Annotated in this window: 387 protein-coding genes, 5 tRNA genes, 8 pseudogenes and 2 riboswitches (2 of these 402 cut by a window edge); of the genes and pseudogenes, 231 read left to right on the top strand and 169 right to left on the bottom strand. The window is 65.6% G+C overall.

Annotated features, from left to right (window positions below; translation table 11 throughout):
* The 7 genes from QFZ60_RS15610 to QFZ60_RS15580 all read right to left on the bottom strand — a co-directional run.
* Positions 1 to 1,586: the 5' portion of an FAD-binding dehydrogenase gene (locus QFZ60_RS15610; protein WP_307091616.1), read on the bottom strand. 91 nt of this gene lie to the left of the window's left edge; 1,586 of the gene's 1,677 nt are visible here — the first part of the coding sequence; its start codon is at positions 1,584 to 1,586; its stop codon lies off the left edge, out of view.
* A gap of 331 nt (positions 1,587 to 1,917) precedes the next feature.
* Positions 1,918 to 2,370 carry an SRPBCC domain-containing protein gene (locus QFZ60_RS15605; RefSeq protein WP_307091615.1) on the bottom strand — a complete coding sequence of 151 codons (453 nt, stop codon included), beginning with the start codon at positions 2,368 to 2,370 and terminating at the stop codon, positions 1,918 to 1,920.
* Between the two features lie 51 nt (positions 2,371 to 2,421).
* On the bottom strand, positions 2,422 to 3,411 hold the full coding sequence (locus tag QFZ60_RS15600; protein WP_307091613.1) for a carbohydrate kinase: 990 nt from the start codon (positions 3,409 to 3,411) through the stop codon (positions 2,422 to 2,424).
* A gap of 41 nt (positions 3,412 to 3,452) precedes the next feature.
* Positions 3,453 to 4,508, bottom strand: a complete 1,056-nt coding sequence (locus QFZ60_RS15595; RefSeq protein WP_307091611.1) for an NAD(P)-dependent alcohol dehydrogenase — start codon at positions 4,506 to 4,508, stop codon at positions 3,453 to 3,455.
* Between the two features lie 31 nt (positions 4,509 to 4,539).
* Positions 4,540 to 5,454 carry a carbohydrate ABC transporter permease gene (locus tag QFZ60_RS15590; protein ID WP_307091610.1) on the bottom strand — a complete coding sequence of 305 codons (915 nt, stop codon included), beginning with the start codon at positions 5,452 to 5,454 and terminating at the stop codon, positions 4,540 to 4,542.
* Positions 5,451 to 6,419, bottom strand: a complete 969-nt coding sequence (locus QFZ60_RS15585; RefSeq protein ID WP_307091608.1) for a carbohydrate ABC transporter permease — start codon at positions 6,417 to 6,419, stop codon at positions 5,451 to 5,453. Before QFZ60_RS15585 ends, QFZ60_RS15590 begins: the two co-directional genes overlap by 4 nt.
* Positions 6,420 to 6,439: 20 nt before the next feature.
* Positions 6,440 to 7,792, bottom strand: a complete 1,353-nt coding sequence (locus QFZ60_RS15580) for a sugar ABC transporter substrate-binding protein (RefSeq protein WP_307091607.1) — start codon at positions 7,790 to 7,792, stop codon at positions 6,440 to 6,442.
* 308 nt (positions 7,793 to 8,100) lie between these two features.
* Here QFZ60_RS15580 and QFZ60_RS15575 point away from each other — a divergent pair, with 308 nt between their 5' ends.
* From QFZ60_RS15575 to QFZ60_RS15565, 3 genes are all read left to right on the top strand, one after another.
* On the top strand, positions 8,101 to 9,024 hold the full coding sequence (locus QFZ60_RS15575) for an AraC family transcriptional regulator (protein WP_307091605.1): 924 nt from the start codon (positions 8,101 to 8,103) through the stop codon (positions 9,022 to 9,024).
* 180 nt (positions 9,025 to 9,204) lie between these two features.
* Entirely contained in the window at positions 9,205 to 10,596 is a 1,392-nt protein-coding gene (locus QFZ60_RS15570; protein WP_307091604.1) for an OFA family MFS transporter, read from the top strand.
* Entirely contained in the window at positions 10,593 to 10,742 is a 150-nt protein-coding gene (locus tag QFZ60_RS15565; protein ID WP_307091602.1) for a hypothetical protein, read from the top strand. Before QFZ60_RS15570 ends, QFZ60_RS15565 begins: the two co-directional genes overlap by 4 nt.
* A gap of 162 nt (positions 10,743 to 10,904) precedes the next feature.
* Here QFZ60_RS15565 and QFZ60_RS15560 read toward each other — a convergent pair whose 3' ends face one another.
* Positions 10,905 to 11,336 (bottom strand): DUF2177 family protein, encoded by a 432-nt coding sequence (locus QFZ60_RS15560; protein ID WP_307091601.1) that lies wholly within the window; start codon positions 11,334 to 11,336, stop codon positions 10,905 to 10,907.
* A gap of 204 nt (positions 11,337 to 11,540) precedes the next feature.
* On the opposite strand from QFZ60_RS15560, the gene QFZ60_RS15555 reads away from it, so the two are divergent.
* Both QFZ60_RS15555 and QFZ60_RS15550 read left to right on the top strand, forming a co-directional pair.
* Positions 11,541 to 12,410 (top strand): DUF1295 domain-containing protein, encoded by an 870-nt coding sequence (locus tag QFZ60_RS15555; protein WP_307091599.1) that lies wholly within the window; start codon positions 11,541 to 11,543, stop codon positions 12,408 to 12,410.
* 482 nt (positions 12,411 to 12,892) lie between these two features.
* Complete coding sequence (locus tag QFZ60_RS15550; RefSeq protein ID WP_307091597.1) at positions 12,893 to 13,777, top strand: DUF1524 domain-containing protein; 885 nt, start codon at positions 12,893 to 12,895, stop codon at positions 13,775 to 13,777.
* A 52-nt stretch (positions 13,778 to 13,829) separates the two neighbouring features.
* Here QFZ60_RS15550 and QFZ60_RS15545 read toward each other — a convergent pair whose 3' ends face one another.
* Entirely contained in the window at positions 13,830 to 14,153 is a 324-nt protein-coding gene (locus tag QFZ60_RS15545; protein WP_307091595.1) for a hypothetical protein, read from the bottom strand.
* Positions 14,154 to 14,384: 231 nt separating this feature from the next.
* Between QFZ60_RS15545 and QFZ60_RS15540 the strand changes: the two genes are divergently transcribed.
* Both QFZ60_RS15540 and QFZ60_RS15535 read left to right on the top strand, forming a co-directional pair.
* Entirely contained in the window at positions 14,385 to 14,651 is a 267-nt protein-coding gene (locus tag QFZ60_RS15540) for a hypothetical protein (protein ID WP_307091593.1), read from the top strand.
* Positions 14,652 to 14,660: 9 nt separating this feature from the next.
* On the top strand, positions 14,661 to 15,557 hold the full coding sequence (locus QFZ60_RS15535; RefSeq protein WP_307091592.1) for a diacylglycerol kinase family protein: 897 nt from the start codon (positions 14,661 to 14,663) through the stop codon (positions 15,555 to 15,557).
* Between the two features lie 72 nt (positions 15,558 to 15,629).
* Here QFZ60_RS15535 and QFZ60_RS15530 read toward each other — a convergent pair whose 3' ends face one another.
* From QFZ60_RS15530 to QFZ60_RS15505, 6 genes are all read right to left on the bottom strand, one after another.
* Positions 15,630 to 15,896 (bottom strand): hypothetical protein, encoded by a 267-nt coding sequence (locus QFZ60_RS15530; protein ID WP_307091589.1) that lies wholly within the window; start codon positions 15,894 to 15,896, stop codon positions 15,630 to 15,632.
* A gap of 29 nt (positions 15,897 to 15,925) precedes the next feature.
* The gene (locus QFZ60_RS15525; protein ID WP_307091587.1) at positions 15,926 to 16,366 is read right to left on the bottom strand and encodes a hypothetical protein; all 441 of its coding nucleotides are present in this window, start codon (positions 16,364 to 16,366) and stop codon (positions 15,926 to 15,928) included.
* A gap of 373 nt (positions 16,367 to 16,739) precedes the next feature.
* Entirely contained in the window at positions 16,740 to 17,282 is a 543-nt protein-coding gene (locus QFZ60_RS15520; RefSeq protein ID WP_307091586.1) for a hypothetical protein, read from the bottom strand.
* 32 nt (positions 17,283 to 17,314) lie between these two features.
* Entirely contained in the window at positions 17,315 to 19,978 is a 2,664-nt protein-coding gene (locus QFZ60_RS15515; RefSeq protein ID WP_307091584.1) for a PEP/pyruvate-binding domain-containing protein, read from the bottom strand.
* A gap of 92 nt (positions 19,979 to 20,070) precedes the next feature.
* Positions 20,071 to 20,793, bottom strand: coding sequence for a DUF2306 domain-containing protein (locus tag QFZ60_RS15510; RefSeq protein ID WP_307091582.1), 723 nt, complete (start codon positions 20,791 to 20,793; stop codon positions 20,071 to 20,073).
* Between the two features lie 127 nt (positions 20,794 to 20,920).
* Positions 20,921 to 21,631, bottom strand: a complete 711-nt coding sequence (locus QFZ60_RS15505; protein WP_307091580.1) for a DUF998 domain-containing protein — start codon at positions 21,629 to 21,631, stop codon at positions 20,921 to 20,923.
* Positions 21,632 to 21,989: 358 nt separating this feature from the next.
* Here QFZ60_RS15505 and QFZ60_RS15500 point away from each other — a divergent pair, with 358 nt between their 5' ends.
* The gene (locus tag QFZ60_RS15500; protein WP_142030459.1) at positions 21,990 to 22,310 is read left to right on the top strand and encodes a GYD domain-containing protein; all 321 of its coding nucleotides are present in this window, start codon (positions 21,990 to 21,992) and stop codon (positions 22,308 to 22,310) included.
* Positions 22,311 to 22,425: 115 nt separating this feature from the next.
* Here the strand turns inward: QFZ60_RS15500 and QFZ60_RS15495 are convergent, their stop codons facing one another.
* Positions 22,426 to 23,640: an amidohydrolase gene (locus tag QFZ60_RS15495; protein WP_307091577.1), complete on the bottom strand. Its 1,215-nt coding sequence runs from the start codon at positions 23,638 to 23,640 to the stop codon at positions 22,426 to 22,428.
* Positions 23,641 to 23,740: 100 nt separating this feature from the next.
* Here QFZ60_RS15495 and QFZ60_RS15490 point away from each other — a divergent pair, with 100 nt between their 5' ends.
* Both QFZ60_RS15490 and QFZ60_RS15485 read left to right on the top strand, forming a co-directional pair.
* Positions 23,741 to 24,967: a hypothetical protein gene (locus QFZ60_RS15490; RefSeq protein ID WP_307091575.1), complete on the top strand. Its 1,227-nt coding sequence runs from the start codon at positions 23,741 to 23,743 to the stop codon at positions 24,965 to 24,967.
* A 214-nt stretch (positions 24,968 to 25,181) separates the two neighbouring features.
* Positions 25,182 to 26,696: an MFS transporter gene (locus QFZ60_RS15485; protein WP_307093344.1), complete on the top strand. Its 1,515-nt coding sequence runs from the start codon at positions 25,182 to 25,184 to the stop codon at positions 26,694 to 26,696.
* 74 nt (positions 26,697 to 26,770) lie between these two features.
* Here the strand turns inward: QFZ60_RS15485 and QFZ60_RS15480 are convergent, their stop codons facing one another.
* The 5 genes from QFZ60_RS15480 to QFZ60_RS15460 form a co-directional block, all read right to left on the bottom strand.
* A complete protein-coding gene (locus QFZ60_RS15480; protein ID WP_307091573.1) occupies positions 26,771 to 27,667 on the bottom strand; it encodes a ketopantoate reductase family protein in 897 nt (298 codons plus the stop codon).
* Positions 27,668 to 27,792: 125 nt separating this feature from the next.
* Entirely contained in the window at positions 27,793 to 28,350 is a 558-nt protein-coding gene (locus tag QFZ60_RS15475; protein WP_307091572.1) for a DM13 domain-containing protein, read from the bottom strand.
* Between the two features lie 56 nt (positions 28,351 to 28,406).
* The gene (locus QFZ60_RS15470) at positions 28,407 to 29,951 is read right to left on the bottom strand and encodes an HD domain-containing phosphohydrolase (protein ID WP_307091571.1); all 1,545 of its coding nucleotides are present in this window, start codon (positions 29,949 to 29,951) and stop codon (positions 28,407 to 28,409) included.
* 72 nt (positions 29,952 to 30,023) lie between these two features.
* Positions 30,024 to 30,779 (bottom strand): hypothetical protein, encoded by a 756-nt coding sequence (locus QFZ60_RS15465; protein ID WP_307091570.1) that lies wholly within the window; start codon positions 30,777 to 30,779, stop codon positions 30,024 to 30,026.
* A gap of 83 nt (positions 30,780 to 30,862) precedes the next feature.
* Entirely contained in the window at positions 30,863 to 31,612 is a 750-nt protein-coding gene (locus QFZ60_RS15460) for an SDR family oxidoreductase (RefSeq protein WP_307091569.1), read from the bottom strand.
* A gap of 225 nt (positions 31,613 to 31,837) precedes the next feature.
* Here QFZ60_RS15460 and QFZ60_RS15455 point away from each other — a divergent pair, with 225 nt between their 5' ends.
* The 3 genes from QFZ60_RS15455 to QFZ60_RS15445 all read left to right on the top strand — a co-directional run bounded on the left by QFZ60_RS15455 (position 31,838) and on the right by QFZ60_RS15445 (position 34,061).
* Positions 31,838 to 32,515, top strand: coding sequence for a DUF6308 family protein (locus tag QFZ60_RS15455; protein WP_307091568.1), 678 nt, complete (start codon positions 31,838 to 31,840; stop codon positions 32,513 to 32,515).
* A 3-nt stretch (positions 32,516 to 32,518) separates the two neighbouring features.
* Complete coding sequence (locus QFZ60_RS15450; protein WP_307091566.1) at positions 32,519 to 33,103, top strand: hypothetical protein; 585 nt, start codon at positions 32,519 to 32,521, stop codon at positions 33,101 to 33,103.
* A 352-nt stretch (positions 33,104 to 33,455) separates the two neighbouring features.
* The gene (locus QFZ60_RS15445) at positions 33,456 to 34,061 is read left to right on the top strand and encodes a hypothetical protein (protein ID WP_307091564.1); all 606 of its coding nucleotides are present in this window, start codon (positions 33,456 to 33,458) and stop codon (positions 34,059 to 34,061) included.
* A 222-nt stretch (positions 34,062 to 34,283) separates the two neighbouring features.
* On the opposite strand, the gene QFZ60_RS15440 is transcribed toward QFZ60_RS15445, so the two are convergent.
* A complete protein-coding gene (locus tag QFZ60_RS15440; RefSeq protein ID WP_307091563.1) occupies positions 34,284 to 35,948 on the bottom strand; it encodes a thiamine pyrophosphate-binding protein in 1,665 nt (554 codons plus the stop codon).
* Positions 35,949 to 36,067: 119 nt separating this feature from the next.
* Complete coding sequence (locus QFZ60_RS15435) at positions 36,068 to 36,571, bottom strand: Lrp/AsnC family transcriptional regulator (protein ID WP_307091561.1); 504 nt, start codon at positions 36,569 to 36,571, stop codon at positions 36,068 to 36,070.
* A 93-nt stretch (positions 36,572 to 36,664) separates the two neighbouring features.
* On the opposite strand from QFZ60_RS15435, the gene hisC reads away from it, so the two are divergent.
* From hisC to QFZ60_RS21715, 3 genes and pseudogenes are all read left to right on the top strand, one after another.
* Positions 36,665 to 37,762 carry a histidinol-phosphate transaminase gene (gene hisC, locus QFZ60_RS15430; RefSeq protein ID WP_307091559.1) on the top strand — a complete coding sequence of 366 codons (1,098 nt, stop codon included), beginning with the start codon at positions 36,665 to 36,667 and terminating at the stop codon, positions 37,760 to 37,762.
* 46 nt (positions 37,763 to 37,808) lie between these two features.
* Positions 37,809 to 39,221, top strand: a complete 1,413-nt coding sequence (locus QFZ60_RS15425) for an amino acid permease (protein WP_307091557.1) — start codon at positions 37,809 to 37,811, stop codon at positions 39,219 to 39,221.
* 389 nt (positions 39,222 to 39,610) lie between these two features.
* Positions 39,611 to 39,778 (top strand): annotated as a pseudogene (locus tag QFZ60_RS21715) (GIY-YIG nuclease family protein); the annotation flags it as partial.
* A 105-nt stretch (positions 39,779 to 39,883) separates the two neighbouring features.
* On the opposite strand, the gene QFZ60_RS15420 reads toward QFZ60_RS21715, so the two are convergent.
* Complete coding sequence (locus QFZ60_RS15420) at positions 39,884 to 40,288, bottom strand: HNH endonuclease (RefSeq protein WP_307091555.1); 405 nt, start codon at positions 40,286 to 40,288, stop codon at positions 39,884 to 39,886.
* 299 nt (positions 40,289 to 40,587) lie between these two features.
* Here QFZ60_RS15420 and QFZ60_RS15415 point away from each other — a divergent pair, with 299 nt between their 5' ends.
* The 4 genes from QFZ60_RS15415 to QFZ60_RS15400 all read left to right on the top strand — a co-directional run bounded on the left by QFZ60_RS15415 (position 40,588) and on the right by QFZ60_RS15400 (position 43,985).
* Positions 40,588 to 40,857, top strand: coding sequence for a hypothetical protein (locus tag QFZ60_RS15415; protein WP_307091553.1), 270 nt, complete (start codon positions 40,588 to 40,590; stop codon positions 40,855 to 40,857).
* A gap of 99 nt (positions 40,858 to 40,956) precedes the next feature.
* Positions 40,957 to 41,976: a nucleotide-binding protein gene (locus QFZ60_RS15410; protein ID WP_307091552.1), complete on the top strand. Its 1,020-nt coding sequence runs from the start codon at positions 40,957 to 40,959 to the stop codon at positions 41,974 to 41,976.
* 314 nt (positions 41,977 to 42,290) lie between these two features.
* Entirely contained in the window at positions 42,291 to 43,136 is an 846-nt protein-coding gene (locus QFZ60_RS15405; RefSeq protein WP_307091551.1) for an APC family permease, read from the top strand.
* Between the two features lie 45 nt (positions 43,137 to 43,181).
* On the top strand, positions 43,182 to 43,985 hold the full coding sequence (locus QFZ60_RS15400) for a carbon-nitrogen hydrolase family protein (protein ID WP_307091548.1): 804 nt from the start codon (positions 43,182 to 43,184) through the stop codon (positions 43,983 to 43,985).
* A gap of 316 nt (positions 43,986 to 44,301) precedes the next feature.
* Here QFZ60_RS15400 and QFZ60_RS15395 read toward each other — a convergent pair whose 3' ends face one another.
* Positions 44,302 to 45,585, bottom strand: coding sequence for an RNA-directed DNA polymerase (locus QFZ60_RS15395; RefSeq protein ID WP_373427687.1), 1,284 nt, complete (start codon positions 45,583 to 45,585; stop codon positions 44,302 to 44,304).
* A 1,016-nt stretch (positions 45,586 to 46,601) separates the two neighbouring features.
* Here QFZ60_RS15395 and QFZ60_RS15390 point away from each other — a divergent pair.
* Both QFZ60_RS15390 and QFZ60_RS15385 read left to right on the top strand, forming a co-directional pair.
* On the top strand, positions 46,602 to 47,465 hold the full coding sequence (locus QFZ60_RS15390) for a DUF6602 domain-containing protein (RefSeq protein ID WP_307091544.1): 864 nt from the start codon (positions 46,602 to 46,604) through the stop codon (positions 47,463 to 47,465).
* 548 nt (positions 47,466 to 48,013) lie between these two features.
* Entirely contained in the window at positions 48,014 to 51,133 is a 3,120-nt protein-coding gene (locus QFZ60_RS15385; protein ID WP_307093342.1) for a DUF3427 domain-containing protein, read from the top strand.
* A gap of 118 nt (positions 51,134 to 51,251) precedes the next feature.
* Here the strand turns inward: QFZ60_RS15385 and QFZ60_RS15380 are convergent, their stop codons facing one another.
* The 8 genes from QFZ60_RS15380 to QFZ60_RS15345 form a co-directional block, all read right to left on the bottom strand.
* Complete coding sequence (locus QFZ60_RS15380) at positions 51,252 to 52,877, bottom strand: hypothetical protein (RefSeq protein ID WP_307091542.1); 1,626 nt, start codon at positions 52,875 to 52,877, stop codon at positions 51,252 to 51,254.
* Complete coding sequence (locus QFZ60_RS15375; protein WP_307091541.1) at positions 52,874 to 54,979, bottom strand: DEAD/DEAH box helicase; 2,106 nt, start codon at positions 54,977 to 54,979, stop codon at positions 52,874 to 52,876. Before QFZ60_RS15375 ends, QFZ60_RS15380 begins: the two co-directional genes overlap by 4 nt.
* 2 nt (positions 54,980 to 54,981) lie before the next feature.
* Complete coding sequence (gene brxD, locus QFZ60_RS15370; protein WP_307093340.1) at positions 54,982 to 56,316, bottom strand: BREX system ATP-binding protein BrxD; 1,335 nt, start codon at positions 56,314 to 56,316, stop codon at positions 54,982 to 54,984.
* A complete protein-coding gene (pglZ, locus tag QFZ60_RS15365) occupies positions 56,316 to 59,006 on the bottom strand; it encodes a BREX-2 system phosphatase PglZ (RefSeq protein ID WP_307091539.1) in 2,691 nt (896 codons plus the stop codon). The genes brxD and pglZ overlap by 1 nt, the downstream gene beginning before the upstream one ends.
* On the bottom strand, positions 59,003 to 62,773 hold the full coding sequence (locus tag QFZ60_RS15360; protein WP_307091536.1) for a hypothetical protein: 3,771 nt from the start codon (positions 62,771 to 62,773) through the stop codon (positions 59,003 to 59,005). Before QFZ60_RS15360 ends, pglZ begins: the two co-directional genes overlap by 4 nt.
* Positions 62,770 to 66,159 carry a BREX-2 system adenine-specific DNA-methyltransferase PglX gene (gene pglX / locus QFZ60_RS15355; protein WP_307093338.1) on the bottom strand — a complete coding sequence of 1,130 codons (3,390 nt, stop codon included), beginning with the start codon at positions 66,157 to 66,159 and terminating at the stop codon, positions 62,770 to 62,772. Before pglX ends, QFZ60_RS15360 begins: the two co-directional genes overlap by 4 nt.
* Positions 66,087 to 66,560: a nuclease-related domain-containing protein gene (locus QFZ60_RS15350; RefSeq protein ID WP_307091535.1), complete on the bottom strand. Its 474-nt coding sequence runs from the start codon at positions 66,558 to 66,560 to the stop codon at positions 66,087 to 66,089. Before QFZ60_RS15350 ends, pglX begins: the two co-directional genes overlap by 73 nt.
* Positions 66,561 to 66,726: 166 nt before the next feature.
* The gene (locus QFZ60_RS15345; RefSeq protein WP_307091533.1) at positions 66,727 to 67,044 is read right to left on the bottom strand and encodes a hypothetical protein; all 318 of its coding nucleotides are present in this window, start codon (positions 67,042 to 67,044) and stop codon (positions 66,727 to 66,729) included.
* A 2,316-nt stretch (positions 67,045 to 69,360) separates the two neighbouring features.
* On the opposite strand from QFZ60_RS15345, the gene QFZ60_RS15340 reads away from it, so the two are divergent.
* Entirely contained in the window at positions 69,361 to 69,579 is a 219-nt protein-coding gene (locus tag QFZ60_RS15340) for a hypothetical protein (protein WP_307091531.1), read from the top strand.
* A 223-nt stretch (positions 69,580 to 69,802) separates the two neighbouring features.
* On the opposite strand, the gene QFZ60_RS15335 is transcribed toward QFZ60_RS15340, so the two are convergent.
* Positions 69,803 to 70,228: a hypothetical protein gene (locus QFZ60_RS15335; protein ID WP_307091529.1), complete on the bottom strand. Its 426-nt coding sequence runs from the start codon at positions 70,226 to 70,228 to the stop codon at positions 69,803 to 69,805.
* Between the two features lie 1,246 nt (positions 70,229 to 71,474).
* On the opposite strand from QFZ60_RS15335, the gene QFZ60_RS15330 reads away from it, so the two are divergent.
* The 4 genes from QFZ60_RS15330 (at position 71,475) to QFZ60_RS15315 (ending at position 83,416) form a co-directional block, all read left to right on the top strand.
* Positions 71,475 to 72,068, top strand: coding sequence for a uracil-DNA glycosylase family protein (locus QFZ60_RS15330; protein ID WP_307091528.1), 594 nt, complete (start codon positions 71,475 to 71,477; stop codon positions 72,066 to 72,068).
* 523 nt (positions 72,069 to 72,591) lie between these two features.
* Positions 72,592 to 74,997 (top strand): UvrD-helicase domain-containing protein, encoded by a 2,406-nt coding sequence (locus QFZ60_RS15325; RefSeq protein ID WP_307091526.1) that lies wholly within the window; start codon positions 72,592 to 72,594, stop codon positions 74,995 to 74,997.
* A 169-nt stretch (positions 74,998 to 75,166) separates the two neighbouring features.
* Entirely contained in the window at positions 75,167 to 80,644 is a 5,478-nt protein-coding gene (locus tag QFZ60_RS15320) for a DUF3320 domain-containing protein (RefSeq protein ID WP_307091524.1), read from the top strand.
* A gap of 189 nt (positions 80,645 to 80,833) precedes the next feature.
* Positions 80,834 to 83,416: a DUF4268 domain-containing protein gene (locus QFZ60_RS15315; RefSeq protein WP_307091522.1), complete on the top strand. Its 2,583-nt coding sequence runs from the start codon at positions 80,834 to 80,836 to the stop codon at positions 83,414 to 83,416.
* Positions 83,417 to 83,477: 61 nt separating this feature from the next.
* Here the strand turns inward: QFZ60_RS15315 and QFZ60_RS15310 are convergent, their stop codons facing one another.
* A complete protein-coding gene (locus QFZ60_RS15310; RefSeq protein WP_307091520.1) occupies positions 83,478 to 83,705 on the bottom strand; it encodes a hypothetical protein in 228 nt (75 codons plus the stop codon).
* 77 nt (positions 83,706 to 83,782) lie between these two features.
* Positions 83,783 to 85,102, bottom strand: a complete 1,320-nt coding sequence (locus QFZ60_RS15305) for a hypothetical protein (RefSeq protein WP_307091519.1) — start codon at positions 85,100 to 85,102, stop codon at positions 83,783 to 83,785.
* 144 nt (positions 85,103 to 85,246) lie between these two features.
* Here QFZ60_RS15305 and QFZ60_RS15300 point away from each other — a divergent pair, with 144 nt between their 5' ends.
* Complete coding sequence (locus QFZ60_RS15300; RefSeq protein WP_307091517.1) at positions 85,247 to 85,768, top strand: DUF4230 domain-containing protein; 522 nt, start codon at positions 85,247 to 85,249, stop codon at positions 85,766 to 85,768.
* Between the two features lie 38 nt (positions 85,769 to 85,806).
* Positions 85,807 to 85,965, top strand: a pseudogene (locus QFZ60_RS21710) (DUF4230 domain-containing protein); the annotation flags it as partial.
* A gap of 125 nt (positions 85,966 to 86,090) precedes the next feature.
* On the opposite strand, the gene QFZ60_RS15295 reads toward QFZ60_RS21710, so the two are convergent.
* The 3 genes from QFZ60_RS15295 to QFZ60_RS15285 form a co-directional block, all read right to left on the bottom strand.
* Positions 86,091 to 86,984: a hypothetical protein gene (locus QFZ60_RS15295; protein ID WP_307091516.1), complete on the bottom strand. Its 894-nt coding sequence runs from the start codon at positions 86,982 to 86,984 to the stop codon at positions 86,091 to 86,093.
* Between the two features lie 148 nt (positions 86,985 to 87,132).
* Positions 87,133 to 87,906 (bottom strand): DeoR/GlpR family DNA-binding transcription regulator, encoded by a 774-nt coding sequence (locus QFZ60_RS15290; RefSeq protein ID WP_307091515.1) that lies wholly within the window; start codon positions 87,904 to 87,906, stop codon positions 87,133 to 87,135.
* A gap of 70 nt (positions 87,907 to 87,976) precedes the next feature.
* Entirely contained in the window at positions 87,977 to 88,339 is a 363-nt protein-coding gene (locus tag QFZ60_RS15285; RefSeq protein WP_307091513.1) for a 4-hydroxythreonine-4-phosphate dehydrogenase PdxA, read from the bottom strand.
* Between the two features lie 225 nt (positions 88,340 to 88,564).
* Here QFZ60_RS15285 and QFZ60_RS15280 point away from each other — a divergent pair, with 225 nt between their 5' ends.
* Positions 88,565 to 89,647, top strand: a complete 1,083-nt coding sequence (locus tag QFZ60_RS15280) for a hypothetical protein (RefSeq protein WP_307091512.1) — start codon at positions 88,565 to 88,567, stop codon at positions 89,645 to 89,647.
* A gap of 208 nt (positions 89,648 to 89,855) precedes the next feature.
* Here QFZ60_RS15280 and QFZ60_RS15275 read toward each other — a convergent pair whose 3' ends face one another.
* Positions 89,856 to 90,431: an HNH endonuclease gene (locus QFZ60_RS15275; RefSeq protein ID WP_307091510.1), complete on the bottom strand. Its 576-nt coding sequence runs from the start codon at positions 90,429 to 90,431 to the stop codon at positions 89,856 to 89,858.
* A gap of 100 nt (positions 90,432 to 90,531) precedes the next feature.
* Between QFZ60_RS15275 and QFZ60_RS15270 the strand changes: the two genes are divergently transcribed.
* Entirely contained in the window at positions 90,532 to 90,669 is a 138-nt protein-coding gene (locus QFZ60_RS15270) for a hypothetical protein (RefSeq protein WP_307091508.1), read from the top strand.
* Between the two features lie 79 nt (positions 90,670 to 90,748).
* On the opposite strand, the gene QFZ60_RS15265 is transcribed toward QFZ60_RS15270, so the two are convergent.
* The 3 genes from QFZ60_RS15265 to QFZ60_RS15255 are packed head-to-tail and all read right to left on the bottom strand — an operon-like array spanning position 90,749 to position 92,428.
* Positions 90,749 to 91,090: a DUF6510 family protein gene (locus tag QFZ60_RS15265; RefSeq protein ID WP_307091506.1), complete on the bottom strand. Its 342-nt coding sequence runs from the start codon at positions 91,088 to 91,090 to the stop codon at positions 90,749 to 90,751.
* A complete protein-coding gene (locus tag QFZ60_RS15260; RefSeq protein WP_307091505.1) occupies positions 91,087 to 91,824 on the bottom strand; it encodes an FAD-binding oxidoreductase in 738 nt (245 codons plus the stop codon). The genes QFZ60_RS15265 and QFZ60_RS15260 overlap by 4 nt, the downstream gene beginning before the upstream one ends.
* A 10-nt stretch (positions 91,825 to 91,834) precedes the next feature.
* Positions 91,835 to 92,428: a molybdopterin-dependent oxidoreductase gene (locus tag QFZ60_RS15255; RefSeq protein WP_307093337.1), complete on the bottom strand. Its 594-nt coding sequence runs from the start codon at positions 92,426 to 92,428 to the stop codon at positions 91,835 to 91,837.
* Between the two features lie 189 nt (positions 92,429 to 92,617).
* Between QFZ60_RS15255 and QFZ60_RS15250 the strand changes: the two genes are divergently transcribed.
* The 9 genes and pseudogenes from QFZ60_RS15250 to QFZ60_RS15210 all read left to right on the top strand — a co-directional run bounded on the left by QFZ60_RS15250 (position 92,618) and on the right by QFZ60_RS15210 (position 99,749).
* Complete coding sequence (locus QFZ60_RS15250) at positions 92,618 to 93,064, top strand: SRPBCC family protein (protein WP_307091504.1); 447 nt, start codon at positions 92,618 to 92,620, stop codon at positions 93,062 to 93,064.
* Between the two features lie 63 nt (positions 93,065 to 93,127).
* Positions 93,128 to 93,868, top strand: a pseudogene (locus QFZ60_RS15245) (ABC transporter ATP-binding protein).
* Positions 93,865 to 94,647 (top strand): ABC transporter permease, encoded by a 783-nt coding sequence (locus tag QFZ60_RS15240; protein WP_307091502.1) that lies wholly within the window; start codon positions 93,865 to 93,867, stop codon positions 94,645 to 94,647. The pseudogene QFZ60_RS15245 and the gene QFZ60_RS15240 overlap by 4 nt, the downstream one beginning before the upstream one ends.
* A gap of 465 nt (positions 94,648 to 95,112) precedes the next feature.
* Positions 95,113 to 96,351: a beta-propeller fold lactonase family protein gene (locus QFZ60_RS15235; RefSeq protein WP_307091500.1), complete on the top strand. Its 1,239-nt coding sequence runs from the start codon at positions 95,113 to 95,115 to the stop codon at positions 96,349 to 96,351.
* 2 nt (positions 96,352 to 96,353) lie between these two features.
* Entirely contained in the window at positions 96,354 to 97,202 is an 849-nt protein-coding gene (locus QFZ60_RS15230; protein ID WP_307091497.1) for a class I SAM-dependent methyltransferase, read from the top strand.
* A gap of 281 nt (positions 97,203 to 97,483) precedes the next feature.
* A complete protein-coding gene (locus QFZ60_RS15225) occupies positions 97,484 to 97,834 on the top strand; it encodes a PadR family transcriptional regulator (RefSeq protein WP_307091495.1) in 351 nt (116 codons plus the stop codon).
* 2 nt (positions 97,835 to 97,836) lie between these two features.
* Positions 97,837 to 98,211, top strand: coding sequence for a DUF1048 domain-containing protein (locus QFZ60_RS15220; protein ID WP_307091492.1), 375 nt, complete (start codon positions 97,837 to 97,839; stop codon positions 98,209 to 98,211).
* A gap of 3 nt (positions 98,212 to 98,214) precedes the next feature.
* The gene (locus tag QFZ60_RS15215; RefSeq protein WP_307091490.1) at positions 98,215 to 98,988 is read left to right on the top strand and encodes an ABC transporter ATP-binding protein; all 774 of its coding nucleotides are present in this window, start codon (positions 98,215 to 98,217) and stop codon (positions 98,986 to 98,988) included.
* The gene (locus tag QFZ60_RS15210; RefSeq protein ID WP_307091488.1) at positions 98,985 to 99,749 is read left to right on the top strand and encodes an ABC transporter permease; all 765 of its coding nucleotides are present in this window, start codon (positions 98,985 to 98,987) and stop codon (positions 99,747 to 99,749) included. The genes QFZ60_RS15215 and QFZ60_RS15210 overlap by 4 nt, the downstream gene beginning before the upstream one ends.
* A gap of 12 nt (positions 99,750 to 99,761) precedes the next feature.
* On the opposite strand, the gene QFZ60_RS15205 is transcribed toward QFZ60_RS15210, so the two are convergent.
* Positions 99,762 to 100,064 carry a YciI-like protein gene (locus QFZ60_RS15205; protein WP_307093335.1) on the bottom strand — a complete coding sequence of 101 codons (303 nt, stop codon included), beginning with the start codon at positions 100,062 to 100,064 and terminating at the stop codon, positions 99,762 to 99,764.
* A 59-nt stretch (positions 100,065 to 100,123) separates the two neighbouring features.
* Positions 100,124 to 100,384, bottom strand: a complete 261-nt coding sequence (locus QFZ60_RS15200; protein ID WP_307091486.1) for a hypothetical protein — start codon at positions 100,382 to 100,384, stop codon at positions 100,124 to 100,126.
* Positions 100,385 to 100,896: 512 nt separating this feature from the next.
* Here QFZ60_RS15200 and QFZ60_RS15195 point away from each other — a divergent pair.
* Positions 100,897 to 101,817, top strand: a complete 921-nt coding sequence (locus QFZ60_RS15195; RefSeq protein WP_307091485.1) for a hypothetical protein — start codon at positions 100,897 to 100,899, stop codon at positions 101,815 to 101,817.
* Between the two features lie 5 nt (positions 101,818 to 101,822).
* Here QFZ60_RS15195 and QFZ60_RS15190 read toward each other — a convergent pair whose 3' ends face one another.
* The 4 genes from QFZ60_RS15190 to QFZ60_RS15175 all read right to left on the bottom strand — a co-directional run bounded on the left by QFZ60_RS15190 (position 101,823) and on the right by QFZ60_RS15175 (position 105,929).
* Complete coding sequence (locus QFZ60_RS15190) at positions 101,823 to 102,599, bottom strand: DeoR/GlpR family DNA-binding transcription regulator (protein ID WP_307091483.1); 777 nt, start codon at positions 102,597 to 102,599, stop codon at positions 101,823 to 101,825.
* 137 nt (positions 102,600 to 102,736) lie between these two features.
* Positions 102,737 to 103,741: a 4-hydroxythreonine-4-phosphate dehydrogenase PdxA gene (gene pdxA / locus QFZ60_RS15185; protein ID WP_307091481.1), complete on the bottom strand. Its 1,005-nt coding sequence runs from the start codon at positions 103,739 to 103,741 to the stop codon at positions 102,737 to 102,739.
* Complete coding sequence (locus tag QFZ60_RS15180; RefSeq protein ID WP_307091479.1) at positions 103,741 to 104,943, bottom strand: four-carbon acid sugar kinase family protein; 1,203 nt, start codon at positions 104,941 to 104,943, stop codon at positions 103,741 to 103,743. The genes pdxA and QFZ60_RS15180 overlap by 1 nt, the downstream gene beginning before the upstream one ends.
* Positions 104,940 to 105,929 (bottom strand): 2-keto-3-deoxygluconate permease, encoded by a 990-nt coding sequence (locus QFZ60_RS15175; RefSeq protein ID WP_307091477.1) that lies wholly within the window; start codon positions 105,927 to 105,929, stop codon positions 104,940 to 104,942. Before QFZ60_RS15175 ends, QFZ60_RS15180 begins: the two co-directional genes overlap by 4 nt.
* Positions 105,930 to 106,108: 179 nt before the next feature.
* Between QFZ60_RS15175 and QFZ60_RS15170 the strand changes: the two genes are divergently transcribed.
* The 3 genes from QFZ60_RS15170 (at position 106,109) to QFZ60_RS15160 (ending at position 107,929) form a co-directional block, all read left to right on the top strand.
* The gene (locus tag QFZ60_RS15170; RefSeq protein WP_307091476.1) at positions 106,109 to 106,309 is read left to right on the top strand and encodes an antitoxin MazE-like protein; all 201 of its coding nucleotides are present in this window, start codon (positions 106,109 to 106,111) and stop codon (positions 106,307 to 106,309) included.
* On the top strand, positions 106,306 to 106,632 hold the full coding sequence (locus QFZ60_RS15165) for a type II toxin-antitoxin system PemK/MazF family toxin (protein WP_307091475.1): 327 nt from the start codon (positions 106,306 to 106,308) through the stop codon (positions 106,630 to 106,632). The genes QFZ60_RS15170 and QFZ60_RS15165 overlap by 4 nt, the downstream gene beginning before the upstream one ends.
* Before the next feature lie 343 nt (positions 106,633 to 106,975).
* Entirely contained in the window at positions 106,976 to 107,929 is a 954-nt protein-coding gene (locus tag QFZ60_RS15160; protein ID WP_307091474.1) for a hypothetical protein, read from the top strand.
* Positions 107,930 to 108,010: 81 nt separating this feature from the next.
* Here the strand turns inward: QFZ60_RS15160 and QFZ60_RS15155 are convergent, their stop codons facing one another.
* The gene (locus QFZ60_RS15155) at positions 108,011 to 108,652 is read right to left on the bottom strand and encodes a helix-turn-helix domain-containing protein (RefSeq protein ID WP_307091473.1); all 642 of its coding nucleotides are present in this window, start codon (positions 108,650 to 108,652) and stop codon (positions 108,011 to 108,013) included.
* A 51-nt stretch (positions 108,653 to 108,703) separates the two neighbouring features.
* On the opposite strand from QFZ60_RS15155, the gene QFZ60_RS15150 reads away from it, so the two are divergent.
* The gene (locus QFZ60_RS15150; RefSeq protein ID WP_307091472.1) at positions 108,704 to 109,144 is read left to right on the top strand and encodes a nuclear transport factor 2 family protein; all 441 of its coding nucleotides are present in this window, start codon (positions 108,704 to 108,706) and stop codon (positions 109,142 to 109,144) included.
* A 56-nt stretch (positions 109,145 to 109,200) separates the two neighbouring features.
* On the opposite strand, the gene QFZ60_RS15145 is transcribed toward QFZ60_RS15150, so the two are convergent.
* Positions 109,201 to 109,695 carry a GNAT family N-acetyltransferase gene (locus QFZ60_RS15145; protein WP_307091471.1) on the bottom strand — a complete coding sequence of 165 codons (495 nt, stop codon included), beginning with the start codon at positions 109,693 to 109,695 and terminating at the stop codon, positions 109,201 to 109,203.
* Positions 109,692 to 110,558: a ribokinase gene (locus QFZ60_RS15140; RefSeq protein WP_307091469.1), complete on the bottom strand. Its 867-nt coding sequence runs from the start codon at positions 110,556 to 110,558 to the stop codon at positions 109,692 to 109,694. The genes QFZ60_RS15145 and QFZ60_RS15140 overlap by 4 nt, the downstream gene beginning before the upstream one ends.
* 160 nt (positions 110,559 to 110,718) lie before the next feature.
* Here QFZ60_RS15140 and QFZ60_RS15135 point away from each other — a divergent pair, with 160 nt between their 5' ends.
* The 3 genes from QFZ60_RS15135 to QFZ60_RS15125 all read left to right on the top strand — a co-directional run bounded on the left by QFZ60_RS15135 (position 110,719) and on the right by QFZ60_RS15125 (position 114,557).
* Entirely contained in the window at positions 110,719 to 112,161 is a 1,443-nt protein-coding gene (locus QFZ60_RS15135; protein WP_307091467.1) for an MFS transporter, read from the top strand.
* 25 nt (positions 112,162 to 112,186) lie between these two features.
* Positions 112,187 to 113,224: a nucleoside hydrolase gene (locus QFZ60_RS15130; RefSeq protein ID WP_307091466.1), complete on the top strand. Its 1,038-nt coding sequence runs from the start codon at positions 112,187 to 112,189 to the stop codon at positions 113,222 to 113,224.
* A gap of 70 nt (positions 113,225 to 113,294) precedes the next feature.
* The gene (locus QFZ60_RS15125; protein WP_307091465.1) at positions 113,295 to 114,557 is read left to right on the top strand and encodes a S8 family serine peptidase; all 1,263 of its coding nucleotides are present in this window, start codon (positions 113,295 to 113,297) and stop codon (positions 114,555 to 114,557) included.
* A gap of 25 nt (positions 114,558 to 114,582) precedes the next feature.
* On the opposite strand, the gene QFZ60_RS15120 is transcribed toward QFZ60_RS15125, so the two are convergent.
* Both QFZ60_RS15120 and QFZ60_RS15115 read right to left on the bottom strand, forming a co-directional pair.
* Complete coding sequence (locus tag QFZ60_RS15120) at positions 114,583 to 115,365, bottom strand: GntR family transcriptional regulator (RefSeq protein WP_307091463.1); 783 nt, start codon at positions 115,363 to 115,365, stop codon at positions 114,583 to 114,585.
* Between the two features lie 99 nt (positions 115,366 to 115,464).
* Positions 115,465 to 116,079, bottom strand: a complete 615-nt coding sequence (locus QFZ60_RS15115) for a TetR/AcrR family transcriptional regulator (RefSeq protein ID WP_307091461.1) — start codon at positions 116,077 to 116,079, stop codon at positions 115,465 to 115,467.
* Positions 116,080 to 116,155: 76 nt separating this feature from the next.
* On the opposite strand from QFZ60_RS15115, the gene QFZ60_RS15110 reads away from it, so the two are divergent.
* Together QFZ60_RS15110 and QFZ60_RS15105 are read left to right on the top strand one after the other, a co-directional pair.
* Positions 116,156 to 116,671: a cupin domain-containing protein gene (locus QFZ60_RS15110; RefSeq protein WP_307091460.1), complete on the top strand. Its 516-nt coding sequence runs from the start codon at positions 116,156 to 116,158 to the stop codon at positions 116,669 to 116,671.
* A gap of 11 nt (positions 116,672 to 116,682) precedes the next feature.
* Positions 116,683 to 117,624: a HoxN/HupN/NixA family nickel/cobalt transporter gene (locus QFZ60_RS15105; protein WP_307091458.1), complete on the top strand. Its 942-nt coding sequence runs from the start codon at positions 116,683 to 116,685 to the stop codon at positions 117,622 to 117,624.
* A 12-nt stretch (positions 117,625 to 117,636) separates the two neighbouring features.
* On the opposite strand, the gene QFZ60_RS15100 is transcribed toward QFZ60_RS15105, so the two are convergent.
* Positions 117,637 to 118,362 (bottom strand): hemerythrin domain-containing protein, encoded by a 726-nt coding sequence (locus tag QFZ60_RS15100; protein ID WP_307091456.1) that lies wholly within the window; start codon positions 118,360 to 118,362, stop codon positions 117,637 to 117,639.
* A gap of 130 nt (positions 118,363 to 118,492) precedes the next feature.
* A complete protein-coding gene (locus QFZ60_RS15095; protein WP_307091454.1) occupies positions 118,493 to 120,082 on the bottom strand; it encodes an alkaline phosphatase in 1,590 nt (529 codons plus the stop codon).
* Between the two features lie 191 nt (positions 120,083 to 120,273).
* Between QFZ60_RS15095 and QFZ60_RS15090 the strand changes: the two genes are divergently transcribed.
* Entirely contained in the window at positions 120,274 to 121,053 is a 780-nt protein-coding gene (locus QFZ60_RS15090) for an SDR family oxidoreductase (RefSeq protein WP_307091452.1), read from the top strand.
* A 31-nt stretch (positions 121,054 to 121,084) separates the two neighbouring features.
* On the opposite strand, the gene QFZ60_RS15085 is transcribed toward QFZ60_RS15090, so the two are convergent.
* Positions 121,085 to 122,386 (bottom strand): GAF domain-containing protein, encoded by a 1,302-nt coding sequence (locus QFZ60_RS15085; protein WP_307091451.1) that lies wholly within the window; start codon positions 122,384 to 122,386, stop codon positions 121,085 to 121,087.
* A 154-nt stretch (positions 122,387 to 122,540) separates the two neighbouring features.
* On the opposite strand from QFZ60_RS15085, the gene QFZ60_RS15080 reads away from it, so the two are divergent.
* From QFZ60_RS15080 to QFZ60_RS15040, 9 genes are all read left to right on the top strand, one after another.
* Complete coding sequence (locus tag QFZ60_RS15080) at positions 122,541 to 124,331, top strand: NAD(P)/FAD-dependent oxidoreductase (protein ID WP_307091449.1); 1,791 nt, start codon at positions 122,541 to 122,543, stop codon at positions 124,329 to 124,331.
* Between the two features lie 25 nt (positions 124,332 to 124,356).
* Positions 124,357 to 125,412, top strand: coding sequence for a 2,3-butanediol dehydrogenase (locus tag QFZ60_RS15075; protein WP_307091448.1), 1,056 nt, complete (start codon positions 124,357 to 124,359; stop codon positions 125,410 to 125,412).
* Between the two features lie 118 nt (positions 125,413 to 125,530).
* On the top strand, positions 125,531 to 126,229 hold the full coding sequence (locus QFZ60_RS15070) for a hypothetical protein (RefSeq protein ID WP_307091446.1): 699 nt from the start codon (positions 125,531 to 125,533) through the stop codon (positions 126,227 to 126,229).
* A gap of 6 nt (positions 126,230 to 126,235) precedes the next feature.
* Complete coding sequence (locus tag QFZ60_RS15065; protein WP_307091444.1) at positions 126,236 to 126,901, top strand: CPBP family intramembrane glutamic endopeptidase; 666 nt, start codon at positions 126,236 to 126,238, stop codon at positions 126,899 to 126,901.
* A gap of 49 nt (positions 126,902 to 126,950) precedes the next feature.
* Complete coding sequence (locus tag QFZ60_RS15060) at positions 126,951 to 128,222, top strand: S8 family serine peptidase (RefSeq protein WP_307091443.1); 1,272 nt, start codon at positions 126,951 to 126,953, stop codon at positions 128,220 to 128,222.
* Between the two features lie 362 nt (positions 128,223 to 128,584).
* Positions 128,585 to 129,433, top strand: coding sequence for a triacylglycerol lipase (locus QFZ60_RS15055; RefSeq protein WP_307091441.1), 849 nt, complete (start codon positions 128,585 to 128,587; stop codon positions 129,431 to 129,433).
* 85 nt (positions 129,434 to 129,518) lie between these two features.
* On the top strand, positions 129,519 to 130,214 hold the full coding sequence (locus tag QFZ60_RS15050; protein WP_307091440.1) for a class I SAM-dependent methyltransferase: 696 nt from the start codon (positions 129,519 to 129,521) through the stop codon (positions 130,212 to 130,214).
* 38 nt (positions 130,215 to 130,252) lie between these two features.
* A complete protein-coding gene (gene mgtA, locus QFZ60_RS15045) occupies positions 130,253 to 132,967 on the top strand; it encodes a magnesium-translocating P-type ATPase (protein ID WP_307091439.1) in 2,715 nt (904 codons plus the stop codon).
* A 126-nt stretch (positions 132,968 to 133,093) separates the two neighbouring features.
* Entirely contained in the window at positions 133,094 to 134,773 is a 1,680-nt protein-coding gene (locus QFZ60_RS15040; protein ID WP_307091437.1) for a GAF domain-containing sensor histidine kinase, read from the top strand.
* A gap of 25 nt (positions 134,774 to 134,798) precedes the next feature.
* On the opposite strand, the gene QFZ60_RS15035 is transcribed toward QFZ60_RS15040, so the two are convergent.
* The 3 genes from QFZ60_RS15035 to QFZ60_RS15025 all read right to left on the bottom strand — a co-directional run bounded on the left by QFZ60_RS15035 (position 134,799) and on the right by QFZ60_RS15025 (position 136,527).
* Entirely contained in the window at positions 134,799 to 135,485 is a 687-nt protein-coding gene (locus QFZ60_RS15035; RefSeq protein ID WP_307091435.1) for a response regulator transcription factor, read from the bottom strand.
* Positions 135,486 to 135,630: 145 nt separating this feature from the next.
* Positions 135,631 to 135,942, bottom strand: a complete 312-nt coding sequence (locus tag QFZ60_RS15030) for a hypothetical protein (protein ID WP_307091433.1) — start codon at positions 135,940 to 135,942, stop codon at positions 135,631 to 135,633.
* Between the two features lie 24 nt (positions 135,943 to 135,966).
* Positions 135,967 to 136,527: a hypothetical protein gene (locus QFZ60_RS15025; protein WP_307091431.1), complete on the bottom strand. Its 561-nt coding sequence runs from the start codon at positions 136,525 to 136,527 to the stop codon at positions 135,967 to 135,969.
* Positions 136,528 to 136,828: 301 nt separating this feature from the next.
* Here QFZ60_RS15025 and QFZ60_RS15020 point away from each other — a divergent pair, with 301 nt between their 5' ends.
* Positions 136,829 to 137,536, top strand: a complete 708-nt coding sequence (locus tag QFZ60_RS15020; protein ID WP_307091429.1) for a hypothetical protein — start codon at positions 136,829 to 136,831, stop codon at positions 137,534 to 137,536.
* On the opposite strand, the gene QFZ60_RS15015 is transcribed toward QFZ60_RS15020, so the two are convergent.
* From QFZ60_RS15015 to QFZ60_RS15005, 3 genes are all read right to left on the bottom strand, one after another.
* A complete protein-coding gene (locus QFZ60_RS15015; protein WP_307091427.1) occupies positions 137,457 to 138,074 on the bottom strand; it encodes a tellurite resistance/C4-dicarboxylate transporter family protein in 618 nt (205 codons plus the stop codon). The genes QFZ60_RS15020 and QFZ60_RS15015 overlap by 80 nt on opposite strands.
* A 109-nt stretch (positions 138,075 to 138,183) precedes the next feature.
* On the bottom strand, positions 138,184 to 138,957 hold the full coding sequence (locus QFZ60_RS15010; protein WP_307093333.1) for an alpha/beta fold hydrolase: 774 nt from the start codon (positions 138,955 to 138,957) through the stop codon (positions 138,184 to 138,186).
* Positions 138,958 to 138,975: 18 nt separating this feature from the next.
* Complete coding sequence (locus tag QFZ60_RS15005) at positions 138,976 to 139,380, bottom strand: TfoX/Sxy family protein (RefSeq protein ID WP_307091426.1); 405 nt, start codon at positions 139,378 to 139,380, stop codon at positions 138,976 to 138,978.
* Positions 139,381 to 139,616: 236 nt separating this feature from the next.
* Here QFZ60_RS15005 and QFZ60_RS15000 point away from each other — a divergent pair, with 236 nt between their 5' ends.
* The 6 genes and pseudogenes from QFZ60_RS15000 (at position 139,617) to QFZ60_RS14975 (ending at position 143,930) form a co-directional block, all read left to right on the top strand.
* Positions 139,617 to 140,156: a hypothetical protein gene (locus QFZ60_RS15000; RefSeq protein ID WP_307091424.1), complete on the top strand. Its 540-nt coding sequence runs from the start codon at positions 139,617 to 139,619 to the stop codon at positions 140,154 to 140,156.
* A complete protein-coding gene (locus QFZ60_RS14995; protein WP_307091423.1) occupies positions 140,153 to 141,379 on the top strand; it encodes an Nramp family divalent metal transporter in 1,227 nt (408 codons plus the stop codon). Before QFZ60_RS15000 ends, QFZ60_RS14995 begins: the two co-directional genes overlap by 4 nt.
* The gene (locus QFZ60_RS14990) at positions 141,376 to 141,786 is read left to right on the top strand and encodes a hypothetical protein (protein ID WP_307091422.1); all 411 of its coding nucleotides are present in this window, start codon (positions 141,376 to 141,378) and stop codon (positions 141,784 to 141,786) included. The genes QFZ60_RS14995 and QFZ60_RS14990 overlap by 4 nt, the downstream gene beginning before the upstream one ends.
* Positions 141,773 to 142,120, top strand: coding sequence for a PRC-barrel domain-containing protein (locus QFZ60_RS14985; protein ID WP_307091421.1), 348 nt, complete (start codon positions 141,773 to 141,775; stop codon positions 142,118 to 142,120). The genes QFZ60_RS14990 and QFZ60_RS14985 overlap by 14 nt, the downstream gene beginning before the upstream one ends.
* Before the next feature lie 201 nt (positions 142,121 to 142,321).
* Positions 142,322 to 142,526: pseudogene (locus QFZ60_RS14980) on the top strand (cold-shock protein).
* A 591-nt stretch (positions 142,527 to 143,117) separates the two neighbouring features.
* Positions 143,118 to 143,930 carry a plastocyanin/azurin family copper-binding protein gene (locus tag QFZ60_RS14975; protein WP_307091420.1) on the top strand — a complete coding sequence of 271 codons (813 nt, stop codon included), beginning with the start codon at positions 143,118 to 143,120 and terminating at the stop codon, positions 143,928 to 143,930.
* Positions 143,931 to 143,996: 66 nt separating this feature from the next.
* On the opposite strand, the gene QFZ60_RS14970 is transcribed toward QFZ60_RS14975, so the two are convergent.
* Positions 143,997 to 144,731: a FadR/GntR family transcriptional regulator gene (locus tag QFZ60_RS14970; RefSeq protein ID WP_307091419.1), complete on the bottom strand. Its 735-nt coding sequence runs from the start codon at positions 144,729 to 144,731 to the stop codon at positions 143,997 to 143,999.
* Positions 144,732 to 144,922: 191 nt separating this feature from the next.
* Between QFZ60_RS14970 and QFZ60_RS14965 the strand changes: the two genes are divergently transcribed.
* The 3 genes from QFZ60_RS14965 to QFZ60_RS14955 all read left to right on the top strand — a co-directional run bounded on the left by QFZ60_RS14965 (position 144,923) and on the right by QFZ60_RS14955 (position 147,846).
* Complete coding sequence (locus QFZ60_RS14965) at positions 144,923 to 145,468, top strand: gluconokinase (RefSeq protein ID WP_307091418.1); 546 nt, start codon at positions 144,923 to 144,925, stop codon at positions 145,466 to 145,468.
* 36 nt (positions 145,469 to 145,504) lie between these two features.
* The gene (locus QFZ60_RS14960; RefSeq protein ID WP_307091417.1) at positions 145,505 to 146,908 is read left to right on the top strand and encodes a GntP family permease; all 1,404 of its coding nucleotides are present in this window, start codon (positions 145,505 to 145,507) and stop codon (positions 146,906 to 146,908) included.
* A 113-nt stretch (positions 146,909 to 147,021) separates the two neighbouring features.
* A complete protein-coding gene (locus QFZ60_RS14955) occupies positions 147,022 to 147,846 on the top strand; it encodes an SDR family NAD(P)-dependent oxidoreductase (protein ID WP_307091416.1) in 825 nt (274 codons plus the stop codon).
* 2 nt (positions 147,847 to 147,848) lie between these two features.
* On the opposite strand, the gene QFZ60_RS14950 is transcribed toward QFZ60_RS14955, so the two are convergent.
* Both QFZ60_RS14950 and QFZ60_RS14945 read right to left on the bottom strand, forming a co-directional pair.
* Positions 147,849 to 148,664, bottom strand: coding sequence for a hypothetical protein (locus tag QFZ60_RS14950; protein WP_307091415.1), 816 nt, complete (start codon positions 148,662 to 148,664; stop codon positions 147,849 to 147,851).
* A 245-nt stretch (positions 148,665 to 148,909) separates the two neighbouring features.
* A complete protein-coding gene (locus QFZ60_RS14945) occupies positions 148,910 to 150,319 on the bottom strand; it encodes a PLP-dependent aminotransferase family protein (protein ID WP_307091414.1) in 1,410 nt (469 codons plus the stop codon).
* Here QFZ60_RS14945 and QFZ60_RS14940 point away from each other — a divergent pair.
* Both QFZ60_RS14940 and QFZ60_RS14935 read left to right on the top strand, forming a co-directional pair.
* Entirely contained in the window at positions 150,318 to 151,247 is a 930-nt protein-coding gene (locus QFZ60_RS14940; protein ID WP_307091413.1) for a DMT family transporter, read from the top strand. The two genes, QFZ60_RS14945 and QFZ60_RS14940, sit on opposite strands and share 2 nt — an antisense overlap.
* 16 nt (positions 151,248 to 151,263) lie before the next feature.
* Positions 151,264 to 151,887 (top strand): FMN-binding negative transcriptional regulator, encoded by a 624-nt coding sequence (locus QFZ60_RS14935; RefSeq protein WP_307091412.1) that lies wholly within the window; start codon positions 151,264 to 151,266, stop codon positions 151,885 to 151,887.
* 9 nt (positions 151,888 to 151,896) lie between these two features.
* Here QFZ60_RS14935 and rlmC read toward each other — a convergent pair whose 3' ends face one another.
* Positions 151,897 to 153,024, bottom strand: a complete 1,128-nt coding sequence (gene rlmC / locus QFZ60_RS14930) for a 23S rRNA (uracil(747)-C(5))-methyltransferase RlmC (RefSeq protein ID WP_307091410.1) — start codon at positions 153,022 to 153,024, stop codon at positions 151,897 to 151,899.
* 223 nt (positions 153,025 to 153,247) lie between these two features.
* Here rlmC and QFZ60_RS14925 point away from each other — a divergent pair, with 223 nt between their 5' ends.
* The gene (locus QFZ60_RS14925) at positions 153,248 to 153,709 is read left to right on the top strand and encodes an Lrp/AsnC family transcriptional regulator (RefSeq protein ID WP_142030554.1); all 462 of its coding nucleotides are present in this window, start codon (positions 153,248 to 153,250) and stop codon (positions 153,707 to 153,709) included.
* Here QFZ60_RS14925 and QFZ60_RS14920 read toward each other — a convergent pair.
* Complete coding sequence (locus QFZ60_RS14920; protein WP_307091408.1) at positions 153,706 to 155,133, bottom strand: aldehyde dehydrogenase family protein; 1,428 nt, start codon at positions 155,131 to 155,133, stop codon at positions 153,706 to 153,708. The two genes, QFZ60_RS14925 and QFZ60_RS14920, sit on opposite strands and share 4 nt — an antisense overlap.
* Positions 155,126 to 156,178: a homoserine dehydrogenase gene (locus QFZ60_RS14915; protein WP_307091406.1), complete on the bottom strand. Its 1,053-nt coding sequence runs from the start codon at positions 156,176 to 156,178 to the stop codon at positions 155,126 to 155,128. Before QFZ60_RS14915 ends, QFZ60_RS14920 begins: the two co-directional genes overlap by 8 nt.
* A gap of 285 nt (positions 156,179 to 156,463) precedes the next feature.
* Between QFZ60_RS14915 and QFZ60_RS14910 the strand changes: the two genes are divergently transcribed.
* Together QFZ60_RS14910 and QFZ60_RS14905 are read left to right on the top strand one after the other, a co-directional pair.
* Positions 156,464 to 157,903, top strand: a complete 1,440-nt coding sequence (locus QFZ60_RS14910; protein WP_307091404.1) for an amino acid permease — start codon at positions 156,464 to 156,466, stop codon at positions 157,901 to 157,903.
* A gap of 149 nt (positions 157,904 to 158,052) precedes the next feature.
* Positions 158,053 to 158,829, top strand: coding sequence for an IclR family transcriptional regulator (locus tag QFZ60_RS14905; protein ID WP_307091401.1), 777 nt, complete (start codon positions 158,053 to 158,055; stop codon positions 158,827 to 158,829).
* Positions 158,830 to 158,840: 11 nt separating this feature from the next.
* On the opposite strand, the gene QFZ60_RS14900 is transcribed toward QFZ60_RS14905, so the two are convergent.
* From QFZ60_RS14900 to QFZ60_RS14890, 3 genes are read right to left on the bottom strand one after another with little or no spacing between them, the layout of a single operon-like run.
* Positions 158,841 to 159,617 (bottom strand): IclR family transcriptional regulator, encoded by a 777-nt coding sequence (locus QFZ60_RS14900; RefSeq protein WP_307091400.1) that lies wholly within the window; start codon positions 159,615 to 159,617, stop codon positions 158,841 to 158,843.
* 30 nt (positions 159,618 to 159,647) lie between these two features.
* Complete coding sequence (locus tag QFZ60_RS14895; protein ID WP_307091399.1) at positions 159,648 to 160,397, bottom strand: cyclase family protein; 750 nt, start codon at positions 160,395 to 160,397, stop codon at positions 159,648 to 159,650.
* Positions 160,394 to 160,843: a hypothetical protein gene (locus QFZ60_RS14890; protein ID WP_307091398.1), complete on the bottom strand. Its 450-nt coding sequence runs from the start codon at positions 160,841 to 160,843 to the stop codon at positions 160,394 to 160,396. Before QFZ60_RS14890 ends, QFZ60_RS14895 begins: the two co-directional genes overlap by 4 nt.
* 122 nt (positions 160,844 to 160,965) lie before the next feature.
* Here QFZ60_RS14890 and mmuM point away from each other — a divergent pair, with 122 nt between their 5' ends.
* Together mmuM and QFZ60_RS14880 are read left to right on the top strand one after the other, a co-directional pair.
* Positions 160,966 to 161,916, top strand: a complete 951-nt coding sequence (gene mmuM / locus QFZ60_RS14885; RefSeq protein ID WP_307091397.1) for a homocysteine S-methyltransferase — start codon at positions 160,966 to 160,968, stop codon at positions 161,914 to 161,916.
* Between the two features lie 72 nt (positions 161,917 to 161,988).
* Entirely contained in the window at positions 161,989 to 162,339 is a 351-nt protein-coding gene (locus QFZ60_RS14880; RefSeq protein WP_307091396.1) for a hypothetical protein, read from the top strand.
* Between the two features lie 6 nt (positions 162,340 to 162,345).
* Here the strand turns inward: QFZ60_RS14880 and QFZ60_RS14875 are convergent, their stop codons facing one another.
* A complete protein-coding gene (locus QFZ60_RS14875; RefSeq protein ID WP_307091395.1) occupies positions 162,346 to 162,903 on the bottom strand; it encodes a dihydrofolate reductase family protein in 558 nt (185 codons plus the stop codon).
* A gap of 225 nt (positions 162,904 to 163,128) precedes the next feature.
* On the opposite strand from QFZ60_RS14875, the gene QFZ60_RS14870 reads away from it, so the two are divergent.
* Entirely contained in the window at positions 163,129 to 163,506 is a 378-nt protein-coding gene (locus tag QFZ60_RS14870; RefSeq protein ID WP_307091393.1) for a hypothetical protein, read from the top strand.
* Between the two features lie 31 nt (positions 163,507 to 163,537).
* Here the strand turns inward: QFZ60_RS14870 and QFZ60_RS14865 are convergent, their stop codons facing one another.
* On the bottom strand, positions 163,538 to 165,724 hold the full coding sequence (locus QFZ60_RS14865) for a bifunctional diguanylate cyclase/phosphodiesterase (RefSeq protein ID WP_307091391.1): 2,187 nt from the start codon (positions 165,722 to 165,724) through the stop codon (positions 163,538 to 163,540).
* A gap of 146 nt (positions 165,725 to 165,870) precedes the next feature.
* Positions 165,871 to 166,140: a GlsB/YeaQ/YmgE family stress response membrane protein gene (locus QFZ60_RS14860; RefSeq protein WP_056332502.1), complete on the bottom strand. Its 270-nt coding sequence runs from the start codon at positions 166,138 to 166,140 to the stop codon at positions 165,871 to 165,873.
* A gap of 244 nt (positions 166,141 to 166,384) precedes the next feature.
* Between QFZ60_RS14860 and QFZ60_RS14855 the strand changes: the two genes are divergently transcribed.
* Positions 166,385 to 167,248 carry an HAD hydrolase family protein gene (locus tag QFZ60_RS14855; RefSeq protein WP_307091389.1) on the top strand — a complete coding sequence of 288 codons (864 nt, stop codon included), beginning with the start codon at positions 166,385 to 166,387 and terminating at the stop codon, positions 167,246 to 167,248.
* Positions 167,249 to 167,278: 30 nt separating this feature from the next.
* On the opposite strand, the gene QFZ60_RS14850 is transcribed toward QFZ60_RS14855, so the two are convergent.
* Both QFZ60_RS14850 and QFZ60_RS14845 read right to left on the bottom strand, forming a co-directional pair.
* Positions 167,279 to 168,649 (bottom strand): UDP-glucose/GDP-mannose dehydrogenase family protein, encoded by a 1,371-nt coding sequence (locus QFZ60_RS14850; RefSeq protein WP_307091388.1) that lies wholly within the window; start codon positions 168,647 to 168,649, stop codon positions 167,279 to 167,281.
* Positions 168,646 to 169,803 (bottom strand): glycosyltransferase family 1 protein, encoded by a 1,158-nt coding sequence (locus tag QFZ60_RS14845; RefSeq protein WP_307091387.1) that lies wholly within the window; start codon positions 169,801 to 169,803, stop codon positions 168,646 to 168,648. Before QFZ60_RS14845 ends, QFZ60_RS14850 begins: the two co-directional genes overlap by 4 nt.
* A gap of 259 nt (positions 169,804 to 170,062) precedes the next feature.
* On the opposite strand from QFZ60_RS14845, the gene QFZ60_RS14840 reads away from it, so the two are divergent.
* Both QFZ60_RS14840 and QFZ60_RS14835 read left to right on the top strand, forming a co-directional pair.
* Positions 170,063 to 170,920 (top strand): PRC and DUF2382 domain-containing protein, encoded by an 858-nt coding sequence (locus QFZ60_RS14840; protein WP_307091386.1) that lies wholly within the window; start codon positions 170,063 to 170,065, stop codon positions 170,918 to 170,920.
* Between the two features lie 439 nt (positions 170,921 to 171,359).
* On the top strand, positions 171,360 to 172,676 hold the full coding sequence (locus QFZ60_RS14835) for a DUF6350 family protein (protein WP_307091385.1): 1,317 nt from the start codon (positions 171,360 to 171,362) through the stop codon (positions 172,674 to 172,676).
* Between the two features lie 14 nt (positions 172,677 to 172,690).
* On the opposite strand, the gene QFZ60_RS14830 is transcribed toward QFZ60_RS14835, so the two are convergent.
* Positions 172,691 to 173,122 carry a hypothetical protein gene (locus tag QFZ60_RS14830; protein ID WP_307091383.1) on the bottom strand — a complete coding sequence of 144 codons (432 nt, stop codon included), beginning with the start codon at positions 173,120 to 173,122 and terminating at the stop codon, positions 172,691 to 172,693.
* Between the two features lie 39 nt (positions 173,123 to 173,161).
* Between QFZ60_RS14830 and purN the strand changes: the two genes are divergently transcribed.
* Entirely contained in the window at positions 173,162 to 173,743 is a 582-nt protein-coding gene (gene purN, locus QFZ60_RS14825; protein ID WP_307091381.1) for a phosphoribosylglycinamide formyltransferase, read from the top strand.
* A 1,182-nt stretch (positions 173,744 to 174,925) separates the two neighbouring features.
* Here the strand turns inward: purN and QFZ60_RS14820 are convergent.
* Entirely contained in the window at positions 174,926 to 176,278 is a 1,353-nt protein-coding gene (locus QFZ60_RS14820; RefSeq protein ID WP_307091380.1) for an MFS transporter, read from the bottom strand.
* 144 nt (positions 176,279 to 176,422) lie between these two features.
* Between QFZ60_RS14820 and purH the strand changes: the two genes are divergently transcribed.
* The gene (gene purH, locus QFZ60_RS14815; RefSeq protein ID WP_307091378.1) at positions 176,423 to 178,108 is read left to right on the top strand and encodes a bifunctional phosphoribosylaminoimidazolecarboxamide formyltransferase/IMP cyclohydrolase; all 1,686 of its coding nucleotides are present in this window, start codon (positions 176,423 to 176,425) and stop codon (positions 178,106 to 178,108) included.
* 188 nt (positions 178,109 to 178,296) lie between these two features.
* Here the strand turns inward: purH and QFZ60_RS14810 are convergent, their stop codons facing one another.
* Complete coding sequence (locus QFZ60_RS14810; RefSeq protein ID WP_307091376.1) at positions 178,297 to 178,470, bottom strand: hypothetical protein; 174 nt, start codon at positions 178,468 to 178,470, stop codon at positions 178,297 to 178,299.
* Positions 178,454 to 179,443, bottom strand: a complete 990-nt coding sequence (locus tag QFZ60_RS14805) for a serine protease (protein ID WP_307091374.1) — start codon at positions 179,441 to 179,443, stop codon at positions 178,454 to 178,456. Before QFZ60_RS14805 ends, QFZ60_RS14810 begins: the two co-directional genes overlap by 17 nt.
* 330 nt (positions 179,444 to 179,773) lie before the next feature.
* Between QFZ60_RS14805 and QFZ60_RS14800 the strand changes: the two genes are divergently transcribed.
* The gene (locus tag QFZ60_RS14800; RefSeq protein ID WP_307091373.1) at positions 179,774 to 181,993 is read left to right on the top strand and encodes an NADP-dependent isocitrate dehydrogenase; all 2,220 of its coding nucleotides are present in this window, start codon (positions 179,774 to 179,776) and stop codon (positions 181,991 to 181,993) included.
* A 91-nt stretch (positions 181,994 to 182,084) separates the two neighbouring features.
* Here QFZ60_RS14800 and QFZ60_RS14795 read toward each other — a convergent pair whose 3' ends face one another.
* From QFZ60_RS14795 to QFZ60_RS14745, 11 genes are all read right to left on the bottom strand, one after another.
* Positions 182,085 to 182,600 (bottom strand): hypothetical protein, encoded by a 516-nt coding sequence (locus tag QFZ60_RS14795; protein WP_307091371.1) that lies wholly within the window; start codon positions 182,598 to 182,600, stop codon positions 182,085 to 182,087.
* Positions 182,597 to 183,865 (bottom strand): serine/threonine-protein kinase, encoded by a 1,269-nt coding sequence (locus QFZ60_RS14790; protein ID WP_307091369.1) that lies wholly within the window; start codon positions 183,863 to 183,865, stop codon positions 182,597 to 182,599. Before QFZ60_RS14790 ends, QFZ60_RS14795 begins: the two co-directional genes overlap by 4 nt.
* Before the next feature lie 285 nt (positions 183,866 to 184,150).
* Positions 184,151 to 185,581, bottom strand: a complete 1,431-nt coding sequence (locus tag QFZ60_RS14785) for a hypothetical protein (protein WP_307091367.1) — start codon at positions 185,579 to 185,581, stop codon at positions 184,151 to 184,153.
* 91 nt (positions 185,582 to 185,672) lie between these two features.
* Positions 185,673 to 186,632 (bottom strand): hypothetical protein, encoded by a 960-nt coding sequence (locus QFZ60_RS14780; protein WP_307091365.1) that lies wholly within the window; start codon positions 186,630 to 186,632, stop codon positions 185,673 to 185,675.
* A gap of 204 nt (positions 186,633 to 186,836) precedes the next feature.
* A complete protein-coding gene (locus QFZ60_RS14775) occupies positions 186,837 to 187,907 on the bottom strand; it encodes a Gfo/Idh/MocA family protein (protein ID WP_307091364.1) in 1,071 nt (356 codons plus the stop codon).
* Between the two features lie 121 nt (positions 187,908 to 188,028).
* Positions 188,029 to 188,733, bottom strand: coding sequence for an ABC transporter ATP-binding protein (locus QFZ60_RS14770; protein ID WP_307091363.1), 705 nt, complete (start codon positions 188,731 to 188,733; stop codon positions 188,029 to 188,031).
* 2 nt (positions 188,734 to 188,735) lie between these two features.
* Complete coding sequence (locus tag QFZ60_RS14765; RefSeq protein ID WP_307091361.1) at positions 188,736 to 190,196, bottom strand: ABC transporter permease; 1,461 nt, start codon at positions 190,194 to 190,196, stop codon at positions 188,736 to 188,738.
* A gap of 199 nt (positions 190,197 to 190,395) precedes the next feature.
* Positions 190,396 to 191,493 (bottom strand): sugar-binding protein, encoded by a 1,098-nt coding sequence (locus QFZ60_RS14760; protein WP_142120554.1) that lies wholly within the window; start codon positions 191,491 to 191,493, stop codon positions 190,396 to 190,398.
* 49 nt (positions 191,494 to 191,542) lie between these two features.
* On the bottom strand, positions 191,543 to 192,829 hold the full coding sequence (mmsB, locus tag QFZ60_RS14755; protein WP_142120556.1) for a multiple monosaccharide ABC transporter permease: 1,287 nt from the start codon (positions 192,827 to 192,829) through the stop codon (positions 191,543 to 191,545).
* Between the two features lie 45 nt (positions 192,830 to 192,874).
* A complete protein-coding gene (gene mmsA / locus QFZ60_RS14750; RefSeq protein WP_307091360.1) occupies positions 192,875 to 194,434 on the bottom strand; it encodes a multiple monosaccharide ABC transporter ATP-binding protein in 1,560 nt (519 codons plus the stop codon).
* A gap of 132 nt (positions 194,435 to 194,566) precedes the next feature.
* Entirely contained in the window at positions 194,567 to 195,757 is a 1,191-nt protein-coding gene (locus tag QFZ60_RS14745; protein ID WP_142120560.1) for an ROK family transcriptional regulator, read from the bottom strand.
* Between the two features lie 239 nt (positions 195,758 to 195,996).
* On the opposite strand from QFZ60_RS14745, the gene QFZ60_RS14740 reads away from it, so the two are divergent.
* Complete coding sequence (locus QFZ60_RS14740; RefSeq protein WP_307091358.1) at positions 195,997 to 196,893, top strand: nitrilase-related carbon-nitrogen hydrolase; 897 nt, start codon at positions 195,997 to 195,999, stop codon at positions 196,891 to 196,893.
* Here QFZ60_RS14740 and QFZ60_RS14735 read toward each other — a convergent pair.
* Positions 196,890 to 198,498 (bottom strand): annotated as a pseudogene (locus QFZ60_RS14735) (PucR family transcriptional regulator ligand-binding domain-containing protein). The gene QFZ60_RS14740 and the pseudogene QFZ60_RS14735 overlap by 4 nt on opposite strands.
* Before the next feature lie 268 nt (positions 198,499 to 198,766).
* Between QFZ60_RS14735 and QFZ60_RS14730 the strand changes: the two are divergent.
* Together QFZ60_RS14730 and QFZ60_RS14725 are read left to right on the top strand one after the other, a co-directional pair.
* Positions 198,767 to 200,197, top strand: a complete 1,431-nt coding sequence (locus QFZ60_RS14730; protein WP_307093331.1) for an amino acid permease — start codon at positions 198,767 to 198,769, stop codon at positions 200,195 to 200,197.
* A complete protein-coding gene (locus QFZ60_RS14725; protein ID WP_307091357.1) occupies positions 200,194 to 201,930 on the top strand; it encodes an NAD(P)/FAD-dependent oxidoreductase in 1,737 nt (578 codons plus the stop codon). The genes QFZ60_RS14730 and QFZ60_RS14725 overlap by 4 nt, the downstream gene beginning before the upstream one ends.
* Here QFZ60_RS14725 and QFZ60_RS14720 read toward each other — a convergent pair.
* Both QFZ60_RS14720 and purU read right to left on the bottom strand, forming a co-directional pair.
* Positions 201,927 to 202,445 carry a gamma carbonic anhydrase family protein gene (locus tag QFZ60_RS14720; protein ID WP_307091355.1) on the bottom strand — a complete coding sequence of 173 codons (519 nt, stop codon included), beginning with the start codon at positions 202,443 to 202,445 and terminating at the stop codon, positions 201,927 to 201,929. The two genes, QFZ60_RS14725 and QFZ60_RS14720, sit on opposite strands and share 4 nt — an antisense overlap.
* A gap of 82 nt (positions 202,446 to 202,527) precedes the next feature.
* Entirely contained in the window at positions 202,528 to 203,388 is an 861-nt protein-coding gene (gene purU / locus QFZ60_RS14715; RefSeq protein WP_307091353.1) for a formyltetrahydrofolate deformylase, read from the bottom strand.
* Between the two features lie 275 nt (positions 203,389 to 203,663).
* On the opposite strand from purU, the gene glyA reads away from it, so the two are divergent.
* From glyA to QFZ60_RS14665, 10 genes are all read left to right on the top strand, one after another.
* Entirely contained in the window at positions 203,664 to 204,962 is a 1,299-nt protein-coding gene (gene glyA / locus QFZ60_RS14710; RefSeq protein WP_307091352.1) for a serine hydroxymethyltransferase, read from the top strand.
* A gap of 4 nt (positions 204,963 to 204,966) precedes the next feature.
* Entirely contained in the window at positions 204,967 to 205,869 is a 903-nt protein-coding gene (locus QFZ60_RS14705; RefSeq protein ID WP_307091350.1) for a bifunctional methylenetetrahydrofolate dehydrogenase/methenyltetrahydrofolate cyclohydrolase, read from the top strand.
* A gap of 129 nt (positions 205,870 to 205,998) precedes the next feature.
* On the top strand, positions 205,999 to 206,973 hold the full coding sequence (locus QFZ60_RS14700) for an ABC transporter ATP-binding protein (RefSeq protein WP_307091349.1): 975 nt from the start codon (positions 205,999 to 206,001) through the stop codon (positions 206,971 to 206,973).
* A complete protein-coding gene (locus QFZ60_RS14695; RefSeq protein WP_307091347.1) occupies positions 206,966 to 207,811 on the top strand; it encodes an ABC transporter permease in 846 nt (281 codons plus the stop codon). The genes QFZ60_RS14700 and QFZ60_RS14695 overlap by 8 nt, the downstream gene beginning before the upstream one ends.
* Positions 207,808 to 208,623, top strand: a complete 816-nt coding sequence (locus QFZ60_RS14690; RefSeq protein ID WP_307091345.1) for an ABC transporter permease — start codon at positions 207,808 to 207,810, stop codon at positions 208,621 to 208,623. The genes QFZ60_RS14695 and QFZ60_RS14690 overlap by 4 nt, the downstream gene beginning before the upstream one ends.
* Before the next feature lie 130 nt (positions 208,624 to 208,753).
* Complete coding sequence (locus tag QFZ60_RS14685) at positions 208,754 to 209,317, top strand: hypothetical protein (RefSeq protein WP_307091344.1); 564 nt, start codon at positions 208,754 to 208,756, stop codon at positions 209,315 to 209,317.
* Positions 209,318 to 209,327: 10 nt separating this feature from the next.
* Positions 209,328 to 210,161 carry an exodeoxyribonuclease III gene (locus tag QFZ60_RS14680; RefSeq protein WP_307091343.1) on the top strand — a complete coding sequence of 278 codons (834 nt, stop codon included), beginning with the start codon at positions 209,328 to 209,330 and terminating at the stop codon, positions 210,159 to 210,161.
* 16 nt (positions 210,162 to 210,177) lie between these two features.
* Positions 210,178 to 211,221 carry a tryptophan--tRNA ligase gene (gene trpS / locus QFZ60_RS14675; protein WP_307091342.1) on the top strand — a complete coding sequence of 348 codons (1,044 nt, stop codon included), beginning with the start codon at positions 210,178 to 210,180 and terminating at the stop codon, positions 211,219 to 211,221.
* Positions 211,222 to 211,342: 121 nt separating this feature from the next.
* Positions 211,343 to 211,930 (top strand): 2'-5' RNA ligase family protein, encoded by a 588-nt coding sequence (locus QFZ60_RS14670; protein ID WP_307093330.1) that lies wholly within the window; start codon positions 211,343 to 211,345, stop codon positions 211,928 to 211,930.
* A 109-nt stretch (positions 211,931 to 212,039) separates the two neighbouring features.
* Positions 212,040 to 212,963 carry a YihY/virulence factor BrkB family protein gene (locus QFZ60_RS14665; RefSeq protein ID WP_307091340.1) on the top strand — a complete coding sequence of 308 codons (924 nt, stop codon included), beginning with the start codon at positions 212,040 to 212,042 and terminating at the stop codon, positions 212,961 to 212,963.
* Between the two features lie 38 nt (positions 212,964 to 213,001).
* On the opposite strand, the gene QFZ60_RS14660 is transcribed toward QFZ60_RS14665, so the two are convergent.
* Entirely contained in the window at positions 213,002 to 214,195 is a 1,194-nt protein-coding gene (locus QFZ60_RS14660) for a hypothetical protein (RefSeq protein ID WP_307091338.1), read from the bottom strand.
* Positions 214,196 to 214,295: 100 nt separating this feature from the next.
* Positions 214,296 to 215,240: a hypothetical protein gene (locus QFZ60_RS14655; protein ID WP_307091337.1), complete on the bottom strand. Its 945-nt coding sequence runs from the start codon at positions 215,238 to 215,240 to the stop codon at positions 214,296 to 214,298.
* Between the two features lie 350 nt (positions 215,241 to 215,590).
* On the opposite strand from QFZ60_RS14655, the pseudogene QFZ60_RS14650 reads away from it, so the two are divergent.
* Positions 215,591 to 216,839: pseudogene (locus QFZ60_RS14650) on the top strand (ABC transporter substrate-binding protein).
* Positions 216,840 to 216,878: 39 nt separating this feature from the next.
* On the opposite strand, the gene QFZ60_RS14645 reads toward QFZ60_RS14650, so the two are convergent.
* The 5 genes from QFZ60_RS14645 to sdhC form a co-directional block, all read right to left on the bottom strand.
* A complete protein-coding gene (locus QFZ60_RS14645; RefSeq protein ID WP_307091335.1) occupies positions 216,879 to 217,652 on the bottom strand; it encodes a S9 family peptidase in 774 nt (257 codons plus the stop codon).
* A gap of 91 nt (positions 217,653 to 217,743) precedes the next feature.
* Positions 217,744 to 218,526: a succinate dehydrogenase iron-sulfur subunit gene (locus QFZ60_RS14640; protein ID WP_134164564.1), complete on the bottom strand. Its 783-nt coding sequence runs from the start codon at positions 218,524 to 218,526 to the stop codon at positions 217,744 to 217,746.
* Position 218,527: 1 nt separating this feature from the next.
* Complete coding sequence (sdhA, locus tag QFZ60_RS14635) at positions 218,528 to 220,327, bottom strand: succinate dehydrogenase flavoprotein subunit (RefSeq protein ID WP_142120597.1); 1,800 nt, start codon at positions 220,325 to 220,327, stop codon at positions 218,528 to 218,530.
* Positions 220,328 to 220,435: 108 nt separating this feature from the next.
* Positions 220,436 to 220,897 carry a succinate dehydrogenase hydrophobic membrane anchor subunit gene (locus tag QFZ60_RS14630; protein ID WP_307091332.1) on the bottom strand — a complete coding sequence of 154 codons (462 nt, stop codon included), beginning with the start codon at positions 220,895 to 220,897 and terminating at the stop codon, positions 220,436 to 220,438.
* Positions 220,898 to 220,900: 3 nt separating this feature from the next.
* Positions 220,901 to 221,281 carry a succinate dehydrogenase, cytochrome b556 subunit gene (sdhC, locus tag QFZ60_RS14625; RefSeq protein ID WP_081620212.1) on the bottom strand — a complete coding sequence of 127 codons (381 nt, stop codon included), beginning with the start codon at positions 221,279 to 221,281 and terminating at the stop codon, positions 220,901 to 220,903.
* Between the two features lie 276 nt (positions 221,282 to 221,557).
* On the opposite strand from sdhC, the gene QFZ60_RS14620 reads away from it, so the two are divergent.
* From QFZ60_RS14620 to QFZ60_RS14485, 28 genes are all read left to right on the top strand, one after another.
* Positions 221,558 to 222,691 (top strand): mannose-1-phosphate guanylyltransferase, encoded by a 1,134-nt coding sequence (locus tag QFZ60_RS14620; RefSeq protein ID WP_307091331.1) that lies wholly within the window; start codon positions 221,558 to 221,560, stop codon positions 222,689 to 222,691.
* A 100-nt stretch (positions 222,692 to 222,791) separates the two neighbouring features.
* The gene (locus QFZ60_RS14615; protein WP_307091329.1) at positions 222,792 to 224,009 is read left to right on the top strand and encodes an amidohydrolase; all 1,218 of its coding nucleotides are present in this window, start codon (positions 222,792 to 222,794) and stop codon (positions 224,007 to 224,009) included.
* Between the two features lie 168 nt (positions 224,010 to 224,177).
* On the top strand, positions 224,178 to 224,612 hold the full coding sequence (locus QFZ60_RS14610) for a MarR family winged helix-turn-helix transcriptional regulator (RefSeq protein WP_307091327.1): 435 nt from the start codon (positions 224,178 to 224,180) through the stop codon (positions 224,610 to 224,612).
* 42 nt (positions 224,613 to 224,654) lie between these two features.
* The gene (locus QFZ60_RS14605) at positions 224,655 to 225,086 is read left to right on the top strand and encodes an organic hydroperoxide resistance protein (protein ID WP_307091326.1); all 432 of its coding nucleotides are present in this window, start codon (positions 224,655 to 224,657) and stop codon (positions 225,084 to 225,086) included.
* Positions 225,083 to 226,099: an NADP-dependent oxidoreductase gene (locus QFZ60_RS14600; protein ID WP_307091325.1), complete on the top strand. Its 1,017-nt coding sequence runs from the start codon at positions 225,083 to 225,085 to the stop codon at positions 226,097 to 226,099. Before QFZ60_RS14605 ends, QFZ60_RS14600 begins: the two co-directional genes overlap by 4 nt.
* Positions 226,100 to 226,393: 294 nt before the next feature.
* Positions 226,394 to 227,464 carry a BMP family protein gene (locus tag QFZ60_RS14595; RefSeq protein WP_307093328.1) on the top strand — a complete coding sequence of 357 codons (1,071 nt, stop codon included), beginning with the start codon at positions 226,394 to 226,396 and terminating at the stop codon, positions 227,462 to 227,464.
* Positions 227,465 to 227,644: 180 nt separating this feature from the next.
* Positions 227,645 to 229,216, top strand: a complete 1,572-nt coding sequence (locus QFZ60_RS14590) for an ABC transporter ATP-binding protein (protein WP_307091323.1) — start codon at positions 227,645 to 227,647, stop codon at positions 229,214 to 229,216.
* A complete protein-coding gene (locus tag QFZ60_RS14585; RefSeq protein ID WP_307091322.1) occupies positions 229,209 to 230,618 on the top strand; it encodes an ABC transporter permease in 1,410 nt (469 codons plus the stop codon). Before QFZ60_RS14590 ends, QFZ60_RS14585 begins: the two co-directional genes overlap by 8 nt.
* Positions 230,615 to 231,940: an ABC transporter permease gene (locus QFZ60_RS14580; RefSeq protein WP_307091320.1), complete on the top strand. Its 1,326-nt coding sequence runs from the start codon at positions 230,615 to 230,617 to the stop codon at positions 231,938 to 231,940. Before QFZ60_RS14585 ends, QFZ60_RS14580 begins: the two co-directional genes overlap by 4 nt.
* 5 nt (positions 231,941 to 231,945) lie before the next feature.
* Positions 231,946 to 232,353, top strand: a complete 408-nt coding sequence (locus QFZ60_RS14575; protein WP_307091319.1) for a cytidine deaminase — start codon at positions 231,946 to 231,948, stop codon at positions 232,351 to 232,353.
* Complete coding sequence (locus tag QFZ60_RS14570) at positions 232,350 to 233,666, top strand: thymidine phosphorylase (protein WP_307091318.1); 1,317 nt, start codon at positions 232,350 to 232,352, stop codon at positions 233,664 to 233,666. Before QFZ60_RS14575 ends, QFZ60_RS14570 begins: the two co-directional genes overlap by 4 nt.
* Positions 233,667 to 233,672: 6 nt before the next feature.
* Positions 233,673 to 234,302 (top strand): DedA family protein, encoded by a 630-nt coding sequence (locus tag QFZ60_RS14565; RefSeq protein ID WP_307091316.1) that lies wholly within the window; start codon positions 233,673 to 233,675, stop codon positions 234,300 to 234,302.
* A gap of 134 nt (positions 234,303 to 234,436) precedes the next feature.
* Complete coding sequence (locus tag QFZ60_RS14560) at positions 234,437 to 235,162, top strand: DedA family protein (RefSeq protein WP_307091314.1); 726 nt, start codon at positions 234,437 to 234,439, stop codon at positions 235,160 to 235,162.
* Between the two features lie 39 nt (positions 235,163 to 235,201).
* Positions 235,202 to 236,338 (top strand): adenosine deaminase, encoded by a 1,137-nt coding sequence (locus QFZ60_RS14555; protein ID WP_307091312.1) that lies wholly within the window; start codon positions 235,202 to 235,204, stop codon positions 236,336 to 236,338.
* Between the two features lie 61 nt (positions 236,339 to 236,399).
* A complete protein-coding gene (locus QFZ60_RS14550; protein WP_307093326.1) occupies positions 236,400 to 236,990 on the top strand; it encodes a MazG nucleotide pyrophosphohydrolase domain-containing protein in 591 nt (196 codons plus the stop codon).
* Positions 236,991 to 237,108: 118 nt separating this feature from the next.
* A complete protein-coding gene (gene eno, locus QFZ60_RS14545; RefSeq protein WP_056332399.1) occupies positions 237,109 to 238,389 on the top strand; it encodes a phosphopyruvate hydratase in 1,281 nt (426 codons plus the stop codon).
* Between the two features lie 122 nt (positions 238,390 to 238,511).
* Positions 238,512 to 239,195 carry a septum formation initiator family protein gene (locus tag QFZ60_RS14540; protein ID WP_307091310.1) on the top strand — a complete coding sequence of 228 codons (684 nt, stop codon included), beginning with the start codon at positions 238,512 to 238,514 and terminating at the stop codon, positions 239,193 to 239,195.
* Positions 239,196 to 239,222: 27 nt separating this feature from the next.
* Complete coding sequence (locus tag QFZ60_RS14535; protein ID WP_307091308.1) at positions 239,223 to 239,894, top strand: DUF501 domain-containing protein; 672 nt, start codon at positions 239,223 to 239,225, stop codon at positions 239,892 to 239,894.
* Complete coding sequence (locus tag QFZ60_RS14530; RefSeq protein ID WP_307091306.1) at positions 239,891 to 240,838, top strand: Ppx/GppA phosphatase family protein; 948 nt, start codon at positions 239,891 to 239,893, stop codon at positions 240,836 to 240,838. Before QFZ60_RS14535 ends, QFZ60_RS14530 begins: the two co-directional genes overlap by 4 nt.
* A 3-nt stretch (positions 240,839 to 240,841) precedes the next feature.
* Positions 240,842 to 242,251, top strand: a complete 1,410-nt coding sequence (locus QFZ60_RS14525; RefSeq protein WP_307091304.1) for a S8 family serine peptidase — start codon at positions 240,842 to 240,844, stop codon at positions 242,249 to 242,251.
* Positions 242,252 to 242,285: 34 nt separating this feature from the next.
* Positions 242,286 to 243,752, top strand: a complete 1,467-nt coding sequence (locus tag QFZ60_RS14520; protein WP_142030624.1) for an NAD(P)/FAD-dependent oxidoreductase — start codon at positions 242,286 to 242,288, stop codon at positions 243,750 to 243,752.
* A 112-nt stretch (positions 243,753 to 243,864) separates the two neighbouring features.
* A tRNA-Leu gene (locus QFZ60_RS14515) sits at positions 243,865 to 243,938 on the top strand.
* Between the two features lie 240 nt (positions 243,939 to 244,178).
* On the top strand, positions 244,179 to 245,411 hold the full coding sequence (locus QFZ60_RS14510) for a branched-chain amino acid ABC transporter substrate-binding protein (RefSeq protein ID WP_307091303.1): 1,233 nt from the start codon (positions 244,179 to 244,181) through the stop codon (positions 245,409 to 245,411).
* Positions 245,412 to 245,569: 158 nt separating this feature from the next.
* Positions 245,570 to 246,577 carry a branched-chain amino acid ABC transporter permease gene (locus QFZ60_RS14505; RefSeq protein WP_056332384.1) on the top strand — a complete coding sequence of 336 codons (1,008 nt, stop codon included), beginning with the start codon at positions 245,570 to 245,572 and terminating at the stop codon, positions 246,575 to 246,577.
* Positions 246,574 to 247,821 (top strand): branched-chain amino acid ABC transporter permease, encoded by a 1,248-nt coding sequence (locus QFZ60_RS14500; RefSeq protein WP_307091301.1) that lies wholly within the window; start codon positions 246,574 to 246,576, stop codon positions 247,819 to 247,821. Before QFZ60_RS14505 ends, QFZ60_RS14500 begins: the two co-directional genes overlap by 4 nt.
* On the top strand, positions 247,818 to 248,765 hold the full coding sequence (locus QFZ60_RS14495; protein ID WP_307091299.1) for an ABC transporter ATP-binding protein: 948 nt from the start codon (positions 247,818 to 247,820) through the stop codon (positions 248,763 to 248,765). Before QFZ60_RS14500 ends, QFZ60_RS14495 begins: the two co-directional genes overlap by 4 nt.
* Positions 248,758 to 249,465 carry an ABC transporter ATP-binding protein gene (locus QFZ60_RS14490; protein ID WP_373427723.1) on the top strand — a complete coding sequence of 236 codons (708 nt, stop codon included), beginning with the start codon at positions 248,758 to 248,760 and terminating at the stop codon, positions 249,463 to 249,465. Before QFZ60_RS14495 ends, QFZ60_RS14490 begins: the two co-directional genes overlap by 8 nt.
* Positions 249,466 to 249,615: 150 nt before the next feature.
* The gene (locus QFZ60_RS14485) at positions 249,616 to 250,536 is read left to right on the top strand and encodes a Bax inhibitor-1/YccA family protein (RefSeq protein WP_307091296.1); all 921 of its coding nucleotides are present in this window, start codon (positions 249,616 to 249,618) and stop codon (positions 250,534 to 250,536) included.
* A 107-nt stretch (positions 250,537 to 250,643) separates the two neighbouring features.
* Here QFZ60_RS14485 and galK read toward each other — a convergent pair whose 3' ends face one another.
* Both galK and galT read right to left on the bottom strand, forming a co-directional pair.
* On the bottom strand, positions 250,644 to 251,822 hold the full coding sequence (gene galK, locus QFZ60_RS14480) for a galactokinase (RefSeq protein ID WP_307091293.1): 1,179 nt from the start codon (positions 251,820 to 251,822) through the stop codon (positions 250,644 to 250,646).
* Positions 251,819 to 252,976 (bottom strand): galactose-1-phosphate uridylyltransferase, encoded by a 1,158-nt coding sequence (gene galT / locus QFZ60_RS14475; RefSeq protein ID WP_307091291.1) that lies wholly within the window; start codon positions 252,974 to 252,976, stop codon positions 251,819 to 251,821. Before galT ends, galK begins: the two co-directional genes overlap by 4 nt.
* A gap of 110 nt (positions 252,977 to 253,086) precedes the next feature.
* Here galT and QFZ60_RS14470 point away from each other — a divergent pair, with 110 nt between their 5' ends.
* Genes QFZ60_RS14470 through QFZ60_RS14455 form a run of 4 tightly spaced genes read left to right on the top strand, consistent with a single transcriptional unit; the run spans position 253,087 to position 257,279 of the window.
* On the top strand, positions 253,087 to 254,049 hold the full coding sequence (locus QFZ60_RS14470; RefSeq protein ID WP_307091289.1) for an aldose 1-epimerase family protein: 963 nt from the start codon (positions 253,087 to 253,089) through the stop codon (positions 254,047 to 254,049).
* A 36-nt stretch (positions 254,050 to 254,085) separates the two neighbouring features.
* Positions 254,086 to 255,411 (top strand): AI-2E family transporter, encoded by a 1,326-nt coding sequence (locus QFZ60_RS14465; protein WP_307091288.1) that lies wholly within the window; start codon positions 254,086 to 254,088, stop codon positions 255,409 to 255,411.
* Positions 255,412 to 255,414: 3 nt separating this feature from the next.
* Positions 255,415 to 256,653, top strand: a complete 1,239-nt coding sequence (gene ilvA / locus QFZ60_RS14460; protein ID WP_307091287.1) for a threonine ammonia-lyase — start codon at positions 255,415 to 255,417, stop codon at positions 256,651 to 256,653.
* A gap of 8 nt (positions 256,654 to 256,661) precedes the next feature.
* The gene (locus QFZ60_RS14455) at positions 256,662 to 257,279 is read left to right on the top strand and encodes a rhomboid family intramembrane serine protease (RefSeq protein WP_307091286.1); all 618 of its coding nucleotides are present in this window, start codon (positions 256,662 to 256,664) and stop codon (positions 257,277 to 257,279) included.
* Between the two features lie 113 nt (positions 257,280 to 257,392).
* Here the strand turns inward: QFZ60_RS14455 and greA are convergent, their stop codons facing one another.
* Together greA and QFZ60_RS14445 are read right to left on the bottom strand one after the other, a co-directional pair.
* Positions 257,393 to 257,887 carry a transcription elongation factor GreA gene (gene greA, locus QFZ60_RS14450; protein ID WP_142030635.1) on the bottom strand — a complete coding sequence of 165 codons (495 nt, stop codon included), beginning with the start codon at positions 257,885 to 257,887 and terminating at the stop codon, positions 257,393 to 257,395.
* 151 nt (positions 257,888 to 258,038) lie between these two features.
* The gene (locus QFZ60_RS14445) at positions 258,039 to 258,497 is read right to left on the bottom strand and encodes a DUF4307 domain-containing protein (protein ID WP_307091285.1); all 459 of its coding nucleotides are present in this window, start codon (positions 258,495 to 258,497) and stop codon (positions 258,039 to 258,041) included.
* Between the two features lie 129 nt (positions 258,498 to 258,626).
* On the opposite strand from QFZ60_RS14445, the gene mca reads away from it, so the two are divergent.
* Together mca and QFZ60_RS14435 are read left to right on the top strand one after the other, a co-directional pair.
* A complete protein-coding gene (gene mca, locus QFZ60_RS14440) occupies positions 258,627 to 259,532 on the top strand; it encodes a mycothiol conjugate amidase Mca (RefSeq protein WP_142030637.1) in 906 nt (301 codons plus the stop codon).
* A gap of 98 nt (positions 259,533 to 259,630) precedes the next feature.
* Positions 259,631 to 259,972, top strand: a complete 342-nt coding sequence (locus QFZ60_RS14435) for a hypothetical protein (RefSeq protein WP_307091284.1) — start codon at positions 259,631 to 259,633, stop codon at positions 259,970 to 259,972.
* 28 nt (positions 259,973 to 260,000) lie between these two features.
* Here QFZ60_RS14435 and QFZ60_RS14430 read toward each other — a convergent pair whose 3' ends face one another.
* Positions 260,001 to 260,744 (bottom strand): hemolysin III family protein, encoded by a 744-nt coding sequence (locus tag QFZ60_RS14430; protein WP_373427686.1) that lies wholly within the window; start codon positions 260,742 to 260,744, stop codon positions 260,001 to 260,003.
* Between the two features lie 147 nt (positions 260,745 to 260,891).
* Here QFZ60_RS14430 and QFZ60_RS14425 point away from each other — a divergent pair, with 147 nt between their 5' ends.
* Both QFZ60_RS14425 and QFZ60_RS14420 read left to right on the top strand, forming a co-directional pair.
* Positions 260,892 to 261,653 carry an isoprenyl transferase gene (locus tag QFZ60_RS14425; protein ID WP_307093322.1) on the top strand — a complete coding sequence of 254 codons (762 nt, stop codon included), beginning with the start codon at positions 260,892 to 260,894 and terminating at the stop codon, positions 261,651 to 261,653.
* Between the two features lie 239 nt (positions 261,654 to 261,892).
* Positions 261,893 to 263,311: a PhoH family protein gene (locus tag QFZ60_RS14420; RefSeq protein WP_307091283.1), complete on the top strand. Its 1,419-nt coding sequence runs from the start codon at positions 261,893 to 261,895 to the stop codon at positions 263,309 to 263,311.
* A 458-nt stretch (positions 263,312 to 263,769) separates the two neighbouring features.
* On the opposite strand, the gene QFZ60_RS14415 is transcribed toward QFZ60_RS14420, so the two are convergent.
* On the bottom strand, positions 263,770 to 264,417 hold the full coding sequence (locus tag QFZ60_RS14415; protein WP_307091282.1) for a GNAT family N-acetyltransferase: 648 nt from the start codon (positions 264,415 to 264,417) through the stop codon (positions 263,770 to 263,772).
* Positions 264,418 to 264,453: 36 nt separating this feature from the next.
* Positions 264,454 to 265,254 (bottom strand): hypothetical protein, encoded by an 801-nt coding sequence (locus tag QFZ60_RS14410; RefSeq protein ID WP_307091281.1) that lies wholly within the window; start codon positions 265,252 to 265,254, stop codon positions 264,454 to 264,456.
* 59 nt (positions 265,255 to 265,313) lie between these two features.
* Here QFZ60_RS14410 and QFZ60_RS14405 point away from each other — a divergent pair, with 59 nt between their 5' ends.
* Together QFZ60_RS14405 and QFZ60_RS14400 are read left to right on the top strand one after the other, a co-directional pair.
* Positions 265,314 to 265,859: an A24 family peptidase gene (locus QFZ60_RS14405; protein ID WP_307091279.1), complete on the top strand. Its 546-nt coding sequence runs from the start codon at positions 265,314 to 265,316 to the stop codon at positions 265,857 to 265,859.
* Between the two features lie 41 nt (positions 265,860 to 265,900).
* On the top strand, positions 265,901 to 266,371 hold the full coding sequence (locus QFZ60_RS14400) for an NUDIX domain-containing protein (RefSeq protein ID WP_307091278.1): 471 nt from the start codon (positions 265,901 to 265,903) through the stop codon (positions 266,369 to 266,371).
* Positions 266,372 to 266,393: 22 nt separating this feature from the next.
* Here QFZ60_RS14400 and QFZ60_RS14395 read toward each other — a convergent pair whose 3' ends face one another.
* The 5 genes from QFZ60_RS14395 to QFZ60_RS14375 form a co-directional block, all read right to left on the bottom strand.
* Positions 266,394 to 268,049: an MDR family MFS transporter gene (locus tag QFZ60_RS14395; RefSeq protein ID WP_307091277.1), complete on the bottom strand. Its 1,656-nt coding sequence runs from the start codon at positions 268,047 to 268,049 to the stop codon at positions 266,394 to 266,396.
* The gene (locus QFZ60_RS14390; RefSeq protein ID WP_307091275.1) at positions 268,046 to 268,717 is read right to left on the bottom strand and encodes a TetR/AcrR family transcriptional regulator; all 672 of its coding nucleotides are present in this window, start codon (positions 268,715 to 268,717) and stop codon (positions 268,046 to 268,048) included. The genes QFZ60_RS14395 and QFZ60_RS14390 overlap by 4 nt, the downstream gene beginning before the upstream one ends.
* Before the next feature lie 139 nt (positions 268,718 to 268,856).
* A complete protein-coding gene (locus tag QFZ60_RS14385) occupies positions 268,857 to 270,284 on the bottom strand; it encodes a class II fumarate hydratase (RefSeq protein WP_142120704.1) in 1,428 nt (475 codons plus the stop codon).
* 97 nt (positions 270,285 to 270,381) lie between these two features.
* Positions 270,382 to 270,996, bottom strand: a complete 615-nt coding sequence (locus QFZ60_RS14380; RefSeq protein WP_307091272.1) for a carbonic anhydrase — start codon at positions 270,994 to 270,996, stop codon at positions 270,382 to 270,384.
* Positions 270,997 to 271,005: 9 nt separating this feature from the next.
* Positions 271,006 to 271,686, bottom strand: coding sequence for a DUF4245 domain-containing protein (locus tag QFZ60_RS14375; RefSeq protein ID WP_307093320.1), 681 nt, complete (start codon positions 271,684 to 271,686; stop codon positions 271,006 to 271,008).
* Between the two features lie 225 nt (positions 271,687 to 271,911).
* Here QFZ60_RS14375 and glpX point away from each other — a divergent pair, with 225 nt between their 5' ends.
* Together glpX and QFZ60_RS14365 are read left to right on the top strand one after the other, a co-directional pair.
* Positions 271,912 to 272,934 carry a class II fructose-bisphosphatase gene (gene glpX / locus QFZ60_RS14370; protein ID WP_181422425.1) on the top strand — a complete coding sequence of 341 codons (1,023 nt, stop codon included), beginning with the start codon at positions 271,912 to 271,914 and terminating at the stop codon, positions 272,932 to 272,934.
* Between the two features lie 87 nt (positions 272,935 to 273,021).
* On the top strand, positions 273,022 to 274,077 hold the full coding sequence (locus tag QFZ60_RS14365; protein WP_307091271.1) for a peptidoglycan bridge formation glycyltransferase FemA/FemB family protein: 1,056 nt from the start codon (positions 273,022 to 273,024) through the stop codon (positions 274,075 to 274,077).
* 74 nt (positions 274,078 to 274,151) lie between these two features.
* Here QFZ60_RS14365 and manA read toward each other — a convergent pair whose 3' ends face one another.
* From manA to QFZ60_RS14345, 4 genes are all read right to left on the bottom strand, one after another.
* On the bottom strand, positions 274,152 to 275,396 hold the full coding sequence (gene manA / locus QFZ60_RS14360) for a mannose-6-phosphate isomerase, class I (protein WP_307091269.1): 1,245 nt from the start codon (positions 275,394 to 275,396) through the stop codon (positions 274,152 to 274,154).
* A gap of 99 nt (positions 275,397 to 275,495) precedes the next feature.
* Complete coding sequence (locus tag QFZ60_RS14355; protein WP_307091267.1) at positions 275,496 to 277,145, bottom strand: LCP family protein; 1,650 nt, start codon at positions 277,143 to 277,145, stop codon at positions 275,496 to 275,498.
* Between the two features lie 10 nt (positions 277,146 to 277,155).
* A complete protein-coding gene (purE, locus tag QFZ60_RS14350) occupies positions 277,156 to 277,740 on the bottom strand; it encodes a 5-(carboxyamino)imidazole ribonucleotide mutase (protein WP_142030651.1) in 585 nt (194 codons plus the stop codon).
* Positions 277,737 to 278,933 (bottom strand): 5-(carboxyamino)imidazole ribonucleotide synthase, encoded by a 1,197-nt coding sequence (locus tag QFZ60_RS14345; RefSeq protein WP_307091264.1) that lies wholly within the window; start codon positions 278,931 to 278,933, stop codon positions 277,737 to 277,739. Before QFZ60_RS14345 ends, purE begins: the two co-directional genes overlap by 4 nt.
* Positions 278,934 to 279,106: 173 nt before the next feature.
* Here QFZ60_RS14345 and QFZ60_RS14340 point away from each other — a divergent pair, with 173 nt between their 5' ends.
* Positions 279,107 to 279,667 carry a GtrA family protein gene (locus QFZ60_RS14340; RefSeq protein WP_307091263.1) on the top strand — a complete coding sequence of 187 codons (561 nt, stop codon included), beginning with the start codon at positions 279,107 to 279,109 and terminating at the stop codon, positions 279,665 to 279,667.
* A gap of 12 nt (positions 279,668 to 279,679) precedes the next feature.
* Here QFZ60_RS14340 and QFZ60_RS14335 read toward each other — a convergent pair whose 3' ends face one another.
* Positions 279,680 to 280,381 carry a TIGR03089 family protein gene (locus QFZ60_RS14335; protein ID WP_307091262.1) on the bottom strand — a complete coding sequence of 234 codons (702 nt, stop codon included), beginning with the start codon at positions 280,379 to 280,381 and terminating at the stop codon, positions 279,680 to 279,682.
* A 389-nt stretch (positions 280,382 to 280,770) separates the two neighbouring features.
* Between QFZ60_RS14335 and QFZ60_RS14330 the strand changes: the two genes are divergently transcribed.
* Genes QFZ60_RS14330 through QFZ60_RS14320 form a run of 3 tightly spaced genes read left to right on the top strand, consistent with a single transcriptional unit; the run spans position 280,771 to position 286,440 of the window.
* A complete protein-coding gene (locus QFZ60_RS14330; RefSeq protein ID WP_307091260.1) occupies positions 280,771 to 281,304 on the top strand; it encodes a WhiB family transcriptional regulator in 534 nt (177 codons plus the stop codon).
* A gap of 29 nt (positions 281,305 to 281,333) precedes the next feature.
* Positions 281,334 to 284,699: a glycosyltransferase gene (locus QFZ60_RS14325; RefSeq protein WP_373427685.1), complete on the top strand. Its 3,366-nt coding sequence runs from the start codon at positions 281,334 to 281,336 to the stop codon at positions 284,697 to 284,699.
* The gene (locus QFZ60_RS14320) at positions 284,692 to 286,440 is read left to right on the top strand and encodes a DUF5719 family protein (protein WP_307091258.1); all 1,749 of its coding nucleotides are present in this window, start codon (positions 284,692 to 284,694) and stop codon (positions 286,438 to 286,440) included. The genes QFZ60_RS14325 and QFZ60_RS14320 overlap by 8 nt, the downstream gene beginning before the upstream one ends.
* 28 nt (positions 286,441 to 286,468) lie before the next feature.
* Here QFZ60_RS14320 and QFZ60_RS14315 read toward each other — a convergent pair whose 3' ends face one another.
* Entirely contained in the window at positions 286,469 to 286,981 is a 513-nt protein-coding gene (locus QFZ60_RS14315) for a metallopeptidase family protein (protein ID WP_307091257.1), read from the bottom strand.
* 117 nt (positions 286,982 to 287,098) lie between these two features.
* On the opposite strand from QFZ60_RS14315, the gene QFZ60_RS14310 reads away from it, so the two are divergent.
* The 4 genes from QFZ60_RS14310 to QFZ60_RS14295 all read left to right on the top strand — a co-directional run bounded on the left by QFZ60_RS14310 (position 287,099) and on the right by QFZ60_RS14295 (position 290,637).
* A complete protein-coding gene (locus QFZ60_RS14310; protein ID WP_307091256.1) occupies positions 287,099 to 287,485 on the top strand; it encodes a DUF3499 domain-containing protein in 387 nt (128 codons plus the stop codon).
* Between the two features lie 79 nt (positions 287,486 to 287,564).
* Positions 287,565 to 287,792 (top strand): Trm112 family protein, encoded by a 228-nt coding sequence (locus QFZ60_RS14305; RefSeq protein WP_307091254.1) that lies wholly within the window; start codon positions 287,565 to 287,567, stop codon positions 287,790 to 287,792.
* A 75-nt stretch (positions 287,793 to 287,867) separates the two neighbouring features.
* Positions 287,868 to 289,334, top strand: coding sequence for an adenosylhomocysteinase (gene ahcY / locus QFZ60_RS14300; RefSeq protein WP_307091253.1), 1,467 nt, complete (start codon positions 287,868 to 287,870; stop codon positions 289,332 to 289,334).
* Positions 289,335 to 289,398: 64 nt separating this feature from the next.
* Entirely contained in the window at positions 289,399 to 290,637 is a 1,239-nt protein-coding gene (locus QFZ60_RS14295) for an Ig-like domain-containing protein (RefSeq protein ID WP_307091251.1), read from the top strand.
* 1 nt (position 290,638) lies between these two features.
* Here the strand turns inward: QFZ60_RS14295 and QFZ60_RS14290 are convergent, their stop codons facing one another.
* A complete protein-coding gene (locus QFZ60_RS14290) occupies positions 290,639 to 291,439 on the bottom strand; it encodes an RDD family protein (RefSeq protein ID WP_307091250.1) in 801 nt (266 codons plus the stop codon).
* 88 nt (positions 291,440 to 291,527) lie between these two features.
* On the opposite strand from QFZ60_RS14290, the gene QFZ60_RS14285 reads away from it, so the two are divergent.
* Together QFZ60_RS14285 and QFZ60_RS14280 are read left to right on the top strand one after the other, a co-directional pair.
* Positions 291,528 to 292,520, top strand: coding sequence for a stage II sporulation protein M (locus QFZ60_RS14285; protein ID WP_307091248.1), 993 nt, complete (start codon positions 291,528 to 291,530; stop codon positions 292,518 to 292,520).
* Positions 292,521 to 292,644: 124 nt separating this feature from the next.
* The gene (locus tag QFZ60_RS14280; RefSeq protein WP_307091246.1) at positions 292,645 to 293,886 is read left to right on the top strand and encodes a TIGR01906 family membrane protein; all 1,242 of its coding nucleotides are present in this window, start codon (positions 292,645 to 292,647) and stop codon (positions 293,884 to 293,886) included.
* Here QFZ60_RS14280 and QFZ60_RS14275 read toward each other — a convergent pair.
* Together QFZ60_RS14275 and QFZ60_RS14270 are read right to left on the bottom strand one after the other, a co-directional pair.
* Positions 293,877 to 295,706: a long-chain fatty acid--CoA ligase gene (locus QFZ60_RS14275; RefSeq protein ID WP_307091245.1), complete on the bottom strand. Its 1,830-nt coding sequence runs from the start codon at positions 295,704 to 295,706 to the stop codon at positions 293,877 to 293,879. The two genes, QFZ60_RS14280 and QFZ60_RS14275, sit on opposite strands and share 10 nt — an antisense overlap.
* A 67-nt stretch (positions 295,707 to 295,773) precedes the next feature.
* Positions 295,774 to 297,501, bottom strand: a complete 1,728-nt coding sequence (locus tag QFZ60_RS14270; RefSeq protein ID WP_307091244.1) for a dolichyl-phosphate-mannose--protein mannosyltransferase — start codon at positions 297,499 to 297,501, stop codon at positions 295,774 to 295,776.
* A 45-nt stretch (positions 297,502 to 297,546) separates the two neighbouring features.
* On the opposite strand from QFZ60_RS14270, the gene rsmI reads away from it, so the two are divergent.
* Together rsmI and QFZ60_RS14260 are read left to right on the top strand one after the other, a co-directional pair.
* Entirely contained in the window at positions 297,547 to 298,422 is an 876-nt protein-coding gene (gene rsmI / locus QFZ60_RS14265) for a 16S rRNA (cytidine(1402)-2'-O)-methyltransferase (RefSeq protein WP_307091243.1), read from the top strand.
* Between the two features lie 182 nt (positions 298,423 to 298,604).
* Complete coding sequence (locus tag QFZ60_RS14260; RefSeq protein ID WP_307091241.1) at positions 298,605 to 300,104, top strand: NAD-dependent succinate-semialdehyde dehydrogenase; 1,500 nt, start codon at positions 298,605 to 298,607, stop codon at positions 300,102 to 300,104.
* 60 nt (positions 300,105 to 300,164) lie between these two features.
* Here QFZ60_RS14260 and QFZ60_RS14255 read toward each other — a convergent pair whose 3' ends face one another.
* Genes QFZ60_RS14255 through QFZ60_RS14245 form a run of 3 tightly spaced genes read right to left on the bottom strand, consistent with a single transcriptional unit; the run spans position 300,165 to position 305,281 of the window.
* Positions 300,165 to 302,693 (bottom strand): DUF3488 and transglutaminase-like domain-containing protein, encoded by a 2,529-nt coding sequence (locus QFZ60_RS14255; RefSeq protein ID WP_307091238.1) that lies wholly within the window; start codon positions 302,691 to 302,693, stop codon positions 300,165 to 300,167.
* Positions 302,690 to 304,171 carry a DUF58 domain-containing protein gene (locus QFZ60_RS14250; protein ID WP_307091236.1) on the bottom strand — a complete coding sequence of 494 codons (1,482 nt, stop codon included), beginning with the start codon at positions 304,169 to 304,171 and terminating at the stop codon, positions 302,690 to 302,692. Before QFZ60_RS14250 ends, QFZ60_RS14255 begins: the two co-directional genes overlap by 4 nt.
* 9 nt (positions 304,172 to 304,180) lie before the next feature.
* The gene (locus QFZ60_RS14245) at positions 304,181 to 305,281 is read right to left on the bottom strand and encodes a MoxR family ATPase (RefSeq protein WP_307091234.1); all 1,101 of its coding nucleotides are present in this window, start codon (positions 305,279 to 305,281) and stop codon (positions 304,181 to 304,183) included.
* Between the two features lie 163 nt (positions 305,282 to 305,444).
* Here QFZ60_RS14245 and QFZ60_RS14240 point away from each other — a divergent pair, with 163 nt between their 5' ends.
* The 5 genes from QFZ60_RS14240 (at position 305,445) to QFZ60_RS14220 (ending at position 311,618) form a co-directional block, all read left to right on the top strand.
* Positions 305,445 to 306,350 (top strand): TatD family hydrolase, encoded by a 906-nt coding sequence (locus QFZ60_RS14240; protein WP_307091232.1) that lies wholly within the window; start codon positions 305,445 to 305,447, stop codon positions 306,348 to 306,350.
* Positions 306,351 to 306,607: 257 nt separating this feature from the next.
* Positions 306,608 to 307,801: a resuscitation-promoting factor gene (locus QFZ60_RS14235; RefSeq protein ID WP_307091230.1), complete on the top strand. Its 1,194-nt coding sequence runs from the start codon at positions 306,608 to 306,610 to the stop codon at positions 307,799 to 307,801.
* Positions 307,802 to 307,911: 110 nt separating this feature from the next.
* Positions 307,912 to 308,784 (top strand): 16S rRNA (adenine(1518)-N(6)/adenine(1519)-N(6))-dimethyltransferase RsmA, encoded by an 873-nt coding sequence (rsmA, locus tag QFZ60_RS14230; protein ID WP_056332293.1) that lies wholly within the window; start codon positions 307,912 to 307,914, stop codon positions 308,782 to 308,784.
* Positions 308,781 to 309,758, top strand: coding sequence for a 4-(cytidine 5'-diphospho)-2-C-methyl-D-erythritol kinase (locus QFZ60_RS14225; RefSeq protein WP_307091228.1), 978 nt, complete (start codon positions 308,781 to 308,783; stop codon positions 309,756 to 309,758). The genes rsmA and QFZ60_RS14225 overlap by 4 nt, the downstream gene beginning before the upstream one ends.
* Before the next feature lie 33 nt (positions 309,759 to 309,791).
* Positions 309,792 to 311,618 (top strand): ABC-F family ATP-binding cassette domain-containing protein, encoded by a 1,827-nt coding sequence (locus tag QFZ60_RS14220; protein WP_307091226.1) that lies wholly within the window; start codon positions 309,792 to 309,794, stop codon positions 311,616 to 311,618.
* A gap of 254 nt (positions 311,619 to 311,872) precedes the next feature.
* On the opposite strand, the gene QFZ60_RS14215 is transcribed toward QFZ60_RS14220, so the two are convergent.
* Positions 311,873 to 312,499 carry a TetR/AcrR family transcriptional regulator gene (locus QFZ60_RS14215; protein WP_307091225.1) on the bottom strand — a complete coding sequence of 209 codons (627 nt, stop codon included), beginning with the start codon at positions 312,497 to 312,499 and terminating at the stop codon, positions 311,873 to 311,875.
* 132 nt (positions 312,500 to 312,631) lie between these two features.
* On the opposite strand from QFZ60_RS14215, the gene QFZ60_RS14210 reads away from it, so the two are divergent.
* From QFZ60_RS14210 to sufU, 9 genes are all read left to right on the top strand, one after another.
* Positions 312,632 to 312,703 (top strand) — tRNA-Gln (locus QFZ60_RS14210).
* Between the two features lie 102 nt (positions 312,704 to 312,805).
* On the top strand, positions 312,806 to 314,284 hold the full coding sequence (gene glmU / locus QFZ60_RS14205) for a bifunctional UDP-N-acetylglucosamine diphosphorylase/glucosamine-1-phosphate N-acetyltransferase GlmU (protein WP_307091223.1): 1,479 nt from the start codon (positions 312,806 to 312,808) through the stop codon (positions 314,282 to 314,284).
* Positions 314,285 to 314,286: 2 nt separating this feature from the next.
* A complete protein-coding gene (locus QFZ60_RS14200) occupies positions 314,287 to 315,267 on the top strand; it encodes a ribose-phosphate diphosphokinase (RefSeq protein ID WP_307091222.1) in 981 nt (326 codons plus the stop codon).
* A 271-nt stretch (positions 315,268 to 315,538) separates the two neighbouring features.
* Positions 315,539 to 316,150: a 50S ribosomal protein L25/general stress protein Ctc gene (locus tag QFZ60_RS14195; RefSeq protein WP_142120767.1), complete on the top strand. Its 612-nt coding sequence runs from the start codon at positions 315,539 to 315,541 to the stop codon at positions 316,148 to 316,150.
* 106 nt (positions 316,151 to 316,256) lie between these two features.
* Entirely contained in the window at positions 316,257 to 316,862 is a 606-nt protein-coding gene (gene pth, locus QFZ60_RS14190; RefSeq protein ID WP_307091220.1) for an aminoacyl-tRNA hydrolase, read from the top strand.
* A 109-nt stretch (positions 316,863 to 316,971) separates the two neighbouring features.
* Entirely contained in the window at positions 316,972 to 319,707 is a 2,736-nt protein-coding gene (locus QFZ60_RS14185; protein WP_307091219.1) for a LuxR family transcriptional regulator, read from the top strand.
* A gap of 52 nt (positions 319,708 to 319,759) precedes the next feature.
* Complete coding sequence (locus QFZ60_RS14180) at positions 319,760 to 322,351, top strand: helix-turn-helix transcriptional regulator (RefSeq protein WP_307091217.1); 2,592 nt, start codon at positions 319,760 to 319,762, stop codon at positions 322,349 to 322,351.
* A gap of 598 nt (positions 322,352 to 322,949) precedes the next feature.
* Entirely contained in the window at positions 322,950 to 324,275 is a 1,326-nt protein-coding gene (locus QFZ60_RS14175) for a SufS family cysteine desulfurase (protein ID WP_307091216.1), read from the top strand.
* Positions 324,276 to 324,298: 23 nt separating this feature from the next.
* Positions 324,299 to 324,748, top strand: coding sequence for a Fe-S cluster assembly sulfur transfer protein SufU (gene sufU / locus QFZ60_RS14170; protein WP_307091215.1), 450 nt, complete (start codon positions 324,299 to 324,301; stop codon positions 324,746 to 324,748).
* A gap of 95 nt (positions 324,749 to 324,843) precedes the next feature.
* On the opposite strand, the gene QFZ60_RS14165 is transcribed toward sufU, so the two are convergent.
* The 3 genes from QFZ60_RS14165 to QFZ60_RS14155 are packed head-to-tail and all read right to left on the bottom strand — an operon-like array spanning position 324,844 to position 327,115.
* Entirely contained in the window at positions 324,844 to 325,065 is a 222-nt protein-coding gene (locus QFZ60_RS14165; RefSeq protein ID WP_142030682.1) for an SCO4848 family membrane protein, read from the bottom strand.
* A 2-nt stretch (positions 325,066 to 325,067) separates the two neighbouring features.
* Positions 325,068 to 325,565, bottom strand: a complete 498-nt coding sequence (locus QFZ60_RS14160; RefSeq protein ID WP_307091213.1) for a DUF2505 domain-containing protein — start codon at positions 325,563 to 325,565, stop codon at positions 325,068 to 325,070.
* A gap of 44 nt (positions 325,566 to 325,609) precedes the next feature.
* Positions 325,610 to 327,115 (bottom strand): SDR family oxidoreductase, encoded by a 1,506-nt coding sequence (locus tag QFZ60_RS14155; RefSeq protein ID WP_307091212.1) that lies wholly within the window; start codon positions 327,113 to 327,115, stop codon positions 325,610 to 325,612.
* A 291-nt stretch (positions 327,116 to 327,406) separates the two neighbouring features.
* Here QFZ60_RS14155 and mfd point away from each other — a divergent pair, with 291 nt between their 5' ends.
* Both mfd and QFZ60_RS14145 read left to right on the top strand, forming a co-directional pair.
* Positions 327,407 to 331,153: a transcription-repair coupling factor gene (mfd, locus tag QFZ60_RS14150; protein ID WP_307091211.1), complete on the top strand. Its 3,747-nt coding sequence runs from the start codon at positions 327,407 to 327,409 to the stop codon at positions 331,151 to 331,153.
* A gap of 6 nt (positions 331,154 to 331,159) precedes the next feature.
* Positions 331,160 to 331,972 (top strand): metal-dependent hydrolase, encoded by an 813-nt coding sequence (locus QFZ60_RS14145; RefSeq protein WP_307091210.1) that lies wholly within the window; start codon positions 331,160 to 331,162, stop codon positions 331,970 to 331,972.
* A gap of 142 nt (positions 331,973 to 332,114) precedes the next feature.
* On the opposite strand, the gene QFZ60_RS14140 is transcribed toward QFZ60_RS14145, so the two are convergent.
* From QFZ60_RS14140 to nirB, 6 genes are all read right to left on the bottom strand, one after another.
* Entirely contained in the window at positions 332,115 to 332,378 is a 264-nt protein-coding gene (locus QFZ60_RS14140; RefSeq protein ID WP_142120785.1) for a hypothetical protein, read from the bottom strand.
* Positions 332,379 to 332,428: 50 nt separating this feature from the next.
* Positions 332,429 to 333,148, bottom strand: a complete 720-nt coding sequence (gene deoC / locus QFZ60_RS14135; protein ID WP_307091208.1) for a deoxyribose-phosphate aldolase — start codon at positions 333,146 to 333,148, stop codon at positions 332,429 to 332,431.
* A gap of 89 nt (positions 333,149 to 333,237) precedes the next feature.
* Positions 333,238 to 334,107, bottom strand: coding sequence for an FAD-dependent oxidoreductase (locus QFZ60_RS14130; protein WP_307091207.1), 870 nt, complete (start codon positions 334,105 to 334,107; stop codon positions 333,238 to 333,240).
* Between the two features lie 224 nt (positions 334,108 to 334,331).
* Positions 334,332 to 335,513 (bottom strand): uroporphyrinogen-III synthase, encoded by a 1,182-nt coding sequence (locus QFZ60_RS14125; protein WP_307091206.1) that lies wholly within the window; start codon positions 335,511 to 335,513, stop codon positions 334,332 to 334,334.
* Between the two features lie 14 nt (positions 335,514 to 335,527).
* Positions 335,528 to 336,559 carry a uroporphyrinogen-III C-methyltransferase gene (cobA, locus tag QFZ60_RS14120; RefSeq protein WP_307091204.1) on the bottom strand — a complete coding sequence of 344 codons (1,032 nt, stop codon included), beginning with the start codon at positions 336,557 to 336,559 and terminating at the stop codon, positions 335,528 to 335,530.
* 2 nt (positions 336,560 to 336,561) lie between these two features.
* Positions 336,562 to 339,204: a nitrite reductase large subunit NirB gene (gene nirB, locus QFZ60_RS14115; RefSeq protein ID WP_307091203.1), complete on the bottom strand. Its 2,643-nt coding sequence runs from the start codon at positions 339,202 to 339,204 to the stop codon at positions 336,562 to 336,564.
* 258 nt (positions 339,205 to 339,462) lie between these two features.
* Here nirB and nirD point away from each other — a divergent pair, with 258 nt between their 5' ends.
* Positions 339,463 to 339,843 (top strand): nitrite reductase small subunit NirD, encoded by a 381-nt coding sequence (gene nirD / locus QFZ60_RS14110; RefSeq protein ID WP_142120796.1) that lies wholly within the window; start codon positions 339,463 to 339,465, stop codon positions 339,841 to 339,843.
* A 72-nt stretch (positions 339,844 to 339,915) separates the two neighbouring features.
* Here the strand turns inward: nirD and QFZ60_RS14105 are convergent, their stop codons facing one another.
* Both QFZ60_RS14105 and QFZ60_RS14100 read right to left on the bottom strand, forming a co-directional pair.
* Positions 339,916 to 341,664 carry a phospho-sugar mutase gene (locus QFZ60_RS14105; RefSeq protein ID WP_307091202.1) on the bottom strand — a complete coding sequence of 583 codons (1,749 nt, stop codon included), beginning with the start codon at positions 341,662 to 341,664 and terminating at the stop codon, positions 339,916 to 339,918.
* Positions 341,665 to 341,720: 56 nt separating this feature from the next.
* Positions 341,721 to 342,539 carry a purine-nucleoside phosphorylase gene (locus tag QFZ60_RS14100; protein ID WP_307091201.1) on the bottom strand — a complete coding sequence of 273 codons (819 nt, stop codon included), beginning with the start codon at positions 342,537 to 342,539 and terminating at the stop codon, positions 341,721 to 341,723.
* A 103-nt stretch (positions 342,540 to 342,642) separates the two neighbouring features.
* On the opposite strand from QFZ60_RS14100, the gene QFZ60_RS14095 reads away from it, so the two are divergent.
* The 7 genes from QFZ60_RS14095 (at position 342,643) to QFZ60_RS14065 (ending at position 347,700) form a co-directional block, all read left to right on the top strand.
* On the top strand, positions 342,643 to 344,058 hold the full coding sequence (locus tag QFZ60_RS14095) for an NAD(P)H-quinone dehydrogenase (RefSeq protein WP_307091199.1): 1,416 nt from the start codon (positions 342,643 to 342,645) through the stop codon (positions 344,056 to 344,058).
* 66 nt (positions 344,059 to 344,124) lie between these two features.
* Positions 344,125 to 344,883 (top strand): prolipoprotein diacylglyceryl transferase, encoded by a 759-nt coding sequence (locus QFZ60_RS14090; protein WP_307091198.1) that lies wholly within the window; start codon positions 344,125 to 344,127, stop codon positions 344,881 to 344,883.
* Positions 344,880 to 345,230 (top strand): hypothetical protein, encoded by a 351-nt coding sequence (locus QFZ60_RS14085; protein ID WP_307091196.1) that lies wholly within the window; start codon positions 344,880 to 344,882, stop codon positions 345,228 to 345,230. Before QFZ60_RS14090 ends, QFZ60_RS14085 begins: the two co-directional genes overlap by 4 nt.
* A gap of 1 nt (position 345,231) precedes the next feature.
* Positions 345,232 to 345,579, top strand: coding sequence for a hypothetical protein (locus QFZ60_RS14080; protein WP_142120808.1), 348 nt, complete (start codon positions 345,232 to 345,234; stop codon positions 345,577 to 345,579).
* 16 nt (positions 345,580 to 345,595) lie between these two features.
* Positions 345,596 to 347,182 (top strand): radical SAM protein, encoded by a 1,587-nt coding sequence (locus QFZ60_RS14075; RefSeq protein WP_307091195.1) that lies wholly within the window; start codon positions 345,596 to 345,598, stop codon positions 347,180 to 347,182.
* Between the two features lie 5 nt (positions 347,183 to 347,187).
* A complete protein-coding gene (locus QFZ60_RS14070; RefSeq protein WP_307091194.1) occupies positions 347,188 to 347,574 on the top strand; it encodes a hypothetical protein in 387 nt (128 codons plus the stop codon).
* Positions 347,575 to 347,577: 3 nt separating this feature from the next.
* Positions 347,578 to 347,700, top strand: coding sequence for a hypothetical protein (locus QFZ60_RS14065; protein WP_307091192.1), 123 nt, complete (start codon positions 347,578 to 347,580; stop codon positions 347,698 to 347,700).
* A gap of 40 nt (positions 347,701 to 347,740) precedes the next feature.
* Here the strand turns inward: QFZ60_RS14065 and QFZ60_RS14060 are convergent, their stop codons facing one another.
* The 3 genes from QFZ60_RS14060 to QFZ60_RS14050 are packed head-to-tail and all read right to left on the bottom strand — an operon-like array spanning position 347,741 to position 352,918.
* A complete protein-coding gene (locus QFZ60_RS14060) occupies positions 347,741 to 349,303 on the bottom strand; it encodes an FAD-dependent oxidoreductase (protein WP_307091191.1) in 1,563 nt (520 codons plus the stop codon).
* Complete coding sequence (locus QFZ60_RS14055) at positions 349,300 to 351,504, bottom strand: molybdopterin oxidoreductase family protein (protein ID WP_307091189.1); 2,205 nt, start codon at positions 351,502 to 351,504, stop codon at positions 349,300 to 349,302. The genes QFZ60_RS14060 and QFZ60_RS14055 overlap by 4 nt, the downstream gene beginning before the upstream one ends.
* Position 351,505: 1 nt before the next feature.
* A complete protein-coding gene (locus QFZ60_RS14050) occupies positions 351,506 to 352,918 on the bottom strand; it encodes an MFS transporter (protein ID WP_307091187.1) in 1,413 nt (470 codons plus the stop codon).
* Positions 352,919 to 353,196: 278 nt separating this feature from the next.
* On the opposite strand from QFZ60_RS14050, the gene QFZ60_RS14045 reads away from it, so the two are divergent.
* The gene (locus QFZ60_RS14045) at positions 353,197 to 354,609 is read left to right on the top strand and encodes an MFS transporter (protein WP_307091185.1); all 1,413 of its coding nucleotides are present in this window, start codon (positions 353,197 to 353,199) and stop codon (positions 354,607 to 354,609) included.
* 57 nt (positions 354,610 to 354,666) lie between these two features.
* On the opposite strand, the gene QFZ60_RS14040 is transcribed toward QFZ60_RS14045, so the two are convergent.
* The 6 genes from QFZ60_RS14040 to QFZ60_RS14015 form a co-directional block, all read right to left on the bottom strand.
* A complete protein-coding gene (locus QFZ60_RS14040; RefSeq protein ID WP_307091184.1) occupies positions 354,667 to 355,398 on the bottom strand; it encodes a glutamine amidotransferase in 732 nt (243 codons plus the stop codon).
* Between the two features lie 43 nt (positions 355,399 to 355,441).
* Positions 355,442 to 355,879 carry a nuclear transport factor 2 family protein gene (locus QFZ60_RS14035; RefSeq protein WP_142030707.1) on the bottom strand — a complete coding sequence of 146 codons (438 nt, stop codon included), beginning with the start codon at positions 355,877 to 355,879 and terminating at the stop codon, positions 355,442 to 355,444.
* An 18-nt stretch (positions 355,880 to 355,897) separates the two neighbouring features.
* Entirely contained in the window at positions 355,898 to 357,709 is a 1,812-nt protein-coding gene (locus tag QFZ60_RS14030; RefSeq protein WP_373427684.1) for a biotin carboxylase N-terminal domain-containing protein, read from the bottom strand.
* 129 nt (positions 357,710 to 357,838) lie between these two features.
* A complete protein-coding gene (locus QFZ60_RS14025) occupies positions 357,839 to 358,483 on the bottom strand; it encodes a nucleoside triphosphate pyrophosphatase (RefSeq protein ID WP_307091182.1) in 645 nt (214 codons plus the stop codon).
* Between the two features lie 9 nt (positions 358,484 to 358,492).
* Positions 358,493 to 361,015 carry an MMPL family transporter gene (locus tag QFZ60_RS14020; RefSeq protein WP_307091180.1) on the bottom strand — a complete coding sequence of 841 codons (2,523 nt, stop codon included), beginning with the start codon at positions 361,013 to 361,015 and terminating at the stop codon, positions 358,493 to 358,495.
* 18 nt (positions 361,016 to 361,033) lie between these two features.
* Positions 361,034 to 361,711, bottom strand: a complete 678-nt coding sequence (locus QFZ60_RS14015) for a TetR/AcrR family transcriptional regulator (protein ID WP_307091178.1) — start codon at positions 361,709 to 361,711, stop codon at positions 361,034 to 361,036.
* 166 nt (positions 361,712 to 361,877) lie between these two features.
* Between QFZ60_RS14015 and QFZ60_RS14010 the strand changes: the two genes are divergently transcribed.
* Complete coding sequence (locus QFZ60_RS14010; RefSeq protein ID WP_307091177.1) at positions 361,878 to 362,441, top strand: hypothetical protein; 564 nt, start codon at positions 361,878 to 361,880, stop codon at positions 362,439 to 362,441.
* Positions 362,442 to 362,531: 90 nt separating this feature from the next.
* On the opposite strand, the gene QFZ60_RS14005 is transcribed toward QFZ60_RS14010, so the two are convergent.
* From QFZ60_RS14005 to QFZ60_RS13990, 4 genes are all read right to left on the bottom strand, one after another.
* A complete protein-coding gene (locus tag QFZ60_RS14005) occupies positions 362,532 to 363,974 on the bottom strand; it encodes a dicarboxylate/amino acid:cation symporter (RefSeq protein WP_307091175.1) in 1,443 nt (480 codons plus the stop codon).
* 253 nt (positions 363,975 to 364,227) lie between these two features.
* Complete coding sequence (locus tag QFZ60_RS14000; RefSeq protein ID WP_307091173.1) at positions 364,228 to 365,910, bottom strand: DUF885 domain-containing protein; 1,683 nt, start codon at positions 365,908 to 365,910, stop codon at positions 364,228 to 364,230.
* Between the two features lie 40 nt (positions 365,911 to 365,950).
* Positions 365,951 to 366,202 carry an acyl-CoA carboxylase subunit epsilon gene (locus tag QFZ60_RS13995; RefSeq protein WP_307091171.1) on the bottom strand — a complete coding sequence of 84 codons (252 nt, stop codon included), beginning with the start codon at positions 366,200 to 366,202 and terminating at the stop codon, positions 365,951 to 365,953.
* Positions 366,199 to 367,782, bottom strand: coding sequence for an acyl-CoA carboxylase subunit beta (locus tag QFZ60_RS13990; protein ID WP_307091170.1), 1,584 nt, complete (start codon positions 367,780 to 367,782; stop codon positions 366,199 to 366,201). Before QFZ60_RS13990 ends, QFZ60_RS13995 begins: the two co-directional genes overlap by 4 nt.
* A gap of 215 nt (positions 367,783 to 367,997) precedes the next feature.
* Here QFZ60_RS13990 and QFZ60_RS13985 point away from each other — a divergent pair, with 215 nt between their 5' ends.
* From QFZ60_RS13985 to QFZ60_RS13890, 21 genes and pseudogenes are all read left to right on the top strand, one after another.
* Positions 367,998 to 368,885: an NAD(P)-dependent oxidoreductase gene (locus QFZ60_RS13985; RefSeq protein WP_307091168.1), complete on the top strand. Its 888-nt coding sequence runs from the start codon at positions 367,998 to 368,000 to the stop codon at positions 368,883 to 368,885.
* 98 nt (positions 368,886 to 368,983) lie between these two features.
* The gene (locus QFZ60_RS13980; RefSeq protein ID WP_307091167.1) at positions 368,984 to 369,892 is read left to right on the top strand and encodes a biotin--[acetyl-CoA-carboxylase] ligase; all 909 of its coding nucleotides are present in this window, start codon (positions 368,984 to 368,986) and stop codon (positions 369,890 to 369,892) included.
* Positions 369,885 to 370,496, top strand: coding sequence for a PH domain-containing protein (locus QFZ60_RS13975; protein WP_307091164.1), 612 nt, complete (start codon positions 369,885 to 369,887; stop codon positions 370,494 to 370,496). Before QFZ60_RS13980 ends, QFZ60_RS13975 begins: the two co-directional genes overlap by 8 nt.
* The gene (locus tag QFZ60_RS13970; RefSeq protein WP_307091163.1) at positions 370,486 to 371,697 is read left to right on the top strand and encodes an adenylate/guanylate cyclase domain-containing protein; all 1,212 of its coding nucleotides are present in this window, start codon (positions 370,486 to 370,488) and stop codon (positions 371,695 to 371,697) included. Before QFZ60_RS13975 ends, QFZ60_RS13970 begins: the two co-directional genes overlap by 11 nt.
* Before the next feature lie 143 nt (positions 371,698 to 371,840).
* Complete coding sequence (locus QFZ60_RS13965) at positions 371,841 to 378,026, top strand: Ig-like domain-containing protein (RefSeq protein WP_307091162.1); 6,186 nt, start codon at positions 371,841 to 371,843, stop codon at positions 378,024 to 378,026.
* Positions 378,027 to 378,173: 147 nt separating this feature from the next.
* Positions 378,174 to 384,290, top strand: a complete 6,117-nt coding sequence (locus QFZ60_RS13960; protein WP_307091160.1) for an Ig-like domain-containing protein — start codon at positions 378,174 to 378,176, stop codon at positions 384,288 to 384,290.
* Between the two features lie 67 nt (positions 384,291 to 384,357).
* Positions 384,358 to 385,329, top strand: coding sequence for a MoxR family ATPase (locus QFZ60_RS13955; RefSeq protein ID WP_307091159.1), 972 nt, complete (start codon positions 384,358 to 384,360; stop codon positions 385,327 to 385,329).
* Between the two features lie 73 nt (positions 385,330 to 385,402).
* Positions 385,403 to 386,746: a DUF58 domain-containing protein gene (locus tag QFZ60_RS13950; protein ID WP_307091158.1), complete on the top strand. Its 1,344-nt coding sequence runs from the start codon at positions 385,403 to 385,405 to the stop codon at positions 386,744 to 386,746.
* Positions 386,743 to 389,316, top strand: coding sequence for a transglutaminase family protein (locus tag QFZ60_RS13945; RefSeq protein ID WP_307091156.1), 2,574 nt, complete (start codon positions 386,743 to 386,745; stop codon positions 389,314 to 389,316). The genes QFZ60_RS13950 and QFZ60_RS13945 overlap by 4 nt, the downstream gene beginning before the upstream one ends.
* Positions 389,313 to 389,393 (top strand): annotated as a pseudogene (locus QFZ60_RS21705) (zinc-ribbon domain-containing protein); the annotation flags it as partial. The gene QFZ60_RS13945 and the pseudogene QFZ60_RS21705, both read left to right, overlap by 4 nt.
* Before the next feature lie 264 nt (positions 389,394 to 389,657).
* Complete coding sequence (locus QFZ60_RS13940; RefSeq protein ID WP_307091155.1) at positions 389,658 to 390,944, top strand: RDD family protein; 1,287 nt, start codon at positions 389,658 to 389,660, stop codon at positions 390,942 to 390,944.
* Positions 390,941 to 391,888, top strand: coding sequence for a PP2C family serine/threonine-protein phosphatase (locus tag QFZ60_RS13935; RefSeq protein ID WP_307091154.1), 948 nt, complete (start codon positions 390,941 to 390,943; stop codon positions 391,886 to 391,888). The genes QFZ60_RS13940 and QFZ60_RS13935 overlap by 4 nt, the downstream gene beginning before the upstream one ends.
* The gene (locus QFZ60_RS13930) at positions 391,875 to 393,989 is read left to right on the top strand and encodes an FHA domain-containing protein (protein WP_307091152.1); all 2,115 of its coding nucleotides are present in this window, start codon (positions 391,875 to 391,877) and stop codon (positions 393,987 to 393,989) included. The genes QFZ60_RS13935 and QFZ60_RS13930 overlap by 14 nt, the downstream gene beginning before the upstream one ends.
* Positions 393,986 to 395,788 carry a serine/threonine-protein kinase gene (locus QFZ60_RS13925; RefSeq protein ID WP_307091150.1) on the top strand — a complete coding sequence of 601 codons (1,803 nt, stop codon included), beginning with the start codon at positions 393,986 to 393,988 and terminating at the stop codon, positions 395,786 to 395,788. The genes QFZ60_RS13930 and QFZ60_RS13925 overlap by 4 nt, the downstream gene beginning before the upstream one ends.
* A gap of 85 nt (positions 395,789 to 395,873) precedes the next feature.
* A complete protein-coding gene (locus QFZ60_RS13920; RefSeq protein WP_142120869.1) occupies positions 395,874 to 396,578 on the top strand; it encodes a hypothetical protein in 705 nt (234 codons plus the stop codon).
* Positions 396,575 to 401,020 carry an FtsK/SpoIIIE domain-containing protein gene (locus QFZ60_RS13915; RefSeq protein ID WP_307091148.1) on the top strand — a complete coding sequence of 1,482 codons (4,446 nt, stop codon included), beginning with the start codon at positions 396,575 to 396,577 and terminating at the stop codon, positions 401,018 to 401,020. Before QFZ60_RS13920 ends, QFZ60_RS13915 begins: the two co-directional genes overlap by 4 nt.
* 121 nt (positions 401,021 to 401,141) lie before the next feature.
* Positions 401,142 to 401,759 (top strand): hypothetical protein, encoded by a 618-nt coding sequence (locus QFZ60_RS13910; RefSeq protein ID WP_307091146.1) that lies wholly within the window; start codon positions 401,142 to 401,144, stop codon positions 401,757 to 401,759.
* 54 nt (positions 401,760 to 401,813) lie between these two features.
* A complete protein-coding gene (gene ligA / locus QFZ60_RS13905; protein ID WP_307091145.1) occupies positions 401,814 to 404,156 on the top strand; it encodes an NAD-dependent DNA ligase LigA in 2,343 nt (780 codons plus the stop codon).
* Positions 404,153 to 404,962 (top strand): inositol monophosphatase family protein, encoded by an 810-nt coding sequence (locus QFZ60_RS13900; RefSeq protein ID WP_307091144.1) that lies wholly within the window; start codon positions 404,153 to 404,155, stop codon positions 404,960 to 404,962. The genes ligA and QFZ60_RS13900 overlap by 4 nt, the downstream gene beginning before the upstream one ends.
* Positions 404,963 to 405,091: 129 nt before the next feature.
* Positions 405,092 to 405,595 carry a GNAT family N-acetyltransferase gene (locus QFZ60_RS13895; protein WP_307091142.1) on the top strand — a complete coding sequence of 168 codons (504 nt, stop codon included), beginning with the start codon at positions 405,092 to 405,094 and terminating at the stop codon, positions 405,593 to 405,595.
* A gap of 46 nt (positions 405,596 to 405,641) precedes the next feature.
* The gene (locus QFZ60_RS13890; RefSeq protein ID WP_307091141.1) at positions 405,642 to 406,022 is read left to right on the top strand and encodes a RidA family protein; all 381 of its coding nucleotides are present in this window, start codon (positions 405,642 to 405,644) and stop codon (positions 406,020 to 406,022) included.
* A 144-nt stretch (positions 406,023 to 406,166) separates the two neighbouring features.
* On the opposite strand, the gene QFZ60_RS13885 is transcribed toward QFZ60_RS13890, so the two are convergent.
* The gene (locus QFZ60_RS13885) at positions 406,167 to 406,829 is read right to left on the bottom strand and encodes a response regulator (RefSeq protein ID WP_307091140.1); all 663 of its coding nucleotides are present in this window, start codon (positions 406,827 to 406,829) and stop codon (positions 406,167 to 406,169) included.
* The gene (locus QFZ60_RS13880; RefSeq protein WP_307091139.1) at positions 406,822 to 408,564 is read right to left on the bottom strand and encodes a sensor histidine kinase; all 1,743 of its coding nucleotides are present in this window, start codon (positions 408,562 to 408,564) and stop codon (positions 406,822 to 406,824) included. Before QFZ60_RS13880 ends, QFZ60_RS13885 begins: the two co-directional genes overlap by 8 nt.
* Before the next feature lie 200 nt (positions 408,565 to 408,764).
* Here QFZ60_RS13880 and QFZ60_RS13875 point away from each other — a divergent pair, with 200 nt between their 5' ends.
* From QFZ60_RS13875 to QFZ60_RS13855, 5 genes are all read left to right on the top strand, one after another.
* Positions 408,765 to 410,231 carry a CitMHS family transporter gene (locus QFZ60_RS13875; protein ID WP_307091137.1) on the top strand — a complete coding sequence of 489 codons (1,467 nt, stop codon included), beginning with the start codon at positions 408,765 to 408,767 and terminating at the stop codon, positions 410,229 to 410,231.
* Positions 410,232 to 410,378: 147 nt separating this feature from the next.
* Positions 410,379 to 410,675 carry an Asp-tRNA(Asn)/Glu-tRNA(Gln) amidotransferase subunit GatC gene (gene gatC, locus QFZ60_RS13870; RefSeq protein ID WP_043455998.1) on the top strand — a complete coding sequence of 99 codons (297 nt, stop codon included), beginning with the start codon at positions 410,379 to 410,381 and terminating at the stop codon, positions 410,673 to 410,675.
* Positions 410,676 to 410,677: 2 nt separating this feature from the next.
* A complete protein-coding gene (gene gatA / locus QFZ60_RS13865) occupies positions 410,678 to 412,252 on the top strand; it encodes an Asp-tRNA(Asn)/Glu-tRNA(Gln) amidotransferase subunit GatA (RefSeq protein WP_307091136.1) in 1,575 nt (524 codons plus the stop codon).
* Positions 412,252 to 413,760, top strand: a complete 1,509-nt coding sequence (gene gatB / locus QFZ60_RS13860; RefSeq protein WP_307091134.1) for an Asp-tRNA(Asn)/Glu-tRNA(Gln) amidotransferase subunit GatB — start codon at positions 412,252 to 412,254, stop codon at positions 413,758 to 413,760. The genes gatA and gatB overlap by 1 nt, the downstream gene beginning before the upstream one ends.
* A gap of 161 nt (positions 413,761 to 413,921) precedes the next feature.
* Positions 413,922 to 414,644: a hypothetical protein gene (locus QFZ60_RS13855; protein WP_307091132.1), complete on the top strand. Its 723-nt coding sequence runs from the start codon at positions 413,922 to 413,924 to the stop codon at positions 414,642 to 414,644.
* 71 nt (positions 414,645 to 414,715) lie between these two features.
* Here QFZ60_RS13855 and QFZ60_RS13850 read toward each other — a convergent pair whose 3' ends face one another.
* Positions 414,716 to 415,627, bottom strand: a complete 912-nt coding sequence (locus tag QFZ60_RS13850; RefSeq protein ID WP_307091131.1) for a LysR family transcriptional regulator — start codon at positions 415,625 to 415,627, stop codon at positions 414,716 to 414,718.
* Between the two features lie 129 nt (positions 415,628 to 415,756).
* On the opposite strand from QFZ60_RS13850, the gene tdh reads away from it, so the two are divergent.
* From tdh to QFZ60_RS13820, 6 genes are all read left to right on the top strand, one after another.
* On the top strand, positions 415,757 to 416,803 hold the full coding sequence (gene tdh / locus QFZ60_RS13845) for an L-threonine 3-dehydrogenase (RefSeq protein ID WP_307091130.1): 1,047 nt from the start codon (positions 415,757 to 415,759) through the stop codon (positions 416,801 to 416,803).
* Between the two features lie 8 nt (positions 416,804 to 416,811).
* Positions 416,812 to 418,008, top strand: coding sequence for a glycine C-acetyltransferase (locus tag QFZ60_RS13840; protein ID WP_307091128.1), 1,197 nt, complete (start codon positions 416,812 to 416,814; stop codon positions 418,006 to 418,008).
* A gap of 40 nt (positions 418,009 to 418,048) precedes the next feature.
* The gene (locus QFZ60_RS13835; RefSeq protein ID WP_307091127.1) at positions 418,049 to 419,194 is read left to right on the top strand and encodes an FAD-binding oxidoreductase; all 1,146 of its coding nucleotides are present in this window, start codon (positions 418,049 to 418,051) and stop codon (positions 419,192 to 419,194) included.
* A gap of 11 nt (positions 419,195 to 419,205) precedes the next feature.
* Positions 419,206 to 420,417, top strand: a complete 1,212-nt coding sequence (hutI, locus tag QFZ60_RS13830; RefSeq protein ID WP_307091126.1) for an imidazolonepropionase — start codon at positions 419,206 to 419,208, stop codon at positions 420,415 to 420,417.
* Between the two features lie 100 nt (positions 420,418 to 420,517).
* Complete coding sequence (locus QFZ60_RS13825) at positions 420,518 to 421,306, top strand: DeoR/GlpR family DNA-binding transcription regulator (RefSeq protein ID WP_307091125.1); 789 nt, start codon at positions 420,518 to 420,520, stop codon at positions 421,304 to 421,306.
* Between the two features lie 69 nt (positions 421,307 to 421,375).
* The gene (locus tag QFZ60_RS13820) at positions 421,376 to 422,155 is read left to right on the top strand and encodes a CPBP family intramembrane glutamic endopeptidase (RefSeq protein ID WP_307091124.1); all 780 of its coding nucleotides are present in this window, start codon (positions 421,376 to 421,378) and stop codon (positions 422,153 to 422,155) included.
* Between the two features lie 498 nt (positions 422,156 to 422,653).
* Here the strand turns inward: QFZ60_RS13820 and QFZ60_RS13815 are convergent, their stop codons facing one another.
* The 4 genes from QFZ60_RS13815 to QFZ60_RS13800 form a co-directional block, all read right to left on the bottom strand.
* On the bottom strand, positions 422,654 to 424,372 hold the full coding sequence (locus QFZ60_RS13815) for an HNH endonuclease signature motif containing protein (RefSeq protein WP_307091123.1): 1,719 nt from the start codon (positions 424,370 to 424,372) through the stop codon (positions 422,654 to 422,656).
* Between the two features lie 192 nt (positions 424,373 to 424,564).
* The gene (locus QFZ60_RS13810) at positions 424,565 to 425,203 is read right to left on the bottom strand and encodes a VOC family protein (protein WP_307091122.1); all 639 of its coding nucleotides are present in this window, start codon (positions 425,201 to 425,203) and stop codon (positions 424,565 to 424,567) included.
* A 100-nt stretch (positions 425,204 to 425,303) separates the two neighbouring features.
* Positions 425,304 to 427,049, bottom strand: a complete 1,746-nt coding sequence (locus tag QFZ60_RS13805) for a S8 family serine peptidase (protein WP_307091120.1) — start codon at positions 427,047 to 427,049, stop codon at positions 425,304 to 425,306.
* Positions 427,050 to 427,052: 3 nt separating this feature from the next.
* Positions 427,053 to 427,475, bottom strand: a complete 423-nt coding sequence (locus QFZ60_RS13800) for a S8 family serine peptidase (protein WP_307091119.1) — start codon at positions 427,473 to 427,475, stop codon at positions 427,053 to 427,055.
* A gap of 458 nt (positions 427,476 to 427,933) precedes the next feature.
* Positions 427,934 to 428,048: riboswitch (SAM riboswitch) on the top strand.
* Between the two features lie 43 nt (positions 428,049 to 428,091).
* Between QFZ60_RS13800 and QFZ60_RS13795 the strand changes: the two genes are divergently transcribed.
* The 4 genes from QFZ60_RS13795 to QFZ60_RS13780 all read left to right on the top strand — a co-directional run bounded on the left by QFZ60_RS13795 (position 428,092) and on the right by QFZ60_RS13780 (position 433,458).
* Positions 428,092 to 429,414 carry a bifunctional o-acetylhomoserine/o-acetylserine sulfhydrylase gene (locus QFZ60_RS13795; protein ID WP_307091118.1) on the top strand — a complete coding sequence of 441 codons (1,323 nt, stop codon included), beginning with the start codon at positions 428,092 to 428,094 and terminating at the stop codon, positions 429,412 to 429,414.
* 101 nt (positions 429,415 to 429,515) lie between these two features.
* Positions 429,516 to 429,631: riboswitch (SAM riboswitch) on the top strand.
* Between the two features lie 12 nt (positions 429,632 to 429,643).
* Positions 429,644 to 430,759 (top strand): homoserine O-acetyltransferase, encoded by a 1,116-nt coding sequence (locus tag QFZ60_RS13790; protein ID WP_307091116.1) that lies wholly within the window; start codon positions 429,644 to 429,646, stop codon positions 430,757 to 430,759.
* 164 nt (positions 430,760 to 430,923) lie between these two features.
* Positions 430,924 to 432,306 (top strand): MFS transporter, encoded by a 1,383-nt coding sequence (locus QFZ60_RS13785; RefSeq protein WP_307091115.1) that lies wholly within the window; start codon positions 430,924 to 430,926, stop codon positions 432,304 to 432,306.
* A 9-nt stretch (positions 432,307 to 432,315) separates the two neighbouring features.
* A complete protein-coding gene (locus tag QFZ60_RS13780; protein WP_307091114.1) occupies positions 432,316 to 433,458 on the top strand; it encodes a zinc-binding dehydrogenase in 1,143 nt (380 codons plus the stop codon).
* A 16-nt stretch (positions 433,459 to 433,474) separates the two neighbouring features.
* Here QFZ60_RS13780 and QFZ60_RS13775 read toward each other — a convergent pair whose 3' ends face one another.
* Positions 433,475 to 434,383, bottom strand: a complete 909-nt coding sequence (locus QFZ60_RS13775; protein ID WP_307091113.1) for a LysR family transcriptional regulator — start codon at positions 434,381 to 434,383, stop codon at positions 433,475 to 433,477.
* Positions 434,384 to 434,518: 135 nt separating this feature from the next.
* Between QFZ60_RS13775 and mmsB (QFZ60_RS13770) the strand changes: the two genes are divergently transcribed.
* Both mmsB (QFZ60_RS13770) and QFZ60_RS13765 read left to right on the top strand, forming a co-directional pair.
* Positions 434,519 to 435,439: a 3-hydroxyisobutyrate dehydrogenase gene (gene mmsB / locus QFZ60_RS13770; RefSeq protein WP_307091111.1), complete on the top strand. Its 921-nt coding sequence runs from the start codon at positions 434,519 to 434,521 to the stop codon at positions 435,437 to 435,439.
* Positions 435,440 to 435,474: 35 nt separating this feature from the next.
* Complete coding sequence (locus QFZ60_RS13765; RefSeq protein WP_307091110.1) at positions 435,475 to 436,959, top strand: CoA-acylating methylmalonate-semialdehyde dehydrogenase; 1,485 nt, start codon at positions 435,475 to 435,477, stop codon at positions 436,957 to 436,959.
* Between the two features lie 90 nt (positions 436,960 to 437,049).
* Here the strand turns inward: QFZ60_RS13765 and QFZ60_RS13760 are convergent, their stop codons facing one another.
* Both QFZ60_RS13760 and QFZ60_RS13755 read right to left on the bottom strand, forming a co-directional pair.
* Positions 437,050 to 437,625, bottom strand: coding sequence for a hypothetical protein (locus QFZ60_RS13760; protein ID WP_307091109.1), 576 nt, complete (start codon positions 437,623 to 437,625; stop codon positions 437,050 to 437,052).
* A 49-nt stretch (positions 437,626 to 437,674) separates the two neighbouring features.
* Positions 437,675 to 438,544, bottom strand: a complete 870-nt coding sequence (locus tag QFZ60_RS13755) for an SGNH/GDSL hydrolase family protein (protein WP_307091107.1) — start codon at positions 438,542 to 438,544, stop codon at positions 437,675 to 437,677.
* A 78-nt stretch (positions 438,545 to 438,622) separates the two neighbouring features.
* Here QFZ60_RS13755 and QFZ60_RS13750 point away from each other — a divergent pair, with 78 nt between their 5' ends.
* Entirely contained in the window at positions 438,623 to 439,273 is a 651-nt protein-coding gene (locus tag QFZ60_RS13750; protein WP_307091105.1) for an alpha/beta hydrolase, read from the top strand.
* Positions 439,274 to 439,353: 80 nt separating this feature from the next.
* Here the strand turns inward: QFZ60_RS13750 and QFZ60_RS13745 are convergent, their stop codons facing one another.
* Positions 439,354 to 439,584, bottom strand: a complete 231-nt coding sequence (locus QFZ60_RS13745; protein WP_142120922.1) for an RNA-binding S4 domain-containing protein — start codon at positions 439,582 to 439,584, stop codon at positions 439,354 to 439,356.
* Positions 439,585 to 439,616: 32 nt separating this feature from the next.
* Between QFZ60_RS13745 and QFZ60_RS13740 the strand changes: the two genes are divergently transcribed.
* The 3 genes and pseudogenes from QFZ60_RS13740 to QFZ60_RS13730 all read left to right on the top strand — a co-directional run bounded on the left by QFZ60_RS13740 (position 439,617) and on the right by QFZ60_RS13730 (position 443,167).
* A complete protein-coding gene (locus tag QFZ60_RS13740; protein ID WP_307091102.1) occupies positions 439,617 to 440,615 on the top strand; it encodes a DMT family transporter in 999 nt (332 codons plus the stop codon).
* Between the two features lie 131 nt (positions 440,616 to 440,746).
* Positions 440,747 to 442,132: a glycine--tRNA ligase gene (locus QFZ60_RS13735; RefSeq protein WP_056338595.1), complete on the top strand. Its 1,386-nt coding sequence runs from the start codon at positions 440,747 to 440,749 to the stop codon at positions 442,130 to 442,132.
* 2 nt (positions 442,133 to 442,134) lie between these two features.
* Positions 442,135 to 443,167: pseudogene (locus tag QFZ60_RS13730) on the top strand (GNAT family N-acetyltransferase).
* Between the two features lie 67 nt (positions 443,168 to 443,234).
* On the opposite strand, the gene QFZ60_RS13725 reads toward QFZ60_RS13730, so the two are convergent.
* Positions 443,235 to 444,056, bottom strand: coding sequence for a 1-acyl-sn-glycerol-3-phosphate acyltransferase (locus QFZ60_RS13725; RefSeq protein ID WP_307091100.1), 822 nt, complete (start codon positions 444,054 to 444,056; stop codon positions 443,235 to 443,237).
* Positions 444,057 to 444,067: 11 nt separating this feature from the next.
* On the bottom strand, positions 444,068 to 444,859 hold the full coding sequence (locus QFZ60_RS13720; RefSeq protein ID WP_307091098.1) for an alpha/beta hydrolase: 792 nt from the start codon (positions 444,857 to 444,859) through the stop codon (positions 444,068 to 444,070).
* A 141-nt stretch (positions 444,860 to 445,000) separates the two neighbouring features.
* Here QFZ60_RS13720 and QFZ60_RS13715 point away from each other — a divergent pair, with 141 nt between their 5' ends.
* The gene (locus QFZ60_RS13715) at positions 445,001 to 446,440 is read left to right on the top strand and encodes a YibE/F family protein (RefSeq protein ID WP_307091096.1); all 1,440 of its coding nucleotides are present in this window, start codon (positions 445,001 to 445,003) and stop codon (positions 446,438 to 446,440) included.
* Positions 446,441 to 446,472: 32 nt separating this feature from the next.
* Here the strand turns inward: QFZ60_RS13715 and QFZ60_RS13710 are convergent, their stop codons facing one another.
* Positions 446,473 to 447,693 carry a globin domain-containing protein gene (locus tag QFZ60_RS13710; protein WP_307091093.1) on the bottom strand — a complete coding sequence of 407 codons (1,221 nt, stop codon included), beginning with the start codon at positions 447,691 to 447,693 and terminating at the stop codon, positions 446,473 to 446,475.
* A 138-nt stretch (positions 447,694 to 447,831) separates the two neighbouring features.
* Between QFZ60_RS13710 and dusB the strand changes: the two genes are divergently transcribed.
* From dusB to QFZ60_RS13685, 5 genes are all read left to right on the top strand, one after another.
* Positions 447,832 to 449,010, top strand: a complete 1,179-nt coding sequence (gene dusB / locus QFZ60_RS13705; RefSeq protein ID WP_307091092.1) for a tRNA dihydrouridine synthase DusB — start codon at positions 447,832 to 447,834, stop codon at positions 449,008 to 449,010.
* The gene (locus QFZ60_RS13700) at positions 448,994 to 450,307 is read left to right on the top strand and encodes a deoxyguanosinetriphosphate triphosphohydrolase (RefSeq protein WP_307093316.1); all 1,314 of its coding nucleotides are present in this window, start codon (positions 448,994 to 448,996) and stop codon (positions 450,305 to 450,307) included. The genes dusB and QFZ60_RS13700 overlap by 17 nt, the downstream gene beginning before the upstream one ends.
* Positions 450,308 to 450,395: 88 nt before the next feature.
* Positions 450,396 to 452,339 carry a DNA primase gene (gene dnaG, locus QFZ60_RS13695; RefSeq protein ID WP_307091090.1) on the top strand — a complete coding sequence of 648 codons (1,944 nt, stop codon included), beginning with the start codon at positions 450,396 to 450,398 and terminating at the stop codon, positions 452,337 to 452,339.
* Between the two features lie 104 nt (positions 452,340 to 452,443).
* A tRNA-Asn gene (locus tag QFZ60_RS13690) sits at positions 452,444 to 452,516 on the top strand.
* Between the two features lie 124 nt (positions 452,517 to 452,640).
* Positions 452,641 to 452,713: transfer RNA gene (locus tag QFZ60_RS13685), tRNA-Asn, on the top strand.
* A gap of 73 nt (positions 452,714 to 452,786) precedes the next feature.
* On the opposite strand, the gene QFZ60_RS13680 is transcribed toward QFZ60_RS13685, so the two are convergent.
* From QFZ60_RS13680 to QFZ60_RS13670, 3 genes are all read right to left on the bottom strand, one after another.
* Positions 452,787 to 453,194 carry a hypothetical protein gene (locus QFZ60_RS13680; RefSeq protein ID WP_307091088.1) on the bottom strand — a complete coding sequence of 136 codons (408 nt, stop codon included), beginning with the start codon at positions 453,192 to 453,194 and terminating at the stop codon, positions 452,787 to 452,789.
* A gap of 63 nt (positions 453,195 to 453,257) precedes the next feature.
* On the bottom strand, positions 453,258 to 453,467 hold the full coding sequence (locus QFZ60_RS13675) for a hypothetical protein (protein ID WP_307091086.1): 210 nt from the start codon (positions 453,465 to 453,467) through the stop codon (positions 453,258 to 453,260).
* Between the two features lie 60 nt (positions 453,468 to 453,527).
* A complete protein-coding gene (locus QFZ60_RS13670; RefSeq protein WP_307091084.1) occupies positions 453,528 to 454,751 on the bottom strand; it encodes a multidrug effflux MFS transporter in 1,224 nt (407 codons plus the stop codon).
* Positions 454,752 to 454,931: 180 nt separating this feature from the next.
* Here QFZ60_RS13670 and QFZ60_RS13665 point away from each other — a divergent pair, with 180 nt between their 5' ends.
* The 6 genes from QFZ60_RS13665 to QFZ60_RS21700 all read left to right on the top strand — a co-directional run bounded on the left by QFZ60_RS13665 (position 454,932) and on the right by QFZ60_RS21700 (position 459,929).
* Entirely contained in the window at positions 454,932 to 455,783 is an 852-nt protein-coding gene (locus tag QFZ60_RS13665; RefSeq protein WP_307091083.1) for a phage holin family protein, read from the top strand.
* A 79-nt stretch (positions 455,784 to 455,862) separates the two neighbouring features.
* On the top strand, positions 455,863 to 456,486 hold the full coding sequence (locus QFZ60_RS13660; protein WP_307091081.1) for a CDP-alcohol phosphatidyltransferase family protein: 624 nt from the start codon (positions 455,863 to 455,865) through the stop codon (positions 456,484 to 456,486).
* Positions 456,486 to 457,394 (top strand): DMT family transporter, encoded by a 909-nt coding sequence (locus tag QFZ60_RS13655; RefSeq protein WP_307091080.1) that lies wholly within the window; start codon positions 456,486 to 456,488, stop codon positions 457,392 to 457,394. Before QFZ60_RS13660 ends, QFZ60_RS13655 begins: the two co-directional genes overlap by 1 nt.
* A 111-nt stretch (positions 457,395 to 457,505) precedes the next feature.
* On the top strand, positions 457,506 to 458,702 hold the full coding sequence (locus QFZ60_RS13650) for a glycosyltransferase (protein WP_307091078.1): 1,197 nt from the start codon (positions 457,506 to 457,508) through the stop codon (positions 458,700 to 458,702).
* A gap of 74 nt (positions 458,703 to 458,776) precedes the next feature.
* Positions 458,777 to 458,850: transfer RNA gene (locus QFZ60_RS13645), tRNA-Ile, on the top strand.
* A gap of 740 nt (positions 458,851 to 459,590) precedes the next feature.
* Positions 459,591 to 459,929, top strand: coding sequence for a DUF6221 family protein (locus QFZ60_RS21700; RefSeq protein ID WP_373427683.1), 339 nt, complete (start codon positions 459,591 to 459,593; stop codon positions 459,927 to 459,929).
* 38 nt (positions 459,930 to 459,967) lie between these two features.
* On the opposite strand, the gene QFZ60_RS13640 is transcribed toward QFZ60_RS21700, so the two are convergent.
* Positions 459,968 to 460,123, bottom strand: a complete 156-nt coding sequence (locus tag QFZ60_RS13640) for a hypothetical protein (RefSeq protein WP_307091077.1) — start codon at positions 460,121 to 460,123, stop codon at positions 459,968 to 459,970.
* A gap of 229 nt (positions 460,124 to 460,352) precedes the next feature.
* On the opposite strand from QFZ60_RS13640, the gene QFZ60_RS13635 reads away from it, so the two are divergent.
* A protein-coding gene (locus QFZ60_RS13635; protein ID WP_307091075.1) for an acyl-CoA dehydrogenase family protein crosses the window boundary here: on the top strand, positions 460,353 to 461,373 show its 5' portion. Its footprint extends 170 nt past the window's final position; the window shows 1,021 of its 1,191 coding nt (coding positions 1–1,021); it begins with the start codon at positions 460,353 to 460,355; the stop codon falls past the right edge of the window.

Raw genomic sequence — 461,373 nt, 5'->3', positions numbered from 1 at the left:
GCGCCGCCGCCGCCGAACCCGGCAGCTTCACCGGCGGCGTACAGGCCAGGAATGGGAACGCCGCCATGACCGAGGGCCTGTCCGGACAGGTTGGTCTGGATGCCGCCGAGGGTCTTACGCGTGACCACGTGCAGCCGGACGGCGATCAGCGGACCGGCTGCGGGGTCCAGGATCCGGTGCGGCTTCACTGTGCGGAAGAGCCTGTCGCCGAGGTAGCGGCGGCTGTTGCGGATACCGGCGACCTGGATGTCCTTGGAATAGGGGTTCCGGATCTCGGCGTCGCGCTCCTCGATCTGCTGCCGGATCAGTGCCTCATCCAACAGAGGCTCGTCGGTCAGCGCGTTCATCCCACGGACCAGGTCCGCCAGCTTGTCCGCCACCACGAAGTCCGCCCCGTGCTCCTTGAACGCTTCGATGGGGGCGCCGGCGCCCCGGCCCAGCCGGGTCCGGAGCAGCAGCTTGAGGTCGCGGTTGGTGATGTCCGGGTTTTGCTCCGAGCCGGAGAGGGCGAATTCCTTTTCGATGATGCGCTGGTTGAGGATGAACCAGGAATGGCTGTACTGCTGCAGCTCCGGCGTGGTCCGGAGGAGGCGGAGGGTGCCCAGGGTGTCATAGCCGGGCAGGCCGGGGGAGGGGAGCCGCCGTCCCAGTGCGTCGAACCAGAGCGATGACGGTCCCGGCAGGATCCGGATGGCATGGTCCGGCCAGATGGGGTTCCAGTTCTGCATGCCCTCGGTGTAGTGCCACATGCGGTCCCGGTTCACCAGCCGCACCCCGGACTCATCAGCGATGTCCAGCATCCGCCCGTCCACGTGCTGCGGCACCCCGGTGACCATCTTCCGTGGCGGCGTCCCCAGCCGGTCAGGCCACCAGCGCCGCACCTGCTGGTGGCTGCCGCCGATCCCGCCGGATGCCACCACCACGGCCTGCGCCCGCAGCTCGAACCCGGCCACCACGTCCCGGTTGGAGGAAACACCCCGCGGGGAATCATCAGGAGCCAGTACCGCGCCCCGCACTCCGGTGACCGTGCCGCCGTCGTACGTCAAAGCGTCTACCCGGTGCCTGAAGAAAAACCGGACGCTGCCCGCCGAAGCAGCCTCCCGGGCCTTTTCCGCGAACGGCTCCGACACGCCGGTGCCGGTGCCCCACGGGACGTGGAAACGGGGGACCGAGTTGCCGTGGCCGCCGGCCCGGCCGTCGCCCCGCTCGGCCCAGCCCACCAGCGGCGTGAAGCGGATGCCCTGTTCCCGCAGCCACGCGCGCTTCTCGCCGGCGGCGAACTCCACATAGGCGCGGCCCCACTGCTGCGCCCACTCGTCCTCGGGGTGCGGCCCGGACAGCCGGTCCCACTGCGCGGAACCCTGCCAGTCCTGCCATGCCAGCTCGAAGGAATCCTTCACGCCCAGGCGCCGCTGCATGGGAGTGTCCACCAGGAAGAGCCCGCCCAGGGACCAGAAGGCCTGCCCGCCCAGGTTCGCAGCGTTTTCCTGGTCCACGATGGCCACGCGCTTGCCGGCCCGCACCAGTTCATTGCTTGCGACCAGCCCGGCCAGCCCACCGCCGATGATGATGACGTCCGCGTCCATGCCATACCTGCCCGGGGTTCGAAGCTGCTGTGAATACTGGCCCAAGCTATCGCACGGCTGGGCGTGCCTGTAGCCGCCGGGCCGCCGCCTGTCCCTCGGACTGGGGTCGGGGCCGCGTGTCAGAGTGGCCCAGCTTTCCGGGAGTAGTGGCGGCGGGAGCGGCGGATTTTCCCGATTCCGCCGCCAAAACTGGGCCACTCTGGGCGCCCGCGTCACGCCAGGCATGCTTTCACGGCAATTGACGACGGCGGGCCCCGGAATTCCGGGGTTTCCTCCCCGCGGGCGGCTTCAAAGTCTGCTCTGCGTGACACGGGCCGGTACCTGTACTTCGTTAAGCTGCACCCCGGGCTGCGAGAACCAGCTTTTCGAACGAGTCGCTCCACCCGTCACGGTGCAGGGCCAGCCGCTCCTCCGTCAGGAACGGTCCCTGCGACAACGTCACCCGGGTGCCGGTCCCACTACTGGCCAGGGAGAGGTCCACCACGGTTTCCCGGTCGTCCGGCGCCGGTTCCTCCCAGGCAAAGGTGTAGACCAGCCGCCAGGGTGGATCGATCTCCAGGAACTCCCCGGAAAGGTGGAAAGGCTCGCCCTCCGGCGGGGCCATGCGGAACCGGTAGCGGCCGCCCACCACCAGGTTGACGTCCACCTCAGGGATGCTGAAGCCGTGCGGGCCCCACCACTCCGCCAGCTGTGCGGGATCCGTCAGCAGCCGGAACGTTGCCTGCGGCGGGGACGCCACCGTGCACTCCAGGTTCAGGACCAGGGCGGCTGGTTGCTCACTCATCGTCCCACTCTGCCACCCGCCCCGGCGGGCCGAAAGTGGGGCAACGGCCGGTCAGACGGGAAGGGGAGGTGCCAGTGCGCCCAACTCCACCATCCCGGGTGGGTTGGCGCCCGGACGGGAGCAGGTGATGGCGGCGGCCCTGTTCGCGTAGTCAGCCAGCGCGCGCAGATCCGCGGGGCCAAGCGCCGCCAAACGTGGCCTGGCGGCCGCGCCCAGGAGGTCCAGCTGTGACAGGCCGGAAAGCAGGGCGGCCATAAAGGAGTCTCCCGCCCCGACGGTATCCGCCACTGTGATGGGCTCGCCCCGCAGTTCCACGCGGCCCTGCCTGTTCAGCAGCACGGGCCCGTGCGCACCCCGGGTCAGGGCTGCCACGGACGGACCGAGGTCCAGCCAGGCCGCCAGGGATTCCTCCGGCGCCCGGCCCGGGTAGAGCCAGCTCAGGTCCTCGTCGCTGGCTTTGACGATGTCGCTCGCGGCAACGAACTCTTCCACCTGCCGACGGGCCATTTCACGGTCCGGGGTGAGCGCGGGCCTGCAGTTGGGATCGAAGCTGACGGTGGCGTGGGGGCGGGCCGACTCGATCAGGCTCCGGACCGCCGCGTCCCCTGGGGACAGGACTGCCGCGATGGAGCCGGTGTGGACGTGGCGCGAAGCCTGCACCGCTGCCAGCGCCGGGATGGCTGCTCCGTTGATGTCCCAGGTGATCTCGAAGGCGTACGTTGCGGCGCCGTCCCGGCCCAGCGTTGCCTTCGCCGTGGAGGTGGGGGCCGCGCCTCCCCTGACAGGGGCAACGCCGTTGGACTGCAGGTGCTTGTCGATCATCAGCCCGTACTTGTCGTCGTCGTAATGCGTCACCAGGCTCGTCGGAAGGCCCAGCCGTGCAATTCCCACTGCCACGTTCAGGGGGCTGCCGCCCGGATGGGCCTGCCGGCCGGCGGTTCCCCGGTGCGGGTCATCGATGACGTCCATGAGGGACTCGCCGATCACGGTGACAAGGGGACCGGCATCAGCGAAATCCGGTGCGTTGGAGGGTGTTGGCATGGCTGCTTCCTTGCAGTGTTCCTGGTGGGTGGGTGCCGCGGTCAGCGGCCCGGGTAGACCACGGCCTTGAGCTGGCCAGGCTGCTTGCCTGCTTTGAGGGCCTCTTCGGATTCGGACAGGGGGAATCTTCCGGTGACCAGGATGTCCAGGTCCACTTTGCCGTTCGCGACCAGCTGAATGGCCAGCGGCCAGGTGTTCGTGTAGCGGAAGACGCCGGAGAGCCAGATCTCCCGGTTCTGGATGTAGGAGACGGGCAGTTCGACGTCGTCGGCGCCGAGTCCCACGAGGATCACGCGCCCTGCCGGGGCCACGGCCTTGATCCCGGAACGGACGGCCTGGGGTGCGCCGGAAGCGTCAATGAACGCGTCGACGTCGAGCCCCTCCACGCTGTCCGTCCGGGCGTTCAGGGCGTGCGTGGCCCCGTGCTGGAGGGCGAACGCGAGCCGGTCCTCGGCGATGTCGCTGATGTAGATTTCCGTGGCGCCGAACGCCCGCGCCGCCTGGGCGGCGATGATGCCGATGGGGCCGGCACCGGCGATCAGCACCCTGCTGCCGGGTTTGATGTCCGCGCGCTCGCAGGCCCACAGGCCAACCGAAAGCGGCTCGATGAGGGCGGCGGCCTCGTCGCTGACGCTCTCCGGGATGTCGTAGGCGAAGTCGCTCTGGATGGTCACGTATTCGGCAAAGGCGCCGTCCACGGGCGGGGTGGCGTAGAACTCGATGTCAGGGCACAGGTTGTAGCGGCCGGCCTTGCACTGCTTGCACTTGCGGCAGGGACGCTGGGGTTCGACGGCGACGCGCCTGCCGACGCGGGTAGGGTCAACGGCGCTTCCGACGGCGGCGATCCGGCCGGAGAGTTCGTGGCCCAGGATCAGCGGGTGGTCCACCACGTAGGGGCCGATGCGGCCGTGCTCGTAGTAGTGGACATCGCTGCCGCAGACGCCGACGGCGGCCACCTGGACCAGGACCTGGTCGGCGTCGAGCTGCGGGACGGGCAGGGTCTCGAGGGCCATGGCGCCCTGGCTCTTGAGGATGGCGGCGCGCATGGTGGCCGGCAGGCCGGCGGTGGCGGCGGGGGACTGGGCGGTGGTGGTCATCGGGATGTTCCTTTGCAGAAGGTGAAGGTGGCTACTTGACGGCGCCGAGCGAGAGACCCTGGACGAGCTTGTCCTGGGCAGCGAAGCCGGCGAACAGCACCGGCAGGGAAATGACGACGGCGGCCGCGCAGACTTTGGCGAGGAAGAGGCCCTGGCCGGAGACGAAGCCGGTGAGGAACACTGGGGCAGTGCCGGCCACTACACCGGTGAGGACGCGGGCCAGGAGCAGTTCGTTCCAGCTGAAGATGAAGCAGATCAGGGCGGTGGCGGCGATGCCGGGCATGGCTACAGGGGCGATGACCTTGCGCAGGATGAGCAGGAGGTTGGCGCCGTCGATCTGGGCCGCTTCCAGCATTTCCTCGGGCACCTCGGCCAGGAAGGAGCGCATCATCCACACGGCGATGGGCAGGTTCATGGACGTGTACATCAGGATCAGGAACCAGATGTTGTCCAGGGCCCCCACGGTCCGGGCGAACAGGTAGAGCGGCAGGATCGCTGCCACCACGGGCATCATCTTGGTGGACAGGAAGAAGAACATCACATCTGTCCACTTCTTCACCGGCCGGATGGACAGCGCGTATGCCGCCGGGATGGCCAGGACCAGGACCAGCACTGTGGACAGGATGGAGGCAGTGGCGGAGTTGATCAGGGACGGCCACGGGCTGACGCCGGAGGTTTCGCCGAAGAACTCCCGGTAGGCGTCCAGGGTCAGGCTGGCGGCGACCGACGGCGGGTTGGTGGCCGCATCCGTCTCCGAGTGGAAGGAGGTCAGGATTATCCATACCACCGGGGATGCGAACAGCAGGGCCAGCAGCCACGCGGCGATACCGGCGGCGGTGTTGTTGCGGGTGGGGTCCATGCGGGTCTTGCCGCGGCGGCGTACACCGGTGTTCCCGGCAGGGGCTTGGACGGTGTTGCGCGGTGCAGCGGGGGTGAGGGTGCTCATCGTGCTGCCTCCTTCTTGAAGAGAGAAAAGACGGTGCGGAGGGCGAAGGTGGCCACGATGATGGTGCCGATGACCACCACGACGCCGGCGGCGGAGGCCAGGCCGTATTCGTTCGCGTAGTAGAACGTCTGGTAGATGGCGTAGGGCAGGTTGGCGGTGCCCAGGCCCCCCGCCGTGAGGGTGAATACGGAGTCGAAGTTCTGCACGATGTAGATCGCGCCGAGCAGGCCGCCGAGTTCCAGGTACTGGCGCAGGTGCGGGAGCGTCAGGAGCCGGAAGATGGCCCAGGGGGTGGCGCCATCCATCTGCGCCGCTTCCACCGTGTCCATGGGACGGGACTGCAGGCCTGCCAGCAGGATGAGCATCATGAACGGGGTCCACTGCCACACCAGCGAGACGGCCACTGCAGCCAGGGGTGCCTGGGAGAGCAGGTCCAGCTGCGGCGGTGTGGCGCTGCCGAAGAGGGACCAGAGCCAGGTCAGGATCCCGTTGATCAGGCCGTACGCGGGGTTGAGCAGCGCATGCTTCCAGATCAGGGCCGCGGCCACGGGCACCACCAGGAACGGTGCGATCAGGAGGGTCCGGGCCAGTCCGCGGCCGATGAACTTCTTGTCCAGCAGCAGCGCCAGGCCCAACCCGATGAGCAGGCTGGCCAGGACCACGGAGACGGTGAGGAGGATGGTGGTGAAGATCGCCTGGCGGAGGTCGGGGTCGGTGAGGACCGTGACGTAGTTTTCCAGGCCGGCGAAGGCAGTCTTGGTGGGGCTCAGGCTGTTCCAGTTCAGGAACGAGATGATCAGCGTCACCACGAACGGAAGCTGGGTGACGACGATGAGGAAGATGAGGGCCGGGAGCAGCGGGGCACGCCGGGCCCAGGCCAGGGCGCGTTCACGCGATTTGGGAGTTCGTGCGGGTTTTGCTGCGGTGTGTCCCGGCCGGGAGATGCGCGCCGTTGCGGTAGTCATGATGTTCTCCTGCGGTTCGGTTAGGGCTGCTTGTACTTGTTGCCAATTTTTTGGGCGGCCTCCTGGCCCTTGGCCAGCGCGTCGGCCACGGTGCCCTGGCCGGCGATGACGGAGCTGACGCCCTGCGAGACGTTGGTGCCCAGGGCGGCAAACTCGGGGATGCCCACGAATTGGATGCCGACGGCGGGACGCGGCTGGGTGCCGGGATTCTTGGGGTCGGCGTTTTCGATGGCGAAGCGTTCAGCCTTGAAGAACGGCGCGGCCTTCTGGAAGTCGCTGTTCTCGTATGTGGAGATGCGCTTGCCGGAGGGCACTTTGGCCCGGCCGAGCTTCGCGGCCACGAGCTGCTCGTAGTCCTTGGAGCTGGCCCAGGCGATGAACTGGGCGGCCGCGTCCTGCTTCTTCGAGGCAGCCTGGGCCGCCCAGGACCAGGTCCACAGCCAGCCGGAGGACGGGGTTTCCTTCACCGGTGCCTGGGCGTAGCCGATCTTGCCCTTGACGGGGGAGGCGTCCGCTTCCAGGGCTCCGGCGGCCGAGGTGGCGTCGTACCACATGGCCACCTTGCCCTGGCTCATGTTGTTCAGGCACTCGGTGAAGCCGGCTTGGGCAGCACCCGATTCACCGTGCTCGCGGACCAGCTTCGTGTAGAAATCGGTGGCCGCCGTGAACTCGGGGGAGTTGACCTGGGCGTTCCAGTCCTTGTCGAACCAGGTGCCGCCGAAGGTGTTCACCACTGTGGTGAGCGGAGCGAAGACCTGGCCCCAGCCTGGCTGGCCGCGCAGGCAGATGCCCTTCATGCCGGGTGCGGCGCCGTCGGCCTGCGCGGCGATTTCCGCCACTTCGTCCCAGGTGGGCTTCTCCGGCATGGTGAGCCCCTTGGCGTCCAGGATGTCCTTCCGGTACATCAGGAAGGAGGACTCGCCGTAGAAGGGCTCGCCGTAAAGCTTTCCGTCCGTGCCGGTAAGGGATGCCGTGTAGGCGGGCAGGATGTCGGCCTGGTTGAAGGCGGGATCCTTGGCCACCGCGTCCAGCGGGGCCAGCCAGCCGTTGGCGGAGTAGAACGGGATTTCGTAGTTGGACAGCGATGCGACATCGTACTGGCCGGCCTGGCTGGAGAACTCCTGGCTGATCTTGGCGCGGACATCATTCTCCGGCAGGATCGTGTAGTTGACCTTGATGCCGGTTTCCTTGGTGAAGTTGTCCGCGGTAAGCCGCTGGAGGTCCTCCATTTGGGGGTTGTTGACCATCAGGACGTTGATGCTGTTCGGGTCTCCGGCGGCGTTTCCTCCGCCGGCACCTGCACAGGCCGAGGCACTCAGCGCGACGCACAAAGCGCCGGCCGCCAGGCTCGCAGCGCGCATTTTTGGGCGCATTAAGGACTCCTTTGTTCTTCAGGGGATTGCAGATGCAGTTCACGGGGGTGAGTTATTCCCATGAACTGCACGGTCCACCGGCGGCTGCGCCGGGGAGTGGTTTGGGGCGTCCCCGGGCTGTGCGTGAAGCCGGAGGACGTTTGGTGTTCCTCAAGATTAGGTCCGGCCCATCGGCTACAACTAGCGCCCTGGTTGCCGGTTTCTGATACTTATTTTCCGGCCCGCTGTGACGCGGCAGGCGCTACTCTGGGGAAAGACGGCCGGGGAGCCGTCCAGAATTCATAACCACCGGATGCACGGAGACCACCATGGCCAGCGCGGACACCGCCCACGGAGCCACCGCCCGGCTCGCCGAGAGGCTGCTGGGGATGAGGGCCAACCGTGAAGTGATTCCGCCGGATCCCCAACACTCCGTCCGGTGGCACCAGCACAGCTACCCCAGCCCGCTGGCGCGGTGGAACTACCATCCCGAGTATGAGATCCACCTGATCCGCAAGGGCACGGGAAAGTTCATCGTGGGGGACCACATCGGCACCTTCGAGGCGGGGCATGTGTCGCTGGTGGGGTCGGGGCTGCCGCACGACTGGGTCAGTGACCTGGAGCCCGGCGAGGTGCTGGAGAACCGGGACGCGGTGATCCAGTTCGACGGCAAGTGGGTTGAGCAGGCCTCGGCCCTGGTCCCCGAACTGGCCGAGGTGAGGCCGCTGCTGGAACAGTCGGCGCGGGGGATCGAGTTCCTGGGGCAGTCTGCGCTGGCGGCCGCGGAAGCCATTGAAGCGATGGGATCCACCAGCGGCCTGGCCCGGCTCCAGCACCTGTTCGAGCTGTTTGGAATCCTGGCCGCCGCCCCGGAAGGTGAGCGGCGCTACCTTGCGGAAGAGTGGTTCCGGCCGCAGCTGGACGGCCAGGCCGCCGCCGTCGTCGATCTTGTCCTGGAGTACGTGTTCAGCAACCATGCCGGCAGCGTCCGGATGTCCGAGGCAGCGGCGCTGGTGGGGATGCCGGAGCCCACGTTCTCCAAGTACTTCAAGCGGGCCACGGGGCAGAACTTCAGCGACCTGGTCCGCAAACTCCGCCTGGCCCACGCCCGGCGCCTGCTGGAGCGCACCGATAAGCCGGTGTCCGAGATTTGCTATGAGGTGGGCTTCTCCAATCTGTCCAACTTCAACCGGCACTTCCTCAACGATGCCGGTGAGACGCCCCGCAACTACCGGCAGCGGGTGCAGGGCTAAACGGGGAGTACACCGGCCAGCCACCGCTCGCCGCGCATTTCCTGCCGCTCGGCGCGCCAACAGTACGTTTGCTGATGATTTGCATGATGATTGCCCAAGGTAATGGGCCTGGGTTCAACAGGGCCTTTCGCCTCTGGATCGATCAGACATCGACGTCATCGAGAAGTAAAGGGAATCACCATGGGCTTCCTGGACCGCGACCACTCCATCGCCCCGCCGGGCTTCAACCGCTGGCTGGTACCGCCGGCTGCGCTCGCCGTCCATCTCTGCATCGGCCAGGCCTACGCCACCAGCGTGTACAAGACCGCCCTGGTCAAGCACTTTGGTGCCAGCCTGACGGAGATCGGGGTGATCTTCTCCATCGCCATCGTGATGCTGGGTCTTTCCGCCGCGGTCATGGGAACCTGGGTGGACACCAACGGACCCCGCAAGGCGATGTTTACCTCGGCGATGTTCTGGGCGGGCGGGTTCCTGATCGGCTCGCTGGGCATCTTCTCGCACCAGTTGTGGCTCGTGTACCTCGGGTACGGAGTGGTGGGCGGCATTGGCCTGGGCATCGGCTACATTTCACCGGTGTCCACGCTGATCAAGTGGTTCCCGGACCGGCCCGGCCTGGCCACCGGCATGGCGATCATGGGCTTCGGCGGCGGCGCACTGATCGCGAGCCCGGTATCCCAGGCCCTGCTCAGGGCCTACGATCCCAACTCCGGCGGCCAGGGCTGGGTGGCCAGCGGCGACGCCGTGGGCAAGCTCTTCCTGACCCTCGCCGTCGTCTATCTCGCCTACATGCTGTTCGGCGCGTTCACCGTCCGGGTGCCCGCGGACGGCTGGCGGCCCGCCGGGTTCGACCCCGCCAAAGTCAAGGCGGCCAAGCTGGTGACCACGGAGAACGTGTCAGCGAAGAATGCCATCAAGACCAGGCAGTTCTGGTTGGTGTGGGTGGCGCTGTTCTGCAATGTCACGGCGGGCATCGGCATCCTGGAGCAGGCGGCGCCCATGATCCAGGACTTCTTCCGGCAGTCCGACGGCAAGTCCCTGGTAAGTGCCGGTGTCGCCGCCGGATTCGTGGGGCTGCTGTCCATCGGCAACATGTCGGGCCGGTTCGCCTGGTCCGCCACCTCCGACGTCACCGGGCGCAAGCGCATTTACATGATGTACCTGGGCGTGGGCGCCGTACTGTATACGGTGCTGGCGTTTGCCGGTTCCTCCGCCACGGCCCTTTACGTGGTGCTCGCCTTCATCATCATTTCGTTCTACGGAGGCGGGTTTGCCACCGTGCCGGCCTATCTGCGGGACCTCTTCGGGACGTACCAGGTGGGGGCCATCCACGGCCGGCTGCTTACCGCCTGGTCCGCGGCCGGGGTGGCCGGGCCCTTGATCGTCAACAGCATCCTGGACGCGCAGGGCAAGCCCGGCCAGCTGAATGCAGTGTCCTACCAGCCGGCGCTGCTGACCATGGTGGGACTGCTGGTGGTGGGCTTCCTGGCCAACCTGCTGGTCAAGCCCGTCGACGCACGGTTCCACGAACGCCGCGCCGAGCGGCACGAATCTTCCCACGGAGGCCTGAAATGAGCAGCACTGCACACACCCACGGCGCAAACGAGCCGGCCCACAAAAAGTCCACCGGCAGGCTGGTCCTGGCGTGGGTCCTGGTGGGGATCCCGCTGGCCTATGGGGTTTTCCAAACGCTGACCCAGGTGACGGCGCTGTTCGGCTGACTCCTGCGCCGGGCCGCGGGCCACTCTGTGCGGCGTCGCGTCACGCAGGGCACGCTTTCAGGGCAACGGACGACGCCGGCCCCCGGCTTTCCGCGGTTTCCTCCCCGCGGGCGGGTCCAAAGTCCGCCCTGCGTGACGCGGGTGCGGACGCGAAAGCGGGCTTTAGGCCGCGGCAACCCTCGCCAGCCGGCCCCGCAGCACAGTAGCCGAAACCCACGTGACCACGCTGCAGGCCGCGGCTCCCCAGAGGATGTCCGTCACGGCCACCACGGCAGTGAAATCCTTCAGCACCGCGAACCCGGTCAGCGCCCAGGTGGCGTAGGTGAAGAATCCGAACAGGGCGGCACCCGTGACCCGTTGCCGCAGTGCGAGGCCGGGGCTGTTGGGCCGGACGCCGTAGTGCACCATCCCCGCCACGAAGATGACATAGAAGAGGACCGCGCCGGGCAGGTTGGCCCTGGGTGCCAGGAGGTGCCCGATCTGGCCCTGGTACAGCGGGTTGGCCACCAGCAGGATCCACGCCACGTCCAGCACCGCGAAAATCAGGGCGCTGACAACGTAGGTGGTCAGCCAGTTTTTGGTGCGGGGGCTCATGCGTGGCTCCTTGCGTCGGTAACGGTTCCAGAAGCAGTTCGCTGCCGGCGTACCCGGCGGATTGCCTGACCCATACAAACCTGTCCCCGCTCCGAAGACTAAGTGGACCGCGCTATGCGTAGTTTGGATGCAAACGTGCCCGCAGGGGTGTGTAGGGACCGGCCGCGCAGCAGAGCGCGGCAGGCCAGGGAAAGGAACCTGTCCGTGAACGAAAAGAGCCGCAAGGCCCTCATCAGTACCGTCGTTGCCGTGGTGGTGGCGGTACTCATTGCCCTGGCCGGAAGCCAGGGCGGGTCCCGGATCGGCGGGCTCCCGGTGTTCGCGCTGGGGGTTGCCGTCGCGTTCGTGATCCAGTGGCTGGTGTTCATCCCGTCCTACAAGGCGCAGACGGAAAAGTTCTACGACCTCACCGGCGCCCTGACGTACATCTCCATCACGGTGTTCCTGGTGCTGGCCAGCCCGGGCGTGGATGCGCGCGGGATGCTGCTGGCAGCCATGGTGGTGCTGTGGGCCGCGCGGCTGGGCAGCTTCCTGTTCATCCGGATCAGTAAGCACGGCAAGGACGACCGCTTCGACGAGCTCAAGCCGGACTTTTTCCGCTTCCTGAACACGTGGACCATCCAGGGCCTGTGGGTGGTCCTCACGGCGGCGCTGGCGTGGGTGGCCATCACCTCGGACAAGAAGGTGGGCCTGGACGGATTCTTCTGGGTGGGGCTGCTGGTGTGGGCCGCGGGCATCACCATCGAGACCCTTGCGGACCTGCAGAAGAACCGCTTCAAGGACAACCCCGCCAACAAGGGCCGCTTCATCAGCACCGGGCTCTGGTCCAGGTCCCGCCACCCCAACTACTTCGGCGAAATCACCCTCTGGGTGGGCGTGGCCATCATCGCCCTGCCCGTCCTGCAGGGCTGGCAGTGGGCCGCCCTGGTTTCCCCGGTGTTCGTGGCCCTGCTGCTGATCAAGGGCAGCGGTGTGCCGCCGCTGGAGAAGAAGGCGGACAAGAAGTGGGGCGGCCAGCCGGACTACGAGGAGTACAAGCGGAACACGCCCGTGCTGGTGCCAAAGCTCAAATAAGGCTCTTCCGGCAGGACGGACGACGGCGGCACCCGGGCTTGGGTGCCGCCGTTGTCTTTGCCATTTACAACCCCATACTGCTGCCTGGGGGCAGACACGAAAAGCCCCGCAGTACTTGAAGTACGCGGGGCCTTCCTGGCAACCACTCCGCCTGATGGGGGCCAAGCGGAGAAGCTGATCCCAACCCTAATAGCAAGCATGCTTACTTTCAAGTTCGGGACTTTGACGCTGCTGACGATCCCGGTTCTTCCAGGTGTTCTACCACTTCCTGGACCTGACCGGCCCCCGGGTGTCCGGGGAGCTGGTCTACGGCCAGCCGGTGCCGCCGTCACAGGATAAGCGCAGAAGTCGGGAAGGATTCGCCCACTCCCGCCGGAACCGGCATTTTCGGCAGGTGCAGGACGCTAGGCTCGTCCGTGGCGTCAGCGGCAATGGGGGGCTGACGCCCCAAACCCTTCCTGCACACAACCTGGGGAACCTGCATGTCCGGCTACTCGTCCTTGCCCGCAACACTGCCCGCGTCCGCAATCCGCTGGACGGCCGCCGTCGTGCTTTCCGCCCTGCTGGCGCTCTTCACGCCAAGCCTGCCGGCCATCGCCACCGACGCCCTGGACGGCACCTCCACCACCGTGGCCGGGCCGGATGCTGCCATTGCGGCCGTGGACCTGCTGGCTACCCTTCCGGTGAAGGGCCGGGCGCCCAAGACGGGGTATGAGCGGTCGCTGTTCGGGGCCACGTGGGCGGACGTGGACCGGAACGGCTGCGACACCCGCAACGACATCCTCCGGCGGGACCTGACCGAGGTGACCTTCACCGGCAGCGTCCCCTGCACCGTCAAGACCGGAGTGCTCGCAGATCCCTACACCGGCACGGTCATCAAGTTCCTCCGCGGCACCACCACCAGCAACGCCGTACAGATCGACCACGTGGTGGCCCTCAGCGACGCCTGGCAAAAGGGCGCCCAGCAGCTGAGCACGGAGCAGCGGACAGCGTTCGCCAACGATCCGCTGAACCTTCAGGCCACCGATGGTCCCACCAACCAGCAAAAGGGCGACGGCGACGCCGCCACCTGGTTGCCGCCCGCCAAGGGGTTCCGGTGCGGGTACGTCGCCCGGCAGGTGTCGGTCAAGGCCCGGTACGGCTTGTGGGTGACGCAGGCGGAGCACGATGCGATTGCGGGCATCCTGGCCGGCTGCCCGGGCGAACCGGCGCCGACGTCCGTCGCGCCCGCCGCCGCAAGCACAGTGGTCTACTACGCCAGCTGCGCCGAGGTGGTGGCCGCTGGGGCAGCGCCACTGTATGCAGGTGCCGCCGGCTACCGGTCCGGGCTGGACGGCGACGGCGACGGGGTGGCCTGCGAGGGCTGAGCGCCCGCCTGCCCCCCGCGCTCCTCCTTGGGCGCGCCATGCCGGAGGGTGGTTAACGTGGCGGGTCCGGTTGCGCCTCCGGGGGGAAGTCTTTTTGCAGTGCCAAACCTGCAATAATTGCGCCGGCTAAGAAGAGTACAAACGGCGTTTGGAGAATCGGGCCCAGAAGCGCAAACCCCGAGTCGGCAATGGGTTTTGCCGCCGCGATGAGGCAGGCAATGTCCATCGCCAGGGCCACTACGTAGCCGGCGATGAAGACGACCATTACTGCGGGAGGCGTGTAGCCCTTGGTGAAGGAGCGCACCGCGGAGTCGTAAGCCAGGAACTTGAGTCCGATGAAGATCGGTGTGAAGGTCAGAAGATCCAGGACGTCCACGTCTTCCGGGAATTTCCGCAGTGGAACGTTCGCGCCGCCTTGGTAAATACCCTCGGAAAAGTACCACCGGGTGCCCAGGTGGATCCCGATCAGTAGGGCTGAGAGCAGCCCGTACCGCAGCCATGTTCCACGCCGTGTCATCCCCATGGCCCAGTATGGCACCGGCAGGTCCGGCGTCCGCCAGGATTTGAGGCAAACTTGAGACTGCTCCCACCAACGAAAGCGGATTCCATGATCACCCTCCAGCAGGACGCCGACGGCTTCATCCGGATGAACCGGCACTACCCCGCCAGCGTCCGGATCAGGATCGCCTTCACTGACGGCAGCATCGGCGAGTTCTCCGGCCGGACCCTCAACAACGCCTATGACGCGGCGCTCGCGGAATTCCGCGGCAGGAACGGGCTGGACGCGCGGGGATTCAACCGGACCCCCGCAGGCCGCACCAACTCCGGCAACAAGATCGACTTCGTTCCCGTGCACCCGGGGATGGGGGAGTAGCGGCAGGCAATGGCTGATGCCGGAGTGCCTGCGGGCCCTTTTGACCGCGCCATGGTGATCTTCAACCCGGGCCGGGCCGGGATGGGCACGCGGATCGAGGCCTTGCAGCGGGAACTGGCCACGGACCTGCCGGACCTGTCTGTTGAGCTGCTGCCCACGGAGTATGCGGGGCACGCCCGCGCACTTGCGCGGATCGAGGCGGGGCGGGGTGCTCCGCTTATTCTGTCGGTCAGCGGCGACGGCGGATACAACGAGGTAGTCAACGGTGTGATGGACGTTCCCGGCAGCAAAGCGGTGTGCACCGTGATTCCCGCAGGCAACGCCAACGACCACTTCCGAAGCCTGCCGGCCCGTACCCTCAGCGGGGCACTCACGGAGAAGACGGTGCGGCACATCGACCTGCTGCGGGTGGCGTTCCGGTCCGGAAGCCGGGAACAGGTCCAGTACGCGCACTCCTATGTGGGCTTCGGGCTGACGCCCCTGATGGCCATCGGCATCGAGAAAGGCGGCAAGGGGAAAGTCCTGGAACTGGTTTCCGTTGCCCGCACGCTTCGCCGCCTTGAGCCGTTCGAGCTGGTGCGGGACGACGGGGCCACCGCGAAGTTCGACAGCCTGATCCTGGCCAACATCTCGCGGATGGCGAAGTACGGGACGGTCAGCGAGTCACAGTACCCGGACGATGGCCGGTTCGAGGTGGTAACGCTGCCCCATGCCGGGCTCACGAAGATGGCCCTGATGACCCTCCGCGCCGTCACCCTGGGACTCGGGCATCAGCCCAGCGTCAGAAGCTATGCCTTCTCCACGCGCAACGCCGTTCCGTGCCAGATCGACGGCGAGATAGTCCATATCCAGGCAGGCACCCATGTCCGGGTGGACAGCGCCAAAGGTGCACTCGCCACTGTTTGACCCGTCGTCACAGGACTCCGAACAGCTGTTCCGGCCGGAAGTGCTACCCGGAGGTGTTCCGGCCGGGAGCGCCTACGGCTGGACGGAGTCGAAGAACGTGTAACCGGGGTCCGGCTGGCCGGGCTCCGCTTCCTGCGACTTCATCCGGATGAAATCCATGTCCTCCTGGTTAAGGGTTGTCTCGCCATGGGGATCGTCGTTCGCAGGCTGGCCGGTAGCTGCACTGATTTCCGCGGAGAGTGTCCGGGGAAGGATCATGCAGCCGGGATTTTCCATTAGCCACTGCGTCACAGGGGCGGGAAGCCGGTTCCATTGGTCGCGGATGCGCAAGTCTGTCATGGTGTGCCTTTCGTGGCAGTTGCCGGGGTTTAATCGAAGTGGATGTCGGCGGCGGCCCGGCGGAGGGACTCAAGCCGCTGTTCCTCGATCAACCCCAGGGCTTCCAGTTCGTCGCTGCGCTCGGAAAGTTCCTGTGCGGCCTGGGCAGAGATGTCGCGCAGGATTGCACCAAGGAGATGGGCCAACCCCGACTTGAGGTCCGCGAGATTGGTGTTGCTGACCAGGAGGCGGCGGTCGGAGACATGGATGTCCACGTCGCTGTACCCGGCCTCGGCGAGCCGCCGCTTGGGGCCTTCGCCGTGCAGGAGGTCGATTTCGCGGGGAAGGGGCCGGCGGGAGAAGACAGCCGGGACGATGTAGCGCGTGGGACCCTGCGCAGTGCCCAGGTCATGCGGCAGCGCGGATGCGAGGACTCCGCTGAGGGTCAGTGCCGAGTCGGCGCGGACGGCAGAGTCTTGGGTGGTGGTCATGGTGTTCTACCAGCGTTCCAGACGATGCACTGCCGGATCCCGTGAAGCGGGCCGGCGGTGAAGGGGCAGGGGACCCGGGTCCGGGTCGGCTGCGGGGAGGGATCGGCCGGGATGCCGTTCCGGCCTTTGGTGCGCTCTTGGCCGCCCTCGTCGTTCCAATTCCCTGCAGCGCCGGAGTCGAAGTCGCTCGGTACGGCGCTGGTCAGCAGCCCGGGAGGGCTGCAGGAGAATGGAACTCATTGTCGGGAAACCGGATATCCAGTCACGGTGCCCCGGGATGCTTTGAGTCTACGCTTGTTGGCGCGCCGTTGCGGCGTGCCCGACGGCGGGTGTCCGGCAACGCCGGGACCGGCGGCTTGTGGAGCCGGTGCGGTTAGCTGCCGCCGCGGGACGTGGGGGACGGGACGGCCCGGAGTTGTGGGAAATCTGCCTCGCCCTCAGCGGCACGCGCCGAAGGATCCGGACCGCCGAATGATGGCCGCCGGCCGGTCCGGTAGGCAGAGTCGATGATGGGTTCGAGCTCGTCAAGCACGGTCTGGTTCCCGGGGAGGACCACATGGGCCAGGAATTCCGATTCAAGGGTGGCAATGCCTGCCGCCGCCGCTCCGAGCTTGGCGTCTATGGCCTGGGCCAGGGCGTGCCAGGATTTGCGGTTGGCGCGTTCCAGGATTCTTGCGTTCGCTTCGTGGAGCCGGCTGTCCGCGGTGTCTCCCCGGATCGCCAGGGCGCCTTCGGATTGCAGTATGGGCATGACAATCCGGAACTGCCGCCCGTCACCCTTGAAGGCGACGGCGCTCAGGCTTCCCCGTTGAGTGAACACAACGTCGGTTGCACCGTAGTTCGCGAGCGCCTGCCTGATGTGTTTCCGGGAAGCCTCGCTGCTGAAGGAGTCGCCCCGGGTGTAAGGACTGGTCATCTCCCAACTATGCGCCTCCGGGCCCCTCTTTCCTAACGTTGTCCGCTGGTGGACGGATGCCTGATGGTGACCGTACCGGCGTCGCCATCAACCGTGACCTGCTGAACGGCGGCCAGCCGCTGCGTCGCCACCCCGGTGCCCAGGACGGCCGGGATGCCGTATTCGCGGGCCACGATGGAGCTGTGGCTGAGCGGTCCGCCCACGTCCGTCACTACCGCGGACGCCATCGCGAACAGCGGCGTCCAGGCGGGAGTGGTGATGCGGGCCACCAGCACCTCGCCGGGCTGCATCAGGCCGAAATCCCCGGGGCCCCGCAACACGCGGGCCTGCGCGGTGACCTTGCCGGAGCTCGCGCCAGCCCCCTTGATCACGTCGCCGGATTGGTGCTGGGAACCCGCGGGCATCCAGGACCCGAACGACCGCTCTACCCATTTGCTCTCGGGCAGCATCTGCGGGGCCGCGGCCTTCGCCTGGCCCCGCCACAGCATCTTTCGCTCCTCGACGGCGGCGGCCCGAACGGGCCGTGAAGCTCCGGCAATGGCCGCGCCACCACGGGACCCGGGCCCGGCGAGGCCGAAGTCGACGCCCGCCTGCAGTTCCTGGTGGCGCAGCCAGAACACGTCCTCCGGCGCGGCAAGCACGCCCGAGGACACCAGCCGCCGCCCGAGCTCCAGCAGCATGCGCCGCAGCAGCGGCCAGGCCAGTCCGACGTCGGCCAGCGCGTCTTCGCGGATCGGTGCGGCTTCCTGGGCCCACCGGAGCAGGCGGAAGAACAGGGCACGGCGGCGCGGCCCCAGCCGGGCGGCCACGTCCCGAGTCAGCGACTCCCGGCGTTCGGTCAGCAGCCGCTGCCGCTCATGCGGATCGGTGCCCTGCCCACGGAGGTAAAACCTCACCGTCTCCAGCTGGGCGGACGGATCATCGGCCGGCACGGGGGTGGCGAAGTCCAGGTTGTAGACGGCATGGCCGTAGAGGTCCAGATGCTCCTGGAAGGTGAAACGCCATTCCTGCCACAGGACCTCGTCCACCCCTTCCGGCGCGGAACCGGTCCGCTGGCACTCGGCGAGTTCCGCCGTCGGCCGTTCCAGCAGTGCCGCAACCAGCGCGGGGTCGCTGCGCGCCCACCCTGCAAGGTCGTACAGCGACTTTTCGGCCCGGATGGGTTCGCTGTCGAAGCCCAGCAGGAACTCCTGGGCCGGGGGATCGCCGCGGCGCCGGACGGCCTTGTCATAGAAGGCCTGGAAGGAGAGCTCGCTCATGGCGGCGAGCGGGATGATGGACTGCACGGCGGTGTAGTAGACGGTGCCGGCGTCCAGGAGCACCTGCACGCCGGCCAGCAGCCGATCGCCCGAGAGCTCCGGCGGCGGGGTCATGGACCAGTCCCTGACCACCCGTTCGTAGCGCGGGTGCGAATAGTCGCGCCAGCCGGTGATGCCCATGTGCGCCTTGCCGCTGAACAGCGCGCCCAGCGCCGGGACCGTGCGGCCCGTCATCCGCAGCATGGCCAGGTTGCGGTAGTAGTAATAGGCGTAGCCGTTGATGGTGGGGAACCGAACGTCGCCCTCGCGCAGGGAGTTGCGGCCCAGCGCCTGGTTCATCAGGGCCGACAGCGAGCGGGTCACCGAGCCGTCAATGAGGTCGGCGAAGAGCGGCGTGAGCGGGTCCGGCATCTGCTCCACGATGCTCGCCCGGAAGTAGAGCCCCTTGGGATAGGGCACGGGCCAGGTTTCGGGGACGTCGGCGGCAGGTTCGGGCAATGCCGTGATGGGCCGGGACTGCAGCAGGAAGAACCGGCCGCCGGCCCGTGCCCATTCGATGTCCTGCGGCGCGCCAAAGTGGCCTGCGCTCCGCTGGCCGTAGCGGGCGAGGTTGGCTGCCGCGGCATCGTCCAGGACGGGCGCACGACGGCGGGCTTCCGCCACCGGCTGCTCGGCCGTTCCGTTCTCCGCGGGCACGGTCATGACCTCCTTGTCGGCTGTTTGCCGCGAGAGCACCTTGCCCGTGGCGGACTCGACCACCAGGTCATCCGTGGTGACGGTGCCGCTGACCACGGCCTCGCCCAGGCCCCACGCGGCGCTGATCACCGTCTGGTCGCGGCGGCCGTTGGCGGGGTTGGCGGTGAACATGACCCCGGCCGCGTCTGCCTCCACCATCTGCTGGACCACGACGGCGAGCCGCACCTGGTCAGGCCGCACGCCTTCGCGGGCACGGTAGGCCATGGCGCGGGCCGTCCAAAGCGACGCCCAGCAGTTGATGACGGCCCGGGTGAGTGCCTCCGCGCCGCTCACGTTCAGGTAGGTTTCCTGCTGGCCGGCGAAACTGGCGGAGGCGAGGTCTTCGGCGGTGGCGGAGGAGCGGACCGACACTGCCGTTTCCCCGCCAAGGTGCTGGTAGGCGGCCTCGAGTTCCGCTTGGATGCCGGCCGGCATGGCGCCTTTGCTGAACAGGGTTCGGATCAGGGCGGAAGCGTGCTCATAATCTTCCGGCGCTGGGCCCGGCTGCAGTGTGGCGAGTTCCTGGATCGCCGCCTCGAACTGGTTGTGCGTGACGAAGTCCTGATAGGCGGCCGTGGTCAGGACAAACCCCGGCGGCACGGGCAGGCCGGCCTGGATGATGCCGCCCAGGCCCACCGCCTTGCCGCCGGCCAGGGCCACATCATCCCGCCCCACATCGCCCAATTCCTTGACGTACGCCATGAAGATGCGTCCTTGGTGCCCGTTCCCGGACGGATGAAGAAAGTTGGTGCGCAACATTCTGGCACCGTGCATGTCGCGGGGCTATAGGGGTTTTAGGTAATGGCGGGCTGGTCCGGGCCCGCGGCGCCGTCGCGGAGTAGCTGTCCTCCAGGAGCGGGGCCACGGGCGCGGCGGTGGATGAAGTACTCGGCCACGGCCAGGCTGAGCACCCAGGATGCGCCGATCAGCAGAGCCCGGCTGAGCTCGGTGACCGGCCCCACCAGCGCGATCCAGGGGAGGGTGACCACCACGATGGTTCCCTGGGCAATGCCGATGGCGTACGCCCGGGACATCCACTCGCTGTGCCGGACGTAGTTCCGGCGCCGCACCGCGATGAACCCCAGGACGATGAACGCCGCCATCGCGGACCCGAACACCAGCCGAAGGGCCAGCAGCAGTGGTCCGTCCAGTGGTGGCAGGTCATAGAAGACGGCCATCCACAAGCCGGACAGCGCGGCGAGCAGGCCTGTTGGGGCGAGAATGCGGCCGGCAACCTTGTGCCAGCTGGCCCTGCCGCGCTTGCCCCGGCGGAGCGGGGGAACGAACTGGAAGGCGCCCAGCACCAGATACAGAGTGACTGTGGGGATATGGATCAGCACCGGAAGAGGTGAATCAAAGAACCTGGCGTTGTCCGGTGTTATCTTGCCGCCCGCCAGCTGGGTCAGGCGTAGTGTGCCGGCCAGGATCGGTACGAGGCTCAGGAGGATCAGGCCGGCTGGAACGAACCAGCGGGCCTTGGGAGCGGGGCGGGAACGGGGAATAGCTGCAATGTTCATGGGTTGGCTTCTCTTGGTCCTGCCGGTGGCGCGTGGCCGGGCTTCGACCTTGGGCTCGATGGGTCATGCAGTGGGCTGAGAGCTGGATTCCAGCGGAGATGGCCGGAACAACAGCGCCCAGCAGCGCCTATTCATACGGTCTGCGCTCAACGTACTGCACTTGGGGGCGGTAAGCGATAGGCGGCGGGCGATTCCAGAGTGCGGCGCCAAGGACGGCAACCCAGAGCAGGAACGCCCCGATGCTGATGCGCTCGCCGATGCCCAATACAAGGTTCGGGCCCGGCGCCGCCATGAACGCGATCATGCCCATCAGCGCCGACACGGCCAACGAGACGATCGAGTAGGCTCGCATCCGGCCGCGGAATCCGGCAGCTACGAAGCACATGGCAGCCACCATGAGGGCCAGCTGGATGTTGGTGGCGACGATATGCATGGGAATGGACGTGTCATCGCCCAGCCTCAGCGGGTAGATGCCTCCCATGATGTTCCACAGCCCGTAGGCAATGAGCAGCCCGCCGCCCACCCGCAACGCCCGGTTCCCGCGGACGGAGGCCCAGACGCCTACCCCGAAAGCAACAAACAACACGGTATACACCCAGGTGAACGGGGCCAAGACGTCGCGGCCGGGGGAGCCGACGGCAAACAGTTCACTCACCATCTGTTCGGTGCGGCGGTACCCGTCCCACTGGGAGGCGGCGATGCCGTCGGTGAAAACCACGTACAGGAGTGAAGACAAGGGGCCGGCAGCGAGGAGGCTCTTTCGCACGGCATCGCGGCGCGGGCCTTCGGACGCGGAAACTCCCTGGCGTCGCTGGAGGTGTCCTTTCCCGATCGACATGTCCGAAGATTCCTCAGAGCCCGCAGTCCTGCCATTGCCCGACGCGGGGCCCGCGGGCATCCTGCCCGGCGCCTGACTGTTCCAGCGTTCGCCGCGCCGCTGCATCCTGATAGGGCCGAACGGCCTTGGGCTGCTGATTCCCGGGAGGTTGGGGGATCGGCAGTGCAGCCCCTTCTAGGTTGCTTCTTAGGTGGCCGCCATTAGGTATCCCGGCATATTGACTGGCAGCAGCGGGAGGAATAGCTTCAGCCTTAGCGGGGCCATTCACCCCGTTTCCACGGATAAGGGGCCGGATCTGGGCCGCTCCTGCACACACACCGTAGTGAAACCGCAGTGAGGATCCAGGGAAGGACGAACCATGCCGAAGTATCTGTTTGAGGCCACCTACATGGGCCAGGGCATCAAGGGGCTCATGCAGGAGGGCGGCACCAGGCGCCGCGATGCGCTGACCGAGGCCTTGAAATCCGTGGGCGGAACGCTGGACAGCTTCTACTACGCCTTTGGCTACTACGACGTCCTGGGAGTTTTCGACGTGCCGGATGACGCAAGTGCCGCGGCACTGTCGCTGCTGATCAATTCCAGCGGGAGCGTCAACGTCCGCCTGAAGCCGCTGCTGAGCGTGGAGGACCTGGACGAGGCCGCCAAGAAGACACCGTCCTACCGGGCGCCGGGACAGTAGGGGAGTTCAGCACCTTGCCAGCGGGCCGGCGTCGTGAATTACGACGGCGGCCCGCCGGCTTAGGCGGCAAGGTTGCCTTGGGCCTGTTCCGGCCACAGGCGGAATCGCACGTGAATCACACCAGCCGCAGCCCGTCGGCCACCACCTTGCCCCGGTGGATCACGGTGCGGCCGGGAAGTCTGTCCATGACGGCGGCGGTCACCGAGTCGCCCTCCAGGAGCACCAGTTCAGCGGGATCACCAACAGCGAGCCCCGGCCGGTCCGCGACGGAGCCAAGCCGCTGCGCCCTTGGGTCGATGACACTGGCGCCGCCGATGGTGGCCACGGACGCGCAGTGCTCGATCAGGTCGTCCGCCCGGAACTTGTTGGTGAAGGCCAGCTGCCAGGTCCGGTCCAGCATGTCGGCGTTCCCGTAGGGGGACCAGTAATCGCGCTGGCCGTCCTCGCCAAGGCCCACCCGGACACCGGCGGCCACCAGCTGCTGCAGCGGCAGCGGCCATCCGGCCGGGGCCACGGTGGCGACGGAAACGTCCAGGGCGCCCATCTGGTCGATGAGCTCCTGGAGCTCGCCGGCGGGAAGTTCCGCCAGGCAGAAGGCGTGCGAGATGGTCACCAGCCCCTGCATGCCCAGCGCCCTGGTGCGGTCCAGGATCAGCTGGGTGCTGAACAAGCCCAGCTGGCCGGGTTCGTGCAGGTGGATGTCCACCGGCAGGCCGTACTTTTCAGCCAGGCCGAACACGATGTCCAGGTGCCGCACGGGATCGCGGTCCAACGCGCACGGGTCGATGCCGCCCACCACATCGGCACCCAGTTTCAGCGCTTCCTCCAGCACCTCGGCGCTGCCGCGCTCCCGGAGCAGCCCGGCCTGCGGGAAAGCGATCACCGCGACGTCTGCTCGGTCCCGGTGGGTTTCCCGGGCGGCGAGGACGGCCTCGAAACGCTCCAGCCCGGCGTCGGCGTCCACCTGGGCGTAGCTGCGCACCCGCGTGGTGCCACGCTCGATCATCGCGCCGAGGGTGTGCGTGGCCCGTTCGGTGATGGAGGCTTCGGCGTCGCGCCAGTTCCGGCGGTCGTTGAGCATCATGTTCCACACGCCGGGCGAGCCGGTGTGCGGGCGGAACGGCAGGCCCAGCCGGGTGGAGTCGAGGTGGACGTGGACGTCGGAAAAGGACGGCAGCAGGATCCGGCCGCGCCCATCCACTGCGTCGGTGCCGGGTGAAGCAGCCCCGTCCAAAGCGGCGGGCCCGACGGCGGCAATCGCCCCGCCGTCGAGCGTTACGTCAGTGGCGTCTCCGCCCCAGGGACGGACGTTTCGAAGAACCAAGGTCATGCCTTGCAGTCTAGGGCTGGGCCGGCGCGGGTACCGCCGGAGCGGCAGGTAGGATCGGAGGGTTTGCCGAGGGGGTCGGCAGCCTTTCTGGGGGAACTACATGACATCCAAGCCTGCACGCCCGTTTACCATGCCGCTCCCGGCTGCCCGGAGAGCGCTGCTGGCCGGCGCCGCCCTCTTACTGGCGTCCGCCGTCGTGGCCGCTCCCGCGTATGCAGACGAATCGAAGACCCTTGGCGCCGTCGGCCAGCCGGTGGGTGTCGCCACCGGGCCGGACGGAACGCTGTACGTGAGCGACGAAACCTACCCCGGCGGCGTCAGCGTCTACAAGTCGGGGGAGACCGCGCCGTCGCGCACCATCACCACGGGTGCTGGTCCTTCGTCGCTGGCCGTGACCCCGGACGGGACGCTGTACGTGGCGCAGAGCGAGGGCGGCCAGTCTGAAATCGGTGTGGTGGCGCCCGGCGCGGACAAGGTCTCCCTGGTCATGAAGGTGTCCTTCGGCAGGCACCGGCTGGTGGTGGGGCCGGACGGATCGCTGTACGTGGTCAATCCGGAGGAGAACTCCCTGTCCGTGGTGAAGCCCGGCGATGCGTGGGTGCACCGGACCATCCAGGCCGGCCGGTATCCCGTGGAGGTGGCCCTGGCCAAGGACGGGACGGCGTATGCGGCCAACCAGCTCGCGGGCACCGTGACCGTGATTCCCGCCGGTGCGCCGTCGCCGTCGCACACCATTGACGTGGGCGTGGGGACCCACCCGCACGGGATTGCGGCGGCTCCGGACGGAACCGTCTACGTGGCCAACATCATGACCAATGAGGTGGCGGTGATCGAGCCCGGCGGCACCGAGGTGGCGCGGCGGATTCCCGTGGGCAAGGCGCCGCAGGAGGTGCTGGCTGCTGCCGACGGGACGGTGTACGTGACCAACAGCCTGGACGACTCCGTCTCCGTCATTCCCGCCGGCAAGGCGGCTGCCACGCGTACCATCGCCGTCGGCGATGATCCGGGCCGGATGGTTGAGCGCGGCGACGGATCCGTGGTGGTGGTGAACAGGCGCGGCAGGTCCCTGACAGTGCTCGACGGCGGACCGGTCGCGGCCGTGGCGTCGCCGGTTACGCCGGGCGGGGGAGAGGCAGGCGTGGACGACGGGGGTGGCATTCCCGGCGACGCCGTGATCGCCCAGGGTTCCTTTGAGGTGGCCCTTCCGGCCGTCGCCGCCGGAGCCGGTCTATTGTTCCTTGCCGGCGCTGCTGTCCTCGTTGTGGTGCTGCGCCGACGCAGGAAGGTGAGCGGAGCGGGCGGCTCTGAAGCCTGGGTGCTGGACTAAGGCGCCCTGACGTCCTGAGGCTTCGGCAGCGGCGGGTCCTGGATGGCGAGGCCCGAGGATTGGGAGCTGGAAAGGCCGGCTTAAGCAGACCACTTTCGATGGCGGTGCGGCAGTGGCAGGATGATCACAAGTGTTGGGCTCCTGCCAGCCAGACCGGCCGGAAGAACGACGGCGTGTGCCCAGCGTGACGAGCGAGGCGGCGGTGAGCGTGGCCATGACAGAGCACAACGGGCAGCAGCGGCGGCTGAAAGTATCCGACGTCAATGTGGTGAACCACCGGACGCTGCGGAAGGCGCTGGGCGGGACCATCGTCGGCAACACGATGGAGTGGTACGACGTCGGTGTGTTCGGCTACCTGATCACCACCATGGGGCCGGTGTTCCTGCCCGAAGCTGACAAGGCGGTGCAGAACCTGTTCCTGCTGGGAACGTTCGCCGCCACATTCATCGCGCGGCCGCTGGGCGGCATCTTCTTCGGCTGGCTGGGGGACAAGATTGGCCGCCAGAAGGTGCTCGCCATGACGCTGATGCTTATGGCCGCCGCAACGTTCGCCGTCGGCCTGCTCCCGGGGTACGAGGTGCTCGGCCTCTGGGCGGCGGTGCTGCTGGTGGCCACCAAGCTGGTGCAGGGGTTTTCCACCGGCGGCGAGTACTCGGGGGCCACCACCTTTGTGTGCGAACACGCGCCGGACCGGCGCCGCGGCTTCTACGTCAGCTTCCTGGACATGGGCAGCTACCTCGGTTTCGCGGCCGGCGGGGCGGTGGTGTCCGCCCTTCAGCTGGCCCTGGGCCAGGAGCAGATGGAGGCGTGGGGCTGGCGGATCCCGTTCCTGGTGGCCGGTCCGCTGGGTATCGTCGCCGTCTACTTCCGCATGAAAATCGAGGAGTCGTCCGCGTTTAAGGCCACGCTGGAAGCCGAAGCCGTAGCGGCTAAGCATCCGGAGACGGGAGTGGAGCTCCGTCCGGTAGGGCCGGTGGGCATTGTGAAGGCGCACTGGCGGCCCCTCGTGCTGGCCATGATCCTGGCGGCGGCGGCCAATACGGTGGCCTACGCCCTGACGTCCTACATGCCCACGTACCTGACCAGCAACAAGGGGTACGACGAGGTCCAGGGGACCCTGCTGACCCTCCCGGTCCTGGTGGTCATGGCGTTATGCATCCCCTTCACCGGGCTACTCTCTGACCGGATCGGGCGCCGCCGGGTGCTGTGGATCGGGGCGTTGAGTACCGTGGTGTTCGCGGTTCCCGCGTTCCTGGCGATAGCGGTGGGCAGCGTCCCGGCAACGCTCCTGGGCCTGGCCCTCATCGCCTTCCCGGTGGCGTTTTCGGTGCCGAACCTCGCCTCGGCGCTGCCGGCGCTGTTTCCCACCGAGCACCGCTACTCCGCCATGGGCATCGCCTACAACCTGGCGGTAGCCATCTTCGGCGGGACGGCCCCGTTCATCATCGCGTCCCTCATCGAGCTGACCGGCAATGACATGATGCCGGCCTACTACCTCATGGCAGTGGCCGTGGTTGCCGCCGTTGCCATCCGGTTCCTGCCCGAATCAGCCGGCCGGCATCTGCCTGGGTCCATGCCCAGCGTGGACTCGGAGGAAGCCGCCCGGAAGCTGGTGGAGACGCAGGACAACAACCCGCTGCTGGACCTGGACTCGCTGCCGTTCGAGAGCAGTTTTGAGACCGCGCGGGCGGAGCACAAGGGGCGGCCCGGGAAGCCGACCGTGATGTGAGGCGGGAACGTACGACGGCGGCACTTGCGTGAGTGCCGCAGCCAGCATGTGTGCCGGCTAAGGGCCGAAGGGGTTCAGCCCTGCAGGCCTGCCCTGATCTGGATAAGGGTGAGGTCCAGCAGCGGGGTGGCAACGTTCAGTTCCCGGGCCCTGCGCGCGAGGTCGCCGAGTATGTGTTCAGCCTCCGACGGCAATCCTGCACTGAGGTCCCGGTACAGGGAGGACGTGAAGGCCGACCCCCGCTCCGTGAGCAATCCGACTGCCTGTCCGTGGCCGGCGTCGGAAACCGGATGTCCTGCGGCGGCCGCAACCGCCTCCGTTTCACTGATGGCCTCCATAATTCTGGGCTCGCCGCCAGCGTCGATGATTCGCCCCACGGGCGCCCGGAAGAGGCAATTCACAATTCCCGCAGCGGCGATGAATGCCCATTTCTCCCAGAGGGCACCCACGATGTCATCAACCAATGAGAAGTCGATGCCGGGGACGTTCAGTTCCTGGGCAACTTCTGCCGGGACAGCATTGCCGTTCAGCCCGCCGACGGTGAGGGAAGTCAGGGCTGTCTGCTGGCGGACGACGTCGCCGTCGAGTGTGGCGACGATCCTGGCCAGGCCGCCGAGGACTTGGCCCGGGTACAGCTGCTCGAGGCGGTCCACGTGGGCCATGCCGTTAAGGATGGGAATGATGCTGGTTTCCAGCCCCACGAAAGCGCCGATTCCACCCACTACGCCCTCGAACGCCGTGGCTTTGACCGTTATGAGGATCAGATCGAAGGCCCCTGACGCGTCCGGCCCGGTGATGGTTTTCACCGGGTGCGTCCGGTCAGCGGTGGGGGAGATGAAGCGCAGCCCGTCGCGGCCGAGGACCTCCTGCTTGCGCGGACGCACCAGATACGTGACATCCCGTCCCGCTTCCTGCAGGAGCGTGCCGAACGCCCCGCCGGTGGCTCCGGCTCCGACGACGAGTATCCGCATGGGCGCGTGCCTTTCCGGGGTTTGTCGAAAATGTTGACGGGCAAAGGAGCCAGGAACAGCTGATGGGGCTTTGGCCGATGTTCCAAGACTAGAGGGTTCCACTTAGGCGACGGGGAAGATGGGCGCTACGTGTTCAGCTCGGCAGCGGCGAAGGACACCGCGAAGCGAGCACACCAGATGCTGACGGAGCTATAGTCGCCGAGCTCTGCGGCGGCTGGAATCTCGTAGTTCTGGTCGCCCTTGTTGGCTTTGAGCGCGCCCAGGTCGAGGTAGGCGCCGTCGTCGAAGACATACCAGCCACCGGATCCCTCGATCACCGTGGCGTTGGTGAGCCATACATGGAGGTCCGGCCCGTCGGACGTATCAAGGCCTTCGAACCTGAGGATCCGGCTCCCGTCCGGGAGTTCCAGGATCTTCACGGTTCCCGAGCTGGCATGTTCATGGCTGATGAGGCGGCCTGTTGCCAGCTCACGCGGGACTGGGACGGGCGCGACGGCGGAGGGCGCTGCCGAGGGCGCCGCCGACTCGGTGGCAGGCGTGGCAGCCGGCGTGGCAGCGGCCGGAACATCCTCGATTAACGTTGAGCTGGTGAAGATGCGCCAGGGCTGGAACAGGTACAGTCCCACGCTGACCGCGATGACAGCCACGAGCAGCAGGGCCGGGATGACAACGCGCTTTCTCATACCCCCAATAACGTCCAAATGGACGGTGCCGTTCCGGGTCAGGGCGTCGCCTCCGCCTAATCGGTCAGGCCGTTCCGTACCGCGAACAAAGTGGCACCCACCCGGTTGGTTGCCCCGATCTTGGCGTAGATGTGCTCCACGTGGTTGCGGACGGTCTTGCGGGCCAGAAACAGGCTGGCGGCGATCTCGGCCGGAGACATTCCGCGGCACAGCATGCCGAGGATTTCCACTTCCCTGGGCGTGAGCCCGGCCGGAGCGGCAGGCCGGCGGTGGGGCTGCTGGCCTGCCGCGGTAAGCACGGCGTCTGCAGCCTCGGAACTGATCCGGCCGGCTGAAACCTCCTGCCGCAGCCTGGCCGCTGCATCGGCCGGCGTGAGCGCGGTCCGGTACGGGCGCGGCTCCAGGGAGGCGTGGTAGGAATCCGCGGCCGCCAGGATCCGCTGCTTGATCCCGAGCTCCGTTCCGCCAATTCCGCGTGGGAAGCCTGACCCGTCCAGCCGCTCATGGTGCAGCCCGGTCAGGGCCGCCTCGCCCTTCAGCCCGGGGACGCGGCTGAGGATCCGTTCCCCGAGGTACGGATGCATGTGGATGCGTTCCAGATCCGCCCGGGAGAGCGGCTCCTTCTTGTCCCACACCTGGTTGGAGACTCCCAGCCGGCCGATGTCGTGCACCCATCCTGCCCGGCGGAGCTGGGTGACGTCGTCGGCCGGCAGCCCGTGTATCTCGCCGGCGGCCGCTGCGAGGGCCGCCACGGCGCGGGAGTGCCCGGCGGTGTAGGGAGATTTGAGGTCGGCGAAGTCACCCACCGCTTGGAGGACCGCGTCCAGTTGGGGGCCGGACAGGGGAGCGTCGGTGGGAGCCAGGTCCAGGGCCGTCTGCCAGCAGTCGACCTCGAGGAGTCCTTCGGTGAGCGCCTCGGCCTGGTCGATGAACAGCCCGGCCAGGGCGGGATCGAACTGGCTGCCGCGCCGCGCCCGTACCATCGCCACAGCACCGGCCACACCCTCCTGCCGCAGGAACACCTCTGCCGTATCCGCGAGGTGCATGATCCGCATTTCCAGCGGGATGTCCGGCCCCGCGACTCCCTCCGGCAGGCCCTTGCCGTCCCAGCGCTCAAAGGTGTGGGCAAGCAGTCCTGCCACGCCGCCGTCGAGCCCTACATTGGTGGCCAAGACTCCGGCGGAGCTGCAGTGTGAGGCAATCATGGTCCGCACCGCTGCGCTGCCCGTCGCCGCGAAACGCGTCCAGTACGCCACCCGGGCGAGTGGCGGGAGGCCCGCGCCGGCATGGCTGAACATGCCGGCGTACATGGGCAGTCCGTGCTGGTCGCGGTTGTAGTAGTCGGCGCGGAAAGCGATGTCGTCCGTGAACAGGGCTGCCAGCTCGAAGGAATCCGCGTGGCAGCCGATCCATGCCACCTGGTTGGCGTAGTAGAGCCTGCCCTGGCCGGCGGCGTCAACGCCCGCTGCCTTGGCGATCCGCAACGCCAGCAGGCAGGAACGCAGCATGTGCTCCATCGGTTGCCCGAGGCCCAGGTCGATGGCGAGGGACAGCGCGGCCAGGACTTCACTGCGTCGGGGTCCAGCCGGTGGCTGCTTCACACGTGCCATTCTAGGGAAGCCATCGCCTCGGGCAGTAGGGGTCGGCGGGCCGGAGGGACCGGCCCGCCGTCGTCATGCCGCCTGGTTCTTCCCGGCGCGTGCGCCGGTGGATTCCGGCTCACCGGCACGGGCGGTGGATGGGAACCGCACGCCCACCTGCGCTCCGAACAGTCCACGTTGCGGAAGCCAGAAGTCCGCCAGGTGGTCCTGCACCTCCAACGCCCCGGGCCGTCCCGCGTCCTCACCCAGGATCGTCGCCTGGGAATCGGTGACCAGCCACAGCTGCCGAGGCTGGGCCTGGAACGTCTGGCCGTTGGGCACCACACCCGAGACTTTCATCCTGCCGGCGTTCAGCAGCGGCCCCGCGAATGCTCCCATGGCACGGAGCACGGGCTCACTGCGCCACAGCGTTTCGGGCATCCGGACGGCCATGGCGGTCAGCATTGAGGTGGCCGCGGACGTGCCCAGCTCCAGGCGCCAGTCAACGACGCCCGGGACCGTGATCAGGGCGGTGAACGGCCCGTTCCACTGGATGTCGACGTCGGTCTCCACCGGATGGTGCACGGCCGCGCCGAAGTAGCGTGCGCAGCTGAATTCCGGCGCGGTGTTGGCGTAGATGGTCCACTCGCCGGCGGGCGTGCGGTGCCAGACGGAACGGTAGCCGGGGCCAACGGAGCTCACCGGAAAATCCCGGAAGGCCAGGTAATGGCCGCTGGTGAAAGGCAACCCCAGGACGGCGTAGCCGGCGAAATGCTCCGCCGGGTCCTCCGGAAGTTCGGTAAGTTTCGGTGTTGCCCCTGCTGATGATTGCGGCTGGTAGATGGTCATGGCCGCCTCCTTTTCTCTATGCCTGAGAGTAGGACCGGGCCGCAGCAAGGGCATGGGGCAACTGCCCCATTTGGCGTCGGCTTTTACGCGGCGTCCATGGCTTCGAGCCACTCCAGGAACGTCTGGCGTCCGACGGCGGAGCCCGGCGCCGGGATCAGCCCGCCGTTGCGCATTGCCTTGCCCATGGGGCCGGGAACGTGCAGTGGAACGATCCGTTTTTTCTGCTGCGTCTTGGCCAGATAGGCAGCGACCAGGCCTTTCAGCTGCTCGGTCCGCGGGCCGCCGAGGTCCGTGATGCGTCCCTGCGGCCCGGCCTCGACTGCGTCTACCAGGGCCGCGGCCACCTCCTTTGCCGCCACCGGCTGGGTGACCATGGTGGGCACGAAGACCAGCGGGCCCATTGAGGCGGCCTTGATGGACATCGGCACGAACTCGTGGAACTGGGTAGATCGGAGGAGGGTCCAGGGAATGCCGCCGTGCTTGACTTCGTCCTCCTGGACCAGCTTCCCGGCGTACAGTCCTGAATTGGCTTTATCGATGCCCACAATGGACAGCGCCACATGGTGCTTTACGCCGGCCTTTTTCTCGGCCGCCAGCAGGTTCTGGGTGGCGTTGGTGAAGAAATCCACGGCTTTCTTGGTGGACATGGTTTGGATGCCGGAGACGTCGATGACGGTTTCGGCATCCTGGAGAGCGTGATCGAGGCCGCGCCCGTTGACCAGGTCCACCCCTTCCGCGCGAGTGAGGCTGACCACATCGTGCCCGCGCTCCCTGGCGATGGCCACAACGTGGCGGCCCACTGTACCGGTTCCCCCTGCAACGGCAATCCTCATGGAAGGAATCCTAAGCCGGTTCCCTGACAAAAGCGGGTGCGGACCTCCCGTTCCTGCTGGGTTTTACCCCGCCACCGCCGCCTTCGCCGCACGGTGGCGTTCATCCACTCGGTTAGCCGCGGCGCCCGGACGCTGGAGGTGATCCGGCAGCCTTCGTAATCGATTAGCATGCCTTATGCCCGAGCAGTGAAGGCAATAGTTCAAATAGTGGGGGATAGAGAACTTATGTCAAGTAAACAATCAGAATCCGGGATCGTTGAAGCCTTTGCAGCTATCTCCGACCAGACTGCTCTCGACTATCTGCGTGAATATTACGGACTTCCCGCTCAGGATGGGCGAGCTTACACGGGGTCCCACTTTGATGGTCTCGCTGCTGTTTCGACAAACAGAATAACGGCTGAGGACATCATCGCCGTCGCTTGTCTGTCGGTACACCTGCCGGCCCCGGCTTCAGTTGAAGTCCTCGGAAACAAGGCAGACGATATAGCGGAGCTGTTGTCGGAGATTCCAAACGTGAACCTCGAGGACATTCCTCTCAAAGAGCACGACATCTACTTTGGCGAGGGATCAGCGGCCTTCCGACTTTGGAGCTTGCTCCGCAGGCAGGATGGCGTAGGTCCGACCACCGCAAGTAAGCTCATGGCTCGCAAACGGCCCGGACTCATCCCGATTTATGATTCCGTTGTTGCCCGCGTGACCGGCTTCCGTAACTCCGCCGGAACTTGGCGGGCGTGGCATGACGCGTTGTCTAATGATGAGGCACTAAAAGATCGCTTACAGCAACTTCGGGAGTTAGTTCAACTGGAGGGGATCTCGTTGCTACGTGTCCTGGATGTTGTTCTTTGGATGGACGGCAAAGGATTCGAACAGCCCGAGCGCATTGATGAAAAGGTAGGTGTGTAAGCGATGCCTGTTGGAGCGGCACAGATGGATTTTGGTCGAGCCGCGGCTCGAGATGGAATTCAACTCGAGACAGCCCAGGTTCCCTGGATCAACCAACGAGGACATTTCGCTCTTCCCCAGCGAGCTACTGAAGTTGCCGGACCTGCTTTAGCGGCCATATTTCGTGCGCTGGACGGCCAACCTGAAGCCCAAATGGGCAAACGCGTCATTGCACTTCGCGGCGACTTTTATCACGCTCAGACCGGAACATTCATCGAAACTGATGGGACCCAGCACTTCACTAGCTTCCGGTTGCGAACTCTTGGACTGTATCCAGAAGGCGTCCCTCTCGGTTTCGAGCCAAGTCTTTATGCAAGTCTCTGCCGGCAGTGGGCACCAACTGCCGATAAATATCGAGCTGCAAAGGATGCAACGGGATTTGGAGCCGGCGGAAGGCAAAGGCAGCGCGCATACAACGACGCGTTGCGGGATCTGGCTATTCCGGCAATGGGCCATCCGCCCGTCATCCGTGTACCGATTCTCGACAGCAACGGCACCGCGGCGTACTTACGTCACCGCGAAGTGCTCCTCGAGGCTTTGTCGCGTTAGCTTCCAGTGCCTTGCTGGAACCGTGCATCGTTCCCAAAGTTTTCGGTTTCGCACGCCGCGTTGTCTCGTCCCCAAATTCCGGCTATAAGTCGCAGCTGCAATGAAAGCAGCTCTCGCTGGATGAAAACTGCGGAGATCTTGAGCAATTACTGAGGTATTACCTTGAAATGTGATTTTATGACGTCGCACAGTCACGATTCTGGCGAAATTCTCCAAACTCGTCTTCACGTGCGTTTATAGTTTTAGCGGGGGGATCCTGTCATCTGCTTGACGCATGGCTATATCTGAGTGATACCGCGAGAAGACAAGCCGCCCAGAGAAATTAGCCAACGAAGTTATACGGGGAACTGCAATGACAGATAAAGCAACATTGACCGAGGCAAAGCGTGATGGCAAAGCCCAAGCAGCAGCCGATAAGGCGTATCGCAAGGCGACTCGCCCCTGGTTCAAAAAGAAGCGCTTCATAATCCCGCTGATCATTGTGGTGATAGCGATCGTTTCTTCGATGGCGAATGGCGGAAAGAGTAATTCTTCAGCCACTGCCACGCCTGCCACGGACGCATCAGCAGTCGCATCTGCTGCGGCGCCCGCAGCAGCAGCAGCACCTGCGGCGGCGGCCGCTCCTGCAAAAGCGGCTCCTGAGGTGGTGCAGGTCGAAGCTGGTACTCTTCTGGCGGACTTTAAGGGCAATGAGGCCGCTGCCGACGCGAAGTACAAGGGTAAAGTTCTGCAGGTCACCGGCTTCGTCGATAAGGTCGACACTGAATTCCTCGATAAGGATCAGTACATCGTGCGGCTCGATAACGGTGACAAGTACAACTTCTTGCACGTCAACTGCAACGACGTGCCAGCAGCCCGAGCAGCCACCATTGTGCCCGAGAGCGCGATCACTGTGCGGGGCACTTTTCAGGATGGCGGCGACCTCGGCGTCGAGCTGAAAGCTTGCGAAGTTCTCTAACGGGCTCATCCAGTTTCATCGGTCCGAGTCTGCGCCTCTACCTTGGCGCAGACTCGGACCGTTTTGGTTAACCAGAGAGTAATCGACTCTCCTCTCAGATCACGTACGCGGCCGCCGAGCAAGCTCTGACAACCACCCTCTTCAATCGCGAGCGTCCCATGCCCATGTAGCAGCCTTGGTTAACCATTTGGCAGATTGAGGGAGCGGACGCAGGGAGGGAACCTACCCCGCCACCGCCACCGCCGCCTTCGCAGCCCGGGTGGCGTTCATCCACTCGCTCAGCCACGGCGCACGGACAGTGGAGGTGATCCGGCAGTCGGCCACGAAGGTGCCCTGGGCGCCGGCGTCGATCCAGTCCTGCAGGGCGGACAGGTCATCAAGAGAGCGGATGACAGCCGACTCAGCACCCAAAGCCCGGGCAACACCGCTGAAGTCCACCTCCGGAATCAGCATCGGCTTCTCGGTCAGGCCCTGAGATCCGTACTGGTGGATCTCGGCTCCGTAGGCGGCGTCGTTGTAGATCACCACGATCGCGCTTCGGGCCGCACCGATGAGCGATTCGAGGTCGGACAGGCCCATCAGGAACCCACCGTCGCCCGAGGCGAGCACCAGGGTGCGGCCGTCCTCCAGCGCCCGGGCTGCCCCGACGGCGCTCGCCAGCCCCAGCCCGATGGACTGGAAGGCCGTGCCCACCATCACCAGGTCCTGTGGCCGGGGGATGTTCCAGTACATGGGCGCCCAGCCGATGAAGTGCCCGCCGTCCTGGACCACCGTGCGGCGCTCCGGAATCACGGCGTCCAGGGCGGTGGCCAGGGCCCGCGGGTCTAGGCGGTCGTCAGTAGTTTTCACAGAGCCGGCCTCATGCCCGGGACCTGCAGCCAGGCGCATCGAAGCTTCCTCGCGCCAGGTAACAGCCGCAGCCTCTCCTTCAACCAAAGAGAGGAGACGCGAAGCAGCGGCCTTCGCATCAGCCTGAACGAACAGGTCCACCCGCGGGTTGGTCGGCTGCAGGGCGGTGTCGATCTGGATGACGGTGCTGTCAGGACCCAGCAGGTGCCCGAACCGCAGGGTGAACGGGCTCAGGCTGGCCCCGGCCACCAGGACCACGTCGGCCTCGCCCATGAGCCCGGCCGCGGTGTCGGTGCCGAAACCGCCGGCCACGCCCAGGTACCCCTCGCCATTGAGGAGGTTGAGCGCCAGGGCGGTTCCGGCAGTCAGTGCGCCGAGCCGGTCGGCGAGTTCGCGGAGTTCCGGGCCGGCGCCGGCCAGGTGCGCGCCGCGGCCGGCGAGGATCAGCGGGCGCCTGGCCCCGGCCAGAAGGCGGGCCACCTGCCCAAGGTCCGTGCCGCCGTCGTGCGTCACCTGGGGTGCCGTCGGTTCCGGAAGATTTTCGTCCGCAGCTTCGAGTGCGGCGAGGTCGTAGGGGATGGCAAGCACGACGGCGGTGCGCCGGGTGAGTGCGTACTCCACCGCCTGCCGGGTGACGGCGCCCGCGGCGTCGCGGGTGACGTTGAAGGTTGCCGCGCCGAGGCCGGCGGCGATGGCGGCCTGGTCCACGTCCCAGGGCCGGGCGCCGCTGGTGGGCGCGTCCCCGGTGACCAGCACGGCGGGGATCTGCGCCTGGACCGCCTCGGCCAGGGCGGTGAGCGCGTTGGTGTAGCCGGGGCCGTAGGTGGTGGTGCCCACTGCCAGCCGTCCGGACGCGCGGTAGTAGGCGTCGGCCGCGGCGATGGCGGCGCCCTCATGCCGGACGGGGGTGAAGCGGAGCCCGTGCTTCTCCGCGGCGTCGAGGAAGTAGACGTTGCCGTTGCCCATGACGCCGAAGACGTCGCTGACATAGTTGCTGAGAACCTGCGCCACGCGGCCGGAGACGGTGAGAGTAGTCATTCAGGCATCGTGTGTCCTGCATCTCACATTTGCAATACCGCTGAACACTGCTGGGACTTTTGGCAGCAGGAGCAGCAAAGAGTGACAATTTGCGCAGCTGTGGCACGCGTCACCTGCGATTACTCCGTAAGGCGCGCCTCTTGCTCCGACAGCCGGCTGATGAGGCCGTCGTAGCGGGGCGGCATGAGTTCCAGGATGGAGATGGCCGTGCTGGTCCGCTCGATCCCGTCGATCTCCAGGATCTCGTTGGTGATGCGGTAGAGGTCGGCCGTGCCGCGGGCTACCACCTTGGCCATAAGGTCCGCGTCCCCTGTGGTGGCGTGCACCTCGATGACCTCCGGGATGGCGGCGAGCCCGTTCTCCACTGAGCCGGTCCGGGTCTGGCTGATCGAGAGGGACAGGAAGGCCATCAGTTCGTAGCCGAGCGCGGCGGGGTCCAGCCTGCGGCTGAAGGAGCGGAGGGCGCCGCTGCGCTCCAGCCGTGCCAGCCGGGCGTGGACGGTGTTGCGTGCGACGCCGAGTGTCCGGGAGAGTGCCAGGGCGCTGGCTTCGGGGTCCTTGTCCAGGGCAAGGATGATCCTGCCGTCCAGGGAATCGAGGGTGCGATTGTTTGTGATGGTCATATTTTCACCAGAGGTACTAGAAGTTGAGCAGAAGTCCCAAGCACCGGAGCCTACCTTGCATTGTGGTGCGGGTCACTTCCATGATCGGACCTCATGACCAGTGATCAGCTTTTGGCCGTACCCCAAACTGCGTTGCCCACCCTTCGCGGCGCGGTGACCGGCCTTCCGTCCTACGTCCCGGGCCGGCGCAGCGCCGGCGCGGACATCGCAGCACTCGCCAGCAACGAAAGCCACTACGAGCCCCTGCCCGCGGCCACGGCTGCGGTGGCCGAAGCGGCAGGCAGGATGAACCGCTATCCGGACATGGCCGCCGTCGAACTCCGTGAACGGATTGCCCGGCACCTGGGTGTCACCGTCGACGAAGTGGCGGTGGGACCCGGCAGTGTGGGCGTCCTGCAGCAGATCATTACCGGGCTGTGCGACGCCGGGGATGAAGTGGTGTTCGCGTGGCGCTCCTTCGAGGCGTACCCCATCCTGGTGGAGCTGGCAGGTGCCCGGCCGGTCCGCGTCCCGCTGGATGACGTCGAGGGACACGACCTCGATGCCATGGCGGCGGCCGTCACCGATCGCACCAAGGTCATCCTGCTCTGCACCCCGAACAATCCGACCGGCGTACCGATCGGCCATGACCGCCTTGAGGCCTTCCTGCAGGCTGTGCCGTCCAGCGTCCTGGTGGTGATCGACGAGGCGTACGTGGAGTACGCCGACGCCGGCAGCGGCCCCGATTCCCTGGCGCTCTACCGCCGGTACCCGAACGTCTGCATCCTGCGCACCTTCTCCAAGGCCTACGGCCTCGCCGGCCTGCGCGTGGGCTACGCAGTGGCGGCCCCCGCCATCGCCGAGGGACTGCGCCGGACCGCCCTTCCCTTCGGCGTGAGCGCGCTGGCCCAGAAGGCGGCCATCGCGTCGCTGGATGCGGGGGAGGAGATGGAAGCGCGGGTTGTCGCTGTGAAAACTGAACGATCCCGGATGGCCGCTGAGCTGGAAGCCCAGGGCTGGAAGCTGCAGCCGAGCCAGGGCAATTTCTTATGGATCCCCGCCGATGCTGGTCTCCTGGCAAAGCTCGTGGACGCGTTCGACCGCGCGGGCATTATGGTCCGGGCGTACCAGGGCGACGGCGTGCGGATCACCGTTGCCGACCCCGCTTCCAACGACCGCGTGTTCCGGCTCCTCGAAGCCCACGCAGCCTGAAGTTTTATCCCCAACCCCGTTCCACCTACAACTAAGAGGAATCCCCATGGAACAACAGACAAAGACGTCTGCCCGCCCACTCGGCGCAGCCCTCAAACCCCGGCAGCTCACCATGATGGGCCTGGGCAGCGCCATTGGCGCGGGCCTGTTCATCGGCTCCGGCGCGGGCATCCAGGCCGCCGGCCCGGCGGTGCTGATCTCCTACCTCGTGGCCGGCACGCTCATCATCCTGGTGATGTGGGCGCTCGGCGAGATGGCCGCCGCCAACCCGGACAGCGGAGCCTTCTCCGTCTACACCGCCAAGGCCTACGGTCCGGTGGCGGGAGCCACCGTGGGCTGGCTGTGGTGGCTGCAGCTGGTGGTGGTCATTGCGGCCGAGGCGCTCGGTGCGGCGGGCCTGCTGGCCACGATCTTCCCGGCGCTGCCGGTATGGCTGATGGCCTTCGTGTTCGTCGTGGTGCTTACCGCCGTGAACCTGACCAGCGTGAAGAACTTCGGCGAGTTCGAATTCTGGTTCGCCCTGCTGAAGGTGGCGGCGATTGTCGGGTTCCTGCTGGTGGGCTTCGCGCTGCTCTTCGGCTGGCTGCCGGGCGTGCAGTCGCCGGGCCTGTCCAACTTCACCGGTGCCGGTTTCGCGCCGAGCGGTTTTGCCGGGATTGCGACGGCGCTGTTTGTGGTGGCATTTGCCTTTGGGGGCACCGAGATTGTCTCCGTGGCGGCTGCCGAGACGGCTGAGCCGGCGCGCAGCGTGAAGAAGGCCGTCCGGACGGTGCTGTGGCGCATCCTGGTGTTCTACATTGGCGCCATCTTCGTGATCGCGGCCGTGGTTCCCGTGGGTTCGGCAGGACTCAAGAGCCCGTTCGCCGCGGTGCTGGACGCCGCCGGCATGCCCGGTGCAGCCACCGCCATCACCCTGGTGGCCGTCGTGGCTCTGCTGTCCGCGCTCAACGCCAACCTCTACGGCGCGTCCCGCATGGCGTACTCCCTCGCCGAGCGCGGCGAAGCACCGCGCTGGCTCGCTTCCGTGTCCAAGGCCCGGGTTCCGGTGGTCGCGGTCCTGGCGAGCGTTGCCTTCGGCGTTGTCACGGTGGTGCTGGAGCTGGCCTTCCCCGAGAAGGTCCTTCCCGTCCTGCTCAACATCGTGGGCTCGACCTGCCTCCTGGTATGGACGTCCGCGCTCCTGGCCCAGCTCGCGCTGCGCCTCCGCGCCGACCGCGAAGGAACGGTGCTTCCCCTGCGGATGCCCGGCTTCCCGTGGCTCACTTCCCTTGGCCTGCTGATCCTCGCGGCCATCTTCACGGTGGGCTTCATAGGCGAGGACTCCCGTCCGCAGCTCCTGAGCACCTTCGGACTCGTGGCGGTCCTTGCGCTGGGGTGTTGGATGAATCACCGGAAGCGGGATACTGGGCCCGCTTCCGAATCTGCCGACAGGGCGAAATCACCGGTACTCGTCGACTGAACCAGATGGGCCACCCGAAGGGCGCGTCCGGCTTTGGCCGGGCGCGCCTTTCTGGATTTGTGAAAGGTAGGCACGCTGATTGCCCTGAATTCCGGCCTCCCTCTTGGCGGCTCACACACAGCGCACGGTTCAACTCCTGCACGGTGCGTCGTAGAAGTGGTGGCCTGAAGCGGCTTAGTAATCTTCCTGCGCACGCCCGGCGGCTCCGAGCCTTCACTTGAAGAAACAAGCCAAGCCACTCTTTGCGCGTGGCCTGTTCGATTTCGGTGGTGGCGGGCATTAGCGTGCAAGGAGTTGGATTTCGAAGACACTTGGAGAAACGTCTTGCTGGATGCAGCACTCAAGTATTCGCAGGGCATTGCGATGGCAGAACATATGGCTGTCCCGGGATGACTCCCGTTGGAAAGGGAAAGGTGGTTGTAAGGCAGGAAGAGGAGGACCGGCTAACAGAGTGGATACTGGCGAACCTGCGAATCACTTCGGTGGAACTCGCGTTCAGCCCCTCGCGGCTTGAGGAAGCAATCATCCGAGACACGTCACCTTTGCTGAATTACACCCATGCCAGCCGCAGCCCCTTACCGCAAGTCCATACATCGACCGCGCAAAAAGGTCTTTGCGGCAGCCGCCTCGCAGGTGGTGAAGGGCCCCGTCCTACAGGCTGTCTAGTTACCGGTATAGCGGCGAGTAGTCAGACCTGCCGAGTTCGAGCGATTGCAAGGGCCACAAAGGATCTGCAAATTCTCCGCGTTGTTACTCCCTCCCATCTTCAAGGGAATGATGTGGTCGAATTGCAGTTCGGAAGTTGAGCCGCACGCTTGGCAGCGGCCCTCGTCGCGGGTCCAGATGTACTGCTTCAGATCGTCCGGAATTGCTTGGCGGACCGTCGCGCCCCTAGGCGCGGCGGACACCGCTACCGTCGCTTGTGCCCGGTCTATGTGCTGTCGCTTGCGCTGCTCGCGGGTGACGACCAGGGCATAAACTTCATCGGGGCTGAGCTGCTCAGCCTCCCAATAGAAGCGATTCTGAAACTGCCAGTACCGCCGACCGTTACTGATTATGATCAGCATCGAATACTGCAACTGGTCCGCTTGATGCTGTGCTCGTAGACCTCGATCCGGACCTGGACCTTCGCAGCATCGTTCCCCCAACTACCGCCCCTTGTTTGTTGCAAGGGAACCGATGGTCTCCTGCGGTTGTTCCCGCTGATTGTAGCTGGGACGCGTCCAGCGATGTCGGGGCGGCACGACGTCACGCCGCGCAGCCGCTTGCCAGGACATCAATGGCTATTGGGAGGGCTCCTCATTGTTACGCTGTGATTTAGGGGCAGCGCAGCCCTTGGCACTTGGAACAAGGGGAATGTAACTGAATGAGCGCGAAACTGACGCTTCACGAAATCCGCAAGCTCGCCGGTCAGTTTGCTAAGCGCTGGGAAGAAATCAGGCAAGAAGCCTCTAGTGCGCAAGGTCTTCTGGACGGAGTTCCGGGAATGGTCAAGATTGTGGACTATAAGCGCGTCGTCCTGAACGACATGCGGCGTGATTGCACACTGCGGAAAACCGCATGGACTTTTACTGGGCCGCCCAAAGTCCTGGTTAAACAGAAGTCTCTGGCAAGAGCCCCCAAACAAGGCGACTGAGCAGCAGTTTGATTGCCTTCATGGATTCCCCGGTCGCTAGCACCGCGAGAGAAGGGGAAGCCGGATGACCTATATTGGCGCTTTTATGCAGGAGAGAAAATGGTAGACACATTCAGGGTTAGGCTGACCTTAGAGCCGAAAGCGGAAGAGGATATGTGGCCGCTCTACGAGGCATTAGAGTGCGAAACTCAGAAATGCCTTCAAGAGTACGGCATGGAGGGGTCCGCCACGGATAGGTTGTCGGGGCGTAGTTCGGACCTTAAATCCTTCGAGCGACGGAGTCTTTCAGCGCTGCGAGAAGCGTACGAGCTCCACCACGCAACGCCATCGAGTCTTGACAACTACATTCACCCGGATCGGGACGACATCTTTCTGGTGGCGCTCCACGCTAGCTTTCCAGGCTACGGAACCAATGTGTCGGTGAGTGTTAACGGCCATGACCGTTTGACCACCGACAGATTCAGTCGTGATCTTCACAAGCGCTTGCTGGCATCAAAGATGGTGGGGCAGCTCTCACCGAAGAAAATTGCGATTGCCCCGCTCGCCATTACTTCCGAGGACCATATACCAATCGCGGACCTAATTAAAGAGGCCGCGGCTAGCAAAGTTGGACGTGCCGCTGCGCCACAGCAGGAAACGACGAAGAATCTAGTGATGAATGCGAGAAGCCTTGTGAGAAATGAAATCTTCGTCGTCCACGGTCACGACGAGTTAGCCCGACTTCAAGTCGTGACGACGCTTCAGCAGTTGACCGGGCTAGGTCCTATCGTTCTGCATGAACAGCGAAGCGGTGGCAAAACAGTAATAGAGAAGTTGCAGGAAGCTGCGGCACGAGCGGTCTGCGCCGTTGTCCTTTTGACTCCTGACGACTTTGGAGGTGCTGTAGACGGCCCCACTCATCCTCGAGCGCGGCAGAATGTCGTCTTTGAGCATGGATACTTTGCGGCTCTGCTAGGACGTGAAAACGTCATAGCTCTTACGAAGGGCGGAGTCGAGTTGCCCTCAGACCTAAGCGGCGTTGTCTACATAAGTATGGACGGCCCTAATTGGAAACTGGAGCTTGCCAAAGAGTTGCGGGGGATTTCAGGGCTGACAGTGGATAGCAACAGCCTCAGGTAGGCGTCTTGGTTGAGGTTGGTGAATCGCGTTGGGGCTCTTCCCAGCTGAGTGCCATCGGAAACGTGCACGCTGAGGTCTTCCTAGGAGACGCTGCGCACTGCGCTTCAAATATCTCGGGGCCTCCGGGGGTGTGCGCTGTGCATGGACAAGGAGTTCGCTACTAGGGTCACTGACTGCACTACGGCCTCAACCCGAGCCGGTTGGCTTCAAAAGCAGAGAGACAGGAGGCTCGGTAGCACGTAGTCGTGCAGTCATCGGGCTTAATCCCCGGGCTGAGTCAGCCCCATGAACATCGTCCGGTGCAGGATGTCCACGTGCTTTCGGGAAACCTCCACCGCCTCCTCAACCTGACCAGCCCGCAGGGCAGCCACCAGGGCGATGTGGTCCTGGTTGGACTTGTGCAGCCTCTCGATGGGGTAGGGGATGAAGTGTTCGACGCCGTCACCACCCTCACCGAGGAAACCATCAACCCGCGCCGCACTGTGCCGCGCGCCATCATGCTGGTGGCCCTGATCGGCGGCGGCATCTTCGTGGCGGTGTCCTACGTGACCCAGCTGGTCCACCCCGGCGGCGTGTTCGAGGACTCGGCCTCCGCGGCCAGCTCCATCGCCCTGCAGATCGGCGGGCAGCTTTTCGGCGCCGTGTTCCTGGCCGGGCTGGTGGTGGCGCAGTTCGCCTCCGGTCTCGCCGCGCAGGCCAGCGCCTCCCGCCTGATCTACGCGATGGGCCGCGACTCCGTCCTGCCCAAGGCCGTCTTCGGCAAGCTCAGCGAGAAGTTCCACACCCCGGTGGCGAACCTGGTGGTCACCGGCGTCGTGGGCCTGATCGCGATCTTCCTGGACGTGGCCACGTCGACGTCGTTCATCAACTTTGGTGCCTTCACCGCCTTCACGCTGGTGAACGCCTCCGTGGTGTTCCACTATGTGCGGCAGCGCCGGGCCGGGCAGCAGCTGAACGCGGTGTCCTACGTGGTGGTCCCGGTGATCGGCGCGATCATCTGCGCGTACCTGCTCTCCCAGCTGGACAGCAACGCCATTACGCTGGGGGTGTCCTGGCTGGTGCTGGGCGTGGTGGTCCTGGCCCTGATCACCCGGGGCTTCAAGGCGTCGCCGCCGGAAATGACGGCCACGGAGAAGGCAACGGTCGAGGCTGCCGCCTGACCCTGACAGTGTAATGTGGCCGGTTGGTTGAGGGAAGGAACGCTCGTGAGGATAGCGCTGGGGCAGCTGGAGTCGGGCGCCGATATCCGGGCCAACCTCGCCGCGATCGACCGGTTCGCCGCGGAGGCCGCGCGCGACGGCGCCGCGCTGGTCGCCTTCCCGGAGTACGCCACCTACGAAAAGAAGAAGGTGGACGCGACGTTCCCCGGGGTGGCCGAGCCGCTGAACGGGCCCGTCTGCCGTGAGCTCGCCGCTATCGCCCACCACTACAGCATCGCGCTGGTGGCGGGCGTGGTGGAAACGTCGGACGAGCCGGGCAGGGCGTACAGCACGCTGGTGGCCTTCGGGCCCGACAGCGGCCGGCGGGCCTTCTACCGGAAGATCCACCTTTTCGACGCGCAGGGTTTCGGGGAGTCGACGTTCATCAAGCCGGGCCCGTCCACGGACCCTGTGGTGTTCGAGCACGGGGGAGTGCGGTTCGGTTTGATGACCTGCTACGACCTGCGGTTCCCGGAGCTGGCAAGGTCATTGGCCGACGCCGGCGCGCAGGTCCTGCTGGTCTGCTCGTCCTGGGTGCCGGGCGAGCATAAGACGGAGCAGTGGCTGGTTTTGAACGCCGCGAGGGCGATCGAGAACAGCGTGTACGTGGCGGGCGTGTGCCAGGCGCCGCCGGTGTCCGTGGGGCGGAGCGTGCTGGTGGACCCGATGGGGGTTGTAGAGGCTGATCTTGGGCTGGGGCCCGGGGTTCATGTGGTGGAGGTTTCACTGGAGACGCTGGACCGGGTGCGGGCGTCGTTCCCGATGTTCCGGCAGCGGCGGCTGCAGGTGGGCGGCCTTCGATCCATGTAGCGAACGCTTTGGACGAGAAACTCTCTGGCAATGAATCATCTGTTCTTTTGCTAAAGGCTGTGCTGCGTGAGGACGTAGTCCAAAGGGACAGACGTGATCCGAGGGAGAAAACCCTCAGAGCCCAAGACCGGGTACTAAGTTCCGCACGGCTATGATCCGTGAAAGTGCGTAAGGGGAAGCGCGTTCCGTCCCGTGAGGATCCGTCTTAGCCTATGTTGCGCAGAACTGTTGCGCAGAAGGCGTCAGGACATGATTGACTGTGGCCCTGGGAAGCACCGAGAACAACGATTCGCCGAAACCGGATTGCTGCGACTTCTTAGTAGGAGTTGGGGGAGAGCCGTCCTGAGTTGCCACGCAACACGGCCGCGTTGCTTGCGGAAGATTTCAGGAGCCTTCCGGCGCTTGAGTTGCCGGCGGAAGTAAGGTTCCAAGGGGTCTTGACCGACGTTTGCTGGCTAACTGGCGACGCCGCGTTGCTGGGTGAGTCGTAGAAGGCCACTTTGGCGTTGTATAGTTCCCTCCACTGCGGGTCGCTCTGAAAGTTGTTGCCGCCGCTCCACCCCTTACGCCACATCTCGTATCCAAGTAGCCAGTCTTCCGAGTGGGGTGTGTGCGCGTCCTCCGCCCTTTGTAGAATGGGATCTAAGTCCGGCCTGCGACCAAAGATTGAGCCGCGTTTGACCATGTCCACGAGCAGTAAAAGGCAGCAGTTGTCCTGCATTTGCGCAACCAGTCGCGCTGTCCTTGAATCCAGCTTGAGGCCGAGATTGATGAGTATATGGAGGCTCCATGCGACTTCAGATCCATGCTCGAAAGGTGCATGGTAGCTGCAGAGTTGATTGAGGGTCTTTTCAATAAGTTCATTATTTGTGGTCATCCCCCCGGTTTTAGCGCGGGAAAGCTCGTAGGAAACGAAGCGGAGGCAACTAGGATCGACGGTTACAGCAGCAAGCATGGACTCTTCGAAGGCTAGCCATCCGGCGCTCTCAAGGTCCAGGGTGCTAACGCGCGCAATAGCGTAGCTTATTACTGCATCGTCAGGGTTTTGGCGCGCGAGCCCGAAAGCGCGCGCGAAAAAGCTGCGTATGTCGTTGGCTAGCATTCTAGCGCTTGACGAAGTGCGAAAGATGAACTGGCTGAGATCTACACGCCAGGGAAAGTCGTGAGCAACCGGCCCTTCGACTATTTCGGTTTTTCTCGGATTCAGTGCTAACCCGTAGGCATGGAGGCTGGTGTCCCAAAGTGTTAGGAAGTCTTCTGCTTCGGCTCGCGTTTGTGCGAAGAACTCCATGTCGTCCATCAACCTAATTGCAGATTCGGCTACCTGTGGCATACCCATCTGCATTACCGCATCTACCGAACATAAAATTATTTCCGCCAGTAGCAGTGATGAGTCTGGGCCAACGGGTATTCCTTTTGTCTGTCCGTCCTGGCCATTTCGCAGAGCAAGATCCAATTTGGTGCCGAGGAGTTTCGAATTTTTTCCGGCGCTGGCTTTCGCAACAGCTTTGCCATGTAATGCCCATTCCAAGGAGTGAGTGTATATTGAGCCATAGCAATCACTTATATCCGCACGGACCGTAAAGCGACTGCGCCACATGCGCGAAAGCCTTGCGGAGGGCCGGTCTGAGAATGGTGTTCTGAAACTGAGGGCACGTTCCGCACTGGCGGGGGCTGGTACAGGCCGCGACAACGAGATCGAACTCGTAGCTAAATGAGCCTCTAGTGTGCTCCAATTGTCTGCGCATACTTTGATCAGTTCTAGTTGTGAGAATGGATTTGGTATAGCCAATCGTCTTCGGAGTGATCCAGGGCGAGCAAGATTTATTTCAACTGGCTTGGTCCACTTTTTCTTATTGCCTTGAACGTTCAGCCCTAATGCCGAGTTCCCAAAGTCCACAGTCGAAAAAACAGGTGGCAACTCACGCGGAAAAAACCCGCGCGTGAGTGTATCTCTTGCGTCCAATTACGTCAATTCCGATGGAGGAGCGCCCGTTCAGGCGTGCTCAAGTGGGGGCGGTAACAAGAGGATGATAGCAGTATCGACATACCGCTAGCCGGGACGGAGGCTAGGAGTTTTGGGAGGTGGAATCCTGAATGCGCCTTCAAGATAGTGCATTCCCGACGCGGTCAGGCAGGGGCCTGAAACCGCCGATCGGGAGCAAGCCTCGTCTACCTTGGCCGCAGGGACAAACGAGTAACGGGAGTGATCCTTCTAAGCAGTCCAAGCGTCACAGCGATGTATAAGCAGATGCTCAACTCGTTCTACGTCCTAGGGGTAGTCGAGGTCATTGGCCCCGATGGACGCGATGGAAGGGGGAAGTTCAAGCACGACCTCCGATTTGTGCCCTTTTACAGTCAGCGATGCCTTACGAGGGCTTACACGTTTCGGAAGTCTTCGGAAACCTGCCGACGGCCAGGGGCAGCGGGCTTTCCGAGAGTCGAATGGAACTCGTGGCGCAATATATTGCGTTGGTCCACCTTCACGGTGACGAGCAGTCTCAGCGGACGGTGCTCATCAGTCGGATGCGACCCGCCAGACGTAGCGCTGTCACGGACTCCTCTCACTGGCGATTGCCTTTTCATTTTCGTCCCGCCTCTTAGTACAGTGAGTGTGTGACGAACAATACGACCGGGCGAGCTGAATTAGCCGGAATTCTCACGCGCGCAGAGGAACGGTTGTGGGTCGATTTCCAGGATGCTGGCGCCTTTGATCACAGAGGAAATATTGGTACTGGGCGGGAATCTGCAGTAATCAGCTTTCTAAGGGCCCGCCTGCCGTCTCGCTACAAGATTGCAAGTGGAGAGGTCGTGGACCTGGCCGGCACTCGAAGCGGACAGATCGACGTTCTCATATACGACGGTTCGGTGACGGCGCCTCTTTTGATCCAAGACGATGATCAAGTTTTGCTAGCAGCAGAGGCGCTCCTGGCAACGATCGAAGTTAAAAGTAAGCTCACAAAATCAGAAACCGAAAAGGCAATCTCGGGCATTTCTAAGATTCGCCGCTTTAGGCCTTGGGGACTGGACTGGGCACGAAGTCGGCCTCGCGGGGCTCAGGCAGACGACGGCCTTCCTAGATACTTTGCTTCTGTCCTGGCCTTCGACAGCGATTTGAGTGCAGCAGATTGGACATATAAAGAACTCACGCGTTTCCGAAGTGCATGTTCAACGGCAGAAGTTCATGTTGAATATATTGACCGGGTTGCGGTATTGACTCGTGGGCTCATCCTTCCAGCTGAGGGCGCCGCTGTGACCCATGCTGAAGACCGTAAAGTCCTCGGTATGTGGTATTCAGCACTGCTGAATTTCCTCTCACGTGAAGCAGCAAGGCGGAAGCCGTTCCCTTGGGCCGATTATGAGTCGTGGGATGGAAGGTCTTGGGAACACGTGCTACCGGAGGAGTTCACTGCGCCTCCACCTGTGAGTTATTCGAAGACGAACATTGGAAAGTACAAAGCAGGTCGCTTGAAATCCTAGCGTCTTATAACCCGAGGTCTCGGGATAAATGGCCGCGGTTGCGTCTTACTGAAGGAAAGGCGCTCCTTGCCTACTACTACGTATCGGAAGAGGGTCAGGTGTTCACTGCAGTCAGAACTACCCGGATTTCCAGTGGATACTGGCCCAAACATAATTAGCAGAAAGCACGGAAAACGCTGGGCTTCGTCGACGACGATCGGCGTGACGGAGTGGAGGTCTATGAAATCACCCGGCAGCCGGCGATTGTTCGCTTCACCGACTAAATGACGAAGGCTCCGCCATTGCAGTTAGCATCTCGTTCGGGGTGTTCGAATGGTAGCAGCCTCAGCGGGCAGTCCGAATTGTCTGCGCTGATTGAGCCGCGGTTGCAATAGGGTCCAGAGGCTATTCCCGAGCCGCGGCTTCCACGCATGCTTGTTCACAGGTCCGACGGTCCTGCCCACACACTAAGACGGAAGTTCTGCCGGAATAGCGCTTTGGCGATTGTCGCCGCCACGAAATAACCTGGCGCAGTGAACGCATTCAATGGGGGACCAGGGGCCGAACCCCTGCCTGAGGGACTGTATGAACTTCTGAGGACGCATAGCCTGGATGTCCAGTTGGATGCGGTCCCGGAATTAGACCCGTCGTTCGAGACAATCGAAGATGATGAATCTGCGGACGTCCTCTCCCGTCACGTTGCCGCGATCGTCCGGACCGCGCTCGCCGATGAAAGCCCCAGGCGGCGGGTTCATCTTGCAAACCGCCTGCTTGCAGAGCTACAGCACCATGATCAAGTCGTCGTAGGGCCCCAACGGTTGCATGCCTTGTTCAGACCGAAAGCGCTCAAGCACCGGCAACTCCGGCGCCCCACCACAAAGTTGAGTGACTCCGCCCTGCTCACCAACAGCAAAGACGACCCGAACCTCGCGGCAGAACTCCGGGCCGAGATGGACTCCGCTGACACCGTCGACCTCCTTTGTGCCTTCGTTCGCTGGACCGGCCTGAGGCTCCTGCAGCCGGCGCTCGAGCAGCTCAAGGAGCGGGGCGCGAAGCTCCGAGTAATCACCACCACCTACATGGGCGCCACGGAGCGCCGTGCCATCGACGAGTTGGTTACCCGGTACGGGGCAGAGGTAAAGATCAGCTACGAAACTCAGGCAACTCGATTGCACGCCAAGGCCTGGCTGTTCCGCCGTAATACCGGCTTCCACACCGCCTACGTCGGCAGCTCCAACCTGAGCCAGGCTGCGCTCCTTGACGGGTTGGAATGGAACGTCCGGCTCAGTTCTGTCGCAACGCCGGCCCTCCTGCAGAAGTTTCAGGTCACCTTCGACAGCTACTGGCAGCAGCGCGCCTTCCAAAGCTACGACCCGGACCGCGACGGCGAAAGGCTGGACGCCGCACTGGAACGCAACGGCGGCCGCCGCACAGCGGCACCGGATGCTGCCACCGGCCTTGAAGTTCAGCCGTTCCTCCATCAGGAGGAGATGCTGGAGGATCTGGAAGCAGAGCGCCTCAAGGGCTTCAACCACAATCTCCTGGTCGCTGCCACGGGCACCGGCAAAACGGTTATCGCCGCTCTGGACTACAAACGGCTAAGCGAAACTGCCGGCAGAGACCTAAAACTACTCTTCGTCGCCCACCGGCAGGAGATCCTCAAGCAAGCGATGCGCACCTACCGCGACGTCATGCAGGACGGCGCCTTCGGTGAGCTTTACGTGGGGGAACACAAGCCGAAAGAGTGGAAGCACATTTTCGCCTCGGTCCAGTCGCTGTCCTCACTCGGCATCGAGCAGCTGGAGCCTGACTTCTTCGACGTCGTCGTCATCGATGAGTTCCACCACGCCATGGCGCCCACGTACCGCCGCCTGCTTGACCATCTGAAACCGCAGGAGTTCCTCGGACTCACAGCGACCCCGGAACGGGGCGATGGCATCGACGTCGCCAAGCAGTTCTTCGATGGCCGGATAGCGAGTGAGCTTAGGCTCTGGGACGCTCTGGACGCTGACCTGCTGGTGCCGTTTCACTACTTCGGCGTCTCCGATGACGTCGACCTGAGCCAGTTGGAGTGGAAGCGTGGCAACTACGACACCACCCAGCTGAGCGCCCTCTATACGGGCAACGACGCCCGCGCCGCCAAGGTGATCCGCGAACTCCGCGACAAGGTCACCAGGACAGACCACATGCGGGCAATCGGCTTCTGCGTCTCGGTTCAGCACGCCCGCTACATGGCCGAGGTATTCAACCGAGCCGGCATTGCCTCCGTCGCCGTCGACGGCACCACTGACAATGCTGACCGCGAGGAAGCCCTCCAGTGCCTGGGGCAGCGGGAGATCAACTGCGTCTTCGCCGTCGACCTTTTCAATGAAGGGCTGGACCTGCCGCAGGTGGATACCATCCTGCTGCTCCGGCCAACCCAGAGTGCCACGATCTTCCTCCAGCAACTGGGACGCGGGCTCCGCCGTGCGGAGGGCAAAGCGGTGCTGACGGTCCTGGACTTCATCGGCCAGCAGCGCCGTGAATTCCGCTTTGATCTCCGCTACCGCGCGCTGACGGGCTACGGGCGCAAGGAGCTGGAGAAGGCTGTCGAGGATGAGTTCCCGTACCTGCCGTCCGGTTCTCAGATCGTGCTGGACCGGGTGGCGCAGAAGGTTGTCCTCGACAACATCAAGGCACAGCTGCGGTTCAACCGGGCGCAGCTGGTCCGGGACATTGCTTCGTACGCCGAGACCGAGCTGGAGGCCTATCTGGAGCGGTCGGGGAACGAGGTGAAGACGATCTACCGTTCCACCAGGGACTCGTGGACCGGCTACCTCCGCCAGGCAGGGTTGATCGAGGGGTTCTCGCCCCTGGAGACCGTGCTTCGTGGGAAAATTGAGGAGCTGTCGGACGCGGAGGAAAAGAAGCTGCTGGGCCGCATGGCCGCGCTGATTCACGTGGACGATCCGGAACGCGCCGCTGCCTATTCCATGTTGGTTGCTCCAGACGCACCTCGCTACGCAGATCTTGGCATGCGCGTGCAAGCTTTCGCGCGAATGCTTTTTTACACGCTGTGGGATGACGGCGGCGGGTTTACAACGTACGACGGCGGACTGGACCATCTGCGCGGCTACCAGTTTGTGTGCCGCGAAATTCGTCAGGTCGTGAAGCTGGGAGTAGCGGCGTCTAAACACGCGGCGAAGAGTCTCGGGGCGGGGCTGCAGCATATTCCGCTGCTCTCGCATGCCACCTACCGGCGCGAGGAGGTTCTCGCGGCGCTTCAGTACGGCTCGCTGGAACTGGGCAAGAACGTGCAGCACCGCGAGGGAGTCGCGTGGTGTCCCGCAACTTCCACAGATGCCTTCTTTGTCACCCTGAATAAGGACGACAAGAAGCATTCGGCGACCACGATGTACAAGGACTACGCCATCAGCCCGGAGCTGTTCCACTGGGAGTCGCAGAACGCAACCTCACCCAGCAGTCCCACAGGGCGCCGCTATCTTGACCGGACTTCGCACGGTTCGAAGGTTCTGATCTTCACCAGGGACACTGCGGACGACGAGACCGGGCTGACAGTTCCCTACACGTGCCTGGGTCAGGTGGACTACGTTCAGCACACTGGCGAGAAACCGATCGCGATCACGTGGAAACTGCATCGACCGATGCCCGCGGACGTTTATGCAAGTGCGGCTGCCGTGGGGCAGTAGCGAAGGTCGATTCCGCCCCGAGTAATCCCACGGCCGAGGGCTGTCTATGAGGTTCCGGGAAATGGCAGTGTCGCTGGGGATTTGGCAGTCGAGGGACCTGCAATTCCTCCTCTGTCACCTAGCCGAGGAAATGAATCGGCAGGCACGCGTTGTGGACCCTCTTGCTGACCCCGATGAGTTCTCTGGTCCATTCAGACTGATCAGCAAGCCTATGCTGGTGCTGGAGAATCGGGACCATTCCGTACATTGCCAACGCGGCACCTAAGCAAGCTGTATCTAGTGCTAAGGCCATCATTTCTGGGCTGCACCGCTGCGACGCTGGAACACCATCGTAGTAGCCGCTGATCGTATGGAGCATGCCCAAAGGTGTGGCGTGGACGCCGTTGGACAATAGCTTGTATGCCAGCTCAACCCATCCCGGTTCAGCGAAGCCAATGTCCAACACCCGGAGCTGCTCAGCGGGAGAAGCAAGGCTGGGTCGCTTGATCCCGTTTGGCGTGCGCATTTTGTCCACGGCGAAGTTGCCACGCCCAAGTGGATAGAAGAGGCGTTCGCTAATTTCCGGCGCCACTCCACGGTTTTGGAGTTGATCAATCATTGACCTCTTGCGATAAGTGGCATCGTCCATGACTGCTATATAGCGATTCTCGACTTCTTGGACAGAAAGCCGATGGGTTTGCCAAGCAACACGAGCACCGTGTTCAAGGAGCAGCCGCGAAGCGCACACAAGCAAATAGGGAGAACTCCCGTCGCGTAGGGAGTTAACGACGACGCGCACTAGCTCCAGTGTGGTGTAAAACGGGAGCGCCGATGTCAGGTTTATGTCTCCTGATTCGATCTCTCCTAGTGCTGGAGCAGATGCGTAGAGGTCCACTAGTGGCTGAGCCGCTGCGATTGCCCCTTCAAGAAGTGAATTGAGGAGAGATGTTGGGCGCCCGGCATTTGAGTACGGAGACTGAGTGGCAGCGGGTCGCGCAACGAGATCTTTTATAGATTTGGTTGAGGGTGTAAATCCAATGAGATCTAGCTTGTGATCGAGATGGCAGACGGCAACGAGATCGGTAACTGTCGAATCAGTCTCCAAACCTCGGACAGAGGCAAGCGCCGTCCCTGTAACCTGAGCAAAAAGTGCAGCCATGGGGACGGTTGCTGTGGCGCCGAGATGACCGGAGTCGCGCGAGACCGAAGTCCAGGAAGCAGCGTAATTAAGGTGGCCACACATGCCTAGCAAATTTGCCACCGGCGCAGGCAACTCCGTCACTGCTTCAACGGTAGCCGGCACCCGGCGAGCAAGGTCGATTTGAAAATTGGGTAGCCCACGAGCGGCATGAGCACGAGCCAGGCGATCCGTCGGAATTGGGTTGCACCAGCGGTCAATATTCGGAACAGACAGATCACTCTTCGAAATGAACTCGTGAAGTGAGTCTCGATCTGAGGCCAGAGTGGACTCTAGAGCTGCAGTACTGCCTGAGGATGAGCCCATCCATCTACTTGACAGGGCTGATTCCAGCACCGTCCGTGATAGGGCTCCGGCTAGAACAGCGCTGTCGCCGCGAACCAAGAGCCCATAAACCTCATCGGCTCGATTGACGGCAGAGAATTGATGTAGTTCGGCGAGTATGTCTGGAGTCGATGCCGACTCCCTCAATTCGAAACCACAGTTTGCCTTGTCCATCAAAACGTCAAGCTTCTGCGTAACGCTGCCCGTGTTGGGTGCACTGGATTGAACGGTGGAACTTGTCATTCGCTGACCAAACCTTCCTGCTTGGTAACGTCTACTACTGATATAGGCGAGGAAGAGCTGGCGGCAGCTGCATGTCCATCTCGCAACCGACACGCAAGTGTTTCTACCGCCAGTTCCATTGGAAGCGCAGCAGAGAACTTCAATCCCTGAATCATCTGGAGGGGAACGAAGGGTAACGCGACAGCCACTCGGCTCGCGGCCTCGCGGAGATCAGCAATGGTTACCGAGATCGGCAGGCGCACCACTGCATTGTCAGCACGCGCATCATCGATTCCTAAAGCAGCCAGTAGAGTGAGGTTTGCTTTCAAGCCGGCCCAAGTCCAGAACGCCTGAGTCTCTTCAGCACGCCGCAGAACAAGTCCAGACTGCTCCACGGTCTCCGACTGACTGGCACGGAGCTGGGGCAAATGTTCTTGTGCGCGTTTCGATATCTGTACCTCCGGGGTTGCACCGAGGAGGATCTCGCGCATGGCCTGCATCATCGCGTAGGATTCAGCGACACTGCCGCTCTGCCACCGCGACGTTCCCTTTTCGGCCATTTCGCTCACGCGAACAATATGTCGATCCCAGTCCACCGTCTCCACGAGCCAAGAGCGTCCGGAAAGCAGCAACTTACGGGCAGCACCGCTTGGACCGCTTCCCACCAGACTTATCGGCGCCACGGAGCCAATTTCGCGCTGACCAGCGATCACGGTTAATTCGGGCGCGGCAGTAAACGCACTTAATAAGTCCATGAAATACCGACGGCCAAACTTCTTTTCAGCCTGAGGTCCGATGAAAAGCAAACCACCGTCTTCTGCCAAGAACTCTTCATCTCGGAGAAAGTCCAGAATCTCGCTAGCGCGGTCCATAACGACAAGGTTTCCCCACCAGTATGGCACCGCATCCGGTGAGAACTGCCCTTCCTGCAAAGCCAAGGCCATTATCTGTTGTGCAGCTATATGGTTAGGCGCCACGGGCGGTTCAACAGCCTCAATAAAACTGCGCTTCCAAAGCAACAAGATAGCGGCCGCCCGAAGTAGTGAGTCGTAGTTGGTGGTGAGAAAGAGCGCATTTCGGCGCGATCCGGGTCGCCGCCCAGTGCGTCCCAACCGTTGCAGGAACGAAGAGACAGTCCACGTTGAGTCGATTTGAATTACCCGGTCCAGATCGCCGACGTCGATTCCGAGCTCCAGGGTGGACGTGGCAACGATTACGCAGTCGCGGCTCTCTGCAAATGCTTGTTCGCTGAGCCTTCGTTCGTCCGCAGACAGGGACGCATGCGAGACGAATGCGGTAACTCCACGCTGCCGCAATGCGTAGGCGAGTTCTTCGCAGTCTGATCGCGACACGCAGAATGCAAGCCTCTTTTCTCCGTGATGCAGCTTGGAAATGACTTGGGCTGCATTGTCAATTGATCCAACGTAGTCGAGCACGACCTCCGCCTCAGTAGCCTGGGCCGCTTCCTCCGAGACCACCACCGACGGCTTTCTCTGAAGCAATGCTGATCCCTGTAGCCAATCCAGTATTTGTTGCGGGTTGCCGACGGTCGCTGACAGACCGACGCGCTGAATAGGTCTCCCTGCAGTGCGCTGCACTCGCTCTAAGACAGATAGCAGGTGCCAACCTCGATCATCACCAGCGAAGGCGTGGACCTCGTCAACAACGATCGCCTTGATGTTGGCGAAAAAGGAATCGTGGTCCACGCGCCGTGAAACCAACATTGATTCCAGTGATTCCGGGGTTGTCAGCAATATTTCCGGGGGATTGCTGAGGATGCGCCTGCGCTGGGAAGGTCCGACGTCGCCATGCCAGAGCTCGGAGCGCCGGCCCACCCATGAGGCATATGAGTTGATGCGGGGCTGCAGGTTGTTCAGGAGCGCCCGGAGTGGAGTCACGTATAGGACGGACAGGCCGGACCATCCACCGTCTATCATCTCCGAGAGTATGGGGAAGACTGCCGCCTCGGTTTTACCACCGGCAGTGGGCGCAAGTAGAAGGCAATCCGACCCCGACCGAATTGGTTTCACTGCAGCTCCCTGGAGTGGTCGCAACGTGGACCACCCCAGTGAATTCACAATGTGATACTCGACAGCCTGGTTCAATCCAGTGGAGTCACTCATGATCAGAAATCGAGGTCAACATCATCCACGGATCGCCCGCGGACTTCGCCCATCTTTGAGGCAGCCCGTTCTGATTCATTGAGCTCACCATTTGCCACAGTTAGGGCATAATCTCTGCGTGGATCGAAATCTGGAAACTGATCCACGCGGTCCAGAACATCGCCCACGAGTTTCTTGACAAATAATCTTGGGGCGACGCCGGTACGGCCTCCCAACTCCCCAGAGATGGCACGAGCTAGTACCCCAACGTACGAGTCATCCACGATGGACACAATCCGATTCGACGTGTCACTGCCAGAAGCGTAGATGTCCCGCACCCTACAGCCCAACTCCATCAGAGATTCGTGGCTAAACCCTGCAAGTCTGATTTGGGCTGCGCGGGGGTTGTCGAACCGGCTGTCTGTGCTGAAGTCAACGGCTAAACGCTGGGCTAGTGGTTGAAGCCGCTGCATCCCTTGAGAACCGTCATAGAAGGCTGGTGTTCCAGTAATCAAAATGTAAAGGCCAGGAAAGCGCCCGGCGTCCACTTCGTCAACCAACTGTCGAAGTGCATTCAACGACTTCTCGCGAACGTCCGAGCGGACCCGTTGGAGCGTTTCGACCTCATCCAGAACGACGACAAGACCCTTGTACTCGCTGTCCCGGAGGATTGTGAGCAGCCCCTGCAGCGAGCCAAGAGCGCCAAAATGGTCAAGCTCGCCTCTAATACCTGCCGCTCGCCGGATCGAGGCCGCCACATGAGGCTGGCCTCCCAGCCACGCAAGGAGTCCCTCCGCCTGACCGACGTCAGCATCTAGAAGGGCCTCACGATAGCCGCGGAGCACTGCCGAGAAGGCAGGCGCCGTGCGTGTTACCCCCTCCAAGCGGCGTTCCATGAGAGCCACTACAGCAGCGTCAAAGGCGTCAGGATCTTCACGGGAAGCTGAACCTGCCGCAATGACGTCCTGCTCGAGGGCGTAGAACCACCCGTCAACGATTTCTCGTAGTGCGCTGGGCGCGAACTCGGAAGTCGCAAGATTCTCAGTTACGCGACGATACACCGTCTCCAGCCGGTGTAGGGGCGTTTCCGTCTCTGAAACTTGTATCTCGGCAGTAGCGAAGCCACGCTTCTTGGCTGCCTCCACGAGCCAACGGGCGAAGAAGGTCTTACCGGATCCGTATTCGCCGCGGACCGCTTTGAAAACTGCACCGCCCCTAGCAACGGATTCGAGTTCTTGGGAAATGGCTGGCTCGAAATTGTCCAGGCCCACTGCCAGAACATCAAGGCCTTGCTGCGGTACTGTTCCCCTACGCAGAGCGTCGATAACTTCACGGCGTCTGCGGGGACTAATTTCCATCATCGGACCGCTCCGAGACTGAATTGTTCAGTCAGCAGGCCAATATCTAGGACGACTGTTACACCATCGCTGTCCTGAGTCAGGACTTGGTAGCCCTCTACGTTCAGAAGGCGTCTCAGCGCGGCCAATTCACTGGTCAGTTCCGCCACAGACACACCACCCGCCCTTGCAAGAGAATCCCTGTGGACCCGCCCGCCGTGTTGCGCAAGCACAGTCAGAAGTTCGTCTACGCGGGAATCCGAGAGCGCTCGCCGTCCAGCACGGGTTCGTTGATCCTGATACATCCTGCTCTGCATCAGTTCCGGAACCCATGAAACTGCAACAGCAGCCGCAGGTTCCGTAACTGGTTCCGGACCGAACTGGAAGAGAGGCTGTTCTTGGCGTGGTTCTGTTGACTTCGCCTTCCTTGTGGCCCTCGGCCGGGTCTGAACATTATCTGCGGGCTGGACGCGTACCGGGTCGTTCCACCAGCCAGGCGTTTGAGGTGGCGCAACTCGCCACCTTTTGGGCGCCAGCGCGCCAGCCCTGTTGAGAACGATGACCGGCACTATCATCTCCGCCAACGTGCAGCCCCCGTGGTACCCAGCTTGCTTCTGCGAATATCTGAGGTTCTCAACAACTGGCACTACTGCAGAGCCGCCTGGTGCCAGGACTCGTCTTCCTGACAGTTCCACCTCGTCAGGTGCCGCTGGGCCCGAGCTAGTCGGGCGCCACCGGCCGGCGGCCCCCGCCACCGGCCGGTGTTCAGATCCACGTTCGACGACATGCCCGTGATCGGACGTCAAGATGAGAGTCCGGCCAGCCAATGCGGCGGCCTGAAGCAGGTCCGCCAGGTGCTGGATGTTGTTAAGCGTCCAAATGGTTCCACCAGGATCGTGCTTGGCAAGGGCGTCGTCTATCGTGTTGAGAACGACGCCGAGGAGCGGCTTTCGAGGGTCGTTGAGGCCCGCAACTAGGTCGCCGGGCAATCGGGCACCGGCCGGGGCGCGAAGATCGTCTTTATGAAACAAGGGCGCTCCGAAAGAGCGCTTCTCGTCGGCTTGTTGGCCTGCTGCAAGATGACCAGCAAATAAGGACGTTCTGGAGAAGGTCGTTAGGGATGGAATTGCAGAGAGAACACCACGGCGGGAATGACCTGATCCCTCGAGATCTTCCACAAGTTCCTGCCATCCGCTATTGACTACATCTTCGACAATTGAGTTTGCCGTAGCTGCACTCATGCCATCCAGGACTATCAGCAGACAACCAGCCACGCTGGTAAGGGGCCTCACAACGTGAGGCAGGATGTCCTCCGTTCCAGGCACAGTGTCGACAGGCGGACCTGCGAGCTCTTCCGAGATTTTTTTGGCAAACTGCCGATCACGCAGAGTTCGTCGCACCTGAACCATCTTCAGGACACGGGCATAGGCAGCAGCATTGGACTCGAAGTTTGATCCAGTCCAGACGGTGGCCGCTGCGCGGTCCACCCAGCTGCCGTCAGCCATGTGGAGGGAAACGCAATCGCTCAACGACTGTGGAGCTGATTCCTCCGAAGCTAGCCAACGGACAAGCCTGACCACCATTCGGGCTGCCGCGGCTTCCCCCGACGGACCTGCTGCAAGCTGATGATCCAAGAGATCATTAAGTACGCCTTCGATCCGCGGCAGATCGACGGAGGCCAGGTCCACACCCATGAGAGCCTCGGCCAGCTGCCCGGCACGTGCAGCAAATCCTGCAGGCAAGAGGTCTGACCTGGACGCGCCTTCAGCCCAGCCGATGTCCGCGAGCCACGTTTCAGCTTGTTGCATAACAGCAGGGACCAAAGAGTCACCTGCGAGGCTCATTCGCAGCAACGTTTGCCTGGAAGCAGACGCAAGTGCACGCGCTTCCCTAGGACTAATCGGCGCGCTGCCAAAATAGCGTTCGGCTCGGGTCCTCGCGGCTATTTGTTCGGTGGCTGGGGTTCTCGCATCGGAGGAATCCGGCCACAACACGTCCAGCCCGACTCCGAAGGCCAGGACCGAAATCTTGCTCGCGGATGAGGCTGCCAGGGCGAGCCTAGCGGCCTCACCGAAGCTTCGGCCCACCCAAGTAATAAGGGCGGTTCGAAGCTCCGGGCTGGCCCCGGCCCATCGGGTTCGGATTTCTGGAACATCCAATGCCACCAGAAGGTGTGCTTCGTCGATCGAGTCGTTGACGCTCATCCCCAGTGCAGACGTGAGAAGACCGCTCATCGCCAGATCCGCAGTAACAATGCCAGAAGGTGCTTTCGGCCAGCCTCCTGGTGGGCGGTGCGCGATAAGGCTCTGCGGGAGCCAATTGCCGTATTCCCGTAGCTGTGGGTCATAGCTCACAGCACTAAAGAGCTCAGGAATGGTCGACCACTCGTCTAAGAAGTTGACCCGCTGGCCACGGGACGGAATGGTGACGGCATCACCTAGCTCCTCCTCCGGAACGTCAGTCAAAATGATCAGGAGATCGCCAGCAAGAAGGTCGGTGACCGCCTCCAGAGCGGCAAGCTGCGACACGGCCGTCCTGACCCATACCGTTATACCCTGAGCAGCGATCGATGGCGGACCGTTCCAGATGGGCCGGGCGGCCAAGAGCATAATCCGGCCAGCTTCGGGGGACTGCGCTATCCGCTGCGCGTATTCCCCGATAATCTGCGGTGACGCTATCCTAAGCGGTGAGCCAACTTCCGAAGTGGTCACTCGATCCACCACTTCACGTGAACAGCCTTTCCCGGGTTATCAACCATCGCGCGCTTGAGCTGCATCTCGAATTGGCTTAGGTCCACTGAATGGCCGTTCAGGATGAGATCGACGGCGTTAACCGTAGCCAAGGTCTCTTTTTCAGTGGGCTGGTTACCTTGATCAGCTGGGTTCGCTGCAACTGATTGAGGTTCTTGTGTCCTGCTTGGCAGGTCCCCGGGTGCAGCTTCGCCGCCCGCGGTCGGGGTTTCGACCCTTTCATGCGGAGTTGCCGGAGGTAGTGGAGGCTGGCGCATGAGGATGCTGAGTGCGGCCTCTTTGGCAGCAGCGATTGCGGGAGCGAGCGGTGAATGGAGTTCGTCAGCGGTCGCGGCTGTCTGGAGTGAGTCCAGCACCTGGATCCATTCGGATTCTGATCGTGCTGTGAGCTGGTTTAGAACCTTCCACTCCGCGTTGCGGAGGGTGGAAACAACGGCTGGTGCACTAGCAATAGACTTGCCTAACGCCTGAGGTTCGGCTGGAATGTCGGCAATTGCTAGGGCCCTTAGCAGCGAAGTGTCGTTCACTTCGCTAGCCAGTGCAGCTGTCAAACTTGAAGCCTCTGTAGCTGTTTTGAGTCGGTTGCCGTTGCCGGTCGCCTCATGCATCTCACTGTTAAGCCCTAGAACCACGGCGTGCCGTTGAAGTTCTTGGACAAGCTGGTGAGCTGACGTCTGGGCCACCGATGCGGCCTGCCGAACCAGCCGTGCCAGTCTGCTGACACCTTGTGCGCTCAGACGGGGTTCTGCTGGAATACCAAACACCGTCGCTGCGCGGTGGTTTGCAACCGTCCAATCATCCGCAGAAGGGAGCTCTGGTGTTCTGAGTGACATATCGGGTGTGATGCCACCAACCGTTGGAGTTGCAGATAGTGGCGCTTGAGCGCGGCACCATTGCCGGTCTTCGAGCAGGGTCCAAGCGAGGATTAGCAGATCACCCACCTCGGCGGATACCCCGTAGTCCTCCAGATGCGCCCGAAGGGTGGGTACCTTGACGTCGAGTGCTTCGGCGGAAGCCCACTTGGTGAAGTTCTCCATCCACCCAAAGTTCGACGAATTAAGGGAAAATACGGTCTCTCGTGGCTCACCCAGCTGGAGGGGGATAGCAATGCGGCGAAGTGTCGCTGCCTTGGACCTTTCTATTCCGTCCAGCCGGCCGCCCTTGGATACACATTCTTCAACTAGGGAGGCAACAGCGGAAAGCTCGGCCTTTCTAATTTCCGTTTCGCTGGGCTCAAACAGCGGGTGTTTGGGATAGAGGTAAGTCAGCGCTTTCGCCAAGGCAGAGGTGAGACCGGCCCTCAGATCAGCTGCCACCGGTGGTTGAAGCTGAAGGCCGGGCAGGAGACTTGTGAGGACTGAGTCGCCGGCGATGACCGCGTCCACATCGTCGGCAGTGGCGGTATCAATTCCGTAGGCCTGAAGAAGCGCGCCCTTGAGGCGCTCCTTGATGTTGGAGCGCTGGCTTTCAAGCTGGCGTTTTGCAATCGGCCGGTCAGAGACGGGCAGGTTGCTGGCGTTCGCCTCGAATTGCTCTCCAGATCCTTTGAGGAGGTGCTCGAGAAGGACCAGCCGGCCGACGTCGTTGAGACGGGCCGCGGAGAGGAAATGCGGAACCCAGGCAATGGTTCGTGATTCAAGGCCGGCATCCCGCAATTGTGCAAGGCGGTTCAGGTCTTCTTGCGCACTGTGGTTGCCGGAGTCAAAGGGGACGTCTATGACCACCTTCCATCTGTCGCCCTCAGCGCGGAGAGCATCGTCCGGGAGAGACGATGCGTCACGGATGTTCCCGAAAATAACGTCAACAACCCGTTTGGTTCCTCGCCACACGTGAGTGAACTCGCGCGTCGACATCAACCCCACCGCCGCTGGGAGGCCTAGGAATTCACTGACCAGGTTGCGTAGAACCGACTGCCGCGCGCCTTCGGTGTCCTCGTTCTGGACTCTCTCTACGATGGAGTCATAGTCGACCCCCGAGAGGCTGACGCTCAAAATCGGGTCCGAGGAGGAGCCGGAGATACTGATTTCGCCGAACTCCCCGGACCAGTCCCGGACCTTTTCCAGCACGGCAAATGCTTCCTGGCCGGGAATGAAGCTTTTGATAGTGCCGTAGTTCAATGCTGCCAGTTTTGCCGCTGTGAGGTTCTGCAACGACGGCGTACCCGGGACGATCTCGGCCACCAGGAGTGTTTTGGCCAGCCGGTCTTCGGCAACGAATGCGTGAGTTCGAGGCAGCGCCAAGGCATCAGCTTCGCTAATCCCGTGTTTCGACAGCAGGTAGGGTCGCAGCTTGTTGAGGTAGAAGTCGGCAGCGATTCGAAAGAGTTTCTCGATATCCGAGCTGAGAGGCTTTTTGTCGCTCAACACGACAGCCTCGAACAGGTCGCCGACGGGGATAACGTCTGTGACCAGCAGCTGTTGGCGTCCAGAGCTGAGCAGCTCACCCATCACTTTCAGCGCCGTCCGCTCGCGTTGAAGGAGCGAGGACAGCGCGACCAGGGCGTCTATGAGCGCTGGGGAAAACGGGTAAACCAGTTCGAAGTCCACGGCACTTGAGCCAGCCTCATCGGAGAGCAGGTGGCGCATGGCTCCGGGATTGGCTTTGACACTGGCCGTAGCTTGGGCGAGGGCACGGGACCCTTCAGTGGAAGTGGGCTGGAGGAGTCTTTGGTTGACGATGCGGGGGAGGTCTGCGGCCTTTAGTGTTATAGCCTCAAATCGGTCTTCCCACCACGAAAAGCTCTGACCAATGGCTTCACGTTCGGCGCCAATGGCGGTACTCCCGAGGAAGTCTTTCAGATCTCGCTGCCTCGCCACAAAAGAGATCAGTGGAATGCTGAGAGAGCCGGTACCTGTTTCAACGAGCTTGGCCACTTTGGACGTTTCCGACTGGATAAAGTCGTTGTTGCCCAGGTGCTGGGCCAGCCAAAGGACGAGTTCATCCAGGAACAGAACAACGCCGTCGTAACCTAGGCCATGCGCATGGTCGGTCATCGCTCGGAGCCCACTGGAGATATCGAGCCATTGGCCGGTGTTCTCGTAGCTTCGGTAGAGCGTGGCGGTTAGCGCTCGCGCCAGTTGGTCTCGTTCCGAGCTGCCGACTGGCTCCAGCAGAGCTTCGTCGAATCTGTCTCCATTCCAGCTGGTTGTGAGATCACCCCAACCGCTACTTTGCGAATCCCCGTTGAGGATACGGAAGAAGGCCTCGTCTTGGAGTTCCTTCCGCATGTTTGCAGCATCTCTAAACAGCTCGTCACTGCGGTGCAGAACGGCCGCTGCTGCATCGGGGTGCAGTTTTCGCGTCTGGTCCAGGTAGCCCCGGAACAAGGCGCTTTCGAAACTTTCCGCGCCGAGCAGGTGATAGTCGACCGCCAGGAGTTTTTTCGACAAGAGTCCCTCGTGCGCGGCAACGCTCGACTGGAGATTTGTCAGCTGCCGGGCGTGGAGGTTTCCTGCAAGCAAGAGGTGCAGGACGGCCATGAAGTGGCTCTTACCGGCACCGAATGAACCGTGGACAAACGCACCATTACTGCGCCCGTTCTCAACGGATCGCTCGACAAGTCCCAAGGCCTCGTCGAAGGACTTGGCCAACGAGTCGGTGACGACGTATTCACCTAGGGTTTTCTCGGCGGCTTCCACGCCACTGTGAAGTTGAAGAACGAAGTCCGCTGCGTCTACGTGCTCGGGAATATCAATGACGTCTTTCAGCAGCCTGATATTCGGGTTCATACAAGGGCCTCCGTATCCTCGACACTTGCGCTAGTACGACCGCGGCCACGCCCGGCGGATGCAGCGGGTCGCCAATTGATAAGGTCAGTTCGCGTCAGCGCCAACCGCGAAAGATAACCGTCCAGCATCCCTGTGATGGCTGCTGCAGGGCTGGAGCCGATGGCCGGGTCAATTTCGGAATGCCACTGGATTACCCAGGGTTCGAGCTCGTCGAGGCCTGCCAGCAGCGGTGTCAGTTGTTCAGGCGTGGCGCCTTCGGCGTCAAGCTCGGCAGTAGCCCGCGCCAACGCCAAGGCGGCAGTCGCGTGATCCCAGCCTGCCCAACCGAAAACGGGGGTGGTGTCGCCACTGCGTAGGAGTCCAGGATAGGAGATGAACCGCTCCTTAGGGACATCCAACTTGCCCCGTGCTTGCCAGTAGCTGGTCTTCTGGAAGTCGACAGGTTTGTACTTCGGCGGGACCGGGATGTCGACATTTTCCCCGCAGTCTTCGCGCCGTTGCAGATCCCAAACAGCCTGCCAGCCGCGATACTTGGTCAGGCCTGATTCCTTGTACCGGAGCTGTGCGAGGAACGGCACGGATTCGTCCGACAGAAGCGACGTCAACGCCGGCACCAGCTCAACGTGCGCAGATCCAGCCAGAACTTGCAGTGCCTCGACAAGGATTGCATCGTGGCGTACAGCATCGGCCAGTTGGGCCACGGACTTGCTGCATACGCCTTGAGCGTCCGTCCATAGGGCAGGGTTCTCGAGCCGATCCAGGATGAGTTCACGAAGAGCCCTTTGCTGCTGAACGTCCCATGGTTGAGTCGCCCAACGGCGCTTAAACTCGGGGCGTTCCAGCAGTTGAATCTCTGGATTGTTTTCAATCGTCTGTAAACGACGCTGTACCAAATCCTTGTAGTCTTCAGGCCAGCCTGCCGGGATTGAGGTCTGAGGAGTCGTGTCGTGACGCGCAAACCAAGCTGTTTCCTCGATCCCATCAGCCTGCCTCTGGGCCAGCAACAGTTCGAAGGCTCTGGTGCCCAACACTAGACCGACCTCCATCTTGGAACCTTTGTGCGTCAGGTCTTCCACGAGACCATAAGCGCTGTACGTCTCCCAATCGAGTTCTTCTTGTTCGAAAATCATGCGGCCACGCGTTGAGTGCCAACCTCCACGGGCAGTAGCCAGCATGGCGTGCAATGACTTTCCTGAACGATCGTTGGCGTAATTCCTCACTGTTGCATGAGCCGAAAGGGCACTCAGATGGGATGCCAATATATCTAGAATCCGTCCGCGTTCGGTGGGGGGTCCTACGGGCAGCGGGAAGTCTTGGAGCTTAGTGCTCGTGAACTCGTACCGGGGTTCCCAGTCTTCGTCTCCAATTCCCCCTCCGATGCCGCCATTTCCCTTGTTATGACAAACTTGCTTCAGCCAGAAGCAAGCTAGGGACGAATTGAGAACGGCCAACAAGCCCAGGTGCTGCTCCTCCGTGGCGTCGGCGGGTAGCTTAATCACCGGCGCCGACTGCTTGAAGACCTTTCCACCACGGTCTAGAACGAAGTGATTGTGTGTCGCCACGAACGCGAAAGATATCGATAATGGGACTTTGACTTTGGATTTTGCAAGCATCCCGTACTCAAACCATTCCAAGTCCCGTTCCTCGCGCGTCTTTCCAAACATCAGATAGCCGGAGACTGTCCGACGAGTGCGCCACATCCAATGAGACTTATGCGCATCTGGGGATATTTCGAGATTTGAAGTGTAAGGCCAGAAGCGTGGCTTTGAACGAAGCCCAAAGTCTCGGACGAGTTCGCCTTCTACAACCTGCTTCGTTTCCTCGCGGATCCATGTGGGAACTTCAAAAGCCTCTTCTTCGCCTAGCACTGCAACAATACCGATTTCGGTCGCCACAGATCCGAGCGAGGATCTTGCATTTGTCTCGATCCGTTCCTTAAGACCGGCGGCACCGCCTCCTGATAGAGACCAAGGATGGACTGCAAAGTCCTCCCGAGAAGGGGACGCCACGGTGACGAACTTGCCGTTGAAGGATTCTTGATCAAGGTAACTCTGAATCTCGCTCCAAACCAAGCCCTTGGCTGGATCGCTGGGCTGGCCGGGCTCTCCCCGAACTCCCAAGACCGCGCGCAGCGTCGCCTCCACAGGCCTTCGCCTTCGTCCCACCAGAATTACCGTTGGCGTGCCATGGCCAGGGATGTATGCACCCGATGTGTCGATGATGTGCGTGAGATCGACTGGATTGGTGACGGTCTTACCAGAAAGCAGATCCTGAATGAGCTTCTTGCCGAACTCCCGCTTCATAAAGGAATTCGACGTGATCTGCCCGACGTGGCCGGCCGCGATGTCAGCCGAACCTCTAACTGCCAGGCGGAAGAAGAGCTCCATGAATGGAACCGAGAGAGCGTATTTGCCCGCGCATGTGTCGTAGGCCTCGCGGTACCACTCGTTCAGGGCTTTGTCCTTGACGGTGATGTATGGCGGATTTCCAACGACGACATGGTAGGTGCCGGGCTCCAGAATTCCTTTGTAATCTCCTATGTCCTCTGAAGTATAGGAATACACACCTTCCCGGTCTTCAAAAAGGTCCCCTTGACGGCCCTGCTCGCCGAGAAGCGAGTCTCCAACGGCCAAGTGGTACGAGAACGCCGGTGCCGTGACCAGAGATGACTCTCCGCATGCGCGTAGGGCAGCCACAGTGAGCCTGAATCTTGCGATGGCCACCGCGAACGGGTTCAAATCAACACCGTGGATAGAATCCAGAGCGTTTTGCACTCTTTGGCGTCTGGAAAGGCCGGGGCTGTCGGTTTCCCATTCGCGGTGAAGCCGTTCAAAAGCCCCCAGGAGGAAGTGGCCGCTTCCGCAGGTTGGGTCAATCAATTTCAATCCAGCGATGCCGAACTCGTGGATGGCTGGAGTCAGGGTCTGGTCGAGAATGAATTCTTCGATGAAGTCAGGTGTCTGAAGCAGCGCGAAGGTCTTCTTGGCGTAATCGGATAGGTCCTGGTAAAGGTCTCCGAGGAACCGGGTTCCGTAGTCGGGGTCGGTGAAATCGTGCAGAAGCGCGCCGGCGTCGTCGGTTTGTCGCCAGAACTTCAGCAGGGAGCTGGCTGACTCGGCGCTGACGGGAGCACGCCACACCAGGTTGTGCCTTTGGTCAAGAAGCGCCCGACCTGCGGGCAAGTCCGCGAGGGCGCCGAAAGCTGTCTTCAGCCAGTCGCGGGCATTGTCGGTGGGTCGTTTCGCGTAGTGGGCCATTTCGGCCTCAGAGGCCCGTTGGGTGCGATCGTCTGGCCCCGCAATCCAGAGATCACTCAGGAGGGCGTTGTCTTCACAAAAGCGGATGAAGACGCTGGCGATAATCCAGGCGACCGCGGCCTGGGAGATCTCTCCCTCGACCCAGTCATCGAAAGTGCGTGCCGTGCGGCCGTATTGGGGGCCTTCAGTTTCAAGAGGCCCGCCAAACGCTTGGCTTTGCTGTCCGTCAATATGTACGGATTCGGGCGCACGCTGCTGCTGCCAGTCGAACTGGTCAGAGTCCAGCTCTGCTGGTCTCCAGTCAGCGTTCCGTGCCAGCCCTTGAGCTCGACGATGAAGAGGCCTTGCCCCGTAAGCAGCAGGACATCCACTTCATTGGTGCGGCCGCTGGCGTCGATGAACGTCAGGTTCGACCACGCGTACGTGACTGAATCGTTGGGCAGGAGCGCCTGAAACTTTTCCAAAGCCTGACGCTCTGCAGGGGTCGCTGCATCGCCGAGTTCAAACCAATGGTTGGAATCCGGATCCAATGTTTACCCCCTGGAGCACTACCAAGCCGACTACTTTGTCCCATATGACGGTGGATAGGAGGCGGCTCCGATACTTGAAGCTGCTTTGATACTAGCGAATCTTTGACTGGTAGCAGGCAACGACGCCGTGTTACTGGGACCGTCCGGTGCCACAGAATGATTTCGGCTAGAGCTTGTCGATCCAGGTGTCCTCTTCACGGTTGTCCCATGCCGAGCCCGATATCTGTTTAGCCGGGAGACTGCGCTCTTCGATGCGGCGGAGGATCGGCCGTACGTCCCTTGCGAGAAGGTCCCCTATGGAGTCGACCTGGCGAATTGTGCAGCTTTCGATGATCGCACGGCGGTCGTCCATGGAATCGATGCCGGCTGCGGTGAACGCTTCTCGGAGCTGTTGCACCTGACGCTCACGGATAGGCAAGTCCTCTAGTACCTGCGATGTTGCCTGGTCTGCCTCTAGAAAAAGGTCAAACGTGTTCTCGTCCAAGGTGCTTCCTTTTCGTCCCGCGGGCTTCAATTCTGCCATGAAGTGCGACTTGCAGAAGTAACAGGAAACGGGGCGGAAGCTTGGCGAACGCTTCACGGCATCCGTGGAGACGGCTGAGGACTCTCCATCAATGGGGCCGGCCCAGCCAAACTCCATCGCTCTAGTGCTTGTTGAGCCTCGGGAAATGGCAGCCAAGGTCGACTTACTCGCTGCTTGCCGCTGGAGTACGAGTCGTCAGACCTCCGCTGATTGGCAAAAGCAGCGGGTGACATATGGGAGGCGAGCCGGAAATGCTTCCAGATCGGCCTAGGTCCCTTGCCGTCCGCGATGATGAGGTTGGGTCGCTCCCAGATACACATACACCAGCCGCCATTCGGGTTAATTGCCCAGACCGGAGGGGAATCGTCCCGATCGATCCAACCGACGACTGTGATGGCAGCCAGCTCCGCATTCGAGAATCTGCCGTGTACAAACACCCTGGTTCCACCCTGGCTTAGGAACTCCCACCCGGCTTGCTCTGCGGCCGCACGAGCATCCTTGAACTCATCACCGGCCAGATCACTCTTGATCAAATGCTGCACATGGTCAAGACGCAGTGTCTGAGAATCATGACCCACCAATGATCGGCAGTATTCCGTAGCCAAGTCTTCATCGAAGTGCCCAAGCTGAGTCGCCGCACTCTCCAGAATGCTTCTATATCACCGTTGCCTCGCCTGTGGTTCGGAGGTCGGTTGCGCCCCGTATTATTGCGCAACTTACAAGCGTCATGTTGGAAACGGGGGCCTGCAATTCGTCCGGAATCTGTTCGTTGGCCAGATGGCGGATGAGAGTACTCATCAGCCGCAGAGGTTCTACATCGGATCGATCCCAATTGCCGGCGCTATAGAAACTCGTGACGATGCGAAGCATGGCAAGCTGAACGAAGGGGGGCTGATTATCTAGACTTGCGACCCACTGGGCGCATCGTTTTCTACGTCGGCGTCGATCTGATTCTGGAGATTTGGAATGGTTCGGGGCACCCGCCTGCGCATCAGTAACGTCTGGTATGACACTTGCCACCGCATCATCGCGTTCGTCGTCGAGGACCGCCTCGTTGTCGTCCACTAGGACGTCAGCCCATCGGGGTGGTGCTACCACCTCATTACTCGAGATGGGGGCAGCAGGAGGTAAACCCAACACGAAGGCAGTCAAGAGCGGGCCTTGAATCCTAGTTGCCGCTTCGAGATCCCATAGCCACGGGCTTTCGACGTTCACATTCGCCTGAGAGGGGACAGGCCTCTGCATAGGCTGCGCGCCTTCTCCAACCGCCAATGCCCTCGGACCGGTAGCGCGGAGTGATATTTCCCGAAGAACCGCGAAGTCTTTGTCCAAGGACTCGAGAGCGCGGCCGGCATCTTGCCATAGCTCACTTGGCGTGGGCGATTTGTACGACTTTGCGCTCGACGGGGTTCTGGGTGAAGCGCTGATCCTGAGTGGGTCCATTACGAACATGATCGGTCCGACGTGTTTGATCTCTGCCTCACGCCAGGACAGTCGGACCCTACTAACAGCGCTCACTGCACAGGCGGTCCGGACTTCAGTCTGCCCCTCTTGAAACGATCCGAGTAGACTCCATTGTTCTGGAGGGTCTCTAAACTCAGAAGCTTCCAATTCTAAAAGCATCGACGCTGGGCTTGAGAGTGTGATCGTCAAGTCACCATCAACGATACGGGCCGACCTGATTGACGGTCCTGGGCGTAGTGATGGATACGCAGTTCCCGTATTTGCTGGACTTATGCTCGAAGCATCGACGGGCCGTCCCTCCGGAACGGTGAGGACGGAAGCAGGTCCCACAACCGCAGTCTCATAGTTCCCGCCGGATGACCAAGCTCTTAAGAGCGCAGCCCCCGAAAAGTTAGGACTGCCGACCAACGCGTGCGAAGTACCGTTAGCTTTCCACCAGATCACCTTTCCGTGACGGTATTTGTTCTTCCGATCCGATTCTTGCGCTTCGATTTGAATTCCAAATTTGTCGGCGCACTCTTGCACTTCGACTGGGTCGAAGACCGTCAGCCCTGGTTGGAGGAGCAGAGATGCTTTTTGGGGTCGCAACCTTTCGATTAACCTTGATGTCGCAGCCATTGAGCCGTCCAGGAATGGCGCGCATAAGCGAAGTTCTGTTACTGGTTCCGAAGGAAGACTGCCTAGAATTGCGTCCTCGGCGGAAGTAATGAAGGTGTGCCCGGTGTCAACAGCCTCGCTCTGCTCAATGAGCCTTCGTACAAGCGCACATGTTCTGCGAACTGAATCGCTGGAATCGGCGTCGAGCCATCGAAAATGGGCAAAACCGCGAAGCCATTCAGCTATGTCATGGAATATCGTCGGATAGGACGTCTTGTCACCGGCGAACTGGATCCAGACCTCATCGTTATATTGCCATCCACCCAACGTCAGGTTGCCGGAACCGATGGCTACCTGGACCCTCTCCTCGCCCGCAAGAATAACCACCTTAGGGTGAAACGCGGCGCGTCCGGTGACAAGGCCAACGTTGTATGAGCGTCCAGCATGTCGCACGGCACGCGGATCAGGAGCCCAGACGTTTCCGTCGGCGATGATGGAAGCGCGCGCACCCGTTGCAAGACAGGTACCGAGGACTTGGGCTTCGAAGAACGCAAGATCAACGTTGAACGTCAGGAAGAGAGCTTCCCTTGCCTGGACTTGCTTGGTTCGTTCCTCCTCCAGAAGCATCGGGAATGGGTTAGGAATCTGTTGAAAATCGCTAGGCAAGTGCCTCGGCTCCTCGATCGGTGATTTGCCATTGTTCATTTTCGTCTCGGACGAGCAAATCGATGCCGGAGAGAATGTGCACAAGTGGAGCCAAGCGAAGCGACACGCTGCCGCCACCTTCATTCGAGTCCTTGAACACCAGATCGTCCCGAAAAAATATCCGGGTTGGAATCTTGATCGATCCCGTTGAGGCGTCGAACCTAGCTTTTCTCAGTGAGAGCCTGTTCGCCCTGCGCAGGAGTAGCTCGACGATATGGCGCGCAAAATCCTTCAGCGGTCGTCCGTCCCACTCGTGAACTCGGTCCAATAACCAAGTTGGCGACATCTCCTGAAGCGAGTCGTTTTTTGACTCGAAATAGGGTTTGACATGGTCGGGGATCCCCGCAAGCCGGAGTGACCCGAGAAGAATCGTTGCCATGAATGCTTCCATGTCGGATTCACATGCAGCGGGCTGCTCCAGCTCAGCGGGGTGAGCTGTTCCGTCAGGGGTCCACACCGGAGGAAACGAGCGAACGTATCCACCAACTGAGACGTTAGGGAGAACATCTACCAACGGGGCTGGGAACTGGGATCGATGGCAAAGCCCTGGTACTGCCTCTACGAGGCCGGCCCAAAGGGCCCTCCACGCACTGACGGAACGGTTTCGAAGCGTTACCCCTTGCCAAGCTTGTACGGCATCCAGTTGTAAAAGCAGTTCGTCATGATGGACGACGGGGGAGTAATTAAGCGAATCAACGAGCTCGGTGTTGATGCTGGTCGGTGACCCAAGTTGTATTAGGCGGAGTACCATCCGTACCGTTTGTCGTCGCTTGTCATGATCGGTCTCCGGTTGCGATCCCTGGGCCAGCAGCAACTCCCGAAGCACGGCCCCATCAGATTCGGTTCGTGAGCCACAAACGCAGAGGTGGCAGTTCGTTCGCAACTGCTCTTCACTTACGTGTTCCTCCCGCGTCAGCTCGTAAAGGCCACGAAATCCGTCGTCCAATCGGCTTGTATCGAACGCCGTGACCTGGCTGTTGCCAGTCGGTAGCAGCCCCAGAAGCATTTCGGACGCTTGATACTGACCTCTATAGCCAATGGAGCGGCCGGCGTACGCGCCTGGCCGGGAGAGCTGTCCGAGGTTCAGCCCGTCCTTGATTCTGCTTTCCAAATAATCCGCTCCATGCGGTCGGGGGAGCCACGCATGTTGCCCCTCGTGGAGTATGGAAATCGCTGCAATTAGCGTTTCCGATCGGCGAAGGAACTCGAGTGATTCAGACGCAGTCATTCCGCGTGCTTTGGCCTGAAGCGCTGTATAGGAGTGCAGGCTGTAGTAGCGCGCATTCCTTGTCACGGTTGTCACCCCAGGCAACAGCTCGCCAACCGACCTAAGAACGTGGCGCTCGACAGACAAGGGGTACCGTCCGGGATAACGACCGTCGAGACCCCCACCCCAAGCTGGGCCCTTCACAACGTGCATAGAAGTCCTTGACTAGCAATCAAATCAACTGTTGCTAGGTAACCTAACAGGTATATTCCCGCAGGAAGCGATAACAACTCCTCGGTCAACACCCGCGGAATATTGCCAATACCAGCCAGGTGCACGGGTCCACATTGGTCAGGGCAACTTGTCGGGAGCTGGAGTCGCGCTTACGAAAAGCCTGGTGTCGCCTGATAATTGCTGAATGAACATGCCTGCCCAGGAACAACGGGAAGAGACAAGGCTTATCGGACACCAAAAGAAAGAACTTTGGATGGGGGCCGAGTATCTGACTTTGTCGGACCTGTGGCCGCAGAATCCGCGAGCAATCCTCGTAGGAATTAATCCCACTGACGCCAGCGTTCGTGTGGGGCACTATTACCAGGGGCTGGCTGGCAGGCGTATGTTTAGGATGTTACATGACGCCGGTGTCTTGGAGTCCAGGCAGCACAAAGATGTGCCCGGTCTTTACGACGACGATTTGGCACTTTCTCAAGGCATTGGCTTCACCGATCTGGTAAAGCGCCCTAGTCGAAACGCTCAAAGTCTCAAACTTGCGGAACTGGAATTTGGCGCCCAAGAACTGGATAGGAACTTAAGGACACATGCTTCGCCGCTCGTCATATTCGTTTTCAAGAAAACCGCTCAAGTCCTTTTTGGAACATTTGAAGGAATCGGGCTACTTGGCGGCCTGGAGATAGGAGGGGCACGCTGTTTTGTTATGCCCCACTACTCAGCGCGCGTTCCGCTCCGAGACGTAACCCTCGCTCAATTGAAGAGACTGTGGAACGAGACTTAGCCCATACAGTTGGTCGATTTCACAACGTCAGTCAGCGTCTCGGACGGGGAACATCTTCGCGCGGGGGATCGCATGGACGGGACCTCCATCACCGGGCGCTTCCTCCAGCCCTCGTCACATGATCTAGCTGCGCCAGGATCTCCGCATGGCCAGTGAAGTCGATGTAGCTGCAGCAAGTGAACGCCGCAGCAGACTGGTCCCCAGCTGCGCCAACGATTTCACCAGCTGAGCCGGCCACGCGCACGTACCAAAGACGGAAGCCTTCCTGGCCGTCCGCCGTCGGACTTCCCCAACGGGCAGTTTCGACGCCCCGGATGGTGAACCCCGATATCCGCCGCATCTGCGCCCGCGATGGGTGATGGGGCCAGTGAGACTGGGGGAGTTATGCACCCGTAACGTGGGGAAAGTCCCCTTCGGCCATCCAGTTTCGTCACCATGGCGTTCTAGAAATGTCTGTGGTGCCAGCTACATTGTTACAACTGAGATAGCACGGCCCGGGGTGGCCATAAAACTGGGGGCAATAGTGGGTGTAGACGCCGGCGTCGGATCTCTCTCTAAAGCGGGTGAGGTTCAACGGGAGCAGTCCTATTTCGACCAAGCGAAACATCACCGCGACAACCAGGCGGCGGCCTGGTCCCTAGCTACTGCCTCTGCTGGTACAGCCGTTGAGCGCCGCGCCTATAAACATGCGATGGAAAAACGCAGGGTTGCCTCTCCCGATGACCCCGTTGCGCTCTCCCGGATCGACTATGAAGACGGCGACAAGCTGTATATCGGGAAGGTCGCCATCTTTGACGACGAGAAGAATCTTCTCGTGGTCAATTGGCAGGCTCCGGCCGCCGCTGTGGCTAATCAGGCTTCTGCTCAGGATCCTATGGGGCTTCGCAGCAAACGTGTCTTCAATGCACCAGCGAACAAAATTATTGACTTTGAAGACTTCATCTACAAGGCCTTGGCCGAGGCTGTAGATGAGCTCGACGAACACAGTTACACGGGTGATGCCTTACTACAGGCTCTGAGCCGTAAGCGCGGCTCAGAGATGACGGATATCGTCAAGACAATCCAGGCCGCTCAAGACAGGCTTGTGCGTGCTGACCCGGATCAGCTCCTCGTCATACAGGGCGGACCTGGCACCGGAAAAACTGCCGTGGCACTTCACCGTGTCTCTTGGCTCCTCTTCAATTATCAGGATGATTTGCCACCTGAGGACGTTTTGGTCATCGGGCCCAATCCGACCTTTACGAAGTACATACGAAGGGTTCTACCGGATCTTGGAGACGACGACGTAGTCCAGCAGGCACTACAGAATCTCCTGTCGAGCGACGTTCGGGTGAGTGGGGAGGACTCCACTGACGCAGCGAAAATTAAAGGCTCGGCACGCATGAGCCAGGTTTTGAAAAGCGGGCTCAAGCAGCGCATCCGGGTTCCGGCCGCGGACGTGCGAATTCAGCGGCGAAATACGGTCCTTACTGTTTCCATCCCTGCGAAATCGGTCGCTGAGGTCTTGAGCAGCATGCAGTTCGAGACGTTCGCGGACGGCCGCCGTCGCTTTAGGCAGCGGCTCGTCGAGCTGTGCGCGCCGCTGCTGGGCAATATCCGTCAGGTGGCCCCGGAACAATTTCTCGATGTAAGAGCTCTGGAGGCGGAGGTCGAAAAGATCTGGCCGCAGATCACCCCTCAGCAATTTCTTCGGGATCTCCTGGGTTCGAAGGAACGGCTCAAGCGCGCCGCATATGGGCACTTGACCCTGGAAGAGATAGAGCTGCTGTACCGCCAGCAATCAGACAAAGTGGGTGATGAGCCTTGGACCTTCGCTGACCTTGCCTTGCTTGATGAGGCGCAGGTGCTGATGCGCGAGTCACCTCGCACGTACGGACACATTGTGGTGGACGAAGCACAGGATCTCTCCAAGATGCAGCTCCGCGCTATCCGCAGACGGTCCAAGAACGGGTCAATGACCGTCGTGGGTGACATCGCTCAATCGACGGGACCGTACTCGCGGGACTCCTGGGACGACGTCGTGCAGATTCTCAGTTCGGGTACCGCTGACAGCACCGGCTCGCACGTTGTGGAGCTTGAGCACGGCTACCGGGTCCCGAGGCAGGTTTTTGACGTCGCCCTGCCAGTGCTCAAGTCAGCCGCACCTTCTATAACTCCACCCCGTATTTTGAGGGACGTTGAATACGAGCCGCGTTTCCTTGGGGTCAGCCGTGAGGAACTGGCCCACGACGTATCCCGGTCAGTATTTACCCATAGCGGACGAGGCCGATTTGTTGGAGTGATCGCCCCGACCCACTTATGGCCCGAGCTCAGAGCCGCATTCCGTAATGACGATCTGCAGTGGAGCGAATCAACCCAAGGTGAGCTATCCACTGCCATCAATCTTGTCACTCCCGAAGATGCCAAGGGGCTCGAGTTTGACGCCGTCCTAGTGGTTGATCCGGCGGGAATTCTGGCGATGCCGCACGGCGAACGTATGCTGTACATCGCTTTGACGAGGACTACTACTCATCTCGATGTGATTTATCCTCTCGGGTCCCTGCCCGAGATTCTTGGCGGCCCGGACAAAGCGGAGCCCGGGGTCTCGCAGGACGGTGAACAGACAGGACAACTGTCAGAGGCAGACGCGATGATTTTGGTTGATGCAGACTTAGGAGCCGATTCCGCTGTCACCGATGCCGAACCCGTCAGTACGTTGGCAGACAACACGTCCGACGTCGTCAGCCCCGAGGAAGATATAGCGTCCTTCGGGGGCGAAGCCATCACTGAAGGTACTGCCGGGAGCGAGATGGCCCGACTGGATGGGATGCAGCAGGCGATGGCTGCACATTGGGCCAAGTTCTTCTCGTCCCAGCTGATTGATAACGTGCCTGCCAAGTTAATTCCGGCTGTCGTGGAGGAGCTGGCCCGCATGGCCTCGGAAAAATGAATACTGCGCAGAACTTGATTCAAAATTGCGACGGCTGTCGTACTTTTGGGCTGGAAACTCAGCAGACCAACCGGACAGATATCCTTCATTGAACAATCGGCCCGATACGGCCGGAACGTTGAGTGAGATGCAGCAATTTTCCGCATGGGGCGGAAAGGTAGGAGAATCCGTGTCGACAGGCAGTGGTGTCTTGGACAAGAAGCTCACGTTGCAGATGCAACGGTGGCGGGACGACCTGTTGTCGATCGACAGGCGTCAGAGGCTGGTTTATTTTCAGCACCCCAAGAGCGGAACTTTTGAAATTGTTGAACCTGGTTGCGCCGGTGTAGAAGCGTTGGTAGGTGACGGCGACGTCATGCTCGTGAGCAGCGAACCGGCCGACGAGGAGGCGGGCGAGTCCGCACTGTCCCTAAGGCTTCCGACAAAAGGTTCCCGAACCCTACGCGTCGCAGGTAAAACGGCTGCCCAGATCTTGAGCACCTCAAAGCGGTTGCACCAACGCTCGGAACAAGAGTATGCAGACCGGGGCGTATGGACCCTTTATCTAGGCCACGGCATGCTCAATTGGATAGATCCTGCTGACGGAAAGAAAATCTCCAGTCCGTTGCTGCTGGTGCCCGTCCGTCTAGCCAAGGAGGGGAAACAGTATGTGCTGAGGCGAACGGAAGATGAGCCGTCGCTGAATACGGCGCTCGGCCTCAAGCTGAGCAGGGACTTCGGACTGGACCTCCCGGAGTTCGACATAGACGACCTGAACGTCGCGACGGTGCTTCCCGGTGTGCGGAAGGCTATCGCGCACTACACAGAATGGACTGTTGACGAGCGGGTAGTCATGTCCATCTTCAGCTTCCACAAGGAAGCCATGTATCGTGACCTTGAGCAAAACGAAGCCAAAATCTCAGCCAATGGCATGATTCAACTCATGGCCCTGGGGCCGGAGGCGCCGAACTCGGAAGCTTTCTCCTTTGACCCTGTTTCCGACGAAGACCTGGACTCCAGCCTGCCGCCGGAAAGGCTTCACAGCATCCTTGACGCCGATGGAAGCCAAAGAAAGTGCATTCTCGCGGCGAGAGATGGCCGGAGCTTTATCATGGACGGGCCTCCAGGCACTGGCAAGAGCCAAACCATCGCCAACATCATCGCTGAGCTCATCGCTACAGGGAAAACGGTGCTATTCGTCAGCGAAAAGGCGGCCGCCTTGGATGTGGTGCGCGACCGGCTGACGAGCAGGCAATTGGATCCGTTCCTGCTTGAGTTGCACAGCCACAAGGCAACCCGTAAGCAGGTGGTCCAGACACTGCACGCTGAGCTCACCAGACGGCCCATAGCCAAGAGCGCCTTCTCAGAAACGGACCGCTCTCAACTCTCTAAGAGCCGGACTCGGTTAAGCGACCACGCTGACGCCATGAATGAGGTCCGAAGCCCATTGGGGCGGAGCCTTTTCGACGTCTTGGGACGCTTGGCGCAGCTGACAGATGTCGGCGAGTACCCTGCTGGTGATCCCAGCAAACTCGGCTCGCTTTCCGCCGACACTCTTGCTGACATCCTGCTCAGCGCAACGTCCCTTTCGAAGGTTTGGCGCCCAGCGGCTGAGGGCGAATCCTTTGCCTGGCGAGGTCTAGCCGGATCTGGTTTTACCCAGGCACAGGTTAAGGAAATTGAGAAGTGCGTTGATTCTATGGCACTGGCGAGTGACCGCCTCCTGCGGACCGTCAGGCTCTTTGATGCGCAAATGCCATTCTGGCCTGTTGCCCTAGACACTGCAGGCATCCGCTCTCGAACAGAGCTTTCCGCCCTTCTAAGTAAGAAAAGGAAGACGCCACAACACTGGTATTCCGATCCTAAATTCCCTGATGTCCTTCGCAGGATTGAAAAGCTTCAGGCTGACGACACTGAGTACAAGGCCAAGGAGTCTCAGATCAGCGGGCTATGTGATGACCGCTGGGACAAGGACGACAAAGCCCTTACTGCTCCGCTTGCAACATTCCTTGAACGCGATCCGGCCATTTTCAGCCGCCCCCTCAACCAGTTTCCGTTCGGCCAGCTCGACGGTATCGAGCTGGCAACTACTGCAACTGCCTCACTGATCGAGTCTCTATTCGGCAAGGCCAATCAACTGGGCGTGCTCTTCGATGTTGAACCGCAAGCCCTGACGCTCAACAAATGCCGTGCCCTTTCGTCCCTGGCGGAGCTCAGCCAAGAGGGTAGCCTCCCGGAACCAAGCTGGATCAACCCGAGCATTCAGGGGGCTTTGGAGGAAAGCACCCGTGTCCTCGGGGAACTGGCTGCAATCGTGCGGGAGCGTCAGATCGCGCTGGAGTCGACATTCAATCCCGAGATTCTTGCCCTTGACCTGAAGGGCCTCAAAGCACGCTTTGAGCTACAGCACCGTGGATTGAAAGCATGGAGTAAACAAGCCCGCACTGACAAGAAGACACTTCGTGAGGCGACCGTCGCCGGAGTAGTCAACAAAGAGATCATTGGGATGCTTGGCGATGCGATTGCCTGGCAGACAGCGCAGGAGAATCTCGCTGCCAACGAACTCGAGTACGGGCCGCGGCTTGGCAGTTACTACCGAGGTACAGCAACTGATTTCACGAGAGTGGCCCAGGCTCTTGAGGTTGCCAGAACAGCTTTGAAACTGGCTGGGGATGACATAGCAACCTCCGCTCTGGCCCGGCAGCTCAGCAAAGCCAGCGCGCCGGACGAAGAGCTGATCCCCCTAGCGAAAGACGTCGCCAGCATGGTGGAGCGCTTCGGGGTTGATACACACGCACTATTCGGCCCCGTTTTCCATGAACAGGTCGGTGATCTGCCACTGACGCACATTCTGGGAACTCTCAAGGCTGCCCAGGAGAATTTCTCGACCGCGGGGCTCCTGCGAGATCGGCTTTCCGAGATGCTCGGCGACACGGCGACTCCACTAGCGGCAACTACTGCTCTCCGGCACATCAATGACTTGGTAGAAATGGACGAGAAAACCTCACAACGGTCGCCGGAGGACTCGGAGGTTTTGGGCAAAAGATACCGTCCAAGGAAGACCGATTGGGCAGCGATGCGCGCCGACTACGCCTGGGTCGAAGCTTTACGTAAGGTCATTGGAGGACGAATCGATGAAGATGATGTCCGGTACGTTGAAGAATATGACGGTACCGACCTTGACTTGGCTGGTGGCCATTCCACGTGGCTGATGGCCAGCGACAAGCTGCTCGCCTTCTTCGATCCGGAGCGCTCGGTCGAACTCGCGGCCGAACTGGACGAGGACCTTGAAGGCGCAGAGGAGCTCCTTTCCAGACTGGGCTCTAACGTGGCTGCTGATGTCGATGTGTGGTTTGAATACAAGAAGCTTTTTTCTGCACTTTGTGACGCGGGAGTTTCAGAGACACTGATAGCACTGCGAGATTGCCATGCGTCGGCTAACCTCGTGATGCCTTCCGTTGAACGGGCAGCACTGGAGCCTTGGGCGGAAAGCATCATTGAGGGCGATGACAGGCTCTCCGAACACCGAGCGTCGGGCCGGGAAAGCCTGCTGAAACAGTTCCAGGATCTTGATTCAAACCTTGTTGGCAACGCCCATGCCGACGTCGTAACCGCCTGCGTTGCCCGACGTCCACGAAGCATGGCTGGGCCGGCGGCGATTATTGCCCATGAAGCCAACAAAAAGTCTCGTCACAAACCCATCAGGCGATTGCTGGAAGAAACTGGATCAGTGGTTCAAGGGCTGAAACCCTGCTTCATGATGAGCCCCCTTTCTGTATCGCAATATCTTCCGGCAGGATTCGTCTTCGATGTCGTCATCTTTGATGAAGCCTCCCAGGTTATGCCCGCAGACTCAGTCAATTGCATTTACAGGGGTAAACAGCTCATCGTCGCGGGGGACCAGCGACAGCTGCCGCCCACGTCATTCTTTTCGGCTGCAGATGTCGAAACAGACGACGAAGACGAACCGGACAACTTCGACAGCGTGTTGGACCTCTGTAAAGCGTCTGGGGCTATGGTGTCCCTCCCGCTTTCGTGGCATTACCGCAGCCTGCACGAAGATCTCATTACCTATTCGAACTACCGGATCTACGAAGGAAAACTCAACACTTTCCCGGGCGCAACCCAGGAAGCTGATGACCTCGGTGTACATTATGAATTCGTTCAGGGCGTCTATCAGCGCGGTGCGGGGAGCAAGAATCCGATCGAGGCGGAACGTGTCGTGGATCGCGTTCTCGAACATCGCCGAATCAACCCGGACCTTTCACTCGGGGTCGTAACTTTCTCAAGCCAACAGGCCGAGGCGGTTTCAGAAGCCATCGAACGTCGCGCAGAAATAGAGCCCATATTGATGGGCCTCATGGAGGACCATGACCGACTCCACGGGTTCTTTGTGAAAAATCTCGAGTCCGTTCAGGGCGATGAGCGAGACATCATCATCTTCAGCATCGGCTACGGGCCGGACGAAGCGGGCAAGCTGGCAATGAACTTCGGTCCGCTCACCCGGAAAGGCGGCGAACGACGGCTGAATGTTGCGATCACTAGGGCACGTCGTCGGGTGGAAGTAGTTAGCTCATTCCATGCCGGAGACATGACTGACGGTGCGTCGGCGGGAAACCGTCATCTGAAGAACTATCTGGACTTCGCCGCTCGGGGCCGGGCCGCCTTGGCTTCGGATATTTCAGGGTCTGTGGGGGACGCCGAGAGCCCCTTTGAAGAGGAAGTCATTCGCGTAATTCGGTCCTGGGAATACGATGCCGTGTCTCAAGTCGGAGCCGCCGGATACAGAATCGATATAGGAGTTCGTCACCCCAACAAGCCAGGAAGTTTCATGCTCGGGATTGAATGTGACGGCGCGGCCTATCATTCCGCTAAGAGCGCTCGTGACCGAGACCGGCTGAGGGAATCCGTACTGCGGGGCCTGGGCTGGGATATCTACCGCATCTGGGGCCTCAGCTGGTACAGAGATCGATCCACTCAAGAAGTCGCGCTTAAGCAGGCACTTGAGGATGCCGTTGCAGGAAGGAATGCGGTTCCTGCCATTGCTCAGCCAGCAGAGGGCGCAGGATTGATGGAGTATGAGGAGATAGACCTGTCTGCCCCGCCCGCTTGGACGGTCCCTTACACCTCCGCATCCAAGCCTGCCCATCGCTACTGGTACCAACCGGGGGATGGCGACGCGCTTACGGACCTCATTCAATACGCCGGTCATGTTGTGAGCGTTGAGGCGCCCCTTCACGTCGATACCTTTCACACACGGTTACGGGAGCACTGGGGAGCCGGGGCCATCGGTCCGCGTGCCAAGGTCAACATCGAAAGAGCCCTATCGCTCGCCAAAGTCAGCGGCATGAAGGTGAAGCTCGATAAGGAAGGGTTCATCCGCGTCGATGGCGCAAACGCGGTGAACGTCCGACGCCCTACCGGACAAAGTGACATGCGTAAAGCGGGCGCGATTCCGCCGGAAGAGTTCGATGAGGCAGTACGCCTCGTTGTTGCTGACTCAATAGTCATCACAGAGGAGGAACTTCTGGTTGCCGTCCGAAATATCTTTGGGTGGGCGCGACGCGGCGTTGATATTCAAAATGCACTGCAGCGAAGCCTCCGGAGGGCTGTCAAGAAGGGATACTGCCTGCGCAGGTCTGACGGGTCCTACGAAACCGCGCAATAAGGGGTGGAGATGAGAAGCGCCCGGAAGGCGTGATCCTGCCGGGCGCTTCGTACTCCTGATGTGGGCGGCTGTGTACGCGGTTCCGGCCCACCGTGGGCGCGTAGTTATCCTCGAGAAGCGCCGGATGCGGTGTGAGTAGTGGATCGCTGTAATCTCATCGATAAGCACTAAGACCCTGAGGAGACGCTTGTGGTCCGAGCGGAAAACGGGACGCTTGCAGGTGTCCTGGAAGGCAAGAAGCAGTACCAGATTCCCCTTTACCAACGGGTGTACTCGTGGGGCAAGAGGCAGCTCGACCAGTTGTGGTCGGACGTCGTGGAGCTGGAGCGCACCCTTGGCGACGACCCGAAGGCGTCACACTTCATCGGTTCCCTCGTCCTCGCGAGCAGTCCTGACTTCGGGGCCATTGGAGTCAATAAGTTCCTGGTCGTTGACGGCCAGCAACGCCTGACCACTCTGACTCTTCTCCTGGCTGCACTCCGAGATCACCTGATCGAAACCGGGGAAACGGACCGAGCTCGAGGTATCGATGCCCAATACCTCATCAACGTCTACGACAATGGCAAGCCACTCAAGGTGATGCCGACGCAGACAGACCGGCCCGCCTATATGGCTGTTCTCAACCGCGCTCCTCAGGCCGGCGGAGAGGATACCATCGGTGACGCCTACCGATTCTTCCGCTCGAAGATCGCCGCAGCTGACGACCCAGACGACCCACACGACCTCCATCTGCTCGAGGCCGCCGTTGTCCGCGGACTGGCGCTCGTCGTCGTCACGGCCGAACCGTCAGACAACGCACACCGCATCTTCGAGTCCTTGAACAATACAGGCCTTCGCCTGACACAAAGTGACTTGCTCAAGAACTATCTATTCATGCGGCTCGGTGACCGTGCAGAAACCGTCTACGACAACATCTGGCTGCCCCTGGAGAAAAAGCTTGACTCTGAAAACCTCGAGTTGTTGTTCTGGCTAGACCTCGCTCAGCGCGATGAACGGGCAAAACAGTCCGATACCTACGTAGGACAGCAAAAGCGGCTCGAGAAACTCAAGACCGTCGACCAGGTAGAGGCTGAGGTAATCCGTATAGCCGGACTGGGCGAGGTGCTCGCCACGATTCTCAACCCTGCTGAGGAGAAACACAGCGAGATTCGCAGGCGCCTCACCAGGATAAAATCCTGGGGCTCGACAACCGCGTATCCCGTTGTAATGCAGATCCTCGCCCGCCGCGCCGCCGGCACCGCTGCCGATGATCAAGTGATTCGCGCTCTAACATACCTCGAGTCCTACTTCGTGCGGCGGATCGTTATCGGCCGCGCCACCGCCAACCTGAACCGGACACTGCTCCAAGCTGTTGGTGCGATCAGTGGCGCTGAGGACATCGACGTGGCTTTACGCGACTACCTGTCGCGGGGCCGGAAGTACTTTGCAACTGATCAGCAGCTTCGAGAGGCAGTTCAGAATGTTGCGTTTTACTGGCAGGGCCGTGGAAGTCAGAAAAAGCTGATCCTGCAGTGGCTCGAAGAGTCCTACCGGCCGAAGGAGGTCCTCGACCTCGACCCACGGCACCTGACTATCGAGCATGTCTTGCCCCAGACGATGACTGAGCCCGTACGGGAAACGTTCGCAAAGGATTTCGCCTCAGACGCAGACATCGATTACGAGCATGAGCGCGTCGTACACACCCTGGGCAACCTGACTCTCAGCGGCTACAACAGCGAGCTCAGCAACAAGCCGTTCCACGAGAAGCGCGAGTTGCTGGCAAAGAGCGGCGTTTCGATGAATCAAGCGATCGCTGCCCACACCACGTGGGGTGCCGACGAGATCAACGCACGCAGCGCTGAATTGGCAGAGAAGATCATCGATTTGTGGCCTGGCCCTGACGAAAGCATTATTGCTGTGGGCGAGGAACCGTCAGCTCTGCGCAGCCAAATTGCTGCGGTCGTAGCCGAAATCCCGGCTGGCCGATGGAGCTCCTATGGGGATGTCGCCATCGTGGCGAACACTTGGCCACAGCCACTGGCTGGGATGCTCGCGAACTATCCGATAGCGAACGCTTGGCGAGTCCTGCAAAGTGGCGGAACGATCTCGCCTGGTTTCCGCTGGCTCGAGCCCGGCCGGAATGATGACCCACGGGAGGTTCTGGAGGAGGAAGGAATCAGATTCGATGCCGAAGGACGCGCGGACCGCGAGCAGTTTATTGGCGCGGAGGAGCTTGCCAACGCCGCGGGTCTAGACGTCGACGAGAACGTGATTGCGGCACGACGCAACAGGGTGATTGGCCATGCTCGGACGGGAAACAACGTGGCCCTGAAGAACGCCCAGCTGGACTTCTTCGAGCGGGTACGCAACTACGGGATTACACATGCGACGAACATTGGAACGTGGCGTAAACCATCACCACAAAACTGGTATGACGTGAGCCTCGGAGATTCCCGTGGCGTAATCTCACTCTCGGTCAACTCCCAAAAGAAGCTCGTCACTGCGCAGTTTTGGATCAATGACGACAAAGGTCTCTTCGCGAAATTGCTGGCCCAGCGGACCGCCATCGAAGCCGACCTAGGGTTCGAGGTGGAGTGGGACGACAAACCTGACCGCAAAGCGTCGAAGCTTGTCAGCAGACGGCCCGGCGACTTCCTTGACGAGGGTCAGTCTCAGGAACTTGTGGATTGGCTCGTGACTAGGGCCGACACTTTTGCGCGAGTCTTGTTGAAGTACCTGCAAGACGGAGGTCTGCATGGAGTCTTGGGAGACCAACCTGTTTTAGAGTGGTGACCGGACGGGGCACACCGGTCCCGTAAGGTTCGTAATGAGCTGGCAGGGCGGTTGCCCGTTGCTACTTCTTCCGCATGTTGTCTATTACTGCCGCTACATTGCGGTAGGTCTCTTTGGCTTCTGGACTTGTTGCTGCGCGATAAAGTTTCTTTCCGTCCGCAACCAGTTTCCCGGCCTTGGCCTGCATCTCCGGGTCCTTGGCGAGAACGTAAAGCTTGGTAGTGGCGGTTTTCGCCTTTAGTCCGACGTCCTTCATCGCGGCTGCGGCTTTGTCTGCCTTTCCGGCCATGGTCTGCTCCGTATCAGTGGTGGCTATTTAATGAATTGAACAAGTGCAAAATCCGTGCATGCTTTCCGCACAGGGAACTAGGCGGCGACCGCTGGGAAAACTACGAGCGATCCGTTGCTTTTCCGTTCGATCTCAATTGCAATGTCATCCCGGTGGGTAGTTATCTGTAGTCCGTCACCCAAAGCACGCAGTCGATAGGCGGCTTGTAGCAGGTAGTCCACCTCGCCGGGCGTGAACGCGGGAAGGCGGAAACCGCCGTCGCGCTTCACCTCGAGCGCAGACAATTGAAGCAGAACCTGGTTGATACCTGACTCCAACTCGTCGGTGCTGCGCCCATCGTCGTGAAGCGTCCCGATGAAATTCTTAAAGGAATTGCCGGTGTCCTGCTGGGCGTGCTCGACTGCCTGAAGCACGAGCACCCGCCGTTTAAGGGCGATGGCCAGCCGTGCAATTTCCAGATGCGCCCGGAACGTGCCCCCGTCGTCTGTGATGCCGGGAAACGCCTTTTTCAGTTCGCTTACTTCGACTGCGCCGCCGGACAGCTCATCCAGCGCCGCTTCCCACTTCTTCAAACGCCTCCGGGCGGCAGCGATAGCGGTGTTAATGCCGTGTACAGAGGAATCCAGGCCGAGCGAAAAGCCGATCCGGCCCTGGTCCAAAAGGATCGAGGTAGCCTTGTCGATCCCTTCACGGCACCCGTCCAGCTCGTTGCGTTCCTTGTCGAGATTGTCCTCGTGCAACTGCTCTAAAAGGTCAGTGATTCGCTCGATTGCTTCCTGCCGCTGATGCTCGGCATACGCACTGACGCTGACGGCTACCGCCATCAGCACGAGTGGAGCTGCCACCGTCAGAGCTCCGGCGCTTGCCACCGCAACGCCTGCTGTGGCTGCCGAACCAGTTGCAGCGCCGGCAGTGCCTGCAGCTGCGGCTTTACCGGCAACAGGCACGAACGTAGCCTTAGCCATAATGCCGGTGGAACCGAGCAGCCCGTCATAAACACCTCCGGCAACAGCTGTCGATGGCATGGGTTTAACAAGTCCCTTGCCCACCTGTGCAGCAACCTTGGCGGGTACTACCATCCGATACAGCACCTCTCCCGTATCCGCGACGTTCAACTGCGGGGGAGCGGATTTCGCTGTTTGCGTTACCAGCTGCGTCAACTGCTTTGCCAGCGGACTTGCAACGTCAAGGGGAATCCCGCCCTTCCGATCGCGGGTCGGTGGCATGGAGTGCATTTCGAGTGTCGCTATGGGGGAATCCGCAAGCGCTGCCAAGACCGTTCGCAGTTCTGCCAGTCGAGCCGGCGTGATGCCTTCACGCCCGAGTACGTCCGCTACGCTGACGGCTTCTGTAGCCAGTGTCCATACCGGCACGACTGCCTTGCTGTCAGTAGTCACTTTTGTCCCCTCATGTAAGTGAAACCGCCTTGGCGGTGGGAGCGACACCACTTGAGGACCTAGATACATGGTCCTTGCCTAAATGTCACCGGTGGTTATCGTCCCACATGACCTCGGAATGCATGAAGTGTGCCGTCCTAAGCGTTGGGCGAGTCCCGCTACACTGATCCTGAACCAGCCAGACAACAATTTCTTGAAGGCAGTCAACAGGAACGGAACCCAAGCCGTTTCAAGGCAAAAGGGGTCCAGTGTCCGAAACATTCATTCAAACCCGTCGCGTTCATTGCATCTGCGGTGGCCGTTTTACTGGCTGCCCTGCTTGTAGCGAGCATGCTTGGGTTCGGTCCGTTTTCGAGCAGGAGCGAGCGGAACGAAACCGTTCTTCTGAAGTCCGTCAGAGACGTAAGCCAATACCACGCTGCGGTAGGTAATTTTGAGCTTTTGTTGGACGAGAAAGAAGACACCGGGGGGCTTCCCGAATTCATAGCAGGACGACGGACGCTCTTTGTGGCCGCTGGCACCGTCAACGCATATGTCGACCTCTCAGGCCTCACCGAAGAGGACCTTATTCTGTCAGAGGACGGCAAAGGGGTGACGCTGCGACTGCCCGACCCGCAGCTCGACAAGCCCAATATCGACCATGACCGGTCCTATGTGTATAGCTAAGATCGGGGCATCGCTGACGAGTCGTAGATGCGTTCACGGTCCCACAACAGGCGGAGCTCTATTTCCTCGCGGAATCGGATATGGCTAACGCTGCTGAGGGCTCCGAGCTGCGACAGCGAGCAGCTGAGAATACAAAGGCCATGCTGACAGGCCTGTTCGGTTCGCTCGGATACCAGGTCACCTTTGAGGAAGACTGATCGGGCAGATGGGTGTGGTTAATGGTATCCACCTAATCGCTTTGAGGTCCCGAGAGAACCACGCCTCTGATTTGCTGCAAGCGAAGGACAGCGTCTCTGTTCCGGAACATCGTCGCTGGAGCTGTCTAATAAAAGTCATCCAGCGACATCACTTTCTGTCCGAGCGGCGAATTTCCCGGGTACGGGTAGCCCATTTCTCTGCAACAGACAGCAGCCAGTAGCTCCATGTGGTGATAGTAGTTCAGAACTGACCTCAAGCTGGCATCGCCAATCTGAGGCGCCCTTTTAAGCTTGTGCTCTGCATTCAGGAGATATCCGAGCGCGCGCCGTGCAACCTCTTTACGAGCTGCCTCTTCCTGAGCGATCCACTTGATCGCCCCTTTCGAGCCGTAGTTGTTGAAGGCCAATTGAACACGTTGGACGACTTGAGCCATATAAGCGGCGACTTCAGCTTCTTGACCCTTCTCCTGTTCGTTGGAACTAGTACCCAGTTGACGAGGAGTGTCGTCCATCGGAGATACGGTCAGCTTGGGAGCTTCAGGGACATCATCAACATACGGCAAGCGGAGGATCTCGAAACCCGCGCCATCCTTGATGCGTTCCAGCGCGGGGGAATCGCGTTTGTCGAGGAAAACCTTTATCGAATTATCCTTGATGGTCGTAATCCAGCTTTGCTCTAGATCAATTTGAGCGGAACCCAGACTCACTCCGCCCGAAGGTGGCCCATCGACGATGACGGCCAGATCCAATTGGGGCGTGACCATAATCCAACGACGCATCGTTCTCGCTAGAAAGTTTGCATCAGCGCGTCTGAGACTCCGATCTTTGGCACCAAAAACGCTGGATTCGACCCATATGTCACCGTCAGCCAGCACCTCTACATGGCCATGGTCCCCTGCAGGGATCGCGTCAAGAATATTCTTGGCCAACTTGTCGGGTATCTGCCGCGCATGCCGTGACTGGTTGTACTCGTGCCAAGCCCATGCCGTACGCGGATCCTTCAGCAATATCTCGCTCATAGGTGAACCCTAATAACTTAGCTCGGTCAGCTGTGCATTGCTTGGCAAAAATTGCATAGATCTTGAGTGTGCTTGCGTGAATGCTCCGCAATGGAAAATTGGGTTCACATAGAGCAGATGCATAAACATCCGTCAGGTCTTCGTTGGCTCAACCGTGGACGGCAGCCACCTCAACTTGTACCCCGGCGTCCCGGAACTTTTGCACCTGCCCGGGGTCGGCGCCGTCGTCCGTCACCAACGTCCACGGCAGAGCCAATCGCGCCCACGCGTGGAAGGGACGCAGCCCGAGCTTGGACGAATCGGCCAGCACGTAGACTTCCCTGCCGCGGCGGGCCATGAGTTCCTTGAGCCGCGTTTGGGCGTGGTCGGCTTCGCAGATGCCGTCCTCGGCTGTTACGGCGTCGGCGCCTAGGAATACGCGGTCGAAGCTCATCCGCTCCAGCGCTGCCTCGGCCAGCGGCCCCACGAAGCTCTGCGAAACGCTGCGCAGCCGGCCGCCCAGGCAGTCCACCTCGATGCCCTCTGATTCGGCGAGTTCCTGCATGGTGTTGATGCCCGGCGTGGTGACGGACAGCTTCTCAAACCCGCGCAGCTCGTGGGCCAGGGCACCCACAGTGGAACCGGCGTCGAGCAGGATGTTCTCGCCTGGCTGGATCACGGACGCCGCCCAGCGGGCGATTGCGTGTTTCTGCTCGAACGCCTCGCCGGTGCGCTGCCGGAGCGACGCCTCGGGGTGCGCGCCCAGGGCCATGGCCCCGCCGTAGGTGCGGGCCAGCCGGCCCTGCCCGTTCAGCAGCGCCAGGTCGCGGCGGATGGTGGACGCGGTCACCTCGAACCGGGCGGAGAGTTCCTCCACGGAGGCCAGGCCGGTGGTCACGGCAAGGTGGTAGATCTCCTCGCGCCGCGCGTTTGCGCTCAGCATTCCCGGTCTCCTTCCCGTGGCAGTGGTAACCATGCTAGTTCCGGCCCCTGCCCAGTCCCCGCAGCAACGCCTACACGGCGACGGACGGGCGGGTGGCCATCTCCGCCGCCTGGTGCAGCGCCTCCACCATGGACCGGGAATCGGCGATCGCCTTGCCGGCGATGTCGAACGCGGTGCCGTGGTCCACGGACGTGCGGATCACCGGCAGGCCCACCGTGATGTTCACGCCGGCCTCGATGCCCAGCACCTTCACCGGGCCGTGGCCCTGGTCTTGGTACATGGCCACCACCAGGTCGTAATCGCCCCGGCCGGCCAGGAAGAACAGCGTGTCCGCCGGCAGCGGGCCCACCGCGTTGATCCCGGCAGCCTGCGCCGCCTTCACACCCGGCTCGATCTTCTCCGCACATTGCTGACTTTGCTGCTTCGCAGCCATTCGAGGGGAATTGATCGTGCCCATGTGTAGCCCGGTGTCACCTACGGCTGCATCGGATCAGCTGTTTCGGGCCACCGCGCAGTTGCCAGAAAGGGGATTGAGAATTTGCATCCGGCGGCGCAAACTGACGAATAACCGGCCATCGAAGTCGAAATGCAGTCCTGCGGAGGGCGACGAAGTTATCTCCGGCAGGGCATACGCTGACCCATTTCCGGAGGCGCCGCTGTGAGCGGCATATTGATTCGGCAAGGCGACGGAACCTGGCGCGAGGCCGCTTACGCGGGATATGCCTTGGAATCGGATCTGCAGGCGATACTCGCTGAGCATCCGGCCCTGATCCCAGGGGTCGGCGAGGGTGCACGGACTTGCCGTGAATTTCCGTCCGAAGCGGGCCCAGCGGACATTGTTATTGTCGATGCCGCCGGGGACGTGACACTCGTTGAGTGCAAGTTGGCGGCCAACCCGCAGGCCAGACGCGAGATCATCGGGCAAATGTTCGACTACACATCGCGTCTGTGGAAGATGGATGTTGAGGATTTCGCGGCACGCTGGCAGAGCCGCACTCAGGGATCCCTCTTCAGCGAAGACTCCGAGAGCGGGATTCCTCTTCGAGAGGCGCTTGCACGGAATCTCGCAGAGGGACGGTTCAGAATCGTATTGGCCGTGGATGCGATCAACTCGCCGCTGAAGAGAATGGTCGAGTACCTCAACTTCATGTCCGGTCCAAACACTTCGGTTATCGCCGTCGAATACTCACGCCTCACGCAGGGCAGCACCGAAATCCTGGCGCCGCGCGTTTACGGACAAGAACTGGCTGAAGTCCGGGCAGGAGCGAGCAAAACTGCCGGCGGCGACCTAGTGGTGTGGGACGCCGGAACCTTCCGTTCGTGGCTCGAGTCAAATGACAGCGCGAGCATCGAAAATTTTGACCTGTTTCTCAGCGAAGCCTCTCGGGCTGGGCTAGCCTTCATCGGCTCGAGGACTCCCACTCCGGCCGCTCATCTTGAAATCTCTAACCGAAGGGGTCAGCAGCTGGGGAGAGTTTCGCTGTATTTTTACTCAGGCCAACGCACATCCCTGGAGTTTGATTTCACCAGAATCTCCAGGATGTCGCCTGATGAGAAACCGGACATGTCGGTCCTGAGTGAGTTCGTTGATCAGTTAGGACTGACTGCCGGGCTACAGGAAGTGGCGGACTCACTGCGCACGACGCACTTTGCCAGCCGGCGGCCGAACGTACCACTCGCGCGGCTGACGGAGGAGTCCATTCGCCAAGCCTTCGTTGCACTAAGTGTGCTCATGGGTTGATGGCTCTCGCCGGCGTGCGGGCTGATGGCGTACAGGCCGATCTTCGGGTTCGGAATGCCAGCCCCAACCAGCGCCTCGTGCCCGCGGTCGACACCGATGCGGGCCGGGGCGCATCTCCTCACGAGCCCTCGCTCCCCGGTCGAAGCAGTCGCGGCGGTACAAAGTGGCTTCAAGAATGACCCGGCAGACGAGTAGGCAGAGCGCCGATCTAGGGGAGCGGCTGCCGTTCGCCGGCGCTGATGGAAGACGACGGCGGAGCGTAGTCCCGCCGTCGTCGTTCCAGACGTTGCTGCTGTGCCGGCGAGGGAATCCTGGCACGCTTCGCCCGGTTGCACCGGGCGCACGCAGCGACGAAGTTCTGCAGGCTGGTGGAGCCGCCCTTGGACCACGGATAGAAGTGGTCGCCGTGCTCGGCAGGGCGGCCGCAGCGGTGCCCGAATACGTTTTCCATCTCACACTGGCCACCGGCCCGGGCCATCCCCTCGCGGCGCTGCTGGCGGGTGAAGCGGCGTACCGGGTCCCGGCGCTTAACGTCCCGGGCGTTTAGGACGGCACCGACAATGCCGAGCACGACGACGGCCAGAGCGGGAAGCGTGACTGCGGCGACGACGTTGTCCACCATGCCGCGCAGAACCTCAGCGGCCGAGGACGGTGCCGTTCCGGCGACAGATGTCCCTTTCGGCATGAGCGCCGTCATCACGGAGACGGCGAGCCACACCATCACCCCCGAGTAGGCCAGGCGAAGGCCCTGCCGTGTCCAATAGATGCGGCCCAGTTCCTGCATCGATTCCCCCATTTTCAGTTCGCCGGAAGCCCCTGGTCCCGGATGTCCAGGAAATCGTATAGGCCGAGCGGAGGCTGATGTCCTAGGTTTAGCTCAGTTTTTGCCGAGTTTCCCTGCCCAGCTGGTGGCGATCGGCCTCACCAACCACAAGGACACAGCCGTGAAGGTGCCGGTGCACTCGAAGGGCGGAGGCAGCCGCACGTCAGGGGAGTGGCTGCCGTTCGCCGGCACTAACTGAGGACGACGGCGGAACGTCGTCCCGCCGTCGTCGTTCCAAACGGTGCTGCTGGCCCGGCGACGGGATCACCGGGAAAGTCCTAGCCTTCGCGGTCGATCTGCAGGTAACTGAGTCCGCTGAGGTCGAGCCAGAACTGGGTGGGAGTCTCCACCAGCCTCAACAGGACGCCCTCGCAGGAACTGCAGCGCACCACGATGCCCGGGGCGTCAGCGTAGACCTTTGCCTCCGCGAAGGCCCGGACCGCGCCGCAGTGCTTGCACCGTCCGATCGCCGCAACGATATCGAAGCGGAACACTTCCCACAGGGCTCCTGCCGCCGCGTTGCCATCGAGATGGGGTATCGGGTTGTGCTCAACACCGGCGATGTCCCGGTCCTCAGGGCCCGGGTTCTCAGCTCCGGGGGAAGCGTGTTTGCCCGTCACCGGGTTCCTCCCGTTCCGCCGAAGCGTTCGGTCTTGATCGAGGCGGCTGGATAGCCTGCCTGGACCATCCATTCCGCGACCGTTTCGACGAACACAGTCTGGCCACAAATGAACGTGTCGGGTGTAGGTTCGGCCGGCAGGATACTTGCCAGGAGCACCTCCGCCGTGAGCCGTTGGGGAGCGGCCGGCCAGCCCGGTGGCGCTTCACGTGTGTAGACATAGTCGACGGTCAGTTTGGTGGATTCCCGGCCCAAGGTGAGCAGCTCCTCACGGTAGAACCCCGCCTTGGGCGACTTGAGCGAATACAACAGCCGGAACTGGGACGGGTTTTCCGAAGCCTCATGCGCCCGGATCATGGACATCAGCGGCACGATGCCGGATCCGCCGGCGATCAGCTGCACCGGGTTCGTGTCCGTCGGACGCCAGACGAACCAGCGGCCCACAGGGCCGCGGATTTCCAGCTGGTCGCCGATGGAAACGTCCCTGACCAGATAGGGGGAGACTTCACCGTCAGGCAATTCGTCAACAGTGATCTCCAAGAGCTCATCCATGCCGGCCGTCGCCACCGAGTAGGAGCGGACCGCCGAATAACCGTCGTCCGCCGTAAGCCGGATATCGATGTGCTGTCCAGCGAGATTGCCCATCAAACCGTCAACCCGCAAACCTATGGTCCTGGACGTTTCCGATTCGGGCACGCCGCTGACCACTTCGGCGACCCGCCAGAGCCCCGTCATCGGTTCGGCCTCATGAATACCGCTCTTCGCGCCACGGGTCGCCGTGAATGTGGTACCCGTTGGATTCCCAGAAGCCCGGGATATCGGTCGGCGTCAGTTCAAGGCCGCTGACCCACTTTGCACTCTTCCAAAAGTACAAGTGCGGCACGAGCAGCCGGGCGGGTCCGCCGTGGGCGCGTTCCAGCGGCTCGCCGTCGAATTCCCACACCACCCAGGACCGGCCGCCCAAGAGATCCGGCAGCGGAACGTTGGTGGTGTAGCCGCCATAAGAGTGGGCCGTCGCGTACCTGCAGCTCGTTTCGACATCCTCGAACAACGAGTCCAGGGATACTCCCCGCCACGTGGTGCCCAGCTTGGACCAGCTGGTCACGCAATGGATGTCGGTGGGGATGTCAACCTGCGGGAGGTCCATAAACGCCTCCCACGACCAGGCGTGCCGTCGACCGGCTTCAGTAGTAATGAAGAATTCCCAGTCCTCCTGGGGGATGTTTGGTGCAGGTCCGGCGCTCAGGACCGGGAAACTCGCCGTCTCGTACTGGCCTGGAGGTAAGGCTGGATTGCCGGCATGCCGTCTTCCATGAAAACCGGACGAAATGATGCCCATCATGCACCTCCAGTGCGGAGCTTCCGGTCGACAGTGATCGGTTCCCCAACGATAGGGCAAGCGCACCATAGGGTCTAGGGACGGGCCGTTGGTGGAAATGGTTTGGGGCAGGAGTTTCCTCACGAAGCCGGTGCTTACGGCGATAAAATTGCTGTTAGGGGCACGACAGAACCGTTCAAGGAAGAACAAATGAAACCGATCCGTCAGAGCATCGAGGTAGCCCGTCGGCCTGAGGACGTGTTCTCCTACGCCACCGACTTTGCCCGATTCCCCGAATGGCAGGTCGGTGCGGTCACGTCAAGCCCCATCAGTGATTCTCCGGCAGGTGCCGGTGCGCGGGCTGCCGTCACCCGGAGTGTTGGCCCAGGACGCTTCGCCAGGACCGAGGTGATCAGCCGGTACCATCCACCGCGCACTTGGACGGTTGAGGGCGTGGGCGGCCCACTCACAGCTCATGCCCACGGCACAATTGAACCCGTGCGGGACGGCGCCGGGTCGCGGGTCACCATCGATATGGACTTTGAAGGCCACGGCATAGGCAGGTTCCTCATCCCCAGCGTCGCCCGGTTCGCGGCCAGGAGGCAGCTCCCGAGGAATCTTCAGAACCTTAAGCGGCTTCTCGAACAGACCGGATAACGGGCGCATGAGTGCGGCCCTGGCGTTCATGAGCGAATCGGGCGGGACGGCGAGGGGAGTTCGGTGACGACGCCGGCGGCCATCAGGGCGGAGCGGGTAACCAAGGCCTTGGGCGGATTCCCCGTCCTGCAGGACGTGTCCCTGGACGTGGGGCCGTCGGAAATCCACGCCCTGGTCGGGCTGAACGGTGCCGGGAAGACAACGTTGATGCGGATCCTGCTGGGCATGCTCACCCCGGACCGGGGCTCAGCCCAGCTGACGTAGGTCCCTGTCTCCGATGCCGGGACACAGGTATGGTCGCGGGTCGGGCAGATGCTGGAGACCCCTTTCGCTTACCCGGAGCTGACGGCCAGGGAGAACGTCTATTCCTCGGCGCGGCTGCACGGCATGGACCGTGCAGCCGCCGGCTCCGCGGCGGAACGGGCATTGTCTGATCTGGGGCTGGACCAATATGCGTCCCGGCGTGCCGGGACGCTGTCGCTGGGGAACCGGCAGCGTGTAGGCCTGGCCGCCGCCCTGGTCCATGGGCCGGACGTCCTGGTTCTGGACGAGCCCACTAACGCACTGGATCCCCGCGGTGTCATCGTTCTCCGCCGGCTGCTACAGGAGGCATGCCGGGACAGGGGCGCCGCCATCCTGGTCTCCAGTCACCACCTTGATGAAGTGGCACGGATGGCCGACAGGATCAGCGTGCTTCACCAGGGAAGAATCATCGGCACCCTGCAGCCCGGGACCGTCGACCTTGAGCGCCGGTTCTTCGATCTGGTGCTGCAGTCCGACATCCAAGAACAGGAGCAGGCGTGAGCGGTTCCTGGCAGGCCCGGGAATTCGAGGCCCTGAAATTCCGCCGGGCGCCGGTGGTACGGATGGTGTCCATCCTCATCGGCGCCGTGTTGCCTGGGCTCGCAGCCGTCTTCATGGTCGCCGCTACGTCCGACGGGTCCAGCCAGATCGGCCTCAAGGCTGCAGCCATGCTGACCGGCACCGGCTGGGCCGCGTATCTGGCGATGGTGGGCATGCTTCTCTCCGTCGGGGCGCTGTTGGGCATCGGATTTGTGGTCTGTTGGAGTTTCGGACGCGAGTTCACCGAAAGAACCGAAGCCTGCCTGTTTGCCCTGTCGGTCAGCCGGCGGCAGTTTGCCTTCGCGAAGCTTACGGTGATCCTCCTCTGGGCCCTGCTGCTTTGCCTGGTGAGCCTGGCGGTTGCCTTTCTTGCCGGCGCCCTCATCGGTCTGGGCGTGCCCGGTCCGGAGGCTCTGGCCGCCGCGGGCAAGGCCTGGTGCGCCGGCGCCCTGGCCGCCCTGCTGGCTTGTCCCCTCGCCATTGTGGCCAGCGTCGCCCGGGGCTACCTTCCCGCCGTCGGCGCCCTGGTTCTGCTGGTGGTCATCACCCAGATGGTGACGGCGTTCGGAGCCGGAGCCTGGTTTCCGTACGCAGCACCCGGGCTATGGCTGGGCATGGGCGGGGCGGCGGCCGCCGAAACGGTCAGCCCGCTGCAGCTTTTCCTCTGCGTCCCGGTTTCCGCGCTCGGCATTGCCATCACCGTTCAATGGTGGAAGAACATGCAAATCAGCTCCGGCTGATACGCCCGTCCCGACTCGGCGGTGAAGGTGCCGGTGCGCACGTAGGGCGTGGCGGGCGCACGCCCGGCAGCGAAGGAAGGACGACGGCGGGGCACCCGTGCCGTCGTCGTGCCGCCTACCCTGCCTGCTGGGCACTGCCCGGGCAGCCGGAAACATAGCAAGGGATTTTTCCCCCTATCTGGCCGGACCTCGTCTGCGGAAGATTACCCCCATGAAAAAACTCGTGCTCGCCAGTCTCGCCGCACTTCAAATCAGGTAGTACCGGTCCAAAAGACAGGTACGGGCCAACGGTGACCATTGTTTTGCCTGGTTTATAGACTCCGCTCACGCCGTATTTTCGGCCAGCCTTCAGAGGGCTGGCGTCCGAAGTCCGCACGCTCCACAACAGAATTCGCTCTTCAAGCAGGGGGAAACGTGATGCAGCTACTCAATACAGGCCGGCGATACCAACTTCGCAGCCGGCGTGTGCCCATCATCGGTACCATTCTGGCGGCCTTCATGCTGGCGGGCAGTCTCCCCGCAACGGCTGCGGCCACGGTTACCCGAACGATTCCGGTTGGTTCAAGCCCCAGGGAGGTGGCCTTCGCCCCGGACGGGTCGAAAGCCTACGTCACGAATTTGGAGTCCGGCACGGTGTCCGTCATCGATGTCGCCTCGGGCACGGTGACGTCCACTATCCCGGTCGGCGTATCTCCACTCGATGTGGCTGTAGCCCCGGACGGGTCGGTTGCCTATGTCACCAGTGGCGATTCCGACAAGGTCTCCGTTATCGATGTCGGCTCGGGCACGGTCACTACCACGATCGCCATCGGCGCCGCTCCGATCGCCGTTGCGTTCGCCCCGGACGGGTTGACAGCCTACGTCACCAGCGGCGACGGCCGTTCCGGCACGGTGTCGGTCATTGATGTGGCCTCGGGCGCGGTGACCTCCTCGATCCCGGTGGGACCGCTTCCGAACGCCGTCGCGTTCGCCCCGGACGGGTCGACGGCCTACGTCACCAATGGGCAGGATTCCGACATGGTGTCGGCCATCGATGTCGCCTCGGGGACCTGGACCTCCACGATCCCGGTCGGGTCGTCTCCGACCGATGTTGCGTTCACCCCGGACGGATCAGTAGCCTACACCGCCAACAACGAGGGCGACTCTATGTCGGTCATTGATGTGGCCTCGCGTACGGTGACCTCCACCATCCCGGTCGGGCATGCCCCTGACAGTGTTGCCATCGCCCGGGACGGTTTGACAGCCTACGTCACGAACTCCGGTGCCGACACGGTGTCGGTCATCGATGTGGCGTCGAACATGGTGACCTCCACCATCCCGGTTGGGACGCATCCGCTGGGTGTTGCAGTCGCCCCGGACGGCTCCGCTGTCTACGTGGTTAACACCTCTTCCAACACGGTTTCGGTCATCACCGTGGACGCAGCACCGCTGGCGTTCACAGCGGCCACACCGCCCACCAAGGCGAACACGCGGGCAGCCTATAACTACACATTCGCCGCCACAGGTGGCCCGGCCCCGACCTTCCATGTTTCCTCCGGTGCACCGCCTGCGGGCCTCAGCCTGGACGGCGCCACGGGAGTCCTGTCCGGCACCCCCACCAAGGCCGGCAAGTTCACCTTCAAGGTGACCGCCACCAACGGGGTTAGCCCCGACGCAGTCACCCACCTCATCACGATCACCGTGACCAAGGCGAAGGTCCGCTGAGCGTGATCGTCCCCGATATATCCCAGAACGCGGTGGCAGTGGCGGATCACTACGACGAGCTCGATCCCATCTACCGGTGGGTGTGGGGCGATCACGTCCATCACGGGCTGTGGGCGACGGGCCGCGAGACACCCGGGGAGGCCGTCGAGGCGCTGGTGGACACGGTCGGGGACAGGCTGGAGCTGCTGCCCGGCCAGGCGTGCATCGACATTGGCTGCGGCTACGGCTCCACCGCAAGACGGCTCGCCGTGACCCGCGCGGTCCGCGTCACCGGCTTCACGCTTTCCGCCGAGCAAGCCCGCTACGCCGCCGCGCATCCTGTGCCGAGCGTGGACATCCAAGTCCGCGACTGGCTCGACAACGGGCTGGCAGATGCATCAGCCGATGCCGCCTGGTCGATTGAGTCCAGTGAGCACATGGTGGATAAGCCCAGGTTCTTCGCCGAGGCGCACCGCGTGCTGTCGCCCGGCGGCCGCTTCGTCATCTGCGCGTGGCTCGCCGAGACCGATGCCAACGGCTGGAAGGTCCGCCACCTGCTCGAGCCGATCTGCCGCGAAGGGCGCCTGCCCTCGCTGGGCACCCGTGAGGATTACGAGGCGATGGCTACGGCCGCCGGCTTTACGGTCACCGGCTACGAGGATGTGAGCCGCCGCGTCGCCCGCACCTGGCCAATCTGCGCTCGCCGACTCGTGAAGGCCTTGTTCGTCGATCGCGAGACCCGCCGCGTCGCCTTTGGGGCGCGCAATCGAAACTCCTTTCTGAGCATCCCCCGGATGATCCTGGCGTACCGCATCGGTGCGATGCGCTACGGGATCTTCACGCTGTCGAAGGCGGGGGAGGACGGGCGGTAACCCGAACCCGGCGAATCTATCTCAGGGCAGCGGCTGCCGTTCGCCCACGCTGAAGGAGGACGACGGCGGCAGGTACTCCCGCCGTCGTCGTTCCATCCGCTGCTCCGTGTGCAATGACGCCCCAACCCGCCAGCAGCCGGTCTTTTTAAACTCTGCCCCCACGGGTGCGCGGCCGGGCTCAGAACCCTTCGTCCCAGCACTATTCAGTATTGCTATCTACCGGTACTCGTGCTTACTATGTACCGGTAGTCAGTAACACCGAATAGCTGGAGAGTATCGCCATGGGTAAGCAAATGACAGAGATGCTCAAGGGCACGCTCGAGGGCGTTGTTCTTGCCATCCTGGCCGTGCAGCCGGCGTACGGCTATGAGATTACGGCCCGGCTGCGCGACCAGGGCTTCTCCGACATCGTGGAGGGAACGGTATACGCCCTGCTGGTCAGGATCGAACAGCGCGGCCTGGTCGACGTCGAGAAGGTCCCGTCGGAGAAGGGTCCGCCGCGGAAGGTGTATTCGCTGAATGCACTGGGCCGTGAGTACCTCGAAGAGTTCTGGAGGACGTGGAGTTTCCTTGCGGAACGGATCGAACAGCTTCACCACAACACAGAAACCCCGCAGGAAGAAGGAGCCTGACCATGGCTGCAAAATGGATCGAATCACTCACCGGCTCGCTTGAGCAGAAGAAGCAGTACAAGGAGGACAAGGCCCGCATCGAGGCCCTCCCCGAACCGTACGCAACGGCCGCAATGGCAATGCACCGGTACGTCATGTACTACGGCGGCGTCACTGACGGCGGCACGCTGACCACGATGTTCGGCGACCTCGCCGACCTATGGGAGCGCGCGGCCATCGATGGGACGCCGGTGCGGGCGATCGCCGGCGAGGATCCGGTGGAGTTCGCGGAGACTTTCGCGCAGGCGTACTCCGGCAAGCAGTGGATCGACAAGGAGCGCGAGCGTCTGCGCCAGGCCTTCGAAGCAGCCGCCGGTGACAGCGGGAAAGGGAGCTGACCCATGGCCCCCGTCCAGGCCCTCGAGCCCGCAATCCGGGTGCAGGGCATCGAGAAATCGTTCAAGGACGTCCAGGTCCTCAAAGGGGTCGATCTCGAGGCCGCCGCGGGAAGTATCTTCGCGCTGCTTGGCTCAAATGGCGCAGGCAAGACCACCCTGGTGAGGATCCTTTCAACACTGCTGAAACCCGATGCCGGCGCCGCAGCGGTGCATGGTTACGACGTCACCGCCAACCCCAGTGAAGTGCGTGAATCGATCAGCCTCACCGGCCAGTTCGCAGCCGTCGATGAAGTGCTCACCGGCCGGGAGAACCTGGTGCTGATCGCGAAACTCCGCCACCTGAAAGACCCGGCTGCGATCGCCGAGGGCCTGCTCGCCCGCTTCTCGCTCACCGAGGCAGGGGACCGCAGGGCTTCAACGTACTCGGGCGGCATGCGCCGCAGGCTGGACATCGCCATGAGCCTGATCGGCAACCCTCCGGTCATCTTCCTGGATGAACCAACCACCGGGCTGGACCCGCAGGCTCGCATCGAGGTATGGCAGACCGTCAAACAACTTGCCAACAGCGGAACGACGGTCCTGCTGACCACGCAGTACCTCGACGAGGCGGAGCAGCTCGCCGACCGGATCGCGATCCTCCACCAGGGCACGATCATCCAGAACGGCACCCTCGCCGAACTCAAGCAACTCCTCCCGCCGGCCAAGGTCGAGTACATCGAGAAACAACCCTCCCTTGAGGACGTGTTCCTGGCCCTTGTGGGAAAGGAATCCCGATGACCACCCATGCACTCGGCGACACCGGCGTACTGACTGTCCGCTCGCTTCGCCACATCCTCCGCAGCCCCGACACGATCATCACCACTGCGGTCACCCCGATCGCACTGATGATGCTGTTCGTATACGTGCTCGGCGGCGCAATCAACACCGGATCCGGCGAGTCCTACGTCAACTACATGCTCCCCGGAATCCTGCTCATCACGATCGCGTCCGGCATCGCCTACACCGCGTACAGGTTGTTCCTGGACCTGCAGGGCGGCATCCTGGAGCGCTTCCAGTCCATGCCGATCGCGAGGTCCAGCGTGCTCTGGGCGCATGTGCTCACCAGCCTGGCTGCGAACGTCGTCTCGGTGGTGGTGGTCATCGGCGTCGCGCTGATCATGGGGTTCCGTACCGGAGCGTCAGTGGCAGCGTGGCTCGGGGTTGCGGGCCTCCTGATCCTGTTCACTCTCGCGCTGACCTGGATCGCCGTGATCGCCGGGCTCTCCGCCAAGACCGTGGACGGGGCCAGCGCGTTCAGCTACCCGCTCATCTTCCTGCCCTTCATCAGCTCGGCCTTCGTCCCCACCGACTCGATGCCCGGCCCGGTCGCCTGGTTCGCCCGGAACCAGCCCGTCACCTCCATCGTGAATACCATCCGTGCCCTGTTCACGCAGCAACCGGTCGGCGGCGACATCTGGACGGCCCTGGCCTGGCTCCTTGGCATCCTCGTCCTCGGGTACGCCTTCGCCATTGCCATCTACCGCCGCAAAATTAGCTGACGTTGGTGGGACTTAGGGGTGGACGGGCGTGGCCGCCTCGTTTCCCAGCACCGTTGTCCACGGGCTGGCAGTCCACGACGTCACTACGCCATTGATGACGTAGGGGTCTGCGGCGGCAAAAGTCTTTGCGGCCTCAAGCGGGTTCTCGCCGGTGAAGATCAGCAACCCTTTGAATGGACCTTCCCCGACTGCCCCGCCCAGGAGGAGTTCGCCGCGTTCGACTGCCTCCCACCCCGCCCGGAGATGGTCTGCGCGGTATTGTTCGCGGGACTCGAGGTAGTTGTCGGCGTAGGTGTATTCGAGCACGGCGTGCATGAGTGTCTCCACTTCGTTCAGGGTTTCAACCGTTGTAGCAGCAGCGTACCCACCGGGACTCAGCCGGAAACCGCAGCCACCTCCACCTGAACCCCCGCGTCCCGGAACTTCTGCACCTGGGCGGGGTCGGCGCCGTCGTCCGTCACCAACGTCCAGGGGAGTGCCAACCGCGCCCAGGCGTGGAAAGGTCGCAGGCCCAGCTTGGACGAGTCCGCCAGGACATAGACTTCCCGGCCCCGTCGGGCCATAAGTTCTTTGAGGCGGGTTTGGGCGTGGTCGGCTTCGCAGATGCCTGTTGTTCCATCAATGCGAACCGGCATTGAGCCACGGACGTGGGGTCAAGCCTGGTCGTTTGTGAAAATGTCAGAGCTAGGAGTTAGAAATTGCTCATGATCCGACTTGCTCTAGAAAGCAGCGCCGATGGCCAGCTGCCCCCGTTAGTCCCGGCAATTTTCTCGGCTGTGGTCTTGATCATTGGCGGCGTCGGCTGTCGAAGAGGCCTCTTAACGGCGCGCAAGAGCACCCTGAATTGGAGGGAGAGGGGAAAGGGAGTTGTACAGTTTCTTGCTAGCGCAGCATTTTTCATCCTGTTCCTTACTCCCTATGCTTGGTGGTGGCTTCTTCCGCCGAGCTCGGGAGTAGGAAACGTCTTGGTGTTTGTGGCGATGGGGATGGTAGTCGCATCCCTTGTAGGTGAGGGAGTTGGGAAAATTCTCCTGACTCCTTACAGCCGGGCCTTCCAGGGTCTTCCCTCAAATCCACCATTCTGGCCGCGTTCTCAGCGCAGTGGACGCGTTCGCGGTCGATGCTTCAGTCCTTCGGAACGTGGCTCATGCCTGATGGATTCAAGGATGTAAGGCCCTCCAAATTACTCAAACTTCCTTTGAGTAGCGGATCCAAAACGCTTGGAGCTGTTTACTTCATAGGGCCGCTCTTGGCCATAGTCATGCTTGTTACGCAGGTAGGGACAGGACAAAGTGTCGGCAATCAGGTGTTACGAACCTGGTCAGTGTTTTGGGTACTGATGTTCGCTGTCTCTCTGACACCTTGTACAACGTTGGCCTGGTTTGCTCTGAAATACCTTGCTGCGACTGAGGCAATCAAATGCAGCATTAAACTAAGTTCAACCCTGACGATTATGGCGAATTGGGTTTCCGTTGGAGGCGTCTTAGGTCTACTCACGGGTGCGCTTTCATTTCTCCCGCTGCGATTCGTAGCGAACGGCGGGACTGCGAATCAAGAACCAATTCCGCTTTCCCTGCTGGCCGATCTTTCTCTGGGTGGTGCTGTGGCAGGATTCGTGGCTGCCCACTTTGCGGTCCTCTTTGCCAGTACCGCCCAGATGCGGAACCGTCTTGTCGCCGTTATACTTCCTATCCTGACAATGTCAGTGCTGGCCTGCCTCTGCTCTTTTGCAGGAATTAATCCAGCCGCTAACTCGGACTACTCCCTGAATCTATTGCGCGAATCCACAACGTTACCGAGCGATGCTTCGGAACTAGAAGATCTCGGAACCATTGACTGGAAGGTCCTGTTAGTACTGGGCGCGGAAAGCATGAAAGGTGCCTTTCCAGGACCAGGAGCTTTTCCGCTGATCGTAACCTTGATCGCGGTTGCCGCGGGGATTGTCACGCTCATCTTTAAATTCCGCTCGTCGCTCGCGTTGGAATGGAAAGCTGAAAAACGGACACAATTACCGGGGCGGGTTGAGGCAACCTCAGTCACGACCGGGACGGGCCCAACTGGGAATTGAAAGGCTCAACCACCGCTTACGGCAGCCACCTCCACCTGAACCCCCGCGTCCCGGAACTTCTGCACCTGGGCGGGGTCGGCGCCGTCGTCCGTCACCAATGTCCAGGGCAAAGCCAACCGGGCCCACGCGTGGAACGGCCGCAGACCGAGCTTGGAGGAGTCGGCCAAGACGTAGACTTCCCGGCCGCGGCGGGCCATGAGCTCTTTGAGGCGGGTCTGGGCATGATCGGCCTCGCAGATGCCGTCCTCGGCGGTGACGGCGTCGGCGCCCAGGAACACGCGGTCGAAGCGCATCCGCTCCAGCGCCGCCTCGGCCAGCGGCCCCACAAAGCTCTGCGAGAGGCTGCGCAGCCGGCCGCCCAGGCAGTCCACCTCGATGCCCTCCGACTCGGCGAGTTCCTGCATGGTGTTGATGCCCGGGGTGGTCACGGACAGCTTCTCGAACCCGCGCAGTTCGTGGGCCAGGGCACCCACGGTGGAGCCGGCGTCGAGCAGGATGTTCTCCCCGGGCCGGATCACGGCTGCCGCCCAGCGGGCGATCGCATGCTTCTGCTCGAACGCCTCACCCGTGCGCTGCCGCAGCGATGCCTCCGGGTGCGCGCCCAGCGCCATCGCGCCGCCGTAGGTGCGGGCCAGCCGGCCCTGCCCGTTCAGCAAAGCCAGATCGCGGCGGATGGTGGAGGCGGTCACCTCGAACCGGGCGGAGAGTTCCTCCACGGAGGCCAGGCCGGTGGTCACGGCAAGGTGGTAGATCTCCTCGCGCCGCGCGTTTGCGCTCAGCATTCCCGGTCTCCTTCCCGTGGGCATGGCGGTGGCAGTGGTACCCATGCTAGTTCCGGCCCCCGCCAAGTCCCGCAGCCGGGACGCAGCACAACGGCCGGTCAGCAATCCTACGCTGACCGGCCGTTTCTTCCGTGCGGCTAGGCAGTCTCTTCGCGCGCCGGCGCCAGGTCCACGGCCTGTCGCAGTGCCTCCAGCAGCGACTCGTGGTCCGCGATGTTCTTCCCGGCGATGTCGAACGCGGTGCCGTGGTCCACGGACGTGCGCACCACGGGCAGGCCCACGGTGATGTTCACGCCGTTTTCCAAGCCCAGGACCTTCACCGGGCCGTGGCCCTGGTCGTGATACTGGGCCACCACCAAGTCGAAGTCCCCGCGGCCGGCCAGGAAGAACAGGGTGTCCGCCGGGAGCGGGCCGAAGGCATTGATGCCGTCCGCCTGGGCCTTCTCGATGCCCGGCTGGATCTTCTCCGCCTCCTCGCCGTAGCCAAACAGGCCGTTTTCACCCGCGTGCGGGTTGATGGCGCACACCGCGATCCGCGGGTTCTCGATGCCGGAGGCGCGCAGCAGTTCGTAGCCGCGCTTGATGGTCCGGTACACCAGGTCGCCGTTGATCTTGGCGATCGCGTCGATCAGGCCGATGTGGGTGGTGACGTGAATGACGCGCATCTTGGGCGCGGTCAGCATCATGGACACTTCCTCGGTGCCGGTCAGCTCGGCCAGGAGCTCCGTGTGGCCGGGGAACTTGTGGCCGGCCGCGTGCAGCGCCGCCTTGTTCAGCGGCCCGGTGCAGATGGCGTCCACCTGCTTGTCCATGGCCAGCTGGACTGCCTTCTCGATGAACAGGTAGGAGCCGTGTCCGGCCGCGGCAGAGAGCTCGCCCCACGCCAGGTCCGCCGGGATGCAGTCGATGTCCAGCACGTCGATGGTGCCTTCCTCGAACAAAGCCTCAGAAGGTTCCGACACCTTCCGCAGCGTCAGCGCGCTGGCGACGACGTCCGCGGCAAGCTGCAGCCGGCGGAGGTCGCCGATGACCAGCATCCGCGCCTTCGACCGGAGCTCCGCGTCAGCAAGGGCCTTGACGATGATTTCCGGGCCAATGCCGGCCGCATCGCCCATGGTGATGGCAACAATCGGGCGTCCCATTATTTGGTACTCATTTCAGTCGTGGTTCCAGTAAGAAATCGTGTGGTCCGGGCCAGCGTGCCGGCGTCCCCGAATGCGCCGGCCTTGGTGACCAGCAGGGGGAGTGGCTCCGGCAGCAGGCTCATGACGACGCCGGGTTCAATCTCCCCGAGGACAGTGAAGCTGCCGGCGCCGAGGGCTTTCAGGACCGCGGTTGCCGTCTCGCCACCGGTGAGGACCAGGGCGTCGCAGTGCCCGATGCCTGCGGCAGTGGCGCGGGCCAAAGCCTCTGCCACCACAAGCGCCTGCGACTTGTCCACGGCACCCATGGGGTCCGGCGTCAGCACCACATCCGTCCGCGCCATCGCCTGGGCAACCAGGTCCGGAACGGCGGTGCCGTCCAGCGTGGCGTGGTCCAGGGTGATGTGCTCGGCGCCGTCCGCGACGAGCGCATCAGTCTGCTGCCGTGCGAGGCCGGAGTAGCTGCCGATCACGGTCAGGGTCCGGCTGACGCGCCGTACCTGCGCATTCCGCGCAACTTTTTCATTTTCTCGTGCAGCGATGTGCCCTGCCAGGCCGCCGGAACCGACCAGGAGCGCCGGAAAGTCCAGCAGGTCCGCGGCGGCAGCGACGGCCTCGAGGTCGGCGTCGGAAACGGCGTCCAGTACGACGGCGTCAATCCCGCGGTCCTGCACGTCCCGCAGGTGCATGGCCAGTTCCTCCGGCGTGCGTCCGCTGGCTCCCGCTACTTCGGCGGTGAGGCCGCCGGCGGCAAGTGCCGCCGCGACGCCGCCGTCGTAATTTCCTGCCGTGTGGGGGACACCGTTGACGTGGACGATGCCGCCCTGGGTGGTCCGTCCCGTGCCCGGAAAGGCCGGAGCCACTATCGCCAGGCCCTTGCCGCGGCCCTGCGTCAGTCGCGCCAGTGTTGCCGCGACTTCCACGCCTACATTGCCTCGCAGCAGCGAATCAATCTTCTTGAAGACCCGCCGATGTTCACGCAGGGCGCGGTCTGCCGCCGTCGTAACGGCTTTGGCTGCGTCCGCCGGCGCCAGGTAGCGGCTCTCGGTATTGATCGAAAGGATCTGGGCGTCGGGCCACGTGCTGTCGACGTCGAGGATGACGGAACTGCTGTGGGTGGGCCCGTAGGCTGCGGCCGCATCGGCCGCTCCCGTCAGGTCGTCGGCGATGATTGCCCAGCGCATGGTTGCGGTGGTGTTCATGCTGCTCGGGACACCTCAGGAGTTTGCACGGTCTGCTTGGCTTTCAGGCGCTTAGCGTACCAAGCGACCATGAGGGGGCAGCCGATGGCGGTGACCACCACGGAGGCGGCAACCAAAACGGTGGCCGGTCCGGCTGCGGGAGCGTAAGCGGGGTTGGCTGCGGCCACCAGCATGGGGACGGTGGCTGCGTTGCCGGCGGTGGTGGCTGCCGCCAGGCCGGCAATGCCCGAGCCGCCGGTCAGCTTGTCCGCGAAGAAGAGCACGGCGCCGCCGGCGATCAGCACGAACAGTCCGAGGGCCACTCCAAGCAGGCCTGCGTTGACTACCTGTCCCAGGTTCAGGCCGAAGCCAAGCGCGAGGGCGAAGAACGGGATCAGGACGGGGGCCGCGGAGGACAGGAACTTGCGCATGGCCGGATCCAGGGCACCCAGGATGGCGCCGAGGAGCAGGGGGATGATGGCGCCCACCAGGGCCTGCCACGGGAAGGCGGACAAACCGGCGACGCCGAGGGTCACCATGGTCAGGAAGGGGCCGGATTCCAGGGTCATGACGGAGTAGGCCGCGACGTCCTTGGGCTTGCCGTACTGGCCCATGAGGGCCATGTACATGCCGCCGTTGGTGTCATTCAGCGCCGCGAGGATAGCCAGGACGGAAAGTCCCGAGAGGATTCCGCCGTCGATGGGAAGTTCGCCCATGAACCTGCCGGCGATGACGCCGATGATGATGGCGAACAGGACCTTGCTGCCGAAGAGGACGCCGCCCTTTTTCAGGATGTAGGGCGTGGCCTTGATATCGATGCTCGCGCCCATGCAGACGTAGAACACCGCGAGGATTGTGGTGCCGCCGGTGAAGAGCGCGCCGGTAAAGGAGCCGAAGAATTTGGCCGAATCCGGTGCGAAGGTGCCGAGGATGGCGCCGATGAGCAGGGGGATCAGCATCATGCCGCCGGGGACTTTTTCCATGGTGGCCTTGATGGGGACAGACATGTTGCAACCTCATTGTTGTTGGGGGAGAGGGGCCGAGCGCGCGGCTCGAAGCATGATGTAGATCATATCTGGGAGTGCGCGTTTAGCGCAACTGAAATTGCGCGAACTGCGCATATCGTGGCTGGCGCCCTTGCAAAGAACCGCTGACATAGGAAGGCGTGACATCTAACGTTGATTGCATGAGCTTTGACCGACTCGCACGGCTTCGAATCGCTATGCGTGAGCGTGGCCTCCGGCAGATTCAGATGTGGGTGCCGGACACCCGTACTGAGGAGTTCAAGCGTGAAGCGCGGCGGCAGGCACTGGCTGTTGCTGCCGCCGACCAGGCAGGGGACGATCAGGACTTCGTCGAACAGATTTCAGAAGACTGTCCGGAGTGAACCGCGGCGAGTTGTGGACGGTCTCCGGCGGAACTTATGGCCAGAAACCGCGCCCCGCGCTCATCATCCAGGATGATCTTTTCGCGGACTCGGAGTCTGTCACCCTCCTACCCCTGACGTCGCAACTCGCAGATGCTCCATTGCTGAGGCTGACCGTTGAACCCGGCCAGCTGAACGGCCTGGACCGCCCAAGCCAAATAATGATCGACAAGCTCACCACCGTTCGTCGACTTAACGTTGGACAGAGAATTGGCCGCGTTGATTCAGAAACGATGGTGGCCGTTGAGCAGTCGCTCGCCGTCTTTCTAGGACTTGCTCGCTGACTGCCAATGCGGTGCGCGCCGCGGCATCGTTTTGCAGCCGCGCGTCTGGATCCGCTTTAAGATGTGCTGCCCGGAGTGAGAGCTCTCGGCATGCTGGCATTTCAGGTACCTCAGGAGGGCCCGGCGCCGCCCGCAACGGGGTTGGGAGGTGGGGGTGTCGGCCCCCTAAGCCCCCCCTCCTGCAGGATTCACAGCGTCCCGCCCTTGACAGCCGGTCCGGCCCGTTAGGAGGATCAAGGTGCCGGCGTGCGTGACTGTTCCACGCACGCCGACCTGCGGTTCTGCTGCTGAAAGGGGAAATGGGATGCGGTCAGCACTCCCTGGTGAAAAACCCTTCCGGCGCGTGGCCGCAGTTTCCGCCGCACTGCTGGTGCTCCTTGCCACGGGCTGCACGCCAAAGCCGCCGGAGCCGCCTCCCGCTCCCGATGTCCATATCGCCGCGGTGGGCGACATGAACCCGGCCGACAACGCAGACCCCGAAACCCCGTCCGGCAGGAACGCCACGTTGATCGCCAAACTCGTGGAGAAAAACGAGATTGACGCCTTCCTGGGGCTGGGTGACTTCCAGTACGAGACCGGCTACTGCGACAACTACGTGAACACGTGGGCGAAGTTGTGGGGCGGCACCATGCCCAAGCTGTACTGGGTGTCCGCCCCCAACCACGACTGGGAGCCTGGACGCAACGAAGACCTGGCGAAGTTCATGAACGGCCAGTGCAAGGGCTCCACGGAGAAAGCTGCGATCAACCAGGAGCGCGGGTTCATCCCGAATGGGGAACCGTACTCCAAGGACTTCGGAAACTGGCACTTCGCGTTCCTGTCCTCTGCGCTGTGGCGGTACGACGAAAAAGAGGCCTCGGATGCCACCAAGTGGCTGGACAAGGATCTCGCCGCTGCCCAAAAGGCGGGCAAGCACCTGGCGGTGGTCTATCACGAGCCGTACTTCACCTCCGATACGGAGGAGCATGGGCGGGCTGATTACCAGAAGCCGTGGATCGACGTGATGTGGAAGTACCGGGTCCGGCTGACCCTGTCCGGGTCGCAGCACAACTACGAACGGTCCTGCCCCGTGAACAACGCGGACAAATGCGTCGATGACGGGATGACGGCGTTCCAGGTTTCCACCGGAGGCATCGATACGCGCCCCTTCACCAGCAAGCCGCGGTATATCGCCAAGAGGTTCAGCGACACCCGCGGGTTCCTCCGGCTGACGCTGCACGGCGACGGGTCCTTCGACTGGAACTTCGTTCCCACCACGGGGTCCAGCACGGACACGGGCAAGCGCTCCGCGAAATAGGCCAGGCCCATCCCTGCTGCAGCAATGACAAGGACTACGGCGGACACGGCTTGGGAGTATCACCGCTGGATTAGCGGTCCGCTAGTTCGTCCGGACGAAAGCGGCAATCCAGGTGGCGGCGAGCCAGTCCGAGAACCTCTCGTCGCTCCAGCCGCGTTGCCCCACGAGCTGGGCCCACAGGCTGCCGTCCATGGTCGCGTACACCACGTCCCTGCATTCCTCTTCGCTGACGCCGAGCTGTCCGGTCGCGGCCGCGGCGTGGGCGTAGCGGGTGGCCACGTCCAGCCGCCGGTCAGTCCACTCGGCCAGCATGGCGGCGGCGTCGGGCTCGCTCGCAGCGGCTCCGGCAAGGGCGTCGAGGAGCGGGAAGATCCGGCGGTTGCTCGCCGTCACGAAAACAGCGTGCCTGCGGATCCTGCTCGGCAGGTCCGGCTCGGCCAGGATTGACTGCATTTCCGCGCGGTCATACAGGGTTACGTCTGTTTCGTCCCCGCGGAAATCGACGTACCAAACGTGCCTCAGCAGCAATGCCTTGGTACCGAACGCGGCGTAGACGGTCTCGACAGAGACGCCCGCGCGCTCGGCCACCTGCTTGATGGTGGTCTGGCCGTACCCCTGGGCAATGAAGAGTTGGTTCGCCGCCGCGATGATGCTCCGCCGTGTTTCTGCAGCCTGCTCCTGGCGGCGACGGGAATCATACTGCCTCTTGATCTTCCGTTCCATTGGATGCATTATAGCTGTATTCAAAACAGCTTGACTGTAATGGAGTTGGTCATGTCAACCGAAACGGATGCATTCCTGGCCGAAATGATTCCCACGCAGCGAGCGGCGGACGCTGCTATCCACGAGGGCGACGCCGCTCCGCGCCTCGCCCTGTGGTCGCGGAACGAACCTGTAACGCTCTTCGGCGCGCAGCTCAGCGGATCCGGCTGGGACGAGCTCGAGCCGGTGTTCCACAACGTGGCCTCCTGGTTCACCCATGCCGACTCCTTCGACCTTGAAATCATCGCTGCCGGAGCAAGCGGCGACCTCGCCTACACAGTTGGCTACGAGCACACCTCCACAACCGTGGAGGGGACACCACGGCAGTACACCTTGCGGGTGACCCACATTTACCGCCGCGAAGACGGCGAATGGCGGATTGTGCACCGGCATGCGGACTTCCCGCCGGGCGGGCCCACTGTCCCTCTGCCTGGTGCCGCAACTGACGCGTGAGTCTGTGCGGAGCACAGTCCGGGGATGGGGCAAGATTCGAGAACTTCGCTCAACTCTTAGAGCTCCAGCCGGAACACCCACAACAGCACATCCTCGCCCGGCACGTACCAGTCCCGCTCCGGCGCGCGGCGGAACCCCAGCGACCGGTACAGCGCGTGCGCCCGCTCCATGAACGTGGCGCTGGTGATGCTGATCGCACCGATGCCGGGCAGCAGCCGGGCGTGCTCCACAATGGCGCGCACCACGGACCGGCCCACGCCGGCGCCCTGGTGCCGCGGATCCACCGCCAGCATCCTGAACTCCAGCTCCCCGTTCCGCGCGATCTCGCTGTACGGCTGGCCGGCGAACGTCAGCGTCACCGCCGCCACCACTTTCCCGGCGGCCTCAGCCACCCACACCTCCGCCTGGGCGGCGCGGTGTTCCACGTCCTCCAGCACACTCAAATAGGGATGGTCGGCGGCGAAGTGCCCGGCGCGCAGGTACGCGTCCCGGGTGATGCGCCGGACCGCGGGAAAGTCCGACGGCGCCGCGCGCCGCAGTGCCACGCTCACCTGGCGTCCAGGGCCGGGGCGGTCCACTCCACGTAGTGGCCCAGTTGTGCCAATTCGGGCTGGGATGAAGGGTCACCGACGGCGGCGGCACCCACGGCGTTGGCAACAGCAAGCGCCCACGCGGAATCCATCCCCGTCCGCAGGGCCAGGACCAGGGCGGCGCAGAACGCGTCGCCCGCGCCGATGGTGTTCACCACGCTGACGGCGGGCGCGGGTGCCTCGGCCACCTTCCGGCCACGCTCGAAGATGGCGGAGCCCTCGCCGCCGTAGGTCACCGCCACCAGCTTGGCGGATGCCAGGGCAGGGATCAGGGCGTACTCGCTCTCGTTGACGATCACCAGGTCGCAGTGCGCCAGCAGTTCGTCCGGCAGGTCCATGGCCGGCGCGGCGTTCAGCACAAAGAAGCCCTGCGCTTTCCGCGCGGCCTCCAGCACCACCGGCAGGCCAACCTCCAGCTGGCACAGCACCGTCTCGTCCGGGCCGAACTCCACTCCCTCCAGTGAGAGGTGGGAGTTGGCGCCCGGGCACACCACAATCTGGTTCTCGCCCCCGGCATCCACCACGATCAGCGCCGTCCCGGTGGCCTCCGGCAGCACCGCCACGTCAGCGGTATCCACACCGGCCGAAGCCAGGGCGTCCAGCATTCCCTGGCCGTGCGCGTCGTCGCCCACCGCTCCGATCATGCGGACCCGGCCGCCCAGGCGGGCGGCAGCCGCCGCCTGGTTGGCACCCTTTCCGCCCGGCTGCCGGGACAGCAGGGCGCCACCAATGGTTTCGCCGGCCGTGGGAAGCCGCTCGGCCGTTGCGATCAGGTCCAGGTTGATGCTGCCGACCACGGTGACGGCAGGAAGTCGATTGCTCATGGGAAGACTCTCTGAAGGGGGAGGGCCGGAAGCGGCCGGATTGGAAAATAGTGTAGCTCATGGTTGTACTTGTGGGTCATACATGGTTGTATAACAACTCGAATCAACCGGCACGGAGACCGGGATTCCTTCCCACCCCGTTCGAACAAAGGAGTTTGATGTGAACGCCCCAACCCCCGCCACGGCCGCGCCTCCCGCCCAAGTTGCTGCCGGCGTCGTCCTTCCTGATGACGCCGCCAAGCTCTCCGGCCGCCGCGCCGCCCTGCTGATCTCCACGCTGCTGCTCGGCGTGCTGTCCTTCCAGCTCAACGCGAGCATGGTCACCCCGGCCCTGCCGCAGATCGCCACAGACTTTGGCCGCGGTGCCGAAAGCACCGCGCCCGTCCAGTCCATGTTCTTCCTGGCCGGCGCCATCGCGGGCCCTGTGATCGGCCGGTGGAGCGACTTCATTGGCCGCCGCGCCGCGCTGCTGCTGGTCCTGGGCATCATGGGCGCCGGCACCATCCTCTGCATCACCGCACCCACGCTGGAACTGCTCATCGCCGGCCGGTTCCTGCAGGGCGTCTCCAGCGCCGTCTTCGCGCTCGCCTACATCGTCCTCAGCGAGAACCTGCAGGCCAAGGTGTTCGGCACCTCCGTGGGCATCATCGCCGCCATCAACGGCGGCATCGGGGGAGTGGACGGCTGGGTGGGCGGGCTCATGGCCGAGACCCTGGGCTTCCGGTCCATCTTCGTCGTCGTCCTGGTCCTGACCGTGATTGCCGCGGCCTGCATCCTCCGCACCGTTCCCGCCGGCCGCCCCCAGGGGGTCCGCGGTGCCATGGACTGGTGGGGCGCCGGCTCCCTCTCGCTGTTCCTGGTGTTCATCACCTACTTCGTCTCCGACGGATCCGCCGCCGGCTGGACCTCGCCCACCGCCCTGGCACTGCTGGCCGGCACCATCGCCTCCTTCACCGCCTTCTGGCTGATCGAGAAGCGGCGCAGCCACCCGCTCATCGCCGTGCACCACCTCCGCTCCCGCCAGGTGTGGCCGGTCATCACCACCACCGTCCTCACCCTCGCCGGCATCTTCGCCATCATCAACTTCACCGTGGTGCTGCTCAGCCAGGACCACGACGGCGGCTTCGGCCTTTCCGCCTCCGTCTCGGCGTTGCTGTTCCTCACCCCCGCCGCGCTCATTGGCGTCTTTGCCGCACCGCTGGCCGGCTGGCTGGCCGACCGCCGCGGCTGGATCAGGACCCTCCGCGTCGGCACGGGCATGAGCCTGGCCTGCGCCATCGCCGCCGCCATGTTCTCCACCAGCCAGGTGGCGGTGCTGATCGCCGTCGCGGCGCTGGGCATCTTCTACAACGGCCTGTTCCTCACCGCCATCAACGGCCTCTCGGTGCTGCTCTCACCCAAGGAAGCCCCGGCTGCCCTGCCCGGCATCAACGGCGCCTCCTTCGGCATCGGGGCGAGCCTCGGCGTCGTCCTCGTTGCACCCTTTGCCGCCCAGGCCACCGCCGCCGGCTACGCCACCGCCCTCTGGATTTCCGTGGGCATCACGGCCGCCGCGTTCATCGTCAGCCTCTTCGTCGCCGCCCCCAAGGGCGAGACCCTCTAACCCCTTTTACTGTAGGAGAACCGCCATGACCACGCCCTTCCCGATCTACCTGGACTGCGACACCGGGATCGACGACGCCCTCGCCCTGGCCTACCTGCTGGCCTCTCCTTTTGCTTGCGTGAAGGGCATTGGAACAGTCAGCGGCAACGTCAGTGCCGCCGTCGGCGCCCGCAACACCCTTGACCTGCTGGAACTTGCCGGCTCCGCGCACATTCCCGTGGCGCTGGGGGCACACCATCCGCTGGCCGGTTCCTTTGGCGGCGGCGCGCCGTGGGTGCACGGGGAGAACGGGATCGGCGAGGTGTCGCTGGCCCCTGCCGCCGCATCTCTGGCGGGGGAGTCCGCGGCGGAGATGCTGGTGCGGCTGGCCCGGCTCTACCCGGGGACGCTGCGCGTGGTGGCCATCGGGCCGCTGACCAACCTCGCCGAGGCCTTGCGGCTGGAACCGGCACTGCCGTCGCTGGTGGACACCGTCACCGTGATGGGCGGGGCAGCGCTGGCGCCGGGGAACATCACTGCTGTGGCGGAGGCCAACATCCACAACGACCCCGAGGCCGCGGCCCTGGTGCTGGCCGCGGACTGGGACGTGACCCTGGTGCCGCTGGACGTGACCATGGCGTCGGTGCTGGAGGAGGGCCACCGGCAGGCGTTGCTGAGGTCCTCTTCGCCCGTGGTGCGGGCGCTCGGGGAGATGCTGGGCTACTACTTCCGCTTCTACGAGGGCATCTACGGCCGGCCCTGCTCCGCCATGCACGACCCCCTGGCCGCCGCGCTCGCCGTGGGCGCCGTGACGCCCGCAGTCGCGCCCGTGGTGGGTGCCGCCGTCGACACCTCCGACGGTCCTGGCCGGGGCCAGACCGTGTGCGACCTGCGCGGACTGTACGCGGGTTACCCGCCCGTGCGGGGCGCACGCTGCCGGGTGGTGCTGACGCTGGAAGAGGACTTCGCGCCGCACCTGGTGGAGACGCTGCTCGCCTTCTTTGAAGGCGCCGCTTCCATGGAAGGCGCGATTTCCATGGAAGGCACGACGGCGGCGCTCGCCTCAGCAGGTTCGCCCGCCTGACGCCCGGGAAATCCGGATACCTGCCGTTGGGCCCTATGCAGGTGTTACGCGTGGGGCGCAAGATAACGGAATGAAAAGAACAGTTCTGGCAGGTCTCGCAGCGGTCGTGATGGCGCTCGGCGCCGTCACGGCCGCTGTGCCAGGTAACGCTGCCGCCCCATCATCTCCCGCATCTTCGTCTTTCGTTTCCGGACAGATCATGGTCAAGTTCCGCGACAACGCCGCGGCCCGCGGTGTCCTCGACCGGCATGGCCTCAACGACGGCCCGGCCATCGGCAGCACCGGCGCGCATCTGATTACGGTGCCGGCCGGTAAGGAGCTCCACCTCATTGAGGCGTTGAGCCACAATCCGGCGGTGGAGTACGCCGAACCGGACCTTGTGGTCGCACCCACCGGAACCGACGCCTTCTTCGACCGGCAGTACGCGCTCCAGAACGATGGTCAATCATTCACGAACACTAAGGGTGACATCACTGTGCCCAAGGGAACACCGGACGCTGATGTGGACGCCGTCGAAGCGTGGAGCGTCACCACCGGCGCGAACATAAAAGTAGCTGTCCTCGACTCCGGCGTCGCCACCGATAACCCCGACATCAGTCCGAAGGTTACCGCCCGCGCCAACTTCACCACTGCCAGAACCAACGAAGATAACTATGGCCACGGCACGCACGTGGCCGGCATCATTGCGGCCTCCCGGGACAACACCATTGGCGTCGCCGGCGTATGTCCCGGCTGCACAATCATGGCCGGAAAGGTCCTGACCGACACCGGGATGGGGTCCAGTTCAGGGCTTGCAAACGGTATCAACTGGGCGGCCACCAACGGCGCGAAGGTCATCAACATGAGCCTTGCCGTGGGTGCCTCGACCACCCTCGAAACCGCTGTCAACAACGCGTGGAATAAGGGCGTTGTACTTGTTGCCTCGGCCGGCAATGGGGGAAACACCAGCATGATGTATCCCGGCGCGTACCAGAACGTCATCGCGGTGGGCGCCACGGACAACAACGACAAGAAGGCATCATGGTCCACCTACGGACCTACCTGGGTGGATGTGGCCGCGCCAGGAGTTTCCGTCTACTCGACCTTCCCAAACCACAGGTTCGTTCTGGCACGGGAGAACAACCGCTCCCAGGGATACGACATTGGCAGCGGCACGTCCATGTCCACACCGATCGTCGCCGCCGTTGCCGCCCTGGTGTGGAGCACATCTGCCAACACGTCGAGCGATTCGGTCCGCGCCAAAGTGGAATCCACGGCGGATCCTGTCGGCAAGGGCACCGATTGGAAGTACGGCCGGGTGAACGCCTGCAAAGCGGTCGGAGGGACGTGCTGAGCGCCAAAATGCAGGCAGCCTTCGCTTAGGACTGCAGGGACTGCATCACCGACAGGTGCCCGGCCCGCGCCGAGACCAGGCACTTGGCCAGGTAGAACGGCCGGTTGCTGTGCCGGACGAACTGCGTCAGCACCAGGACGGGGTCCGACGGGCGCAGGTCCAGCAGTTTCGCGCGACTGGGGCCCACCTGGCTGAGGCTGATCTGGCACTCGCCCGGCCCAGCCAGCCTGCCCAGCTGGTTGTTGAGCGTGGCAAGCAAGGTGGCGCCGCCGTCGTCGTTGATCTCAAGGGGCGCGGCGGCGCCCTTGCCGATGCTGACCGGCTGGGCGGTGACGTTTTCCTGCAGGTGGGCAATGGCCTCGCCGTCGCGGATGAGGACGGACTCCCACAGCCAGCAGTCCGTGCCGGGCTCGATGCCGATGCCCGGGGCGACGAACTCGGAGGCGGCCTGCCGCACCACCTGGGTGCGTTTGACCTCCAGCGTCTGCCCGGGGCCGCCGAGGACCTCTTCGAAGGGGCGGATCCGTTCGATGCCGATGCGGGGGAGTGTGTCCGAGACGAACCGGCCCACGCCGCGGCGCGCCCGGATGAGGCCGTCTTCCTCAAGGAGCATGAGGGCTTCACGGACCACGGTGCGGCTGACCTTCATGTCGGCGCCGAGCTCGGTTTCCGTGGGGATCATGGAGCCCGGCGTCAGGAGGCCGTTGCGGATAGCTTCCGCGATCCGGGAGTACACGGCGACGCGCAACGGCGAGCCGGGCTGGGCGGCCACCGGCTGGGACAGGAACCGGGCGGCGTCCTGGTGCACGTTATGCCTCGCTTGTTTGTGATGGGCCTCGGGGGATTCCAGCCTAATGCAGGGTCTGATGTGTTTGTTGGACAAGCCGTACTGGCCGGCTTGGAATTGCTATGGCTGGTGCAGGCCGGCCGTCATCGCGGCCAAGCCTGCCATGGCATGGACAGCGTCCGGATTCGAAAGCCCGTTGTCATGGCAGAGGGAACGCCAGGTCCAGAACGAAACCGCGTGGGCCACGACGGCGCGCAGGCGTGTGTTGCCTGGGTCGGGGAAAGCCTCGAGGAGCCGGTCGCGGAAGAACGTATCGCGCTTTTGGAGGTCCGTGCGGTGCCTCTCCGGAAGGGCTGCCCAATCCCTGTAGATGCGCCGGAGCATCGGCTCGCCGTCACGATAGAACCGGTACAGGTCGGTCAGCCCGCCGTGCAGCCGTTCCAGGGGGTCCGCCAGTTCGGACCATGCGGCAGGGTCCGGCAGCTGCTGTTGGGAAAGCCAATGCGAGGAGCAGGCGGAGAACAGCGCCTCGTCGTCGGCGAAATGGCGGTAGACCGTCAGACGCGTGACCCCGGCCTGCTCGGCGACGCCTGAAATGGTGGTCCGGGCGGGACCGACTGATCCATGCAGGGCCACTGCCGCGTCCACGATCCGCTGACGCGTTGTGTCCACCTGCTCGGCACGCTTGTTCATCTGGTACTTGCGTGATTTGGTTGAACGCCCGTGTTCACTCAACTATTGACACTGATCCTCGGTCGGCCGGATAATTCGATATACACCATTGTATATCGAATTGGAAAGGATGAATCCCATGGGCATTGAGGAGGCTCCACGGCTAACGGTCGTGCAGCCTGGGGAAGGACGCCACGGCAGTCTCGGAAGCATCGGGGTTGTCTTCAAACTGTTCGGCGAACACACCAATGAGCAGATCTCCATCGTGGAACATCCGTTTCCCGTGGGAGCCCTGGTTCCGCCACACATGCACAGCCGTGAGGATGAGTATTCGATCATCCTGGAAGGCGAGATCGGCTTCCGTTCCGGTGAACGTGAGGCAGTACTGGGCGCCGGGGGCTACATCACCAAGCCGCGCGGCGAACTGCACACCATGTGGAACGCGGGCAAAGTGCCTGCACGCATGATTGAAATAATCAGCCCGGCCGGATTCGAGCATTTCTTTTGGGGGCTGGCCGACCAGCTTGAAGCCGGGGGACCGCCGGATCCTGAGGCCATCGGCAAACTGGCAGCGGAGTATGGCCTCCAGTTCGGCGAGGCGCCCTGGCTGCCGGGCATCATCGCCCGGTACGGTCTGACGCCACCAATGGGCTGACGGGAAGCGTCGTGGGCCTCCAGGCTCCACCTCGGCGAAGCCGGCTGCCCATTGCCGAGGCCGCCCGGAAGCCGGGGGCGCCGCTGGCCGGCATGGCCGCCGTCGTACTTCTGCTGCATGTGGTGGGCTGGGGCGTGCTGGTACTGGGTGTCGTGCCGCAGAACCTTACGCTGGGCTCAAGTGGAGTCTTCGGGCTGGGGATCGGACTAGGCGCCTATCTGTTGGGCATGCGACACGCTTTCGACGTGGACCATATTGCCGCCATCGACTGCACCACCCGGAAGCTCATGGGTGAGGGCCTTCGGCCAGTCTCCGTCGGCTTCTGGTTCTCGCTGGGCCACTCCAGCATCGTTTTTGGCCTGTGCCTGCTGCTGGCGGCGGGACCCCACCTCCTGGGAGGCCAGCTGGGCAACGACGCCTCCAGTTGGCGCGATCTTCTGGGAACCCTGGGCGCTACTGTCTCGGGATTGTTCCTGTATCTCCTGGCGTTCCTCAATCTTGCCCTGCTGATCCGCGCCGGTTCAGGCCTCCGCCGCCTTGGGGGAGGCGAGCCTGAAGCAGGGGTGCCCGCCGCGGCCTCCAGCCTCCTGGTCCGCTTGCTGCAGCCGGTCATGCGAAGCATCACCCGGCCCTGGCAGACGTATGTGCTGGGGCTCCTGTTCGGCCTGGGATTTGATACCGCCGCCGAGGTGGCGCTGCTTGTTGTGGCGGGCGGAGCCGCAGCGGCGGAGCTTCCCTGGTACGCCGTCCTCACGTTGCCCGTCCTCTTCGCCGCGGGCATGAGCCTGCTGGACAGCCTGGACGGATGGTTCATGAATGCGGCCTACGGCTGGGCCTTTTCGCACCCGCGCCGGAGGCTGCTGTACAACCTCGTCCTGACCGGGTTCTCCGCCGCAGTGGCCCTGGGCGTCGGGAGCGTGGAACTGCTGTCCGTCGTGAGGCCGGTGAGGTAGCGCGTCTGGTTCCTACAGCGTCTCGGGAATCGGCCGTCCCGGGAAGAGCGTCGCGTACTGTTTCCGGTACATCCGCCGCCCCACCAGGCGGTAGGCGAGCCGGACCGGGGGAGGGATCTCGCTGAACAGCTCCTTGCGGTCCGCCGGCGGATTGGTGGCCAGCACCATCCCGAGGTAGCCCACCAGGAATTTCTTGTCGAGCTGCTTGGTCCCGTGCTGGCCGGTTTCCTGCATCTCTTTTTCGGACATCACCCTGTCCGCAACGGGCATCATCTCGGTGACCTCGCGGCGCAGATGCACGTTCAGGACAGCGGCCAGGTCCTCGTAGCGGGCGGCAAGATCGGCTGCCGACTCTTCGTCCGCCGTCCGCATCCAGCGCAGCCGGACCGGTTCGATTGCCTCCAGCCTGAAGGTAACCTGTCTGTGCTGTTCGAGCATCTGCCCTACGTGCAGGGCACACGCCGGCGCCCGTTCCTGCAGCTGCGGGTACATCAGCAGGTCCTCGCCTTCGTGGTGGATGTGCAGCACCTTGTCGAAGTTCCCCAGCACTTCGCCCACGTACGCGGCGCGGGCCGTATCACCCGCCGTGGCGGAGCGCACCAGTCCCGGTGCCTCGCCGTATGCCCAGAGGAAGAAGCGGTGGATGCGCCGCATACCCGCGGTTCCGCCGCACAGGATGGGCCCTGCCGGCAGGGGAGGAGCAGTCTCACCGGGATGCGCGGTGAAGAAGTCGGTCATGGCGTGGCCCCTATCGGTCAGTGAGACGCAGGACCTCTCCCCGCGAGCATCGTAGCCCCGGGCCCTGAGGCGCACAATGCCCGGGAGAGGGGTCGACGGCGGGACCCGCCGTCGACCCCTCAGGAAGACGTCAGCCCCGCGCCTGTAGCCCCGGCACGCCGTCGCGGATCTCGAAGGAAGCCTTGGTGGCCGCCGGTGCGCCCGGCGTGGTGACGTGGTCCAGCACCCTGAAGTCGGCGGTCAGCGCGTCCCTGGTGATGCGGGTGTTCACGTAGCCGCGGTTGTCGTTGTAGAACTTCAGGTGCGGGTTCCAGGCCATGGTGGCGTCCGTGGTGGAGCCTGTGCCGTCACCGGTGGAGGTGATGGACGTGCACACCAACTCCGAGCCCACTACAGGGGAGGCGGGATCCTTGTAGTCCACCTTCACGTCGTTGGCCCAGTGCCGGTGCACATCGCCGGTGAGGACGACGGCGTTGCGCACCTTCGCGTCGATCCAGCCCTGGGTGATGCGGCGGCGGGAGGCCGCGTACCCGTCCCAGCCGTCCATGGAGACGTCGTCGATCTCGGGCGCCTTGTTCCGGTCGCGCTCGGCGAAGAAGACCTGCTGGCCCAGGATGTCCCACCGTTGGGTGGAGTTCCGGAAACCGTCCAGCAGCCACTTCTCCTGCTCCGTGCCGGTGATGGTCCGGTTCTCCGCGAGCCGCTCCGCCACGTTCTTCTTCCAGCCGTCCCCGGCCAGCTGGTCGTCACGGTACTGCCGCGTGTCCATCATGTGGAAGTTGGCCAGCTGGCCCCACTGGATCCGCCGGTAGATCTTCATGTCCGGTCCGGCAGGCAGCGACGATGGGCGCAGAGGCATGTTCTCGTAGTACGCCTGGAACGCAGCGGCGCGGCGCTGCCGGAAGTGCTCCACGCTGTCGTTCAGCTGCCCGGCGTCGCTGTTCTCCGGAACGTCGTCCGCCCAGTTGTTGTCCACCTCGTGGTCATCCCAGACCACCGCCCACGGTGCGGCCGCGTGCGCAGCCTGCAGGTCGGCGTCGGCCTTGTACTGCGCGTGCCGCTGCCGGTAGGTCTCCAGCGTGACGGTCTCGGGGCCCTCGTGGTCGCGCGGGTTGCCGCCGCCGATCACGTAGCTGTCCTTCTTGTATTCGTAGAGATAGTCCCCCAGGTGCAGCACCAGGTCCGGGTGGTCCTCCGCGAGGCGCCGGTAGGCGGTGAAGTAGCCGTGCTCGTACTGGGCGCAGCTGGCGAACGCCATGGCCAGTGCGGCGGGCGTCTCATGCGGCGCGGGGCTGGTGAGGGTTCGGCCCACCGGGCTTATGTACTTTCCGGTGCGGAACCGGTAGAAGTACTCGCGGCCCGGCCTCAGGCCGCGCAGCTCCACGTGCACCGAGTGCGCGGTTTCAATCCGGGCATGCTCGACGCCGCGGGCTATTACGCTGCGCATGGTGGCGTCCTCGGCCACCTCCCACTGCACGGCCACCGGGCGTGACGGCATGCCGCCGAGCCCGTCCTCCGCCACCGGGTTCACGGCCAGGCGGGTCCAGAGGACGAAGCCGTCCGGCCACGGCTCGCCGGAGGCGATGCCGAGCATGAAGGGATCGGTGCGAAGGCCGGCGTCGTCAGCGGTGGAAACGGCGACGGCGGCACCCGGCAGTGCGGCGACAAGGCCGGCTCCGAGGCCGGCGGAGATGAGGGTTCGGCGCGAGATGTTATCCATGGGGCCCACGCTATTTCCGGCTGTTGGCCAGGTTCCGAGGAGGATGTGAATGGCCGGTTAACGGTATGACAAGGCTTGTTGATCGAGCGCGTGCGCGTCCGCCTCACAGGGCAGGCCTTTGGCCTCTGGCCCGCCCCGGGACTGGCGCGCAGAGTGAATCCAAGCCCATCCAGCCAGGGAAAGAAGACGCCGTGCCCCGCATCTCAGTCATCACCGGATCCGCCTCCGGGATCGGCAAGGCCACCAAGGAACTGCTCGAGCAGCGGGGCGAGCGTGTCATCGGCATCGATATCCACGACGCCGAGGTGCTGGCCGACCTCTCTACCGCAGAAGGACGCAGCGCCTTGGTGGATGCGGTGCGGAAGGTCAGCGGCGGCAGGATCGACGCGATCTACGCCGTGGCCGGCCTTGCCGTCCCTGGACCCGCCACCGTTTCGGTGAACTTCTTCGGGGCGCTCGCAACGCTTGAAGGGCTCCGCCCCCTGCTCGCCGGCTCGGACGCGCCGCGGGCCGTCGTGGTCTCATCGATGGCAGCCCTGATGGCCAGCGATGAAGAACTCGTTGCGCTGCTTACCGCCGGGGACGAACAGCCGGCAATGGCCCGCGCCGAGGTCCTGGCGAAGGAGCCGGCCACCGGCGGTCTCATCTACTGTTCCACCAAGCTTGCATTGTCCCGGTGGGTCCGCCGCCAGGCCGCCGGCCCCGAGTGGGCAGGAGCCGGAATCCCGTTGAACGCCGTAGCGCCCGGCGTCATCGCCACCCCCATGACGGCGGACCTGATCGCCGCGGAGGACGCTCGAAAGTCACTGCTGGAAGTGGTTCCCATGCCGCTGAATGGCATCGCCGAACCCATCGTCGTGGCCCGCCTGCTGGCGTGGCTGAACAGCGTGGAGAACACGCACCTGTGCGGGCAGATCGTTTATGTCGACGGCGGCAGCGACGTGGTGCTGCGCGGCGATTCGGTCTGGTGAGCGGCTGGCCAGGCGCAACCACCCGGCAGGCTCAGGCGCCGGAAGACGCCAGGAAGGCCAGGTACCGCGGATCAGTCCGGCCCACCAGCCGGCCCAGCGCCTCCACGGCCTGCGAATCAAAGGCGCCCATATCGGTGGAGAGCCACCGGACCAGTAGCGCGGCATCCCCGCTGGCCCGCACGGCTGATCCCACGGCCAGGTCCAGCTGGTCCCGCAGCAGCTGAACGGCCAGCACGCCGGACCGGCTGAGCAGGGGAGCCCGGTACGCTTCCAGCGCCCCCGCCACCAGGCCGTCGCGCAGCAGCCGCAGCACCCGCCCCGAGTCGGACGCGCCGGCCAGCCCCGCGGTGAGCCGGTACGGATTCGAGTCCACGGCCCCGCCCAGCATCGACCGCACCCGGAACATCTCGGTCCGGATAGCCTGCGGCGTGCCGGCGTCACCATGCAGCTCATAGGCCAGCTCCTCGGCGGACCAACCCTGGGACCGGGAACCCAGCAGCGCCAGGATCTCGGCCCGGCGCAGCGTCAGCGGGGCACGGCCGCCACCGGCAAACACCGCCGCAGGCTTGTCGCCCAGCAGTTCCAGCGACTCCACCGCAGCAGCCTCGCCGGCAACACCCTGCCCGGCAATGCGTGCAGGACGCCGGGACGCGCCCTTGGAAGACGGGGCACCCAAGGCGGTGCCGGCGTCGGACGTTCCCAGCAAAGCCTCTGCCACCCGGACGGCGCACCGCACCATCCTCAGGGTGTCCGCGCTGATGGTGTCCAGCGGCCCGGAGACGTCCAGCACGCCCAGCAGCCTGCCGGTGGCCGGGTCCGTGATGGGCGCCGCGGTGCAGGCCCACTCGTGGTGGGTGCGGACCAGGTGCTCGGCGGAGAACAGCTGGACGGGGCCGCCGGTGACCAGGGCCTCGCTGATGGCGTTGGTGCCGATTCCGGCCTCGGACCAGTCCGCGCCCTCCAGGAATTCCAGCTGGTCGGCGCGCCGGAGGACCGCCGGGCTGCCCACTCGCCAGAGGATCTCGCCGCTGGCATCGGTGAGCACCAACAGGTGGCGGCCGGCCCGGGAATCATCGGCCAGGAGGTCGTGCAGAGCCGGCATCACCTGCTGCAGCCGGTGGTCCCGCCGCAGCTGCAGCACCTCGGACGGCTCGTGCAGGTGCCGCGGGCTGTGCTGGTCCGGGCTGATGCCCAGGGCCATGGACCGGTGCCATGAATCCACCAGGCGGGTGGGGATTTCGGGCCGCGGCACACCGGAAATGACCAGCTCATGCGCCCGCCGCAGCGTCCGCGCATACCGTGCCGGGTCCGAAAACCGCAGGCCCTGGTCCACTGTTCCTCCTCAGACCCGGCACCCTTGCCGGTCCGTGTAACGCCGTTGTTACCCCCGCGGGGTTCCACTAGTGATGCAGCTCACGCCCGCCCCAGCATATCGCAGGGCTCCGGGCGGAGCCCATGGATCAGCAGAACAGCATAAAGGAGTGGAGATGACCCAAACATTCACCGCTGCCGCCCAGGCCTGGCTTGCCGGCCTGGATGATGCGCTGCAGCGGCGCGACGTGGAGGCAGCGCTGGAGCTCTTCGAGGACGAAAGCTACTGGCGCGACTTCGTGGCGTTCACCTGGAACCTCAAAACCCTGGAAGGCAAGGCGGACATCCGGCGCATGCTGGAGACCACCCTGGACCACGTCCGGCCAGCCAACTGGGCGCTCGCGGAGGACGCCACCGGGGATGCGGAGGCGGTGGAAGCGTGGATCACGTTCGAGACCGGAGCCGCCCGCGGCTACGGACACCTGCGGCTGCGGAACGGCAAATGCTGGACGCTGCTCACCACCATGCAGGAGCTCAAGGGCTTCGAGGAGAAGAAGGGCCCGCGCCGCGAACAGGGCGTGGCGCACGAGATTGTCCGGGGGCGCCGGTCCTGGAAGGAGCTCAAGGAGGAGCAGGAAGCCCGGCTGGGCTACGACGAGCAGCCCTACTGCGTGATCATCGGCGGCGGGCAGGGCGGGATCGGCCTGGCCGCCCGGCTGAAGCGGCTGGGCGTTCCCACCATCATCATCGAGAAGAACCAGAACCCGGGCGACTCCTGGCGCAACCGCTACAAGTCCCTGCACCTGCACGACCCCGTCTGGTACGACCACTTGCCCTACCTGAAGTTCCCGGACGACTGGCCCGTCTTCGCCGCCAAGGACAAGATCGGCGACTGGCTGGAGCACTACACCCGCATCATGGAGCTGAACTACTGGTCCGGCACCGAGTGCGTGGGGGCAGCGTACGACGACGGCACGCAGGAATGGGCGGTCAGCGTCCTTCGCAACGGGTCACCTGTGACGTTGCGGCCCAAGCAGCTCGTCTTCGCCCTGGGCGTCTCCGGCTACCCGAACATCCCGACGTTCGACGGCGCCGAGAGTTTCCTGGGCGAGCAGCGGCACTCCTCCCAGCACCCCGGCGGCGGCGACTGGAGCGGCAGGAAGGCAGTGGTGATCGGCTCCAACAACTCGGCCCACGATATCTGCGCCGACCTCTGGGAGCACGGCGCCGATGTCACCATGATCCAGCGATCCTCCACCCACATCGCCCGCAGCGAATCCCTGATGGACCTGGCGCTGGGGGACCTCTACTCCGAGCGGGCGCTCGCGAACGGAGTCACCACGGAAAAGGCCGACCTGCTGTTCGCCTCGCTGCCCATGAGCGTCCTGCCGGAGGCGCAGGTGCCGGTGTACCAGCAGATGGCCCAGCGGGATGCCGAGTTCTACTCGCAGCTGGAGGCCGCCGGGTTCGAGCTGGACTTCGGTGTGGACGGGTCCGGGCTGTTCGTGAAGTACCTGCGGCGCGGCTCCGGCTACTACATCGACGTGGGCGCCTCCCAGCTGATCATCGACGGACGGGTGAAGCTGAAGTCAGGCCAGGTCGCCAAGATCACCGGCAACGCCGTGGTCATGGATGATGGCACCGAGCTGGAGGCGGACCTCATTGTCTATGCCACCGGCTACGGTTCCATGAACGGCTGGCTGGCGGACCTGGTCTCGCCCGAAATCGCCGACCGTGTGGGCAAATGCTGGGGATACGGCTCGGACACGCCAAAAGACCCTGGTCCGTGGGAGGGGGAGCTGCGCAATATGTGGAAGCCAACCAACGTGCCGCAGCTCTGGATCCACGGCGGCAACCTGCACCAGAGCCGGCACTACTCGGCGTACCTTGCGCTGCAGCTGAAGGCGCGGATGGAAGGACTCGACACACCCGTCTACGAACTGCAGCCCAGCCACCACACCCGTTAGTCGCGTTTCACAGCATGGAGGAATCATGAAGGCAGCACGTTTCCACGCCCGCAAGGACATCCGGATCGAGGACATCCCGGAGCCGGAGCTGCGGGCGGGGGCGGTGAAGATCGACGTCGCGTGGTGCGGCATCTGCGGCACGGACCTGCACGAGTTCCTGGAAGGGCCCATCTTCTGCCCGGCACCGGGCCATCCGCACCCGCTGTCCCACGAGGAATCCCCGGTGACCCTGGGGCACGAATTCTCCGGGACTGTCGCTGAAATCGGCGAAGGCGTGGATGGGCTGGAAGTTGGTGACAACGTCGTCGTCGAACCCTACTTTGTGGACGGCGACTGCGACATGTGCCAGGCGGGCAGCTACCACCTGTGCCGGCAGATGGGCTTCATCGGGCTCTCCGGCGGCGGGGGAGGGCTGAGCGAGAAGATCGTGGTGGACCAGCGCTGGGTGCACCCGATCGGGGACATTCCGCTGGATGAGGCGGCGCTGATCGAGCCGCTGTCCGTGGCGCACCACGCCGTGGCGCGCAGCGGCGTGAAGGCCGGGGACACGGCGCTGGTGGGCGGGTCAGGGCCGATCGGGCTGCTCACCGCCGCGGTCCTGAAGGGCATGGGCGTGACCACGATCATCAGCGAGCTCACGCAGGCACGCAAGGAGAAGGCCACCTCCAGCGGCGTGGCGGACCACGTGCTGGACCCGAGCAAGGAGGACGTCCCGGCGCGGGTGCGGGAACTCACCGGCGGCGCCGGGGCCGACGTCGCGTTCGAATGCGCCGGCGTGAACGCTGTGCTGGACACCATGCTCGACGCCGTCCGGCCCGGCGCCGTGGTGGTCAACGTATCCATCTGGGGCGCGCCCGCCACCATCGACATGCAGAAGCTGGTCCTCAAGGAGATCGACCTGCGCGGAACCATCGCCTACGTCCGGGACCACCCTGCAGTGATTAAGATGGTGCAGGAGGGCAAGGTGGACCTCAAGCCGTTCATCACGGGACGGATCGCGCTGGAGGACCTGGTGGAACAGGGCTTCGACACCCTCATCAACCACAAGGACACCGCGGTGAAGGTGCTGGTGCACCCGTAGAGCCGGGTTGCGGCGTTCCGACGCCCGGCCCGGACTTTAGTCCCTGTTTTGGACTAACCCTCAGGCGTAGCTTGAAGACGGGTCCCGCAACCGCGGGCCCCGTCTTCAAGGGGGCATCATGACCAGGCCCAGGCTTTCGGCACTCAGCGTTCTCGGGCTCAGCAGCCTGCTGGTCCTCACCGGATGCTTCGGCCCGCCCGCACCGGCCCCCTCCACCAGTTCCGCGGCCCCGAGCCCCACCACCAGCAGCGCGTCCCCAAGCACGACGGCGACTCCCACCACGTCGGGGAACCCCACCACGACGCCGGGCAGCTCAGTCGCGCCCACCACCCCGGCCGCCCCACCGCCGTCGTCCACTCCTGCAAGCCCGCCGCCCACGGCGGAACCAACGCCCAACGGACTGCCCGAACAGGTGGCCCCGCTGACCATCTACTATGTGGCCGTGGGTGACAACGGCGTCTCCGGACCCGCGATCGGCTGCGGCGACAGCCTCGTGGCCACCACCACAGCCCCCGTCCGGTTCACCGACCAGGTGGGCCCCAGCATCGGGACCCTGCTGGCCAACAAGAGCCGCGACATAGGGCAATCCGGGCTTATCAACGTCCTTTACCAGTCGAGCCTGACGTACCTGGGCGGCGAACTGAACGGCAGCACCATCACCATCTGGCTCTCCGGTCAGTTCATGCTCGGCGGTGTCTGCGACATCCCGCGGGCCAAGGCGCAGCTGGAATACACGGCCATGGCGGCGTCCGGGGCCACCAGCGCGCAGGTGTACGTCAACGGCCGCCCCATCGACGAGGTGCTGAGCCTTAAGTAGGGTCCCGTGAACCCACCCAGGACGTGGCGCCGCACAGCCGCGGCCCTGATGCCCGCCGCGGTGCCCGCCCTGATGGTTCCCGTCTTCAGGTTCACCGTCCGCCGGTTCGGAAAGCGCCGCGGCTACCAGGCGGGGTTCGCAGCCTACTGGGCGGTGTGCTGGAGCGTGGCACTCGTGCTGGCCGGCCGACGTCGGCTGGTGGATCTTTGGCATGCACCCGCCGCGGCACCCCAGGGCAGGGCGCTGATGTGGAGCATCCTGCTCATCCCGCCGGCCGGCGCCATCGCCACGGAACTGATCCCCAACGCCAGGAAGGCGGGCCCTGAGGCTGCGCTCGCCGCCGTGGGCATAGGCGTCACCAACGCCCTGGCCGAGGAAGCCCTGTGGCGCGGCGTGCCGCTGGCCGTCTTCCCGGACCGTAAGGTCCAGGGGTGGCTCTGGCCCTCCCTCGGTTTCACCGCATGGCACCTGGTCCCGCTTGCAGTCCGTCCCCATGCGCGCGGCCGCTGGCCCGTGCTGCTGGGCGCGGGCCTGATCGGGGTTGGGTACGGGTGGGCCGCCCAGCGCAGCGGCTCGCTCCTGGCGGTGTCCATCGCCCATGCTGCCACCGATTCCTGCGGCGTCCGCGCGGCCCGCAACGCCTGGCTGCCGCAAGGGCCCGGGCGAGAATAGGGGCCCTTGCCCCTATCCGCCCCTGCAGGCCGCGTTGCACCATAACGCCATGAAGAAAGTCGTCATCGCCGGTCTCACGGCGGCAGTCCTCTCGCTTGGCTCACTCACCATGGCACCCGTAGCCAGCGCGGCGCCGTCCACGTCGCCCGCAGGAGCGGGACAGATCCTGGTCAAAACGTACGACGGCGGCGCAGCACCCGGCGTGCTCCACCAGTACGGTCTTCCGGCCGGCTCGGCCGTGGGCGGCACGGGCGCCCGGCTGGTCCCGGTGCCCTCCGGCCAGGAAGCCCGGCTGATCGACGCGCTCAGCCGGAACCCGTCGGTTGAGTACGCCGAGCCCGACGAGCCGGCCCACGCCGCCACTAGCGACACCTACTTCCCCCGCCAGTACGCGCTGCAGAACACCGGCCAGTCCTTCACCAACACCCGCGGTGACATCACCGTGCCCGTTGGTACTGCGGACGCCGACGTCGACGCCGTCGAAGCCTGGAATACCACCACAGGCTCCGGCATCAAGGTGGCCGTCCTGGACTCGGGCGTTGCCAGCGACAACCCTGACATCGCCCCCAAAGTGGTGGCACGCGCCAACTTCAGTGACGCTGCCACGAAGGCCGGCGACCCGGTGGCGGAGGACTATTACGGCCACGGCACCCATGTGGCCGGCATCGTTGCCGCCACCTCCAGCAACTCGGCAGGCGTGGCAGGGGTATGCCCGGGCTGCACCATCCTGGCCGGGAAAGTCCTGAACGACAGCGGGGTGGGGTCCAGCTCAAGTGTTGCCAACGGCATCAACTGGGCCGTCAGCAACGGCGCCAAGGTGATCAACATGAGCATTGGGGTCCGTGCCTCGCGCACGCTCGAGGCCGCCGTGAACAACGCGTGGACCAAGGGAGTGGTGCTGGTGGCGGCCGCCGGAAACGGTGGAAACCAGACCAAGATCTACCCCGGCTCCTACCCGAACGTGATCGCGGTCGGGGCCACGGACAACAAGGACGTCAAGGCATCCTTCTCGACCTATGGGGCCAGCTGGGTGGACGTGGCGGCGCCCGGAGTCAATGTCTACTCCACCTTCCCGAACCACGCCTTTGCCCTTGAAGTTCCCAACAACCGCTCCAGAGGCTACGACGTGGGCAACGGCAGTTCCATGTCCTCGGCGATCGTGGCCGCCACCGCCGCGCTCGCCTGGAGCTCCCACCCCGGTGCCACCAACGCCTCGATCCGGGCCAACGTGGAATCCACCGCGGACAGGGTGCCCGGGACCGGCACCTACTGGGCGTACGGCCGGGTGAACGCCGCCAACGCCGTGAAGGCCGTGAAGTAGAACGGTTCCTTAGAGGCGCCGTGCACGGAGCCGGAGGCTGTCCGCGGCTCCGTGCACATCTGTGCAGTGCGCCCTGCACTCCCCGCCCGCTGCCCGCTGCGGCAGCCGCAGGCACTGTGCTGGTTCGAAATAGCTACTCACCAGTAACAATATTGCTGGCGGCGTCCCCAAATCGGGCCAGTGGACCCGGGTGGGAAGGGAATTCATTCCACGCACGTTCGTGCAGGCAGGGCCACCTGGCGGTCCTTGCTGCCTAGCATTTCTAGGACCGCAGCAGGGCACCTGGCTGGTACAACCAGCTACACCGCCACCAGCAGACCCGGCCGCGACACCATTCCTGACACGCGAACAAAGAGGTTTATATGTCACTGCTTAAACGCGCCCTGTCCGTCGCCGCAGCCGCAGTCCTGGCCGGCTCGCTCTCCACGGTTCCCGCGCAGGCCGACACCCTGGACGTCGCCCCGCCCGGCGCCAACGACTGGACCTGCAAGCCTTCCCCGGAGCATCCGTACCCGGTGGTCCTGGTACCCGGAACCTTCGAAAGTATGGCGAAGAACTGGTCCACCCTCTCGCCCTATCTCAAGAGCGCCGGGTACTGCGTCTTTGCCCTCAACTACGGCGAGACCAACGGCGTCTACGCAACAGCCCCGGTGGCCGAGTCCGCAAAGGAACTGGCCCCGTTCGTTGACGCCGTCCGCGCCGCCACCGGCGCTGCGAAAGTTGACCTGGTGGGCCACAGCCAGGGCGGCATGATGCCCCGCTACTACATGCACCTGCTGGGCGGCGCCAAGTACGTCCATCACCTCGTGGGCATTGCGCCCTCCAACCACGGCACCCAGGGCCTGATCGTGCCGCCGCCGGACGCCGTCCCCGACCCCGCCTACACCACCCTGGGCTGCGCGGCGTGCGCTGACCAGCAGGCCGGCTCGGCGTTCATGCAGGAACTCAATGCCAAGGGCGACACCGTGGCCGGGCCGTCCTACACCGTGATCTCCACCGTCTATGACGAAGTGGTGATCCCCTATAACAGCCAGTTCCTGGTGGGACCCTCCAGGCAGGTCACCAACATCACCATCCAGGACAAGTGCCCGGCCGATGTCTTCGAACACGATCAGACTCCCAACGATCCCGTGGTGCACCAGTTCGTGGCGAACGCGCTGAGCAAGGCCTCCGGCCCCGCGGACCCCGCGTACCAGCCCAGCTGCCTGTAGCCCCAGGCCGCCTTCAACCGGCAGCGCCCCGCCTCCGCACTCCGTGCCATGATGAGAGCCAGACCAGTCCCAAGGAGGTATCCGGATGGACAGCACCCCTGGTGGCACGGAGGGCGGGGTGGGCCCGGGCCCGCTGCAGCACCCGTTGTTCGCCCGGGCGTTTGCCCGGGCAGTGGGCGGAATGGACCGCCGCGGTGCCGCCGAGCACCGGCGCCGTATCCTGGCCGGACTGCATGGCTCCGTCATCGAAATCGGAGCCGGCGCCGGGTCCTCCTTCCCGTTGTACCCTCCCGCCGTCACCCGCGTCCTGGCACTGGAACCTGATGACTACCTCCGGAGCGTGGCAGAAAAACAGGTGGCCGCCGCCGGCGTTCCGGTCACCGTGGTGGCCGCTGCCGCAGAGGACATACCGGCGGAATCTGCCAGCGCCGATGCCGTGGTGGCCAGCCTCGTCCTCTGCAGCGTGAAGGACCAGTCCGCTGTGCTCGCGGAGATCCGCCGCGTCCTGCGCCCCGGCGGCACGCTTGCCTATTACGAGCACGTCCGGTCCCGGCACCCGCTGGTGGCCCGGGCGGAAGATGCACTGACTCCCGTGTGGGGGCGGTTCATGGGCGGATGCCACCTCAACCGGGACACCCTGGCCGCCATCACGGCAGCAGGATTCACGGTCCAGGACAACGAGCGCTTCGGGTTCGCGGTGCAGCGGCTGAATCCTCCGCTCGCGCACATCCTGGGCACGGCCACCAGCCCCGGTCCGCCCGGCGTCGTACCCTTGCCCTAAGGTAGCGCCACAAACCAACGTGTCCGATCGGATCCGGCATGACAGACCTGAACGTCCGGGAGCGCAGTTCCCTCCAGCTGCCCATCACAGATGCCGCGGCCCTGACGGCGGAGCAGACGCTGGAGCGCCTGGGATCGGTCCTGGAAGGCCTGAACGGGGAAGAAGCCGCCGCGCGGCTTGAAAGCCTCGGCCCCAACGCCGTCCGCACCCACCGCGCCAACGCCTGGGCCGTCCTGGGCCGGCAGTTCGCCAGCCCCATCCTCATCCTGTTGATCGTCACCGCGGCGCTGTCCCTGTTCCTGGGCGACGCCACCAACTCGATCGTCATCGGCGTGATCCTGCTGGTCAGTGTTGGCCTCGGCTTCAGCAACGAATACCGCGCAGAGCGGGCATCCGAGGCCCTGCATGAGCGTGTCACCCACAAGGCCGCCGTGCAGCGCGACGGAACCACCACGGACGTGGACGTCACCGCCCTGGTGCCCGGCGACGTCGTCCATCTTTCCCTGGGCGCCATCGTCCCGGCAGACATCCGCCTGCTGACCGCCGATAACCTCCTCTGTGACGAAAGCATCCTCACGGGGGAGTCCCAGCCTGCAGCCAAGGACCCGGCGCCGGTGCCGGCGGGCTCACCCCTGGCCGACCTCGCCTCCTGCGTGTTAATGGGCACCGTGATCCAGTCCGGCGGGTGCAGCGGGGTGGTGGTGGCAACCGGCGGCCGGGCCGAATTCGGCAGGATCGCGCTGGGCCTGGGCGAACGCCAGCCGCAGACCGAGTTCCAGCTGGGCCTCAAGCGCTTCTCCTTCCTGCTGCTGCAGGTGGCCGTCGTACTCACGTCGCTGATCTTCGTGGCCAACCTGCTGCTGCAGCGCCCCCTGCTGGAATCACTGCTGTTTTCCCTGGCCATCGCCGTGGGCATCACGCCGCAGCTGCTGCCCGCCGTCGTCAGCACCAGCCTGGCCACCGGTACCCGCCAGCTGGCCAGGCGGAAGGTCCTGGTCAAACGGCTGGTCTGCATCGAGGACCTTGGCGATATGGACATCCTGGTCACGGACAAGACCGGCACCCTCACGGAAGGGAAGATCAGCTTCACGGCTGCCCTCCCGGCCACCCCGGATGTGTCCGACGGCGGCCTGCTTACCCTGGGTTTGCTGGCCACCGAGGCAGACTATGCGGGGGCGAAGGTTTCCTCCGCGGGCCAGAACCCCCTGGATGCCGCGCTGTGGGAGAGTGCCGGCGCTGCGGCTTTCGAACCGGGGCGCTTTGACCGGCTGGACCTGATCCGCTTTGACCATCGGCGCCGCCGCACCACCGTGCTGGTCCGTGACCGGGGAGGTCCGCCACAGCTTGTGACCAAGGGGGCGCCGGAGGACGTCCTGGCCCTGTGCGGTCCGGTCCCGCCCGCCGTGCAGGCCATGCTGGAGGAACAGTTCGGCGCCGGCGCGCGGGTGGTGGCCGTAGCCACCCGTCCGGCCGCGGGGCTTGCCAGGCTGACGCCGGCCGAGGAGCGGGGCCTTGCCCTGGCAGGTTTCCTGGTCTTCCTGGACCGGCCCAAGGCCAACGCCCGGCAGTCCCTGGACCGGCTGGAGGCGCTGGGAATCTCGGTGAAGATTGCCACCGGGGACAACGCCAAGGTGGCCGAGAAGGTCTGCGCTGACCTTGATGTGCTCTCCGGCGGCACGTTGACGGGCACCCAGGTTGGGCAGATGTCCGACGCCGACCTTGCCGCCGCCGCGCGCACGGCCACCATCTTCGCCCGCGTCTCGCCGGAACAAAAGGCGCGGATCATCAGCCTCCTGCGCCAAAGCGGCGGGGCGGTGGGCTTCATGGGCGACGGCGTCAACGACGCCCTGGCACTGCACAAGGCGGACATCGGCATCTCCGTCGATACGGCGACCGACGTTGCCAAGGACGCGGCCGACGTCGTCCTTTTGGACAAGGACCTGGGCGTCCTGGCCGACGGCGTGATGGAGGGGCGGCGCATCTTCGCCAACACCATCAAGTACGTGCTGATGGGCACGTCCAGCAACTTCGGCAACATGTTCAGTGCGGCAGCCGCCTCGGTGGTGCTGAGCTTCCTGCCCATGCTCCCGGGCCAGATCCTGCTGAACAACCTGCTGTATGACTCCGGGCAGCTGGCCATCCCGGGGGACCGGGTGGACAAGGAGCAGCTGCGGGCGCCGTCGCACTGGGACATCGCGTTCATCCGGCGGTTCATGCTGCTCTTCGGCCCCATCAGTTCATTGTTCGATTTCGCCACGTTCGCCCTGATGCTGTTCGCGTTCAGCGCCGTTCCGGGGGAGTTCCGCGCTGGCTGGTTCATCGAATCCATCGCCACCCAGACGCTGATCATCTTCGCCATCCGCACCCGGCGCGTGCCGTTCCTCCGCAGCCGGCCCTCAGCAGGGCTGATTGCCGCATCGCTTGGCGTGGTGGCCGTGGGGATCTTCCTTCCGCTCTCGCCCCTGGCCGCGGTGCTGGGCTTCGACCCGCTTCCGGTCCCGTTCTTCCTTGCCCTGCTGGGCATGGTGGTGGTGTACCTGGTGCTGGTGGAGCTGGCCAAGCAGTGGTTCTTCGCCCGCGATGCGCAGCAGCTGCCGGCCCCGCCACCGCCCGTCCGGCCCCGGCACGCCACGCACCACATCGCCCGCAGGGCCTTCAGGTTCAGCGCCCCGGTCAGGGTGCCCCGGCCTCCAGCGCAGCCGGGGAGCCGGCGCCGCGCACGGCTGCGGGGACGGGAGGCAGCCAGGACGTAACTTATAAGCCGCTGGGTCGCCGGGGTTGTTAGCATGGTGGTGAGAGACACTGGGGGCTGTCACAAATCGGATCCAGGGCGATGCAGCCCGCCGTGGGTGATGCTCTATGACTGAGGTGTTTTCTTTATGTGGCGTGAACCAATCCGGCGACGAACCCGGGAGCTTCTGCGTGAGTTCGTGGACCGGGCAGATGAGCTGGTCCGGACCCAGGAACACGTGGAGGGCCTGCTCGGTGCCGTCGTTTCCCTGACGGAAGACCTCAGCCTGGAAGTGGTGCTGGACCGGGTGGTGCAGTCCGCCTGCGAGCTCGTGGGGGCGCGCTATGGTGCCCTGGGCGTCATCGGTGACGACCAGCAGCTCAGCCACTTCATCACTGTCGGCATCGACGAAGAAGGTGCCCGGCTCATCGGCGACCTTCCCACCGGCCACGGCGTGCTGGGGCACCTGATCCGTGAGCCCAGCCCGGTGCGCCTCCATGACCTCGGCGAACACCCCATCGCGGTTGGCTTCCCGCCCGAACATCCGCCCATGAAGACCTTCCTGGGCGTCCCGGTCCGGGTGCGGGACGAAGTTTTCGGGAACCTGTACCTGACGGAAAAGACCGACGGCCAGGACTTCACGGCCGAGGACGAGGACCTTGCCGTTGCCCTCGCATCCGCCGCCGGTGTAGCCATCCAGAACGCACGGTTGTTCGAGGACAGCAAGAGCCGCCAGCGGTGGCTGGAAGCGGGCATGGACGTCAGCGACCGGCTCAAGGCCAACCCGCGGTCCGATACGAACAACCTGGACATGATCGCCGAGCGTGCACTGCACGCCTCGGCCTCGGCACTGTCCATCATCGCGTCGGTTGCCGGGGACGGGAGCCTGCGGTGCCGGACCTCCCTGGGAGTCCAGTCCATACCCGCCGGTCAGGAGCTTCCGGTGGGCGAGTCCGTAGCCGAGGTGCTCGCCACGGGGGAGTCCAGGATCGTCAAGGACCCTGCCCAGGTGTTCGACGGTGCGTCCGCCGAAAAGCTCGGACCGGTCCTGCTCGCTGCGCTGGGCAACAACATTGACGGACACCGGGACACCGTGCTGATCCTGGCGCGCCCGTCCAGCGGAAGCCGCTACACGGATGTCGATGTTGAACAAAGCGCGGTCTTCGCGTCCAGAATTGGCCTGACGCTGGATCTGCTGAGGGCCAACCAGCTGCGGGAAGAACATGCGCTGTTCATCGACCGGGAACGTATTGCAAGGGACCTGCACGACCTGGTGATCCAGCGGTTGTTCGCGGCGGGGTTGAGCATTCAGGGGCTGCGCCGCTACACCGGGGACCCCCTCGCGCACGAGCGCCGGATCGCCGGCATCACCACGGAACTGGATGACTGCATCCACCAGCTTCGCGACACCATTTACGCCCTGCAGGCCCGGGAACAGGACGGGGAGCTCCTGAGCGGACGCGTCCTGCGCGCCGTCCAGGAAGCGGCCAACGCGGCCGGGGTCCTCCCGAGGATCCAGCTCTCGGGCCCCGTCGATGACGTCGTCGGCGACGAGGTGGCCGAACAGCTGCTGCCGGTGCTGTCCGAAAGCGTCAGCAACGCCGTCAGGCATTCCGGTTGCGAGGAAATCTATGTGCACCTGTCAGTGCAGGAGGGCCATGTGGTGCTCACCGTCCGCGACCACGGGCGGGGCTTTACGAATCCCGGCCGGATCAGCGGACTGAACAACATGAAAACCCGGGCCTCCCGTGTCGGCGGGACCTGCATTATCGACAGCGCCCCCGGCAAAGGCACCAGTGTGACCTGGACGGCGCCAATCTCCGCGTGACTGCGAAGGGCCGGCCAGGCGGGGATCAGTGCAGCAGTTCCCACGCGCGCGGGATTGGCACCGGAATCAGCTGGCTGCGGCGCCGGAAGCCCAGCTTCTGCAGTACTGAGGATACACAGGCAGCCACCGACTCATCTGCCAGCACCAGCTCCTGCCCGATTTGCCGGTTGGTCAGGCCGCGGGCCATGAAAGCAAGGACGTTCCGCTCCCTCTCCGTCAGGCTGTCCAGCCAGGACGCGGAGGAAGCTGCGTAAAGGCTTTCCGCAATCCTCTCCCTCACCCCCGGCCGCAACAGTGAACTGCCGGCGGCGGCGCTGCGGATGGCATCCACCAGTTGGTTGTTGTCCCGCACCTGCTTCAGCACGTATCCAGAGGCGCCCGCCAGAACGGCTGCCCGCACGGCATGCGGTTCATCCCAACTTGTCAGGATCAGGCACCGGACTCCGGGGGCGGTGGCGCGAAGCTCGCGGCAGACTTCGATCCCGGTCCCGTCCGGGAGCCTGTCATCCAACACCGCGAGGTCAGGTTCCAGGAGGGGAATCAGGCGCGCGGCCTCTGCCGCCGATCCGCTTTCACCAGCGATAACGAACCCATCGTTTTCGAGCAGGTCCCTCAGTTCCCGCCGCACGGGTTCATGGTCATTGAGGATGAAGATCCGGGCGGTCCAGGCCGGAGACCGACGTGAATCCAATGGTGCTGCAGGTATTTCCATGAAGACGCTCTCATCGGGTCGATGGCCTCCCCAGCCGCCTTGTCAGCGCGCCCGCCCCGTTCGGAAGGATCCTCAAATGATCATTTCGTGTCCGCTACTTTAGCAGCAGGGCCAAAGGTCCGGTCCTGCCGTTTACCAGCCGTCATTAGGGATCGCCGCCGCCGGAATTGTCCGGAAGCCGGCGGGTGAGGCTGCAATGGGAGCACGTGGAGGTGTATTCCAGCCCGTTGACCCATTGGTGGGATTCCTCCAGCCGGTACTCAAACCGGCCGCCCAGCTTTTGGAGCCGGTTGAGGGCGCGGCTGGCCATCTCCCATGAGCTCCAGCTGCCGATCACGCCGCCCGTGTCCCTGAGGATCACGTTGCATCCGCCGTTCCCAAGATTGGCGGTGTCATCCACAGCGGCCAGGGGTTCGTTCCCGCCGTAGACCGCCCTGTACTCATCCACGGTTGCCATCTACACCAGCTCCGAAGCCGGATTTCAGGACGACGTCGGCGGACGGCGGTCGAGGAAAGCCTCCACTGTTTGGAGGGTGACAGCTGCGTCCTTGAAGGCGGGGCTGCCGTGCGGGTGCAGCCGGTCCAGCAGGCCGCCGTTGTACTGGAGGCGGCGGAGGGCCGTGGACACCGCGCGGCTGGCATAGGCCAGGTCGCCCTGGTGGCGGAGCAGTGCCAGGGTCATGCCCTGGATCGATGTTAGTGCGACGGCAAGAACGTTTGCGTCCATCTGCCGGCCGGCGGCCCGGTGCCGGCGCAACTGTGATGCAAACCCGTCCCACACTTCCCGCGCCGCAATCCGTGCCACTTCCGTGCGGGCTTCGTTTTCCGGCACACCGCGGCACACCAGGTCCTCATGAAGGCATTCGAACCTGCTGCCCAGTTCTTCGGCCATCCTGTCCGCCTCGCTGCCGGGGGAGGTCGAAGGCTTGAAGTTGGAAGGATGGAGGAGCATGGCGCGGCGGCGGGCTGCTTCCTCCCGCGACAGCGGGGTGTGCTCCTGGATTGATGGTCGGGCGGGACGGAGCGTGCGGATGTCAGGCATGCCGGTCCTTTCGGAGTCCAAGCGTGTGTGCATGGGAAAGTCGTGTGTGCATGGGAAAGGGGAGAAGGGGGAAAGCCGCTCCGGCCTCGCAAGCCTGAGGACCCGGACGGCGCCTCTACAAGGATGCCAAGCGTCCCGGCCCGGTTATAGGGCTGAAAGTCCCAACCTCGCAGCGGGTTGGGAAAAGGATGGCGGTTCCGGCTGAAGGCGGGGGCTTTGGGCCCTGTTTCCCCTTTGTCCCCGCCCGTAGCGTGGGTTAAGCAGCCCGCGCATGTTGGCTGCCGGAACCGGGAGGCAGACGGTGAAATCAGCGAACGCAAGCATTATTGCAGGCATTGTCCTCATTGGGCTGGGTGCCCTTCTGCTGCTGGACCGGCTGGGTGTCATGGACAGTGCCGCCATTGTTGCGCCGCTGATCTTCGCGGCCATTGGGGTTCTGTTCCTTTCCCTGTTCGTCCGGCGGCGGGAAAACTGGTGGGCGGCCATCCCTGGATCCGTGTTCCTGGGCCTGGCAGCCGTCATCACCGCCACCCAGCTCACGGGCGGGGCATGGGGCGCGGCCTTCCTGTTCCTTTTCATGGGGGCCGGCTTCGCCGCGGTGTTCGTGCGGGAACGCACCAACTGGTGGGCGCTGATCCCGTCCGGCGTCATGCTCACGCTGGCGGTCATCGTGGCCCTTCCGCAGGAGCTGCAGGGCATGCCGACCGCCGCGGTCCTCTTCCTGGGCCTGGCGGCCACCTTTGGCTTGCTTTCCCTGGTCCCGGTCCACAGCGCCGGGCACGTCGCCGACCACCCCGCGGAAAGGATGAAGTGGCCGCTGATCCCGGCGGCGGTCCTCACGGTCATGGGGTTGATCTTTGCCCTCCAGGCAACGGTGGTGTTCATTTCCCTGGACTTTGCTTTCCCGGCCATCATGATCGCGGCCGGGATCACCCTGATGGTTTATGCCTATATCGCCCACCGGGACGGACGGCAGAAGACACACCGCACCGGTCCGCGGGCGGGCTGAGCCTGCCGCCTACCGGGCTGAGCCTGCCGCTTACCGTACTTGGCTGGAAGGGCGCAGCAGCGTGGGCCCACACATGCAGGAACATTCCGGCGAAGGTAGCCAGGAATGCCGCGAGCGCCAACCACAGCTCCGCCCGGCCGATGGCTGCCACCAACGGCATCTGGTCGGCGCGGCCCAGATAAATCCCGGCCACTGCGTACATGCCGAGGGGGAAGACCACGCTCCACAGGCCCGGCTCGTAGGACAACGGCACCCGGTGGACCATGTGCCGCCACCAGCCGGCGGCGATGAGTACCGGCAACAGCCACGAGGCGAAGGACCAGAACACCACGGAGGCACCTGCCACCAGCCCGCGGGTCGCATCCACCATGGGGGCTCCCGCCATCTCCACGATCCGCGCTCCCGCCAGGACGCTGATGGCCATGGCGCCCATAGCCACGAAGTACTGCGGGCGCAGATCCTCCGGCCGGAACAGCGTCCGCACCGCCTGGTTCGCGCGGGAGGCGAAGGAGTGCCGGGCGTCAGTGGCCGTGTCCATGCCCCCAGCTTAGGCTGCTGCATCCGGCAGCCACGGTCCGCGAGATGGCACTTCGCCGCAGTGCCGGGCAGGATCATTGCCGTCATATGTCATCTCGCGGGGGACTTGCCTACGGTTTTCCGCCGCCAGCTTCGGCCCGTGCCCAGTGCTCCCTGAGCAGCGCGGCAACCCGTTGCGGCTCAATCCGGTGCGGGGGATCGAAATGGTGCCGGTCGGGAAACACCTCAAGCCGGAAGTCAGGGAAGACCTGGCCCAGGCGCCTGGCGTTGTCGGCGTAGTCATCAGGATTGCTTTTGCCTCCCAGGATGAACAGCACCGGACGGTCGAAGGAGGCCAGGCGGTCCCGGTCCAGGTTGTACGACGTGAAGGTCCTGATGAACGCGCCGATCCCTGCCGGCCGTTTGGCCATCCACGGCGGCGGCGGGCCGGGCGGCGGAGGCGGCAGGACGACGTCGTCCCTCACGCCCAGCCGCATGAAGGCGCGGATGAACTCCTCCGGCGGAAGTCCGTCCAACTGGTCATATTTCTTCCACAGTGCCCTGTGCCCCGGGCTCCAGTCCCAGGTGCCTGCCCATGCGGGTTCGAGCAGTGCCAGGCTGCGGAGCCGTTCGGGGTGCGATGCCGTCAGGGCCAGGGTGGCTGAGCCGCCGCCGGAGTATCCCACCAGGTGGAAGGTATCCCAGCCGCGCCGGTCGGCCTCGCGGAGCACGCCGTCCGCCTCGGTGTCCAGGTTCCAGTCCGGCGGCGGTGCATCCCCGGCGTAAAGCTCCAGGTCCTTTGCAGCGGCTTCCACTCCTGGTCCCAGCGCCTCCAGCAGGCCGCCGTAGGCAGGGCCGGCGGGAAGGACACTTCCCGGCAGCAGGATCACGCGGACCGGTTCCATGGCAATCACTTCCGCAGGCTACTTCGCTGCCGCCCGGGCAGTCCTGGCTGTCCTTGCCTTGGGTTCCTTGGGGTCTTTGGGCGGCAGGGACGCGATGTAGCCCAGCGCCTTTTCGGCCCATGCCCGCGCCCGGGTGTCGTCGCCGTCGCCCTCTTCATTCCAGACCTCCGGCAGGCCGGTGTATCCGCCCATGGGCCGCTCCGCCGGGCCGAACGGCACGGTCCGCTCGGATGACTCCAGCATCTCCTTGTCCTCCGGGGAGAGCTTCACGCCGATGGTGGACCCGAACAGCCCGGCGAACATGTTGCCGTTGATGAACGCGCCGAGGTTGCCGAACATCGGCTTCACCACCACCCCCGGATGGTCAGGGACCACGCGCCGGAACCGTTCTTTGTCTTCCTCGCTTGCCTTGGGCATCTCCATGGCTTCATCTCCCGGTGGCAGGGTATTTCCGCAGGATCTGGATGCAGGATATGCCTATTCGCAGGCGGGGTCGAGGGTCTGTGGACCCCATGGCGCAGGCCACAAAAATCCCGGGCTGAGCAGGTCAAACTTCCCTGCGGAGTGCTATATATAGCTCAAGGCAACTATTCTTTGGCTGCCCCGCCAGGTCGCATGGATCCGGGAGTTTCCGGGGGCTGGAGGCAACGGTGCTGAACATGCCGGACTCCGCCCCGGCCGAAAAGATTCCCGCCCGGCCCGCCGCCTTCCCCGCCCGGCCCGCCGCCCTTCCCGCCCGGCCCGCCGCCCTTCCCGCCCGGCCCGCCGCCGGGCTCGCGCTGCTGGCCCTCGCCGCGCTGGCCTTCCTTACGGGCTGCAGCGGCGGCGTTGGCGGGTCGGTGTCCACGGCCGTGAAGGACAGCTCCTCCGCCGTGGCCACGGCACGGATCGCCCTGCGCCAGGACATGGACGGCAAGCTCACGCAAGCGGCCACCGCCACCAGCCTGGACGACGGCCTCAAGGAGGTGGAGACGAGCAGGAGCAGTGTCCTGAAGCTCTCACCGGCAACGCAGGAGGAGCGCGTGGTGCAGAAGCAGGCACTGGACGTGCTGGACCAGTGCGCCGCGGGTTTCGCCACGGCGCGTGCCGCCCTGGCAGCGAACGACGGCGGCAGCCCCTCGCTCTCCGACGGTGACAAGGCGCTCGCGGACGCGCAGGACGCCCTGAAGCAGCTCGAAGGCACGGTGGGGTCCCGGTGAAGCGGCTGCTCGGCGTCGCGCTCGGGGTCCTCACCGCCATCGGCGGGTTCGTGGACATTGGGGATTTAGTGACCAACGCCGTGGTCGGTTCCCGCTTCGGCCTGTCAATGGTGTGGGTGGTGGTCGTCGGCGTGGTGGGCATCTGCCTGTTCGCCAACATGTCCGGCCGGGTGGCGGCGGCATCGGGGCGGGCCACCTTCGAAGTGATCCGCGAACGCCTTGGCGCGCGGGCAGGCCTGGCCAACCTCTCGGCGTCGTTCCTGATCAACCTGATGACCGTCACCGCGGAGTTGGGCGGCATTGCCCTTGCCCTGCAGCTGGCCAGCAGTGTGTATTACATTCTGTGGATCCCGGTAGCGGCACTGGCCGTGTGGCTGGTCATCTGGCGCGTGAGGTTCACCATCATGGAAAACGTGACTGGGTTGCTGGGTCTGTCACTGATCACCTTCATCGTGGCGCTGTTCCTGCTGAAGCCCGATTGGGGCGCCTTGGCGGGGCAGCTGATGCCCGCCGTCCCGGAGCAGGAAACCGTGTGGACATACAGCTACTACGCCATTGCCCTGTTTGGCGCAGCCATGACTCCCTACGAAGTTTTCTTCTTTTCCTCCGGCGCAGTGGAGGAAGGCTGGACCGTGAAGGACCTGGTGCAGGAACGGATCAACGTCCTGGTGGGGTTCCCGCTGGGCGGCCTGCTGTCCGTGGCCATCGCCGCGTGCGCCACGGTGGTGCTCCTGCCGGCCGGCATCTCCGTTACGTCCCTGTCCCAGGTGGTGCTCCCCGTGGCGGAGGGGGCCGGCAAACTGGGCCTGGCCATCCTGCTGGTGGGCTTCGTTGCCGCAACCTTTGGCGCCGCCCTGGAAACCACCCTCTCGTCCGGCTACACCCTGGCCCAGTTCTTCGGCTGGTCCTGGGGCAAGTTCCGGCGGCCGGCGCAAGCCGCCCGATTCCACCTTTCGATGATCGTTTGCTTGCTGATCGGCATCGCGGTCCTGGCTACCGGCGTGGACCCGGTGCAGGTGACCGAATACTCCGTGGTGTTCTCCGCCATTGCCCTGCCGCTGACGTACCTGCCCGTCCTCATCGTGGCCAACGACCCCCAGTACATGCGCGAGCACGTGAACGGGCGCGCGGTCAACGTGCTGGGGATGGTCTATCTGGTGATCATCCTGGTGGCCTCGCTCGCCGCCATTCCGCTCATGATTGTGACAGGAGCCGGCTCATGACACCGCCGTCAGCCCCGCTGCCGCCGGTGCCGCGCGTGGCCGGCCGCATCCTCGACGCGCAGCTTCACCTCATGGACCGGCAGGTCCTGGACCACGACGGCGTCCCGGTCACCACCGTGGATGACCTCGAGGTGAGCGGGCCTGCTTTGGACGTGGAGATTGAGCCGGGGACGCCGCCGCCGGTCATCACGGCCCTGCTGACCGGGGCGGTGCTGGGCACGCGCATCTTTGGCGGCAGGGCGCCGTCGTCCAGGCTGATCCGCATCCCATGGAAGGACGTGGCGGAAGTGGAGGTGGTGGTGCGGCTTGGCGTGAGCGGCGAACCGCTGGACGCCAGCTGGGTGGAACGGTGGGTGCGGGACAAGATCATCGCGCGGATTCCGGGAGGCCGCCATGATCCTCGGTGACCTGCTGGGGACGCCGGTCCACGACCCCGACGGCGGACGGCTGGGCCGCGTTGCCGACGCCCGGTTCGTGCTGGACGGGCCGCCGCACCAGCTGATGGCGGAGCCGCGGCTCATGGGGCTGGTGGTCAGCCCGCACAGCGTTGCATCGTTCCTGGGGTACGAGCGGAACGGCCTCACCCGGCCCTGGCTGCTGGCCCGGATACTGCGGTGGCGGCACCGCGGCTCGTTCCTGGTGCTGTGGGAGGACATCGCCATGGTGGGCCCGCGCTCGGTCCGGCTCCGCCCCGGATTCACCCGTTACAACACGATGCTGGAGGGCGGCGGGCAGGTTTAGTGGCGCTGAACAGGTGCGGAATTAGGTGTGGGGCGAATCTCCTGTAGTGTTGATCCTGTTGTTGTGTTTATGCAGTTGGTAGTTCAGGCAGTACGCGCGGTCGAAAGTCCGTGTTCTTCTGAAGTAGCGGTTTTTGAACACCCCACGCCGGAGGGCCCGAAAGTCGGGATTTTCCCTCCACCTTCACGAAGGACAAAAATAATGGCTACTGGTACCGTCAAATGGTTTTAACGCTGAAAAGGGCTTCGGCTTCATCTCCCCGGACGACTCCTCGCAGGACGTTTTCGCGCACTACTCCGCGATCAACTCCTCCGGCTTCCGCTCCCTCGAAGAGAACCAGAAGGTTTCCTTCGACACCGAGCAGGGCCCCAAGGGTCCCCAGGCCACCAACATCCAGGCTCTCTAATTTCCTAGAGTTCCGGGACCGTTAGGTTTCCAAGCAGGGCTTGCCGTTTTGAACGGCAGGCCCTGCTTTTGTTTAACCCACGTGTGCCAGTTCCTTCTCTAAGGGGCTGGTCGCTGGCATTGGGGCCTGCGCGTTGCACAGTATTTTCCCTAGCCGCGCCGTCTCGACAAGTTGCAAATACAGGAGCACTGTTGAAGGTGCACGCGCCTTCAGCATGCACACCAGCGCCGTGGGCGGCGTCTGGCGAAATGGATACTTGCGCGGCACCAGTTGGGGTGGTGCATGTCCGGCCCGAAAATCGGCCGACACTGGCTGCCCGCGCTCCCCGGCATCGGCAGCCAGCACCTTCACTCCGACAAACAGTGGCCGGTAGGCCAGTCACGCAATGGGTCGAATCGGCTACAGCTGCACATCGGCATTTATCAGATCGCCGTTTAAGAAAGCATTGCTATGAAGCACTATCGGGGAACCACACCGAGATCCAACAAACTGGCATTCATTGTCGCATTCGCTGTTGCACTACTCGCCTCCTTGGCTGCAGCCGGCCCCACATCGGCGGACGGAGGGGACCACCGGACCTGGCAGGTGCAAGTGGGCTCTGAATCGCGCGACCAGGAGATCCAGGGGATGGCGTTCCTTCCCTCGGAGATCTTTGTCAATAAGCGGGACACGATCACGTGGCACGCAAACTCCGCGGAAATCCACACGGTGACGTTCCTGGCTTCGGGACAGTCGCTGCAACCATTCAATCCGTTCAGCAAGGACGAGTTGCTGAAGCGCGGAGGGGACAGCTACGACGGGCATTCGTACTACAATTCCGGCCTCCTGGCCAACGTGGACGTCCCAGGCTTCCCCGATGCGAGGAGTTACAGCCTGTCGTTCCCGCGGAAAGGCGACTTCACGTACTACTGCCTGGTCCACGGCATGGTGATGAAGGGAACGGTCCATGTACGCGACCGGAGCACGGACTACCCCTACAGCCAGGCGGACTACGACAAGGCATCGAGGGCCCAGGAGAGGTCCATCCTCCGGGACGGGCAGCAACTGGACGCATCCCTGGCGCAGCAGGCCAGCAACCACAAAGTCATAGCGGGCGGTGACGACGGCGTCGCGATGGTCATGCGCTTCGTCCGGCCGACCGTGACGGTGCACGTGGGTGCAGAAGTCGTGTTCGCCAATACCGGTATGGGCGCTCCCCATACGGTCACCTTTGGCACCGAACCAGCGGATATATTCGCGCCGTCCGGCGATCCGACACAGTTCACCGGCGGCGACCTCAATTCGGGAATCATGTGGCCCGAGGATGAGTTCACGGTGACGTTTAAGGCAAAGGGAACGTTCGAGTACATCTGCGCACTCCATGACTACATGGGCATGGTGGGCAAGGTGAGGGTCGTCGACTGACGCCGACCACCTTTGCGGTCCGGCTGGGGCGGTTGCCCCGGCCGGACCGCCTGTTTTTAACAGGAGTCAGTGCAGCCCCATCGCCTCCCGCACCTCATCGAGGATGTGGTGCATGGCGCGTTCAGCCTCCGCGGTATCGCCGCCGGCTACGGCCGTCGCAACGGCCTCGTGCGCCTGCAGTGCCTCGCTCCGCGGCTTGAACGGCATGAGCCCCTGCCGGGTCCGGCTGGTCAGGACCTCCGCGATCATCCCTTCCAGGGCGCGGAACATTTCATTGCCGCAGCTTCGCAGCAGCAGCTGATGGAAAGCGATATCGGCGGCCAGGAAGGCCTGGAGGTCGCCGGCCTCGCCCACCCGGCGGAGGTCGTGGGCCAGGGACACCAGTTGTGCACGCTCCGCGGCGCTGGCCCTGCGTGCCGCGCCCGCGGCGGCGATGGGTTCGACGGCGATGCGCAGCTCGGTGAGGCTGCTGTACTGCAGGTCCCGCCGGTCCGAAGCCAGCCGCCAGCGCACCAGGTTGGGGTCGAAAACGTTCCAGAGTGAGGGTTCCTGCACCACGATGCCGACGCGCCGCCGCGAGTAGACCAGGTTCATTGATTCCAGGACCTTCATGGTGTCCCGGGCAACGGTTCGCGAAATTCCGTACTCGTGCTGCAGCCCTTCGAGGGTGAGCCGGGTGCCGGGGACGAGTTCCCCGGAAGCTATCGCAACCCCCACCGCCTCAATAACCCGGCCCTGCGCCGCCGGGGAGGGACCGCCGTCGTGCACTTCATCGCCGTCCTGGACTGTCGCCGTCGACATTTTTCTCCCCGTTCCGTTACGCGCCGCTGCGCCCTCCCAGAATAGCTGGAAACCGGCAAAGGTATGACTTATGACACGAATAGATAGCATCTTTGAGCAAGAAAGGTGATACCTTATCGCTTGGCCCGATGAACACCGGGCCGGCAGCGAGCTTCTTCGAAAGCCAAAGACGTCTTCTCCGGAGGTATGACATGCAGTATCCAGCCACGCACCTGGTGGTCATGGGCGTTGCCGGTTCCGGCAAATCCACCCTGGCAGCCGCCCTGTCCCAACAGCTGGGATGGGCCTGCGCCGAAGCGGATGAATTCCACCCGGAAGTGAACATCACCAAGATGAGCCAGGGCATTGCCCTCCAGGATGAGGACCGCTGGCCCTGGCTCGAGGAGATCCGCAGCTGGATGACCGCTCAGGCTGCTGCCGGCAAGAGCACCGTCCTCACCTGCTCCGCGCTTAAGCGCGGCTACCGCGAGCTGCTCTCCGGCGCAGAAGGCCGGGTCATCTTCCTCCACCTCGACGGCGGCGCGGACCTGATCAGCCAGCGGATGCAGGGGCGCGTGGGCCACTTCATGCCGCCCACCCTGCTGCCCAGCCAGCTGGCAACCCTTGAGCCACTCAGCCAGGAAGAGCTGGACGCAGGCAGCCTCCGCCTCGACATCTCGCGCTCACCCGAAGAGCTGGTCGCCGCCGTCGTACGGGCCCTCAACCTCCCCTCCGGCCAGGCGCCCACAGCGTCCTGACCCCCCCATTCCCCAACCCTGTTTCAAAGGAGAACCATGACCATCGAAGGATGGACCCAGACGATGGGCGCAGGCCCCCTGCTGCTCATCGCCGCGGCGGCAATTCTTGTGCTGCTGTTCCTGATCATCCGGCTGCGGATGCACGCCCTGATCGCCCTGATCCTCATCAGCCTCGCCACCGCCTTCGCCACCGGCATCCCCGCCAACCAGGTGGTCCCGGTCCTGGTCAACGGCTTCGGCACCACCCTGGGAACGGTGGCACTGCTGGTGGGCCTGGGCGCCATGCTGGGCCGGATCGTGGAAACCAGCGGCGGCGCCAAGGTGCTGGCCGATTATTTGATCGGCGTCTTCGGTGAAAAGCGCGCGCCGTTCGCACTGGGTCTGGCTTCGCTGATCTTTGGCTTCCCCATCTTCTTCGACGCCGGCCTGGTGGTCATGCTGCCGGTGGTCTTCGCCGTCGCCCACCGCCTGGGCGGGGGAGTGCTGCGCTACGGGCTCCCCGCAGCCGGCGCCTTCTCGGTGATGCACATCTTCCTGCCGCCGCACCCGGGTCCGGTCTCCGCCGCGGCCTTCTTCGACGCCAACATCGGCCTGGTGCTGATTGCCGGCCTCATCACAGCCATCCCCACCTGGTACGTCACCGCCTACCTGTACGGCCTGTACACCGGCCGGAAGCTGGTCCTCCCGGTTCCCGAAATCCTGGGCCACGCCAGTGCCGACGCCGAGGCCCACCCGCCAAAGTTCCGCACCATCATCGGGCTGCTGCTCCTGCCGCTGGTCCTGATCTTCCTCAACACCGGGCTGAACACCCTGGCTTCCTCCGGGGCCCTGGATGCGTCCGTCAAGAAGGAACAGTGGTTCCAGGTCCTGCGCACCATCGGTGAAACCCCCGTGGCGCTGCTGATTGCCGTGCTCGCGGCGCTGTTCGTGCTCGGCACCCGCCGCGGCCGCGACGCCGGAGCCCTGGAGCAGCTGCTCGAATCCTCCCTGGGACCGGTCTGCTCGGTCATCCTGATCACCGGCGCCGGCGGCATGTTCGGCGGCGTCCTGCGCACCTCCGGCATCGGCAAGGCGCTGGCGGATGTCCTGGGCAACCTGGGCATCCCGCTGATCCTGGCCGGATTCCTGATCTCCGCCATCCTGCGCATCGCCCAGGGCTCAGCCACTGTGGCCCTGACAACCACCGCCGGCCTCATTGCCCCCGCCGTGGCGGCGGGCGGCCTGAACGGCATGCAGATCGCCGCCATGGTAATCGCCGTCGCCGCCGGATCCGTGGTGGTCTCCCACGTCAACGACTCCGGCTTCTGGCTGGTGGGCCGGTTCTTCGGCATGGACGTCAAGACCACCCTGAAGACCTGGACCGTGATGGAAACCCTGATCGGCGTGATGGGCTTCGCCATCGCCGCTGCCATCTTCCTGGTTGCCGGCGTGGTGGGCTGACGCTTCACGCTCAGTGGCGGCGGGGCGGCTGGTGGGAACACCGGCCGCCCCGCCGTCGTTGTTCCCCTTGGCGTGCTTTCCCTATGCGCCGCCCGCCAAGCAAAGGACACCCCTTGACTCCTCGCACCATCGTGATCACCGGCGCCAGCGACGGCATTGGAGCGGCAGCCGCACGGACGCTGGCCAAGGCAGGGGAGCAGGTGGTCGTCGTCGGCCGTTCCGCCGAAAAGACCCGCACCCTGGCGGGGGAGATCGGTGCAGACTTCTACCTCGCCGACTTCGCCGACCTGGCGCAGGTGCGTGAACTCGCCGCCAAACTCGAGGGAAAGTACCCCCGGATCGATGTGCTGGCCAACAACGCCGGCGGCATCATGGGCAAGCGCACGCTGACCGTGGACGGCAACGAATCGACATTCCAGGTCAACCACCTGGCACCATTCCTGCTGACCACGCTCCTCATGGACACGCTCACCGCAAGCAATGCCAAGGTGGTCAACACCTCCAGCGCCGCCAACAACTTCGGCAAGCTTGACCTGTTCGACCTCACCGCGGAATACGGCTACAGCACCAACCGCGCCTACGGCACGGGCAAGCTCGCCAACATCCTCTTCACGTCCGAGCTGCACCGCCGCTTCCATGACCGGGGCATCACGACGGCGGCGTTCCACCCCGGCGTGGTCCGCACCAACTTCGCGGCGGAGTCCGGGAGTCCATGGCGGCACGCCTACACCACCCTGCTGAACCGCTTCATGCTCAGCCCCGACCAGGGCGCAGACACCATGCTCTGGCTCATCAACGGCACCCCCGGCACGGACTGGATTTCCGGCGCCTACTACGCCAAGCGCGCCCTGGCGAAGGCCAACCCGCAGGCGTACGACGCCGAGCTGGCCCGCGGCCTGTGGGAGAAGAGCGAAGAGCTGGTCAAGGCCTTCGTCTAGCCCTACCGCTCGCAGGCCAGGCCGTCGTGGTCGGCGTCCAGCCCATAGATGTCGCTGCCAATGACCTGGATGGGACCGCGGACGTAGGCAGGCCCGTTGCCGCTTCCGCCGGCGCAGTCCACGTCGGAGGCGATGGGAACGCAGCCTGAATAGTTGGGGTCGCAGCCCGGATTGGTGCCCGGAACGGCAGGCGCAACGGGAGCCGGGGGCGCAGCGGCCTTTGCTGCTGCGTCCGCCGCTGCCTTTTGAGCGGTTGCCTGTGCTGCCGCAGCATCCTGGGCGGCCTTGACTTCCGCTGCCTGCCGGGCGGCCTCCGCGGCGGCTGCGTCAGCGGCAGCTTTGTCCGCCGCGGCTTTGTCGGCTGCCGCCTTATCTGCGGCTGCCTTGTCCGCGGCTGCCTTCGCTGCGGCAGCGGCCGCCAGCTTCTCCGTGACCCGCTTGGACTGCGCGGCGTCCAGCCACACCAGCCTGCCGGATTCGTCCTTGGTACAGACATAGGTGGTGCCGGCGGAAACCTGCTGCCCATTCGCGGTGGTGCAGGGCGTATCGGCAATCGGTGTCGCCGTAGGTGTTGCGGTGGCAGTTTCGCTGGCGGTGCCGGCAGCGGCGGTCAGCGACGCCTGGGGTGCCCCGCAGCCGGCCAGCAGGAGCACGACGGCGGCAGAGGCCCCGGCGGTCAGCGCTTTGTTGGTGCCCTTCCGCCAGGCAGACCCGGCGGTCAGCGCTTTGTTGGAGCCCTTCCGCCAGGCAGACTCGGCGCTCAGTGCGTCTTCCTGACGACAGGTGCGGGGCGCGGAAGTGCGGATAATTTCAGGCATGGTTCCCCCAAATGCGTGTGCTGGATGCGAAGTGCACGGCCAGCGTAGCTACGCCCGCCTGGCCGGAGCGGTTTAAGCGCAAATCTTGACGCATTCCTGAGCCAACCCTGCAGGTTCCGGCTTTGCCCTGCACGCCATGACCGGATTGCGTCACTTATCGGCACTTTCCGGTCAGCCCTCCCGGAAGAGAAGGTCACCCGCTCCCGTGGAGGCGCAAAAGTCGCGCATTTACGGCACCGTGGGCCTCAACCCTGACGCGCCAGTGCCTCGCCGATCACCCGCGCACCCTCTGGATAGGCGCCCGGATTCGGGCCCGAGTAGTTGAGCCGGATGAAGGCGCCGGCGGGTTCAGCCGGGAACCACTCGGTGCCGGCGGCGATGATCACCCCGGCGTCCTCGCAGTCGCGCACCAGGCGCGGAAGGTCGGTGGCGTCCGGGAGGCGCAGCCAGAGGTTCAGTCCGCCCTTGGGCAGGGCGTCGAGATGCGCCTGGGGGACGTGTTCGCGGATGCTGGCGGCCAGCAGGTCGCGGCGTGACTGGAGCTGCTGGCGGAGGCTTCTCAGGTGCGTCTGCCAGCCGGGCTGCGTCACCACGTCCAGTGCCGCGGCCTGCAGGAGCCCGCTGACGTACATCGACTCGGCGGCGCGTTGGCCCAGGATGCGTTCCCGCGCCGGTCCCCGGACAACCACCGCGGCAATGCGGATGGCGGTGGAAACACTTTTGGTCAGGGACCTGATGTACACCACGTGCCCGGAATCGTCGCGGGTTGCCAAGGGAAGGGGGTCCGAGGTGATGCCGAAATCGTGGGCCCAGTCGTCCTCCACCAGGAAGGCGCCATGCCGGCGGGCCACGTCCAGGATCTCGTCACCCCGGCCCGCCGCCCACTGCGCCCCCGTTGGGTTTGAATAGTTGGGCTGCACGTAGAAGGCGCGGGCCCCGGTCTCGGCAAAGGCGCGGTCCACGTCCGCGGGATCCGGCCCGTCCGGTCCGGTGGGCACCGGAACCACCCGCACCCCGGTCTGGGCCGCGGCAAGGATGGCGCCCCAGTACGACGGCGACTCAATAAGCAGCGGCTGCCCCGCGCCCACCAGCGCACGGAAGATGGAGCTCAGTCCGCTCTGGCTTCCCGGCAGCACCACCACGTCGTTCGGGGTGGGAGGGGTGATCCCCACCGGAGTGGACAGTCCCAGTTCCTGGGCGAACCATTGCTGCAGCTCGGGCATGCCGGCGGCCGGCGGCCGTGAGAGTGCGGCGTCGCCTCGGGCAGCACGCGTCAGCGCGGCGCGGACCAGGCGCTCCGGCAGCAGCTCACGGTCCGGGTAGCCGGAATGGAACCAGATGGCATCGCCGGGAACGTTGCGCATGGTGCCCGACGACGACGGCAGCGGGGACGACGGCGACCTCAGCGCAGCCGTTTGCCAGCCATAGTCCGAGGGGCGTGCCGTGCGCACGGCACGGACGAACGTCCCAACCCCGGGCCGGCTTTCGACCAGCCCTTGGGCCGTCAACGCCTGCAGCGCCTTCTGCACTGTGACCGGGCTGGCCTGGTACTCGGCCACGAGCTGCCGGGTGGACGGCAGTTGGGCTCCTGGAGCCGCGCCCGCGATCCATTTCCGGAGTGCCGCAACAATTCGCGAACTGCTATCGTTATTCATGAAAGAACATAGTAGCGCTACTGTCCTGAGCGGCCCAGTGATACTGCCGCGAAAAGCCACCGGAATCTGGTGGGGCCTGCTGGGCGTGGCGGCCTTCTCCTTCACCGTTCCGTTTACCCGTGTGGCCGTCGCCGGCATCCCGCCGCTGTTCATCGGCTCCGGCCGGGCCGTCGTTGCCGCTGTTCTTGCGGCCGCAGCACTGGCCATCACCCGCCAGCGGCTGCCGCAACCGCGCACCTGGCTGCGCCTGGCGCTCGTGGCCGGCGGCGTCGTCGTCGGCTTTCCGCTGCTGACGTCCTACGCGCTTACCGCAGTCCCGGCAGGGCACGGGGCCGTGGTGATCGCCCTCCTGCCGGCCGCCACGGCAACGGTGGCGGTCCTGCGCTCCGGCGAGCGGCCCCCGGCCGTCTTCTGGGGCGTGATGGCGCTCGGCTCACTGGCGGCGGTCTCCTTCGCCTTCCTGCAGTCCGACGGTGTGGGGCACCTGCACTGGGCCGACCTCCTGCTGCTCGGCGCCGTGGCCTGCGCCGCGGTGGGGTACGCCGAAGGCGGCCTGCTGGCGCGCCAACTCGGCTCCTGGCAGACCATCGCCTGGGCGCTGGTCCTTGCCGCCCCGGCCATGCTGGTCCTGGCCGTGCTCTCCGTCCTGGACCAGCCGCCGTCGGCCACACCCGTCCAGTGGGCGGCCTTCGCCTACCTCGCCGTGGTCAGCATGTTCCTGGGCTTCTTCGCCTGGTACCGCGGCCTGGCCATCGGGCCCATGGCGCAGGTGAGCCAGATCCAGCTGCTCCAGCCGGTCCTCAGCATCTGCTGGGCCGCGCTCCTGCTGGGCGAAGCGCTCACCTGGACCACCGTCATCGGCGCCCTTGCCGTCATCCTCTGCGCCGCCGCGGCGGTCCGCGTCCGGCTCAACCGCCCTGCCCCTTAACCACGAAAGGAATCCCATGTACATTCCCGCCCACTTCGCCGCCGACCCCCAGGCCGTCCAAGACCTCCTTACAGCGCCCGGCGCGGCCAACCTGGTCACCATGACGGACCAGGGCCTGCTGGCAACGCTGCTGCCTTTCGCCTTCAGCCCGGGGGTGGGGGAGCACGGCGCGCTGCAGGCCCACATGGCAAGGAACAACCCGCAGTGGTCCGCCACGCCCTCCGGTGAGGCGCTGGCCATCATCCAGGGCCCGGACGACTACATCTCGCCGTCGTGGTACGCGTCCAAGGCCGAGCACGGCCGCGTGGTCCCGACCTGGAACTACAGCACCGCGCACGTGTACGGGGAGTTGGTGGTCCATGACGACGCCGCCTGGCTGGCTAGGCACGTCCGGCACCTGACCGGCCTGCACGAGAACGGGCGGGAGGCCCCCTGGGCCGTGGACGATGCGCCAGAGAAGTTCATTGCCGGGCAGCTGCGGGCGATCGTCGGCGTGGAACTGGTGATCACGCGGATTGAGGCGAAGGAAAAACTGAGCCAGAACCGCACCGACGCCGACGCCGGGGGAGTGGCGGCGGGCCTCCGGGCCGGCGGGCGTGAAGCCGGCGCGGCCGCCGTCGAGCGCGTGCGCAGCAGGTGAGCCGGGGGCCTAGGCTGCCCGTTCCAGCAGCACCATCACCTCGTAGTGGGTGGTCTGCGGGAACATGTCCAGGACCCGGGCGCGCCGGGCGGTGAACGACGGGAGCGCGGCCAGGTCCCGGGCCAGCGACTGCGCATTGCAGCTGGAGTACACCACGTGCTGCACGTCAGAGGACTCGAGCCAGCCGCACAGCTCCTTCCCGATGCCCCGCCGCGGCGGGTTCACGATCACCAGGTCCGGCGACTGCCTGCTGGCAAGGGCAAACGCGGTGGCGTCGCCGGCCTGGAAGTCCATCCCCTCCAGGCCGGCCTCGTTACTGCTGATGCGGGCGGACACGATCGCTTCGCTGCTGGTTTCAATGCCGGTGACGGTGCGGGACGGGGCGGCGCTGTGCAGGGCGAAGCCGCCCACGCCGCAGTACAGGTCCCACACCGAGGCCGGTGCCAGTTCGTTGACCCACTCGCGCCCCTGCCGGTACAGGGCCGCGGCCATGTCGGTGTTGGTCTGGAAGAAGCTTTGCGGGCGCAGGTGCAGGTTGATGTCGTTGACCCGCATGTTCAGGGTGGACTGCTCCGTCAGCAGGATCTCCCGGTCGCCTTCCAGCACGGCTTTGTGCTCCGGGTGGAGGTTGACCGAGACCACCTTCACCTGCGGCAGGGCGGCCAGCAGCTCCGGGAGGTGCTTCCGGATGCGCGGCACCGTTTGGTCCGAGCGCAGGACCAGCCGGAGCATGACCTCGCCGTCAGGAGATTCGGTAACGATGACGTGCTTGAGCTCGCCGGTCCGGCGCGGAACGTCATAAGGCGTCAGGCGGACCCGCCGGATGAAGTTCGCCAGCACAGGGAAGCAGGCCAGCAGGCCGGGGGAGCAGACACCGCACTTGCGCAGGTCCACGCCATGGCCGTCGGCGTCGAGGATCCCGATGGTGGGGTTCTGCGCGGTTCCGCCAACCACCATTTTGGCCTTGTTGCGGAAGCCCGACTCCTGGCTCGCCACCGGCGGCAGCCATTCGAGTTCGGTGTGGCCGGACAGCAGGGCCTGGCAGTGCAGCTGCTTGCCGGCCAGCTGCTCACCGTAGGGCCTGCCCATGTGGGTGCAGGAGCGGCAGGTGCCGGCATCAAAGTAGGAACAGCGCATGACCGGACAAGTTTACCCGGTGCGCCATCCCGGCCACGACGTGAAGGTCCGACGCCGGCACCCGGCCAGGTGCCGGCGTCGCCCTTCTTCATGGCGGGGCTATTTTCGATCCGGGTCCGTGAACCGGCCGGTTCCGGCGCCGACGTATCATCTCTTTGTGCTTCCGTTCTGGAGCCGGGCCGACTCTCGTCTGCTGTTGGATTTCTTGCGGTGAAGGATGGACATGGAGCGGGCTAGTCTTGACCGGATCGATCAGAGCATCCTTGCGGAGCTGACGCGCAACGCCCGGGTCAGCCATGCGGAGCTGGCAGCGAAGGTACTTCTGTCCCGGAACGCGGTGCGGCAGCGGATCGACCGCATGGAACGGCAGGGGTATATCCAGGGCTATACGGTGGTCACCGGTGCCCCCGGACAAGGGCCGGTCTCGGCCTTCCTGATGGTCTACCGGAAGGACAGGGTGCGCGGATCCGATGTGATTTCCCTGCTGCAATCGATCCCCGAAGTGGTCCTCTGCGATGTTGTCAGCGGCGACTTCGACCTGCTGGTCCGGGTGGAAGCCCGTTCCCTGGAGCGCATCCAGGAAATCTGGGAGCAGATTGCTGCCGCTCCAGGAGTGACGGACACGGTGACGGCCATGACGCTGTCCAACTACGTCCGGCGGGGCACGGCAGTCCAGCCCACCTAGGTCCTGCCGCCCTGGTGCTTGATGCAGACAACCTTGGGCTGGGTCATCTCCTCGTAGGCGAACCGGACACCTTCGCGGCCCATGCTCCCGTACTTGGATCCACCAAACGGCATGCCGTCGAAACGGTAATCCGAGGAATCATTGATCATCACGCCACCTGCATCGATGCGGCCGGCGGCTTCCAGTGCAGTACCGAGGGAGCGCGTGAAGATCCCGGCGTGCAGGCTGAAGTCAACTGCATTCGCCAGGTCCACCGCCTCGTCAAAGGTTGTGAACGGCTGCAGCAGCACCACCGGCCCAAAGACTTCTTCCTTCCAGAGTCTGCTCCCCATGGGGACGTTCTCCAGCACCGTGGGCTGCAGGACATTGCCGTGCCGGGTATTGCCGGCCAGGACCACGGCACCTGCGCTGACGGCCGCAGCAATTTTGGCTTGGAGGTGTTCCACCGCTTCGGAAGCGATCATTGGACCCACATCGGTGCTTTCCCCTGCAGGATCACCCGCCACCAGCCGGGACGTTTCCTGCAGAAAGCGCCGGCGGAACTCCCTGTACAGCGGCTCGGCCACGAGAATGCGCTGAGTTCCCACGCAGTTCTGGCCGGCGGCCCAAAAGGCACCGGAAACACAGGCTTCCACGGCGGCAGCAATGTCAGCATCCTCCATCACGATCACCGGGGCGTTGCCGCCCAGATCCATGGACAGCTTCTTCAGCCCCGCTGTCCGGGCAATGGCCTCCCCGGTGGAAAACCCGCCGGTGAAGGACACCATCCGTACGTCGCGGTTCCTGACGATCGCCTCCGCAACGTCCCTGCCCCCGTGGACAACCGTGAGCACTCCGTGGGGCAGGCCCGCTTCGGTGAGGACGTCCGCCAGCATTTGGGCGGACAGGGGAGTCAAGGCCGACGGCTTGAGGATCACGGCGTTTCCTCCCGCGACGGCCGGGCCCACCTTATGCGCCACCAGGTTCAGGGGGTCGTTGTACGGCGTAATGGCCGCGATGATGCCCAATGGCTCGCGGGAGTACCAGCCAATGCGGTCTTCCGAGCCCTCATAGGAGTCAAAGGGGATAGTTTCTCCTGCATTCCGGCGTGCTTCTGCCGCGGACAGGCGAAGGGTGTTGACCGCCCGCAGTACTTCCTTGCGTGCCTGCCGGATGGTCTTCCCGCTCTCAGCGGTGATGGTCCAGGCAAAATCCTCCGCCCGGGCGTCCATCAGCGTGGCAGCCGTGTCCAGGAGCTTTCCGCGGGCGTGGCGGGACATTCCCCGGGCCCACACGGCCCCGGCCCGGGCTGTCTCGAAGATCGCTTCCATGGCCTCCGCTGCGGTCAGTGCCACCGCTCCCACCACCCGGCCATCGTAGGGGCTCAGCACGTCAGCGAAGGCGGGCAGTGCCTTCTCAACTGGCGCAAGTGTCGATTCACGCATGTGCAGCCACCTGATCCCTGGCACCGTGCATGGCGATAATGTCCGAGAGCAGGGCGTACGCCGTCTCCACCCGTCCGGCCCCGGGGCCGGAAACCGTTACCGGGCCGAGGAGGTCGGTGTTGAAGGACACCGCGTTGTTCGCTCCGGAAACTCCCGCGAGCCCATGGTCAAGGGGGAGTGCGGCGGGGGCAACGCCGGCGCTTACTGTCCCGTCCGGGTTGCGCCGCGCCGAGCCAACCAGTTTCCACCTCCGGCCCTCACCGCTTGCCCTGGTGAGGTCTTCGGGGGTCAGCGCGGAGATGCCCTGGCGCTGCACATCGGCAAGGGTGAGGTCCGAGCCCAGGAGTTCATTCGCCAGGATCAGAACCTTGAGCTGGACGTCGTAGCCTTCGATGTCAGCGGTGGGATCCGCCTCTGCGTACCCCCTGTGCTGGGCTTCGCGCACCGACTCGTCAAAGCTGAGGCCTTCTTCCATCCGGCCCAGAACGTAGTTGCTGGTGCCGTTGAGGATGCCCTCGAAGCCGTTGAGCGTCAGGCCTGGAAGCAGTTGCTTCGCGAAGCGGAGCACGGGGGTTCCGCTCATCACCGCGCCCTCGAATGCGAAACCCAGGCCATTTCTTTCGGCAAGTTCCGCCAGTTCCGCGCCCCGCAAGGCAACAGGGCCCTTGTTGGTGGTGCAGACGCTCTTGCCTGATTCCAGGGCCCAGCGCACGTGTGAAGCCGCGGGTTCCCCGTCCCTGGGGTTGGTGAAGGTTGCTTCGCAGATAATGTCGGCTGGGCAGGTCCGGATGACACTCTCGTTGTCCGGCTCTGCGGACCCCCCGCATGCTGCGAAGTTCTCCACACCTGGCTCGAGCCGGAAGACTGCAGCCAGGTCAATTCCCTTGGCCTGCACCAGCGAGCCGAGGCGAAGGTCCGTAATGGCCACCACCCGCAGGCCGAAACCCAGTTTGAGGCTCAGCTCATCCCCGCGGGTGGCGATCAATTCAGCAAGTGTCCTGTTGACGCCGCCGAAACCGATCAGCGCGATGTCGTACGTGGTCATGGTGCTCCTTCAACGTGTTCAGTGGTGCTCCCATCGTGGCCCCACCAGCTGTCCGCCAAGACATGTCCAAATGCCCAAACGGGGAGGCAGAACGACCATTGACCTGCCGAATCGACATGCGGCCTCACGTAGTAAACGTGCAACATTTGCATCTTTATATGATTTTGATGACTAAAAGGGCGATTTGTGTTACTTTCGTCACTGTCGACGCACTCACAGCCCCTTCCGGACAGGCAGGCGAAATGCGGCCGCCCTTCCGACCCTTCCCCCACCTGGAGGCATCCCTTGGAATCTTCGACCCCCCTAACCCTCAAGCCGGAGCCGGGCGCTCCCCCTTCCGCAGAGCCAGGACTCCACCGCTCCATGGGCCCCAGGCATCTGGTCATGATCGCCATGGGCGGAGTGATAGGTTCCGGCCTGTTCCTCAGCTCGGGCTACACCATTTCGCAGGCAGGGCCACTCGGCGCCGTTCTTGCCTACCTCGTTGGCGCCTTCGTGGTCTACCTGGTGATGGCATGCCTGGGTGAGCTCGCCATCGCCTACCCCGTCTCCGGCGCGTTCCACATTTACGCTGCCCGGTCAATCGGACCGGCCACCGGCTTCGCAACCGCTTGGCTGTACTGGCTGTGCTGGGCAGTGGCCATTGGGTCGGAATTCACCGCCTCGGGCCTGCTGATGCAACGGTGGTTCCCCGGCGTGGACGTGTGGGTGTGGTGCCTCGTGTTTGCCGCCACGCTGTTCGGTTTGAACGCCGTTTCGGCCAGGTTCTTTGGCGAGTCGGAATTCTGGTTTGCCATTATCAAGGTCGCTGCGATCATCGCGCTCATCGTTCTTGGCGGTGCAGCCCTGCTGGGCTTCCATCCGCTCAGCGAAGGCGGCAACCATCCCAACCTGTTCGAGAATTTCAACACTGAGGGAGGCCTGTTTCCCAACGGATTCACGGGCGTTCTGATCACCGCGCTCGCCGTCTTTTACGCCTTTTCCGGATCTGAACTGATCGGTGTGGCGGCCGGGGAAACAAAGGATCCCGCCGCCAGCATTCCCAAAGCGATGCGAAGCACCGTCATCCGCCTGCTGGTGTTTTTCGTCGGGGCCATCGCTGTCATTGCCGCCACTATTCCGTACCAGGAAGTAGGGCTTGACGAGAGCCCGTTTGTGACCGTGTTTACGGCCACCGGTGTTCCTTTCGCCGCTGACCTGATGAACTTTGTCATCATTACGGCGCTGCTGTCCGCCGGCAACAGTGGATTGTTTTCGTGCGCCAGGATGCTTTACTCCCTCGCCAATGAAGGCCACGCACCGCAGGCGCTCAAGAAGCTGACCCGGCGGGGCATCCCCATGACCGCACTGTCGGTGAGCATGCTCGGCGGGCTGGCATCCCTCATCAGCAGCGTGGTCGCTCCCGAAACTGTCTACCTGGCACTGGTGTCGGTGGCAGGCTTCGCAGTGGTGGGTGTGTGGATGTCCATCACCGCTTCGCACTTCTTCCACCGTCGGTCCTTCGTCAGGAACGGCGGGAACGTGGCTGCACTGGGCTACAAGGCCCCGTTCTTTCCGCTGGTGCCGATCCTGGCATTTACCCTCTGTGCCATCTCACTCGTCGGCATCGCCTTTGATCCCAACCAGGTCGCGGCCCTGTACTTTGGTATTCCTTTCGTTGCGGCCTGCTACGGCTACTTCCACTTCAGGTACGGGCGGAAGCGCTCTGCCGGCGTGCCCGCCTAGGACGTGAACCACAGCTGCGGGCCCGGCGCAGACGCGCAAAGCGTCTGCGCCGGGCCCTGGCTGCATTCGGGACGCGGAGAAGGGTGTGGCATCAGGGGGACCCTCCCGTGTGAAGATAGACCGGTTGACGGTGGGAAGGAGCAGCAAGGGTGGACGATACTGCCCCGGAGGCGTCGTCGCTGGCGCAGGGACTGCGGATTGTGCGACTGGTGGTTGACCGGGAAAAGACCGGCAAGCAGCTCCTGGGCGTTTCGCAGCTGGCCGCTGAGCTGGGCATGGACCAGAGCCGGGTGTCCCGCCTTACCCAGGAGCTGTGCGAGCTTGGCCTCCTGGAACGGCCGGAACGCGGTCCGTTCCGGGTAGGGAGGGGCTTTTTCGGCCTTGCGGCCACGCTCAATACGGGCTGGATACGGCACGCCGGGGCTGAACTGGAGAGTCTGGTGGCCGCCACGGGTCTCCGCGCCCGTGTGTCCGTCCGGGACGGTTACCGCGTCATTTTGCTGCTGCCATCGAGCAACGATTCACGTGCCGGCAGCTTTGTCCAGCCCGGCATGGTGACGCCCGTTTGGTGCACGGGATCCGGGCGGGCCTTGCTGTGGGACCATAAGCAGCGCGGCTTCGAGGCATTGCTTTCCGACGTGAATTTCATCGGCGTTGGCGGTCCCGGTGCTGCCCACTCCATCCCGGAGGCCTGGGAGTTGATGGCCCGGGATAAAGCCGAGGGCTATGTTGCTGCCGTGGAGGAATTCGAACACGGCATTGTCGAAGTTGCAGTCCCCATCCGCGATCCCCAGGGTGGAATCGTTGCTTCGCTCAGTGTTCTTGGCAGCCGGGCGGAGATGGGTTCCCCGGCGCGGGAACTGGCCGACGTCCTCGCCGAGGCCGCGGCCAGGCTGGGGGCTGCCCTGCCCACCCCTGAAGGGTAGCGGGCCGGCGGCTAGGGCTGTTTGCTGGGGGACGGGCAGCCCAGCATGGCTTCAAGCCACGTCCCCTGCGCTGCCAACGCCTTGGCGTGGTCAGCCTGGCGGGGCTCAAGCCGGCTCTTCGGCCCTACGATCTGCAGGGCGGCCACCACCTCGCCCCTGAAGTCCCGCACGGGAACGGCCAGCGAGTACAGGCCGGGTTCAGCTTCCTCATCAACAATGGAATAGCCGCGCCGCCGCGCCGCCTTAAGGCGCGCCAGGAAGTCCTCTACGTCGGCCGGTGTGTTGGGGCCGTGCTTCACGAAAGGGACCTGCGCAAAGACCTTACGCACCTGCACCTCGGAGGCCTCCCAGAAGAGTGCCTGGCCGGCGTCGCTGCAGTAGGCAGGGTAGGGCCGGCCCAGCCATGAGCCCACCATTTTGCTGGTTGCGGGGATACTTTCGCCCACAGTAACGGTGCTGTCCCCGCTGAGGACACCCAGGAAGCATCCTTCGTCGGTCTCGCTTGAGAGCCGCTCCAATGCCGCCGCGCCGTCGGTGTGCAGGCGGCGCCGGGTCAGCAAGTGGGCATCGGTCAGCACGCTCCAGTTCAGGGCAAAAGTGCGTTGCGCTGTTCGGCGCAGGAACCCTTCCTGCTCTGCGGTCCGCAGGCTCCGGGACACCTGGCTGCGGTCCTTGCCGAGGTCCGCGGCAATTTCGGCCACGGTGCCGCCGGGGAGGCCATGGGCGTGGCGCTCCCCGGCAGCCAGCACCGCCGTGATTCCCCGTCCCATGCTTGTAGTCCTCGACATGGTCCGAGTCTAAATGACTGTTGCCTGCCGTCAGGAGATGGCGAAGACGCGGGCGGGAAAGCCGCTTCCCTGCAGTGGCTTGGCCCAGCTGGCAATGATTACGGCTCCTGCCTCCGGAAGGCCGGTGAGATCCGCCAGCAGTTCAATCTGCCAGCGGTCCTGGGCGAGAATGTACGTTTCCAGGCCGAAATCCCCGTTGGAGGTTGCCAGTCCGGGATCTGTATCTGTTTGCTCGTGTCCGATCGCAGCGATTGAGCGTTCCTCCACGAGGAAGGACAGTACTTCGCGGGACCAGCCGGGAGTGTGGCTGACGCCGTAAGCATCCCGGTTGGCCATGGCCTCGCCGTCCGGCCAGCGCCGGCTCCAACCGGTCCTCAGTGCTACGAAAGAAGCGGCCGGAATCCTGCCATTCCGTTCCTCCCAGCCCCGGACATGGTCCAGGCTGGGTGTGGCGTCCGGGTTGCGGGCAACGTCCCTGGTGATGTCCAGCACCACCAGCGGCAGGATCATGTCCTCGACAGGAATGCAGTCCAGGGTGCGGCCGCCCCGGATGAAATGGGATGGCGGGTCCACGTGTGTTCCCCATTGGCCAACGATGGAATACCTGTGCGCCGTGAATCCGTCGCCTTTGTCGAGATCGAAAAGCGCTTCCCGGGTTTCGTTCGGAAAGGCGGGAAAGTGCGGCTGGCCGGGATGAAAGGCGTGGGTGAGGTCGGTAAACTGCCGTCCCTCCAACACGGACTGCAGTGCCGGCCAGAGACCGGTAGTGGTGTCAATCATGAGGCAGCCGCCCCGGAACGGTCTTTGGCGGGCAGGCCGCCGGCCACGCTCACAGGCCCGGTTACCTCAATGACCGGCAGCTCCCATGGATGGATGTCCACCAACTCCTTAATGAACTGTTCCACCACGTGGTCCTCAAGGGCAGCATCAAAGTACGTGGTGAAAACGAAGGTGGGCGAAACCATCTGTTCCCCCACCGTGCCCAGTGTGGGTACGGCACCCTCACCGCAGGTGAACCCTTCCAAGCCAACACCCGACTCAAAAACGTGCTTGTAGTTCCCAAAGTCGCCGAGCTCGCGGAACTGCTCCACGGCATGCAGGAGCGCGGCCAGGCCCGGGTCCTGCTGGAGGGCGGACACCTCCCCGGCCGCTATCCGCGTGAAGATTTCTGTGCTGATGGGCCAGTGCACCCGAAGCTTGCGGACTGTATTCAGCTGAACACTCACGTCTGGTCCTCCTAACTGGTTCGTAGATGCCTGTCATCGTGGCACACAGTGATGTTCATTACAAGCATGAGAAATTGTTTATAATGATTATCGTCAGCACAGCTACCTAGTTCGCAGACGGCATGCCCAGCCACGCACCCCTGTCCACCCTCCTTTCGCAGGAAAGGCCGCTGGTCTCCGATGGCGCCCTGGCCACCGAACTGGAGGCCCGCGGGTGCAACCTGGCAGACCCCCTATGGTCTGCCAAAGTGCTGCTGGAACAGCCGGGCCTCATCCGGGACGTTCACCGCGACTACTTCGCGGCGGGCGCCAACATCGCCACCACCGCCAGCTACCAGGCCACGCCCCGGGGTTTTGCCGCGCGGGGGATTGGCGGGCAGGAAGCCCTGGAACTCGTCGCCCTGTCCGTCCAGCTCGCGGCTGAAGCGCGCCAGGAGCACCTCGCCCAGCATCCTGGTGCCGGGCCGCTGCTGGTTGCCGGTTCCGTGGGACCCTATGGCGCCTACCTCGCTGACGGTTCCGAATACCGCGGAGACTACGTGCTCAGCCCGGCGGAGTTCAGGGACTTCCATGCCCCCCGGATCGCCGCCCTGGTCAACGCCGGCGTTGACCTCCTGGCCTTGGAAACACTGCCTTCCTTCGCCGAAGCCGAAGCCCTGCTGGCACTCAGCCGGGAACACGGCGTCGACACCTGGTTCTCCTTTTCACTGCGCGACGGCGGGCACATCAGCGACGGAACTCCGCTCGCCGACGTGGCCCGGCTCCTTGACGGCCAGCCCCACGTCGCCGCAGTGGGCGTGAACTGTGTCCCGCTCAACCTCGTCACGCCGGCGCTCGCAGCACTGCGGGAGCACACGGACAAGCCGCTGGTGGCCTACCCCAACTCGGGGGAGACCTACGATCCGGGGACCAAGACGTGGAGCCGGGACCGGACCGCCGCAGCAGGCGCCCCCGCCAGCCTTGGCTCAGCCGCTCCCGAGTGGAGGAAGCTTGGTGCCAGGATCGTGGGTGGCTGCTGCCGGACCACACCCCGCGACATCGCGGCGTTGGCCGGCCTGGCGGGTGACGCGTAGCTTCAGGTCATTGCGCCGCAGCAGGGAACACTGCCGTCTCCGAAGGTGTTAAAACCTATGGAGAAACGAACCATGGACAACAGAACTTACACAGCACTTGTAGTACCGGCCGGCAATTCCGAACCGATCCGCATCGAGCAGGTGCCTGCGGATCTGCAGGCCCTGGAAGCCCTGGTGGGCGGGCCTTTGGAGTCGGTGATCCGCGGCGACTGGCATGTCTATCTGAACGCCGAAAGCGTCACCCTGCTCCTGCCGGTCAACGTCCGCGCCGGGCAGCTCATGCATGAATGCGGTCTGGATTTTGGCGGGATCCGCGGCACCGCTGTCTTCCTTGGCCGCGGCGAACACGGGGCCGAAGCGGACATCCCGGACCATCTGGCCCGGCTCGCGGAGGAGCTGTTCGGGGCGCCGCTGGCCGCGTAGGTCCGGCTAAACCTGGTCCCCGCGGACCCCGTAGGTGCTGAGCACGTTGCCCTTGCTGGTGGTTGACTGGTCCTGCAGCGCCAGCCGGGTCAACGGGTCACCGTCCTGGAACAACCTGCGGCCGCTGCCGGCAATGACCGGGTGCGTCATCAACTGCAGTGAGTCCAGCAGCCCGGCGAAGAGCAGCTGCCGCACCACGGAGATGCTCCCGCACACGGCGATCTCGCCGCCGTCGCGCTCTTTCAGCCCGGCTACGAACTCCTCCAGCGGCGCATCCATCAGCTGCGAATTCTGCCATTCCAGGGGCCCGGTGAGGGTGCGTGAGGCAACAAACTTCTCCACCGGGTTGATGAACGCGGCGAAGTCCTGATCAGCCGAGGCGTTCGGCCAGTATTCGGCCCACTCCTGGTAGCTGACGCGGCCCAGGACCACAGTATCCACGGTGTCCATCATCCTGGTCAGGCCTGCGCCGAGTTCCTCGTCGAAGCTGTCGAACTGGAACTTGAAAGGTTCGGACACCACCCCGTCCACGGAGTGAAACAGGCCGGCAGTGACTCTGCGCAATGGAAACCTCCAGTTTTTTGGGCAGACAGGCATTACGGTATTCGTCCAAGGCCGTTCCGGGAAGGGTGCGGGCAGGGCCTTTTTGACCCGGGAATCCGTACGACGGCGGGTGGCTGCGTTAGCTTCATCACTCGCCGTGTCGTCTTGCGCAGTTTCGTGCCGGCCGGGCCCCATACTTGTGTTTGAGCGGCTTTTGCCGTCCCCCGGCCAGGCAGGAGGAAGTGCATGGAAACCCTGAAAAAAGTCGTGACCAACCAGTATTTTCCTGCCGGTGCCGTATTGACGGCCGTGGTGCTGTTCTGGGTCGTGGGCATGCTCGGCGGACTGTCCCTGCTTAACAACAACCAGCCGCCGCTGACCACCCTGACCTGGATGCTGTTCGTCTACGCGGCAGCTGTCCTGACCCCCCTCGCAGGGCTGCTGGCCGCCGTCGACCTGGTCCGCCGCTGGCGCCGCAACCGCGCCGCCGCACCTGTCCTGGAGGCCAACCTTTCCTCAGGGGCTGGGGAAGCGTTGGAGCCCGAAGCTTCCCCTGCACAACCCGCCGTTTCCCAGCAGGCGCCGGCCAAGCCGCAGCGTCCCGGCCGGCAGGAAGCAGCCTAGGCGAAGCAGCCCCGGTTGCGGGCCACCTGCTTTAGCGCCCCTTCAAAGCGTTCAGCGCTTCCTCCGCGTGGCGCAGTGCCTGGCCAAGCCGGTCCCCGGGCTCCGGCAGTGAGAACAGATAGCCCTGCAGCGAATCGCATTCCAGGGCCGCCAGGTAATCAGCCTGTGCCACCGTCTCGATCCCTTCCGCAGTGACGGTCAGCCCCAGGCTGTGCGCCATGTTGATCATGGAACTGAGAATGGGCAGGCGTTCGTTGCCGGTCCGCACCATGGACACGAACGACTGGTCGATCTTCACCGTGTCCACCGGCAGGTCCTGCAACCGGCCCAATGAGGAGTAACCGGTGCCGAAGTCATCCAGTGCCACCCTTGCCCCCGCGTCCCGGAGCGTGCTGAGCTGCCGGATCAGGCTGCAGTCGGCGTCGAAGAACACACTCTCGGTGACTTCCATGACCAGCTGGTAGGGGGCCACGCCGCTGGCTTTCGCGAGCCTCAGGACGGTCTCGGCGAAGTCCGGTTCCTGCAGCTGGACGCCGGACACGTTGACAGCCAGGGAGCGCGAGGGATCCTCGCTGAGCCACCGCGCCAACTGCACCATTCCGGAAGCCATCACCTCGGCCCCGATTTCGCTGATCAGCCGGGTGCGCTCGGCCAGCGGGATGAAGATCGACGGCGGCACCCGCTCGCCGTCGCGGTCCCACCTTGCCAGTGCCTCCAGTTGCACCACCTGTCCCATGCGGTGCGACACGATGGGCTGGAAGTCCACGGTAATTTCGCCGCGCGGAACGGCCAGCCGCAGTCCGCTCTCCATATGCGTGCGCTGCACCAGGGCTTGCATCATGTCCGGGTGGAAGCGCAGGAACCGGTTCTTGCCGGCCGCCTTGGCCGCATACATCGCGATGTCCGCGTGCCGCAGCAGTTCGGACGGACCAACGCTGTCCTGCCCCAGGGAGGCGAGGCCCAGGCTCAGGCGCGGCCGCAGGACCGTGCCGTTGATGGTCACGGGGACGTGCAGGCAGCGCACGATGCACGCCGCGATGGCGTCGGCGTCCGGGCACGCCGTCAACAACACCACGAACTCGTCCCCGCCCAACCGTGCAACCACGTCTGCGGTGGGGACGCACCCGCGGAGCCGGCGTGCCACTTCGATGAGCATGTCATCGCCTGCCTGGTGGCCAAGGATGTCATTGACCTCCTTGAAGTCGTCCAGGTCGAGAAGCAGGACGTCCACCGTCTTCAGCCGGGGTTCCAGCAGTGCTTCGGCCAGGGCGTCGTTGAACACTGCCCTGTTCGCGAGCCCGGTCAGCGGGTCCTGGAACGCCATGGCCCGCAGCTTCTCAGCCTGGACGGCCAGGTCCATCATGGCCCGGTGCGCCTGTTCCTGCGCTTTCCGCCGGGGCGTGACATCGCGGAAGCTCCATACCCGGCCGACGATTTTTTCCCCCACCCGCTGGGGGCGGGAATACCGTTCGTACGTACGGCCGTCCCTGAACTCAACCACGTCATGGCTTTCGGCGGCCGGGTCCTCCTGGAGTTCGCCGAGCCGGGCGGTGAAGGCCACAGGATCCGCCACCTGCTCCACGATGAGCCGCATGACCGGTTCTTCGCTCTCCGCTTCCATCAGTTCCGGCCGGATACCCCACATGCTGAGGAATTGATCGTTAAAACCTGCCACCCTGCCGTCATTGCCCATCACCAGGATGCCGTCGGCAGTGGATTCCAAGGTGGCCGTCAGCAGGGACATCGCCTCCCGCAGGCCCTCGTCTGCCTTGCGGTGTGCCGTTCCGCGGGCGGAAAGCAGCAGCCGCGCTGCGGAGGGCGCAACCTGTTCATCCGGTTGCACCGCCGGTCCAGGCTCCCCTTGAGTGTCGGCCGCGGTTGGCTGGGGAAGGAGTGCGGCGGCCACCTCGATGGGGATCTCGGCGCCGTCGTGGCGCAGCCCCATGATCTCCCGCGGCCGCGGATACGCCTCCGGCTCTGCAAGGAGTTGGTGGAACAACATGCCCACCTCGTCACGGAAGCCCTCGGCGATCAGTTGACGGTGGTCCCTGCCGGAAAGAGCTTCCCCGGCGAAGCCGAAGAGCCTCGCTGCTGCCGGATTGGCCGCAAGAATGATGCCCTCTGCGGTCAATGCCAGCAGCGCGTCCGGGCTCGCGTCCATGACCACGCCAAAGGTTTGTAATGCCACATTGTTGGCACGGCCCATAAAACTGGTCATCACACCACCCCTTCGCCATCATAAAGGCCATCCGCTTGAATTGGGCGGGTACCGGGGGCCATAAATTAAGCCACGTTGGACGTAAAAAGCGCCGTCCTCCTTTTGGGGAGTCCGGCGCTTCTTACTGAATTATCTATGTGCTGCGGCTACACCCGGCGGCCGCTGCGGTTGGTGACTGCTCCGTAGATCAGGAGAACGATGATGGAACCGAGGATGGCCAGCAGCCACGTCCTGAGATCGAAGAATTCGGCCAGTCCACCGCCAAAGATGAGCGATCCGATCCAGCCGCCCAGGATGGCTCCGACGACGCCGAGGACCAGGGTCACTACCCAGCCGCCGCCTTGGCGACCCGGCAGGATGGCCTTCGCAATGGCTCCAGCAATCAGGCCCAAAATGAGAAATCCGATAATGCCCATGTTGCCACTCCTTGTCAGTAAGTTGTGCCGGGCCCCCATTTCCGGTTCCATCATTCAATCAGCAGGCTTACTACTGTGCAAGACTTTGAATATCACAGGATGACTGTCAGTTTCGCGGCAGGAATGCGGATCTTTTATTCAGGACGGCGGAATGGAGCGGTGTCTGCCAATAGAAGAGTGGCCGCTAAGGGAACAGGGTCGGCCGATAGGATGCAAGTCCTGGATCAGACCAAGGAGTGCAGGCATGCCCAGTCAGACCGCCAGGCCCCGTGCCATCTTTCTCGACATCGACGGAACGTACGCCGACCACGGGCTCGCTCCGGCAGCGCATGTGGACGCGGTGCGGACCGCCCGGAAACTCGGACACCTGGTTTTTGTCTGTACCGGCCGGCCACTGTCCATGGTCCCCGCGCACATCCTGGACGCGGGGTTTGACGGCACCATCACGGGGGCCGGTGCCCGCGTGGAGGTCAACGGGGAGATCCTGAAGGACGCCCGTTTTGAGCCGGACCTGGCGGCCCGCATTGTGGAGGCCCTGGATGCGCACCACGCCGCCTACATCCTGGAAGCTCCGGAGGCCCTGCACGGACGGATCGGGGTGGACCGGCGGCTGAGGGAGGTGCTGGGCCCCGTCTTCGCCGGGCGTCCACAGCACGACGGAGTCCTCAGCACGGACGTGGATCCGCTTGAGGACATCCTGGGACCGATGCAGTACAGCGATGACCTCCGCAGCATCTCCTATGCCAAGGTCTCCTGCTTCGATTCACCGGTACCCTTGAGCCACCTGATGGAATCCTTCGGTCCGGACGTGGGGCTGATCCCCAGTTCCCTGTCGGCGCTGGGTGACCGCGCGGGGGAGATCTTCATGGCCGGCACCCACAAGGCGGTGGGCATCCAGGCGGTGGAAGCCCGGCTCGGCCTGGACAGGGCGGACATCATTGCCATCGGCGACAGCGCCAACGACATTGAAATGCTTGAGTACGCTGCCGTCGGCGTCGCCGTGGAGGGCGGTCATCCCGCCGTTCTTGCCGTGGCGGACAGGATCACCGCCCCTCCCGCCGGTAACGGCCTTGCGCTGGCCTTCGCCGAACTCGGGCTCCTGGGCTAAACGAGACTGGTTTGGAGCGCCGGGCGGGCCTCAACCCACCGCGGGTACCGTGACCGTCGCCCCGGCGGGGGTGCCAATGCCCCGCACTGCCCAGCCTTCTTCCTGCCACGCCGCCGCATCCAGCACGTTCCGGGCATCCAGGACCACCCGCCGTCGTACCTGCCGGCCGGCCACCGCGGGACAAAGCTGCCGGTACTCGTCCCATTCGGTGAGGAGCAGCATCAGTTCGGCGCCCTGTAACGCCCTCCCCGTCGACGCCTCGAAGCGGAGGCGCGGGTAGCGGCGCCAGGCAAGGTTCACTGCTTTGGGGTCCGTGACGGTGACGCTGGCCCCGGCGGCGGCCAGCCGGTCCGCCACATCCAGTGCAGGGGAATCCCGGATGTCATCCGTATCGGGCTTGAAGGAGGCACCCAGGACGGTGATCGAGCGCCCGGCCAACGAACCGCCGCACAATTCCGTGGCGAGGTTGACTGTGCGCTCACGCTGGCCAAGGTTGACCGCATCAACCAGGCGCATCCAGTCCTGCACCGCCGGCACGCCAAGTGTGGCCGCCTGGGCGCGGAAGCTCCGGATGTCCTTCGGCAGGCAGCCGCCGCCAAAGCCCAGCCCCGCGTGCAGATACCCGCCGCCGATCCTCGGGTCCAGCCCCATCGCCTCGCTGAGCTCCGTCACGTCCGCGCCTGCAGCATCGCACAGCCCGGCCACGGCATTGATGAAGCTGATCTTGGTGGCCAGGTACGCATTCGCAGCGGACTTGATGAGCTCTGCCGTGGCAAAGCTGCAGACCAGGCGGGGGATCCCGGCTGCCAGCAGGGGTTCATAGACCGCATCCAGCGCTGCCGCCACCCCCAGCGGTGCGCCGGTTGCCGCGTCGAAGGCAGCAGGCCGGCCGCCCTCCACGCCATAGACCAGCCGGTCCGGCACCAGCGAGTCCTTCACGGCGGTGCCCTGCCGCAGGAACTCGGGGTTCCAGCCGAGCAGCACGTCGGGGCGCGGCGCCAGGATGCCGCGGAGCATGTCCACCGTTCCAACGGGCACGGTGGATTTGCCCACGACGACGGCGCCCGCAGCCAGGTGCGGCAGCAGGGTTTCGAGGGCGGAGACCAGGAAGGTGAGGTCGGCGGCGTCGGACGTCTTGTCCTGCGGTGTCCCCACGCACAGGAAATGCACCTGCGCATCGCCCGCATCGCCTGGATCGGTGGAGAACCTCAGCCTCCCCGTGGCGCGGCCGTCCTCGAGGAGCTCATCCAGCCCGGGCTCGTGGAACGGCGCGGCACCCTGCGCCAGCTGCCGCACCTTCCCGGGGTCGACGTCGATGCCCACCACCTTGTGGCCCATTGATGCAAGGGTTGCCGCATGGACAGCGCCCAGGTACCCGCAGCCGATTACTGAAATCCTCATGACGATGCTCCTGCCCTGGAAGTCCTATGCGGGGATGCCGGAACCGCCGCCATGACGTCCCGGTAGTGCTGGACGAGTTCGGTGCACAGCGCCGGCCAGGTCCTGTCCTGCACCGAGGCGTGGGCGGCGGCCGCGAATGCCCGGCGCTTGGCGTCGTCGCCCATCAGGTCCTGCACCCTGGCGCGCATGGCGGACAGGTCGCCCGGTTCGTACAGCCACCCGGTCCGCGAATTCTCCACCAGGTCCAATGGGCCGCCGCGCCCCGTGGCCACTACCGGAACACCAGATGCCATGGCCTCCTGGATGGTCTGGCAGAAAGTTTCGAACTCGCCGGGATGGACGAACAGGTCGAAGGATGCCACCGCCCGCGCCAGCTCCCCGCCGCCCAGAAAACCGGTGAACACCGCGCGGGGGAGTGCATTCTCCAATGCTGTCCGCTGCGGCCCGTCGCCCACGATCACCAGCCTCGTGTTGGGCATGCCGGCCAGGGCGGCCAGGTCTTCCACCTGTTTTTCCACCGCCAGCCTGCCCACATAGCCGATGATCCGTTCGCCGTTGGGGGCCACTGAGGCCCGCCACCCGTCGTCGCGCTTTTCCGGCGAGAACCGTGCCGTGTCCACACCCCGCCGCCACATCCGCACCCGCGGGATGCCCCGGCCGCGCAACTGGTTCAGCGCGAACGTGGAGGGCGCCAGGGTGCGTGTTGCCAGTAAGTGGATGTTCTCCACCCGGTTCCAGGCCCAGTTCTCGAGGAAGGGCACACCGTACCTGGCAGCGTAGCCGGGGACTTCGGTCTGGTAGATCGCCACGGTGGGAATCCCCAGCTGGCTGGCGGCCTGGGCCGCGCGCCAGCCCAGCACGAACGGCGAGGCAAGATGCACCACGTCGGGCGCGTACTCGGCAAGGATTCGCTTGACCCGGTACACCCCTCCCAGTGCCACCCGCACGTTCGCATACCCTGCCAGCGGAACTGCTGGAAGCCTGTGGACGTCGGCGCCTTTGACCTGGGCCGCCGGCTCGCCGTCGTGGGCGGAAGGTGCGATGACCAGAACTTCGTCGCCCAGCTCCTGGAGATGGTCCAGGACCCGCAGGATGGAGTGGGTGACACCATTCATCAACGGCAAAAAAGATTCGGCAACAATTGCGATCCGCACCCCTCAACCGTGGGCGCCTTCCTTGAAATGGCGGGGGAGAAAGCGTTACCCGAAGGCGAAGCCCGGGTGAACAACTGGCCGCCCCGATCAAAAATATTTAGTAAGTAGGCTTGGCATCTGATGCTAAGCATGCTTACGGTAGTGGGGCAGTCAGCGCAAAGCCTCAAGCAGCCGGGGCGGAAGCCGGGCGTCGGGGACAACCCGCGCCAGGACATCCATTGCTGGCAGACCCAGTGCAAAGACACATCCAAGGAGAGTCATGCTCAACAGGGAAAATCTTGAAAACCTGCTCACCAAGGGCGGCAACGTCGTCGGTTCCGATGGCACCAAGATCGGTTCGATCGGACAGCTGTACGCGGACGACGACACGGGTGAGCCCACATGGGTCACGGTCAAGACCGGCCTTTTCGGCACCTCGGAGTCATTCATTCCGGTTGAGGGTGCACACAACCAGGGCGAAGACCTGGTGGTCCCGTACACCAAGGAACACGTCAAGGACGCTCCCCGCGTAGACGCCGACGGCCACCTCACCCCCGAGGAAGAGGACCGGCTGTACACGTACTACGACCGTGGCGCACGGACCTACACCGAGGCAACGTCCGGCACGGCAGGAGACGTCGACCTGCAGGGCGACGCCGACCTGAACGCCGGCACACCCACGGCAGGCATCACGTCCGATCGTGACACCTCCGACCGGGATACCTCCGCCCGGGGAGCGGTTGGCCACGACACCTCCGGTCCCACCACGGATGACGCCATGACGCGGTCCGAGGAAAAGCTGCACGTGGGCAAGGAACGCGAGGCCACCGGCCGGGCACGCTTGCGCAAGTACGTCACCACCGAGAACGTCACCAAGACCATTCCGGTGGAGCGCGAAGAAGTCCGGATTGAGCGTGAGCCCATCACCGACGCAAACCGCGGTGCCGCGTTCGACGGACCTGACATCAGCGAGGAAGAACACGAAGTGATCCTCCACGAGGAGCGCCCCGTCGTTGAGAAGGAAGCTGTTCCGGTGGAGCGGGTCCGGCTGGACAAGGACGTTGTCCGCGACGACGTCACGGTCAACGAGGAAGTCCGCAAGGAGAACATCGAGACAGACGGCGGCACCCGCCGCTGACCTGGACGGGGGCCTCGGCCCCCGTTCGGCGGGCCCGCTGGTTGAACCAGCAGCCCTGACACGGTGAACGGCGCCGGGAGCCACCTTGGGGGCTCCCGGCGCCGCAGTCGTTTAAAACGCTGGTGCAGCCGCGCCGATGGCGGTGGCTGCACCAGCCAGTAGGACGAATATCTTCAGAACTTACGGTTCATCTTTCATTCGCGGCTCCTGTTTTCCCGGTTTACGGAATCCGGGTCCTTGGCTGGCGCCGTGTCGAAGGCGGTGGCCAGCAGAAATCGCAGTACGCCCTCGGCGGGGTTTCTGGTGTTGGTTGCTACCAATTTTACGGCGGGGGTTCGGAAAAAGCGCCGGCCTGCCGGTCATTTGATTGTTCATCCGTGGCCGCGTGGAGCCTGTCGTTCGCGGGCAGAGCGCACCCGGCGTGACACCATGGAACACGATGAAACTGCGCGCTGACCAGACCGGAGACCGTGGCCTTCCCATGCCGTTGTGGCTGCAGGGCGGCCTTGAAACGGCGCAGGCAGCCATCATTTCTGCCTTGGCGGTGGTGGCGCCCATCGTGGCTGTCTGGGCCACTGCCGGTTTCCAAAACGGCCAATTCGAGGCCCTGGCGCGGCTGGCCGGCCAGTCCTGGCTCCTGGTCCACGGCGTGCCCCTGGAGCTGGCGGGAGCGGGACCCGAAGCGGCTTCGCACGGGGGAACCGGTGTCCTGAGCCTGATTCCGCTGGGCCTGACCCTGATTCCGTTCCTCCTGGCCTGGCGTGCAGGCCGCCGGCTGGCCCGGGCCTCCTATACAGACCAGCTGTGGCAGGCCCTTTTGGGATCGTGGGTGGTCTACGGGGCGTTCGGCGCTGCCACCGGATTCGTCTGCCGCAATGCCGACGTCATCATCAACCTTTGGTACGCGCTGCTGGTTCCGCTGGTTCCGTATGGGCTCGGCATGGTGATTGGGGCCCGCAGGGAGGCAGGCTCCTGGAGCCGGCTCATCGGGGTCGACGCCGTGGACTGGATTTCGCGTACCAGCCAGCATTCCCGCTGGGCGGGTTCGTACTTTGCATCGGCGGCGAAGGCAGGGTTCGTGGCGGTGATGTCTGCGCTTGCTCTGGCAGCAGGGCTGCTGGCTGTTGACCTGTTCATCCACTGGAACCTTGTGGTGTCTGTCTATGAAGCGCTCGACGCCGGGCCGGTGGGAGGTGCCGCCCTCACCATCGCGCAGCTCGGCTTCCTGCCCAACCTTGTGGTCTACGCGCTCGCCTGGACTTCCGGCGCCGGATTCGCAATGGGAGTGGGTTCCCAGGTGGGTCCACTTGGCACCGCCGTGGGGCCGCTTCCGTCAGTCCCCGTCCTGGCGGCCATCCCGTCGGGCCCGCTGGACTACGCCTTGGTGGCCATGATCGTCCCGGTGCTGGCCGGCGTCATGGCCGGCTGGTGGTTCCTGCGGGAGGGGGAAAACCATTTTGACGAGTGGCTGGCCATCAAGATCCACGCCCGCTGGTTCACCGCGGCTGTCTCCACCCTGGTGCTTGGCGTGCTCGCCGGCCTTGCCGCTGGCCTGCTGACCATGTGCCTGGCCTGGGTTGCCCGGGGCTCAGCCGGCGTGGGCCGCCTGACAGCCATCGGACCCGACCCGCTGTGGACGGGACTGTGGGTGGCCGCCGAGGTGGCTGCCGGCGTCGTGATTGGCTACGCGGCCGGACCCTGGCTGGAACGCGAGAAGACCGCGGCAGTGGAACAGGACGCCGAGCTGGTTCACTAGGGCTCAGTCCGGGGTCAGCGCACCTTGGTGGGCAGGACTTCCTGGAACTGCACCATGCATGCGTGGGTGGCCCGGTCCGTCAGGGCGCGGCCAAGGCAGGCCTGGTACTCGCGGACCTGGTCAAAGAGGACCACGGTGGTGGCAATCAGCAGCACCATGACAGCCGCAACCACCAGGCCCGAGATGGTGCCGAAGAGAACCAGCTTGGATTCCTTCAGCCGGACTGCCCGCACCAGCAGGACAATTCCCAGGACCAGGCCCGCGGCGGTGAGCACCGTGGTCAGCCACAGGTAGCCCACATCCAGCTGGTACACAAAGAAAGCGCCGAGCACCGAAACCACGAACATCCGGAACAGGGTATGGGTCTTGGCAAGCGACGCTTTTGCCGCCTCGCTGAGCGGTGCCCTGACCCGCTGTTGCCCGCTCCGGCCCGGTTCGCTGTTCATGTTTTCCAGCGTACGCGAGCCTGCACCTAAGCTGGACCAATGCGTATCGTCGTCCTCGTTTCCGGCACCGGGTCCAATCTCCAGGCAGTTATCGACGCCGTCAAAGCCGGCGAACTGCCCGTGGAGATCGCGGCCGTGGGCGCGGACCGCGAAGGAACGTACGGCGTCGAACGGTCGGCTGCGGCCGGCATCCCTACATTTGTGGTGGACTTCAAGGCCTACCCGGACCGCGCCGACTGGAACGCCGCCCTCACCGAGGCCGTGGCCGCCTACAAACCGGACGTGGTGGTGTCCTCCGGATTCATGCGGATCGTCAGCCCAAGCTTCATCGACGCGTTCAACGGCAGGTACCTGAACACGCACCCTGCGCTGCTGCCGGCATTTCCCGGTGCCCATGGCGTGCGTGATGCGATGGCGTACGGGGTGAAGGTCACGGGCTGCACCGTCCACTGGGCAGACGCAGGCGTGGACACGGGTCCCATCATTGCCCAGGAGGCCGTGGCCATCCAGGACGCGGACACCGAGGAATCCCTGCACGAGCGCATCAAGGTGGTGGAGCGCCGGCTCCTGGTCTCCACGCTGGCCGCCCTCGCCGCCGACCCCTCGTTCTCCACCTCCTAGCCGCCGGCCCAACACCCCTCACCCCTCACCCCTCACCCCTCCCTCCCCCAACTAGGTAGCAGCAGATGTCGGAATAGAGGCGCAAACGGACACCTGCTGCTACCTGGTTGGGGGCGGAGGACGCTCCTGTGGATAACTTCAGCAGCTCCGCCAGGAAATTTGCCACCATGAGCCATGAGAACTCCGCGGCCTATGCCGGACGTGCTGCCTTCCGGCGCCTTCACCTTCCAGGAAGCGGCCGACGCCGGGGTTACAGTCGGACGGCTGCGGCACCATTCGCTGGCCACACCGAGCAGGGGGATAAGGCAGCCGCTGCACCCTCCGCTTCCTGAGCTGGAGTCGGTGGTCCGGCCGTTGACACTGGTCACCGAGTTCAGTGCTGCCTCTCATGCGACAGCCTTCACCTTGTGGTCCTTCCCGGGGTTCCTGCCGGGGAAAGACGACCCAGTCACCCACATCTCCAGGCCGGACACCACGGCGATTCCGCGCCGCGGCGGAGTCCGGGGGCACCGCGGCCAGTTCTTTGCGGATGAGATCGTGACTCACAACGGACTCCTGATCACCTCGCGGGCAAGGACGTGGTTGGACTGTTCCCGCAAGATGAGCATCGAAGAGTTGACCGTTGTGGCCGACCACCTCCTGCGGATCCCGCGACCGGAGCTCGAGGGCAGGTCCGGGCCGTACGCCACGATGGAGGACCTGGAGGACATGCTGGACCGGCACAAGGGGACACCCGGCATCAGGAAGGCACGGGTTGCCCTGGAGCGGGCGCGGGTGGGCTCGGATTCCGCGCAGGAAACCAAACTGCGGCTTGCACTGGAGGACGCGGGCCTGCCCGAACCCCTGCTGAACGTGCGCACGGACCTGGGCGCCGGCGTCGTACGTCAACCTGACTTGAGCTACCCGGAACTGAAGACCGCCGTGGAATACGACGGCGAGGGACACTCGGAGGCGGGACAGGTTGTTCGCGATATTGCCCGCGATGAGGATTTTTCCCGGGCAGGCTGGCTCCTTGTAAGGATTTCGAAGCGGCATATGGAGCGCGACGCACGGCCCGCTGTCGGAAAAGTCCATTCGGCACTGCTCAGCCGCGGCTGGTCGCCCCAACTAGGTAGCAGCAGATGTCGGAATACGGGCCTAAAACGACATCTGCTGCTACCTAGTTGGGAGGGGAGGGGCGGGTCAGTCGAGGCGGCGCTGGCGGGTTTCGGGGGAGAAGAACGCCATCCACAGGACAGATGCCAGCACCAGGGCTCCGGCCAGCGCAAACGACGTGGCCAGCCCGAGCTCGGGCCAGAAGTAGTTCGCGAAGATCAACGGGCCAAAGCCGGCGCCGAGGCGCGAGAACGTGGACGCCCAGCCGAACCCTGTGCCCCGCAGTTCGGTGGGATAGAGCTCGGAGACATACGCATAAAGCACCGGGATGGCCACCTGCACCACGAACCCGAACACCAGCAGCCAGAACACTGCTGCCGTGGGGATGTCCACTACGAACGCCACGATCACCAGGGTCAGCGCGGACAGCGGACCGGTGATGGCCAGGATCCATTTCCGGCCCACGCGCTCCACCAGAAGTGCCGCCACCACCACGCCAAGGAATCCGACGGCGGCCATGGAGGCTGTGGTGACGAATGCCTTGTACTCCGCGAAGCCCGCCCCGATCAGGATGCGTGGCATCCATGTCAGGGACAGGTAGTACACCAGCAGGATGCTGAAGAACAGGGACCAGGCTGCGGCGGTGATTTTCCAGTTGAATTGCCATACCGAGCGCAGCTGGGTCCAGGCGCTGCCGGCGGAGAGCCGCGGGACGTCCCCGGCATCGGGAAGGCTGTAGGCGCGTGGCTCCGCACCGGTTGCTTCCACCAGTCCGTCGATGATGCGGGCTGCTTCCTCGCGCCGGCCCTTTCGGATGAGGAACAGCGGCGATTCGGGCACGCTGCGCCGGACCCAGAAGACCAGCAGGGCGGGCAGGACCATCACCAGCATGGTCAGGCGCCAGTCACCGTAGAGGGCCACCAGTCCGGCGGAAACAAAGCCTGCCAGGGCAGCGCCGATGGGCCACCAGCCGTCCATGGCTGTCAGCACTTTGCCGCGCTGCTTCCGCGGCGTGAACTCACCCACCAGGGCATAGTCCACGGGTATACAGCCACCCAGGCCGAACCCTGCCATGAACCGGAAAACGCAGAACCAGACGAAGTCCGGGGAGAACGCGCCGAACACCGTGAACACGGAGAACAGCAGGAGGGTGGCCGTGAAGGCCTTCTTCCGTCCCACGGTATCCGCGATGGTTCCCCAAATGAAGGCACCGAGTGCCATGCCGATCAGGTTGGCCGTGCCCACCCAGGCCGCCTCCCCTGCGGAGAGCGACCAGTGCTTGGACAGCAGTGGAATCAGGATGCCGTTCAGGGTCACATCCCAGGCATCGAACATGAAGCCGAGGCCCCCGATCAGGAAGATCCTGCCCTGGACTTTCCATCGCCAGGGCAGTTCCTGGACCACCTGTTCGCCGCTGGGCACCGTGGTGTAAGTATTCATCGCCGCCTCCTGTCCAAAACTCTAGCCCGGCCCCACCCCGTTCACACTCCGGGGGCCACGCCGGGCAACCCGCGCCCTTCGCGATAAACTGGCCGTATCCCCACCAACCGCGGCCTTGTACCGCGAGATAAGACGGAGACATTTGTGAGCTTCACGCAGCATGAGCGCGTATCCATTGACCGTGTACCCATCCGCCGGGCCCTGATCTCGGTTTACGACAAAACCGGTCTGGAGGAGCTCGCCCAGGGCCTGCACGCAGCGGGCGTGAAGCTCGTCTCCACCGGGTCCACGGCCAAGAAGATCGCCGCCGCCGGCATCCCCGTGCAAGAGGTGGAAGAGGTCACCGGTTCACCCGAGATGCTGGATGGCCGCGTCAAGACACTGCACCCGCGCGTGCACGGCGGCATCCTGGCGGACCGGCGCGTCCCGGCCCACATGGAAACCCTTGCCAGCATGGACATCGAAGCCTTCGACCTGGTGGTGGTGAACCTTTACCCGTTCGTGGAGACCGTCAAGTCCGGTGCCGCGCAGGACGACGTCGTGGAACAGATCGACATTGGAGGCCCTGCCATGGTGCGGTCGGCCGCCAAGAACCACGCCGCCGTCGCCATTGTGGTGGACCCGTCCTTCTACGGCCAGGTTGTCACCGCGGCCGCGGAAGGCGGCTTCGACCTGAAGACACGACGGCGGCTGGCCGCCAAGGCGTTCGCCCACACCGCTGCCTACGACAACGCCGTGGCCACCTGGACTGCCAGCCAGTTCCTGGACGAGGACGGCGACGGCGTCATTGACTGGCCCGCCTACGCGGGCCTGTCCCTGGAACGCTCGGAAGTCCTGCGCTACGGCGAGAACCCGCACCAGCAGGCTGCGCTTTACGTTGACAAGGCCGCCCCGGTGGGCATCGCCCAGGCTGACCAGCTGCACGGCAAGGCCATGAGCTACAACAACTTCGTGGACGCCGACGCCGCCCTGCGCGCCGCCTACGACTTCAGCGAACCCGCCGTCGCCATCATCAAGCACGCCAACCCCTGCGGTGTGGCAGTTGGCTCCAAGGATGCCGCGGACCCCATCGCCGATGCCCACGCCAAGGCGCACGCCTGCGATCCCGTGTCCGCGTTTGGTGGCGTCATCGCCGCAAACCGCACCGTCACCGCCGGCATGGCCAACACGGTCAAGGACATCTTCACCGAGGTTGTCATCGCCCCCGGCTTCGAACCTGAAGCCGTGGAGATCCTCTCCAAGAAGAAGAACATCCGCCTGCTCGCCCTCCCCGAGGGCTACGGCCGCTACCCCACGGAGTTCCGCCAGGTTTCCGGCGGCATGCTGGTCCAGGTTGCGGACAAGGTGGACGCCGACGGCGACGACCCCGCCAACTGGACCCTCGCTGCCGGCGAGGCCGCAGACGAGAAGACCCTCGCGGACCTCGCTTTCGCCTGGACCGCCTGCCGGGCCGCCAAGTCCAACGCCATCCTCCTCGCCCAGGACGGCGCGGCGGTGGGTATTGGCATGGGCCAGGTCAACCGCCTCGATTCCTGCCGGCTGGCCGTGGAGCGGGCCAACACGCTGGGCGTCACGGTGGAGTCCGACGTCGAAGGTGCCGGCGGTGCGTCCAACGCCAGCGGTGCCGCCGCACCCCAGCGTGCCCGCGGTGCCGTGGCCGCCTCCGACGCGTTCTTCCCGTTCGCCGACGGCTTGCAGATCCTGATCGACGCCGGTGTCCGCGCCGTGGTGCAGCCCGGCGGATCCGTCCGCGATGAAGAAGTGATCGCGGCAGCCAACGCCGCCGGCATCACCATGTACTTCACCGGCGCCCGCCACTTCTTCCACTAAATGGATCGATTGCTCCCCACCGGCTCCCTAGCCTCGCAAGCTCGGCCAGGGAACCCTGCCGGTGTGGGCCCACGTAACTGTCGTTTTCCCGGCGCATAACGACAATTGCAGAGCAGTCGATGAAGTAGAACCAACGACGGCGCCCGCCCCCTTCGAAAGGGGACGGGCGCCGTCGTCGTTGTGCCGGGTTAGTCCTGGTCATCTGGACGCGGGCCGGGATCCGGAAGCTGAATCTCCCGGGGCTTGGCCTCTGCCATCCGCTGCCTGGTCCAGTACTCGAGGACCTCCTCGTGGGTCTGGGTCAGGTCCACGTGGCTGACAGGGTCCTCGTCGTGGTTGGGTTCCTTAGGACTTTGCTGCACTGGCGTAGGTGGACTGGATGACGGAGCCCCAGTACGGGCCGTACATCACGGCGGAACGGTTGTAGCCATAGCTGTTGATGGAGTTCTGCACGCCGGCAGCCCCGGTGGAGGAGCTCGTCTGGATGAACCACGGGCCGCCTGAGGAACCGCCTGTCATGTCGCAGGGGATGCCCTGGGTGTTGAACTGCGGGTTGTTGGGATCGTTGCTTGCCTTGCCGGTGCAGCTCTTCAGGGTCTCGCCGTTGAAAGGTGCAGCGGCCGGGTAGCCATAGGACTTGTAGGTCAGGCCGCGGGCCTGGTTGAAGGCGACGCCGGACCCGCCAACGACGGACGTCAGGGTCTGGTTCTTCGCGTTGCGGTTCAGCACGGCAAAGCCTGTGTCGTAGGTCATGTCGCCGTTGGAGACCCACTGGCTCGGAGCGTACAGGGCCCGTGCAGACCACTTGCCATAGGGCGCCGCGCCGTTTTCATAGGCAGGAACAAAGATGAAGTTGGTGGCGTACGCGCCGGGGCCTTCGTTCACGCAGTGTCCTGCGGTGGCGACCGTGCTGCCGTTGGTGGAGGAGACGGCGTTGCCTGAGCAGACGTAATTTGAGCCAGCCAGGGTGAAGAACACCTTGCCGATGTGGCTGACCGGCTGCTCGCTCTGGGCCGTGGCAGTTGTGGTCCCCGTGCCCTTGGTGCCCTTGGTGGAGGACGGTTTGCCTTTCTCCACGAGCGCAGCGCTGGAACGGTTGCCGCGTTCGAGCGCCTTGCCCGCGAGTGCGTCGCCCGGGAGGGCGCTCTGCATCCGCTCGGGCGTCCAGTAGTCAGCCGCGCCGGCGGCGTTCAGGACAGCACTGGTGACGGACGGGTTTTTGTCGTCGTCCGCCGCTGCAGGCGCAGCCGTGGCAGCACCCGCGCCGGTGAGAGCCAGAACGGTGGCTGCGGAGAGGCTCAGGAGGGCGGAAGCCAGAGACCTTGTGCTTGTCATTGTTGTCCTGTCTGAACGGGGAAAAGGCCTGGAAAGGCCAAGTGTGACCCTGCGAATTTATCTCTTTCATGACAGGTTTGTAAATAGTAGTGACGTATCATGTATGGCTGCGCGGCCGGGAGAGGCGGCCCTGTCCCGCGGACGCCCAGGTGCGCCGCGCACCTCGGTTCCTGCCGCCGTCGCCCGTTCTCCATCGCTGTAATCCTGCCCGCCGCAGGGGTAACGCTGGGACTCCGGTACGGTTCAAGGCGGCGTCCTCGGGTAAGTTGTACATGGTGAAATAGACCGAATTTTTCACAACCAAGCCGACCCACAGGGAGACGCCCGCGCATGTCCAAGATTATCTACACCCACACCGACGAAGCGCCGATGCTGGCTACCTATTCGTTCCTGCCAATCATCGAGGCGTTCGCTTCGACAGCAGGTGTGGAGGTGGAGACCCGCGACATTTCGCTCGCCGGCCGCATCATTGCCCAGTTCGGTGATTACCTGACCCCCGAGCAGCAGATCGGTGACGCCCTTGCTGAACTCGGTGAGCTGGCGAAGACGCCGGAAGCCAACATCATCAAGCTGCCCAACATCAGTGCCTCCATCCCGCAGCTGAAGGCCGCCATCGCCGAGCTGCAGGGCCAGGGCTACGCGCTGCCGGACTACCCGGACAACCCCTCCTCGGATGAGGAAACCGCCGTCCGCTCGCGCTACGACAAGATCAAGGGTTCGGCCGTGAACCCGGTCCTGCGCGAAGGCAACTCTGACCGCCGTGCGCCGCTGTCCGTCAAGAACTACGCCCGCCAGAACCCGCACTCCATGGGCGCCTGGACCCCTGACTCCAAGACCAACGTGGCCACCATGGGCCAGGACGACTTCCGCTCCAACGAGAAGTCCGTCATCATCGAGTCCGAGGGCACCATCGCCATCCAGCTGGTCCGCGAAGACGGCTCCGTGAAGGTCCTGAAGAAGGCCTTCCCGGTCCTGGCCGGCGAGGTCATCGACGGCACCGTGATGCGCGCCGCCGCCCTGGACGAATTCCTGAAGGCACAGGTTGCCCGCGCCAAGGAAGAAGGCGTGCTGTTCTCCGCGCACCTCAAAGCCACCATGATGAAGGTCTCGGACCCCATCATCTTCGGCCACGTAGTCAAGGCCTACTTCACCGAACTCTTCGACACCTACGGCAAGCAGCTCGCTGCAGCCGGCATCAGCCCGAACAACGGCCTTGCCGCGATCCTGAGCAGCCTCGAGGACCTGCCCGAGGATGTGCGCGACGGCGTGCAGAACCTCATCAAGAAGGGCCTGGAAGACGGCCCCGCCCTGGCCATGGTGGACTCGGACAAGGGCATCACCACCCTGAACGTCCCCAGCGACGTCATCGTGGACGCCTCCATGCCTGCCATGATCCGCAGCTCCGGACACATGTGGGGCCCGGACGGCAAGGAAGCGGACACCCTGGCCGTCCTGCCGGACAGCTCCTACGCCGGCATCTACCAGGTGGTTATTGACGACTGCCGCGCCAACGGCGCCTACGACCCCACCACCATGGGCACCGTGCCGAACGTTGGCCTCATGGCGCAGGCAGCGGAGGAATACGGCAGCCACGACAAGACCTTCGAGATCCAGGAAGCCGGCAAGGTCCAGATCGTGGACGGCGCAGGCAACGTCCTGATCGAACACGAGGTGGCCGAAGGTGACATCTGGCGCGCCTGCCAGACCAAGGACGCCCCCATCCGCGACTGGGTCAAGCTGGCCGTCACCCGTGCCCGCGCCTCCCAGACTCCTGCCGTGTTCTGGCTTGACGAGGAACGCGCCCACGACGCCAACCTCATCGCCAAGGTCAACGAGTACCTGAAGGACCACGACACCGAGGGCCTGGACATCCAGATCATGTCCCCGGTCAAGGCCATCGCCTTCACCCTGGAGCGCATCCGCAAGGGCGAGGACACCATCTCCGTCACCGGCAACGTGCTCCGCGACTACCTCACGGACCTGTTCCCCATCCTGGAACTGGGCACCAGCGCCAAGATGCTTTCGGTTGTTCCGCTGATGAACGGCGGTGGACTCTTCGAGACCGGTGCCGGCGGTTCCGCCCCGAAGCACGTCCAGCAGCTGCTCAAGGAAAACCACCTCCGCTGGGACAGCCTGGGTGAGTTCCTGGCACTGGCCGTCAGCTTCGAACACCTGGCCACCACCACGGGCAACGCCCGCGCACAGGTCTTGGCCGACACCCTGGACCGCGCCACGGGCACGTTCCTGCTCGAGAACAAGTCCCCGAGCCGCCGGGTGGGCGAGCTGGACAACCGTGGCAGCCACTACTTCCTGGCCCGCTACTGGGCGGAGGAGCTGGCAAAGCAGACGGACGACGCCGACCTGGCCGACGCATTCAGTTCAGTCGCCAACGAGCTTTCCTCCAAGGAGGAAGCGATTGTGGGCGAGCTGGCTAAGGTCCAGGGCTCACCCGTGGACATCGGCGGCTACTACCGCCCGGAGGACGCCAAGGCTTCCGCCGTGATGCGTCCTTCCGCCACTCTCAACGAAGTCATCGCCAGCCTCGCGTAAGGCCGGCCGCTGCTGCGGCAGCTGCGAAAAAGAGGCGGTGCTCCGGATTGCTCCGGAGCACCGCCTCTTTTCTATGCGCTCTGTGCCGGGGCTAGTCCTTGCCCTTGCCCTTGTCGCCGTTGTTGTTCTTGCCGGCGTCGGCACCATTTCCCCCCGCGTTGCCTTGGGCGGGCGCGGGAGCCGGCGCGGGGGCTGGCTGGGGTGCGGGCACCTCGGCGGTGGGGGAGGGACTTTGAGCTGCCTGGCCGGTCCGGGCATCCTCGGCGGCTTTTGCTGCCGCCTGCTGCGCGTCAACGGCTTCCTTGAGGTCCGCACGGACAGCGGTGGCCACGGTGGTGATGCTCCGGCGCCGCTCCTCGGACACCTGGCCCTTTGCCTGAAGCGCCGAGAGGTCCGTTTCAAGACCCTCCAGCGCCTTCAGTGCCGTTGCCGGATCATTTTGGGACGACGCCTGGGTCACTTCCAGCACCCGCGCCTGGAGTTGTGCCGCTGCCTCGCGCTTCAGGCCGCTCCCTGGTCCGGCGCACGCGCTGAGCAAACCCGCCGCCAGGAGGGTCGCCGAGCAGGCCAGGACCATCCGGCCGCGCATGGCATACCGCAAGGTCACGGCTCAACACTCTTCTGGAGCTCCTGCAGATGGTCGCCCAGCACGCCGGTCACCGTGGGGTAAGGGACGACGTCGGCCGGCGGGGCGGAGAGGCTCATCATCACCGCAGCGGCGGCTGCAGCAATCACCAGGGCACCGAGCACGACGGCCAGCCAGATGCGTTGGGTCCGGGACAGGCGGGATTTGCGGGGAACCTTTCTGGCGGAGGGGCTGTTAGCCACTCCGGACGCTGCCGCTCCAGAAGCAGATGGCGGGGCCGCAGGCCGGCCGCCGGGTGCTGGATCTTCAGCCTCCGCGGCTGCTGCCGCTTCGCGCACCTCTTCCACTGATTCTTCAGCAGTGATGGAGGGCGGGTGAAAGGGCATGGCCGGAAGTACGCGCGTGGTTTCCGGTACCAGTTCGCCGGGCGTTGATGCGGGCGAAACCAGGGCCTGGCGCAGCGCCGTCTCAATGTCAGCGGCCGCAGGCCGTTCCAGCGGCTCGATGGCAGTCATGGAACGAATGAGGTCGGCCCATTCCGCGGGGACGTCGTCGGGGATTTCCGGGGCGCGGTGGAGCCGGGCAACGGCGGATTCCACTGCACTGCCCGGATACTCAACGGTGCCCTTGATGCACTCCAGCAGCACCAGGCCCAGGGAGTAGATGTCCGTGGCTGAAGACAGTGGTTTGCCGAGGGCCTGCTCGGGGCTGAGATAGGCAGCCGTGCCTACCATCGTGCCGGTGGCCGTGAGCCGGGTGGAATCCACGATCCTGGCGATGCCGAAGTCCGTGAGCTTGGGCCGCAGCGGCTCGCCCGGGCGGATCTGGACCAGGAGGATGTTCCCAGGTTTGATATCGCGGTGGATGATGCCCAGGCCGTGCACGTATGCCAGTGCATCGGCGATGCCCGCGCCGATGACGGACAGCTCCTCCAGCGGCACCCTGCTGTGCCGGATGCGGCTGCGCAGGTCCTGGCCCTCGACGAGTTCCATGGTCAGGAAGGGGCGGGGCTCGTCCGGAATACGGTCATCGATTCCGGCATCGAAGAGCGTCACGAGGCCCGGATGGTTCAAGGTGGCAAGGAGCTGGATTTCGGCTTCCTGCCGCTTGAGCTCTTCTGCGTCTGGAGCCTGGGGAGCGAAGAGCTTCAACGCCACGTCACGGCCCAGTTTTTCGTCGTGAGCGCAGTACACCGATGACATTCCACCGCGGCCTACAACTTCGCCCAAACGGTAGCGACCGCCGACAACTTCATTCTTGATGGAGCTAGGCGATTCCGCCACCATGACCGTTCCTCCCGGTGCGCTGCGGCACTGTCGTACCTCAAATTATACGGGCGCTCCGGTTAAACCAACGATTGACCTAGGCTTTCGCCTTGCGCAGGCCGACGGCCCGGCGGCGATTTGAAACAGCTTCGCCGCCGGACCATTGGCTACAAGGACATGTGTGCTGAAGACATGTTTTGTACTGTTGCTTGGTTGTTTGTGTCGGGTCTCCTCCTTTCGCCAGCCCGCTGAATGCTGCCGCTTCAGGCGCGTGTACGGGCGGTTTCCGCTATTGCCTTGATGTTTCTAGGACACCTTGCGCTTACGGAGCATCAGGAGTCCGCCTGCCAGGATCAGCAGGGCCAGGGGAACCAGCGATCCGTCCCAGCCGGTCTTGGCCAGGCCGGTGTGGGCAGAACCCGTATTGGCAAGGGCAGGGCTTCCGTTGGCCGGAGTGCTGCGGGGTGCTGTAACCGTGCCGATGGCTCCGCTCACCGCGGTGGAGCCTGCCGGGGCCGCCGTGAAGTTGCCGCTGCCAGCGGTGCCGGTGCCGCCGTTGCCGCTTGCGGAACCATCGCCGGCAGTGGTGCCGCCGTTGCCGGCAGGGTCACCTGAACCCGGAGTACCGGTACCTGGAGCAGTGGTTCCTGGATCAAGGGTGCCAGTGTCACCGCTGGTGCCGTCTCCCGGGTTGGTGGTTCCCGGATCAGTGGTGCCGGGTGCGTTCGTCCCCGGGGTGCCCGTGCCGCTGTCACCACCAGCTCCGATACCCAGGTCAATGCCCAGGTCCACAACAGCATCCAGTCCGCCGGTACCTGCAGTTCCGGTACCGGGACCAGCTCCAAGATCAACCACTGCGTCGACTCCACTTGCCACGTCACCGTTGGTGACACCGCCAATGGCTAGATCCACGGCTGCATCAACGGTGGTGCCAAGCCCGTTGGTATCACCGCTGGTGATGCCGCCGAGTCCGAGGTTTACGGCTGCGTCGACGGCGAGGTCTGCCGTGGTGGCGTCCGTGGTCCCCGTGCCCGTGTCCGTGCCTCCGAGGCCGAGGGTGACGTCGGCTGCGGCGGCCAGGTCGGTGGTGCCGGTGGTGGCGGGGTCGGTGGTGATGCCGCCGAGCCCGAGGTTTACGGCTGCTTCGACGGCGAGGTCTGCCGTGGTGGCGTCCGTGGTCCCCGTGCCCGTGCCTCCGAGGCCGAGGTTGATGTCGGCTGCGGCGGCCAGGTCGGTGGTGCCGGTGGTGGCGGGGTCGGTGGTGATGCCGCCGAGTCCGAGGTTTACGGCTGCGTCGACGGCGAGGTCTGCCGTGGTGGCGTCCGTGGTCCCGGTCCCGGTGCTCCCGAGGCCGAGGGTGACGTCGGCTGCGGCGGCCAGGTCGGTGGTGCCGGTGGTGGCGGGGTCGGTGGTGATGCCGCCGAGTCCGAGGTCTACGGCTGCGTCGACGGCGAGGTCTGCCGTCGTAGCGTCCGTGGTCCCCGTGCCCGTGCCCGTGCCTCCGAGGCCGAGGTTGACGTCCACTGCGGCGGCGACACCCGTTGAACCGGTCGGCGTTGGGTCACCCAGCAGGCCCAACGACGTCGATTCGGAAGGTGCCGCCGCCGAGATGAGGGCGGAGGCGGAAAGATCCGTCCCGCTGGTGGTGTCCGCTGCGTTCGCGGCAGCGCAACCGAAAGCCAGAAGGCCGCCGGCAAAGAGGGTGCTAAGAAGCCCCCTGCGAAGGGTGCAGTTCATGATGGATACTCCTGAAAAGTTGAGGTTGTTCGGGCGCAGCTCAGCTGCCCGTAAAGCCACATGCTGCCCAATATTGGGCAGGGTGCCTCAACTAGTCAGGGGAAGAACCGGGGTCGAATGACACCGGTGCGGGAGCGTGCTCAGACGCCTCGATGGCGGGAACAGCGCCCGGACGTTCAAAACCAAAGCCGAAAGGGCTAAGCCATGCAGCGGCACCGGACAGGCTGCCGGAAGACCCGCCACTGCCCGCGCCCGATGCCGGGGATGGAACCTGGGCAGGCAGCGGGGCCTGGTCAACGGGAAGGGGCTCCTCATAATCCGGAGCAGCGGGCACAGATACTGCAGTTCGTGGGCCAGAAGTGCCTGCCAGGACTGAAACGCCTGACGCTTCCGATCCCGGGTTGCCGCCGGTAACCTGCCCGGAATCCGGGGAGCCCGCGTCAACATCCGCCTCCGCTGCCGTCTCGGATGCTTCCGGAAGTGTTTCCACGGCTGCGCTCTGAGCTGCGGCGGAATCAGGGATTACCCCTGCCGGAAGATCCACGGGCACCGCGCCAACGGGCGGATCCGGAAGGGGGAGGGGCAGTGGAGCAGTGCCGGTCAGAAGGTCGGAAACCGGTTGGAGCACCGGCTCGAGAACCGGAAGGGCATCTGCTGCAGGGGCTACAACAACCTGCGCCACGCTGGTCGTCACGCTGTCGGCAAGCTCAACAACGGGGGCGGAGACCGCGGAAACAGTTCCCGCCGGAACCACCTGGTCCACGACGGTAACGGCGGCAATGAGGTTATCTGCCAGCCCAGAAACCGGGGTTACTACAGGCTGCACCAAGCCGGGTCCTGCAGCAGGTCGCGGCGCAGCCGGTGAAACCGAACCTGCAACATCCTGGACCAGCGATGAAACCGAGCTGGTGACATTGCCGAACAGCGACGAAGAGTCAGGACCGGAGTCGGCGGATGCTCCCGTTGACGACAGCGTCAGCCAGGTGACTGCGGCTGCTCCGGCAAGGATCACCGGGCGCAGGGCACGCCATGGCGAACTGATACGAGCCATGCATACCACCCCCCCAGTGACCGGTGCAATCTATGCCGTCTAAATGGTAAGACTGCTTTTTACTTGAAGTCCAGAGAACTCTCAAGGGAATTTACAAATGGCGGGAAAAGCAGCGCTACGTGTCACGGGCGAAAGCAGGAAGTCACATGCGTGACGGTCTTGGGAAAGCCGGGTTCGCCGCCGTCGTTCGTCCTCGCGTGCCCGCTAATGGCTGTCGTTGGGGTAGCTCACGCCCAGTTGGGCGCGAACGCCGTCGAACAGGCGCATGGTGTTCAGTGTGTCTTCAAGCGGCATCACCGGGCTTTCGGTCAGCCCCTGCTGGACACACCGCATGACTTCGCGCAGTTCGTAGGCGTAGCCTTTGCCGACCACGTCAAAGGTTTCGGTCCGGCGCTCTTCCCATCCTTTGGTGATGATGAGTTCGCGGGGGTTGTTGATGGAGCCGACGCTCTGCAGGAAGCCCAGGCTCCCCGCGACGGTTGCCGTGCGCGGGCCGTGGGCCAGGAGCGAGGAGGTGAGCTGGACCTGGGCCGCGTGGCCGTAGCCGAGGGTCATGGCGTTCTGTGCATCCACGCCGTCATCGTTGACAAAGCCGGTGGCGCTGACTGTCTGGGGAAAGCCAAGGGTGCCCAGCGCCCACAGGAGCGGGTAGACGGACAAATCCAGCAAGGCCCCACCGCCGTCCTTCCGGGCCCACAGCCTGGCTGTGGGGGAGTACGGCGCCGGGAATCCCAGGTCTGCGGTGATCCAGTGGATGTCTCCCAGTTCACCTGAAGCTGCGATCTGGAACGCCCGCTGCATCGAGGGCAGGAAGCGGCTCCACACCGCCTCCATGAGGAACAATCCGCGGCTGCGGGCAAGGTCGATGAGCTCCGATGCTTCGCGGGCGTTGATGGTGAAAGCCTTCTCGCAGAGCACATGCTTGCCGGCATTGAGGGCAGCGAGGACAATCTCATGGTGCTGTGCGTGCGGCGTGGCGACGTAGACAACGTCCACGGCGTCATCGGCGAGCAGGCGCTGGTAGCCGCGAACACCGCCGTCGTCCCCGTAGGCCTTTGCAAAGTCGTAGGCCACGGCAAAAGCGTCGGCAGTGTCCTGTGTCCGGGAGCTGACCGCATACAACTCGGCGTCTTCAAGCAGCGCGAGGTCCTGCGAGACGGCGCGGGCGATGCTGCCCGTCGCGATAATTCCCCAGCGAAGGCGAGCACCGGTAGCAGAACGCGGATCCTGGTCGGGCTGGCTGGAAAGCCATGGCGTGGCGATGGGAGCAGTCATAGCTGCAATCCTGTCACAGCGGCGGGGGAGGCACGGGGAACCTCCAGCGGGACACACAAGTGAGCAAAAAGGGCCAAAGATGGGACGGGATGTCCTCATCTTCGGCCCCCTTGGACTGATGTCAGGCGTTGGCAGCCACCGCCCTGCCCCGGACCGGCTCCTCCGTCAGCTTGCCCTGCTGCAGGCGAAACCGGCGATCCGTCTTGTTGGCCAGGGCCCGGTCGTGGGTGACCACCAGGATGGTGGTGTCATGGTCCCGCACAAGCGAGCTGAGGAGCTCGATGATGTGGTCGCCGGTCTGCTCGTCGAGGTTGCCCGTGGGCTCGTCGGCGAGGATCAGTTTGGGCTCGTTGGCCAGTGCCCGGGCAATGGCCACGCGCTGCTGCTCGCCGCCGGAGAGCCGGTTAATGCGCCGTTCGTGCTTGGACGGATCCAGCTGGACCTGTTCAAGCAGCTCCCTGGCGCGCTGCAGGCGGGCAGCCTTGCGCATCCCCGCGAACTCCATGGGAAGCATCACGTTGTCCACCGTGGACAGGTTGGGGATCAGGTTGAACTGCTGGAACACGAACCCGATGTCGCGGCGGCGGTATTCGGTCAGCTTGCCGTCCGGCATCCTCGCGAGGCTTACGCCGTTGACGACGACGTCGCCACTGGTTGGCTTGTCCAGGGCACCGAGGAGGGACAACAGTGTGCTCTTGCCGCTGCCGCTTTTGCCCACGATGGAGGCGAGGGTGCCCTGTTCAAGGACGAAGCTGACGTCGTTGACCGGTTTGATGGTGCGGTCACCGGAGTTGAAGGTGCGGACCAGGTTCTTGACTTCAATCATGGCTATTCTCCTCGCAGGACTTCGATGGGACGGATGCGTGCCGTGAGCAGCGCCGGAACCAGGGCACCGATAATGGCGACGCCGAATACGGCGGCGATGCCAGCGGCGATCACTCCGGGTGATGCGCTGGCGGTGACGGAGTTCAACAGCTGGGAAGCGCCGCCAAAGGGTCCACCCTGGCCGCCCGGGAAGCCGGCGCCGCCGCCGGCTCCGCCCGGGAAGCCCCGGCCTGTGGTGGCAGTGGTTGTGGCGGTGTTGCTGCTGATCAGGGCGGAGGCGATGCCGCCGCTGGCGAACGATGCGATGGCGGCGCCCAGGCCGCTGCCCAGGGCTGCCAGGACCAGGGCTTCGAGGACGAACTGCAGGCCTATGGTGCGGTTGGGTGCACCAATGGCCTTCAGCACACCGATTTCGCGGCGGCGCTCGCGGACCAGCATCACCATGATGAGCAGGATGATGAGTCCCGCGGTGCCCAGGGCGGCGACGAACGCGATGAAGGAGATGTTCTTGACGCTGTCCAGGGAGCTGACCGCGGTCTGCAGGTTCTGGCCCTGGGTGACGTCAGCCTTGTCCGTGCCAAGGGCTGTCTGCAAAGCCGTCTTGGCAGCGGCGACGTTGTCCATGGAATTGACCGTCACGATCATGCTGGACAGTTCACCGGGTGTTCCGGCGAGGGCCTGGGCGGTGGGGAGGGTGACATAGACGGCGTTGTTGCCGAAGGTGGTGCCGGCGTCGAACAGGCCGGAGACCGTGTAGGCCTGGTCATTGATGGTGAAGGTGGATCCGACGGTGAGGTTGTTCTTCTCCGCCAGGGTGGTGCCCAGCAATGCGGCGGTGGACGCCGTCGAGTAGTCGCCGAGGCCGGAGCCCTGGGTAATGTTCAGTGCCTTGCCCGTGGTGTCCACTTCGGCGCCGATGCCGGTGGCGGTGATGGGCAGGGACCGGACGGGCTGCTGTGTGGTTCCGGTGGCGCCTGTGGTGCCGTTGGCCTGCTGGTTGCGGTTGCCTAGGATGTCTGCATCCACCGCGGCCGTCAGGCTGGTGGTCAGCGTGGCTGCCGCCTGCCCGCCCGGGCCGCCCTGCCCGGCTTGGCCTCCGGGCCCGGTCTGGCCGGTCTGTCCCGCTTGTCCGGCAGCGGCCTGTGCGGCGGCTTCTGTAGCATTTCGCAGCCGCAGTGAGGAGGTCCCGACGACGGCACTGACGTTGGGCACGCCGTCGGCCGTGGCTGCCTGGTCGGTGGTGAGCGGCTCGCCGCCGCCTTCGAAGCCCTGCCCGCCGGCGGGGTTGATGGTCAGGACGGTGCCGACGGAGGCATTGAGCTCCTGGACTTTCGCCCCGACCGCCTGGTTGGCCACCAGCATGGCCAGGGCAAGGCCTATGGCGACGGCCAGCACCGCGACAACTGCTGCGGTGCGGACCTTGTTTCGGAAGGCATTGCCTACGCTTCGGGCAAGGACGCTCACGTTACTCCTATGACTCAGGTGCCGGCGCGGAAGGCCGGCTTCGCCTCAACCCTCGCCGGGCATCCTGTGCAGGAATCCGGCCCAACCTGTGCCTGGGCTGTGAAGTGCTTGCGGCTGTGCCAAGACGCAGGAATGCCCGGCCCCGCGAAGGGACCGGGCATTCCGGTTGCCGGGTGTACCGGCTGGTTCTAAAAGGGTGTTACTTGGTAATCGGGCCGAGTACGGGATCGTCCTTGTAGGCCGTCTTCACGTTGGCGGCGGTCACAATGACCGGTTCCAGCAGGTAGGCCGGAACAGTCTTGACCTTGTTGTTGTAGGACTTGTCGTCGTTGACCTCAGGCTTCTTGCCTGCCTGGAGGTCCTTGACCATGGTGATGGCGTGCTCAACGAGCTTGCGGGTGTCCTTGTTGATGGTGGAGTACTGCTCGCCCGCAAGGATCGACTTGACGGACTCAACTTCCGAGTCCTGGCCGGTGATGACGGGGGTCGGCTTCCCGGCTGCCTTGACCGAGGTCAGGACGGCGCGGGCCAGGGTGTCGTTGGGGGAGAGGACGCCGTCCAGGCTTGCGCTGCCGTAGCTGCCGGTGAGCAGCGTGTCGGCACGGCGCTGGGCGTTCTCTGCCTTCCAGCCCTGGGTCACAGCCTGCTCAAAGTTGGTCTGACCGGACAGTACCTTGAGCGTGCCGTCGTCGATCTTCGGCTTCAGGACGCTCATGGCGCCGTCGAAGAAGACCTTTGCGTTGGCGTCATCGGGGGAGCCGGCGAAGAGTTCGATGTTGTAGGGACCTGTCGGCTTCTTGGCCTTCATGCCCTCCAGCAGGGCCTGGCCCTGGAGGACACCGACCTTGAAGTTGTCGTAGGCCACGTAGTAGTCCACGTTCTCGGTGTTCAGCAGCAGGCGGTCATAAGCGATGATGGTGGCGCCGCTGTCCTTGGCCTGCTTCAGCTGGGTTCCCAGCTGGGAGCCGTCGATAGCGCCCACGATGATGACCTTGGCACCCTTGGTGACCATGGCGCTGATCTGGTTCTGCTGCTCCGACACGCCGCCGTTGGCGAACTGGACGTCAGCCTTGAACCCTGCACCATTGAGGCCGTCGTTGAAGAGCTTTTCGGCCAGGACCCAGTTTTCACTGGTTTTCTGCGGGAGTGCCACGCCGATGGAGGAGTCCTGCGGGAACCCGCCTGCTCCTCCGCTGGCTCCGCCCGAGGGGGATTCCGAGCGTCCACAGCCCGTCAGCGCCAGTGCTGCGATGGCAGCAACCGCTGCGGCCTTTCCTGCTTTACCAAACATTCGCATTGTTGGTTCTCTTTCTTTGTTGTGTATAACTCGGTCAGGTCGCGGGAGCTCAGGCTTCCCTGGCGATCGCTTCCTTGGTGGAGGTGGTTTCGTCGGGCTGGAGCGGGTTGCTCGGGCCACCGCCGGAGGGGCGGTTGAAGTTCCTGGTCAGCATGCCGATGATGGACGTCTTGCCCTGGCTCTTGTTGTAGACGTCGAAGGCGACGGCGATCAGGAGCACCAGGCCCTTGATGATCTGGGTGAGGTCTGCACCGACGCCGAGGAGCTGGAGGCCGTTGTTCAGGACTGCCATGACCAGGCCACCGATGATGGATCCGATGACGGTGCCCACGCCGCCGGTCACTGCCGCGCCGCCGATGAACACTGCGGCGATGGCGTCCAGTTCCCAGCCGACGCCGTCGAACGGACCTGAGGCGGTGGACCGGCCGACGAAGATCATGCCGGCCAGGCCCGCGAGGATGGACATGTTCATCATTACCAGGAAGTTGACCTTCTTGGACTGGACGCCGGACAGCTCTGCTGCATGCCGGTTGCCACCGACTGCGTAGACGTGGCGGCCGATGACGGTGCGGGAGGAGATGAAGCCGTAGATCAGGACAAGGACGGCCAGGATCAGGCCGGGGATGGGGAAGGAGGTGCCCGGACGGCCAGTGGCGAACAGGTACGTGGCGTAGAGAATGGCGGCGCAGATGAGGACCAGCTTCAGGACGGTGACCCACATTTCGGGAACTTCGGCACCGAGTGCCTTGGCCCTGGCGCGGGAGCGCAGCTCGCTGACAACCACGAACGCAGCGGCGGCAAGGCCGAGGAGCAGGGTCAGGTTGTTGTAACCGATGTTGGGTCCTACTTCGGGCAGGTAGCCGGAGCCCAGGTACTGGAAGTCCGAGGGGACCGGGATGGTGTTGGACTTGCCCACGAACTGGTTGAAGCCGCGGAACAGGAGCATGCCTGCCAGCGTCACGATGAACGCCGGAATCCCGACGTACGCGGTCCACCAGCCTTGCCAGGCGCCGATCAGGGCGCCCAGGAGCAGGCCAAGGAGGACCCCGGCATACCAGGGGATACCCCAGTCGCGGATGGCCAGGGCCACTGTGACGCCCACGAAGGCGGCGACGGAGCCGACGGAAAGGTCGATGTGTCCTGCAATGATCACCAGCACCATGCCGATTGCCAGGATGAGGATGTAGGAGTTGCCGTTGAAGAGGTTGATGACGTTGCCGGAGGTAAGCGTCCGGCCTTGGGTGGCAATCTGGAAGAAGATGATCAGCGCCACCAGGGCGAAGATCATGCCGAATTGGCGGGTATTCCCGCCAAAAAGCTTCTTGAGGGCATTCATGGTTTCAGTCCTTGTGTCCGGAAGGTTCTGGAATGGGCCAGAGGGTCAGGCGGCTTTTCGGGTGGCGGAGGTCATCAGCTTCATCAGGCTTTCCTGGGTGGCCTCGTCCTTGTTCAGGACGCCGGTGATGGCGCCTTCGAAGATCGTGTAGATACGGTCGGACAGGCCCAGGAGCTCGGGGAGCTCCGAGGAGATGACGATGACTCCCTTGCCCTGGTTGGCCAGCTGCTGGATGATGCCGTAGATCTCGTACTTGGCGCCGACGTCAATGCCACGCGTGGGCTCGTCCAGGATCAGCAGGTCGGGATCGGTGAACATCCACTTGGCCAGGACCACCTTTTGCTGGTTGCCGCCCGAGAGTTTGGCGACGCCTTCTTCAACGGAAGGTGTTTTGGTGCGGAGGGACTTGCGGTACTCCTCGGCCACCGTGAACTCCTGGTTGGCATCGACCACGTAGTTGTGGCTGATCTTGCGCAGGTTCGCTGCCACCGTGGTGGTTTTGATGTCGTCCAGGAGGTTCAGTCCCAGCGACTTGCGGTCCTCCGTCACATAGCCAAGCCCGGCGTCGATGGCCTGGCGGACATTCTTGAGCGTGATCTCGCGGCCGTCCTTGTAGATGTGGCCGCTGATGAACCTGCCGTAGGACCGTCCGAACACCGAGCGGGCCAGCTCTGTTCGCCCTGCGCCCATGAGGCCGGCAAATCCGACGATCTCGCCCCGGCGGACAAAGAAGTTGGAACCCTTGCACACCAGGCGGTCCTGGACCGAGGGGTGGCCCACCGTCCAGTCCTTGACCTCGAAGAACACTTCGCCGATCTTTGGGGTGTGGTCCGGGAACCGGGACTCGAGGGTCCGCCCCACCATGCCCTTGATGATCCGGTCCTCGTCCACGCCGTCGGCCTTCACGTCAAGGGTCTCGATGGATTTGCCGTCGCGGATGATGGTGATGGAGTCGGCGATCTGCTCAATCTCGTTGAGCTTGTGAGAAATGATGATGGACGTGATGCCCTTGGCCTTGAGCCCGAGCATCAGGTCCAGCAGGTGCTGGGAGTCGGACTCGTTGAGGGCGGCAGTGGGCTCGTCCAGGATCAGGATCTTCACGGACTTGTTCAGCGCCTTGGCGATTTCCACCAGCTGCTGCTTGCCCACACCGATTTCCTTGATGGGGGTGTCCGGATCATCCCGGAGGCCCACCCTCGCCAACAGGTCCAGTGAGCGCAGCCTGGCTTCGGCCCAGTCGATCACGCCCCGCTTGGTGGGTTCGTTGCCAAGGAAGATGTTCTCCATGATGGACAGCTCCGGGATCAGCGCCAGTTCCTGGTGGATGATCACGATGCCGGCGTGTTCGCTGGCCCGGATGTCCCTGAACTGCTGGACCTGCCCCTGGTAGACGATGTCGCCGTCGTAGCTTCCGTACGGGTACACGCCGGAGAGGACTTTCATCAGGGTGGACTTGCCGGCGCCGTTCTCGCCGCAAATGGCGTGGATCTCACCGGCCTTGACCCGGAGGCTAACGTTATCCAACGCTTTAACGCCCGGGAATTCTTTGGTGATGGACCGCATCTCAAGGATGACCGGGTCCGTCTGCGTGGTCTGGGACGTCATGTTGCCCTAACCCTCCAATGCAATGACTTCTTTGTCCGGCCGGCAAAGCGCAGGGCCGTCTGAACCAAAAGTAAACTGGATCACAGCTATTGTCGTCAAGTCTTTAACGCAATTGCTGGGTAACGATGTGGTCTAGGACTTTCTAATCCCGGCGTGCTGGAACACCAGGGCGGCTGCCCCGAGGGCCTCTGCGCGGTCTCCCAGGGAGGACATGGTGAGGGTTGTGGTTTCGCCGATGACGGGCACCGCATGACGGATGAGCCCCCTCCGGATGGGGTCCAGCAGGATGTCTCCAAGGCCTGCCAGCGGTCCGCCCACCACGATCACCTCGGGGTTGATCAGGTTGGCCACATTGCCCAGCGCGCGCCCTACCGCCAACCCCGCATCGTCCACCACGCGGAGGGTGGCGGAGTCCCTGTTCAGGGCCTTACGGACAATGTCCGCAGGTGTCAGGGGAGGGTCATCGCCCCGGCTGAGGAGTTCAATCATGGTGGTGGTGGACGCTATGGTTTCAAGGCATCCGCGGTTGCCGCAGCGGCACACCAGGCCCTGCTCGTGGATGGTGGCATGGCCGATTTCGCCGGTGATCCCCACGTTGCCGTAGTAGGGCGAACCGTTGAGGATCAAGCCGGCGCCGATGCCGGACCCGATCTTCAGGAACAGCAAGTTGCTGACCCCCGAATGCTGCCCCCACGTCACTTCGGACCAGGCCCCCAAATTGGCGTCGTTGTCAACAAAGACGGGGATTCTCAAGGTTTCCTCAAGATGCTGAAGGATGTTGATTCCCACCCATTCGGGAAGGATTGCGCCCTGGGCCACCGTCCCGGTCCGCCGGTCGATGGGGCCGGGAATGCCGACGCCGGCGCCCACCACCGAGGTGCGTTCCACCCCGCTTTCCCGGAGCAGTTTCTCCAGCAGGTCCACCGCCGCCTGGATGCCTTCCTCCGCCTGGTGCCCCAAGGGGAGGAGGACCGATTCTTCGGCGATGACGTGGTAGCTGAGCGAGGCCAGCACCACCCGCAGGTGCCGCCGCCCGAAGTCGATTCCCACTGCTACCGCACCGTTGCTGTTCAGACGCACGTTCAGTGCCCGGCGGCCGGAGCTGGTAATGGGTTCGGTGGACGCCAGGCCGGAGTCCAGCATGATTTTGACGATGTTCGAGACGGTCGCCGTGGAGAGTCCTGTCTGCCGGGCGAGCTCCGCCTGCGTGGACGGGCCGCCCATGAGTGCCTCAATGATCCGCTGCTGGTTCAGCTGCCGCAGGGCGGATTGCGAACCGGGGTTCTTGGGCTTGCTCCTCGTTGAGCGCGTGGTTGCGGACATGCTAAGAAGATTGCCCTATCGCTGCTCTTGTAGTCAAGAAGTTAACGCAAGGCAGCCCGGGTGTGCGGCGAACCCACGGCCAAATAACCGCTCCGGCGTTTCCGTGCATTCCGTCCCGCGCCGGCCCCGGCCGGGTCCAAACGACCCGCCGTCCTTTCCATGCGGCTGGCTAGGCTGGAACATGAGATCAGTCCGGCCCTTCCATTTTTTTGTGGACAGGGATAAAGAAGGTGGTAACGATGCTGCTGTCCGTCCTGCAGGCGAACGCTGTGGTCCTGGACGTCGAGGCCAATCTTCGGACCATTGAGGACGCAGCCAAAAGGGCCGCGGATGCGGGCGCCCGCCTGCTCCTGACACCGGAACTGTTCCCCGTCGGCTACGCCCCGCTCCGGGTGCGGAACGAGTTGGACGCGGCAGGCATTCCGGCCATCCGCGAACGGCTGGCCGGCATTGCCCGCCGGAACGGCATCGCACTGGTCTACAGCCTGCCCGCCGAAGCGGCCGGTGGCAGCGGTGGTGACGTGTGGGGCGCCAGTACGCGCGGGTGGCACATTTCAGCGACCCTGGTGGATGCCGCCGGGACCGAACTCCTCAGATACAACAAGGTGCACCTCTTCGGCGATGAGGAACGCAAGGCGTTCGTGGCAGCCGCGGAACCTCCCGCCGTCGTGGATTTCAATGGTGTCCGCACCTCACTGCTGATCTGCTACGACATCGAGTTTCCCGAGGCTGCTCGGGCGGCCGCCGGCCGCGGCGCGGAACTGCTCCTGGTCCCCACCGCACTGTCGGCCGGTTACGAGGCCGTACCCCAGGTACTCATCCGTGCCCGGGCTTTGGAAAGCCAGCTGAACGTGGCATATGCCAACCACTGTGGCTCCGAGGACGCCTACACCTTCGGCGGGGGCAGCGTAGTGGCAGGGCCCGACGGCGGACTCCTCGCCGAAGCAGGCGACGCTCCGGCACTGCTTTTCGCAGAGGTGGGACCGGACGCCGTCCGGGCAGCCAGAAACGACGTGCCGTACCTGCGGGAGCGCCGGCCGGACCTGTACCGGGAATGGGAGGCTGGCCTGGCACCGGAAACAGGCCAGCGCGCGGGAAAGTACCCCCTAACCGCTACCGCCGCCCCGCCCGGTTAGCCCGTCCCGCCGGTCAGCCCTTCCGTGTACTGCAGCGCGATCCATAGCTCCGCCCGGACCTGCGCCTGGTTCAGGTCCAGCTGGAGCAGTTCGGCCAGGACCCCGATCTGCCGCCGCACGCTGTTGCGGTGCAGCCCCAGCAGCTTGGCAGAACCGTCCCAGCTGCCGTTTTCGCCCAGCCAGCCGCGGAGGACGGCCAGCAGCGGATCTCGCCGGTCCGGTTCAAGCGCCAGGACCGGCTGCAGGAGCCGTTCGGCCAGCAGGGTCCCGGCCTCATGGCCAAGCAGGCCGGTGACCGACCAGGAGACCTCGCCGGCCCGGATGCTTTGCCCGCTTCTCTGGACCCGGGTCCGCAGGGATGTGGCCCGCTGGTATGCGGCGGGAAGGCCGGCCAGCTCGGTGGGTTCTCCAATGACCAGGCGCCACCCGAGCTTCTCGACGTCGGCAAGCAGCGCATCGTCCACCTTGAGCCGGGGTCATTGCGGCGAACCCGTAGTCCGTGATCTCCACCAGCTTCGTATCGAACATCCGCCGCCACTGCAGCAGTTCCCTGACGGGGCTGTCTCCCGCCGGCCACTCCGGTGCCTCCACGTTGACGCCCTGGAGGACCCGGACAGGCGCGGACCGGGTGGAGGACAGGCTTTGGGCCAGCAGGTCCTTGAGTCCGTTGAGATGCTTGCTGTCCCCGCTGCTGAGGCTTTCCGGATGCAGCAGGACGGCGGTGGCCAGCTGGCTGGGAGCCAGGGAGCCGCTGGTCCGCTGCCGGACCAGCAGCTCCAGCAACCCGACGGCGGACTGGACCATGTTGTTCTGTGCCGGGGTCAGCGGAACGTCGGAACCCAGGATCAGGGCGCCGAGGTTGGCATCCCTGGTGCTTCGCAGGGGGTGTCCCACCACCAGCGCGGAGCCGGGCTGGTCAAAACCGTCCATTTCCACGCGGGGGCCGCGGCCGGACAACAGCCGTTCCAGCATGGGTTCCAGCAGGGAAAGTTCGACGGCGGTGCTGCCGCCGGCACTGGTGCCGCGCGCCCGCACCCGGCCGTCTGCTCCCACCATCACTGCCCAAACGGGCACCCGCTGGACCAGCGCGGCCAGCAGTTCATGTTCCGGTTTGGGGGAGAGCACGGCGCGCATGAGTTGCCTGTTGGTCTCTGCCAGCTGCCGGAAGACCCTGGCGTTGTCGGTCTCCAGGAGTTGTGAAAACTGCAGCCCGATCGCCGCGAAGGGAAGCGACTCCGGTACCTCGAACAAGGTGAGGTTGTGCCGCCGGCATGCTTCAAGGACCACGTCCGGGACGGCGTCGAAGTATGGCCTGATCCCGAAGCCCAGGGCAGCAACCTTGGCGTCGACCAGCCGCCGGACATAGGCGTCAACGCTCGCGGCTGATCCGCCGTCGCCAAGGAAGGGAAGGCCGGCGGTGAGCAGGAATTCGCCCTCCGGAAGGTAGGGCGTGGGGTCCTCGAGCTCGCTGGGCTCAACCCACCTCAGCAGGCGGCCGCCGCTGCCGCCGTCGTGAAGCATTTTCAACACCGGCGGCAGCTGGTCAAGGAACTGCTGTAGGGTGACGAAGCTCAGCCGTCCGGACGTGGCAGCCTCAGCGGGCATGGTTGGATACGTCCCGCCAGCCGCGTCTTTTGACCGCTCCGGCCTCATGGCGGCCCTGTGCATTAAGTCTCATGGTGGATCACTATAAGTCATTTTGCACCGCGCTGAGAGTTGGCTCACATGCCAACCTTGGGGAGGGGAAACCGACAACTACTCTGAAGGGACGTCAACGGTGACTGTGCCTGTGACCACCGAAAAAACCATTGCGCCCAGCGTCGGGCGGCCCGGCCTCCGGGCCCAGCTGCTGCGCCGCAAACCGATCGGCCAGATGGTCAGCGAGGCCGGAAGCAGCGAGGGCGGGACCGCGCTGGTGCGCAGTTTCGGCGTCCTCCACCTGACCATGATCAGCGTCGGTGCCACCCTGGGAACCGGCATCCTGGTGATCCTTGGCGAATCGGTTCCGCTGGCCGGCCCGGCCATCTGGATCTCATTCGTCATAGCCGGCCTGGCCGCGCTGCTCTCCGCGGTGTCGTACGCCGAAATGGCCGGCCTGGTCCCCGTCGCGGGCTCGAGCTACTCCTACTCCTACGCGACGATGGGCGAGGGCATGGCATGGATCTGCGGGTGGTGCCTGGTCCTGGAGTACGCCGTCTCGGTCGCCGCGGTTGCCGTGGGCGCCGGCCAGTATGTCAACGAGACGCTGGCGGTCTTCGGCCAGGTGCTCCCTGATGCCATGTCGCAGCCTCCAGGGGACGGGGGACTGGTGAACCTTCCAGCGGTGGCCATCGTGGTGCTGGCCACGGTCCTGCTGGTCCGCGGTGCCCGTGAAAGCGCCTGGATTAACACCGCCATCGTCGTCATCAAGGTCGGCATCCTGCTGTTCTTCTGCGCTGTTGCCTTTACCGCCTTCAACGCCGGCAACTTTGAACCGCTCCTGCCCATGGGCGCCGCAGGTGTTTCCGCAGCAGCCTCGCGGGTGTTCTTCTCCTACATCGGCTTCGACGCAGCATCCACTGCCGGTGAGGAGGCCAAAAACCCCAAGCGCGATCTTCCGCGCGCCATCCTGCTGTCCATGGTGATTGTCACCAGCATCTACGTCCTCGTGGCCGTCGCCGCCATCGGCGCAAGGCCCTGGGGCTGGTTCGACGGAACCGAAGCCGCCCTGGTCCAGATCCTGGAAGAGACAACCCACCAGCCCTGGATCGCCCTGGTCTTCTCCGTCGGCGCCGTCCTTGCCATCGCCAGCATCGTGCTCACAGTCCTGTACGGCCAGACCCGCATCCTGCTCTCGATGTCCCGGGACGGCCTGGTGCCCAAGGTCTTCGGACGCGTCTCTGCCCGGACCGGCACCCCGGCCGCCGGAACCCTGATCGTTGGCACCGCCGTCGCACTGACCGCGGGGCTGGTCCCGCTCGGCGCACTCGCCGATGCCACCAGCATCGGAACCCTGTTTGCCTTTGCGCTGGTCAATGTCGCGGTCATCTACCTTCGGCGCAACCGCCCGGACCTGAAGCGCAGCTTCCGGGTGCCGCTGTACCCCATGACTCCCGTGCTGGGCACCCTGATGTGCGCCTACCTGATGGCGAACCTTGGCGCCGATACGTGGGTTGTCTTTGGCGCCTGGATGCTCGTGGGAATCGCCATCTACTTCGGCTATGGACGCCGGAACTCGAAGGTAGCGGCGCTCAGCGAGTCCGACTACCGTGAATTGACCGCAAAGGCCCCGCGCCAGGAACCTGTGAAAGCAGAACTATCATGACCACCGCTACCGAACTGCCGGCCTTCGACCCCTCCAGCACTTCCGCGGCTCCCACCGATGCCGCCGGACGGGTCATCGACCGGCACCCGGCCCCGATCACCATGCTGAACCCCGACTTTCCGTTCAGCTACGACCACTACCTGGCCCATCCGGACGGCCTGGGTTCTGTCCCGCCGGAGCTGTACGGTACGGAAGTGGCCGTTATCGGCGCCGGCGTCTCCGGCCTGGTGACAGCCTATGAACTGATGAAGCTCGGGCTGCGGCCCGTGGTCTATGAAGCGGACCAGATCGGCGGCCGGCTGCGCACCGCCGCCTTCCCGGCAGCTCCCGGCGTGGTGGTGGATCTGGGCGGCATGCGTTTCCCGGTGTCGGGCAAGGCCTTCTACCACTACGTTGACCTGCTTGGCCTGGAGACTCAGGACTTCCCCAACCCGCTCGCCGAGGCCACGTCCAGCACGGTGATCGAACTGGCCGGCAGGAAGCACTACGCGGAGAAGCCGGGCGACCTGCCGCAGTTCTTCCGGGAGGTGGCCGACGCCTGGAAGGCCGCGGTCAATGACGGTGCCAAATTCGTGGAAATGCAGGAGGCCATCCGTACCCGGGACATGGCCCGCATCAAGGACCTCTGGAACGAACTGCTCCCGCTCATGGACGAGCAGACCTTTTACGCCTTCATCGCCGCCAGCGACTCCTTTAAGAAAGCAGGGTTCGCCCACCGGGAGGCCTTTGGCCAGGTGGGGTTCGGAACCGGCGGCTGGGACACCGACTTCCCCAACTCCATCCTGGAAATCCTCCGCGTGGTCTACACCGACGCGGATGACCAGCACCGCTTCATCCGGGGCGGAGCGCAGCGGCTGCCCGAGGCACTCTGGCAGCACGCGCCGTCGGACATGGTGCACTGGCCCGCCGGCACGTCCCTTTCCTCGCTGCACTCTGGCTCGCCCCGCGGAGCCGTGGGAAGGATCAGTCGCGACCCGGACGGGAGCCTGCGGATCCGCGAACGCTGGGGCCGTGAGGCCAGCTACCCGGCCGTGGTGGCCACCTGCCAGTCCTGGCTGCTGTCCACCCGGATCCACACCGAGGAGGCGTTGTTCCCGGCGGAGCTGTGGACCGCCATGGAGAAGTCGCACTACATGCAGTCCTCCAAGACGTTCGTCATGGTGGACCGGCCGTTCTGGAAGGACATCGACCCGGACACCGGCAACGAGGTCCTGTCCATGACGCTGACTGACAGGCTGAACCGGGCCACCTACCTGCTGGACAATGGCCCCGACCAGCCCGCCGTCATCCTTCTCTCCTACACCTGGAACGACGACGCGCTGAAGTGGCTGGCGCTGGACGCCGACGAGCGCGTGGAACTGATGCTGCACTCGCTGGAGCAGATCTACCCCGGTGTGGACATCGCGGGCCACATCGTGGGGCAGCCCATCACCGTGTCCTGGGAGGCGGACCCCAACTTCATGGGCGCCTTCAAGGCCAACCTGCCCGGACACTACCGCTACCAGCAGCGGCTGTTCACGCACTTCAAGCAGAACAATCTGCCGGACTCCCAGCGCGGCATCTTCCTGGCCGGCGACGACGTCTCCTTCACCGCAGGCTGGGCGGAAGGTGCGGTCACCACGGGGCTGAACGCAGTATGGGGCGTCGTGAAGCACCTGGGCGGGTCAGCCGCGCCGAGCAACCCCGGCCCGGGTGACCTGCTGGACGAGTTCGGCCCCGTCAGCCTGGACTAACTGTGCAGGTCGCGGTGTTTCGCCGCGAGCTCCACGTAGCGCGTGGCGTTGGCGCGGACGCCGTCGAACTCTTCATCCGTGAGTTCGCGGCGCACCTTGGCGGGCACGCCCGCCACGAGTGACCGGGGCGGAACCACCGTTCCTTCGAGCACGACGGCGCCGGCCGCCACCAGCGAGCCGGCGCCGATCACCGCGCCGTTCAGGACCGTGGCGCCCATGCCGATCAGGCAGTCGTCCTGCACGGTGCAGCCGTGCACGACGGCGGCGTGCCCCACGCTGACCCGTTCGCCCACCGTGCAGGGGAAGCCCGGGTCGGCGTGCAGCACCACGTTGTCCTGCAGGTTGCTGCCGGCACCCACGGTGATGGCCGCGGTGTCGGCGCGGACGGAGACGCCGTAGAAGGCGCTGGAGTCCGGGCCCAGGGTGGCGTTGCCGATGATCGACGCGGACGGGGCGACGAAAGCTGAGTCGTGGACAGCCGGGGAGTTTCCGGCGAAAGGGTACAGAGGAGCCATGGGTTCACCCTAAGCCACCCCTGCACCCAACTGAGTAGCAGCAGATGTCGTTTTGAGGCCCCAAAACGACATCTGCTGCTACCTAGTTGAAGACCACCGTCCGGTTGCCGTCCAGGAGCACCCGGTGCTCGGCGTGCCACTGCACGGCCTGGACCAGGGTGCGGCCCTCGACGTCGCGGCCCATCTGCACGAACTGCTCAGGGGTGCGGGCGTGATCCACCCGGATGACTTCCTGCTCGATGATGGGGCCCTCATCCAGGGCGGCCGTCACGTAGTGTGCCGTGGCACCGATCAGCTTGACGCCACGGGCGTGGGCCTGGTGGTACGGCTTGGCGCCCTTGAAGGACGGCAGGAACGAGTGGTGGATGTTGATGGCCTTTCCGGTCAGCTCGGTGCAGAGTTCGTCGGAGAGGATCTGCATGTAGCGGGCCAGGACGGTCAGCTCGATGTCGTGCTCGGCGATGATGGCCCGCAGCTTGTCCTCCGCCTGGACCTTGGTGTCCCTGGTCACCGGGATGTAGTGGAACGGGATGCCGTAGAACTCGGCCAGCCCGGCCAGGTCCTGGTGGTTGGACACGATGGCGGGGATGTCGATCGGAAGGGTGCCGGAGCGCTGCTGGAACAGCAAGTCGTTGAGGCAGTGGGCCGAGGTGCTGGCCATCACCAAGGTGCGGACCTTGTCGCCGACAGTATTAAGGTTCCACTGCATAGAGAAGGCCTCCGCTACCGGCTCCAGCGCCGCACGAAGTTCGGACTTGGCAGCTGCCGTGGTCACTTCGACCCGCATGAAGAAGTTTCCGGTTGAGGGGCTGCCGTACTGCTGCGAATCCATGATGTTGCACCCTGCCACCAGCAGTGCTCCCGTCACCGCGTGGACGATTCCGGGACGGTCCGGGCAGGACAGGGTGACAACGTACGCTTGGTTCAGCTGCTCTTCATTCACGCGTAATAGCCTACCCGCGCTGCGGGCGCCGGTTTTGGTAGGCTGGAATGGTCGCAACTGGCGTTGGGTGGCTAACCACCAGGGAGCGGCAATCACGAAGACCACGGATCGTACGCCTGGGCCGAGGGTCATGTTTTGCCGGAATTGGGGCTGCACCTGCGCCAGCAGATCAGAGCCCTGCCCGCTCTTTCACGTCTCGTCACATGGGGGTGTGAAGTTGCGTAAGCCGGTAGCCTGACCTAAGCAGTGCCCGTATCCCTAGCCAGGAGTTCTTCGTGACTACTACAGCCACCTCAACAACCGCCGTCAGCAACCAGCCGCTGGCTGAGCTTGACCCCGAAATCGCCGCAGTCCTGGACCAGGAGCTCGGCCGCCAGCGCGGCACGCTGGAAATGATCGCCTCCGAGAACTTTGCACCCCGCGCCGTGATGGAAGCCCAGGGCTCGGTCCTCACCAACAAGTACGCCGAGGGCTACCCGGGCCGCCGCTACTACGGCGGCTGCGAATATGTTGACGTTGCCGAGCAGTTGGCCATCGACAGGGTCAAGGCCCTTTTCGGCGCCGAGTACGCCAACGTCCAGCCGCACTCGGGCGCACAGGCCAACGCTGCAGCGCTGTCCGCCATGATCACCCCGGGCGACAAGATCCTGGGCCTGTCCCTGGCCCACGGCGGGCACCTCACCCACGGCATGAAGCTGAACTTCTCGGGCAAGCTGTACCAGGTTGCCGCGTACCAGGTCGAGGAAGACAACTTCCGCGTCGACATGGACAAGCTCCGCGAGCAGGCCATTGCCGAGAAGCCGCAGGTGATCATCGCCGGCTGGTCCGCCTACCCGCGCCACCTGGACTTCGCCGCCTTCCGCTCCATCGCCGATGAAGTGGGCGCGCTGCTCTGGACCGACATGGCACACTTCGCCGGACTGGTGGCCGCCGGACTGCACCCGAGCCCGGTGCCGCACTCCGACGTCGTCACCTCCACCGTGCACAAGACCCTGGCCGGTCCCCGCTCGGGTGTGATCCTGGCCAAGGAGCAGTGGGCCAAGAAGCTGAACTCCAACGTCTTCCCGGGCCAGCAGGGCGGGCCGCTGATGCACGTCATCGCCGCCAAGGCCGTGGCCTTCAAGATCGCCGGCACCCAGGAATTCAAGGAACGCCAGGAGCGCGTCCTCGAAGGTGCCCGGATCATCGCCGACCGCCTCAACCAGGCCGACGTATCAGAAGCCGGCGTCTCCGTCCTCACCGGCGGCACGGACGTCCACCTGGTGCTCGTGGACCTGCGGAACTCGCAGCTGGACGGCCAGCAGGCAGAAGACCTGCTGCACTCGGTGGGCATCACGGTGAACCGCAACGCCGTCCCGTTCGACCCCCGCCCGCCGATGGTCACCTCCGGCCTGCGCATCGGCACCCCGGCCCTGGCCACCCGTGGTTTCGGTGCTGCCGAATTCACCGAGGTTGCCGAGATCATCGCCACCGCCCTCAAAGCCGGCAACAGCACCGACGTCGAGGCCCTGCAGGCACGCGTGGACAAGCTGGCGGCCGACTTCCCGCTCTACCCGCAGCACGAGCAGTGGTGATCCCATGACTGAAACCACCACCGCAAAGATCCTTGACGGCAAGGCCACCGCCGCCGCCATCAAGGCGGAGCTGACCGAACGCGTGGCCGCGCTCAAGGCCCGGGGTGTCACTCCCGGCATCGCCACCGTACTGGTGGGCGCGGACCCTGCCTCGCAGCTGTACGTTTCCATGAAGCACAAGCAGTCTGAGCAGATCGGGATGAACTCCATCCAGCGCGAGCTCCCGGCTGATGCCACCCAGGAGCAGGTGGAGGCCCTCATTGACGAACTCAATGCGGACCCTGCCTGCCACGGCTACATCGTCCAGTTGCCGCTGCCCAAGCACCTGGACCAGGACGCCGTCCTGGAGCGCATCGATCCCGCGAAGGATGCTGACGGCCTGCACCCGACCAACCTTGGCCGGCTCGTGTTGAACGTCAACAACAAGATCGACACCCCACTGCCGTGCACGCCCCGCGGGGTCATCGAGCTCCTGGAGCGCAACGGCTACAGCCTGGCAGGCAAGCACGTCGTGGTGGTGGGGCGCGGCGTCACCATCGGCCGCTCGATCGGCCTGCTGCTCACGCGGCGGGACGTGAACGCCACCGTGACCCTGACGCACACCGGCACGAAGAACCTGTCGGAGCTGCTGCGGCAGGCGGACGTCATCGTGGGCGCGGCCGGTGTGAAGCACATCGTCAAGGCCTCGGACGTGAAGCCGGGCGCGGCGCTGCTGGATGTCGGGGTTACCCGAGAGACTGATCCGGAGACGGGCAAGAGCCGCGTCTACGGCGACATCGATCCCGCCGCCGCCGACGTCGCCGGCTGGATTTCGCCAAACCCCGGCGGCGTGGGCCCCATGACCGTGGCGCTGCTGATGACCAACGTGGTGGAGGCCGCGGAACGCGCGGCAGCCCACGCGGGCTAGTCCAGGCATTAAACGCCCGACGGCGGCACGGCACCTTTCGTATGGAAGGCGCCGTGCCGCCGTCGTGCGTTTAAAGAGGAAACTGCAAGCACACTTCCAGATGCGCCGCGCCTCCATTAGTCTGCACAAGTGCACAACCACGCCCTGACCCCCTCCGGCACCCTGACCGGGGGCCCGCAGTCCGGCACCGTCATCTCCGCCCGGAACCTAACCAAGACCTATGGTGACGCGGCGGCTGTGGACGGCATCTCCTTTACCGTGCCCGCGGGGGAGTCCTTCGGGCTGCTGGGGCCCAACGGAGCGGGCAAGTCCACCACCATGAAGATGATCGGCGGCGTGACCCGCCGGACCGCTGGACAGCTCAGCATCATGGGCCTGGACCCGGACACGCACGGGCCCGAGGTGCGCGCCCACCTGGGCGTGGTGCCGCAGCAGGACAACCTGGATGAGGAACTGCGCGTCCGCGACAACCTCCTGGTCTACGGCCGCTACTTCGGCCTGCCCATGAGCTACCTCAAGCCGAAGGCCGACGAACTGCTGGAGTTCGCCCAGCTGACGGACAAGGCCAGGTCCAAGGTGGACGCGCTCTCCGGCGGCATGAAACGGCGGCTCACCATCGCCCGTTCCCTGATCAACGAGCCGCGGATCCTGCTCCTTGACGAGCCCACCACCGGCCTGGATCCGCAGGCCAGGCACATCCTGTGGGACCGGCTGTTCCGGCTCAAGGAGCAGGGCGTCACCCTGATTCTCACCACCCACTACATGGATGAGGCCGAGCAGCTCTGCGACCGGCTGATCGTGGTGGACAAGGGCCGGATCATGGCGGAGGGCTCACCCGCGCAGCTGATCCGCCAGCATTCCACCCGGGAGGTGGTGGAACTGCGCTTCGGTTCGGAGCGGAACGCCACCATCGGGGCGCAGCTGGAAGGGATCGGGGAGCGTCTGGAGGTGCTGCCGGACCGGGTGCTCGTCTACGCGCACGACGGCGAGTCAGCCCTTGAGCAGGTAGCGGCCCGCGGCCTGAGGCCGCTGACATCACTGGTGCGCAGGTCGTCGCTGGAGGACGTCTTCCTTCGGCTCACCGGCAGGAGCCTCGTTGACTGAGGACACGTTGGCGGGCGGGGCCGCCCGTGCCCACAGTCCTGCCGTCGCGGCTGCGAAGGCGCGGCGCTGGGGCGCCTTCTACTATGCCGAGCAGGTGCTGCGGGTAATGAAGGGCTACACCTGGTCCATCCTCATGTACAGCGTGGGCCAGCCGGTGGCGTACCTGTTCGCGATGGGCGTGGGCCTGGCCACCCTGGTGGATACCGGCAACACGGCGTTCGGCGGGGTGTCCTACCTGGTCTTCATCGCCCCTGCGCTGCTCGTGTCGGCCGCCGTGATGACTGCAGCCAACGAGTTCACGTTTCCGGTGATGGCCGGATTCAAGTGGCGCCGGACGTACTTCGGGCCGCACGCCTCGCCGCTCACCCCGGGACAGATCGCCGCCGGGCACATCATGGCCGTGACGCTGCGCCTGGTCCTGCAGTCAGCCCTGTACTTTGCCGCGGTGGCACTGTTCGGGGCCTCGCCCTCGGGCTGGGGCTGGGCCGGCATTCTGGTGGCCACCCTCGCCGGGCTGGCTTTCGGGCTGCCGCTGATGGCGTACTCCGCCTCGATCACGGAGGACAAGGGCCAGTTCGCGCTGGTGATGCGGTTCATCGTGATGCCGCTCTTCCTGTTTTCCGGGACGTTCTTTCCGCTGGACAACCTGCCGCCTGCCGTCCGCTGGGTGGGATGGGTCTCGCCCATCTGGCATGGCACGGAACTGGGCCGGGTGCTCAGCTTCGGATACGGGGAACCGCCGCTCCTAACGGTCCTGCACGTTGCCGTTCTGGCGGCGATGGCAGTCATTGGCTGGGTCCTGACGCGGCGCCGCTTTGCCTTGAGGATGGGCCAGTGACCGCCGCCACCGAGCAGGCCCGCAGCCGCACCTTCGGGCCCCTGTATTCGCACAATGCCAGGGCGGTCATTGCCCGCGGCCTCATGGCCACAAGGAGCAGCAACTGGCTGGTGATGGTGTCCGGGTTCTTCGAACCGGTCCTGTTCCTCATTTCCATGGGCGTGGGACTGGGCGGCATCGTGGGAGACGTCCAGGGGCCTGACGGCACCACCATCAGCTATGCGGCCTACATTGCCCCGGCACTGCTGGCCGTCTCCGCGATGAACGGCGCAGTCTACGACTCCACGTGGAATGTTTTCTTCAAGATGAACTTCGCCAAGCTGTACCAGGGGATGCTGTACACGTCGCTGGGACCGCTGGATGTGGCGTTGGGCGAGATCTTCCTGGCCCTGCTGCGGGGGATGCTCTATGCCACCGGCTTCACGGCCGTCATGGGAGTGATGGGACTGATCACCACGCCCTGGGCGGTGCTGATGATTCCTGCATCGGTGTTGATCGCCTTTGGGTTCGCCAGCCTGGGCATGGGCATCACCAGTTTCCTCAAAACCTTCCAGCAGATGGACTGGATCAACTTCATCCTGCTGCCCATGTTCCTCTTCAGCGCCACGTTCTACCCGCTCAGCGTCTACCCGCAGCCCATCCAGTGGTTCATCCAGGCCATGCCGCTCTGGCACGGCGTTGAACTGCTGCGGCAGATCAGCGTGGGCAGTTTTACGGCTGCAACCCCGGTTCATGTTGGCTACTACCTGGTGATGACCGCCGCCGGCATGCTGCTGACCACCCTGCGCCTGCGAAGCCTGTTCCTGAAGTAGCCCGCCCAACTAGGTAGCAGCAGATGTCGTTTAGAGGGGTCTAAAGGACATCGGCTGCTACCTAGTTGGGAATGTTCGCCGGGGGTGGAAGGCGGCGGGAGCACAGCCCGCCGTTTGAGACAATAGCTGCATGCGAACTTTGGGCAGCTCCTCGTCATCCGCCAAACCCGTCCGGGGCGGCTTTTCGATGTTTCGGATCAGCGGGCCGGGCCTGATGGTCCTGGTGACGGCGTTCATCGTCGCCGTCATCTTCGCCGCAAACCAGAACGACGTCGTGGGCTGGGTCGTCGCAATCATCGCCGCCTTCTGGCTGGCGCTGGCTGCGTTCGTGGTCTTCAGCATCCAGCGTGCAGCCAAGAAGGCGGGCGCCAAGCTGTCCGAGGCCCAGAGCGCCTTTAACACGGCAACGGGCCGGGCGCCGGCGCGCCAGTCCGCCGACGACGGCGGCACCCGGGTGGTGTACGAGCGTTCCGAGGCCGACGAGGTGCGGGACCTGAAGCTGGACCACTCCTTCAAGATCGTCCAGGTGCAGATCCGTGTGGTGGAGGAGGAGCGCGCCAAGGGCGCCGCCGCCAACCAGGACACCATCAACCGGGCCCTTGAGACCATTGAGATCACAGCCACCAATGCCAGGGACATGATCAAGTCCTCCGGCGGCAGCGGGGAGCCGGTGACTGGAACCATCATCGACTAGAGTGGAGCGGGTGAGCTCGGCATTGAAGAAGGACCACCTTCGCATCGCATCCGTTAACGTAAACGGCCTCCGGGCTGCCTACAAGAACGGTATGGCGGCCTGGCTGGAGCCGCGCGAAGTGGACATCCTCTGCCTGCAGGAAGTCCGCGCCCCTGATGCCATCGTCCGGCAGCTGCTGGGGGAGGGCTGGCATATCCTGCACGCCGAGGCCGAAGCGAAAGGCCGTGCCGGCGTCGCCATAGCCTCCCGGGAAGAGCCGCTGGAAACCAGGAACGGCATCGGCGACGACTACTTCGCCACCGCCGGGCGCTGGGTCGAAGCAGATTTCCGCGTCCGCGATACCGCAGGGAACCCCGTGCAGCTCACCGTTGCCAGTGCCTACGTGCACTCCGGTGAAGTGGGGACTCCCAAGCAGGACGACAAGTTCCGATTCCTGGACGTCATGAGTACCCGCCTGCCGGAGCTGACCAAGCACAGCGACCATGCCCTGGTGGTGGGCGACCTGAATGTTGCCCACACGCCCCGGGACATCAGGAACTCCAAGGGCAACCTCAAGAAGGCCGGGCACCTGCCGGAAGAACGTGCCTACTTCGACCGGTTCTTTGGCGAGGAGATTGGCTGGCACGACGTCCACCGGACCCTGGCCGGCGACATCGACGGGCCGTACACGTGGTGGTCCTGGCGCGGCAAGGCATTCGACAATGACACCGGCTGGCGCATCGACTACCACCTGGCCACTCCCGAACTGGCCGCATCCGCCATTTCGGCTGTCGTGGACCGTGCAGCCACCTGGGACACCCGCTTCTCCGATCACGCCCCGCTGGTAGTGGACTACCAGCTCTAAGCCCGAAAGTTTTTCCATGACCAGCCAGACTTCCCCCACTGCCAAGAAGCGCATTCTTTCCGGCGCCAAGCCCACTGCCGACTCCCTGCACCTGGGCAACTACATCGGTGCCGTGCGCAACTGGGTGGACATGCAGGCCGAGTACGACGCCGTCTTCTTCATTCCGGACCTGCACGCCATCACGGTGGACTTCGACCCCGCCGAACTCGCCAAGCGGACCCGCATCGTGGCTGCACAGTACATTGCGGCCGGTATCGATCCGGACAAGAGCATCTTCTTCGTCCAGTCCCATGTCCCCGAGCACGCGCAGCTCGCCTGGGCGCTGAACTGCATCACCGGGTTTGGTGAGGCCTCCCGGATGACCCAGTTCAAGGACAAGACCCAGAAGTCCGGCGCGGATTCCGCCACGCTGGGTCTTTTCGCCTATCCCACGCTTATGGCCGCGGACATCCTCCTCTACCAGAGTGACCTCGTGCCTGTTGGCGAGGACCAGCGGCAGCACCTGGAGCTCACGCGGAACCTGGCGCAGCGTTTCAACACCAGGTTTGGCCAGACGTTCACGGTTCCCGAGGCCACGATCGTGAAGGAAAGCGCCAAGATCTACGACCTCCAGAATCCCAGCGCCAAGATGTCCAAGACGGGGGAGTCCCCCAACGGCGCCATCCAGCTGCTGGAGGATCCCAAGATCGCGGCCAAGCGCATTAAGTCGGCAGTGACCGACGCCGGCACGGACATCCGCTTCGACCCCGAGGAAAAGCCCGGGGTGTCCAACCTGCTGACCATCTACTCGTCGCTCACCGGCAAGTCGGTGACGGAGCTTGAAGCCGAGTACCAGGGCAAGATGTACGGCCACCTCAAGGTTGACCTCGCCGAAGTGGTGGTGGACTTCGTTACCCCGCTCCGCAACCGGACCAACGAGCTGATGGCCGATCCCGCCGAGCTTGACCGGCTGCTGGCCCTGGGCGCGGAACGGGCCCGCGAGATTGCCTCCGTCACCCTTGGCCAGGTGTACCAGCGGATGGGCTTCCTTCCGTCCCTCAGCCTCGCAGGGGTCCGCTAGCGCCATGTCTTCGCGAAACGTCACCGCCAGGGGAGGGGCCTGCTCTGCCGGCCAGGTGGAACGGACCCTGGCCGACAGCTTCGATGACAAATCGGGCCGGCGCGCGGCCACGGACCATGACATGGCGGGCAGCGAAGAAATCAGCGTTGGCGTCATCCTTGGCTTTCCAGCCGAAATCGCCGGGGAACTGCAGCGCTGGCGGGCATCCTTTGGCGACCCCCTGGCAGACGTTGTACCGGCGCACATCACTCTGGTCACCACCACCCCCACCCAGGACTGGGAAGCAACCCGCCGGCACGTCCGTGAAGTTGCCCGCTGCCAGAGTCCCTTTATGGTGACCATCTCCGGGACCGGAACCTTCCGGCCCGTCTCTCCGGTGGTCTTCATTAACGTGGAGGACGGGTTCGATGAGTGCGTGGACCTGCACCGCAAGCTCCAGCAGGGCCCGCTCCACCGCGAACTGCCCTTTGCCTACCACCCGCACGTCACCATCGCCCATGACGTCGCCCCGGAAAGCCTTGATGAGGCCGAAACGGTGCTGAAGAACTACAGAGCGACCTTCCCCGTGGTTAGCATGGGACTCTATGAGCATGATGCCGACGGCATCTGGCAGCTACGGGAAGAGCTGGACTTTGGGACCGAAACTGACAACCACGCCGGCGCCCGCTTCACGGACGCTGCCGCGGACTCCGCAACCGAAGACGGCTGACCAGCAGCCGCTGCCTACCGAGCGCGCCCAGCTGAAGCTGGCGGTCATCCAGAAAAGGATGGAATGGGGCAAAACCAGGAGATCCGGGGGCGGGCTGTTGCCGAGTCTGATGGCAACGATGCAGTGGCTGCAGGCCAAGCTCAACACCCTGCGTCCCATGCGGGCGTTCCAGCACTACAACCTCCAGCACGGTCCCTTGCTGAGCGCCGGCATTGGGTTCCGGATGTTCTTCTCCATCACAGGCCTCCTGACTACCGGCTTCTCGGTTGCCGGGCTTGTCCTCAGGAGCCAGCCGGCCCTGCTGGACACCATTATTGCCACGGTGGCGCAAAGTGCCCCGGGGCTCCTCAAGGTGGGTAACGGGGAAGGGCTGGTGGACCCGAAAGACCTCCTGAACCCGGACGGCCTCGGCTGGACCGCGGTGATTGCTGCCGTGGTCACCGTCATCACGTCGCTGGGCTGGATCAACGGCATCAGGGACGGCCTGCGCGGCGTGCTGCAGATGCCTCCGCTCGTGGTTAATCCCATCCTGATGAAGCTGCGCGACGCCGGAACCCTGCTGCTGCTGGGCGTGGCCCTGGTAATCAGCGCCGGAGCTTCACTGGTGTTCGGGACGCTTGCCGGGTGGGTAGCGGACTTCCTGAACCTCACCGATGCCGTAGCCGGCCCCCTGACGACATCGGTCAAAATCGGTGTTCCGCTGGTTCTGAACTGGGCTACGGCGCTGATCATGTTCCGGCTGGCCGCCGGGCTCAAGCTGTCCCGCCGGGCGCTGATCGAAGGCACTGTCCTGTCCGCCGTGGGCACCACCGTCCTGCAGATCTTCAGCACCGAACTCCTTGGCGGTGCCAGCCGCAACCCCATCCTGGCGCCGTTTGCCATCATCATCGGCCTGCTCATCTGGTTCAACCTGGTCAGCCAGGTCTACCTTGTCTCTGCGGGCTGGGCAGCCGTCCGCGAGGCGGACCTGGAATCGGACACCGGCCCCCGCAAGACCATCCTCGGAGCCCGGCGGACCACACCGCAAACCTGAGGCGCAGGAGAGCGGGAGGATCCCACTACTCCTGACAGTTAAGGAGCCCGCACCAGGCCCTCCCACGCTACTGTCCAGTCGGACGGAAAGCCTGGTGCATGCCGGTCCGGGCCGTTGTCCCAACCTGCAGCCATCAGGGCGACGGCGGCGAGAAGGCCGCCATTACCGGGAAGGTACAGCGGCAGGGAGTCCGTCTGCCGGTTGTGCCCGTTGACCAGGGCGGTGTTCTTGGGCGCTTCCTGCAGGAGTGCGTCCACAGCCGTTTCAGGTTCGCCCAGCCGGGCGGCGGTCATGGCCATGACCGGATAGTCCCAGCCCCAGGTACTGTCCCAGTCCCAGTCAGCAAGGACGTCGGCGAGGGTGGCCCGCATGACGCCTTCGTCGATCAGGTCCGTCAGCGGGAGGACGCCAAGTGCGCAGAGCATCGAGGGGTGGTCTGTCCTGATGGTGAATGGTTCCACATCCATGGCCGCGTACACACCATTGATCACGCGCGGAGGCACCAGTCCGTCGGCCACCGCCAACCATGATTCGACGGGTTCCAGGCCCAGCCGCCCGCGCCATGCCGCGGCAATCCGGAGAGCCCACTGCCAGTAGGCCAGTTCGAATGTCGGGTTGGTGACGGTGGTACGGAGCGGCCCATAGCTCTCCTGCGCGGGAATGAGCGGCGGCCCCAGTTCGAACCCCCGCGCAGTGGGGTGGGCGAAACTGGCCATGAAAGCAGCGGATTCGAAGACGATCTCGGCGAATTCCTCGAGTACCGCCGGGCTGGGGTTGGCCCGGTAGACCAGTTCCGCCAAGTGGATGGGATGCGGCTGCTGCCAAATCAGGAAGGTTCCGATGGGGCTGGGGCTCTCCCTGCCATCCGGTCCTACCTGCTTTGGCCAGCGGACGCCGTCGAACCCCTGCATCCTGGCCGTCTGCCGGGAGCTCTCCAGCACCGATGAATACCAGCGGAGGGACGGCAGGAGGAGTTCCGGCCGGTTCCAGTGCGCAAAGTGGGCAGCATGCCACCAGTGCATCTCAAGGTGGAACCGGCCCCGCCAGGAGTTGCAGACGAGACCGGTTTCCTGCGGGGGCAGCGACCCCGAACAATTGACCGTCGTGAGGTATTGGGACAGCACGATGCGGCGCTCCAGCTCCCTGGCGCGGGGATCATCCGTTGCATCAAGTTCAATCGCGCCGCCGGAGGACCAGAATTCCGGCCAATACGCCGCGGACGCTGAAGCCACGCTGTCCGCCGGTGAAAGCACGACGCCGCTACCCCCTGGGCCGGGCCTGCTTCCCTTGGCTGGCCCGGCAGTCAACCTGTTGTTCCCCCGTGGAATGCAGTCACCGTCCTCGCCGGAGCTGAAAGCAACGGAGAAGTCCAACACTCCGTCCCCCGCGCCGGTCCGGAGTACCGGGTACGATCCGCAGACGGTGTTGTTCCGTCTGGATCACCGTAAAGTCCTGCCCAGTGATCTTCACCTGATAGCGGGAGTTGTCCAACTGCCGGCTGGCGGTCCACATCCTGGCGTCACCGCGGTTTTCTGCGGTCACCGTTTCAGTGAGTGAAGTTGTGTGCGCATCGGGGCTGTTCCAGTCGGCGGCGTCGTGCCAGGCCTCAGAGCCATAGGGAAAGCCGACGCCGACCACCAGGCCGGAGCCAAGAGCGGGCGACTCCACGCGGAAGCCAAGTTCGTCCCGGTCCGGGTGGCATGCAGTCGTGACTCTTACCGGCTGGCCTGCCACTGTGAAGTGACTGGTCACCACCCCAGTCCACAGATCCAGGGTTTGTTCAGTGTCCGTCACCTCAGCCCTGGTGATGGCGCGCTCTGAACCGTCCTCCACCCAGCGCAGCCCAATCCGTCCCAGATCCAGTCGATGGGCGTTCGCGCGGAGCCAGGTTTCAGCTGCTGAGGTATCGGTCTCGCGGTCGTTGACGATATCGCCCACCATGTCCACGTAGGGCACCGGACCGCGGGGCGAATCATAGAGAAGTGTCGAGTCGTCCAGGTGGTAAGTGTGTGGAGCGGGCACAGAGTGCCATCCCCATTGGGCCTGGGTGCCCAGCAAAGTGCCCGGCGGCAGGTCGCCGCGGGCGCCCACCGGGTACTCTTCGGGGAGGCTCTGAAGGCCGGTGAGGTCCATGGTGCAAGCGAACTCGCCGTTGCCCACCGATACCGGGCTTCGCGGATCGAGGTGCTGCTGCCGGACGTTGTGCCGCCGCACGAGTTTCCTGCGGTCAATGCCGGCGTGGGATGCCGAACTGTCGCTGGCTTTTTGGCTGTGCACTTTGCACGCCCTCCTGTTGCTGGGTGTTTTGACGCTGGGAAACCGATGTGAATACTTCGCGCGGCATCAGGCATGAGCAACGCGGACGCTCGGACAACGACCGCAGAAACCGCTTTCCGAGCCGTTTCAATAGTTGTGGTGGCTTTCGATGATGTCAACCCCAAGTCTGGCGTGAGCCCTCCCGCGGGTCTGCCGACACCGGCGGCAACCGGACGGGATGGCTGCGCTGGGCAACCTTTGCTCCACTGCGAATAGTTCAGAGCCGAAACTATTGACCCGCCGATACGGCTTTGATACGTTTCAGGAACCGTTTTCCAGACCACCTTCTGATTGAGGAAGAAGCCTGCCCAATGACGCGTCAAGGTATCCGAGGCATTCGTAAATCCATCGCTGTCCTGTCCGCCGCGGCCCTGCTGGCTACGACCGCCGCCTGCTCGAGTCCGTCCTCCAACAAAGCCGAGGACGGGCCTGTTGAAATCCGTTTTTCCTGGTGGGGCAACGCGGGCCGCGCGGACCTGACCAACAAGGCGATCGCGGAATTCGAAGCGGCGAACCCCAACATTAAGGTCAAACCGGAATACGGCGATATCAGCGGCTACTTCGATAAGCTCGCCACCCAGATGGCCGCCAACGATGCTCCGGACGTCATCACCATGGGCGGCGCGTATCCAGCCGAGTATGCCAACCGCGGGGCCTTGCTGGACCTGTCGAAGGTGGAGGGTTCGCTCGAACTGTCCAGGATTGACCAAGGGGCGCGGGAGAACGGGCAGGTCAAGGGCAAACAGTACGGCGTCTCCACCGGAGCCAACGCGCTGGCCATAGTGGTCAATCCGGCCGTCTTCGCTGCAGCCGGCGTTCCCCTTCCGGATGACAGCAACTGGAGCTGGGACGACTTCGCCAGGATCGCTAATGAGATCACCACCAAGAGCCCGAAGGGCACGTATGGAACGGCAACCGTCCTCACCCATGACTCCCTGGACGCCTTTGCCCGCCAGCGCGGGGAATCCCTCTACACGCAGGACGGCCAACTGGGATTGGGCAAGCAGACGGTACAGGACTACTTTGATTACTCGCTGAAGTTGAGTGATTCGGGTGCAGCTCCGAGTGCCTCGGAAACGGTGGAGAAGCTCAACGTCAGCACGGAGCAGACACTTATGGGCATGGGGAAGGCCGGGATGATGCTCACGTGGAGCAATTCACTGACCGCCCTCAGCAAGGCCTCGGGCGCGGACCTGAGACTGCTCAAGCTTCCCGGCGAAAAGCCCACCCCGGGAATCTGGCTTCAGTCCTCGCAGTTCTACACCATCTCCGCGCGCAGCAAGCACACCGACGCCGCCGCAAAGCTGGTGAACTTCCTGGTCAACAACCAGGCCGCGGCCAAGATCATCCAGAGCGACAGGGGCATTCCCGGTAACGCTGAAATGCGGACAGCCATTCAGGACCTGCTCACACCCCAGGGCAAGGTGGAAGCGGAATACATCGACCAGATCGGCAAGATGGACTTCGCCCCCACGTACATTGGTCCCACCGGATCTGCTCACACCCGAGAAGGCGGCGGAGCAATGGATCAGCGAGAGCAAAGCGGCCATCGGCAAGTAGGTACCGGCACCAGGCGCGGCCACTGAGGGCAGGTCCGGGTCAGGCGGGTGCCGCGTCGAGGTACTGGTCCGCCCAGGCGGCGATGATCCGCGCCGCCCGGGCCGCTTGGCCCTTGCCGGTCAGGAGATGGTCGCTTCCCTCAAGGGAGACGAAGTTCCGCGGATGCCTGGCCGTCTGGAAGATGGTGCTGGCATTCTCGATCCCCACGGTGTTGTCGGTGGGGGAGTGCAGCACCATCAACGGCTTGTGCAGCTGTTTGATGCAGTCCGTCAGGTCCGCGTTCTCCAGGTCCTCCACAAAGTGCCGGCGGATCTCCACCCGTTTGCCGCCCAGGTCCACTTCAGCGCTGCCCTCGCTCAGGATCCTGTCCAGTGCCGCATCGAAGACGTGGGCCACGTGCTTGGGGGAGAAGGGTGCCCCGACGGTGGCAACGGCATCCAGCTCAGGAATCTCCCGCGCGGCGGCAAGGACCGCGGCGCCGCCGAACGAGTGGCCCACCAGGAGGGAGATTTCCTTTCCCTGGCTGCGCATGAACTCCGCAGCCTTCACTGTGTCCGCCACCTTGTGGCTGAATGAGCCCGATGACCATTCTCCGGCCGAGCCGCCCAAGCCCAGGTTGTCGAAGCGCAGCATGCCGATGCCGCTGTCCGCCAGCGCCTTGCACATCCGGGACGCGGAGGGGCTGTCCTTGCCCAGTGTGAAACCGTGCGAGAAGACGCCCCAGCCTTTGACGGGACCCTCCGGGACGTCAATGATGCCGGACAGCGTCTCGCCGGTGGAACCGGTGAAGGACACTTTTTCGGAGCGGGACAAGGAGGACCCCTTTCTGCTGAAACGGCCGACGGCGCCCCCACCACGTGTGGTGAGTGACGCCGTCGGCCGTTATATCTATTAGTGAACGTGCCTAGATCTTGCGGGCCAGGATGGCCTGCTTGACCTCCGCGATGGCCTGCGTGACCTGGATGCCGCGGGGGCATGCCTCGGAGCAGTTGAAGGTGGTGCGGCAGCGCCACACGCCTTCCTTGTCGTTGAGGATCTCAAGGCGCATGTCGCCGGCATCATCACGGGAGTCGAAGATGAAACGGTGGGCGTTGACGATTGCGGCGGGACCGAAGTACTGCCCATCGGTCCAGAACACCGGGCAGGAGGACGTGCACGCGGCGCACAGGATGCACTTGGTGGTGTCGTCAAAGCGCTCACGGTCCTCGGCGGACTGCAGGCGCTCCCGGGTGGGCTCGTGGCCCTTGTTGATCAGGAACGGCATGACCTCGCGGTACGACTGGAAGAAAGGCTCCATGTCCACGATGAGGTCCTTCTCCACCGGCAGGCCCTTGATGGGCTCCACCGTGATGGGCTTGGACGTGTCCAGGTCCTTCAGCAGCGTCTTGCAGGCAAGGCGGTTGCGGCCGTTGATGCGCATGGCGTCGGAACCGCAAACACCGTGGGCACAGGAGCGGCGGAAGGACAGGGTGCCGTCCATCTCCCACTTGACCTTGTGCAGGGCGTCCAGGACACGGTCCGTGCCGTACATGGTCAGGTGGAAATCATCCCAGGTAGCTTCCTCGGAAACCTCCGGGTTGTACCGGCGGACCCGCATGTGGACGTCAAACGTGGGGATTTCCCCGCCCCCGCCAACGCCGGCAGGAAGTTCAACCTTTGAGGCTGGCTCAGCGATTTCAGCGGTCATCTTAGTACTTCCTCACCATCGGCTCGTAGCGGGTAAAGACAACCGGCTTGGTGGCGAGGCGGATCCCGGCGATTGATTCCGCCGATCCGTCAGCCGGCGCATGGTCATCCTTGTACGCCATGGAGTGCTTCATGAATTTCTCGTCGTCACGCTCGGGGAAGTCCTCGCGGAAGTGTCCGCCGCGGGATTCCTCGCGGTGCAGGGCGGCCACGGTCATGACCTTGGCCAGTTCCAGCAGGAAGCCGAGCTCAACGGCCTCAAGCAGGTCCAGGTTGAAGCGCTTGCCCTTGTCCTGGACGTTGATGCGCTTGTACCGCTCCTCGAAGGAGGCGATGTCCCGCAGCACCTGGTTCAGGGTGTCCGCCGTGCGGAACACCTGCATGTTGGCGTCCATGGTGTCCTGCAGTTCCTTGCGGATCTGGGCCACCTTTTCGTCGCCGGTGCCGTTGCGGGCAATGTCCAGCAGCTCGGTGGTGTAGGCCAGCGGGTTCTCCGGCAGCTCCACGAACTGGGCGGTCTTGGCGTATTCCGCGGCGGCGATACCTGCCCGCTTGCCGAACACGTTGATGTCCAGCAGGGAGTTGGTGCCAAGGCGGTTGGACCCGTGCACGGACACGCAGGCCACTTCGCCGGCTGCGTAGAGGCCGGGGACCACGGTGTCGTTGTCCTGGAGCACCTCGGTGGTGATGTTCGTGGGGATGCCGCCCATGGCGTAGTGGGCCGTGGGGAACACCGGAACGGGCTCCGTGTAGGGCTCAACGCCCAGGTAGGTGCGGGCGAACTCGGTGATGTCCGGAAGCTTCGCATCGATGTGCGCCGGCTCCAGGTGGGTCAGGTCAAGGAGGACGTAGTCCTTGTTCGGACCGCAGCCGCGGCCTTCGCGGACCTCGTTGGCCATGGAGCGGGCCACGATGTCACGGGGTGCCAGGTCCTTGATGGTGGGGGCGTAGCGCTCCATGAAGCGCTCACCCTCGGAGTTGCGCAGGATGGCACCTTCACCGCGGGCGGCCTCGGACAGCAGGATGCCCAGGCCCGCCAGGCCTGTCGGGTGGAACTGGAAGAACTCCATGTCCTCCAAGGGGATCCCGCGGCGGAAGGCGATGCCCATTCCGTCGCCGGTAAGGGTGTGGGCGTTGGACGTGGTCTTGAAGACCTTGCCGGCACCACCGGAGGCGAACACCACGGACTTGGCCTGGAACACGTGCAGTTCGCCGGAAGCGAGGTCGTAGGAGACCACGCCGGCCACGCGCTTCTGCTTGTAGGGCGTGCCGTCTGCGCGGACAGCGTCCTCTTCGACCGTCAGCAGGTCCAGGACGTAGTACTCGTTGTAGAACTCAACGTTGTGCTTGACGCAGTTTTGGTACAGGGTCTGCAGGATCATGTGGCCGGTGCGGTCCGCTGCGTAGCATGCGCGGCGGACCGGAGCCTTGCCGTGGTCGCGGGTGTGGCCGCCGAAACGGCGCTGGTCAATGCGGCCTTCGGGCGTGCGGTTGAAAGGCAGGCCCATCTTTTCCAGGTCCAGCACGGCGTCGATGGCTTCCTTGGCCATGACCTCGGCGGCGTCCTGGTCAACCAGGTAGTCGCCGCCCTTGACGGTGTCGAACGTGTGCCATTCCCAGTTGTCTTCCTCGACATTGGCAAGGGCTGCGCACATGCCACCCTGTGCCGCACCAGTGTGCGAGCGGGTGGGGTAAAGCTTGGTCAGTACTGCTGTGCGCGCACGCTGACCGGATTCGATCGCGGCGCGCATGCCAGCGCCACCGGCACCGACGATGACGACGTCGTACTTATGGACCTGCATACCAGACGCTCTTTCTCTCAAAATTCGCTATAAAACAACGGGGCGGCTTTGCCTGCTCCGCAAAACAGGGCCCGCGGAAAAGCCCGCGGGCCCGGGGTTGTGCCAGTGCTAGGCAGGGCAGAATCCACCAGGAAGGGCAACACCGTTCACCACAGGGCACGGGTTGAAGGTAAAGATGACCAGCGTGCCCAGGAGGATGATAACGACGGCGGCCGCGTACAGGACGGTCTTCAGCCAGCGGCGGGTGGAGGTCTTCTCGGCGTAGTCGTTAATGATGGTCCGCACGCCGTTGGTGCCGTGCAGCATGGCCAGCCAGAGCATGGCGAGATCCCAGAACTGCCAGAACGGGTCTGCCCACTTGCCGGCAACAAAACCGAAGTCGATGGCGTGGATGCCTTCGCCCACCATGAGGTTCACGAACAGGTGGCCGAAAATGAGGACCACCAGCACCACGCCGGAAAGGCGCATGAACAGCCAGGCGATCATCTCGAAGTTGCCCCGGGAGCCGCCACTGCGGCGGTACTCGGGGGCGATCCGCCCGCTGCGGGGGCTCTCGATCGTTGCAGTCATGGCTTAGTGACCTCCGAGGGCGAGGGACAGGTGGCGGATGGAGAAGGCGACCATGGTCACGACCCACAGGGCCAGGACTGCCCACAGCATCTGCCGCTGGTACTTGGCGCCCTTCTTCCAGAAGTCGACCGCAATGATCCGCAGGCCGTTGAAGGCGTGGAACACGATGGCGGCAACAAGACCGGTCTCGCCCAGCGCCATCAGGGGGTTCTTGTAGGCGCCGATCACAGCGGTGTAGGCCTCCGGTGACACACGCACCAAGGAGGTGTCCAGGACGTGGACCAACAAGAAGAAAAAGATCACTACACCGGTAATGCGGTGTCCTACCCAGGACCACATGCCTTCACGGCCGCGGTACAAGGTGCCAGCTGGTTTTGTCGGCACTGATAAACCTCCCTGCAACACAGCGGCGCTGGCATGAGATCCATGCGGGGGGAACGCCTGCTGCGAGAGCACTCGTAGCTCAGGCCTAAATCTAGGCTCCGCTAACAGCTTATTCAATTTAGGAGTTTCTTGGTGCCCAGTACTGGAGCGGATTTTCCGGGGAAATGAGACGAACGCCACATCCCTGCACGCTTTTGGTCGGGACGGTACCGCAAATTGCGCGCCGGGTGCGTCTCCAAAGGGACCGGTTGGAGCCGTTCCGCTAAAGTAGCCCTGATGAGTACAGACAAAGTGACAAGCCCGGCTTCACCCCTTGACCGCTTCATTGCGGTGATTCCGGCAGGCGGAGTGGGGACCCGCCTCTGGCCCCTGTCACGTGCAGCAGCTCCCAAGTTCCTTCACGATCTCACGGGATCGGGCAGCACCTTGCTGCGCGCCACCTACGACCGGCTTCACCCGCTGACGGACAGCCGGTTGCTGGTAGTCACCGGCAAGGCGCACCGCGAAGCCGTGTGCCGGCAGTTGCCCGAGCTTCAGGATTCGGACCTGGTCCTCGAATCAGAGCCCAAGGACTCCGGTGCGGCCATCGGCCTTGCCGCGGCCATCCTGCACGAGCGGGATCCCGATACCATCATGGGTTCCTTCGCCGCGGACCAGGTGATCAGCCCGGACGGCCTGTTCCAGCAGGCCGTCCGCGAAGCCATCCACACCGCTGCCGCCGGCAAGATCGTCACCATCGGCATTAAGCCCACGCACCCGTCCACCGGGTTCGGCTACATCCGTTCCGGCAAGGCACTGCACGTCGATGGTGCCCCCAGCGCCCACGACGTAGTGGAGTTCGTCGAGAAGCCGGACGAAGTGGTGGCGCAGCAATACGTGGACAGTGGTGACTACGTGTGGAACGCCGGCATGTTCGTGGCGCCCGTGGCGCTGATGCTCAAGCACCTTGAGGCGAACCAGCCCGAACTGTTCCAGGGCCTGCAGGAAATTGCCCGGGCGTGGGACACCCCCCAGCGCGATGAGGTCACAGCGCGCATCTGGCCGACGCTGCCCAAGATCGCCATCGACTACGCAGTGGCCGAGCCCGCCGCCGAAGCCGGGGACGTCGCCGTCGTACCGGGAACCTTCCGCTGGGACGACGTTGGCGACTTCGCCTCCGTGGGCCGCCTCAACAGCGCCAAGGAAGTGGACGACGTCACGGTCCTCGGCGAAGGCGCCCGCGTGTTCACCGAGAACTCGAGCGGCGTTGTGGTCACCGACACCAAGCGCGTGATCGCCCTGATCGGCATCCAGGACGTTGTCATCGTGGACACGCCGGACGCTTTGCTGGTGACCACCATGGCCAATTCCCAGCGCGTCAAGGCTGCCGTTGACGCGCTCAAGGCAAGCGGCGACACGGACGTCCTCTGAACGGGAAACCTCCCGGCTCAAACCGTGCCGGCAGGTTCCGGGATGTAATGAGGCGTCAGTGAATGGGCACTAAAGCCGGCACCCTCGCTAGAGTGAAGCAGTGCGCAATTACACTACTGAAGCCGAGCCCACCGCCCTGGTGGCTCCCTGGCTCGAACCGCTCTTACCGGAACTGATCGAATTCCGGCGGGACCTGCATGCGCACCCGGAGCTGTCCTTCAAGGAGTTCCGCACCACCGACAAGCTCGCCGAGCGGCTCGAAGCTGCCGGCCTGAGCCCCCGCCGCCTGGAGGGCACCGGGCTGACGGTGGACGTGGGTGACGGCCCCATCGCCACGGCGCTTCGCGGGGACATCGATGCCCTCCCCATCATCGAGGAGACCGGGCTTCCGTTCGCGTCCAAGAACCACGGCGTCACGCACGCCTGCGGCCACGACGTGCACACCGCCACCATGCTGGGCATCGCCCTTGTCCTGCACCGGATGCACCAGGAATCACCCCTCGGCGCCACCGTCCGGATCATCTTCCAGCCCGCTGAGGAGACCATGCCCGGCGGCGCGCACTCCTGCATCGAACAGGGTGTGCTGGACGGCGTCCCCCGGATTTTGGCGCTGCACTGCGATCCCCGCATTGAAGTGGGCAAGGTGGGAACCCGCATCGGTGCCATCACCTCGGCGTCGGACACCATCCGGATCGAGCTCTCCGGCCGGGGCGGCCACACCTCCCGCCCGCACCTGACCGAGGACCTGGTGTTCGCGCTGGCCCAGATTGCCGTCAACGTACCGGCCGTGCTGTCCCGCCGGGTGGACGTCCGCAGCGGCGTCTCCGTGGTGTGGGGCCAGATCACCGCAGGCTCGGCACCCAACGCCATCCCCGGCAGCGGCTACATGGCCGGGACCATGCGCTGCCTGGACCGGGACGCCTGGCACGCCGCCGGCGAACTCCTCGACGAAGTGGTCCACCAAGTGGCCGCGCCCTACGGCGTGGATGTCCACCTGGAGCACACCAGGGGAGTGCCGCCGGTGGTCAATTCCGAACACGAGACGGCCATCATCGAGGCTGCCGCCCGGGCCGAAATCGGCGAAAGCGCCGTGGTGCTGACGCCGCAGTCGATGGGCGGCGAGGATTTCGCCTGGTTCCTCGCGGAACTTCCCGGTGCCATGATGCGCCTGGGCACCAAGACGCCGGGCGGCGAGGACTACGACCTCCACCGCGGCGATTACATTCTGGACGAGCGCTCCCTTGGCCTGGGCATCCGGGTCCTCACCGCAGCGGCGCTGCGCACCATCCGCGACCTGGAGCAGACACCCGTTTCCTGACATCCACGGCCTGGTATCGCCGGCCTGGTATCCCCGCCTCCCCGGCGGGGATACCATGCATTGCTGTTTCAGGACAGCAACAAGGAAAGTACGACGACGGCGGCGAACCAGGGCAGCCGAAGGTGGCGTAAGTTGTGCACAACTTAGTTGTGGACTATCGTTCTAACCATGACCGAAGCACCCCGCCTGGACCGGCAAGTCTGTTTTGCGCTGTACTCGGCCTCCCGTGCCGCTACCGCCGTCTACCGGCCTGTCCTGGACGAACTGGGCCTCACCTACCCGCAGTACCTGGTGATGCTGGTCCTGTGGGAAAACGAACCCCGGGGCGTAAAGGAGCTCGGCGGGGAGCTGGGCCTTGACTCCGGCACCCTGTCACCGCTCCTGAAGCGCCTGGAAGCCCTGGGGTTCGTGGAACGGCGGCGCTCCGGCGAGGACGAACGCCGCGTTGCCATCCACCTGACACCGGCCGGGCGAAGCCTCAGCGGCCGGGCAAGCGCCATTCCGCAGCGGCTGGCCGACGCCGCAGGTCTCTCCCTGGACGAACTTGAACAGCTGCGGACCACCCTGGGCAAGCTCACGGCTGCCCTGCATGAATCGCTGTGACCCGAAATACTGCACCATCCCACCAACAGGACGGATATTTTCGTGAAGACTCTCTACACCGCCGAGGCCCTGGCCTCGGGTGAAGGCCGTGACGGCGCTGCGCGCAGCAACGACGGCAAGCTGGCAGTGGCCCTCGCCAGCCCGGTCGAACTCGGTGGCAGCGGCCAGGGCACCAACCCGGAACAGCTCTTTGCCGCCGGGTATGCCGCCTGCTTCCACTCCGCACTGCGCCTGGTGGGCCGGAAGGCAGGAGCCGACCTGACGGACTCGGCAGTGGCAGCGAAGATCCACCTTGGTCAGCTGGACGGCGGTGCCGGCTTCGGTCTGGCCGCCGAGCTGGAAATCGCCCTGCCCGCGCTGGACCTGGCTGCGGCTGAAGACCTCGTTGCCAAGGCGCACGAGGTCTGCCCCTATTCGAATGCCACGCGCGGCAACATCACCGTTGACCTCAAGATCCTGGAGTACGCAGCATGAGCACAGCCCTTGCAACCACCACCCGTGAAATCCGCCTCGCCTCCCGCCCGGTAGGGCGTCCCACCGGCGAGAACTTCGAACTTGCCGAGTCGCCGCTGCCCGCGCTTGAAGACGGCCAGATCCTGGTGCACAACCTTTTCATGTCCGTTGACCCCTACATGCGCGGCAGGATGAACGACGTCAAGTCCTACTCAGCACCCTTCGCGGTGGGGAAGGCGCTCGACGGCGGCGCGGTGGGCGAGGTGATCGCGTCCCGTTCCTCCGCACACCAGGAGGGCGACGTCGTCGTGCATTCCCTTGGCTGGCGCGAATACGCAGTGGTAGACGGCTCTGCCGCCACCCCGGCCCGCACCGATCTGGCCCCTGCTTCCGCTTTCCTCGGCGCGCTGGGCATGACCGGACTCACCGCTTACGCCGGGCTTCTGAAGGTCGCCGAATTCAAGCCCGGGGACGCAGTGTTCGTTTCCGGCGCCGCGGGTGCGGTCGGCTCCCTGGTGGGACAGATCGCCAAGGCCATGGGCGCCTCCCGCGTCATCGGCTCCGCCGGCTCGCCCGCCAAGGTGGCCCGGCTCCGGGAGCTCGGCTTCGACGCCGCGTTCGACTACCACGACGGCCCGGTTGTGGAGCAGTTGGAGAAGGCAGCCGGCCCGGCCGGCATCGACGTCTACTTCGACAACGTGGGCGGCGATCACCTCGAGGCAGCCCTGGCAGTCCTGAACGTGGGCGGCCGTGTGGCCCTGTGCGGTGCCATCGCGCAGTACAACTCAACCGAACCCACCCCCGCACCCCGCAACCTGATGCAGGCCATCGGCAAACAGCTCACCCTCAAGGGCTTCCTGGTGGGCGGGCAGCGCCAGCATGCGGCAGGGTTCGCGGAGAAGATGGCCGGGTGGCTGGCGGACGGGACCGTGCGCTACGACGAGACAATCGTCGACGGGCTGGAGAACGCTCCGCAGGCATTCATGGACCTCCTGGACGGCGCAAACACCGGCAAGATGCTGGTCCGTCTGTAGCCTGCAACAGCATGAATCAGCAGTTGGGGCACCGCATTCCGCGGTGCCCCTACTGCTTGGTAACAACTTGTAAACAATCTCCCGGATGGGCTCCCGCCGTGCTATTGGGACGTGGCGCGGGCCACTAAAGTAAGTGCCATCAGTGCGCTCCGGCGCAGTGCTGCGTGCCTTCAGTGAAAACAGAATTTCAGCGCCGAAATGGACACTCATTGAATTCCAGCCCGTAGCGCCACTCGCATCATCCCTGGAGGAAAATTGAAGAAATCACTGCGTGCCGTCTTCAAGCGCGGTTCAATGGCCGGTGTGGCCACCCTCGGTGCGTCCGCGCTTGTGCTCACCGCCTGCGGTGCAGCCCCCGAAGCCAGCAGCACCTCATCCGCAGGTGCCAGCAACTACACGGGCTGCATCGTTTCGGACTCCGGTGGATTCGACGACCAGTCCTTCAACCAGTCCTCCTACGAGGGCCTGAAGAAGACCGAGAAGGACCTCGGCATCAAGGTCAACCAGGCCGAGTCCAAGAGCAACAATGACTTCGAACCGAACCTGCGCGCCATGGTCACGGCGGGCTGCGACCTCACCGTCACTGTCGGCTACCTGCTGGGCGACGCCACCAAGCAGCAGGCGGAGGCCAACCCCGACAAGCATTTCGCCATCATCGACTTCGGCTACGAAACGCCCATCAAGAACGTCAAACCGATCATTTATGACACCGCGCAGGCGGCGTTCCTCGCCGGCTACTTGGCCGCGGGGACCAGCAAAACCGGGAAAGTGGCCACCTTCGGTGGCAAGAACATCCCCACCGTCACCATCTTCATGGATGGCTTCGCCGACGGCGTGAAGTACTACAACAAGCAGAAGGGCAAGGACATCCAGCTCCTTGGCTGGAACAAGGACGCCCAGGACGGGACCTTCACCGGCGACTTCGAAAAGCAGGACGTCGGCAAGCAGGTCACCCAGAACTTCCTGGATCAGGGCGCGGACATTGTGCTGCCCGTGGCCGGCCCCGTGGGCAAGGGCGCCGGTGCCGCGTTGAAGGATGCCAAGGCTGCGGGGAAGGACGTCAAGCTGATCTGGGTTGACTCCGACGGTTACCTGACCGCCCCCGACTACAAGGACATCATGCTGTCCTCCGTCATAAAGACGATGGACGACGCCATTGAGGCCGTTGTCAAGGATGACACGCAAGGCAAGTTCAGCAGCACCCCGTACGTCGGCACGCTGGCCAACGACGGCGTGCAGCTGGCCCCGTTCCATGACCTCGAGTCCCAGGTCCCAGCAGAACTGAAGTCCGAACTGGAGCAGATCAAGAAGGACATCGTGGACGGCAAGCTGAAGGTCGAGTCCAAGGCAAGCCCCAAGGCCTGATCCACCAACAGGAAGCGCCGCCGCCGGTCCGTCACCCACTGGCCGGCCGGTGGCGCTTTTTGCTGGCCGAACGTTTACCGCGCCCGGCCGGCTCCTCCCGGTACTGCAGCCACTAGGCTGGTGCTGCAGCCATATATCCCGTCCGGTCGATCACCGGACGCTTCGAGATTGGTCAGAGTTTTGAAACTTGAACTCAGAGGGATCACCAAACGCTTTGGCACGCTCCTGGCCAACGACCACATCGACGTGGTGGTTGAGCCGGGCCAGATCCATTGCCTCCTTGGTGAAAACGGGGCAGGTAAATCCACCCTGATGAACGTGCTGTATGGGCTGTACGAGCCCTCCGAAGGCGAAATCCTCATCGATGACAAGCCGGTCACCTTCAGGGGTCCCGGTGATGCGATGGCGGCCGGGATCGGCATGGTGCACCAGCACTTCATGCTGGTGCCGGTCTTCACCGTTGCCGAGAACGTGGCACTGGGTGCCGAACCCACCAAGGCGGGCGGGTTCCTCAACCTGGACCAGACCCGGCAGCGCATCAAGGAGATCTCGGACCAGTACGGCTTCGACGTGGACCCGGACGCCCTGGTGGAGGACCTGCCGGTAGGCGTGCAGCAACGGGTGGAAATCATCAAGGCGCTGGTCCGCAACGCCGAGGTCCTGATCCTTGATGAGCCTACGGCTGTACTGACCCCGCAGGAGACTGATGAGCTCCTGGACATCATGCGCCAGCTCAAGTCGCGCGGAACCTCCATCGTCTTCATTTCGCACAAGCTGCGTGAGGTCAAGGCAGTCTCGGACACCATCACCGTGATCCGGCGGGGCAAGGTGGTGGGCACTGCCGATCCCGCCGCCTCCACCACCGAACTCGCCTCGATGATGGTGGGCCGTGCCGTGAGCCTGACCCTGGACAAGGCCCCGGCCCAGCCCAGGGAAACCACCTTCGAGGTCCGCGACCTCACCGTCGTCGCGCCCAACGGCCAGCACGTGGTGGACCACCTCAGCTTCCACATCAAGCGCGGCGAGATCCTGGCCGTTGCCGGCGTCCAGGGCAACGGGCAGACCGAACTCACCGAAGCCATCCTGGGCCTGCAGGACCGGGTCACCGGTTCCATAGTCCTGGACGGCAAGGAACTCGTGGGCCGCTCCGTCAAGGAAGTCCTGCAGGCCGGCGTCGGGTTCGTCCCAGAAGACCGCAAAGTGGACGGGCTGGTTGGCACCTTCTCCGTGGCGGAGAACCTGGTCCTTGATCTTTACGACAAGCCCCCCTTCGCCAAGGGGATCAGCATGAGCCCGGCGAAAATCATGGAGAACGCCAAGGCCCGCATCGGCGAATTCGATGTCCGCACCCCTTCGGCAGCGGCCGCCGCCGGCACCCTGTCCGGCGGCAACCAGCAAAAACTCGTGATGGCCCGGGAACTTTCCCGCCCCCTGCGCCTCTTCATTGCTTCCCAGCCCACCCGCGGCGTGGACGTGGGCTCCATCGAGTTCCTGCACCGGCGGATCGTCGCCGAGCGTGACCAGGGGACCCCGGTGATGATCATTTCCACTGAGCTTGACGAAGTGATGGAACTGGCCGACCGCATCGCGGTGCTCTACAAGGGCAGGCTGGTGGGCACTGTCCCCGCCGGAACAAGCCGCGACGTGCTGGGCCTCATGATGGCCGGCATCCCGCCCGAAGAACACGCCCAGACCCCGCAGGCCGGCACCCCGGCCGCCACCTCCAACGCCGAGGGAGCCGACCATGCCTGACCAGCCTTCCCCCAAACACGCCAAGGACGACCCACAGACTGAAGGCAAGCAGAACGCCGAGGGCCAACGTCGCGGCGCCGAGGGCCAGGACAGCCCGGCCGTGGAGGACACGGCCGCCGTGGTGGCCGTCGATACCGCCGGCGGCGTGATGCAGCCCTCGGCTGTCCCGGCCACGGCCCAAAGCGGACAGCTTCCGGGCGGCTCCGACACCGTACTGCGCCGGATCTTCACCGGAAGCGGCATCGTGTCCGTGCTTGCAGTGCTGCTGGCGCTGATCATCGGCGGCCTGCTTATTGCCAGCACGGACAAGCAGGTGGCCACCACGGCCGGCTACTTCTTCGCCCGGCCCACGGACATGCTGGCGGCTGTCTGGAACGCCGCCACCCGCTCCTACATTGCCCTGTTCCAGGGCTCGGTGTTCAATCCCCGCGGCAACGGGTTGGCTGCCCAGTTGGCACCCTTCATGGAGACCCTCACCATCGCCACGCCGCTCATCACCGCCGGCCTGGGCGTGGCACTGGCATTCCGGGCCGGGCTCTTCAACATCGGCGCGCAGGGGCAGATCATCGTGGCCGGCATCCTGGCGGCCTGGGCGGGCTTTGCCCTTCACCTTCCGTTCGGCCTGCACCTGCTGCTGGTGCTGGTGGCCGGCATCGTCGGCGGCGCCCTCTGGGGTGGGCTGGCCGGCCTGCTGAAGGCCCGCACCGGAGCCCACGAAGTCATCGTGACCATCATGTTCAACTACATCGCGCTGTACTTCCTGCGTTACCTGCTGAACACCCCGGCATTCCAGCGGCCGGGGGAGTCCAACCCCATTTCGCCCATCCTGGATCCCAGCGCCGTGTACCCGCAGATCCTGGGGAGCCAGTACCGGCTGCACCTGGGCTTCATCCTGGCGATCGCCGCCACGGTCCTGGTGTGGTGGCTCCTTAACCGCTCCACAGTCGGCTTTGAGTTCCGTGCCGTGGGTGCCAACCCCAAGGCGGCGCAGACCGCCGGCATCAACGTCTCCCGTTCCACCATCCTGGTCATGGCCATAGTCGGCGGGCTTGCCGGCATGTCAGGAGTGGCCCAGGTTGCCGGCACCGAGAAGGTGCTCACGGACGGCGTTGCCGCCACCTACGGTTTTGACGCCATCACGGTCGCCCTGCTGGGACGTTCGACGCCGTGGGGCACCTTCGCTGCCGGCCTGCTGTTCGGCGCCTTCCGCGCCGGCGCGGTCCAGATGCAGATCCAGACCGGCACCCCCATCGATATCGTCCTGGTGGTCCAGTCCCTGATTGTCCTTTTCATCGCCGCACCGCCGCTGGTCCGGGCCGTTTTCGGACTGAACCCGCGGCGCAGGAAGCCCGCGCGCACAGCCAAGTCCGGGCAGGCAGCCACAACCGGAGGTGCCGCATGAGCACTACAGTTTCTTCGTCCAGGCCCGGCAAACCCCAGCCGGGAGGATCAAAAGCAGACGCTCCGTCCGCAGCGCCGGCCACCAGGCCAGTCAGCTGGAAGACTCCCCTCCTGCTCAGCGTCTTCGCCGTGGTCTCCCTGGTGTTCTTCGGATTCCTGGCCCCCAGCCAGACGGCCAGCTTCGGCATCTCCACCGGGGAAGACTTCTTCCAGCTGCCCGCACTGGAAATCAACGCGTTTGCCGGCGGCATCGTCCTATCGGTACTCCTGGTGGTACTGGCGGGATACGCCGTCTACCTGAAGACAAGGAACCAGCCGGCTCCGGGCTGGCTGGCCGTCACCTTCATCGTGATCTTCGTGGCCGCCTTCCTTATTTGGGTGGTGGGCGGCGCCCGCACGCCCGCCATCTCGCTGGCCGGGCTCATCGCCGGATCCGTCACGCTTGCCGTTCCGCTCGTGTTCGGGTCGCTGTCCGGTGTCCTGTGCGAGCGGGTGGGCGTGGTCAACATCGCCATTGAAGGGCAGCTCCTGGGCGGGGCATTCACCGCAGCCATCGTTGCCAGCATGACAAAGAACGCCTTCGTCGGGCTGCTGGCTGCGGCCGTCGCGGGCGCGGTGGTATCCATGGTCCTGGCCCTGTTCAGCATCAAGTACCTGGTGAACCAGATCATCGTCGGCGTGGTCCTCAATGTCCTGGTCTCCGGGGTGACGGGCTTCCTGTTCAGTACCGTGATGCAGGCCAACAAAGCCCAGTTCAACTCACCGCCGGGCCTGGACGTCATCGACATTCCCGTCCTTTCCAGCATCCCCATCATCGGTCCCATCCTGTTCCGCCAGTCGCTGGTGGGATACCTCATGTACGTGGCCGTCGCCGTGGTCTGGATTGGCCTGTTCAAGACGAGGTGGGGCCTTCGCGTCCGGGCCGTGGGGGAGCACCCGCAGGCGGCGGACACCCTTGGCATCAACGTCAACGCCACCCGGTTCTGGAACGTGACCCTCGGTGGTGCTGTTGCCGGCATTGGCGGCTCCTTCTTCACCCTGGTGGCCATCGACAGCTTCACCAAGGAAATTTCCGGTGGCCGCGGCTTCATTGCGCTGGCCGCCCTCATCTTTGGCCGCTGGAACCCGGTGGGCGCCTTCTTCGCTGCACTCCTGTTCGGCTTCGCCGACAACCTCCAGAGCATCGTGACCATCATCGGCACCCCGGTGCCCAGCCAGTTCATGGCCATGCTGCCCTACCTGGTGACCGTCCTCGCCGTCGCCGGCCTGGTTGGCAAATCCAGGGGCCCCGCAGCCAGTGGCATCCCTTACGTCAAGGGATGACGGCCATGGACAACGCCCAAAGGGTGGACTGGTCGGCCCTCGAAGCAGCCGCCGTTGCCGCCATGAAGAACGCCTACGCCCCGTACTCCAAATTCCCGGTGGGGGCCGCGGCCCTTACCGGGGACGGCCGGATTGTCAGCGGCTGCAACGTGGAGAACGCCAGCTATGGGCTGACGCTCTGCGCGGAATGTGCCCTGGTGGGAAACCTGCACATGACCGGCGGCGGCCTGCTGCGGGCGTTCTACTGCGTTGACGGGGCAGGCAATGTGCTCATGCCCTGCGGCCGGTGCCGCCAGCTGCTGTACGAATTCCGTGCGCCGGACATGCAGCTTATGACCACCCACGGCATCAAAACCATGGACCAGGTGCTGCCCGACGCCTTTGGTCCCGAACACCTGGAGGAGACCCCGTGACCGAGAGCAGGACCGAGGCGTTCGACGCCGTCGACATCATCCGCATCAAGCGGGACAAGGGAACACTGAGCCCCGAACAGATCGACTGGACCATCGACGCCTACACCCGCGGCGCGATCGCGGATGAGCAGATGGCAGCACTGAACATGGCCATCCTGCTTAACGGGATGGACCGGGCAGAGGTTGCCCGCTGGACCGCTGCCATGATCGCGTCCGGGGAGCGGATGGACTTCTCGAGCCTCCGGCGTCCCGACGGGGGCCTGAAGTACACAACGGACAAGCATTCAACCGGGGGCGTGGGGGACAAGATCACGCTGCCGCTGGCCCCGCTGGTCGCCGTGTTCGGCGTGGCCGTGCCGCAGCTGTCAGGCCGCGGGCTGGGGCACACCGGCGGCACCCTGGACAAACTGGAATCCATTCCGGGGTGGCGGGCCAATCTTTCCAATGAGGAGATCCTGGCCCAGCTCCAGGACGTCGGGGCGGTGATCTGCGCCGCCGGTGCCGGCCTGGCGCCCGCAGACAAGAAGCTCTACGCCCTGCGTGATGTGACCGGCACGGTGGAAGCCATCCCGCTGATCGCGTCGTCCATCATGAGCAAGAAGATCGCCGAGGGCACCGGATCGCTGGTCCTGGACGTCAAGGTGGGCAGCGGCGCGTTCATGAAGGACGAGGCCAAGGCCCGGGAACTTGCCCAGACCATGGTGGCGCTGGGGAAGGACGCCGGCGTCAACACTGTGGCGCTGCTGACCAACATGGACACCCCCCTGGGCCTGACCGCGGGCAACGCCATCGAGGTGGAGGAATCCGTGGAGGTGCTGGCCGGCGGGGGCCCGGACGACGTCGTGGAGCTGACCGTCAGGCTCGCCGAAGAGATGCTGGCCTGCGCAGGGGTGCACGACGCCGACCCCGCCGCCGCCCTCAAGGACGGCCGGGCCATGGACGTTTGGAACCGGATGATCGCCGCCCAGGGGGGCGACCCGCGGGCTGCGCTGCCGGTGGCCAGGGAATCCGACACCGTATACGCACCGGCAGACGGTGTGCTGGTGGAACTGGACGCCCTCGCCGTGGGCGTGGCCGCCTGGCGGCTGGGTGCCGGACGTGCCCGCAAGGAGGACGCAGTCCAGGCGGGAGCGGGAGTGCGGATGCACGCAAAGCCCGGAGCCACCGTCCGCGCCGGGGAACCCCTGATGACCCTGCTCACGGACACCCCGGAGCGGTTTGCCCGTGCCAGGGAAGCCCTGGAACACGCCGTGGTTATCGCACCGGAAGGTTCGCGGCCCGCCCAACAGCTCATCATCGACCGCATAGCATAGGCACCAATGCAGGCCATCAATGACTTCATCCTCGCCGCAGCCGGGCAGCCCTGGGTGCTCGTCCTGGTGCTGGCCTGCTGCATCATTGACGGTTTCTTCCCGCCCGTCCCCAGTGAATCCGTGGTGGTGGGCCTCGCAGCCGTTGCCGCCACCGCCGATGTTCCCAATCCATTGCTCCTGGCCTTGGTCGCGGCTGCGGGCGCCTTCTCGGGTGACAACATCGCCTACCTGCTGGGCCGGCGGGTGGGCACCACGCGCTGGGCCTGGATGCGCGGGCCGCGCATGCAAAGTGCATTCCGCTGGGCGGGCCGCGAACTGCGGAAGCGGCCCGCCTCGCTGATCCTGGTGGCCCGCTTTGTCCCGATCGGCCGGGTGGCCGTCAACCTGACCGCCGGGGCCACCCACTATCCGCATCTCCGGTTCGTCGGCCTGACCGTCCTCTCGGCCAGCCTCTGGGCCGGCTACTCCGTGGCGATCGGGCTCTTCTTCGGCCAATGGTTCGAGGACAACCACGTCCTGGGCGCGGCAATCGCCATCGTCTGCGCCATTGCCCTGGGCATCGTGGTTGACCTGGTGATCAACAAATTCCGGGGCAAACCCAACGTTGTGGAACGGATCAGGGAACCAGGTGCCTGAGCAGCGCGTTTAAGGGGTAATTCCGGGCATTGGGGCGTAGCGGACTGCGGCCCCCGCGTGGGACACTTAGGAACGATTTCCGCTTTGGCTGCGGCACTTTGGCTGTGTCATTTTTAATACAGGAGCAACACCGCGTGGAGTTTATTAATGAGGCCGTGCTCCATGCAGCGGGCCAGTGGTGGATTTACCCCGTCCTGCTGGTTTTCTTCTTCGTGGACGGCTTCGCCATGGTGGTCCCCAGCGAGACCCTCATTGTTGCGCTGGCGGCCTTCTCCCGGCACAGCGGCGAACCCAACCTCTGGATCCTGGGCCTCACGGCCCTGATCGGTGCCATCTGCGGCGACAACATGGCCTACCTGCTCGGCCGCAAGATCGGCCTGGACCGGTGGGGGTGGATGCGCCGGCCCAAGGTCCGGAAGGTCTTCGCCTGGGCGCGCTATGAGCTGGAAAAGCGCGGCGCCGTCCTGATCTTCACCGCCCGGTACATCCCCTGGGGCCGGGTGGCCGTCAACTACGTCGCCGGCAGCACCGGTTTCTCGCACCGCAGGTTCTTCGTCTTCGATGCCTTCGCCTGCGTCACGTGGGTGGGCTACTCCCTGGGAATCGGCGTTCTTGCCAGCTCGTTCCCCTGGCTGCACCACAACCCCCTGCTGAGCGCGGGTATCGCCGTCGTGTTCGCCATCGTCCTGGGCATCGTCATCGACCACCTGCTGCGCTGGTGGCACAAGCGGCTGGGCCGGAACGACGCCCCTGATACGGACGGCTGGAGCGATGACACCCCAACCGCGGGCCATGAAGGACGCCCGGGCACCCAGGCCCTGGTAATGCCCTCGGCGGAGGCCGGCCCGGCAGCCAAGTAGCGGCTGGCTTTGAATCCCGCCCCACCCTAAGGTGGGAACGTGACTGAGCCCATTGTTGACGCTGCCCCTGCCATCGATTTTGACCTGAAGAGCCTGCCCAAGGTTTCCCTTCACGACCACCTGGACGGGGGACTCCGTCCTGCCACCATCATCGAACTGGCGGAGGCCGTTGGCCACCCGCTCCCTTCGACCGACCCCGTGGCCCTGGGGCAGTGGTTCCAGGAATCAGCGGATTCCGGATCCCTGGTCCGCTACCTGGAAACGTTCGACCACACCGTTGCCGTGATGCAGACCTACGACGGCCTGTTCCGGGTGGCGAAGGAATTCGTCGAGGACCTTGCCGACGACGGCGTGGTGTACGGCGAAGTCCGCTGGGCCCCCGAACAGCACCTCCAGAAGGGCCTCAGCCTCGATGAAGCTGTCGAAGCAGTCCAGGACGGCCTGGAAGCCGGCGTCGAAGCTGTCTCTGAAAGCGGCCGCGAAATCCAGGTGGGCCAGCTGATCACCGCCATGCGGCACGCTGACCGCGGCCAGGAGATCGCCGAGCTGGCCGTCCGGCACCGCAACAAGGGCGCCGTGGGCTTTGACATCGCCGGGGCCGAGGACGGCTTCCTGCCCAGCCGCTTCAAGGACGCCTTCACCTACCTTGCGCAGCACAACTTCCCCGCCACGGTTCACGCCGGCGAGGCCGCCGGACTGGACAGCATCCAGTCCGCGCTGGTGGACGGCCGGGCCCTGCGGCTGGGACACGGCGTCCGCATCGCCGAGGACATCATGGTGGAATTCGATGACGACGACGAAGCCGGCGACACCGTGGGCCTGGTTACCCTCGGGGACCTCTCCAGCTGGGTCCGCGACCGCGGCATCGCCCTGGAAATCTGCCCCTCCTCAAACCTCCAGACCGGCGCCATCGCGGAATTCGGTGAAGGCATCGAAAGCCACCCGCTGGACATGCTCTACCAGCTGGGCTTCAACGTCACCATCAACACGGACAACCGGCTGATGAGCGGCGTCACCCTGACCGATGAGTTCAACCTGCTGGTGGAAACCTTCGACTACGACCTCGACGACCTGCTGGAGCTGACCCTCAATGCCGCCGAGGCGTCCTTCCTGCCCCTGGAGGAAAAGGAAGCGCTGGTGGAATACATCAACGACGCCTACGCCAACCTTGGCTGACCAGCCAGCGGCTGAACAGCTGGTCACCATCGTCGCGCAGCTGCGTGAGCACTGTCCCTGGATGGGGGCCCTGACCCACGCTTCACTCGTGGAGTACCTCCTGGAGGAGGCTTACGAGGTGGCCGAGGCCATCGAGGACGGCCACCCGGACGCCGAACTCCGGGGCGAGCTGGGGGATGTCCTCCTCCAGGTGGTGCTGCATGCCCGGCTGGCTGAGGAGCGGGGCGCGTTCACGTTCGACGACGTGGCGCGCGGCCTGGGTGGCAAGATGATCCGCCGCAACCCGCACGTCTTTAAACCCGACGGTTCCCTGCGGGACAGCTTCCCGGCGACGGTCGAGGAGATCGAGCTGAAGTGGGATGCGGTCAAACGGGCCGAACGCCCGGAGCGGCTCAATGCCTTTGAAGGCATTCCGGACGCGCTGCCTGCGCTGGCCAAGGCCCACAAGTCGCTGGACCGGGCCGCCCGTGCGGGCCTGGGGCTCCCCGAGGGGGCTCCCGTTCCCGCAAGCGAGGATGAACTCGGAAACCTGCTGCTCGCCGTCGTGCGTTCCGCCCGGGACAGCGGCATGGACGCCGAGCGCGCCCTGCGTGCCGCGGTCCGCCGCTACCAAAGCGACCAGGCTGACCAAAACGACCCGGCAGCATCATGACGTCCCGGCCTTGCCCGGTTTGAGTAACTCGGAGCACTCTCGACTACGCTAGTCCCAGACGAGTACGTCGAGTTTTCTGCCTGATTCCCCCCGTTAATCGCCCATAAGGAGCAAATTCATGGCGCTTATCGATGCCATCCACGCCCGCGAGATCCTCGATTCCCGCGGCAACCCCACCGTAGAAGTTGAAGTCCTGCTTTCCGACGGCCAGATCGGCCGGGCGGCGGTTCCCTCCGGCGCCTCCACCGGCGAGCACGAGGCCGTCGAACTGCGCGACGGCGACAAGGGCCGTTACCTCGGCAAGGGCGTACAGAAGGCCGTCGACGCCGTGATCGACCAGATCGCCCCCGCCCTGACCGGCTTCGACGCCACCGACCAGCGCAGCATTGACCAGGCCATGCTGGACCTGGACGGCACCCCCAACAAGGGCAAGCTCGGCGCCAACGCCATCCTGGGCGTCTCCCTGGCCGTCGCCAACGCCGCCGCAGCCTCCGCCGACCTGCCGCTCTACAAGTACCTTGGCGGCCCGAACGCCCACGTCCTGCCGGTCCCGCTGATGAACATCCTCAACGGCGGATCCCACGCCGACTCGGACGTCGACATCCAGGAATTCATGATCGCCCCGATCGGTGCCGAGACCTTCTCTGAAGGCCTGCGCTGGGGCGTCGAGGTCTACCACAACCTCAAGTCCGTGCTCAAGGAAAAGGGCCTGTCCACCGGCCTCGGCGACGAGGGCGGCTTCGCCCCGAACTTGCCGTCCAACCGTGCAGCCCTGGACCTGATCCAGGAAGCCATCAAGAACGCCGGCTACACCCCGGGCAAGGACATCGCCCTCGCCCTGGACGTGGCTTCCTCCGAGTTCTTCAAGGACGGTGCCTACCAGTTCGAAGGCAAGTCCCTGTCCGCCACCGAGATGAGCGCCTACTACGCCGAGCTCGTGGCAGACTACCCGCTGGTCTCCATCGAAGACCCCCTGGACGAGAACGACTGGGAAGGCTGGAAGACCCTCACCGACTCCATCGGCGACAAGGTCCAGCTGGTGGGTGACGACCTCTTCGTCACCAACCCCTCCATCCTGCAGCGCGGCATCGACACCAGGACCGCCAACTCCCTGCTGGTCAAGGTCAACCAGATCGGTTCGCTGACCGAGACCCTGGATGCCGTGAGCCTGGCCCAGCGCGCCGGCTACACCACCATTACCTCACACCGCTCCGGCGAAACCGAGGACACCACCATCGCCGACATCGCGGTGGCCACCAACGCCGGCCAGATCAAGACCGGCGCCCCTGCCCGCTCCGAGCGCGTTGCCAAGTACAACCAGCTGCTGCGCATCGAAGAGGAACTGGACGACGCCGCACGCTACGCCGGCCGCAGCGCGTTCCCGCGTTTCAAGGGCTAGTAACCGCCTAAACCCATCCGCGGTGGCTATGGTTGAAAGACCATAGCCACCGCTGTTGTTTCCAGCAGCATTTGTCCAGCACAGATAGTGGCGGCCCAGGCAGGCTGCGTTTCAGGAGTGTCATGGCTACCCGCCGCCCCAAAGTTCCCAAGGTCGCCCCCGCCCGTCCAGCCAAGGAAACGGCCGACGACGGATCCTCCGGCCGTGCCGAGGTCATCCGGACGGATTTCCGCCCGGGCAAGGGTGGGGATGCGAGGGCGCATACCGCACCTTTGGGCGGTAACCGGGGGCATGGAGCCGGGGGACACGCCGCCGGGAAGGCGGGGGAGGCGGCCAAGGCCAGGCCTTCCGCCGGACGCAAAGGCAGCAGTTCCGGTGACGGCAAGGCCGCCCGGATTGGCGACGAGGAGCAGCACCCGGTCCCGGCCAAGGCGTTCTCCGGCCGCATGCTGGCCCTGGCCGTTGTCATGATCGCCATCACCATCATGCTGGCGCCCACGGTGAAGATCTTCTTCGACAAGAAAGCCGAAATCGACGCGCTGAACGCCGATATCGCCGCACGCCAGGCCGAAGGCGACGCCCTCCGTCAGCAGGTTTCGCGGTGGCAGGACCCCAACTACGTCAAACAGCAGGCCCGCGACCGCATTAACATGGTTATGCCGGGCGAAACCGGCTACTGGGTTTTTGGCAGCGATGAGCCGGCCGGAGAAAGCAGTAGCCCCGCCGGCGCAGCAGCACAAGACCCCGCCGATCTGCCGTGGGTGGATTCCCTGTGGGAGTCCATCAGGCGCGCGGCCACAGACTGAACCGCACAGGAAGGACGGCCCGCGACAGTGGAACACAACACGGCAGCCGCCCGGGACGAATCCCGCCAACCGACAGCACACGACCTTGAAGTACTGAGCAGGCAGCTGGGACGTCCCGTCCGCGACGTCGTGGAGATTCCGGCGCGCTGCGTCTGTGGAAACCCACTGGTAGCGGCCACCGCACCGCGCCTCAGCAACGGCACCCCCTTTCCCACCACCTTCTACCTGACGCACCCGGTCATCACCTCCGCGGTTTCCAGGCTTGAAGCGGCAGGCGTCATGAACAGCATGAACGACCAGCTGGCAGGCGATGCCGCGCTCGCAGCTGACTACCGGACAGCACACGAGGAGTACCTGGCCGCCCGTGCCGCCATCGGCGAGCGTTCAGGCATCGGTCCGGTGCCTGAAATCGACGGCGTCTCCGCCGGCGGAATGCCCACCCGCGTCAAATGCCTGCACGTCCTGGTGGGTCATTCCCTGGCAGCAGGCAGCGGCGTCAACCCCCTCGGTGACCAGGCGCTGGACATGATCAGCGAATGGTGGACCGCGGACAGGTGCTACTGCACCGGCGCCTGGGACACCACCGGCGAGGCGCCATCCAGGGACCTCAGCCGCCACGGACCCCAAGGCCTGCCCGATATCGCCGGACGCCCCGCCCCCGTGCGGAAGTCCGCCGGCGCCACAGAGGCCGGCGAATGACCCGCGTGGCCGCCATCGACTGTGGCACCAACTCCATCCGCCTCCTGATCGCGGACATCAACCGCAGCAACGGCAACGCGGCCCTTACCGACGTCGTCAGGGAGATGCGCGTGGTCCGGCTGGGCCAGGGCGTGGATGCCACGGGCGAACTGGCCCCGGAGGCCCTGGAACGCACCTTCGCCGCCACTGCTGACTACGCCCGCCTCATCAAAGAACACGGCGCGGAGCGGATCCGCTTCGTAGCCACCTCCGCGAGCCGCGATGCGCGCAACCGGAACGTCTTCGTCGACGGCATCAGGGACCTGCTGGGAGTGGAACCGGAAGTAATCTCCGGGGACGAGGAAGCGGCCTTGTCCTTTGCCGGTGCCAGCAGCGTCCTGCCCATCCTGGACGGCCACCAGGTGCTGGTGGTGGACCTTGGCGGCGGAAGCACCGAGTTCGTCCTGGGCACCGCCGGCGGGGTCACCGCTGCGAAGTCCGTGGACATCGGCTGTGTCCGCCTGACGGAACGGCACCTGCGTGCCGATCCGCCCACGGCGGAACAGATTGCCGCCGCGGAAGCCGACGTGGACGCAGCCATGGCCCGGGCAGGACGCGACGTGCCGCTGGAGCGCGCCACCGCCGTCGTCGGTGTTGCCGGCTCCGTCACCACCATCACTGCCCATGCGCTCCGCCTGCCGGAATATTCGCCGGCCGCCATCCACGGCGCAGTACTGCCCATCGGGGACGTCCGCGACGCCGCCACCGACCTGCTGTCCATGACCCGGGCAAGCCGAGCGGCACTGCCGTACATGCACCCCGGGCGTGTGGATGTCATCGGCGCCGGGGGACTGGTGTGGCGCCGCATCCTGGAACGGATGGGGGAGTTGAGTGGCGGAAGGATCACCGAGGCCACCGCAAGCGAACACGACATCCTTGACGGCATCGCGCTGAGCATCGGTTAGGCCATGCACTCCACCCCAGCTTCCACCCCGTTGGTGCCCCGGGCGGCGGCCGCCGTCCTGGCCGTCCTCCTGGCGGCGTTCTGCCTCTGCGCGGGCCTCTTCACGGCGCCCGCCGCAAATGCTGATGAATGGCGTGACAAGGAATACTGGCTGGCAGATTCCGGCATCACCAAGGCCTGGGAAGTGTCCAAGGGTGCCGGCGTCAAGGTGGCCGTTATCGACAGCGGCATCGACGCGCAGCATCCGGACCTCAAGGGCGCGGTCGTGGGCGGTTATGACGCGTCCGGCTCAGGACAGCCGGACGGCCAGAAGAGCGTCGGCTCCAAGCCCGAGCACGGCACCCTGGTGGCCACCATGCTGGCGGGCCGCGGACACCAGCCCGCAAGCCCCAGCCCCAGTCCCAGTCCCGGGCCGCAGGGCACGCCGCCGGACGGCATCGTGGGCGTGGCACCGGAGGCGCAGCTCCTTTCCGTCTCCACCTGGCTCGGTTCAGCCAATCCTTCGGGCAAGAGCGACCAGGACCAGATTCCCGAGGCAGTCCGTTGGGCCGTGGACAACGGCGCCAAGGTGATCAACATTTCGCTGGGCAGCACAACCCCGCAGTGGCCTCAAAGCTGGGACGCGGCGTTCCTGTATGCGGAGCAAAAGGACGTGGTCATCGTGGCCGCCGCCGGCAACCGCGTGGGCGGCAACACCCAAGTGGGAGCACCCGCAACCATTCCCGGTGTTCTCACCGTCGCCGGCCTGGACCGCAGGAACCTGGCCAGCGTTGACGCCTCTTCACAGGGAATCAGCATCGGGGTGGCTGCCCCTGCCGAGAACCTGCTGGGAGGCCTCCCTGGCGGAAGCTACGCGGAATGGGCCGGGACCTCCGGGTCCACGCCGATCGTTGCCGGCGTCGCCGCCCTGATCCGGTCCAAGTGGCCGGACATGAGCGCCGAACAGGTGATCAACAGGATCGTCTCCACGGCAAAGGACGCCGGCGCTCCGGGCAAGGACCCGCTGTACGGCTACGGCATCCTCAACGCAGAAGCCGCGCTAAAGGCCGACGTCCCCCAGGTGTCCGTCAATCCGCTGGGTACTGTCGCCGAATGGATCCGGGTGCACCGGCGGGGCAACGCTGCTCCTGCCGCCCCGCTGCCCACCGCCACCTCTGTCCCCAGCGCGGCACCCACCCTGCCCGAAGCCACCGTTCCCGCTGCCAAGGCGCCTTCGCAGCGTGACAGCGCCATTGGCGCCGCCGTCGTCATCGGTTTTGGAGTCCTCTTCGCAGCCATCATCGCTGCTGCTGCCATCCAGCTCCGGAGGGCAGCCCGGAACCCTGCCCTTGCCCGGGAAGAGCCGGAAACCGGGGTGGTGGAACGGGTGCATTCGCGCACTAATCCACACGTTACGGACCGGGGTGCAAGCTAGTGAAGATTTTCACAAACTGCGCTATCCTTAAACTATGGCAACCACCCCACAGCTCCAGGACCGTCCCAGGGTACTCGTCGTCGGCGGCGGGTACGTCGGCCTGTACGTAGCACTGAAACTGCAGAAGAAGATCGCGAATGCCGGCGGCATCGTCACCGTCGTTGATCCCCTGCCCTACATGACTTACCAGCCCTTCCTCCCCGAGGTGGCCGGCGGCAATATTGAAGCCCGCCACGCGGTGGTTTCCCACCGCCAGCACCTCAAGCAGACGGAACTGATCCAGGGCCGCGTCACCTCAATCGACCACGAGAACCGCACGGCTGTGGTGGCACCCGCCGACGGTGGCGAAAACTTTGAAATCCCGTACTTCGACGTCGTGCTTGCAGCCGGCGCCATCACCCGCACGTTCCCCATCAAGGGCCTGGCGGACAAGGGCATCGGCCTGAAGACCATCGAGGAAGCCGTTGCGCTGCGCAACAAGCTGCTGGAGCGCATCGAGGTTGCCTCCACCATGACGGACCCTGCCGCACGCGCCCGGGCCCTCACCTTCGTGGTGGTCGGCGGCGGCTTTGCCGGCATCGAATGCATCACCGAAATGGAAGACCTCGCCCGCGCAGCCGTGCGCAACAACCCGCGCATCAAGCAGGAGGAAGTCCGCTTCGTCCTGGTCGAAGCCATGGGCCGCATCATGCCCGAGGTCACCGCCAAGCAGGCTGACTGGGTGGTTGAGCACCTCCGCAGCCGCGGCATCGAGGTCCTCCTGAACACCTCGCTGGACAGTGCCGAAGGCACTCTGAAGCTCATCAACCTGCCGGACAAGACCCCCGCCCAGGAATTCGAAGCCGACACCCTGGTTTGGACTGCAGGCGTGCAGGCCAACCCGATGGTCCGCTCCACCGACTTCCCGCTCGAGCCCCGCGGCCGCGTCCGCGTCCTGCCGGACCTGCGCATCGCCGGTGACGAAGGCATCGTGGAGAACGCGTGGGCCGCCGGCGACATCGCCGCTGTCCCGGACCTCACCGGCAAGGGCCTGCCGGACGGCACTTGCGTACCCAACGCCCAGCACGCCCTGCGCCAGGCCAAGCGCCTCGCCAAGAACCTGTGGGCCTCCCGTTGGGACAAGCCGCTGGCGGACTACAAGCACAAGAACCTGGGTGCTGTTGCGGGCTTCGGTGAATGGAAGGGTGTCGCCAACATCAACCTCCTGGGCCGCATCGGCCTCAAGGGCGGACTGGCGTGGCTGGCCCACCGCGGTTACCACGGCATGGCCATGCCCACGTTCGAGCGCAAGTTCCGCGTCATCCTGAACTGGATCATCGGCTTCTTCGCCGGCCGCGACACCACCCAGCTGATGGACCTGGACAACCCCCGCGGTGCTTTCGTCTCGGCAGCAACCCCCGCCCCGAAGCCCGCGGCTGCACCGGCAGCCGCTCCGGCGGCCGGATCCGGTTCAACCGCCACTGCTGCTCCCAAGGAAACGGTGGCGGCCAACGCCAAGTAGCGCGTCCGTTCCACCGCTTTACAGCGCACGACGGCGGCTGGCCTCTTTGTGGGGGCCGGCCGCCGTCGGCGTTTCCAGCCAATGCGCCTTTCACGGGTACCATTGACCCGGCGCCCCAGTAGCCCAATTGGCAGAGGCAGCGGACTTAAAATCCGCGTGTTGTGGGTTCGAGTCCCACCTGGGGTACACATGTTCCGCCATCACGGTGCCGCCACCGACTGTCGAAAGCCGCCTGCCCAGCAGGCGGCTTTCGGCGTTTAATGCCCCACAGGAAACTACTGTTATAAGGCTGTGACCTCAGTCACTTAGTTTCCTGCCGTCTATGCACTAGCTTGAACCTAAATCAGGAATACCTGGTCCCGCTCCGGGCGCCACCGCGCCCGTTCCGCACCCGCATCGCACGGTCCTGTTTCGGAAGGCAGATTAATGTACCGAAAGAAAGTCCTCACTTCGTTGGCAGCGGCAGCCACGTTCAGCATGCTGCTGTCGGCCTGCGCCAACCAAGCAGGCCCCAGCAACACCGAGAGCTCCGGCTCGTCCAACAAAGTGAACATCCCCGCCATTTCGAAAGTGGACGTCCCCGCCGACGCTGTCATGCCTGCCGGCGACGGCAAGGCAACCTGCCCCGCCACCACCACGCTGGCTTACGCCGGAGCACAGACCGGCCCCAACGCCCAGCTCGGCGTCAACATCTTCAACGGCATCCAGCTGGCCATCGACCAGCACAACAAGGCCAACCCCGGCTGCCAGGTCCAGTTCAAGAAGTTCGATACGGAAGGCGATCCGAACAAAGCCACCGGCCCCGTCACCCAGCTGGTGAGCGAGCCGGACATCCTGGGCGTTATCGGCCTTCCGTTCTCCGGTGAATCCAAAGCCACGGGCAACATCTTCGAGCAGAAGGGCCTGGTCCACATCACGCCGTCGGCCACCAACCCCGGCCTGACGGGCAACGGCTGGACCACCTTCTTCCGGGGCCTCGGCAATGACGCCGTCCAGGGCCCGGCGGCCGCCAAGTTCCTCACCGGGAAGCTCGGCGCCAAGAAGGTCTACCTGGTCCAGGATGACTCCGACTACGGCATCGGGCTTGGAACTTCCACTTCTGCCGGCCTGGGCAGCGCGCTGGCCGGAACGGAAAAGGTGACCACCGGCCAGAAGGACTTCTCGGCAGTCATTTCCAAGATCATGAACGCCAAGGCAGACGCCGTCTTCTACGCCGGCTACTACGCTGAGGGCGCACCTTTCGACCAGCAGCTGGTGGGCAAGGGGTTCACGGGAACCTTCGTGGCACCGGATGGTGTCAAGGATGACCAGTTCATCAAGCAGGCAGGCGACGCGTCCAGCAACGCGTACTTCACCTGCCCCTGCATCCCGGGTGAACTGATCCCCGAATTTGCGTCCGCGTACAAGGACATCGCCAAGGGGGCAGAGCCCGGCACGTACTCCATCGAGGGCTACGACGCAGCGACCGTCCTCCTGTCCGGGATCGACGCAGGCAAGCAAAGCCGCGCCGACCTGCTGTCCTGGGTCAAGTCCTACGACAAGGCCGGCCTGAGCAAGCATTACAAGTGGGATGCCAAGGGCGAGCTCCAGGCCCCGACCGTGTACGGCTACAAGGTGGAGAACGCGAAGATCGTTCCCGTCGGGCCCATCGGGGAGTAGCAGCCCGGCGAAAGGCAAACGGCTGTGGGGGCCAGCATCAGCAGGCCCCCACAGCCTTTTCTTCGCTTCGGCAGCAGCCCAGGACCAAGTTACGTCACTAGACACAAGTCCCACGGCCGGGCCCACAAGGCCGCGTGCAACTGGATCAGGATGTTCCCATGCTTCCCTCTCTTGTCCCACTACTCCCGACTGAAAACGACTGGATCACCTTCGACATACCGTCCCTGGCCCAGAACTTCTGGAGTGCCACCTTTGACGGCCTCACCTTCGGGGCCATCTATGCGCTCGTAGCGCTGGGTTACACCCTGGTTTACGGCGTGCTGAACCTGATCAACTTCGCCCACTCTGAAGTGTTCATCGTCGGCTGCTACGCAGTCTTCTTTACCCTCAGCAGCCTGGGCTTCGGTCCCTCCGTTCCCCGGCTCGACATCTGGGCCATCATCCTTAACCTGCTGTTGGCGCTGGTCCTGGCCATGGTTGCCTCGGCGGTGACAGCCTTCCTGCTGGAACGCATCGCGTACAAACCCCTGCGGCAACGGAACGCCCCGCGCCTGGTCTTCCTGATCACCGCCATCGGTGCTTCCTTCACCATCCAGTACCTGATCTACCTGTGGCGTGGCCCCAGCCCCGAGCTTGCACTGACCATGTTCCGTCCCACGCCGATCTTCGACGTCTTTGGCACCATCGTCGATTCCCAGCAGCTGGTGATCATCATCGCCGCGGTGATCATGATGGTGGGCATCGACAGGTTCATCAGCAAGTCGCGCACCGGCCGCGGCATCCGGGCTGTTGCCCAGGATCCTGACACCGCGACATTGATGGGCGTCAACAAAGAGCGCATCATTATTACCACCTTCATCATCGGAGGCCTGCTCGCAGGAGCCGCCGCCTTGTTCTATGTCATGAAAATCCCGTCCGGTGTCCAGTACAGCGGTGGATTCGTCCTGGGTATCAAGGCGTTCGCAGCCGCTGTGCTCGGCGGCATCGGCAACGTCCGCGGAGCCCTGCTGGGCGGCCTGCTGCTCGGCCTGATCGGCAACTACGGCCAGATCCTGCTGGGCAACTCGCAGTGGACCGACGTCGTGGCGTTCGTGGTGCTGGTGCTGGTGCTGCTGCTGCGGCCCGAAGGCATCCTGGGAACCTCCCTTGGAAGGAGCAAAGCATGAGCATGACGGACGGCCCCACGCCGCTGCAGACGGCGGCTGCCGAACAGGCAGCAGAGGAACGCGAAGCGTCCTCGAAAGCCGCAGGAAAGAGCGATCTCGCCCAGCGGGGCAAACGGAAGCCAGGGTACTTCTCCGACCGGTGGCACGCACTGTCCCGGCAACAGCAGTGGGCGTTCCTGATCATCGTCGTGGTACTTGCCTACCTGCTCCCGCTGATGAACCCGCCCATCATCACCACCGAGCCCGGCAACAACTTCGCCCTGGCCTGCTTCGACATGGCCCGGTTCGCGCTCATCGCCGTCGGCCTCAACGTGGTGGTGGGCTACGCCGGCCTGCTTGACCTTGGATATGTCGCCTTCTTCGCGGTGGGTTCCTATTGTGCGGCCATGCTGACCAGTCCAGACTCACCCTTCCTGCATATTCCGTACCTGTGGACCATCCCGATCGCCATGGCGGTCACCATGTTCTTCGGCGTGGTGCTGGGCGTGCCCACCCTCCGCCTCAGGGGTGACTACCTTGCCATCGTGACGCTGGGGTTCGGCGAGATTGTCCGCATCCTGGCCACCATCATCCCGGCCATGAAGGGCCAGGTGGGCTTCCAGAACGTCGGCCACCCGCCGGGTACCGAGGCTGATGGAACGCCCATCTTCTCCAACTCGAACGGCGTGCCCTGGTACTGGCTGACGCTGACCATCATCATCATCGTCACCCTCCTGGTGGGGAACCTGGAACGCAGCCGGGTGGGCCGCGCGTGGATCGCCATCCGTGAAGACGAGGACGCCGCCGAGATCATGGGCGTTCCCACCTTCAAATACAAGGTGTGGGCCTTCGCCATCGGCGCTGCGATCGGCGGCCTGTCCGGGGCCCTCTTCGCCGGCCAGGTGGGGTTCGTCAACAACCAGAAGTTCGACGTCACCACCTCCATCCTGTTCCTCGCCGCCGTGGTGCTCGGCGGAGCCGGCAACAAGGTGGGCGCCATCCTTGGCGGAGCCCTGGTCAGCTACATCCCGCTCCGGTTCACGGCCATCGCGGAATACAAGTACCTGATCTTCGGCATCGCCCTGGTGCTGATCATGATCTTCCGTTCCCAGGGGCTGCTGCCGGCACGGCAGCGGTTGCTCGCTTACGGACGGACCGCCCTGAACAAGGTCACCAGCCGCGAGGGTACTGAACCCAAGGACACGGACAATCCATCAGCCGGCCCCGGAACCCGTGGGGCCGGACAGAGAGGAGCGGAGGCATGAGCTCCGAGGAGAGGCACGCAGGCTCCAGCAGCGTGGAGGAGCAGCCAACAGTTGACGGCTCCGCGGCTGTTGCGCCCGAGATCGATATTGAAGCCCTGGCCGAGGCCGGGGTTGATCCGGAGCTTGCCGAGAAGGTGGCCCCGGACCGCGATATCGCAGTCAAGGTTGGCGACAACATTGTTGAGGTGCAGAACCTGACCATCAAGTTCGGTGGCCTCGTTGCGTTGGACAACATCAGCTTCAACATCAGGCGGGGCGAGATCCTGGGGCTGATCGGGCCCAACGGTGCCGGCAAGACCACCTGCTTCAACGCGATGACGGGCGTCTACAAGCCCACCAGCGGCAAAGTGGTGCTGGAGGGCCAGGTCCTGAATGGCATCAAGCAGCACAAGATCACCCGCCTGGGCCTGTCGCGCACCTTCCAGAACATCCGGTTGTTTGGCGAAATGACCGCCCTCGAGAACGTTGTGGTGGGCCTGGACGCGCGGCACCGGACCAGCGTGGGCGGGGCGCTGTTGCGCCTGCCCACCCACATCCGGGAGGAGAAGTCAGCCATCGAGCGGGGCATGGCCCTGCTGGACTTCGTCGGCATCGGCAGCCACGCGCACGTCCTGTCCCGGCAGCTGCCGTACGGCTATCAGCGCCGCCTTGAGATCGCCCGGGCCCTGGCCACCGATCCCAAGGTGCTCTGCCTTGACGAACCTGCTGCCGGCTTCAATCCTGCCGAGAAGGAGGAACTGATGGCGCTCATCCGCACCATCAGGGATGAGGGCTACACCGTGTTGCTGATTGAGCACGATATGAAGCTCGTGATGGGCGTGACGGACCGGATCGTCGTGCTGGAATTCGGGAAGAAGATCGCGGATGGACTGCCGCGCGAGATCCGCGAAGACCCGCGCGTTATTGCCGCCTACCTAGGAGAGCCCGAAGATGACGTTGCTTGAACTTAAGGACGTTTCCGTCCACTACGGCCGTATCCAGGCGCTGCGGAACATCTCCTTCACCGTGGACGAAGGGGAGGTTGTGGCCCTGATCGGCGCCAACGGCGCCGGCAAGACCACCACCATGCGGACCATCTCCGGGCTGTTGAACTGCTCGGAAGGAAAGGTCACCTTCGCCGGCCAGGACATCACCAAGATGAAGGCACACATCCGGGTGGTCCATGGAATCTCCCAGGCCCCCGAAGGGCGCGGGATCTTCCCGGGCATGACCGTCATGGAAAACCTGGACATGGGGACCTTCGGACGCAAGGACCGCAGCGGGGTGGGGAAGGACCTGGACCGTGTGTTCGATCTCTTTCCCCGGCTTAAGGAGCGGGAAAAGCAGTACGGGGGCACCATGTCCGGCGGCGAGCAGCAGATGCTGGCCATCGGACGGGCCCTGATGTCCAACCCGAAGCTGCTGCTGCTGGACGAGCCGTCCATGGGCCTGGCACCGCAGTTCATCCGCCAGATCTTCAAGATCATCAAGGAAATCAACAACCAGGGCACCACCGTCCTGATGGTGGAGCAGAATGCCAACCAGGCCCTGGCGGGGGCGCACCGCGCCTTCGTGCTGGAGACCGGGGAGATCACCCACAGCGGCACCGGGAAGCAGCTGCTGGAGGATCCGTCCATCAAGGAGGCCTACCTGGGGGTGGGGTAGTTGGCTCGACGGGGTCCGGTGCTTTAAGAGCGCAACGGTCACGGTTCGGTTGCAACCGGGCCCCGCGGGAACTTTCCCTGCCGCCCCCACGTGGGAATTGGTAGCGTAACAAAAAGCTCATCACCCACATCCACATGGAGGAATCCCGCAATGGCACTTGGCGGCAACCCGATCTTCAACGGAAAGAGTTTCCGTGGAGCCACCCAGGCACCGCCTGTCCCGCAGGCTCCCTACGGCACTCCCTATGGCCAGCAGCCTTATGGCGGCCAGGCGTCCTACGGACAGCAGCCTTACGGCCAGCAGGGCTGGGGCACGCAGCCCCAAAGCATGAGCGACGAACAGCTGCGCCAGATGTACAGCCAGCCGTCGGCCGGCCCCGCGGACACCGGACGGATGACGTTCGACGACGTCATCATGAAGACCGCTGCCTGCCTCGCCGCTGTGGTTGCCGGCGCCGCAGTCACCCTTGTGGTGGCGCAGGGCCTGGCCTCCCTGCTGATGATCGTTGGTGCCCTGGGCGGTTTCGTGCTGGCCCTGGTCAACACCTTCAAGAAGCAGCCATCGCCGGCGCTGATCCTCGCCTATGCGGCTCTCGAGGGACTGTTCCTTGGCGGCTTGACCCGGATCCTCGACGGCATGTTCCCCGGTGTCGGCCTGCAGGCCGTCATCGGCACACTGTCCGTTTTCGCCGTCACCTTGCTGCTCTTCAAGAGCGGCAAGGTCCGCGCCACACCGCGCGCCATGCGGTTCTTCATGATCGCAATTATCGGCTACGCCGTGTTTGCGCTGATCAATATGATCATGATGTGGACAGGGGCCGTGCAGAGCCCCTTCGGCCTGCGCACCAGCGTCGAGATCTTCGGCATCCCGCTGGGCGTCTTCATCGGTCTGCTGGCCATCGGCCTCGCCGCGTTCTCGCTGATCATGGACTTCACCAGCATCGAAGAAGGTGTCCGCAGCGGAGCCCCGCAGCGTTTCTCCTGGACAGCCGCCTTCGGCCTGACCGTCACACTGGTCTGGCTGTACGTGGAGATCATCCGCCTGCTGGCCATCCTGCGGGGCGACGACTAGGCACCCCGGCAGCTTCCGCCGTCGTAAATCAAACAACCGTGGGCCCCACCAGACTGGTGGGGCCCACGGTCGTTAATGTGCAGCCGGCCCGAGGGTGCCGGCCTGCGCTAGGCGACGCGCATGGCTCCGGCGGCAGGGGACACGGTGAAGATATCCGGAGTCCTGTACCCGGCGTCGGCGAAAGCCTTCACGACGGCGGCACGCACCGCCTGCTCGGCATCCACAGGGGTCAGCGCAATGGCCGCGCCGCCAAACCCGCCGCCGGTCATGCGGGCACCTATGGCACCGTGGGCGCGGGAGGTGTCCACGGCCAGGTCCAGCTCCGGGCACGAAATTTCAAAGTCGTCTCGCATGGAAGCGTGGCTGGCATCGAGAAGCGGGCCGATGGCGGCGGGCCCGGTGCCGCCCAGGAGTTCTACGGTCTGGAGCACACGGTCATTTTCGGTGACCACATGACGCACACGCCGGAACGTGACCCCATCGAGCAGGCCGCTGGCCTCCCCAAGGTCAGCCACCGCGACATCCCGCAGCGCCTTTACCCCCAGCACCTCCGCCCCCAGCTCACAGGAGGCCCGGCGCGAGGCGTAGCCGCCGTCGGCGTGGGAGTGCGACACCTTGGTGTCGATCACCAGGAGCACCAGGCCTGCGGGGTCGGTCTCGAAAGGAACCAGGGTTGCCTTCTGGTCCCGGCAATCGAGGAAGACAGCGTGGCCCTTGGCGCCGCGAAGGGACGCGGACTGGTCCATGATCCCCGTGGGCGCACCCACGAAGTCGTTTTCCGCCCGCTGGGTTGCCAGCACCATGTCCTCGGCCGCCAGCCCCGCGCCCGTGAGGTCGTTCAGCGCCGTGACGACAGCGCATTCGATGGCGTGTGACGACGACAGGCCGGCTCCGAGCGGCACGTTCGAGTCAAGGAGCAGGTCCAGTCCCGGAACAGTGATGCCGCGCTCCCGGAGGGCCCACATGACGCCGAGGGGGTACTTGGTCCACCCCTTCGCTTTGCCGGGCTGCAGGGAGTCGAGCGTGGTGGTGACCACGCCCTGGTCGCCATACGTGGACAGCAGCCGCACGGTTGAATCCGGCCGGGCGGCGACAGCCACCCTGGCAGTGCGGTCGATGGCGAACGGAAGGACAAAGCCCTCGTTGTAGTCGGTATGTTCGCCGATCAGGTTCACGCGCCCCGGAGCCTGCCATACGCCGTCGGGCGCGCTTCCGAATTCATGCTCAAAGCGGGCACTGAGATCCTGGCCGGCAGGTGCGGCCTTGGCCTGGTCCTGACTGGTCATGCGGAGGCTCCTTCCGGGGTTGCCGCCACGGCGGCGGCAGGAATGGACGACGGCGGGACGGCAACAGCGCGCAGCCGTTCGGCCACCGTTTCGGGGGTGGTGTCATTGATGAAGGCGCCCATGGCGGCCTCGGAGCCGGCCAGGTACTTAAGCTTGTCGGCCGCCCTGCGCGGGGAGGTCAGCTGGAGATGAAGGTAGCCCGCCGGCCGGAGGAGGTCATCCAGCGGCGCCTGGTGCCACGCAGAGATGTACGGAGTAGGCGTGGGGTACAGGGCATCCACCCGTTTGAGCAGGTCGAGGTAGACCTGTGCCAGCTCATCCTTTTCTTCTCCGGTCAAGGCCGCCAGGTCCGGCACATGGCGGTGCGGGACCAGATGGATCTCCAAGGGCCACCGGGCCGCGAAGGGCACATAGGCGCTGAAATGCGTGCCTTCCAGGACCATCCTGCTGCCGTCCTCCCGCTCGGCCCGCAGCAGGGAGCCGGTCAGGGTGTCCGTGCCGTCCTGCGCATCGTAGTACTTCCGTGCCGCCGCGCCCAGGGTGCCTGCGCGTGGCGTGACATAGGGGTAGGCGTAGATCTGCCCATGCGGGTGGTGCAGTGTCACGCCGATGTCCGCGCCGCGGTTTTCGAACGGGAACACCTGCTTGATGCCGGTCATGGCGCTCAGGGCGGCGGTGCGCTGCGACCAGGCCTCAATCACGGTCCGGGACCGCTCTGCGCTGAGCCCACTGAAGGACCCGGTGTGTTCGGGGGTGAAGGACACTACTTCGCAGCGGCCGTACGCCGGGCCCTTCGTTCCCCACACTGCGTTCTCCGGGACGGGGCCCAGGGCTGGGCCCAGTGAGGGAAACCGGTTTTCAAAGACCACGACGTCGTAATCTGCGGCAGGAATTTCGGACGCATTGGCAGGAGTGGTGGGACAGATGGGGCACTGGTCTGCCGGCGGCAGGTGGGTGCGGGCCTGGCGGTGCGCGGCAACAGCCACCCACTCGTCCGTCAAGGCATCGAAGCGCACCTCGCCGGGCTCCCCGCGCATCGGCAGGCCGCGGTGGTCGGTGGTGAGGTGTTCGGCGCGGGAGGCGCTGGTGCTGTCGTCGTCAAAATAGATCAGCTCCCGCCCGTCGGAGAGTCTGGTGCTGGTAATCCATGTCATTCAAAAAGCTTCCCATAAACGATCAAGAATGAATAGTTAACAACAAAAAGTAACAGTGGCCGATGGAATGGTGCTGCCTGATTCCGAGGGCGGCATGTACGGTAATGCCCATGACAGCCTCTTCCGAAGACGGGATCGCCACCCGCTCATCCATCCGCTCCTGCGCCACGGGACGGCAACACGAGCTCCGCCGGGGCGATGCCGTGGCCGTGATCACCGAGCTGGCCGCGGGGCTCCGCTCGTTCAGCCGGGGCGGGATCCAGCTGACCGAAACCTATGGTGATGACCAGATCGCTCCCGGCGGGGCGGGCATTACGTTGGCACCCTGGGCCAACAGGGTGGAGGACGGGGTTTGGTTCCTGGACGGCAGCAAGCAGCAGCTGGACATCACCGAGGTGTCCCGCAACAACGCCAGCCACGGCCTGCTGCGAAACACCGGCTACGCCGTGGTGGGGGAGTCCAAGGATGCTGTGGCCCTTGAAGCGACCGTTTTTCCGCAGCACGGCTACCCGTTCCTGGTCCGGCACAAGGTGGAGTACCGGATTTCCGAAGACCTGGGACTGCAGGTCCGGCAAAGCCTCACCAATGACTCCGCGGCAGCCGCCCCGTTTGTCCTGGGCGCGCACCCCTACCTGCGGCTTGGCGACACTCCAGTTGAGGAATTGCAGCTGACCGTCTCCGCCGCCACCCGGCTGATGACTGATGAGCGGTTGATTCCGCGCAGCTCCGCCCCTGTCGACGGGGAGGTCGACTTTCGTTCGGGCAGGCACATCGCGGACCTGGCAGTTGACGTTGCCCTGACAGACCTCCGCTTCGAGGGCGGCCAGGCCCGGCACACCCTGGCAGCTGCCGACGGCAGGGCGGTATCGCTCTGGCAGGACGAGGCATGCCGGTACGTTCACATCTACGTGAGCAAGATCTACCCTGGCCGGAGCCGGGCAGTGGCGGTGGAACCGATGACCGGGCCGGCCAATGCATTCAACTCCGGCGACGGCCTGCGGTGGCTGCCGCCGGGGGAGTCCTTCAGCATGGAATGGGGCATCGACTACAAACCCGCCGCGGCAGGGCGGTAGTTTCCCATTGGGCCACCGCTGCGGAAGTATTGGCATATGACGCCAAAAGAGGACGACGTTACCCTGGCCCACCCGGTCCCCGCACCCGCGCCGGCTGCGCCGCTGCGGGTCCTGACGGACCGTGAACTGGACAAGGACATACCGTACGGCATCCGCATCGCGGCTTCCTGGTCCTGGCGGCTGGGCCTGATCCTCCTGATGGTGGGGACGCTTGTCTGGCTGCTCAGCCACATCACCCTCCTGATCATCCCGGTCATGGTGGCCGCCCTCCTGGCCGGTCTCCTGAGCCCTGTCACGGCGTGGCTGAAGCGGCACGGACTGCCGCCAGGCCTGGCCGTTGCCGTGACAGTCCTCGGGTTCATCGGTGTCATCGTCGGCGCCCTGGCCCTTGTGGGCAGGCAGCTCGTGGTTGGTTTCGGCGAGCTCTATTCCCAGGCCCTCGAAGGTGTACGGCAGGTCCAGGACTGGCTGTCGGCCGGCCCGCTGCACTTGACCGCCGCACAGATCGACCAGTACATCAAGGAAGCCACCGACGCGCTGCAGAACAACAGCAGCAGCATCCTCAGCGGCGCCCTGTCCTTCGGCAGCACCGCCGGCCACTTCGCCGCCGGAATGCTCCTCTCGCTGTTCATCCTCATCTTCTTCCTCCTGGAAGGTGACCGGATCTGGGCGTTCCTGGTCAGGATGCTTCCACGGAAGGCACGGGCGGCGACGTTCGGTGCGGGCCGCAAGGGCTGGGCGTCCATGGTCAGCTATGCCCGCATCCAGATGTTTGTCGCGGCTGTCGACGCGCTTGGCATTGGCGTCGGCGCCGCCATCATCGGTGTCCCGCTGGCGCTTCCCCTGGGCGTGCTGGTTTTCCTCGGCTCCTTCATCCCCGTGGTGGGTGCGCTTTTGACCGGTATCGTCGCCATTCTGCTGGCCCTGGTGGCCAACGGCCCCATCAACGCCCTGATCATGCTGGCCATCGTCCTGCTGGTCCAGCAGCTCGAAGGCCACATCCTGCAGCCGTTGGTCATGGGCAAGGCAGTGTCGCTGCACCCGGTGGCGGTCATCCTCAGTGTTGCGGCCGGCTCCTACCTCGCCGGGATCCCCGGAGCGCTGTTCTCCGTACCCATCCTGGCCGTAGCAAACTCGGCTGTTCGCTACATCGCCGCCAGAACGTGGGAACATGAACAGGTGCCGGTAATTGCCGGGAAGCCCATCACGGCCGGAGCGGGCGGGGACAACACCATCAAGGACGTTGAACCGCCATCTGCACCTGGTTCGGGGCGGGACGCGGCGTCCGGCACCCCCGCCGAACACCGTGATGCCCGCGCTTCCTCCCCGGAAGGCACCGGAGCAGAACCCAGAGGAGAGTAGTCCGTGAAGATCCTTGAAACCCTTCCCGTCACACTGGACGATGTCCTTGAGGCGCAGAAGTTGCTTGACGGGATTATTGCGCGCACTCCCGTGGAATCGTCGCGGGCGCTGGGGAGCATGGTAGGCGGCGATGTCTATTTCAAATGCGAAAACCTGCAGCGCGCGGGCTCGTTCAAGGTCCGGGGCGCCTACGTAAGGATGGCGCGGCTCTCCCCTGACGAGAAAAAGAGGGGAGTGGTGGCAGCGTCCGCCGGCAACCATGCCCAAGGCGTTGCCGTCGCCGCCAAGAGCCTGGGCATCAAGGCCAGGATCTACATGCCGCTGGGCGTGGCACTGCCCAAACTCGCCGCCACCCGCAGCCATGGTGCCGAAGTGGTCCTGCACGGGCACAATGTGGACGAGGCGCTCGCCGAAGCCCAGCGCTACAGCAACGAAACCGGCACGGTCTTCGTCCATCCCTTCGACAACGTGGACGTGGTTGCCGGCCAGGGCACCGTGGGCCTGGAGATCCTGGAGCAGGTTCCCAATGTTGACACGATCCTCATGGGCGTGGGCGGCGGGGGGCTCCTGGCTGGGGTCGCGGTCGCCATCAAGGCCCGTGCCCGGGAACTTGGCCGGGAGATCCGGATCATCGGGGTACAGGCGGAAAATGCTGCCGCCTACCCGCCTTCGCTCGCAGCCGATGCACTGGTGCCGCTGAAGAAGGTCTCTACCATGGCGGACGGCATCGCCGTGGGGCGCCCGGGGCAGCTGCCGTTCAGCATCATCCGCGAACTGGTGGACGATGTTGTCACCGTCAGTGAGGACTCCCTGGCCCGTGCCCTGATCTTCCTGCTGGAACGGGCCAAGATGGTGGTTGAACCGGCAGGTGCGGTGGGTGTCGCAGCGCTTATGGACGGCAAGATCGAGAACCCCGGAACCACCGTGGCGGTGCTTTCCGGCGGGAACATTGACCCCATGCTGATGCTGAAGGTGATCCAGCGCGGCCTCTCCGCTGCCGGCCGCTACATGACGGTGCGGATGATGCTCGATGACCGCCCCGGCTCGCTGGCAACCATTGCCCGGATCATTGCTGAAAACGATGCCAACGTCACCGGCCTGGACCACACCCGCGTGGGAGGCTCCATCAGCATGGGAGATGTCTCCATCACCGTGAACCTGGAAACCAAGGGCCACCAGCACGGGGAGCAGGTCCTCAGCGCACTCCGTGCCGAGGGCTTCCAGCCGATTGTTGTGCATTAGGAGCGGCGGTGGCCGGGCTCATGGGTAACGGGCGTATCCCCGAGCGGCAGGCAATAGCCTCCCGTGCCAAGGGCGGGCTGGTGGTGCTGGGTGGTTTTGTGGCCCTGCTGTTCGCCATCGAAGTGGTCAACACCCTGATGATGGGGGCCCTCACCCGAACCTTCGGCCTGCGGCCCAGGAGCGCCGATGGGCTGCTGGACATCTTCACCTTCCCGCTCCTGCACGCAAACCTGGGCCATCTGCTTTCCAACAGCCTGCCCCTGGTTATCTTCGGCTTCCTGGTGTTCCTCTCCGGGTTGCGCGTGTTCCTCACAGCCCTGGCTTTCAGCTGGCTCGGCAGCGGGCTCACGGTATGGCTGATCGGAAACGGTGTCACAGTGGGCGCCTCAGGGCTGGTCTTCGGGCTTTTCGCGTTCCTGCTGGTCAGGGGTTTCTTCAACCACAGCTGGCGGCAGATCCTGCTCGCCGTGGTCCTCTTCATGGGCTACGGGAGCATCCTCCTGGGCGCCCTGCCGTTCGTGGCCGGCTACGTGAGTTGGCAGGCCCACCTTGGCGGGGCGGTGGGCGGCGTGGTGGCGGCGCTGCTGCTCCGTCCCCGTGGGCGCGCTATGTCGCGGCAGTCTTAGCGCCCGGGTATCGCAGGCCCGGGACATTAAGCGGAAGCGGCGGCCGTTCCCCGGGGGGACGGCCGCCGCTTCATGCTTTTGCGCTGGCTGCTGTGGAGCCGGACGCTGCGGAGCTAGGGGACGTAGGGCTTGGCGGAGAGGATCTCCACCTTGATGTCCTTGCCGTTCGGCGCCACGTAGCTGAGGGTCTCGCCCTCCTTGTGGCCCAGGATGGCGGCGCCAAGCGGCGACTTTTCGCTGAAGACATCCAGGTCCGAGTCGCCCGCGATTTCGCGTGAACCCAGCAGGAAGGTCTCCTCATCGCCGGCGATCCTGGCCACCACAATCATGCCGGGCTCCACGATGCCGTCGTCAGCAGGCGATTCCCCCACATGGGCATCACGGAGCAATACCGTCAGCTGGCGGATGCGGGCTTCAATTTTGCCCTGCTCCTCCTTGGCTGCGTGGTAGCCCCCGTTCTCCTTGAGGTCCCCCTCTTGCCGCGCTGCTTCAATCTTCTGGACGATCTCCGCCCGGCCTGCGCCGGAAAGGTGGTCCAGCTCTGCCTTCAGGCGGTCAAAAGCTTCCTGGGTGAGCCAGGCTGCAGATGCGCTGTTGGTGGTAGACACGGACTTCTCCTCTAGTGGTCCTACATGCAAAAGACCCCGCCACGGTGGCCACTTGTGGAACAGTAACCAGCTCAGCGGGGTAAAGGTATCTCCCTATTGTAGTCAATCCTCTGGAGATAACCCAACACGGAAGCGTTCCACATCACATCGCTCAGGACGTCCCGCCGGGAATCCAGCAGCTGTCCACCACGCCCGATACGGACTCCGACTCCGTGCGCAAGGCAACGCGCTGAGCCACCGTCCTGCCGCCGTCGGCCGTTCCATCCGCTGCCGACGGCGGGATGTCCACCACTTTCCAGCCCACCACGGCAAACTTCGAATCAAGCGCCTTCACGGCGCATTTGACGGGCTTGCCTGGTTCCCGCGTCACCTGGAAGTCCACTTCCGCGAGCGTGGCATCGGTGGTGCTGTAACCCACGTCCTTGAACGTCACTCCGGAGAGCGAGTTCGACGTGGTCACCCACGCAAGGAAGCCTATTCCCGCAGCAAGTGCCAGGCCGATCGCAACGCGGGCGGCAGTGGGGGAGAGCCGGCGCTTTTTAGCACCATACCGATTGGCTAGGCTAGTGTCTGCGGGCGCGGATTGGGCCGGCTGGTCCGGGGAAGTCACCAGACCAGTTTAGTTCCCTTTCCGCCTGCGCTTTGCGGTGGCTGCAGCTGCCGGTGAGGCAGCGCACCCGCTACACCATCCACAAGCTGCCACAAGCCGTGCAAAGAAGAATAAGGAGCCGTCCCCTTCATGACAGCGTCCAGCAACAACCAGGTGCCGCTCCGGCTGCTCGCAGTCCACGCCCACCCGGATGACGAATCCAGCAAGGGCGCTGCGACCATGGCCATGTATGCAGCTGCCGGCGTGGATGTCCTCGTGGCCACCTGCACGGACGGATCCCGCGGCGATATCCAGAACCCGGCGGTGGAGGGGGAACCGCACCCCAAACGGGATATGGCCGGTGCACGGAGGCTGGAGATGCAGCGTGCCGCTGCCATCCTCGGCATCCGCCAGCGGTGGCTTGGTTTTGTGGACTCGGGCCTTCCCGAAGGGGATCCGCTCCCGCCCCTCCCGGCCGGTTCCTTCGCCACCCTGCCCCTGCACCAGGCCGCGGCGCCCCTGGTACGGCTGGTGCGTTCCTTCAAGCCCCACGTCATCCTCAGCTACGACGAGAACGGCGGCTACCCCCATCCGGACCACATCATGGCCCACCGGGTGGCCGTGGAAGCCTTCGAGGCCGCAGGCGATCCCGAACGCTACCCGGAGGCGGGGGAGCCGTGGGAGCCGGGCAAGCTCTACTACGACCGCGCGTTCAGCCCCGAACGGTTCCGGGCGCTGCACTTTGCACTGGAAGAGGCGGGGCTGCAGTCGCCCTACGCCGAACGCCTGGCCGCATGGCTGGAGTCCGATGCAGAGGGGCACACCCCGCCGCCGGCCGCGCACGCCACCACCACCCAGATTGACTGCGGTGATTTTTTCGAGGTGCGCGACGACGCCCTGCGTGCCCACCGGACCCAGGTGGACCCGCTGGGTTTTTTCTTCGCCGTTTCCCCCGACATGCAGCGCCGGGTTTGGCCATGGGAGGACTATTCCCTGATCCATTCCAGGGTGCCCTCCGAACTCCCCGAAAAGGACCTGTTCGCCGGGCTAAGATAGACACGGCAGGCTATTTCTATCTTGCGTAGAAGATAGGTGCGGCGACGGCCGGTCCCGTCCGCTTCCTGCTTCATCCGTTCCACCAGAAGGTATCAACCGTGCAATCTCTGCTCCTCCGCCTCGCCACCACGCCGTCACCGCTGCCAACTCCGACGCTGCGGGAGGGGATTTCGGAGGACCAGGTCACACCGGGCCTGCTGGGGTTCATCATGACGGCTTTCTTCGTGGTGGCAACTGCCCTGCTCATTGTGGACATGGTGCGGCGCATCCGCAGGGTACGCTACCGGGCCCAGGTGGAGGAAGAGCGCCTGGCGGCCGCCGCTGCCGCAGACGTTGACGCCGCGGACGCCCAGGACGGGCTCGACGGCGGCACGCGCCCGGGAGTGCCCGGCTCCGAAGGGGACGGGGCCGGCAACGGTCAGCCGAGGCCGCGCGGGTAGGACCTTTCCGGTGGGCTGTGCCGGGGCTTTAGGCAAGGACCGCCATGGCGATCGCCGCGAAGTGGGCCGCGAACGCGAACACGGTGAACGCGTGGAACAGTTCGTGGAAACCGAAGTGGTGATAGCTGAAGTTCGGCTTTTTCAGCGCGTAGAAAATAGCGCCCGTGATGTAGAGGGCACCGCCCAGGCAGATCAGCACGGCTGATGGCGGACTGGCCTGGAAGAACTGTGGCAGGTAGAACAGCGCGCCGCAGCCCAGCGCGATGTAGATGGGTACGTAGAGCCAGCGGGGCGCGTCAGTCCACAGCAGCCGGAACAGCACGCCGAGGATGGCTCCGGCCCAGATGACCCACAGGAGAACTACCGCCTGCTGGCGTTCAAGAAGCGTCCATGCCAGCGGCGTGTAGGTGCCGGCGATGACCAGCATGATGTTGGTGTGGTCCAGCCGCTTCAGGACGAGCTTGACCCGCGGGGACCAGTTGCCGCGGTGGTATACCGCACTGACACCGAACAGCAAGACGCCGGTGGCGGCATAGATGGCGGTGGTGATCCGCCGGTCCGCGGTGGGGGCAAGGACAACGAGGATGATGCCGGCGGCAAGGGCCAGCGGGGCGGTGACGGTGTGGATCCAGCCGCGCCACTTCGGCTTGATCATCAGGAGTTCCGCCAAGCGGACGGCGGCGTCATCCACGGCGCTGGTTTCTGGTTCAGCGCCTGGGTTCGGGTCCTCCGGCTGGGGCCCCCGGAAGGCATGCGGAGAGTCGCTGTTCATGGCACCAGAATAACTTACGGACCGGTAAGTTACTGATGGGTAGCATTTGAGATAGGTCTCCTGCAGTCGCTGGCCGTCCCACCCGGTGCCGGGCGGTAGCCTAGGATGTGGATGTACGTACGGCAGGAAAGTCAGGTGAGTGGACGCGTGGAGTTGCCCGGGTTCCTCTATGGCTATTACGAACGCCGGCTGCTCAAGGATCTTCCGCGCGACCGCATTCCCCGCCACATCGGCGTCATGGTGGACGGCAACCGGCGGTGGGCCAAGCAATTTAACGCACCCACCAGCCAGGGCCACCAGGCCGGAGCGGACAAAATCCACGAATTCCTCGGCTGGTGCCAGGACCTGGGTGTCAAAGTAGTGACCCTCTACATGCTGTCCACGGACAACATGAACCGGTCCAGCGAGGAACTGGACCTCCTCATGGGGATCATCGCCAACACCCTGGACCGGCTGGATGAAGACGCGAACATCTCCGTGCACGCCATGGGCGCACCCGAACTGCTTCCGGACTACCTGGCCGAACGCCTCAACAAGCTCACCGCCCGCACGCCCGTCCGGGAAAAGATCCACGTCAACGTGGCAGTGGGGTACGGGGGCCGCCGGGAAATCGTGGATGCCGTCCGGGAGCTCCTCCACGACGCCGTCGCCAAGGGCATGGACATCTCCAAGCTTGCGGACGACCTGTGCGTCGATGACATCTCACGCTTCCTGTACACCCGCGGCCAGCCGGACCCGGACCTGGTGATCAGGACGTCGGGTGAGCAGCGCCTGTCCGGCTTCCTCATGTGGCAAAGCGCCTACAGCGAGTTCTACTTCTGCGAGGCCCTGTGGCCCGCGTTCCGCAAGGTGGATTTCCTCCGTGCCCTGCGGGACTATGCCGGCCGCCAGCGCCGCTTTGGCACCTGAAACCCCCGGTTCATAACGAGTTCATACACCTGCAAGGGAAATCGCCGGATAATGGTTGCGGAAATTACCCCCGGTGGATTTACGTTATATCCATCAGCAGGCAAAACCGCCGGCTGATCGGGGAGGCCAGTACATGGAGCGAAACATCGCACCGGTTGTATGGGAGGCCGGACCCGGCCTCCTGGCCGAGCCGCCTCACCAATAACAATTCCGGGCTGGCGCCCGGGGCTGGAGTCGATGTGGCTACTTCTGAACAACTGCCCGAGGTCCTGTATGGACAGGGCGGAAAAGCTACCTCTCGCGCCGAGCGAGCCACCTCTGAAGCCGGCGCAGCAACTGATGCTGCGGCCGGTTTTGCTGTCTCCGGAAGGGAAGCCGACATCCACACCTTCGTCATCGACACCTCCGTCCTCCTCTCCGATCCGCGCGCACTCCTGCGGTTCGCTGAGCATGAGGTAGTGGTTCCCGTCGTGGTCATCACCGAACTCGAGGCCAAGCGGCACGACCCCGAACTCGGCTACTTCGCACGGAAGGCCCTGCGGCTCCTGGATGATCTCCGGGTCAAGCACGGTGGCCTGAACCGGCCCCTCCCCATCGGCGATGAGGGAGGCACCCTGATGGTGGAACTCAACCACATCTCCTCCGAGGTGCTGCCGTTGGGCTTCCGCAGCGGGGACAACGACAGCCGCATCCTCGCCGTCGCCAAGAACCTGGCCAACGAAGGACGCAACGTCACCGTCGTGTCCAAGGACCTGCCCATGCGGGTTAAAGCCTCCGCCATGGGCCTCACCGCCGACGAGTACCGCAACGAACTGGTCAAGGATTCCGGGTGGACGGGCGTCGCCGAAATCGAAGCCGACGAACAGGACATTGCCACCCTGTACGGCCACGAACCCGCCTATATCCCGGCGGCCGCCGAGCTGCCCGTCAACACCGGCCTGGTCCTGCTGTCCAACCGCGGCTCCGCACTGGGCCGGGTGGGTGCCGACAAGCAGGTGCGCCTGGTCAAGGGCGACCGCGACGTGTTCGGCCTCCACGGCCGGTCCGCTGAGCAGCGGCTGGCCATCGACATGCTGATGGATCCCGCCGTCGGCATCGTTTCCATTGGCGGCCGCGCAGGCACCGGCAAATCCGCGCTTGCCTTGTGCGCCGGCCTGGAAGCCGTGCTGGAACGCCGCGAACACCGCAAAGTGATCGTCTTCCGGCCCCTCTACGCGGTGGGCGGCCAGGAACTTGGCTACCTGCCGGGCTCCGAGTCCGAGAAGATGAACCCGTGGGCACAGGCCGTGTTCGACACCCTCGGGGCCCTGGTCAGCCAGGAAGTGGTGGAGGAGGTCATGGACCGCGGCATGCTCGAGGTCATGCCCCTCACCCACATCCGCGGACGCTCCCTCCATGATGCCTTCGTGATCGTGGACGAAGCCCAGTCCCTCGAAAAGAACGTCCTCCTCACCGTCATGAGCCGCATTGGCCAGAACTCCAAAATCGTGCTCACCCACGACGTCGCCCAGCGCGACAACCTGCGCGTTGGACGCCACGACGGAATCGCCGCCGTCGTCGAAACCCTGAAGGGGCACCCCCTCTTCGGCCACGTCACCCTGACCCGCTCCGAACGTTCACCGATCGCAGCACTGGTCACGGAACTCCTCGAGGGCTAACTTCAGTCAAGCAAGGGGCCGTGGCCGGGTTCGCCCCGCCACGGCCCTTGCGCGTGTCAGTGGCTGGTTCCGCTGCGAGGTTACGTACGCAGGACCAAGGCTTTTCGCCGTCGCTTAGACACCTCCCGCCGCGCCGCTACGGTCGCTGGGCGACCTTCGCAACGCTTTGGTCGGCGATGCGCTCCTACACGAAAAACCTTGGCCCTTCTTGTGCCAGCGCACCTCCTGTCCGACTGGCTTCGTGAGGGCCGACGCGTCTGACGGGCACTCTATTGGTGGACTGAGGCACCAGCCGGGTCGCAGTCCTTCTCGTAGGAGCGCATCGCGACGCATCGGCCGGCGGAGGTCGCCCAGCGACCGAAGGTGGCCCTATGTGTTGTGTCTAAGCGACGGAGAAGGGCTGTGGCGCGGCGTCCGGAACCACTATGGGACGGACGAACCCGGCCACTGCACGGCACTTAGCTCAAGCCGAGGAACCTCGCGGCTGCGTCGTGGCCTTGGACCTGGAGTTCCCAGTCCGGGCGGTTGAACGTTTGCGGGGTGACGCGGACGTGCTGGAGTGTTTCGACTTTGGGGCCCCAGGCTTTGCGGGTGGTGCCGTTGAGTTCGTAGTCGAGGGAGCGGGACACGCCCAGGGAAGCGCTGTTCCAGATGGCGGCCTCGGATTCGGCGACTTCTGCCCCGAGGTAGTGAAAGGCCCAAAGGACGACGGCGGCACGCATCTCCTTGCCAAGGCCGCGGCCCTGGACGGACTGCTTGAGCCAGGACCCGGTGGTGACTGTCCGCAGAGCCGCGAAGTCTTTGGCCCCGACATCCTGGCAGCCGATGAACTGGCCTTCGTGCCAGATCCCGAGGAGCAGCGTCCAGTTTTCGGGCCTGCATTCAGCGCGGCAGCGCCAGTACCAGCGCGCCATGTTGGGGCCCAGTTCCTCGTCGGGCAGCTCCGTCCAGGGAGTGCTGAACGGATTCCGGCCGGGGTCGTGGATTCCGCCGCGGGCCGCTGCCACCGCCGCGGGGATGTCCTGGTCGCTGATGGGGCGCAGTTCCAGCCGCGGGGTGGTCAGCGTGAGGTCGAACAGCGGCCAGATGGAGCCCAGGGTAGTCATCCGCGAAGCCTAGCCGATGGGTTCCGTGCGCGTTTGTCACGCTTTGGCGGGGATGTCCCAGCTGATGTGGCGGCGGACGTCGGTGAGATTCATGGACTCGGCCAGGAACAGGTCGTCGAGCATGTACTCGTCCACGCCGAGGATCCGGATCCAGTGGCCGTACTCCTCTGTTTCCTGCTCCAGCGACTGACTGGACATGCAGACGCCGGTGCCCGTGTCCACGCGGAGGAGGGAACGCCCGGGAAGGCAGAGGGGAGCGGCGGGATCACCGGGCCGGTATGCGGCATTGGGGGCTGCAACCGCCTCCAGGACGGGCCGGCACTCGTGATCGGCGAAACGGACATCCAGGATGTCCAGGGCATTGGTGCCTGGGAACTCGATGGGCACGGGGGCGTTGCCTGCCAGCTCCACCGGGTCCAGTGCGGCCGAAAACCGTGCGTTCCCGAACCCGGGCTCGCCGTACGCGGCTTCGGGCCGGCGGCGTACCAGTCCGGCGTCATCGTAGACAGGCGTGACCAGGTGCGGAGGCAGGAGCCAGGACTTGCGGGTGGCACTGACGTAGATGCCGTCGCGGGAGTCGTTGATTCCTGTGGTGCTGTGCAGTACGTGGCCGTCCGGGCTTTCAAGCCGGAGCGCCCCTGGACGGCGGAGCCAGGCACGGACGAACGGCGCGCCGGGGAAGGGAGCTGACGCAAAGGCCTGGTCCCAGTACTCAAAGCGCAAAGTCTGCCACTTCCATGGGGAAGACCGGCAAAGGTTCCGGAACATCGCGGCCAGGTCCGTGGGGACGCCAGGAGGGCCCGGAACCGGCCGGCGCCGGGAGTCCCAGGTCGACATATCCACATTTTACGCATGGGTGCTACGGCCGGAATGGTGGATCCAGTAGCATCCGAGGAGTGATCGGACGACTTGGTGAACTCTGGCAGCACACCCCGCTTGCGTTCTGGCTGGTACTGGCTGCCTGCCTCTACTTTGCAGTGATGGCGGTCCGGCTCACCATCATCGACGTCCGGCACCACCTCCTGCCCAACAGGATTGTCTTCCCGTCCTACGCAGTGGCCGGGGTGCTCCTCCTGGCGGCTGCCGCGGTTGCCTGGGCCAGTCCCGTCCCGGCCGCCGGTGATGCCGGCGGCCTCCTGGCCATCCCCGCCCTCCGCGTGGTGGCCGGTGCCGCAATCCTGTGGCTGTTCTATTTTGTCCTGCGGTTCATCTACCCGCCCGGGATGGGCTTTGGCGACGTCAAGCTTGCCGGAGTGCTCGGGATGTACCTGGGCTACCTCAGCTGGGGACACCTCTTCGCCGGTACCTTCCTGGCGTTCCTGCTGGGCGGGCTGTGGTCCATGGCCCTCCTGGCGGCCCGGCGGGGCACCCTGAAATCAGCCATACCGTTCGGCCCGTTCATGCTCGCCGGGGCCGCAGCGGCCATGCTGCTGCCCGCCTGAGCCGTCGGGGTTGCCGGGCGGCTTTTCGGTAGGCTGGCGGTATGCCTGCACCTGAATACGTCCTGAAGCTGCGCGAAAAGATCGGCAACGATCCCATCTGGGTCCCCGGCGTCCGGGGGGTTGTGGTCGACGACGCCGGCAGGATCCTGCTGGCCCAGCGGTCAGACAACCGGCAATGGGCGCTCATCAGCGGAATGCTGGACCCGGGGGAACAGCCTGCCCGTGGTCTGATTCGGGAGATCTTCGAGGAAACAGCAGTGGTGGCCGAAGCGGAACGCGTGGTCTCGGTGGGGGCGGTGGGGCCAGTCACCTACCCCAACGGCGACGTTTGCGAATTCCTGGACGTGGTGTTCCTGTGCCGTTACGTCTCCGGTGAAGCCAGGGTGAACGACGACGAATCCCTTGCTGTTGGCTGGTTCCGTCCGGACGAACTTCCCGACCTCATGCCCGGCCACCTCACCAGCATCCGCCAGGCGCTGGCACCCTCCGCCGGCGTCCACTTCGAGCCCTAAAAAGCCAGGCGCCCGACGGCGGTCAGCGGCCCGGGGACACCAGTTCGCCGTCGTCGTCCTTCACCTTGGCAGCTGCGCCGGACAAGCCGGCGGCGAGCCGTTCGGCTTCCTCGCCGCCCACTGCCTCGCCGCGTGCCACCATGCCGGCGGTGTCCGAGAGCGGGATCTGCTTCAGCGTGAGGGCCAGGAGCAAGGCCACGGCGATGAAAGGCAGCAGGTACCAGAACACCGGTGCCAGCGAGTCGGCGTAGGCGTTCACGATGGCGTCCCGCAGCTGTTCCGGGAGCTGGCTCAGCGCCTGCGGATCCAGGGTCCGGGTGGACTGTCCGGCCTGCTCAGCGGATGCTCCTGCCCCCGTGAAGGCACTGGTCAGCGCCTCGGAAAGGCGGGTGGTGAAGATGGAGCCGAACACTGCCACGCCCATGGCGGCGCCCACTTCGCGGAAGTAGTTGTTGGTGCTCGTGGCCGTCCCGATCTGGTCAGCCGGCACCGAGTTCTGGACCACCAGGACCACCACCTGCATGATCAGGCCAAGGCCCGCACCGAAGACGAACAGCTGGAGGCAGATGACCCAGATGGGGGTGCTCGCGGCGAGGGTGGTCATCCACAGCATGGCTGCCAGGGTGAGTACGGCGCCCAGGATGGGAAACATCTTGTACTTGCCGGTCTTGGAGATCCGGATGCCGGAGTAGATGGACGTGCCCATGAGGCCTGCCATCATCGGGAGCATCAGCAGGCCGGATTCGGCTGCCGACGTGCCGGAGGACATCTGCAGGAAGGTGGGGACGAACGCGATGGCGGAGAACATGCCCAGGCCCAGGGTGAAGCCGATGGCGGTGGCATTGATGAAGATCCGGTTCCGGAACAGGCTCAGCGGGATGATGGGGTCCTCGGCGCGGCGCTCCACCAGCACGAAAGCGGCCGCAGAAACCAGCAGCCCGGCGCCGAAGGCCCAGGTAAGGGGTGAATCCCAGCCCTCGTCCTTCTTGCCGCCAAAGTCGGTGAAGAAGATCAGGCAGGTGGTGGCGGCTGACAGCAGCACCACGCCCAGGATGTCGATCCGCTTTTCGGCCTTCTTGTTGGGCAGCGTCAGGGCGAACCAGGCGATGGCGAACGCTGCAAGGCCCACCGGGATGTTGATGTAGAAGGCCCACTCCCAGGTGAGGTGGTCCACGAAGAAGCCGCCGAGCAATGGTCCGGCCACGGCGGAGAGTCCGAAGATGGCGCCGAGCGGGCCCATGTATTTGCCACGCTCCTTGGCGGGAACGATGTCGGCGATGATCGCCTGGGAAAGGATCATGAGGCCACCGCCGCCCAGGCCCTGGATGGCGCGGAAGATGACGAAGCCCCAGAAATCGGTGGCCAGTGCGCAGCCAACGGACGCCAGGGTGAAGAGTGCGATGGCCACCAGGAAGAGGTTGCGCCGGCCCAGGATGTCACCGAACTTGCCGTAGATGGGCATCACGATGGTGGTGGCCAGCAGGTACGCGGTGGTGATCCACGCCTGGTGCTCCACGCCGCCCAGCTTGCCCACGATGGTGGGCATGGCAGTGGAGACGATGGTCTGGTCCAGGCTGGAGAGGAGCATGCCCGCAATCAAGGCGGAGAAGATGATCCAGATGCGTTTTTGCGTGAGCAGCAGGGGCCCCGCGTCCGTCCTGGTGGTGGCGGTACTCATGATTGTCCTTTTGCGGCGGTGGTGTCCGGAATATCGAACGGTTGGGAAAAAAGAACGCTGGCTGCGGAGATGTTCTCCAGCAGCAGGTCCGGGTAGCTGCGGGTATTGCCGTCGGAGAAGTAGGCCATGCTGCTCTTACGGGCGATGGTGCTGAGCAGCACCACGGCCATTTGCACCACGGGGTGGTCCGGGGCCACTCCTTCACGGCGGGCGACGTCCCTGGCGAACTGGGCTTCGCGCTGCTCCGTCACGCCGATGATCCGCAGGATGAGCTGGGGTTCCTTGTGGACTACGCCAATGAGCTGCCTGGTCTCCTCTTCGGAGGCCGACATGCCCTCTGCCAGGCGAAGCGAGAGCCGGACCAGGTCACGGAAGAGCGTGGGGGAGATTTCGCCCTCGGGGGAGTCCGCGCCGGCGGCGACGAAGTCGTCGATCACGTCGGCAGGGATGTCGTCCTCGGCGTGGCCGATGATGGCGTCTTCCTTAGTGGGGAAGTAGTTGAAGAAGGTGCGGCGCGAAATGCCGGCGGCCTCGCACACTTCCTCCACGGTGTAGCCGTTGAGGCCGCGTTCGGCCGTCAGTGCCCTTGCCGTTGCCGTGATGGCACTGCGGGTAGCGGCGCGTTTTCGCTGCCGCAGCCCGGATTCGGAAGTTGCACTATCACGCATGGAGTAAAGTTTTGCACTAGTTGGCGCATAGTGCAAGTTCATGCTGTTCCCGGGAGACGAAGCTTAAAGTACGACGGCGGCCGTCACCTTTCGTTCAAAAGGTGCCGGCCGCCGTCGGGCGTCCAGGAGGGGGTAGGGACTATGCCTTGTGGGCCGGGGCCGTCATGGTGGTGACGTCCAGCGCCTTCTCGAGGTCGGCCACGGAAACCTGGCCCTCGCCGTCGCCCACGAAACCGAGCTTCTCGGTGGCCTGGCGGATGGTCAGGCCTTCCTTGACTGCGGTCTTGGCAATCTTGGCGGCGTTCTCGTAGCCGATGTACTTGTTTAGCGGCGTGACGATGGACGGGGAAGCCTCGGCCAGGAAGCGGGCGCGCTCCACGTTCGCGGTGATGCCGTCGATCATCTTGTCCGCCATGACCCGGCTGGTGTTGGCCAGCAGCCGGATGGACTCGAGCAGGTTGGCGGCCATGACCGGGATGCCCACGTTGAGCTCAAAGGCCCCGTTGGTGCCGGACCAGGCGATGGCGGTGTCGTTGCCGATGACCTGGGCGGCCACCATGATGGACGCCTCGCAGATAACCGGGTTGACCTTGCCGGGCATGATGGAGGAACCAGGCTGAAGGTCAGGGATGGCGATTTCGCCGAGGCCGGTGTTGGGGCCGGAACCCATCCAGCGAAGGTCGTTGTTGATCTTCATGAACGAGATGGCGATGTTGCGCAGCTGGCTGGACGCCTCGATCAGGCCGTCGCGGTTGGCCTGTGCCTCGAAGTGGTCACGGGCCTCGGTCAGCGGCAGGCCGGTATCCGTGGCGAGCAGCTCAATCACACGCTCCGGGAAGCCGGCCGGCGTGTTGATGCCGGTGCCCACGGCGGTGCCGCCCAGCGGAACCTCTGCAACACGGGGGAGGGAGGCGTTGATGCGCTCGATGCCGTAACGGACCTGCGCGGCGTAGCCGCCGAACTCCTGGCCCAGGGTTACCGGGGTGGCGTCCATGAGGTGGGTGCGGCCGGACTTCACCACGTCCTTGAACTCCGCGGCCTTGCGCTCCAGCGAGCCGGCCAGGTAGTCAAGGGCGGGGATGAGGTCGTTGATCAGAGCGGACGTGGCGGCCACGTGAACGGACGTGGGGAACACGTCGTTGGAGGACTGAGAGGCGTTGACGTGGTCGTTCGGGTGGACAACCTTGTCGCTGCCGGCGGCCTTCAGTGCGCGGGTGGCCAGTTCGGCGATGACCTCGTTGGTGTTCATGTTCGAGGACGTGCCGGAGCCGGTCTGGAAGACGTCGATGGGGAAGTCGCCGTCGTACTTGCCGGCAGCCACCTCGTCGGCAGCGTCTGCAATCGCCTTGGCCAGCTCGCCGTCGAGCACGCCCAGTTCTGCGTTGGCCTGGGCAGCAGCCTTCTTGACCCGGGCCAGCGCCTCGATGTGGGTGCGCTCAAGGGTCTTGCCGGAAATGGGGAAGTTCTCCACTGCCCGCTGCGTCTGCGCGCGGTACAGTGCGTTCACGGGGACGCGGACTTCGCCCATCGTGTCATGTTCAATGCGGAACTCTTCAGTGGAAGTCATGGGGCTAGCTTATGGCGATCCGGTGCCCCATCGAAAACCGTTAAGGGAGCATTGCCGGCGGCCCGCTGGACCGCCGGCACGTGGCTCCCGGCGCCCGCTAAAGCTCGCCGATTCCGGAAACAAGGTCGGCGCGGCCCTCTGCCAGCCGGTAGGAAAGGCCAACGACGGCGGTGCGGCCGCCTTCGATTGCGTCGGAAATCACACGCGAGCTGTCCGCAAGGCGCTGCGCCGTCTGCTTGACGTGCTCCACCACCATGTCGTTGACCTCCGGCTGTTCATTCCGCAGGGACGTCAGCACGGAGGGCGTGATGCGCTCCACAAGGTCGCGAATGAAGCCCGCCGGCATCTCGCCGGTCTCCACGGCGTCCCTGGTGGCGGTGACGGCGCCGCAGCTGTCGTGCCCAAGAATGACAATCAGCGGCACGTTCAGCACGCCGACGCTGTACTCGAGGGAACCCAGGACGGCGTCGTCGATGACCTGTCCGGCGGTGCGGACCACGAAAACGTCGCCCAGGCCGACGTCGAAGATGATTTCCGCCGCGAGCCGGGAATCAGAACAGCCGAAGATCACCGCGAAGGGATTCTGCGTCTCCACGAGCGATGATCGCCGCGAAGCGTTCTGGTTCGGATGGGAGGACTCGCCGTTTACGAAACGTTCGTTGCCTTCGCGCAGGCGGCGCCAGGCCAGTGCAGGGGTCAGGTTAGTCGTCACGGCCCCACCTTACGGTGTGGGGGCCGCCGAGGGTGAAACTGTGACGGCGGGGCTGCTATCGAGGGAGGTGACGACGGCGGCGGCAAGCGTTGCGAATTCGTCCAGTTGCGCCGCGCCGGACAGGATGACGGTGCTGCCCCGGTAGTTCAGCACCATCGATTTCTCACCCTTGCCGGTGTCGCGCAGTTCCCATTCCTTGCCGCCGGCACTCCGCGAACCGGTGACGGGGGCGTTCTTGGTCTGCTGGAGGAGCCAGGTGGGGTTGGGGTTCCTGGTCTGCACCAAACCGATGAAGGATGTTTTGGGGGTCAGGTAGCCGACCTCCCAGGTGGGCACGCCGCTGCCGGTGCCGGCTTCCCACCGGGCATAGTTCGCGCGGAAGGCGTTGCCGGTATCCGGGGCAACGGGTGTGAATCCTGCCACATCCGCCGCATTGCGTGCCACCGATGCGACGTCGATGTCCGGCCGGTAGCCATCGCCCTTGGGCTGGGGATTCATGAGGACAACGGGCAGGAACGCCGCAATGCTGAGCACCAGGGCAATGATCATGCCGATCACCGAGGCGTTGGCCCGCTTGGCGGCGGCCGCCGGAATGACGGGCTTAACCGCGGCGTCCGCACTGCTGCCGGCAGGGCCGGAATGTGCCTCGGGCTGTTCCTGGCCTGAGCTGGGACTGGTGGCTTCCTGCATGTCATTCACCCCTCTATAGTCGCCCATCCCGGAGCCGTACTTCCATTCGGCCCCGGCCTGGAGCGCTGCGGAAGCCGCAGCGCACATTGCGGGGTTGCGTCATGGGCCGCCCGCGGAGCGGTGCCGCGACTATGATCGATAGCAGAGGAATCACCGTCCTGCTGCACCGGCGGGCGGGTTCAATGATCGCCACTCGAAGAAGAGGTTCACGTGTCACCAGCGTCCATGACCCAGAAGTACTCCACGATTTCACCGTCCCTTGCGGTGGGCCACGACGAGCCGGACCGCAACCTCGCCCTTGAGCTTGTCCGCGTCACCGAGGCCGCGGCCATCGCCGGCGGCCACTGGGTGGGCTTTGGCGACAAGAACACCGCCGACGGCGCAGCGGTGGACGCCATGCGTTCCTTCCTGCAGACCGTCCACTTCAACGGTGTCGTGGTGATCGGTGAGGGCGAAAAGGACGAAGCCCCCATGCTGTTCAACGGTGAGCGCGTTGGCGACGGCACCGGCCCCGAATGCGACGTGGCCGTTGACCCCATCGACGGTACCCGCCTGACCGCCCTCGGCATCAACAACGCCCTGGCTGTCCTGGCCGTTGCCGAACGCGGCTCCATGTTCGATCCCTCCGCTGTGTTCTACATGGAAAAGCTCGTCACCGGCCCCGAGGCCGCTGACATGGTGGACCTGCGCCTGCCGGTCAAGCAGAACCTGCACCTGATCGCCAAGGCCAAGGGCGTGAAGGTCAACCAGCTCAACGTGATGATCCTTGACCGCGACCGCCACAAGCCGCTGGTGGAGGAAATCCGCGAAGCCGGTGCGCGCACCAAGTTCATCATGGACGGCGACGTTGCCGGCGCCATCGCCGCTGCCCGCTCCGGCACCGGTGTGGATGCGCTGATGGGCATCGGCGGCACCCCCGAGGGCATCGTGGCCGCCTGCGCCATCAAGTCCCTGGGCGGCGTCATCCAGGGCCGCCTCTGGCCCACCAGCGATGAGGAAAAGCAGAAGGCCATCGACGCCGGCCACGACCTCGACCGCGTGCTTTCCACCAACGACCTGGTCTCCAGCGACAACTGCTACTTCGCAGCCACCGGCATTACGGACGGGGACCTGCTCAAGGGCGTCCGGTACTCCAAGGACAAGGTCCTCACCCAGTCGATCGTCATGCGCTCCAAGTCCGGCACCATCCGTTTCGTCGACGGCGAGCACCGCGCCGACAAGTGGGAAGGTTACGCCCGCAAGAGCTGATCCACAGCCATTGCAGGATGTCAGGCCCCGGGGCGCCGCGTGCGCACCGGGGCTTTGCCGTTAACGCCTTGGTATAGGGTTTAAGCCATGATTCCTGCTGTTGTGCCCTGTACTGACCGCGCCCTTTGGGACGAAAATGTCGACCAGTTCCAGGGGCATCCGCAACAGCTGTGGGGCTGGGGCGAGACCAAGGCCATGCACGGCTGGTCCGTGGACAGGGTCCTGGTCAAGGCCGGGGAAGAAACCATCGGCGCCGCCCAGCTGCTGGTCCGCCGGCTGCCCGTTCCCTTCCGGGCGCTGGTCTACATTCCGCGCGGGCCCATGTGCTCCGCGGAGAACGCGCAGGTGGTCCTCAACCGGCTGGCCGAGCACGCCGCCCTCCGCCACAGGGGAGTGGCCCTCAGCATCGAACCCGACTGGGACAAGGACTCCGCCTTCGCCGGTGCCGTCGCGGCCGCAGGCTTCCGCGAGTCGGCCAACACCGTCCTTATCCCGCGCACACTCATCCTGGACCTCACCCGGTCCGATGACGAGCTGATGGCGGAGATGTCCAAGTCCACGCGGGCGAACATCCGCAAGGCTATGCGCAGCGACGTGGAATTCCGCAAGGTCAAGAACGACTCCGAGCTCGAACAGGTGCTGGCCATCTACCACGACACCGCGGCGCGGGCCGGTTTCGGCATCCACGAGGACCAGTACTACCGCGACATCTTCAAGAACCTCGGCGAGGCCTCGCCGATCATCGCCGCGTTCGACGGCGAGCAGATGCTCGCCTTCACCTGGCTGTCCCGCAGCGGCGCCACCGCGTTCGAACTCTACGGCGGAGTGTCCGCCGAAGGCCAGAAGCAGCGCGTGAACTACGGCGTGAAGTGGGCAGCCCTGCAGTCAATGCGCGAGGACGGCTGCAGCCGGTATGACTTCAACGGCCTGCTCAACGACGGCATTTCCGACTTCAAAAAGCAGTTCGCCAAACACGAAAACATGCTGCTGGGCACCTGGGACAAGCCCCTGTCACCGTTCTACCCCGCCTACTCCACCGCCATGCCGCTGGCCCGGAAGGGCCTCCAGCAGGGCCGGCAGCTGCTGAAGACCGCGGCCGGCCGGGTCGGGCCGCTGATCCGGAAGCTGCGCCCCGGCAGCTGACTGCGCCAAAGCAAAGGGCGACGGCGGCACCCTGGTGGGTGCCGCCGTCGCCCTTTGGTGTTGCTGCCGGGCGGCTAAAGGCCGGTGGTCACGGCAAAGGCCAGGGCCGTCCCCTCACTGCCTGCCGCGCGGTGGACGTTGATCGGTGCTTCCGCGGCGGCGACGAATGCGCTGCCGCCCCGCGACAGCTCCAGGTCTCCCTTGGGGGAGTCGAGGTACACGTCGCCCGCCACCACGATGACCACGGCCGGTCCGGCCTGCGCCAGCGGAACGGGGCCGGAGTCCGGCCCCAGCTCGATGCGCTGCAGCTGGAACTCCCGGAACGGCGGACGGAAGATTTCCTGGTCCATCACCGTCTTTTCGGCAGCCAGCATCGGTACAGCCACGGGATGGAAGTCGATGGTGCGCAGGAGTTCGGGCACATCCACGTGCTTGGGCGTCAGGCCGCCGCGGAGGACGTTGTCTGAGGAGGCCATGACCTCCACGCCCAGCCCGTGCAGGTAGGCATGCACGTTCCCGGCCGGAAGATAGACCGCCTCGCCCGGCTTCAGGGAGATCCTGTTCAGCAGCAGCGAGATCAGGACACCCGGATCGCCGGGGTACTTTTCGTTGAGGCTGATGACGGTGCCCAGCTCGGCCTGATACGGCTCAAGCGGAGTTTTGGACACCAGGGCCGCCACCACCGGGGCAGTTTCCTCTGCCACGCCCTGCCCGCCCATGATCAGGCGTTCGAAGGCCCGCCGGAGCCCCGCGCCCTCATCCGGGGCATCGAGGTCTTCGAGAAGCGCTTGGAGCAGCTGCGGCGTCTGTCCGGCGCCAGGGAAGGCAGCCGCAATGTGCTGCAGGATCTTCCGGGTTTCCGCTGCCGGGCGGAACCCGCACAGTGCCTCGAACGGCGTGAGCGCGAAGATCATCTCCGGCTTGTGGTTGTCATCCTTGTAGTTTCGGTTCGGGGCGTGGGGATCAATTCCCGCTTCGTTTTCCCGTGCGAATCCCGCCCGCGCCTGCTCCAGGCTCGGATGGACCTGGAGGGAGAGCGGCTGCGCGGCTGCAAGGATCTTGGCCAGGAACGGCAGCCGGGGGCCAAACGCGCCGACGGACTCCGCGCCGAGGAAATGCTCCGGGTCGGAGGAGATCAGGGCATCCAGCGGGCTCCGGGACCCGTCACCGGGCACGTGCGCCACCGACGGAGAATCCGGGTGCGCCCCAATCCATAGTTCCGCCTCCGGGCGCCCCGATTCGGGACGGCCCAGCAACGAGGCGATGGCCGTCGTCGAACCCCAGGCGTAGTCCCGGAGGACGTTCTCAATCTCGTACAAACCGTGTTCCGTTCCTTATGCATGGGCACCCCTATGGGCGGGTACCGAATGGCGGGCACTGATGGATGGGCCCTGGAAGCGGGCCCCATGGGATGGGCGCTACAGCGGGGCGCACTGTCCGTTGGTGGCCACGAGCTGGCGGATGGCTTCTTCGTCTCCCTCGAGCTTGAGCTGGGTCAGCATCTCCTCGGTGATCGGCTCGCCGTCAGGAGTGATGGTCACGGGCGTGAAGTCCGACGGCGAGGGCTGCTGGACAGCGTTGCCGGCGGTTGGCAGGGTGGCGGGGACAGGCCCGGCCGCTTGGATGTGCCCGGCACCTGCCTGCGGAACTGCCATCCCGTCGTCGGGAATTCCGGCCGACTGCGCTCCCTTGGCGGATGCCGATGCCAGCAGCTGGTCCACCCGCTCGTGGATCTGGTCAAAGTCAGGGTTGGTGGAGAACGACGGATCGAAGTCCGGCGGTCCGATGGTGAGCCGCTTGACGTCCTTGCCCCTCGCTTTGATGGCGAGGTCCAGGAAACTGCCCAGCTGGGCGGAGGAGATGTTGGACTCCACCACTTTGGTTCCGGCACCGGCGATGTCCTCGAACTTGGACAGCAAGGTGGCTGGATCCAGCTGCTTCAGCATCGCCTGCTGCACGCACTGCTGGCGCTGGATGCGGGAATAGTCGTCCACATACTCGCGGGACCGCCCGTACCAGAGCGCCTGGGCGCCGTTGAGCGTCTGGTCTCCGGCGGGGATCCAGCCCAGGGGCATGCCGTGGGTCTTGGTGGCCTCGTCGAAATAGCCGCTCATGGGAACCCAGCCGCCGGCCTTGATCCGGATGCCGCCCATGGCATCGATGAGCGTTGAGAAGCCCTCCATGTCAACCAGGACATAGGCCTGGATCTGCATGCCCAGCGTGCCCGACACCGCCTCCATGGTCGCCTGGGCACCGGGGTCTGCCACGCCGGGGTAGAGGTCTGTGTGCTCGTTGGTGACCTCAGTGTTGATGGCATTGATCAGGCATTCATCGCCGCAGTTGTAACCGTCAGGGTAGATGGCACGCATGGGTGAACCTTCGCTGAACTGCGCGTTCTGGAAGTTCCTGGGAACGGAAATGATCGCAGTCTGGCCGGTCTCAGCGTCGACGCTGAGGATGGAGAGGCTGTCCGGGCGGCGTCCGGTACGGTCATCGCCGGCGTCGCCGCCCATCATGAGGAAGTTGTAGCGTCCTTCCACCGGCTTTATGGCCGGGCCGGAGGAGAAGATGTTGCCGATGGCGTTCCGGCCCACGTTCAGCAGGTAGGCTGCGTAGCCCACGGAGCCGCTGCCCACGACCAACGCGAGCACCAGGGCGATGCCGACGGCGGGGCGCGCCTTCGGTGCCAGCAGGACAGGACGGATGAGCCGGAGGGTATTAAGGAAGAGGAAGGCCCAGCCGAGTGCCAGCGCCGCCAGCAGGACCACGAGCACCAGCGACGTAACGGGGTTGGTGACGATGTTGATGACCAGGCTCCGGTCGAGCAGCAGCAGGGCCACTGTCAGCAACAGGAGCGCCCATACGCACAGGGTTACGCGCAGGGCAGTGCGCCCCAGCTTCCGGTCACCCGCGACGAGCTGCGCACTGCCCGGTACCAGGAGCGTCAGCAGGACCAGTACGAACGCACGCTTGGTGCGGACCTCGGAGGACGCACTGACCGGATAGCGCACCGGATCTGTCATGGCGGCGCCGGAGCCGGTGTTGATTACGCTGCTGCTGCTGGCCATGCCCGCCGCCCTAACGGCTGCCCCGAAGGGCGCTGGAACCGCCGGGGAAGACTTCGCTGACTTTTTGCCGCAGGCTTGCGCCTTTCCGGGAAGCCACCGCGTTGAGGTCGGCGGCGAAGTCCAGGAGGTCCGCGCGCAGCGACGACGCCAGCTCGTCGGTGCCGGAGGCCAGCATCCGTACGGCCAGGAGCCCGGCGTTCCGCGCTCCTGCGATGGATACAGTGGCTACCGGTACGCCGGCCGGCATCTGGACGATGGACAGCAGGGAGTCCATCCCGTCAAGGGTCTTCAGGGGAACGGGAACCCCGATGACCGGCAGCGGCGTGACGCTGGCGAGCATGCCGGGCAGGTGGGCCGCACCGCCGGCGCCGGCGATGATCACCCGCAGGCCGCGTTCGTGGGCGGTCTGGCCGTAGCGGATCATCTCCGTGGGCATCCGGTGGGCTGAGACGACGTCGGCTTCAAAGGGGATGCCGAACTCAGCCAGGGCGTCTGCCGCAGCCTCCATGACGGGCCAGTCCGAGTCGGAGCCCATGACCAGGCCAACCAGGGGACTGGCACCGGAACCGGCGGCTGTGGTTGCTTCGGCGCTCATGCATTCTCCTCGAATATTGCGGAAGGTTCTTCGCTGCCAACCCGTCCGTCACGGATGATGCCTGCCACGGCCGTTGCCCGGCGGCGCACAGACTCGACTTCCGCCGTGGAGGTTCCCACCAGGTTGACGTGGCCGATCTTACGTCCGGGGCGAACGGATTTGCCGTAGCAGTGGACTTTGGCGGCCGGTTCGGCGGCAAGTGCCAGCGGGTAGGCGGAGTAGAGGTCCTGGTTGTCTCCGCCCAGGAAGTTCTTCATCACGGTTACGGGTGCCAGGGCATCGGTGGCACCCAGGGGCAGGTTCAGGACGGCACGAAGGTGTTGTTCGAACTGGCTGGTAATTGAACCGTCCTGGGTCCAGTGGCCGGTGTTGTGGGGCCGCATGGCCAGTTCGTTGATCAGGAACCCGGCGCCGCTGCCCGGGGTTTCGAAGAGTTCCACGGCAAGGACGCCGGTCACGTCCAGCTCCGCGGCGATGCGCAGGGCGGCGTCCTCGGCCGCGGCTGCAACCTCCAGCGGAATGTCCATCGCGGGTGCAATCACCTCGTCACAGACACCGTCCACCTGGATGGTGTGGACCACCGGCCACGCCCGCGCCTCGCCGTCGGGCGTGCGTGCCACCAGTGCCGAGAGTTCGCGGGTGAACTCGACTTTGGCCTCAGCGAGCAGGGGACTCATGGCGGCCAACCAGTCTTCGGCTTCCGCGGCCTCCCCTGCCGAAGCCACGATCCTCACGCCCTTGCCGTCATATCCGCCCCGCGGGGTCTTCAGTACGACGGGCCAGCCGGTTTCGTCGCCGAAACGGACCAACGCGGCTACGTCCGCCACGGACGCCCAGGCGGGGTTGGGCAGCTCCAGGCGGTCGATGGCGGCCCGCATGACCAGCTTGTCCTGGGCATGGACCAGGGCGTCCGGTCCGGGCTGGACGTTGACGCCGGCCTCCTGCAGGGCACGGAGATGGTCAGTCGGCACGTGCTCGTGGTCGAACGTCATCACATCCAGGCCTTTGGAAAAGTCCAGGAGCGTCTGCAGGTCCTTGTAGTCGCCCACAGGCGTTGCGGGTACGGCCGACACCGCGGAAACGTCGTCACCCTCGGCGAGGACGCGGAGTTCAAAGCCGAGTGCTGTAGCGGCAGGGGCCATCATTCGCGCGAGCTGGCCGCCGCCAACCACGCCTATCACTGGAAAAGTCACATCTGCCAGCCTACCGAAGAGGCGCCCTATCCCGCTTTTACGGCCCGGCAGGGGAGGAGATTTTACGTCGGTGGCACAACCGCCGGCCGCCGGACAGCGCTGGCTCAAAGCTTTGGGGGCTAAAATAGTCATTTGGCCGAGCGGCCCACAGTTCATCACGGCCATGGAGGGTCATGTTTAGCACACTTGCAGATCGTATCCGGGGGCTCGCCTCACTTTTCTGGCGCGAGGTGGCCAAATTCGGTGCGGTGGGCGGCGTGGCCTTCGTCATTGACAACGGGTTGACCTACTACCTGATGCACGGTCCCATGTCTGACAGCGAGGCGAAGGCCCGGTTCGTGGGGGCCACCGTAGCCACTGTCTTCTCCTGGGTGGCCAACCGTTTCTGGACTTTCCGCCACCGCCGCCAGGCCAACGTGCTCCGCGAGTTTGCCATGTTCGTCCTCATCAACGGCATTGGCATCGGTATCTCCACTGGCTTCACCGCCCTGGCCAAGTACGGGATGGGCATTGACGACAAGAACATGCTGTTCCTGGCGGGCGTGGCGGGCATCCTGGTTGCCACGGTGGTCCGCTTCTTCGCGTACCGCTTCCTGGTGTTCAACGAGGAACTGGACCAGGAGCCGGAGTTTTCCCACGACCACGAACTCATCGAAGCCCACCCGCACAGGGAGCACGCACGTGCCGCCGAGCGTCCGGCTCCCACTTCCGCCGACGGCGGCCCCAAGCCCTAGGGTGGGCCGCTGCTAGCTGCCGTGGATGCGTTCGTCCGCGAGCAGTTTGTCAGTAAGCGCCACGTCAGCGTGGGTCAGCACCACTGAGCCGTCATGCTGCCAGGCTCCCAGGGCGTTGGCCAACGCGGATTCCAGTCCATGGTCGGCAGGAACGTGCACCCTGGCACCTTCTGAATGATGCAGGGCGAAACCGCTTGCCAGGTCGCTGTGCAGGATGGTGCGCCCATCGTGCGTCCGGATCGCGCAGGCTGACGGATCCGGATCGGAGTGCGGCATGAACACATCCCCGTGGGACCGTACCTCGGCGGCGTAGTCGAGGCAGCCGGCGGGAAGCTCCCCGGTCCAGCGCATTGCGAGGGCGGGCAGCGCAACTGCGATGACGGCGTCGTGCTGATCACCGGCGCCGCTGGGATCGTCCGTGGCCAGGAAGTCTGCCGCCCCGTCGTCGAGCACGGTTTCCAGTCCCAGCTGCCAGCCCGCCAGCGCCCAGACCAGGGCTTTCCAGTGGGCCGGAAGCGCAAGCCGCAGCCGCATGCCCGGCTCCGCGTCCAGTTCGTCCTGCAACAGGTTGCTGGTTTTGGCCACCCAGTTGTCCAGGACCCGTCCCGATAGTTCCACCCGCTCTGAGTCCGGCCCGTACCAGGTCAGGCGTGGTGCGGTGGAGTTGCCGGAACGGAGGCGGCCCATCAGGTCGATGGCGGGGATAGTCGTCATGCGTTCATCCTGCCACTTCCAGGAGTGTCCGGTCATGGGTGCGGAGTGCACATCAGGCCGCCCCGGGCAGGAGTGACATTAATCACTACCGTTGCTAAGCGTACTTGCTATTTATGCGCGGACCGGGTATTTTCCCCGCCGTTCCAGAGAATTCGGTGCGTTTTTACTGCTGGGGGTCGCCCCGCCGGATCCGCCACGCCCGGGCGAATGGAAATCCCGGGCGTGGCGTACGCAAACTTACCGGCTTCGACTGTCTATTATCCCGGCAACGGCTTGACTCGCCCTAGTTACACACGTGTAATTAGGTAACTAAAGCAATTGCGCAAATACCGGCACACAACCGAGTGCCCACGTATCCAGGCAGTCGCTGAAACATCAGGAGGGTCGCCGTGGGGCAAGCAGAGCGTATCCAGGAAGATGCCGTCGTGGCCGGTCAGGCAACGGCAAAATACCGTGCGCGGGGGGTGCCGAGCGATTGGTATGTGGACCCCGCCGATCCTGATGCTGCAGAGCGGTACAACAGGAATTCGAGCAGTGTCCTTGAGGACCAGGCCACGGCCTTCCTTGCCGCGCACGAAGCCCTGCTTGACGGCGGTGCGGAGCCGGAAGACGAGCTTGATCCGCCAATGGAACTGGCTGCGCCCGGCACCACCCAGCCGGTTTGGATCGGACTGCCGCTCCAACAGGACTTCGACGACGAGGGCGAACTTGGCTGGCAGACGGACGCGCTGTGCGCCCAGACGGACCCGGAAGCCTTCTTCCCGGAAAAGGGCGGTTCCACCCGCGATGCCAAGAAGGTCTGTGGTGCCTGCAATGTCAGGTCACAGTGCCTGGAGTACGCGCTGGCCAATGACGAACGGTTCGGCATCTGGGGCGGCCTTTCCGAGCGTGAGCGCCGGCGGCTAAGGAAGCGAGCAATCTAATTCTTCAGAATGTCCATGTCACTGCCGTTGTGGTCGCCCACAACGGCAGTGCCTATCTGCCCAGAACCCTTTCGGCCCTGGCGGCCCAAACCAGACCGGTTGACCGCGCCATTGGCGTTGACACGGGATCGCGCGACGACTCGTACAGCCTCCTTCAGGGAGCCCTGGGTGAGGGTGCCGTTGTCAGCCACCCCCGTGGAAAGGGCGGCATGGGCGCCGCCGTCTCCGCCGGGCTGGGCGCACTGGCGCCCTTCCAGGCAACCGCTGACGGTGCCGGGACCGAGTGGATCTGGCTGCTGCACGATGACGCGGCGCCGGCGCCGGAGGCATTGGCTGAACTCCTGGGCGCCGTGGAGCGGGCGCCTTCGGTGACCGTCGCCGGCTGTAAACAGCTGGACTGGCATTCGCCGCGGAAACTGATGGATGTGGGCCTTTCCACCAGCCGGTGGGCCGAACGGCTTACCCTGATCGACGCCGATGAGATGGACCAGGGCCAGTACGATGGCCGCACCGATACCTTCGCCGTAAATTCCGCCGGCATGCTTGTCCGGCGCGACATCTGGGAACACCTGGGCGGCTTCGACCCCGCGCTGCCCGGCAGCGGCGACGACGTCGATTTTTGCTGGCGGAACCGGCTGGCAGGCCACCGTGTCGTGGTGGTCCCTGCAGCCCGCGTCTTCCATGTGGCGCACCGGCCGCATGCCCTTGGAAACCCGTCCGCGGCCCGGAAGGCACAGGTCCACCTGCGCCTGAAGCACAGCCCGCTCTGGATGGTGCCCGTCCACGGCATCGGTGCACTGTTGGGCAGCCTCTTCAAGCTGGTCCTGAGCATTGTGGTCAAGGATCCGGGCCACGGTATCTCCCAGCTGGTAGCCACCTTCGCTGCCCTGGGCCGTCCCGGGGCCGTGGCGAGAGCCCGGCGGGCAGCCAAACGGACCCGGCGCATCCGCCGGTCCGTGATCCGCAAGCTCCAAACACCCCGCCGCGAGGTGTGGAGCCACCGCAGGTCGTTGATGGAGGCGCTGGGATCCGACGGCTCAGGCGGCGACCATCTTGTTCAGGATCCGCTCGCGCACCAACCCACCGGCGATGCAGCGGACGATTTTGCCGCCCTCGCCACCACTAAACGCGGCTGGGTGGGTAACGGCGCCCTTGCAGCCGTCATCATCGCCGCCGTCGCCTCGCTGCTGGCCCTGGCAGGTCTGTTCCGCGCAGGGGCCGTAGTTGGCGGCGCCCTGATTCCCGTCTCCTCCCACCTTGGGGACATCTGGCATAACGCCTCCAGCTGGTGGGTCAGCCTCGGCGCGGGCCTTCCCGGCCACGGCGATCCCTTTGACTATGTGCTGTGGATCCTCGGTGTCTTCGGCGGTGGTGATGCCAACCCCGCCATGGCATGGCTGCTCCTGCTCGGGGCCCCGCTGTCCGGACTCACTGCGTGGTTCGCAGCGGGCGGGGTAACCGTACGCCGCCGGCTCAGGTTCGTGGCGGCGCTCTTTTGGGCCGCCGCGCCGGCGCTCCAGATAGCCCTGAACCAGGGCCGCGCCGGTGCCCTGGTCGCGCACATCATGCTTCCGCTGGTGGTCCTGGGCCTGCTCCGGGCCACGGGGTCTGCGGTAGGTCATGGCCGCTTCAACCCTGCCCCGGCACTCGAGGGCCGGCCGGCTGAACTGCCTCCGGCCAAGGCAGGCATCAACGGCGTGCCTTCCTGGACGGCCGCCGCAGCTGCCGGCCTGGCCCTGGCAGTCACTACGGCGTCAGCTCCCTCCCTGCTCGTCCCGGCGGCTGTTGTCATCGTGCTCTGCGGCCTCCTGCTGGGGCGGCGCGGGCGGACTGTGTGGTGGGCCCTGCTGCCCACTGCGGCCTTGTTTGTCCCCTTCGCGCTGTCCACCCTTGACCGGCCCAGGGCACTGCTGGCGGATCCCGGACTCCCGCAGGAGTTCGATGCCGCCCCGCTGTGGCAGCAGCTCCTGGGCCAGCCCCTGTCGTTCGACCCAGCCGCAGGCCTCCACGGACTGGCAGCCTTCACCGGCGGAACGGCGCCCTGGGCCCTGCTGCTGGCGCTCCTCATCGCCGGGCCGGTGCTGGTCCTTGCCCTGGTGGGCCTCCTCGGCCCGGGGCGCCGGGCCGGGACCGCCAGATGGTTCTGGATTGCAGCCGTTATCGTATTGGCCGGCGGATGGCTGGCCAGCCACGTCGCAACCGGCCTGAATGCAGGGGTCATGGTGTCGCCATTCACCGGGCCCGCTGTGTCCGCCGCGTCCTTCGCCCTCCTCGCAGCAGCCCTCCTCGGAGCCGAGCAGCTGCTGTCCGTAGCAGACCGGCCTTCCGGTGGCCCTGCAAAGACCAGGACCGCGGCCCGTGCCGGCATCGCCCTGGGCCTGGTGGTGCTGGTGGCAGGACCACTGGCCGGAATGGCAGCCTGGTCAACACAGAACCTGCTGCGTCCGGCCGTCGCCGCCGCACCTGCGATCTCAACGGCGGGAAGTGCTCCCGGTCCAGCCGCTTCCGGCAGCGGGGGCGCACTGGGCGCTCCGCGGCTGGTTGAGGCCGCCCCCGGGCGGTCCCTGCCTGCCACGGCCATTGACCGGGGCGAGGGTCCTGAGCAGACACGCACCCTCCTGCTCAGCACCGGCGATGACGGCACCTTCAACGCCTCCCTGATGCGCGGGAGCGGCACCACCCTGGACAGCCTCTCGGCCATCGCCTCCGCACGGAACATCATTGGCGCTCCGGGCGCGGAAGAGGTGCGTGAGGACGACGACGTCACCACTGCGGTCCGCCGCGTTGTGGCTACCCTTGTGGCCGGGCAGGGCGTGGATCCGCGTTCCGACCTCGAACAACTCGGTGTCGGCTTCGTGGTGCTCCGCTCCGCGGACACCGCAGCCCAGCTGACCGCCAGCCGGATGGATGCCGTTCCCGGCCTGGTGGCCGTGGGACAGACCGATGTTGGCTGGCTGTGGCGGATCAGCCCGCTCAACCAGCCCGTTCTGCAGGCTGCCGACGTTGCCCACCGTGTCCGCATTGTCGATCCCCGCGGTGCGGCCACCGCCCTGGTGGCCTCCGGGACCGAAGAGGTTAACGCTGCTGTCCCCGCAGGCGCGGAGGGCCGGTTGGTGGTACTCGCCGAGCGTGCTGATCCCGGGTGGACTGCGTGGCTGGACGGGCGGAAGCTGACCTCCACCACCTCCGGCTGGTCCCAGGCGTTCACCCTTCCGGCAGCCGGCGGCCAGCTGACCGTCCGTTATGAAAACCCCTGGTCGTTCTGGACGGCCGCCGCGCAGATCACGGTGATAGGACTGACGGTGATCCTTGCCATTCCCATGCCGGCCCGGCGGCCGCGGACCGGCCTCTCCCGTGACGAGGGCTCCCTGCGTAAGGAACACCAAAATGCATGACCACACCGCGCCGGCAGCAGCGACGCCACCGGCTGACGCCGAAACGCCGGCTGCAAGCAAACCGCCGCTTGCAGGAGACAAGACGGCTGCAGCCGCAAAACCGGCCCCGGAAGGAACTGCGGCCGGTACAGGCAGGAAGGCACCAGGGCGCGGCGCCACCAGGCTGCCCGGCGGCAAGGGCCGCGCAGCATCCGTAGCCGGGGTAGCGGCAGGACTCCTTATCCTCGCCGGGGGAGGGGCCGTGGTGGCCGCCGGGTCACTGGTGCCGCATCCTGAAAGCAGCCGCATTGTGCCGGCCGCGGAAGCCGCGGTCCCCGCAGGTGCCAGCGTCGGCGTCTGCCCAGGTCCTGCCCGCCTGCTGGAAGGCACCGACGCGGGCACGGACGCCCAGTTCCGGCCCGAGTCCGCCACCGCGGCAACCAGGGTCAGCGCCGCGGTGCTCAGCGCGGGCGGTGTGCTTCCTGGGAGCCGGCTGGCACGCCTCGACGGAACAGCCGCCGTCGAAATCGCCAAGGACCCGGGTCCGGCGCCCACTGCCGGCGCCCCCCAGGAACTCCTTGCCGGAGTAGTTGCCGACCGGGCGGTGGACCAGGTCAATGTCCTCAGGGCAGATGCCCTGGCAAACCAGAATGCCTCGGCTGCAGGGGCCATGAAGTACACCGCCAGCGACGGTGATCTGCAGGGCAGTGCCGCTGCGACGTGCGGGCAACCCTCGAACGATCAATGGCTGGCAGGTGCCGCCACCACTGTTGGCCGCACCTCCGTGCTCGCCCTGACCAACGCCTCCAGCACACCTGCCACCGTGAGCCTGGAGCTTTTCGGGGCAGGCGGGCAGATCCAGGCTCCGGGCAGCCGCGGCCTGCTGGTTGCGCCCGGCACCACCCGCAGCGTCGTCCTCGCCGGCCTGGCGCCCAGCGAGTCCCAGCTCACCGTGCACGTGCGGAGCGCGGGTGGTCCGGTTGCCGCGTCCATCCAGCAAAGCGTCCTGCGCGGCCTCACTCCCGGCGGCGTGGATTTCATTAGCCCGGGGACTGCGCCTGCAGTCCGCCAGGTGATGACGGGCGTGGACATCCAGGACCCTTCCGGGGTCGCCGCGCTGACGGGGCAGCCGGGGTACGGGGACGCGGGGCCCGCCCTTGAGCTGACCGTTCCCGGTGCCTCCGATGCTGTGGTGGAGATCAAGCTGTACGGGCGGGACGGGCAGCACGCACTTCCCTCCGGCGGCGTCATCACCGCGAAAGCGGGGTCGACCACGGAAGTATCCCTGGCGGGGGTTCCTGCCGGCCAATACACCGTGGCGGCCTCGTCCGACGTGTCCTTCGTCGCGGCGGCACGGATGAGCCGCGGGCTTCAAGCGGGGCAGCCCTCGGATGTCGCGTGGGCGCCATCCGCTGTCCGGCTGGGAAGCCAGCACGTGGTTCCCGTCCCCAAGGGCGGCCTTCGCCAGTTGGTGTTCGGCGCCCTTGATGCCCGGGCCACCATCACCTACGCACCCATTACGGCTGATGGAAAGGTGCGGGCAGCCGCTGCTGCGGACATCGCCGGGGGGACAACCGCCTCCATCAGTGTTCCGGAGCAGGCCGACGGGGCCGACGTCGTGGGCTATGTAGTGTCCGCGTCCGGTGACGCCGCCTATGGAGCGGTTCTGGTGGGGCAGGAGGGCCGCAACGACGTTTCCTCCCTGGCCTTCCTGGCTGCCGCCGCCGGCCGGGAGACAGTCCCGGTGGCATTGGGTTACTAGGGGTTGCCAGGCTTCCCGGCTGCCGGCGTCAGTAGCGGCGGCGGTATACGGGATCCAATGTCTCCGGCGCCACGCCGAGCATCTCCGCGGTGTGTTCCACCACCACGTCGTGAACCAGGTCCTGGAGCTCTTCCACGCCGGAGCAGGCCTGCTCCACCACCCGCCGGTACACCGTAATCATGGGTCCGTCCTCGCCGGAAGCGGGTGTGTAGGAGCCCATGGGAGGCGTGGACGCATTGGCGGCCAGCTGTTCAAGGTCCGGCGGGATCTCGTCCACGCCAAAGCGCACGCCGTCGAGGGTTTTGCCCCAAATGTCGTGCAGCCGCTGGGCCGAATCCAGCACCATGTCGTCAAACCGGTCTGCGCGGGTCCGGTACCCGGGATGGGTGGGCAGCATTATCTCGCCCCGAAGTCCACGCCCGTGGCGGTTCCGGCGCCGCCTGAAGAAGCTCCTGCCCGCGGTCTCCACACCCGTTGCCACGCGGGCATCCGGGTCAGCCAACCGGACCGAAAAACCTGATTCATGGTTCGATGACTGCATACATCGACTGTAAACCCGGTGGCGGATTTACGCGATACATCCCTGTGGGTGCGGAGGCGCGTCGGCCAGTGCGGCAATGCCGGGCTTTTGCGCGGTGAAGGGGTAGTCTGTGATGTCGTGGGAGCTATCCGTCAGTGTTCAAGGTCAGCCTGCCGCCAGTCGGCGGTAGCCACCCTGACGTACGTGTATGCAGACTCCACTGCGGTCCTTGGTCCATTGGCCACCTACGCCGAACCGCACTGCTACGACCTCTGCGAGCAGCATGCCGACTCCTTGACGGTTCCCCGCGGCTGGGAAGTACTGCGCCTGGCCATGCCATCAACCCCCCAGCAGCCGGGGCCCGATGACCTGCTGGCGCTGGCCAACGCCGTGCGCGATGCAGCTGCACTCCCGCCGGAAGCCCAGCCACCGGCCCAGCGGGGCCACCATTCCGCCCTTGAAGCTCCTGCAGGCGCTGAAGGCGTACGCCGGGGACACCTGCGGGTCCTTCGGGAACCTTCCTGACCTGCATCTGGCGGTAGGCTGGAAGCTGCACATCTTTTCCGCTACCGGCGCGAGCGCGCCCGCCAGGGAGCATGAACAAATGCCAAAGATCAGTCCCGAGCTGTTGTCCGTCCTGCGTTGCCCCGTGACCGGTTCGCCGCTGGTCCAGGAGGGGGAAGAGCTGGTGGCCACTGCCGCCGGTGATACGGGGACCAGGAACCGGTACGCCATCGAGGACGGGATCCCGCTGCTGCTGCCTCCGGAACTGCTTGCCGCAGCAGCCTCGGCAGGGTCAGACCAGCACGATCCGGCTGCTGCAGGGCACTAGTTCACCTGCATCCGCCCGCACAGAAAAAGCAGAACGGGGACTGGACCAGGACCCGGACCAAGCAAAGGACCACCCATGACTTTTGACTACAAAGTTGCCGACATCTCCCTGGCGGAAGCCGGCCGGCACCAGATCCGCCTGGCCGAGCACGAGATGCCCGGCCTGATGTCACTCCGCGAGGAGTTTGGCCCCACCCAGCCCCTCAAGGGTGCCCGGATCGCTGGTTCCCTGCACATGACGGTGCAGACGGCGGTGCTCATCGAAACCCTTACCGCGCTGGGCGCCGAGGTCCGCTGGGCCTCCTGCAACATCTTCTCCACCCAGGATGAGGCCGCCGCGGCCGTGGTGGTGGGCAAGGGCACGGTTGAGGATCCGCAGGGCGTGCCGGTGTTCGCCTGGAAGGGCGAGACCCTCGAGGAGTACTGGTGGACCGCCGAACAGATCCTTACCTGGCCAGGCGCCGAGTCCAACCCTGAGCTGGGTCCCAACATGATCCTGGACGACGGCGGCGACGCCACCATGCTGGTCCACAAGGGTGTCGAGTTCGAGGCTGTTGGCAACGTGCCCTCCGCCGATCCCGAGGATTCAGAGGAATATGGGATCTTCCTCGAGGTGCTGCGCCGTTCCCTTGCGGCGGACCCGCAGAAGTGGACCCGGACGGCGGCCACGATCAGGGGCGTCAGCGAGGAGACCACCACCGGTGTCCACCGGCTGTACCAGCTGGCGGACCAGGGCAAGCTGCTCTTCCCCGCAATCAACGTCAACGACTCCGTGACCAAGAGCAAGTTCGACAACAAGTACGGCATCCGCCACTCCCTTCCCGACGGCATCAACCGCGCCACGGATGTGCTCATGGGCGGAAAAGTCGCAGTGGTCTGCGGTTATGGCGACGTCGGCAAGGGCGCGGCGGAAGCGCTCCGCGGCCAGGGTTCACGCGTCATCGTGACCGAGATCGACCCCATCTGCGCGCTGCAGGCGGCCATGGACGGCTACCAGGTGGCCAAGCTGGAATCGGTCCTGGCCCAGGGTGACATCTTCATCACCACCACCGGCAACAAGGACGTCATCATGGCCGAGCACATGGCCGGCATGAAGAACAAGGCGATCGTGGGCAACATCGGCCACTTCGACAACGAAATCGACATCGCCGGCCTGGCCCGTATCCCCGGCGTCAAGAAGGTCGAAATCAAGCCGCAGGTCCACGAATGGGTCTTTGACGAAGGCACCGGCCAGGAGCGCTCCATCATCGTCCTGTCCGAGGGCCGCCTGCTCAACCTGGGCAACGCCACCGGCCACCCGTCCTTTGTCATGAGCAACTCGTTCGCAAACCAGACCATTGCGCAGATCGAACTGTGGACCAAGCGGGACCAGCACGAGTACGGGAACAAGGTCTATGTGCTGCCCAAGGTCCTGGACGAAAAGGTGGCCCGGCTGCACCTGGACGCCCTGGGCGTTGAACTCACGGAACTGACCAAGGACCAGGCGGAGTACCTGGACATCGACGTCGCCGGTCCGTACAAGCCCGAGCATTATCGTTACTGAGCCGTAAGGGCCCGGGCGCCGTCGAGCGCCCGGGCCGTTATTTTCTGCACGTAGGATCGAAAACATGGAGCCTGATGTAAAGCCCCGTCGCCGGGGGACTGCCAAGAAAGTCCTTGCCGTGGCTGCCGTCTGTGTCCTGGCTGCCGTGGGCGGGGTCTTCGCCGCCGTTGCCCCGGGCCTTGCCGGAGGACCGCTGGAATCGGAAGCAGGCTCTGCGCTGCGGACGTCCCCGGGCATTGCTTCCCCGGTTGTGCCGCCGGTGACTTTTGACGCGGTGCCGGCCAACGGCGCCAAGCAGGTAAACCCCGCGGCCCCGGTGTCCCTGAAAGTGGGCAACGGGACAATCCAGCGCGTCACACTTGCCAGTACTGCGGGCAAGACCATTGACGGCAGCATCGACGCCGGCGGGACGGCGTGGTCCGCCACCGGGCCCCTGGAATTCAACACCGAATACAGCTACACCTACGTGGTCAAGGATGGCGCAGGACGCGAGACCAGCACCACGCAGTCCTTCAACACCGTGACAAGCTCACACGAGGCAGACGCCGCCATCTACCCGCTGAACGGCATGAAGGTGGGCGTGGGACAGCCCCTGCAGATCATCTTCAGCGAACCCGTGACCAACCGTGCCGCCGTGGAAAAGGCCATCAAAATCACCACGACGGCGGGACAGGCCGGCGCCTTCCACTGGTACAGCGACACCATGGTCAGGTACCGCCCGGAGAACTTCTGGGCCGCGAACTCAACGGTCACCATGGCCATGGAGCTCTTCGGCGTTGACCTGGGCAACGGCCAGATCGCAAACTTCAACAAAAAGGTGAATGTCTCGATCGGTGACAAGAAAGTGGCCATCGCCGATGCCACCGCACACACCTTCACACTCAGCGTCAATGACCAGCCCGTCAAGACCCTGCCCGTGAGCATGGGGGACAAGCGGTTCCCGTCAGCAAAGGGGTACGCGGTGCTGATGGAGAAGAACCGTTACGACCATTTCAGGGCCGCAAGCATCGGCCTGAAGCCTGACGATCCTGCCTACTACGGCGAGGCCGACGTCGAATACACCATCCGCCTGACCCTGAGCGGGGCCTACATCCACCAGGCCCTCGAGTCGGCCTACCCATTCATTGGGAACGCCAACGTGTCCCACGGCTGCATCGGGTTCCTTCCCGACGGGGCGGCGTGGGTGTTCGACAACATGGGAACCGGCGACGTTGTCCAGATCATCAACACCGAGGGTGACTACGCCGCGAACACGGACGGGTTCGGCGACTGGAACATCCCTTGGAGCGAGTACGACAACTAAGTCAGCTGGTGAACGGCAGCCGCTGCAGCCGTTGCCCCGTTTCAGTGTTCCGCCGGCGTAACAGCGACAGCCGGGTGAACTCCCTGTTCCGCCGTTCGGCGACGACGGCGGCCAGGTAGTCATCGGCGCCCGTGCCCGGGGGCGGGGGCGGGGCCACGTGGGCGGAAAGCTCGGCGGCGATGGCTTCCGCCATCCCTGCCCTGGACAGGGGTGCCATCCTGCCCGCCTGGCGGATGAACTGGGCGGCCCTGCGGGCAGTGGCGTCCGGGATACGTCCAATGTCCGCCGTTGCAGCCCACGACTGCAGGTGGGGCGGAACAAAAACCCGGATGGCCTGGTCTGCAGGAATGCGGCTGCGGACGGCGTAGGTGCCGGCCAGAAGGTCGCCGAGTCGCCTGGACTTGTCGTTGAAGAGCGCCACGGCGAGGGCAAGCCCGCCGAACGTCAGGTAGATCTCAAGAAACCCGGTGAGCCCGCGGATCAGCGCATGGCGGAACCTGATGGCGCCGCCGTCTTCGCGAACCACCCGCAGGCCTGCAGCCAGCTTGCCCAGTGACCGTCCCCGGCTCAGGGTTTCGACGCCCACCGGCACCACCACAAGGCAGAACACGACGGCGGCCAGGCCAAGAGCCCGGGCGGCTGCCTCATCAAGGTCTGCGCCGGCAGCGGACAGCCCAATCATGATCAGCACGAGCAGGACCACGTGGGCGACGACGTCGATGGCAAGGCCCAGGGCCCGTGCGGCGAAGCTCGCCGGACGGAGCTCGAGGACCACGGCCTCGCCGGTAATTATCGGGCTCACACTGCGTCCCTGCCCTTCGCGGCTGGTGGTTCGGACGATCACATGGTGCAGACGGTCAAAGTCTAATGCCGGGCGCTAGGCTGTAGCCGTGGACATGGATGCCTTCGCCGCCGTTAATGCGGACAAGTGGGCGCGCCTGCAGGAGCTGGCCGGCAAAGGCCGGCTCACGGGTGCCGAAGCGGATGAATTGCTGGCGCTGTACCAGTCCACGTCCGGCCACCTGTCGCTGGTCCGTTCCGTGGCTCCGGAAAGCGGACTCTCCGCCTCGCTCTCGGCCACGCTGGCCCAGGCACGGACCCGCTTTACCGGCGCCCGCTCAAACGCCATGGCTGACCTGGCACGGTTCTTCGTTGTGGCCCTGCCTGCCGCGCTGTACCGGCTGACCTGGCTGACCCTGGCATGCGGGACCGCTTTCGTGCTCATCGCTGGCGCCTACGCCGCCTGGATAGGGTCGTCCCCCGAAGCGCTTCGGGCTGTGATTTCCGAGACGGCTGCCGCCCAGTACGTGGACGAGGACTTCATTAATTACTACTCCGAGAACCCGGCCGCGTCCTTTGCCGGTGCCGTATGGACCAACAATGCGTGGATCAGTGCGCAGGCGGTGGCTCTGGGGATCACCGGGGTCTGGGTACCGATGATACTGTTCAGCAACGCCCAGGGAGTGGGCATCGCGGCCGGCATTTTCGCGTCCGCCGGCAAATCCGACGTCTTCTACAGCTACATCCTGCCGCACGGGCTGATGGAGCTCACCGCCGTCTTCGTTGCCTCCGCCGCAGGCCTTCGGATCTTCTGGGCAATGGTTTCGCCGGGGCCGCGGACCCGGGGCAGGGCCGTGGCGGAGGAAGGCAGGTCGCTGATCACGGTGGCCCTGGGGCTGGTGGTGGTGCTGTTTGTCTCGGGCCTCGTGGAAGGATTCGTCACTCCAAGTCCGCTGCCGGCCTGGGCCAGGATCAGTATCGGGGCTGCTGTTCTCACCTCGTACTGGCTGTATGTCCTGGTGTTGGGCAGGCGGGCTTTCCTGGCCGGGGAGCGCGGCGACCTCCGCCGCGAAGATGCCGGCTACACGGAAATCGCTGCCTGAATCGTTGTAATCCCGCCGGGGTGGTTCCTCGCCCAGCAGAACTTCCGGACGGTAGGCTCGTCTGCAGAATGAATCGCACCGGCTGACTGGGACCGGTGCGGAACCCAACGGAAGTGACGCTGCTGTGAATGACGAGACACCGGCCCGCGCCAAAAGCGCCGCGCCGCAGCCGGAACCTTTCCTGGACACGTCCGGGGATTCCGACGAGCCCGCGTTTTCCTGGCTGACGCCCGCCGCCGGGGACAAACCTGCCGGGAACAAGCCCTCCGGGGAGAAGCCTGCCGCGGACAAATCTGCTCCCGGTGGGTCTGCCCTTGAGGAGCCGGGCCGGGAAAAAGCCGCCCGGAACCAGGCAGCGGGGGAGACCAAAACAGCCCAGCCCGAAAGCCGGGCAGACCGCAAGGCAGCGGAAGCCGCCGTCGGGTCCTCCGCTGCCGGAGCATCGGCCGCGGCAGCCGCAGCCCCCCGCACGTCTGCTGGGGCGACGTCCACCACCGGCTCCTCCTCGGACGGGCCCGGCGGCAGTGCCGGTTCGCCGGTATTCAAGGAACCCCTTCCCACCTCAGCCCTCCACGTCCGTCCCCCCGAGGAGGAAGTGGAGCGCCGCAATGCCCAGCGTGAAAGCGCCGCCAATGCCAAGCCGGTGGCGCCGCGTGTCATGCAGGTCCTGCTGGCCATCTTCTACCCGCTGATCCTGCTGATCCTGGCTGTCCGGGCCGTGACCAGCCCACTTTTCCTCTGGGTGGAGTACAACCGGCCAGGCTTCCCCGGTGACGGGTACGGCTTCAGCACTGACGACAGGATGACGTACGGCTCCTATGCCGTGGATTACCTCAGCAACTGGGCGGGCCCCCGCTACCTGGGCGACCTGGTGCACCGCGGCGGCGAAAAGCTGTTCAAGGACGGCGAAGTCAGCCATATGGCGGACGTCAAGACGGTCATCCTGTCCACCTTTGGCGCCGGTGCACTGCTGCTCCTCCTTGCGCTGATCGCCATCCTGTACCTGCGCAGGCGCAGCACCGGCGGGATCCGGCGCGGCCTCTTTGGCGGCTCCATCATCACGCTGGCCCTGATCCTGGGCCTCGGTACGCTGGCGGCCCTGGGCTGGCAGCAGTTCTTCACGGAGTTCCACCGGATTTTCTTCGCCGATGGATCCTGGACCTTCAGCCTGGACGATACGCTGATCCGGCTGTTCCCCAGCCAGTTCTGGATTGACGCCGGCATCGTCATTGCCGGCCTGGTGCTCGTGGCATCCGTCGTGACGCTGGTGCTCACCTGGCCAACGCGCCGCCGCCGCGGTTTGGCGCCGAAGCCGGCACAGGCGGATCAGGAACAGGCAGACCAGGTAAAGGCTGATCAGCCGTAGATGCCGGCGATCTCCGCCTGGAATTCCTTAACGACGGCGGACCGCTTCAGTTTCAGGGACGGTGTCAGGTGCCCGGACTCCACGGTGAATTCGGCGTCCAGCAGCCTGAACGTGCGCACCGACTCCGCCTTGGACACCATCTGGTTCGCCAAGTCCACTGCCTCCTGCAGGGCAGCCAGGATGCCTGGGTCACCCGCTGCCTCGCTGAGGGGGAGCGGAGGCAGGCCGCGCTCCGACCGCCAGTTGGCAACCCCTTCCGGGTCCAGGGTCAGCAGGGCTGACACGAACGGCCTGCCGTCGCCCACCACCACGGCATGCCCCACGAGTTGGTGGCTGCGGATCTTCTCCTCCAACGGCCCCGGTGCCACGTTCTTGCCGCCCGCCGTGACCAGGAGGTCCTTCTTGCGTCCCGTAATGGTGAGGAAGCCGTCCTTGTCGAGTTCGCCCAGGTCTCCGGTGCGGAGGAATCCGTCCACGAACGCCTCGGCGTCCGCCTCCGGATTGGCGTGGTAGCCCCGGAAAACGCCGATTCCCTTGACCAGGATCTCACCGTCCCCGGCCACGCGGATGGTGGTGCCCGGAATCGGGATGCCCACTGTTCCCACCTTGGTGCGGGAGGGCGTGTTGGCAGTGCAGGGTGCCGTGGTCTCGGTCAGCCCGTACCCTTCCAGGACGGGAATGCCCACGCCACGGAAGAAATGGGCATCCTCGGAAGCCAGGGGGCTGGCGCCGGACACGGTATATCCCACCTCGCCACCCATCGCCTGGCGCAACCGGGGGTAGACCAGCCGGTCATACACGCCGTGCCTGATCCGGCTGAGCAGGCCAGGGCCGGGGCTTTCGCCGCGGCTGTGGCGGTCCTGTTCGCGTGAATACCCGATGGCGGCGGCTGTTGCGGCCTCGAAGAGCCTGCCCTTGCCCGCTACAGCGGCTTTATGCGCGGCAGTTGCCCGGACTTTTTCAAAGATGCGCGGCACTACCAGCAGGAAGGTGGGCCGGAACGTTCCGAGGTCGTCCAGGAGCTGGGCGGCACCCGGGGTATGGCCCAGGGTTGCCCCGGCGGTAAGGCATACCACCTGGACGGCGCGGGCCAGCACGTGGGCCAGTGGCAGGAACATCAGGGTGCGGGCCTGGTCCTTCTGCAGGATTTCGGGCAGGAACGCAACGATGTTCTTGGCCACCAGGGCAAAGTTCCCGTGCGTGATCTCGCAGCCTTTGGGCTTGCCCGTGGTGCCGGAGGTGTACACCAATGAGGCGAGGTCGGCCAACCCCGCATGGCTGCGCTGCCGTTCCAGTTCAGCGTCACTGACTCCGGTGCCCGCAGCGGCGAGGCTGGCAAGGTCCGGAGCCTCGCCGTCGTAATCCATCCGCACCACGTTGACCAAGCGGTCGCTGAGCTCGGCGGAACCGGCCACCACGCCGCTTACCAGCTGCACTGTGGCGCGGTCACCGGCGAAGACACGGCGGACGCCTGCATCCTTGATGATCCACTCCACCTGGCTGGCGGAGGATGTCTCATAGATCGGCACCGTGACGCCGCCCGCGAACCAGATGGCGAAGTCCACCAGCGTCCATTCGAACGAGGTGCGGGACATGACGGCTACGGTGTCGCCGGGCTCAAGGCCTCCGGCGATGAGCCCCTTGGCCAGGGCACTGACGTCCTGGAGGAATCTCTGCGCTGTGACGTCCACCCAGCCGTTGGGACCCTTCCGCCGGTACAGCGCGTGGGCCGGATTGGCGGCGTGCTGCTCCAGCAGCAGGTCAGTCACGTTGCTGTTGGCGTCAAGCTCAACCAGCAGTTCCGTGCTCGCTTCTCTCACAGCCGGTCTCCGTTTCCGCTGCCATGCCGCGGCAGCGGCTCCTTCAGGTCTCTGTTGCCATCCTGCCCTAGATCCAGGACGGCATCCACATCCGGACCTTCCAGTCGACGTAGGGGATGACTTCCGCAGCCCAGACCGGGTAGAAGAACGCCGACAGCAGGACTGCCGCTGCAAGGAACAGGACCACCAGGTACATCCCGGAGCGCCGGCGCCAGGGCGGGTCCGTGGCCCGGCCCAGGACCAGCCCCAGGCAGTACACCAGCGCCAGGACCAGGAACGGTTCGAAGGACACTGCGTAGAAGTAGAACATGGTCCGCTCCGGGTACATGAACCACGGCAGGTAGCCCGCGCCGACGCCGGCCAGCACAGCCCCGGCCCGCCAGTCCCGGCGTCCCAGCCACCAGAAGAGCAGGACCACCAGGGAGATGGCTGCGGCCCACCAAATCAGCGGGTTCCCGACAGACAGGATGGCGGAGGTGCACTTTTCCACGGCACAGCCCGGGGTGCCCTGGGGCGGGGATTCATAAAAGAACGACGTCGGCCGCCCCATCACCAGCCAGCTCCACGCACTTGCCTGGTAGGGGTGCTCGGAGCTCAGTCCCTGATGGAACTTGTACGCTTCGAGGTGGTAGTGGACAAGCGACCGGACGGAGTCGGGCAGCCAGCCCCATTCCGTTGAGGGGTTGGTCTCAGCCCAGTGGCGGAAGTAGGCGTTGTCCGACAGGAACCAGCCAGTCCAGGTGGTGGAGTAGACGATCGCTGCCACCGGCACCATGGCGGTGAAGGCGGGAATGCCGTCCCGGATCACGCCGCCGCTGATCCAGCCGCGGATGCCCGCCACGCGCCGGGCGCTGAGATCCCACAGCACGGTGAGGAGGCCGAATCCGGCCAGGAAGAACAGGCCGGACCACTTGGTGCCCACCGCGAGGCCCAGGCAGACCCCGGCAGCCACCCGCCACCAGCGCACCCCCAGCCATGGCCCGGACAGCAGCGCCCCGGCCGGGGGCTGTCCGCCGTTGGCGGCGGCGGCCCGGGCGAGCCGGGCGGCCAGACGCCGCCGCCCGTCGTCGCGGTCCATCAGCAGGGCGCCGAAGGCGGCGAGGATCCAGAACGTAAGGAAGATGTCCAGCAGGGACGTCCTGGACATCACCAGATGGTGGCCGTCGACGGCGAGGAGCAGCCCCGCGGCGCCGGAGAGCGGAAGGGAGCGGAACAGTTTCAGGGCGATCAGGGAGACCAGCAGCACCGTGAGGGTGCCGGTGAGGGCTGCGGCGAAGCGCCAGCCATAAGGGTTCTCCGGCCCGAACAGCCACATGCCGGCTGCAATCATCCACTTGCCCACGGGCGGGTGGACCACATACTCGGGTGTGTTCAACAGGACGTCAGGGTTGCCGGCGTTGAAGGAATCATTTGCCTTGTCCGGCCAGCTGCGTTCGTAGCCGCTGATGAGGTACGAGTAGGCGTCTTTGACGTAGTACGTTTCGTCGAACACCAGTTTGTGCGGCACCTCGAGGCGGACGAAGCGGAGAAGGCCGCCGGCCACTGCCGTCAGGACCGGGACCAGGACGAACCAGAGCCGGAGCGTCGGTGGATAGTCCCGCCAGGACGTGCCGCCCGCCATCAGCCTTGCCCTCAGGGCCTCGACCGTGTAGGCCTCGTCCGGCCGGCTGATCCAGGGGCGGGCAACCTTCCCTGCAGGCGTCGTCCCGGTTGCTCCTGCTCCGGCAGGGGATTCCGCCGGGCCGGGGTTCCCGGGCCCCGTGGGCCGCGTCGAGGTCTGCGTCACGAGCCCCATGCTACCTTTTGCGGCTGGAAGACCCGGCGGCAGTAGGCTTGGGAGGTGGACCCCAACCCCAGCCCCCTTTCCGAGTCCGGCCCTGCGACCGCGGGACGGATCGTCCTTGCTGCCACTCCCATTGGAAACACCGGAGATGCCTCCGCCCGGCTGGTGGAGCTGCTGGGTACCGCGGACATTGTGGCCGCCGAGGACACGCGGCGCCTGCACCGCCTGGTCCAAAGCCTTGGCGTTGCCGTCGCGGGACGCGTCCTCAGCTACCACGAGCACAACGAGGCCACCAGGACTTCTGAACTCCTGGACCAGGTGCGTGCCGGCAGCACCCTCCTCATGGTCACCGACGCCGGGATGCCGGCGGTCTCTGATCCCGGTTTCCGGCTGGTGGAGGGTGCCATCGCGGCCGGACTTCCCGTCACCGCAGTCCCCGGGCCCTCCGCAGTCCTCACGGCGCTGGCATTGTCCGGCCTGCCCACGGACCGGTTCTGCTTCGAGGGGTTCCTTCCCCGCAAGGCCGGCGAACGGGCTTCCCGCCTGGCGGACCTTGCCGGGGAGCGGCGGACCATGGTGTTCTTCGAGGCACCGCACCGGCTGGAAGCCATGCTGCGCGCGCTGCGCGAGAGGTTCGGGCCGGACCGCCGCATTGCGGTATGCCGGGAACTGACCAAAACCTACGAAGAAGTCATCCGCGGCACTGTTGGCGAATTGCTCCAGTGGGCTGAGGATACCGAGGTCCGCGGCGAGATCGCCGTGGTGCTCGGCGGGGCACCGGAACAGGCGGCCGGCACGCCGGAGGACCACGTGGCCGCGGTCAACGAACTGGTGGCCCAGGGCATCCGGTTGAAGGAGGCCGTGGCCGCCGTCGCCGAGGATGTCCGGGTCAGCAAACGGGAGCTCTACTCCGCTGTCCTCGCCGCCCGGTAGCCAGCACCCAATCCAGCTTCCGCCTCCTGTGCAGGTGCACAGGGAAGCCGCGATTCCGCAGTGCGCAACGGCGTAGACCGGGGGAGTGGCCCGCAGTAGTCTGGCTGTTAATCAGCCCCATGATCCCGGTCACTCCGGCCGCGGCGACGGGCTGCCACAACCCTACTGACGAGGGAGTCATCGTGACTGTCACTGCACAGCCGGCCGTTACCGCCGAGCGCGAAACCCGGCTTTTGGCCTCCGTTCCCACCGGACTGCTCATCAATGGTGAGTGGCGCGACGCCGCATCAGGCAAGACGTTCGACGTCGAGGACCCCGCCACCGGGAAGGTGCTGCTGAGCATTGCCGACGCCGGTCCCGAGGATGGTGCGGCAGCCCTGGATGCCGCCGCAGCCGCCCAGGAATCCTGGGCAAAGGTGCCGCCCCGTGAACGCGGCGAAATCCTTCGCCGGGCCTTCAACCTGGTGACCGAACGCGCAGACGACTTCGCCCTCCTGATGACCCTGGAAATGGGCAAGCCCCTGGCCGAAGCCCGCGGTGAAGTGACGTACGGCGCTGAGTTCCTGCGCTGGTTCTCCGAAGAAGCCGTCCGCGCTTTCGGACGCTACTCGGTCTCGCCCGACGGCAAGTCCCGCCTCCTGGTCACCAAGAAGCCCGTAGGCCCCTGCCTGCTGATCACCCCCTGGAACTTCCCACTGGCCATGGCCACCCGCAAGATCGCACCGGCCGTCGCCGCCGGCTGCACCATGGTGCTGAAGTCGGCCAACCTGACGCCCCTGACGTCCCAGCTGTTCGCTGCCGTCATGATGGAGGCAGGCCTGCCCGCCGGTGTCCTGAACGTCATCCCCACCTCCACCGCAGGAGCCACCACAGGGCCGTTGATCAAGGACTCCCGCCTGCGCAAGCTGTCCTTCACCGGCTCCACCGAAGTGGGACGCCGCCTGCTGGCAGATGCGTCCGAAACCGTGCTGCGGACCTCGATGGAACTGGGCGGCAATGCCCCGTTCCTGGTCTTCGAGGACGCAGACCTGGACGCTGCCGTCAGCGGCGCCATGCTGGCGAAGCTCCGGAACATGGGCGAAGCCTGCACCGCGGCCAACCGCTTCATCGTCCACGAGTCCGTTGCCGCTGAATTCGCGGAGAAGTTCGCCGCGAAGATGAAGGAGATGACCACCGCCCGCGGCACCGAGCCCGAGTCCAAGGTGGGCCCGCTGATCGACGCCAAGAGCCGGGACAAGGTCCACGAGCTGGTGTCCGACGCCGTTGCCTCCGGTGCCAAAGCCGTCCTGGGCGGCGGGCCGGTGGAGGGTCCTGGCTACTTCTACCAGCCCACCATCCTTTCCGGCGTCACCGAAGGCACCCGGATCCTGTCCGAGGAGATCTTCGGCCCCGTGGCCCCGATCATCACCTTCAGCAGCGAGGACGACGCTGTGCGGCTGGCCAACAACACCGAATACGGGCTGGTGGCCTACGTCTTCACCAAGGACCTGAACCGCGGCATCCGGATGGGCGAAAAGCTCGAAACCGGCATGCTGGGCCTGAACGCCGGCGTCATCTCCAACGCCGCCGCACCCTTCGGCGGCGTGAAGCAGTCGGGCCTGGGCCGTGAAGGCGGACTGGAAGGCATCGAGGAATACCTCTACACGCAGTACATCGGCATCGCCGACCCCTACGCCGGCTAGACCCGGCGGGTACCCAACCCTCATGTGCCGGCCGGGGCTTCCCCGGCCGGCACTGCCCGTTTAACCCCGCCCGGGCCTGCCGCCGTCGTCGGCCGCTTCTGCCCTGGAACGCCCCCCTGCGGTCGGTTGCACCGGCTTCACGGGCCGGAAGCCCGCCGCAGCGTGCACCGCTTTGCGAATGGCCTTACCAGTTGCGCTGAATGGCATCCGGATCAGCAGGCCCAGCCTGCGGGTGACCGACGGCGGAAGCCACGCCGCTGCCAAGCGCCTGGGAAGGGTGGCGTTCGCCCGGAGGGAAGTTTCCACGGCAGCCATACCGGCAGCAACGTCCTCTGCAGGGGTGCCGGTGCCGGTGCCCGGGACGGCGCCGCCCGGGCGGCCGTACCGGTACTGTTCAAACGCCGAGGTTAAGAACGACATTGCCTGGTGCGCGTCCTGGTCCATGCCGCCAGGCTCGCCCAGCAGTTCAGCACGGAACCGGGCTGAGTAGGCCCTGGGCGTCTCGCTGTCCGCGGCGGGCAGGCCGTAATCGGTGCCAAGATCCTCGATCTCGTTCCATGCCAGCGGGACTGCCAGGTCCGGGTCCTTTGGACGCAGCCGCCGCGACCTGGTGCCCACGCGCACAAGGTGCGGAGCAGCCGCAAGGAGAACCAGTCCCATCACGGCGGCCGCACCAAGGAGCCAGGGCATCAGCTGCGTGCCGTCGCCCGTGCTGCTGCCGCCGGTACCGGGGACGGCTTGCGCGGTGGCGCTGGGGGATGCCGCGGGAACCGGTGCCGTGTCCGGAATGAGGCCGTCATTGTTTCCCAGGGAATCCGGAACGGAAGGTGCAGAGGCTTCGGTGGCGTAGTCCGGCACCACCCCGCGCGACGGCGTTGGTTCGAACGGCACCCAGCCCAGGCCCTGGAAGTAGAGTTCCGGCCAGGCATGGGCGTCGCGCGCATCCGCCTCATATTCAGGGAGGGCGCCCTGGCCGGAGACGGTCACGGTGGCCCCGGTCAGCCTGCCGGGGGCATAACCCACGGCGATCCTGCTGGGGATGCCTTCCAGCCTGGCCATCACCGCCATCGCCGAGGCGTAGTGGATGCAGTAGCCGCTTTTTTGCTGCAGGAAGTCGGCCAGGACGGAAAGGCCGTTGCCGTCGTAGCCGCCCTGCACCGGAGACTGCAGCGAGTACGTGAACTCGGACGAGCGCAGGTACTTCTGGATGGCCATGGCCTTTTGGTAAGGCGTCCCCGCAGCTCCAGTCACCGTCCGCGCAGTGTTCTTGACGATGTCAGGGACGTTGCCGGGAATCCTGGTGAAGATGTCCGGAATACCCCGTACCGGAGCTGACGACTGGGCCAGGAGCACAGCGGAAAGCTTGGGTACTGCCGAGGTCACCAGGTACTCCTGGCGCCGCGTTGTGGTGTCGGTGCCCTTGATGCTCAGCGTGGCGGGATCCCACGTCCATTGGCCGCCGAGCCCGCGGATGGTTTCGGGTGCGTAGGGGACCGGCAGGTAGGGGCTGGTGAAGGCGCCGGCGTCGATGGCTGTCACCAGCCGCACCTGCTCGTCGGCCAGGACCGCGTACCCGGGGTCGATCCGGCCGTCAAGGGGCACCCTGGACGCGGTTCGGTCGTCCGGTCCCCACGAATCGCCGTCGAAATTGTCCACTGTGACTGAGCGCAGGTAGAGGGGGTTGGGCGAATTGGTGGCGTAGGTGATCCTGCCGCTTCCGTCCGGCGTGCGGAGACTGCTTCCGAGGGTGATCATCGGGTTCAGGCCGGTGGAGGCGCCCCACGGGTTGAGCCGTGAGCCCTGCGGGAAGGTGCCGCGGTCGAACCCGGGAATGGCCAGGGGCAGCAGCAGGGTGGCCACCAGGGCCACGGCACCCGTCAGCACCGCCCTGCGCAGCAGCCCGGGGCTCCTGGCCGAGGCACCCTGCAACCGGCCGTCAGGGGCAAACCACTGGCTGCAGGCAAGGATCAACAGGTATCCCGCCACGGTGGCAAGGAAACTCCACACCCCCACACTCTGCGGTTTGATCATGGCCGGAACCACCAGCAGGGCAAGCAAACCGGTGCCGGAGGCGGCAGGCATCCCCAGCGGCACCGCGAGTGCGTCGACCAGGATGACCGCCAGGCCAAGCACGGCGCAGGCCACCATGACGATGCCGGCGTTGGGCGCCACGGGGGCTGTCTCTGCCAGGACTGTCTCGCTGGCCCGCCGGATCAGCCGGTCCAGCTCCGGGAGGGTGGCGCCGGTGGGGACCACCCAAAGGAAACTGGAGCTGCGGAAGAACGTCAAGGTCAGGACGGCGCCCAGTGCCACGAACCCGCTTGCGGTGACCAGCAGGGGCTGGGCGCGGACGGAACGCAGGACGGCCAGGGTGAAGGCCACCACCAGCACCGTGGTCATCGCCGGCCAATACCAGTTCCAGCCGCGCAGGACTCCGTTCAGGGACAGTGCGGCCCCGCAAACAGCCACCGTAATCGATGCCGCCATGGCCCGCGGGTAGGTGCCGGCACGGACACGGCCTGGGGACGTCTCCGGACGTGGCTGTGCCTCGTGCCCGGCACCAGTTGGCCGGGCAGGTGCCATGGTCATGTGGCCACCCCCGCTCCGCGTCGGACCTCCGATGCCGGAGCCACCGGCAGCGCCGCGTCCTGGTCCAACTGGCCCCAGGCCGTGCCCAGCCGGGTCGTCGGCGCCACGGCCTGCGCCCGCCAGCCGCCCTGCCGCAGCACCTCCAGGACCTCCTGGAAATCCGAAGGGCGTTCCACCGCCAGGATGGCGAAGGAGTTGGTGCCGTACGCCGCGGCCGGCGCCAGCGCCGTGGCCTCCTCGGGAGTAACGCGTCCCAGCACGGCGATCAAGGGGCCCCGCATCCGGTGGGCGGATAACTTGTCCATAAGTTGGTCATCAAAGGCCGGCGGCCCCTGCTCCACCCCTGCCGGCGTCCGCACCCCCGGCACGCCCCTGCGCTCCGCGTACCTGGCCGGGGCCTCCCGATGGATGACCTCCCGAAGCAGCCCGTCCCGCCGGGGGTGGGCCGGCCCGGACAGGTGGATTGCGGCCAGGCTTTCGGCTATTGACTGCAGCCCGGATGCCCCGCTGAATTCCTCCATGGCCGGTTCCGGGGCCGATGGCGAGTGCAGGAACGCCGGTTCCCCGCCGGTATCCAGCAGCCGAAGGCTGTAGTTGCGCTCCGCCAGGTGTGCGCTGACGGATATGGCGGCAACAACAGACCACTCGAAGGTGTCGCTGGTGGCCGGTGCATGCCCCTCCGGGGCCGGCAGGCCCGGCATTGAGGTGCCGGGGCCGCCGCCAAAGGCCCCGGCCCGGTGGTCCAGGATGATGGTGGCCTCAGGCGTGGTGACGGACTCCTCCTGCCGGACCATCAGGGATCCGTGCCTCGCCGTAGCGGGCCAGTGGACCCTGCGCATCGGGTCCCCGTGGCGGTACTCACGGGTCATGATGTCGTCATCGCTCGGGTTTGCCCGGACGCGGGTGGCGGTAACGCCGTCGCTGCCGCGCGCTCCGGCCAGCCCGGTGGCGGGCAGGACGACGGCGGCAGGCGTCACGGTGAGGACGTCGCCGTCGTCAATGGCCTGGCGGTGCAGGGAGAGGCCGAAGGGGTCGGTGAACTCGGCCGTCACGGGCCCGATCCTGAACTGCCCCCGGTGCCTGGACGTGAGGTGGTACTCGTAGCGGCTTGTGCCGCCGGTGGCGGATCGGGACGGGAACCAGAAGGAAGGCGCCTGGCCGAAGTGCGCCGGCAGGCGCTCCTCCATGGCCACGCGTCCGCTGCCCGGGCCCGTCCTGGCCACCGCAAGGTGCACCGTTGCCGGGGCTGAGGTTTCCACGGGGGAGGGGTTGAATTCGCGGTAGACGCGGAAGCGCGGTTTGACCAGCCGGATGCCGGCAAGGGAGACCAGCGGCAGGACCAGCAGCAGCAGGGCCAGCGTCAGGAGGTCGCGTCGCCCCATGACCTGGGCCGCTGCCAGGGTGAACGCCCCGGCAGCGAGCATGCCCCAGCCGCGCCTGGTGAACAGGTGCCGCGGAAGCTTGTCCAGCAGGGCCATGGTCCGCGCCTAGTGGTTCCTGCTGCCGGCAGCGGCCGCGGCCCGGCTGGGCTGCCCGTTCTGGGCCTGCGGCACGGGCAGCCGGGACAGGATGCCCCGCAGCACGCTGTGCGGGGTCTCGCCTGCGCCCGCTGCCTTCCGGTCCAGGATGATGCGGTGCGCCAGGACGGCCTCGGCCACGTCCCGGACATCGTCCGGCAGGACAAAGTCGCGTCCGTCGAGGGCGGCTGTGGCCTTTGCGGCGCGCAGCAACTGCAGCATGGAGCGGGGACTGGCGCCCAGCCGCAGCAGCGGGCTCTCCCTGGTGGCCCTGCCCACTGACACCGTGTATTCCTTGACGGCTTCCGAGACATAGACCTGCTGGACGGTGGCGGTCATCGCTGCCACGTCCGCCGCCGTGACGACCGGGGAGACATTGGCCAGCGGCGAGACCGCCTGGTGTGTTTCGAGCATCTCGATCTCTGCGGCCTTGTCCGGGTAGCCCATGGAAATCCGGGCCATGAACCGGTCCCGCTGGGCCTCGGGCAGGGGATAGGTGCCCTCCATTTCAATGGGGTTCTGGGTGGCCACCACCATGAACGGCTCATCCAGCTTGTAGGACGTACCGTCCACCGTGACCTGGTGCTCCTCCATGCATTCCAGCAGTGCGGACTGGGTCTTGGCGGAGGCGCGGTTGATTTCGTCACCGATGACGATGTTCGCGAAGACCGCACCGGGCCGGAATTCGAAGAGCCTGGAGGCCTGGTTGTAGATGGAAACCCCGGTGACGTCGGAAGGCAGCAGGTCCGGGGTGAACTGGATGCGGTTGACGGTGCAGTCGATGGTCCGGGCGAGGGTCTTTGCCAGCAGGGTCTTTCCGACGCCGGGCACGTCCTCCAGCAGCAGGTGGCCCTGCGCGAGCAGGACTGTGAGGGCCAGCTTGGCGGCGTCGGACTTGCCGTCGATGACGGTGTTGACCGTGGTGAGGATGCGCTGCGCCGCGGCGTGGAAGGACCCCGAGTCCATGGCCGCCGGCCGGTGCCCGTTCAGGTGGCTGACGGAATCGGCGACGCCGGCCAGGTTCAGGTTCGGTGCGCTGGCATTGTTGGCAGTGCGTCGGTGGGGTTCCATCGGCAACCTTTCAGCCCGGGGTTCACCTGGACGGGACAGCAAGCCTGCCTTCGCCCCTTGGTGGGCGTGCGCGTGTGTTCGTTCCAGACTACTAACACAACTGCCGTGCCTGACAGAGAGTTCCGGTAAATATAGGGGTACCTTCGGCCGATAGTGTGGGTGGATGTGTAATTCCTCTATTCCCGCCGCCTACCGGGTGCCAGCCGAAGAGGGGACGCCGGACCCGGGCGCCCCGCGCCGGAAGGATTTCCCGCCCGCACCCGAGCCCCTGCCGGTGCCGGTCATGGACAACCACACCCACCTGGATTTCCCGGAAGGAAAGGGTCCCGTAGGGATCAAGGCTGCGCTGGATGCGGCGGCGGCCGTGGGGGTCCAGGGCGCCGTCCAGGTGGGCTGCGATTTGGAATCCTCGCGGTTCACTGTAGAGGCTGTGGACCAGGACGAACGGCTGCTGGGGGCTGTGGCCCTGCATCCCAACGATGCTCCGCGCTATGCGGACCGGGGTGAACTGGAAATGGCCCTCGCCGAGATCGAACGACTGGCGGCGCATCCCCGGATCCGGGCCATCGGCGAGACCGGACTGGACTTCTACCGCACCCACGGTGAGGGACTGCGCCACCAGGAGTACTCGTTCCGCCGGCACATCGACATCGCCAAACGCCTGGACCTCACCCTCCAGATCCACGACCGGGACGCGCACGGCGACGTGGTGCGGGTGCTCCAGGAAGAGGGGGCACCTGACAGGGTGGTCTTCCACTGCTTCTCCGGAGACGAGGACCTCGCAAAAACCTGCAACGAACAGGGCTGGTGGATGTCCTTTGCCGGCACGCTGACGTTCAGGAACGCCACCAACCTGCGCGCTGCGCTCGCCGTGGCGGAGCGGCAGCTCATCATGGTGGAAACGGATGCGCCCTTCCTGACCCCGCACCCGCACAGGGGACGTCCGAACGCCAGTTACATGGTCCCGTACACGGTCCGGAGCATGGCAGAATTGACAGGCTCCGACCTCGCCGGGCTGTGCACCGCAATCAGCGAAAACACCGTGCGGGCATACGGTTCCTGGGCCTGACCTGCACCCCCGCCTTGGCCCATCAATGCATATCTGGTATGCAAAAATGTTGGCCGCTTTATAACGCTACGGTTACAGTGGGTAACTATTAGCCGGGGTCGGGGAAGGCCAACGGGTAATTTCACTCCAAATGCAGCCGGCCCGGCCTGTCCAGAATCCGGCCATGCCGCTGCGCGGAGTGTGGCGGCGCACTGGTGCCCGGACTGTCCTTTTCAAGGTTGCTCCGGGCATTTTATTGCGCGTTTCCCCGTGCCCGGATGGACCGAGAGTTACGGGCAATCGTGGTCAAGTTCTTCACATCGGACGGCAAGTTCAGCTATATCAAGGTTGGCGCGCAGCTGCTGGTGCTTTGCGGCCTGGTCGCGGGCCTCGCAGCCTTCGTGGGCAATAACAAAACAGTCACGCTCAACGTGGACGGCAAAGCGTCGTCCGTGCAGTCCTTTGGCGGAACAGTGGAGCAGGTGGTCAAGAGCGCCAACCTGGAACTGAAGCCCGGCGACCGCGTATCGCCCTCCCTTGACGCGACCGTCCAGAACGGCACCGTCATCAACATCAACCAGGCCAAGGAAGTCAAGGTCAGCCTTGACGGGGCTGAAAAGACGGTCAACACCACGGCCCAGGATGTCGAAGACCTGGTGACCGAACTCGGCGTCGCCAGTGCCTCGTCCGTTTCGGCGCCCAAGGATGCCACCCTCTCGCTGGCCGGTTCCTACGTTTCGATTTCCACCCCCAAGACCGTCAGCATCGTGGCCGACGGCAAGGTGAACACAGCCACCACTACTGCCCTTACCGTTGGCAAGGTCCTGGAGGATTCCGGCGTGACCCTCGGCGCCAACGACCGCACCTCGCAGCCGGCCAACGCCAACGTGGTGAACAACATGGTCATCAAGGTGTCCCGGGTGGACACCAGCCAGACGGCCGTCACCAGTGAAGAAGTCCCCTTCGAGACCGTTACCGCCGAAAGTGCGGACATGCTCAAGGGCGAGAAGGAAGTGACCCAGGCAGGCGCTGCCGGCAAGCTTGAGCGGACCTTCAAGCTGGTGCTCGTCGACGGACGTGAAGCCTCCCGCACCCTGGTCTCAGAGAACGTGGCCGTGCAGCCCGTCACCGAGAAGGTCACCGTCGGCACCAAAGCCAAGCCTGCTCCGCAGGCGGCACCTGCGGCAGCTGCCGGCGCCAACACCGGGGCGGCAGCACCGGCCATGATGAACGAAGCCATGTGGGACAAGATTGCCCAGTGCGAATCCACTGGAAACTGGAGCATCAACAGTGGCAACGGCTACTACGGCGGCCTCCAGTTCGACATCCGCACCTGGATCGGAGCCGGCGGCGGTGCCTACGCCCCCAACGCCAGCCTGGCCACCAAGGCGCAGCAGATCGACATCGCCAACCGCGTTTACGCGCAGCGCGGCCTGTCGCCCTGGGGCTGCGGCTGGGCAGCAACCAGCTGATCCACGGCTCAAGCGCATACTGAACAGCGTGGCCGGGCCCGGGTACTCCGGGCCCGGCCACAGCCGTTAACCCGGCAGGTCAGGGGTGCCGCGCGGGATAGGATACCTAGGTGACTGAACCGATCCCCGCCGTCCCCGCACCGTTGTTCGGTGCCTCCGACATACGCCGGATGGCAGAGGAAATCGGCATCAGGCCCACCAAGACCCTGGGCCAGAACTTTGTGATCGACGGCAACACGATCCGCCGCATTGTGGCCGCAGCAGGCGTAGGCCCGGACGAAACGGTGCTCGAGGTCGGTCCGGGGCTGGGATCCCTCACGCTGGGGCTGCTTGACGCGGCAGCGGCAGTTGTCGCCGTCGAAATCGATCCCGTCCTTGCCGCAAAGCTTCCGGAAACCGTGCAGGAATGGCGGCCGGCCGCCGTCGACGCCTTCCACCTGGTCCACGCCGATGCCATGAAGGTCACCGAGCTGCCGGTGGAGCCCACGGCCCTCGTGGCCAACCTGCCCTACAACGTGGCGGTTCCGGTGGTGCTGCACCTGTTGCAGCACTTCCCCAGCCTTCGCCACGGCCTGGTGATGGTGCAGGACGAGGTGGCTGACCGGCTGGCCGCCGGCCCGGGCTCCAAAACCTACGGGGTGCCCTCGGTCAAGGCAGCCTGGTACAGCCAGATGCGCAAGGCCGGCGTGATCGGCATGAACGTTTTTTGGCCGGCCCCTAAAATCCATTCCGGGCTGGTGGCCTTCACCCGCCGCGAACCGCCGGCAACCACCGCCACCCGGGAGCAGGTGTTTGCCGTGGTGGACGCGGCGTTCGCCCAGCGCCGCAAGACGCTCCGGGCCGCTCTGGCAGGCTGGGCCGGGGGAGCCCCGGAAGCGGAGCGCTGCCTCCTGGCAGCCGGCGTCGACCCCACCGCCCGCGGCGAGGTGATCGACATTGCCGCGTTCGCGAGGATTGCCGAAGCCAGGGAAAACCGCCCGTGAGCGCGGGACTTGAAAGGACAGGCAGGGGGCGGTTCGCCGCCAGGACGGTGCGGGTCAAGGCGCCCGGCAAAGTCAATGTCTCCCTGGCCGTAGGCCCGCTCCGGCCCGATGGCTACCACTCCGTTGCCAGCGTCTATCTCGCCGTGTCCCTCTACGAGGAAGTGGCAGCGACCAGTACCGCTGCCCCCGGCATCACCATCAGCCTCAGCCCTGACAGCACTCTGGACCTCGACGCCGTCGACATCCCCCTGGACGGCAACAACCTGGCCTATAAGGCGGCCGCCATCATGGCCGACGTCTCCGAGCACGCCACGGGCGTGCACCTGGAAATCACCAAGCGTGTTCCGGTGGCCGGCGGGATGGGCGGCGGCTCCGCCGACGCCGCTGCCACGCTCCTGGCCTGCGACGCACTCTGGAACAGCGGGCTGTCACGGGAGGAACTGGCGCACCTGGCGTCCGAACTGGGGGCAGACGTCCCCTTCTCGCTCCTGGGCGGGACCGCCGTCGGGCTGGGCCTCGGCGATGAACTGTCCCCGGCGCTGGCCAAGGCGCAGACCCACTGGGTGCTGGTGGTGGCTGATTACGGCCTGTCCACCCCGGAGGTGTACCGCACCCTGGACCGGCTGCGGGCGTCCGAAGGGGTCGACGCGGGTGAGCCCACCGCCGTGGATCCGCAGATCCTGACGGCCCTGCGGGGCGGGGACGCCGAATCGCTGAGCCGGGTGTTGGTCAACGACCTTCAAAGGGCTTCCATTGAATTGTCGCCCGCCCTGCGCGATACGCTGGGAATCGGCGAATCCCATGGGGCCATCGCGGGAATCGTTTCCGGTTCCGGTCCCACCGTGGCTTTGCTGGCTGATGACTCCGTTGCGGCGGAGGCGCTGGCGGAGGACCTGCGGCACTACGGCCTGACAGCCCTCCCCGTCCACGGCCCGGTCCCGGGTGCGCGCATCATCTCTGACACCCTCCTTTAAAACGTACAGTCCGGCAGCAGAAAGCAGTTCCCTTTGGCACACCTTCTTGGCGGCGAGAACCTCACGGTTTCCTACGCAACCCGCACCGTCCTGGACGGCATCACCCTGGGACTGGAGGAGGGGGACCGGATTGGCATGGTGGGCCGCAACGGTGACGGCAAGTCCACCCTGATGCGGCTGCTGGCCCTGCGCTCCACCCCGGATTCCGGCCGGGTCACCAAACGCGGTGACGTCAACGTGGGGTATTTGGACCAGAGCGACGTGCTCGACGGCGACCTCACAGTGGGTGCCGCCATCGTGGGGGACCAGGCTGACTATGAATGGGCGCGGAACCCGCAGATCCGCGAAATCATGGGCGGCCTGGTGTCGGACGTCGACTGGCACGCCAACGTCCACGCCCTCTCCGGCGGCCAGAAGCGGCGGGTGGCGCTCGCCAAGCTGCTGATCGAGGACCACGACGTCATCATGCTGGACGAGCCCACCAACCACCTCGATGTCGAGGGCGTGGCCTGGCTTGCCCGGCACCTGAAGACGCGCTGGCGCGCCAACCAGGGCGCCTTCCTGGTGGTCACCCACGACCGTTGGTTCCTGGACGAAGTCTGCACCAAGACCTGGGAGGTGCACGACGGGATCGTGGACCCGTTCGAAGGCGGCTACGCGGCCTACGTCCTGGCCCGCGCCGAACGCGACCGGATGGCGTCCGTGGTGGAAGGCAAGCGCCAGCAGCTGGTCAAGAAGGAGCTCGCCTGGCTGCGCCGGGGCGCTCCGGCCCGCACTGCCAAGCCGAAGTTCCGGATCGAGGCCGCCAACGCGCTCATCGCTGACGTTCCCGCTCCGCGTGACTCCATGGCCTTGAGCAGGATGGCCACGGCCCGCCAGGGCAAGGATGTGCTGGACCTGGAGCACGTATCCCTCAACTTCAAGGGCAGCGACGACGGCCGGAAGCTTTTCGACAACATCACCCTTCGCCTGGCCCCGGGGGAGCGCCTGGGCCTGGTGGGCGTTAACGGCGCCGGCAAGACCACCCTCCTGAAGCTGCTCAACGGCGAGATCACGCCCGACGCCGGCAAGCTGAAGCGGGGAAAGACGGTGGTCACCGCCGTCCTCACCCAGGAAGTCAAGGAGCTCGACGACGTCGCCGACCTCCGGGTCATCGAAGTGATTGAGCGGGAAAAGCGTTCCTTCAACGTCGGCGGCAAGGAATTCAGCGCCGGCCAGCTGGTGGAGCAGCTCGGCTTCACCAACGAAAAGCAGTGGACGCCGGTCAGGGACCTGTCCGGTGGTGAGCGGCGCCGCCTGCAGCTCCTGCGCCTCCTGGTGGGGGAACCCAATGTGTTGATGCTTGACGAGCCCACCAACGACCTGGACACCGATACCCTCGCCGCCGTCGAGGACGTACTGGACGGCTGGCCCGGCACGCTGGTGGTGGTCAGCCACGACCGCTACCTGCTCGAACGCGTCACCGACCACCAGATGGCGCTGCTCGGCGACGGCAAGCTCCGCGGACTGCCCGGCGGCGTTGACCAGTACCTTGAACTGCGCGAAGCCGCCCTGGCCGGATCCACCGTGACCGGCGGCGGAAACCCGGTGACCAGTGGAGGCGGAAGCGCCGCAGGCACCGGGACCGGACCGTCCGAAGCCGAAAAACGGGACGCCCGCAAGGCCCTCAACAGGATTGAGCGGCAGCTCAAGAAGCTGGACCAGCAGGAGAAAAAGCTCCACGACGACATGGTCAAGAGCACGGAGCAGTCCGACTTCGACGCCCTCGCCGAACTGAACAGGCAGCTCAAGGACCTGGCCGACGAAAAGGACGCCCTGGAACTCGAATGGCTGGAGTCCTCTGAGCTCCTCGGCGACTGAGCCCTCTTCCCCTCACCCTTGGTTGGCTCCGGAACCGGCCCTTCGACGTCGCTTAGACACAACGTGTAGAGGGCTTTCCGGTCGCTGGGCGACCTGCAAGCCCTGACACGTCGCGATGCGCGACTTTCCGAAGGCCCACTTTCCGGAGACGGGCGAAGGGTTTTGGAGGGGTCAGCTCAGCAACGACGAGTGCCTCGCTCGGTGAGGCAGGCAGGAGCGGTGCAGGGGGCCTGTGCCGCGAACGCGACCTGCGCTCAGGGTTGAGACTGCAGCTCCGGGTCCTTTTTGAGGCCGGTCAGGCCGTTCCAGGCGAGGTTGACCAGGTGTGCGGCGACAGTGTGCTTGTCCGGCTGGCGGCTGTCCTGCCACCACTGGCCGGTCATGGCCACCATGCCCACGAGCATCTGGGCGTACATGGCACCGTCCTCGCCGCTGAGGCCGCGGCGGGAGAACTCTTCGGAGAGGATGTGTTCCACGCGGGCTGTGACGTGGGAGAGCAGGGTGGAGAAGGCGCCTTCAGGCTGGGACGGGGGAGCGTCGCGCATGAGGATCCGGAAGCCCTCGGTGCGTTCCTCGATATAGGTCAGCAGGGCCAGCGCGGCGCGTTCGACGAGGACGCGGGGTTTGGCTTCCTCGGTAAGGGCCGCGTTGATCGCCTCCAGGAGGATGTGGAATTCACAGTCCACCACCTCGGTGTACAGGCCTTCCTTGGAACCGAAGTGTTCGTAGATGACCGGCTTGGACACTCCGGCGCAGGCGGCGATTTCCTCGATGGTGGTACCGTCCAGGCCGCGGACGGCGAAAAGGCCCCGCCCGACGTCGATCAGCTGGCTTCGGCGCTGCAGGCCCGTCATCCGCATCCGCGGAAGGTTGTTGCTCACCTTCCCATCATGCCCCACCGCTGCCGGCGCAATTCCGCGGGCCGGCAGGAGCGGAATGGCACGTGTCGCGCGGCGGCCTGAACCCATGGCAAAATAGGGACTTGTGCCCGGGCCTCGAGTCTTTCGGCACGGTCCGCTCTGGTGTAACGGCAGCACCCCGGCCTTTGGAGCCGTGGAGTATAGGTTCGAATCCTATGGGCGGAACTGCTGCGCAAAAGCGATCATGAGGATGGCACCCGGTGCCCGGCGGGCTGACCCGCAGGACGCCGCGCAGCGCCAGCACAATCAAGCAAGGAGAGCCCGTACGTGATCCCCGAGAATACCGGCCCGGCCGCTGTAATCGTTCTGGCAGCAGGCGCCGGTACCCGGATGAAGTCGCGTACACCGAAAATCCTGCACGAAATCGGCGGCCTGTCCATGGTGGGCCACGCACTCCGTGCCGCCCGCAGCATCAACCCGCAGCGGCTCGCCATTGTGGTGCGGCACGAACGGGACCTGGTGGAAAGCCACGTCGCCGCACTGGATCCGCAGGCAGTGATTGTGGACCAGGACGACATCCCCGGCACCGGCCGCGCCGTGGAGGCCGCACTCCAGGCACTGCACGCCGAACAGGACCTGGCAGGCACCGTCGTGGTCACCTACGGCGACGTGCCCCTGCTTTCGGGTGAACTGCTCACCGAACTCGTGGCCACCCACGAACGCGACGGCAACGCCGTTACCGTCCTCACTGCAGTCCTTGACGACGCCACCGGCTACGGCCGGATCCTGCGCGGGGAAGACGGCTCCGTTACCGGCATCCGCGAACACAAGGACGCCACCGAGGCCGAGCGGCTGATCCGGGAGGTCAACTCCGGAATCTACGCCTTTGACGCCGCAGTGCTCCGCGAGGCCCTGGGCAAGGTCACCACCGACAACGCCCAGGGTGAGAAATACCTCACCGACGTGCTGGGGCTGGCCCGCGAGTCAGGCGGCCGGGTGGCGGCCGTGGTCACCGCCGACCGCTGGCAGGTGGAGGGCGCCAACGACCGCGTCCAGCTTGCCGCCCTCGGCGCCGAACTGAACCGGCGCACCGTGGAAGCCTGGATGCGGGCCGGCGTCACCGTCGTCGACCCTGCAACCACCTGGATCGATTCCTCCGTCACCCTGGACGAGGACGTCCGCCTCCTGCCCAACACCCAGCTGCACGGCGCCACCAGCGTGGCCAGGGACGCCGTCGTGGGCCCCGACACCACCCTGACCGACGTCACCGTGGGCGAGGGCGCCACGGTGATCCGCACCCACGGCTCCGGCTCCGTGATCGGCCCGCGCGCCGCCGTCGGCCCCTTCACGTACCTTCGCCCCGGCACGGTGCTGGGTGAAAAAGGCAAAATCGGTGCCTTCTATGAAACCAAGAACGTCACTATCGGCCGCGGCTCCAAGCTGTCCCACCTGGGTTATGCCGGTGACGCTGAAATCGGCGAGGACACCAACATCGGCTGTGGAAACATCACCGCCAATTACGACGGCGAGAAGAAGCACCGCACGGTCATCGGCTCGGGCGTCCGTACAGGCTCCAACACCGTCTTTGTTGCCCCGGTCACCGTGGGGGACGGCGCCTACAGCGGCGCCGGCGCGGTGATCCGCAAGGACGTACCGGCAGGCGCACTGGCGCTGAGCGTTGCCGCCCAGCGCAACGACGAAGGATGGGTCCCCGCGAACCGGCCGGGAACCCGCTCCGCCGAACTGGCCCATGCGGCCACCAAAGACTCCTCAAGTACCCCGGCATCTACAGAAGAGGGCAAGTAACAATGAGTGAAATTACGGCGCACGGCGAGAAGAAGCTGGTGCTCGCCACTGGGCGGGCCCATCCGGAGCTTGCCCGGGAAATCGCCAAGGAACTCGGCACTGACCTCCTTCCCGTTGATGCCTACGACTTCGCCAACGGCGAGATCTATGTCCGGGCCGGCGAGAGCGTGCGCGGCACCGACGCCTTCGTGATCCAGGCGCACCCCGCACCGCTGAACAACCACCTCATGGAACAGCTGATCATGATCGATTCGCTGAAGCGGGCCTCCGCCAAGCGCATCACCGTGGTTTCACCGTTCTACCCCTACGCCCGGCAGGACAAGAAGGGCCGCGGCCGCGAGCCCATCTCCGCCCGCCTGGTGGCGGACCTCTACAAAACCGCCGGCGCGGACCGCATCATGAGCGTGGACCTGCACACCTCCCAGATCCAGGGTTTCTTCGACGGGCCGGTGGACCACCTGATGGCCATCCCGCTCCTGGCGGATTACATCCGCACCCGCGTTGACGCCGAGAACATCACCGTGGTCTCCCCGGACACCGGCCGCGTCCGGGTGGCAGAGCAGTGGGCTGAGCGGCTGGGCGGGGCGCCCCTCGCCTTCGTCCACAAGAGCCGTGACCTCACTGTTCCCAACCAGGCCGTCTCCAAGACCGTGGTGGGCCAGATCGAGGGACGCACCTGCGTCCTCATCGATGACATGATCGATACCGGCGGAACCATCTCCGGGGCCGTCACGGTCCTGAAGAACGCCGGCGCCAAGGATGTCATCATCGCCGCAACGCACGCCGTCTTCTCGGATCCGGCCGCACGCCGTCTCTCCGAGTCCGGCGCACGCGAAGTAGTGGTCACCAACACCCTCCCGCTGAATACCTCCCAGCAGTTCCCGCAGTTGACGGTCCTTTCGATCGCACCGCTGATTGCCAGGGCCATCCGTGAAGTGTTCGACGACGGTTCCGTCACCAGCCTCTTCGACGGCAAGGCCTAGGCACAACACACCCAGACGGGTCCTGCTCCCGGCGGCTGCCGCCCAGCCGCTGCGGAGCAGGACCCGTTTTCGGTATTCCGTTCCGGCGCTGGTAAGCTGGTCAGCGATACCTTGGCGAGGGAGGGCACAGCCTCCGTTATCGACTGGGTCTGAACAGTCCTTCATCTGAAGGACTGCCTTCTTGAAGGGCCGCCATCCGGCGCCCGGCGTTGAAGGTCACACCAGACCTCCGCCCTTGCTGAACACCGTTTAGTCTTTCAAGGAGATATCCATGTCTGAGCAGAAGCTCGCAGCAGAACTGCGCACCGAATTCGGCAAGGGCTACGCCCGCCGCGCCCGGATGAACAACCAGATCCCCGCCGTCATCTACGGCCACGGCGCAGAGCCCATCCACGTCACCCTGCCGGCGAAGGCCACCACCCTGGCCGTCCGCACCGCCAACGCCCTGCTGTCCCTGGACATTAACGGTGAAGGCCACCTGGCCCTGGTGAAGGACGTCCAGCGCGATCCCGTAAAGCAGATCATCGAGCACATCGACCTCCTGACCGTCCGCCAGGGCGAGAAGGTCACGGTTGACGTTCCGGTCCACGTTGAAGGCGAAACCGCTCCCGGCACCGTGCACAACCTGGAACTGAACGTTGTATCCCTCGAAGCTGAGGCAACGCACCTGCCCGAGTCCGTCGTCGTCAGCATCGAAGGCCGTGGCGCCGGCGAGCACATCCACGCCTCTGACCTGGTCCTGCCCAAGGGTTCGGCTCTCCTGACCGACGCCGAGGCACTCGTGGTGAACATCTCCGAGGCCACCGCTACCGAAGAAGAGACCGAAGCTGCCGCCGAGGCAGCAGAGGAAGCTCCCGCAGCCGAAGAAGCCGCAGCCGAGTAATTACCCGGCAATTTCTGACTGTGGCCGGACCCTGAGGGTCCGGCCACAGTCATGTCCGCAGGCAGGGCTTCATGTCCGCCAAGACCGCCCCCATAGGATTGACTCCATGACAGATAGCTGGCTGATCGTCGGCCTCGGCAACCCAGGCACGCAGTACCAAGGCAACCGGCACAACGTGGGCCAGATGGTGCTCGATGAACTGGCCGCCCGTGTTGGGGCCGGCTTCAAGACCCACAAAGCCCGCGCCCAGGTCCTCGAAGGCCGGTTGGGCATCGGTGGTCCGCGGGTGGTGCTGGCCAAGCCGATGAGCTACATGAATGTCTCAGGCGGGCCCGTCTCCGCCCTGGCCAATTTCTACGGAATCCCCGCGGACCACGTGGTGGCCGTCCACGATGAGATCGACATCCCCTTCAACACGGTCAAGCTCAAGCTCGGTGGCGGCGAGGGCGGCCACAACGGGTTGCGGGACATCTCCAAGGCGCTGGGTACCAAGGACTACCTGAGGGTCCGGGTAGGGGTGGGAAGGCCGCCCGGCAGGATGGACACTGCTGACTACGTGCTGCGTGATTTCGGCACTGCGGAACTGAAGGAATTGCCCTTCCTGCTGGACGATGCAGCGGATGCCGTCGAGTTCCTGCTCCGCGACGGGCTGAATGCCGCCCAGCAGAGATTCCATCCGGCCAAGTCGGGATCACAACAGCCGGAATCGTAAAAGTTCCCTTTGACCCTATTTCCTTGTCAGTGCCACGGGGTACTCTTCTTCCTATGCGGGGGAGCAATGGGGCTACATCCCGCTATTGCAGGATGTAGGGGAAAAGTTCATGTCAATCGAGCCACTCAGCTGGGGACGTGGGTCAACACCTCAGGGTGACGGGCTGCCCACGTCAACCTCCGCAGCCACGGAGGGCCAGCAATGGTCCATGCCTGCACGAAGCGCCAACCTCGACGCCGTCCGCACCGCCCTCACCAGCGAGGACTCCCTCGGAGCCGTTATCACCGGTGCCAGGGGGGTCGGTAAATCCTCCCTTGCGCGGGCGGCTGTGGCAGACCTTGGCCCCGATGTCTGGTCGCTGCAGCTCCGCAGCGGCCCCTCCGGTTCCAATACCCCCTACGGCTGCCTGTCGTTCCTGTTGGCCCGGCTCCCGCAGGCCTACATGGGTTCGCCCACTGCCATTCTGCGGGGCATCACCTCGCTGATCCGCAGCGACGCCGCGGGCCGGCCCTGCGTCATAACCCTGGACACCTCCGCCTGTATCGATGACATGAGCGCGGGCGTGCTGTTGAACGTCCTGCTGACCGGTACGGCGAAGATCATCGCCGTCGCCCCGAATGCCAGCGACCTGCCTGCGGACTTCCACTGGCTGCTGACGGAGCGGAAGCTGACGGAGGTGAGGCTCAATAACCTCAACGAGCTGCAAACCCGGCAGGTCCTCCTGTCACTGCTGGGCCACCGCGTCGCTTCCTCCCTGGTCACCACCTACCACCAGATGGTGGGCGGAAACCCCCTGCTGCTCAAAGCCCTGGTCACCGAACAGCAGCTCTCCGGGAACCTGGTCCTGTCGGACTCGGTATGGACACTGCGGGACAAAGTGGTGCTCGACGGCGCTGCCAGCCTTGACGACATCGTCCGGTCGCGCTGGTCCCGGGAGACACCCGGGACGCGGGACGTCATCGAAATGCTTTCCTGTGCCCGGCGGGTGGAGCTGGCCGGCCTCACCGCGATCTACGGCGCGGATGTCGTAGCGGACATGGAGGACGGCGGCCTGCTGGAGATCGACGACTCCGAGCACCGCTGGGTGTCGCTGCGGGAGAAATACATCGGGGACGTCGTCAGGACCTGGCTGAGCATTTCCCGGCGCCGGGAGCTGCGCAGCATGTTGCTGGGCGGCCAGGAGCCGGATCCGGCGGCCATGACCGTGGAAGAACTGATGTCCTTCGCCGCCTGGACCCATGAGTGCGAGGCCGAACTGAGCCCGGCACTGGCGCTCGCAGCCGCCCAGGCCGCAGTCCAGCTCTTCGACCCCCGTTTTGCCTTGACCTACGCAGAAATGGTGCAGCGGACCGACGCCGGGTGGGCACCGGCGCAACGGCAAAAGGCCGCGGCATACCTTCAGCTGGACATGCCGGACCAGGCACTGTCTGCCCTGGACGCCATTTCCCAGCCTGAACTCGAGGCCCTTGACCCCCAGGAGTACGCCGAGGTGGTCGCCGCCAAAGCCCGGGTCATGCTCTGCCTTCCGGACCAGGCGGGCAAGGTCCGGGAACTGCTCGCCGCGGCGCGGGAACGGCTTGAGACAGCGGACAACAGCCCTTCCTGGCCTGAACCCGCAGCGGTTGCAGCAAACCGGATCTCCCTGAGTGAGTTCGAGTACCAGGCCCATGCGGGCGATTACGCCGCCATGATCCCTGCGCTCGAGCGGGCGGCCGATCCGTCCGCCAACCCGGACACCGGGTTCCGGCTCCAGTCCGCAGTCATCCTGATGAGCGCACTGGCCCTGACCGGACGCGAGATGGACGCGCTGGGGCTCATGCGAAAGCTCGGCGGTCAGCTCACTGACGCCTCGCACATCGTGGGCCTGCGCGAACGCTATGCCAGGGAGGCTTACTTCGTCGCGCTGATCACTGGCCAGTGGCGGCGCTGCATCGACCTCCTCAGCCCCTTCAGCACCGGGCAGACCCACCGCCTTCCATACCGCAGCGCGGCCACCGAACTCGCGGCCGGCGTGGCATTTGTGTTCTCCGGCCGCGGTGAGGCGGCCCTGGAGCCTTTGATCTCAGCTGCTGCCCAGCTTGAGTTGCAGCCTGTCCAGGCCGCGCTGCGGACCGCGTACGCCGCCACGGCTTTGGCGTACGCCCAGACCGGCAATGCCACGCTCGCCCGCAAGTACCTGGCCAAACTGCAGAGGACACCCGGCAGGGCAGGGTTCGCCACGGAGAGCATCATCGATTTCTGTTCGCTCGTGGCCGGGCGCTGGCTGGGCGACTCGGAGGCAGTGGCAGCCCTGAAGCAAGGGGCCCGCCGGAACCTTGAGGCGGACAGGCATACGGTCGCCGGCATCTACCTGCTGGCGGCAACCGTGAATGGCAGCGACGCGGACTTCCGCCTCCTCGAGGAGATCGCCGGCCACCGGCAGGGCCCGCTGGCCGAAGTTTCGCGGCTGATCGCCGTCGGCAGCAGGTCAAAGGATGCCAAAGCCCTCCTCGCCGGCGGTGAAATCGCTGCAACGCTGGAACTCGACGCCGTTGAGGCCCGGTGCATGGCGCTTGCGGTGGACTTCGCCCGGCAGGACGGGGACGCCCTTTCGGCGAGGACGGCGCAGGCGCGCCTGGACATCCTGGCCGCCACTGTGGCGAACCTTCCCATCGTTCCCAGCAGCGGGAGCCCGCTGCTGACCAGCCGGGAACGGCAGATCGCCCGGATGGCCGGCCGCGGCGTCTCGAACCGTGACATCGCCATGGAAATGGGCGTTTCCGTGCGCACGGTGGAAGGCCACCTGTACCAGGTCTTCACTAAACTTGGCGTGACTTCAAGGGGTGATCTGACTGGACTCGTCTAACGGCCACAAACCGGCCACTGCGCACCGGCTCCTGACCGGACGGAGGGAGCCGGTGGACCGCATCTGCACCATGGTCCGCAATGGAACCCACCGGGCCGTTTTCATCATGGCCGGCCCGGGCATTGGAAAGTCGGCGGTCACTGACGCCGTGACCGAGCGCCTTGCCGGGAACATGTTGATCCTGCGTATCCACGCCAGTTCGGCCCTGGCCGGGGTGCCGTTCGGGGTCCTGACCCCCTATACAGGAGAACTGACTGCCGAGGAGTCCGTCTCGCCCGTCGCGGTGCTGCGTTCCATGTGGTCATACTTCGAGAAGCTCAAGGCCGGCCACGGGGGAGCAGTCCTGCTGGCAGTGGACGATGCCCACCACCTGGATGACGCTTCCGCAGGGGTGCTGGCTGAAGTGATATCCGCCGGGTGGGCAACAGTGGTTGCGGCCGCCAGGCCACGGCCGGGACTGCCGCAGCCGCTGGACCAACTCTGGTACGACGGCCTGGCCGAACGCGTGGACCTCCGGCCCCTCAACCGGGAACAGATTGAAGAGGTCCTGGCCCACGTCCTTGACGGGACCGTACCCGCTGCAACCGTGGACTCCATATGGACCGCATCAAGCGGCAACCCCCGGATCCTGGACGCCCTGCTTCACGACTCAGCTGAAGCCGGCGTCCTCGCCAAGCGCAACGGGATCTGGATGCTGCTGGGCCAACTGCCCTCGGACGGGGCCCGGCTGGCAGGGGTGGTTGCCAAAGACCATCTCCGGCGCCGCACTGAGGAGCAGGAAGCCCTGAAACTCATCGCCCTTGCCGGACCTGTGGGCAGGAAGGTCATCGAAGACATCAGCGGGGCGGCAGTGGTCCGGTCCCTGCTGGACCAGCAGATCATCGTCGAAGCGCCCGGCATCCCGGCCGGGCTTTCCATCTGGAACGGGCTCTTTGCCGGCGCCATCAGGAACACCGTGTCGGTCTCCCGCAGCCTCCAGTTGCTGGAGAAGGTCAAGGCCCACCGGGACCCCACCCAGTTGCAGGGGGAGGGCCGGCTGCGGGCGGTGGAGTGGGCCCTGGAGTGCGGTGTCAGGGTCAGTGACGACGAAATGCTGGCAGCGGCCAAAGAGGCACTGTTGAGGTTCCGCAACCACAGTGCACGTTCCATTGCGTCCCGTATCCAGGATCCGGCCATGGTTCCGCTGGCCCAGGCCATCCAGGCGCGAGCGCTGTACAACGAGGGTGCGTACCCGGAGGCTGCCGCCCTCCTTGACGAATGCTGGCTCCCGCTCGCTGAAGACCCTCAGGGACCGGACGTCCTGCTGCTTCGCGTCTGGGCCCATCAGGCCAGTGGCCATCCGTTGGGGCTGACGGCAGAGGACGTCGAAAAGCACGTGCCGGCTTCCGGAAACGGCTACACGATCTGGCAGGAAGAACTCCTGCACCTGCTGCACCTTGGTGCGGAGGTGAACTTCCAGGCACTGAACGACGCAGTGGACGCGATGCGGAAGCACCATCCGGCAGAAGCCGGGGAGCCCCTCCGCGCCCTGGCCGAGGGTCTCCTGGCCCATGCCCTCGTCTCGGGGGGACGCCCCGTCCAGGGATTGGAGGCCGCGCTGCTGGCGGCCTCGGAACTTCCCCCGCTCGAAGGCAGCCTGTTCTTCTTCCCCGAGTTTGTCCTGGGACGGCTCGTGTCCGATTACCTGGCCATGGGTGAATGGGAGTCCGCGGAGCGGGAGATCAACCATTACGCCGTCGGACACGCGCCTGCTGCCGCCACGTTCAACGGCAGCCTCCAACTGCTGCGGGGCTACTCGCTGCTGCGGCAGGGCCGAATGGAACGCGCCTATCAGGTCCTGCTGCCCGCCGTGGAGGCACTTCGGCTCAACGATCCCTTGCAGCTGTACCGTTTCGGCACCGCGCTTGGCTTCTACGCCGCAGCCAGGCTTGGAGACACCGAGCAGGCACAGCGCCTGGAACAGGATCACAAGGACGCCGACGCCGGCTGGCCCGCGCACGATCTCCTTGCCGAAGCCTATATGGCAGCGGCCGCTGAATACCTGATTCGTGACGGCAAGGGCCTGGCCACGCTGCAGACGCTGATGACCACCACCGAGGCCTCCGCCAGGACAGGGAACTTCCTGGAAATCCTGACCATGTGCTGGGACCTCGGGGACCCCTCCGTTATTCCCATGGTGCAGTCAACAGCGCGCGGTGTGGAGGGCCGCTGGGCAGAGGCGCTGCTCACCCTGGCCACTGCATGGGAACATGCCGACGGCGACACCCTGATGACCACGGCTGCCTCGCTGGAGGAGGCAGGCTTCGTCAACCTCGCCCGTGAAGCCTACGCCCGCGCCAGCACCGTACTGGAACAGGCGGGGGAACGCCGCCGGTCACGGCAGGCCGTTGCCCAGCGCGAAAAGTGCGACCACGAACTGGGGGAGCGGTTCCGCGAAGGACGCTTCATCGCCGCGGCTCCCACCGTGCGGCTTACCAGGCGTGAACAGGACATCGTCGAGCTGGCAGTGCAGGGCCTGACCGACCGCGAGATTGCGCAGCGGCTCATGGTCTCCGTCCGGACGGTGGAAGGCCACCTCTACCGCACCTACGTCAAGCTCGGGGTCCGCAGCCGCGATGAGCTGGAAGCGGCCCTGCCAAAGTAGCCCCTGCCCTTCGAGCCGCCTCTGCCGCCGCGCTCCGGTGCCCCCGTGCTCCTGCGGCCGCGCTGCTGCCCGCCGTACCTCTGCCGGGCAGCGCCCCGCCGTGCTGCTGCGTCCTGCAGTAGCGCCGCCACGCTGCTGCAAGACGCGTGCAGCCAGGCCGCTGCTGCCCTGGTGACTGCCCCGGCAAACCGGCCGGGCCGCCGTCGGGCCATATGGGCCGCTCACGCCACGGCGGATGGTGTCCGGGAGAACCTACCCCCGTAGTGCGCCTGCCGGGATTCGAGTACACCCTACTCGTGTACGGAAGGGCCCCGCAGGATTTACTTAAGGAGGCAAAGCAAAGCGGCGGACCGGAGGCCGCGGAGCAGCCACACAGGACATTGAGGCCCTCTCAACTTCCGGTCCCCAGGGACCGGGCCAAGACGGGGCCGGCGACGTCAGAGTCTTCTGAGACCGAGACTCTCCCCCCAGCCGTCGCCGGCCCTCTGCTCCCTCGGCTGAAGCCCGGGGTGCGGTGGCGGCCGCCCCTCCCGGGCAGCCGCCACAGCCGTGTGTGGGACAATTGGGTGTCAGACATTGGCAGCCCAAGGAGTTCGTTTTGGCCCTAGTATCAACGCCAGCCACACTGGAACGTGCCGTACCTGTCATGGACAACGCCGAGGTGCTGCGCATCCGCAACGACTTCCCGGTCCTGAACCAGCTGGTGAACGGACAGCCGCTGGTCTACCTCGACTCCGGGGCCACGTCGCAGAACCCCGTCAGCGTCATCGAAGCCGAGCAGGAATTCTACGAGCAGCGCAACGCCGCTGTGCACCGGGGCGCGCACCACCTTGCCGTGGAGGCCACCGAAGTCTTCGAAGACGCCCGGCAGACCATTGCCGACTTCATCGGTGCCGAATATGAGGAAACCATTTGGACGTCGAACGCGACGGAGGGACTGAACCTCCTGTCCTACGCGCTGTCCAATGCCGGGCTGTGGGCTGCGCAGGGCCGCGGCGACCAGCGGCTCGGGGAACTGGCGCTGGGGCCGGGGGATGAGATCGTGGTGACCGAGATGGAGCACCATGCCAACCTGATTCCATGGCAGGAGCTGGCCTTCCGCACCGGCGCCACGCTCCGCTACATTCCCATTGCGGACGACGGCAACCTTCGCATGGACCAGGCCGGCGGGATTGTTGGCCCGCGCACCAAGGTCCTTGCCTTCACGCACGCCTCCAACGTCCTGGGAATCATCAACCCGGTGAAGGAGCTGGCAGCGCTCGGCCACACAGCCGGCGCCCTGGTGGTCCTGGACGCCTGCCAGTCCGCTCCACACCTGCCCTTGAACGTCAAGGAACTCGACGTGGACTTCGCGGTCTTCTCCGGCCACAAGATGCTCGCCCCCACGGGAATTGGGGTGCTCTACGGGCGGCAGGAGCTCCTGGACATCCTCCCGCCGTTCCTGACCGGCGGGTCAATGATCACCACCGTCACCCTGGAACGGGCCGAGTACCTGCCGGCACCCCAGCGCTTCGAGGCAGGCACCCAGCGCATCTCCCAGGCAGTGGCCCTCGCAGCCGCAGCGAATTACCTGACCGAAACCGGGCTGGACCGGATCCATGCGTGGGAGGCCGAACTGGGGCAGCGCATGGTGGCGGGGCTGGAGTCCATCCCCGGCATCCGGGTCCTGGGCCCGGCAGCGGGAAAGGAACGGATCGGCCTTGCCGCATTCGACGTCGACGGCGTCCACGCCCATGACGTGGGGCAGTTCCTGGACTCCCGGGGCATCGCGGTGCGCGTGGGACACCACTGCGCCCAGCCGCTACACCGCAGGCTTGGGCTGACCGCCACCACCCGGGCCAGCGCCTACCTCTACAACACCACGGACGACGTGGACCGCTTCCTTGAAGCGGTAGCCGGCGTCCGGGCCTACTTCCGTGCATAGCGGTAAAGACGAAAGCTGACATTATGAGCCTTGACCAGCTGTACCAGCAGATCATCCTGGACCATTCCAAGGCCCGCCACGGCAGCGGGCTCGCCGCTACGGAAGCGCCCCAAGGCACCTCCACCGGACAGTCGCACCAGCTCAACCCGGTATGCGGCGACGAAGTCACCCTCCGGCTTGCCGTCCAGGACGGGAAAGTGGCGCAGGTTGCCTGGGATGGTGCCGGCTGCTCCATCTCCATGGCCTCCGCGTCCGTCCTCAGCGACCTTGCCGAAGGCATGACCGTGGCTGAGCTGCATGAAGTCATCGACAGTTTCCGTGAGGTCCTTCGCTCACGCGGGAAGGTCCATGCCGATCCCGGGTTGCTGGGCGATGCCGCAGCCTTCGAAGGGGTTGCCCGCTATGCCGCCAGGGTCAAATGCGCCATGATCTCCTGGGTGGCTGCCGAGGACGCCCTCAATCAGGCAGCCTGAGCCAAACCGAAAACAGCCCGGGCCTTCTTCCATGAGGAAGAAGGTCCGGGCTGTCTTTTGAGCCGGGCAGGCCGGGTTCAGCCTTGCAGACGGGTTCAGCCCAGCAGGCCGAGGACGCCGATCACTGCCGTGGCGAGTCCGAGCACCATGGAGATGCTCACCAGCACCACATGCACGGTCAGGAACCGGGTGGCCTTGCCTGCCGCGTCACGGGCCCTGGGATCCTTCATCACGCGGCGCAGGAACTGCGGCCAGACCACCAGCGACCAAACGCCGGCGACGATCAGGACCAGCGCGGCGAGGACGGGAAGCTGCATGGTTAGTGGCTTTCCAGCCAGGCCTGCGCCTGTGCGGCCTGCAGGTTCAGTGCCTTGGCCACCATGGGTTCGGCGGCGTCGGCGATCTTGCCGCCCAGGAACGGGACAGAGGACTTGACGGCGCCCTCAAGCTCCACCCGGGTTCCACCGGCATCCGCCACGAGGCGCTGGACGGCGGTGACGTCCACGGGCGCGCCGGCGATCTTCAGCGAAATGTTGCTCTGGCGGGAGCCGTCGGCCGCAGGGGCTTCCCAGCTTTCCACCTGGGTCACCTTAAGGTGCTCACCGACGAACTTGCGGGCGATCTCGGGCAGGCGGGTGGTGGGAAGGGTGCGCACGGAGGTGGCGTTGAAAGCCCCTGCAATGTCGCCGTCCACGGTGAATGACTCCAGGGTGCCGCCCACCAGCTGGCTGACGTGGCGCTGGAAGTCTTCATTCACCAGCACTGCGGCAACGCTGTCAACGGGGTGCGGAAGGGAAGTGGTTGCGCTCAGCGCCATGGGTCCTCCTGGGACGTGGGGAAAGGATTTACGCCTCCAACATCCTACGGGGTGACCGGCGAGGCCTCCGCATCGGACAATTTCTGGGCGGTGGCGGTGATGTTCCGGGCCATGGCCGGGAAGATCAGGCTGTGGAACGGCAGCACGGCCAGCCAGTAGAGCCGCCCGCTCAATCCCTTGGGGAAGAAAATGGCGCGTTGCCGGTAGCGGCTTCCGTCGCCGTCGGGCTCCACCGAAAGCTCCAGCCACGCCCGTCCCGGCGCCCGCATCTCGGCCCGCAGCCGGAGCAGGCGGCCCCGATCGATCCGCTCCACCCGCCACCAGTCCACCACTTCGCCGGCAGCCAGCGTGTGGGGGTGCCGGCGGCCGCGCAGCAGGCCGGCGCCGCCTGTCAGTTTGTCCAGCCATCCCCTGACCTGCCAGGCCAGCGGCAAGGAATACCAGCCGTTGCGCCCGCCGATGCCCTCGATGATGGTCCAGACGTGGGCCGGGTCCACATCTCCGTGGAAGGTCCTTTCGTCGATGTACACCTTGTGTCCTGCCCAGTCCGGGTCGCTGGGGAGCGGATCGGAGTCGGCACCGGCGTTGGCCCACGTGGTCTCCACTTGGCCGTCCCGCTCCTTGCCCAGCGCCAGGGCCACCGCCGTACGGTAGGGGGTCAGGCCGCCGTCGGGCTGCGGGATGTATTGGTCGATGTCGTGCTCGTTGGCTACGGCGTCATGCTGCAGCGACTGGACCAGCGGCACGGCCATGGAAAGCGGGATGGGTGTTGTCAGGGCCACCCACATGCCTGCCAGCTTGGGCGCCGGCACCGGCAGCGCGAGCACCACGCGGTAGGGCAGGCCCGCTTCCGCTGCGTATTCCTTCATCATGCCCGCGTAGGTCAGCACCTGCCGGCAGCCGATGTCGAAGGTGCGGTTGATGGTGCCCTCCAGCGACGCCGCGGACACCAGGTAGTAGAGGACATCACGGACGGCGATGGCTTCGATCCTGTTGCGCACCCAGCTGGGGGCCGGCATCAGGGGCAGCGTTTCGGAGAGGTGGCGGATCATCTCGAAGGACGCGGAGCCGGAGCCGATCACCACGCCCGCCTGGAAGACGACGGCGTCCACCGGGCTGTCCAGGAAGACCTTGCCCACCGCCTCCCGTGACCGCATGTGGGTGGAGAGTTCCACGCCCTGGGGGTGCAGGCCGCCCAGGTAGACAATACGGTGTACCCCCGCGGCGGCTGCAGCCTCCGCGGCCGTGCCGGCCATTGCTTTTTCCTTTGCCTCGAATCCTGCACCGGCAGCCATCGAATGCACCAGGTAGTAGAAGACGTCGACGCCGGCCAGGGCACCGCGGAGCGCGTCGCCGTCGTCCAGGCTGCTTTCCACGACGTCCACTTTGTCCCGCCAGGGCACGCCGGCGATCTTGTCAGGCGATCGGACCAGCACCTTGACGGTGTGGCCTGCTTCCAGCAGCTTGGGCACCAGGCGGCCGCCTATGTAGCCGGTGGCGCCGGTGACAAGCACAGTCTTCGGTGTTGGCGGGGCGCTCATTGCAGTCATGCTGGCTCCTGTTCGTCCTGGCCGGTATCCGTGCGGGACCCTGTCTGCCCCAAGCGGTTCGTCCCTTGCGGTTCCATCGTCACTTGTGGTTCGTAGCCGCGGCCCTTGCGGACGGCCGGCTCCGAAGGGATGTGGTGCGGCCCTGCCAGCCTAGGCCATTCCCGCGAAGACGGGGCGCCGCGCTGCCATGTCGTTCCTGCGCGGTAGGCTGGGAGTACCCGGGATTCGCAGCGAATTTCGGGTTTTCGCGTTGCCTGCTTGTCTTCGATGAACACCACAGGAGCTTCTGCCATGAGTCTTCCCGGCCAGTCCGCCGCCGGCACATCCAGCACAGGCACATCCCGCGCCGGAACGTCCCGCGCCGCCAAAAGCAGTGCCGCCAAGGGCAGTGCCGGAACGTCCCCAGCCCCGTCGCTGGACGGACTGCGCCGCGCGCTGGCACCGGACCAGACGTTCGCCCGGGTCCATGCCGAGGCCGCCCGGAGATTCGCCGTCCGCGGACAGGACTACCAGATCAGCGCTCCTGCGGGACTCCGTCCGGTGCTGCTCGCGGAGATGGCGGACGGACTCGCCACCAAGGAGGACCAGACCGGCGGCGTTGAGCCGGGAGTTGTGCTGGCCGTCACCGCCACAGGCCGGGAGGCGGAGGACCTGACGGCAGCCCTGCGCGCCTACCTGCCGGCGGACGCGGTGGCGGAGTTCCCCAGCTGGGAGACCCTCCCGCACGAGCGGCTTTCGCCGCGTTCGGACACGGTGGGCCGCCGGCTTTCAGTGCTGCGCCGCCTGGCCCATCCGGAAAGCTCGACGGCGGGACGCCTCCAGGTGGTGGTGGCGCCAGTCCGCGCCGTGGTCCAGCCCGTGGTGGCGGGCCTGGGCGACCTGGTTCCCGTCACGCTGAAGGTAGGCCAGGAGCTTCCATTCTCCGACGTCGTGAAGAGCCTGGCCGACGCCGCGTACGCCCGGGTGGACATGGTGACGCACCGCGGCGAGTTCGCCGTCCGCGGCGGCATCATCGACGTCTTCCCGCCCACGGAGGACCACCCCATCCGGGTGGAGTTCTTCGGGGACGAAGTGGACCAGATGCGCTGGTTCGCCGTGGCCGACCAGCGCTCGCTGTCCGCTCCCGGCATCCACCACCCCACCGAGCTGCACGCCCCGCCGTGCCGCGAAATCCTCATTACCCCGTCCGTCATGTCCCGGGCCGCCACCCTGAAGGCCCAGCTCCCGGCAGCGGCGGACATGCTGGAAAAGATCGCCGGCGGCATTGCCGTGGAGGGCATGGAGTCCCTGGCACCGGTGCTGGTGGATGCGATGGTCCCGTTCGTTGACCAGTTGCCCGCGGAATCCATCGCCGTGGTGATCGAACCGGAGAAGGTGCGCACCCGCGCCCACGACCTCGCCGCCACCAACGAGGAGTTCCTGGAGGCGGCGTGGTCCACGGCGTCCGACGGCGGGGCGGCGCCTTTGGACCTGAGCTCGCAGGCGAGTGCGGCGCTTCATTCGGCGAGCTTCCGCTCGCTGGCCGACACCCGGGGGTCCGCCCTGGAGCACGGCGTGTCCTGGTGGTCCATCACGTCACTCGTGCAGGACGCGGAACTGCTCCCCGAGATCGACGTGCTGAACCTGCATGCCCGCGAACCCCGCGGCTACCAGGGCGACGTGGCCGAAATGATGGACTTCATCGGCTCGCACGTCCGCGACCAATGGCGGATCGTTGTTGCCACCGAAGGTCCCGGCCCGGCCCAGCGCCTGGCCGAGCTGTTCCATGAGAACGACATCCCCTGCGCCCGGGTGGACAGCCTGGACCACGAACCCCAGGCGGGCATCATCGAGGTGACCACTGCCGCCGTCGGCCGTGGTTTTGTCCTGGACGGCCTCAAGCTGGGCCTGCTCACCGAAGCCGACCTGCTGGGCCGGACCTCGGCCGGGTCCACCAAGGACATGCGGCGGATGCCCTCCAAGCGGCGCAACGCCGTCGATCCCCTGCAACTGGTGGCGGGGGACCACGTGGTCCACGAGCAGCACGGCATTGGCCGGTTCGTGGAACTCATCCAGCGAAAGGTGGCCGGCGGAGGCGAGGGCGTCCGGGAATACCTGGTGCTGGAGTACGCGCCGGCCAAGCGCGGCGCACCCGGTGACCGGTTGTTCGTCCCCACGGACCAGCTGGACCAGGTGACCCGCTACGTGGGCGGCGACACCCCCGTATTGAGCAAGATGGGCGGCGCGGACTGGGCCAGCACCAAGTCCAAGGCCCGCAAGGCCGTCAAGGAAATCGCCGGCGAACTGATCCGGCTGTACTCCGCCCGCATGGCCTCCCGTGGCCACGCCTTTGGCCCTGACACCCCGTGGCAGCGCGAACTCGAGGAAGCCTTCCCCTACGTGGAGACGCCGGACCAGCTGACCACCATCAACGAAGTCAAGGCGGACATGGAGCGGGAGATCCCCATGGACCGCCTGGTGTCCGGCGACGTGGGCTATGGCAAGACCGAAATCGCGGTGCGTGCTGCCTTCAAGGCTGTGCAGGACGGCAAGCAGGTGGCGGTGCTGGTGCCCACCACGCTGCTGGCCCAGCAGCACTACGAGACCTTCACCGAACGCTTTTCGGGCTTCCCGCTGCGGGTGAAGCCGCTGTCCCGGTTCCAGAGCGCCAAGGAAGCGAAGGAGACGGCGGAAGGGGTCAAGAGCGGGGCCGTGGACGTGGTGATCGGTACCCACCGGCTGCTGGCCAAGGACTTCGAGTTCAAGGACCTGGGCCTGGTGATCGTCGATGAGGAACAGCGGTTCGGCGTGGAGCACAAGGAAGCGCTGAAGAAGATGCGCACCAACGTGGACGTCCTGGCCATGAGCGCCACCCCGATTCCCCGCACCCTGGAAATGTCGCTCACCGGGATCCGGGAAACCTCCACCCTGGCCACCCCGCCGGAGGAACGGCATCCCGTGCTGACTTACGTTGGCCCCTACACGGACAAGCAGACCTCAGCCGCCATCCGGCGGGAACTCATGCGTGAAGGCCAGGTGTTCCTGGTCCACAACCGGGTGTCCACCATCGAGCGGACGGCCGCCAAGATCCGTGAGCTGGTGCCCGAGGCGCGGGTGGAGGTGGCGCACGGCAAGATGTCCGAGAGCCGCCTGGAGCAGATCATCGTTGATTTCTGGGAGCGGCGCTTCGACGTGCTGGTGTGCACCACCATCATCGAGACCGGCCTGGACATCTCCAACGCCAACACCCTGATTGTGGACGGCGCGGACAAGTACGGCCTGTCCCAGCTGCACCAGCTCCGCGGCCGCGTAGGCCGTGGCCGCGAACGCGCCTACGCCTACTTCCTGTACCCGTCGGAGAAGCCGCTGGGCGAGGTGGCGCTGGAACGGCTCAAGGCCGTGGCCGCGCACAACGAGCTCGGCGCCGGCATGCAGCTGGCCATGAAGGACCTGGAGATCCGCGGCGCCGGCAACCTGCTGGGCGGCGAACAGTCCGGCCACATCCAGGGGGTGGGCTTCGACCTGTACATCCGCCTGGTGGGCGAGGCCGTGGCCGACTTCCGGGGTGAAGCCGAGGAAAAGGCCGCCGAGATGAAGATCGAGCTGCCCGTCAACGCGCACCTGCCGCACGACTACGTTCCCGGGGAACGGCTGCGCCTGGAGGCGTACCGGAAGCTCGCCGCGGCCCTCACCAACGAGGCCATCGACGAGGTCCAGGCTGAACTCGTTGACCGCTACGGCGAACTGCCGCTGCCGGCCCAGAACCTGGTGGCAGTGGCACGCTTCCGTGTTGGTGCCCGCGAAGCCGGGCTGTCCGACGTCGCACTGCAGGGAAACTTCATCAAGTTCTCCCCGGCCACCCTCCCCGAATCCAAGACCATGCGCCTGAACCGGATGTACCCCGGATCGCAGTCCAAGCCCGCCCTGGACGCCGTGCTCATCCCGAAGCCCAAGACAGCGCGGATCGGAGGCCGGGACCTGCAGGACGCCGAGATCCTGGAATGGGCCAACGGCGTGATCAGGAACATCTTCTCCGATGCCCCGCTGGCGGTGAGTTAGGACTTGATGGGAGGACACCACGCCGCGTCGGGAGCCGCGGCGTGGGTAGCTGTTGCGTCCACCGGCCCCTACACCCTGGGCTGGTATCCGCTGGACCCCACGGGGATCCTCATCGGCGGCATGGCCACCGCGGGCACGGCGCTGGTGTGCGACTGGGACCATCGGGCAAGTACGGTGGCCCATTCGCTGCCGCCGCTGTCCAACGTGATCGCGCGCGGCATTGAAAATGCCAGCGGGGGCCATCGGCAGGGCACGCACTCCATCCTGGGTGCCGCGGTTTTTGTGTTCCTGGCCGGCCTGGCGGCGCAGGTGCATATGGACACGGGCTGGGGCCGCCTGTCCGTGGGGGCGGGGCTGCTGTGCATGTTCCTGATCAACATTGCGGCCAAGGCGTTGAAGCTCTTTCCCAAGAGCGGCTTCATCTCCAACTGGATTTTCGCGCTGGTGATGGCCGGCCTGGTCACCGTGTACGCGCCGGATCAGTGGACCTGGCTGCCGATGTCAATGCTGATCGGGGTGGTGGTGCACATCGTCGGCGACCTCATCACCACCGGGGGAGTGCCGCTGCTGTGGCCGCTGGTGGTCCGGCCACCGAAAATGCTGCGCCGGTTGCCGCTGCTGCGAAACGTCTGGCGGGCGAACGGCGCCCTGTCCCTGCCCCTGCTGGGCCGTGCCGGTTCCAAACGGGAGTGGCTGGTGCTGATCCCGGTCAGTGCCTACGCCATGGTGGGCATGTCGATGGCCGGGTGGGCCATCGCCCAGCACCACTGGGGCCGGGTGGCCGCTGCCGCGGGCGCATGGATCAGGCTCTGGTTCTAGCAGGCAGCGCCTTTCACCAGCAGACGGCAAAGGACCCCGGACAGTGTCCGGGGTCCTTCCTGCTGCTCACCCCAACTGGGTCGCAGTAACTGTCGTTATGGGGATGCAAAACAACATGTATTGCTACTTACTTGGGGGGGGGTTAGTGCTCGCCGGCAGAGTCGGAACGGCCGAGGATGGTCTGCGGGATCCAGAATGCCAGCGCAAACAGGACCAGGCAGGCGGCCATGGGCCACGGGTTGCCGAGGGTGAGGAATGACAGCGAGTAGATAGCGCCCAGGAACAGGACGAAGCAGACGACGAAGAGGATCACGCTGGTGGCGAGGTTGTTCTCGTTCTGCGGGGTCCGGACGGAATCCTGGTTCGACGCCGTGTCCCGGCTGGACGCGTTGATCTGGCTGGACATGTGTTCCTCCTCGGCCCCGCGGGGCTTAATCTGCGGCCGCCCGGTTCCGGTCAGTAAGCGGCTGAACCCTGTTCACCCTTGACAATGGCAATCCCGGAGCTGGCACCAATTCGTGTTGCACCTGCTGCAATCATAGCCTGCGCGTCGGCCAGGGACCGTACGCCGCCGGAGGCCTTGACGCCCAGGCCTGGGCCCACGGTCCTGCGCATCAGGGCTACGTCTTCGGCGGTGGCGCCGCCGCCGTTGAAGCCGGTGGAGGTCTTCACGAAGTCCGCCCCGGCCTCCACGGCCGCCTGGCATGCCAGCACCTTCTGCTCATCCGTGAGGAGGGCGGTTTCGATGATGACTTTCAGGATGGCGCCGCCTGCATGCACGGTCTCTGCAACCGCTGCGATGTCGTCCGTCAGGGCACCCTTGTCGCCGGCCCCCGCGGCGGCAATGTTGATCACCATGTCCACCTCGTCCGCCCCGTCCAGCACGGCGCCGCGGGCTTCGAACGACTTCACATCGGTGGGCGTGGCACCCAGCGGGAAGCCCACTACGGAGCAGGTGAGGACGCCCGTGCCTTTGAGCGCGGTGGTGACGGTCTTGACCCAGATGGGGTTGACGCAAACCGACTTGAAACGGTACTCGGCCGCCTCGGCACAGACCTTCAGCACGTCAGCCTCCGAGGCTTCGGGCTTGAGCAGCGTGTGGTCGATGTAGGAGGCGATGTCCGCGGTCCCGGCCTGGTCAGCGGTTCCTGCGTGAACGGTGGCTTCGTTGCTCATGATGGTCCTCTCGAAGGGCCTTGTGGGCCCGGCGTTGACTCGGTTTCGGGAACCATCTTGTCACAGCGCACCGCGCCGGAGGCGCCCGCTCAGGCAGCCGCCTGCAGGAGGGATGCCGCTGACGACGCGGACAGCAGCTGGGTGGCGCAGGCACCGGCCGCGGAGGCCGCTGCCACCAGCAGTCCCAGCCGCACGCCGTCGAACGCTGCTGCATCACCGATGGCCCAGATTCCCGGGACGGACGTTCGGTAGTCGCGGCTGATCTCGATGCCGCCGCCCGGAGCGGTCCGCAGGCCCGCGCTGGCAGCGAGGCCGTCCCGGGAGACCCGCTCCTCAGCCAGGACCACCAGGTCGCCGGTCATGCTGCTGCCGTCTTCGAAGACCACCGCCGATGCGGCCACGCTGGAAGCTGAGCCGGAAACGACTGCAGGAATGACGGCGCTCGGGCGGGCGGTAGTTCGGATGGGACGTACGCCCTTTGCCCGCAGGACCGCCTCGGCCTGTCCGGCCGCAGCCCCGGTGCCCACCAGGATCCCCACAGGGCGCCGGCCCAGCTCCCGGGCAACCTTCTGCACGTCCTTGGCGATGCGCGGCGCGTCATCGATCGTGGCATAGCTCAAGCACTGCGCGGCACCGTCCACCGGGCTAGCCACGGGGGCCGAACCGGTGGCAATCACCAGCTGGTCGTAGGCGAATTCCATGCCGTCCGCGGTTGCCACCGTGCGCTTGGCGGCGTCGATGTGGCTGGCCGGCTGGCCGAAGCGCACGGAGACCTGGGGCAGCATGGCCAGTTCCAGCAGTTCCTCCGGGGTGTCGTCGCGGTTGCTCAACACGGTGATGGTGCCGTCGAAGCGTGCACGGTCGAGCTGTGCCACCAGGGCCTGGGCGGCGGGGCCGGCGCCGGCGATGACGATGCGGGTAGCGGTGGAGGTGGACGTTGAGGGTGCCGGAGCGGACATGTGCTGGCCCTTTCGCTGGTGGCCGGGAACCGGCCGGAACTTCGTGATGGAACCCAGCGTAGGGGTGTGCTTTTTCCGTTGTGTTACCCGTCCATTGCTGTTTCGCGGGCCCGTGTTCGCCAGTATTTACCGGCCGGTAACAGAACCCGTGACGTATCTCTCATCCATCCGGCGCCGGACACAATTCCCCGGGTCCAGCGCCTCGGGCGGCCCGCCCAAGCACGCTAGACGCGGATGCGGTACCCGCGTTTCACTACCGTCTCCACCAGCCGGCCGTCGGGGAGGGACGAACGGAGCCTGCTCACGGTCATATCCAGCGCGTGCACGGAGCCCCGGAGTTCCAGCAGGTCGGAGAGCGATTCACGGGACAGGACAGCGCCGCCGGCGCCCAGCAGGGCGCGCAGGAGCAACAGGGGAGCGGGCGCCAGTTCCACTGCCTGGCCGTCGATCCGCAGGCTGCGGCCGCGAAGCTCGATGTTCCCCGATCGGGTGTCCAGCCGCCGGACATGGTTCAGAGCCAGGTGCTCGCACACCAGCCGGATGAGGGCCCCCATCCGGAACCGTTCCGGGATCAGCGGGCTCAGGCCCGCGTCCAGGAGGGGCTGCGCGGTCACGGGACCCACCACGGCGGTGGTGACGTTCAGCTTCAGGCTCTCCACCAGCTGTTTGTAGAGGCCCATCTCATGGGCGGTGCTCCACATGGCGTCCACTGCCGGGGCGCTGGTGAAGGTCAGGACGTCCAGGTTCCCGCTGCAGACGGCCTCGATCAGCCGCGGCAGCTTGTCCTCGCCGTCCGGCTTCACCCAGCGGTAAGGCGTGACAGTGAGGACGGTGGCGCCGGACATCCGCAGGCGCTCGATCTGGCGCACATCCGTGTAGCCGTGCAGCTGCATGGCAACGGTCTTGCCGCGCACGCCTTCGGTGAGCAGCATGTCCACCAGCGTGGAGGTGGTTTCGTCGCTGCTGATTCCGACGTCGGCAAGGCCGGCCGCGCGCACCGCACCGCGGGCTTTGGGTCCCCGGACGAACATGCGGGTGCTCCCGAGCGTTTCCAGCAGTTCGTCGCCGATGCCGAAGGAGTCCGCGGCCTCGCACCACCGGCGCATGCCGTAGGCAGTGGTGGCGATGCACAGGTCCGGCTTGGCGGCGATGATGGCCTTGGTGTCCTCGATGAGCCGGATGTCCTCCTGGACAGGGGCGATCTTCAGCGCTGGCGCATGCAGCACCTCAGCCCCACGGCGCTCCAGGGCCTCGATAAGGTCACGCGACCGCCGGTCCGAGGTGACGCCGATGCGGAACCCCTCCAGCGGTGACTCCGTAGCATCCGTGGCTTCGCCGGCCTGCGCCGTCGGTTCGGCCTGCGTTGGTTCGGCCTGGGCCGGTTCAGCCGGTGCAAGTGCAGTCATGGGGGTCAATCCTTTCATGATCCCAGCAGCGAGGCCGCAAGCCTGTCCAGGTCTGCGGCCGCAGCGGCGTGGTTCCGGTTGGCTTCAGCCACCCGGACCACCTCGCCGATGACCAGCACTGCCGGGTTGCTGCAGCCGGCAGCGGCGGAGGTGATGGTGCCGAGGTCTGCGATGGTGGTGCGCTGGCCGGGCCGGTAGCCGCGTTCCACTACGGCCATGGGCATGTCGGGGCGCATGCCGGCGCGGCGCAAACCGGCCGCCAGTTGGTGGAGGGTGCCGATCCCCATGAGCACCACGATGGTCCCGCCCAGGCCGGCCAGGTGGTGGTGCTCCTTCTCGGTCAGCGGCGCGTGCCCGGAGACCACGGTGAACATGTGGCTGACCTCGCGGTGCGTTACCGGGATGCCGGCGGCGGCGGGGACCGAAATGGCGCTGGTGACGCCGGACACTACCTGGACCTTGAGGCCCGCAGCCACGCAGGCGGCAACTTCCTCCCCGCCTCGGCCAAAGACGTAGGGGTCACCGCCCTTGAGGCGGACCACGTTGTTGCCGGCCAGCGCGCTTTCCACCATCAGCTTTTCGATGTCCGCCTGGCTGACTTTGTGGTGCCCGGGCTTCTTTCCCACGTCCACCAGTTCCGCGGACGTCAGCAGCGGCAGTTCCTGGTACGGTGCCAGGCGGTCATAGAAAACGACGTCGGCATCACGGAGCGCCTTGACGGCTGCCACGGTGAGCAGGTCCCCGGTGCCGGGGCCGCCACCCACCAGGGTGACGTGTCCGGCGGGGCCGGCGGCAGGCTCGGCAGCGACGGGAATGCCGGTGCTCCGGCAGCGGTCCAGGAAAGCGTCCCAGCCGGGCTGTCCGTCCTCGACGGCGGCAACCAGGAACAGCCGCTCCGGCAGGTGGACGAACCGGGCCTCGGCGGGGCTGCCAAGGCGGTGCACGACGGCGCCCGCGGCTTCGTACCGCCGCACCGCCTGCCGCGCGGCAGCGGGGCTGCCGGCCACCAGGACGTTCCGGCCGGTGAGGTCGATACTGAGCTGCATGGCTATGCCTCGTTTCCGATGGTTTCGGCTGTGGCGGGACGGACCGGGATGGACGCGCCGATCAGGACCTTCCCTTTTTCCTCAGGCGTGGCCGGGCGCATCTGGCCGCGCTCGTCCGGGACGAACGTGATGGAGTCGTCCTTCTGGTCCGGTGCATTGACGAACGAGCGGAACCGGCGCAGCCGCTCCGGGTCCTTGAGGGTGTCTGCCCATTCGTCGACATAGGTGTCCACGTGCTTGGCCATGGCGGCTTCGAGGTCTGCGGCGATGCCCAGGGTGTCCTTGACCACCACGTCCTCAACGTGCTTGATGCCGCCGTCGAGCTCCTCCTGCCAGCGGGCCGTGCGCTGCAGGCGGTCCGCGGTGCGGATGTAGTACATGAAGTAGCGGTCGATGTACTTGATGAGCGTTTCATCGTCCAGGTCCTTGGCCAGGAGCTGGGCGTGGGCCGGGGTGGCCCCGCCGTTGCCGCCCACATACAGGTTCCAGCCGTCGGCGGTGGCGATCACGCCCACGTCCTTGCCGCGGGCCTCGGCACATTCACGGGCACACCCGGACACGCCCATCTTGAGCTTGTGCGGGCTGCGCAGGCCGCGGTACCGCAGTTCCAGCTGGATGGCCATGGCCACCGAATCCTGGACGCCGAAGCGGCACCAGGTGGACCCGACGCAGGACTTCACCGTGCGCAGGCTCTTGCCGTAGGCCTGGCCGGACTCGAAGCCGGCGTCCACCAGCTCCTTCCAGATCTCCGGCAGCTGCTCCAGCCGGGCGCCGAACATGTCGATCCGCTGGCCGCCGGTGATCTTGGTGTACAGGCCGTACTTCTCGGCCACGGCGGCGATGACGCCAAGCTTCTTGGGGGTGATCTCGCCGCCGGCGATGCGGGGGACCACGGAGTAGGTGCCGTCCTTCTGCATGTTCGCAAGGGCGCGGTCGTTGGTGTCCTGCAGGGTGCCCCGGCCGGCATCCAGGACGTAGGCGCTGTTCTGGCTGGCCAGGATGTTGGCGATGGTGGGCTTGCAGATGTCGCAGCCGGCGCCGCTGCCGTACTTGGCCATGATCTCTTCGAAGGAGGTCAGTTCCAGGACGCGGATGGCGTCGAACAGTTCCTGGCGGGACAGTTCGATGTGCTCGCAGAGGGCCTTGGAAACCTCGACGCCGGACTTGGTCAGCTCGGTTTCCAGCAGCTTCTTCAGCATGGGGACGCAGGAACCGCACTGGGTGCCGGCCCGTGTGCAGCCCTTCAGCTCGCCCAGTTCCTGGACCGGGCCGTTGCCCTCGCAGGCGCCGCAGCCGTTGATGGCGTCGCGGATGCTGCCGGCGGTGACGTTGTTGCAGGAGCAGAGGGTGGCGTCGTCGGGGAGTTCGGTTTCGGGGGCCTCGCCGCCGCCGGCCGCGCTCAGGAAGGCGCCGGGCTCTGCTGGAAGTTCACGGCCCAGGAGCGGGCGCAGGCTCATGTAAGGGGAGGCGTCGCCGACGAAGATGCCGCCCAGGAGGGTCTTGGCGTCGTCCGTCGTCACGATCTTCTGGTAGACGCCGCGGGCGGGATCGGCGTAAACGATCTCGAGGGCGTGTTCGGTGCGGGCGAAGGCGTCGCCGAAGCTGGCCACGTCGACGCCGGAAAGCTTGAGCTTGGTGGCGGTATCGAAACCGGGGAAGGTGGCGTCTCCGCCGTGGAGGCGGTCGGCGACGATTTCCGCCATCGTGTTGGCGGGCGCCACCAGGCCCAGGCACATGCCGCCGTAGTTCGCCACTTCACCGATGGCCCAGATGCCATCCACCTCGGTGGCGCAGTAGTCATTGATGACCACGCCGCCGCGCTGGCCCAGGCTGAAGAGCTGCTCCTCGCCCTCGGCTGCGCGGAACAGCTCGTCGCGGGGCTTGACACCCACCGCGACGATCACCAGGTCGGCCGGGATGATGCGCCCGTCCGCCATCAGCACTCCCGTGACCTGGCCGTCGTCGTCCGCCAGAATCTCTGAAGGGAACACGCCGCCGTGCACTTCGAAGCCTTTCGCCTCAATGAGGCGGCCCAGGGCCTGGCCGGCGCCCTCGTCCAGCTGGGTGTTCATCAGCCACGGCGCACCATTAATGACAACGGGGGTGGCGCCCAGCTGCTCGGTGCCGGCGGCCGATTCGAGCCCCAGGAGACCGCCGCCGATGGTGACGGCATTGACCTTGCGGCCCAGCCTGGCAGTGAGTTCCGCGATGGCCTTGTTGATGGCCCACACATCTTCAAGGGTGCGGTAGACGTGGGCGTGTCCGGCGCCGGGAATGGGCAGGCGGACGGCGTCCGAGCCGGTGGCCACCACCAGCTCGTCATATTCGTAGGCGTTTCCCGCAGCAGTTTGCACCGTCTTTGCGCCTGCATCAATCTTCACCACGCGCTCGCCGGTCTTCAGGACCAGGGAGCCGTGGTCCCACATCGAAGCCGTTCCCAGGGTGAGGTCCACCCCGGTATCGGTCAGCGCCTTGGAGAGTGCCACCCGGTCGTAGGGGAGGTGGGCTTCCTCGGTGAGGACCGTGACATGCCAGCCATCGAGGCCGCGGGCATGCATGGCGTCCGCAAAACGGTGGGCCGCTGGGCCGCCGCCGGCGACGACGATGCGGCGCGGAGTCTCTGTGCTTGAAGTCTGTTCGGTCACTGTGGGCCTTTCGCATGGGCCGCAGACGGTGCTCTGCAGCTTGTGCCTCCAGCCTAGGGAGGGGCAGTTTCGCCTCAGTTTCCCAATTGTTTCGCCAACTTAACTTCTGCATCACGAACGCATTTCCGGCCGGGTTAGGTCTCTTTTACGCGCCGGACACATTCGCCGCACCCCGTTGAAACACCCGGAGCCTAGCGTGGGACTCGGCCGCAAACGCAGCGGCTGCACGGACAACAGGCACAGGGAAAGGAGCCGGACATGACGGCAACACTGGAACTTGGGGCGCTCGCCGCCGAATCAGACCTCGCTGGATTCCATACCGGCTGGCACCGTGTCTGCACGGTGGAGGACCTCGAACCGGCCTGGGGCGAGGCCGCCCTGGTGGCAGGCCGGCAAGTGGCGCTTTTCCGCACCGGCCCGGCCGAAGTCTTCGCCGTGGCCCATGAGGATCCGGCCACCGGGGCCCACGTCATGGCACGCGGAATCCTTGGTTCCAAAGGCACCCGGCCCACCATCGCCTCCCCGCTGCACAAGGAGGTCTACGACCTTGAGACCGGCGAATGCTTCACCACTCCGGGCCTGCGGCTGGCAGCATTCGGCACCCGCGTCATCGACGGCTTCGTCGAGGTACAGCTGTAGCACCTGCACCCTTTAAGGGGCGCGGGGTCCGTTAGCGGCCCTGGCGCCCCTTTGGTCTTTAACCCAGGAGTGTTAAAGACCCAGTGCCTCGCTGACGTCGTGCAGTACCTCATCCAGTGAGGCACGTGCGGCCTGGCGCGCTGCTGGCAGCTCCGCGGCGGAACCTGCCTGGTGGATAACCTCCAGGTAGCACTTCAGCTTGGGCTCGGTGCCGCTGGGCCGGATGATCACGCGGGTCAGGTTGCGGGTGATGTAGAGCAGCCCCTCGGTGGGCGGCAACTGGGCACTGCCCTCGGCCAGGTCCGTGAAGACCTCCACTGCTGATTGTCCGAACGATTCCGGCGGAGAAACCCGCAGACGGTTCATCATGGCGTCCAAAAGGCCCAGGTCCGCAACCCTGATGCTCAACTGGTCGCTGGCGTGCAGGCCGTGCTGGAGGTACAGCTCATCCAGGGTGTCGAACACGGTCTTGCCTGCGGCCTTGGCGGCGGCGGCGAGTTCGGCGATCAGGACGGCGGCCGAAATGCCGTCCTTGTCCTTCACCTGTTCCGGGGCCACGCAGTACCCCAGCGCCTCCTCGTAGCCGTAGACCAGCCCGGGAACCCGGGAGATCCACTTGAAGCCGGTCAGTGTTTCCTCGTGGGCGAAGCCGGCCGCGGCGGCGATGCGGGCCAGCAGCCGTGAGGAAACAATCGAATTGGCGAAGACGCCCCGGCCATCAGCCTCCGCGCCGGCCTGGCCGTCGGAGAGCCGGGCCACCACGTGGGCGCCCAGCAGGGAACCCACTTCGTCGCCCCGGAGCATCCGCCACGCACCGGTGTCGGGGTCCTTCGCCGCCACGGCGGCCCTGTCGGCGTCCGGGTCATTCGCAATGACGATATCGGCGTCCAGCTGCGCGGCCGCTTCGAGGGCAAGGTCCAGGGCCCCGGGTTCCTCCGGGTTGGGGAAGCTTACGGTGGGAAAATCGGGGTCCGGTTCGGCCTGTTCGGCCACCACGGTGACATCTGTGAAACCTGCCGCCTTCAGGACATCCAGTGCAGTGCCCCCGCCGACGCCGTGCAGCGGGGTGAGGACGATCCTCAGGTCGCGGGCAGGAAAGCGGTCCGGCATGGTGAGTGCCGCCGTCGCCCGCTCATACCCAGCCGCCAGCGAGCCGTCCAGGACGGCCCAGCCGCCCTCTGCCAGCGTGATGGATTCCAGCGGTCCCACGGCGCTGATCCGCGCGGCGATTTCCGCATCGTAGGGCGCCACGATCTGGGCGCCGTCACCGTCCGCCGCCACGGCATGCCGGCCCAGGTACACCTTGTAGCCGTTATCCTGCGGCGGGTTGTGGCTGGCGGTGACCATGACGCCGCCGTCGCAATCCAGGGCCCGGACAGCGTAGGCCAGCAGGGGAGTGGGGAGGGGTGCCGGGAGCAGGAAGGTCTCGATGCCGGCGGCCGTGAAGATCGCAGCCGTTTCGGCCGCGAAGGCGTCTGAGTTATGCCGGGCGTCATAGCCGACGACGGCGCGCGGCCGGGTGCCCGGCGCAGCCTTGGCCACTGCGTCCAGCAGGAAAGCGGCAAGTCCCGCTGCGGCGCGGCGCACCACCAACCGGTTCATCCGGTTCGGGCCCGGGCCCAGTGCAGCGCGCAGCCCGGCCGTGCCGAACTGCAGGGTGCCGCGGAAGCTGTCTTCCAGTTCCTGCCGGGCCACCGGATCGCCGTCCTCAACAAGGCGGACAAGCTCAAGGAGCGACGCCTTCGTTGCGGGATCCGGGTCTTGGGCAGCCCATTCGCGGGCCTCGGTGAGCAGGCGAAGTTCGGCATCGGAAGACGTCATGGGCATAACGCTATCGTCATTGCCCGGTCCCGTGACGCACCCGGGCGCCGCGAGCGTTAGAGCCGGGCGATGATATCGGCGAGCAGCCTGGAGATGCGCGGGCCCGCCGCGCGGCCGGATTCGATCACTTCCTGGTGGCTCAAGGGCTGTGGGCTGATGCCGGCGGCGAGGTTGGTGACCAGCGAGATCCCGAACACCTCCATCCCGGCGTGGCGGCCCGCAATGGCTTCCAGCGCCGTGGACATGCCGATGAGGTCGGCACCGATCCGCTTGGCGTACTGCACCTCGGCCGGCGTCTCGTAGTGCGGGCCGGGGAACTGGGCGTACACGCCCTCCGCCAGGCTGGGGTCCACCTCGCGGGCCAGTCCACGGATCCGGGGCGAGTACAGGTCTGTCAGGTCCACGAAGGTGGCGCCCTCCAGGGGGGATGCCGCGGTGAGGTTGATGTGGTCCTTGATCAGTACCGGGGTGCCGGGGGCCCAGTCTTCGTTGAGTCCGCCGCAACCGTTGGTGAGGACCAGGGTGCTGCACCCGGTGGCCGCCGCGGTCCGGATTCCGTGGACCACCGCCCGGACGCCCCTGCCCTCGTAGTAATGCGTCCGGGCGCCCAGGACCAGGGCTCGCTTTCCCGAGGGGGTGAGGATGGAGCGGATGGTGCCCACGTGGCCCTCCACGGCGGGGGCGTGGAAGCCGGGAACTTCTTCTGCGGACAGGGTGGCGGTGGTCTCGCCGATGAGGTCCGCGGCCTCGCCCCACCCGGAGCCGAGGACCAGGGCGGTGTCGTGCCGGTCCACGCCTGTCTCTTCGGCGATGTAGTCCGCTGCGGCGCGGGCAGCGGCAAACGGGTCCGTGTTCAGGAAGTCAGTTGTACTCACCAGTACAAGTTATCGTGCCGCCCGTGTTGCCCCCGTCACGGCTGGCCCGGGCAGGGCCCTGTTTTCTTGGTGGTCAGCGGCAAATGGGCGAGAATGGATGACTGTGACTACGCATCCAGATTTCAGTTCCCCCCGGATCGCAATCCTGGGAGGTGGCCCCGGCGGATACGAAGCCGCCATGGTGGCCGCCTCGCTCGGGGCGACGGTCACCATCATCGAACGCGCGGGCCTGGGTGGATCCGCCGTGCTGACCGATGTGGTTCCCTCCAAGACCCTGATTGCCACGGCTGACCTGATGACCCGCGTGGCCGAGGCCGGGGAGTTGGGCGTGAAATTCGACGTCGACGGCGGCGACTTCGTGCCGGTGATGCGCGCCGACCTCAAGCACATCAACGACCGCCTCCTCAACCTGGCCCGCAACCAGTCCCACGACATCCGCGACGGTCTGGAGAAGCTGGGCGTGCGGATCATTGCCGGTTCCGGCCGGCTCCTGGACAACCACACCATCGAGGTCCTGACGGTGGACGGCACGGAGACTGTTGAAGCGGACACCATCCTGCTGGCCGTGGGCGCACACCCCCGCGAGCTGGAGACGGCCCGCCCCGACGGCGAGCGGATCCTGAACTGGACCCAGATCTACAACCTGGACGAACTGCCCGAGGAACTCATCGTGGTGGGGTCCGGCGTCACCGGTGCGGAGTTCGCCTCCGCCTACAACGGACTGGGTTCCAAGGTCACCCTGGTGTCCAGCCGCGACCGGGTGCTGCCCGGCTCCGACGTTGACGCCGCCGTCGTCCTGGAAGAAGTCTTCGTACGCCGCGGGGTCCGGGTCCTGTCCCGCTCCCGCGCCCAGACCGTGGAACGCACGGACGATGGCGTACTGGTAACGCTTTCCGACGGCTCCACGGTGACCGGCAGCCACTGCCTGCTCTGCCTCGGGTCCATCCCCAACACGGCAGGCCTGGGCCTCGAGGAGGCCGGCGTGGCCGTCAGCGAAAGCGGCCACATCAAGGTGGACGGCGTTTCCCGCACCACCGCCCCGAACATCTACGCCGCCGGTGACTGCACCGGCGTCCTGCCACTGGCCTCCGTGGCCGCCATGCAGGGCCGCATCGCCGTGGCGCACTTCATGGGCGACGTCGTCACCCCCCTCAAGCTCCACCAGGTGGCATCCAACATCTTCACCTCGCCCGAAATCGCGAACGTGGGCATCTCCGAAGCAGACATCGAGTCCGGCAAGTACCAGGCCGACGTCGTCAAGCTCTCCCTGCGCAGCAACGCCCGCGCCAAGATGCGCAACGCCAAGGACGGGTTCGTCAAGATCTTCGCGCGCAAGGGCTCCGGCACGGTGATCGGCGGCGTGGTGGTGGGCCCCAACGCCTCCGAACTGATCTTCCCGATCTCCATCGCGGTCAAGCAAAAGCTGCATGTGGACGACCTCGCCAGCACCTTCACGGTCTACCCGTCGCTGACCGGATCCATCTCCGAGGCCGCCCGCCGCCTGCACGTCCACATGTAGGGCACCCGCCCATGTAAGGGCCGAAGGGCCCGCATTCCACGGGCAACCCGTTGCTACACTCTGCTCATGATCGGGCTTCCCTTCGCGGGAAACGGGCTGGTACATGCCGGCTTCGTCGGGCTGGGAATCCTCGCAGCCCTGCTGTTCTACGCTTACGAGAAGCGCCGCCGCGGGCTTGCCGATCCCCGGTTGTGGCCCATTGCCGGTTTTGCCGTTGCTTTCGGGGCCATCGGTTCCCGGGTGCTCACCTGGGACATCTCCCGCCAGGTTTCACTGGCTGACTGGTGGGGCAATGGCGACCGCAGCATCCTCGCCGGGCTGGTGGGGGCCTGGTTCGGCGTCCTTCTGGCCAAACGATTGACCGGTTACCGGCAGCCGACGGGCGATCTGCTGGCCCCGGCAGTAGCCCTGGCGCTCATCATCGGGCGTGTCGGCTGCCTCCTGACAGAGCTCCCCGGAACGCCAACCGGGGGAGCATGGGGAGTCATCCTCACTCCTGCGCAGGCCGCGCTGACCGGCGCCCAGGCCGGGGTGGGACTTCATCCGTCGTTCGCCTACGAGATTGTCTTCCACCTCGCGGCCTTTGCCCTGATGTGGCGCTGCCGGGACCGCCTGCCCCACCCCGGCGACCTCTTTATCTGCTTCGTCAGCGCCTATGCCCTCTTCAGGTTCGTCGTCGAATTCGTCCGGGGCAACGAGGTGCTCTGGCTGGGGATGAGCCGGCCCCAATGGTTCCTGCTGGCGGTGTTGCCCCTCCTGGTATGGCGGGTCCGGCGTGTCTTCGGCCCACCCCTCCGCCCTGCCCTGGAAGGAACCGCAGCATGAGTGAGGACCCGGCTGACTTTCCCAGTATCCCGCCGTCCCGGGGAGAAGAACCGCGCCCTGAACCAGGACTCGGTCTCATAGTGCTCGGAATCGTGTTAGGGGCTCCGGCCCTTTATGCCCTTTATTTCGGGACAACAAGTGGCATCGCTCCGAACGAGGGATACAGGACCTTCCTTTCCGGGCCCAGGACGTTCATCCCAATCGCCGCGTATCTGGTGGTGGCCGTTGTGCTGACGGTCCGGCCACGCACATCCGGGTTGGGTGCGGGCCTGCTGATCGGGCTGGGGATCTTCACACTGCTCGGCGGCGGACTCTGCGTCGCCTACCTGGCCCAGGCCCGGGCCTGACATGAACGACGACCAGCCGGTTCCGCCACCAAGGGAGCAGGGGAGCGGGCAGAAGCGGGAAAACCGGGGTGGTTATCTGGGGTCCGGAGCTGTTTTCGGCGCTCTGGCCCTGTACATCCTCTACCTTGGGGCAGCAGTCGGCATCGGAGCACCGAATGCATGGGCAACCAGCATCTTTGCCGGGCCGGCCGCCTTCGTCCCGATCGCCGTCTATCTGGGGCTGGCCATTGTTCTTGCCGTTAATCCCCGCACGTCACGCACCGGAGCGGGCTTACTGATTGGGCTCGGCGTTTTCACGTTGCTCGGCGGGGGACTTTGCGTGGGTGCCCTTACACAGGCCGGAATTTGAAGAAGGGTGCCGAATCATGAGGACTCAACAGTTGCCAGGGCCAGGCCAGCCGCTGCGCGGTGACAGGATCCATCGTTATGTGACCGCTTTCTGCCCCCTATGCCACGAAACCAACCCTCCACTCAGCGAGGTCCGGCGGCTGTCGGGGGCGTTGCTTGTCCGTGAAGGTCGTGTGTGGCTTGAACGCGGCTGCCCGGACCATGGGCTGGTCCGCACCCTATACGACGAGTCGCCGGAAATCCTCCGCTACCTGGAAAAGTGGCAGGCGCCCACAAAGCAGCACATCCCTGACCAGGCCGACAATTTCCGCGCTGTCCCCGAGGCCTATGCCTTCGGGCTTCCGGCCATGCAGACGCAACACACCTGCATCCTCCTCCAGGACATCATCGAGCACTGCAACCTGCGCTGCCCCACCTGCTTTACGGCGTCCGGCCCGCAACTGCAGGGAGTCGCGCCGCTTCAGGAGGTGCTCGACAACGTGGACACCCGCTTGGCCCGGGAGAACAACCGGCTGGATGTGCTGATGCTCTCCGGCGGCGAACCTACGCTGTACCCCTATCTTGCCGAACTGCTGGACGAACTCGTTTCCCGGCCCATCGTCCGGATCATGGTGAACAGCAATGGCATGCTGATTGCCACCGATGACGACCTCCTCGCCTTGCTGGCACGGCACCGGGACAGGGTGGAGGTGTATCTCCAATACGACGGTCCCTCCAGGGAATCGTCGATTTACCACCGCGGCGGGGATTTGACCCGCTTCAAAGATGCGGCAATCTCCCGCTTGTCGGAAGCGGGCATCTTCACCACGCTGACCATGACGGCATCCCTTGGCGTCAACGACGGCGAAGTGGGCGCCGTGGTGATGCGTGCCCTGGAGACTCCCTTTATTGGCGGGGTGGCGCTGCAGCCCGTCTTCGGTTCAGGACGCGGACACGGCATCGACCCCTTCGACCGGCTCACCCATACAGGCGTCCTGGAGAGGTTGGCTGAGCAGACCAACGGTGTGGTGTCCTGGCACGACCTGACGGCACTGCCCTGCTCCCACCCGCACTGCGCCTCAGTGGGCTACATGCTGAAGGACGACGCGGGAGTCTGGAGGTCCCTGACATCATTGATCGGGCACGATCAGCTGCTCACCTGGCTGGAGCTCAACCCTGACAGCCTTGCGAACCGGATCGCTGACAGCTCCATCCCGCTGGAGCTGCGGAACCTGATGAAAACCTCGCTGCTGGACCTGCTGAGCGAGCAGGCGTCGCTGTCCCACCCACGCACCATGGACCTCTGGAAGAACATCTGCTCCCAGTGCGACTTGGGCATCGGCACACTGACCACCCTGGCGGCAGGCAAGCTCCCTGGCCAGCAACAACGCCTGCGCAGGCTCCTCGCGGAACGGGTCACCCGGATCATGGTCAAACCCTTCATGGACATCTCCACGATGATCGAGGAGCGGCTCACCCAATGCTGCGTCCACGTCGGAACCAAGAGCGACGCCGGCGCCCACCAGTGCGCTCCGTTCTGCGCGGTGCAGGCGTGGCCTTCGCTGGCGAGGCAGCGCATGAGCACCGCCACGGGTGTCCGGCTGCTCCCGGTGCGTCAGGTTTAGGAGGAATGATGGACCCAGCGTCGCATGCAAGGCGGATCGCCGCCGGGCCGCTGCCCTCACAGCTGCTGGGAGGCAGGCACGGCACCACTCCTGAAGCACCCTCGGCCCCACCGGGATCCGTCCCTGGCAGCAGCCAAGAAGCGCCTTTTGACCCCCTGCGCCTGTGCATCTTCGCCACAGTTGCGCTGCTGGGCTGGCTCGCGGGCCCCCTGGCGCTGTCCGTCTTTGCAGCCATAGGGTTCATCGGATATTGGAAGGCGCGGCGACGTGGACTGACGAAGTCCAAGTGCTACCTGCGCGATACGCGGCTGGTGCTGGCCTATCTGGCTGTCCTCCTGGCTTCCGGCGTCTACGGAATCTACCTGCTTACGGGACGTATGTTCGGGGTGTGAACGGTGTACAAATTCCTCTTTGAAAAGTTGAAGGACCAGTTCGTGGACTTCCAGCCCGGTCCGGACCTGACCCACTACGCGGAGGCCGTGGCCAACGGGGAGCTTGCCCCAGCAGGTACGGCCTAGAAAGCGGCGGTCGGCCCTGCCGATCCTTCGCAGGGCCCGGTCAGGCTGCCGGCACGGCCTGGAAATGCCGTTCAATTAAGCCCTTGATGTCCTCGTGGCAGCCGCCGCATCCGGTGCCCGCGCGCGTGGACTTGGAGACGTCCGCCACCGTTGAGCAGCCGCTGGCCACGGCAGCCGTGATGGTGGACCCGCTGACACCGGCGCACCGGCATACGGTCCCGGCCGGGTCTGCTGCGGCGGTGGCGGGCAGCTGGTCCGGCCCGTCCAGGCGGAGGAGGAGCGAGCGGTCGGCAGGCAGTTCGGCGCCCCGTTCGAAGAGTCCCACCAGTTCTGAAGCGGTACGGGGCATGCCCACCGCCACCAGGCCTTCGAGCACGCCGCCGCGCGTGGTCATCTTGACGTACCGGCCATGCTCGGGATCGGCCCACTGGGCCACCTGCAGGCGGGCCCTGCCGTTGGCTGCCCCGGCCGTGAGCGCTTCCTCATCCCAGGGATCGGCAGCGTTGTTCCCGGCCACGGCCATGTTCATGCCACGGGCCTTCAGGACCACGACGCCGGGCTGTTCAGGCGGCAGGGCGGGCAGCAGTTCCGCTTCGTCCGCCTCGCCGGCGGCCAGCAGCGTGAGATAGCCCGCCAGCCACTCGGCCTGCCGCCAGCCCGGACCCACCAGCCCCGACGGCCCGGTGGAGTTCCGGCATGCGGCGCAGCCGGGATCCGGGCAGCGGACCTCGGCGCAGTCACCGATGGCAAAGATGTGCGGTTCGTGGTGCGCCCGCAGGCGGTGGTCCACCAGGATCCCGGTCCCGGTGGAAAGCCCGCAGCCATCGGCCAGCTCGGTGCGGGGACGCACCCCGCACGAGATGACCAGGAGGTCGCCGTCGATTGCCTGCCCGTCGTCCAGCAGCAAAGCGGAGAAACCGCCGTCGGGAGCGTTGTGCTCAACGCCGGTGGAGCGGGCGTTCCCGGCCACGCGGACGCCGCAGCGGCGCAGTCCGGCAGCCAGGACCGCTCCGCCGCCGCGGTCGATGCTGCGGCCCAGGGGGTGCGGCCCGTTGTGGACCACGGTGACGGTGGCGCCTTCCTCCGCGGCGGCCAGCGCCGTTTCCAGGCCCAGGACGCCGCCGCCCAGGACCACCACCCGCTTGCCGCCGTCCACCGCCTGCCGCAGGACAGCGGCGTCGCGGAGGTCCCGCAGCGCTGTGACACCCGCGGGAAGCACGGGCGAGGCCGGATCCGGGTTGATCCCGGTCATGTTCGGGATGACGGGCCGGGACCCGGTGGCAAACACCAGCCGGTCGTAGTGCACGGGTGCGCCGTCGGCGAGCAGGACCTGCTGCCGGGCCCTGTCCACGCGCTTGACCCGCACGCCCAGCCGGACCTCCACGCCCTCCGCCGCGAGTTCGGCGGCATCGGCAAGGGCCAGTGCGTCAGCGGTGGTCCGGCCAACGCCGAGGTCGGCCACGAGGACGCGGTTGTAGGCGGCCTCGGTTTCCTCGCCCAGCACAGTGAGCTTGACCTGCCCTGCGCGCACGGCAGGGAGGAGCTCGTCCACCAGCCTGGCGGCCACGGGGCCGAATCCCACGATGACAATCTGCTCGGTCATGAGGCCTCCGTCGTTTGCAGCGTGCGGGCGGAATCGGGGGTGGCCACGGGCCGGACCCACACGGTGTTGAATTTGAATTCGGGCATCCCGGAGATGGGATCGGTGGCGGCTTCGGTGAGGCGGTTTGCGCTTTCCGCGCCAGGGAAGTGGAAGGGCAGGAAGACCGTCTCGGGACGGATTGCAGTGCTGAGCTCCGCCCGGCAGACCACCTCACCGCGCCCGTTTGCCACGGAGACCAGGGATCCGGCGGCGATGCCCATGGCGTCTGCCGCAGAGGGATGGATCTGCACTCGGGCTTCAGGCTGGGCGGCGACGAGTTCGGCGACGCGCCGCGTCTGGGCGCCGGACTGGTAATGCTCCAGGAGCCGGCCGGTGATGAGGGTCATGGCTTTGCCGGCGGGGTCCGCTGAGGCGGCGGCCTCATTGGCGGAAGTACGACGGCGGCGCGGCACCACCGGGACCATTTGCGCCTTCCCGTCGGGGTGCGCGAAGCCATCCGCGAACAGGCGCGGTGTTCCGCTGCTGCCGGCCGGGTAGGGCCAGTAGGCGGCCTCGCCGCGGTCCAGCATGGCGTAGTCGATGCCCGAGTAGTCGGCCAGCCCGCCCGCGGAAGCCCGGCGCAGTTCCTCGAAAACTGTTTCCGGATCCTCGCTGTAGGTGGACGGGGCGTCAAGCCGCGCGGCGAGGCGGGCCATGATCCACAGCTCGCTGCGGGCGCCGGCGGGAGGGGAGATGGCGCGGCGGCGGCGCAGGACCCGTCCCTCCAGGTTGGTCAAGGTCCCGTCCTCTTCCGCCCACTGCAGCACGGGGAGGATCAGGTCCGCCTCGGCGGCGGTTTCGGACATGAAGAAGTCGCAGACCACCAGGAAGTCCAGGCTCCGCAACCCCTCGATCACGGCGTTCGCGTCCGGTGCTGCCACCGCGATATTGGAGGCGTGCACGAAAAGGCACCGGACGCCGTCGGGCTTTCCCAATGACTTCAGCAGCTGTACGGCGGGCAGGCCGGGGCCGGGGATGGTCTCCTCAGGAACGCCCCAGACCGCCGCGACGTGCGCGCGGGCGGCGGGATCGGTGATCTTGCGGTAGCCCGGGAGCTGGTCCGCCTTCTGGCCGTGCTCGCGGCCGCCCTGGCCGTTGCCCTGGCCGGTGAGGGTTCCGTACCCGCTGCGGGCCGCGCCGGGAAGGCCCAGGAGGAGGCTGAGGTTGATGGCGGCGGTGGCGGTGTCGGTGCCGTCCACGTGCTGTTCCACGCCGCGCCCGGTGAGGATGTAGCTCCCGCCTTCCCGTGCCCCGGCGGCGAGCATGCGGGCGGTCTGGCGGACCAGGTCCGCGGGGACCCCGGTCAACGACTGGACGCGTTCGGGCCAGAAGGCGTTGACGCTGCGGACGACGGCGCTGTAGCCCGAGGTGCGCTCCTGGACATAGGCGGTGTCCACCAGGTTCTCGTGGATGACCACGTGGGACAGGCCCAGCAGCAGGGTGAGGTCGGTGCCCGGCAGCGGCTGGAGGTGGAGGCCGCCGCCGTCCGCCGTGAAGGCTGCCGTTGCGGAACGCCGGGGGTCAACCACCACCAGCCCGCCGGCGTCGCGGGCTCCGCGCAGGTGCTGCACGAACGGCGGCATGGTTTCGGCAACGTTTGAACCGAGCATCAGGATGGTGCCGGCGGTGTCCAGGGCTTCGAGTGGGAAGGGCAGGCCGCGGTCCACGCCGAAAGCACGCATTCCCGCGGCGGCGGCGGAGGACATGCAGAACCGGCCGTTGTAGTCGATGCGGGAGGTGCCAAGGGCCAGGCGGGCAAACTTGCCCAGCATGTAGGCCTTTTCATTGGTGAGGCCACCGCCGCCGAAAACGCCGACGGCGTCCGCACCATAGCGTGTGCGGGCGTCCTTCACCGCATTGGCGGCAAGGTCCAGGGCCTGGTCCCAGCTGATGGGCCGGTGCACGCCGTCGGGACCTTTCAGCAGCGGTTCGGTGATCCGGCCGGCGTGGTTCAGGAGGGCAGGGGAGGTCCAGCCTTTGCGGCACAGGCCGCCGCGGTTGGTGGGGAAGTCCCGGCCTGCAACCTCCAGTGCCGGTGTGGGTAGTGCAGGCACTGGGCCTGGCCCCGGCTGGGCAGCCGGGGCCAGGTCCGCAGGGGACGTGAGCGTCATGGCGCACTGCAGGGCGCAGTAGGGGCAGTGCGTGTCGGCGCTTTTGGTCATGTTAGACGTGTCCCATCGCGTTCCGGCCGGCGTTGCGGATGTAGCAGGTCCAGCAGACCAGCAGCATCAGGACATAGGCGCCAACGAATCCGTAGAAGGCCGGGGTGTAGGAGCCGCTGGCGGTGCTGGAGGCGTTCAGGACCTGGGGGATGACGAAGCCGCCGTACGCACCGATGGCGGAGATCAGCCCGAGGGCCGAGGACGCCAGGCGCTGGGTGGCCACCGAGCTGGCGCCGCTGCGTGCTGCCCGGCTGGAGGTGGCGAAGATGACCGGGATCATCCGGTACGTGGCGCCGTTTCCAAAGCCGCTGGCGGTGAACAGCATCAGGAAGAGGACCAGGAAGAGCCAGAAGTTCTTCAGCGGCAGGGTCCAGATCATGGTGAGCGTGATCACGGCCATGGATGCGAAGGCGGCCACGGTCATGCGGGCACCGCCCATGCGGTCCGCCATGCGTCCGCCGTAGGGGCGGGCCAGCGAGCCGACCAGGGGTCCCAGGAACGCGAGCGACAGGGCTACGGTGCCTACTCCGATGGAGGAGAAAGCGGGGAAGTAGTCCTTGATGAGCTTGGGGAACACGCCGGCGAAGCCGATGAAGGAGCCGAAGGTGCCGATGTAGAGCAGTGCCATGATCCAGAGGTGCGGTTCCTTGAGTGCCGCGACCGAGCCGGCCACGTCACCCTTGGCGCTGGTGAGGTTGTTCATGTACTTGAAGGCGCCGAATGCCGCGAGAAGGATGAAGGGGACCCACATCCAGCCGGCCATGGGCAGGTTGACGGTGCCGGCGGCCAGCAGGGTGATCACGATGGGAACTGCAAGCTGTGCGACGGCGGCGCCCAGGTTTCCGCCGGCCGCGTTCAGGCCCAGCGCCCAGCCCTTTTCCCGGGCGGGGTAGAAGAACGTGATGTTCGCCATGGAGCTGGCGAAGTTGCCGCCGCCGAAGCCTGCCAGGGCGGCCACGAGCAGCATGACGCCGAAGGGCGTTTCCGGGTTGGAGACACACAGGGCCAGGCCGGTGGAGGGGATGAGGAGCAGCAGGGCGGACACGATGGTCCAGTTGCGGCCGCCGAAGCGGGGGACCATGAAGGTGTACGGGATGCGGAGGGTGGCACCCACGAGGCTTGGCATCGAGATGAGCCAGAAGATTTCGGAGGTGGAGAAGGTGAAGCCGGCGGCGGGAAGCTGGACCACCACGATGGACCACAGCTGCCAGACGACGAAGCCGAGGAATTCGGCGAAGATGGACCAGTTCAAATTGCGGCGGGCGATGGCGCGGCCGGCGGATTCCCATTGTTCCTTGTTCTCGGCATCCCAGTTGGCAATCCAGCGGCCGGGGCGGAATTCAAGGGCAAGGGTGTCTGTGGTGCGGGTAGGGCCGGGCTGTACGCCGGCATCGACAGTGCGGTCAACAGTCACGGGTTACCTCCTTCAGGGGATGTTGTTCCTCCAAGGTAGGGACGGCGCGTTTCGCGGACGGTCGATCTTTGTTTCCGCACTGTGACTTTTGCCTATCCGGCCGGCGGCGGCAGCGTGAGGCGCCGGTGAATGACCAGAACGTGAGACGCACAACACAGGTCCGGATGGTGGACGTTTCGTCCATTGACTGGACGTAGGCAAGTAAGATCGAACTCTAACTATTCGAGCCGGGAGGCAGCCCTGTCCGGACCCGGCCGGTCTCACGAAAGCGTTTACCTATGTCATCCACCGATACCACCAAGGTGCATGGTTCGCACCAGCCGGTGAACTCCCGCGGCCGCGTCATCGTCGCGAGCTTGATCGGCACCACCGTGGAGTTCTACGACTTCTACGTGTACGCCACCGCAGCCGTGCTTGTCTTCCCCCAGCTCTTCTTCCCGAGCGCCAACGAAACCACCCAGCTGCTGAGCTCCTTCGCCGTGTTCGGCGTGGCCTTCATTGCCCGCCCCCTCGGCTCGATCGTCTTCGGGCACTTCGGCGACAAGTTCGGCCGCAAGGGCACGCTTGTGGCTTCGCTGCTGACCATGGGTATCGCCACGTTCCTTATCGGCTGCCTGCCCACCGCAAAGGTGGAAGGCTGGGAATTCTGGGCTCCGGCCCTGCTCGTCGTCATGCGCTTCGCCCAGGGCCTCGCCCTCGGCGGTGAATGGAGCGGTGCCGCACTGCTGGCCACCGAGAACGCCCCTGCCAACAAGCGCGCCATCTACGGCACGTTCCCCCAGCTGGGCGCGCCCATCGGCTTCATCATCGCCAACGTGATCTTCCTGGTGGCCAGCTACACGCTGTCTCCGCAGGCCTTCATGGAGTGGGGCTGGCGCGTGCCGTTCCTGCTCAGCGCCATCATGGTGATCATTGGCCTGTATGTGCGCCTCAAGCTCATCGAAACCCCCGCCTTCACCAAGGTGGTGGAATCCAAGGAGGTGGCAAAGCTGCCCCTGGGCCGCGTCTTCAAGACCAGCTGGCGCCAGCTGATCCTGGGCACCTTCATCATGCTGGCCACGTACGTGCTGTTCTACCTGATGACCACCTTCACCCTGACGTACGGCACCCGCCCCGCCAGCCTTGAGGCGGCCAAGGCAGCCGCCGAGAAGGCCGGCAAGCCCATGACGGAAGCGGCTGCCGCAGCGTTCGTTCCCGGCCTTGGCTACACCCGCAACGACTTCCTCTGGATGCTGATTGCCGGCGTCGTCTTCTTCGGCATCTTCACCCTGGTCTCCGGCCCCCTGGCCGAGAAGTACGGCCGCCGCAAGATGCTCCTGGCCGTTACTGCGGGCATCTTCGTGTTCGGCCTGCTGTTCGTGCCGCTGTTCAGCGGCGGCTTCGTGGGCACCATGGGCCTGCTGATCCTTGGCTTCTCCCTGATGGGCCTGACCTTCGGGCCCATGGGCGCGCTGCTGCCGGAGCTGTTCCCCACGAATGTCCGGTACACCGGCTCGGCCATCAGCTACAACTTCTCCAGCATCCTGGGTGCAGCCGTGGCTCCGTTCATCGCCGTGGCCCTCTGGGAAACGGCCAAGGGCAGCCCCGTCCTGGTGGGCGTCTACCTGACGGCTATGGCGGTGCTCACCCTGGTAGCGCTGTTCCTCACCCGCGAAACCCGCGACCTGGACTACGAGAACAACGTGGCCTGACTCTTTGAATGCGACAATGCCCGGCGCGGCCATCCGGCCCGCCGGGCATTGTCATGTTCAGCGGGCGTAGCGGGCCACGAAGTTCTTCAGCACGGCCATGGGTTCGGTGACGGTGAACCTTCGGGCGTTCTCCATCAGTTCTTCGGCGGATTCCGGGGGGAAGTAGCCGGCGTGCCGGTAGATGTCGATCCGCGTCACCAGGCCGTCGGCGTCCAGCTCGGGGTGGAACTGGGTGGCGTAGAGATTGGTCTTGATCCGGAACATGTGGACCGGGCAGGTGGCGGAGCTCGCCAGCAGCACCGCATGCGGTGGCAGCGAACTGACGGCCTCCTTGTGTCCGGTAAAGGCCGTGAAGGTCCGCGGCATGCCCTGCAGCACCGGATCGTGCAGCCCGTCCTCTGTCAGCTCGATCTCCACGGCGCCCAGGGGCTCGCCATAGGTCCGGTCGATGACGGCGCCCTGGTGTTTACCCAGCGTGCCCACCCCGTAGCACGCCCCCAGGAACGGGAAATCGCGGGCCACCAGCTGGTCCAGGAGGGCTGACAACTCCCGCTCCACCCGGTGCTGGACCGGACTCTTCTGCTCCGGCGGGTCGCTGGAGGTGAAGGGGCTGCCGCCCACGATGACGCCGGAGAACTCCGAAAGATCCAGCGCGGGCAGGGGAACGGCCTCGAGCCGAACCCGGCGCAGCTCCCGTTCCTCCAGGCCGCCGTACCTCAGGTAGGCGGCGTATTCGTCCTCCGCGGCAGCGTCTTCCGCGCGGGAGGCGAGGAGCAGGAATGGCAGCATGAGCTAAGTCTGCATCCTGGCGTCGCCCCCGGCCAGCACCGGCTCAGCCGGCGGGCTGGGTCAGCGACCGGCGGGACTGCGGCCTGGCGGCGGGGTCGGCGTGGCGGTGCACCAGTTTCCAGTACCCTTCCTCGCGGCGGAAGATGCTGGTTACACGAAGCGCGAACTCCTCGGTGGCGGCTGCCCCGTCCAGCCGTGCCCGGAAGTGCTCGGTCTCCACCAGGTAGGCGGTGTCGCGGGCGGTATAGGAAGTGACAGTATCAAAGCCCAGCATCTCGCCGTCGCGGAACTGCCGGGCAGCCTGGTCCAGCCGGGCCTCCACCTGCGCCCAGCCGCGGGCTATGCCGCCGAACGGATTGGCCAAGGTCACGTCGTCAAGGCGCGAGTAGAGCTCCTTGATGGGGCCGGGGTTGCCCTGGGTGATTTCGGGAACCGCCTGGTGGTAGCGGTCCACTTCTTCCTGGAAGCTTGGTGCGAGCATGGCTGCCTGGACTGCTTTCTAGTCTTCGATGGTGGCGATGATGGCGCCCGCGGACACCGTTTCGCCAGCCGTTGCCGTCAGGCCAGTAATGGTGCCTGACCGGTGGGCGGTGAGGGGCTGCTCCATCTTCATGGCCTCGAGGACCACCACCAGGTCGCCTTCGGACACCACGTCCCCGTGCGTCACGGCCACCTTCACGATGGTGCCCTGCATGGGGGAGGTGAGGGCGTTGCCCGTCGCGGCTGCGGGGCCGGCGGAACGGGACCGCTTCTTGGACTTGCCCGGCTTGCCGGCGGCGGCTGCCGCGGTGCCCGGCGTGCCCAGAGAGGCGGGGAGGACCACCTCAAGGCGCTTGCCGCCCACTTCCACCACCACGCGCTGGCGCTCCTCGGCGGTGCCGTCGGCGTCGGTTGCGGCGTCCGGGGTCCAGGCGGGGATGTCGTTCACGAAGGATGTCTCGATCCAGCGCGTGTGGACCTTGAACGGTCCCTCGGCGGGGGCGAAATCGGGGTTGGAGACGACGGCGAGGTCGAACGGGATGACGGTGGGGATGCCCTCGACCACCATCTCCTCCAGGGCGCGGCGGGAGCGCTGCAGGGCCTGGGTGCGGTTGGCGCCCGTGACAATTAGCTTGGAGAGCATGGAGTCGAAGTTGCCGCTGATGACGTCGCCCTGCTCCACGCCGGAGTCGATCCGGACGCCGGGGCCGGTGGGGTTCTTCAAGCCTGTGATGGTGCCCGGGGCGGGCATGAAGTTCCGGCCCGGGTCCTCGCCAGTGATGCGGAATTCGATCGAATGGCCGCGGACCTCGGGGTCGCCGTAGCCCAGTTCCTCGCCGCGGGCCAGCCGGAACTGTTCGCGGACCAGGTCGATTCCGGTGACTTCCTCGGAGACGCAGTGCTCCACCTGCAGGCGGGTGTTGACCTCAAGGAAGGAGATGGTGCCGTCCTGGCCAACGAGGAACTCGCAGGTGCCGGCGCCCAGGTAGCCGGCCTCCTTCAGGATGGCCTTGGAGGATTCGTAGAGCCGCTGGTTCTGTTCGTAGGTGAGGAATGGTGCCGGGGCCTCTTCGACCAGTTTCTGGTTGCGCCGCTGCAGCGAGCAGTCGCGGGTGGAGACCACGACAACGTTGCCGTGTGCGTCGGCGAGGCACTGGGTCTCGACGTGCCGCGGGGCGTCCAGGAAGCGTTCGATGAAGCACTCGCCGCGGCCGAAGGCGGCAGTGGCTTCACGGACGGCGGATTCGAACAGTTCGGGGATCTCTTCGCGCGTGCGTGCCACCTTGATGCCGCGTCCGCCGCCGCCGAAGGCCGCTTTGATGGCCACGGGCAGGCCGAACTTGTCGACGAACTCCAGGATTTCCTCGGCGGAACTGACCGGGTCCGCGGTCCCGGGGACCTGTGGTGCGCCCACCTTTTCGGCGATGTGCCGAGCCTGGACCTTGTCGCCAAGCGCGGAGATCGCCTCCGGGGAGGGGCCGATCCAGGTGATGCCCGCTTCGATGACGCGTGCGGCGAACTGGGCATTTTCGGCCAGGAAGCCGTAGCCGGGGTGGATGGCGTCGGCGCCGGAGCGCAGGGCCACCTCGATCAGCTTGTCCATCACCAGGTAGGACTCTGCGGCGGTGCTGCCGCCCAGGGCGTAGGCCTCGTCGGCGAGCTTCACGTGCAGCGCGTCGCGGTCCGGGTCCGCGTAGACGGCCACGGAGGCGATGCCTTCGTCGCGTGCCGCCCGGATGATGCGCACCGCGATTTCACCCCGGTTGGCGATCAGCACCTTTGTGAGGCTGGGCTGCGTGGTACCTGCGGACTGCTCCAAATTTGCTGACAAGGCGTCTCCTTCTTTCCTTCAGGGAGCCTAGCGCGGTTTTGAGGGTTCCGCCGATATTACTTGCGGAATCCGCGTGTAAAGCGGCCTTCCTTTGTAGGGAAGCTACAAGCTGTGCGGAAAGGGAGCGTTTTACCGGGGCGGCCAGAGGTCCGTGATGCGCACGTTGGCGGACGCCAGCAGGCCGCGCAGGGTGGAGACCGACAGGCCGACGACGGCGTGCGGGTCGCCGTCGACCTTCCGGATGAAGGCCCCGCCCAGGCCGTCGATGGTGAAGGAGCCCGCACAGTGGAGCGGTTCACCGGTGGCGATGTAGGCGTCGATCTCTGCCGGTTCCATCTCCAGGAAGGAAACCTCGGCTGAGGCGACCGCGCCCACCGTGGCGCCCGAGCCGCGGCCGCCGCTGCCGTCGTCGTCCGTGTCCCTGCAGTCCACCAGCCAGTGCCCCGTGTGCAGCACCCCGGCGCTGCCGCTCATCCGGAGCATCCGCTCGCGGGCGACGTCGGCGGTGTAGGGCTTGCCGTGCGCCTCGCCGTCGAACTCGAAGACCGAGTCGCAGCCCAGCACCAGGGCGCCGTCCGCTTCCGGCAGCGCCGCCACGGCCTCGGCTTTGGCCCGGGCCAGCAGCAGCGCGGTGTCGTGCGGGTCCGTGACGCCGTAATGCGCCTGCACGGCGGCCTCGTCGACGTCGGACACCAGCACGGTGTGCCGGATGCCGGCCTCGGCCAGGAGCTTGGTGCGGGCGGGGGACTGGGAGGCGAGGATCAGATGGAGCACCGCTTCAGCCTAGTGGACCAGCTCGCCGGAGACCGGTGCCGCCTGGCCACGGTTCAGCTTGGCGCCCTCCACGTCCACGTCCGGCAGGATCCGGTCCAGCCACCGCGGCAGCCACCAGGACTTGGCGCCGAGCAGGTACATCACGGCCGGGACGATGGTCATGCGGACCACGAAGGCGTCGAACAGGACGCCGAACGCCATGGCAAAGCCCAGCGGCCGCACCATGGTGAGGTGGCTGAAGATGAAGCCGGAGAACACGCTGACCATGATGATCGCGGCGGCGGTGACCACGGCGGCCGCTTGCCGGAAGCCAACCCGCACCGCTTCCTTGGCGGTGGATCCGTGCATGTAGGCCTCGCGCATGCCGGAGGCGATGAACACCTGGTAGTCCATGGCCAGGCCGAACAGCACGCCGATCAGGATGATGGGCAGGAAGCTGAGCACCGCGCCGGGGTTGGCCACGTCGAAGACGTTCCCCAGCCAGCCCCACTGGTACACGGCCACCACGGCACCGAAGGCGGCGGACAGGGACAGCAGGAAGCCGCCGGTGGCCAGCAGCGGGACCACGATGGAACGGAACACCAGCAGCAGGAGGATCAGGGAGAGTCCGACGACGATCGCCAGGTAGGGCGGCAGGGCGTCGCCGAGCTTGGTGGAGACATCCACGTTGCCGGCGGTCTGCCCGGTCAGGCCCATGGTGACGTCGTAGTCCGCCTTGATCTCACCGTTCAGCCCGCGCAGTTCGGACACCACCTGCACGGTGCTGGCGCTGGCAGGGCCTTCCTTGGGGATGACCTGGAACACGGCGGTGCGTCGGTCCTCGCTGAGCGCCACTGGCACGGCGGCCACCACGTTGTCCACGGCGCGGAGCTTGTCGGCGACGTCATACTGCAGCTTCTGCGCCTGCGCTTCGTCCAGGTTCGCGGGGAACTCACCCACGGCCACGATGGGTCCCGTGACGCCTTCGCCGAAGCTGCGGGCGGTCAGGTCGTAGGCCTGGTAGGCCTCGGATTCCACGGGTTCGGAGCCGCCGTCCGGCAGGGCCAGCTGCAGCTGGGTGGCGGGCAGGGCCAGGGTGCCGAGCAGGAGGACACCGGCAATCAGTGCCACCCACGGGTGCCGGGTGACCAGGCCGCCCCACCCGCGGGTGCTGCGTTCCCGATCGGTGGCAAGGTCTGCGGCTTCATGGTCCGGTGTGGCGTTGTGTGCTTCCGCTTTGGCCCAGGCACGCTTGGAGATGATGCGTCGGCCGATCAGGGAGAGCATGGCGGGCGTCAGGGTGATGGCCACCAGGACGGCCACTGCCACGGTTCCCGCTGCCGCAAGGCCCATGACGGTGAGGAACGGCAGTCCGGGGACCACCAGTGCGGCGAGGGCGATGATCACGGTGAGGCCGGCGAATACGACCGCGTTGCCGGAGGTGCCGTTGGCCCGGGCAACGGACTCCTCAGATGCCATGCCTGCCAGCAGTTGGGTGCGGTGCCGGTTGACGATGAACAGCGAGTAGTCGATGCCGACGGCGAGGCCAAGCATGAGGGCCAGCATGGGGGAGATGGAGCTCATGTCGAACAGGCCGGAGAGGGCGAAGGTGATGCCGACGCCCACGCCGACGCCGATGATGGCCATCAGCAGCGGCAGCCCGGCGGCGATCAGCGTGCCCAGCATGAGGATGAGGACCAGCGCTGCCACGGCGATGCCCACGATTTCCGCGGTGCCGAACAGAGCTGAGATGTCCTCGGTGATTTCCTTGCTGGCCAGCGCGGTGACGCCGGCGGCGGAGGTTTCGTGGGCGATTCCCTGCACCTGCTTGCGCACGGCCGGAGCGAGCCCGTTGATGGAGGTCTTGAACTGCACCTGTGCCACCGCTGCCTTGTTGTCTGCCGAGACGAAGCGGATAGCCGATGCTGCCTGCGCCTGGCGTTTGCCCTGTTCCAGCTTGGCCTTGCTGGCCGCCAGTTCCTGGGTGCCGGCGTCGAGCTTGGCCTGGCCCTGCGAGAGTGCTGCCTTCTGCTGGCCCAGCTGCGCTTCAATCAGTGCTGCCGGTGCCCCGGCGGCGGCGAGCTGCTGCTCGGCTGCGGCGAGCTGTGCCTTGCCGGCCTCCAGCTGGGTGCGGGAGGCATCAAGCTGTGCCTGCCCGGCCGCCAACTGCTGCTCGCCGTCGGTGATGGCCTTGCCGGCCTGGTCCACCTGCGCCTGGGTAGCGAAGGGATCCACCGTGCCGCGGACCTCTGGGAGGGTCTGGAGTTTCTTCAGGGCATCGGTCACGGCTGCCCGGCTTTCGGCCGTGAAGCCGCCGTCCGGGGCTTCGAAAACGATCGTGGCGCTGCCGCCGGAGGCTGAGGGCAGTTCCTGCTTGAGCTTGTCCGCGATCCGCTGGGTTTCCGTTCCCGGGATCTGGAAGTTGTTGGACAGGGTGCCGTGGAATGCCGCGGCCGAGCCGCCCACAGCCACCAGCACGGCAAGCCACAGGGAGATGACCAGCCAGCGCCGGCGGTAGGAGAACGTGCCGAGGCGGTAGAGGAGGAGTGCCATGCGGGTGAACCGATCTGATCAGGAGGAACGGGTGGCGGATGGTGGAGCGGGGGTGTTGAAGCCTGTGGCGAGCAGGGCCATGGCATCGATGAGCAGTTGGCGGAGCTCTGCCAGGGATGCGGGTGTCAGGTCCGGGCCGCGCCGGCTGAACCACACCTCCATGGCGGCTTTTCCGCAGGAGATGATGGAGCCGGCCAGCGCGTGGATGTACAGCTCGTCCTGCGCCCCTGGGGTTCCGGCGAGGCGCTCGCGGGCCACGGTGAAGACCTGCGCCCGGCAGTGGTCCCACGCCTCAAGCTCGGTGTGCGACATCAGCGGGCTCTGCTGGGTCAGCGTGAAGAGTTCTGCCAGCGGGGCCACGGCCTTCGGGTCCGCAAGGGCCACCAAAGCGGCTTGTGCGGACTCCAGCATGGGTTCGTCTACCGGACGCAGACGCAGTTGCTTGATCGCGTTGTCCAGGAAGCCGTGCACGATGGACGCCAGGGCGGCGTCGGTGCTGCTGAAGTAGTTGAAGAAGGTGCGGCGCGAAATGCCAGCGGCGTCGGCGATGTCCTCGACGGTGAAGTTTCCCGGCCCTTTGGAGCGCAATAGTCCCAGCGCGGCATCGGTGATCGCCTGCCGGGTGGCAGCCTTGTTCAGTTCGCGCCGGGTAGGCACTGGAGGCCCGGCGTCAGGATGCGGGCGGGGTTCGGTCACGCTCTTACACTATGTGCAAGTTTGCACTCCATGCAACTTGGATTCACAGGAGAACGAAAGGTTCCCGACAGCCTCTCCTGAAGTGGCCTGGCGATGCTTGGTATGTCTCGCCACGAGGCACATCACCAGCAGCCGTCAAGGCGACGGCTCGATCAGGAGACACGATATGAACCCCACGAAAAAGATGACCCTGGGCATGTCGGGGGCAGCGCTGGCGCTTGCTGCCGGCATCGGTTTCGCCGGCATGGCCTCGGCGACCACCACCACGCCCAGCCCCTCACCGAGCGCAAGCTCCAGCGCTTCGGCTGATGGAAGCACGGGCACGGCCCCAGACGGCATGGGACGCCACGGCGGTCGGGGCGGCCACGGAATGGTGCAGGCTTCTGCCCTCGCTGCCAAGCTTGGCGTGGACGAAACCAAGGTGAGCGACGCGCTGAAGGCCTTCCGCGACGCCAACAAGCCCACAACGCCGCCCGCGGACGGCCAGAAACCCGATCCGGCCACCCGCGACGCAGCCCTTGCCAAGGCCCTGGCTGAATCGCTGGGCATCGACGAGGCGAAGGTGACCCAGGCCCTGGAGGAGCTTCGCACCGAGGCCCAGGCTGAACGCGCCGCCGGGCTCAAGACGCGCCTGGACCAGGCTGTCACCGACGGCAAGCTGACCCAGGCCGAGGCCGACGCCGTCACCAAGGCGGTCCAGAACGGGATCATCGGAGGAGGCGGCCGCTGACCTGAGCCGGCGGTTGACGGGTACTTGATCCCTTAAAGCAGGAATGTCCCCGGGAGAATCTCCCGGGGACATTCCTTATAGTGGCGCTGGTTAGGCCTTGGCATCCTGCAGTTCGCGGGGTGCGGTGTCGGCGCTGATGCCGTCGGTGGCGGTTTCGCTGGCGGCAGCGTCGCTGTCATCCACGAACGGGGTGCCGTTGCGGGGTGCGTTGTACAGCGACTCGTCCAGGATGCCCTGGCGCTTTGCCACGATGGTGGGGACCAGGGCCTGGCCGGCCACGTTCACGGCGGTGCGGCCCATGTCCAGGATGGGGTCGATGGCCAGCAGGAGTCCGACGCCGGCCAGGGGCAGTCCCAGCGTGGAGAGCGTCAGGGTGAGCATCACCACGGCGCCGGTGGTGCCGGCGGTTGCGGCGGAGCCGAGCACGGAGACCAGGGCGATGAGCAGGTACTGGCTGAAGTCCAGGTGGATGCCGAAGAACTGGGCCACGAAGATCGCGGAGATTGCCGGGTAGATGGCGGCGCAGCCGTCCATCTTGGTGGTGGCGCCCAGCGGCACGGCGAAGGAGGCGTAGGCGCGGGGGACACCCAGGCTGCGTTCGGTCACGCGCTGGGTCAGCGGCAGGGTTCCCACGGAGGAGCGGGACACGAAGGCCAGCTGGACGGCAGGCCATACGCCGGAGAAGTACTGCTTGACGGACAGGCCGTGGCTGCGGACCAGGATGGGGTAGACCACAAACAGCACCAGGACCAGGCCGGCGTAGATGGCCACCGTGAACTTGCCCAGCGAGCCGATGGTGTCCCAGCCGTAGACGGCGACGGCGTTGCCGATGAGGCCAACGGTGCCCAGCGGGGCGATGCGGATGATCCACCAGAGGACCTTCTGGATCACGGCAAGGGCCGAGGCGTTGAGGTTCAGGAACGGCTCCGCTGCCTTGCCCACCTTGAGGGCGGCGACGCCTACGGCGATGGCGATCACGAGGATCTGCAGGACGTTGAAGCTGATGGAGGTGGTGACGGCGCCGGACTCGGCGACAGTGGAGCTGGCACCCAGGCCCAGGAAGTTCTTGGGGAAGAGGCCCACGAGGAAGGCCCACCAGTCACCGGATTTGCCGGTGTACTTGGCGTCCCCGCTGATGCCGGTGTTGGCGCCGGGCTGCAGCAGCACGCCCAGGCCGATGCCGATCAGCACGGCGATCAGGGACGTGATGGCGAACCAGAGCAGCGTGTTCCAGGCCAGCCGGGCGGCGTTGGACACCTGGCGCAGGTTGGAGATGGAGCTGACGACGGCGGTGAAGATCAGCGGGACCACGGCGGTCTGCAGCAGGGACACATAGCTTGAGCCGATGGTCTGCAGGGTGGCGCCGAGGGCGTTGGGGTTGGTCTTGGTGCTGCCGGTGTACTTTGCCAGCAGGCCGAGGCCCAGGCCCACGATGAGGGCGGCGATGATCTGGAAGCCGAACGAGCCCGCCCACTTGGGCAGCTGGAATCCGGTCTTCCCTGCGGGGGAGGGGGTGCTTGTCTGAGTGCTCACCAGAACAAGCTAGACCCCAACCCAATACCACGTCGAAAGAACATTGAGAAATATTACGCGCCCACAGTTGCATCGGGAATTGGAAAACCCCGAAAAACCAAGGCAGGCAGCGGCTTTTGTTACTTATTCCCGGCCCGGATGTGCTTAATGTCTCGCCAATAGCGGCAGCAAGGGGCCCATCCGGCAGCGCGCGTCAAAGCGAGGAACGAGCAGCGCGCCGAGGATGGGCCCCTTGGGGCCGCGGAACCGGGACTTAGAGCAGCGCCCGGCGGAGGGTATCCAGTCCCACGGAGCCGATGTTGAGGGCCTTGGTGTGGAACTCCTTGAGGTCGAACCCGGGCCGGGCTTCGAGTTCGGCGCGGATCTGTTCCCAGAGGCGCTGGCCCACTTTGTAGGAGGGCGCCTGGCCGGGCCAGCCGAGGTAGCGGGTGAACTCGAAGTTGAGCTGGCCTTCGCTGATGGGGAGGTTTTCTTTCAGGAAGCTGTAGCCCTTGTCGGCGGTCCAGGTGCCGGTTCCCCAGCGCCGGGGCATCTCGAGTTCGAGGTGCACGCCAATGTCGAAGACCACGCGGGCGGCACGCATGCGCTGCATGTCCAGCATGCCCATGTGGTCGCCGGGATCGTTGAGGTAGCCCAGTTCCTGCATGAGCTTTTCCGCGTAGAGGGCCCAGCCTTCGCCGTGGCCGGAGGTCCAGCAGACGTTCCGGCGCCATTTGTTGAGCAGTTCGCGGCGGTAGGTGGCGGTGGCCACCTGGAGGTGGTGGCCGGGAACGCCCTCGTGGTAAACGGTGGTGGTTTCGGCCCAGGTGGTGAACGTGTCCTCGCCGGCGGGGACGGACCACCACATGCGGCCGGGGCGGCTGAAGTCGTCGGACGGGCCGGTGTAGTAGATGCCGCCCTCGTCCGTAGGGGCGATCCGGCATTCGAGTTTCTTCATGACGTCGGGGATGTCGAAGTGCACGCCGGCGAGTTCGGCAACGGCTTTGTCGGATAGGTCCTGCATCCATGCGCGGAGTGCCTGGGTGCCTTTGAGCTGGCGTGCGGGGTCGTTGTTGAGGATGTCCTTGGCCTCGGCGATCGTGGCGCCTGCCTTGATGCTGCCGGCAACGCGTTCCTGTTCGGCGATGAGACGGTCCAGTTCCTCGACGCCCCACGCGTACGTTTCTTCCAGGTCCACTTCGGCCCCCAGGAAGGAGCGGGAAGCAAGTGCGTAACGTGCCCTGCCCACAGCGTCCTTCTCGGGCGCGGCGGGGAGCAGTCCGGTGCGCAGGAATTCCGCCAGCCGGGTGTAGGCACCCCGGGCTGCGTCAGCGCCGGCGTCGAGCCTGTCCTGCAGGGCAGCGGGAAGCGGCCCGCCGGTGGTGGCGGCCTCCGCGGCGAGCTTGGCGAAAAAGCCGTCCGCGGCGGCATACTTGGCCACCTGTTCGATGACGATCCGCACCTGGCGGGCGGCGGCCACCCTGCCGGAGTCCCTGGCCATGCGGAGGGACTCGATGTAGCCATTGATTGCAGCGGGTACGTTGTGGGCGCGCCCGGCGATGTGCTCCCAATCCTGTTCGGTGTCCGTGGGCATGAGATCGAAGATGGCCCTGATGTCCTGGGCGGGGGAGGCGATGTTGTTCAGGTCCGCATATTCCCAGCCGGAGGCGTGGATCAGCAGCTGGAGGCCCAGCCGTTCCCGCATGGCGTCCAGGGTGACGGCGTCCACGTCGTCTTCCGGTTCCAGGCCTTCCAGGGCAGCCAGGGCTTCCCGTGCCGCCTCTGCGAATCCGGCGATGCCGGCAGGGGAGAAGTCCTGGTACTCCGTTTCATGTCCGGGCAGGCCAAGGGTGGTGGCGAACGTCGGGTTGAGCCTGATCAGGGTGTCCGTGTAGTTGTCCGCGACGGCGTCGATCCGGGTATGCGGGCGCGCGGCGGGTGCAGTGTCTGTAGTCACATGACGAGACTAATCGCCCGGGTGCGAAAGGTCCGGCTTTTCAGCCGCGGCTTCGTTTCCAGGCGCCCGGTCCCGGCGTGGGGTCCAGCTTGAGCTGCTGCCGGCGCACCCAGTGCCGCGCGGATGGTTTGTCCGCGCGCTCCGGTTCGGCGCTGCCCAGGGAGAGGACGACGGCGGTCAGCGCAGCCAGCTCCTCGGCACTCGGCTGTCCCTTGACAACAGAGAGCAGCGGTGCGGCCTGGGCTTCGGAAGTTTCCACGGCCCCCGCCTCGGGATCGTGTGCGGCGGTCACAGCGGGATGTTCCCATGCTTCTTGGCGGGGAGGCTGGCACGTTTGTCGCGGAGGGCCCGCAGTCCCTTGATGATCTGGAGGCGGGTATCCGAGGGGGCGATAACGGCGTCCACGTAGCCCAGCTCTGCTGCCTGGTAGGGGTTGAGGAGTTCTTCCTCATACTGGCGGATTACTTCGGCGCGGCGCGCCTCCACGTCACCGCCGTCCTGGGCCACGGCGGCGAGGTCGCGCCGGTAGAGGATGTTCACCGCGCCCTGTGCGCCCATGACGCCGATCTGGGCCGTGGGCCATGCCAGGTTCAGGTCGGCCCCGAGCTTCTTGGAGCCCATCACGATGTAGGCGCCGCCGTAGGCCTTGCGGGTGATGACGGTGAGCTTGGGGACGGTGGCCTCGGCGTAGGCGTAGAGGAGCTTGGCGCCGCGGCGGATGATGCCCTGGAACTCCTGGTCCTTGCCGGGGAGGAATCCGGGGACGTCCACCAGGGTGATGATGGGGATGTTGAAGGCGTCGCAGTGCCGCACGAACCGGGCGGCCTTCTCTGAAGCGGCGATGTCCAGGGTGCCGGCGAACTGCAGCGGCTGGTTGGCCACGATGCCCACGGTGTGGCCCTCCACCCGGCCGTAGCCGATCATCACGTTGGGGGCGTAGAGGGCCTGCATCTCCAGGAAGTGCCCGTCGTCCACGATTTGTTCCACGACGGCGCGCATGTCGTAGGGCTGGTTGGCCGAATCCGGGACCAGCGTGTCCAGGGCGAGGTCGTCGTCGTCGACCTCCAACTCCTGCTGGTGCCCCAGCACCGGTGCCTCGGAGAGGTTGTTGGAGGGCAGGAAATCCAGCAGTTCGCGCACAAACTCGATGGCATCGGTTTCGTCCGACGCCAGGTAGGCGGACGTTCCGGTGGTGGCGTTGTGCTGGCGGGCGCCGCCCAGGGTTTCCATGTCCACGTCCTCGCCGGTGACCGTCTTGATGACGTCCGGGCCGGTGATGAACATGTGCGAGGTCTTGTCCACCATCACCACGTAATCGGTGAGGGCGGGGGAGTAGGCGGCACCGCCGGCGGACGGGCCCATGATCAGGGAGATCTGCGGCACCACGCCGCTGGCATGGACGTTGTTGCGGAAGATGTCTGCGAACATGGCCAGGGAAGCCACGCCCTCCTGGATGCGGGCGCCGCCGCCGTCAAGGATCCCGACGACGGGGCAGCCGTTGCGGAGGGCGAACTCCTGGACCTTGACGATTTTTTCGCCGTTGACCTGGCTCAGCGAGCCGCCGTAGACGGTGAAGTCCTGGCTGTAGACCGCCACCAGGCGGCCGTCCACGGTGCCGTAGCCGGAGACCAGGCCGTCGCCCAGGGGCTTCTTCTTTTCCATGCCGAACGCGCTGGAGCGGTGCACGGCCAGGGCGTCGAACTCAACAAACGAGTCTTCGTCCAGCAGCAGGGCAATGCGCTCGCGGGCGGTGTTCTTGCCGCGTGCGTGCTGCTTTTCGATGGCTTCAGCGCCGGAGGGCTGTTCGGCGCGCGCCTGGCGGTCGCGGAAATCGGCAATCTTTCCCGCTGTCGTTGTCAGATCGTGGCTCATCAAGTGTCTCCGGCTCTGTAGCAAGTCAGTTCTGTTGGCTGGTGGCCTGTGTTGTCCGGACCATTAAGTAGCATCCACACAAAAGACCAACCCTGCTGGCAAGTCTAGTGACGCTTTGGACGCTCACAGCTGTAGGGAACCTACAATTTTCTGCGTTTCCACCAACCTCTCTCCAATGTTACTCGCCGGTAACTTAGTTGGGTTACAGTGTTCCCATGACTTCAAGCAACGATGCTTTGCATGTTCCCGAAAGCCCCTACCGGGCGGCAGGTTCCCTGGCAGGCAGGACCATCCTGATTTCCGGCGGCAGCCGCGGGATCGGGCTGGCCATAGCCACGAGGGCGGCCAGGGACGGCGCCAATATCGTGCTCCTGGCCAAGACAGGGGAGCCACACCCCAAACTGGCCGGCACCGTGTTTACAGCTGCCGAAGAACTCGTGCAGGCGGGTGGCCAGGCACTGCCGCTGGTGGGCGATGTGCGCCGGGATGAAGACGTGGCCGGCGCCGTGGCCGCAGCCGTTGACCGGTTCGGCGGCATTGACGTCGTCATCAACAATGCCTCCGCGATCGACCTCTCCACCACGGACGCCGTGGACATGAAGAAGTACGACCTGATGCATGACATCAACGTCCGCGGCTCCTTCCTGTTGTCCAAGCTGGCGCTCCCGGCACTGCGGAAATCAGGACAAGGGCACATCCTCACCCTCTCGCCGCCGCTGAACCTTGACCCGTCCTGGGCCGGGAAGCACCTTGCCTACACCATGGCCAAATACGGGATGAGCCTGACCACGCTGGGGCTCGCGGAGGAACTGAAGGCTGATGGCATCAGGGTCAACTCACTGTGGCCGTGCACCCTCATCGACACCGCCGCCATCCGGAACATGCCGCACGGCGAAACCATGGTGCTGGCCGCCCGTGGCCCGCAGATCATGGCAGATGCAGCGCACGCCATCCTTACCGGTGCCAACCTGTCCGCCGGGGACCCGCCGTCGGGCAATTTCTACACCGACGAGCAGGTGCTGGCGGCAGCGGGAGTCAACGATTTCCGCCCCTACAGCCTGGGAGCGCCCGAAGACCAGCTGGTTCCGGACATCTTCCTTTAGCCGCATCTCCTGCCGTGCCCGCATTGTCCACACGGTGCCGTGACGGGCTGGGCAGTGACCGGCTCGTTGGGACTGGCCAGGCTCGGTAGGATTTGGATATGGACGACGCACACGCACCGGGCACCCCCCTGAACCGAGGGGACCTGGCCGACCAGCGTTTCCTCGCTGCCACCGGAATACCGCGGATCGATGTTGTGGACTCCACCGGATCCACCAACGCGGACCTCCTGCGCGGTGTCACCGTGGAACCTTCGGCGTGGCCGGACCTCTCCGTGCTGACGGCCGAGTACCAGACTGCCGCCAGGGGACGGCTGGACAGGCGCTGGGAAGCTCCGCCGCTGAGCTCGGTGTCCGTGTCCGTAGTGCTGCGCCCGGTCAACGCGGAAGGCAGGCCCCTTCCCACCCAAAGCTATTCCTGGCTGTCCCTGATCGCAGCACTGGCGCTCCGCGAAACCCTCCTGGAAACTGCCGGCATTCCGGCCGAACTCAAGTGGCCCAACGACGTCCTGGTCCGCGGCAGGAAAATCGCCGGCATCCTGGCCCAGCTGGGCCCGATGGTTGACGGCAACGTGCCCCCCGTCATCCTGGGGACCGGCCTGAACGTCACCCTGCGCGAAAGCGAACTTCCGGTGCCCACCGCCACCTCCGTGGCCCTGGAAGATGCCCGCACCACCGACCGCACTGCGCTACTCAAGAGCTACCTGACCAACTTTGCGGTCCTGTACCGCAGTTTCTGCAACGCCGACGGCGACCCCGCGGCCGGGCTGGCGGGTGGTCCGTCCCTGCACAAGAGGGTGGAAGCCGTGATGGTCACCCTGGGCAAGCAGGTGCGCGCGCAGTTGCCCGGCGACCACGAAATCATCGGACATGCGTCCCGCCTGGATGACTACGGCTCCCTGCTGGTGGTGGACCGTGACGCGCGGGAGCACGTGGTGACCGCCGGAGACGTGGTTCACCTGCGGCCCTGGACGGCACCGGACGCGCCCAACCAAGGCGGTTATGCGTAAAACCCTCCTTCCCGGGGAGCAGGTCATCGTCACTACCCGCCCGCAGCCCAGGAAGCTGGCCGGGGCAGCTGTGGCCTTCGTGCTGGCGCCGGCATTGGCTGCCTACGCAAGTGCCTGGATCATCCGCGGCGGGGCAGCCCGCCTGGCGCCTGCGCTTGGCCGCCAGTGGACGCCGTGGCTTGTCACGGCCTGCGTGGCCGCCGCCGCGGCCGTGTGGCTGGTCTATTGCCTGCCCCGTCTCCTCCGCTGGCAGGGGACCCGCTACACACTGACCAGCCAGCGGATGGTGGCCCGCTACGGATTGCTGAACCGGCGGGACCAGCAGGTGAACCTGGCATCGGTGCGTAACCTGACGGTCCACGAATCCTTGCTGCAGCGTTTGGTGCGCTCGGGGAATATATCCTTGGAAACCGGGTACCAGGGCGTGGTGACCTTTCGCGACGTGCCTGAGGTTGCCAGGTTCCGCGACTTTATCCTCGACGCCATCGGGGAACTGCCGGATGACAGCCCGGATTTCAGCGAGGCCCAGCCGGGTGGCGCGACGCATTACCCCGCCGGTGCTTTTCCGGAGGACTTGAGAGAAGGTGGACGGGATGACCGATGAGGCCCAGCAGGAACGCGTTGACAGCATCGCCCCTGCCACCGCCGCCTTTGAACCAGCCGATGCATCCGCCGGGGTGAACGCTGCCGGCGACCAGACGCCCGCACCGGACACGGCAGCGGCCGCGCCGGCTGTGGACCGGCACCCGCCCACCGGGGCCATGTCCGCCGAACGCCTGGCCATGAAGGCCCTCGAAGCCCGTCTCCTGGGCGGGGAACGCAAGCTCCGCCGTCGTGAAGTTGCTGCCGGCGCGGGACTGTCCCTCCTCTCTGCCCGCAAACTCTGGCGTGCCCTTGGATTCCCGAATTTCGGCGACGAGGACGTCGCCTTCACCGAACGCGACCAGGCCGCCCTGTCCACGGTGGTGGATCTGGTCCGGGCGGGAAAGCTTACGGAAGAGGCAGCGATCTCGGTGACCCGCTCCATCGGGCAGATGACGGACCGCATGGTGGTCTGGCAGATCGAAGCCCTGGTGGAGGACATGGTCCATGAGCAGGGCGTTACCGATGCCGTGGCCCGCAAACGCCTGGTCAACGAACTTCCGGCTCTGGTGGACGCCCTCGAAGAGGTCCTGGTGTACTCCTGGCGGCGCCAGCTGAACGCCGGGGTCCAGCGGCTGGCGGTGCGCGCCGAAGCAGGGCTGCAGGCCAGCGAGGAAGGCCGGGAAGGCGATGAGGACGACGCTCCGCTGCCCCTGGCCCGCGCGGTGGGTTTCGCGGACCTGGTCTCCTACACCAGCCTGTCCCGGCGGATGAACGAAAAGACCTTGGCCCGCCTGGTCCAGCGCTTCGAAAACAAGTGCGCCGAAATCATCTCTGTCGGTGGCGGCCGGCTGGTCAAGACCGTGGGTGACGAAGTCCTCTACATCGCCGAGACCCCGGCCGCCGGAGCCGAGATCTCACTGGCGCTGGCCGAGGCCTTTACCGAGGACGAGATCCTTCCCGAAGCCCGGGTTGCCATGGTGTGGGGCAGGATACTGTCCCGCCTGGGCGACATTTACGGCCCCACGGTCAACCTGGCGGCCCGCCTGACCACTCTTGCCGACCCCGGCACGGTGCTGGTGGACTCCATGACGGCTTCGGCCCTGGAGCACGACGAGCGGTTCGTCATGATTCCCCAGGCCCCGGAAAACGTCCGCGGGTTCGGCGAAATCAATCCCGTCCGCCTCACCCGCGGCCGCGGCAGGGGCTTGGTCCTGGACTAGTAAACCGGCAGTTGCGGTTCCCGCCAAAGCCGGCTGAAAGAATTTGTCCATTTGTTGGCGTATAGCGGTATCGTTGTGGTGCCCGGGGTCCTGTGACGCCGGCTGCAGGCACAGAGCCTAGATATACCGGGGGATTTTCACTCATGAAACGTCGCGGACAAGCGCGCGCCGAAAGCCCTGCTCAAAGCCCTGCCTACGGCGCGCCCCGGCGCCGCCGCTGGCGGCGTCCGCGATGGTTCACGGGCACTGCGTTTGGTGCTGTGGTGGCGGTGGTGGTGACGGGTGCTGTGTTGTATCCGGGGTTTAAGACCACTGAGGTTGAGTTGAATGACGGCGGCGTGTGGGTGGTGTCGAAGTCGAAGAATGCTGTGGGGCGGTTGAATTATCCGTCGCGGGTGTTGGATGGGGCGGTGACTCCGGCGTCGACGACGTTTGATGTCCTGCAGCATGCGGGCGAGGTGTTCGTTGATGATGAGGCTGGGTCGACGTTGAACCAGGTGTCGCCGGCGAATATGCGCCTGGGTGGGGATAAGCAGTTGCCGGGGGCGGCTGATGTGAGTTTTGGTGCGCGGACGATCTCGGTGACCGATGCTGCGTCGGGGAAGGTGTGGGCGGTGTCGCCGTCCACGGTGAATGGTTTTGATAGGGAGGCGTCGGAGCCGGTTTTGGTGGGTTCGGCGGGTCTTGTGTCTGCGGTGGGTTCTGATGACCGGATTTATTCGGCGGATCCGAAGACCGGTGTGGTGTCGGTGACGGGTGTGGATGCCAATGGTGGGGTGATGTCGTCGGAGTCTGAGACCTGGGATGGGTTGAAGGGTGCCGGGGATGTGCAGATGACGGTGGTGGGGGACCGGCCGGTGGTGTTGGATGCTGCGGCGGGGAACCTGTTTTTGCCTGGTGGCAAGCGGCTGGCGTTGGAGGGTGCGCGGGATGCGAAGTTGCAGCAGCCGGGCCCGGGCAGTGATGTTGTGGCCGTGGCGACCCGGAAGGCGCTGCTGAAGCAGCCTTTGGATGGTGGGGCGGCGAAGACGGTGGTGTTCGACGGCGAGGGCGTGCCTGCTGCTCCGGTGCAGTTGGGCGGGTGTGTGCATGCGGCGTGGTCGGGTGCGAACAAGTATGTGCGGGACTGCGTCAATGATGGTGACGATAAGAAGGTGGACGTGCCCAGGGCGAGTGCGTCGCCGTCGTATGTTTTCCGGGTGAACCGGGACCTGGTGGTCCTGAACGATGTGAATTCGGGCAATGTCTGGTTGGTGAACCAGAACATGCAGCTGGTCAACAACTGGGACGACGTCATCCCACCCAAGGAAACCTCCGACGACGCCGACAAGGATTCCGCGGACGAAGTCCAGCAAACGGTCCTGCCGGACCGCACCAAGCCCAACAGCGCGCCGGTGGCCAAACCGGACCAGTTCGGCATCCGTGCTGGGAAAACCACCATCCTGCCGGTGCTGGACAATGACTCCGACCCCGATGGTGACGTCCTGACCGTCCGCACTCCGGAAGGCGTCAGGACTGGCTCCGTTTCGCCCATCTACGGCTCCACGGGGCTGCAGATTGCCGTGCCGGCGGACAAAGCGGGCAGTGAGACCTTCAAGTACACCGTGGATGACGGCCGCGGCCTCTCCGCGTCAGCCGACATTACCCTCAACGTCGTCCCGCCGGGCACCAACACCGCGCCGCGGCAGAAGCCCAACCGGAACACCACGCTGGTGGTCCAATCAGGGAAGGCTGTCACGCAGAACATCCTTCCTGACTGGATCGATCCCGACGGCGACGACCTGTTCGCCGTCTCCGTGTCCAGCACAGACCCGCTGGACCAGGCCCGGATCCGCCCCGACGGCCAGCTCACCTTCCAGGACTCCGGCGCCGGCCCGGGCCGCAAGGTCCTGACCGTGTCGGTATCGGACGGACAGGCCACGGCCGAAGGCAAGGTCACCGTGGATGTCAGGAGCCCCGGGTCCCTTCCGCCGATTGCCAACGCCGACCACGTGGTGGCCGTTGCCGGCACCGATACCGTCATCACTCCGCTGAAGAACGATTCGGACCCGCAAGGCGGTACGTTGCGTCTGGCGCAGGCCACCCCCGATGCTGAATCGACGGCCACCCTCAACCCGGACCAGCAGACCTTCACCTTCAATTCCCGCACGCTCGGCGCCCACTACGTCAGCTACCTGGTGACCAACGGCCCGGCCAGCGCGCAGCAGCTGGTACGCGTGGACGTGGTGCCGGGCACCGACGAGGGTGCGCCCGTCGCCGTCCGCGATACAGCGCTGCTGCCCACCGGCGGGGACGTCCTGGTGGACGTCCTGGGCAACGATTCGGATCCGTCCGGTGGCGTGCTGGTGGTGCAGTCCGTGACGGCCGACGCCGGCCTGCCGGTGAGCGTCGCGGTGCTGGACCACTCGGTGGTCCGGATTACCGACATCCGGGCTGAAGGCCAGCTGACCGTCCGGTACACCGTGTCCAACGGCCGGTCGTCCGCCACCGGCGAGATCGCCGTGATCATGGTCCCTGCGCCGGCCAAGCTCCAGGCTCCCCAGGCCAAGCCGGACGAAGCCACCGTCCGCGTCAACGACGTCGTGACCATCCCTGTCCTGGCCAACGACACCGATCCCAACGGCTCCAAGCTCACCCTCCTGCCCGATCTCGCCCAACAACCGGACGCCGGGGACGGCCGCATCTTCGTGGCCGGTGACCAGCTGCGCTTCGTTGCCGGACCCGAGGCGAAAACCGTGTACGCCATTTACAAGGTGCAGAACGAATCCGGGCAGGTGGATTCCCAGCAGGTGACCATCCGCATTCGCGCCCGGGACGATGACCGGAACTCCCGCCCCGAGCCGCGTAACCTGACCGCCCGCGTGGTGGCCGGCATGACCGTCAAAGTGCCAGTGCCCCTGGACGGCATCGACGCCGACGGCGACTCCGTCCAGCTCATCGGCATCGACAAGGCACCTGCCATGGGAACCGCCGTAGTGCGGGACGGCTACCTTGAGTTCACGGCCGCCGGCGACGCCGCCGGCACTGACAGCTTCACCTACCGGGTCCGGGACAGGATCGGTGCCGAGAACACCGGAACCGTCATTGTGGGCATCGCGCCACCGGAGGCCAACAACCAAAAACCCATCGCGGTGGACGACGTCGTGGACGTCAGGCCGGGCCGCAAGGTGGCCGTGGAGGCCCTGGCGAACGATTCCGACCCCGACGGAGACCCGCTCAGCCTGGTCTCCGACGGTTTCGAAGCGGGGCCGGGACTGCAGGTGGAAGCCACGGACGGTGCCAAGGTCCTCTTCACGGCACCCGGGACGGCCGGCAATGAAAGCATCAGCTACCGCATCCAGGACGACAAGAAAGCTTCGGCCAGCGCCGTCATCCGGATCCAGGTCAGCCCGGATGCGGAGCTTAAGCGTCCGGTGGCCAAGGACGACCGGGTAACGGTGGCTGAAACCCTGGGCAAGACCGCCGTCGACATCCCGGTCCTGAAAAACGACTCGGATGCCGACGGCGTGGCCACCGACCTCAAAATCAGCCTGCCCGACGGAAACCCCAACGCCCGCCCGGGCGGCGCGGGCAACGTGGTGGTGACGCTGACCGCGGAAGACCAGCTGGTTCCCTACACCGTGACTGACGTGGACGGGCTCACCTCCACCGCCCTGATGTGGATCCCCGGCCAGGGCGTACAGTACCCCACCTTGGCCAAAACTGAGCCCGTTGAAGTGATGTCCGGCAAGGACGTCACGCTGGACCTGGCCGAATACGTCCGGGTCCGCAACGGCCGCACCGCCCGCGTGACAGTCGCGGACGCCGTCCGCGTCCAGGGCGGGTCGCCGGAGGGCGTTATCCAGTCCGACGGCAAGGCATTGCGGTACGCCGCAAAGCCGGACTACGTGGGCCCGGGTTCCATCACCTTTGAGGTGACGGACGGCTCAGGGCCGGATGACGGCGACGGCCTGAAATCCACGCTGGTGATCATGACCACGGTGATCCCGGACCCCAACGCCAACCATCCGCCCACGTTCAGCGGCACCTCCGTGGACGTTCCCAAGGCAGAACAGGCAACGGTTGACCTGGCCGGCCTGGCCAAGGACGTGGACGAACGGGACAAGGACAACCTTCGCTTTGAACTGGACGGGACGCTTCCGGCCGGTTTCGCCGCAAAGGTCGACGGCGCCACCCTCGCCATCACTGCCGACGGTTCCCTTGGCATCGGCGTCACCGGAAACATCCAGGTGAAAGTCACCGACGGCAGGTCGCCCGCAGTGGCTGCCACCATCGCTGCACGCCATGTGGCCTCCAACCGGCCGCTGCCTGTGGCCAACGACGATTCCGTGGACAAAGCCAACGCGGGCAAAACGGAACGCGTCAACGTCCTGGCCAACGACTTCAACCCCTTCCCGGACACCCCGCTGCGGATAGTCGCCGCCACCGTGGAGACGGGTTCTGCAGCCGGGCAGCCGGCAGTATCAGGAGACAGCATCACTGTTACCCCGGCTGACGGGTACAAAGGCGTCATGGTGGTCCGGTACACCGTGGCGGACAAGACAGGCGACCTGTCCCGCCAGGTGGACGGCCGCCTGCGGCTCACCGTGCGGGACAAGCCCGACGCGCCGTCCGCTCCCAGTGCCACCGACGTCCGCAGCCGGACCGCCGTCCTCAAATGGGCCCCGCCGTCGGACAACGGTGCCGCCATCACGGGATACACGGTCCGCTCGAACAACGGCTTCGAACAGAAGTGCCCCACCACCACCTGCACGCTGAGCGGGCTGACCAACAACGTCAAGTACGTGTTCACGGTGCTGGCCACCAATGAGGTGGGGGACTCGCAGGCGTCTGCCCAGTCCAACGAAATCCGGCCGGATGAGAAGCCCTCACCGCCGGAAGCACCCACGGTCAGGGCCGGTGACAAGACGATGGCCATCACCTGGCCGGCCGCGAAAACCGAGGGCTCCCCGGTGAAGCACTACAACCTGGAGATCTCTCCGCCGCCTGCCAGCGGCGTGGCGGTCAAGAACGAGGTGGCCGGGCTGAACTACACGTGGACCGGCCTCACCAACGGCGTCAACTACAAGGTGCGCGCGCAGGCCGTCAACGAACTTGGCGCCTCCGACTGGGGGACCTATTCGGCGGAGGACAATCCGGCAGGCGTCCCCGCGGCACCCGCTGCGCCCTCGTCCGCCGTCGCTCCATCCGTGGGAAGCCAGAGCCAGATCAGGGTCACTTGGTCCGAACCCAACACCAACGGCGACCCCATCAGCAGCTACTACGTCACCATGAGCGGCGGCAACGCTGCCGCCCAGACGCAGACCGTGCCCGGGAATGTCCGCACCGCGAACTTCACCGCCAACAACTCCGAGGCCGCCTACACCTTCACCGTGCAGGCTGAAAACAAGGCAGGCAAGGGCACTGTCAGCCCGCCCTCGGCGCCCCGACGCGCCACCGGCAAGCTGGCCACGGTGTCCGGGGTTACGGCAACGCCGGCGAACACCGGCGGAGCGGGGCGGGCAGTGACGGTGGACTTCCGCAAGCTGACCGCGGCGGAACGCAACGGTTCCGCCGAAAACGAAGTCAGCTACAGCTACAACGCCAGCAACGGCGCCCGCGGACCCATCACCCCCGGGCAAACCATCGGCGGTTTCACCAACGGCTCGGCCGTCAGCATCACCGTTATTGCCAATTCAACGGTGGCTCCCAGCTCCGACGGCAGCACCCCTGCCACTGCCACGCCCTACGGATCCCCGGGAACCCCATCAGCGTCGGGCCAAAACGGCGGCGTGAACCAAAAGTCGGCCACCCTGAACTGGTCCTCACCGTCCACCAGCACCAACGACGTCGCCCAAACCAGGATCAGGATCAACAACGGCGGCTGGGAGAACGTTGCCCCCTCCGGCAGCAGGACGGTCAACACGGCAGGCTTCGGTGAAACCGTGACCATCGCCGTGCAGACCTTCAACTCGCTGGGCACCGGCAGCGCCGTGGTCACTGCCAGCGCCACGTCAGGCAAGCAGGGACTCTGGGAAACCCGGATCAAGACCTCCGACCCCAACTTCGAGCGCAGCTGCACCTTCACGCTGGGCGGGTCGAACTACCGGCCCAATCCCTACTTCGACTGTGACGGCGTCACGGGGGACAACCCGCCGTGGTTCTACAAGGTCACCCAGGACCGCATCATGGTGGCGTGCTACATCGACCAGAGCGACAACTGGTCCGGCACCGGCATCATCCGCTGGTGGCGGGTCGAATCCGGTTCAGCACGCAATGTGGGCCGCTACGTCATCGCCGGCCACACCACACTTCCCGAACCCGCAGCGCTCGGAGCCCCGCATTGCTGACACTTCCCAGGCCCTGCCATCAGGGCAGATGTCCCCATCGCGGGGAATTCCCCCATTCGGTAGGCTTACGCCGGGGAAAAGAGAGCCTCATACCGGTCTCTGAAACGGCTGCCCTGTGGCCACACAATCTGAGGGAAAAGTAACGCTGTGACAACTCTGCTGGGGAAGCTTGGGCTGAAAAGGCGACACAAGAAACTTGCCTCAGGCACTGCGTTTGGTGCTGTGGTGGCGGTGGTGGTGACGGGTGCTGTGTTGTATCCGGGGTTTAAGACCACTGAGGTTGAGTTGAATGACGGCGGCGTGTGGGTGGTGTCGAAGTCGAAGAATGCTGTGGGGCGGTTGAATTATCCGTCGCGGGTGTTGGATGGGGCGGTGACTCCGGCGTCGACGACGTTTGATGTCCTCCAGCATGCGGGCGAGGTGTTCGTTGACGATGAGGCTGGGTCGACGTTGAACCAGGTGTCGCCAGCGAATATGCGCCTGGGTGGGGATAAGCAGTTGCCGGGGGCGGCTGATGTGAGTTTTGGTGCGCGGACGATCTCGGTGACCGATGCTGCCTCGGGGAAGGTGTGGGCGGTGTCGCCGTCCACGGTGAATGGTTTTGATAAGGAGGCGTCGGAGCCGGTTTTGGTGGGTTCGGCGGGTCTTGTGTCTGCGGTGGGTTCTGATGACCGGATTTATTCGGCGGATCCGAAGACCGGTGTGGTGTCGGTGACGGGTGTTGACGCCACTGGTGGGGTGATGTCGTCGGAGTCTGAGACCTGGGATGGGTTGAAGGGTGCCGGGGATCTGCAGATGACGGTGGTGGGGGACCGGCCGGTGGTGTTGGATGCTGCGGCGGGGAACCTGTTTTTGCCTAGTGGCAAGCGGCTGGCGTTGGAGGGTGCGCGGGATGCGAAGTTGCAGCAGCCGGGCCCGGGCAGTGATGTTGTGGCCGTGGCGACCCGGAAGGCGCTGCTGAAGCAGCCTTTGGATGGTGGGGCGGCGAAGACGGTGGTGTTCGACGGCGAGGGCGTGCCTGCTGCTCCGGTGCAGTTGGGCGGGTGTGTGCATGCGGCGTGGTCGGGTGCGAACAAGTATGTGCGGGACTGCGTCAATGATGGTGACGATAAGAAGGTGGACGTGCCCAGGGCGAGTGCGTCGCCGTCGTATGTTTTCCGGGTGAACCGGGACCTGGTGGTCCTGAACGATGTGAATTCGGGCAATGTCTGGTTGGTGAACCAGAACATGCAGCTGGTCAACAACTGGGACGACGTCATCCCACCCAAAAACGAATCCGATGACCAGGACCAGGAATCGGCGGACAACAACACCATCAACATCCTGCCGGACCGCACCAAACCCAACCGGCCGCCGGAAACCAAGCCCGACGCCGTCGGCGTGCGCCCTGGCCGCACCACCATCCTGAGCGTCCTGGACAATGACTCCGACCCCGACGGCGACGTCCTTACCGCGGCGGTGGGGGACTCCGGGCCCAAAGCGGGCACGCTGGAAAGCATCTACGGCGGCACCGCGTTCCAGATCACTGTCCCGGCTGACGCCAAACCCGGCACCGAGACCTTCAACTACAGTGCTTCTGACGGCCGCGGCCTGTCCGCCGGCGGCCAGGTCACGCTGAGCGTGGTGGGACCGGACGAAAACAAACCGCCCAAGTTCAAGCGCGGCGAAGACACCACCATGCTGGTGGAACAGGGCAAAACCGTCAGCCAGAACATCCTCACCGACTGGATCGACCCCGACGGCGACGACCTGGTGCTGCTGGACGCCAAAGCCGACAACGACCAGGACCAGGTCAAGGTGCGGCGCGACGGCCTGCTCACCTTCCAGGACTCCGGTGCAACGGCCGGCAAGAAGAACGTCCAGGTCACCATCTGGGACGGCCGCGCCACCGTCACCGGCAAGGTGGTGGTCAACGTCCAGCCGCCCGGTGCCCTCGCGCCCGTGGTCAACGCCGACCACGTCACCGCCGTGGTCGGCCAGGATCTGGTGATCTCCCCGTTGAAGAATGACGTCGACCCCAACGGAGGTGCCCTCCGGCTGGCCCAGGTGGAAGCCAACGGACCCGCCGAGCTCGGCCCGGTCACGGACGGTGGGACCTTCACCTTCCGCAGCACCACTCCGGGCCCGGTCTACCTCACGTACATTGCGAGCAACGGCCCGCAAAGCAGCCAGGGCCTCATCCGCGTCGATGTCGAATCAGGCAACGACGGCGGCGACCCCGTAGCAGTCCATGACGTGGCCCTGATGCCCACCGGCGGCAGCGTACTGCTGGACCCCCTGGCCAACGACTCCGACCCCTCAGGCGGCGTCCTGGTGCTGCAGTCCGTCAAACTCCCGGACAACGCCACGGTGTCGGTCAGCGTGATCAACCACAGCGTCCTGCGGATTACCGACATCCTGGGGACCAAGGACCCCATCCTGTTCGAATACACCATGTCCAACGGGAAGAAGCCGGCGACGGGCAGCGTCTCGGTGGTGCCCGTCCCCGCCCCGGCGGTGGTGGAAGCCCCGCAGCCCAAGCCGGACGAGGTGAACGTCCGTGTCAACGACGTTGTCACCATCCCGGTCCTGGACAACGACACCCATCCACAGGGGCAGGAACTGGCCGTGGACCCGGTCCTGCCGCAGGCCGTTGATCCCGTGGACGGAAAGAGCTTCGTCTCAGAGAACACCCTCCGCTTCATCGCAGGCGCCCAGCCCAAGACGGTACGCGCCATCTACAACGCGGTGGATCCGCAGGGCCAGAAGAGCGCCGCCGCCGTCACCATCCACATTTTGCCCCTGGAGGGCGCGGAGAATTCCCGGCCCCAGCCCCGCAACCTCACCGCCCGGGTAGTGGCGGCCGGCACGGTCCGGATTCCGGTGCCGCTGGACGGCATCGATCCCGACGGCGACTCCGTGCAGCTGACCGGCATCGACAGCACCCCTGCCATGGGCACCGCCACCGTGGGCAGCAACTTCATCGACTTCACCGCCGCGGGCGACGGTGCCGGTACCGATACCTTCCGGTACAAAGTGGTGGACCGCCAGGGCGCCATCAACACCGGGACCGTGACGGTGGGCATCGCACCGCGCGGCGAGATGAACCAGAAGCCCACTCCGGTGGACGATGAGGTCCGGGTGCGTCCCGGCCGGCAGATCGCCGTCGACGCGACAGCCAATGACACCGATCCCGACGGCGACCGTATCCGCATCCTCACTGACGGCATCGAGGCCGACCCCGCACTGCAGGCCACCGTGAGCAGGAACAGCGGCCGCATCATCCTGCTTGCCCCCAACGAGGCCGGGACTGTCAACGTGCGGTACAAGGTCGCCGACGACCGGGACGCTGCTGCCCAGGCCACCATCCGGCTGGTAGTGGACAACAACGTGCCCCTCAGGGCACCGGTTGCCCGGGACGACAGGGTGACCTCGGCCCAAGCCATGGGCAAGACGGCCGTGGATGTTCCCGTCCTCAAGAACGACGAGGACCCCGACGGTGTGGGCGAAAACCTGAAGATCAGCACAGAGGCAACGACGGCCCGTCCCGGCGGCAGCGGCAACGTGCTGGTGGACCTCACCGAACAGCCCCAGCTCATTCCGTACACGGTGGAAGACGTGGATGGGCAGCAGTCCACCGCCATCATCTGGGTCCCCGGCCTTGGCCAGCAGGTTCCCACCCTGGCCAAGGATGACGTCATTGAAGTGGTGGCCGGGCAGTCCGTGGACGTTGACCTAAAGGAATGGGTCAAGGTGCGTGAAGGCCGGTCACCCCGCCTGACCCAGGCGGACCGGATCAAGCTCATTGGAGCCAGCGGTGGCGACCCCATCATCCGCGACGGTGCCGGCCTTAAGTACTCAGCAGGAGCCGACTATGTTGGCCCTGGCTCGCTCACCTTCGAGGTCACGGACGGTTCCGGACCGGACGACCCTGCCGGCCTGAAGGCCACCCTCAGCATCAGGACCAAAGTGCTGCCGGACCCGAATAGGAACAACCCGCCGGAGCTGCTTGGCGCCAACGTGGATGTTCCCAAGGGCGACTCCGCCACCACCGACCTTGGAAAGCTGACCTCCGATCCCGACCAGGACGACGTCGGGAAGATGAAGTACCAGCTGGTGGGAGACCCGCCCGGCGGCTTCACCGCACGCATCGACGGTAAGACGCTGAAGGTCTCGGCCGCTGACTCCGCCCTTACCGGAGCCCGGGGCGTCGTGCAGGTCAAGGCAACGGACCCGCGCGGGCTTGAAGCGACGGCCACCTACCAGCTTGCCGTGTCGGCTTCGGACCGGCCCAAGCCCGTGGCGAACGACGATGTGCAGGACAACGCTGCGGCGGGCAAGCCCGTCACCATCAACGTCTTGGCAAATGACGCGAACCCCTTCCCCGAGACGCCGTTGAGGATCATCGCCGCGAATACCGAGACGGGCAGCGGCAGCGTGGACGTCAACGGTGATTCGGTCACCGTTACCCCTGCTGTGGGCTTCACCGGAACCTTGGTGGTTGTCTACACGGTAGAGGACAAGACGCAGGACAGCTCCCGGCATGCAACCGCGCGCGTCCGGCTGACTGTCAAGGACAAGCCGGCAGCTCCAACCACCCCCCAGGCGCAGAGCGTGGGGGACCAGACCGCATTGCTCAACTGGTCCGCTCCGGCGGACGGAGGCTCCGTCATCACCAAGTACACGGTCTACGGGGAAGGTGGCTTCCGGCAGGACTGCCCTGCCAACACCTGCACCCTGAACGGCCTGACCAACAACACCATCTACCACTTTCAGGTGACGGCTACCAACGAGTTCGGGGAGTCCGACCGCTCCCCGGCCTCTGCCGATGTCCGCCCGGATGTGAAGCCGGATACCCCGCTGTCACCGTCGCTGAAGTTCGGCGACAAACAATTGACGGTCAATTGGACCGCTCCGGCCAGCAAGGGCTCACCCGTAAAGTCTTATGACCTGGAAATTTCGCCTGCTCCCGCTGGCCAGAACGCCCAAATCCAGGGACTGACGTCCGTCAACTATGTGTGGAAGGGGCTGCAGAACGGAGTCTCCTACAAGGTCCGTGTCCTGGCCCGCAATGACGCCAAGGACCCGTCCGAGTGGAGCCCGTATTCGGCAGCCGAAGTGCCCGCCGGTGTCCCGGCAACGCCGGCGGCACCGAGCGTGGCACAGGCGACGCCTGTTGGTTCCCAGAGCCAGCTGCGTGTCGTATGGACGGCACCCAACAACAATGGTGACGCTGTGTCGTCCTACACGCTGACCACTCTCCGTGGCGGAGCCGCCATCGCAACCCAGCAGGTTGCCGCCACATCGCAAAACGTCACGGTGGACAACTCCGAGTCCAGTTACACCTTCACGGTGTCGGCTACGAACAAGGCGGGAACCAGCGGCACCAGCGCGCCGTCGGCAGCGACGCGTGCCGTGGGCAAGCCGGGAACGGTGGGAGCACCAACGGCAACCCTGGTTGATACCAACGGCAATGGCGGGAAGATCGACGTCCGGTTTGCGCAGTTGACAGACGCCCAACGAAATGGTTCATCGCCCACGGAAATCACATACCGTTACAGCCTGACGTCCGGAGGAGGCTCCGGCAGCATCCCTGCCGGTGGAGGGGTGGTTGCGGCAGCCAACGGAACCCAGACATCGGTGGTGGTGTGGGCGGTGTCGTCCCGGAGCACCAGTGCCGGCGATGCAAGCTCCCCGTCCAACGCCGTCAATCCTTACGGACTCGCGTTTGCTCCCGCCGTCAATGGCAGCAAGAGCAGCGGCGAGGGTGACAAGACAGTGTCCTGGACCTGGAACCAGCCGGACGGCAACGGCCGGCCGGTGACGGGATACCAGTACAGCGTCGACGGTGGAGCGTGGCAGGACACCAACCAGCGGTCGTTTTCGAAGACCGTTGGTTACAGCGAGACGGTCACGCTCCGGGTCAGGGCGATCAGCGGCGGCCAGCCGGGCCGGATCGGCAGCGACACGTCGCGCAGTGGTTCCGCGCCGCCCCCGCCGCCCCCGCCGGGTCCCCGCCTGTGGGACGCCGTGGTCAACGTCAACAGCTGTTTGGAAAAGGCCTCGGGGTCCGACCACTGGTCCAGCGGAACCTGCACCTCCTACAAGATGCCCCAAGGTACGCGGGTTCAACTTGAGTGCTACCGGGATGGCTGGGGCTCGAGCCGCTGGTACTACATCTACAACGCGAACGGCAGCAGGTGGACCAACCAGTACCGGTTCATCCGGGCTGACACCATTACCGGCTCGACTGCTGGGATGGGCTCTTGCCCGGCCAGTTACTAGGGGCCGGCAGCCCCGGGTCCTTCGAACAAACGCTTCAACCAGGCACAACCAGAGGAAGAACAATTTCATGACCATGACCATGGAGCAGGCCGAGTGGTTTGCCGACACATTCGAAAAGCTGGTTGCCAACGTGGGGCAGGCGGTGCTGGGCAAGGAACACGTCATCCGGCTGACCTTCACCGCCATGCTGGCAGAAGGGCACGTCCTGTTTGAGGACGCACCGGGGACGGGCAAGACCTCACTGGCGCGGGCGCTGGCCGCCACGGTTCAGGGCTCGAACAACCGCATCCAGTTCACCCCGGACCTGCTTCCCTCCGACGTGACCGGCGTGACCATCTACGACCAGAAGACGCAGAAGTTCGAGTTCCACAAGGGGCCGATCTTCAACAACATCGTCCTGGCTGACGAGATCAACCGCGCCTCGCCCAAGACACAGTCCGCGCTGCTGGAGGTCATGGAAGAATCCCGGGTCACCGTTGACGGCGTCACCTACTCCGCGGGCCGCCCCTTCATGGTGATGGCCACCCAGAACCCGATCGAGCAGGCAGGCACCTACCGCCTGCCCGAGGCCCAGCTGGACCGCTTCCTGATCAAGACCTCCATCGGATACCCGGACCACGCCTCCACAGTCCGGCTCCTAGGCGGGAACAACCTGAGGGACCGGTCAAAGGACCTGAGTGCCGTGATCACCACCCAGGCGGTGGCGGACATGGCCGACCTCGCCGCCACGGCGCATGTTGACACGGCGGTGCTGGAGTACATCTCCCGGCTCTGCGAGGAGACCCGCAGCGCCCCGGAGACCCGGCTTGGCGTCTCGGTCCGCGGCGCCCTGGCCATGGTCCGTGCCGCCAAGGTCTGGGCCGCGGCGCAGGGACGGAACTTCGTGCTGCCGGATGACATCAAGGAACTGGCGCCCGTGGTCTGGACCCACCGGTTCGTGATGGACCCGGAAGCCGAGTTCTCCGGCGCCACTGCCGAGGCTGTGCTCACCCGGATCCTGGCCGACGTCGCCGCCCCGCAGCAGCGCACCAACGCCTAAACCGCCCGGCCTGCAGCCTGAAGCTGCAGCCGCCGCCACTGTCATTCCAGCGCAACAACGAAGGCAAACCCTTATGTCCGACGGCACGTCCAGCGGCACCCGGCTGACCCGGCTCGCGGAGCGTCTCCAGCAGCCCTTCCACCGGAACGGCCGCCCTACCCCGCTGCACCCTGCAGCCGTGTGGTCCGAAGCCAGCAGCACGGCCCTGCTCGCCCTGGCGCCCGCCTGGCGGGCTGCGCGGGACATCTGGCTGAAATACGCCTGGCCGGTGCTGTCCGTGGTCAGCATCCTGGGGTGGTCCGTCCTTGCCGGCGCCATCCTGCTCTGGACCACCGGCCAGGCGTTCGGCTGGCAGGAAGCTACGGCGGCCTCCATCGCCGCCTTCGCCATGTTCATGATCGCCGTCGCGTTCATCCTCGGCCGGTCCTCCTACGGCGTGGTGCTGGACCTCGCCCGGACGCGTGTGGCAGTGGGGGACAGCGCCGTCGGCAGCATCGCCGTCTCTAACACCTCGGTCCGCCCGCTGCTGCCGGCCGCGCTGGAACTGCCGGTGGGCAGCACCACCGCCGTCTTCCACCTGCCCCGGATGAAGCCCGGCCAGGTCCACGAGGACCTGTTCACCATCCCCACCGCGCGGCGCGCCGTCATTGTGGTGGGACCGGTCCGTTCCGTCCGGGCCGACCCCCTGCACCTGCTGCGGCGCCAGGTCCTCTGGACCGAACCGGAGGACCTCTTCGTGCACCCCCGCACGGTTGCCCTGGCAGGCTCCGCCGCGGGCTTCATCCGCGACCTCGAAGGCATGCCCACGACGGACCTCTCCAGTGCCGACGTGTCCTTCCACGCCCTGCGCGACTACGTACCCGGCGATGACCGCAGGCACATCCATTGGAAGACCACAGCCCGCACCAACAAACTGATGGTGCGCCAGTTCGAGGAAACCCGCCGCGCCCACCTGGCCATTTCGCTGTCCATCAACACCGACGAGTACTCCTCCGAAACCGAGTTCGAGATGGCCATCTCGGTAGCCGCCTCCATCGGCCGGCAGGCCATCCGCGAACAGCGCGAACTCGACGTTCTCACGCAAAAAGGCCCGCTCCGCTGCGAAACCGGCCGCAACCTGCTCGATGACATGACCCGGATCGTGGGCACGCCGATGCGCCGCACCGCCGTCGACCTCGCCAGGACCCTGGCCGACACGGTTCCCAACGCCTCCGTGGTGTTCTTCGTGGTGGGCAGCAACGTCACGGCAACCCAGCTTCGTTCCGCCGCCGCCTCCGTCCCGCCAGGCGTCCGCAGCCTGGCGGTCCGGGTGGAAGCCGGCGCCGCCCCCACCAGGGCCAACATCGCAGACCTCACTGTCCTGACGCTCGGCGACCTTGCCGACCTTGCCATCGTGCTGAGAAAGGCCGCCGCATGAGCGCCGCACCGGGCCGGTCCCCACAAACGCCGGCCGCACAAACACAGTCCCCGCAATCCCGTACCCGCCGCAAGGCCGCAAACCCGGACTCCGCATTCACCACCGGCCAGCCGCCCTGGCATTTCGTGCTCGACGCCGGAGCCCTGGTGGTCCTGCTGGGCCTGGGCCTGCTCGGCTTCGGCCTGAGCTTCGGGGGTGACCCCTACTACCTCCTGTCCGGGTTCGGCGGCATCATCCTGGGACTGGCCATCGGCGCAGCCAACGCCCATCTGCGCCTGGGCCTGCTGATCACCACCGCCCTGGCCCTGGCCGCCTACCTGGTGTTTGGGACCTGGCTGGCGGTGCCGGACTCCGCCATTGCCGGATTTGTCCCCTCCGTGGATTCGCTGCGCACCCTGCTCCTGGGCGTCGTGTTTGCCTGGAAGGACATGCTCACCGTGGGCGTGCCGGTGGGAACCGCCGGCGGCGTGCTCATTGTCCCCTTCCTGAGCTCGTTGGTCACGGCACTCGTGGCCGCGCTCCTGACGTGGCGGGCCCGCAGTCCCTACCTGCCCCTCATCCCGGTCCTGGTCCTGTTCGTCACAGGCATCGCCTTCAGCACCAACGCCGCATTCCTGACCCTCGAACGCGGCATTGGCCTGACGGTCCTTGGCATCGCATGGGCAACCTTCCGCCGCGACACCCTGCGGCGGAACAGCACCCGGAGGGTGGCGGTCAACAATCCGCAGGCGGACAGCGCCACCGCCCGCCGCGCCAGGATCCGCCGGCTGGGCATGGCCGCAGGAGTGATCGCCGCCAGCGTGGGAATTACCGCGGTGGCCGCCCCCCTGGTCAGCGCGGGGGAGGACCGCAAAGTCCTCCGCAACGTGGTGGTGCCGCCGTTCGACCCCAAGGACTACATCACGCCCCTGGCCAGCTTCCGGACCTACGTCAAGGACAAGAAGGACGACACCCTGTTCGTGGTCAAGGGGCTCCCCCGGGACGGCCGGGTGCGCCTCGGTGCCCTGGATGCCTTCAACGGCACCAACTACAACATGGACCCCAACGGCTCCGGCAACTTCAGCAAGGTGGGCGACGCCAAGTCCATCAACACCCTCGCCGACACGTCCGGAGTGGTGCCCACCAACGACTACTCGATCAGCATCAACGTGGAGGACTACCAGGGCTACTTTGTCCCCGGCGGCCGGAAGACCACTGGCATCAGCTTTGAGCAGTCCGGCTCCGCCGCTGCTGCGGGCCTCTACTTCAACCAGGGAACGGACACCGCCGTCACCACCAACGGCCTGTCCCGCGGCGACGCCTACACCGTGCAGGTCTCCGATCCCGTCAAGCTCGAGCACGGGCAGCTGACACAGTACGACTTCGCGAAAATCTCCCTGCCGGCTCCGCTGGAGGTGCCGCCGGTGGTCGGTTCCCAGGCCAATGACCTGTCCGCCGACGCCCCCACGGCCATCGACCGCGTGCGCCAGATCGAGGCGCATTTTCAGAAGACAGGGGCCTTCAGCAACGGCCTGGTCAGTGAGGGGCAGCTGCCCAGCGTCTCCGGCCATGGCGCGGCTCGGATCCGCAACCTGCTGACCGCCAAGCAAATGCTCGGCGACGATGAACAGTACGCCGTGGCCATGTCCCTGATGCTCCGGCACCTGGGCATCCCCTCCCGCGTGGTGATGGGCTTCTACCCGGAGCCCACCAGCCCTGAGAACGGTGCCGGCCAGGTGAAGATCACCGGAAAGGACGTCCACGCCTGGGTCGAGGTCGCATTTGAACGGGTGGGCTGGGTCAGCTTCGATCCCACCCCGCCCAAGGACAACATCCCCATCCCGCCGGACCCGGAGAACAAGTCCAAGCCCAAGCCCCAGGTGCTCCAGCCGCCGCCCCCGCCGCAGGAGCCCGCGGACCTGCCGCCGGATTCCTCACCGGACGCCCTGGACGCGGACCAGAAGAAGAACAACCCATGGCTGTTCTGGGGCGCGCTTTTGGGTGCATTGGGTGTCGCCGCCATTCCGCTGCTGGTCCTGGCGTTGCCGCTGCTGCTGATCGCCCTGTTGAAGGCACGACGGCGGAAGTCGCGTTTCCGCGACGGCCACCCTGCCCAGCGTGTGGGCGGAGGCTGGAACGAGGTGGTGAGCCTGGCGACCGACCTGGGTGCCGCCGTCGACACCCGCTCGACGCGGCGCGAAAGCGCTGCAGTCCTGGCTGAAGCGTTCCCTGCCACCCAAGGGACCACCGCCCTGTTGGCCCGCCGGGCGGACGCCTCCATCTTCGGAGCGGGCGAGCCCACCGAGGAGGACGTTCGCGAGTACTGGACCATCGTTGACGGGTCGCTCAAGGAAATGACCTCCGGCATGGGGTTCTGGCGCCGGCAGCAGGCACGGTTCTCACCGCGCTCGCTGCTGGCCGACGCCCGGACCGCCATGAACTCCGGCAAGGGCCCCGGCCTGCGCGGCGGCCGGCAGGCAATGCCTGCGGTCTCCGCGTTCGTTGCCGCCCGGCGGCGTCGTGCCTCCGGAAGTGCTGACGCGCCTCCGACCCGGGAAGGACGCAGCCAGGAAGGACCCGGCCGGCAGTGACTTCCGACGACGAACGCTGCCCGCGCTGCCAACAGCCCATCCGGGCGGGGGCCACCTTTTGCCCCGCCTGCGCGGCGCCGCTGCCCAACCGGGCGGCACGCCGTCCCCGCACCCCGGACCTGCCCGCGGACCGCGGAAGGAGTGCTGCGGGCGAGGCGCGCCCCGCGCATGGGCCCGGGAATCCCGGTACTATCCCGGTAGTAGAAATGCCCCCGGCAGGTCGGCCGGCGGGTACCGCATTTACGGGCACCGCGCAGGCGGGCACCTTGCACACGGGGACTGCGCCGGACAGGACTGGCGGATTCACACGGGTGCAGGCCGCTCCAGGGGGAGGAACGGGAATGGCAGTGAACCTTCAGCTTGTTCCGGCTGCCGCGGGCAAGCGGCTCGGCGCTGCCGTCATTGACTGGCTGCCGGGGGTGGCGGTGCTGGTGGTGGCCTTTGCCATCGGATTTGCCGGGATCACCCGGACCAGGAGCGGGGGCTTCATTATCTACGACACCTCATCGCTGGCCCTCTTTGGCGGCATCGGCCTTGGCCTGACCCTGGCCTACCTGTCCGTGGTGCTCGGCCTGGAGGCCCGCACGGGCAAAACCCCCGGCAACCTGCTCATGGGGATCCGCAGCGCGGACCAGGACGGCTATGCGCCCGGCGCCGGTGCCGTGTTCCTGCGCGGCCTCATCACCGGGGCAGGCATCCTGCTGGCCGTGCTGGCTGCTGTGCTGGTGGTGGTCTTCAAGTGGTTCGACGCCGCCCTGTTCATCCTTGGCCCACTGCTCCTGGTAGGTGCTGCGTGGGCCGTGCTGGTGGTCGTTTCCAACCGCTGGGACAAGAACGGCGGGCTGCGCGGCTGGAATGACGCCGCCGCCAAGACCCTGGTGTTCGACGTCAAGGCCGGCCGCGACCCCATCACCACCGGCGGCATCCAGGGCCCCTACAGCTTCGCGCCGCTGGACCTTCCGCCCGTGCAGCAGGTGCTGTCCCCGGTGGCCGGGGCCACCGCAGCCCAGTCTCCGGTGCGCCAAACCCCGGCGCCCCAACCACCTGCAGCCCAGCCCTCCGAACCTCCAGCACCTTCGCCGTCGGCCATGATGCCGTCACAGACCATGCCCTACACCGCGCCGGCCTCCTTTGCGCCGACGGCACCTGCGCAAGCTGCCGGCCAAGGGATGATGCCCGGTTTCGCGCACGGTTTTGCACCGACAGGTTCAGCCGGCCACCGGGTTCCACCACAGCACGTGGACGACGACGTCGAACGCACCCAGGTGCGTCCCGGAACAAGCGGCCCTGCCCCTGTGGCCGTCCTCCGGATCCGGCTGGACGACGGCCGCGACTTCCAGCTGGACCGCAGCGTCCTGGTGGGCCGCAACCCGGTGGGGCAGGCCGGGGAACAGCACGCACAGCTGCTGGCCGTGGACGATCCCGGGCGCTCCATCTCCAAGACGCACCTGCACCTGCTCACCGACGGCGCAGGTATTTGGGTGACAGACCGGCAGTCAACCAACGGAAGCGCCGTCACCACCCCGGACGGCCTGCGCACCCCACTGGTGCCCGGCGTCCCCACGTTTGTTAACCCGGGATCCAGCGTGCATTTTGGAGACCGTACCTTTTACCTAGGACAGGCATGAACCAGCACCCCGCCAGTGTTTCCTCCACCATCCAGCCGGGACCGGGACCCAGCCTCAGCTATGGCTACGGGACGGACAGGGGACTCCGCCGGGAGTTGAATGAAGATTCCTACATCGCGGCCGACCCCGTCTTCGCCGTCGCTGACGGCATGGGCGGCCACGAAGCCGGCGAAATCGCCAGCGGCCTGTGCGTGCGGGCACTCGCCGAAATGCCCCAGGTCAGCACGGGGGAGCGGAGCATCACCGCGGCCGTCCTCCAGCAGTACCTGGTCCGCGCGGACAATTCCATCCGTGAGGCCACCGGAGCCCGCGCGGGCACCACCCTCACCGGTGCGGTGGTGGTGGAACAGATGGGCATGCCGTACTGGCTGGTCCTGAACATCGGCGATTCCCGCACCTACCGGCTCAGCCAGGGACGGTTCGAACAAATCAGCGTGGACCATTCGGAGGTCCAGGAACTCGTGGACGCGGGCGAAATCACCGCGCAGGAAGCAACCATCCACCCGCGCCGGCACGTGGTCACCCGTGCCCTGGGCACGGGGGACGAGACGGAGGCGGACTACTGGCTCCTCCCCGTGGAGGAAGGCGACCGCGTCCTGGTCTGCTCTGACGGACTGACGGGGGAACTGTCGGATGAGGAAATCCTGGGGATCCTCGGCACCGTGGCGGATCCGCAGGAGGCTGTGGACGCACTGATCCAGGCCGCGCTGCGCAAGGGCGGACGGGACAACGTCACGGCCATCGTGGTGGATGCCAGGAACGTTGCGAACGACGACGGTGCGGGCACCACAGCGCCCCGCCTCACCTCGGCTGACGGAGACGAAGTGACGCTGCCGCGCCCGGCATCCGAAGCCGTGACGCAGCCCCTGCCCGAACCGGTTGAGGAGACGGCCGACCAGGACACCACTGCCCAACACGGGGAGCAGGGCAATGACGGCCGCTAGCTACATCCCGGGCACCTGGCTGGGCGTTGTCAGGTCCCGCACCGCTGTCCTCCTGGGCCCCGGGTCCTCCGCCGAACTCGCAGGCGCGCTGTGGGAGCTCCTGGCGGGCCGGCCCGAGCCGCACGAGGTCCTCGCAGCCGTGACCAGCACGTCGGGCGGATCCCTCACCCGGATTCCCTCCTTCGGCATCCTCGACTTCAACGGGTCCCTGCGGGTCTTCCTGCGCGGCGACATCGACCTCACCGTCGAGCAGCCCGGCGGAGCCATGGACCTTGATGGCCGGGACGTGACCACCTGGAACGAACGCAGGTTCGTGCTACCCGGCACGTGCCGGGTGCGGATCGCAGATGGGGGCACCGGCAGTCCAGGGCATGCCGCCGAACAACCGGAACTTCCGCTCGGTGAGGGCGTGGTGCTGCTGCAGTCCCTGACCATGACAGCACCGTCCGGCCCCGCTGCAGTTGGTGGTGCCCCGGCCGCAGCGGATGCCGCCGCACCAACGGGAACTTCCGCAGCCAGCCCAGCGGCTGATGGCCCGGCTGCTGAAGTTCCGGCCGCTGTAATACCGGCCGCTCCCGCCGTTGACGCACAGCCCCCTGCTGTCCTGCCGGAAACGGAGGACGTGCCGCAGACCACGCTTCTTTCCGAAGCCACCCTCCTTTCCGAAGCCACCCTCCTTTCCGAACACGGAGCCTCGGCCGAAACGGTGCTGGGAGTCATCGATGAGGACCCGGCCGATGAACGCCAGGCTGGCGGCGCTCTGGATCCATCGGCCGCGGGCGGCCTGGACCCGGACGCCACGATTGCCCCGGACGGCATTATTGGCGTCGACGGGGAGAACCATTCGGACGGGGACAACGGGGAGATCATCGCCGACGGGGAGCTGGCCGGGGAAGCCGACGCGGTGCCCGAACTCCCCGACGCAGCGGACGCAGCTGCTGCGGGCGGCGCTTCCACCGGAGCCGGAGCCGGTGCCGGTTCCGCAGGGGAGATGACGACGTCCTACGACCACCTCTGGGACCGCACCGTGATGCGGCACATCGAAGACGCCGCCGTGCGCGAGGACCCCGACGCCGACTCGGGCCACGTTTCCCGGCAGCAACCTCCCGCACTGCCCGCGGCCGAACCGCTGCCCGCCCTCGGCGCTGCAGGGGAGCCTCCCCTCGACGTTTCACCAGCCGGTCCAGGGACCGGCGCAGAAGCTGAAAGCGGCGGCCAGTCCGGACCCGGCACCGGACCTGGTGCCGGTTCCGGACCTGACGCCAGCCCGGAGGAGGGGCCTGCCGTGCCGCCCCGTCCCGCGTCCACCGGCATTCTCATCGATTCCGTCCCATGGCGCATCGGGGGAGCCACGCCGGCGGCGGCCGCCCCGGCACCTGCCCCGCCGCCAACCGCGGGCTCCCCGGCTGAGTCGCCGTCGGCCCCCGTTCCGGCTCCATCCACGCCGATGCCTGCTGCATCCGGCCGCGGCCAGGAACACAGCCCCGGCCAGGAACCCAATGCGAGCCAAGGGCCGGGCGCCGGGTCCGACGCCGCCTTCGACCCTGACCACGATGGCCAGACGGTCATGAAGAGCAGCCTCCCGGGAGCAGCATCCGGTCAGGCAACGAACGCACCGCCCGTTCAGCAGGACGCCGCCGGCGGGCCGCTGGTGCTGGCGCGCGTCTGCGCGCAGGGCCACGCCAATCCGCCCACCCGTGCCCAGTGCAGCGCCTGCGGGGGCGCCCTGTTGCCTGATGCCGTGCAGGTGGCCCGTCCCCGGCTGGGGCGGATGCGCCTGTCCACCGGCGAACTCCTGGACCTCGACCAGTCCATGGTGATCGGCCGGCAGCCGTCCGTGTCCCGGGTCCAGGGCGGCGTCATGCCGCGGCTGGTCCAAGTGGCAAGCCCCGGCGGGGACATTTCCAGGTCCCATCTGGAGGTGCGGCTCGAGGGCTGGCACGTGATGCTCTGCGATCTCAAGGCCACCAACGGCACGGTCCTGGTCCGGGAAGGGCAGCCGCCGCGGCGCCTGGCCCAGAACGAGATGGCCATCCTGCTCGACGGCGACATCGCGGAACTGGGCGACAACATCTCACTGCGTTTTGAGGAGATTCCTTGAGTTCCAAACGGCCCGTTGCGCCGCCGCCCCGCATCCCGGGGTTCACCTATATCAGCTTGCTGGGGTCCGGCGGGTTTTCCGATGTCTACCTGTATGAACAGGACCGGCCGCGCCGCAAGGTCGCCGTCAAGGTGCTGCTCTCGGACCTCAAGACCGAGGGCGCGCGGCGGCGTTTCGAGTCCGAAGCCAACCTCATGGCCCAGCTGTCCTCGCACCCGTACATCGTCACGATTTTCGAGGCTGAAGTTACGGACGACGGGCATTCCTACCTGGCCATGGAGTACTGCTCCCGGCCCAGCCTGGACGTGCGGTACCGGCGCCAGCGCTTCAGCGTGGACGAGGTCCTGGCCGTCGGCATCCAGGTGGCCTCCGCCGTCGAAACCGCCCACCGGGCCGGGATCGCCCACCGCGACATCAAGCCCGCCAACATCCTGGTGACGGACTACAACCGTCCCGCCCTCACCGACTTTGGCATCTCCGGCACCCTGGCCGGGGATTCAGACGACGATTCGGGCATGTCCATTCCCTGGTCCCCGCCGGAGCAGTTCCGGGACGGCAGCGTTGACGGCGTCATGGTGGACGTGTGGGCCCTCGGCGCCACGCTGTACACCCTGCTGGCCGGACGCTCCCCCTTCGTGATGCCCGGGGCGGACAACTCCCAGCGTGAACTGATCAACCGGATCTCCAACATGGCGCTGCCCAAACTGGGCCGTGCCGATGTGCCGGAATCACTGGAACTGGCCCTGGCCACGGCCATGGCCAAATCGCCCCTGTCCCGGTACTCCTCCGCGCACGCCTTCGCGCTTGCCCTGCAGCGCATCCAGGCCGAGCTCAACCTTTCCGTCACGCCCTTCGAGGTCCTCGAGGAGCCCCAGCAGGAAGAGAGCCATCCGGACGACGGCACCGAGGAGACGCGCGTCCGCAGCATTGCCGCCATCGACCCGGAGCGGACCGGCAGCGCCCCCACGTTCCCGGCCCGTACGCGCCCCAACCCCGGCGGCACCGGGACAGACGCAACGGGCCGCAGGGGAGGCGCCCTCCCGCCGTCGCACTTTACCCCCGTGACGCCCGGCCAAGGCAAGCCGGCCCCGGCGGTGCCCTCCATTCCGGCCCGCACCACCTGGGCTGCAGCCACCGGAACGGCGTCGGCAGGGGCAGCTGCGCCCCTGGCGGGCACGGACGACGGCGCCGGCCAGGGGGAGTGGGCCCAGTCCACCGTCCTGCGCGGCAGCGCAGGGCCGGCCAGCTATGGCGCGCCGGTAACGGACACGGCGGGAGCTCCACAGGACACTGCCTACACCGCCGACGCAACAGTGCAGCGGGCCGTGAAGGTGGACGAGCCCGGCGATATGCCGGAAGCAGACCACAGCAAGCGCAACCTGTGGCTCGCGCTCGCCGGCGGCACCCTCCTGGCACTGGCGGCAGTGGTGGGCATCGTGGTGGCGAACACGGCAACAGGCACCCCGAAGGTCGTGGAAACCCAGCAGGCCAGTAAACCCCCGGCCGACGCCCTGGACAACGGCACCGTGCCTGACGTCGAAAGCCTTAAAGGCACTATCGGCGGCGACGGGGAAGCCAGCTTCACGTGGACCAACCCGCAGCCCAAGGATGGGGACACCTACAAGTGGAAGGTGTACACCATCGGCGGCGGCGAAGGGGGATTCCAGGCCATCGCACAGCCGCCGGTCCGGCTCCGTCCCAACCCGACAGGGCAGACCTGCATCCAGGTGATGATCGTGCGGACCGACGGCGCATTCTCACCGCTGGGGTCCGGCTCCATCGCGTGCGCCGGCCAATGAATTCGCTGCACAGCCAGCCGCCTTTTCCACGGTGTGACCAGTACACCGACTACCGCAACAGTTCTGCCTTGAGGAGGCACAGATCATGGGGGATCTAGCAATCGATTTCTGTGGCGAATGGTACGAGCCATCGGATGAGGACATCTTCAATATCGGCCGTGAAGGCGACCTTGAGGTGGACGACAACCCGTACCTGCACCGGCAGTTCCTGCAGGTGGCCCGCTACGACGGCATCTGGTGGCTCAGCAACGTGGGCAGCATGCTGTCCGCCACCGTGGCCGACGCCTCCGGCGGGATGCAGGCGTGGCTGTCACCCGGCGCCCGGATCCCGCTGGTCTTCAGCCACACCAACATCATCTTCACGGCCGGGCCCACCACGTACGAGTTCGCCGTCCACCTGAAGACGCCGTCCTTCCGGCAGGAAGCCCGGGAAGGCGCGTCCAGCGGTGACACCACCATCGGCCCCGTGGTCTTCACGGACGCCCAGAAAGCACTGATCGTGGCGCTCGCCGAGCCCGTGCTCCGGCGTGAAGGCACCGGCTTCAGCACCATCCCGTCCTCCGCGGCCGCCGCGAAGACCCTGGGCTGGGCACTGACCCGGTTCAACCGCAAGCTGGACAACGTCTGCGACAAGCTGGACCGGGTGGGCGTGGTGGGACTGCGCGGCGGCGGCGGCAAGCTCGCCACCAACCGCCGGGCACGCCTGGTGGAGCACGCCGTCACCACCCACCTGGTGACGCCCGATGACCTGTACCTCCTGGAGAAGATGAGGGGCGTGGACGAAGGATGAGGATCCGGCTGACACTCCGCCGCGAACCCGCCGACGCCAAGGACCTGGCCGTCACGGTGGACGGCATGGCCACCGTGGCCGACATCGCCACCGTGTTGTGGGCCGCGGACCCCGACCGCAAGGGTACGCCTGCCCCGGACAACCTCTCCCTGCGGATCGACGAAGCCTTCGTGGGTGCCGGCATCAGCGGCAACATCCTGGCACGGGAGGACAACCTCCTCGAATCCGGCCTGCGCCCCGGCTCGGTGGTGTCGCTGGCCCAGGTCAGCGGGCAGTTCCACGAACCAGGCGCCAGCCGGGGACCGGCGGCCGCAACCCTGCGCGTGCTGTCCGGGCCCGACGTCGGCCGCGAATTTTCGCTGCCCACCGGCACCAGCTACATCGGCCGGGACCGGGACGTGGACATCCGCCTCACGGATCCGCTCACCTCAAAACGGCACGCCCGCATCACGGTGGGCGACGCCATCGAAATCGTGGACACCAACTCCGCCAACGGCCTCCTGATGGACGGACTGCCCGTCACCCGCGCCACCCTGAACTCCTCCGACACGGTGACCCTGGGCGACACCACCGTCACCGTGGTGCCGCTGGGGCACAACCATGCGGCAGCACCGACGTCGCCCCTGGTGGACTTCAACCGCTCCCCGCGGGTGGTGCCCCGTTTCGAGGTCCCCAAGCGGGTCCTGCCTGCCGGGCCCAAGCGCCCCGAGGACCATCCCTTCCCGTACATCATGCTGGTGGCGCCCCTGATGATGGGCGCTGTCATTTTCGCGGTCACGCAGAACGTGCTTTCCATGGTGTTCATGCTGATGATGCCGCTGTTCATCGTGGGCCATTACGTGGACCAGAAGATGCGGACCCGGAAGCAGCAGAAGGAACAACTCAAGCAGTTCCGTGCCGCCATGGCCGCGTTCCGGCAGGACCTCACCGGGCTGCAGCAGGTGGAACGGGCGGTCCGGCTGCAGGAAGCGCCGTCCGTCAGTGACACCGTGGACGCCATCTACAAGCTGGGGCCGCTGCTGTGGACGCACCGGCCGGAGCACTCCTCATTCCTGGGCCTGCGGTTCGGGCTGGGCACCGCGCCGTCGCGCATCCCGCTGGAAGAGCCGTCCAGCAACGACACGGAAGTCCAGTACAGCCGCGAAATCCAGGACTGCATCAAGCAGTTCAGCGAGATCGAAGGCGTCCCCGTGGTCTCCCAGCTCCGCACCTCCGGAGCCTTGGGGATTGCCGGTGCCCGCGGCCTGGTGGACGACGTAGCCCGTGCCATGGTGCTGCAGCTGGTGGGACTGCATTCCCCGGCCGAGGTGGTGCTCACCGCCATTACGTCCGCCCGGTCCCGGGAGCGCTGGAACTGGCTGCAGTGGCTGCCGCACGTTGGCTCGGGCCACAGCCCGCTGGGCGGGGACCACCTGGCCGCCGGTTCCGCCGGCGGTTCCTCCCTGCTGGCCCGCCTCGAGGACCTGGTCGAGGCCCGGGAGACAGCGGCCAGGCGGACAGGCCCGGTCCTGCGCCCCGGCATCGACCCCGTGAAGCACGAACTCGAAGAGCCCGTGCTGCCGTCCCTGCTCGTCATCGTGGAAGATGACGCCCCCGTGGACCGCGGCCGGCTCACGCGGCTGGCCGAACGCGGCCCTGACTCGGGCGTGCACATCCTGTGGGTGGCCACCGACGTCCAGTCGCTCCCGGCCGCCTGCCGCGACTTCATGGTGGTGGACGGCGACCACGGCGCCACCACCGGCCAGGTCCGGCTGGGCCGCCATACGTACCCCGTCAGCTGTGAGAGCGTGGACGCCGAGCTCGCTGCCCAGCTGGCCCGGATGCTGGCACCCGTGATGGATGTGGGCAAGCCCGTCAATGACGATTCAGACCTGCCGCGCGCGGTGTCCTACGTGACCCTGATCGGTAAGGACTTCCTGGACAACCCGCAGGCGGTGGTGGAGCGCTGGACGGAAAACAATTCGCTGCACGCCACCGCCGTGGCCAACCGCAAGGACAACGGCACCCTCAGGGCCTTGGTGGGGTCCAAGGGCATCGAGCCGCTGTACCTGGACCTGAAGAACGAAGGGCCGCACGCCCTGGTGGGCGGCACCACCGGCGCCGGAAAGTCAGAGTTCCTGCAGTCCTGGGTGATGGGCATGGCTGCGGCCTACAGCCCTGACCGCGTGAGCTTCCTCTTCGTGGACTACAAGGGTGGAGCCGCATTCGCCGACTGCATCAACCTTCCGCACACCGTGGGCCTGGTCACGGACCTTTCGCCGCACCTGGTGCGCCGGGCCCTCACCTCGCTCCGCGCCGAGCTTCATTACCGCGAGCAACTGCTGAACCGGAAGAAGGCCAAGGACCTGCTGGCCCTGCAGCGGGAGGCAGACCCGGAAGCCCCGCCGTACCTGGTGATCATCGTGGACGAATTCGCCGCCCTGGCCAGCGAGGTGCCCGAGTTCGTGGACGGCGTGGTGGACGTGGCCGCCCGTGGCCGCTCCCTGGGCCTGCACCTCATCCTGGCCACCCAGCGGCCGGCCGGCGTCATCAAGGACAGCCTGCGTGCCAACACCAACCTCCGCGTGGCGCTGCGCATGGCCGACGAGGACGACGCCACAGACATCCTGGGCGTTCCGGATGCGGCCTACTTCGATCCCGCCATTCCGGGCCGCGGTGCGGCCAAGACCGGCCCCGGCCGGATCCAGGGATTCCAGACCGGCTACGCCGGCGGCTGGACCACCGACAAACCGCAGCGCCCCCAGATCGACATCGTGGAAATGGCCTTTGGTTCCGGCCCCAGCTGGGAAGCGCCGGCGCTCGAGAAGCCTGCGGCGCCGGAGCCTGCCGGCCCCAACGACATCGCCAGGATGACCTCCACCATCGTGCACGCCGCCGACACACTGGCCCTCCGGCCGCCGCGGAAGCCATGGCTGGACGAACTGGCCAAGACCTACGACTTCTCCAAACTGCCCAATCCCCGCACCGACGAACAGCTGCTGCTGGGCGTCGCTGACGATCCCGTGCACCAGGACCAGCCCACCGTGTTCTACGAACCGGACCGGGACGGCAACATGGCCATTTACGGAACAGGCGGTTCCGGCAAGTCCGCGGCCCTGCGCGGCATCGCGATTGCAGCGGCCGTCACACCGCGCGGCGGTCCGGTCCACGTCTACGGCATCGACTGCGGCTCCGCGGGACTGCGGATGCTGGAGGAACTTCCGCACGTGGGAGAGATCATCAACGGCGACGACGTCGAACGCGTGGGGCGGTTGCTGCGGCTCCTCCGGGACATCGCCGAGCTGCGTTCGGCACGGTTCGCCGAGGTGCGGGCCTCCACCATCGTCGAATACCGGAAGCTGGCCAACCGGCCGGATGAGAAGCGGATCTTCGTGCTGGTGGACGGCATGTCCGCCTTCCGCGAGGCGTATGAGCACAGCAAGCTCTCCGGGCTCTGGGACATCTTCCTGCAGCTGGCCACGGACGGCCGCACCCTGGGCATCCACCTGGTGGTGACGGGGGACCGGCCCAACGCCGTTCCCGCCTCGCTCCTCGCCTCCATCCAGCGCCGCCTGGTCCTGCGCCTCTCCTCGGAGGACGACTACATTTCCATGGACGTGCCCCGGGATGTCCTCACCGCAACGTCGCCCCCGGGCCGTGGTTTGCTGGACGGGCTTGAAGTCCAGCTGGCCGTCCTGGGCGGGAACTCGAACCTGGCCCTGCAGGCCCGTGAAGTCCACAAGCTCAGCGAAGCCATGCTGCGGCAGGGCCTGGAAACCGCCCCGGGCATCGAGCGGCTCCCCGAGCAGGTGGAGCTGGATGTCCTGCCCACCGGCAGCCCGGACCTGCCCGTGATCGGTGTGGACGACGAGTCCCTGCAACCGGCCGAAATCATGGCCCGCGGACCGCTCCTGCTGGCCGGCCCGCCCGGGGCTGGGCGCACCGTGGCACTGGTCACCCTTGCCTACGCGCTGCGCCGCTCCAACCCCGCCACCGAGCTGGTCTACCTCGGATCCCGCCGGTCCGCCGTCGCATCCCTCCCCATTTGGAACCGCGCGGTGGTGGGCCCGGACGACCTCGCCGGGGTGGTGGAGGACCTGGTGGAACACTCCACCGGAAACCCGGGAACCGTGGCCTTCTTCATCGAAGGCCTCACCGAGTTCACCGACACCATCGCCGAGTCCGGGATGGCGCAGCTGGTCACCGCGTCCCTCAAGGCAGACCAATGGGTCATCGGTGAATCCGAGTCCTCCACCTGGTCCTCCGCGTGGCAGCTTGCCCAGCCCTTCAAGTCAGGCCGCCGCGGCCTGCTGCTCAACCCAGGGGACATCGAGGGTGACAGCCTGCTCAACACCTCCCTGGGCAGGGTCAGCCCCGACTTCATACCCGGCCGCGGGTACGTGGTGGGACGGGGCAAAGCCAGGAAAATCCAGGTGGCGCTCCCGCCGGAAAACCGGGACTGAACAGCACCGATAAAGGCGGGGCCGCGTCCACCGGGATTTGCGGCCCCTTGGGGCGTTGTAGAAGACTACCGGGGAGACCAGAAAGCCGCGGCGGGGGGACTGCGCGCATCGAAAGGTAGCAATGACCCCGCCCGCACCGTTACTCCGTACTGTTTCGACGACGGCATCAGCAGCTGTCCTGGCCCTGGCCATCGGTTTCTTCCCAACCGGCCCGGCACTCGCTGCAACTCCTGAACCCTCGCCCACAGGCACCCAGACCACGGCAGAGTGCGGGCTCATTTGCGTGCCTATCCTCGCCAACAACCCGGACCCCGGCCGGCCGCGTAAATCCAAGGAGCCTGCCCAGCCGCCCGCCCAGCCGGCGCCCCCGGCGGAGCCGCCCGCCCAGCCGGTCCAGCCCCAGCCGCCGCAGGGAACCACGCCGCCGCAGGCAGACACCCCTGACCTGGCCGCGCCGGCCGCGACTGTTGAGGAAGTCCCGGACGGGTACGCCACGGAAAACGCCTCAGCCGCTGCCGGTTACCGCCCGCCCACGGGCCCCTCCAGCGGTGTGGACTGGAACAGCCCCGTCACCCGGGCTGCCGGGCCTGCCCAGATGGCTGCGGCTTCTCCCGCCCGCGCCCAGGGCCCCGACGGGCCGACGCTCCTGCCCATCGCCCTGGGGACGCTGTTGGTGGGCGTTTCAGCCGGCGCCTTTGCCTGGTGGAACCGCAACCGGAACCGGTTCCGCTCACACTGAGCCGTTTGACCGCCGTGCCAGGCGACTATCGGAGGTGTAGGGCAAGATAGGTCTGTGAGCACAGGACCAGGACCCGCAGAACAGACCGCCGCCCGGACCGAGGCACCCAACGAGCCCGAAGCCGTTCCCACCGAAGCCCTCCGCGAGGAATACGAAAACCTCGTCGACCTGGTGCGGAAGTACCGGTTTGCGTATTACCAGGAGGATTCACCCCTGGTCTCGGACGCCGAGTTCGACGCCCTCTTCCGCCGCCTCGAGGAGATTGAGGCGCTGCACCCGGAACTGGTGTCCAACGACTCGCCAACCCAGGAAGTGGGCGGCGAGGTCTCCGCCGCGTTCGCGCCCGTGGAACACCTGCAGCGGATGTACAGCCTGGAAGACGTTTTCTCGCTCGAGGAGCTGGAGGCCTGGCTCAACCGGGCCGAGGCCAGCATCGAAAGAATCGGGGACGGCAGCGCCAAGGCAGCCTGGCTGACCGAACTCAAGATCGACGGCCTGGCGGTCAACCTCCTGTACCGCGACGGCAAGCTGGTGCGGGCCGCCACCCGCGGCGACGGAACCACCGGCGAGGACATCACCCACAACCTGCTCACCATCAAGGAAATACCGCAGGAACTGCGTGGCAGCGGTTTTCCCGCCGAGATGGAGGTGCGCGGGGAGGTCTTCATCCCGTCCGAGGCGTTCGCCGAGTTCAATGAAACCCTGATCGAGGCAGGCAAGGCACCGCTGGCCAATCCCCGCAACGCTGCCGCCGGCTCCCTGCGGCAGAAGGATCCCGCCGAGACGGCCAAGCGGCCCCTGAAGATGTTCGTCCACGGCATCGGCGCCCGCGAAGGCCTTGCCGCCGGCAGCCAGTCGGAAACGTACGGGCTCCTCAAGGCGTGGGGCCTTCCGGTCAGCCCCTACTTTGAGGTGCTGGAGACCCGGGAGGACGTCCTGGGCTTCATCAAACGGTATGGGGACCAGCGCCACAAGCTGCTTCACGAAATTGACGGCATCGTGATCAAGGTGGACAGCTTCGCCACCCAGCGCGCCCTGGGCAACACCACCCGCGTTCCCCGCTGGGCCGTGGCCTACAAGTACCCGCCGGAGGAAGTCCACACCAAGCTCCTCGACATCCAGGTCAACGTTGGCCGCACCGGCCGCGTCACCCCCTTCGGCGTCATGGAACCGGTCAAGGTTGCCGGCTCCACGGTGGAAATGGCCACCCTGCACAACCAGGACGTGGTCAAGGCCAAGGGCGTCAAGATCGGCGACATCGTGATCCTGCGGAAAGCAGGCGACGTCATTCCCGAGATCGTGGGCCCGGTCCTGTCCCTCCGGGACCAGCAGGACCCGCCGGTGCGGGACTTTGTCATGCCTACCGAATGCCCCTCCTGCGGGACTCCGCTGGCACCGGCAAAGGAGGGGGACGTGGACGTCCGCTGTCCCAATTCCAGGTCCTGCCCGTCCCAGCTTCGCGAACGGGTCTTCCACGTTGCAGGCCGGGGCGCCTTCGATATCGAGGCCCTGGGCTGGGAAGCGGCCATTGCGCTGACCCAGCCGGCCGAACCCGAAGTCCCTCCTCTGACCTCCGAAGCCGGGCTGTTCGACCTCACCCCCGAGGACCTGGCCGGCGTCAGGATCCGCCGGGAGAAGAAAACCAAAGGCGTTCCCACCGGTGAGTACGAGCTGGTGCCGTACTTCTTCAGCAAGGGCACGGCCAAGTCGCCGTCCAAGCCCACCGCCACCACACAGAAACTGTTCCAGGAGCTCGAAAAAGCCAAGACCCAGCCGCTGTGGCGGGTGCTGGTGGCCCTGTCCATCCGGCACGTGGGCCCCCGCGCATCACGGGCCCTGGCGCAGGCATTCGGCTCCATGGACCGCATCCGGGCAGCGTCGGAGGAGGAACTGGCCCACGTGGACGGGGTGGGCCCCACCATCGCCGCGGCACTGAAGGAATGGTTCGCCGAGGACTGGCACCTTGACATCATTGACCGCTGGGCAGCCGCCGGGGTACGCATGGAGGACGAACGGGACGAGTCCATGCCGCGCACCCTCGAAGGGCTGACCGTGGTGGTCACCGGTTCCCTGCCCAACTTCAGCCGCGACGAGGCCAAGGAGGCCATCCTGCAGCGCGGCGGCAAGGCCGCGGGCTCCGTCTCGAAAAACACCAGCTACGTGGTGGCCGGCGAGAGCGCCGGCAGCAAACTGGACAAAGCCGAGCAGCTGGGGATTCCGGTGCTGGACGAGGACGGGTTCCGGCGATTGCTCGACGGCGGCCCGGCAGCCCTGGAGGATGCGGCAGCGTCCGGCGCGGCACCTGGTGGCGGCGAGGCTGCACCGGACGCAGACGATAACGAAGAGGCGGCCGTACCGGCCTTTGCAGGGGAAGACACAGTGGAGGAGAACGCATGACGTCCGCTTCGGAACTGCTGGAAGTCGCCAAACAGGCAGCCGCTGCCGGTGCCAGGGTCCTTTCCGGCCGGGACGGCAACGCGCTGGACGCCAGCAACAAGGGGGCGGCCGGGGACTGGGTCACCACCTTTGACCTTGCCGCCGAGAACGCGGTGCGGGACGTCATCGCCGCTGCCCGCCCGGGAGACAGCATCACCGGGGAGGAACAGGGCAGCACCCGCCCCGCGAATCCCAGCGGCTACCGCTGGTCCATCGACCCGCTGGACGGCACCACCAACTTCATCCGCAATATCGTCTACTACGCCACCTCCGTGGCAGTCGCCGATGCCGACGGCGCCTGGCTGGCCGGCGTCGTCAACGCTCCTGCGCTGGGCCGCATCTACTACGCTGCCCGCGGCCAGGGTGCCTGGCTGGAGGAGCGCGGCACGGTCACCAGGCTCGAGGGCCCCGTCTCCGGCCGGACCGGGCAGATCCTGGCCACCGGTTTCAGCTACGAGCCCGGGATCCGTTCGCAGCAGGCTGCCGCCTTCGCCACCTTGATGGATGGGTTCGCCGACGTCCGCCGGCTTGGCTCCGCGGCCCTGGACCTGTGCATGGTGGCTGACGGAACGCATGACGCATACGGCGAGCGGGGCCTGAACGAGCACGACTTTTCGGCCGGGGCACTCATCGCGGAGGAAGCCGGGTGCTGGGTCCGCAGGCCGCGTCTGACCAGCCCCCTTGACGGCGGCCCCACCGATGATGAGCGACTGGACGCCTGGACGTGCGCCGCCAGCCTGGAGCTGTCCGGCAAGTTTCCGCTGTAGGTGCCTTTCCCGTCGCCGTCGTTCCCCACTGGCGCGGCGAAGCATCACCCCACGGCCGGTACTGATAGTTCGATCACGGAAAGCACGTTTCCGCCGGAACCGGGGCCGCCCCGCCACTACCATTGATGGGTGCAGCAGCCGTTAACCATCCGTCCCGCAGTCGAAGCCGATTTCCCCGCCGTGGCCCGCATCACCGGCGACTCGTACTTGTCGGCAGGCTATTTCGACGACCCCGCCCACCCCTACATGGTCAAGATCATGGACGTTGCTGCACGCGCCCGGCAGGCCACCATCTGGGTGGCTGAACGGCAAGGAACGGTCATCGGCTCCGTCACCCTGGCGCTGGCGGGGGAACCCTACGCGGACATCGCGCTGCAGGACGAGCTGGAATTCCGCATGCTGGTGGTGGACCCTGCCGTCCAGCGCAGCGGCGCCGGCAAGGCCATGGTGGAAGCCATCCTGGGCCACGCCAAGACCCTCCCCGGCATCCGTGGAGTGTCCCTCACCACCGGCAAAGCCTGGGAAAGCGCCCACGGCCTGTACCGCAAGACCGGCTTCGAGCGCGTGCCCGAACGGGACTGGTTCGTCCCCGGAACCGACACAAAACTGCTGGTTTACCGGCGCGACCTGTAGCAGCCCTACAGTGGTGGCGACCCATTCCAGCTTTGAAAGGCCACCCATGCGCAAAACCTTCGGCAGCGGATCTGTCTGGGAACAGACCCTCGGATATTCCCGTGCCGTCCAGGTGGACAACACCCTCTACATCTCCGCCACCGCGGCCAGCGGGGACGACGGAATCGTCGGGGACGACTTCTACACCCAGACCCAGTACATCCTGCAGAAACTCGGCAAGGTCCTGGCCGACGCCGGCTTCGCCTACGAGGACGTGGTGCAGTCCAAGCTGTACCTGACGGACATCAGCAAATGGGAAGAGGCCGGCCGGGCGCACGGCGAGGTGTTCGGGGAGATCCGCCCCACCCTCTCCCTGGTCCACGTCCTGCCGTTCCTGGACCCGAAGATGCTGGTCGAGATCGAACTGGTGGCCCAGAAAGCTGCATGACGCGATCCACGCATCCTCCGCGTGCTCGCTCGTTCCTCCCCGCCGCCTCCCTGGCCTCGCAAGCTCGGCCAGGGAACCCTGGCGGCGTGGGCCCAGCTTAGACGCACGCTTCCGGATGCCCGGATCACGTGCCTCAAGCCTGTCCTACCGCGCCGGCAGGCCGTACCTGTGTTCCGGCCTGCCGGTGGTTCCGTAGCGGAGCTGGATGTCCACCGCGCCGTCGTCGGCCAGGGAGGACAGGTACCGCTGGGCGGTGGCCCGGGAGACGCCCACCCGGGAGGCCACTTCAGCGGCGGAGTACTGCTCACCGGGAACCAGGGATTCCAGCACCGCAGCTTCGGTTGCCGAGCGGGGTTTCGACGACGGCGTAACATCGCCCGGAATCAGTGAACGTTTGGCACGTTCCACCGCCTCCTGGTCCAGTGCCCCCGGCTGGCCCAAGAGGCGCCGGTACCGGGCATAGGAGCGCAGCTGCTGGGACAGTGACTCCGCGGTGAAGGGCTTGAGCAAGTACCCCAGGGCGCCGCGGCGGAACGCCACGCGGAGGGATGCGGCATCGGAGGCGGCGCTGAGGATGATGGTGTCCACATCCAGCTGCTGCAGCAGGTCCAGGCCGGAAGCGTCCGGCAGGTAGACATCCAGCAGCACCAGGTCGGGCCGCAGGCTGTGGATGGCCTGCAGTGCCAACGACGCCGTACCCACCGGCGCCAGGGCCATGAACCCTGCCACCGAGTCAACATAGGTTGCATGGAGCTTGGCCACGTGGAAGTCATCATCCACGATCAGGACCCGAAAATCGTCAGCCATTCTCATCCTTTCCGGCTGCCCCCGGGCTGGCGGCGGCAGGTTTTCCCGCCGTCGTATGCGGAAGGGTGGCCATGAACACGGCACCCGGCCCGCCCTTGGTTCCGCGCTCCAGTACCTTCACGTCCCCGCCGCGGCGCCGTGCCAGCTGGCGCGCCAGGGCCAGTCCGAAGCCCTGCCCGCCGCCTGCCCGGACGGGGCCGGAAGCGGTGGTGAAACCTTCGGCAAACACGCCCTCCGCGTCCGTGCCCTCTGCCAGCCCGTCGCCGGAGTCCGCCACCACGATATGCAGCGTGCCGCCGTCGTCTGCCGGCTCATCCAGCACCTCAAGCTCAACCCAGCGGTCCGTCGATGACCCCGCCACGGCGGCGTTGACGGCGTTGTCGATCAAATTGCCCAGCACCGTGGTGACATCCTGGGCCTCCGTGACCTGCCCCCGGACAAGGGTCTCTGGGCCGATGCGGAGGGCGACGCCGCGCTCGTCCGCCTCCACGCCCTTGGCGCCAACGAAGGCCTGAAGGTACGGGTCCTGCAGCAGTTCGGCCTGGTCCACCGGGAACTTCAGCGGACCGGTGGCGGCCAGCCGCGCGAGGTAGTCGCGCGCGTCCTGGTGCTGGCCGATGCCCAGGAAGCCCGCCAGCGTGTGCAGCTGGTTGGCGAACTCATGCCGCTGGGCCCGCAGCGCCGTGGACATGGTGCCGACGGCGTCCAGCTGGCGGGTCAGCTGCTGCAGCTCGGTGCGGTCCCGCAGCATGATGACCCAGCCCAGGTCCTCGCGCCGGTGCAGCGCCTTGCGGGCGTTCGCCACCAGGACGCGGCCGCCGGCGACCAGCTCCAGTGCATCCACGGGGGAGCCTGCCGTACCGGGGACATCAGAGCCCGGGCGGGTCAACGCTTTAAGCTGCTCCGGAACCGGCGCTTCCTCCCACCGCGTGCCGGCCAGGTCGGGCAACTCCAGCAGGCGCTGGGCGGCGGCGTTGAAGACGCTGACCCGGCCGTCGGCACTGACGCCGATGACGCCGTCGTCCACGCCCTGCAGCACCGCCACCTGGTCATGGACCAGCGTGCTGATCTCTTCCGGCTCCAGGCCCAGGGTGAGCCGCTGCAGGCGGCGGCGCAACAGGAAGGACCCCAGGATCCCGGCCAGCAGGGCACCCGCCGCCGTCAACGCCACCGGTCCGATGTCGCGGGCCACGCTTTGGGCCACGGTCTCCATGGAGTAGCCCACGCTCACCTCGCCCACCACCGTGGCGGTACCTGGGGCATATACGGGAACCTTGGCGCCGGCGGAGGGACCCAGGGTGCCGGTGTTCCGGGTGGTGATTTCCTGCCCGGACAGTGCCTCGGACGGATCGGTGCTCACCTTCTCACCCAGCCGCTGCGGATCCGGATGCGCCAGCCGGATCCCGGTTTCGTCGGTGATGACCACGAAGAGGGCGCCGGTCCGGGTCCGCGCTGCCTCGGCGGAAGACTGGAGCGGCCCGGCCAGCAGTTGGGCGGGCGGGGGAGTGCCGGGCTGTTCGCTGATGGCCAGGACGTTGGCCCTGACCTCCGGATCGGAGGCAACGGTGCGGGCCAGCGTGAGTGCCTGGTTTTCGGCTTCGCTGCCGACCCGGTCGTATGTAAGCCACGCGTGCACGGCGGCGCTGAGCAACACAACGAGCAGCACCACCGCCAGCTGCAGCAGCAGCGTCTGGGTGGAAAACCGCAGCGGCGGCGGGGGCGCGGAACGCTGCATTGATCTCCTTGACGGGTATGGGCGGTGCTGTTGAAATGCTCGGCTTCAGCGCGAAAGCGCTGTGAGCACAATGAGCAAAATGCTCCCAATAAGCAGTATGCCAATCAATTGAGCCAAAGGCACTGCCGTGACGGACGCCACCCTACAGTCTGTAGCACGCATCACAACGCTGTGGTGCCGTTCACAAGAAGGAGCCGGCTGTGCTGGTAATACTTGGATTCGCCATGATCGCGGTATTCATGGTGCTGATCATGACGAAGAAGTTGACGCCAGTGCTGGCGTTGATCATTGTCCCTACTGTTTTTGGCCTTTTCGCCGGCGCCGGCCTCGGCATCGGCGACATGGTCATGGACTCCATGAAGTCCATGACCTCCACCGCGGCGCTGCTGATGTTCGCCATCATCTACTTCGGCCTGATGATCGACGTCGGGCTCTTTGACCCGCTGGTGAAGTTCATCCTCCGCAAGCTGGGCAACGACCCCGCCAAGGTTGTCCTGGGCACCGCCATCCTGGCGGCCGCCGTGTCGCTGGATGGCGACGGGTCCACCACGTTCATCCTCACCACCGCCGCCATGCTGCCGGTCTACCTGCGCCTCAAGATGAGCCCGGTGGTCCTCACCTGCGTGGCCGGCCTGGCCAACGGCACCATGAACATCCTCCCGTGGGGCGGCCCCACCGCCCGCGCCGCCACAGCCCTGAAGATCGACGTCAACGACGTCTTCGTCCCCATGATCCCGTCCCTGGTGGCCGGCCTGGTGGTCGTCTTCGCCTTCGCCTGGCTGCTGGGCCTGCAGGAGCGCAACCGCCTCCGTGCCACCGCACCCGAGATCTGGAGCGTCCCGGACACTGCCGAGCAGTTCGATGGAACGTCCGACGGCGGCACCCCCGCAGCTGCCTCCGGCACCGGCCGTGGGCGCAAGGGCGGCAACCCCGGCGGCGCAGCCCCCGCCGGTGGATCCGTGGCTGTCCTGGAGCGCACCGAAACCCTGGTGGACGATCACGACTCCGCCATGGCCGACACGGCGCTGGACCCCAACCGCAGCACCCTCCGCCCCAAGCTGTTCTGGTTCAACCTGGCCCTGACCGTCGCCGTCATGGTGGTCCTCGTGGCCAACATCATCCCGCTGCCGTTCGTGTTCATGGTGGGCGCCGCCATCGCCCTGCTGGTCAACTTCCCCAAGGTCAAGGACCAGGGCGCCCAGCTGATCGCCCACGCACCGTCCATCGTTGCCGTGGTCAGCATGGTCATGGCCGCCGCCGTCCTCACCGGTGTCCTCAAGGGCACGGGCATGGTGGAAGCAATGTCCGCATGGCTGGTCCAGATCATCCCGTCCTCGATGGGCCCGTTCATGGCCGTGATTACGGGCATCCTGAGCATCCCCATGACGTTCTTCATGAGCAATGACGCGTTCTACTTCGGTGTCCTGCCCGTGCTGAGCGAGACCGCCGCACACTACGGGGTTGGCGCTGCCGACATGGCCCGTGCCTCCATCACCGGCCAGCCGTTCCACCTGCAGAGCCCGCTGGTTCCTGCCATCCTGCTGCTGGTTTCGCTGGCCAAGGTGGACCTCGGCGACCACCACAAGAAGGTCCTGTGGCGCACCGCGGTCATCTCCCTGGTAATGCTTGGCGTCGGACTGCTGACTGGAGCCATTGGAATCGGTTAGTCTTTAGCTGCCCGCGCTCCTGTCCCTGAGGCAGGACCGGGTCTCGAAGGTGCCCGTCTGACGCCCGCTGGGGGCCGTCAGACGGGCATCTTCGTTTCCGCACTAGACTGGATCGGAAAACAATTACGAACTTTGCAGGGGAGATCCATGGCTGCGATCAACCGTGACGACGTCGCGCATCTCGCGCGGCTCGCTCACATCGAGATGAGTGCCGAAGAGCTGGACAGGATGGCCGGCGAGCTGGCCGTCATCGTCGATTCGGTCAAGTCCGTCAGCGAGGCCGCCGGGGATGACGTCCCGGCCACCTCCCACCCCATTCCGCTCACCAACGTCTTCCGCGAGGACGTTGTGGGGCACACCTTCACGGCGGAACAGGCCCTCTCCGGCGCTCCGGACTCCGATGACAACCGTTTCAAGGTCCCGGCCATCCTGGATGAGGCATAACCATGACTGAAAACAACACCACCGGCACCAGCGCCGAGACCCTGATCCGCCTGTCCGCCGCGGAGCTGGCCGGGAAGCTCGCCGCCGGCGAGGTCACCGCCGTCGAAGTCACCCAGGCCTACCTGGACCGCATCGCCGCCGTGGACGGCCTGGTCAACGCGTACCTGCACGTCAACGCGGAGGAAGCACTCGCCGTCGCCGCCGAGGTGGACGCCATCCGCGCCGCCGGCGGTGCTGAGGCGGAGGCCCTGCACGTGCTTGCCGGCGTCCCCATCGCCGTCAAGGACCTCATCGTCACCGTCGGCCAGCCCACCACCGCGGGCTCGAAAATCCTCGAAGGCTGGCACAGCCCGTACGACGCCACCGTGGTGGAGCGCCTGCGCGCCGCGAAGATGCCCATCCTGGGCAAGACCAACCTCGACGAATTCGCCATGGGCTCCTCCACCGAGCACTCGGCCTACGGCCCCACCCGCAACCCATGGGACCTGGACCGGATTCCGGGCGGCTCCGGCGGTGGCTCAGCTGCGGCCGTTGCCGCCTTCGAAGCACCCCTCGCCCTGGGGACGGACACCGGCGGCTCCATCCGCCAGCCCGGCGCTGTCACGGGAACCGTTGGCGTAAAGCCCACCTACGGCAGCGTCTCCCGCTACGGCGCCATCGCCATGGCCTCCTCGCTGGACCAGATCGGCCCGGTTACCCGCACCGTCCTGGACTCCGCCCTGCTGCACCAGCTCATCGGCGGCCACGATCCCCGTGACTCCACCTCCTTGCCGGACCCTCTCGCTGACCTCGTCGCCGCCGCAAAGACCGGCAACGTCGAGGGCCTGCGCATCGGCATCATCAAGGAACTGCACGGCGAGGGCTACCAGGCCGGCGTCGAAAACCGCTTCCATGACGCCCTGGAGCTCCTCAAGGAAGCCGGCGCGGAGATCGTGGAGGTCTCCTGCCCCAACTTCCAGTACGCCCTGGGTGCCTACTACCTGATCATGCCGTCCGAGGCCTCCTCCAACCTGGCCAAGTTCGACGGCGTCCGGTACGGGCTGCGCGTCCTCCCCGAGGACGGCCCCATGACCATCGAACGCGTCATGGGTGCCACCCGTGCCGCCGGCTTCGGCGACGAAGTCAAGCGCCGCATCATCCTGGGCACCTACGCCCTGTCCGCCGGCTACTACGACGCCTACTACGGCTCCGCCCAGAAGGTGCGCACCCTGGTCCAGCGGGACTTCGACGCCGCCTTTGAACAGGCCGACGTCCTGATCTCGCCCACCGCCCCCACCACGGCTTTCCCGCTGGGCGAAAAACTGGACGATCCGCTGGCCATGTACCTGAACGACGTCGCCACCATCCCCGCCAACCTGGCGGGTGTTCCCGGCCTGTCGCTGCCCGGTGGCCTGGCCGACGAGGACGGACTGCCCGTCGGCATCCAGCTGCTGGCCCCCGCCCGCGAGGACGCCCGCCTCTACCGGGTGGGTGCGGTCCTGGAATCGCTGCTCGAAGCCAAGTGGGGCGGCCCGCTGCTGGCCCAGGCTCCCGACCTCGCCGCAGCCGTCACCCTCGAAACCCAGGAGGCAAAATAATGAACACCGAGGCAATCCTGAGCTTCGACGAGGCCATGGAGAAGTACGACCCCGTCCTGGGCTTCGAGGTCCACGTGGAGCTCAACACCAAGACCAAAATGTTCTCCTCGGCCCCCAACGTCTTCGGTGACGAGCCCAACACCAACGTCAACGAGGTGGACCTGGGCATGCCGGGCGTCCTGCCCGTGGTCAACAAGACGGCGGTGGAGTCCTCCATCAAGATCGGCCTGGCGCTGAACTGCAAGATCGCCGAATCCTGCCGGTTCGCCCGGAAGAACTACTTCTACCCGGACACCCCCAAGAACTTCCAGACCTCCCAGTACGACGAGCCCATCGCGTACGACGGCTACTTGGACGTCGAACTCGAGGACGGCACCGTGTTCCGCGTGGAGATCGAGCGCGCGCACATGGAGGAGGACGCCGGAAAGCTCACCCACATGGGCGGCGCCACCGGCCGCATCCACGGCGCCGACTTCTCCCTTGTGGACTACAACCGCGCCGGGGTTCCGCTGGTGGAAATTGTCACCAAGCCCATCGAGGGTGCCGGTTCCCGCGCCCCGGAACTGGCCAAGGCGTACGTGGCCGCCATCCGGGAGATCGTCAAGAACCTGGGTGTCTCCGATGCCCGCATGGAACGCGGCAACGTGCGGTGCGATGCCAACGTCTCGCTCCGCCCGCACGGGCGCGAACGGTTCGGCATCCGGTCCGAAACCAAGAACGTGAACTCGCTGCGCGCCGTCGAACATGCCGTCCGCTACGAAATCCAGCGCCACGCCGCCGTCCTGGACTCCGGCAGCCCCGTGGTCCAGGAGACCCGGCACTGGCACGAGGACACCCGCACCACCACCTCGGGCCGGCCGAAGTCCGACGCGGACGACTACCGCTACTTCCCGGAACCGGACCTGGTCCCCGTGGTTGCCTCCCGCGAGTGGGTGGAGGAACTGCGCGCCACGCTGCCTGAACCCCCGGCCGAGCGCCGCAAGCGGCTCAAGGCGGACTGGGGCTACTCCGACCTGGAATTCCGCGATGTGGTGAACGCCGGCGTCCTGGACGAGATCGAGGAAACCATTGCGGCCGGCGCCTCGGCGTCCGTGGCCCGCAAGTGGTGGATGGGCGAGATCGTGGGCCGCGCCAAGGCCGCCGACGTCGACCCCGGCCAGTTGGGCGTCCAGCCCGCCACCATCGTGGAGCTCAGCCGCATGGTGGAGGCCGGCAAGATCAACAACAAGATGGCCACACAGGTGCTGGACGGTGTGCTCGCCGGTGAAGGCACCCCCGAAGAGGTTGTCGAGAAGCGCGGCCTCGCCGTGGTGTCCGACGACGGGCCCCTCCTGGAAGCGATCGACGCCGCACTTGCCGCGCAGCCCGACGTCGCGGAGAAGATCCGCGGCGGCAAGGTCCAGGCCATCGGTGCCATCGTGGGCGGGGTCATGAAGGCCACCCGTGGGCAGGCTGACGCGGCCCGCGTCCGCGAACTGATCCTGGAGAAGCTGGGCGTCACCGTCTAGCCTTTCCCACCCAACTGGGTAGCACCAGGTGTCGTTTTGAGCACTCATAACGACACCTGGCGCTACCCAGTTTTTGCTTTAAGTACTCAAGTCTGTGTACCGCAAAAGTACTTATGTTCAGCAACGGAGTGCGGTCCTAGACTGATGCGCAGGATGCGGCTTTGGACAATGACCTGGCCTCGCCGGAGCTGTGGGAGGAGACAGACATGTTTGTGGGGGACACACTGAAAATGCGCAAGGCAGCGCTCGCCGGGGCAGTGGCCCTGGCCTTGACGGGCACGGGAACTGCCCTGGCCTGGTCTGCCACAGGCACGCCCACGCCGTCGCCATCCCAGTCGGCAACCGGCCAGGAGAAGGCACCCGGGAAGGCCACGGCACCCGGCCAGCAGGACAAACAGGACAAGAAGGCCCAGCGACCACAGCCGCTCCATGGCGAGGGCGTGGTCAAGAACCCCGACGGAACCTTCCAGACCAAGCTGGAACAGCGCGGAACGGTGGAGTCGGTCAGCGATTCGGCCATCACCATCAAGAGCGAGGACGGGTTCTCCCAGACCTACACGGTGAACGGCGATACAAAGATCACCGTTATATCTGCCCCGGCCGCGGATGGTTCAGGGACAAATGGTTCGGGGACAAATGGCCCAAATGCTACAGGCGACGACGGCAAGCGGCTTAAGCCGGCGGACGGAACCATCGCGGACATCGCCGTGGGGGACACCGTACGCATCTCGGGCGTGAAGGATGGGGACAAGGCCACCGCCGGGCGGGTTGTGAAGGGCGCCGGTGACGGGCCGGGCCTTGGATTGGGACGGGGCTTGGGACGCGGCCATGGCCTGGGACACAAGATGGGCCAGGGCAACCACCAGGACGACGACGGGGCGTAAGGCCTGCATCCACGTCCGGTCCGGCGTTCGATCCACGTCCGGTCCGGCGTTCCGAATACGCGCACCCCGGCTCAGCCCTGCCGCACCAGCCCCGCCATGATGTCCTCCAAGGCCTCGCAGACCATCACCACGGCGCGCCGCTTCAGGTTTTCAGGCCGGGCCAGCAGATCGATCCGGCGGCGTGTGCTGATGCCCTCCAGCGGCCGCAGCACGATGTCCGGGTTAAGGACCGGCCCTGCCGTGTACCTCGGCAAAAGGCCCACCACACCGCCGGCGGCCACGAGCGCCGCCACCGTGGAGTAGTCGTTGATGCGGTGCACAATGTTCGGTTCGCGGCTGGAGACTGCAGCGACGGCGGACAGGACGTCGGCGGGGGAGTAGCCGGGGTGGCTGGTCACCCAGGCCTGGGCGCCCACGTCGTCCGCCGTGACGGTGTCCTTTTGCGCCAACGGGTGGCCGGCGGGCAGTGCCACGTCCAGGGGTTCGTGCGCCAGCGGGATCACCGCGACCCGTTCTGCGGGCCAGCGGGGACTATGGTCCATGCGGTGCGCCAGGACCAGGTCGTACCGCGCGGTGAGGGCAGGGAAGTCCTGCTGGGCCACGTCCTCGTCGGACAGTTCGATCCGGGGGTGCTCCGGCTTGTCCAGCATGCGTGCCAGCGGCGCAAACAAAGCCTGCCCGGCGCTGTGGAAGCCGCTGAGGCTCACCCGGCCTGCCGGCGACTGGTGATAGGTGCTCAGGGCGCCGCGGGCGTCGGCCATGGCACTGACGACGGCGGCGCCCGCGTCCGCGAGTACCTGGCCGGCTTCCGTGAGGACCAGGTTCCGGCCCTCCTTGCGCGTCAGCGGTACCTCGACCGTCCGCTGCAGGTGGGCCAGTTGCTGCGAGACGGCCGAAGGAGTGACCATGAGTGTGTCTGCCACGGCCTTGACACTTCCCAGTGCTCCCAGTTCGCGCAGGATCTCCAGCTGATGTACTTCCACGATCCCAGTCTAATCATTAGCAATCGCTACACCGTCGATTGAGAAGATCCTTGTTGTGCTAACGCTTCGGCAGGGCTTCAATGAGGAGGACAAGACCTCGGATCTGAACGCCAAGAAGTAAGGACGCCAATGAAGGCCCTCTACAAGGCCGGCCCCCACGCCGGTTTCGAACTCGTCGACCGGCCCGAGCCTGAGGCCGGCCCGGCGGACGTGAAGATCAGGGTCATGACCACGGGGATCTGCGGTACGGACCTGCACATCCAGTCCTGGGATTCCTGGGCCCAGGGGATCATCGAAGCGCCCCTCATTGCCGGCCACGAGTTCTATGGCGAAGTGGTGGAGGTGGGGGAAGACGTCCGGGACGTCAAGGTGGGTGACCGGGTCTCGGGTGAAGGCCACGTGGTGTGCGGCATCTGCCGCAACTGCCGGGCCGGCCGCCGCCAGATGTGCATTCACACCGTCAGCGTGGGCGTCCAGCGCGACGGTGCCTTCGCCGAGTACGTGGTGATCCCCGAAACCAACGTCTGGGTCCACCACGACCCCTCCGTCACCCCGGAACTCGGCGCCATCTTCGACCCCTTCGGCAATGCCACGCACACGGCCCTGAGCTTTCCGCTGGTGGGCGAGGACGTGCTCATTACAGGCGCCGGACCCATTGGGCTGATGGCCATCGCGGTTGCCCGCCATTCCGGTGCGCGAAAAATCGCCATCACGGACATCTCCCGGCCCCGCCTGGACCTGGCCCGGCAGCTCGGGGCGGACCTTGCCATCGATGTCTCCACCACCCGCGTCCGCGACGCCCAGCGCGAGCTCGGCATGCGCGAAGGCTTCGACGTCGGAATGGAAATGTCCGGCCACCCCTCCGCCCTGCCTGAGATGATCGACAACATGAACCACGGCGGCCGGATCGCCATGCTGGGACTGCCCAGCCAGGAGATCACCATCGACTGGGGCAAGGTGGTCACCCACATGCTGACCCTCAAAGGCATCTATGGCCGCGAGATGTACGAAACCTGGTACGCCATGAGCGCCATGCTCTCCTCCAACCCGGTCCTGCACGCGGCCATCTCCGCCGTGGTCACGGACACGCTTCCGGCCGCCGAGTGGGAGAAGGGCTTCGACATTGCCCGCAGCGGCGTGGGCGGCAAAGTTGTCCTCGACTGGACCCGACTGTAAGGAAACCCATGTACACCTCCATCAAGGACCAGCTCCACGACGAGCTGGAAGACATCCGCACTGCCGGGCTCTACAAGACCGAACGCAGCATCAGTTCGCCGCAGTCCAGCCACATCACCGCGGGCCGGATCGGCGGACCGGGCGCCGACGTGCTGAATTTCTGCGCCAACAACTACCTGGGCCTGGCAGACCACCCGGACATCATCGGTGCCGCCAAGGCTGCGATGGATGAGCGCGGCTTCGGCATGGCCAGCGTCCGTTTCATCTGCGGAACCCAGGACCTGCATCTGGAACTCGAGGCCAGGGTCTCCAAGTTCCTGGGGACCGAGGACACCATCCTGTTTTCGAGCTGCTTCGACGCCAATGGTGGAGTCTTCGAATCCCTCTTCGGCCCCGAGGACGCGGTCATTTCCGACGCCCTGAACCACGCGTCCATCATCGACGGCATCCGGCTGTGCAAGGCCCGCCGCTACCGCTATGCCAACCAGGACATGGCAGAGCTCGAGGCCCGGCTGCAGGAGGCCCAGGACGCCCGCCGGAAGATCATCGTCACGGACGGCGTGTTTTCCATGGACGGCTACCTGGCCCCGCTGGAAGCCATCTGCGATCTTGCCGATAAATACGACGCCCTGGTGATGGTGGACGATTCGCACGCCGTGGGCTTCATGGGTTCCACCGGAGCGGGCACGCCGGAACACGCCGGGGTGTCACACCGGGTGGATATCTACACCGGCACGTTCGGCAAGGCACTGGGCGGAGCGTCCGGCGGTTATGTTTCGGGCCGCAGGGAGATCGTTGCCATGCTGCGGCAGAAGGCCCGGCCCTACCTGTTCTCCAACTCCCTGGCTCCCGCCATTGTGGCCGCCACCCTCAAGGCGCTGGACCTGGTGGAAAACTCGGCGGACCTGCGCCGCCGCCTGTTCGAAAACGCCGAACTCTTCCGCCGCCGCATGACCGAGGAGGGCTTCGACCTGCTTCCCGGGGAACACGCCATCGTGCCGGTGATGTTTGGTGACGCCGTGATGGCCGCCAAGGTGGCTGACCGCATGCTGCAGCACGGGGTCTTCGTCACCGCCTTCAGCTTCCCCGTGGTCCCGCGGGGTGCTGCGAGGATCCGTGTGCAGCTGTCGGCTGCACATTCAGCGGACGACGTCGAGGCGTGCGTGGGTGCCTTCGTCGCCAGCCGTGCCGAGGCAGCAGCCTGACGGGACTTCCACGGGACGCGAACTCTGCGAGGATGGACGGATGGCAGCACATTACGATGTCCTGATCGTGGGCGGCGGCATTGCCGGCCTGTCCCTGGCTTCCGAGCTGGCCGGCCGGTGCAGCGTGGCGCTGGTGGAGGCTGAGCAGGATCTGGCGTACCACACGTCCTCCCGCTCGGCCCGCCAGCTGATCCCCAGCTACGGCCCTCCCGTGGTGCAGGAGCTCACCGTCCGGACTCTTGAGCTGATTGCGGCCCGGGACGCCGAACTGCCGGAACCGGTCCTGACGCCACGCAGTTTCATGCTGGTTGGCTCAGAGGCGGATGTTGCCGCGGAAGCCAGCGGGCACATGCAGGCCATTACCGTGGACCGGGCGCTGGAGCTCTGTCCGGCCCTGCTCCCGGGAACCTTTGCCGCCGCCGGGCTGGACACCGGATCCTATGGCTGCAATGCGCCCCTGCTGCTGGCCGACCACCGGCAACGCGCTGAGGCCGCCGGGGTGGACATCATCACCGGCGCCCGCGTGCACTCAGCACAACGGCTGGGTTCGGGGTGGCAGGTAGGTGCCGGGGCGGAGGGTTTCGAGGCAGGGATCCTGGTCAACGCGGCCGGTGCATGGGCTGATGAGCTCGCAGTGCTCAGCGGCGTGGAGAAGCTTGGGCTGCAGCCGTACCGGCGCACTGCGGCGATTGCCGCCGTCGAACGCCCCCTGCCTGCCGCCACCCCCATGGTGGCGGCAGCGGACAATACGTTCTACTTCCGCCCGGACGGTGACGACGTACTGATTTCACCGTCCGAAACCGTGCCCAGCGGGCCCGAGGACGCGCAGCCGCGGCCCGGCGACGTGGAACGCCTCGTGGAGAGGCTGAACTCTGTCACCAGCCTGGGAATCACCGGAATTCGCCGGGCCTGGACCGGCCTGCGCACCGAAGCCGCCGACGGGGTTCCTGTGGCCGGGTTCGACGCCGAAGCTCCCGGGTTCTACTGGCTTGCCGGGCAGGGTGGCTACGGCTTCCAGACTTCTGCTGCCATGGCTGAGCTGGCGGCCAGCCAGATCCTTGCCGGCCAGGCGGTGTCCGGAAGTGCGGCGTCCGGAGATGCTGCCGCCGGAAATGCGGCCAGCGACGGTCCGGCATCCCGGACAGCGCAGGCGCTGGCTGCCATCCGCTGGTCCATCCGACGCTGAAGAATGGTCCCATGAGTACCCTGATCACCAATATTGCCGAGCTGATGACCCAGGACCTGGAACACCGGGTCCTGAAGGACGCGGCGGTAGTGGTCGAAGGGGAACGGATCTCGTGGATCGGCGCCGCAGCTGATGCGCCGGCGGCGGATAACGCCGTGGACGCCGGCGGCCGGGCCATGCTCCCGGGGTGGGTGGACTCCCACAGCCACCTGCTGTTCGCCGGGGACCGTACTGCAGAATTCGAAGCCCGTATGGCGGGGGAGGCGTATGCCGCCGGCGGCATCGCCGTCACGATGAATGCCACCCGCGCCACGTCGGATTTCGACCTCACCCGCCTGGCCATGGGCAGGGTTGCCGAGGCGGTTTCGCAGGGGACGACGTACCTGGAGACGAAGACCGGCTACGGCCTGGATATCGGGAACGAGGCCCGGAGCGCGCGCATTGCCGCCACCGTAGCCGACCAGGTAACCTACCTCGGCGCCCATTTGGTACCTGCCGGCCAGGACCCGGAGGAGTACACCGACCTGGTCTGCGGGCCGATGCTTGATGCCGTCCGCCCGTACGTCCAGTGGGCCGACGTCTTTTGCGAGGAGGGTGCATTCACGGCCGAACAATCCCGGCGCGTGCTGACGGCCTGCCGCGATGCCGGCCTGGGCCTGCGTGTGCACGGCAACCAGCTGGGCGAGGGCCCTGGCGTGCAGCTTGCCGTGGAGTTGGGCGCAGCCAGCGTGGACCACGTCAACTACCTGGCCGGGCAGGACGTGAAGGCCCTTGCCGCTTCCTGGTCCGGGTGGGACGCCGCCACGGGAACCGGTGAGCGGGGTACGGTGGCCACCTGCCTCCCGGCCTGCGATCTCTCAACCCGGCAACCGTTGGCCCCCGCCCGCGAGCTTCTCGACGCCGGCGTGCAGGTGGCGCTTGCCTCCAACTGCAATCCCGGAACGTCGTACACAAGTTCCATGGCATTCTGCGTCACCACCGCTGTCCTCCAGATGCACCTGAGCGTGCACGAGGCCGTCCGCGCTGCCACCTATGGCGGTGCGCTGGCGTTGCACAGGGAAAGCGGCCGTGATGCTGACGGGGAACGCGCCGTGGGATCCATCGCCGTCGGACACCGTGCCGACCTGCACCTGTTGAATGCTCCTTCCGCGACGCATCTCGCTTACCGCCCGGGCATGCCGTTGACGTACGCTGTGTGGCGGGCAGGAGTCAGGGAGCGGTAGGCCCAGACTGAGCTTCTGATTGTTCCTGATTCTTTCTCTTGGTTTATAATCAGGAAACGTCATCGACAGTGGTGGCTGATGTATCGAAAGGCCCCTTTGCATGACGCGCACTGACCGGTTGACGGCGATCCTTGACCTGCTGGCCAGGACCGGGCAAGTGGAGGTGGACGAGATTGTCAGCTCCCTCAATGTCTCGCCGGCCACCGCGCGGCGTGACTTGGACAGCTTGGCCAAACGCCGGCTGCTGACGCGTACCCGAGGTGGCGCCACCACCGGCGCCCTGGCCTACGATCTTCCCGGCCGCTACAACCGCGACGACCACGCGGAGGCCAAGGAACAGATCGCCCAGTGTGCCTCGGCGTTGATCCGGCCCGGGGCGGTGATTGGCCTGTGCGGGGGGACCACCAGCACCGCGCTCGCACAGATCCTCGCTACCAGGGAGGACCTGAATGCGCCGTCCAATCAGCCCACCCTCACGGTGGTCACCAATGCAATCAACATCGCCGGCCAGCTGGCGGTGCGGCCCAACATCAAGGTGATGGTGACTGGTGGAATCCTCAACCCGCGGTCCTATGAGCTGGTGGGGCCCTATACGGACATCATCATGCAGAAGGTGGTGCTGGACATCGCGTTCATCGGCGTCAACGGCATTGACCCCGAAGTCGGGCCCACCAACACGGGGGAGGGGGAGGCATCCGTGAACGCCCTGCTCGCCAGCAGGGCCCGGGTGTCCTATGTCCTGGCCGATTCCTCCAAGGTGGGCGTGCGGGCCTTCGCCACCATGGACGGCTACAACTTCACCCGGCTGATTACCGATGCCGGAATCTCGCCCCGCGACAAGGCCGCCTTTGAGGCCAACGGCACGGAAGTGATTGTGGCGCCCGCCTGATTTCCGGGGAGTCCAGTCGTTCGGCAGTTCCATCAGCCCGGATCCAGAAACTGAAGGCAAGATGGGAACATGCTGGTTCCCTCCCGCCGCCGCCTGCGGCTCGAAGTATGGATCGTCCTGGGCCTGTCCCTGGGCCAGTCGGCTGTCTACTCCGTGGTGCAGCTGCTGGACAAGATGACCCGCGCTCCGCTGGCGGAGGGCACGTCCACGCTGAACCGCTCCCAGAGCACCCGCGAATACTTCGACCTCACCTATCAGCTGCTGGACATCATCTTTGCACTGGTGCCGGTGCTGCTGGTTCTCTACTTCCTTACGGACCAGCGCCAGGCAGGGCCGGGTGATGCCGGGAACTCCCGCTCCGCGTTCCAGAAGCTCGGGTTCAATTTCGCCCGGCCCGGCAAGGATCTGCTGCAGGGCCTGGGACTGGCCGCGCTGATCGGCATTCCCTCACTGGGGCTTTATGCGGCCGGCCGGGCGCTGGGAATCACCACCGCCATTATCCCCAGTGCCTTGGATGCCTACTGGTGGACGGTTCCTGTGCTGATCCTCTCCGCTATCCGGCACGCAGTTCTCGAGGAAGTCATCGTGGTGGGCTACCTCCTGGACCGCTTTGGCAAGTTCGGTTGGAGCGTGCCCCTGGCCATCGTGGTGAGCTCCCTGCTGCGCGGCAGCTACCACCTGTACCAGGGCTTCGGTCCCTTTATTGGGAACGCCGTGATGGGCGTGGTCTTCGCCTGGCTGTACACCCGGACCCGGCGGGTCATGCCACTGGTCATCGCCCACGCCCTGCTGGACATCGTGGCCTTCGTGGGCTTCAGCCTGTTCGGCAAAGCCGTGGGGCTGGGCTAGGGCCGAGGGCATCGGGGCTAAGCCTGGGATCGTACGGCTGATTTCGAAGGAACCTATTGGCGCTCACAACCTGTTGACCATCAACTGGCTTTCATGGATCGTGTGCACCATGAACCTGGGGGCGCGGTTGACAGCATGGTCGCTGGTGGCGGTCACCGTGCTGGCTGGACTTCTGGTTCTGGGGCGGTTGTGGAGCGTCCATCAGCAAACATCTGACTGGGCTCTCTGGCCAAAGGAAATTCCTTCACGAGTGCAGTTCGCCGGCCGCGACTATGACTGTGGCCCGACTCCAGCGGCTGCACATCACGACGTGAGCGGAATGACCAGGCAAGGCACGACAGCAGGTGGGGCCGAGATCCTCGCAGAACCTCCTTCCGGCGAAGCAAGGGTGTTTATCCTGGTGCGAACGGCTAAAGGCGACGTTTGGCTGCGGCCTGCTGGGCGGCCCCTGATTTGGTGACCCTTCCTGGGCCGGCGCCCGTTGCCTGACCGGAGCCATCACAGAACGAAGTTTGAGCCAGAGTCGGATTGCTGCAGTCGCATCAGCGACAGCTCCAACTGCCAGTCCGGCTGCGGGTCGGGCGGCAATACGAAGGGCTTCGCGTAAAAGTCGTCCCAGAGGGCATCGGTAGCGCAAAGATCATCCGGATCCAGCAGGTTCCCGCCGTCAGGTTCCTCCACCTCCCGCTCTGGCCACGCTGGCGCCACCGGCGCACCCGTCGCCGGTGGTGCGGCCGGTGCAACCGTCGATTCATTCGACGGCAACATCCCTGGTGGCCAGCGGGTTGGCTCCCGGTCTGGGTGTTCGGGTTTGTAGTGGCGGCCGGTGGGTGAGGTCCAGCCCGGTGGCTCACGAGTGGTCGCCGCATCCGGTTTCCACTGGCTGTTGTGCTTGAGCCTGTGGTGCTTGGGGCAGAGTTGTGCCAGGTTGCTGGTGCCGGTGGTGCCGCCGTGTTTCCAGGCGGTGAGGTGGTCGGTGTCATTGTCCGGGGTGTGGTTGTTGCAGCCGGGGAAGGTGCATTTTCCGTCGCGCATCCGGATCCATTGTTTGATGTTTTCCGGGAGTCGGTAGCGGGTGCGGCCGATCTCCAGCGGGGCCCCGTCGCGGGGGTCGACCAGGACCCGGTAGAACGAGTCCGCCCCGTCCGTGACGAGTTTGCGTGCCATGGAGGCCGGGATGGGGCCGTGGCCGTCGAGTTCTGCGGGTTCGTCCGTGCTGCTGAGGAGGGAGAACACCGGGACCATGACCAGCACGTCGGCCCGCGGGATGGGGACCTTGCCTATCTGGGTGAGGCCCGCCGAGCCGGTCGGGCTGCCTGCACCCGGCCCGCTTCCGGAGAAGGTGGCGGTGTCAGCGGTGGCGGTGTTTTCTGGACCGGGCAGGCCTGTCCCGAGGAGCAGGGATGCTGCGATGTCGGGGCGGAGTTGTGTGAGGGTGCGGGGTTCGTTGGGGCCTTGGAGGCCGCGGGCGGTGGCGGTGGTGCGGTTCCAGATGGCGCAGGCGGTGTCGCCGGGGAGGCGGAGCGAGATCCAGGCCATGCCGTCGTGGTCCGGGGTGTATTCCATCCGCCGGTCCGCGACGCCTTTGGCGTGGCGTTTCTCCAGGGTTTCGGGGTGGTGGCGTTCCCGCCAGGCGCGGACCTTGGTACGGAACCGGGAGGGAGCGAGCTCCCCGGGTGCGGCGCCGCGGGCCGGCTTGGGGGCATCAGGGTCGAAGAAGTGTGCCACCAGGGCGGCGGCACCGTCCGGGGTGAGGCCTTCGGTTTCGTCCGCAACGATCTTGGCGTGCTGCCAGGACAGGTCCCCGGCGGCCAAAGCGTCCAGGAGTGGCGGCAGGGTGCACACCCGCTGGGACTGCTCCACGAAGGCCCCGGCAGCGCCGGAGCTGATGGTCAGGACCCCTGCGATCTCCTCCACCGCAGACATTTCCGCATACGTCCGCTCGTGCACAGGGGCCTCCGGAGGAAGCATCGCGTGCTGGAACCCAACGCACTCCACCGCATCACGGGCCTTGACCACAGCGAGCTGCGCCTCCAGCCGCTTCACCACTTCCAGCCGAGTCAGCCGGAGCTCGTACCGCCGCTGCAACACATCCACATCAGCCCCAATACCAACCCCGGCAGCCAGGAAATTATCCTCAGCAGCCAGCGCGTCGAGGGCGGCCACAGAGGCATGAACACCCTCCAAGACCACCCCGCCACCGCTGCTGATTTCCATACGAACATCATCCAACAGGGGTCTGACAACTAAAGTTCGCAGGCGTCTTTGCGGGCCCGGCAGTCAACTTAAATGAATTCGGCCGCCATCGGGTAGTGACGCCGTTGTCACCACCTGATGGCGGCCGAAGCAGGTCCGGGCAGTGGCCCGGCAAACCCAACTCCCTGATGTGCCGGGAGAGAGGGGGGAGCGTCAGATGGTGACGGCTCCGTTGGCGGTTTCGAACGTGACCGACAGGATGCCCGGCGTTCCGTGCGGGGCCACCCACTCAACCGCAACGTCCTCAAGCGGCTTCTCCACCGGCTCACCTAGCCACTCGGTCACGCGCGAGGCGGAACCGGCGATGGTCAGGCAGCTCATCTTGATGTTGCTGGGGTAGGCGTTGGATGGGTGCAGCGACGGGTCACCTTCCCACTTGAGCATGTACGGAACCTGGGGGTCGGCAATAAGGCCAAGGATGCCAATCTGCTTCCAGACCAGCTCCCGGCCGTCCGGGAACTTGCGGTTGCCGTTCACGGCAGCACGGCCAAGGCGTTCCTCGAAGGGAGCGAGGTCGTCCACCTCGACGCACCAGCCCATCCACCCGCCGCCGGCTGCGGAACGGGCACGGACCGCCTGACCGAACGGTGCCTTGTCCGATGCCGGGTGGTCCAGGACCTCCACGACTTCCAGGTACTTGTGCCCGGCGAGCGGGATGATCATATTCCGGGTTCCGAACCGGGGGTGGACCCCGCCCTTCACTGCCTCAACGCCGAGGGCAGATGAAATACGTTCGGTAGTGGCCGCGAGGCCATCGGTTTCACAGGCGTAAGAGACGTGATCCATGCGCATGGCAACATCTTGGCACTTTGTGATCAGGCTCTCAGCTAAGGGTACCCTTACTTGGATTTTCGCCCGTGGATGTGGTCAAAAATCGGCCATCGAACTCGGCCTAACCGGCGATGTAATAGCCGGAGGTGTCGGCGATGAGGTGGATGGTGCCGCTGGAGTTGTTGGTCAGGGCAATGGTTCCATCGGCGGCGACGGGCGTGATGACGAGGTTGGGTGTCGTTTGGTTCGGCGTGAAGTTGAGGTTGGAGGTCCCTGGGGTGGGGGTGCCGCCGGCGTGGACCGTGATGTTGCCGAAGCTGGTGGGTGCTGTGACGGTGACGTTGATGGCGACAGCGGATACTCCGGTGATGGGGATGCCGCCACGGCCGGTGACGGGCACGCGGATGGTGGCTCCGGGTGCGACGGGACCGCTGATGCCTCCTGTGCCGTCGCGCGTGTCCAGTTGCCGGAAGGGGCTTTGGGATGAAAAGGTGCCCGGTTCCACCGGTGTTCCGGCGATGTAGTAGCCGGAGGTGTCGGCGATGAGGTGGATGGTGCCGCTGGAGTTGTTGGTCAGGGCAATGGTTCCATCGGCGGCGACGGGCGTGATGACGAGGTTGGGTGTCGTTTGGTTAGGCGTGAAGTTGAGGTTGGAGGTCCCTGGAATGGGGATGCCGCCGGCGTGGACCGTGATGTTGCCGAAGCTGGTGGGTGCTGTGACGGTGACGTTGATGGCGACGGCGGATACTCCCATGGTGGGGATGCCGCCACGGCCGGTGACGGGCACGCGGATGGTGGCTCCGGGTGCGACGGGACCGCTGATGCCTCCTGTGCCGTCGCGCGTGTCCAGTTGCCGGAAGGGGCTTTGGGATGAAAAGGTGCCCGGTTCCACCGGTGTTCCGGCGATGTAGTAGCCGGAGGTGTCGGCGATGAGGTGGATGGTGCCGCTGGAGTTGTTGGTCAGGGCAATGGTTCCATCGGCGGCGACGGGCGTGATGACGAGGTTGGGTGTCGTTTGGTTAGGCGTGAAGTTGAGGTTGGAGGTCCCTGGAATGGGGATGCCGCCGGCGTGGACCGTGATGTTGCCGAAGCTGGTGGGTGCTGTGACGGTGACGTTGATGGCGACGGCGGATACTCCCATGGTGGGGATGCCGCCACGGCCGGTGACGGGCACGCGGATGGTGGCTCCGGGTGCGACGGGACCGCTGATGCCTCCTGTGCCGTCGCGCGTGTCCAGTTGCCGGAAGGGGCTTTGGGACGAAAAGGTGCCCGGCTGCCGGGGACTCGTTGGCACGTGCAGCAGCTGGTTTGGCGTTCCGGTGCCCGCACCCCTGATAGTTCCGGTAGCGGCAGTCGAGAGTACGGCCTCCGTCACCTGTGCAGGGGTAAAGAGGGGGTGCTGGGAAAGAACGAGGGCTGCAGCCCCGGCCACGTGCGGTGCGGCCATGGATGTTCCGCTCAGTGATGTGGTGGCCGTCGACGATGTATTCCAGGTGGAGCTGATGCCCACTCCTGGAGCGTAAAGGTCAACGCATTGGCCGAAGTTGGAGAAGGAAGCCTGCCGGTCCGAAGAGTCGCTGGCTGCCACTGTTAAGGCTAATGGGGCGCGGGCAGGCGAGGCGGTGCACGCGTCCGTGGCTGAATTTCCCGCGGCGACGACGACTGGGACGCCGTCGTTGATGACGTTCTGGACTGCGGCGTCAAGGAGGTTGCTGCCCGGACCTCCCAGGCTCATGTTGACCACGGCCGGAGTGCCTGGGGTATGATCGCCTGCGATCCAGTCCAGCCCTGCGATTATGTCCGAGTAGTAGCCCGACCCGTCACAGGACAGTGCCCTCACGGGGACGATTGTGGATGACTTTGCCACGCGCTAGACGATTCCGGCGATGATTCCTGAGACGTGTGTCCCGTGGCCATTGCAGTCACTTGTCCCGCCACCGTCGGACAGTGCTGTCCAGCCCGGTGCAACCCGGCCGCCGAAATCCACGTTCGAGGCTAGGACTCCCGTGTCAACGACGTATGCGCGGACACCAAGACCGGAACTTTCGTGCGTGTAGGAGCCGGACAAAGGCAAGGCCTGCTGGTCGATGCGGTCGAGTCCCCAAGGAGCCGGCTTTTCGGTTTCGGAAATCGTGGATACCGTGTCAACCTCCACTGTTAGGGCCCTGCCGGAACGGAGCAGCGCATTCGCTTGCGCCGCTGTAGCTTTGATCGCCGCCCCGCGGAGTGCGGTCGTAAACGTGTGGTTGACGCCGATGCCTTGGGCACGCAATTCCCGCGCCTCGGCTGACACGTCCGTCCCCGGGGGGAATTGAACGAGGTAGCGGCCATTCGCGCTTTCAGGAGCAGCAGCGGGCCTCGTGGTCGCCGTGGGCAGCGCAGATGCCTGCGCTGGTGCACCGTTTGAACAGAGGGTGATGGCGGACAACAGTGCCGCGGTAAGTGCCAGGCGCAAAGACGGGGGCAACGGAATCCTGTTCCTTTTGTGCTTGCTCGGGAAGAGACCGGAGGATGATTTCCGGCTTCCAAGGTATCCGAACCACGGAGGTTTGCGGCCAAACCTCGGGCGATCCTTCGCATCACTTGTGGGAATCTTGGAAAATCTCCGCGTGGCTCTTCCATTGCGACCACGATCCAGCCGGAGGAAATCATGGGCGCTTTCACGGCGGCCCGCCCGGGACTTCAGCAAGGCATGACCTTGTTCGTCACAATGCTGTCCTCACTGGCCGCCCGGTTCCTAGACTGGGCGCAGGTCATGAGCGCCAGCGCCAAGCCCCGGCTCGCTGGCCGGCAACCCTCCATCCGCGGCGGGGTGCCCCGGGTGAGGACCTGGCTGTCCGGCACCAGCCGGGAGCAAGCGCGGCCCGTACTGCTCCATGCATGCCGGGCCCATGTCAAAGGAGATTTGGATGTCCAACGGATGGTCCTTCGAAACCCGCCAGATCCATGCAGGCCAGGAAGTGGACAGTGCCACGGGAGCCCGTGCCCTGCCGATCTACCAGACCACGTCCTTCGTGTTCCCCAGCGCCGAAAGCGCAGCCAACCGCTTTGCCCTGGCTGAACTTGCACCCATCTACACCCGGATCGGCAACCCCACCCAGGACGCCGTCGAACAGCGGATCGCCAGCCTTGAGGGAGGCCTGGCCGCTTTGCTGCTCAGCTCCGGGCAGGCAGCGGAGACCTTCGCGGTCCTGAACATCGCGGAGGCCGGGGACCACATCGTGGCCAGCCCCAGCCTTTACGGCGGAACGTACAACCTGTTCGCCCACACCCTGAAGAAGTTCGGCATCTCGGTCACGTTCGTGGACGATCCCGACAACCTGGACCAGTGGCGCGCCGCCGTCCAGCCCAACACCAAGCTTTTCTTTGGCGAAGTGGTGTCCAATCCCCGCCAGGACGTCCTGGATATCGAAGGCATCTCCGAGGTGGCCCACCAGGCAGGCGTGCCGCTGATCGTGGACAACACCCTGTCCACCCCGTACCTGATCCGTCCGCTCGAGTGGGGCGCCGACATCGTGATCCATTCCGCCACTAAATACCTTGGCGGTCACGGCACGGCGATTGCCGGCGTCATTGTCGATTCCGGAAAATTCGACTTCAGCGAGGATCCTGAACGGTTCCCCGGCTTCAACACCCCGGACCCCACTTATAACGGCCTGGTCTACGCGCGGGACCTCGGAGAAGGCGGCGCCCTCGGGGCCAACCTGTCCTACATTCTCAAGGCCCGCGTCCAGCTGCTGCGCGATCTCGGCTCGGCCGTGTCCCCTTTCAACGCCTTCCTGATCTCCCAGGGCCTGGAAACACTGAGCCTGCGGGTGGAGCGCCACGTTGCCAACGCCACGGAAGTGGCGCGCTGGCTGGAAGGAAGGGACGACGTCGAATCCGTCGCCTACGCGGGGCTGCCCTCCAGCCCCTGGTACGAACGTGGCCGCAAGTACGGGCCCAAGGGGACGGGTGCCGTGGTGGCTTTCAACCTGGCCGGCGGGGCGGAGGCGGGCAAGCGCTTCGTCGACGCCCTTGAACTGCACTCCCACGTTGCGAACATCGGCGACGTCCGCTCCCTGGTCATCCACCCGGCGTCGACCACCCACAGCCAGCTTTCGCCGGAGCAGCAGGCAGTGGCAGGGGTGACCCCGGGACTGGTCCGGCTGTCCGTTGGCCTGGAGCACATCGATGACATTCTGGCTGACCTGGAAGCGGGCTTCCGCGCAGCCAAGGGCGCTGCGGCATAAGACAACAGCCGGGGCTGCAGTGAGTGCCGCCGGCAAGCCGGGAAGTCACAACCAGTCACACTCTTGGCTTGGAACGGGGGGTGTTTCGTACACTCGAACCAGGTCATGAGTGCCAGTGACAGCCCCGGCTTGCTGGCCGGCAACCCTCCATCCGCGGTGGGGTGCCCCGGGTGAGGACCTGGCCTGCCGGTCAAATGACGGCGGGCAAGCGCGTAGAAGAGGTCTTGCCATGACGGTTACCGTCGCCCGAACCACCATCCCCGAACACGGAATCGTCCGCTACGCCTCCATTGGGGGACTGCAACTTGAAGCCGGCGGCTACCTCCCGGACGTCACGCTGGCCTACGAAACCTGGGGCACGCTTAACGCGGACGGCAGCAACGCCGTCCTGATTGAGCATGCCCTGACCGGAAGCACCCACGTGACCCGTGGCGACACCGACGAGGAAGGCTGGTGGGAACAGCTGGCCGGTCCCGGCGCGCCCGTGGACACGGACAGGTTCTTCGTGGTGTCCATCAACATTGTTGGCGGCTGCTACGGATCAACGGGCCCGTCGTCGGCCGCCCCGGACGGATCCCCCTGGGGCTCCCGTTTCCCGCTCGTCACCCTGCGGGACAGCACGGTGGCGGAGGCCCGGCTGGCAGACCAGTTGGGCATCAAGAGCTGGTTCGCCGTCCTGGGCGGCTCCATGGGCGGCGCCCGTGCCCTGGAATGGGCCGTGACCTACCCGGAGAGGGTGCAGCGCTGTGCCGTCATCGCCGTGGGGGCCGCAAGCACAGCCGAGCAGATCGCCTTCGCGCAGGCCCAGACGCTGGCCATCCGGCAGGATCCGAATTTCAACGGCGGCGACTACTACGGCGGTCCCAGCCCGGAAGACGGCCTGGCCCTTGCCCGGCGCATCGCCCACATCACGTACCGCTCCGCAGCCGAGCTGGAAGGCCGCTTCGGCCGGTCACCGCAGGCGACCGAGTCGCCCCTGAAGGGCGAAGTCCTGGCCGCCCGGGGCCGCTACCAGGTGGAAAGCTACCTGGACCACCAGGGCAACAAGCTCGTGAAGCGCTTCGACGCGAACAGCTACATTGCCCTGACCGAAGCGTTGATGAGCCACGATATCTGCCGGGGCCGGGGGAGCCTCGCAGAGACGTTGGCCAGGTCAACTGCACGCTTCCTCGTTGCCGCCGTCGACTCCGACCGGCTCTATTTTCCGTCCCAATCCCATGAACTGGCCCAGGCCCTGCCCGGGGATGTCGAGGTGCACGTCATCCGGGCCCCGATCGGGCACGACGGGTTCCTGACCGAAATCGGCCAGCTGGGCAGCCAGCTGAGGGGCACCTTCCTGGCCTGAGGCCCCGCATGTGCATTCCTGCAGATGCCTTCTGCACTAATCGGCGTTGAGGTTGCACGGCAGGCAGACCATACTCAATCGAATCCGGCGTTCGTGGTGTGCATCACATCCGGCCGCCATTGACTGGTCCCCGTGGTGTCGACGACGACGCTGAAGGAGTTCACATGAGTACGGAAAGCTCCGCCGCAAGGCGTACAGAGGAAACCGACGTCAAGGCCTCAGGCCTCAAGAAGGTGGTGACGGCCTCCATGGCCGGAACCGTCGTGGAGTGGTACGAGTTCTTCCTCTACGCATCCGCCGCCACGCTGGTGTTCGGAAAGGCCTTCTTCCCCAACGCCGGCACCGAACTGGACGGCATCATCGCCGCCTTCCTCACCTACGCAGTCGGCTTCGTGGCCCGCCCCATCGGCGGGATCGTCTTTGGCCACTTCGGCGACAAGTTCGGCCGGAAGCAGCTACTGCAGCTGAGCATCATCCTGGTGGGCGTCTCCACCTTCCTCATGGGCTGCCTGCCCACCTTCCAGCAGATCGGCTACTGGGCTCCCACCCTGCTGGTGGTGCTCCGGTTTGCCCAGGGCTTTGCCGTCGGCGGGGAGTGGGGCGGCGCCGTCCTCCTCGTGGCCGAGCACAGCCCCAGCAAGTCCCGCGGATTCTGGGCCAGCTGGCCGCAGTCTGCAGTGCCGCTCGGAAACCTGCTGGCCACGGCCGTGCTGTTCATCCTGTCCTCCACGCTGACCCAGGACGCCTTCCTGGGATGGGGCTGGCGCGTGGCGTTCTGGCTGTCCGCGGTGATCGTCCTGATCGGCTACTACATCCGGACCAAAGTCAACGACGCACCCATCTTCCTGGAGGCCCGCAAGGAGGTCGAGGCCGGCCACAAGGGCTACGGTGTGGCCGAAGTTTTCCGGCGCTACCCCCGCGGCGTGTTCACCGCCATGGGCCTGCGCTTCGCGGAAAACATCCTGTACTACCTGGTGGTCACGTTCTCCATCACCTACCTGAAGACCGTGGTGCAGGCCGACACCACCCGCATCCTGCTCCTGCTGCTCCTGGCCCACGCCGTGCACTTCGCGGTGGTGCCCATGGTCGGCAAGCTGTCGGACCGCTTTGGCCGTAAACCCGTCTACATGGCCGGCGCCGTCATGGGTGCCACCTGGGGCTTCTTCGCCTTCCCCATGATGGATACCAAGAACGATGCCATCATCCTTGCCGCCATCATGATCGGGCTGGTGTTCCACGCCTTCATGTACGCAGGTCAGCCTGCCATCATGGCGGAAATGTTCCCCACGCGGATGCGGTACTCCGGGGTGTCCCTGGGCTACCAGGTGACCTCGATCGTGGCCGGTTCGCTGGCTCCGATCATCGCCGCCTCGCTCCTGGGCACCTACAAGTCCTCCGTCCCCGTGGCCGTCTACCTGCTGATCGCCTGCGCCATTACCGCCGTCGCGGTCTTCTTCCTGAAGGAAACCCGCGGCATCTCGCTGCACGACGTGGACGCCGCCGACGCCCAGGGCACCGCCGACCTCCTTGCCGCCAACAAGAAGTAGCAGGTTCCCATGAAAGCCGCCGTCCTATACTCCACCGTTCCGGCCCCCACCCCGGGGGCCGGACCCGGGAAACGGACCTACTCCGATGCCGGCCCGCTGCTGGTGCAGGAACTGGAGCAGCCGGAGCCGCGGGCCGGTGAGCTTGGTGTTGCCATCACCTACTCCAGCCTGTGCCATTCGGACCTCTCGGTGGTGGACGGTTCCCGCGTCCGGCCGCTTCCCATGGCCCTGGGCCACGAGGCCGTGGGGCGGGTGGTGTCCGTCGGCGAAGCTGTGGCCGACGTGGCGGTGGGCGACCACGTGGTGCTGGTCTTCGTGCCCAGCTGCGGGAAATGCCGGGCCTGCCTGTCCGGCCGGCCGGCCCTATGCCACCGCGCAGCGGAGGTCAACGGCTCCGGAGACCTGCTGCACGGGCCGGCCCTGCTGCGGACGCCGGCGGGGGAGCGCATCAACCACCACCTGGGCGTCTCGGCCTTTGCCGACTACGCGGTAGTCGCCCGGGAATCGGTGGTGGTGATTGACGACGACGTCCCGGACACGGTTGCCGCGATGTTTGGTTGCGCCGTGCTCACCGGAATGGGTGCGGTGTTCAACACAGCCGGAGTCGGTCCCGACCAGTCCGTGGCAGTGTTCGGGCTCGGCGCGGTGGGCCTGTCCGCCGTCATGGCAGCGCGCCTTGCGGGGGCAGCCAGCGTGATTGCCATTGATCCAAACCAGGGCAAGCACCAGCTGGCCCGCGACGCCGGGGCCACGTCGGTGGGAACTCCGGAGGACGCGGCCCGGCTGATTGCGGAAGCCTCCGGTGACGGCGTGGACGTTGCCATCGAGGCCGTGGGCTCGGCGGGCGTCATTGCCTCCTGCCTGGAGCAGGTTACCCGGGGAGGTGCCGTGGTCTCGGTGGGCCTGCCCCATCCGTCCGCCCAGTTGACGGTACCCGCCCTGCAGTTTGCCGGAGCGGGAAAACGGCTGCTGGGCTCCTACATGGGGGATGCCGTGCCCTCCCGCGACATCCCGAAATACCTCGGATTCTGGCGGGAGGGCAGGCTCCTCGTTGAGTTGCTGCACACGGACACGCGGCCACTGAGTGAGATCAACGAGGGCCTTGATGCGCTGGCATCCGGGCAGGTGGTGCGGCGGCTCTTCCAGGCCTGAGCCCTTCGAGGCCGGCCTAACCTGCCAGCAGCCCGGCGCGCTCCTTCATCTCCTCTTTGAGTGCCCCGATCACGGCCTGCACTGGGGCCGAGCGGAGCGACTCCGGGCGGGCAACGGCCCAGATAGGGAGCTGCCGCTCGAAGTCGGCGGCCAGGACGGGAACAAAATGGTCGGATTCCGCCACCATGAAGTTGGGCAGCAGCCCAATGCCCGCGCCCTGCCGTACCGCCTCCACCTGGGCGAACACGCTGGTGGCCTGGAAGCTTGTCCTGGGCACGGGAAGCTCCGATGACCAGCGCGGCCCCAGCTCCGCCACCTGGAGTGCGGACTCCACGTAAGAGACAAACCCGTGCTGCCCTACGTCGTCGAGCCTTTCCGGCAGGCCATTCCGGGCGGCATAGGCGGAACTGGCGTAAAGGCGCAGGTAGTAGTTGCTCAGGAAGATGGTCTGTGCGCTGGTGACCTCGGCCCGTCCCACCACAATTTCCAGGTCCACTCCCGACCGGTTTTGGCTGACTTTCCGGGTGGCGCTGAGCATTTCAACGTTCAGTTGCGGGTTCTGCTGCTGGAGCCGCACCAGCGACGGGGCCACGAAGACGGCCCCCACGCCGTCCGTCGTGGCGACGCGGACCAGGCCGGCCAGGGCACTCTGGTCCTGGCTGATCAGGCCGGACAGCGAGCCCAGCGTGGCCTCGATTGTCTCTGCCGCCTCCACCGCGGCGGCGCCGAGCTGCGTCAGTTCCCAGCCGTGCGGGCTCCGTTCCAGGGTGCGGCCGCCCAGCTGCTTGTCCAGGGCGAGGATGCGTCGGGAAATGGTGGTGTGGGTTGTCCCCAGTGTTTCCGCCACGGCGTTGAAGCGGCCCAGGCGTGCAACCGTCAGCAGGATGAGCAGGTCGTCGGGGCTGGGCAACCGTCTGGGGTCCACGCCGGTCCTTCCATCGATGTGCAGCAATGCACATGGTCTCTGTAATTTTTCCCCTTGATTGCACTCTAACAGGGTGTGATCGTTGACACAGACATGCCGGCAGCAAGGCTGGAATGGAAGCAAAGGAGCTTACGCATGGCAGTTATCGGTTGGATCGGCCTGGGCAACATGGGCGGCCACATGTCCGTGAACCTGGTGAAGGCCGGGCACGATGTCCGCGGTTTCGACCTCAATCCCACCGCCCTGGCAGCGGCTGAGGCAGGCGGCGTCAAACGGACCGCCAGCATCGCCGAAGCGGTGGACGGTGCAGACGCCGTGTTCACCATGCTGCCAAAGGGTGAACATGCCCGCGCGGTGTACCTGGGTGCGGACGGCGTGCTGGCGCACGCGGACACCCGCACGCTGCTGGTTGACTCCTCCACGATCGACGTCGCCTCGGCGCAGGAACTGCACGGCGCCGCTGCTGCCGCCGGCTTCCGCTTCGTGGACGCCCCGGTGTCGGGCGGAATGAGCGGGGCCGAGGCAGGAACCCTCACGTTCATGGTGGGCGGCGAAGAGGGCGCGGTGGCGGACGCCACGGGCTACTTTGGCCCCATGGCGGCCAACATCATCCCCACCGGCGGCGCCACCACCGGGCAGGCCGCGAAGATCTGCAACAACCTGATGCTCTTCATCAACCTCGCCTCCACCGCAGAGGGTGCAGTGCTCGCAGACCGGCTGGGCCTGGACAAGCAGGTCTTCTGGAACATTGCCTCGGTCTCCTCGGGTGACTCTTGGGCGCTGCGGACCTGGTACCCGGTGCCGGGTGTGGTTCCCACCGCCGCTTCGAACAATGACTTCGCGCCCACCTTCACTACCGAGCTGGCGAACAAGGACATTGGCCTGGCCATCAGCGCGGCCGAGGATACCGGCACACCGCTGGAGATCGGCAGGCACGTCCAGCAACTGTTCCAGCGCCTCATCGACTCAGGTGATGCCGGCAAGGACTGCTCAATGATCATCAAGCTCGTGGACGGCTCACTCGAAACCGCCCACCCGGCACCGTCCGCCAACTAGCCCCGCCGCAAGCAACGCAGGAAAAGAGACTCCCCTTGGAAACCATTCCGCACTACATCAACGGCACCCGCGTGAGCGACGCAGACCGCTTCGGTCCGGTGTTCAATCCCGCCAAGGGTGAACAGGATAAGCAGGTGGCGCTTGCCTCGGCGGCCCGCACGGAGGAAGCCATCGTGGCCGCCCGTGCTGCGCTCCCTGCCTGGCGTGCCACCAGCCTGGCCAGGCGTACCACCATCTTCTTCAAGGTCCGCGAGATCCTGAACCAGCGGAAGTCTGAACTAGCCGCGATCCTCACCAGCGAGCACGGCAAGGTTCTCTCCGATGCAGAGGGCGAAATTGCGCGCGGCCTGGAGAACATCGATTTCGCCACCGGCCTGTCCCACATGCTCAAGGGCGAGCGGTCCGAGCAGGTCACCACCGGAGTCGACGTGCACTCCGTCCGCCAGCCCGTGGGCGTGGTTGCCTGCATTACGCCGTTCAACTTCCCGGCCATGGTGCCGCTGTGGATGATCGGCAGCGCCCTGGCCTGTGGCAACACCGTGCTGCTGAAGCCCAGCGAGAAGGACCCATCCGCCGCCGTCTTCATCGCCGAGGCCTTCGCCGAAGCGGGCCTGCCGGCGGGCGTGCTGAACGTGGTCCAGGGGGACAAGGAAGCCGTCGACGTCCTGCTGGAACACCCCGACGTCAAGGCAGTCAGCTTTGTCGGGTCCACGCCCATCGCCCAATCGATCTACAAGCGGGCGGCAGAACACGGCAAGCGGGTGCAGGCCCTGGGCGGCGCAAAGAACCACATGGTGGTCCTTCCCGACGCCGACCTGGACATGGCTGCCGACGCGGCGGTTTCCGCCGCCTACGGTTCAGCCGGCGAACGGTGCATGGCTGTCAGCGTCCTGGTGGCCGTAGGCAACATCGCGGACGACCTGGTGAAGGCCATCTCCACCCGCATGGCCGGCCTCAAAATCGGCCCGGGAACGGACCCCGCCTCCCAGATGGGTCCCCTGATCACCGCTGAGCACCGTGAACGGGTGGCCTCCTATGTTTCGGGAGCAGAGAACGAAGGCGCCACCGTGGTGGTGGACGGGCGCTCGCAGCAGTTTGATTCAAACGGGTTCTTCATCGGCGTCAGCCTGGTGGACCACGTCAAGCCGGGCATGAAGGTGTACGACGACGAGATCTTCGGCCCGGTCCTGTCCGTGGTCCGCGTGGACACCTACGCCGACGCCGTGAAGTTGGTCAACGACAACGAGTTCGGCAACGGCACCGCCATCTTCACCCGCGACGGAGGGGCGGCGCGGCAGTTCGAGTTCGACGCCGAAGCAGGCATGGTGGGCGTCAACGTGCCCATTCCGGTCCCGGTCGGCACCTTCTCGTTCGGCGGCTGGAAAAACTCGCTGTTCGGTGACACCCACATGTATGGCCCCGACAGTATCCGGTTCTACACGCGGGGCAAGGTGGTGACCACGCGCTGGCCGGATCCGGCCACCTCGGTGATTGACCTGGGCTTCCCGCAGGTGGACTAAGCACAGGTGCACTAAACACAGGTGCACTGCACTAAACACAGCAGGCCGGGGACCGGCAACCGGTCCCCGGCCTGGCTGTTCCCAAGGCAGCTAGCCGTTCATGATGTCGCTGCGCCGCTTCATGTACTCCTCCATGGACAGCTCACCGTTGCTGTACTGCTGGTCCAGCTCTGCGAGCTTGCGGGCACGGAACCCTTGCGGGGCGGCCGGCGGCGGGGGAGTAGCAGGCGCCGAAGGCTGGCCCGGCCCCTGCTGGGCGGGTCCCTGCTGTACGGGCGGCTCCTGGAACGGCTGCTGCTGGAACGGCGGTTCCTGCGGGGCACCGTAGCCGGTCCCCGGCATGGGCGGCTGCCCGTACTGGTAGGGCAGCGGCTGGGGCTCGCCCGTGGGCTGCGGCCGCTGGATACTGCGGAAGCCGCCGGAGAAGTAGTCCTGCTGGGTGTAGCCGTCGCGGGGCTGGTTGCTCTGCGGCCCGGCCGAGCCCGGGTACTGGCCCGGGAACCCGCCTTGTCCGTACTGCCCGGGCTGCTGCCCCGGGAACTGGTCGGGGAAGCGGCCGGGCAGGCTTTGGTCCCGGTCCCGCCGCGCCATGGAGCGCCGGTACATCCGCATGGCCATGGGAATGACGAAGGACAGGATGATGATCCAGAAAAACAGGCTGCTCACGGTGCCGCACCTCTCGAGTGTTGTCCTTCCAGCCTAACCCCGGGCGGCCCTACCGGCGGCTGGGCTCCGCCGTTCCCAGCGGACCCTCGCCGGATCCCAAGGGAACGCCCGGACCAAAGACGGGACCCGGCGTCGGCCGCTTTGCCGTGATGCCGTCACCGGAGGACTGGTGGCGCAGCCGCCGCAGCACCCACGGCACAAAGTATTCGCGCGCCCACACGAAGTCCCCGCTCCTGGCCTCGCGCCAGGTCCGCGGCGGCAGCGGCTTGGGCTGCAGTGGTTCCAGCGAATGCTCCACGTTCAGCGAGTCCAGCACCATGGCCGCGATGGTGTGGTGGCCCAGCGGGGAGAAGTGCAGCCGGTCCTGGTCCCACATCTGCGGGTCGCTCAACTGCCGCAGCGACCACATGTCGGCGATGATGGCGTCGTGCCGCGCCGCGACTGTCCGCAGGTTCTCGTTGTAGATCGCCACCTTGCTGCGGATCCTGCCCAGCACCGACGAACCCGTGTCCGGTCCGTTGAACAGGACCACGGTGGCGCCGCCCATGGACAGGATCTGCACCACGGAATCGAGCTTCTCGGCCAGTGTGTCCGGGTCCCCGCCGGGGCGGATCAGGTCGTTGCCGCCGGCGGACAGGGTCACCAGGTCCGGCTTCAGCTCCAGGGCAGGGGCAAGCTGCTGGTCCACGATTTGCTGCAGCAGGCGGCCGCGGACGGCAAGGTTGGCGTAGGCAAAGCCAGGCTGGGTCCTGCCCAGCTCTTCAGCCACCCTGTCGGCCCAGCCGCGGTGGCCGCCGGGGATCGAGGGTTCGGGGTCGCCGATGCCCTCGGTGAAGGAATCGCCCATCGCCACATAACGGGTCCACGGGTGGGATCCTGGGTGTACGGACGGGGCCTGGATGTCGCTTGCGTCAGTCACGGTCCTATCCTGCCTTCCGCCTTGCTGCCTACGCGACCGTAGGTTGTTACTTGGGGGTAACTGATATGAATTGAAACCATGACTGACGCCGAAGTATTTCCTGCCCCCGTTGTCCTGTGGTCCCATCCGGAGGACCAGCGCACCGGCAAGCCGCTGCTGGTGCTCCTCCATGGGTACGGCGCCAATGAGCAGGACCTGCTCAGCCTGGCTGACCTGCTGCCGGGGGACTTCGCCGTCGCGTCCGTGCGCGCGCCCATCGCCATGGGCCCCGGCTTCACGTGGTTCCCGCTCACGGCCTCCATCGACTACTCGCTGGACCGGGTCAAGAAGGCCTCGGAGTACGTCCTCGACTGGATCGACGAAATCCGGGTGGGGCACCCATCGGTGACCCTGCTCGGTTTTTCCATGGGCATGGCGATGGCAACCACGCTCCTGCGGCAGCGGCCCACGGACTTCGCTGCCGTCGTCGGACTCTCCGGCTTCGTGGTGGACGCCGCCGGCGACCCGTCCTTCAAGGACGGCGAGCTGGACGGCACCGTGCCCCTGTTCTGGGGCCGGGACCAGCAGGATCCGGTGATCACCCAGGACAAAATCGAGTACACCATGGGCTGGGTCCGCAAGCACGTCAAGCTCACCAAGGTGCTCTACACCGGCATGTGGCACGGCATCAACCAGCAGGAGATCGGGCACGTGGGGGAGTTCCTCACCCATGAGGTGCTGAACAAATAGGCGTACGACGGCGGCGCGGCGGCCTGGGAGGCCTGCCCGCCGCCGTTGGGTCGGAGGTCAGCCCTACGGCACCTGCCAGGTCAGCCCTCCGGTGCCACAACCTTCACCGAGTGGCCGTTGACGGTGACGATGTCGCCGTTGTGCAGCTGGCGGCCGCGGCGGTCGTCGATTTCGCCGTTGACCTTGACCAGTCCGTTCTTGATGAGGTCAGCCGCCTCCACCCCGTCCTCCACGAGGTTGGCGAGCTTCAGCAGCTGGCCCAGCCGGATCATGCTGTCGCGGATGGGGACGTCGTCAATGGGGTTGCTCATACAGCAATAATGCCTGAACTAAGGTGGATTCAATGACCTCCCCTCCCCGCCTGCCGGTGCTCGCAGGCCTGCCGCTGGCCGTGGGTTCCGGCCTTGCCATCCCAGTCCAAGGGCGCATCAACGGGGCCCTGGGTGCCCGGCTCAATGACGGAATCGCCGCCGCGGCCGTGAGCTTCAGCACAGGGCTGCTGGTCATGATTGTCATTTCGCTGCTCCTGCCGCGCGGCCGGGCCGGGCTGGCAAGCATCCTCCCGGCGGTCCGCAACCGCGCCTTTCCCCGCATCTACGTGGTGGCCGGCGCCATCGGCGCATTGTTCGTCTTTGCCCAGTCCTTCACGGTGGGCATCCTGGGCGTAGCCCTGTTCACCGTGGCCACCGTGACCGGGCAGACCGTAAGCGGCCTGCTGGTGGACCGCCTTGGAATCGGGCCGGCCGGGAAGAAATCCGTCACCGGCATCCGGATCATCGGCTGTGTCCTCACCATCGCCGCGGTGGCATGGGCGGTGTCGCCCCGGTTCAGCGGCGCGGGAGCCGGCGGCTCCGACGGCGGTCCCGCTTCCCTGCTGCTTCCCATCCTGCTGCCTGTGGCCGCGGGCTTCCTCATGAGTTTCCAGCAGGCCATGAACGGCACCGCCACCGTCCACTACGGCACACCAATCGCGGCAACGCTGGTCAACTTCGTGGCCGGCTGCACCGTGCTCTGGGCCGCGCTGGCGGTGAAGCTGGCGGTGGCCGGTCCCGCCAACCCGCTGCCGTCCGAATGGTGGTACTACCTGGGTGGTCCCATGGGGTGTGTCTTCATCGGCCTCGGCGCCCTCCTGGTCCGCAGCCTGGGCGTGCTGGTCACCGGGCTGGGCATGATTGCCGGGCAGTTGCTGGGCTCGCTGGCCCTGGACCTTGCGCTGCCCACGCCGGGTACCGTCGTGGCTCCGGCCACCGTCCTCGGGACCCTGCTGACCCTCGCCGCCATTATCCTGGCAACCCTGCCCTGGCCGCGGGGCGCGCTCCGGAGGCAGCGGCCGGTACGCTAGGACACGAGCTTTCCACCATCTTCCTTCATTCGCCCCGGCGGGCAGCCCACTGTGCCTCCAGGCATACGGCGGCCGGGGCCCGACAACCCGCGGACCGCACCCAGCGGCCCTGTAGAAATTGGAGTTACCCCATGGCAGCAAAATCCGTCCTCGACCAGGTCATTTCCCTCTCCAAGCGGAGGGGCTTCGTGTTCCAGGCCGGTGAGATCTACGGAGGTTCGCGTTCTGCCTGGGACTACGGCCCCCTCGGCGCGGAACTGAAGGAAAACATCAAGCGCCAGTGGTGGCAGTCCATGGTCCGCGGCCGCGAGGACGTGGTGGGCCTGGACTCCTCGGTGATCCTGCCCCGCCAGGTCTGGGAAGCCTCCGGCCACGTCGAGGTTTTCTCCGACCCCCTGGTGGAGTGCCTCTCCTGCCACAAGCGCTACCGCGCCGACCACCTCGAGGAAGAGTACGAGGAAAAGAAGGGCCGTCCCGCCGAAAACGGCCTGAAGGACATTGCCTGCGCCAACTGCGGCACCCGCGGCCAGTGGACCGAGCCGCAGGAGTTCTCCGGCCTGCTCAAGACCTACCTGGGCCCGGTGGCCAACGAGGAAGGCCTGCACTACCTGCGCCCCGAAACCGCCCAGGGCATCTTCGTGAACTTCAACAACGTCCTCACCACCTCCCGCAAGAAGCCGCCGTTCGGCATCGGCCAGATCGGCAAGTCCTTCCGCAACGAGATCACGCCCGGAAACTTCATCTTCCGCACGCGCGAGTTCGAGCAGATGGAAATGGAGTTCTTCGTGGAGCCCGGCACCGACGAGGAATGGCACCAGTACTGGATGAAGGAGCGCATGGCCTGGTACACCGGCCTGGGCATCCGCGAGGAGAACCTGCGCTTCTTCGAGCACCCCAAGGAGAAGCTCAGCCACTACTCCAAGGGCACCACGGACATCGAGTACCGCTTTGGTTTCCAGGGCTCGGAGTGGGGCGAGCTGGAAGGCATCGCCAACCGCACCGACTTCGACCTCTCCACCCACGCCAAGGCCTCCGGCACGGACCTGAGCTACTTCAACCAGGCCACCAACGAGCGCTACACCCCGTACGTGATCGAGCCCGCGGCGGGCCTGACCCGGTCCTTCATGGCGTTCCTGGTGGACGCCTACACCGAGGATGAGGCTCCCAACGCCAAGGGCGGCGTGGACGTGCGCACCGTTTTGAAGCTGGACCCGCGCCTGGCCCCGGTCAAGGCCGCCGTCCTGCCGCTGAGCCGCAATGAGGACCTGTCACCGAAGGCCAAGGACCTCGGCGCGCAGCTGCGGAAGAACTGGAACATCGACTTCGACGACGCCGGGGCAATCGGCCGCCGCTACCGCCGCCAGGACGAGATCGGCACCCCGTTCTGCATCACCGTGGACTTCGACACCCTCGAAGACCAGGCAGTCACCATCCGCGAGCGGGACACCATGAGCCAGGAGCGGGTCTCCCTGGACAAGGTGGAGGGCTACCTGGCCGCACGCCTGATCGGCGCATAGCAGTGGCCATCGAATACCGCGAGTGGCGGGACGGCGACGACCTGTCGCTCCTGGAAATTTGGGGCGACCCGGACACCGCGCAGGCCCGGCAATTCCGCGGCGCCCTCGCCGTGTCCTCCAACGGGAGGGACGGATCCCCGTGGCGGCGCTGCATCGTGGCGGAGGACGTCATTGACGGCGTGGGCATTGCGGTGGCCGCCGGCGTCGTCTATGAAGCGTCACTGCACCCGGAACGCCTCTGGTGCTACATCGAGGTGGCCCGCGACCACCGCCGTGCGGGCATCGGGGCCAGCCTCCTGGCCATGCTGCGGCGCGAAGCCGAACACGCGCCGTCGGGCGTCAGCAAGCTGCGCGCAAAGGTGGAGCCCGGCAGCGCGGGTGCCGCCTTCGCCGAAGCGTTCGGCCTGGCGCCCATCCAGCGTTCCCGCCTTGTGGTGGTGGAGCCCGGCGCCCTGCGGCTTCCGGTGTTCCCGGCCAAGGACGGCGGCGGCGCGGCCAGCGGCGAGAACGCCGGCTCCGACGTCGTGATGGACCTTGCAACGGGATCCGTGGAGCTGACCGACGTGGTGGGCAGGTATTACACCTCCATCCACGGTTGGGACTCTCCCGGCGTCCTGTCCGTGGGGCAGGTGCAGAAGCTGTTCCTGGACGAACTCACCGGAGCCCACGGCGCCATTGTGCTGCGGGCCCAGCCTGAATCCGCATTCGGGGGCGGGGGTTGCCCCCAGCAAGAAGGGCCGCATCCGGGCCTTCGCTGTCAGCTACGCTGCCCCGGCTGACCCGGACGCCGCACCGGGGACTGATGCTGCCGGACCCGAAACGCCCACCGACGTTTTCGTGGGTCACGAGCCTTCGCTGGATGCTGATGATGCCGCTGAGGCCGTCCGCGACATGCTGGCCCTGATCGCCTACCAGCACCCGGTCATGCTGGAACTGGACGATTCCATGACCGCCCTGCGTGCCGCCGTCGAACCCCTCCTGGACAGTGGCAAGGCACGGCTGGCGGGCGCGGAAACCCTGGTGGTCTCGGACTAAGCCGCCGCTACCCAACCAGGTCGCAGCAGATGTCGTTATGGAGCTCCATTCCGACATCTGCTGCGACCTAGTTGCGGGGATTACGACGGCGGCCCGCGGCTGCGTCGGCTGCGTCGAGCAGCTGCCGCTCGGCGTCCGTCGGGGCGCTCCCACCCAAGTGCGCAGGCATCCACCACGCGTCGGATCCGGGATCGAGCGGGAAGCCGGCGATGCAGCGGTCGATTCCCGACTGCAGGGTGCTGCGCAGCATGTCCGTGGCCGCCTCCGCGTCGCTGCCTGGCGGAAACATCATGGGTTCGTCCATGTGGACCCGCACCGGGGCGCGCCAGCTGCGGCGCAGCGAAAAGCCGTGGCCGCGCGTCAGTACCCGGTGCGCGCCCCAGACAGATACCGGAATCACCGGTACGCCTGCCTCGGCAGCCATGCGGACTGCGCCCGTGCGGCACTCGCGGACGGTGAAGCTGCGGCTGACCCCCGCCTCCGGGAACACGGCAAGGTACTCGCCATCGCGCAGCTTGGCCACCGCAGCGTCATAGGCATCCGAACGGTCCGTGTATCCCACCACGACGTGGCCGCTTGCGCTGATGGCAGGGCCGGCAAGCCAATGATCCGCCGCTCCCTGATGGACCAGGAACCGAAGCTGCGCACGGGCGTGCCGCCACAGGAGCAGCTCGAGCACGGCGAAATCCAGGTAGCCGAAATGCGTGACGGCGAACACCGCACCCTTCCCGGGATCCACCCGCCGGGACGGCCCGCTGAGCGCTCCCTTGTCCGGCAGGTGCTCCAGGCCCGTTGCCTGGATGTCCAGGCGCAGGGCCCAGCGCAGGAACTGCCCGGTCCGGACGATCAGCCGATAGAACCGGTCGTTGGACGGCGGACGCCAGGGCATGCCGAAAACTCCTAAAGGGTGACCTGGACGGATGAGTCCGGCAGCAGCTGCGAGAAGGCCGGCGACGGCCGGACCGGGGCGCCGGTGCTCTCCGCAAAGGACTTGATGACGAAGCCGGTGGCGAGGGTCTGCCACACGCGGACCTTGCGGAGCATGAAGTGCCCTACGCCCTTGAGTGCCACGTACTGCATGCTCCCCGCATCTGCAGAGGCCCGGCGGGCGAAGGCAAGGGACTGCGAGGGGCTGGTCATGTGGTCCGTGGTGCCGTGGATGATGAGGACTTTCCTGCCGGCGACGGCGGTGGCGGGAGTTGCCGGGCTGAGCCACGGAGCGAGCGCCACCACGGCCTCCACCTGGGGGTGGTCCGCTGCACATACCGCAGTCAGGCCGCCCATGGAGTGGCCCAGCAGGAAGACCGGAACGTCCGGGTGGCGTTCGGCGATCTGCCGCAGCGCCCAGCGGGCGTCCTGCAACGGGGACATGTCAGGGCCGTTCCAGCCGCGGACGCTGTTGCGCAGGGACCAGACGGCCAGTCCGTGCTTCCGGCCGGCGCGGTGCAGGTGCCTGGCGAAGGGAATCATCCGGGCCGGGCTGAGGTGCCGGGCCTCCACCGGGTCCCGGCTGTGGGCCTTGCCCCCGTGAAGCACCAGGACCACGCCCCTGGTGTCACCTGCTGCTTCGAGGACACTCAGGACAGGCTGATGGGCGGGTGTGGCCGTCACCTGGCCCGACTGCACTCCGCCTTCGGCGGCCCCGCGAATTCCTGCCCCGCTGCCGCTTCCCGGCGTATCACGGTTGTCCATGCCTGGTTCCTCCCCATCCCGATGGTCCATTTATAAACCCTATGGCGGCCCACGTAGAGTTCAACGTATGAGGTTGTACTGCTGATGGGCGCCGGTCACTCCCACGCTTCCTTGGATCATTCGGAGCCGACGCCCCAGGCGATGGCTGCCCGCAGCAAGGCGAACCGCATCCTTGCCGCGGTGCTCATTCCGCTGGCGCTGCTGACCCTGGCCGGGATGGCCGCTTTGTGGCCGTCCGGCAGCAAGGAAGGTGTCTCGCTGGCCAACCCCTATTCCACGGCCCCCGGGGTCACTTTTGATACGGGCACCATCCAGAACGTGGTGACCGAGAACTGCACGCAGGGCCTCAGCCAGCAGGGCGCAGGCCAACAAGGCAACAGCCAGCAGGGAACCGGCCAACAGGGTTCCGCGCAGCAGCCGCCGGGCCAGGGCTCGGACTGCACCTTCGCCTTCACCGAGCCGGACAAGGGTGGAAGCCCGGTGAAGGTTGTCATCAACCCGGACGTGGCCTCCTCCCACGGGGTTAAGCCCGGGGACCAGATCCGGTACCTAAACCTCTCCAATGCCCAGGGGGCCACGGGGTCGCAGGGCTCCCCGGCGTACATCTTCGTGGACTTCGTCCGGACGCTGCCGATTGTCCTGCTTGCCGTGCTCTACGCGGCGGTGGTCATCGCCGTCGCCAGGTGGCGCGGACTCCGGGCCCTGATCGGGCTGGTGGGGGCCTACTTCGTACTCGCAAACTTCCTGCTCCCGGGCCTGGTGGAAGGCAAGCCGCCGCTGCTGCTGGCCCTGGTAGGTTCCACCGTGATCATGATCGGGGTGCTGTACTTCGCCCACGGATTCTCCGCGCGCACCTCCACGGCCCTCCTGGGGACCATCTTCGGCCTTGCCATCACCGCCCTGCTGGCAGCCTGGGCCACCAATGCCGCCAACCTCGCCGGGGTGGGCAGCCACGACGCGGCCACCCTGGTCAACACCTCGGCAAACATCTCCATCTCCGGCGTGATCCTCTGCGGACTCATCATCTCCGGCCTGGGTGTCCTCAACGACGTCACCATCACCCAGTCCTCGGCGGTGTGGGAACTCTACGAGCTGGCACCGGCCAGCAGCGCCCGTAAGCTGTTCACCTCGGCCATGCGGATTGGCCGCGACCACATCGCCTCCACCGTGTACACCATCGCCTTCGCCTACGCCGGCGCCGCACTGCCGATCCTGATCATCGTCATGCTCTACGACCGGCCGTTGATGGACACCCTCACCAGCGCCGAGCTCTCCGAAGAGGTCATCCGGACCCTGGTGGGTTCGATTGGGCTGGTCCTGGCCATCCCGGTCACCACCCTGATCGCCGTGCTCGTGGTGAAGGCCACCGGGATCAAGGCGCCAGACGCCGTACCAGTGACCGGTGCGGTGCGGGACGGAAAGCCGGGTACAAGGCACGACGACGGGCACGTCCCTACGGACGGCGTCACGGACACGGGGGCGCTCGCCGCCGCCGCGCTTGAGGAACGCACCCGGCGCACCGCCGTCGAACCTGCGGACCAAGTCCCCAGCCGGCGCGGTCGCCGCGCCGACCGCGGCTGAAGACCTTCCCCTGGACGGCTGTCCAGCTGCTGCTACTGGAAGTCGGCCAGCCAGAGATCCGGGCCGAAGACTTCGTACTGGATGTCCTTGGGCCGGACGCCCGCGCCCACCAGGGCGGTCCGGACGGCCTGCATGAAGGGCACCGGGCCGCAGAGGTAATATTCGGCGTCGGATGGCAGCTGGACATCCTTGATGTTCATGAATCCCGAGCGCACGGTCCCGCCCGCATCGGAGGTGGAGGATTCGGTGCCGTCCGGATCGAGGAACCACGTATTCAGGGACGCATCAGGCAGTGCGGCAAGGTCCGCCGCCACCTGGTTCCGCAGCGCGAAGGAGGCAGGGGAGTCGTCCGCGTGCAGGAACATGACTTTCCGCTGCGAGCCGGCCTTCACCAGGTGGGACAGCATGCCTGCCATGGGAGTGATCCCGATGCCCGCGCTGGCCAGCACCACGGGCCGGTCCGTGTATTCGAGCACAACGTCGCCGAAGGGCGCCGAAAGGGTGACTTCATCGCCCACGTCGACGTGGTCGTGGAGGAGGTTGGACATCTCGCCGTCCGGCTTCCCTTCCGTGCGCACGCGCTTGACGGCGAAGCGCCGGTGCTGCCCGTCGTCGGCCTGGTTGAGGCTGTACTGGCGGGGCTGCAGGACGCCGTCGGGCATCTCCATCCGGAGGGTGACGTACTGCCCGGGCAGGGAGGGCTTGACCTCACGCTCGTCGGTGCGCTCCACGACGAAACTGGCAACGTCGCCGGTTTCCTGGATTTTTTCGGCCACCCGCCACGTGCGATACACGGTCTCCGGGCTCAGCCGGACGGCGTCGTAGAGGCCACGTTCCTTGTTGATGAGCATGTTGGCCATGAGCCAGTAGACCTCGTCCCACGCCGCGGCCACTTCCGGTGTCACTGCGTCGCCGAGGACATCCACGATGGCCCACATCAGGTTGTCGTGCACCACCTGGTACTGCTCGGGGCTCAGGCCCAGGGACACGTGCTTGTGCGCAATGCGGGACAGCAGGTGGTCCGGCAGGTGCGTGGGGTCGTTGACGAGGAAGCCGGCAAAGGCGGCGATTGACCCGGCCAGCGCCTGCTGCTGCCGGCCGTCGGCCTGGTTTCCTCGGTTGAATAGGCCGTTGAGCAGTTCGGGATGTTCCTCGAACATGTGGCCATAGAAGCGGGAGGCGATCTCCTGGATGTTTTCGCCGACGACGGGAAGGGTCGCCTGGATCACGGGGTATGCGGTGTCTGACAGCACGGTGATCTCTCCTCTGAAGGCAGGCCCCCTGGCAAGGCCCGGTTCCACGACACGCTAACAGCCGGGCCGAAACCCCCGACAGGCCCTTCGGCACTGGCGGGAAACGCCCGATTTGCCCGGCTTTGCAACAATGGACAGGTGACTGTTGCAGCAACTCCTCCCGCCCCCAAGCTGGAACTCCCGCCCCTGAAGCTGGGACCCATCACGGTTGACACCCCGGTGATCCTGGCCCCGATGGCCGGCATCACCAACTCAGCCTTCCGCAGGCTCTGCCGTGAGTACGGCGGCGGCATGTATGTGGCGGAGATGGTCACCTCCCGTGCGCTGGTGGAGCGGACCCCCGAATCCCTGCGGATCATTTCGCATGACGACGACGAGAAGGTCCGCTCCGTCCAGCTGTACGGCGTCGACCCCGGCACCGTCGGCGCCGCCGTCAGGATGCTGGTGGAGGAGGACCGGGCGGACCACATCGACCTCAACTTCGGCTGCCCCGTTCCCAAGGTGACCCGGCGCGGCGGCGGGTCCGCCCTGCCCTGGAAGATTGATCTCTTCACCTCGATCGTGCAGACCGCCGTCAGGGAAGCCGCCAAGGGCAACATTCCGCTGACCATCAAGATGCGCAAAGGCATCGACGATGACCACCTGACGTACCTCGACGCAGGCCGCATCGCCCGCGATGCCGGCGTGGCAGCCGTCGCGCTCCATGGCCGCACCGCCGCCCAGTTCTACTCCGGCAAGGCGGACTGGTCCGCCATTGCCCGGCTCCGTGAGGCGCTCCCCGACATCCCGGTGCTGGGCAACGGCGATATCTGGTCCGCAGAGGACGCCGTCCGGATGGTGCGTGAGACTGGCGTGGACGGCGTGGTGGTTGGGCGCGGCTGCCAGGGCCGGCCCTGGCTCTTCGGCGACCTGCAGGCGGCATTCGAAGGCAGCGACGTCCGCCACCGGCCCAACCTGCGGCAGGTGGCCGAGGGCGTTTACCGCCATGCCGAACTGATGGTGGAAACCTTCGGCGACGAAGGCAAGGCGCTGCGCGAGATCCGCAAGCACATCGCCTGGTACTTCAAGGGCTATGTGGTGGGCGGGGAACTGCGCACCCGGCTTGCCCTGGTCACCAGCCTGGAGGTGCTCCGGGACACCCTGGCCGAGCTGGACCTGGATTCGCCCTATCCCGGAGTGGACGCCGAGGGACCGCGCGGCCGTGCCGGCTCGCCCAAGCGCCCTGCCCTGCCCAAGGACTGGCTGGACTCCCGGGCTCTGAACGATGACCAGTCCCGGGACATCGCAGCTGCCGAACTGGATGTTTCCGGTGGCTGAAACACCGACGGCAGGAACTCCCACCGCCGCCCTGGCGCTGCCCGGGTACGATCTGCACGATTCCGCCCGCTGGGTGGAGGAGCCGCCCAAGAGCACCTACCGTTCAGACTTTGAGCGGGACCGTGCCCGCGTGCTGCATTCCTCGGCCCTGCGCCGGCTGGGCGCCAAAACCCAGGTGGTGGCACCGGACACCGACGACTTCGTCCGCACCCGCCTCACCCACAGCCTGGAAGTGGCCCAGGTGGGCCGCGAACTGGGCCGTGCCTTGGGCTGCGATCCCGACGTGGTGGACACCGCCTGCCTCAGCCACGACCTGGGCCACCCGCCCTTCGGCCACAACGGAGAATCGGCGCTCAACGAGGTGGCGCATGCCATTGGCGGCTTCGAGGGGAACGCCCAGACCCTCCGCCTGCTCACCCGCCTCGAACCCAAGGTGCTCACGGCTGACGGCCGGCCCGCCGGGCTGAACCTGACCCGCGCAAGCCTTGACGCGGCGTCGAAATACCCGTGGTCCGCCCTGGAAGCCCCGGTGATCCACGGCCAGCGGACCAGCAAGTTCGGCGCGTACGAGGACGACCTGCCCATCTTCAACTGGCTCCGGGAGGGTGCTCCGGAGCGCCGGACCTGCCTGGAAGCCCAGGTGATGGACCTGGCGGACGACATCTCCTACTCGGTGCACGACGTGGAGGACGCGATCGTTGCCGGCCACTTCCAGTTGCGCTGGATGGACAACCCGGACCACCGCGCCCGGGTGGTGGGCTACGCCAAGCAGTGGTACCTGCCGCACAACGACCCCGCAGCCATCGATGCCGCACTCGCCCGGCTGGAGGCCACAGACGTGTGGGTGCGCGAGGCGGACGGCAGTCGCAGGTCCATGGCGGCCCTGAAGAACATGACCAGCCAGCTGATCGGCAGGTTCTGCCAGAGCGCCCTGGAAACCACCCGCGCCGTCTACGGGCCGGAGAACCTCACCCGCTATAACGCCGAACTCATGGTTCCGGACGAGACCGTCATGGAAATCGCCGTGATGAAGGGCCTTGCCACCACCTTCGTGATGACCACTGAACACCGGCAGCCCATCTACGAGCGCCAGCGGGAGGTGCTCCACGCCCTGGTGACGGCCCTCAGCGCCACGGGGGACCGGCACCTGGAACCGATGTTCGCGGCGGACTGGCGGGCGGCCGACGACGACGGCGCGCGCCTTCGCGTGGTCATCGACCAGGTGGCGTCCCTCACCGACGGTTCCGCCCTGGCCATGTACGAGCGCCTGGTGGGGAGCCTGCCCTCGCTGTGGTGAGGAACGCTGTGGTGAGGAACGCAACAGGGTGCCGGCCGCCGTCGTACCGTGGGCCACGAAGGTCGGTGCCCGGGACTAGGATTGCTCTGTGCCTGGGCTGATCAAACGTGAAGATATCGACGAAGTACGCCAGCGCACGGACATCAAGGAAGTTGTGGACGGCTACGTCACGCTCAAGGGTGCCGGGCTGGGCACTTTCAAGGGCCTGTGCCCCTTCCACGACGAGCGCTCGCCGTCCTTTACCGTCCGGCCGCAGGTGGGCCGCTACCACTGCTTCGGCTGCGGCGAGGACGGCGACGTCATCGCCTTCGTCCAAAAGCAGGACCACAGTTCCTTCCAGGAAGCCGTGGAAAAGCTGGCCGCCCGCATCGGTTACGAGCTCCGCTATGAAGACGGCGGAACCGGGCCCAACCGCGAGGAAGTGGGCCGCCGCCAGCGGCTGCTGGACGCGCACAAGATCGCGGACGAGTTCTTCCGCGCCCAGCTGCTCACCCCCGGCGCCGCCGAGGCCAGGAACTTCCTGTTTGGCCGGGGCTTCGACAGGGCAGCGGCGGAACACTTCGGCTGCGGGTATGCGCCGCAGGGGTGGGACGCCCTCCTCAAGCACCTTCGGGGCCGCGGTTTCACCGACGCCGAGCTCAAGCTCACCGGGATGTTCAGCGAGGGCAACCGGGGGATTTATGACCGTTTCCGCGGCCGCCTGATCTGGCCCATCAAGGACATCGCCGGCGACACCATCGGCTTCGGCGCGCGCAAGCTCTACGAGGACGACCAGGGCCCCAAGTACCTCAACACCCCGGAAACCACCCTCTACAAGAAGTCACAGGTCCTGTACGGCATTGACCTCGCCAAGCGCAGCATCGCCAAGGACCGCCAGCTGGTGGTGGTGGAGGGCTACACCGATGTGATGGCCTGCCACCTTGCAGGAATTACGACGGCGGTGGCCACCTGCGGCACGGCGTTCGGCACCGAGCACATCAAGATAGCCCGCCGGCTGTTGTCAGACGACGGGACCGGGGGAGAAGTGGTGTTCACCTTCGATGGTGACGCCGCCGGCCAGAAAGCGGCCCTCCGGGCCTTCGAGGAGGACCAGCGGTTCACGGCGCAGACCTACGTGGCCGTGGAACCCACCGGGGCCGATCCCTGCGACCTCCGCCTCAGCCGGGGGGATGAAGCCGTGCACGCCCTGATCCAGTCCCGGCGTCCGTTGTTCGAGTTCGCCATCCGCACCACACTGAAGCAGTTCAACCTGGACACCGTGGAAGGCCGCGTCCAGGGCCTGAAGGCATCCGTGCCCGTGGTGGCGGCCATCCGCGACGCCTCCACCCGGACCGGCTACTGCCAGGCGCTGACCGGCTGGCTGGGCATGCCGGACCCCAACGAGGTCCTGCGCATGGTTACCGCGGCGATCAAGCGCGGCGAAGCGGGACGTCCCCCCGCCACGGGCCAACAGCAGGCGGGAGGTGCCAACCCATCCACGGCCCACTCCGGCGCCTCCCAGGCCGGGGGACCCGGCGTAGCTGCCGGGCCGGCGTCGGGCGCTGTCCCCTCCTATCACCGCCCCGATCCGCGCGACCCCGTGGCCTCGATGGAACGGCAGGCCCTGGAAGTGGCGCTGCAGCAGCCCTCACTGCTGGCAGGCGGGTTCTGGGACCGGTTCGCCGCCGCCGGGTTTGCCACCCCGGCCTTCCAGGCCGTCCATGACGCCATGCGGGCCACCGGGCCCGGGCTTGTGGGGGATCCCGTGCGCTGGGTGGAACACGTCATGCACGAGGTCCCGGAGCCGCTCCGGCCCCTGGTCTCGGAGCTTTCCGTGGTGCCGCTGCCGGCGCACACGGAGGAAGCGGTGCTGAAGTACTGCCGGGACATCCTGTCCAGGCTGTTCGAGCTCCAGATCACCCGCGTCAAAGCGGACAAGATGGGCCAGCTGCAGCGCCTCGACGCCGCAGCGGACCCGGAAACCTACCAGCGGCTCAACCGCGAACTGATGATGCTGGAAATGGAACGCCGGGCCCTGCGGGCGGAGTCGTAGGCGGCGCCTGCTCCGCAGAGGGGTGGCAGGCGGGGTGGCAGAGGTCACTGCCGGCTCGATTTCGTTTCCGCCGCAGGTGTTTGCTAGGCTAATACCCGCTTCATTCCTCCTTAGCTCAATTGGCAGAGCATTCGACTGTTAATCGAAGGGTTGCTGGTTCAAGTCCAGCAGGAGGAGCTTCCAATCCCCGTTCCGGCCTCCGGAACGGGGATTTTTTGTATCCGGGAAGGGCTGTTTGGGCCCGCAAAACCGCCGATTTCCCTTGTGCCGGAATCCTTTGCTAATGTCATACCTGCTTCATTCCTCCTTAGCTCAATTGGCAGAGCATTCGACTGTTAATCGAAGGGTTGCTGGTTCAAGTCCAGCAGGAGGAGCGCTACGAAAAATCCCCGTCCCTCCACTTGGAGGAACGGGGATTTTTTTATTGTCGCGGGCGGGGAAGCTTGGCTAGACGAAATCCATCTCCACCTGCAGGAACCTTTCGGCCTCGGCGATGGCTGCCTCGAATGACTCCTTCTCGGTGGGCGACTTCCGGGGTTCGCGCGGACTCCATTCATGCGGCGCGGAGTGGATCCTCACAAAGCCTGCGTCAGGCGGGGCGTAGAAAATCCCGAAGCGCTGCACCGGCCATTCAGGCGACGTCTCCGGCGCCACCAGCAAAGCTGCATTGAAGGCGGGGTTGAACCATTGGGCAATGGGCCTGCGCCGGTCTTCGGTGAACAGCCCGGCCGCGTACAGCGCCGCCGACTGCTGTCCCGCCTGCGCACACAGCCGCTCCCACCACAGTGGCAGGATCCGGGCGTCGCACCGTTGCCAGGTGGCCGGAAGTGGCGGTTGGTTCTGCCAGTTGGGCACGGGATCATTTTATCCCCGGACGCAGCCGCAGGGCAGGGAAAGCCGCCCGGTGAGGCAAAACAATCAGCGGCGCTTCCGGGGCCCGCCGTTCTTTGGTCCGGGCTTCCTTGGTCCGGGATTCACCCGGTAAAGGAGGGCGGCGCCTGCCAGTAGTCCCAGGACGATCCCCATGGCGGGGTTGCCAAGGGCGCGGCCGGCAAAATAGCCGACGACGGCGCCAAGCACCGCCCCGAGGAAGAGTCCCCTCCCGTTGCGGTGCGGCTTGGGGCTCATGGGCTGCCTTTCAAGGAAAGTCCGGCTTCAGCGGATCGACGGGCTGTCGGTTCATTGAACTCAGTGGATTGACGGGACCGCGCGGGGCCGCACCACCAGCCACAGGGCGGCGATGGCCAGCAGGATGCACACCGCCTGCACCGCACCCATCGGCGCGGCGCTGGTGATCCCCACCCAGCCCACCACGGGGGAGATAAGTCCGGCCATGAGGAACGTGGCGGCACCCAGCAGCGACGCCGCCGTTCCGGCCTGTGCTGCATGGCCTGCCAGCGCCAGCACCTGCACGCAGGGGAACATGAAGCCCGTACCCATGATGTAGAACCACAGCGGGACCATGACGCCCCACAGCCCCAGGCCCGCGCGGTCGAACACCACGATCAGCAGGGCCATCAGGAACATCCAGGCGGTGGCGCCGGCCAGGATCCATTGCGGCGGGACGATCCTGATCAGCCGCGCGCTGGTCTGCACCCCTGCCACAATGCCCAGGGAGTTGATGCCGAACAGCAGCCCGTACTGCTGGGCGGAGAATCCAAACACGTCCTGGAAAAGGAAGGGCGAGGCCGACAGGTAGGTGAAGAGGCCGCCGAAATTGAAGCCGGCCACCATCAGCAGACCCACGAAGATCCGGTCGCTGAAGAGGGTCTTGTAGCGCTGGCCGGCCGTCATGCCGCTCTGGCCCCGTTTCTCCGGCGGAAGGGTCTCACGCACCAGGAGCAGCGCCGCCACGATCACCAGCGTCCCGTAAGCGGCGAGGAACACGAAGATGCCCGGCCACGGCATCACCAGCAGCAGCTGCGAACCGATGACGGGGGCAAGAATGGGTGCCAGCCCGTTGACCAGGGACATGCGGGAGAACATCCGCACCATGGCATACCCGGAGAACAGGTCGCGCACCATGGCCATGGCCACCACGCCGCCGCCGGCCGCGCCCACTCCCATCAGCACACGGAAGATCCCCAGGGTGGTGATGTCCGCGGACAGGGCGGCGCCAAGGGATGCAGCGATGTGGAGTGCCGTGGCCAGGATCAGCGGGGTCCGCCGGCCGAACCTGTCGCTGAAGGGACCCACCACCAGTTGCCCGAACGCAAAACCGACCGTGGTGCCGGCCAGGGTGAGCTGTACCTGCGCCTCGGTCACCCCCAGGCTTGCCTCCAGCGCGGGAAAGGCCGGCAGGTACAGGTCGATGGTGAACGGGCCGAGGGCCGTGAGGGCGCCCAGGAGGAGGATGTACAGGAGCTTCCGGCGGCGGCTCAGCAGGTCGCCCGGATTGGGGGGATTGGTCACGGAGAACAATCCTAGGCCCGGCCAGGACTGTTTTTGCAGCGTTGTAGGCCGCGCCGTCCGGCAAGCCCCCAAGTTCGCCCTGAACCTGAATGGTAGTTTTGGTGGCGTGGACTGTGCGGCTGCACATTTCCGCAGTAAACGGAAGCAGTATCGACCCATGAGACCAGTAAGGCGGAACCGATGAGCGGACGTCACAGCGGGCGTACCAGTCCGGGATTGCGTATCACTGCGCTGCCCGGGACGGCAAGAGTCCTTTTCCGGTTGGCGCCCCGCCAGCTCAATGACGAGATCGCGTTCGCCAAGATCGAACTCAAGCGCAAGGGAATCCAGGTAGGCGTGGCCGCGGCCTTCTTCGCCGTGGCGCTCCTCTTCCTTGCGTTCCTGGTGGTAGGCCTGATCGTCGCAGCCATCATGGGCCTGGCCACCATCATGCCCGCGTGGCTGGCGGCCCTCCTGGTGTCCGCCGCTTTCCTGTTGATAGCCCTCATCGGTGGACTGGTTGGGGTCGCACGGTTCAAGAAGGCCATGCCGCTGATGCCGGAGGAAACCATCCGCGGCATCAGGCACGACATCGGTGTTGCCCGGGAAGGGTCCGCCTTCAACCCGGCTGTCCTGGACCCGGACAGCCCCGAGGCGAAGGCTGCGAAGGCCGCCAAAGCCGAAGCAGCGGCAAAGGCCAAGGCCGAGAAGGCAGCGAAGGCTGCCGAGCACGACAAGGAATTCCCGCACGCCTCCGAACCCGAGCTTGTGCACCGGCTGAGCCAGCGGCGCCACCACCTCACCGAGGTCCGCGACGAACTCGGCACGGAGCTGGACCTCAAGACCCAGGCCCGCTACGTGCTGGCCGTCGCACAGGTCAAAGCCCGCGAGGGCCAGGTGCTGGCGCAGCGCGGCGTGGATGCGGCGGGCCAAAGGCTTGCAGCGTTCTCCGGATCGGCGGACCTGTCCAAGCGGTGGAAGCCGCTGACAGCTTTCGTGGCGGCCGGAACCGTCCTGGTGGTCCTCCTTCGAAAGCTGCTCCGCTCCAGCTAGGCCAGTTCAGTGCACAACGTTCCAATGGACGACTCATAACCGAAAGACCGCGATGCGGCGCAGGAAGGAGAGGGGACGGGTGAAGTTTATTGGTGCAGGTGCCCGCCCCGGCCGTCCGCCGGTGGACCACGACATCGTCTTCACCATCCCCAACCTGCTCACCGTTGTGCGGTTCATGGGCGTCCCGCTTTTCATGTGGCTCGTCCTGGCCCAGAAGGAGTACGGGGCCGGCGTGATCGTCCTGGCCGTCATGGCCGGCACGGACTGGATTGACGGCTACATCGCCCGCCGGTTCGACCAAGCCTCAAAACTCGGCAGGGTCCTCGACCCGATCGCCGACCGGCTGGCACTGCTGGCCGTCGCCTTCACCCTGGTGATTGCCGGCGTCGTGCACTGGCTGTACCTGGCCGCCCTGGTGGTCCCGGACGCCGTGCTGCTGGTCCTGACGCTTTCCTTCTTCCGGGGGCACCCGGATCTTCCGGTCAGCGTGGTGGGCAAGGTCCGGACCGGGCTGCTCCTCCTGGGCACTCCGCTGCTGGTCCTCTCCCGCCTGGATACCGGCTTCGCCGAGGAGCTCTTCGCCGCCGCGTGGGTGGTGCTGGGGCTGGGCCTTGTTGGCCACTGGGTCGCTGCGTACAACTACTTCTGGGCCATCCTGCGAAAGGGCAGGGAACTGAAACAGCACGACGGCGGGAACGGCTGATGGTTTGGGTTGCCGTCGGCCTGGCGGTGCTTGGCGCCTTCTGCCTGGCCCTGGGTGCCCAGCGCCAGGGCAGTGCCGTCAAGGCTGACACCGGCGGCCTTGCCCTGAGTTCCAACGGATTCCTGCGCCTCCTGCGCAATCCCCGGTGGATGTTCGGGCTCCTGCTGCTGTGCACCGGAATGGCAATGAACGCCGTGGCGCTGGTCTCGGCCCCGCTCACTGTGGTCCAGCCCATCGGCGCCATCGCCCTGGTGATCACCACAGTGGTCAACGCCCGGGACCAGGACCTGACCATCAACCGTGCCACCGCCGTGTCCATCGGCGCCTGCGTCACCGGCTCAGCACTCTTTGTCCTCCTCGCGGTCAACGTCACCCAGGAGAGCCACCATGTCAGCCTGGCGGACGAGCTCACCATCGTGCTGCTGCTCGCCTTGGCGGTAGGCCTGTTCGGCACGCTGGCGGTGATGTTCAGGCACCGCATGAACGCGTTCGTCTACGTCCTGGGCGCCGGCATCCTGTTCGGCTTCGTTGCGGTGCTCACCAGGATTATCGGCAAACACCTCCTGGACCCCAACGGCCTGTTCCTGCTGAACGTGCAGTGGTACTCGGTAGTGGCCATCATCGCCGCCGGCGTCCTCGGCTCCTGGTTCGTCCAGAGCGCCTACTCCACCGGCCCCCCGGACCTGGTGATTGCCGGACTCACGGTCGTCGACCCCATGGTGGGCATTGCCATCGGCATCATCATCCTGGGCGAACTGCGCCCCGATGTCCATGCCGTCATGGCTATTGCGATGGGAACGGCGGCCTGCCTTGCTATCGTTGGGGTTATCGCCCTTTCCCGGCACCACCCGGAGGTCACCAAGCGCAAGAAGGACGCGCGGAAGGCCGCCGGCAGGCCGTCCCACTAGCCAATTCCCGCACAGACCAGCTATCCCACGAAGCCCCGGCGCCCTGCGCCAGCGGCCAACCGTGCTGCCAGTTCCACGCTGTCCGCACCGTGACCATCAGGAGTACTCCACATGACCACGCCAGCCGACCAGCATCCCCTGACCATCCTCATCGCAGCGGACACCTACCCGCCTGACGTCAACGGCGCAGCGCAGTTCGGATACCGCCTGGCCAAGGGAATGACTGCCCGCGGGCACAACGTCCACGTCCTGGCGTCCCGCGACAGCAAGGGGAAGAGCTTCACGGAGTTCCGCGAGGAAGCAACTGTGCACCGGCTCCGCTCGCACAAGGCCTTCACCCACGAGACCTTCCGCCTCTGCTTCCCGTGGGAAATCAAGAAGGAAATCAGCCTGCTCTTCGACCGGGTTAAGCCGGACGTGGTGCACATCCAAAGCCACTACATGATCGGCGAGCACGTACTCTACGAAGCGGTGAAACGCGGCGTCCGGGTGGTGGCCACCAACCACTTCATGCCCGAAAACCTCAACCCCTTCCTGCCGTTCCCGCAGTGGTTCAAGGACATCATCGGGCGTGTTTCCTGGAAGGACATGGGCAAGGTCATGGGCCAGGCCGACGTCGTCACCACGCCCACGCCGCTGGCCGCCAGGGCCATGCACGAGCACGCCTTCCTCCGCAAAGTCCTGCCGCTGTCCAACGGCATCGACTCAGCAGCCTACGAAGTCCAGCCCGGCGAGCACATCGAGCCGCATGGGAACCCCACTGTGCTGTTCGCCGGACGCCTGGCCGAGGAAAAGCATGTTGACGTACTCATCAAGGCCATCAGCAAGACGCCTCCCGAATTGAACGTGCACCTGGAGATTGTGGGCGGCGGGGAAGTGCGCACCGCCCTGGAGGACCTGGTGCGCCGGCTTGGGCTGGAAAGCCGGGTAAAGTTCCTGGGCCTTGCCAGCGACGAGGAACTGCGGAGGGCCTACATCCGGGCGGACCTGTTCTGCATGCCCGGAACGGCCGAACTGCAGTCGCTGGTGACGCTCGAAGCCATGTCCGCCTCCACTCCTGTGGTCCTTGCGGACGCCATGGCCCTGCCGCACCTGGTGCGCGACGGCGAGAACGGCTACCTGTTCACACCCAACGACAGTGATGACCTCGCCAAGAAGATCACCCAGGTCCTGGAGCTGCCCAAGGAGCAACAGCGGGCCATGGGCCGGGCCAGCCGCCAGATGGTGGAGCCGCACAGCATCCAGGGGACGCTGCAGACCTTCGAGGACTTGTACCGCGGCGCCACGTACGAGGACAAAGTGGTCTGAACCCTTTCCCGGGTTTGCTAGAGTGTTTCTGCCCTGCCGGAGCGTGCCTGTTTGGCCACGTGCCCACGGGGTTTGGGGCTATAGCTCAGCTGGTTAGAGCGCGGGACTCATAATCCTAAGGTCCTCGGTTCAAGTCCGAGTAGCCCTACCGCAGTAACAGGCCCACTTCCCTTCATTTGCAAGGGAAGTGGGCCTGTTCTATTTCCTGCAGCCGGTGTTGCTTGACAAAATCCTCGCTTCGAGTGCTCCCTGCTTTTCTTAGGCGTTCCCCGAGGATGGATCGTTTTTGGATAGTTCCGGACGGGGTGAGAGGGCTCTCCCGCCCCGAAGCATCAAGGGAGTGGCCGGTTGGACGCCCCGGATGATTGTTCTTTTGGTTCCCAGCGACTCACCATCGGCGGTTTTCCGGACGTCCTGGCATTTCACCCAGCACGTTACTTGTTGGAACACGTCATCCGTCCACGCGACATTGACCCAGTCCTGATTGCGATGGTTGGCGCAGCCGTGGACCTCGACCGTGCCGCCGACTTTCAGGGGCACCTTGGCGATGATCTTTTGGTTCTCCGCCGTAGACGAACCTCCGGACGCTCCCAGGGGCCAGCTCCGGCCGTGGGTCGGTGTGCTCATACTTCGCGCCGTCCTGAACGCAATTGGTTTGATCCTCGAAGAGCGCCATAGGACCCACTTAGCCACTCAGAACCACATGCATGTCGTTGTGGCATTGGGGGAATCAAGTAGAGGAGCGGGACCGATCCGAGTACTTGCTACTCGGGAGAACGAACTACTTGTAATGCTTGAATTAAGTGCCGGCGAGGAGAGTACCTTCCGAGACCCAGGACTCAACCCCAGCCCCCGCCGGCACCAATACTTATTAGCCGGAGGTTCGACGTGGACGTATTCGCATTCCTTGAAGCACGCATCCGCGACGATGAGGACGCTGCCCGTTGCGGCTTTTTGACCTCCGTGCCCACTGCTATTTTCCCGGGTGGGCCCGTCAGCAGTCGAGGCACGGAGCTCTCGCCCCCGATGCGACAACGGGTCTTGAATGAGTGCGCTGCCAAGCGTGCAATTTTGCTGCACTGCATGCTGCACTGCAGCGATTCCGGCGTCGAGGTCCTTGCAGTGCTTGCCCGGGTCTACAAGGACCACGCGGACTACCAGGAGACCTGGCCGTCGCACCGCATGTCGCAGTGGCCACCCCAAAGTGGGCATGCTGCATACACATAAGCGAGCGCCCCACCTCCGAAGAGGTGGGGCGGATTGTCCTAGAAAGGCAAGGGCGTAGGGGTCCACAGGACTGTGAGGGTGGCAGTGATGACAGCGGCCGGGATGTTCAGGGCGAGCATTATGGTGGCCGTCTGCCACCGGATCTTTCGATCGTGAGCACGCTGCTCGTAGGTGACCTTGCTGATTGTTTGCACCACATTTTAGGGAGACAGCGCCTTCCACCAAGGGAGCGTCTTCTTATAAACCTCTGCAACCTTCTTGGCAGAGTCGACTTGCTCCATGGGTGCAAAGTCGAAAACCTGAATGGCGCCTAGATCGACGGTTTTCTTGGATAACTCCGCCTCCTACGGTATGTTACTGGTCAGTAACATACCGTGCTCCGCTCCGCGGCATGGTCAGCGCTGATCATCAAAGAAGGTACCCATGGCCACCTCCGCAGCCGATCTCCACGAACTTCCCTACGCCGACGGGGACTTCTATGCCTTCGAGCAGCTCCTCTCCGGGAAGGAGCAGGACCGGCTCACCGAAGTCCGCGAGTTCCTGGCGCGCGAGGTTAAGCCCATTGCGGTGGACTGCTGGAACCGCGGCGAGTTCCCCGCGGACCTGGTGCCGAAGCTTGCCGGCCTGGACCTGGCCAGCCCGGTCCGTCGGCAGGGGTACTCCAACCTCTTCGCGGGCATGCTGCATGCCGAGGTCACGCGCGCCGATGCCTCCATCGCCACCTTCCTGGGCGTACACGACGGGCTGTTCACCGGTTCCATCGAGTTGCTGGCCTCCCAGGAGCAGAAGGACGAGTGGCTTCCCGACATCTACTCGCTAAAGAAGATCGGCGCCTTCGGCCTGACTGAACCGCTGGGCGGCAGCGATGTTGCCGGCGGGACGCGCACCACGGCGCGGAAAGAGGGCGACAACTGGATCCTCAACGGTGCAAAACGGTGGATCGGCAACGCCACCTTCTCGGACTGGGTGGTGGTGTATGCCCGGGACGTCGCCGACAACCAGGTCAAGGGCTTCATGGTGGACACCAGGCTCGACGGGTTCAGCGCGGCAAAGATCGAGAACAAGATCTCGCTGCGCACCGTCCAGAACGCCGACATTGTCCTGGCGGACGTGGTGGTGCCGGAGCACTTCAAGCTGGCGAACGCCAACAGCTTCCGCGACGTCAACAAAGTCCTCAAGGTAACCCGGCTGGCTGTCGCCTGGCAGGCCGTCGGGCTCCAGCTTGCCGCGTTCGACGTTGCCCGCCGCTACGCCGTGGAGCGCCACCAATTCGGCCGGCCCCTGGCCTCCTTCCAGCTCATCCAGGACCAGCTGGTCCGGATCCTGGGAAACACCGTCAGCTCGATGGGAATGATGGTCCGGCTGTCCCAGCTGGAGGACGAGGGTGCGGCCAAGGACGAGCAGTCCGCGCTTGCCAAGGCCTACGCCACGGCGCGCATGCGGG

It is taken from the genome of Arthrobacter sp. B2I5 (assembly GCF_030816735.1).
GTDB lineage: Bacteria > Actinomycetota > Actinomycetes > Actinomycetales > Micrococcaceae > Arthrobacter.
Note: the sequence above shows the minus strand (reverse complement) of the source record. Positions and strands in the feature narration are given on the sequence as shown.

Excerpts from the sequence above, each read along its gene's own strand:
- QFZ60_RS15605 (WP_307091615.1), bottom strand. The coding sequence starts at position 2,370 with ATGAGTGAGCAACCAGCCGCCCTGGTCCTGAACCTGGAGTGCACGGTG.
- QFZ60_RS15600 (WP_307091613.1), bottom strand. The coding sequence starts at position 3,411 with ATGCCAACACCCTCCAACGCACCGGATTTCGCTGATGCCGGTCCCCTT.
- QFZ60_RS15595 (WP_307091611.1), bottom strand. The coding sequence starts at position 4,508 with ATGACCACCACCGCCCAGTCCCCCGCCGCCACCGCCGGCCTGCCGGCC.
- QFZ60_RS15590 (WP_307091610.1), bottom strand. The coding sequence starts at position 5,454 with ATGAGCACCCTCACCCCCGCTGCACCGCGCAACACCGTCCAAGCCCCT.
- QFZ60_RS15585 (WP_307091608.1), bottom strand. The coding sequence starts at position 6,419 with ATGACTACCGCAACGGCGCGCATCTCCCGGCCGGGACACACCGCAGCA.
- QFZ60_RS15580 (WP_307091607.1), bottom strand. The coding sequence starts at position 7,792 with ATGCGCCCAAAAATGCGCGCTGCGAGCCTGGCGGCCGGCGCTTTGTGC.
- QFZ60_RS15575 (WP_307091605.1), top strand. The coding sequence starts at position 8,101 with ATGGCCAGCGCGGACACCGCCCACGGAGCCACCGCCCGGCTCGCCGAG.
- QFZ60_RS15570 (WP_307091604.1), top strand. The coding sequence starts at position 9,205 with ATGGGCTTCCTGGACCGCGACCACTCCATCGCCCCGCCGGGCTTCAAC.
- QFZ60_RS15565 (WP_307091602.1), top strand. The coding sequence starts at position 10,593 with ATGAGCAGCACTGCACACACCCACGGCGCAAACGAGCCGGCCCACAAA.
- QFZ60_RS15560 (WP_307091601.1), bottom strand. The coding sequence starts at position 11,336 with ATGAGCCCCCGCACCAAAAACTGGCTGACCACCTACGTTGTCAGCGCC.
- QFZ60_RS15550 (WP_307091597.1), top strand. The coding sequence starts at position 12,893 with ATGTCCGGCTACTCGTCCTTGCCCGCAACACTGCCCGCGTCCGCAATC.
- QFZ60_RS15540 (WP_307091593.1), top strand. The coding sequence starts at position 14,385 with ATGATCACCCTCCAGCAGGACGCCGACGGCTTCATCCGGATGAACCGG.
- QFZ60_RS15535 (WP_307091592.1), top strand. The coding sequence starts at position 14,661 with ATGGCTGATGCCGGAGTGCCTGCGGGCCCTTTTGACCGCGCCATGGTG.
- QFZ60_RS15530 (WP_307091589.1), bottom strand. The coding sequence starts at position 15,896 with ATGACAGACTTGCGCATCCGCGACCAATGGAACCGGCTTCCCGCCCCT.
- QFZ60_RS15525 (WP_307091587.1), bottom strand. The coding sequence starts at position 16,366 with ATGACCACCACCCAAGACTCTGCCGTCCGCGCCGACTCGGCACTGACC.
- QFZ60_RS15520 (WP_307091586.1), bottom strand. The coding sequence starts at position 17,282 with ATGACCAGTCCTTACACCCGGGGCGACTCCTTCAGCAGCGAGGCTTCC.
- QFZ60_RS15515 (WP_307091584.1), bottom strand. The coding sequence starts at position 19,978 with ATGGCGTACGTCAAGGAATTGGGCGATGTGGGGCGGGATGATGTGGCC.
- QFZ60_RS15510 (WP_307091582.1), bottom strand. The coding sequence starts at position 20,793 with ATGAACATTGCAGCTATTCCCCGTTCCCGCCCCGCTCCCAAGGCCCGC.
- QFZ60_RS15505 (WP_307091580.1), bottom strand. The coding sequence starts at position 21,631 with ATGTCGATCGGGAAAGGACACCTCCAGCGACGCCAGGGAGTTTCCGCG.
- QFZ60_RS15500 (WP_142030459.1), top strand. The coding sequence starts at position 21,990 with ATGCCGAAGTATCTGTTTGAGGCCACCTACATGGGCCAGGGCATCAAG.
- QFZ60_RS15495 (WP_307091577.1), bottom strand. The coding sequence starts at position 23,640 with ATGACCTTGGTTCTTCGAAACGTCCGTCCCTGGGGCGGAGACGCCACT.
- QFZ60_RS15490 (WP_307091575.1), top strand. The coding sequence starts at position 23,741 with ATGACATCCAAGCCTGCACGCCCGTTTACCATGCCGCTCCCGGCTGCC.
- QFZ60_RS15485 (WP_307093344.1), top strand. The coding sequence starts at position 25,182 with ATGACAGAGCACAACGGGCAGCAGCGGCGGCTGAAAGTATCCGACGTC.
- QFZ60_RS15480 (WP_307091573.1), bottom strand. The coding sequence starts at position 27,667 with ATGCGGATACTCGTCGTCGGAGCCGGAGCCACCGGCGGGGCGTTCGGC.
- QFZ60_RS15475 (WP_307091572.1), bottom strand. The coding sequence starts at position 28,350 with ATGAGAAAGCGCGTTGTCATCCCGGCCCTGCTGCTCGTGGCTGTCATC.
- QFZ60_RS15465 (WP_307091570.1), bottom strand. The coding sequence starts at position 30,779 with ATGACCATCTACCAGCCGCAATCATCAGCAGGGGCAACACCGAAACTT.
- QFZ60_RS15460 (WP_307091569.1), bottom strand. The coding sequence starts at position 31,612 with ATGAGGATTGCCGTTGCAGGGGGAACCGGTACAGTGGGCCGCCACGTT.
- QFZ60_RS15455 (WP_307091568.1), top strand. The coding sequence starts at position 31,838 with ATGTCAAGTAAACAATCAGAATCCGGGATCGTTGAAGCCTTTGCAGCT.
- QFZ60_RS15450 (WP_307091566.1), top strand. The coding sequence starts at position 32,519 with ATGCCTGTTGGAGCGGCACAGATGGATTTTGGTCGAGCCGCGGCTCGA.
- QFZ60_RS15445 (WP_307091564.1), top strand. The coding sequence starts at position 33,456 with ATGACAGATAAAGCAACATTGACCGAGGCAAAGCGTGATGGCAAAGCC.
- QFZ60_RS15440 (WP_307091563.1), bottom strand. The coding sequence starts at position 35,948 with ATGACTACTCTCACCGTCTCCGGCCGCGTGGCGCAGGTTCTCAGCAAC.
- QFZ60_RS15435 (WP_307091561.1), bottom strand. The coding sequence starts at position 36,571 with ATGACCATCACAAACAATCGCACCCTCGATTCCCTGGACGGCAGGATC.
- hisC (WP_307091559.1), top strand. The coding sequence starts at position 36,665 with ATGACCAGTGATCAGCTTTTGGCCGTACCCCAAACTGCGTTGCCCACC.
- QFZ60_RS15425 (WP_307091557.1), top strand. The coding sequence starts at position 37,809 with ATGGAACAACAGACAAAGACGTCTGCCCGCCCACTCGGCGCAGCCCTC.
- QFZ60_RS15420 (WP_307091555.1), bottom strand. The coding sequence starts at position 40,288 with ATGCTGATCATAATCAGTAACGGTCGGCGGTACTGGCAGTTTCAGAAT.
- QFZ60_RS15415 (WP_307091553.1), top strand. The coding sequence starts at position 40,588 with ATGAGCGCGAAACTGACGCTTCACGAAATCCGCAAGCTCGCCGGTCAG.
- QFZ60_RS15410 (WP_307091552.1), top strand. The coding sequence starts at position 40,957 with ATGGTAGACACATTCAGGGTTAGGCTGACCTTAGAGCCGAAAGCGGAA.
- QFZ60_RS15395 (WP_373427687.1), bottom strand. The coding sequence starts at position 45,585 with ATGTGGCGCAGTCGCTTTACGGTCCGTGCGGATATAAGTGATTGCTAT.
- QFZ60_RS15380 (WP_307091542.1), bottom strand. The coding sequence starts at position 52,877 with ATGACAAGTTCCACCGTTCAATCCAGTGCACCCAACACGGGCAGCGTT.
- QFZ60_RS15375 (WP_307091541.1), bottom strand. The coding sequence starts at position 54,979 with ATGAGTGACTCCACTGGATTGAACCAGGCTGTCGAGTATCACATTGTG.
- brxD (WP_307093340.1), bottom strand. The coding sequence starts at position 56,316 with ATGGAAATTAGTCCCCGCAGACGCCGTGAAGTTATCGACGCTCTGCGT.
- QFZ60_RS15360 (WP_307091536.1), bottom strand. The coding sequence starts at position 62,773 with ATGAACCCGAATATCAGGCTGCTGAAAGACGTCATTGATATTCCCGAG.
- QFZ60_RS15340 (WP_307091531.1), top strand. The coding sequence starts at position 69,361 with ATGGGCAAAACCGCGAAGCCATTCAGCTATGTCATGGAATATCGTCGG.
- QFZ60_RS15335 (WP_307091529.1), bottom strand. The coding sequence starts at position 70,228 with ATGGCAACGATTCTTCTCGGGTCACTCCGGCTTGCGGGGATCCCCGAC.
- QFZ60_RS15330 (WP_307091528.1), top strand. The coding sequence starts at position 71,475 with ATGAACATGCCTGCCCAGGAACAACGGGAAGAGACAAGGCTTATCGGA.
- QFZ60_RS15310 (WP_307091520.1), bottom strand. The coding sequence starts at position 83,705 with ATGGCCGGAAAGGCAGACAAAGCCGCAGCCGCGATGAAGGACGTCGGA.
- QFZ60_RS15295 (WP_307091516.1), bottom strand. The coding sequence starts at position 86,984 with ATGAGCGAGATATTGCTGAAGGATCCGCGTACGGCATGGGCTTGGCAC.
- QFZ60_RS15290 (WP_307091515.1), bottom strand. The coding sequence starts at position 87,906 with ATGCTGAGCGCAAACGCGCGGCGCGAGGAGATCTACCACCTTGCCGTG.
- QFZ60_RS15285 (WP_307091513.1), bottom strand. The coding sequence starts at position 88,339 with ATGGCTGCGAAGCAGCAAAGTCAGCAATGTGCGGAGAAGATCGAGCCG.
- QFZ60_RS15275 (WP_307091510.1), bottom strand. The coding sequence starts at position 90,431 with ATGCAGGAACTGGGCCGCATCTATTGGACACGGCAGGGCCTTCGCCTG.
- QFZ60_RS15260 (WP_307091505.1), bottom strand. The coding sequence starts at position 91,824 with ATGACGGGGCTCTGGCGGGTCGCCGAAGTGGTCAGCGGCGTGCCCGAA.
- QFZ60_RS15255 (WP_307093337.1), bottom strand. The coding sequence starts at position 92,428 with ATGGGCATCATTTCGTCCGGTTTTCATGGAAGACGGCATGCCGGCAAT.
- QFZ60_RS15250 (WP_307091504.1), top strand. The coding sequence starts at position 92,618 with ATGAAACCGATCCGTCAGAGCATCGAGGTAGCCCGTCGGCCTGAGGAC.
- QFZ60_RS15225 (WP_307091495.1), top strand. The coding sequence starts at position 97,484 with ATGGGTAAGCAAATGACAGAGATGCTCAAGGGCACGCTCGAGGGCGTT.
- QFZ60_RS15220 (WP_307091492.1), top strand. The coding sequence starts at position 97,837 with ATGGCTGCAAAATGGATCGAATCACTCACCGGCTCGCTTGAGCAGAAG.
- QFZ60_RS15215 (WP_307091490.1), top strand. The coding sequence starts at position 98,215 with ATGGCCCCCGTCCAGGCCCTCGAGCCCGCAATCCGGGTGCAGGGCATC.
- QFZ60_RS15210 (WP_307091488.1), top strand. The coding sequence starts at position 98,985 with ATGACCACCCATGCACTCGGCGACACCGGCGTACTGACTGTCCGCTCG.
- QFZ60_RS15205 (WP_307093335.1), bottom strand. The coding sequence starts at position 100,064 with ATGCACGCCGTGCTCGAATACACCTACGCCGACAACTACCTCGAGTCC.
- QFZ60_RS15200 (WP_307091486.1), bottom strand. The coding sequence starts at position 100,384 with ATGCCGGTTCGCATTGATGGAACAACAGGCATCTGCGAAGCCGACCAC.
- QFZ60_RS15195 (WP_307091485.1), top strand. The coding sequence starts at position 100,897 with ATGCCTGATGGATTCAAGGATGTAAGGCCCTCCAAATTACTCAAACTT.
- QFZ60_RS15190 (WP_307091483.1), bottom strand. The coding sequence starts at position 102,599 with ATGCTGAGCGCAAACGCGCGGCGCGAGGAGATCTACCACCTTGCCGTG.
- pdxA (WP_307091481.1), bottom strand. The coding sequence starts at position 103,741 with ATGGGACGCCCGATTGTTGCCATCACCATGGGCGATGCGGCCGGCATT.
- QFZ60_RS15180 (WP_307091479.1), bottom strand. The coding sequence starts at position 104,943 with ATGAACACCACCGCAACCATGCGCTGGGCAATCATCGCCGACGACCTG.
- QFZ60_RS15175 (WP_307091477.1), bottom strand. The coding sequence starts at position 105,929 with ATGTCTGTCCCCATCAAGGCCACCATGGAAAAAGTCCCCGGCGGCATG.
- QFZ60_RS15170 (WP_307091476.1), top strand. The coding sequence starts at position 106,109 with ATGAGCTTTGACCGACTCGCACGGCTTCGAATCGCTATGCGTGAGCGT.
- QFZ60_RS15155 (WP_307091473.1), bottom strand. The coding sequence starts at position 108,652 with ATGGAACGGAAGATCAAGAGGCAGTATGATTCCCGTCGCCGCCAGGAG.
- QFZ60_RS15150 (WP_307091472.1), top strand. The coding sequence starts at position 108,704 with ATGTCAACCGAAACGGATGCATTCCTGGCCGAAATGATTCCCACGCAG.
- QFZ60_RS15140 (WP_307091469.1), bottom strand. The coding sequence starts at position 110,558 with ATGAGCAATCGACTTCCTGCCGTCACCGTGGTCGGCAGCATCAACCTG.
- QFZ60_RS15130 (WP_307091466.1), top strand. The coding sequence starts at position 112,187 with ATGACCACGCCCTTCCCGATCTACCTGGACTGCGACACCGGGATCGAC.
- QFZ60_RS15125 (WP_307091465.1), top strand. The coding sequence starts at position 113,295 with ATGAAAAGAACAGTTCTGGCAGGTCTCGCAGCGGTCGTGATGGCGCTC.
- QFZ60_RS15110 (WP_307091460.1), top strand. The coding sequence starts at position 116,156 with ATGGGCATTGAGGAGGCTCCACGGCTAACGGTCGTGCAGCCTGGGGAA.
- QFZ60_RS15100 (WP_307091456.1), bottom strand. The coding sequence starts at position 118,362 with ATGACCGACTTCTTCACCGCGCATCCCGGTGAGACTGCTCCTCCCCTG.
- QFZ60_RS15095 (WP_307091454.1), bottom strand. The coding sequence starts at position 120,082 with ATGGATAACATCTCGCGCCGAACCCTCATCTCCGCCGGCCTCGGAGCC.
- QFZ60_RS15080 (WP_307091449.1), top strand. The coding sequence starts at position 122,541 with ATGACCCAAACATTCACCGCTGCCGCCCAGGCCTGGCTTGCCGGCCTG.
- QFZ60_RS15075 (WP_307091448.1), top strand. The coding sequence starts at position 124,357 with ATGAAGGCAGCACGTTTCCACGCCCGCAAGGACATCCGGATCGAGGAC.
- QFZ60_RS15070 (WP_307091446.1), top strand. The coding sequence starts at position 125,531 with ATGACCAGGCCCAGGCTTTCGGCACTCAGCGTTCTCGGGCTCAGCAGC.
- QFZ60_RS15060 (WP_307091443.1), top strand. The coding sequence starts at position 126,951 with ATGAAGAAAGTCGTCATCGCCGGTCTCACGGCGGCAGTCCTCTCGCTT.
- QFZ60_RS15055 (WP_307091441.1), top strand. The coding sequence starts at position 128,585 with ATGTCACTGCTTAAACGCGCCCTGTCCGTCGCCGCAGCCGCAGTCCTG.
- QFZ60_RS15050 (WP_307091440.1), top strand. The coding sequence starts at position 129,519 with ATGGACAGCACCCCTGGTGGCACGGAGGGCGGGGTGGGCCCGGGCCCG.
- mgtA (WP_307091439.1), top strand. The coding sequence starts at position 130,253 with ATGACAGACCTGAACGTCCGGGAGCGCAGTTCCCTCCAGCTGCCCATC.
- QFZ60_RS15040 (WP_307091437.1), top strand. The coding sequence starts at position 133,094 with ATGTGGCGTGAACCAATCCGGCGACGAACCCGGGAGCTTCTGCGTGAG.
- QFZ60_RS15035 (WP_307091435.1), bottom strand. The coding sequence starts at position 135,485 with ATGGAAATACCTGCAGCACCATTGGATTCACGTCGGTCTCCGGCCTGG.
- QFZ60_RS15030 (WP_307091433.1), bottom strand. The coding sequence starts at position 135,942 with ATGGCAACCGTGGATGAGTACAGGGCGGTCTACGGCGGGAACGAACCC.
- QFZ60_RS15025 (WP_307091431.1), bottom strand. The coding sequence starts at position 136,527 with ATGCCTGACATCCGCACGCTCCGTCCCGCCCGACCATCAATCCAGGAG.
- QFZ60_RS15015 (WP_307091427.1), bottom strand. The coding sequence starts at position 138,074 with ATGGACACGGCCACTGACGCCCGGCACTCCTTCGCCTCCCGCGCGAAC.
- QFZ60_RS15010 (WP_307093333.1), bottom strand. The coding sequence starts at position 138,957 with ATGGAACCGGTCCGCGTGATCCTGCTGCCGGGAAGTGTCCTTCCCGCC.
- QFZ60_RS15005 (WP_307091426.1), bottom strand. The coding sequence starts at position 139,380 with ATGGAGATGCCCAAGGCAAGCGAGGAAGACAAAGAACGGTTCCGGCGC.
- QFZ60_RS15000 (WP_307091424.1), top strand. The coding sequence starts at position 139,617 with ATGCCGGACTCCGCCCCGGCCGAAAAGATTCCCGCCCGGCCCGCCGCC.
- QFZ60_RS14990 (WP_307091422.1), top strand. The coding sequence starts at position 141,376 with ATGACACCGCCGTCAGCCCCGCTGCCGCCGGTGCCGCGCGTGGCCGGC.
- QFZ60_RS14985 (WP_307091421.1), top strand. The coding sequence starts at position 141,773 with ATGATCCTCGGTGACCTGCTGGGGACGCCGGTCCACGACCCCGACGGC.
- QFZ60_RS14970 (WP_307091419.1), bottom strand. The coding sequence starts at position 144,731 with ATGTCGACGGCGACAGTCCAGGACGGCGATGAAGTGCACGACGGCGGT.
- QFZ60_RS14965 (WP_307091418.1), top strand. The coding sequence starts at position 144,923 with ATGCAGTATCCAGCCACGCACCTGGTGGTCATGGGCGTTGCCGGTTCC.
- QFZ60_RS14960 (WP_307091417.1), top strand. The coding sequence starts at position 145,505 with ATGACCATCGAAGGATGGACCCAGACGATGGGCGCAGGCCCCCTGCTG.
- QFZ60_RS14950 (WP_307091415.1), bottom strand. The coding sequence starts at position 148,664 with ATGCCTGAAATTATCCGCACTTCCGCGCCCCGCACCTGTCGTCAGGAA.
- QFZ60_RS14940 (WP_307091413.1), top strand. The coding sequence starts at position 150,318 with ATGAAAGAACATAGTAGCGCTACTGTCCTGAGCGGCCCAGTGATACTG.
- QFZ60_RS14945 (WP_307091414.1), bottom strand. The coding sequence starts at position 150,319 with ATGAATAACGATAGCAGTTCGCGAATTGTTGCGGCACTCCGGAAATGG.
- QFZ60_RS14935 (WP_307091412.1), top strand. The coding sequence starts at position 151,264 with ATGTACATTCCCGCCCACTTCGCCGCCGACCCCCAGGCCGTCCAAGAC.
- rlmC (WP_307091410.1), bottom strand. The coding sequence starts at position 153,024 with ATGCGCTGTTCCTACTTTGATGCCGGCACCTGCCGCTCCTGCACCCAC.
- QFZ60_RS14925 (WP_142030554.1), top strand. The coding sequence starts at position 153,248 with ATGGAGCGGGCTAGTCTTGACCGGATCGATCAGAGCATCCTTGCGGAG.
- QFZ60_RS14920 (WP_307091408.1), bottom strand. The coding sequence starts at position 155,133 with ATGCGTGAATCGACACTTGCGCCAGTTGAGAAGGCACTGCCCGCCTTC.
- QFZ60_RS14915 (WP_307091406.1), bottom strand. The coding sequence starts at position 156,178 with ATGACCACGTACGACATCGCGCTGATCGGTTTCGGCGGCGTCAACAGG.
- QFZ60_RS14900 (WP_307091400.1), bottom strand. The coding sequence starts at position 159,617 with ATGTCGAGGACTACAAGCATGGGACGGGGAATCACGGCGGTGCTGGCT.
- QFZ60_RS14895 (WP_307091399.1), bottom strand. The coding sequence starts at position 160,397 with ATGATTGACACCACTACCGGTCTCTGGCCGGCACTGCAGTCCGTGTTG.
- mmuM (WP_307091397.1), top strand. The coding sequence starts at position 160,966 with ATGCCCAGCCACGCACCCCTGTCCACCCTCCTTTCGCAGGAAAGGCCG.
- QFZ60_RS14880 (WP_307091396.1), top strand. The coding sequence starts at position 161,989 with ATGGACAACAGAACTTACACAGCACTTGTAGTACCGGCCGGCAATTCC.
- QFZ60_RS14870 (WP_307091393.1), top strand. The coding sequence starts at position 163,129 with ATGGAAACCCTGAAAAAAGTCGTGACCAACCAGTATTTTCCTGCCGGT.
- QFZ60_RS14865 (WP_307091391.1), bottom strand. The coding sequence starts at position 165,724 with ATGACCAGTTTTATGGGCCGTGCCAACAATGTGGCATTACAAACCTTT.
- QFZ60_RS14860 (WP_056332502.1), bottom strand. The coding sequence starts at position 166,140 with ATGGGCATTATCGGATTTCTCATTTTGGGCCTGATTGCTGGAGCCATT.
- QFZ60_RS14855 (WP_307091389.1), top strand. The coding sequence starts at position 166,385 with ATGCCCAGTCAGACCGCCAGGCCCCGTGCCATCTTTCTCGACATCGAC.
- QFZ60_RS14850 (WP_307091388.1), bottom strand. The coding sequence starts at position 168,649 with ATGAGGATTTCAGTAATCGGCTGCGGGTACCTGGGCGCTGTCCATGCG.
- QFZ60_RS14840 (WP_307091386.1), top strand. The coding sequence starts at position 170,063 with ATGCTCAACAGGGAAAATCTTGAAAACCTGCTCACCAAGGGCGGCAAC.
- QFZ60_RS14835 (WP_307091385.1), top strand. The coding sequence starts at position 171,360 with ATGAAACTGCGCGCTGACCAGACCGGAGACCGTGGCCTTCCCATGCCG.
- QFZ60_RS14830 (WP_307091383.1), bottom strand. The coding sequence starts at position 173,122 with ATGAACAGCGAACCGGGCCGGAGCGGGCAACAGCGGGTCAGGGCACCG.
- purN (WP_307091381.1), top strand. The coding sequence starts at position 173,162 with ATGCGTATCGTCGTCCTCGTTTCCGGCACCGGGTCCAATCTCCAGGCA.
- QFZ60_RS14820 (WP_307091380.1), bottom strand. The coding sequence starts at position 176,278 with ATGAATACTTACACCACGGTGCCCAGCGGCGAACAGGTGGTCCAGGAA.
- QFZ60_RS14805 (WP_307091374.1), bottom strand. The coding sequence starts at position 179,443 with ATGACAAGCACAAGGTCTCTGGCTTCCGCCCTCCTGAGCCTCTCCGCA.
- QFZ60_RS14800 (WP_307091373.1), top strand. The coding sequence starts at position 179,774 with ATGTCCAAGATTATCTACACCCACACCGACGAAGCGCCGATGCTGGCT.
- QFZ60_RS14790 (WP_307091369.1), bottom strand. The coding sequence starts at position 183,865 with ATGGTGGCGGAATCGCCTAGCTCCATCAAGAATGAAGTTGTCGGCGGT.
- QFZ60_RS14785 (WP_307091367.1), bottom strand. The coding sequence starts at position 185,581 with ATGAACTGCACCCTTCGCAGGGGGCTTCTTAGCACCCTCTTTGCCGGC.
- QFZ60_RS14780 (WP_307091365.1), bottom strand. The coding sequence starts at position 186,632 with ATGGCTCGTATCAGTTCGCCATGGCGTGCCCTGCGCCCGGTGATCCTT.
- QFZ60_RS14775 (WP_307091364.1), bottom strand. The coding sequence starts at position 187,907 with ATGACTGCTCCCATCGCCACGCCATGGCTTTCCAGCCAGCCCGACCAG.
- QFZ60_RS14770 (WP_307091363.1), bottom strand. The coding sequence starts at position 188,733 with ATGATTGAAGTCAAGAACCTGGTCCGCACCTTCAACTCCGGTGACCGC.
- QFZ60_RS14760 (WP_142120554.1), bottom strand. The coding sequence starts at position 191,493 with ATGCGAATGTTTGGTAAAGCAGGAAAGGCCGCAGCGGTTGCTGCCATC.
- mmsB (WP_142120556.1), bottom strand. The coding sequence starts at position 192,829 with ATGAATGCCCTCAAGAAGCTTTTTGGCGGGAATACCCGCCAATTCGGC.
- mmsA (WP_307091360.1), bottom strand. The coding sequence starts at position 194,434 with ATGACGTCCCAGACCACGCAGACGGACCCGGTCATCCTTGAGATGCGG.
- QFZ60_RS14745 (WP_142120560.1), bottom strand. The coding sequence starts at position 195,757 with ATGTCCGCAACCACGCGCTCAACGAGGAGCAAGCCCAAGAACCCCGGT.
- QFZ60_RS14740 (WP_307091358.1), top strand. The coding sequence starts at position 195,997 with ATGCTGCTGTCCGTCCTGCAGGCGAACGCTGTGGTCCTGGACGTCGAG.
- QFZ60_RS14730 (WP_307093331.1), top strand. The coding sequence starts at position 198,767 with ATGGTCAGCGAGGCCGGAAGCAGCGAGGGCGGGACCGCGCTGGTGCGC.
- QFZ60_RS14725 (WP_307091357.1), top strand. The coding sequence starts at position 200,194 with ATGACCACCGCTACCGAACTGCCGGCCTTCGACCCCTCCAGCACTTCC.
- QFZ60_RS14720 (WP_307091355.1), bottom strand. The coding sequence starts at position 202,445 with ATGGCTCCTCTGTACCCTTTCGCCGGAAACTCCCCGGCTGTCCACGAC.
- QFZ60_RS14705 (WP_307091350.1), top strand. The coding sequence starts at position 204,967 with ATGACTGAAACCACCACCGCAAAGATCCTTGACGGCAAGGCCACCGCC.
- QFZ60_RS14685 (WP_307091344.1), top strand. The coding sequence starts at position 208,754 with ATGCGAACTTTGGGCAGCTCCTCGTCATCCGCCAAACCCGTCCGGGGC.
- trpS (WP_307091342.1), top strand. The coding sequence starts at position 210,178 with ATGACCAGCCAGACTTCCCCCACTGCCAAGAAGCGCATTCTTTCCGGC.
- QFZ60_RS14670 (WP_307093330.1), top strand. The coding sequence starts at position 211,343 with ATGGCGGGCAGCGAAGAAATCAGCGTTGGCGTCATCCTTGGCTTTCCA.
- QFZ60_RS14665 (WP_307091340.1), top strand. The coding sequence starts at position 212,040 with ATGGCAACGATGCAGTGGCTGCAGGCCAAGCTCAACACCCTGCGTCCC.
- QFZ60_RS14640 (WP_134164564.1), bottom strand. The coding sequence starts at position 218,526 with ATGACCGCTGAAATCGCTGAGCCAGCCTCAAAGGTTGAACTTCCTGCC.
- sdhA (WP_142120597.1), bottom strand. The coding sequence starts at position 220,327 with ATGCAGGTCCATAAGTACGACGTCGTCATCGTCGGTGCCGGTGGCGCT.
- QFZ60_RS14630 (WP_307091332.1), bottom strand. The coding sequence starts at position 220,897 with ATGACTGCAACGATCGAGAGCCCCCGCAGCGGGCGGATCGCCCCCGAG.
- QFZ60_RS14620 (WP_307091331.1), top strand. The coding sequence starts at position 221,558 with ATGAGTACAGACAAAGTGACAAGCCCGGCTTCACCCCTTGACCGCTTC.
- QFZ60_RS14610 (WP_307091327.1), top strand. The coding sequence starts at position 224,178 with ATGACCGAAGCACCCCGCCTGGACCGGCAAGTCTGTTTTGCGCTGTAC.
- QFZ60_RS14600 (WP_307091325.1), top strand. The coding sequence starts at position 225,083 with ATGAGCACAGCCCTTGCAACCACCACCCGTGAAATCCGCCTCGCCTCC.
- QFZ60_RS14595 (WP_307093328.1), top strand. The coding sequence starts at position 226,394 with ATGGCCGGTGTGGCCACCCTCGGTGCGTCCGCGCTTGTGCTCACCGCC.
- QFZ60_RS14585 (WP_307091322.1), top strand. The coding sequence starts at position 229,209 with ATGCCTGACCAGCCTTCCCCCAAACACGCCAAGGACGACCCACAGACT.
- QFZ60_RS14580 (WP_307091320.1), top strand. The coding sequence starts at position 230,615 with ATGAGCACTACAGTTTCTTCGTCCAGGCCCGGCAAACCCCAGCCGGGA.
- QFZ60_RS14575 (WP_307091319.1), top strand. The coding sequence starts at position 231,946 with ATGGACAACGCCCAAAGGGTGGACTGGTCGGCCCTCGAAGCAGCCGCC.
- QFZ60_RS14565 (WP_307091316.1), top strand. The coding sequence starts at position 233,673 with ATGCAGGCCATCAATGACTTCATCCTCGCCGCAGCCGGGCAGCCCTGG.
- QFZ60_RS14550 (WP_307093326.1), top strand. The coding sequence starts at position 236,400 with ATGGGGGCCCTGACCCACGCTTCACTCGTGGAGTACCTCCTGGAGGAG.
- eno (WP_056332399.1), top strand. The coding sequence starts at position 237,109 with ATGGCGCTTATCGATGCCATCCACGCCCGCGAGATCCTCGATTCCCGC.
- QFZ60_RS14540 (WP_307091310.1), top strand. The coding sequence starts at position 238,512 with ATGGCTACCCGCCGCCCCAAAGTTCCCAAGGTCGCCCCCGCCCGTCCA.
- QFZ60_RS14530 (WP_307091306.1), top strand. The coding sequence starts at position 239,891 with ATGACCCGCGTGGCCGCCATCGACTGTGGCACCAACTCCATCCGCCTC.
- QFZ60_RS14525 (WP_307091304.1), top strand. The coding sequence starts at position 240,842 with ATGCACTCCACCCCAGCTTCCACCCCGTTGGTGCCCCGGGCGGCGGCC.
- QFZ60_RS14520 (WP_142030624.1), top strand. The coding sequence starts at position 242,286 with ATGGCAACCACCCCACAGCTCCAGGACCGTCCCAGGGTACTCGTCGTC.
- QFZ60_RS14510 (WP_307091303.1), top strand. The coding sequence starts at position 244,179 with ATGTACCGAAAGAAAGTCCTCACTTCGTTGGCAGCGGCAGCCACGTTC.
- QFZ60_RS14505 (WP_056332384.1), top strand. The coding sequence starts at position 245,570 with ATGCTTCCCTCTCTTGTCCCACTACTCCCGACTGAAAACGACTGGATC.
- QFZ60_RS14500 (WP_307091301.1), top strand. The coding sequence starts at position 246,574 with ATGAGCATGACGGACGGCCCCACGCCGCTGCAGACGGCGGCTGCCGAA.
- QFZ60_RS14495 (WP_307091299.1), top strand. The coding sequence starts at position 247,818 with ATGAGCTCCGAGGAGAGGCACGCAGGCTCCAGCAGCGTGGAGGAGCAG.
- QFZ60_RS14485 (WP_307091296.1), top strand. The coding sequence starts at position 249,616 with ATGGCACTTGGCGGCAACCCGATCTTCAACGGAAAGAGTTTCCGTGGA.
- galK (WP_307091293.1), bottom strand. The coding sequence starts at position 251,822 with ATGACCAGTCAGGACCAGGCCAAGGCCGCACCTGCCGGCCAGGATCTC.
- galT (WP_307091291.1), bottom strand. The coding sequence starts at position 252,976 with ATGACATGGATTACCAGCACCAGACTCTCCGACGGGCGGGAGCTGATC.
- QFZ60_RS14470 (WP_307091289.1), top strand. The coding sequence starts at position 253,087 with ATGACAGCCTCTTCCGAAGACGGGATCGCCACCCGCTCATCCATCCGC.
- QFZ60_RS14465 (WP_307091288.1), top strand. The coding sequence starts at position 254,086 with ATGACGCCAAAAGAGGACGACGTTACCCTGGCCCACCCGGTCCCCGCA.
- mca (WP_142030637.1), top strand. The coding sequence starts at position 258,627 with ATGACAGCGTCCAGCAACAACCAGGTGCCGCTCCGGCTGCTCGCAGTC.
- QFZ60_RS14430 (WP_373427686.1), bottom strand. The coding sequence starts at position 260,744 with ATGAACAGCGACTCTCCGCATGCCTTCCGGGGGCCCCAGCCGGAGGAC.
- QFZ60_RS14415 (WP_307091282.1), bottom strand. The coding sequence starts at position 264,417 with ATGACTACCCTGGGCTCCATCTGGCCGCTGTTCGACCTCACGCTGACC.
- QFZ60_RS14410 (WP_307091281.1), bottom strand. The coding sequence starts at position 265,254 with ATGTCGACCTGGGACTCCCGGCGCCGGCCGGTTCCGGGCCCTCCTGGC.
- QFZ60_RS14400 (WP_307091278.1), top strand. The coding sequence starts at position 265,901 with ATGCCTGCACCTGAATACGTCCTGAAGCTGCGCGAAAAGATCGGCAAC.
- QFZ60_RS14395 (WP_307091277.1), bottom strand. The coding sequence starts at position 268,049 with ATGAGTACCGCCACCACCAGGACGGACGCGGGGCCCCTGCTGCTCACG.
- QFZ60_RS14390 (WP_307091275.1), bottom strand. The coding sequence starts at position 268,717 with ATGCGTGATAGTGCAACTTCCGAATCCGGGCTGCGGCAGCGAAAACGC.
- QFZ60_RS14385 (WP_142120704.1), bottom strand. The coding sequence starts at position 270,284 with ATGACTTCCACTGAAGAGTTCCGCATTGAACATGACACGATGGGCGAA.
- QFZ60_RS14375 (WP_307093320.1), bottom strand. The coding sequence starts at position 271,686 with ATGCAGGAAGCCACCAGTCCCAGCTCAGGCCAGGAACAGCCCGAGGCA.
- glpX (WP_181422425.1), top strand. The coding sequence starts at position 271,912 with ATGACCCAGAAGTACTCCACGATTTCACCGTCCCTTGCGGTGGGCCAC.
- QFZ60_RS14365 (WP_307091271.1), top strand. The coding sequence starts at position 273,022 with ATGATTCCTGCTGTTGTGCCCTGTACTGACCGCGCCCTTTGGGACGAA.
- QFZ60_RS14355 (WP_307091267.1), bottom strand. The coding sequence starts at position 277,145 with ATGGCCAGCAGCAGCAGCGTAATCAACACCGGCTCCGGCGCCGCCATG.
- purE (WP_142030651.1), bottom strand. The coding sequence starts at position 277,740 with ATGAGCGCCGAAGCAACCACAGCCGCCGGTTCCGGTGCCAGTCCCCTG.
- QFZ60_RS14340 (WP_307091263.1), top strand. The coding sequence starts at position 279,107 with ATGTTTAGCACACTTGCAGATCGTATCCGGGGGCTCGCCTCACTTTTC.
- QFZ60_RS14335 (WP_307091262.1), bottom strand. The coding sequence starts at position 280,381 with ATGACGACTATCCCCGCCATCGACCTGATGGGCCGCCTCCGTTCCGGC.
- QFZ60_RS14320 (WP_307091258.1), top strand. The coding sequence starts at position 284,692 with ATGCATGACCACACCGCGCCGGCAGCAGCGACGCCACCGGCTGACGCC.
- QFZ60_RS14315 (WP_307091257.1), bottom strand. The coding sequence starts at position 286,981 with ATGCAGTCATCGAACCATGAATCAGGTTTTTCGGTCCGGTTGGCTGAC.
- QFZ60_RS14305 (WP_307091254.1), top strand. The coding sequence starts at position 287,565 with ATGCCAAAGATCAGTCCCGAGCTGTTGTCCGTCCTGCGTTGCCCCGTG.
- ahcY (WP_307091253.1), top strand. The coding sequence starts at position 287,868 with ATGACTTTTGACTACAAAGTTGCCGACATCTCCCTGGCGGAAGCCGGC.
- QFZ60_RS14295 (WP_307091251.1), top strand. The coding sequence starts at position 289,399 with ATGGAGCCTGATGTAAAGCCCCGTCGCCGGGGGACTGCCAAGAAAGTC.
- QFZ60_RS14270 (WP_307091244.1), bottom strand. The coding sequence starts at position 297,501 with ATGGGGCTCGTGACGCAGACCTCGACGCGGCCCACGGGGCCCGGGAAC.
- QFZ60_RS14255 (WP_307091238.1), bottom strand. The coding sequence starts at position 302,693 with ATGACCATGGCACCTGCCCGGCCAACTGGTGCCGGGCACGAGGCACAG.
- QFZ60_RS14250 (WP_307091236.1), bottom strand. The coding sequence starts at position 304,171 with ATGGCCCTGCTGGACAAGCTTCCGCGGCACCTGTTCACCAGGCGCGGC.
- QFZ60_RS14245 (WP_307091234.1), bottom strand. The coding sequence starts at position 305,281 with ATGGAACCCCACCGACGCACTGCCAACAATGCCAGCGCACCGAACCTG.
- QFZ60_RS14240 (WP_307091232.1), top strand. The coding sequence starts at position 305,445 with ATGTGTAATTCCTCTATTCCCGCCGCCTACCGGGTGCCAGCCGAAGAG.
- QFZ60_RS14235 (WP_307091230.1), top strand. The coding sequence starts at position 306,608 with ATGGACCGAGAGTTACGGGCAATCGTGGTCAAGTTCTTCACATCGGAC.
- QFZ60_RS14200 (WP_307091222.1), top strand. The coding sequence starts at position 314,287 with ATGAGTGAAATTACGGCGCACGGCGAGAAGAAGCTGGTGCTCGCCACT.
- QFZ60_RS14195 (WP_142120767.1), top strand. The coding sequence starts at position 315,539 with ATGTCTGAGCAGAAGCTCGCAGCAGAACTGCGCACCGAATTCGGCAAG.
- pth (WP_307091220.1), top strand. The coding sequence starts at position 316,257 with ATGACAGATAGCTGGCTGATCGTCGGCCTCGGCAACCCAGGCACGCAG.
- QFZ60_RS14185 (WP_307091219.1), top strand. The coding sequence starts at position 316,972 with ATGTCAATCGAGCCACTCAGCTGGGGACGTGGGTCAACACCTCAGGGT.
- sufU (WP_307091215.1), top strand. The coding sequence starts at position 324,299 with ATGAGCCTTGACCAGCTGTACCAGCAGATCATCCTGGACCATTCCAAG.
- QFZ60_RS14165 (WP_142030682.1), bottom strand. The coding sequence starts at position 325,065 with ATGCAGCTTCCCGTCCTCGCCGCGCTGGTCCTGATCGTCGCCGGCGTT.
- QFZ60_RS14160 (WP_307091213.1), bottom strand. The coding sequence starts at position 325,565 with ATGGCGCTGAGCGCAACCACTTCCCTTCCGCACCCCGTTGACAGCGTT.
- QFZ60_RS14155 (WP_307091212.1), bottom strand. The coding sequence starts at position 327,115 with ATGACTGCAATGAGCGCCCCGCCAACACCGAAGACTGTGCTTGTCACC.
- mfd (WP_307091211.1), top strand. The coding sequence starts at position 327,407 with ATGAGTCTTCCCGGCCAGTCCGCCGCCGGCACATCCAGCACAGGCACA.
- QFZ60_RS14145 (WP_307091210.1), top strand. The coding sequence starts at position 331,160 with ATGGGAGGACACCACGCCGCGTCGGGAGCCGCGGCGTGGGTAGCTGTT.
- QFZ60_RS14140 (WP_142120785.1), bottom strand. The coding sequence starts at position 332,378 with ATGTCCAGCCAGATCAACGCGTCCAGCCGGGACACGGCGTCGAACCAG.
- deoC (WP_307091208.1), bottom strand. The coding sequence starts at position 333,148 with ATGAGCAACGAAGCCACCGTTCACGCAGGAACCGCTGACCAGGCCGGG.
- QFZ60_RS14130 (WP_307091207.1), bottom strand. The coding sequence starts at position 334,107 with ATGTCCGCTCCGGCACCCTCAACGTCCACCTCCACCGCTACCCGCATC.
- QFZ60_RS14125 (WP_307091206.1), bottom strand. The coding sequence starts at position 335,513 with ATGACTGCACTTGCACCGGCTGAACCGGCCCAGGCCGAACCAACGCAG.
- cobA (WP_307091204.1), bottom strand. The coding sequence starts at position 336,559 with ATGCAGCTCAGTATCGACCTCACCGGCCGGAACGTCCTGGTGGCCGGC.
- nirD (WP_142120796.1), top strand. The coding sequence starts at position 339,463 with ATGACGGCAACACTGGAACTTGGGGCGCTCGCCGCCGAATCAGACCTC.
- QFZ60_RS14105 (WP_307091202.1), bottom strand. The coding sequence starts at position 341,664 with ATGACGTCTTCCGATGCCGAACTTCGCCTGCTCACCGAGGCCCGCGAA.
- QFZ60_RS14090 (WP_307091198.1), top strand. The coding sequence starts at position 344,125 with ATGATCGGGCTTCCCTTCGCGGGAAACGGGCTGGTACATGCCGGCTTC.
- QFZ60_RS14085 (WP_307091196.1), top strand. The coding sequence starts at position 344,880 with ATGAGTGAGGACCCGGCTGACTTTCCCAGTATCCCGCCGTCCCGGGGA.
- QFZ60_RS14080 (WP_142120808.1), top strand. The coding sequence starts at position 345,232 with ATGAACGACGACCAGCCGGTTCCGCCACCAAGGGAGCAGGGGAGCGGG.
- QFZ60_RS14075 (WP_307091195.1), top strand. The coding sequence starts at position 345,596 with ATGAGGACTCAACAGTTGCCAGGGCCAGGCCAGCCGCTGCGCGGTGAC.
- QFZ60_RS14070 (WP_307091194.1), top strand. The coding sequence starts at position 347,188 with ATGATGGACCCAGCGTCGCATGCAAGGCGGATCGCCGCCGGGCCGCTG.
- QFZ60_RS14060 (WP_307091191.1), bottom strand. The coding sequence starts at position 349,303 with ATGACCGAGCAGATTGTCATCGTGGGATTCGGCCCCGTGGCCGCCAGG.
- QFZ60_RS14055 (WP_307091189.1), bottom strand. The coding sequence starts at position 351,504 with ATGACCAAAAGCGCCGACACGCACTGCCCCTACTGCGCCCTGCAGTGC.
- QFZ60_RS14045 (WP_307091185.1), top strand. The coding sequence starts at position 353,197 with ATGTCATCCACCGATACCACCAAGGTGCATGGTTCGCACCAGCCGGTG.
- QFZ60_RS14040 (WP_307091184.1), bottom strand. The coding sequence starts at position 355,398 with ATGCTGCCATTCCTGCTCCTCGCCTCCCGCGCGGAAGACGCTGCCGCG.
- QFZ60_RS14035 (WP_142030707.1), bottom strand. The coding sequence starts at position 355,879 with ATGCTCGCACCAAGCTTCCAGGAAGAAGTGGACCGCTACCACCAGGCG.
- QFZ60_RS14020 (WP_307091180.1), bottom strand. The coding sequence starts at position 361,015 with ATGGCACTCCTCCTCTACCGCCTCGGCACGTTCTCCTACCGCCGGCGC.
- QFZ60_RS14010 (WP_307091177.1), top strand. The coding sequence starts at position 361,878 with ATGAACCCCACGAAAAAGATGACCCTGGGCATGTCGGGGGCAGCGCTG.
- QFZ60_RS13990 (WP_307091170.1), bottom strand. The coding sequence starts at position 367,782 with ATGAGCCACGATCTGACAACGACAGCGGGAAAGATTGCCGATTTCCGC.
- QFZ60_RS13985 (WP_307091168.1), top strand. The coding sequence starts at position 367,998 with ATGACTTCAAGCAACGATGCTTTGCATGTTCCCGAAAGCCCCTACCGG.
- QFZ60_RS13980 (WP_307091167.1), top strand. The coding sequence starts at position 368,984 with ATGGACGACGCACACGCACCGGGCACCCCCCTGAACCGAGGGGACCTG.
- QFZ60_RS13975 (WP_307091164.1), top strand. The coding sequence starts at position 369,885 with ATGCGTAAAACCCTCCTTCCCGGGGAGCAGGTCATCGTCACTACCCGC.
- QFZ60_RS13970 (WP_307091163.1), top strand. The coding sequence starts at position 370,486 with ATGACCGATGAGGCCCAGCAGGAACGCGTTGACAGCATCGCCCCTGCC.
- QFZ60_RS13965 (WP_307091162.1), top strand. The coding sequence starts at position 371,841 with ATGAAACGTCGCGGACAAGCGCGCGCCGAAAGCCCTGCTCAAAGCCCT.
- QFZ60_RS13955 (WP_307091159.1), top strand. The coding sequence starts at position 384,358 with ATGACCATGACCATGGAGCAGGCCGAGTGGTTTGCCGACACATTCGAA.
- QFZ60_RS13950 (WP_307091158.1), top strand. The coding sequence starts at position 385,403 with ATGTCCGACGGCACGTCCAGCGGCACCCGGCTGACCCGGCTCGCGGAG.
- QFZ60_RS13945 (WP_307091156.1), top strand. The coding sequence starts at position 386,743 with ATGAGCGCCGCACCGGGCCGGTCCCCACAAACGCCGGCCGCACAAACA.
- QFZ60_RS13940 (WP_307091155.1), top strand. The coding sequence starts at position 389,658 with ATGGCAGTGAACCTTCAGCTTGTTCCGGCTGCCGCGGGCAAGCGGCTC.
- QFZ60_RS13935 (WP_307091154.1), top strand. The coding sequence starts at position 390,941 with ATGAACCAGCACCCCGCCAGTGTTTCCTCCACCATCCAGCCGGGACCG.
- QFZ60_RS13930 (WP_307091152.1), top strand. The coding sequence starts at position 391,875 with ATGACGGCCGCTAGCTACATCCCGGGCACCTGGCTGGGCGTTGTCAGG.
- QFZ60_RS13920 (WP_142120869.1), top strand. The coding sequence starts at position 395,874 with ATGGGGGATCTAGCAATCGATTTCTGTGGCGAATGGTACGAGCCATCG.
- QFZ60_RS13915 (WP_307091148.1), top strand. The coding sequence starts at position 396,575 with ATGAGGATCCGGCTGACACTCCGCCGCGAACCCGCCGACGCCAAGGAC.
- QFZ60_RS13910 (WP_307091146.1), top strand. The coding sequence starts at position 401,142 with ATGACCCCGCCCGCACCGTTACTCCGTACTGTTTCGACGACGGCATCA.
- QFZ60_RS13900 (WP_307091144.1), top strand. The coding sequence starts at position 404,153 with ATGACGTCCGCTTCGGAACTGCTGGAAGTCGCCAAACAGGCAGCCGCT.
- QFZ60_RS13890 (WP_307091141.1), top strand. The coding sequence starts at position 405,642 with ATGCGCAAAACCTTCGGCAGCGGATCTGTCTGGGAACAGACCCTCGGA.
- QFZ60_RS13885 (WP_307091140.1), bottom strand. The coding sequence starts at position 406,829 with ATGGCTGACGATTTTCGGGTCCTGATCGTGGATGATGACTTCCACGTG.
- QFZ60_RS13880 (WP_307091139.1), bottom strand. The coding sequence starts at position 408,564 with ATGCAGCGTTCCGCGCCCCCGCCGCCGCTGCGGTTTTCCACCCAGACG.
- gatC (WP_043455998.1), top strand. The coding sequence starts at position 410,379 with ATGGCTGCGATCAACCGTGACGACGTCGCGCATCTCGCGCGGCTCGCT.
- gatA (WP_307091136.1), top strand. The coding sequence starts at position 410,678 with ATGACTGAAAACAACACCACCGGCACCAGCGCCGAGACCCTGATCCGC.
- gatB (WP_307091134.1), top strand. The coding sequence starts at position 412,252 with ATGAACACCGAGGCAATCCTGAGCTTCGACGAGGCCATGGAGAAGTAC.
- tdh (WP_307091130.1), top strand. The coding sequence starts at position 415,757 with ATGAAGGCCCTCTACAAGGCCGGCCCCCACGCCGGTTTCGAACTCGTC.
- QFZ60_RS13840 (WP_307091128.1), top strand. The coding sequence starts at position 416,812 with ATGTACACCTCCATCAAGGACCAGCTCCACGACGAGCTGGAAGACATC.
- QFZ60_RS13835 (WP_307091127.1), top strand. The coding sequence starts at position 418,049 with ATGGCAGCACATTACGATGTCCTGATCGTGGGCGGCGGCATTGCCGGC.
- hutI (WP_307091126.1), top strand. The coding sequence starts at position 419,206 with ATGAGTACCCTGATCACCAATATTGCCGAGCTGATGACCCAGGACCTG.
- QFZ60_RS13825 (WP_307091125.1), top strand. The coding sequence starts at position 420,518 with ATGACGCGCACTGACCGGTTGACGGCGATCCTTGACCTGCTGGCCAGG.
- QFZ60_RS13820 (WP_307091124.1), top strand. The coding sequence starts at position 421,376 with ATGCTGGTTCCCTCCCGCCGCCGCCTGCGGCTCGAAGTATGGATCGTC.
- QFZ60_RS13815 (WP_307091123.1), bottom strand. The coding sequence starts at position 424,372 with ATGGAAATCAGCAGCGGTGGCGGGGTGGTCTTGGAGGGTGTTCATGCC.
- QFZ60_RS13810 (WP_307091122.1), bottom strand. The coding sequence starts at position 425,203 with ATGCGCATGGATCACGTCTCTTACGCCTGTGAAACCGATGGCCTCGCG.
- QFZ60_RS13795 (WP_307091118.1), top strand. The coding sequence starts at position 428,092 with ATGTCCAACGGATGGTCCTTCGAAACCCGCCAGATCCATGCAGGCCAG.
- QFZ60_RS13790 (WP_307091116.1), top strand. The coding sequence starts at position 429,644 with ATGACGGTTACCGTCGCCCGAACCACCATCCCCGAACACGGAATCGTC.
- QFZ60_RS13785 (WP_307091115.1), top strand. The coding sequence starts at position 430,924 with ATGAGTACGGAAAGCTCCGCCGCAAGGCGTACAGAGGAAACCGACGTC.
- QFZ60_RS13780 (WP_307091114.1), top strand. The coding sequence starts at position 432,316 with ATGAAAGCCGCCGTCCTATACTCCACCGTTCCGGCCCCCACCCCGGGG.
- mmsB (WP_307091111.1), top strand. The coding sequence starts at position 434,519 with ATGGCAGTTATCGGTTGGATCGGCCTGGGCAACATGGGCGGCCACATG.
- QFZ60_RS13750 (WP_307091105.1), top strand. The coding sequence starts at position 438,623 with ATGACTGACGCCGAAGTATTTCCTGCCCCCGTTGTCCTGTGGTCCCAT.
- QFZ60_RS13745 (WP_142120922.1), bottom strand. The coding sequence starts at position 439,584 with ATGAGCAACCCCATTGACGACGTCCCCATCCGCGACAGCATGATCCGG.
- QFZ60_RS13740 (WP_307091102.1), top strand. The coding sequence starts at position 439,617 with ATGACCTCCCCTCCCCGCCTGCCGGTGCTCGCAGGCCTGCCGCTGGCC.
- QFZ60_RS13735 (WP_056338595.1), top strand. The coding sequence starts at position 440,747 with ATGGCAGCAAAATCCGTCCTCGACCAGGTCATTTCCCTCTCCAAGCGG.
- QFZ60_RS13725 (WP_307091100.1), bottom strand. The coding sequence starts at position 444,056 with ATGCCCTGGCGTCCGCCGTCCAACGACCGGTTCTATCGGCTGATCGTC.
- QFZ60_RS13720 (WP_307091098.1), bottom strand. The coding sequence starts at position 444,859 with ATGGACAACCGTGATACGCCGGGAAGCGGCAGCGGGGCAGGAATTCGC.
- QFZ60_RS13715 (WP_307091096.1), top strand. The coding sequence starts at position 445,001 with ATGGCTGCCCGCAGCAAGGCGAACCGCATCCTTGCCGCGGTGCTCATT.
- QFZ60_RS13700 (WP_307093316.1), top strand. The coding sequence starts at position 448,994 with ATGTTTCCGGTGGCTGAAACACCGACGGCAGGAACTCCCACCGCCGCC.
- QFZ60_RS13675 (WP_307091086.1), bottom strand. The coding sequence starts at position 453,467 with ATGAGCCCCAAGCCGCACCGCAACGGGAGGGGACTCTTCCTCGGGGCG.
- QFZ60_RS13665 (WP_307091083.1), top strand. The coding sequence starts at position 454,932 with ATGAGCGGACGTCACAGCGGGCGTACCAGTCCGGGATTGCGTATCACT.
- QFZ60_RS13655 (WP_307091080.1), top strand. The coding sequence starts at position 456,486 with ATGGTTTGGGTTGCCGTCGGCCTGGCGGTGCTTGGCGCCTTCTGCCTG.
- QFZ60_RS13650 (WP_307091078.1), top strand. The coding sequence starts at position 457,506 with ATGACCACGCCAGCCGACCAGCATCCCCTGACCATCCTCATCGCAGCG.